Genomic DNA, 458,284 nt, shown 5'->3' on the forward strand with positions numbered 1-458,284 from the left:
GCGAAGCCGGGGTGCGCGCCTACCTGGCATTTCACGAAGAGCTGTTCGCACTGACCGCCAACCCGATTTTCCAGAGTGTGGTGCAGCAGACCAGCAATGCCCTCAAGCAGAGCGCCCAGGTGCTGCACAACTCGCCCGAGCACCTGGCCGCGCGCCTGGAAGAGAACGAGGCGGTGGTGCGCGCCATCCGCAACAAGGACAGCGCCCAGGCCAGTGCGCAGATGCGCCGGCACATTCTGCAGGAAGGCCTGCGCATGGGCATCGAATTGACCATTCCGGATGAACACCCGGGCAACTGACCAGGAGAGCGACCATGAACGCCTGCCCTGCTACCCCGTCCGCGATCGCCCTGCCCGCGCTGCTGGCGGCCGGCGAGCAGCGCCTGAGCGCTGACGAGATCTACCCGCGCCTGTTCGATGCGATCCTCGAACAGCGCCTGGCGCCAGGTACCGCGCTGACCGAGCAGGCGCTGGGCCAGGCCTTCGGCGTGAGCCGCACGGTGATCCGCCGCGTGCTGGGGCGCCTGTCCGACCAGCAGGTGGTGGTGCAACGCCCGGCGCACACCGCCCGGCTGGCCGCACCCGACCCGCAGCAGGCGCGCCAGGTGCTCAGTGCCCGGCGCCTGGCTGAAACCACGCTGATCGGGCTGGCGGCGCGGCGCACCAGTGCCCCACGCATCCGCCAGTTGCGCGAGCTGATTGCCCGCGAGCGCAAGCACCACGAGCAGGGCCATCGGTGCACGGCGATTCGTCTGGGGGGCGAGTTTCACCTGAAGCTGGCGGAGATGGCCGACAATGCCCCGTTGACGCGGTTTCTCAACGGGCTGGTGCCCATGACGTCGCTGATCATTGCCCAGTACGAGACCCAGCCTTGCGAACACTGCGCCTGGCAGGAACATGCAGCCCTGGTGGACGCACTGGAGGACGGCGACAGCGAGGCGGCGCTGCAGTTGATGCACCAGCACCTGGACCGCATCGAGGCCAAGCTGAGCCTGGATTGAGAATGGCGGTGCGCCTTTCGCCGGCAAGGCCGGCTCCTGCAGGAGGTGTTGTGCAGGAGCCGACCTTGCCGGCGAAGGGTCTTGCTGCGCTTGACCTGCCAACGACAAACCGCGCAGCATCGGGCATCCCCACAAGAGCCCGCCCCGTGACCCCAGAACAACGCCACAACGTCCGCGCCCTGCTCTCCGAGTCGTTCGTCGACAGCTGGGTGGACTACGCCTGGATCGCCCGCGAACTCGAACCCTTCGACCTGGCCGAGCTCAAGCGCATCTTCTACGAGGAAGTCGCGCCGGTCTGCTACTACAACATCGTGGCACCGGTACCACCGGTATGGACCGGTTTCGAGCCGGTATCGCTCAACGAAGAAATCGAAGAGCTGCTGGAGGCGCGCCGACGCAACCCGTTGCGCCGGCATTGGGACCGCCTGTGGGCCGCCACCTGGATCCGCCTGTGGAGCCAGGAATGCTGGGACGCGATCCACCAGGCCTGCCTCGCCCAACGGCAGGCCTGACACCTCGGCACGCTGGCTCAGAAGTCCCAGCGAGTGGTCACCATCACGTTGCGCGGGTCGCCATAAGAGGCCGAGTTGTAGAAGCCGATATTGGTGAAGTAGGCCTTGTCGAACACGTTGTTGACGTTCAGCGTGGCCGACAGCTGCTCGCTGATCTGGTAACGCGCCATCAGGTCCACCAGCCAGTAAGGGTCCTGGGCAAACTCTTCGTCGCGCTTCTTGACGTTGTTCGACAACACCTGCCAGCCCTTGCCCTGCCAACGCGCACCACCGCCGATGGTCAAGCGGTCGAGCGCCCCCTTGAGCTTGTAGCTGGTGTAGAAACTGACCTGGTCCTCGGGCTCCCAGGTCGACACCTTCTTGCCCTGGTCATCGCGGATCACCTTGTGGGTGTAACCCCCCTGCAGTTGCCAGCCCTCAGCCAGTTCGCCGGAGATCTCTGCCTCATAACCCTTGGTCTTGGCCTTGATGCCTTCGTAGGCATACTCGACCGCCGGGTTGGTCGGGTTGCCGTTGTAGGCCCGGTCCTCTTCGCCCCGGCTGCTCTGGTGAATCTCGAAATACGCCAGGCTCGCATTCAGGCGCCCGTCCAGGAACTCACCCTTCAGGCCCACCTCGTAGTTCTGCCCTTCATCCGGGTCGAGCAGGCGGTTGTTGCGGTCGCGGTACCAGGCATCCTGCGGCATGAAGATATCGGTGTAGCTGGCGTACAGCGACAGGTAGTCATTGAGGTCGTACACCGCCCCCAGGTAGGGCAGCAGGCGATCGTCCTCGCGGCCGTTGGCGGTCACGCCGTTGATGCGGTAGTTGGCCAGGCGTGCACCGAGCAGCAGCGTCAGGTCGTCGGTGGGGTGCAGACGGGTGGTCACGTAGGTGCCGGTCTGACGCACGCGGTCATCCACGGTCTGGGTCTGCTCCCCCCAGTCCGGTTCGGGGGTGTTGCCGTTCCAGCTGCCGTAGTCGACGGAGTTGCCATTGGGGTACCGGGCGCTCCACCAGCCCTTGCCTTCCCAGTGAGACTGGGCAAACGAGGTACCGATCACCAGTTCGTGCTCACGCCCCAGCAGCTCGAACGGCCCGCTGGCGTAGAGGTCGGCCGAATTGCTCACCGTCTCGCCCGTGTATTTGGCCGAATAGAGGCTGGCGGTGCCGTCGGCGCGCGGGTAGTAACCCTGGATCGAGCCCAGCGGCGCGTCATAGCCGTTGATCTTGTGGTCCAACTGCGCCTTGGCAACCCAGCCGTTGGCCAGGTGATGCTCCAGGCTGGCAAACACGGTGCGGGTGTACTGGTTCCAATGGCTCCACTTGGCGCCGTTGTTGAAGTGGCGTGGCAGGTCGTTGCGGTTGCCCTGGGCATCGAACAGCGGAATGCTGCCCGACCAGCTCGAGCCTTCCGGCTTGTTGTCCTGGTAGTCACCGCCCACGGTGAGCAGGGTGTCCGGGCTCAGGTCGAATTCGAGGATGCCGTAGTAGACGTTGGTCTTGCGCTGGTAGTGGTCCATGAACGAGTGCTTGTCCTGGTAGGCCGCCACCGCACGGCCGCGCACGTTGCCGCTGTCGGTCAGCGGGCCGCCCACGTCGAGTTCGCTGCGGTAGTTGTCCCAGCTGCCGGCGCCCAGGGTGAAATGCCCCTTGAAATCGGCAGTCGGCTTCTTGCGCACCAGGTTGATCGTGGCCCCCAGCGACCCCGCGCCGGTGAGCAGGCCGGTAGCGCCCTTGAGCACTTCCACGCGGTCATAGATGGCCATGTCGCTCAAGGTGTTGCCGGCCGAATAGCCGACGTTGCGCGCCGTCGAGGGGATGCCGTCGTACTGGAAGTTGTTGATCGAGAAGCCGCGGGCATAGTAGCTGGTGCGGTCGCTGTCGAAGGCCGACACGGTGATGCCCGGGGTATGGCGCATCACATCGTCGATGTTGTTGAGCCCGAAATCGTCCATGTGCTGACGGGTGACCACGGTGATGGTCTGGGGCGTTTCGCGCGGTGTCAGCACCAGCCGTGTGGCGGTGGCGATGGTGCCTGGCGTGTAGGAGCCGCTGTCTTCGGTGATGGTACCCAACTGGTTGCTGGTGACTTCGGTCACGCCCAGGTTCAGCGCCCCGGCAGTTTGCGGCAGCGGGGCCAGGCTGTAGCGCCCGTCGTCTTCACGCACGGCCATCAGGCCATTGCCCTCGAGCAACGCCTGCAGGCCCTGATCGACACTGTAACGCCCGTGCAGGCCGGCGCTGGTCTTGCCCGCGGTCAGGCTCGGTGCGAACGAGAGCACCACGCCGGCCTGGGCGGCGAAGCGGTTCAGAACCTGACCCAGGTCGCCATGGTCGAGGTTGTATTCGGTCGGTGTGGTGCTGTCGGCGTGCGCAATGCCCGGCATCGCCAGCGGCCACAGCAGGGTGGAGCACAACAGCGTGGTACGCAGCCTTGCCGCGACCGGTGATCGGGTATTCATCGGTTCTTTTCTCTTCTGGTTGGCAGTCAGGCCATCACGCCTGCATGCCTAGAAGTCGAACGAAGGAGCGAATACCTATCATTTACGAAAAATATTTTTCAGGTCGTGAGGGGTTCGATGCTTACCCAGTATTTTGTGCGCCGCTCGACCCGCACCGGCAGGGTCTTGCCGATGGCGCGCAGAATCTGCTCGGTGTCGTCGAGCTTGAAGGTACCGCTGATACGCAGGCTGGAAACCTCGTTGGCACATTTGAGCCAACCGGCGCGATAACGCCGCAGCTCGGCGATGAATACCCCCAGCATCTGGTCGTTGGCAATCAGCAGCCCCCTGCGCCAGGCATCGCGGTCGGGCTCCAGTGGCGAGCCAAGCACGAACTTGGGGTGTGAAAACCGCACCTGATCCCCGGCATCGACCACCGCCCCCCCCATGCCATCGCGCGGCATCACGCCCACCTGGCCCTGGTACACCGCCAGTTGCGTGCTGCTGGCGTCGCTGTCGCGGCGCACCAGAAAGCGCGTGCCCAGCGCCTCGACGGTGCCGTTGACGGTCTGCACCCGCAACGGGCGCCCGGCCTTGTCGGCGGCGCTGGTGATCATCACCTCGCCCTGGCGCAGTACCAGCAGGCGCTGCTGGTTGTCGTAGCGCACATCCAGGGCAGTGTCGGTGTTGAGTTCAAGCCGGGTGCCATCGGCCAGGGTCAATGCCTGACGCTTGCCGACGCGGGTATGGTAGTCCGCCGTCCACGGCCCGCTGCTCAGCTCTCGGTAGCCGGCCCAGCCCAGGCCGCTGGTGCCGGCCAGCACCAGTATGCCCTTGAGCACGCCGCGCCGCGGGATCGCGGCAGGCTGCCCGGCGATGTCCAGGGTACGCCCGGCCAGCCCGCCAGATAGCTGGCCAAGCCGCTGCTGAACCTGGACGACCTGTTGCCAGGCCCAGCGATGCTGGTCGTGGGCGTCCAGCCAGGTCTGCCACGCTTGCCGGTCGGTATCATCCACGGCATCAGCATTGAGGCGGGCGCGCCAAAGCGCAGCCTGTTCCAGCGCGGCGCGCTGGAGAGGGTCGAGAGTAGCCATGGGGTCACGAGTCGGCTTGCAGGCTGTACAGCGTACAGTGATGAAAGGCCTTGGCGATATAGCGGGTGACCGTCACCTCGGAAACCCCCAGCTCCTCGCCGATCAGCCTGTAGGTCATGCCATCGAGCTGCGACAGCAGAAAGGCCCGGCGTATGCGCGGGCCGAGCCCCGCCAGCATGGCATCCAGCTCGCACAGGGTCTGCAGCAGGATCAGCCGCTCCTGCTCGGATATCTCCACCGCTTCGGGCTGCTCGGCCAGTGCCTGCAACCAGGCCCGCTCGAGGCGGGCACGGCGAAAGTAGTCGATCATCAAACGCCGCGCGATGGTGGCCAGGTAGCCGCGTGGTTCGCGTACCGCGCCTAGCCGGTCGCTGGCGTCCGGGGCGCTGAGCACCCGCACGAACACGTCCTGCATCAGGTCGGCCGCCAAGTGCCGACAGGCCACCCGCGGACGCAGCCAGCCCTGCAACCAGCGGTGGTGGTCCTGATAGATACGGCTGACCTGTTCGCGCAACGCGGGATCGGGAGTGGACATGGGCGACCGGGGGTACGAATGAGAATTCCTATCATTCTATGCCTAGCCGACGCTCAGAAGCAAAGCATCGCGGGCCTGCACGACCTACACGGCGGGCGATACCTGTGCCGATGCCGAACTCGGCAGCCCGAACACCCGATCGAACAGCCAGTTGTAGAGGAACGTGTAGCACGGGATCAGGATGATGAACGCCAGGTCCACCAAGAAGGCCTCCCACAGCGAAATCCCCAGCCACCAGGCAATCAGCGGGATCAGGTACACCACCAGGGTCAGCTGGAACCCGATCGCGTGCGCCACGCGCCGGGCCACGCTGCGCCCCCGTGTGGCCTGGCGGCTCTCCCAGTACTCGAACAGGGTGTTGTAGATGAAATTCCACACCATCGCGATGGTGGTGATCATCACGGCCAGCGGCCCGGTGTTGCTGGGCGCGGTGCCGGACAGCAGCGCCAGCCCGAGTGTCGACAGGCACAGCCCGATACCTTCATAGGCCGTTACATACACCAGCTTGCGTTTCAGACCTTGCACCTTTTCACCCCTCGGCAAATCAAATTCGGCCGGCAGGATGCGTCAATCTTCTTGACAGAAAAAGTCAGCAGCTATCAGATCTACTGAAAGGAGAGGCTGATGAATTTTTCCAGCGACACTATCGAACTGTTTCTTGCGGTGCTCGACCGCGGCTCGTTCTCGGCTGCCGCCCGGGCATTGGGGCGGGTACCCTCGGCAGTCAGCATGGCCATCGCCAACCTGGAGGCGGAGCTAGGCTTTGCCCTGTTCGAGCGTACCCACCGTGAAACCCGCCCCACCCCGCTGGCCCTGGCGCTGGAGCCCCATGCCCGGCTGATCGCCGACCAGCTGACGCAGCTTCAGGTGCACGCCATCGAGCTTTCCCAGGGCCTGGAAAGCACCCTGGCCATCGGCGTGGTGCCCGACATCGATCACCAGCCGCTGCTCCAGGCCATCGGCCAGATCAGCCAGCGCCACCCGCTGCTGCAGGTGGAGGTGCTCAGCGCCCCGCAGGAAGATGCGCTGCACCTGCTGCACGAAGGTCGCGTGCAGCTGTGCCTGGCGTTTGCCGGGCTGACGGTCGACCCGCGCCAGCGCTTCGAACAGGTCGGCATGGAGTCGCTGACCGCCACCCTCTCGCCCCATCACCCCGCGCTGGGCGAGCAGGTGCGCTACCTCGAAGACCTGGTCAACGTGCGCCAGATCGTGGTGGCCAGCCGCGATTTGCCGATGCTCGACCCCCGCGTGCTGATCGGTGCCTCGCACTGGCGCACCGACAGCCTGAGCATGGCCATCGAGATGGTCGAGGCCGGGCTTGGCTGGGGCGACTTCCCGCTGTCGCGCATTGCCCCGCTGCTCAAGGCCGGGCGACTGGTGCAACTGGATTTTCGCAACACCCGCAATGAACTGCGCCTGCCGGTGCATGCCTTCTGGCTCAAGCAACAGCCGCTGCAACGCGCTGCCCAGGAGCTGGTGAGGTTGCTGAGACAGACCGCAGCCCTGGCCGACTGACCCCGCGTCAAAATGGTACGTAAATATTTCGTGGTTTCAGCCGATACCTGAAAGGTCAGTCGCGTGCAATTCACGATGGCGGTGCTCACAAGGCTCCGACCCGTGACGCCGTCACTTCCCCTATCTGGCTAAAGGTCTCGAAACATGAACCTGAAATTTCGCCACAAGATCCTGCTCAGCGCCGGCGCAGTCGTCGTGCTGGCCTTTGCACTGTTCACCCTCTACAACGATTACCTGCAACGCAACACCATCCGCCAGAACATCGAATCGTCGGTCAACCAGGCCGGCGCGCTGACAGCCAGCAGTGTGCAGAACTGGATGAGCGGGCGCATCCTGGTGCTGGAAAACCTGGCCCAGAACATCGCCCACCAGGGCGCCAATGCCGACTTCCCCGGGCTGGTCGACCAGCCCGCCTTCACATCGAACTTCCAGTTCACCTATGTGGGCCAGACCAACGGCGTGTTCACCCAGCGCCCGGACGCGAAAATGCCCGACGGCTACGACCCGCGCCAGCGTCCCTGGTACACAGCTGCTGTCGCCGCCGGCAAACCCATGCTCACCCCACCCTACCTGGCGGCTGTCGGCGGGCTGGTGGTGACCATTGCGATGCCGGTCAAGAGCAACGGCGAACTGGTCGGCGTGGTGGGCGGCGACCTGAGCCTGGCCACCCTGGTGGACATCATCAATGCCGTGGACTTCGGCGGTATCGGCCACGCCTTCCTGGTCGACCGCGACGGGCAGATGATCGTCAGCCCGGACAGCGACCAGGCCATGAAGAACCTCAAGGACATCTACCCCGGCAGCAACCTGCAGGTCGCCGCCGGCCTGCACGACGTGACCCTCAACGGCGAACAGCGGATCATCTCGTTCGCCCCGGTCAGCGGCCTGCCGTCGGCCGACTGGTACATCGGCCTGTCCATCGACAAGGCAAAGGCCTATGCCCCGCTGAGCCAGTTCCGCACCTCGGCCATCATCGCCATGCTGATCGCCGTGGCCGCCATCGCCGGCCTGCTGAGCCTGCTGATTCCAGTGCTGATGCGCCCCCTCACCACCATGGGCCGCGCCATGCAGGACATCGCCCAGGGCGAAGGCGACCTGACCCGGCGCCTGACCGTGGAAAACAAGGATGAATTCGGCGAACTGGCCGGTGCCTTCAACCAGTTCGTGGAGCGCATCCATGCATCGATTTCCGAAGTGGCCTCGGCCACCCGCCAGGTGCACGACCTGTCGGAACGCGTGATGAGCGCCTCCAACGCCTCGATCATCGGCTCCGAGGAACAGAGCCTGCGCACCAACAGCGTGGCCGCTGCAATCAACGAACTGGGCGCCGCCACCCAGGAGATCGCGCGCAACGCCGCCGATGCCTCGCAACATGCCAGCGGTGCCAGCGACCAGGCCAACGATGGTCGCCAGGTGATGCAGGAGACCATCAGCGCGATGACGGCGCTGTCGCAGAAGATCAGCGAGTCGTGCGAGCAGATCGAAACCCTCAACGCCAGCACCGATGACATCGGCCAGATCCTCGACGTGATCAAGGGCATCTCGCAGCAGACCAACCTGCTGGCACTCAACGCCGCCATCGAGGCAGCACGGGCCGGTGAAGCCGGTCGCGGCTTTGCCGTGGTGGCCGACGAAGTGCGCAACCTGGCGCACCGTACCCAGGAATCGGCCGAAGAGATCCACAAGATGATCACCACCCTGCAGGTGGGGTCGCGCGAGGCAGTGCACAACATGAACGCCAGCCAGGTGTCCAGCGAGCAGAGCGTGCAGGTCGCCAACCAGGCCGGCGAACGCCTGACCAGCGTGACCCTGCGCATTGGCGAGATCGACGGCATGAACCAGTCGGTAGCAGCCGCCACCGAGGAACAGACCGCCGTGGTCGAGAGCCTGAACCTGGACATCACCCAGATCAACGTGCTCAACCAGCAGGGTGTGGCCAACCTCAACGACACCCTCAAGCACTGCGATGACCTGGCGCGTCAGGCCGGGCGCCTCAAGCAACTGGTAGACAGCTTCAAGATCTGACCCCCGCCCTCGCCCATCGGCCGCCCAGGCGGTCGATGGCACCCTCGCCTGCTGCGTTACGGTTATAAACTAATAACGAACAAGTCTATTTGGCTATAAAAAAACCTTTATGCTGGCGCCATCCGATCACGGGCTCGCTGGGTGTTTAGGTATTTATGGATGTAGGTTCTTTTGGTTTCACCATCGCAGGCCTGGTTGTTGGGTTCATTGTCGGCATGACCGGCGTTGGCGGTGGTTCGTTGATGACCCCGATCCTGCTCTGGTTCGGCATCAACCCGGCCACTGCAGTGGGCACCGACCTGTTGTATGCGGCCATCACCAAGGCCAGTGGCGTCTGGGTGCACAGCAAGCAAAAGAACATCGACTGGAAGATCACCGGGCTGCTGGCCATGGGCAGCGTGCCAGCGGCGGCCTTGACCCTGTGGTTTCTGAGCACCCTGCATACCGACACCCAGACGCTCAACGGCGTGATCAAGCAGGGCCTGGCGGTGGTGCTGATCCTCACGGCGCTGGCCATCCTGTTCAAGTCGCGGTTGCAGGCGTTTGCCAGCAAGCACGCCGGTGACCGCTACCACCTCAGCGAACGCAGCCTCAACGCCCTTACCGTGGTCACTGGCGTGGTGCTGGGCGTGATGGTGTCACTGACCTCGATTGGCGCGGGCGCCCTGGGCACTGTCGCGCTGTTTCTGCTGTACCCGTACCTGGTCACCCGGCGCCTGGTGGGCACCGAGATCGCCCACGCCGTACCTCTGACCCTGGTCGCCGGCCTGGGCCATGCCAGCATGGGCAACATGGACTGGTCGTTGCTGGGCTACCTGCTGTTGGGCTCGTTGCCGGGGATCTACCTGGGCAGCCACCTGACCGGGCGCATTTCCGACAACGTACTGCGCCCTTGCCTGGCGGGGATGCTGTTGCTGATCGGGTACAAGCTCGCGTTCTGAGCGCATCTTTCCGACAGCGCGTCGACGCCATTCGCCGGCAAGGCCGGCTCCTACCGTGATCATGTAGGAGCCGGCCTTGCCGGCGAAGCTTTTTGCGGAACCACATATAGTATTTATACCATACATCACAGGTAGTACTTCCATAACAACCCGACATTGTTATATAAGATGCCCGGAGCCATCTGCGCTGCCGCCACCGACAAGGGGGCAGCTGACATCAAGAGCTAACAATCAGCCAACGGGTGCCACACATGTCGAATTCTCACCAGGGCCTCGCCCCTGCCTGTACGAGCCTGCTCAACCTCGGCTCACCCCCGCGCACGTTACCTCGCCCCGCGACCTGATCGCGGCGCGCCGGCGCCTGCCCCACAGCATTTACCGTCTGGCTGCGAGCCCTGCCCGCCGCCCTGACGCCCCACACCCGCAACAAAGTCGATGGCCCGCCCCAGGCAATAAAAACAACAAAGGAGCCCCACCCATGACGCACGCCCGAACCGATCACGCGCAGAGTTGCGACCGCATCCGCGCCAACCCCAAATTCCAGCAACTGGTGCGCACCCGATCGCGCCTGGCCTGGTCGCTCAGCGCCGCAGTGCTGGGTGCCTACTACCTGTTCATGCTGGTGGTGGCGTTCTACCCGCAGGTGCTGCACACACCGCTGGGGGACGGTCGCCAACTGACCCTCGGCATTCCCGTGGCCTCGGCACTGATCGTGCTGTCGTGGCTGCTGACCGGCTGGTACGTGCGCAGCGCCAATACCCGCTTCGACAGCCTCAGCGCACAGGTACTGGAGGAGTCGAAATGAACCGCACCGCACTGCTAGTGCTGAGCAGCCTGCTGCTGACCCCGGCGGCTTTCGCGGCGCCGCTGGTGGCCGACAAACAACCGGTCAACCTGCACGCCATCGCGATGTTCTTCGTGTTCGTGCTGGGCACCCTGGCGATCACCTGGTGGGCCGCGCGCCAGACCCGCTCCACCTCCGACTTCTACACCGCCGGCGGCGGCATCAGCGGTTTTCAGAACGGCCTGGCGATTGCCGGCGACTACATGTCGGCGGCCACCCTGCTGGGCCTGTCGAGCCTGGTGTTCGCCAAGGGCTACGACGGCTTCATCTACACCGTGGCGTTCTTCGTCGGCTGGCCGATCATCACCTTCCTGATGGCCGAGCGCCTGCGCAACCTGGGGCGCTACACCTTTGCCGACATCGTGTCGTACCGCCTGGACCAGACCCGCATCCGCACCTTCGCCGCCTTCGGCTCGCTGACCGTGGTGTGCTGCTACCTGGTGGTGCAGATGGTGGGTGCCGGGCAACTGATCAAGCTGCTGTTCGGCCTGGACTACAGCACCGCAGTGATGGTGGTGGGCGCCCTGATGCTGGTGTACGTGATCTTCGGCGGCATGATCGCCACCACCTGGGTGCAGATCATCAAGGCCGTGCTGTTGCTGGCCGGTGGCACCACCCTGGCGCTGCTGGCCATGGCCGAGTTCGGCTTCAGCCTGGAAACCCTGGCCAGCCGCGCAGTGAACGTGCACAGCACAGGCTGGAGCATCATGGGCCCCGGCTCGATGCTGGCCGACCCGATCAACGCCGCGTCGCTGTCGCTGGGGCTGGTGTTCGGCATCGCCGGGCTGCCGCATATCCTGATGCGCTTTTTCACCGTGCCCAACGCCAAGGAAGCGCGCAAGTCGGTGTTCTACGCCACCGGCTTCATCGGTTTCTTCTTTCTGGTGGTGATGGTGCTGGGCTACGCGGCCATCGTCATCGTCGGCACCGACCCGCAGTTCTACGTGGACGGCGACCTCAAGGGCGCGCTGATCGGTGGCGGCAACATGGTCGCCATGCACCTTGCAAAGGCAGTGGGCGGCAACCTGTTCCTGGGCTTCCTGTCGGCGGTGGCCTTCGCCACCATTCTCGCGGTGGTGTCGGGCCTGGCACTGGCCGGTGCGTCGGCCATCTCCCATGACCTCTACGCCACCGTGTGGAAAAAGGGCACCGCCAGCGAAAAGGACGAGATGCGCGTGACCCGTATCGCCACCGTCGGCCTGGGCATCATCGCGATCCTGCTGGGCATCCTGTTCGAGAAGCAGAACGTGGCCTTCCTGGTGGGCCTGACCTTCGGTATCGCCGCCTCCACCAACTTCCCGGTGCTGATCATGGCCATGTACTGGAAAGGCCTGACCACCCGCGGCGCGCTGGCCGGCGGCTTTGCCGGGCTGATCACCGCGCTGGGGCTGGTGATCCTGTCGCCGGCGGTGTGGGTGTCGGTGCTGGGCAACGCCCAGGCGATCTACCCCTATGACCATCCGGCACTGTTTTCCATGCCGCTGGCGTTCCTGGTCACGGTGATTGTGTCCAGGCTCGACCGCAGCGCCCGCGCAGCCCGCGAACGTGCGGCCTTCGACGACCAGTTCGTGCGCGCACAGACTGGCCTGGGCGCCGCCACCGCCGTCAGCCACTGAACCACTGCAACCCCTGTCACGGGCCGCTACGGCGGCCCGTGCGGGCATCGCTGCACCTCATAAAAACAAAAAAGAGGATTTACCATGCACCGCACTTTCCCACCGTTCAGCCTTGGCCTGCTGGCCACGGCAACACTCGCCGGCGTTTGCAGCACGGCCAACGCGGCCTTTGTCGATGACAGCAAGGCCAGCGTGGAACTGCGCAACTTCTACTTCAACCGCGACTTTCGCCAGCACGAGGCCCCGCAGTCCAAGGCCGAGGAATGGGCCCAGGGCTTTGTGCTGCGCTACGAGTCCGGCTTTACCGAGGGCACCCTGGGCGTTGGGGTGGACGCCATCGGCCTGCTCGGGCTCAAGCTCGATTCCAGCCCCGAACGCAGTGGTAGCGGCCTGCTGCAGCGTGACCGCGAGGCACCGCGCCGTGCCCAGGGCGAGTACAGCGAGCTGGGCCTGACCGCCAAGGTGCGCGCCAGTCACAGCGTGTTGAAGGTCGGCACCCTGATACCCAGGCTGCCGGTGCTGATGCCCAACGACTCGCGCCTGTTGCCGCAGACCTTTTCCGGCGGGCAGTTGAACGTGCAGGAGCTGGAGAACCTGAACCTCGACATCGGCCGGCTGCGCCAGGTCAACCAGCGCGACTCCACCGACTACGAGGACATGGGCGTGACCACGGGCGCGGCAAAAAACATCGTGGCCCGGCGCAGCGACAGCGATCGCTTCGACTTCGCCAGCCTTAGCTACAAGTGGACCGACAGCCTGACTACCAGCTACAGCTACGGTGCGCTCGACAACCTCTACCGCCAGCACTTCGTGGGCCTGAACCACACCTGGGCGCTGGGCGAGGGGCAGTCGCTCAAAAGCGATATCCGGTTCGCCCGCTCCAGCGACGACGGCGCCAGCAACGTCGACAACAAGGCGCTGGGGGCGATGTTCACCTATGGCATACAGGGCCACGCCTTCGGTGTGGGCTACCAGCGCATGCGCGGCGACACCGGCTTTGCCTACCTCAACGGCGCCGATGCCTACCTGGTGAACTTCGTGCAGATCGGCGACTTCGCCAACAAGGACGAAACCTCGTGGCAGGCCCGCTACGACTTCAACTTCGCCAGCGTGGGCCTGCCGGGGTTGACCTTCATGACCCGCTACCTGCGCGGCGATGGCATCGACCTGGGTGCGGGGCGGCCCGATGGCAAAGAGTGGGAGCGCGACACCGATATCGGCTACGTGGTGCAAAGCGGCCCGCTGAAAAACGTCGGCGTGAAGTGGCGCAACGCCACGGTACGCTCCACGCATTTCGGCAACGACCTGGACGAGAACCGGCTGATCCTGTCGTACACCGTTGCACTCTGGTAATTGAACATTGGCCATTCGCCGATAACACTCAGGCGTTGCTCGTGGTCCAGAGGGCAACGTCTGACGTCATCAAGCGACGAACAACTGGAAGTCGCGCTTGAAAAAGTCCCACACTGGGACCAGAATGGGGCCTTATGAGAATCATTGCCATCAGTCACCTGAAAGCATTTTCCGAGAAGCATCCTGCATCCAAGCAACCCTTGCTCTCATGGATTGACGAAGCCAGGCAGGCAAGATGGTCCACGCCTGCGGATATCAAGGCGCAGTTCGGCAATGCCAGCATCCTCAAAAGTCGCAGAGTGGTGTTCAATATCAAAGGCAATGACTATCGGATCGTGGCTGCCGTGGCCTATCGCTTCGAAGCCATCTACATCAAGTTTGTCGGTACTCACGAACAATACGATGGCATTGACGCCGACACCGTTGAGATGGAGTGATCCTGTGAACATTCACCCAATTCATACCGAGCAGGACTACAAGGCCGCGTTGAACGCAGTGTCCGAGCTGTTCGACAACGAGCCGGAACCCGGCACGCCCGAAGGTGATTACTTCGATGTCATGGTCACGCTGATAGAGGCGTATGAGACCAAGCAGTTTCCGCTCGACCTGCCCGACCCCATCGAGGCTATTCGCTTCAGAATGGAGCAGTCCGGCCTGAGCGCCGCCGACCTGGTACCGGCAATCGGCCGGAAGAACCGGGTCTACGAAGTACTCAATGGAACGAGAGCGCTGACGCTGCCGATGATATGGCGGTTGCACGAAATGTTCGGAATTCCGGCGCAAAGCCTGATAAAACCTCGACAAGTACAGGGCGTCGACACTACACGTTGACTGCTTGCGCAGCGCTATCGAGCCAGGGAGGCCCGGCATGTTGCACGTTCTGTTCCACCGCTTTTCTCTTGCCCTGGCCCTGAGCGCCCTGCTCGTCGCCTGCGTGCCCTACCCGCGAGAGCGCCCGGCCTATGCCGACCTGTGCGAGTCGCGCCAGGTGTTCGAGGTGCCGACCGCGCACGGGGTCAAGACCTTCTACCTGTACACCTACCTCTACGACCATGCGCTGATGTGGAGAGATCGACCCTACACGCAGGGTTACTTCAGCGTGCCCCATGGCTCGCCACAGCGCGAGTTCTACGTGCAGGTGATCGGCTTCAACAAGAATCGCCAGCAGCCTCTCAAGCCAGGGTCGGGCGAAGCGCCCATCCCCATGCTGTACGACAGCCACAAGGCCTACCTGACCTTCGAGAATGGCCAGCGCCTGGCGGCCCGCCCGGACCTTTACCTGGGCGCGCTGAACAACGACTTCCCGCTTTCGGGCAAGGACTACGTGCGCCCCTCGCCGTTCGACATCAACAGTGACGAGGTGCACCGGCGCATTCCCAAGCTCACCAACAACAGCCGCTATGGCTCGGTCTACGTCGCGTTCAACACCCCGGACTTCAACGCCGACGCCAAGTGGACGATCAACCTGGGCACGTTGGAAATCGACGGGCAGTCGGTTACTGTGGCGCCACTGCAACTGTGCCACCACCCGAAAAAATCCTGGATCGGCGTCGAGCCGTTGATGCGGCCCTGAGCCCCGGTCCACTTCACGCCCACATTCAGCGAGGTTGCATGCAGATCGAGCTTCTGGAGGTTCGCGATCACCTCCACCGTTTCGCCCCTTTCGACGCCCTGCCCGAAGAAACCCTCAATGGCATTGCGCCACGAATCCAGGTGAGCTATTTCAAGGCCGGTAGCACCATCCTGGAAGCAGGCGCCAGCATCCAGGACCTGCACTACGTGCGCAGCGGTGCGGTGGAGATCTACCGGCGCAACGGCGAGCTCTACAACCGCCTGGGCGAAGGCGACATCTTCGGCCAGGCCGGGTTGCTGCGCAGCAACAAGGTGCGCTTTCCGGCCAAGGCGCTGGAAGACAGCCTGATCTACTTCATTCCAGCAGACCTGTTTGCCGAACTGTGCGAGCAGCACGACAGCTTTGCCGAGTTCGTGGAGGCCGAAGGACATTCGCGTCTCAAGTCCGCTGTCGAAGGCCAGGGCCGCGCCAGCGAGCTGATCCAGCTCAAGGCACGCACCCTGCTCTCGCGCAGCCTGGTGTGGGTGAGCCAGGACACTTCGATTCTGGACGCGGCGCGCCTGATGGCCGCCGAAAGCGTGTCGTGCGTGGCAGTGGTCGAACCGGTACCGGATGCCCCCGACAAACTGCTGGGGCTGGTCACCGACCGGGATCTGCGCACCCGCGTGCTGGCCGCCGACCTCAGCAGCAGCCTGCCCATCAGCACGGTGATGTCGAGCGATCCGGTGGTGATCCAGGCCAACGACTCGGTGTTCGAAGCCATGCTGTGCATGCTGCGGCGCAACATCCACCACCTGCCGGTGGTGCACAAGGGCCGCACGCTGGGGCTGATCAACCTGTCGGACATCATCCGCCACGAGTCCCAGAGCAGCCTGCACCTGGTCAACAGCATCTCCAACCAGAACAGCGTGGCCGGCCTGCGCTCGCTGCTGCGCGACCTGCGCGGCACCTATGTGCGCATGGTGCGCGATGGCGCCACCGCGCACATGATCGGCAGCGCGATTTCCGGCATCGGGCGCGCCTTCACCCAGCGCCTGCTGGAACTGGCCGAACGCGACCTGGGCCCGCCGCCCGTGCCGTACTGCTTCATGGCGCTGGGCTCGATGGCGCGGGACGAACAGTTGCTGGTCACCGACCAGGACAACGCCCTGGTGCTGGACGACAGCTTCGACCCGGTGCAGCACGACGCCTACTTCCTCAAACTCGCCACCTTCGTCAGCGACGGCCTGGCCGCGTGCGGCTACAGCTACTGCAAGGGCGGGATCATGGCCACCAACGACCAGTGGCGCCAGCCGCTGCGGGTATGGAAGGGCTACTTCACCCAGTGGATCGACAAACCCAACGCGGCCACCCTGCTCAACAGCAGCATCTTCTTCGACCTCGACGGGGTGTATGGCCAGCTGGAACTGGTGGAAACCCTCAAGATCCTGTGCGCGCAGAAGTCCAGCGCCAGCCCCGCCTTTCTTACCGCCATGGCGCGCAATGCACTGAACCGTACGCCGCCGCTGGGGTTCTTCCGCACCTTCGTGATGGAAACCGACGGCCGCCAGAAACAGATCATCAACCTCAAGGGCCGCGGCACCGCACCGCTCACCGACCTGATTCGCGTACATGCCCTGGCCTGCGCCAGTACCGCGCAGAACTCGGTCGAGCGCCTGGAAGCCATCAGCGCCACCAAGCTGATGCAGCCGGCGGCCATCGAGCACCTGCGCTATGCGCTGGAGTTCCTGTCGATGGTGCGCATTCGGCACCAGGTGGACGCCCTCGAAAACGGCCAGCAGCCGGACAACTACATCGAGCCCGAGCGCTTCTCCAGCAGCGAGCGACACAACCTCAAGGAAGCGTTCCAGGTGCTGAGCCATGCGCAGAAGTTCCTGCGCTTTCGCTACCCTGGCATCGTGCGGCACTCGCGATGAAGCCGCGTGGTATCGACCGTATCGACTGGGCAACGCGCTTTCAGGCATTGGCAGCCCAGGCGCGCAACCCGCTGCTGAAGAACTTCTATGCCGCCGGCGTGGTGCCGGCTGGCACTCCCCTGGAGCAGGTGCCGTTGCTGGCGCTGGATGTGGAAACCACCGGGCTGGATGCGCAGAAGGATGCCATTGTCAGCATTGGCCTGATGCCCTTCACCCTGCAGCGCATCCGCTGCGCCGAGGCGCGCTACTGGGTGGTGAAACCGCGCACCGAACTGAGCGACGAGTCGGTGACCTTCCACCACATCACCCACAGCGACATCCGCCATGCGCCCACCCTGCCCCATGTGCTCAACGCGTTGCTGGGAGCCATGGCCGGGCATGTGATGGTGGTGCATTACCGCAACCTGGAACGCGGGTTTCTCGACAATGCGGTGCGACGGCACCTGGGTGAGGGGTTGGAGTTTCCGGTGATCGACACCATGCAGCTGGAAGCACTGCTGCACCGTGGCAAACGCAGTTGGCGGGACCGCCTGCTGCGCCGGCCGCCAGCCTCGATACGCCTGGCCGACAGCCGCGCGCGCTATCACCTGCCGCCGTATCACGCGCACCATGCCCTGACCGATGCGTTGGCCACGGCCGAGCTGTTGCAGGCCCAGGTGGCACATCGGTTCGAAGCGGGAATGGAAATCGGGCGGCTGTGGGATTGAACGCCAGCAAACTGGCTTTGTGCAGAAGCCAGCCTTGCTGGCGATGCCCGGCTACGCCGGGCCAGGGGCGCCATGCACGCCATCGCCGGCAAGGCCGGCTGCTACGCCCCCACAATAAAGTTGCTGCGCCGGGCGGGCTTTAACCGCGCGGCTCCGACATCAGTCCCTTGACCAGCGACACACAGCCGAGCAGCAACACGATGGCGAACGGCAGGCCGGTCGACACCGCCATCGCCTGCAGCGCAATCAAGCCGCCACCGAGCAAAAGCGCAATCGCGATCACGCCCTGCATCACCGCCCAGAACACCCGCTGCGGCACCGGTGCATCCACCTTGCCACCGGCGGTGATGGTATCGATCACCAGCGAGCCGGAGTCGGACGAGGTGATGAAGAACACCGCCACCAGCACGATGCCGATGAACGAGGTGATCTCCTTGAGCGGCAGGCCGCTGAGCATCGCGAACAGCTTGAGCTCCAGCACCGCATCGGTCACGCCGGCAAAGTGCTGGTTCACGGTCTGATCGATGGCGGTGCCGCCGAAAGTGGTCATCCACAGTACCGACACCAGCGAGGGCACCAGCAACACGGCGATGAGAAACTCGCGCACCGTGCGGCCACGGCTGACACGGGCGATGAACATGCCCACGAACGGCGACCAGCTGATCCACCAGGCCCAGTAGAAGGCAGTCCAGCCCTGGGTGAACTCGGCATCCTCGCGCCCCACCGGGTTGGACAACGCCGGCAGGTACTCGATGTAGGCCGTGAGGTTTCTGAAGAAGCCGGTGAAGATCGCCAGGGTCGGCCCGACCACGATGATGAACACCAGCAGCAGCAACGCCAGGCCCATGTTCACCTGGGACAGCATCTTCACGCCCTTGTCCATGCCGGCCAGCACCGAGCCCAGTGCGATGATGCTGATGCCGATGATCAGCAGCACCTTGCTGACATTGGTCGAGGGGATCGCGAACAGGTATTCGAGCCCGGCTGCCGCCTGCTCGGCACCGATCCCGAGGGAAGTGGCCAGGCCGAACAGCGTGGCGAACACCGCCAGGATATCGATCACATGCCCCGGCCAGCCCCACACGCGCTCACCCAGCAACGGGTAGAACACCGAGCGGATCGACAGCGGCAAGCCCTTGTTGTAGGTGAACAGCGCCAGCGACAACGCAACGATCGCGTAGATCGCCCACGGGTGCAGGCCCCAGTGGTAGATGGTGGCCGCCATCGCCATGTCGGCCGCCACCTTGGCATCACCGCCTGCACCGCCCAGCGGCGCCCAGTCGGTACGCACGCCGTTGGCGTCGAGGGTGACCCCGCCCATGGCGGCCGAGAAGTGCGACATCGGTTCGGCCACGCCATAGAACATCAGGCCGATACCCATGCCGGCGGCGAACAGCATCGAGAACCAGCCCACATAGGAATGGTCCGGCACCGCTTCGCGCCCGCCCAGGCGCACCTTGCCCAACGGCGAGACGATCAGGCCCAGGCACAGCAGTACGAAGATGTTCGCGGTGCTCATGAAGAACCACGCCAGGTTGGCGGTCAACCAGCTGCGCATGGCGCTGAACACCGGCTCGACTTCGTTCTGCAAGGCCAGGGTGAGGATGACGAACAGGAAGATGGTGGCGGCAGAGATGAGGAACACCTTGCCGTGGATGTCCAGCGAGAAGGAAAACTCGCCCTTGAAATTGTCCTGGCCGACGACGTAGTCGGTATCGATCAGGTTTACTTCACCGCTGGGAGCTGGAATGCCGTCGACGGTCGGCGGCTGAGAATGCCCGGGTGTGTCGTTGGAGGGGGTTCTTCCCACGAAATAGCTCCTTGAATTGCTGGCACGCTTCGACGTGCAGTGATCTGATAGCCCCGCTGTTCCTATGGCAAAACGAGAAATGTGAAGGCCACAGGGTAGCAGGCCTGAGGTCGGACCGCCGCACCCGTCATCGGTTCAAGGCTTTTTGCCATTATTTGCATTCACCTTGCCGGCCCTTTATTGCACGACTCAAGCGAGCCCCCATGTCCCGATACGCCATCGCCGTCACCGCCGCCGACCACAAGCCAGGGATCGTCAAGCTGCTGCGCCAGTGGTCTGCCGACAGCATCGGCGAGCTGATGCGCAAGGTGGGCACGCAAACGCCGGTCGTGCTGTTCGATACCACGGACTTCGCCCTGGAGGTGCCCAGCGAGCAAGGCACGGTGACGCAGCAGCAAACGCTGCTGGCAATCATCGATGCGCTGGAGCAGGCCGGCGCCAGCCTGCGCATCACCCACCATGCAGGCACGCTGGTGGAGCCGCTGACGCGTGAGATGCTGGAGAACCTGTTCGAAAGCGAGCTGCTCTATCTGGGCCAGGAGCACGACTGAGCGTTGCTACGCCCCGCCGTGCCCGTAACGCTTGCGGTACTCGGCAGGTGTCACCCCCACGTGCTTGAAGAACGCGCGGCGCAGGGTGTCGGCGTTGGCGAAGCCGCATTTGGCGGCGACCTGCTTGGGCGCATCACCACCGGCCTCCAGCAGGGCGCGTGCAGCGGCCACCCGCGCCGACTCCACCCAGGCTGCGGGCGTGACGCCCACCTCGGCATGAAACAGCCGGGCAAAATGCCGGGGGCTGAGGCCGGCATGTTCGGCCAGTGCCTCGACTGTCAGCGCCAGCTGCGGGTTGGCGGCCACCCAGCGCTGCACTTGCTGCAACACCGAACGCCCGGCTGGCTGCGCCTCGCCCTTGCGGCTGAACTGCAACTGCCCGCCCGGGCGCTTGAAGAACATCACCAGTTGCGCCGCTACCCGCAGCGCGATTTCACGGCCCAGGTCTTCCTCCACCAGCATCAGCGCCAGGTCCAGCCCGGCAGTGACCCCGGCGGCTGTGCGCAGCTTGCCGTCGCGCACATACAGCGCATCCTCTTCCACGCTCAGGCTCGGGTAACGCTGTGCCAGGGCCTGTGCCGCGGCCCAGTGCGTGGTCACCCGCCGCCCATCCAGCAACCCGCTGGCCGCCAGCGCGAAGGCGCCGGTGCACACCGAGCCGAAGCGGCGCGACTGGCCCGCGCAATCGCGGATCCAGGCCAGCAGCGCGTTGTTCAGTTGCATCCGCGCCGCATCCGGCGCCCCGGCCACCAGCAAGGTGTCGAAGCGCTGCCCGGGCTCACCTGCCACCAGGTCGGGCAACAGCCGCGCACCGGACGAGCTGTGAATGGGCCCTGGCTCGCACGCCACCACCTGCAACGTGTAGACCTGCCGACCCGCCTCGACATTGGCCTGGGCGAACACATCCAGCGGGCCCGACACATCGAGCAGTTGAACACCGGGCAGCGCGAGTACGGCAATGGTTCTGGTCATGGCGAAGGGGCGAACCTGAAGGCGTCGTGATTTCACGTGAAATGGCAGTATATGGCGTATCACGCCATTTGAGGACAGAAGTGTCGAGGCTGACAATGGAGGCGAACCGCAACCCGGAGCCTGCCCCATGACACTCGACATCCACGGCATCAAGATCCCCGACAGCCAGCTCGCCCGCGAAATCACCGAGGTGGTACGCGATACGGCCTCGCCCCTGCTGTTCCACCATTCCAGCCGCGTGTTCTACTTCGCGGCCCTGGCGGGCCAGAAGCGCGGCCTGAAGTTCGACGCCGAGCTGCTGTACTGCGGCTGCATGTTCCACGACATGGGCCTGACCCATCAGCACAGCAGCGCCTGCGAGCGTTTCGAAGTGGATGGCGCCAATGCCGCACGCGACTTCCTGTGCGGCCACGGCATCGCCCAGCAGGACATCGATACGGTATGGACCGCCATCGCTCTGCACACCACCCCAGGCATACCCGAGCACATGCACCCGGTGGTGGCGCTGGTGACGGCAGGGGTCGAGATGGACGTGCTGGGGCTGACCCACGGCCAGTACGGCGCTGCCGAGCGCGAAGCCATCGTCAGCGCCCACCCGCGGGGCGAGCATTTCAAGGAAGACATCATCCAGGCCTTCTACGACGGCATCCGCCACAAGCCGCAGACCACCTTCGGCAACGTCAAGGCGGATGTGCTGGCCGACAAGGACCCCGCCTTCAAGCCCGGGAATTTCTGTGCGGTGATTCGCGGCTCGAAGTGGGCGAGCTAGGCACCTGCTGGCCCGTGGTGCTTGATATTGGCGGCCAGGCCGCGACGGGTGATGTAGCCGATGCGTGCACTCACCAGTTGAATCGCGATCATCAGGGGCAGGGTCAGCACCACGGTCCACAGCATGGAGAAGCCAAACTGTGCGCCGGCTTGCGAATAGGTGGCGATACCGCTCGGATCGTCGTCGGCAGCGCCGGTGATCAACCCGGGCCCAAGCCGTCGCAGGCTGCGGCGCAATCCGATTTTCCTGGCAGGCTTCATGACCGCGCCTCGATTCACCTGCGGGGGTGGGCCGAACATTGCGCAGGGGACAGCAACAGACTAGCCCGCCCACGGCCATTTGGGCGCCGGCATGACGGGCTTGCAGGCGAAGGTTGCAGACTCTTGGTAAACTGGCGCACTTGTGTTTTTGGGGCTGGCCGGTGTGACGCGGTGTCAGCGCAGAACGCCCATCGCCCGAAACACCCCGAATTGGCTGCACCACACGTAGACGAACATGCTCTCAGAACCTGTTACAACTCCTGTAGATACGCGGCCCGAGCCGTCCCGCCGGTTCAGCGTTGCACCCATGATAGATCGGGTCGATTAAGTGGGGCGGCCCAGTATTTACGGGACCTGTAGACATGCCGTGTTTTTGCTGTAGCAAAAATTAAGCAAGGGAGAAGGGATAGCCACGCCACATTAGTGGCTATTTTTTGGGCAGGAAAAAGGTGGCACTCCAGAATGGCACTGCCGGTTTCTCACTGGTCGGCGCCGAGCTCGGCCAATCTCGCCAGCGCCATGTTCTCGATCATCACGTACAGCCGCTCGACGGCCAGGCGATCGAAAGCCTTGAGAATCTCCAGACCCTAGACCAGACTTTCGGCGCGCGCCTGCGAAACCAGGCACTCAAGCTTGGTATCGCTCATCTCGATCTCCGTCACCCGCTTGCGCAGCGGGCCATGGATCTCTGGCGGCATGATGATCCCTGGCAAGAACTCTCCAGGCTGCGCCCTACCGTAACGATCACTCACTGCTGTCTATCCGTTTTCAAGAGGTGCTACCGCACATCAAGAAGCGCCCAAGGCCTAAGGCCTTGCTTTTTGGCCTCCTGTTCGGCCTCGAGGATCGCCTCTGTACGATGGAACGTACGAGCTCGATGAATGAACCGGAAAGGTTGCCCCAGATCCCGTCGAACGCTAAGAACCACAACTGCGCCTGGCTCCAGCTTTGAAGGCATCTCCACCGTCGCTGCGCCATTAGAGCTCCCGAACAGGGCGTCTCTTAGCCTTGATTCAAGGTCATCGCTCGGACTCACCGCATCACCTGCTCTAATTTCAAAAAAAAGACCAATACGCTATCATCGCGGATTTTCCGACCCAGTCCAGACAACGGAAATGCCATGAAGTTTTTTAAGTATGCCAGCATAGGCGTATTGAACACAGGGATCCACTGGGGAGTTTTCGGCGCCATGACTGCTTTAGGCGTGGGCCAGGGCACATCAAACGCCATCGCATTCTTATGCGCAGTCACGTTTAGCTTCTTCGCGAATGCGAAAATCACATTCAAAGCCAGGGCTTCTGCCGCAGCGTATGCCCTGTACGTATCTTTCATGGGGCTGATGGCGTTTGCCTTCGGGTCTGCAGCAGACCACATGAGCCTGCCCGCTCTAGTAACACTAGCTGCCTTCTCTGGATTTAGCTTAGTGGCCGGATATCTATATTCAAATCTTATTTTTTCAAGGAACGAATAATGAAAATATCTCTTGTCGTCCCGGTGTTTAATGAGCAGGAAGCAGTGCCGATATTTTACAAGGCAGTTAGAGGGAGCGAGGAGCTAAAGAACTTATCAGTTGAAATACTATTTGTGGATGACGGGAGTTCAGACAAGACATTATCCGAAGTAAAGGCGCTAGCCGCATCCGACGAGCAAGTGAGCTATATAAGTTTCACAAGAAACTTTGGAAAGGAACCAGCGCTGTTCGCAGGAATTCACAAGGCGGCGGGCGATGCCGTGATCCCAATCGACGTAGACCTACAAGACCCTATCGAAGTTATCCCGCAGCTTATCGCGAAGTGGCAAGAAGGCTATGACGTCGTCTTGGCTAAGCGAGCTGATCGTTCTTCGGATGGTGTCCTGAAAAGATTTTCTGCCGGAATGTTCTATAAACTACACAACAAGATTAGCCACCCGATAATAGAGGACAATGTCGGTGATTTTCGGCTTATTTCAAGGCAGACTGTCGACCGAATCAAAAAGCTGAAAGAGCGCAACTTGTTCATGAAGGGCGTACTTAGCTGGCCAGGCGGGAAGACTGCTGTTGTGGAGTACGTCAGATCCGAACGCTCTGCAGGTCACACGAAGTTCAACGGATGGAAGCTGTGGAACCTTGCAATTGAGGGCATCACCAGCTTTTCCACCGTCCCTCTTCGCGTCTGGTCTTACATAGGTTTCAGCGTTGCTAGCTTGGCTTTTGCGTATGGGGCTTGGATGATCGCGGATAAGCTGATCTGGGGCAATCAAGTCCAGGGCTACCCATCGCTAATGGTTTCAATACTTTTCCTAGGCGGAATTCAGCTAATCGGCATTGGCGTGCTCGGCGAGTATATCGGGCGCATCTACACAGAAACAAAGGCTCGGCCTACCTATCTGATTGAGGAAGAAAGCGCTTCATGAGCACATCACAAGGAAGGATGGCGTGGCTATCCATAATCATCGCATTGTTCACACTGCCGATAATCCTAGCTAACACTTTTTATGTGGATGATTGGCATCGATCAGTGCACGCCTATTCTGCATGGACAATGAATGGCAGGCCTATCGCTGAAGCTATAATGAGGCTCTTGACGTTTACGGTGCTTTCTCCTTCTGGCGCGCCACAAGTAATAGATATCGCCCCTCTCCCGCTGATAATTTCTATACCAATCCTCGCTGCAACCTGCTTTATTGTGCACAAAGCCTCTGGAGAATCATCGGCGCTCAGCGTTGCTGCCTCATCCCTGATAGTTTGTCACCCATTCTTCATTCAGAATCTTAGTTACAACTTTGACGTACTGACTATGTCGGTAGCAATGCTGCTTAGCGCCTATGCAGCAACTTTTAAATCAAACTCAACTTACCTAACGCTAGCCGTAAAGGTCGCTCTGCTAGCAGCATCTTACAACACCTATCAATCAACAATAAGCTTGTTCATTGTCTTATCTGTTTATTTGCCATGGCGTCAAGAATTAAGCCTCAAGGGAACTGCCTTAAAGATACTTGTTGACATTTTAGGATTGGCAATTGCCACGGTAATTTATAAATTTACCGGCAATGCAATGGTGTCTGACAACTGGACTAAGGCACACATCGATACGGTTCCATTGGCATTCGAATCAATTAAGGTGGTAGCCGAAAATTATTCCAATGTGTTTGCGATGTACAAAAAAGCCAGCTCGCCATTGCTTAATGGTTTCTATATTGCCATATTCATCTTCGCCATGATTGGGGGGGTTATCTCATCAATCGAACCTTGGAGAAAGTTTTTCGCCCTGTCTATTCCTGTGTTAATTTTAGTTGCATCAGCTATTCCGCTCGTACTCCTGAATGATCCGGTAATAGCCGCACGCTCATTCCCTGCCTTTGGCGCAATAATATTCATCCTATTCGCAATGGCGTCAAAGGTAAGATACCTAGGACTTTCAGCAATCCCCGTCGGCGTTTTTTTCTTTGTTGTATCTTACGCAAATGGCTCGGCTCTAGCTGATCAATCAAGATTCGACCGAATAATCGCGGAAGATATGGTCAGGGATGTGAATTCAACTGGACGATACCCAGAAATCCAGTACGGCTTCTATGGGAAAATCCCATGGAGCCCGGTATCAAATCCCATTGTGCGGAGTATTCCGGTAGTCCGTGAGCTGACCGTACGAAACGTTGGAGGCCTCAAATGGATGTCGTTTGGGGTTCTCTCCCACTACTCCATGTACAAGGGGCTGCTCAGCGAAAGCGAAATCAAGTCTCGGAAAGATGAGATCTGCGGGAATCGCGTAAATGGGATCACCTACAACAAGCACGCTTCACAAAACCTTATCGTGTACGACTTCACAAAATCATTGTGCAATTGATATGCAGGCGTAGTGTAAAGCCCTCTGCCATCTCTGCGGGCAGAGGGCTGCGATTACATCGTCGTCGGCTGATACAGGGGCATATAGTAGGTGTTTGCTCCTCGGCGGTATGGCATCCAAGCCTTGATCGCCCCTGGAACAGGCGAGGCTCCGGCAGTGACAAAGTCAAGCCAGCCTGGGTTGTTGTAGGCAATGGTGGCGGCGCCGAGCACGATCGATCCAGAGAAGTTCCGGAACAGGTTGTCTCTGACAAGCCCATCGTTGATGCCAACTGCCATATCGACGTTCCCGTTCAGGTAGTTACTCTGCATCGTGAAGATAGTCAGCGCCACGCCGACCTGGCGAACGACCTTAGAGCCAGGGGCGGTGCCAACAAGGCGGCACCCAGTCATCTGACCGGCAGCTGAAGCCCTCGTCTGTGTCAGTCGAATGCCTTCGGAGTTTGTCGGCAGCGATTCTCCGTGGGCTCCACGAGCCGCCAAAGACGCCCAGTCAGCGTAGGACTCATAGTGTAGTGGCCTAATGAAACCGGACACCCATTTAGGCGAGAATGCTCGCCATAGGGAGGTGTCTGATGACCAAGCAACGTCGTACCTTTACCCCTGAGTTCAAGCGCGAGGCTGCGTGCCTGGTGCTCGACCAAGGCTACAGCCATATCGAAGCCGCCCGTTCGCTCGGATTGGTCGAGTCGGCGCTTCGTCGATGGGTGAGCCAGCTTCAGCAAGAACTTAGCGGTGTTACTCCGTAAGCGCTCCATGAACCCCACATTTTAAAGGTGGGGTTCTACGGCTATCTTGGAATTTGCGGCGTGCAGTTCCACGGTAGCAAGGCCTCGAAGTCTTCTACGCTCGAGGCTTGTGGCAGGCGCTCAAGTGCGTGGCGCAGCCACGCATAGGGCTCTTGGCCGTTGGCTTTAGCCGTCTCGACCAAACTGTAAAGTTGAGCGCTGGCCGTCGCGCCTTTGGGCGTGTCGCTGAACAGCCAGTTCTTACGCCCGATCACGAAGGGCCGGATCGCACGCTCGGCGGTGTTGTTGTCGAGTGGCAAGTAACCGGCTTCGGTGTAGCGCACCAACTTGATCCAGTTGCTGGCCAGGTAGCTGATGGCTTTGCCCAGGGCATTTTGCGCCGTCACTTGTGGCTGAGTTTTCTCCAGCCAGGCGTGCAACTGGGCCAACACCGGCAGGCTGTCTTGCTGTCGGCTTTCATAGCGATGTTCATCGCCGACTTCTTTTAAATCTCGTTCGATACCGTACAGCTTGTTGATCAGATTCAGGGCGATATCCGCACGCCCGGTTTTGCCCTTAGGCTGCACCTTTTGCGCCTCGACAAACTTGCGTCGCGCATGTGCCCAGCAGCCTAAACGCTCGACACCGGATTGCGCACCCAAGGCATTATAACCGGCGTAATCGTCGGTCATCAGGTAGCCGCGATAACCTTCGAGCAGGCGCGACGGAACCTCCTGCGCCCGACTGGTCGAGTAGTCAAAAAGGATCACCGGCTGATTCGGTGGCCCGCCGGTTTGCACCCACATCCAGGATTGGCTGGTGGGTTCCCGACCGGGCTCTTTCATCACCTGGGCCCGCGTTTCGTCACAGTGGATGACGCGACTTTCCAGCAGTCGATCCCGCATCAAGTTGAGCAAGGGTTGCAGATGTTCGCCGCACTGGATCACCCAGCGCGCCAAGGTTTGGCGTGGAATATCGATACCGTGGCGGCCCAGCACTTTTTCGAAGCGGTGAAGTGGCAGGCCGTCGACGTATTTGGTCGTCAACAACATCGCCAACACACTGGGGCTGGCCATACTCTTTTCGATCAGTTGCGCCGGCTTGTCAGCGGTAACCGGCGCGGTTTCACAGCCACGGCAGGCGTAGACCTTGCGCACATGTTTGATCACGCGAATTTGCATCGGCACGATCTCGAGCTGCTCGCTGATTTCCTCGCCAATGGCGTGCTTGCGGCAACCGAAGGCACAGGTCAGCTCGTGCTCGGGCAGTTCGTGAATGACCTCGATACGCGGAAGATCGGCGGGCAGAGGCCTGCGTTTGCCCCGTCGCTTGGTCGGCGCTACGAACGCTTCTTCAACCGCTTCGTCGACCAACTCGTCGACGCTTTCAGCTTCGTTGAACAAGCCCATTTGCGGGGTCGCAGGATCGGCAGTCTGCTCTGACTTGCGCCCGAAAAGACGCTGACGCAACAGCGCGTTTTCTTCTTCGAGATGAACGATCTTGCCCTTATCCGACTCGCGCTCACTCAGTATTTGCTCAAGCAGTCTCTTGAGCAAAACAGGGTCGTCAGGAAGGTCTTTGGGCATGGAAATCATGCCCTGGACTATACCGAATCAGGCGACGAATCGAGGCGTCAAAAATTGATGCGGACGGTTGCGCCACAAATCAAAACCATCCAATAACCAGTTGAGTTCTTGAACCGTCAGCACGATGGCTTCATCCGAACAATCCGGCGATGTTTTGAAGCGCTCGGATTCCAGGCGCTTTAGCCAAAGGCAAAAGCCGTTGCGCTCCCAATACAAAATCTTCACTCGATTGCGAGGCTTGTTGAGGAAGACGAAAAGCACCGGGTCAAACACCGCGACCTTGATGTCCAGTTCGACCAGAGCGGCGAGGCCGTCGATGGATTTTCGGAAGTCGACAGGCTTGGGATAGAGATAGACTTTTTCGACTTTTGCGTCGGGACGCATCATGAGGTGCTGGCTCCGGAAAGGAATCGGGAGCACAGCATCGGGGATCAGGTGGTGACTTTGAATGTGGGGTTTATGGAGCGCTTACGTAACAATCACGCGAGGTTCGACGATCTTGACGTTACCTATAGGGTATGTCTTGGCGCTTCCTGCTGGGCGATTTGTGGCGAATACAGCGAACACGGTTTGAGAAGTTCCTGCGTTCCGGTTCGGGTTTCGTGCCATTGGCCTGAGCACCGAAATGCCCGCAGAGGTATGTCCGTGGTTAACCGACGCGAATGCGCTGTTTTTGCTGTTGTTCCACGTTGAATCGTGGAACACAATGTTACCTTTTATTGATCCTAGGCCTGGATTCCCACCATCCGCATAAGCTCCAGAGGCGCTGCCGCTATCAACATGGCCGTAGATATTGATATCAACGACTTTATTAGCAGCACCACTAAGAGCCCCCAGCAATACCACAATCCCAGCACCTACACAGTTTATAGTTATTGGGTTGTAGATTTTGATGCCGGAGAGAATGTCCTCGTTTGAGTTTGGCTCGATATCGATGCCCGCCTGCGGCGACGTCCCGGCTATGTTTATCATGTATGGTGAGAACACATCGAGGCCATTGGCTGAAACAATGAACATCCCTTGGCGTCGGCAATTATCAGCTTTTGGCGATTGGAAAACCGTGTTCCGAGAAGTACCTGTAGTGTTGGAATGCCCAACGTAGTAACCTTCGCCCCACATGTTGTTGGCGATCGCGCCTGACTCAAATCGGTTGTTACGACCGCCTCGGATTTCGATTCCCATACCGAATTCTCCAGTAGTCGCACCGTTCAGATCGCGTCGACCGTCAAGGTTCGCAGCAATAACCCGTCAATTGTTTCTATCCCAGAACCTAAGCATTGATAGATGGTTGCATTGTGCGCTAACGCGGATATTTTACCGTTGTTGGAAAATTCAAGCATGGTGCTGTCATTGTTGAAGATCAGGCCGCCGCCAAGGTTTGCAATGTCGAACGTGACCCCGAAGTGGCCGTCGACGAGTACGTGCGGCCTGGCGTTCAATGCTTCGTTCATCGCAAGACGGTTTCCAGTGCCCGTGCTGCCAGAGTAGTCGGGGATCGCACCGGCCTGGGTCATGCGGAGCGGCCCTTCGAGCTGTATCAACCAGCGGCCCATAGCAACTCCGACTACCTGGATGATGATGGAGTTGTTCGCAGTGGCAATAGATGATGCAGACCACTGGTAGCGCGCACCGCCGACGCCCGGCCGGGCAGTGCTGTACTGCATGGTTTCCGCAAAATCACCGTCGTATCGGCCGCGAAGTTCCCGCAGCTGGTCCAAACTATCAAGGTGCGTAGTTGCTCGAGCGATGTAGTACGCACCCTTTTCCGGGTGGACGACATCGACCATGTCTTGAACGGAGCCAAGCTTCCCGGTTGGAGTGATGTAACCTACACCCGAGGCAAGATTTGGATTTCCGACCAGCCCTCCGACCAGTCCGCCAAGGTAGTCCTCAGACCAATTCTTTGTCGCTGCGTCTTGCAGGAGAACAGGATCTGCCACGCTTGCAATACGTCGCCCCTCGGCGTCGAAGTAGCTCTTTCCGATGGGTCGTTTGAGAGCCCTGTTCAGGCCAGCAAGCCCTTGCTGGATCAGCATGGTCAGCCGGTCAAAAACTTTCTCATGCGTCTCAGCCAAAAACCTGCCCTGGTTGCGCAGATCTGTCGGCTGAACCGCAATCATCACCCGGGAAACGGTCAGCGTGGCGCCGGGCGTTGAAAGCACACCAGCAGCAGATGCCGAGGTGAGCGTCCCGTCGGACTGTGAGCCTGCGCCCGTCAGTGTGTACTGAGCCCCCGTCAGCGTTTCGGCTGGCCTTCTCGATCGCGCCTGTCTTATACAGCTCCGCTTCGCGCCTCCTGATCCAGGCCTGGGTCGACGCCTTCCGGTCGAACGCTTGGCTTTCCTGATAGACTGTCTCACCCTTTTTTACGTTCCGGATCTGCACAATATTCGCTGTCCATCCGTCCTTGCGCTTGCTCTGCGTGATGGTTCCCATGGGGCTTTGCTATATGACTGTTTGAGGTTGCTCACCTTGTAGCGACAAGCAAAGCAAAACCAGCAAGAACCGGAACAATCCGGAATCAATCAGAGACACACAAATGCAACAGATTCAGGCACAAACCCCAGCAACCCCAACCAATACGGTAGTCAGGAGGTTTTCTGTTGCGCCTATGATGGACTGGACCGACCGCCACTGCCGCTTCTTCCTGCGCCTGCTGTCGCGCAATGCCTTGCTCTACACCGAAATGGTCACCATCGGCGCCCTGCTGCATGGCGACGCCGAGCGTTTTCTGCGCCATGACGAAGCCGAGTACCCGCTGGCCCTGCAACTGGGTGGCAGCGTGCCGGCGGACTTGGCCGCCTGCGCCGTACTCGCGCAAAACGCCGGCTACAACGAAGTGAACCTCAACGTCGGCTGCCCCAGCGACCGCGTGCAGAACAACATGATCGGCGCCTGCCTGATGGGCCATCCGGGGTTGGTGGGCGATTGTGTCAAGGCCATGCTCGACGCAGTGCAGATCCCGGTCACGGTCAAACACCGCATCGGCATCAACGGCCGCGACAGTTACGCCGAGCTCTGCGACTTCGTCGGCCAGGTACGCGACGCAGGCTGCCGCAGCTTCACCGTACACGCGCGCATCGCCATCCTCGAGGGCCTCTCGCCCAAGGAGAACCGCGAGATCCCGCCACTGCGCTATGACGTCGCCGCGCAGCTCAAGGCCGACTTCCCGGACCTGGAGTTCATTCTCAATGGCGGCATCAAGACCCTCGCCGAATGCCAGCAGCACCTGCAGACCTTCGACGGCGTGATGCTCGGCCGCGAGGCGTACCACAACCCTTATGTACTGGCCGAAGTCGACCAGCAGCTGTTCGGCAGCGACGCCCCGGTGATCAGCCGTAGCGAAGCGCTGGCCAGGCTGCGCCCGTACATCGCCCAGCACCTGCAGAACGGCGGCGCCATGCACCATGTCACCCGGCATATCCTCGGCCTGGGCCAGGGCTTCCCTGGCGCTCGCAAGTTCCGCCAGCTGCTGTCGGTGGACATCCACAAGAGCACCGACCCCCTGGGCCTGCTCGACCAGGCGGGGCTGCTGCTGGAAGGACGCTAGGAACCTGCGCGCGGCTGGACACTCCAATCGTTACCCTCCCCCGATAGCCTGCCGCACAGCCCTTGAGCGGCCGGCAGCGCTCGGGTAATGTCGTCCAACCGCACAGGACAGAGCACGCTCATGACTTCCAAGCTGGAACAACTCAAGCAGTTCACCACGGTCGTCGCCGACACCGGCGATATCGATGCGATCAGCCGGCTCAAGCCGGTCGACGCCACCACCAACCCGTCCCTGTTGCTCAAGGCCGCCGCCATGCCCGGCTATGCCGAGCTGCTCGATGATGCGCTCAAGCACAGCAAGGGCGACCTGGGCCTTGCCTGCGATGCATTCGCGGTATCGGTGGGCAGCGGAATTCTCAAGGTGATCCCGGGCCGTATTTCCACGGAAGTGGACGCCCGACTGTCCTTCGACCAACCTGCCCTGCTGACCAAGGCGCGCCAATTGATCGAGTTGTACGACAAGGCCGGCATCGGCCGCGACCGCGTGCTGATCAAGCTGGCCTCCACCTGGGAGGGCATCCGCGCCGCCGAGGTGCTGGAAAAGGAAGGCATCCAGACCAACCTGACCCTGCTGTTTTCCTTCGCCCAGGCGGCTGCCTGTGCCGATGCCGGGGTGTTCCTGATTTCGCCGTTCGTGGGCCGTATCTACGACTGGTACAAGAAATCGACCGGCAAGGAGTATGTCGGGGCCGAAGACCCGGGCGTGAAGTCGGTCACGCGTATTTACGATTACTACAAGGCCAACGGCTACGACACCGTGGTCATGGGCGCCAGCTTCCGCAACATCGGCCAGATCGAGCAGTTGGCCGGCTGCGACCGCCTGACCATCAGCCCTGAGTTGCTGCAGCAGCTCAACGATGACCAGGGCACCCTGGCGCGCAAGCTCACCCCGGGCAAGGCTGGCGAGCCACGCCTGACACTCGACGAAAGCCAGTTCCGCTGGCTCTCCAACGAAGATGCCATGGCCACCGAGAAGCTCGCCGAAGGCATCCGCCAGTTTGCGCGGGATCAGGAGAAACTCGAGGCGTTGTTGGCTGCAAAGGCCTGATACAAATACGGTTTGCCAGGCAAGGTGTGAAGGCGGAGCATTAGTGGTTTTGCACGCTGGATCTTGCAGACCTCTTCGCCGGCAACGCCGACTCCTACAGGGCTGCACGATACTGTAGGAGCCGGCATTGCCGGCGAAGCGCCGAAGGCGCACCCATCCATCTTCGAGTAATCAATGCCCGAAAACACCCCGCTGCCCCTGGTACTGGCCGGCCCGTTGCTGCGCCGCCTGGAGCCTGCGCGCATGGTCCTGTGGCTGGTCGGCTCACAGCCGTTGCAGCCCGAACTGCACCTGCAACACTCCACCGAATACACCCTGAGCTGTCAGGTCATCCCCATCGGCCAGCACGCCTTCGTGCACCTGCTCGATATCCAGCTGCACACCCCACTGCCCACCGACGTGCAGATCGACTACGACGTGCTGATCGGCGGCCAGGGCATCGCCACCTGGGCCCCACACCTGCTGTATGAAGGCGCCCGCCTGCCCAACTTCGTGATACGCGAGCGCCTCGACCAGTTGTTGCATGGCTCGTGCCGCAAGCCGCACCACCCCGCCGCCGATGGCCTGTTGTGCGCCGACCGCCTGCTGGCCGCGCCCCACGCACCCGCCGAGCGCCCGGCGCTGCTGATGATGAGCGGCGACCAGGTGTACGCCGACGATGTCGCCGGCCCCATGCTGCGGGCCATCCACGGGCTGATCGAACGGCTGGGCCTGTACCACGAGCACCTGGAAGGCGCCGTGGTGCAGAACAGCGCCGAGCTGTACCGCCACCCGGCCAGCTACTATCACCGTGCCGACCTGCTGCCAGCCCTGGAGAGCAACGAAACCCTGCGCGAGCGCTTTTTCGGCGGCACGCGCAAACCCATCTTCACCAGCAGCAACGCTGACAACCACCTGGTAACCCTGGCCGAGATCATGGCCATGTACCTGCTGGTCTGGTCGCCTGTGCCCTGGACCTTGGTCGACACCCCCATGCCATCAGGCCTGACCACCCAGCGCCAGGCCCGCTACCAGCGCGAACAGCACTGCCTGAAGGGCTTCGTCGAAGGGCTGGATGGCGTGGCGCGGGTACTGGCGCACCTGCCCAGCCTGATGATCTTCGATGACCACGACATCACCGACGACTGGAACCTCTCGGCCCAATGGGAAGAAACCGCCTACGGGCACGCCTTCTCGCGGCGCATCATCGGCAACGCGCTGATCGGCTACATGCTCTGCCAGGGCTGGGGCAACAACCCGGACGTGTTTGGCGAGCTGCTGCAAAGCTGCCAGGCCCTGAGCCACAGCGCCGATGACGACGGCTATTTCGACCGCGCTGCGCAAGATGGCCTGATCAAACAGCTGCTGCGCTTTCAGGAATGGCACTTCGTGCTGCCCACCCAGCCTGCGCTGCTGGTACTCGATACCCGCACACGTCGCTGGCGCAGCGAGAGCAAGCTGCAAAAGCCCTCCGGGCTGCTGGACTGGGAAGCGCTGTGCGAACTGCAGCAGGCCTTGCTGGACCACCCCTCGGCCATCATCGTCTCCCCCGCCCCGCTGTTTGGAGTGAAGCTGATCGAAACCATCCAGCGCGTGTTCAGTTGGTGCGGCTATCCGCTGCTGGTGGACGCCGAGAACTGGATGGCGCACCGGGGGGCCGCGCAGGTGATCCTGAATATCTTCCGTCACTCGCGCACGCCAGGGCATTACGTGATCCTCTCGGGCGACGTGCACTATTCCTTCGTGTACGAGGTAATGATTCGTCACAAACGCGGCGCCCCGCACCTGTGGCAGATCACCAGCAGCGGCATCAAGAACGAATTCCCGCGCCGACTGCTCGATGTGTTCGACCGACTCAATCGCTGGCTCTATGCCCCACGATCACCGTTGAACTGGTTCACCAAGCGCCGCCTGATGCAGGTGGTGCCGCGTACACCCGCGCACAGCAAGGCCGGCGAGCGCCTGTGGAACAGCGCCGGGCTGGGCCAGGTGTTCTTCAACGCGCAGGGGCAGCCCGAGCGCATCTTCCAGCTCAACGCCAACGGCGCGCCGCCCACGGAGTTTCCCCGCGAGGCTGAATGAAAAGGTGAGTTCGGCGCCCGCTACAGGGCGCCAGGATCGATCAGGTCCGCTCCAGGGCATTGACCAGGTCGTGGAAGGCTTCGCGGTTGGAGTCGTTCAGGCCCATGAGGATCTTGTGCGCTTCCAGCACCTTGGCGCGCACCACCTCTTCGTTCTGGTCCTGGGACGGCAGATCGGTCAGGCACTCGGGGCACGGGATTGGACGATCGACGATGTTGAACACCTGATCGAACCCCATCGACTGCAGAAGCCGGGTGATATCGGCATGGGTAGTCACCACCGTGGGCAGCAGGCCGACCTTCTGCCGCGACAGGATCGACAACTTGGCCAGCAGGCCCAGAGTGGTGCTGTCAATACTGTTGGTTTCGGTAAGATCGATGACGATCGCCGAGAAATTCAGCGCCGTGAAGATCTTTTCAATCGTTGCATCCAGCGCCGAACACAGGGTCAGACGCACTTCACCGACGAACTTCAGAACAAAGGTGCCATTCTGCTCGGCAAACTGGATTCTTCCAGTACTCATTGAAGGTTCCTGCTCAACACCATTAGGGCGATATCATCCGGCATCTCCCCAAGCGTAGCCAATTCGAATCGTTGGCGCAGCCCATCCAGGCTGCCACCTGCTGCCTTGATGATTTCAGGCAAGGCAGCCTCCTTATCTTTGAGTGTGTCGCCAGGCAAAAGGTCCAGAATGCCATCAGACAGCAATGTGAGGCTGAACTGCGGCGGCAACTCCAGAACGTGATCCTGGTAGGTGGCCTCGTCGAACAGCCCCACCGGCAGGCCGCGCCCTTCGAGGTAGCGGGTGTCGTCCGGGGTGTACAGCACCGGCAACGGCAGATGGCCGCCGATGCTGTAGGTCATCAGGCCGGTGTGCTCGTCGATCACGCCGCCCACCATGGTCACGTGCTTGCCCAACCTGCAATTGATCAGGCCGCGGTTGATATGCCCGAGCACCTCGGACGGCTTGAACTCGGGCAAGGTGCCGGCGCGCTTGAATTCGAACAGCAGGCGCGTGGTCATGAACTTGAGCAGCACAGTCACGAACGCCGAGGAGGCACCATGGCCGGACACGTCGGCCAGGTAGAACGCCACGCGTCGCTCGTCGACACGAAAGTAATCGGTGAAATCGCCAGACAGGTACAGAGACGGAATGATCTGGTGTTCGAAACGCAGGTCTCCGGCCTTCCACGGGTTCTCCGGCAGCATGTTCATCTGCACCTGGCGCCCGGCAGTCTGGTCTTCCTGCAGCAGGTGCAGGCTGGCCTCCAGCTCACGGTTGGCGGTTTCGAGCTTGTCGCGGTAACGCTGGTTTTCCAGTACCAGATGCGCCCGATCCAACGCCCGGCGAACCGAGTGCTCCAGCACTGCCAGGTCTTCCAGGGGCTTGATCAGGTAGTCGGCAGCACCCAGGCGCAACGCTTCGACGGCATCGTTCATCACGCCCGCGCCCGATACCACGATCACCGGCAGGTCGGGGGCACGCTCGGTAACCTGGCGAATCAGCTCCAGGCCGCCCATTTGCGGCATGCGCAGATCGCAGATCACCAGATCAGGCTGTTCCTGCTCGAAGACCTGGAGACCCTGCTGGCCGTTGCTTGCCTGCAGGACGCTGAAGCCGCTGTCTTCCAGGTAGGCGGCGAGGCTCGCACGCACTACATCGTCATCATCGATTATCAGCAGCGTTGCACTGTTTTTCTGCATGTGGGCAAACGGCGCCAGAAATAGGTTGGGGTAGGCGGCCAGGCAAAACGAGGCCCGCTTACTGGATTCACTTCTAGCCACTCTTGCATTTCAGGTGTAGGACAAAAGGCCTGCCCGGCAAATGTCAGAGGTGCCCTGTAAGGCGCAGACGGTACTCCCATCCGCCGGGGGTTTCAAGCATGCACCGATGGTCGCCTGTGCTCTTTACAGCACAAATCACCGGGAGTTATAAAAACCCCTTCTATCGCAACCCAATGGAAGGATGCAGGCATGAGCCAGAACCACGCCGACTATAGCGAGAAGCGTGATTTCATCAGGATGCGGGTAGATACCGACGTTACCCTGATACATGCCGAACAAGTGATTGCGGCGGTGTGCCTGGACCTCTCGAGCAGCGGCATGCAGGTACAGGCAGCGAAAACCTTTCAGGTTGGAGACAACCTCAGCGTCAGCATCGATTCGGACCACCCTTCACTCAAGGGCCTGCACGCCACAACGCAAGTGGTGTGGATTGCCGATCAGCCCCAGGGCCAGCAGAAACTGGGCCTCAAGATCCTTGCGATGAGCTGAGCAGCAGGCATGAAAAAGGCGGCCATGGCCGCCTTTTTCATGCATCACGATCAGAAATCGTCTTTTACATCCCCGTCCTTGACCTTGAACTCGCGGTTCTGCAGGTAGGCGTTGCGGATGAAGCTGTACTTGTCGCCACGGATCATCTTCTCGGCCGACAGCAGGCTGGCACGGGTGTCCACCACGTCCACCGCGATTGCGGTATTGCGGGTGGGCACATGGTCCATGTAGCGGTAGGGTTCGGTGTAGGTGTCCGGGTACTTGGCGATCGCATCGCGCACGGTGCTCGGCCCAAGCAGCGGCAGCATCACGTACGGGCCACTGCCTACACCCCAGTAGCCGAGGGTCTGGCCGAAGTCCTCGTCGCTGCGCTGCAGGCCCATCTTGGTACCCACATCGAAGAAGCCAGCCAGGCCGAAGGTGGTGTTGACGATCAACCGCGCGGTATCGACGCCGGCTGCGTGGGGCTTGAGCTGCAACACGTTGTTGGCAAGGTTGGTCACGTCACCAAGGTTGCGGAACATGTTGTGGATGCCGTCCTCGAGAAACTGCGGCGTCACCCACTGGTAGCCCTGGGCCAGCGGCTTGAGCGCGTAGGTATCGATCGTGTCGTTGAACCGGAAGATCGGCCGGTTGATGCTCTCCCACGGGTCTTCCTCGGTCGCCGCCTGGGCCAGTACCGGCGCCAGCAGCAGGCTCGCGCAGACACAGGCACGGGTCATACGATCGATCACGCCAGCACCGATCCCACGCATAAAATTTCTCCTAGGCAAACATTGCACTGCGCCGGCATCAGGCCGTCGACAGCCAAAAGGAAACAAGTATAAAGCCTCTCTGGCAGATTAGGCAGCTTCCTCCAACCTGCGTCGATATTTTGTGAAAGCCGCCTGAAGGTCATCAAAGCGTCACGCCACGGTCACACCCCGACGTTAGGCTTGCTGGTTATTTCAGGGACGTTGCCATGCCCCATTCCCCCGCCTTCACCGCCGTGCTGTTCGGCCTGCGCGGCTGCCTGGTCGACTTCGGCGCACGATGCCAGGCGCCCGGCAACGCACCGGCCAGGCCTACACCAGGCGCCCTGCCCGCCCTGCACTGGCTGCGGGAACACGGCGTGCCCTGTGCCTGGCTCGACGAACTGCCGGCTGCCCTGGGCCAGCACCTGAGCCAGGCACTGCCCGCCTGGGTGCGCCGACCGGATACCACCGGCCACGCGCCCTGGCCCGCGCCGGATGCCTGCTGGCACGCCCTGATGCAGCTCAAGGCCGACCGGCTCGATGGCTGCGTGCTGGTCAGCGGCGAGCCGCGCCTGCTGCAGGCCGGGCTCAACGCCGGGCTGTGGACCGTGGGCCTGGCCTCGTGCGGCTCGCTGTGCGGGCTGGACGAGGCTACCTGGCAGGCACTGGAGGAACGCGAGCGCGAACTCAAGCGAGGCAAGGCTACCGTTCACCTGTTCGGGCTGGGGGTGCATTCGGTGATCGACCAACTGGAACTACTGGCCGATTGCCTGGCCGATATCGGCCTGCGCCGCCTCAAGGGCGAAAAACCCTGATACAGGCACATTGATCAGGGTCATGCAAAGCGGCGCCGGGTGGATTAACCTGAACAGCGAGGCACGGACCTTTCGCCCGCGCGCGGGGTCCATGTCTGAGCCTATTCATAGAGGGAGAACACCCATGCCTGCCCGCGAACTTCAAGCGCAACTCGACGCCCTGCGCGAGCAACTGGAGCAAAACCCACCGCTCTCGGAACAGGAGCGTGTCGAGCTGCACGAACTGATGGCGCAGATCCAAGCGAAAATCGAACTGGAGGCCGTAACCCCGGACAACAACCTGGTCGACGGCGTCAACCTCGCCGTCGAACGTTTCGAAGTCGAGCACCCGGGCCTGACCGCCACCCTGCGCAACATCGTTCAGAGCCTGCAAAGCATGGGCATCTGAACCCTGCGGCAAAAACGAAAGCCCCGTCACACTGGACGGGGCTTTTTCGTTACTGGCGAACCAGGCGCAGGTTCTTCAGGGTGACCGGCCCGGTGCTGCGGTACGGGTTGATGTCCAGCCCGCCCCGGCGCACGTAGCGCGCATACACCGTGAGGGTTTCGGGGTTGAGCAGGCGCTTGAGGTCCAGGTAGATACGTTCCACGCATTGCTCGTGGAAGTCGGCATGCTGACGGAAGCTGATCAGGTAGGTCAGCAGGCTGGCATGGTCCAGCGCCGCGCCACGGTAATGGACAGTCACGCTGCCCCAGTCCGGCTGCCCGGTCACCGGGCAGTTGGATTTGAGCAGATGGCTGTGCAGGGTTTCTTCCACCACACGCTCGGCATCGCAGCGCAGCAGCTCCGGTTGTGGCTGCTCGTAGTTGCTGATGCTGACCTCCAGGTCATCGATGCAGGTGCCCGGCAGCGCCATCACACCCTCGCGCTGAACCTCGGCCAGGCTGCGGATACGCACCCCTACCGGCTTGCCGGCTGCCGCAGACAGGTCCTTGACCAGACAGGCCTGCACCGCCTGCGCCGAGGCGAACTCGGTCTGGTTCAGCGAGTTCAGGTACAGCTTGAACGACTTGGACTCGATGATGGCCGGCGAATCGGCCGGGATGGCGAACTCGCCGATGGCCACCACCGGCTTGCCCGAAGGCAGCAGCCAGGACAGCTCGAAGCAGTTCCAGTAATCCACACCCGACCACGGCAACGTTTGCGCGGTGACCCCAAGCTCGGCCCATTTGGCTGCACGCGGGATAGGGAACAGCAGCGACGGCGTGTAGGTGCTGATGTATTCACTGGACTTGCCCAGTGGCGAATGTTCGGCGGCGGGATGCATGGCTCAAACCTGAAGGACGAAATTGGTCTAGTTTATCGGGTTTGCGCGCTGCATTGGTCATTTGGCGATAGTCAGCTTGCCCACCATGCCGGCCTGGTAATGCCCCGGCACGTTGCAGGCGAACTCGATCGGCGTGCTCTGGCTGAAGGTCCAGGTCAGTTCGGCGCGCTTGCCCGGCGCCACCATCACCATGTTCGGGTCGTCATGCTGCATGCCGCCGCTACCCATCGCACCATGATCATCACCGCCATGATTCATGCCGCCATGTCCCATTGCCGAATGATCCATCTGCCCCTGCATGGCGAGCATCTCCTGCTGGTGCCGGGCGTGCATGGCCGCATCCCCCAGGTTGAACTCGTGGGGCACCTGGCCGTTGTTCACCAGCACGAAACGCACCGTTTCGCCGGCCTTGACCTGCAGCGCGCGCGGCTCGAAGTACATGTCGCCCATCACGACCTCCACCGTGCGCGTGGCCTGCGCCGCCGCAGCCGGCTTGCCGAAGGCGTACTCGTGCCCGGGTGCCGCCAGCAGCGGCAGGCTCCACAGCGCCAGGGCGCTCGCGATCATCAAGCGTTTCATCGTGCATCCTCTATCATGTGCAAGCTCATGCCCCGCACTGTAGAAAACTGCCGCTGGCAACCACCTGACGAAAACATTACAACTTTGTCAGCTTTGCCCCGCGCACCCTGCCACAGGGTATAAACCCAGCCCCCAACGCTGCCGAGAAGCCCATGAAACTGTTGATCGTCGAAGACCAGCCCAAGACCGGCCTCTACCTGCGCCAGGGCCTCAACGAAGCCGGCTTCAGCACCGAACTGGCCACCGACGGCGATACCGGTCAGCACCTGGCCCTGAGCGGCGACTACGACCTGCTGATTCTCGACGTGATGCTCCCCGGGCGTGACGGCTGGCAGATTCTGCAGGCCGTGCGCGAGGCCGGCTTCGACACCCCGGTGCTGTTCCTCACGGCCCGCGATGCGGTAGAGGACCGCGTGCATGGCCTGGAACTGGGCGCCGACGACTACCTGATCAAACCCTTTGCGTTCTCCGAACTGCTGGCGCGGGTCCGCACCCTGCTGCGCCGCGGCGCCAGCCCGCCCCAGGAAACCACCCTGAACCTGGCCGACCTGCGCCTGGACCTGATTCGCCGCCGGGTGGAACGTGCCGGGGCACGCATCGACCTCACCGCCAAGGAGTTCGCCCTGCTCGAACTGCTGCTGCGCCGCCAGGGCGAGGTGCTGCCCAAATCGCTTATCGCTTCGCAGGTGTGGGACATGAACTTCGACAGCGACACCAACGTGATCGAAGTGGCGATCCGGCGCCTGCGCCTGAAGGTCGACGATGGCCACGACAACAAGCTGATCCACACCGTGCGCGGCATGGGCTACGTGCTCGAGGAGCGCCCGGCGTGATGCGCAGATTGTCCCTGGGCGCACGCCTGGCGCTGTTGTTCGCCGCCTGCACGGCGGCGGTGTCACTGGCGGCGGGGCTCCTGTTCAGCCGGGCCAGCGAGGCGCACTTCATCGAGCTCGATCAGCAGTTGCTCGACAGTCGTCTGTCGGTACTGCGCCAGGCGCTCGTTGGCGTGCACGACCGCCCGAGCCTGGCAGCGCGGCTACCGCTGCTGCGCGGCGAACTGAGCCACCAGGCCGACCTTGCACTGCGCATTCGTGGCAGCGACGGGGCGCAGTGGTTTGCCAGCCGCCCCGGCCTGCCTGACGCACCCGACACACCGGGCCTGAGCACCCTGCGCAGCGAGGACATGGATTTTCGCAGCCTGTGCGTGGTGCTTGAAGGCGGCAGCCGGCTCACCCTGTTTCTGGATATCACCCACCACCAGCACTTTCTGCAACGCATGCAGCGCCTGATCTGGCTGACGATGGGCCTTTCGGCGCTGGCCACCGCGCTGCTCGGTGCCTGGGCCGTGCGCCGCGGCTTGCGTCCGCTGCGCCGGATGGGCGAGGTGGCAGCCGGCGTTTCGGCACGCTCGCTGACCACACGCCTGCCCCAGGCCCAGATGCCGCCAGAGCTGGCGCAACTGGCCGGCACCATGAATGCCATGCTCGAACGTCTGGACGATGCCTTCCAGCGCCTGTCGGCCTTCTCGGCCGACATTGCCCACGAGCTGCGCACGCCGCTGTCCAATCTGCTGACCCACACCCAGGTCACCCTCACCCGCCCGCGCAGCCTGGAGGAGTATCGCGAGGCATTGCACGGCAACCTCGAGGAACTGCAATGGATGGCGCAACTGGTCAACGACATGCTGTACCTGGCCAAGGCCGACCACGGCCTGCTGATGCCCAATCGCGAGCCCCTGGCGCTGGACCAGGAGGCCGATGCCTTGATCGAGTACTACGCGCCATTGGCCGAGGATGCACAGATCAGCCTGAGTCGCGAAGGGCTGGCCGAGCTGACGGGAGACCGCAACATGCTGCGACGGGCCCTGTCCAACCTGCTGGACAACGCGCTGCGCTTTACCCCGGCACAGGGCGAGATACGGGTCGAGATTGCGCAGGGTGATGGCAGGGTTCGCCTGGTGGTGGCCAATCGCGGGGCGCCGATCGATGCAGCGCTATTGCCGCGGCTGTTCGACCGGTTCTACCGGGCCGACCCGGCACGCCGGGAAGGCAGCAGCGAACACGCCGGGCTGGGGCTGGCGATCACCCGTTCGATCGTGCAGGCGCATGGTGGGGTGATCAGTGCCGAATCGGCGCAGGGGTGGACGCGGTTCCTGATCGACTTGCCGGAACACAACGCAGCCCTGTAGGAGCCGGCGTTGCCGGCTCCTACAAGAGCGGTGGCATCACTCGTACCGCAAGGCGTACGCCGGCTCGACCTGCGAAGCACGCCACGCCGGATACAGGGTGGCCAGAAAGCTCATCACCAACCCCGCCGTGCAGATCAGCGCCACATCGCCCCATTGCAGTTCCGATGGCAGCGTACTGATGAAGTACACGTCCGAGGTAAAGATATGCTGCCCGCTGACCCGCTCCAGCCAGCCGACGATCTGGCTCACATTGAGCGCCGCGATCACACCGAGCACACCACCGATCAAGGTACCCACCACACCGATCAGGCTGCCCTGCACCATGAACGTGCCCATGATCTGCGCCGGCGTCGCGCCGATGGTACGCAGGATGGCAATGTCCGCGCCCTTGTCGTTCACCACCATGATCAGGGTGGCGATGATGTTGAACGCCGCCACCGCAATGATCATCATCAGCAGCAGGCCGATCATGGTTTTTTCCATCTTCATGGCACTGAACAGGCTGCCCTGGGTGTGGGTCCAGTCATCGGCGCGGTACTGCTCGCCCAGTTCGCCCACTATCGCCCTGGACACCTGCGGCGCGGCATACAGGTCCTTGACCTTGAGCCGCACGCCCTGCACCTGGTTCGGCGCCCAGCGCTGCATGCTCGCCGCATCGGCCATGTGGATCAGGCCCATGGAGCCATCCAGCTCGGCGCCCACCTTGAACACGCCGACCACGTTGAGGCGCTGCATGCGCGGGGTGATGCCGCCGGGCGCGGTGCTCACCTCGGGCACGATCAGGGTCAGCTTGTCACCGACCCTGAGGCCAAACCGACGCGCCGTCATCTCGCCTACCACCACGCCGAACTCGCCCGGCTTGAGGTCGTCGAGCCGGCCCTGAACGATGTGGTCGGCCACGATCGAGACCTTGCCTTCCTGCGCAGGGTCGATGCCGCTGATCTGGATCGGCTGCATCGCGCCTTTGTAGGAGAGCATGCCTTCCATCTCGGTCAGCGGCGCAGCGGCCAGCACTTCGGGGTTCTTCAACGCGGCATCGGCCACCGCCTGCCAGTTGTCCAGCGGCTGGGCGCCCAGCACGGCGGCATGCGGCACCATGCCCAGGATCCGCGCACTCATTTCACGCTGGAAGCCGTTCATCACCGACAGCACCACGATCATCGCCAGCACGCCCAGGGACAGGCCGATCATCGAGGTCATCGAGATGAACGAGATGAAGTGGTTGCGGCGCTTGGCACGGGTGTAACGCGCACCGATGAAAATTGACAAGGGTCTGAACATGAACTGAAGCACCCAGGTAAAGAAAAGAAACACGGGGCCCGCCATGCACGGCGGGCCACCTGTACTGCCAGGTCAGATCGAAACCAGACGCCCGTCTTCCAGGCGCAGCACACGGTCCATCTGTCGCGCCAGGTTGAGGTCGTGGGTCACCACCAGGAACGCGGTCTGCGAGGAGCTGCTCAGCTCCTGCATCAGGTCCTGGATGCCCTGTGCGGTGTGGTGGTCGAGGTTGCCGGTAGGCTCGTCGAGCATCACCAGCCCGGGCCGGTTGACCAGCGCCCGGGCAATCGCCACGCGCTGGCGCTCGCCGCCGGACAGCTCGGATGGCTTGTGCGTCAGGCGATGGCCCAGGCCGACACGCGTGAGCAGCGCCTCGGCACGTTCGCGCGCCTCGGGGATCGGCGTGCGGCCGATCAGCAGCGGCATGCACACGTTCTCCAGCGCGGTGAACTCCGGCAGCAGGTGGTGGAACTGGTAGACGAAGCCCAGTGCGCGGTTGCGCAGCAGGCCACGTGCACGCTCGCCCAGCGCCGACAGCTCTTCACCGGCCAGCCATACACTGCCCTGGGTCGGGGTATCGAGGCCACCCAGCAGGTTGAGCAAGGTACTCTTGCCCGACCCCGAACTGCCGACGATCGCCACGCGCTCACCCGGGTGCAGCTCCAGCTGCAGGCCCGACAACACTTGCACCGACTCCGGGCCTTCCTCGTAGGACTTGCCCAGGTTGCGGCAACTCAGCACTGCTTTATCACTCATGCCCAACTCACTCATAACGTAGCGCCTCCGCAGGCTGGGTGCGCGCCGCACGCCAGGCCGGATACAGGGTGGCGAGGAAACTCAGGACCAGCGCCGCACCGCAGACCATCCACACGTCTTCGGCCATGACCTGGGACGGCAGGTAGTCGATGAAGTACACGTCGGCGTTGAGGAACTTGTGCCCCATCAACCGCTCGAGGCCGGCAATCGCTGCACTCACGTTGAGCGCGGCGGCAATGCCGACCACGGCGCCGATCAGGGTGCCGACCACGCCGATCACGGTGCCCTGCACCATGAAGATGGCCATGATCTGACCCGGCGTGGAGCCCAGCGTGCGCAAGATGGCGATGTCGCCCTTCTTGTCGTTGACCACCATCACCAGGGTGGAAATGATGTTGAACGCCGCCACCGCGACAATCAGCAGCAACAGCAGGCCGATCATGGCTTTTTCCATGCGGATGGCCTGGTACAGGTTGCCGTGGCTGCGGGTCCAGTCACGGGCGTAGAACTCGTGCTCGCCCAGCTTCTGGGCGATGTTCCAGGCTTCGCGGGGTGCCTGGAACAGGTCGTCGAACTTCAGGCGCAGGCCCTGCACCTGGTCGGCCTTCCAGCGGTGCAGGCGCGACAGGTCCGACAGGTTGGTCAGGCCCAGGTAGCCGTCGATCTCGCCGGCGCCCACGTGGAAGATGCCGACCACGGTGAAGCGCTTCATGCGCGGGAACATGCCGGCCGGGGTCACGGTGACCTCGGGGGCGACGAAGGTCAGCTTGTCGCCGATGCCCACGCCCAGCTTGGCTGCGGCCTTGTCGCCGATCATGATGCCGAAGCTGCCCGGCGCCAGTGCGTCGAGCTTACCCTCGCGCACGAAGTCGTCGATGATCGACACCTTGCGCTCTTGCGCCGGGTCAATACCGTTGAGCAGCACCTTCTGTACCTTGCCGTCATGGGTCAGCAGGCCCTGCATCTGGGTGAACGGCGCCACCGCCAGCACAGCCGGGTTCTGCTTTACTGTATCGGCAAGTGCTGGCCAGTCGCTGATCGGCTGTCCGGTCTCGAGGGTGGCATGGGGCACCATGCCCAATACGCGGGTACGCATTTCATGATCGAAGCCATTCATCACCGACAGCACCACGATCATCACCACCACGCCCAGGGCGAGGCCGATCATCGAGGTCAGCGAAATGAACGAGACGAAGTGATTGCGACGTTTGGCACGGGTGTAACGCGTACCGATAAATACGAAAAGAGGTCTGAACATGTCGGGGCTTGTTCGGAGGAAAGAGGAACGTCCTTGTGGCGGGGCTTGAATAGCAGCTTTACACTCAGACCACCGCCGCTACCATGGGTTCGCCATGTCGACATTAGATGAAGAAGATCGCCGCGAATACTACCGTATCGAGGACAGGATCGCACTGGAAATTACCCCTCTGAGCGCCGCCGAGGCCTTGGGCGGCGAGTTGTTGCAAGATGCTTCACCACTCTTCAACCTGCTCAGCGAACTGCACCTGAGCGAGTTCGAGTCCCAGCACCTGCTGCGCCAGCTCAGTGACAAGGACCGCACCCTGGCAGCCTTTCTCAAGGCCCAGAACAAACGCATCGACCTGCTCAGCGCCGTGGTTGCGCAAACCCTGCTGGGGCAGATCGGCGAGGCGCGCCCGGTGACTCTCTCCGAAGGTGGCGTCGAGGTGCACCAGGCCCAGGCCATCACCGCCGGCAGCCGCGTCTCGGTGAAGATGGTGCTGATGCCCCAGGCCCTGGGCCTGCTGCTGCGGGCCAAGGTGACCCACTGCGACAAGGCCGCTGACGGCCTGTTCGACATCGGCGCCGAATTCGTCGAGATGACCGACGCCCAGCGCCAGTTGCTGGCGCGCTATATCCTGCAGAAACAGGCACTGCAACGCCGCCAGGCACTGGAACAGAACACCCCGCCTGCCTCCTGATTTTCCGTCTTGCTTGAAGGAACGAACGTGACCCTGATTTACGGCCACCGCGGCGCCAAGGGCGAAGCCCCCGAGAATACCCTGACCAGTTTCCAGCAATGCCTGAGCCACGGCGTTCGCCGTTGCGAGCTGGACCTGCACCTGTCCTCCGACAACGAGCTGATGGTCATTCATGACCCCAGCCTCAAGCGCACCACCGGCCGTGGCGGCAAGGTGGTGGAGCACAGCGCCGCCGACCTGGTGACCTACGATGCGCGCAAGGGCGGCCCGGGCTGGGTCAACCCCTGCCCGATTCCACGCCTGGAAGAGCTGTTCGAGAAATGTGATTTCGACCACTGGCAGCTGGAGGTCAAGAGTGCCTCGCGCACCCGCGCTGCCACCACGGTGCTGGCGATTCGCGAAATGGCCCAGCGCTTCGGCCTGCTGGACAAGGTCACCATCACCTCAAGCTCGCGGGAGGTGCTGGGCGCCGCCCTGGAGCTGACCCCGGACGTGTCCCGCGGGCTGGTCGCGGAATACACCTGGCTCGACCCGTTGAAGGTCGCGCAGAACTACGGTTGCGAATTGCTGGCGCTGAACTGGACGCACTGCACCCCCGAGCGCCTGGCCAAGGCCCAGCGTCAGGGGTTGCATGTGTCGGTGTGGACAGTCAACGAGCCGGCGCTGATGCTCCGACTCGCCGACTTCGGCGTAGACAGCCTGATTACAGACTTTCCCGGTTTGGCCAGCGCCACCCTCGAGAATCGCTGAAATCGGTCTCCCCGGCCGGCTCAGGCCACCGGCCGGAGCCGCTCAAAAAAGCCGGTTGAGACCGTCGTAGGCGGCAACCCGATAGGCTTCGGCCATGGTCGGGTAGTTGAAGGTGGTGTTGACGAAGTACTTCAACGTGTTCTGCTCGCCCGGCTGGCCCATGATCGCCTGACCGATGTGCACGATCTCCGAGGCCTGGTAGCCGAAGCAGTGCACGCCGAGGATCTGCAGCGTCTCGCGGTGGAACAGGATCTTGAGCATGCCTTGCGGCTCGCCGGCGATCTGCGCCCGGGCCATGCCCTTGAAGAACGCCTTGCCCACTTCGTACGGCACCTTGGCCTGGGTCAGCTCCTGCTCGTTCTTGCCGATCGAGCTGATCTCCGGAATGGTGTAGATGCCGGTCGGCACGTCGTTGACGAAGCGCCAGCTGCCATTGTCGACGATGCTGCCGGCGGCCGAGCGGCCCTGGTCGTGGGCGGCACTGGCCAGGCTTGGCCAGCCGATCACGTCACCGGCACCATAGATGTTCGGCACGCAGGTGCGGTAGGCCTCGTCCACTTCGATCTGGCCACGGCTGTTGACCTTCACGCCGATGTTTTCCAGGCCCAGGCGGTCGGTGTTGCCGGTACGCCCGTTGCACCACAGCAAGGCGTCGGCCTTGATCTTCTTGCCCGACTTCAAGTGCAGGATCACACCGTTGTCCAGGCCTTCGACGCGCTCGTACTCTTCGTTGTGGCGCACGGTGATGTTGTTGTTGCTGAAGTGATAGCTCAGGGCCTGGGAGATTTCCGAGTCCAGGAAGCTCAGCAGCTGGCCGCGGTTGTCCACCAGTTCCACCAGCACGCCCAGGCCGCTGAAGATCGAGGCGTACTCGCAGCCGATGACGCCGGCGCCGTACACGATCAGTTTGCGCGGGGTGTGGCCCAGGCTCAGGATGGTGTCGCTATCGTAGATGCGCGGGTGATGGAAATCGATATCGGCCGGGCGATACGGGCGCGAGCCGGTGGCGATGATGATGTGCTTGGCTACCAGCTTCTCGACCACACCGTTGGCGCAGACCACTTCGATGGTCTGCTCGTCGGCGAAGCTGCCGGTGCCGAAGAACACGTCAACGCGGTTGCGGGCGTAGTAGCCAGTGCGCGAGGCGACCTGCTTGGAGATGACCTTCTCGGCGCTTTTGAGCACGTCGGGGAAGGAGAACCAGCGCGGCTCACCGATGGCCCGGAACATCGGGTTGGTGTTGAACTGCATGATCTGGCGCACCGAGTGACGCAGGGCCTTGGACGGGATGGTGCCCAGATGGGTGCAGTTACCGCCGACCTGGCGACGGCTATCGACCATCGCTACCTTGCGTCCTGCTTTGGCGGCGTTCATTGCCGCCCCTTCTCCTGCCGGGCCGGAACCCAGCACCACTACGTCGTAGTTGTAGACAGCCATGCGTACTCCTTCAGAACAGGCCCGGACGCCAGATTGACCTCCGGGGCTACATCATGCCGCCATCGGCGCCATGCAAAAATTCGGGTGCAGTCTAATCAAGCTTGAACGCCGCGCACATTAACCCTTGGTCGCGTCGTAGGCTATTTTTCTCTGCACTACATGTAGGCCGCCTTGCTGGCGAAGCCTTTCATTTCCCCGCAATGCTGTTGAATGCTGGCGTGGCCCGGGAAACGAACCCACCCTCGACCCGATTCACGAACACTGCCGCAATCCGATGCTCGACCGCGAAGCGCCAACCCTGCTCCGGGCCCAGGATCAGCAACAGGGTCGAGTACCCGTCAGCCATCAGCGCAGTGGGCGCCAGCACCGTCACCGCCGCCAACGCATGGGCAACCGGGGTGCCCAGGCGCGCATCGAAGGTATGCGAATAACGCTGGCCATTCTCCTCGAAATAATTGCGGTAGTCACCCGACGTGGACACCCCGTACCCCTCCAGCGGCAACACCTGTTGGGCTATCTGCAGATCGTCGCGCGGCAGTTCGAGTGCAATGCGCCAGGCACTGCCATCGGGTTTGCGCCCCATTGCCTTGAGCTCACCGGTAGCTTCCACCAGAAAGCTTTCGACCCCCAGAGCTTGCATCCGTGCCACGATCAGGTCGACCGCATGCCCGGCGGCGATGCTGTTGAAGTCGACCTCGACGCCAGCGTCCTTGCACAGTTGCTGGCCTTCGATACGCAAGTGGGTATACCCCACCCGCTCGCGCACCTGCGCCAGCCGCCGGGCATCGGGCACCTTCTCTTCACGCGCCTGGGGCCCGAAGCCCCACAGGTCGAGCAGCGGCTCCACCGTGAGATCGAAGGCCCCGTCACTCTGGCGCGAGAGCTGCTCACCTACCCGCACAAGCTGCAGCACGTCGGCCGGCATCGCCTGGCAGCGGTGGGCGGGCAGTTGGTTGAACTGCCCCACCAGTGAATCGCTGCGGTAGGTGGAGAAGCGCTGGTCGATGCCCTGCAGGATCGCCTCGACCTCCTGCTGCACCTGCCCAGGCGTCGGGCCGCCGGCCTTGCGCACGTACTGCACGGTGTAGCTGCTGCCCATGGTCGGGCCACTGATGCGCTCGATCGAATCCCTGTGCTCGCAACCGGCCAGCAATGCCACCAGGGCAGGCAGCGCAGCCCATCCCTTTTTCACACGACGCCTCCTTTTCTGAAGCCAAAAAAAACGGGAACCCGCAGGCTCCCGTTCTTTCAACGCAACGTAATGCTTAGCGTGGGAACGCTGGCGGGTTGACCCCGGCCATGTCTTCCATCACGCGCACTACCTGACAGCTGTAACCGAACTCGTTGTCGTACCAAACGTACAGTACAACGCGGTTGTCGTTGCAGATGGTGGCCTCGGCATCGACCACACCGGCGTGACGCGAGCCGACGAAGTCGCTGGAAACCACTTCCTGCGAGCTGACGAAGTCGATCTGCTTGTGCAGGTCCGAGTGCATGGCCATCTGGCGCAGGTACTCGTTGATCTCGTCGCGGCTGGTGGCCTTTTCCAGGTTCAGGTTCAGGATCGCCATCGAGACGTTCGGCGTCGGAACGCGGATCGCGTTACCGGTCAGCTTGCCCTTGAGCACTGGCAGCGCCTTGGCGGCGGCAGTGGCGGCGCCGGTCTCGGTGATGACCATGTTCAGCGCAGCGGAACGACCACGGCGGCTGCCCTTGTGGAAGTTGTCGATCAGGTTCTGGTCGTTGGTGTACGAGTGAACGGTTTCGACGTGACCGTTGACGATGCCGAACTTGTCGTTGACTGCCTTGAGCACCGGCACGATGGCGTTGGTGGTGCAGGAAGCCGCCGAGATGATCTTGTCGTCAGGGCTGATGTCGGCGTGGTTGATACCGTGCACGATGTTCTTCAGCGCGCCCTTGCCCGGTGCGGTGAGGATAACGCGTGCGGCACCCGGGCAGGCCAGGTGCTGGCCCAGGCCGTCGGCATCGCGCCAGACGCCGGTGTTGTCGACCACCAGGGCGTTCTCGATACCGTACTGGGTATAGTCGACTTCGCTCGGGTTCTTCGCGTAGATAACCTGGATCAGGTTGCCGTTGGCGGTGATGGTGTTGTTTTCTTCGTCGATGGTGATGGTGCCATCGAACGGACCGTGCACCGAGTCACGACGCAGCAGGCTGGCACGCTTGATCAGGTCGTTCTCGGCGCCCTTGCGTACCACGATGGCACGCAGGCGCAGGCCGTCGCCACCACCGGTCTTCTCGATCAGGATACGCGCCAGCAGACGGCCGATACGACCGAAGCCGTACAGGACCACGTCGGTGCCCTTGCGTGCGGAGGCGTTCTGCTGGCCAACCACGTCGGCCATTTCTTCACGCACGAACTGCTCGGCGCTGCGGCCGTTGCCTTCTTGCTTGAACTTGTTGGCCAGCTTGCCCAGGTCGACCGAAGCGGCGCCCAGCTTGAGCTCGCTCATGGCCTTGAGCAGCGGGAATGTCTCGTGGACAGACAGTTCGGTTTCGTCGGTCTGGCGATGACGGGCAAAGCGGTGGGCTTTGAGGATCGCGATCACCGAACGGTTGATCAGGCTACGGCCATAGATCGAGCTCACCACATTGTTATTGCGGTAGAGCTGACCGATAAGCGGGATCATCGCTTCTGCAAGCGCTTCACGATCGATCCACTCACCAAGACACTGGTCGGGCTTCTGAGTCACGGGAACCTTCCACATGTAGGGACAGAAAAAAGGGGCTACATTATGACGCCCCGCGTCGCTTCGAGCAATGAGCGCCTGTCGCCGGCGCCGCACGGCATGATCCGGGCCCCACATTCAGGCGGCTGAAACCTGACAGCAATGCCCCGCGCCCGGTACAATCGGCGTTTTGTCGCAACGCTTGGAGCTCGACCTCCCGTGCCTGTTCTGCGTCTACCTCACCTGCCGGCCAGTGCCGGCAAACACACCTGGGGCAACCTGCCCGGTGCCGCCCTGAGCCTGGCCATCGCCGAGGCCGCCAGCGCCGCGAAGCGCTTCACCCTGCTGCTGACCGCCGACAGCCAGAGCGCCGACCGGCTGGAGCAGGAGCTGCGTTTCTTCGCCCCGGAACTGGCCGTGCTGCCGTTCCCCGACTGGGAAACCCTGCCCTACGACCTGTTCTCGCCGCACCAGGACATCATTTCGCAGCGGATCGCCAGCCTGTACCGGTTGCCGGAGCTGGACCACGGCATCCTCGTGGTGCCGATCACCACCGCACTGCACCGCCTGGCGCCCACGCGCTTTCTGCTGGGCAGCAGCCTGGTGCTGGACATCGGCCAGAAGCTGGATGTGGAACAGATGCGCACGCGCCTGGAGGCCAGCGGCTACCGCTGCGTCGACACCGTGTACGAGCATGGCGAGTTCGCCGTGCGCGGTGCCCTGATCGACCTGTTCCCGATGGGCAGCAAGCTGCCGTACCGCATCGACCTGTTCGATGACGAGATCGAGACCCTGCGCACCTTCGACCCGGAGAGCCAGCGCTCGATCGACAAGGTCGACTCGGTACGCCTGCTGCCGGCCCGCGAGTTCCCGCTGCAAAAAGACGAAGTCACCCGCTTCAAAGCGCGCTTTCGCGAACGCTTCGACGTGGATTTTCGCCGCAGCCCGATCTTCCAGGACCTGAGCAGCGGTATCGTGCCGGCCGGCATCGAGTACTACCTGCCGCTGTTTTTCGAAGAAACCTCGACCCTGTTCGACTACTTGCCGGAAAACACCCAGGTGTTCTCCCTGCCCGGTGTGGAACAGGCCGCCGAGCACTTCTGGAGCGATGTACGCAACCGCTATGAAGAGCGGCGCATCGACCCTAACCGCCCTCTGCTGCCGCCTGCCGAGCTGTTCATGCCGGTGGAAGACTGCTTCGCCCGGCTCAAGGGCTGGCCACGGGTGGTGGTCAGCCAGGACGACATCGACGCCGGCCCCGGCCGCGAGCGCTTTGCCGCGCAGACGCTGCCCAACCTCGCCATCGAAGCCAAGGCCAACCAGCCCCTGGCGGCGCTGTCGGGGTTTCTCGAGCAATTCCCCGGCCGCGTGCTGTTCACCGCCGAATCGGCCGGGCGCCGCGAAGTGCTGCTGGAACTGCTCGAACGCCTGAAACTGCGCCCGCAAACCGTCGATGGCTGGCACGAGTTCGTCGCCAGCAAGCAGCGCCTGGCAATCACCATCGCACCACTGGACGACGGCCTGCTGCTGGACGATCCGGCCCTGGCTCTGGTTGCCGAGAGCCCGCTGTTCGGCCAGCGCGTGATGCAGCGTCGGCGCCGCGAAAAGCGCAGCGACGTCAACAACGACGCGGTGATCAAGAACCTTACCGAGCTGCGCGAAGGCGCCCCGGTGGTGCATATCGACCATGGCGTGGGCCGCTACCTGGGCCTGGCGACACTGGAGATCGACGGCCAGGCCGCCGAGTTTCTCACCCTTGAATACGCCGAAGGCGCCAAGCTGTACGTGCCGGTGGCCAACCTGCACCTGATCGCGCGCTACACCGGCAGCGACGATGCGCTGGCACCGCTGCACCGTCTGGGCTCCGAGACCTGGCAGAAGGCCAAGCGCAAGGCAGCCGAACAAGTGCGCGACGTGGCTGCCGAGCTGCTCGACATCTATGCCCGGCGCGCCGCGCGCAAGGGCTATGCGTTTGCCGACCCGTCGGTGGACTACGCCACCTTCAGTGCCGGCTTCCCGTTCGAGGAAACCCCGGACCAGCAGTCGGCCATCGAAGCGGTACGCGAGGACATGCTCGCCGCCAAGCCGATGGACCGCCTGGTGTGCGGCGATGTCGGCTTCGGCAAGACCGAAGTGGCCATGCGTGCCGCCTTCATCGCCGTGCACGGCGGGCGCCAGGTAGCGATCCTGGTGCCCACCACCCTGCTCGCCCAGCAGCACTACAACAGTTTCCGCGACCGCTTTGCCGACTGGCCGGTAACCGTCGAAGTGATGAGCCGCTTCAAGTCGGCCAAGGAAGTCGGTGCCGCCGTGGCGGACCTCGCCGAAGGCAAGATCGACATCGTCATCGGCACCCACAAGCTGCTGCAGGACGACGTCAAGTTCAAGGACCTGGGCCTGGTCATCATCGACGAGGAACACCGGTTCGGCGTGCGCCAGAAAGAGCAGCTCAAGGCGCTGCGCAGCGAAGTCGACATCCTGACCCTGACCGCCACGCCGATCCCGCGCACGCTGAACATGGCGGTGGCGGGCATGCGCGACCTGTCGATCATCGCCACCCCGCCGGCACGCCGGCTGTCGGTGCGCACCTTCGTGATGGAGCAGAACAAGAGCACCATCAAGGAGGCGCTGCTGCGCGAACTGCTGCGTGGCGGCCAGGTGTACTACCTGCACAACGACGTGAAGAGCATCGAGAAGTGCGCCGCCGACCTCGCCGAACTGGTACCCGAGGCGCGCATCGGTATCGGCCACGGGCAGATGCGCGAACGCGAACTCGAACAGGTGATGAGCGACTTCTACCACAAGCGCTTCAACGTGCTGATCGCCTCGACCATCATCGAGACCGGCATCGACGTGCCCAGCGCCAACACCATCATCATCGAGCGTGCCGACAAGTTCGGCCTGGCCCAGTTGCACCAGTTGCGCGGCCGTGTGGGGCGCAGCCACCACCAGGCCTATGCCTACCTGCTGACGCCCCCACGCCAGCAGATCACCCCCGACGCCGAAAAGCGCCTGGAGGCCATCGCCAATACCCAGGACCTGGGCGCAGGCTTCGTGCTGGCCACCAACGACCTGGAGATCCGCGGCGCCGGCGAACTGCTGGGCGAAGGCCAGAGCGGGCAGATCCAGGCGGTGGGCTTCACCCTCTACATGGAAATGCTCGAACGCGCCGTCAAGGCGATTCGCAAGGGCACCCAGCCCAACCTCGACCAGCCCCTGGGCGGCGGCCCGGAGATCAACCTGCGCGTACCGGCACTGATCCCCGAGGACTACCTGCCCGACGTGCATGCGCGCCTGATCCTGTACAAGCGCATCGCCTCGGCGGTGGACGAAGATGGCCTGAAGGATCTGCAGGTGGAGATGATCGACCGTTTCGGGCTGCTGCCCGAGCCGACCAAGAACCTGGTGCGCCTGACCCTGCTCAAGCTGCAGGCCGAGAAGCTGGGCATCAAGAAGGTCGACGCCGGCCCGCAAGGCGGACGGGTGGAATTCGAGGCCGAGACCCCGGTCGACCCGCTGGTGCTGATCAAGCTGATCCAGGGCCAGCCCAAGCGCTACAAGTTCGAAGGCGCGACGATGTTCAAGTTCATGGTGCCCATGGAACGCGCCGATGAACGCTTTACTACAGTGGAGGCGCTGTTCGAACGACTCGCCCCGAAACCCGCTTGAAGGATGATCCATGCGTGCAATTCGTAGCTTGACCCTGCTGCTGGCGCTGATTGCGCCGGCCGCCTTTGCCGACAGCCAGTACCAGGTCGAGATGTTCCTGCTGCGCCAGAATGCGGTGCCCGCGATCACCAGCCAGTTCGCCCCGGAAGACTGGCGCCAGGGCGCCAAGGCCCCCAGCGACTACGACGTGCGCAAGCCGGTGCTGACCGCACAGGCCGAAAAGCTGGCCGCCGACAGCAACTACACCGTGCTGCTGCACAAGGCCTGGCAGCAGCAGGTAGGCAGCGAACCGTCGCGGGTTGCCATCAGCGAGGGCCAGGAGCAGTTCGGCCACTTCCCGGTCGAAGGCAATGTCAGCCTCAGGCAGGGCCGTTTCATCGAAGTGCAGGCCAACTTCTGGGTCAACCAGCTCGATGGCAATGGCAGCGTGATCCAGAGCGAACAGCTCAGGCAGGTCAACAGCACGGTGAAGAACAACGAACTGACCTTCCTCGATGGCGGGCACCTGGCGGTCCTGTTCAAAGTGATCGCCGCCGGCACACGCACCACCTCTCCTGCTGAAGCGGAGATGATGGAACAGTAGAGCCATGTCGACCACACTGCAGCGCGCGCTCAAGAGCAAGCTCTGGCGCGAACAATTCGGCCCCAAGACCCTCACCCGAGGGCTTGACTATGCAGACAACAAGCGCGTCAGGCTCGTTTCGGTTGACGACAAGGGCGCGACCACCCTGTGCCACGGGTCCGGCGGCAACCTCTACCGGCAGACCCTGCTGATCGAAGGCGACGTTCACCCCCTCCTGATCGCCACCTGCAGCTGCCCTGTCCGCCAGAACTGCAAGCATTGCGCAGCGGCGCTGTACACCCTGACGGAGCGGCTGACGGCCAACGACTTTCCGCCGCCTCCAGCCACTGCGACCTACCAGAACCAGGTCATCGAAAATGTACCGGCTGTTGCGCACCTCACCCTGGGCAGCTACGAATTCACCGCCTACATGCCCAAGACCGGCAAGATGCAGCGCCAGTTGCAACACCGTGCGGCACTGGCGTTCACCTATGACGGGCAGCGCACCAGCGACAAGAGCAGCAGCGAAGTCATCCGTATCGACGGCAACGTCCGCCAGCGTATCCAGCGTCAGCCAGACGCCGAAAAGGCGCTGCGCCAGACCTTGAAGAAAATGGGCTTCAGCGTTGCCACGCGCCAGAGCAAGGCATTGCCCGACAGCGCCGGCGAAATGCTGCAGATGGCCGACGACCAGGCCTGGCTGCAGTTCGCCCGCACCGGCATCGATACCCTGCGTGCAGCCGGCTGGGAGGTGGAAGTGAGGCCCGACTTCGCCTTCAACCTGCATGACATCGACGACTGGTACGCCGATGTCGAGGAAGCGCCGGGGCGCGAATGGTTCGACCTGGAGCTGGGCATCGTGGTCAACGGCCAGCGCCACAGCCTGCTGCCGATCGTGCTGCACCTGCTGCGCAGCAACCCCGAACTGCTGCGCCCCAGCGAACTGGCCCGGCGCAGCGACGACGAGCACCTGCTGATCGACCTGAACCGCGCCCGCCATGACAGCCCGGCGCTGCGCGTGGCCTTGCCCTACGCACGCATCAAGCCGCTGATGGCCACCCTGGGCGAGCTGTACCTGGGCAATGACAGCGGGCCTTCGCTGCGCCTGGCAGCGCCGGATGCCGCGCGCCTGAGCAGCATCGACGACATGGCGCTGACCTGGCGCGGCGGCGACCGGGTACGCGACTTTGCCCGCCGCCTGCGCGAGTCCAGGCGTACCGACATCGCCGCCCCCGAGGGCCTGAACGCCACGCTGCGACCCTACCAGCTCGAAGGCCTGAACTGGTTGCAGACCCTGCGCGAACTGGAGGTCGGCGGGATCCTGGGCGACGACATGGGCCTGGGCAAGACCCTGCAGACCCTGGCGCACCTGCTCACCGAAAAGAACGCGGGGCGCCTGCAGCGCCCTGCCCTGGCCGTGATGCCGACCAGCCTGATCCCCAACTGGCTCGACGAAGCGCAGCACTTCACCCCGCAGCTGCGCGTGCTGGCCCTGCATGGCCCCGGCCGCACCCGACACTTCGCCGACCTTGACCAGTACGACCTGGTACTGACCACCTACGCCCTGCTGCCCCGCGACCTGGCTCACTTCACCGCGCAGCCCTGGCACCTGCTGATTCTGGATGAAGCGCAGAACATCAAGAACGCCAACAGCAAGGCCGCCGAAGCGGCGCGCGAGATCCAGGCCAACCAGCGCCTGTGCCTGACCGGCACACCGATGGAAAACAACCTGGGCGAACTGTGGTCGATCTTCCACTTCCTGCTACCCGGCTGGCTGGGCGACAGCAAGGCCTTCAGCCGCGATTACCGCTCCCCTGTCGAACGCCATGGCGACGTCGAGCGCATGGCGCATCTTGCCGCGCGCATCAAGCCATTCCTGCTGCGCCGCACCAAGGAACAGGTGGCCCGCGAACTGCCGGCCAAGACCGAGATCGTGCATTGGGTGGAGCTGAGCGACGCGCAGCGCGACACCTACGAAACGGTGCGGGTGGCGATGGACAGGAAGGTCCGCGAGGAAATCACCCGCAACGGCGCGGCGCGCAGTCAGATCGTGATTCTGGATGCGTTGCTCAAGCTGCGTCAGGTGTGCTGCGATCTGCGCCTGGTCAAAAGCATTGCGCCAAGAACCACCCATTCGGACAAGGGCAAGCTGGGCAGCCTGATGCAGATGCTCGACGAACTGCTCAGCGAAGGGCGACGCATCCTGCTGTTCTCGCAGTTCACCTCGATGCTCGAACTGATCGAGCAGGAGCTGCACAAGCGTGGCGTCCGCTACAGCCTGCTGACCGGTGAAACCCGCGACCGGCGCACCCCGGTGCAGCAGTTCCAGAGCCTGCAGACGCCACTGTTTCTGATCAGCCTCAAAGCGGGCGGCACCGGCCTCAACCTCACCGCGGCCGACACGGTGATCCACTATGACCCGTGGTGGAACCCGGCCACCGAAAACCAGGCCACCGACCGCGCCTACCGCATCGGCCAGGACAAGCCGGTGTTCGTCTACAAGCTGATTACACGGGGCACGGTGGAAGAGAAGATCCAGAAGTTGCAACAGGAGAAGGCAGCGCTGGCTGCAGGCTTGCTGGAGGGGCGTCAGGCGGGGGACTGGAAGCTGGCGGATGAAGACATTGATGCGCTGTTTGCGCCGTTGCCCGGGAAGCGGCAGGCCGCAAAATCCAGTTGAGCCTTTCGCCGGCAAGGCCGGCTCCTACAGGTATCGCAGCACCTGCAGGAGCCGGCCTTGCCGGCGCAGGACCTCAGTCGATCAGTTGCGCATCCTTCAGCGCGCCAAGCGCCTCCAGCCAGCGGGGCTGCTGGCGGTAGTCGGTACGCGCAAAACCCTGCCCGCGCATCTGCGCGATCCGCGGCGACGGCCTCACCCTCAACCGCTGCGCCGCCGACAACGCAAGCTCGGCAGCCGCCCGATCATTGCACACCAGGCCCATGTCGCAACCGGCACTCAGCGCCGCCTCGATACGGCTGGCGGCGTCCCCCACCACATGCGCACCGGCCATCGACAGGTCATCGCTGAAGATCACCCCGTCAAAGCCCAGCTCGCCACGCAGAATCTCCTGCAGCCAGCGCCGCGAGAAGCCGGCCGGCTGGTTGTCGACCTGTGGATAGATCACATGCGCCGGCATCACCGCCGCCAACTGCCCGCTCAGGCGTGTGAACGGCACCAGGTCGGCTGCGCGGATCTGCTCCAGGCTGCGCTCGTCGGTGGGTATCGCCACATGCGAATCCGCCTCGGCCCAGCCATGCCCCGGGAAGTGCTTGCCGCAGGCCGCCATGCCCGCCGCGTTCATGCCGCGAATGAAGGCACCGGCAAGCAAGGTGGCGCGCTGCGGGTCACCCTCGAAGGCGCGACTGCCAACCACCGCGCTGCGCTGGTGGTCAAGGTCCAGCACCGGGGCAAAGCTCAAGTCGAGCCCTACCGCCAGCACTTCGGTTGCCATCAGCCAGCCGCAGTGTTCGGCCAGGCGCTCGGCATTGGGGTTGTCGGCAATCGCACGCATCGCGGGCAAGCGCACGAAGCCCTGGCGCAGGCGCTGTACGCGACCACCCTCCTGGTCCACGGCCAGGATCAGGTCCGGGCGCACGGCACGAATCGACGCACTCAGTTCGCGCACCTGGCGCGGGCATTCGATGTTGCGGGCAAAGATGATCAGGCCGGCCACTTCGGGCTGACGCAGCAGGTGGCGGTCTTCGGCAGTCAGCCAGGTGCCGGCCACGTCGACCATCAGGGAGCCTTGCAGGCGGGTACTCATAAATGATCCTTCAGTTGAGGGGCGCGCTCGCCCACTGGGGGCAGGCGGCTTCTTCGATCTGTACCGGGCAATGCACAGGCACCCGGTCGAACAGCGCTACCAGGTCGGCGTTGCGCAGGCGTATGCAGCCGTGGGACAACGGCACACCCATGGGTTCGCTGTCGGGCGTGCCGTGCAGGTAGATATAGCGGCGGAACGTATCCACGGGCCCGAGGCGGTTGCGCCCCGGCTCGCGGCCGCTGAGCCAGAGAATGCGCGAGAGGATCCAGTCTCGCCCAGGGAACTGCGCGTGCAGGTCGGGCGTCCAGAGCTCGCCGGTCCAGCGACGCCCGCGCAGCACCGCGCCCTGGGGCAAGCCCGCGCCGATCTTCGCACGCACCTGATGCAGCCCGCGCGGTGTACAACCGGAGCCGTTGTGCTCGCCCGGGCCATTGAGTGCGGTGGACACCGCAAGACGCACCGCCAGTCGCCCCTGGGCGAACCCATAAAGGCACTGGTCGGCGATGGAAATGTGCAGCAAATCGAGAATAGGCATGGGCGCTAGCTTAGCCGAAGCCGGCTGTGCCGCCCAGCCGGGGAATCAGGCCTTTGCCGGTACCGGGGCGTGGCTGGTCTTGCTGCGCGGACGCAACTGCGCCGCCGCCATCGCCTCGTCCGTGACCCCGCTGTCGGCACGCATGCCGGCGGCCAGGAACGGCACCATCAGGCGCATGACCTGCTCGATCGAGGTATTGACCCCGAAATCGGTCTCGGCAATCGCGCGCAGGGCCTTGATGCCCGACATGCTGAACGCTGCAGCGCCGAGCATGAAATGCACGCGCCAGAACAGTTCGAGGGGAGGAATCTGCGGCGCGGCCTCGTTGACCAGCAGCATGTAGCGGCGGAACACCTTGCCGTACATGTCTTCGAGGTAACGACGCAGGTGGCCCTGGCTCTGGCTGAAGGCCAGGCCCAGCAGGCGCATGAAGATCGACAGGTCATTGCCGCTGCGCGGCTGCACCACCAGCGCCTGCTCGACCAGCATCTCCAGCAGTTCTTCAAGGCTGGGCTTGTGCTCGGGGCGCGCCTGGCGCCGATCGAGCTCACGCTCCAGGCTCTGGCAGAACGGCCCTAGAAAACGCGAGAAGACCGCCTGGATCAGCGCCTTCTTCGAACCGAAATGGTAGTTCACCGCCGCCAGGTTGACGCCGGCCTTGCTGGTGATCAGCCGCAATGAGGTTTCGGCAAAACCTTTTTCCGCGAACAACTGCTCGGCAGCATCGAGAATGCGTTCAACGGTTTCCGACTGGGCCATGACTACTCCGCGAGACAAACACTTGTTTGAAACATACGTTTCAAGGCAGGGTTCTGTCAAGTACGCACGGGCGTTTTGTGCCCGGCCGGTCATGGTATTGAAGGCAGCGACAAGCCACAAGCCGGAAGCGGCAGGCAGCTGCGGGCACGCCTGGAGCTTGCCGCTTGTAGCTTGCCGCTATCACTGTATATAATCCCAGTCACTGTATAAAAAGACAGAGCGATCGACATGCTAAAACTGACGCCACGCCAAGCTGAGATTCTGGCTTTCATCAAGCGCTGCCTCGAAGACAACGGCTTCCCGCCCACCCGCGCGGAAATCGCCCAGGAACTGGGATTCAAATCCCCCAACGCCGCCGAAGAGCATCTGAAGGCACTGGCCCGCAAGGGTGCAATCGAGATGACCCCTGGTGCCTCGCGCGGCATCCGCATTCCGGGGCTCGAGAGCAAGCCCGATGAAAACGCCCTGCCCATCATTGGCCGCGTGGCCGCGGGTGCCCCTATCCTCGCCCAGCAGCACATCGAGGAATCCTGCGCCATCAACCCGGCCTTCTTCCATCCCCGCGCCGACTACCTGCTGCGTGTGCACGGCATGAGCATGAAGGACGTCGGCATCGTCGACGGCGACCTGCTGGCCGTACACACCTGCCGCGAAGCGCGCAATGGTCAGATCGTCGTAGCCCGCCTGGGTGACGAAGTCACGGTCAAGCGCTTCAAACGGGAAGGCAACAAGGTCTGGCTGATCGCCGAGAACCCCGAATTCGCCCCTATCGAAGTCAACCTGAAAGAGCAGGACCTGGTCATCGAGGGCTTGAGCGTCGGCGTTATACGCCGCTAATAAGGAGGCGTCATGCAGTTCCCCCACGTACCACAGCAAGCACAGTTGCCCTTGTTCGAAGCATTCCTGGCCCAGCCGGTACTGCCGCGGGTCAAAACCAGGCAGCCCGCCCGGCAAAGCAACAAGCCGCAGGCATTCAGCGAGCTGTCCTTGCGTGGCGCGCTGGAGCACTGCCAAAGCCTGCTGGCACCGGTGCTACGCGACCTGAGCGAACTGAGTGAAGAGCATGACGCCCGCTGGCTTACCCTGATCGCCCCGCCCGGCAGCCTTACCCAGGCCTGGCTGAGGGACGCAGGGCTCAACCGCGAACGCATACTGCTGCTGCAGCCTCGCGGCAACCAGAGTGCGCTGCAACTGGCCTGTGATGCCCTGCGTCTGGGGCGCAGCCATACGGTGGTCACCTGGTTCAATCCGGTCAGCAACGGCGCCCGCCTGCAACTGACCAATGCTGCCCGTGCGGGTGACGCACAAAGCCTGAATATCCGCCTGGGCTGATACTCGCTGAACGCTCGAAGGGTATGCAGCAGGCTTCCTCAGGACGAGGAAGCCGGATACTGACGGTCAGTGCAGAACCCGTGGGCCTGCATGTTCCTGTTCGATCTCGCCTTCAACCAACTTGCCGGCCATCTGCACACCAACGCTGAGCATGGCCTTGGCTACCTCGACGTGTTGGCCCTGCAGGAACGCCTTGGCATCTTCCGAAAAATCCAGGGTTACCAACGACCCCTCGTCCTCGGCGCGGCGCAACTCGATGCGACCGTCAGGCAACTCTACAATTTCTAGAAAGGACGTGGGCATAAAAGACTGTTCTCCAGGAAAGGCCGGCATTGTACCAGCCACTGGCAGGATCAGCACTCACTCAGACCTTCGCGAAAACGCACCACGAGGCGTTTGAGATTCTGCCGCCAGCTCTCCAGTTCTTCGCGCGACAGCGCTGGCGCCTCGGGTTCATCCAGGCTCACGGCCTGAATCAACGGTTGGGTCACATCACCTTTGGGCGCCTTGCTCGCGACAGGTGGTCGGAACAAATCGGCATAAGCCCTGAGCAGTTGCGCCAGCCAGGTTTCAGGCTGCTCGGCGAGTTCGACCAGTTCAGCCAGCTCGGGAATGGCAATGGTCGCCAGTACTTCACGGCTCAGCAGTTGCTCGGCACGCAGCGCGGTTGCCTGGGGCAAGCGATAATAGCCACCGATCTCATGACACAGCCCCAACAGCGCACCATACAGGTGAAACAGCGCAGACTCCCGCTCGGCCTGGGTCTGCGCCTGGGCGTTCATGGCGCGACTGTCCTGCGCCTTGCCCAGTGCCTCAAGGGCCAGACCGGCGAAATAGATCTTCTGGTTGGTACGGGTATAGAGTTCCTGGGCCATCGAGGCGCGCTCCGAGGGAGTGTGAGGCGGGGGCTCAGTTTCTGTGATGGATCGCAGGCACGCAAGCTGAATCACCGCAGGCGTGAGGCTCAACCGCCCTTGCGGTCATCGTTGCGCGGCAAACCGCCAACCGTGGTTGCAGCCGAGTCTTTCGGCGTGGCCGGGGTGACCGGGCCGTAGATCTTTTCGATGCGCAGGCGGCCACGCTGCCACGCGGGATGAAAGTGCCGCCAGTGTGCGTCCTGAGCCGCGGCCAGCAGCTCATGGTCGCCCCGCGTGTCGCCCCAGGCGCGCATGCGGTACTGCGTCAGCACCCCGTAAACCGCCTCCAGGCGCAGAACCTTGGCTTCGCAGCGGCAATTGTCGCCACTGATCCTGCCGGTCAGCACGCCATCGATCACCTCCAGCTCGGTGCCGATCAGCTTGATGCCCAACTGTTCGGCAAAGGGCTTGAGCACTAGCGCCGGCGATGCCGAACAGATCGTCACCTCGGCACCAGAGGCCAGTTCCTGTTTCACCGAAATCACGCCCTGCGGGCGCATCAGCCGGGCCCACGCCTGCGACTTGAACGCCACCGCCCTCTGCGCGACCCATTGCTCTTTCACACCCGCAAGAAACGTCTGGATCAACTGGGCCTTGAGTTCATCGCGGCTGATCCGCCGCCCCATATAGCGCAGGCTTGGCCAGATCATCCGCAGCATGCGGCGAGCAAAAAAGCCGTTGCCGAAAGCGAACCTCAAAAAAGGTACAAAGCTGTCACGGCGGGTCAGCGTGCCATCGAAATCGAACACCGACAGGATTCTGGCCGACTGCGGCCCTGCTTCCAACATTTCCTGACTCATCTGCTTGCCTCTGCTCGATGGTGTACAGCCCTGGCGGAGAAACGTCCCGATCAAACCTCACAACCGTTCGCTGACCTGACTAAAAAAAAGGCTGCGTCCAGGATCACCAGATGCAGCCTCTTGTAGCCGATTCTATCGCTTAGCGCTTGTCTTCCACCTTCCACGCCTTGCCGTCATAGAACGCTCGCCAGCCGGTCGGCTTGCCGTCGACCTCGGTCTGCACATACTGCTCCTTGGTCTTGCGGCTGTAGCGGATCACCGTAGGGCGACCGTCCGGGTCCTTCTTCGGCGCTTCACAGAGGAAGTGATACTTCGGATCGATCTCGTCCTTGTGCGGCACGATCTCCATCACCAGGGGTGCGCGGGTCTCGCGGTTCTTCGGGAACTGGCTGGCGGCCAGGAACAGGCCCGAAGCCCCGTCACGCAACACATAGGTGTCGTTGACCTTCTCGCACTTGAGCTCCGGCATCTTCACCGCGTCCATCTTCGGCGGCGCCGCCTCGCCGCTCTTGAGCAGCTTGCGGGTGTTCTTGCACTCCGGGTTGGTACAGCCGAAGAACTTGCCGAAACGACCGGTCTTGAGCTGCATCTCGCTGCCGCACTTGTCACACTCAAGGCTCGGACCCTCGTAGCCCTTGATGCGGTAGCTGCCTTCCTCGATCTCGTAACCCGTGCAATCGGGGTTGTTGCCGCAGATGTGCAGCTTGTGTTTTTCGTCGAGCAGATAGGCGTCCATCGCCGTGGCGCAGATCGGGCAGCGGTGCTTGCCCAACAGCACGCGCGACTCGGACTCGCCCTCGTCGTCGGCGGCAATCTCGTCACCTGGCACCAGGTTCACGGTGGCCTTGCAACGCTCTTTGGGCGGCAGGCTGTAGCCCGAGCAACCGAGGAACACACCCGTGGAGGCTGTGCGGATCATCATGTGCCTGCCGCATTCCTTGCAGGCAATGTTGGTCGGGGTCGGCTGGTTGGCACGCATGCCCTTTTCGGCATCTTCAGCCAGTTGCAGCTTCTTGCTGAAGTCGCCATAGAACTCGTCCAGCACGTTTTTCCAGTCGCGCTCGCCCTGGGCCACATCGTCGAGGTTCTCTTCCATGCCGGCGGTGAAGCCGTAGTCCATCAGGTTGGAAAAGCTCTCGGACAGACGCTCGGTCACGATGTCGCCCATCTTCTCGGAGTAGAAGCGGCGGTTGTGCAGGGTCACATAGCCACGGTCCTGGATGGTGGAGATGATCGCCGCGTAGGTGGATGGACGACCGATACCGCGTTTTTCCATTTCCTTGACCAGGCTCGCTTCCGAGAAACGTGCCGGCGGCTTGGTGAAGTGCTGGCTCGGGTCGAGCTTGATGAGCTTGAGCACTTCGCCCTGGTTCATTTCCGGCAGTACATCGTCATCGCCCGGCTTGCTCTGCTGCGGCAACACACGGGTGTAACCGTCGAACTTGAGGATACGGCCCTTGGCACGCAACTCGAACTCGCCCGCCGTGACGCTGACGGTGGTCGACAGGTACTGCGCCGGCGGCATCTGGCAGGCCAGGAACTGGCGCCAGATCAGCTCGTACAGGCGCTCGGCATCACGCTCCATGCCGCTGAGCTTGGTCGGGTGCGTGGCCACGTCCGAAGGTCGGATCGCTTCGTGCGCTTCCTGTGCGCCTTCCTTGCTGCCGTAGACGATCGGCGCTTCTGGCAGGTACTTCTTGCCGAACTCGCTTTCGATGTAGCTGCGCGCCATTTCCACCGCATCGACCGACAGGTTGGTCGAGTCGGTACGCATGTAGGTGATGTAGCCGGCTTCGTACAGACGCTGGGCCATCATCATGGTCTTCTTCACGCCGAAGCCGAGGCGATTGCTCGCCGCCTGCTGCAGGGTCGAGGTGATGAACGGCGCCGAGGGCTTGCTGCTGGTCGGGCGGTCTTCACGCTTGGCAATGGTGTAGCTGGAAGCCTTGAGCTTCTCCAGCGCGGCCATGGCCTGGGCTTCGTTGAGCGGCTTGAAGGCCTCGCCGTTCTGGCGAGCCACCTCGAAGCGCACCTTGGCGTCCTTGGCAGTACCCAGGTCGGCGTGCACTTCCCAGTACTCTTCGGGGATGAATGCGCGAATCTCGCGCTCGCGCTCCACCACCAGCTTCACGGCCACCGACTGCACCCGGCCGGCCGACAGGCCACGGGCGATCTTCTGCCACAGCAGTGGCGAGACCATGTAGCCCACCACGCGGTCGAGGAAGCGACGCGCCTGCTGTGCATTGACACGGTCGATGTCCAGCTCGCCCGGCTGGGAGAAGGCCTCCTGGATGGCCTTCTTGGTGATTTCGTTGAACACCACGCGCTTGTAGCGGCTGTCATCCCCACCGATGGCTTCGCGCAGGTGCCAGGCAATGGCTTCCCCCTCGCGATCCAAGTCGGTTGCGAGATAGATGGTGTCGGCATCCTTGGCCAGGCGGCGCAACTCCTCGATGACCTTTTCCTTGCCCGGAAGGATCTCGTACTTGGCCTTCCAGCCGTGGTCCGGGTCGACGCCCATGCGCGCCACCAGTTGCTTGCGCGCCTTTTCTTTCGGCGACAGCGCGGGTGCCTCGCCGGCAGCAGCCTTGCCGCGCTTGGCAGCAGGCTCCTTGCTGGCGGAACCGCTGGTGGGCAGGTCTCGGATATGGCCGATACTCGACTTCACCACGTACTGGTTGCCCAGGTACTTGTTGATGGTCTTGGCCTTAGCCGGGGATTCCACAATGACCAGCGATTTGCCCATGGATCGGAAAATTCCTGAATAACGAAAATAAAAACACGGCAGGTACCTGACGTGGCACCGCTATATATAGTGGCAACAGAGTGAGGTCAAGCGCCGAAGGTTAGCCCGCTTGCGCATCGGCACGCGAAAACCGCTCGGGTTCGGCCTCGACCAAAGCAAAGCGCGGCACGTGCTCGCCGTCAACCTCGACCGACTCGGTGAACATCGAAAGCGGGCGTACCCACAGGCCGAAATCGCCGTACAGGGCCTGGTAGAACACCACCCACTCCTCGGTCTCGGAATGGCGCGCGGCACCGAATACACGATACTCAGGCCCTTTGTAATGCCGGTATACGCCTGGTTGTATCTGCATGCTGCCAACCCTCTTGAAAAAAAATCTGCAAAAAGCAAAAAACCGGGGCACCAGGCCCCGGCTTCCGACAACGAAACGCTTAGATGCGTTCGAAGACGGTGGTGATCCCCTGACCAAGGCCGACGCACATTGTCGAAACACCCAGGGTACCGCCATTCTGCTTCATGACATTGAGCAGAGTGCCGGAAATCCGCGCACCGGAGCAACCGAAAGGGTGACCCAGGGCGATTGCGCCGCCGTGCAGGTTAACCTTCTCATCCATCTTGTCGAGCACTTTCAGATCCTTGAGCACTGGCAGGGCCTGTGCAGCGAAGGCTTCGTTGAGCTCGAAGAAGTCGATATCGGCAATGCTCAGGCCCGCACGCTTGAGGGCTTTCTGGGTTGCCGGCACCGGGCCGTAGCCCATGATCGCAGGGTCCACGCCGGCCACCGCCATCGAGCGGATCACCGCCAGCGGCTGGATGCCCAGGTCCTGGGCACGCTGGGCCGACATCACGATCATGCACGAGGCGCCGTCGGTGATCTGCGAGGAGGTACCCGCTGTCACGGTGCCGCCCTTGGGGTTGAACGCCGGCTTCAACGCCGCCAGGCTTTCCAGGGTGGTGTCCGGGCGAATGGTTTCGTCGTAGTCGAAGACCTTGAGGAAGCCATTCTCGTCATAGCCCTGCATCGGGATGATTTCGTCCTTGAACTTGCCTTCGACCGTCGCCTTGTGGGCGAGCTGGTGCGAACGCAGACCGAAGGCGTCCTGCTGCTCACGGCTGATGCCATGCATCTTGCCCAGCATCTCGGCGGTCAGGCCCATCATGCCCGAAGCCTTGGCCGCATATAGCGACATGTGCGGGTTGGGGTCCACGCCGTGCATCATGCTCACGTGGCCCATGTGCTCGACACCGCCGACCACGAACACATCGCCGTTGCCGGTCATGATCGCCTGGGCAGCCGTATGCAGCGCGCTCATCGACGAACCGCACAGGCGGCTGACAGTCTGGCCGGCCGCAGTGTGCGGGATCTGGGTCATCAGCGAAGCCATGCGCGCGATGTTCCAGCCCTGCTCCAGGGTCTGGTTCACGCAGCCCCAGATCACGTCCTCGACTTCACTCGGGTCGACCTTGACGTTGCGCTCCAGCAGCTTGCTGATCAGGTGCGCCGACATGTCTTCGGCGCGGGTGTTGCGGTGCATGCCGCCCTTGGAGCGGCCCATCGGCGTACGACCGAAGTCGACGATCACGACGTCTCTTGGATTCAAGCTCATACAATATTCTCGCTCTAGTCGTTGGGCGCTTAACCGAAGAAGCTCTGGCCGTTCTTGGCCATCTCGCGCAGCTTCTCGGTGGGGTGGTACAGCGCGCCCAGGTCGGCGTACTGGTCAGCCAGGGCAACGAACGCGGCCACACCGATCGAATCGATGTAGCGCAGTGCACCGCCACGGAACGGAGGGAAACCGATGCCGTAGACCAGGCCCATGTCGGCCTCGGCCGCCGTCTCGACGATGCCGTCTTCCAGGCAGCGCACGGTCTCCAGGCACAGCGGGATCATCATCCAGTTGATGATGTCCTCGTCGCTGACTTCACGCTGCTCGTAGACGATCGGCTTGAGCACTTCGAGCACCGACGGGTCGGCAACCTTCTTCTGCTTGCCGCGCTTGTCGGCCTCGTAGGCATAGAAACCCTTGCCGTTCTTCTGGCCCAGGCGCTTGGCTTCGTAGAGCACGTCGATGGCCGAACGACGGTCATCCTTCATGCGGTCCGGGAAGCCCTCGGCCATCACGTCGCGGCCGTGGTGGCCGGTGTCGATGCCGACCACGTCCATCAGGTACGCCGGGCCCATCGGCCAGCCGAATTTTTCCATGATCTTGTCGATGCGCACGAAGTCCACACCGGCGCTCACCAGCTTGGCGAAACCGCCGAAGTACGGGAACAGCACGCGGTTGACCAGAAAGCCCGGGCAGTCGTTGACCACGATCGGGTTCTTGCCCATCTTCTTGGCGTAGGCAACGGTAGTGGCCACCGCCAGTTCGCTGGACTTCTCGCCACGGATCACTTCCACCAGCGGCATCATGTGCACCGGGTTGAAGAAGTGCATGCCGACGAAGTTTTCCGGACGCTTGAGGGCCTTGGCCAGCAGGCTGATGGAAATGGTCGAGGTGTTGGAAGCCAGGATGGTGTCCGCCTTGACCTGGTCTTCGACCTCGGCCAGCACGGCCTGCTTGACCTTGGGGTTTTCGACCACGGCTTCCACCACCAGGTCCACGTGACCGAAGTCGCCGTAGGACAGGGTCGGACGGATGCCGTTGAGCACTTCAGCCATTTTCGCGGCGGTCATGCGGCCCTTGTCGACGCGGCTGACCAGCAGCTTGGCGGCTTCGGCCAGGCCCTGCTCGATACCGTGCTCGTTGATGTCCTTCATCAGGATCGGCGTGCCTTTGGAGGCCGACTGATAGGCGATGCCGCCACCCATGATGCCGGCACCGAGTACGGCGGCCTGCTTCACGTCCTGGGCGATCTCGTCGTAGGCCTTGGCCTTTTTCTTCAGTTCCTGATCGTTCAGGAACAGGCCGATCAGGCTCTGGGCTGCCGAGGTCTTGGCCAGTTTGACGAAGCCGGCGGCTTCGACTTCCAGCGCTTTGTCACGCCCGAAGTTGGCGGCTTTCTGAATGGTCTTGATGGCTTCGACCGGCGCCGGATAGTTCGGGCCTGCCTGACCTGCCACGAAACCCTTGGCGGTCTCGAAGGCCATCATCTGCTCGATGGCGTTGAGCTTGAGCTTTTCCAGCTTCGGCTGGCGCTTGGCCTTGTGGTCGAGCTCGCCGCTGATGGCGCGCTTGATCAGTTCCAGGGCAGCTTCCTGAAGTTTCTCCGGGACCACCACTGCATCGACGGCACCGACTTTCAGTGCGTCTTCAGGGCGGTTCTCCTTGCCGGCGGCAATCCATTCGATGGCATTGTCGGCGCCGATCAGGCGCGGCAGGCGTACGGTACCGCCGAAGCCCGGGTAGATGCCCAGCTTGACTTCAGGCAGGCCGATCTTGGCCTTGGTCGACATGACGCGGAAGTCGGCCGCCAGGCACATTTCCAGGCCGCCGCCCAGCGCGATGCCGTTAATGGCGGCAACGGTCGGTACATCGAGATCTTCGAAATCGCTGAAGATTCTGTTGGCTTCGAGGTTGCCTGCAACCAGCTCCGCATCCGGCAGCTTGAAGTTGTCGACGAATTCGGTGATGTCGGCGCCGACAATGAACACGTCCTTGCCGCTGCTGACGATCACACCTTTGATCGACGCATCTGCCTTGATGGTGTCTACGGCCTGACGCAACTCATTCAGGGTAAGACGGTTGAACTTGTTGACGGACTCACCCTTGAGGTCGAACTTCAGTTCGACGATGCCGCTTTCAAGAGCCTTAACCGTGATGGCTTTACCTTCGTAAATCATCAACTGATCTCCACGATATGGAAGCTGAACTGTACACGCCGAACGCTGGCACGAAATTCGGCACCAGGCACACCCGTCAGCGCGATAGTCGGGATTCTGCGAGCGTCATGTGACATACAAACGCTCAATTCATACGCCCGTTTGATTTGGGTACGGACACATTCACCGAAAAGCCTGCCGTTGTCAAATACCCAAAAGCACGAGCAAAACGCGACTTTACGGTCATTTTGAGCGAAGGGGTGCGGGTTCAGCCTGTAGGTGATTGGCCATCATTCATGCAGGTGATCGGCCATGGATACGCATGAGAGAAGCAGCGAAGGGATAAAGCGCAGCTACACTGAGGGCATCGAAGAAGTTTCCGGCCTGCCTGGCCTTTTTTATTCAGTTGCCGGCCCCGCCATGGGGCTGGCGCTGGCGTTCAATCACACGACTCACGGGTCACGCCAGCGCCTTGAGCAACCGGGAAATGTCCTGCAACGCTGCGGCATCCCCCTTCTCTCCCCAGCACAACGCGATCATCTGCGGGTTGGCCTCGACCTTGTAGACACTCGCCGGCAGGCGCGACAGGTGCTCGAGCACGCGCGCATCCTCGCAGGGCTCGCGCCACTGGTTGAGCCACACCCCTGGTGTCACCTGCCAGTAGCTCCAGCTGTCGGCGTGCCCGCGACGGCGCGCACAATGATACTGCGCGCAGGTGTGCGGCGGCTCTTCGGGCAGCCAGTGCGGCCAGGTCTGCGGGGTGAGCTGCATGGCCAGCCCCATGCGCCGCGCCTCCAGGCGCAGGGCCATGCGCCCGCTGGTGCGACGCGAGGGCAACAGCCAGACCATGGGGCTGAGCATCAGCGCAAGGATTGACACTACTACCCAGAACGTCATATCTGTTATTCCTATAAAGACTTTGCAAATGAGCTGGTTAGCCGACATCGATGCGATCAGCCTGAAACCGACCATACTTTAACTATCGCGATTGTCAGGAGAGCCCTCATGCCCTACGAACACATTCTGGTCGCCGTCGACCTGACCGAAGAATGCGACCCGGTGATCAAGCGCGCTCGCGAGCTGGCCACGCCCAACGGCACCAAGGTTTCCCTGGTACATATCGTCGAGCCCATGGCCATGGCCTTCGGCGGCGACGTGCCGATGGACCTGTCGCAACTGCAGCAGCAACAGTTCGACCAGGCCAAGGAGCGCATGGACCGCCTGTTCAACAAGTATCCGGAGATCAACCGCGGCGATTCCCACCTGACCTACGGCCAGCCTCGCCAGGAGATTCACCAGTTGGCCAAGGACCAGAAGTGCGACCTGATCGTGGTCGGCAGCCATGGCCGCCACGGCCTGGCGCTGCTGCTGGGCTCCACCGCCAATGACGTGCTGCACGGCGCACCGTGCGATGTGCTGGCGGTACGCCTGCAGAAGAAGGCCGACTGATACCAGAAGGCCCGCTGTTGGACACAGCGGGCCTTCTTCATATCAGCTGTCGAGCTCGGCCCAACGCTCCACCAGTGTGTCCAGCTCGCCCTGCAGCTTCTCGAGGCTGGCCAGCACGGCGGTGGTCTGGTCGATTGGCCGCTGATAGAAGCCTGCATCGGAAATCTCCGCCTGCACCGCAGCCATCTTCTGCTCCAGGGCATCGATCTGCCCCGGCAGCGCCTCCAGCTCGCGCTGCAGCTTGTAGCTGAGCTTCTTCTTGCCTTCATTGACCACCGGTGCTGCCGCAGGCTCGGGTGCAACGGCCTCGACCACCGCACTGTTGAGCTCGGACTTGCCCGACTTGCTTTCGGTCACGCCGAGCAGCTTGGGCGAACCGCCCTGTCGAATCCAGTCCTGATAGCCGCCCACGTACTCACGCACCTTGCCCTCGCCTTCGAACACCAGGGTGCTGGTGACCACGTTGTCGAGGAACGCCCGGTCGTGACTGACCATCAGCACGGTGCCCTTGAAACCCGCCAGCACCTCTTCGAGCAGCTCCAGGGTTTCCACGTCCAGGTCGTTGGTCGGCTCGTCGAGCACCAGCAGGTTGGCCGGCTTGCTGAACAGCTTGGCCAGCAGCAGGCGCGCACGCTCGCCACCGGACAACGCCTTGACCGGCGTGCGTGCACGCTGGGGGCTGAACAGGAAGTCGCCCAGGTAGCTCAGTACGTGACGGTTCTGCCCATCGATCTCGATGAAGTCACGGCCTTCGGCCATGTTCTCGATCACGGTCTTTTCCAGGTCAAGCTGATGGCGCAACTGGTCGAAGTAGGCCACTTCGAGACGCGTGCCCGACTCCACCTTGCCCGAGCTTGGCTCCAGGTCGCCCAGCATCAGCTTGAGCAGCGTGGTCTTGCCGGTACCGTTGGCACCCAGCAGGCCGATACGGTCCTCGCGCTGCAGGACCATCGAGAAATCCTTGACCAGGTAAGGGCCATCGGGGTGGGCGAAGCTGACGTTTTCCAGCACCATCACCTGCTTGCCGGACTTTTCCGCCACGTCGAGCAGGATGTTGGCCTTGCCCTGGCGCTCGCGACGCTCGCTGCGTTCCACACGCAGTGCCTTGAGGGCGCGCACGCGGCCTTCGTTGCGGGTACGCCGGGCCTTGATGCCCTGGCGGATCCACACCTCTTCCTGGGCCAGTTTCTTGTCGAACAGCGCGTTGGCAGTCTCTTCGGCAGCCAGCGCAGCTTCCTTGTGCACCAGGAAGCTGGCGTAGTCGCCGTTCCAGTCGATCAACCCGCCACGGTCCAGTTCGAGGATGCGCGTGGCCAGGTTCTGCAGGAAGGAACGGTCGTGGGTAATGAACAGCACGGCACCGCCAAAGCCGCTCAGGGCATCTTCAAGCCAGGCGATGGCGCCGATGTCCAAGTGGTTGGTCGGTTCGTCGAGCAGCAGCAGGTCGGGCTCGGACACCAGCGCCTGGGCCAGCAGCACACGCCGACGCCATCCACCGGACAGCTCGGCCAGGGTCTTGTCGGCCGGCAGTTGCAGGCGGCTCAGGGTGCTGTCGACCAGTTGCTGCAAGCGCCAGCCATCGCGCGCCTCCAGGTCGCTCTGCACGTGCATGAGCTTTTCCAGGTCGGCGTCGGTGTGAATGTTCTGGCTCAGGTGGTGATACTCGGCGAGCAATGCACCGACACCGTCCAGGCCTTCGGCAACCACATCGAACACGGTGCGCCCGTCGGCCACCGGCAGTTCCTGCGGCAGCTCGCCGATCTTCAGGCCCGGGGCACGCCACACATCGCCTTCGTCGGGCTTCTGGTCGCCCTTGACCAGGCGCAGCATGCTCGACTTGCCCGTGCCGTTGCGGCCGATGATGCAGACCCGCTCACCACGGGCGATCTGCCAGGACACCTTGTCCAGCAACGGCATGGCGCCGAACGCAAGGGACACATCGCTTAATTTGAGCAGGGTCATGATCTTCTCCAAAAACCGGGGGCGCATTCTACCTGAGTTGCGCCTGCTTCACATTAAGCGCGACCGGCGTGCCGACCGCAGTCCTGCATTACATGCCGATACAAGCACAATGCTTTCTTCCGCCCCCGGCAAACGGCTAAGCTTAAGCACGTAATCCCACCAGTGCTGGCGCCGCCGACACTCGTTTTGGTCAAACTGTCCGGAAGTATCATGCGCCGCAGCCTGCTCAGCCTCGTATCCTGTCTGCTTTTTTCCGCCACCGCGGCCAGCACCGTCCAGGCCGCCGATCTCACCCAGCAACGCCAGTACTACGATGAAGCCAAGCGTGCCCTGGCCAAGGGCGACAGCGGCCCTTACCGCCGTTACGAACAGGCCCTGCGTGATTATCCGCTGGAGCCCTACCTGGCCTACGACGAACTGACGGCGCGCCTCAAGAGCGCCAGCAACGCCGAGATCGAGAAGTTTCTTGCCGAGCATGGCGACCTGCCCCAGGCCAACTGGATGAAACTGCGCTGGTTGCGCTGGCTGGCAGAGCGCGGCGACTGGCAACCCTTCGTCAAGTACTACGACCCCAAGCTGAACTTCACCGAGCTCGACTGCCTCAACGGCCAGTATCAGCTCAGCCACAACCTGCGCGCCGAGGGCTACGCCACCGCCGACAAGCTGTGGCTGGTGGGCAAGTCGCAGCCGGCGGCCTGTGACGTGCTGTTCGACCGCTGGGCCGCCGAGGGCCAGCTGACCGAACAGAAGCGCTGGGAGCGCATCAAACTCGCGGCCCAGGCGCGCAACTACGCCCTGGCCAACACCCTGATCAAAGGCCTGAACACCCTGGGCCCGCAAGGCCGTCTGCTGGTGGATGTGGCGCAGAAGCCCGAACTGCTCAACAACCCCGGGCGCTTCACCCCGGTCAACGAAGCGATGTCCGACGTGGTCAGCCTGGGCCTGCGCCGCCTGGCGCGCCAGGACCCGGAGCGGGCCATGGCGCTGCTCGACGACTACGCCAATCGCATGCATTTCTCCCGCGACGAGAAGGTGGCGATCGCCCGCGAAATCGGCCTTACCCTGGCACGGCGCTACGACCCCCGCGCCCTGGGCCTGATGACCCAGTACGACCCCGAGCTGCGCGACAACACCGTGACCGAATGGCGCCTGCGCCTGCTGCTGCGCCTGGGCCGCTGGGAAGATGCCTACGAGCTGACCAAACGCCTGCCCCAGGACCTGGCCACCACCAACCGCTGGCGCTACTGGCAGGCGCGCAGCCTGGAGCTGGCGCAGCCAAAGAACCCGCAGATTCCACTGCTGTACAAGACGGTAGCGCGAGAACGCGACTTCTACGGGTTCCTGGCCGCCGATCGTGCACAGACCCCCTACCAGCTCAACAACAAGCCGCTGGTACTCAGCCAGCAACTGATCAACAAGGTACGCAACACGCCCGGCGTGCGGCGCGCGCTGGAATTCCATGCCCGCGGCCAGATCGTTGACGGGCGCCGCGAGTGGTACCACGTCAGCCGTCATTTCAGCCGCGACGAGATGGTCGCCCAGGCGCGCCTGGCCTATGAAATGCGCTGGTACTTCCCGGCCATCCGCACCATCAGCCAGGCCCAGTACTGGGACGACCTGGATATCCGCTTCCCGATGGCCCACCGCGACACCCTGGTACGCGAAGCCAAGGTACGCGGCCTGCACTCGAGCTGGGTATTCGCGATCACCCGCCAGGAAAGCGCCTTCATGGACGATGCCCGTTCCCACGTGGGTGCCAGCGGCCTGATGCAGCTGATGCCGGCCACCGCCAAGGAGACGGCGCGCAAGTTCAACATCCCGCTGGCTTCGCCGGCGCAGGTACTGAACCCGGACAAGAACATCCAGCTGGGCGCCGCCTACCTGAGCCAGGTGCACGGCCAGTTCAACGGCAACCGGGTGCTGGCCTCGGCCGCCTACAACGCCGGCCCCGGACGCGTGCGCCAGTGGCTGCGCGGCGCCGATCACCTGAGCTTCGACGTATGGGTGGAGTCGATTCCGTTCGACGAGACCCGCCAGTACGTGCAGAACGTGCTGTCGTATTCGGTGATCTACGGGCAGAAACTCAATTCACCGCAGCCACTGGTGGATTGGCACGAGCGGTTTTTCGACGATCAGTAAGCGGTGATCAGCGCTTCGCCGGCAACGTCGAAGCGCAACCTTGTGGAGGCGACGGTGCGTGTGCAGGGGCCAGCCTTGCTGGCGAAGCGGCCCGTCGCTATTCCAGCACCTCGACCGCCATGCCCACCTCCAGCATGCCCTCGCCGTCGGCCACCAGGTTCTGGCCGAACAGCACATCCCCCTCCTTCTGCCGATAGGTCTTGAGCGTGGTCAAGGGTTCGCGATCGGGGCTGCGCTCGCCGGTCTGCGGGTCGAGGGTGGTGAGGATGCAGCGCGTGCACGGGGAAAGCACCCGAAAGGTCTGCTGGCCAATGCGAATGCGCTTCCAGCCATCCTCGGCATATGCCGCACTGCCCTCGACCACCAGATTGGGCCGAAAGCGCAGCATCTCCAAGGGGCGCCCAACCCGCTGTACCAGGTCGTCGAGCGACGCCTGGCCGATCAGCAGCAAGGGGAAACCATCGGCGAAGGCCACACGGTCGCTGTTCTCACCGTAGCCGGCCGGCAGATAGCGGGTACGCGGCTCGGGCACATGCACCAGGCGCACCGGCTTGCCGATGAAGCGACTCAACCAGTCGGCCGCCGCATCGCCTGCATCCGGTACGCGCAGGGTGTCGCGCCAGATGGTCGCCCCACGCAGATTGGCGTCCGCTTGCGGCACCGCCACCTGCAAGCGGTCAAAACCCGGGGCACTGAGCACCAGACCGCCATCGGCGTCGTACAGCGCCGATAACTGGCTCATCTGCGGGTAGGCGCGCTGGGTCAGGAAACGTCCGTTGTCCTGCTCCACCAGCATCCAGCGCCGGTCACCCAGCAAGCCCAGCAGGCCGCACGGCGACTGGCCCAGGGCTTGCGCCTGGGCCGACTTGAGTGGGTAACGATACAACGCGCTCAGACGCATGGGCCGGCTCCGGATGATAAAGGCGCAAGCTTACACCGAAGGCCGGGCAACCGCTGCCCGGCCCTTGGTGCCGGCTCAGACGGTCGCTTCGTCCAGCATCAGGCGCTGGCGCACCACATCCACCAGCTTGTCGGGCTGGAACTTGGACAAAAAGTTGTCACAACCGACCTTCTTCACCATCGACTCGTTGAAGCTGCCCGACAAGGACGTGTGCAGTACCACGTACAGGCTGCGCAGGCGCGGGTCGTTGCGGATCTCGGTGGTCAGGCGGTAGCCGTCCATTTCCGGCATTTCGGCATCGGTGAAGACCATCAGCAACTTCGAGCACACGTCCTCACCGGCATCCGCCCAGCCTTTGAGCAGGTTGAGTGCCTTGAGGCCATCGCTGGCCACATGCATCTTCACCCCCAGCTGGCTCAGGGTTTCACGCAACTGCGCCAGGGCCACGGTGGAGTCGTCCACCAGCAGCACCTCCCGCCCTCGCGCCTGCGCCAGTACCGGGTCTTCCAGCTTGTCGCGGGACACCTTGGCGTTGTACGGCACGATTTCGGCCAGTACTTTCTCCACGTCGATGATTTCTACCAGTTGCTCGTCGACCTTGCTGATGGCCGTCAGGTAATGCTGACGCCCGGCACTGGTGGGCGGCGGCATGATCGCCTCCCAGTTCATGTTGACGATACGGTCCACGCCTCCCACCAGGAACGCCTGCACCGAACGGTTGTACTCGGTGACGATGATGGTGCTGTTGGGCCCCGGCTCCAGTGGGCGCATGCCGATGGCCTGGGACAGGTCGATCACCGGCAGGGTCTGCCCACGCAGGTTGACCACGCCGCACACATACGCATGGCGTTGCGGCATCAGGGTCAACTTGGGCATCTGCAGCACTTCCTGCACCTTGAACACGTTGATCGCGAACAGTTGGCGCCCGGCCAGGCGAAACATGAGGATTTCCAGACGGTTCTCGCCTACCAGCTGCGTCCTTTGGTCTACCGTGTCGAGAATGCCAGCCATTAAACAACCCCCAGGCGTGTCGCAAAAATTGAATTATCAACCGTGTATCGGCCGCGTTCGTCTTGGCTTGACCCCCCAAAATAAAATGCTGCGGGGGGCATTGATGTCACTTTAGCATCATGGTTTACTGCGCTGACAGTTTTGCAGTCGCGGCAGGTCATCAGCGATCACACCAAGCCAATGCCATCAGGGAAACCCCTAGCCACAATCGGGCGAGACCTGATGTTCGCAATATCCTTTAGCCATTAATGTGACGCCATTCTCATTGCATGAATGGAGTCAGGCTTTTGCTCGCTACTGCCTTGTTGTCCACAACCAATGCTAGCGTCTTGCCAAAACACCGGCTCCAGGGCGTTTCAGCCCCCATCCGCAGTCTGCGCCTGGCAGGAAACGACTGATGTCCGACACCACTGCGGACATCAGCGCCCTACACGACTTTCAGGTCGATGCCCACGTACTGCTGACCCGCGCTCAGGAGTGCCTGTCGCACCTTGACCTGATCGGCCACGATACCGACGCGTGCGACTGCCTGCTGAACACCCTCGGCACACTGGCCGAGCGTGCCCACCTGCAGGCCCAGACGCAGATCGCCGACTTCTGTCGCCAACTCTGTCATGTGCTCGAACCGCAGCAATGCCGCGCGCGCCTTCACGCTGCACTGCCCAAGCTGAAAGCCTGCCTGAGCCTGCTGGCCTGGCAGCTTGAACTGATCGACCCGCACACCGGCCAATTGAACCTCGACCCCCAGGAGCAACTGGCCTTGCTGGAGGAACTGGAACAGACCTTCCGGCAGTTGCACGCAGAACCGGCCAAGGCGACCGCCACACCCGCCGCCCCTGCACCCGCCCTGGGCGCATGAAGTTGCACAACTAACCGGCGTGGGAAATTTCCCCGCCGCACATCATTTCAAAGCACTTTCCCACAACACTAAGCATTAACTTACGCGTGGGCGGCGAGTTTCTGTCAGCTGTATACAAAAACAATATCAGCGCATATAGGACAAGTTGTGTATCGCCACCAGTGATAGCAAAGTGCTAGACTTTGCGCCATCCGGAACGACCGTACCAGCCCGTAAAACTGACAGTTCGGACATCTTTCACGCCCCGCGACCATTTCCAAGCGAAGTGATACTATGCCCGACGCAAATTGCACACCGACAATGCACGGTGCTGAAGTTTGGCGTTTTCAGCACACTTGAAATCGTCTGATTCCAGTGTTGGCAAAACTGCACAAAGTTAAATCCAGGCGTTGCCCCAAACGCCTGTTGGGCGATATTCGACCGGCTTTCAACAGCGATACTTCAGTGGCTTCATTCCCTATGCTCTCAAGCCTCAAGACACTCAAGCGCGGCCCTCCGGGCGCTTCTCTGCTGCATTGGCTGAGCGCCCTGCTGTGCCTGGTGTCGGCGGCGGCCAACCTGTACCTGTACCTGCGTGCGGCACCGATGCCCGGCAGCCTGCTGGCACTGCAGCTGGCCGCCCTGCTCGGAATTGGCTGGCAATTGCGCCAGGCCGCGCGCTCGATCGCCATGCGCCCCCAGGAGCTGGCCCACCGCCTGCTCGAGGTGCAGGAGAGCGAACGCCAGCGTCTGAGCCGCGAACTGCATGACGATATCGGCCAACTGCTGACAGCCGCCAAGCTGCAGGCAGACTGGCTGCAACGGCGCATGCCGGCCGACCTGCAGGAACACTGCGCCACATTGCGCAGCACCCTGGACGACACCCTGGCCAATGTGCGTGATGTGTCGGCGATCCTCAACCCACGCCAACTGGCCAGCCTGGGGCTTGAAGCGAGCCTGCGCGCGCACCTGCTGCGCACCCTGGAAAACACCGACGTGCACTGGAGCCTGGAGTGCAGGCAGCGCCTGGGTGGCATTCCGGAAGACATGGCCATCGCTGCCTTTCGCATTACCCAGGAAGCCGTCACCAACATTCTGCGACACGCCCGGGCACGCAACCTGAGCGTGCGCATCGAGCGCACCCCCGAAGGCCTGGCACTATCGATCAGCGACGACGGCCAGGGCTTCACGCCTGCTGCCACCCCCGGCGAGGAGGGCCAGCGCGGCATGGCCGGCATGAGTGAACGGGTCAACCTGCTCAATGGCCGGCTGAGCGTGAACAGCCAACCCGGCCAGGGCACCCACATCGACGTACTGTTCCCCTGGCCACCGCGTGCCCGTGAACGCGCCAATACAAGTAAACCCCATGATCTGTAATCTGTTGCTGGTGGATGACCACTCCCTGATTCGCGCCGGCGTACGCGCCCTGGTCGCCGACATACCCGGCTACGCTGTGGTAGGCGAGGCCAACGACGGTAGCCAGTTGCTCGAACTGGTGCAGCGCCTGGACCCGGATATCGTGCTGCTGGACATCTCGATGCGCTCGACCGGGGGCCTGGAGGCCCTGGGCCGCCTGAAGGCTGCTGGCTGTCGCAGCAAGGTGCTGATCCTGTCGATGCACACCGACCCCGAGCTGATCATGCGCGCACTGGAAATCGGCGCCCATGGCTACCTGCTCAAGGACACCACCGCCACCGAACTGGAGCAGGCACTGGCCGCGCTGCGCAGCGACGAGCGCTACCTGAGCCCGGCCATCGCGCATACCGTGATCAACCAGGCGTTACTCCGCGCCCAGAGCAGCAAGCCCGAGGCCGTCGAGAACCACAACCTCACGGCGCGCCAGCTGGAAATCCTGCGCCTGATCGTGCGCGGCAAATCCACCCGTGAAATCGCCAACGGCCTGGGCCTGAGCATCAAGACCGTCGAGACCCACCGCTCGCAGATCATGAAACGCCTGCAGATCTACGACGTGGCGGGCCTGGTGCTGTTCGCCGTGCGCGAACAGATCATCAGCCTGGACGACTGAGCAGCGGCGACTCGGCGGGCAGGTGCACGCGCAGCGCCCCCGGCAGCGCACTGAAGCGCCAGCTGTCGCCTTGCAGCGGCTCGCCATCGAGGTTGATGTCCAGGCCTTCGGCGCTCTTGATCTCGACCCACGGCAGGCGCGCGCGAACAAACAGATTGTCCAGCCCCAGGCCCTCGCTCAGCAGGTCACGCAAAGTGCCGACCACCTCCTGCGGCGCCGGCAGGATGCTGATATCGAGCAGCCCGTCGTCCACCTGCGCCTGCGGGCACAGCACATGCCCGCCGCCGGCCTGGCGGCCGTTGCCGATTCCCAGGGCCAGCAACTGACCTTGCCAGTGAAAATCCGGACCTTGCAGCTCCACCGAGGCCGCACGCAGCTCGCTGAAACGCGACAGCCCGGTGAACAGATAGGCCGCGGCACCGATCACCTTCTTCAGGTCCTCGGAAGTGCTGGCCGTGACCTGGCTGCCGAAACCGCCGGTGGCCATGTTGAGGAACACCTGCCCGCCCACCTCGCCCAGGTCGATCGCCCGCGCCGGCAACTCCAGCAGGTTCAGAGCCTGGTCCGGCTCCAGCGGCACACCGGCAGCCCGTGCGAAATCGTTGGCGGTACCCAGCGGCAATAGCGCCAGGCTGGCATCACCCCGGGCCTGGGCCAGCGCCTCTGCCACATCGCGCAGGGTACCGTCGCCACCACCGGCCACCAGATGCGGGTACCCCGCCGCCAGCGCCTCGTGCACCAGGCGCTGGGCATCGCCCCCCTCCCAGGTGAGTCGAACATCGAGCTGCCAGCCGCGCTCGCGCAAGCCCATTACCGCCGCGCGCACCTCGTCGTTCATGGCCTGCTTGCCATGCAGAATCAACAATGCCCTGCGCTCACCCATAACTGCTCCCCCGCATTGATCACCGCCGACGGCGGTGCCGCGTCAGATGACGCCCGTGTATATCGACCGATTACAACACGGTTCCGTTGCATGCGGACCACGTCAAAAACAGCGCTTTCACACAATTGCCATTGAAAGATTCTCAATCGATGTGCATCATTCGACAAATATTTGGCCTTCACGGACGATGCCAGTGATAAAAGTCACTTTTTTGACTCATTGAGCAAAGCGCCTGCCAGGTTCACCTTTTCCCTGTTATCACACCGCCTAGCGGTGCCCAGAACACGAGGCTGAGTGAAATGAGCACACTGATCCCTTGCATCATTGCCGGTGGAGCCGGCACCCGATTGTGGCCGGTTTCACGCGAGGCCATGCCCAAGCCCTTCATGCGCATGCCCGATGGCCAGAGCCTGCTGCAGAAAACCTTCCTGCGTGCCTGCGCACTCAAGGATGTGGCCCGCGTACTCACCGTCACCAATCGCGAAGTGTTCTTCCGCACCCAGGATGAATACCGCCAGCTCAAACAGCCCGGCATCGCGCTGGACTTCATTCTCGAGCCCTGCGGGCGCAACACGGCCCCGGCGATTGCCGCCGCCGCCCTGCACTGTGCCCGTGAATACGGCGAAGACGCCCACCTGCTGGTGCTGCCCGCCGACCACCTGATCACCGACCAGGCAGCCTTCGAAGAGGCCGTGGAACGCGCCCGCGCCCTGGCCGAGCAAGGCTGGCTGACCACCTTCGGCCTTGTGCCCACCCAACCGGAAACCGGCTTCGGCTACATCGAGAAGGGCCAGGCCCTGGATGCCCATGGCTATCGCGTGGAGCGCTTCGTCGAAAAGCCGAACGCAGAGATCGCCCAGCGCTATGTCGAGGGCGGCCAGCACCTGTGGAACGCCGGCATGTTCTGCATGCGTGCAGATGCCATCCTGCGCGAGCTGCAGCAGCACGCACCGCAGGTTCTGGATGCGGTCGGCGAATGCCTGGGGCTGAGCCAGAGCAAACAGGGCAACAACAGCCTGCAACTGGAACTGGATGCCACCAGCTTCGCGCAGGTTGCCGACATCTCCATCGACTACGCCGTGATGGAGCGTTCCACCCAGGTGGCAGTGCTGCCCAGCCAGTTGGGCTGGAGTGACATCGGCTGCTGGCGGGCGGTGCGCAGCCTGGCCCAGGGCGATGCCCAGGGCAACCAGTGCAACGGCGAGACCGTGCTGCACGACGTGAGCAACTGCTACATCGATTCGCCTCGCCGCCTGGTGGGCGCCATCGGCCTGGACAACCTGATCATCATCGACACCCCCGACGCCCTGCTGATCGCCGACGCGAGCCGCAGCCAGGAGGTCAAGCTGATTGCCCAGCAGCTCAAGCGCCAGGACCACGACGCCTATCGCCTGCACCGCACCGTGACGCGCCCCTGGGGCACCTACACCGTGCTCGAGGAAGGCCCGCGCTTCAAGATCAAGCGCATCATGGTACGCCCGCAGGCCTGCCTGTCCCTGCAGATGCACCATCACCGCAGCGAACACTGGATCGTGGTCAGCGGCATGGCCTGCGTGACCAACGGCGAAGAGGAATTTCTGCTCGACACCAACGAGTCGACCTTCATCAAGCCGGGGCGCGAGCATCGCCTGAGCAACCCCGGGGTGATCGATCTGGTAATGATCGAAGTGCAAAGCGGCGAATACCTGGGCGAGGACGACATCGTGCGCTTTACTGATATCTATGGACGCGCCCCGGCAGCAGCGATCGGCTGAGGCCCGCCAGGCGCGTTTTCGCATTCAGCCTGTCGACGCCCCTGCGGCAAGAGAGGAAGTGGGTCATGCGCGTACTCTGGACACTGCCTTACCTGCCCTGGCCCACCACCAGCGGCAGCAAGGCCCGGCAATACCACCTGTTGCGTGGCCTGGCTGAACGCGGGCACAGGATCACGCTGCTGGTGCACTCGAAAGTTCCGCTTGGCGAGGCAGCCCGACAGGCACTGGAGCCACTGCTCGAGCGCCTGATCGTGTTGCCGCGAAGGCCTTTGCGCAGCCCGCTCAACCTGCTGGCGGCGCTGTACGTCGGCTACCCGATGCGGGCCAGCACCAACGGTCTGGCGCCCCACCTGCGCCACTGCTTCGAAACGTTGCTGCGCGAGCAGTGGGATGTGATCCAGATCGAGCACAGCTACAGTTTCCAACCCTTCGAAAAGGCCCTGCAAGCCAGCGGCCTGCCTTTCATGGTCAGCGAGCATCATGTGGAGTCGGACACCGGCGCGGTGTGCCAGGACCGCCTGCCCCTGTGGCTGCGCCCGTTCAACAGCTTCGACCGCTGGCGCTACCGGCGCTGGGAGTCGCGGGTGCTGCGCCAGGCAAGCGAAGTGGTGGCCGTCAACCCGCGCGATGCCGAACAGATCCGCCAGTTCACCGGCCGCCCTGCCGAGGTGGTGATCAACGGTGTGGACTACGAGTACTACCAGCACATCAGCGCTTGCCCGCACAGCCAGCGCCTGCTGCTGGTGGGCAACTTCGAATACGGCGCCAACCTGGAGGCGCTGGAGTGGGCGCTGGAGGAGATCCTGCCGCAGGTATGGCTGAGCAACCCGGCCGTGCGCCTGGCGGTGGTCGGACATGCCCTGCCCACCCAGTGGAAGCTGCGCTGGAACGACCCGCGCATCGAATGGATCGGCTACCTGCCCGACCTGCGTGAGCTGCAACGCCACTCGGCGCTGTTCTTTGCCCCGCTGCGCCATGCCGGCGGGTGCAAGATCAAGTTGCTCGAGGCCATGGCCGCAGGCCTGCCGGTGGTCACCACCACCCAGGGCGCAGCGGGGTTGGCAGTGCGCAACGGCGAGCATTACCTGGGTGGGGACGACACCGACACGCTGGCACTGATCATCACCCGCCTGCTGAGCCACCCGACGCGCATGCAGCAGTTGTCCGATGCCGCGCGCCAGTTCGTGCGCGAGCAGCATGACTGGAGCAGGGCCGCCGCGCAGCTGGAGAGCGTGTATGCGCGCCTCGCCGCGCAGGCCCCACTGGGCAACGACCGGGTTGCCCGGGGCCTGCTGCCGTCAGCCGAGTAGCTCGCTGAGGGGGATGAACTGCACGCTGTCGCCCTTGCCGGGCGCAGTGCCCTCGCGCACCTCCACCAGGCCCTCGGCCCACGCGGCGCTGCGCAGCACACCCGAGCTCTGGTTCTTGTAGATCAGCGCCTGGCCCTGCTCCATGCGCGCGCGCAGGTATTCGCGGCGATTGCCTGGCTTGGGCCAGTCGAAACCGGCAGGCACGCTGAACTGCAGCGGCGTCACGTCCTGCACACCCTGGCGGCGCAACAGGTACGGCCGGGTGAGCAGGCCGAAGGTGACCAGGGTCGACGCCGGGTTGCCTGGCAGGCCGATCACCGGCACCCCGCGAAAATGCCCGAAGGTCAGCGGCTTGCCGGGCTTGATCGCAAGCTTCCACAGCGACAGCTCACCTTCTTCGCGCAGGGCGATACCCAGGTAATCGGCCTCGCCCACCGATACACCACCGGTGGACAGAATCAGGTCGACGTCCTTGAGCTGGCCCAGGCGCTCACGGGTCAACGCCAGATCATCGGGCAGGATGCCGGCGTCCTTCACCTCGCAGCCCAGGCGCTGCAGCCAGCTGACCAGCAGGCGCCGGTTGCTGTTGTAGATCTGCCCGGGGCCCAGGGGCAGCCCCGGCTCGACCAGTTCGTCGCCGGTGGAAAGCACCGCCACCCGCACCTTGCGCACTACCGACAGCACCGCGCAGCCGAGCGAGGCAGCCAGGCCCAGCTCGACCGGCCCGAGGCGGGTCCCGGCGTCCAGCACGGTTTCACCTGCCCGGGTTTCCTGGCCCTGCGGGCGCACGTTGAGCCCGGCACTGAGCGGCTCGGTGAAACACACGCGTTGATCGGGCTGAACATCGACGTTTTCCTGCATCTCGACGCAGTCGGCCCCTGCCGGCAGCGGCGCACCGGTAAAGATGCGCGCACAGGTACCCGGCTCCAGAGGCGCAGGCGCCTGCCCGGCCTGAATGCGCTGGCTCACCACCAGCGGCGTGCCCTGCCAGTCGGCGTGGTGCAGTGCGTAGCCGTCCATGGCGCTGTTGGGCCAGGGCGGCAGATCAAGGCCGGCGACCAGCGCCGTGGCCAGCACACGGCCCTCGGCAGCAGCCAGTGGCACCTCTTTGCAGTCTTCGATGCGCGCCGCTTCGGCCAGCGCCAGCAAGCGCTCCAGTGCCTGCTCCACGGGCAGCAGCGGCTTTGCCGCAACAGGCTCAGCCACGGCTTTCACACGGCGCCGCCTGCTTGAGGTGCGCGACGAAATTGCACGGGCGATGGCGTACATCCAGTTGCTCGGCAAGAATCCCGTCCCAGCCGGTGCGTACCGCGTTGGTCGAGCCGGGCAGGCAGCACACCAGCGTACCGTTGGCCAGCCCGGCCAGGGCGCGGGACTGCACGGTGGAGGTGCCGATATCGGCCAGGGAGATATGCCGGAACAGTTCACCGAAGCCGTCGACCTGCTTGTCGAGCAGGCAACCGACCGCCTCGGGGGTGCTGTCGCGGCCGGTGAAGCCGGTGCCGCCCGTGATCAGTACCACCTGCACCTGCTCGTCGGCGATCCAGGTGGCGACCTGCGCGCGAATCTTGTAGAGGTCGTCCTTGAGCAGTACACGGGCGGCCAGCGCGTGGCCGGCAGCAGTCAGGCGGTCGACGAACACCTGGCCGGAGGTATCGGTTTCCAGGGTGCGGGTATCGCTGACGGTCAGCACGGCAATGTTCAGCGGCACGAACGGTACATCAGCCTTGGCTTTCATGAGGAAGGTGAATCCATGACAGGGAAAGAATGCCGCCAGTTATATCACAGCCCTCCCCGCGCCCGCCCGCCAGCGGCCGATTGCATTGTTCCCGATCAATGACGCGGTTCAGCCGCTATGCTCAAGTTGCGAGGAACTTGCTGGGACGCGATGCGTCTCAATGACATGACCCGCAACTTCCCCCTCAATGGAGAAAGAATATGATTCAACGGACCCTCCCCGCTTTCCTGCTCGCCCTGGGCCTGGGCACCCTCGCCGGGTGTGCTTCGCCTACCGTGATCACGCTGAATGACGGACGTGAGATCCAGGCGGTCGACACCCCCAAGTACGATGAAGATTCGGGCTTCTATGAAATCGAACAGCTCGACGGCAAGAGCACCCGGATCAACAAGGACCAGGTCCGCACCGTGAAAGAGCTGTAAAAGGCAGTACAGACGGCAAGCTTCAGGCCCCTCGCCGGGGCTTGCCGGTCGCGTTTTTTTTTGAGTAGAATTTTGTCATCGGAGTGTAGCGCAGCCAGGTAGCGCGTCTCGTTCGGGACGAGAAGGCCGCAGGTTCGAATCCTGTCTCTCCGACCAGATCGGCAAAAACCACAAAGCCCGCTTTTGCGGGCTTTGTGGTTTCTGGCTGTACTGCATCCGCTGTGGCTCAAATCCGCCCCCACAAGGATGTCAATCATCCGGTGGGGGCGGGCTCGATCCGCGAAGCGTCAACCCGACGTTACTGCGCGGCCACCGCCGTCTCGTCCGGCAGCACCGGCACGAACAGCAGGTTCAGGCGCGAGCTGCTCCACTCACGGGTCTTGTTGGTCAGCTCGAGGTTGTTGTTGAGCTTCTGACCATAGGTCGGCACGATCTGCTTCAGCTTGGCCTGCCATTCAGGGGTCTTGATACGGTCCTTGAAGGTCTTTTCCAGCACGGTCAGCATGATCGGTGCGGCGGTGGAGGCACCTGGCGAGGCGCCCAGCAGCGCAGCGATGGTACCGTCCTGCGAAGCCACCACCTCGGTACCGAACTGCAGGATGCCACCGTGCTCGGGATCCTTCTTGATCACCTGGACGCGCTGGCCGGCCTGCAGCAGTTTCCAGTCTTCGTTCCTGGCGTTGGGGAAGTACTCGCGCAGGGCATGCATGCGGTCTTCGAAGCTCAGCATCAACTGGCCCATCAGGTAGGTGCTCAGGTCGATGTTGTCGATACCGGCATGGGTCATCGGCATGATGTTGTGGGTGGTCAGTGCCGAGAACATGTCCAGCAGCGAACCGTTTTTCAGGAACTTGGTGGAGAAGGTCGCGAACGGGCCGAACAGCAGCACTTCCTTACCGTCAATGACACGGGTGTCCAGGTGCGGTACAGACATCGGCGGCGCACCGACCGAGGCCTTGCCGTACAGCTTGGCCTTGTGGCGTTTGACGATGTCCTGGTTGTCGGTCATCAGGAACTGGCCGCCCACCGGGAAGCCGGCATAGCCGTCAGCTTCCGGGATGCCGGACTTCTGCAACAGCTTGAGCGCGCCACCACCGGCACCGATGAACACGAACTTGGCCTTGACGCTGGTTTCGACGCCCTTGTTGGCGAGGTCGGCAACCACCACGGTCCAGGTGTTGTCGGCGTTGCGCACGATGTCGCGCACTTCGTGCGAGGTGTGCAGCTTGACGTTGTCATGCTGGGTCAGCGAAGCGAACAGCTGGCGGGTGATCTCGCCGAAGTTCACGTCGGTACCGATCGGCATGCGCGTTGCGGCAATCTTCTGGTCGGCGGCACGGCCTTCCATCACGATCGGCACCCACTTCTGGATCTGCGCGTGGTCTTCGGAGTACTCCATGCCACGGAACAGCGAACTGTGCTGCAGGGCCGCATGACGCTTCTTGAGGAACTCGACGTTCTTGTCGCCCCACACAAAGCTCATGTGCGGCACGTTGTTGATGAACGAGGTCGGGTTGTTCAGCACCTTCTGCTCGACCTGGTAGGCCCAGAACTGCTTGGAGATCTCGAACTGCTCGTTGACGCCCACCGCCTTGCTGATGTCCATCGAACCGTCAGCCGCTTCGCTGGTGTAGTTCAGCTCGCAGAACGCAGAGTGGCCGGTACCGGCGTTGTTCCAGGCGTTGGAGCTTTCCTCGGCCACCTTGTCCATGCGCTCGTACACGTCGATGGACCAATCCGGCTCCAACTCGTTGAGGTAGGTCCCCAGGCTTGCACTCATGATGCCGCCGCCGATCAGCAGCACGTCGACGGTCTTTTCCGGTTCACTGGGCTTGGAGCAACCCATGACGCTCAGGCACAGGAGCGTCAGCAGGATTTTTTTCATAGTTCAATCCAATTGAAGTGAAGTGATTGGCAATGACCATCACGCCCGCAGTGCACGCCCGTCTCTTGTGGTTCTGCGCGCGCAGGCCATGGCTCAAGGCATGGCGTCCAGGCCTTCGAGGCTGGCTGGCGGCTGGGGTATCGAGGGTGCGGGGAACGGTCTGACGCCATGGCTGCCGTAGCAGCCCTGAATGTTTCGCAAGGCTTAAGCCTGGGTCGCCTTAAGCAGAAAGCGGGCCAACTTGCACAAGACCAACGGCTAATAGCTAGGACCTGTGGTCGCACCCCATCGTTGATGGTTTTGCTGGCGACAATCCGCCACATTGCCCGACATAAAGGCCGGCAGGTGGCGGATTTCCCCCGGTCAGGCCCGCAGGCGCGCCGTCACCTCGCCCAACCGACCCGACAGGTCGTGCAAGTGCTGCCCGGCCTGCTCGGTCCGCTGCACGGCGCCCTGATTGGCGGTGGCGATGCGGGTGATCTCCACCAGGTTGCAGGACATGTCTTCGGCCACGCTGGTCTGTTCCTCGGCGGCGGTGGCGATCTGGCGGTTCATGTCGCGGATGGCCTCCACCGCCTGGGTGATGCGCTGCAACATGGCACCGGCACGCTGTACCTGTTCGGCCCCCTCCTCGCTGCGGGCCTGGCCGTTCTCGATGGCCTTGACCGCCTCCAGCGCGCCCGACTGCACGGCGCTGATGATCTGGTTGATCTCAGCGGTGGACGCCGCCGTGCGCTGGGCCAGGTTGCGCACCTCGTCGGCCACCACCGCGAACCCGCGCCCGGCCTGGCCGGCACGGGCCGCCTCGATGGCAGCATTGAGCGCCAGCAGGTTGGTCTGCTCGGCGATAGCGCGGATCACCTCCAGCACCTTGCCGATACGGGCGCTGTCCTGTTCCAGATGGCGAATCACCGCCGCCGTGCCGGCGATGTCCCGGTTGACCGCGTCGATGGTGGCAATGGTCGACTGCATCACCTGCTCGCCGGCCTGGGCACTGTGGTCGGCATCATCCGCGGCGCGCGCCGCGTCCGCTGCATGGCGGGCCACCTCCTGGGCAGTGGCGGACATTTCCTGCATGGCCGTGGCCACCTGGTCGGTCCGCTGGAACTGGTCTTCGGTGCCCCGCGCCATGCCGCCGGCCAGGCTGCGCAGCTCGCCGCTGGCGGACTCCAGCTCCCGGGCGTTATCCTGCAGGCGCCCTACCGTGTCGGCCAGAAAATCGCGCAGGGTATTGGCAGCCACCGCCAGGCGCCCCAGCTCGTCATGGCGCCCGCAGGCCACGCGGGCATCGAAGCGGCCCTGGCTCAGGTGTGCCACGTATTCGATCAGGCGTCGAATCGGCTCGATCAGGCTGCGATCAACCAGCCACAGGCTCAGCAGCGCAATCAGCAGCGCCGAGCCGAGCATCACCAGCAGCCCCAGCCACACCGTAAGCTGCGCGCGGGCATCGATGGCCGCCGCCTGCACCTGGGCATCGGCACGCAACTGGCTTACCAGTTCGCTCATCTGTTCGCTGGCCGCGCGGTCCACGCCCTTCACTGCCTGGTCCCCGACAGCGGGGTCGGCCCCTGCCGCGATGAACGCATCGCGACCGCGGGCATAGGCAGCACCCAGTTGCGCGTGGCTGTCCTTGAGCGCCTGCAGGCGCGTTCTGAGCCCCGCATCGTCGGCGTTGGCCCGCACCAGCTGGGCCAGCAGCGCCTGCACCTGCTGTTCACGCGCCGAAAACTGCTGCCAGTACTTGTCCCGCTCGACCGGCTGCTTGCCGCGCAGCATTACGTTCTTCCATTCCTGCACCTGCACCTTGAACTGCAGGTTGGCTTCGTCGATCAGTTGCGAAGCCAGTATCGGCCCCTCCACCAGCTGGCCGTAGCCACGCACGCTGGCCGACAGGAACTGAAAGCACACCAGGGCGATCAGCAACATCGCCAGCAGGCTGCCAGCCAGCAGGGCGAGAATTTGCAGCCGCAGGGATTTACGCACGAACATCGCAAGGGTCTCGGAACAAGAGGATAGGAAAGCTGGCGCGCCACCTGCCGCACCAGTCAAAGACGTCCTTGTCCTCGTTCACCGGGCAAAAAAAAGCTGCCATCGAGCGATGGCAGCAAACTGCATTGAGCATTACGCAACAGCTGATCCGATACTCTCAGGGGATTGCTACAGAAATGTTACAGACGTACAAAATCTGTAACATTTCCTTCATGCGCTGTTGAACTGCAAGGCGGCAAGCCGCGCATACAGCGAGTTCTCGGCAATCAGCTGGCGATGGGTGCCCACCGCGACCAGCCGGCCCTGGTCGATCACGGCGATACGGTCGGCGTGCTGCACCGTGGCCAGGCGATGGGCGATGACCAGCGTGGTGCGCCCGGCCATGAGGGCTGGCAAGGCCTGCTGGATCAGGTGCTCGCTTTGTGCGTCGAGGGCACTGGTGGCCTCGTCCAGCAGCAGGATCGGCGCGTCCACCAGCAGCGCCCGGGCAATGGCCAGGCGCTGGCGCTGACCACCGGAAAGCCCAAGCCCGGCATCGCCCAGGTGCGTCTGGTAGCCCTGCGGCAACTGCAGGATGAATTCATGGGCATGCGCGCTGCGCGCCGCTGCCTCGACCTCGGCACTGGTAGCCTCGGCACGCCCGTAGCGGATGTTGTCTTCGACCGTGCCGAAGAACAGCGCCGGGTTCTGCGCAACCAGTGCGAAATGCCGACGCAGGTCCTGCGGGTCGAGCCGGGTCAGTGGCTGGCCGTCGAGCAGTATCTGCCCCTGCTGCGGGTCGTAGAAGCGCAGCAGCAGGTCGAACAGCGTCGACTTGCCCGCCCCCGAGGGCCCGACCAGGGCCAGGGTCTCGCCAGGCACCACCGTCAGGCTCAGGCCGTCGATAGCCGCTGGGGTGGGCCGCGAGGGGTAGGCAAAATGCACCTCCTGCAGTTCGAGGCGGCCACTGACCCTGGGAGGCAGGCGCTCCAGCCCTTCGTCGGGGGCGTGGATCTCGCTGCGTGCCGCCAGCAGCTCGGCGATCCGCTCGGCTGCGCCCGCGGCCCGTTGCAGCTCGCCGATCACTTCGCTGAGGGTGCCGAAGGCGCTGCCGACGATCAGGCTGTAGAACACGAACGCCGCCAGCTCGCCGCCGGAAATACGCCCGGCGATCACGTCCATGCCACCGACCCACAGCATCACACCGACCGCCCCGAGCACCAGCACGATCACCAGGGTGATCAGCCAGGCGCGCTGCACGATTCGCTGGCGAGCGGTGGTAAAGGCAGCCTCCACGGTCAGGCCGAAACGCTGCTGGTCACGGGCCTGGTGGTTGTAGGCCTGCACGGTCTTGATCTGGCCGAGGGTTTCGGCCACGTAGCTGCCCACGTCGGCGATGCGATCCTGACTCTGGCGCGACAGGCCGCGCACCCGCCGGCCGAAGATCAGGATCGGCGCCAGCACCAGCGGCAAGGCCAGCACCACGATGCTGGTGAGCTTGGGGTTGGTGACAAACAGCAGCACGATGCCGCCCAGCACCATAAGGGCATTGCGCAGGAACAGCGAGAGCGACGAGCCGATCACCGATTGCAGCAGCGTGGTGTCGGTGGTCAGGCGCGACTGGATCTCCGAACTGCGGTTGCTTTCGAAAAAGCCCGGGTGCAGGTAAACCAGGTGGTCGAACACCTGCTGGCGTATATCCGCCACGCACCGCTCGCCGATCCACGACACCAGGTAGAAACGACTGAAGGTACCCACCGCCAGTGCCAGCACCAGCAACATGAACAGGCCGATGGACTGGTTGAGCAGGTGTGGCGACTGGGTCATGAAACCCTGGTCCACCAGCAGGCGAATGCCCTGGCCCATGGACAGCGTGATGCCTGCAGTGACCACCAGCGCCAGCAGTGCGGCCATGGCCTGTTTGCGGTAAGGGCGAATGAAACGCCAGGCCAGGCGCAGGGCCTGGCGCTGGCGAGCAGAAAGAAGGCTGGGCATGAAGGTCTTCGTTTATCCGGACTATGCAGGTCAGCCTACACCCGACCACCGGTCAGGCGCCAAGGAACTCTGCAGCGCGTGGGGCATCACTGACAAGACCAGGCAACAAGTTCACTAGAGCGTTTCGTTCTAAAGTGCCGCTGGAGATTTGTCTGACTTTCTGTTGGACTGGAGGTGTGACAGGGCTGTCATGGTGCGGTCATGTCGCGGATCTAGTCTGAGCTTGCAACCTGATGAGGAGACAGGAAATGAGCTTGCAAAACAGCAATACCCAAGCGCAACGCCCAAGCCATCCGAACCCGGCGTGCGGGTCGATCATCGATGCCCAGGGTCGGGAAATCGAGATCACCGAAGACATGATCAGAAAAGCCTGCGAGGACCTGGAGAAAAGCCGGGTAGAGCTCGCCAAGAAAGCCTAACCCCTATTCAAATCAACCCGGCCCTGGTGCCGGGTTTTTTATGCCTGGTGTAAAGCCCGCTTCGCCGGCAAGGCCGGCGCCTGCAGGGAGACCCGTTGCCGGCCGGCGAAAGCAGTACCTCACACCAACAGGCCACCCAACGCCTTGACCATCTGCTGCAACTGCGGCGCATCACCCTCGATGCGCACCATCAGCCCCTCGATCTCGCGCCGCGGCGGGTACTGTTTGCGCAACACATCGAAGGCCGCGCGCTGGGCCTGCGGGTCACGGTCAAGGCTGCGACGAAAATCCGCATCGTCGCGGCGCGGGTCGTACACCGCACGGCACAGTGTGGCCAGAGCCCAGGCCGGATCGGTTTCGGCCTGCAGGCTGAGCTGCGCCAGCCATGGGCGCGGCAGCAGGTCGGCCAGGCGCACCGTTTCGGCCTCGCCCCGCCAGGCGCAGAACGCCTGGTAGATCTGCGCCGTGCCGCGCTGCTTGCCATCCAGGCTGTAGCCGGCGATATGCGGGGTGGCAATCACGCACAGGTCGGCCAGCGCCTGATCGACCTGCGGCTCGCCCTCCCACACATCCAGCACCGCCTGCACATCGTCACGCGCCTGCAGCAGGCTGCGCAATGCCGCATTGTCGACCACCGGGCCGCGGCTGGCGTTGATCAGCCAGGCGCCGGGGCGCAGTTGCGCCAAGCGCTCGGCGTCCAGCAGGTGCCAGGTCGAATGCTCGCCGCCCTTGGTCAAGGGCGTGTGCAGGCTGATCACATCGCACTCGGCCAGCACCTGCTCCAGGCTCACGTAGCCCCCCCCCTCCTGCGCCTGGCGCAACGGATCGCATACCCGCACCGCCCAGCCCAGCCCGCGTAGCACCTCCACCAGACGCCCGCCGACTTCACCGGCGCCAACCACCCCGTAGGTGCGCCGCGCCAGGTCTGCGCCATCCAGCTCGGCCAGGGTCAGCAGGCTGCCCAGCACATAATCCACCACGCCCCGCGCATTGCAGCCCGGCGCGCTGGACCACTGGATACCGGCCTGGGCAAAGTAGTCCAGGGCTAGGTGATCGGTGCCGATGGTGCAGGTGCCGACGAAGCGCACCTTGCTGCCTTCGAGCAGGGCCTGGTCGACGTTTGTCACCGAGCGCACCAGCAATACATCGGCGTCCTGCACGCAGGCGCGGTCGATGCTGCGGCCCGGGTAACGGCGGATCTCGCCGAAGCCTGCGAAGAAGGCATCGAGCAGCGGTATATTCTCGTCGGCAACAATCAGCATGGCGCTCTCCTGTAAGGGAGCGCAGTGTAGGCCCATACGCCCGGCTCGATCCAGCCGAGATAAAGCCCGCCGGTGTATTTCCTGACCCATGCGTCAAGGCGTAGACTAGGCGGTTTTCCGCGCCTTTATTGTGGACATCCGCCCCGTGACACAGTCGAACACCGCTACCACCCGCCTCTCCCGCCCAGCCAGGGTCGGCACTGAAGTACGCAGACTGCTGCAGTTGGCCACGCCGATCATCATCGCCCAGCTGGCCACCACCGCCATGGGCTTCGTGGATGCCGTGATGGCTGGCCGGGTCGGCCCGCGCGACCTGGCAGCGGTTGCCCTGGGCAACTCGATCTGGGTACCGGTGTTTTTGCTGATGACCGGCATCCTGCTGGCCACCACGCCCAAGGTGGCGCAGCGCTTCGGTGCCGGTCAGCATGCCGAGATCGGCCCGCTGGTGCGCCAGGCCCTGTGGCTGGCCGGCGTGGTCGGCCTGGGCGGTTGCGGCCTGCTGCTCAGCGCCGTGCCGGTACTGCACCTGATGAAGGTCGACCCGGAACTGATCGCACCGTGCATGGGCTACCTGCAAGGCATCGCCTTCGGCCTGCCGGCGGTGGCGCTGTACTACGTGCTGCGCTGCAGCAGCGACGGCCTGGGCCGCACCCGGCCGAGCATGGTGATCGGGCTGAGCGGGCTGATGCTAAACATCCCGCTGAACTACGTGTTCATCTACGGCCACCTGGGCGTGCCAGCCATGGGCGGCGTGGGCTGCGGCTGGGCCAGCGGCATCGTGATGTGGTTCATGGCCCTGGCCATGGCGCTGTGGGTCGGCCGTGCAGCGGCCTATCGCCAGGCCCAGGTGTTCGCCCGTTTCGACTGGCCGCAATGGTCGGTGATCAAGCGCCTGCTCACGGTCGGCCTGCCGATCGGCATCGCGGTGTTCGCCGAATCGAGCATCTTCGGCGTGATCGCCCTGTTGATCGGCAGCCTGGGCTCCACCGTGGTGGCCGGGCACCAGATCGCCCTGAACGTGAGTTCGCTGGTGTTCATGATCCCGTACTCGCTGGGCATGGCGGTAACCGTGCGGGTCGGCCAGGCCATCGGTGCCGGCGACCCGCGCCAGGCGCGCTTTGCCGCCGGGGTGGGCATGGGTACGGCGCTGGCCTACGCCTGCTTTTCGGCCAGCCTGATGCTGTTGCTGCGCGAGCCTATCGCCAGCATCTACACCACGGACCTGGCGGTGATCCAGATCGCCTCGATGCTGATCGTGTATTCGGCGCTGTTCCAGTTCTCGGACGCGATCCAGGTGACTGCGGCCGGCGCCTTGCGCGGCTATCAGGACACCCGCGTGACCATGATCCTGACCCTGTTCGCCTATTGGGGCATCGGCCTGCCGGTGGGCTACCTGCTGGGGCTTACCGACCACTTCGGGCCGGCCAGCGGCCCCAGCGGGCTATGGGAAGGCCTTATCGTGGGGCTGACCTGTGCGGCGCTGATGCTGTCGGTGCGCCTGGCGCGCAGCGCACGCAAGCGCATCCGCCAGCAGCGCCGGGGTTAGGCGAGCTTCTTGCGGATCCAGTACAGGTAGGTGCCGGCATCTTCCTGCTGCTGCACCAGTTCATGGTCCAGAAACACACAGAACTTGGGGATGTCGCGGCGGGTCGAGGGGTCGGTGGCAATCACCTTGAGCAGGCCGCCGGGCGCCAGGTCGCGGATGTGCTGGTGCAGCATCATGACCGGCTCGGGGCAGTTGAGGCCGGTGGCATCCAGGGTGGCGTCGGGGGTGAGGTCGGTCATCAGGTACTCCGGGGTCAGCGGTTGTTCGATGTTGATTGAAGGCCTTGCCGGCGAAGGCCTCAACGCGGTTTCAGATCCAGACGACGCAGGTGACACGTCACCTCTTCACGGTCGTGATACAGCTGCTTGCAGCCGATCGACACCTTGACCTTGCGCGCCTTGAATCCGTCCTCGATACGCTCGAGCAGCCGCCGCACCTCGGCATAGCGCTGCTTCATCGGCAGCTTGAGGTTGACCACTGCCTCGCGGCACAGCCCTTCCCCCAGCCAGGTTTCCAGCAGCGCTGCGCTGCGCGCCGGCTTCTCGACAATGTCGCACACCATCCAGTCCACGGTCTGCCTGGGCTTGTAGGTAAACCCGTCGGCCATCAGGTGCTGCACCAGCCCGGTATCCATCAGGCTCTCGGCCATCGGCCCGTTGTCGATCGCGGTCACCAGCATGCCGCGCTTGACCAGCTGGTAGGTCCAGCCACCCGGCGCGGCGCCCAGGTCGACCCCGGTCATGTCGCCCGACAGGCGCTGCTCCCACTGCTCACGCGGGATGAAATGGTGCCAGGCCTCCTCGAGCTTGAGGGTCGAACGGCTCGGCGCCTCGCGCGGAAACTTCAGGCGCGGGATGCCCATCGGCCACATCGCCGAGTTGTCCGCTGCGGCCAGGCCCACGAACACGCGCCGGCCACTGACGAAGGTCAGCAGCAGACGCGGCCTGGCCGGGTCGTCAACCAGCCGGCCAGCCTTGTTCAAGGCCTTGCACAACGGCGCCTCGAACTTGCGGCAGAAGGTAGACAGCTCTTTGCCGTCATTGGTGTCCATCACCTCCAGCCACACGCTGCCACACACCGGGTAGGCGGCCAGGTGCTCGAGCAGCACGCTGATACGGTCGGTTTCGGGCAACTCGACGAAGCTGCCGCGGGCCCACTGGCGCGGGAATATCAGCTGCTTGAAACGCAGCTCGCGCATCAGGCGCTCGGCGCCCTCGGCGTCGTTGCACACGAACTCGGCACAGGCGCTCTGCGGCTTGCCCTTGGCATAACCAGCAACCCCCAGGCGTGCGGCATGCTCGGCGATCTCGGCGCACACTTCACCCTCGAAACCGGGCCGGCAATGCATAAACAGGGTATTCATCAACTACTCCAGAACGGCTGGCCTGCACGCCAACCCTGACCGGGCGCAACACCTGCACACGGCAAATCGGCGAATGATAAAGCAGTTTAGGAACTGGCGACACGCCCCGCCGGTCCAGTACATGGTCAGGTCCGCCAAACAGGGCTAACCTGACCGCTTAGCCAGGTCCGTGCCGTGCGGACCGTCACAGAGGCGGTGAACTGGCGACTGCAAGGATGATTGCCAGGCACCGACGCAGAAGGAGTTGGCAGATGCCCTCGCTCGACAGCCTGAAAACCCTCAAGACCCTGACGGTGGAGAACCGTGAATACCATTACTACAGCCTGACCGAGGCCGCCCGCAGCCTCGGCGACCTGCAGCGCCTGCCGATGTCGCTCAAGGTGCTGCTGGAAAACCTGCTGCGCTGGGAAGACGGCAAGACCGTCACCGGCCAGGACCTGCACGCCCTGGCCGAATGGCTGCAGCAGCGCCGCTCGGACCGCGAGATCCAGTACCGCCCGGCACGGGTGCTGATGCAAGACTTCACCGGCGTGCCCGCCGTGGTCGACCTGGCCGCCATGCGCGCCGCCATGGCCAAGGCCGGCGGCGATCCGCAGCGCATCAACCCGCTTTCCCCGGTCGACCTGGTGATCGACCACTCGGTGATGGTCGATCGCTACGCCACCGCACAGGCCTTCGGCGAGAACGTCGACATCGAGATGCAGCGCAACGGCGAACGCTATGCGTTCCTGCGCTGGGGCCAGAACGCCTTCGACAACTTCAGCGTAGTGCCGCCGGGCACTGGCATCTGTCACCAGGTCAACCTGGAGTACCTGGGCCGCACCGTGTGGACCCGCGAGGAAGACGGACGCACCTATGCCTTCCCCGACACCCTGGTCGGCACCGACTCGCACACCACCATGATCAACGGCCTGGGCGTGCTGGGCTGGGGCGTGGGCGGTATCGAGGCAGAGGCGGCCATGCTCGGCCAGCCGGTGTCGATGCTGATCCCCGAGGTGATCGGGTTCAAGCTGACCGGCAAGCTGCGCGAAGGCATCACCGCCACCGACCTGGTGCTGACCGTGACGCAGATGCTGCGCAAGAAGGGCGTGGTGGGCAAATTCGTCGAGTTCTACGGCGACGGCCTGGCCCAGTTGCCCCTGGCCGACCGCGCGACCATTGCCAACATGGCGCCGGAGTACGGCGCCACGTGCGGTTTCTTCCCGGTGGACGACGTGACCCTGGACTACCTGCGCCTGTCCGGTCGCCCCGCCGCCACCGTGCAACTGGTGGAGGCCTACTGCAAGGCCCAGGGTCTGTGGCGCGAGGCGGGCCAGGAGCCGGTGTTCACCGACACCCTGGCACTGGACATGGACGAAGTCGAAGCCAGCCTGGCCGGGCCCAAGCGCCCGCAGGACCGTGTGGCGCTGTCCCAGGTGGCCCAGGCATTCAACAACTTCATCGGCTTGCAACTGAAGGTGTCGACCAAGGAGGTCGGGCGCCTGGAAAGTGAAGGGGGCGGCGGCGTCGCGGTGGGCAATGCCGACCAGGCCGGCGAAATCGAATACGAGCACGAGGGCGCCAATCACCTGCTCAAGGACGGTGCCGTGGTGATCGCCGCGATCACCTCCTGCACCAACACCTCCAACCCCAGCGTGATGATGGCTGCCGGGCTGGTGGCCAAGAAGGCCGTGGAAAAGGGCCTGCAGCGCAAGCCCTGGGTCAAGACCTCACTGGCCCCCGGCTCCAAGGTGGTGACCGACTACTACAAGGCGGCCGGGCTGACCCCTTATCTGGATGCCCTGGGCTTCGACCTGGTCGGCTACGGCTGCACCACCTGCATCGGCAACTCCGGCCCGCTGGCCGAGCCGATCGAAAAGGCCATCACCCAGGCCGACCTTACCGTCGCCTCGGTACTGTCGGGCAACCGCAACTTCGAAGGCCGGGTACACCCGCTGGTCAAGACCAACTGGCTGGCGTCGCCGCCGCTGGTGGTGGCCTACGCCCTGGCCGGCAGCGTGCGCGTCGACCTGTCCAGCGAGGCTCTGGGCCTGGGCAAGGACGGCAAGCCGGTGTACCTGCGCGACATCTGGCCCAGCCAGCAGGAAATCGCCGAAGCCGTGGCCAAGGTCGATACCGCGATGTTCCACAAGGAGTATGCCGAGGTATTTGCCGGCGACGCACAGTGGCAGGCCATCGAGGTGCCGCAGGCAGCGACCTATGTGTGGCAGGAGGACTCCACCTACATCCAGCATCCGCCATTCTTCGACGACATCACCGGCCCGCTGCCGGTCATCGAAGACATCCACGGCGCCCGGATACTCGCGCTGCTGGGCGATTCGGTGACCACCGACCACATCTCGCCCGCCGGCAACATCAAGGCCGACAGCCCGGCCGGACGCTACCTGCGCGACAAGGGCGTGGAGCCGCGGGACTTCAACTCCTACGGCTCGCGTCGCGGCAACCATGAGGTCATGATGCGCGGCACCTTCGCCAACATCCGCATCCGCAACGAGATGCTCGGTGGCGAGGAAGGCGGCAACACGGTGCATGTGCCCAGCGCCGAGAAGCTGGCGATCTATGACGCGGCCATGCGCTACAAGGACGAAGGTACACCACTGGTGGTGATCGCCGGGCAGGAATACGGCACCGGTTCCAGCCGCGACTGGGCCGCCAAGGGCACCAACCTGCTGGGGGTCAAGGCGGTACTGGCCGAAAGCTTCGAGCGTATCCACCGCTCCAACCTGGTGGGCATGGGCGTGCTGCCCCTGCAGTTCGCCGAGGGCCAGACGCGCAAGACCCTGGGGCTGACCGGCCATGAGCGCATCGACATTCTCGGCCTCAGCCAGACCCAGGTGCAGCCACGCATGACGCTGACCCTGCGCATCACCCGCGAAGACGCATCGACGCAGCAGATCCAGGTACTGTGCCGCATCGATACGCTCAACGAAGTGGAGTACTTCAAGGCTGGCGGCATTCTGCACTACGTGCTGCGCCAGTTGATCGCGAGCTAGCCTGAAGCAGGCCCGGCGCCGTTGCGCCGGGCCTGCATTGGCCCGCCGTGTGGCCACTGAGTTCGACCTGAACCAGAGGCACTGTGCGGCGTTGCCCGCCCGCTACCTGCCCCCGCGTGAACACCAGGTCACTAGCTGACTAACATGACAAATATATGAAAGAATGCAAACAAGTTGCTTGACTTTGCAGCCTTTCAACTACAACACGAACAGCTAAGGCACCTTGAGCCGGATCAATATTCTTTAAATATCCATTCAATAAAAACGCCTGTCTGCCGATACACCACGAAAGCCTTCCGGATAGAACAGCTTATGCGTAACAATCAGCCGATTACCCAGCGCGAACGGACTTTCCCTGCCCAACAACGTCTGATATCGACCACCGATGCCAAGGGTGTGATCACCTACTGCAACGATGCCTTCGTCGAGATCAGCGGCTTTTCGCGGGAGGAGCTCATTCGTGCGCCACACAACCTGGTCCGGCACCCGGATGTGCCGCCGGCTGTGTTTGCGCATATGTGGAGTACGCTCAAGCAGGGCCTGCCGTGGATGGGCATCGTCAAGAACCGCTGCAAGTCGGGTGATCATTACTGGGTCAACGCCTACGTCACCCCCATCTTCGAGAACAACCAGGTAGTCGGCTACGAGTCGGTGCGGGTCAAGCCCAGCGCCGAACAGATCCGTCGCGCCGAGGCGCTGTATCACCGCATCAATCAGGGCAAGCCACCCATTCCGCGCCGCGACCGCTGGCTGCCGGTACTGCAGGACTGGCTGCCGTTCATCCTGGTCAGCCAGGTCGGCTTCCTGATCGGCAGCTGGCTGGGCCACTCCTGGGGCTTCGCCGTGGCGGCCGCCCTGTCGGTACCGCTGGGGCTGCTGGGCCTGAGCTGGCAGCAGCGTGGCCTCAAGCGCCTGCTGCGCCTGGCCGAACAGACCACCTCCGACCCGCTGATCGCGCAGATGTACACCGACAGCCGCGGCGTGCAGGCTCGCCTGGAAATGGCCATGCTCAGCCAGGACGCGCGCCTCAAGACCTGCCTGACCCGCCTGCAGGACACCGCCGAGCACCTCAACGAGCAGGCGCGCCAGTCCGACACCCTGGCCCACAACAGCTCCTCGGGCCTGGAGCGCCAGCGCGTGGAGACCGAGCAGGTGGCCGCTGCCGTCAACCAGATGGCCGCCACCACCCAGGAAGTGGCCAACCACGTGCAGCGCACCGCCGATGCCACCCAGGAAGCCAACCGCCTGACCGGGCGCGGCCGCGATATCGCCGGCGAAACCCGCGATGCGATCCAGCGTCTGTCGGCTGCCGTGGGCGAAACCGGCCTGACCGTGACCCAGCTGGCCCGCGACAGCGACGAGATTGGTGGCGTGGTCGATGTGATCAAGGGCATTGCCGACCAGACCAACCTGCTGGCGCTCAACGCCGCCATCGAAGCGGCACGCGCCGGTGAAATGGGCCGCGGCTTCGCCGTAGTGGCCGACGAAGTGCGTCAGCTGGCGCAGCGCACCAGTGAATCGACCGGGCAGATCCACGGCCTGATCGCCAAGCTCCAGCAAACCGCCAGCAATGCCGTACAGACCATGGAAACCGGCCATCGCCAGGCCGAGGAAGGTGTGGCACGGGTGATGGAAGCCGACCAGGCGCTGGTGGGCATCAGCGAGGCGGTGGCCAACATCACCGACATGACCACGCAGATTGCCGCCGCTACCGAAGAGCAGACCGCAGTGGCCGATGAAATCAGCCGCAACATCAGCACCATCGCCCAGCTTGCCGACCAGACCTCCGAGCAGGCCCAGCATTCGGCGCTGCTCAGCGAGGAACTGACCCTCACCGCCACCACCCAGTATTCCCTGGTGGAGCGCTTCAACCGTTGACCCGGTGGCGCACAACCTCTGGTTGTGCGCCCACAGCGGTCTACCAGTCCAGTGTCAGCCGGCTTTCGAAGTAGCGCTCCTGCCCATCGAGCGGGTCGTTGAAGCGCAGGTTGTGGGCCAGCAGCTTGAGTGGCCTTGCGTAGTCATCGGGGCCCTGCACGATCTGCGGGTAGAACGGATCATTGCAGATACTCGCCCCCAGCGCCGTCATGTGCACCCGCAACTGGTGGGTCTTGCCGGTGACCGGTGACAGGCCGTAGCGCCACCACTCGCCGTTTTTTTCCAGAACCCGGGCAATGGTTTCGCTGTTGCTGACGCCGGGCACCTCCTGCATGCGAAAGAACGGCTCGCCATTGACCAGTCGGCTCTTGTGCACCCGCGGGAACTCCAGCTGCGGCAAGGCGCGGGCAATGGCCTGGTAGTGCTTGTCGATCTGTAGGGTGGGAAACAGCTGCTGATAGGCCGAACGGCTTTGCGGGTTGGCCGAGAACAGCACCAGGCCCGCCGTGTGCCGGTCGATGCGGTGCAATGGCACCAGGTGCGGGTTGTCGAGCCGGCGAATCAAACGGCGCAGCAACGTGTGTTCGACATATTCGCCAGTGGGCGTCACCGGCAGAAAGTGCGGTTTGTCGGCCACCACCAGGTGCTCGTCGACGTGCAGGATATGCTCCTGCACCGGGATCGGCTTTTCGTTGGGTACTTCGCGAAAATAGTGGATACGCAGGCCTGGCTTGTAGGCAAGGCCCACGTCAATCGGCGCGCCCTGGGCATCCAGCACCCGCCCACGGGCGATGCGATCGAGCCATTGTTCACGGCTGATCGCCTTGAAGTGGTCGCACAGGCAGTCGAGCACGGTGGCCCAACTGCCCGGTGGCAGGCAGACAGTGCTGGCCTGGTGCTGGGCCGGATCGAAAGGGACACTCATGGACATGCTCGCCAGTTGGGGGCCGTCCATTATCCGGCATGCCTGCCGGCTCAGCCAGCCCGGGTTGCCGCAGCCTCGGTAAACTCCTTGAGCCAGCGCAGCACATCCACCGCCTCCCAGCGGCCCGGATCGTACAACGCATACATCAGGCCCTGATAACCGACCACATCCAGCGCCCGGTGGTAACCGGCGCGCTGGAACAATGCCTCTATCTCGGCAAAGCAGGTGTTGAAGTGGATCTTGCTGAAAGGGGTCTTGCCCTCGGTGACCAGGCCATCGAGGCGCAATTCGAGCACGGCCTCGCGCACCTGTTCGACAGCCATGCGGTTGACGCTGTATTTCAATTGTTCGACGTTGACCATCGTCCGGCCCCTCTGGCGCAAGCGCTCACCCGATTACTGTATTTGCATACAGTGTATGAATGAACAGTACTCACTGCAACCCCGGCAGGTAGCCGGTACCCTCGCGCACCGTCAGCACCTGCTTGCGCCCTGCCCCTTCGGCGATGGCCAGGTGAACCCAGCGGTCGAACTCCAGAATGAGCTGGTCGAACGCCAGACCGCTGTCCAGGATACGTTGCGCCACCACCAGGGGTGAAAGCGCCGCCACGCTGATATCGGCTGCCAGCCCGAGGGTATGCGCACTGCCGCTCACCCCGCCGACACGACGGTTGAGCTCGTTGCTGCGGTAGGCACTGTTGACGCGGATGGGATGCCCGAGCAGGCTGCGTACCTGCTCCAGGGTCTGGCTCAGACGGCGCAGGTTGGCCAGGGCATCGGGGCCGGGCTGGTTGGTCAGGCCTTCACGCCGGGCAGTTTCGGAAGCGGTCAGTTCTTCCAGTGTGAAATGCGGACTCAGGTGCATGGTTCGCCACTCCTTGGCGGATGAGACTTCGTCACGGGTGTATGCTGCGCTGGCGATTCTCCAACAGCACCTGCGCCGTTGCATCACAGATTGTGCATCGGCATGTGAACACCCCGCTGGCGAAGCTCAGCTCAGAAACGCGACCACCTGCTCGGTATCGAACGGCCAGAGCAGCTCGGCACCGGAGTCACAGCGACGCAGCACCGGAATCAGCAGGCCGTAGCGCTCGACATCGGCCGGATCATCGGCAATATCGACCAGCTCGACCAGCAGCCCGTGCTCGACAAGCGGCATCAGAATGGCCTCGGCCACCTCGCACAGGTGACAGCCCAGGGTGCCGAGCAGTTGAGTTTCAGGAAGCATGGGAAGTACCGTGAAACGTGAAAAGCGGACCCGTATTCTAGGCCCGTACACCTGGCGGGTCGAGACACCAACGACTGACCTGGGTCAGCCTGCGTGGCCTCGAGCGCTGTAGACTGACAAATTTTTTCGCGCCCGTCGGCATTGCAATGGAGTGTATTGAGTGTTTGCCAACCTGCTGATCATCCTGGCCTCGTCACTGGTGGTCATCGCCATTTTCCGGCGCCTGCAACTGCCCCCCGTGCTGGGCTACCTGTGCGTCGGCCTGTTCGTCGGCCCCACCGCCCTGGACTGGGTCAATGAAAGCGAAGAACTGCCCGACCTCGCCGAAATGGGCGTGGTGTTCCTGCTGTTTTCCCTGGGCCTTGAATTCTCCCTGAGCAAGATGCTCGCCCTGCGCCGCGTGGTCTTCGGCCTGGGCAGCCTGCAGGTGATCTGCTCGGCGCTGCTGCTGGCCGGCCTGCTGGGGCTGCTTGGCATGCCGGCCGGGGCTGCCCTGCTGCTGGGCGGCGGCCTGGCGCTGTCGTCCACCGCCATCGTCAGCAAGGAGCTCACCAGCCTCGGCGAAATCTTCAGCAGCCACGGCCAGAACGCCATTGGCGTGCTGCTGTTCCAGGACGTGATTGCGGTACTGCTGCTGACCCTGGTGCCGGTGTTCGCCGGCCAGGGCGGCCAGGCCTGGTACTGGGCGCTGCCGCTGACCCTGGGCAAGACCGTGATCCTGTTCATCGGCCTGCTGCTGGCCAACCGCTGGCTGCTGCCGCGCCTGTTCCACGAGGTGGCCCGCTCGCACTCGGCCGAGCTGTTCGTGCTGCTGGCGCTGGTGATCGTGCTGCTGACCGCCTGGCTTACCCACCTGCTGGGGCTGTCTCCGGCACTGGGGGCGTTCCTCGCCGGGATGCTGCTGGGCGAAAGCAACTATCGCCACCAGATCGAAGCCGATATCCGCCCCTTCCGCGACATCCTGCTGGGGCTGTTCTTTGTCAGTATCGGCATGCTCATCGACCTGCAACTGTTTGCCAGCCACGGCCTGGAAATCCTCGGCCTGACCCTGGCCCTGCTGGCCATCAAGGGCGTGGTGGTGGCGGTGCTGGTCAAGCTGCGCGGCAGCGACAGCGAAACCGCCTGGCGCAGTGGCGTGGCCCTGGCCCAGGGCGGCGAGTTCTGCTTCGCACTGATGGCGCAGATGCAACAGACCCGCCTGCTGCCCGAAGACCTCGGGCACCTGCTGCTGGCCGCCACCTTCTGTTCGATGCTGGTCACCCCGCTGATGCTGCGCGGCGCTCCGGCGCTGGCCGCCCGCCTGCATCGCAAACCCAACCAGGAGGTGCAACTCGAAGAGATCCAGGCACAAAGCGCCTCGCTCAGCGGGCACGTGCTGATCTGTGGTTATGGCCGGGTAGGCCAGTCCATCGGGCGCTTCCTGCGGCGCGAACAGCTGGCCTTCATTGCCCTGGACGACGACCCGGTCAGGGTGCAGGAGGCCGCCGCCGGCGAGCAGCGCGTGCACTACGGCGACTCGCGGCGCGGCGAACTGCTGGCGGCCATCGGCCTGGAGCGTGCCCGGCTGCTGGTGATCGCGGTGGACAAGACCGATGTCGCCATGAGCGTGCTCAAGGCCGCCCGTCACTTCAACACCCAGGTGCCGATCCTGGTGCGCACCCGCGACGACAGCCTGCGCGACGAACTGCGCGCCGCAGGTGCCACGGCGGTGGTGCCGGAATTGCTGGAGTCCAGCCTGATGCTCGCCTCCCATGCCCTGGTGATGCTCGGCGTACCCCAGGAGCGTGTACAGCAGCGTATCGACGAGGTGCGCCAGAGCCGCTATCGCCTGCTGCACGGGTTCTACCAGGGGGCGCAGACCAGCCCGGTCGACAGCGAAGGCCTGCCCAAGGTCATGCTGCATGCGGTCAACCTGGGCGCTGATGCCTATGCCTGCGGTCGCCCGCTGACCGAGCTGGGCCTGGACCTGCTCGGGGTGGAAGTACAGGCCGTGCAGCGCGATGGCGAGGAAGTGGCCCTGGCCACCGATACCTGCCTGCATGCCGGTGACGCGGTGCTGCTGAGCGGCCCCTCCAACGCCATCGATGCCTGCCAGGCCCGACTGCTGACCGGGCGCTAGCGGCTGCCGTGCGCACTACCCTGGCCCGCCATGTGGGGGCCGGGGGCGCGAATGCAGCGCTGACGTGGAGTTTTTTCCGGGGTTTGTCGTGGATTGGGTTATGGTTTATCGACCGGCCGTCGTTTCGCGCCCTGATCTGGCGCGGCCGCCCGGCCTGCTGCACCAAGGCAAGGCAAATGCTGTACCACTGCCGATTGCACTGAACCTTACGCAGCGCTCGGCACTCGAAATGCCAGACGCCCACTTGACACGGAGAGACCCATGGCCCGCAAAACTGCAAAAGATATCCTTCAGGCAGACTTCGAAATCCTGGTACAGGATGCCGAAAAACTGCTGGAGCACTCCGCGACCCTGGCCGGCGATCAGGCCGACGAGTTGCGCAGGCAGATCGAGGAAAGCGTGTCGCGTGCCCGCGAGACCCTCAAGCAGACCCAGGACTCGGTACGTGAACGCAGCCAGGCTGCACTCAGCGCCACCGAGGACTACGTGCAGTCCAACCCCTGGCAATCCGTCGGCATCGCCGCTGGCGTGGGCTTTCTGATCGGCCTGCTGGCCAGTCGTCGCTGAGGTACGGGGTATGGAAACCGAAACCACCAGCTCGTCTTCACGGCGCCTTGGCGCCGCCATCCTTGGGCTGCTGCACGGCCACGTCGAACTGTTCGGCATCGAACTGCAGGAACAGAAGGCGCGCACCCTGAGCCTGCTGCTGTTCGCCGGGCTGGCCCTGGTGTTCGCCCTGCTGTTGCTGACGGCCTTGTCGGCGCTGCTGCTGATTCTGCTTTGGGACAGTTATCGCCTGGCCGGCATCATCGGCCTGTGCGTGTTCTACAGCCTGGCGGCGGTATTCTGCGGGCTGCGCCTCAAGGCAGCGGTGTTCGACGAGTCCTCGCCGTTCCATGCCACCCTCGAAGAACTTGCCAAGGACCGGGAGCGCCTGTTGCCATGAGCCTGCCTGAATTGCCGCAAACCACCGACCGCCGCGAACTGCGCAAGGCCCTGGTACGCCTTCGCCTGGAAATGCGTCGCCAGGAAATCCGCCACGAATCCGGGCAACTGCTCAAGCCGCTGACACGCCTGCGCGGGGTGGGCGACTCCCTGCAAGGCGGGCTGCAGGGCGGCCTGGGCATCAAGCACGCACCCCTCTGGGGTATCGGCGCCGTGGTGCTGCTGGGCTTTCTGACCGGCAAGGGCGCACGCAACGGCAGCCTGACACGGCTGGCCGGCGTGGGCAGCAGCCTGACGCCGCTGATACGCCTGTTCATGCAGTCAAGGCGCTGAACGCAAACTGGCTGCATTCTTGCAATACGAGGTGGCGGGCCGCAGGCTTGCCGTGCTGAGCATCCGGCCAGCCGTCTCGTAAAAACAAGGAGCCGCCGTGTACGACGGGCACCCGCTCGCCTGCTATCAACCCTTCATCGATACGGCCACTGGCCGCATCGCCGGTATCGAAGCCCTTGGCCGACTGGTTCAGGCCGACGGCCAGCTGCGCTCGGTCGGCCCGCTGTTCATTGACCCGCAAATGCCCACCGCAGCCCTGCGCACCCTCGATCGCACGCTGCGTGGCCAGGCCCTGGCAACCTTCAGCCAGGCACCGGGCGACTGGTTTCTGAGCCTGAACATCTCGCCCCGCTGGATCAGCGAGCTGACTGCCGACGAACCCTTGCCCAGCCTGATGCAGGTACGACAGCACGGCATCGATCCACGCCGGGTGGTCTTCGAGATCACCGAACAGGGCGGCGACCTGCAGCGCCTGGCCGATGTGGTCACGCGCTATCGCCAGGCCGGCGCGCGCATCGCCATCGATGATTTCGGCGCCGGCTACTCGCAGCTGGACCGGGTGCTGGCGCTGCAGCCAGACATTCTCAAGCTCGACATGCGCCTGTTCCAGGCCGCCGCCCGCGGCGGGCCCAGCAGCGAAGTGGTCAAGGCCCTGGCCCAGATGGCCGAGAAGACCGGGTGCTGGATCATTGCCGAAGGCGTCGAGAACGAGGCCGAGCTTGACTTCGCCCTGGAATGTGGCGCGCGTTACCTGCAGGGCCACCTGTTCGCCCAGGCCCAGGCCGGTTTTTTCGCCAGCGATGCATTCGTCACCCGCTTCGGCCACCTGCGCGAGCGCTACGTGCAGGCCAAGCTGGACGAGCGCGCACGGCTGATGCAGCGCCGCCAGCAACTGGCCGAACTGATGCCACGGCTGCAGGCCTGGGCGCAGGCCAAGGCCTCGGTCGAACAGTTGCCGAACCTGCACGCCTACCCTTGGGTGCTGCGGTTTTTTCTGTGTGACCTGCACGGCACCCAGCTCACCCCCAATCTGGAATGGCACGGCCAGCACTGGCACGTGAACAACGGCTACCAGGGCCACAACTGGTCATGGCGGCCCTACTTTTATCACCTGCTGGCCGAGGGCTGGGATGAGCGCCGGTTGATTCTGTCCAGCACCTACCGCGACGCCACCACCAACCAGTACTGCATGACCGCCGGCCAGTTCTTCGACGACGGGCGCCGCCTGCTGCTGATCGACCTGGATGCCGATGGCCTCTGAGGGTTGCGGCCACGTCCGGGACACGGGAAGCTAGGGGCCTGCCCCGCACTGGAGAACCGGCCTTGGACTGGCACACACTGCTTACCCGCGAACGCCTCGGCAAAACCCTGCACAGCCCCGAAGAACTCGGGCGCAGCCCCTTCCACAAGGACCACGACCGGATCATCTTCTCGGGTGCCTTTCGCCGCCTGGGGCGCAAGACCCAGGTACACCCGGTCACCAGCAACGATCACATCCACACGCGCCTGACCCACTCGCTGGAGGTCAGTTGCGTGGGCCGCTCGCTGGGCATGCGGGTGGGCGAGACACTGCGCGACAGCCTGCCGGACTGGTGCGCGCCCAGCGACCTGGGCATGGTGGTGCAGTCTGCCTGCCTGGCCCACGATATCGGCAACCCGCCGTTCGGCCACTCCGGCGAGGACGCAATCCGGCACTGGTTCCAGCAGGCCGCCGGACGCGGCTGGCTGGATGCGATGAGCGATGCCGAACGGGGCGACTTCCTCAATTTCGAAGGCAATGCCCAGGGCTTTCGCGTGTTGACCCAACTGGAGTATCACCAGTTCGATGGCGGCACGCGCCTCACCTACGCCACCCTGGGCACCTACCTCAAGTACCCCTGGAGCGCCCGCCACGCCGATGCCCTGGGCTACAAGAAGCACAAGTTCGGCTGCTACCAGAGCGAGCTGCCGCTGCTGGAGCAGATCGCACGCAAGCTGGGCATGCCGCAACTCGAGCCGCAACGCTGGGCCCGGCACCCGCTGGTGTACCTGATGGAGGCCGCCGACGATATCTGCTATGCGCTGATCGACCTGGAAGACGGCCTGGAAATGGAGCTGCTCGACTACGCCGAGGTAGAAGCGCTGCTGCTGGGGCTGGTGGGTGACGACCTGCCGCAAACCTACCGCCAGCTGGGCCCCGGGGATTCGCGCCGGCGCAAGCTGGCGATCCTGCGCGGCAAGGCGATCGAGCACCTGACCAACGCCGCCGCACGGGCATTCGTCGAGCAGCAGCAAGCCTTGCTGGCCGGCACCCTGCACGGCGACCTGGTCGAGCACATGCACGGCCCGGCCAAGCGCTGTGTGCTGCAGGCCAAGGACATGGCGCGCAAGAAGATCTTCCAGGACAAGCGCAAGACACTGCATGAAATCGGTGCCTACACCACACTGGAGATTCTGCTCAATGCATTTTGCGGCGCAGCGCTGGAACAGCACGGCGGACGCACGCCATCGTTCAAGCACCGGCGCATCCTTGACCTGCTGGGCAACAATGCGCCCGACCCCAACAGCACATTGCACAGCGCCTTCCTGCGCATGATCGACTTCATCGCCGGCATGACCGACAGCTATGCCAGCGAAATGGCCCGCGAAATGACCGGGCGTTCAAGCCCGATCTGATGCAGTTGACCCGATCAATACGCTGCAACTTCCACGTATGTAACGTAGGCGATTGCAGCCGTATTGATTAGTGCGCAAAACGTTATAGCGCGCTTGAAAATCAACTATTTGTAGCCTTGCGCCCAACTTATTGTAGGAATTTTCCCATATTAAGTTTGAGCGCAACTCTATTTACGTGCACGCCTTCCAACTGGGCTATGGTGCGGCTTCTTTATGGCCCCTACCTGGAAGGTGATTATGCACTCCGTATTTATTGTCGACGATCATCCCGTCATTCGCCTGGCTGTACGCATGTTGCTGGAGAACGAGGGTTATCGGGTCACCGGCGAATCCGACAATGGCGTGGACGCCATGCAGATGACCCGCGAAACCGTGCCCGACCTGATCATCCTCGACATCGGCATCCCCAAGCTGGATGGCCTGGAAGTGCTGTCGCGCTTCAACAGCATGGCCGTGCCGATGAAGGTTCTGGTGCTGACTGCGCAATCACCCGTACTGTTTGCAACACGCTGCATGTTGTCGGGCGCCTGCGGTTATGTATGCAAGCAGGAGGACCTCAGCGAGTTGCTCAGTGCCATCAAGGCGGTACTTTCCGGTTACAACTATTTCCCCAGCCAGGCAATAAACCCACTTCGCCATCAGGACAGCGGCGACAGCGAGATGGAACTGTTCAAGACCGTCAATGATCGGGAGCTGATGGTTCTGCAACTGTTTGCCCAGGGCAAGAGCAACAAGGAAATTGCGTCCGGCATGTTTCTCAGCAATAAAACCGTGAGCACCTATAAAAAACGCCTGATGCAGAAACTCAAGGCCAACTCGCTGGTGGAACTGATCGAGATGGCCAAACGCAACGCGCTGGTATGAGTGCGAGCATGGCCAAACGTCTTCTGTTGTTCTGCCTGCTGTTCGCCGGGGCCTGTCTCGCCCCTTCGCTCTGCGCCAACGGACCCGGCGAGCGCAGCTACGAGCTGCTCAGCCGCAGCGGCCTGGCGGCCATGGCTTTAACCCCCACACCGGCCCAGGCCGACTGGCTCGACAAGCATGAGGTGCTGGTACTGGGCACTTCGGCACCGGACTACGCGCCGTTCGACATCACCGCCAGTGGCCGCGATTACGAGGGCCTGACCGCCGACTACGCCGGCCTGATCGGCAATACCTTGAACCGGCCCATTCGGGTCAAGCGCTTCGCCAACCGCGACAAGGCCCTGCAAGCCCTGATAGACGGGCACATCGACCTGCTGGGAAGTGCCAATGGCTACGATGCCGCCCTCCCCGAGGTGGCCCTGTCGCGCCCCTATGCCGAAGACCTGCCGGTGCTGGTCACCCGCGAAAATGAAACCCGGGCACTGGACAACGGCCTCAAGGGGCTGCGCCTGAGCGTGGTTGCCCATTACCTGCCATTGAGCGAGGTTCGCGCCACCTACCCCAACGCAACGGTGCAGACCTACAGCTCCTACCACAATGCCCTCAACGCGGTGGCCTTCGAACAGGCCGACGTGTTCCTGGGGGACGCCTTGTCGACCTATTACCAGATCAACCAGGGCTACCTGAAAAACCTCAAGATGGTGAACTTCGGCAAACACGAGCCTGTGGGCTTCAGCTTCGCCCTGCGCGCCGACAACCCGCTGCTGCTCGAGCTGGTCAATACCACCCTGGACGCGGTCACCAGCGCCATGCGCACCAGTATCTTCCAGCGCTGGAGCATCGGCGACGGCATGCTGCTGACTGATCGCAAGCTGCAACTTTCCCCACGCGAACAACGCTGGCTGGCGGCACACCCGGTGGTGCGCGTGGTGGTGGACGAAAACGCCGCGCCGCTGTCGTTCTACGACAGTGCCAACAACCTGCGAGGTATCGTTGCCGACCTGCTCGAGCTGATCCGTCTGCGCACCGGCCTGCGTTTCGAGATCCATCGCAGCGCCGGCATCAGCGACATGATCGACCAGTTGCACCAGGGTCGCGCCGACGTCATTGCCACCATCACGCCCAGCACACAGCGCGAAGCCACCCTGAACATCAGCCGGCCCTACCTGGAGAACGCCTACGTGCTGGTCACGCGCAAGGGCGAGGACGAACCTGCCTCGCTGCGCCAGCTGTATGGCAAGCGCCTGGCCGTGACCCGCGGCAGTACGCTCAACGACGGGCTGCGCATTCGCCATGGCGGCATCGAGCTGGTTGAAACGGAAAGCCCCGCAGCCTCCGCCGAACTGCTGTCGCGTCACCAGGTCGACGGCATGGTCACCGCGCTGATCAATGCCAATTTCAGGCTCACCACCCAAAAGCAGCTGATCATCCGCGCCAACATCGGCGACGAGCCGGCGACCTACTCCATGGCCACCGCCCAGGGCGCCGACGAACTGACCTCTATCCTCGACAAGGCCCTGCTTAGCATCCCGCCCCAGGAGCTGGGCGCAATCAATGGCCGCTGGCGCGATTTCAGCGGCGAACCCAGCTCCTACTGGCAAAGCCACCAGCGCTTCATCATTCAACTGGTGCTGGGCACTGGCCTGCTGCTGATCCTGTCGCTGGCCTGGAACGGCTGGATGCGTCGCCAGATCAAGAAGCGCGAGCAGATCGAGCGCGCCCTGGGCGACCAGCTCGAGTTCATGCGGGCGCTGGTCAACGGCACGCCGCACCCGATCTATGTGCGTGACCGCCAAGGCCTGCTCAAGAGCTGCAACGACAGCTACCTGCAGGCCGTTGAGGCGCGCGCCGAAGAGGTACTGGGCAAGTCCATCCACGATGCGCCGCTCACCGATGTCGACAATGCCAGTCAGTTTCAGGCGGACTACCAGCAGGTGATGAACGAAGGCCTGCCATTGATCGTCGACCGCCCCATGATGCTGAAGAACCGCGAGCTGACCATCTACCACTGGGTACTGCCGTACCGCGACTCGCTGGGCGAGGTACAGGGCATCATCGGCGGCTGGCTGGACATCAGCGACCGCCGCCAGCTGATCCAGGAACTGCGCCAGGCCAAGGAGCAGGCCGATAACGCCAACCGCGCAAAAAGCAAGTTCCTGGCCACCATGAGCCACGAGATCCGTACCCCCATGAACGCGGTGATCGGCATGCTCGAGCTGGCACTCAAGCGCGCCGATGCCGGGCACCTCGACCGTCCCGCCATCGAGGTGGCCTACAGCTCGGCCAGGGACCTGCTGTCGCTGATCGGCGATATCCTCGACATCGCGCGTATCGAGTCCGGCCACATGAGCCTGAGCCCCCAGCGCGTCAACCTGGGTGAGCTGGTGGAGTCGGTGGGTCGGGTGTTCGAGGCCCTGGCCCGGCAGAAGGACCTCAGCCTGAGCCTGGTCATCGACGAGAGCGCCTGCCGCGACGTGCTGCTCGACCCGCTGCGCTTCAAGCAGATCCTCTCGAACCTGGTCAGCAACGCGATCAAGTTCACCGACCAGGGCCAGGTACGCGTGGACCTGGCCCTGCAACCGGGGGCCGGGCCCGATACCCTGCAACTGCTGCTCTCGGTCAGCGACAGCGGTATCGGCATCAGCGCGACCGACCAGCAGTACCTGTTCCAGCCCTTCGCCCAGGTCGCCCCCGACAGCCCGCTGGCACGCAGCGGCACCGGCCTGGGCCTGGTCATCAGCCGCAGCCTGTGCGCCATGATGGGCGGCCAGCTGACGCTGCACAGCGAACCGGGCACCGGGACCGAGGTGAAGATCAGCATGCCGCTGACGGGGCTGGCAGCCTGCGAGAAGCTCGCCGACCCCGTGCCCCAGCCGACCTTGCCGGCGCCGGCGGTGAAGGTGCTGGTGGTCGACGACCACCCGGCCAACCTGCTGCTGATGGGCCAGCAGCTGGACTTTCTCGGCGTGCAGCACACCAATGCCGACAGCGGCCTGAGTGCGCTGCAGGCATGGCGCCTGGAGCCTTTCGACGTGTTGATCGTGGACTGCAACATGCCGCAGATGGACGGCTACCAGTTGGCCCAGGCCGTACGCGAGGAAGAGCGCATACTCGGGCGCGCGCCATGCACCATCCTGGCCTACACCGCCAATACCCAACCTGAAGTGCGTGATCGCTGCCACGCCGCGGGCATGAACGACTGCCTGCTCAAACCCATCACCCTGCATGAACTCAGCCAGCGCCTGAACGACGCTCCCCTGTCGGCAGGCCGCGCCCGTGGTGACATGCCCCTGATCGACCTGATGGGGCTGGGGCCGATCATCGGCAACGACCCAGGCGAACTGCGCCGCCTGCTCGAACAGTTGCTCAGTTGCGCCCCGATCGACCGTCAGCAACTGCTCGACGCCGATACTCGCGGCTCGCCGGCAATACTCAGGGACGCTGCACACAAGGTGCTGGGGGTGGCGCGCATGGTGCAGTCCGAAGCGCTGATGCTGGCCTGCGAACGGCTGGAAGCGGCGTGCGAGGACGCTGCGCCAGAACCTGTGCTCAGGCGACGCAAACGGCAGGTGCTAAGGGCGATGAACGAGGTGGATCAGGCGTTGCGCGATACGCTGGAGGCGCTGTCGCAGCCCACGGGAACGGGGCCGATGCAGGGGTAGAACGCAAGCGGCAGCCACCAGGGCTGCCGCTTTGACGAGGTATCAGCTAGCCGGGTTGACCGGCTTTTCCGGATACCAGGCATCCAGCAACGGGCTGACTTCGATCTTGGTCAGCTCGCTGCGGCCTTTGAGCCATGCCTGCACTGCAGTACGCTGCTCTTCGGTGACAGAGCCACGATCTGCCTTGCAGACCAGACCGAAGTCGTCGCCGCCGACGTAGTCCAGGCCGTTGGCATCCATGGCTTCATCCAGGAAGGCGTCGAGGAAAGCGTCAATGGCTTCGTCGGACAGGTCTTCCTTGAACTCCAGGTTCAGTTCGAAACCCAGCTCCTGGAACTCGTCTACACACAGTTTTTTACGCAGACGGCGGGAACGGTTGGTCGCCATGAAACAATCCTCTTAAGTAATAACGCGCGGCACTTTACCAGTTCCACCGCGAAACTGCCTGAATAAAACCCGAAAAATCGCCGCACTGACAGGCATTGTTAGGCACATGGGCAGCATGCGTGGTGCATAATGCGCGCTATATTTTTCCATACCGGGGCCGTCACCCTATTGCGCTCTGGTTTTTTTCACCCCTCGCCTGCAGGGTTTCAGTGCAAATGACCACATCTCTACGTTCACTGCTGTTCGCCGGCCTGCTGCTGCCACTGGCCATGCCGGCCCACGCCGCCCCCGTCAACACCACCCTTTCGCCCAAGGTGCAACAGGCCCTCAAGACCAACAAGCTCGACGGCTCCGCGCTGTCGCTGGTGATGCTGCCGCTCAATGGCCCGGGCACACCCACGGTGTTCAACGCCGATGTGTCGGTCAACCCGGCCTCGACCATGAAACTGGTCACCACTTATGCCGCGCTGGAAATGCTCGGCCCGACCCACCAGTGGAAAACCGAGTTCTACACCGACGGCACCCTGAGCAACGGCACCCTCAACGGCAACCTGTACCTCAAGGGCGGCGGCGACCCCAAGCTGAACATGGAAAAACTCTGGCTGCTGATGCGCGACCTGCGCGCCAACGGCGTACAGACCATCAATGGCGACCTGGTGCTGGACCGTAGCCACTTCGTGCAGCCCCAGCTTCCCCAGTTCAACGACGACGGCGGCGATGAAAACAAGCCGTTCCTGGTCAAGCCCGACTCCCTGCTGGTCAACCTCAAGGCCTTGCGCTTCGTGGCACGCAACGATGGCGGCAAGGTCCTGGTATCGGTAGAGCCGCCCATCGCCAGCATCCGCATCGACAACCAGGTCAAGGCGGTACCGGGCAACCAGTGCAAGGGCGAAGTGCGCTACAACCCGGTGACCCAGGCCGACGGCGTCAGCGTGGTGGTCAGCGGCCAGTTGGCTGACGGCTGCAACTCCCAGACCTACCTGGCACTGCTCGACCACCAGACCTACGCCGCCGGCGCGGTACGTGCCATCTGGAACGAACTGGGCGGGCGCATCATGGGGGCTGACCGGGTTGCCGAAGTTCCCAAGAGTGCACGCCTGCTGGCCCGCGCGTTCTCCCCGGACCTAGTGGAGGTGATCCGCGACATCAACAAGTACAGCAACAACACCATGGCCCAGCAACTGTTCCTGAGCCTGGGCGCGCAGTACCGCACCGATGCCGACGGCGACGATGCCCGTGCCGCACAGCGCGTGGTGCGCCAGTGGCTGGCGAAGAAAGGCATCACCGCGCCGCATCTGGTCATGGAGAACGGTTCAGGGCTGTCGCGTGCCGAGCGTGTCAGCGCCAGGGAAATGGCCACCCTGCTGCAGGCAGCCTGGAAGAGCCCCTACGCTGCCGAATTCATCAGCTCGATGCCGCTGACCGGCATGGACGGCACCATGCGCAAGCGCCTCAAGCGCACCGCCATGACCGGTGAAGCACACATCAAGACCGGCACCCTGAATACGGTGCGTGCCATCGCCGGCTTCAGCCGCGACAGCAACGGCAACACCTGGGCGGTGGTGGCAATTCTCAACGACCCCAAACCCTGGGGCGCCTCGGCAGTGCTCGACCAGGTGCTGCTGGACCTGTACCGCCAGCCAAAGCTCAACAGCAGTACCGCAGCGCTGCAACCCTGAGCCGGGCTCAGGGCTCCACCCGGGCATGTAGGCGGTGGCTGCAAGGTAGCCACCCCCCACACGCCTGATCACATCCTGCGCGCCATCAGCGCGCCTGGATGCGCCATGCGCGGTGGATCTTGCTGTTGCGCGCGAAGTCCGGGTCCAGGGTCTGGGCGGTGATCTCCTCGACCGCGTAACGCTCCTGCAGGTGTTCGTCGAGCTGGAACTTGCGGAAGTTGTTGGAGAAATACAGCACGCCACCCGGTGCCAGGCGCGCAACGGCCAGGTCAAGTAGCTCCACATGGTCACGCTGCACGTCGAACACCCCTTCCATGCGCTTGGAGTTGGAGAAGGTCGGCGGGTCGATGAAGATCAGCTCGTACTCCTCGCGGCAGGCCTGCAGCCACGCCATCACGTCGCCCTGCTCCAGGCGGTTCTTGTCCGAGAAGCCGTTGAGCGAGAAGTTGCGCCGCGCCCAATCCAGGTAGGTTTTCGACAGGTCGACACTGGTGGTGCTGCGTGCGCCACCCTTGGCCGCATGCACGCTGGCCGTGGCGGTATAGCAGAACAGGTTGAGGAAGCGTTTGCCGGCCGCCTCGCGCTGGATGCGCATGCGCATCGGGCGATGGTCGAGGAACAGCCCGGTATCGAGGTAGTCGGTCAGGTTGACCAGCAGCTTGACGCCGCCTTCGCTCACCTCGGTGAACTGACCCTGGCTGCTCTGGCGCTCGTACTGCTTGGTGCCGGATTGCCGCTCGCGCCGCTTGATCACCACGCGGCTCTGGTCGATGTTCAGCGCCTGGGGGATCGCCGCCAGGGCATCGAACAGGCGCGCCTGGGCTTTTTCCGGGTCGATCGAGCGCGGCGCGGCGTACTCCTGAACATGCACCCAGTCATGGTAGAGGTCGATGGCCAGCGCGTATTCCGGCATGTCGGCATCGTAGACGCGATAGCAGGTGATGCTCTCGCGCTTGGCCCACTTGCCCAGCTGCTTGAGGTTCTTCTGCAGGCGGTTGGCGAACATCTGCCCGCCTTCGCTCAGACGCGCCGGCTCGCTGGCGACTGAAACCACGGGCTCGCTCGGCTCGCTGCCCCGCTCGCGCTCTGGCTGACGACGCTCGCCGGTGACGAACTGATCGGGCTGCACCCTGATCAACAGCAGCTTGCACGGCAGCGCGCCGTTCCAGAAGGCGTACTGCTTGTGGCTGCGAATACCCATGCGCTTGCCCAGATCGGGCGCGCCGGTGAATACCGCCGCCTCCCAGTTCAGGCAGGCCTGGCGCAGGCGTTCACCCAGGTTCTGGTAGAGATACAGCAGGCTGGCTTCATCACCCAGACGCTCACCGTAGGGCGGGTTGCAGATTACCAGGCCCTTCTGGTTCTGGTCGGGACGCGGCTCGAAGCTGCCCACTTCGCCCTGGTAGATCTTGATCCAGTCGCTCAGGCCCGCACGCTCGACGTTGTTGCGCCCTGGCTGGATCAGCCGCGGATCGGCCTCGTAGCCGCGGATCCACAGCGGCGGACGTGCCAGCCCGGCTTCGGCGCGCGCCTTGGCCTCGTCGTGCAGCTTGCGCCACAGCGCCGGCACGTGACCCAGCCAGGCGCTGAAGCCCCAGCGCTCGCGGCGCAGGTTCGGCGCGATATCGGCGGCAATCATCGCCGCCTCCACCAGGAAGGTACCCACACCGCACATCGGGTCGGCCAGCGCGCCGCCCTGGGCAGCAATACGCGGCCAGCCGGCACGGATCAGCACGGCAGCGGCAAGGTTTTCCTTCAGTGGCGCAGCCCCCTGCTGCAGACGGTAGCCTCGCTGGTGCAGGCTGTGGCCGGACAGGTCCAGGGACAGAATCGCCTCGCCGCGTTCCAGGCGCAGGTGCACACGCAGATCGGGGTTGAGCTTGTCTACCGAAGGCCGCTCGCCCGCCGCGTTGCGCAGCTTGTCGACGATGGCATCCTTGACCTTGAGCGCGCCGAAGTGGGTGTTGTCGATGCCCGAGCCGTGCCCGCTGAACTCCACGGCCAGGCTGCCGGTGGCTTCCAGGTGATCCTGCCAGTCGACGGCGTTGACCCCGTCATACAGGTCATCGGCGTTCTTCATGTTGAAGCGCTTGAGCACCAGCAGTACGCGGTTGCCCAGACGCGACCAGAGGCACAGGCGATAGGCGGTTTCCATGTCGGCTTCGCCGCGAATGGCCGAGGTGTGCTCTCGCACATCCTCCAGGCCCAGCCCACGGGCTTCTTCGGCAAGCAGGCCTTCCAGGCCCTTGGGGCAGGTGAGATAGAGTTCGAAACGGTCCGACATGAGTAATCCAAGCCTTGAGCAATAGGTGAAAAGGCAAGCGCATCGCCCCTTCGCTGTTTGATCGAACGCCTTCCAGCAGGCGTTCGAATGGCGCTGACATGGCGCCGGGCCGCCGGACAACGGCCATTTACCCCAGGGTAAAAAGGCTTTGATCGTCCGGCAGAATGAAAAATTCTAGTAAAACTGCGACTTTTTATGACCCTTCGTCGTTTTGAGCCCCTGCGTTGGAAGTGATTCTCAACGATGGCGTTCTGACCTGAGCCATGAGCAAAGCCTGATCATAGCTGGCTTTGCCTTCATTTCGCCGCTGAAGCAATTTTTTACTTATCCCCTGACCCTTGGAAAGGTTACGTCCTTATGACAAAACGATCATTCACACTGTGACCTGCATTGGTTAGAACTCGTATCAGGTTGTCCTGCAACGGGGCAACACTTCCAGCTCGCCACGCCGGCAGCGAGCGCATAACCGGCAGAACGACTCTGCCCGGCCTCAGCCGAGGCCGACGGGACATTACAGTCAACAAGTGAGGGCAACACCCTATGAGAAGACTTAAGCGTGATCCGTTGGAAAGAGCATTTTTACGTGGCTACCAATATGGGGTCACCGGCAAATCCCGCGAGCTTTGCCCTTTTACTCTACCGTCAGTACGCCAAGCCTGGGTCAACGGCTGGCGCGAGGGACGTGGCGACAACTGGGACGGTATGACCGGCACTGCGGGTATCCATAGACTCAACGAACTTCACGCCGTTGGCTGAACGAGGATCTGAATTCTAGTCACCATGCACGCTCTATCCGAGCGGCGGGCTGCGGCCCAGGGGCCCCTTTTGAGGGGCCCTTTTTTATGCCCGCTCAGCGTGGCCCCATGGCGGCGATGGCGTCCACCGACTCGCGAATCAGCGCAGGCCCCTTGTAGATGAACCCGGAGTAGATCTGCACTAGGCTTGCGCCGGCCGCGATCTTCTCGGCGGCGTGCTTGCCTTCGGTGATACCGCCTGCTGCGATGATCGGCAGCTTGCCACCCAGTTCGGCGGCCAGCATGCGCACCGTGTGGGTACTCTTGTCGCGTACCGGGGCGCCCGACAGCCCACCGGCCTCGTCAGCATGTGCCAGGCCTTCCACGCCTTCGCGGCTGAGGGTGGTGTTGGTCGCGATCACTGCGTCCATGCCAGTGGCCAGCAAAGCCGACGCCACCTGTGCGGTTTCCTCATCGCTCATGTCCGGGGCAATCTTGATGGCCAGTGGTACGCGCTTGGCATGGGTCAGGGCCAACGCCTCACGGCGCTCGGCCAGGGCCTGGAGCAGTTGCTTGAGCGAATCGCCAAACTGCAGGCTGCGCAGGCCCGGGGTGTTGGGCGAACTGACGTTGACGGTGACGTAGCTGGCGTGACCGTAGACCTTCTCCAGGCAGATCAGGTAATCGTCCACTGCCCGCTCCACCGGGGTATCGAAGTTCTTGCCGATATTGATGCCCAGCACGCCATGGTAATTGGCCGCACGCACACGCTCGAGCAGATGATCGACGCCCAGGTTGTTGAAGCCCATGCGGTTGATGATCGCCTCGGCTTCAGGCAAGCGGAACAGCCGTGGCTTGGGATTGCCTGGCTGCGGGCGCGGGGTGACGGTGCCGATCTCGACGAAACCGAAGCCCAGTTGAGCGAAGCCGTCGATGGCGGCACCGTTCTTGTCCAGCCCCGCTGCCAGCCCGACCGGGTTGGCGAACTGCAAGCCCATGACGGTTACCGGCAACTGCGCCGGCGCCTTGGTCAACAGCCCGTTGAGGCCCAGGCGCCCACCTGCACCGATCAGGTCCAGCGACAGGTCGTGGGAGGTTTCCGGGGACAGTTTGAACAGCAGCTGGCGGGCCAGGGTATACATGGGCAGGCTTAGCTCGAGGTGTGGGAAGGCAGCGATTATAGCGGTGCAGCCGCGACGAAGACAGGCCCGCGTACGCCTTGCACCCACCGCCCGATCAAATCGCAGGCAAAGAAAAGCCCGGCCGGAGCCGGGCTTTTCTCAAGCGTCAGACCAATTACTTGGCTTGGGCTTCTACTTGAGCTTCAACGCGACGGTTGACAGCGCGACCAGCTTCGGTGGCGTTGTCAGCTACCGGACGGGTCTCACCGTAGCCAACCGATTCAACGCGGTTCGACTCAACACCGTACTGGTTGGTCAGAACCTGCTTCACGGCGTTTGCACGACGCTCGGACAGCTTCTGGTTGTAAGCGTCAGGACCGACGGAGTCAGTGTGACCTTCAACAGTGGTGGTGGTGGATGGGTACTGCTTCATGAAGTCAGCCAGGTTCTTGATGTCGCCGTAGCTGTTTGGCTTGACGACCGACTTGTCGAAGTCGAACTTGACGTCCAGCTCTACACGAACGACTTCAGCAACAGCCGGGCAGCCATCAGCGTCAACGGTGACGTTGGCTGGGGTGTCAGGGCACTTGTCGACGTTGTCGCACACGCCATCGTTGTCGCTGTCGGAGCAGACTTCAGCTACTGGAGCTGGCGCAGGAGTCGGTGCAACCTTGCCACCGCTACCACCGAAGTTCAGACCCAGACCCAGGGATGGGCCCCACTCGGTGTTGCCGTTGTCGATGTTGTACATCGCTTCAACGCCAGCACGGGCGAACAGGTTGTCGGTGATGTACCACTTGGCGCCAGCGCCCAGGTTGGCGAAGGTGGAGTGATCGCGACCGTTACGGGTAGCTTGGCCCAGGCTCTCGTGAGCGAAACCAGCCGATACGTAAGGACGGATTGCGTCACCAACGGTACCCAGGTGGTAGGTGGCGTCCAGCTTGGCCTTGGAACCTTTGATGTCCTTGTTGAACACGTCGCCACGAGCGTTGTGAGTCTCGTTGTAGCCCAGGTCCAAGGACACGTCGTCGGTCAGGAAGTAACCGAGGCGAACACCAGGATTGGTGCCGTCGTTCTTGAAGTTACGCTCGCTGTCGTAGTACTGCTTGGTGACGTTGCCTTCAATTTCGACTGCGCCTTGGCCTTGTGCCAGAGCGCCGAAGGAAGTTGCGGCAACAAAAGAACCAATGGCCAAGCCCAAGGTGTTTTTCAATTTCATCCGTTAAATCCCCATCTGGTGATTGTTAAGTAGTCCCACCAAACCCGGGGGACAACTCGTCGACAAGTTTAGCAGACCTTGTCGATACGTTAGAGATATTTGCGACTCACTAAGTTTCGGTGAGGCCCGCAAATTTCTCGCGTAGCTTGTCGAGCGCACGCTTGTAGCGCATTTTCGTGGCGCTCAGGCCCATGTGCATGATGTCGGCGATCTCCTGGAACTCCAGCTCTGCGACAAATCGTAGCACCAGGATTTCGCGGTCGATCGGGTTCACATGAACCAGCCATTTATCCAGCCCGCCTTTCTCTTCCGGTTTGGGGGCCTTCTCTTCAGAGGCCTCCTCGAGCGGATCGAGACTTAGCGCATCCATCAAACGACGTTTGCGCCGCTCCTTGCGGTACTGGGTGATGCATTCGTTGTAGGTGATGCTGTAGAGCCAGGTCTTGAATTTCGACTTGCCTTCGAAATTCTTCAGGCCGTACAGCACCTTCAACATCACCTCCTGACAGACATCGTCAGCATCCCGATCGTTCCCCAGATAACGTGCACACACGTTAAAAAGGGTCCGCTGGTAGCGCCGCATGAGCTCTTCATAGGCGCGAGTAACATGAAAAAGCTCCTCATGCGAACGCGCCACCAACTCCTCATCAGTGAGCTCGCGGGGGTCGTAACGCATGGGCAGCGAGTGAACTTTATTCAAAACAAATCTGGCCGACAGTCAGGTCATTGTCGCCGCTCGCCCTGCCTGGGCGATTTTGCGGCGGCATACATTAGCAGGATTTGCCCGGTTAGCGGCTACTGACCCGCTGCTCCAGGAGGATCCGGTTCGACAGCGATACCAGTTCACCCTCGTCGGTGAGCACGGTCGTCTTGACCGTGCCGATCTCTTCGATCTGCCCCTCGACCTCGCCAATCTGGACCTGCTGGCCGACCTGATAGAGCTCACGTACGTAAATTCCAGCCAGGATCTGCCCGGCGATTTCACGGCTGCCCAGGCCCATGGCCAGCGCAACTGCCAGACCAACGGTAATCAACCCGATGACAATCACGTGGTTGAGCAGGTCGGTCTTGACCTCCAACTGGCTGATGGCCACCGAAATGCTGATGATGATGACCAGGCCCTGGGCGATACGCCCGACCCCTGCGGCGTATTCCAGGCCGATGCCCTCGGCGGCACCGCGCACCAGGCCGTTGACGATCTGGGCCAGCAGCACACCGGCCAGCAGCACCAGCGCACCGCCAAACACCTTGGGCAGGTACAGCGCCAGCATGTCCAGGGTCGCCGAAACACGTTCAAGCCCCAGGGATTCGGCGGCCGAAACCAGGAAGATCAGCAGCACGAACCAGTAGACGATCTTGCCGATCAGCGTCGAGATCGGCACCTGGATGCCCACCCGGCTGAGCATCTTGGTCAGGCCGGTGCCGCCCATCAGGCGATCCAGGCCAAGCTTGGCCAGCAGCTTGGACAACAGGGTATCGAGCAGCTTGGCAACCACAAAGCCCAGCAGCACCACCACCAGCGCCCCAAACAGGTTGGGGATGAAGTTGGCGACTTTGGTCCACAAGGCGGTCATCGCCGCCACCAGGCTCTGGGTCCAGAGATCAAGTTCCATAATCAATCAGCCTTATCAGCTTTACGGGCAGAAGCGTTACGACGCACCGGCGCGACATGCGCCGAGCCATTGTTCACGGCGATCATCAGCGCCTGGCTCCAACGGCCGAGCAGGCTGAACAGATCGCCCGCGCCTACCTGACGGTTGGCGGTCTTGAGGACCCGGCCCAGGCAGGCGTCGTCGTCGCGGTCTTTGCCGGACGGCGAAGCCTTGAGCAGGTCCCGCAGGGATTCTTCAAACGGATCGTGCATGGGCACCTCGCGCAATGTCTGTCAAAGACGAGACGCTCATAGGGCGGGTCACATGAACAATCTGCGCAAATGTTGTAGGAAATTTCAAGAAAGTGCCCCTATACCCAGCGAAGACGGCGAAACAGCCACCATTGGCCCAGGGCCAGCACGAGCACCAGCAAGCTGGCATAAAGGAAGCCATAGGGGTTTTCCGAACCCGGAATGCCCCCCACGTTGATGCCCAGCAAGCCGGTCAGAAAGCTCATGGGCAGGAAGATACAGGTGATGATTCCGAAGCGGTACATGGTCTTGTTCATGCGTTCGCTCAGGCGCCGGTCCTCGCTTTCAAGCACCAGCGCCACGCGCTCGCGGGTCAGTTCCAGCTCTTCGAGGTAGCGGATCAGGCTGTTGTTGAGCTCGTTCCAGTAGTCGGCATCGTCCGGCGCGAACCATGGCCATTTGTTGCGCGCCAGCTGCGCATAGATTTCCCGCTGCGGCGCCAGGAACCGACGCAGGCCGGCGGCGCGCCGCCGCATCTGCTGCAGGCTGCCGTGCTCAGGCGTATACCGTTCGTCGGATTCGAGTTTTTCTTCCTCTTCATCCACCACTTCGGACAGGTCCGACACCAGCGCCTGGACCTTTTCGGTCAGCAACTGGGCCAGGCTCAGCAACAGCTCGGAGGCCGTGGTCGGGCCACGCCCCTCGTCCAGTTGCTGAAGCAGCTCGTCGGTAGCGCGCAGCGGCCGCAGGCGCAGCGAAATCACCCGCTGCGCCTGGGCGAAGATGCGCACCGACACCATGTCTTCGGGTTCGGCGCCCGGGTTGAGGTTGACCCCGCGCAGAAACAGCAACATCTGCGCATCCGGTAAAGGCACCAGGCGCGGCCGGGTGTTTTCCTCCAGCAGCAGGTCACAGGCGAAGGGGCTCAGGCCGCTGTCATGGCGCAGCCAGGTCTGGGTTTGCGGGTGGCTGCGATCCCAGTGCAGCCACAGGCTCTGCTCCGGCTGCAACTGCAGATCGTCCAGTTCGGTTCGAGCGATCGAACGCGCACCGCCCTTGCCATCGAGTACCAGGGCATGCACCAGCCCCCACTGCGCGTTTTCTTCCTCGAACATCCCTACCCCACGCACCGTCAGCGAAAATTACTCGGGCATCTTCAACGGGCTGGGCGACACGATGACACCGTTGTTGTCAGCGTACACGTACTCCCCCGGCCGGAAGGTCACACCAGCGAACGTGACCACCACATTCAGGTCACCAATGCCGCGCTTGTCGGTCTTCATCGGGTGGCTGGCCAGCGCCTGCACACCCAGATTGGTTTGCGCCAGCGCATCCACGTCACGCACGCAACCGTAGATCACCAGCCCTTCCCAGCCATTCTTGGAGGCCTTCTCGGCAATCATGTCACCCAGCAGCGCCCGGCGCAGCGAACCGCCGCCGTCGACCACCAGCACCTTGCCCTTGCCATCCAGGTCGGCTTGCGCCTTTACCAGCGAGTTGTCCTCGAAGCACTTGACGGTGACGATCTGACCGCCGAACGAATCGCGGCCGCCGAAGTTGCTGAACATCGGCTCCAGCACCTGCACCAGGTCCGGGTAGGCGTCACACAAGTCGGGGGTAAGGTAATGCATGGGAAACTCCTGTCGATGGCCAATTGAATGGAAAGCGGATTTCACACGTTCACTGAAAAGACGAAGCCGGCGCACCGGCGTTTAACCAAGGCTACACGCCGACGGGCTGCGGGTCACCTGTCTCGGCCGGGGCCAGCATGGCCTGCGGGTCGCTCAGCCAGCGCTCCACCAGCGGCCACACCTGGGCCTGGGCCGGTTTGCTGACCAGCATATCGACATGACCGAAATTGTCGAAGCCTTCCTCGCGCCCCAGCCGCACGAAACGCTTGTGCTCGCTGCCTATTTGCTCGAACAACTTGCGACAGGCCCACACCGGGTCCTGGTGATCTCCGGCCCCAGCCACCGCCAGCACCGGCACGCGCACCTCGGCAAGCCCGGCCCACCAGTCACTCTGCTTGTCGCCAAAGCGTCCGAACAGGCCGAACCAGCGCATGCTTTCCAGCGCCAGGCCGATGGGCTCATCTTCGGGCCCGCGCTTGAGCCGCGAACCTGACAGGTGTGCAAAGCGCTTGAGCAGCAGGCGCCCGCCCCACTCCACCGGTGGAATTTTCAATGGCCAGTAGGTTCGGCTGACCTGGGTGCCGAAAAAGGCCGCACTGGCGACCTGCTCCTGGGCCAGATAAGCCCCGCCCAGTGCTGCCGCCAGCGTGGTACCGCCCAGCGAGTGGCCAAGCCAGTGCGGGGTGCGCCCGCTCACCTCGCACACGAACGCGGCAATTGCCGGCAGATCGTAACGGGCATAGTCCGCCACACGGTTGTGGCGGTAGTCGCGGTTGCGGGGTGACAGCCCATGGCCGCGCATTTCCGGTATCCACACGTCGAAACCGGCGCGTGCCAGGGTCGCGCCCAGGCCGATACCGCGCGGCGAGAACCAGAAGCGCCGGTTGGAAAAGCTGCCATGCAACAGGATGACCGGGGCACCGCGCACCTCGCTCTGGTCGGCCATGCCAAGGCGTGTCAGCGCCAGCTCGACCGTACGGTCGGGGCTGTTGCCGGCCTTGAGCCGATACACATCTTCGCTGAGGTCGCCGCGCCGCTCGGCACTGAGCAGGGCAACGGGAAAAAGAGTACTGCTGCTTTGCATAGGTTACTTGCACAAAAAAGGGCGAGCCCATCACTGGATCACGCCCTGAAAATCCGTTGAAGCGGCCGCCCGACGCCTCCTGGCTGGCGGCCGCTCCTCTTCAGCGCATCAGGCCTGGGCCTGGCCCTCGGCCAGGAAGAACCAGGTTTCGAGCACCGAGTCAGGGTTCAGCGAGACGCTTTCGATGCCCTGCTCCATCAGCCACTTGGCCAGGTCAGGGTGATCGGACGGGCCCTGGCCGCAGATACCGATGTACTTGCCGGCCTTGTTGCAGGCCTGGATGGCGTTGGCCAGCAGCTTCTTGACCGCAGGGTTACGCTCGTCGAACAGGTGCGCAATGATGCCGGAGTCGCGGTCCAGGCCCAGGGTCAGCTGGGTCAGGTCGTTGGACCCGATGGAGAACCCGTCGAAGTACTCGAGGAACTCATCGGCCAGGATCGCGTTGGAGGGCAGCTCGCACATCATGATCACACGCAGGCCGTTGACGCCACGGCCCAGGCCGTTCTCGGCCAGCAGGTCGACCACCTGGCTGGCTTCGCCCAGGGTCCGTACGAACGGCACCATGATCTCGACGTTGGTCAGGCCCATTTCGTCGCGCACGCGCTTGAGTGCACGGCACTCGAGCTCGAAGCAGTCACGGAACGATTCGCTGATGTAGCGCGAGGCGCCACGGAAGCCCAGCATCGGGTTTTCTTCTTCCGGCTCGTACAGCTTGCCGCCGATCAGGTTGGCGTACTCGTTGGACTTGAAGTCCGACAGGCGCACGATGACCTTCTTCGGCCAGAACGCTGCGGCCAGGGTGCTGATGCCCTCGACCAGCTTCTCGACGTAGAAACCGACCGGATCGCCGTAGCCGGCAATGCGCTTGTCGACGCTTTCCTTGAGCTCGGCCGGCAGGCCGGCATAGTTGAGCAGTGCCTTGGGGTGCACGCCGATCATGCGGTTGATGATGAATTCCAGGCGTGCCAGGCCGACACCGGCGTTGGGCAGCTGGGCAAAATCGAATGCGCGATCCGGGTTGCCGACGTTCATCATGATCTTGAACGGCAGGTCGGGCATGGCATCCACCGAGTTCTGGCGAATGTCGAAGCCCAGCTCGCCTTCGAAGATGAAGCCGGTATCGCCTTCGGCGCACGACACGGTCACGCCCTGGCCATCCTTGAGCAGCTGGGTGGCGTTGCCGCACCCGACCACCGCCGGAATGCCCAGTTCACGGGCAATGATCGCGGCGTGGCAGGTACGCCCGCCACGGTTGGTGACGATGGCGCTGGCGCGCTTCATCACCGGTTCCCAGTCCGGGTCGGTCATGTCGGACACCAGCACGTCGCCTGGCTGGACCTTGTCCATCTCCGACACGTCCTTGATGATCCGCACCTTGCCGGCACCGATGCGCTGGCCGATGGCACGGCCTTCCACCAGCACGGTGCCGGTTTCCTTGAGCAGGTAGCGCTCCATGACGTTGGCCTGGGCGCGGCTCTTCACGGTTTCAGGGCGCGCCTGCACGATGTACAGCTTGCCGTCGTCACCGTCCTTGGCCCACTCGATGTCCATCGGGCACTTGTAGTGCTGCTCGATGATCATGGCCTGCTTGGCCAGCTCGCTGACCTCTTCGTCGCTCAGGCAGAAACGGGTGCGGTCGGCCTTGTCGACATCGACGGTCTTGACCGAACGACCGGCCTTGGCCTCGTCGCCGTAGATCATCTTGATGGCCTTGCTGCCCAGGTTGCGGCGCAGGATGGCCGGGCGCCCGGCTTGCAGGGTGCCCTTGTGCACGTAGAATTCGTCGGGGTTGACTGCGCCCTGCACGACGGTTTCGCCCAGGCCGTAGGCGCCGGTGATGAACACCACGTCACGGAAACCCGACTCGGTGTCCAGGGTGAACATCACGCCGGCGGTGCCGGTTTCGGAACGCACCATGCGCTGCACGCCGGCCGACAGGGCCACCAGCTTGTGGTCGAAGCCCTGGTGCACGCGGTAGGAAATGGCGCGGTCGTTGAACAGCGAGGCGAACACTTCCTTGGCCGCGCGGATCACGTTGTCCACGCCGCGGATGTTCAGGAAGGTTTCCTGCTGCCCGGCAAACGAGGCATCCGGCAGGTCTTCGGCAGTGGCCGAGGAACGCACGGCGACAGCCATGTTCGGGTTGCCCTGGGACATTTCGGCGAAGGCGGTACGGATTTCGATGTTCAACCGCTCGGGGAATTCGGCTTCCATGATCCACTGGCGGATCTGTGCGCCGGTGCGGGCCAGGGCATTGACGTCATCCACATCCAGCGCGTCGAGGGCGGCATGGATCTGGGCGTTCAGGCCGCTCTGCTCGAGAAAGTCACGGTACGCCTGAGCCGTAGTGGCAAAGCCGCCGGGGACCGATACACCGGCGCCCGCGAGATTACTGATCATCTCTCCGAGGGATGCGTTCTTGCCCCCCACATGCTCTACATCATGGACGCCGAGCTTATCGAGGGAAACTACGTACTCTACCAAGGTGATCTCTCCACTAACTGTGTTGGAAAAGCTCATGACGCCGGTCAGTTCGCTGTGACCGTACCGGGCGTTTGTGGCCTGGACCTGGAAAATAAGTGAGAATGCCGACGAGGGATGTTCGGCAAACCGAACGTATCATATCCAAGAATCGTCACCAGCTTAAGGCCCAAGGCGCAAATGAAACGATCTGCTTTCTTTATTTCCGACGGCACCGGCATCACTGCCGAAACGCTGGGACAAAGCTTGTTGGCACAATTCGAGAGCATCGGGTTCAACAAGTTCACGCGACCGTACATCGACACCGTGGACAAAGCGCGCACCATGGTACAGCAAATCAATACCGCCGCAGAACGCGACGGCGTGCGCCCGATCATCTTCGACACCATCGTCAACCAGGATATCCGCGAGATCCTGGCCACCTCCAACGGCTTCATGATCGACATCTTCTCGACCTTCCTGGCGCCGCTGGAACAGGAGCTGACCGCCCATTCGTCGTATTCGGTGGGCAAATCGCACTCGATCGGCGGCAACTCCAACTACATGGAGCGCATCGAGGCGGTGAACTTCGCCCTGGACAACGACGACGGTGCGCGCACCCACTACTACGACAAGGCCGACCTGATCCTGGTGGGCGTATCGCGCTGCGGCAAGACCCCCACCTGCCTGTACATGGCCATGCAGTTCGGCATTCGCGCAGCCAACTACCCGCTGACCGAAGACGACATGGAGCGCCTGCAGCTGCCACCGGCCTTGAAGAACCACCAGCACAAGCTGTTCGGCCTGACCATCGACCCCGACCGCCTCACTGCCATTCGCCACGAGCGCAAGCCCAACAGCCGCTACGCCAGCTTTGCCCAGTGCGAGTTCGAGGTGCGCGAGGTGGAGAACCTGTTCCGGCGCGAGAACATTCCCAACATCAACTCCACGCATTTTTCGGTGGAAGAGATATCCGCCAAGATCCTGGTGGAGAAAGGCGTGGAGCGGCGCTTCAAGTAAGCCGCCCGACCGGCCTTGCCGGCGCAACGGCCCACCCCGCCAAAAGAAAGCCCCGGCACAGGCCGGGGCTTCTTTTTACCTGCTACACACTCACGACGGCACCGCCGCCGACTGCCCGCTCAGCGCCAGGTCAACCAGCTCGCGGTTGGCCACCGCGTACATGGCGTAATCGGTGCCGGTGGCCGCACGCAGCTCATCGAGCATCGCGCGCCAGCGCTCCACCATCACCGCATGCTGCGCCAGCCACAAGGCTACCCGCGCATCCATGTCGGCAGGCGCATCGACCATCTGCAACACGGAGATGGTGATGGCGCGCTGCTGCAGGTCGATGTCATCGCGAAACGCTTCACGTGCCAGTGCCTGCCAGTTGTTCTCCACCGGCAGATTGCTGATTTCCTGCAGGTACCAGGTCAGGTCCAGCGCACTGCCCACGGCGAAGAACGCCTTGGCCACCTCGGCCGGGTCCTGGCCGGTCACATCGGAAGCCTCGATGATCGGCAACAGGGTGTACAGGTGCGTGGTTCCGGCCACCATGCGCGCCAGCAGCTCCGGCACGCCGGCTTCGACGAAGCCCTGGTAGCGGGTCATCCAGCGCTCGCGGGTCGGCCCCTCCAGCAGTTCGTCCAGCTTGAGCCCCAACGCCGCGATCTTGGGCCCGAAGTGGGCCACGTCACGCCCGGCATCCTGCTCGTTGCGACGGCTGCGCAGGAACCAGCGCGTGGCCCGGCGGCCCAGGCGCATCAGCTCGTCCATCAGCGTCAGCTGCACTTCGGCAGGCACCAGGTAGTCCAGTGCCTCGATCTGGCGGAACCAGTGCGGCAGGTGGAAGATGTCGCGCACGATCACGTAGGCACCGGCCACGTTCGCCGGGCTCATGCCCGTGGACTCCTTGAGCCGCTGCACGAAGGTGATGCCCATGTTGTTGACCAGGTCGTTGGCGATCTGGGTGCTGACGATCTCGCGCTTGAGGCGATGGCGACGCATGGCCTCGGCGAACTTGTTCACCAGCGACGGCGGGAAGGCCGTCTCCATGTCGCGGGTCAGGTAGTCGTCATCCGGCACCAGCGACTGCAGCAGGGCTTCCTTGAGGTCGATCTTGCTGTACGAGATCAGCACCGACAGCTCGGCCCGGGTCAGGCCCTGGTTGGCCGCAATGCGCTCGGCCAGTTGCTCTTCGGTAGGCAGGAACTCGATGGCCCGGTCCAGCTTGCCGCGACTTTCCAGGTCGGCCATCAGGCGCTTGTACTCGGAAATCCGCTCACGCGCCCGGCGCGCCGCCAGCGACAGTGCCTGGGTCTGCTTGTAGTTGTTGCCCAGCACCAGCGCAGACACTTCGTCGGTCATGCTGCCCAGCAACTGGTTGCGCTGCTTCTCGGTCATGTCACCGGCCTGCACCACCTCGTTGAGCAGGATCTTGATGTTGACCTCGTGGTCGGAGCAGTCCACGCCACCGGCGTTGTCGATGAAGTCGGTGTTGGTCGCGCCGCCGTTGAGGCCGAACTCGACCCGACCCAGCTGGGTCATGCCCAGGTTGCCGCCCTCGCCCACCACCTTGCAGCGCAGCTCGTTGCCGTCCACGCGCAACGCGTCGTTGGCCTTGTCGCCCACATCGGCGTGGCTCTCTTCGCTGGACTTGACGTAGGTGCCGATGCCGCCGTTCCACAGCAGGTCGACCGGCGCCTTGAGCAGCGCATTGAGCAGCTCGGTCGGGGTCAGCTTGTCGGCCTCGATGGCAAAGCGTTCCTTCATCTGCGGGCTGATGGCGATGCTCTTGGCACTGCGCGAGAAGATCCCGCCACCTTCGGACATGATGCTGGTGTCGTAGTCGCTCCAGGCCGACCGCGGCAGGTCGAACAGGCGCTTGCGCTCGGCAAAGCTGCTGGCAGGCTCCGGGTTCGGGTCGATGAAGATATGCAGGTGGTTGAAGGCGGCCACCAGTTGCAGCTTGTCTGACATCAGCAGGCCGTTGCCGAACACGTCGCCGGCCATGTCGCCCACACCGACCACGGTGATCGGGTCCTGCTGCACGTTGATGCCACGCTCGCGGAAATGGCGCTGCACGCCAACCCACGCACCACGGGCGGTAATCCCCATCTTCTTGTGGTCGTAGCCGGCCGAACCGCCCGAGGCAAAGGCGTCGCCCAGCCAGAAGCCGTAGTCGATGGCGATGCCGTTGGCGATGTCCGAGAAGGTCGCGGTGCCCTTGTCGGCCGCCACCACCAGGTACGGGTCGTCATCGTCGTGACGCACCACGTTGACCGGCGGCACCAGCACGCCGTCCTTGAGGTTGTCGGTAATGTCCAGCAGGCCGGAAATGAAGATGCGGTAGCAGGCGATGCCTTCGGCCTGGACATCGTCGCGGCTGCCGCCCAGCGGCAGGCGGCGCGGCAGGAAGCCACCCTTGGCACCCACCGGCACGATCACCGAGTTCTTCACCTGCTGCGCCTTCACCAGGCCCAGCACTTCGGTACGGAAGTCCTCTTCGCGGTCCGACCAGCGCAGCCCGCCGCGTGCCACGTTGCCAAAGCGCAGGTGCACGCCCTCGACCCGCGGCGAATACACGAAGATCTCGAACTTGGGCACCGGCTTGGGCAGCTCGGGAATCAGCCTTGGGTTGAACTTGAAGCTGAAGTACGACTTGGCCTGGCCATTCGCGTCGGTCTGGTAGAAGTTGGTGCGCAGGGTGGCCTTGATCAGGTCCAGGTAGCGACGCAGGATGCGGTCTTCGTTGAGCACCTGCACGTCGTCCAGCGCGCTCAGGATCGCCTGTTCCAGGCGTTGCTGCTTGTCGTCCAGGTCATCCCCGGCCAGCTTGCGCGCCAGGTAGAAGCGGGTCTTGAACAGCCGGGTCAGCTCGCGGGCGATGTCGGTATGGTTGTTCAGGGTGCTGGCGATGTAGCCCAGGTCGAAGCCCAGGCGAATCTGCTTGAGGTAGCGGGCATAGGCGCGCAGCAGCGCCACGTCGCGCCACGGAAGGCCGGCGGTCAGCACCAGACGGTTGAACGCATCGTTTTCGGCGTCGCCGTTGACGATGTGCACGAAGGCGTCCTGAAGGGTGTCGTTGAGCTGCTGGATATCCAGGTTCAGGCCTTCGCTGTAGGTGAAGGCAAAGTCATGAATCCAGAATTCGCGGCCATTGCTGTGGCGAAGGCGGTACGGGAACTCGCCCAGTACGCGCAGGCCCAGGTTTTCCAGGATCGGCAGCACGTCCGACAGCGCCAGCGGGGTGTCGGCGTGGTACAGCTTGCAGTGCAGCTGCTGTTTGCCGGCCTGGGTGAGCGGCTGGTAGAAGCTCATCACCAGCGGCTTGCTGTCGGACAGGGTCAGCAGGTGCTGCATGTCCACCACCGCCGAATGCGCGGCAAAGCGCTCGCGGTAGCCAGCCGGGAAGCCTTTGGGGAAGTCGGCCAGCACATTGGTGCCCTGGGCCTCGCCGAAGCTCTCGACGGTCAGGCTGGCATAGTCGTCCTGCCACGAACGGCAGGCCTGCACCACTTCGTTTTCCAGCTGCTGGGGGTCGATGTCGATGCGGTTTTTCGGGTCGACTCGCAGAATCAGTTGCACGCGGGCCAGCACCGACTCGGAGAAGAAGGTCCAGAACTCGCAGTCGCTGGCCTTCAGGCGCTCCATCAGCACCTGCTGGATCTTCTGGCGCACCTCGGTGGAATAGATGTCGCGCGGCACGTAGGCCAGGCAGTAGCAGAAGCGCCCGTAGGGGTCCTTGCGCAGGAACACGCGAATCTTGTTGCGCTCCTGGATCTGCACGATCGACATCACGGTGCTGAACAGCTCATCCACCGGGGTCTGGAACAGGTCGTCGCGGGGCAGCACCTCGAGTACCTGGGCCAGCTCCTTGCCCAGGTGGGCCTTGGCGTCGAAGCCCGAACGGCGCTCCACTTCGGCGACCTTGCCGCGAATGTACGGGATCACCCGCACACTTTCGCCATACACCGACGAGGTGTACAGGCCCATGAAGCGGCATTCCTTGATCACCTTGCCGTCGGCGTCCAGCTGGCGGATCGACACGTAGTCCGGGTAGGCCGGGCGGTGCACGCGGCTGGGGTGCGCGGCCTTGGCGAACGACAGCAGCAGCGGCTCGTTGAGGTAATTGACGGCGTAGTCTTCGATGCGCAGGTCGTCGGCGCTTAGGCCGCTGCGCAGGCGGCGGGTCAGGCCGAGGAAGGACTGCTCGTCATACTCCAGCTGGCCGCCCTGGGCGTCGGCCTTGACCACGAACTCTTCGTAGCCCAGGAAGGTGAAATGGTTGCTCACCAGCCATTGCAGGAAGCTCTTGACCTCGTCCTTCTCGGCAGCGGCCGGGGCGTAGGCCGTGTGGTCGATCAGCTCGAGCAGCTCGCGCACCTTGGCCTTCATCGGCTCGAAATCGGCCACCACCACGCGCACTTCGGCCAGCACCTGCTCCAACTCGCGGGCCAGCAGGTTGAGCTCGGCGGCATTGGCGCAGCGGTCGATCTCCAGGTACATCAGCGATTCCTGCAGGATGCCCTCACCCTGGGTGCCCTTGGGCAGAATCTCCAGCAGCTCGCCCTTGGCCCCGCGACGCACGCTGAGCACGGTGGTCTGCAGGGTATGGATGCTGTAGCCGCGGCGGTTGAGCTCGGTACGCACCGAGTCGACCAGAAACGGCAGGTCATGGTGCAGCACTTCCACGGCCGTGTGGGTGGACTGCCAGCCGTGGCGTTCGTAATCGGGGTTGTAGACCCGAACCTGGGGTTCGGTGTGGTCGAAGCGTTCGATGATGCGCCAGGCCGAGAGGGTGCAGCCGGCCAGGTCGGAGAGGCGACGCTGGGTCAATTCGTCAAGAGAGATGATGCCAAAGAACTGCTCGGCAAACAGCGCCACTTGTGGCAGTGCCTGTTCCCCGATGTGCTGCGCCAGGGCCGCCTGCAGTTGATGCTGGAAGTCGGCTTTGCTGGCTGCGGTGAAAAACGCCATCTGTGGTACTCCGCTTGGGCTTGTTATTGAGTGAAGCGTCGCGCACATGCCGTCATGCTCGGATCAACCATAGCCAACCACACGCTGGGTGTCGTCGGGTTGTCCATCGACAGGGCAGCTTAACGACTGGCCGGTCACCCCTGCTTGCGATGCTGCGACATATTCGGTCAATCAGCGGCAGGCGGCGATTTATCCATTGACCGAAGACTGGCACACTCGCGTTTCACTTCTTGACCACCGAGCCGTCCATGCAACTGACCACCCCCCTGCTCTTCGCCACCCCCTGCGATGATGAAGAAGACAACATGGCCACCCTGTGCTGCCACAGCGACAAGGGCCAGATGTTCCTCATGACCCGCTACCCGGACGAAGACACGGTGGACATCACCCTGGATGACGAACCGAGCACACTGGACGGCATCAAGGTCACCCTCAGCGCCAGGCGCCTGCTGATCGAAGTGGCGCCGGGAGACGCCGACGTGTTCAACGGCGCCGATCATCTGGAAATCACCCTCAGCAGCGACGGCACCGACCTCGCCGAAGTCGAGCAGACCCTGCAGAACATCCTCAAGGGCACCGGCACCTACGTCAGCGAGCTGTAACCCCGTCAAGGAGCCCCCATGCCCCAGCCGATCTTCGACGCCCACTGCCACATCATCGACCCGCGCTTCGCGCTGGTGCCCAACAACGGCTACCTGCCCGAGGCCTTCACCACCGAAGACTACCTGGCGGCCGTCACGCCGCTGGGCATCTGCGGCGGCGCGGTGGTGTCGGGCTCGTTCCAGGCCTTCGACCAGGGCTACCTGCTGGCCGCCTTGAAACAGCTGGGCCCAGGCTACGTGGGGGTGACCCAGGTGCCGGCCGGCATCAGCGATGCCGAGCTGCTCGCGCTGGATGCCGCCGGCGTGCGTGCGCTGCGCTTCAACCTCAAGCGCGGCGGCTCGGCGCAGGCCGATCAGCTCGAAGCCATGGCCCTGCGCGTGTTCGAGCTGGCCGGCTGGCACGTCGAGCTGTACGTCGATTCGCGCGAGCTGGGCGAGCTGACCCCGCTGCTGCGCCGCTTGCCGGCGGTAAGCATCGATCACCTGGGCCTGCGCCGCGAAGGCCTGCCGGCGCTGCTGCAACTGGCCGAGGCAGGTGTGCGCATCAAGGCCTGCGGCTTTGGCCGGGTCGATTTCGACGTGGCCAAAGCCCTGCGCGACATCGATGCCGCCAACCCCCACGCCCTGATGTTCGGCAGCGACCTGCCCTCCACCCGCGCACCGCGCCCGTTCGACCCGGCCGATATCCAGCTGATCCGCCACACGCTGGGCAGCGCCAGTGTCGAGCGCGTGCTGTGGGGTAACGCACGGGCGTTCTATCGCCTGCAACCCCAGGCACAATCTTGACAACATGCGGCTGCACGGGCATTGTCTGACAACCTGACCTACTGGCTTTATCCTTCATGCTCGAGCTTCAACGCCCCGACACCCTGGTGGAACGCGTCGTCAGCGCCATCCGCACCGAGATCGATTCGGGGCGCCTGGCTGCCGAAGCACGCCTGCCCACCGAGCAGCAACTGGCCGAACAGCTGAATGTCAGCCGCTCGGTGGTGCGCGAGGCGATCTCCCAGCTCAAGGCCGATGGCGTACTGATCGCCCGGCGCGGGCTGGGCTCGTACATTTCGCAGAATCCGACCGGCACGGTGTTCCGCTTCCCCAGCAACAACGGGCGCAGTGCCGACCTGGTGCAGATGTTCGAAGTGCGCCTGTGGATCGAAACCCAGGCCGCTTCGATTGCCGCCCAGCGCCGCGACCAGGCAGACCTGGCGCGCATGGCCAAGGCCCTGCAGGAGATGATCGACAAGCGCAGCCAGTTCGACGTGGCCGCGGCTGCCGACGTGGAGTTTCACCGCGCAATTGCCGAAGCCAGCAAGAACGACTACTTCGTCGCCTTCCATGACTTTCTGCGCGGCCAGCTGGCTGCCGCGCGCAAGACCGCGTGGGAGAACTCGGCGGCGCATTCGGTAGGCGGCTCGGCCGACGCCAATCGCGAACACCAGGCGCTGTACCAGGCGATTGCCGACGGTGACCGCCAGCGCGCCGCGGCCTGCGCCGAAGCGCACCTGCGGGCCTCGGCCAAACGCCTGAAGCTGGACCTGCCAGCCATGGAATGAACATCACGTGACGGGCGCTGCGGGTCAGCGCCCTTTTCTTCGCACTACTTAGTCTGACAACCTGATAACCAGATAAGAATACCAAGGTGACCCCTGCATGATTTACGACTACTGCATCATCGGCGGCGGCATCGTCGGCCTCGCCACCGCCATGGCGCTGCTCAAGCGCCAGCCTGGCGCCTCGCTGGTCATCCTGGAGAAGGAAACCACACTGGCCCGGCACCAGACCGGCCACAACAGCGGGGTCATCCACGCCGGCATCTACTACGCACCCGGCAGCCTCAAGGCCGACCTGTGCAAGCGCGGCGCCCAGGCCACCAAGGACTTCTGCGACACCCACGCCATCAAGTACGAGGTGTGCGGCAAGCTGCTGGTGGCGTCCAACCCGCTCGAGGTGCAACGCATGCAGGCGCTGTACGAGCGCTCGCAACAGAACGGGCTGAAGGTCGAGCGCCTGGATGCCGCCGAACTGCGCCGTCGTGAGCCGAACATCGTCGGTCTGGGCGGGCTGTTCCTCGATGCCACCGGCATCGTCGACTACAAGCAGGTGTGCCAGGCCATGGCCAAGGTCATCCAGGCCGCCGGCGGCGAGATCTGCCTGGACACCCGCGTGGCGGCGATCGCCGAAAGCGGCGACAGCGTCACCATCAGCAGCGAAGACCGCGTATGGCGCGCCAGGCAGCTGGTCGCCTGCGCCGGCCTGCAGTCGGACCGCCTGGCGGCGCTGGCCGGGGTCAGGATCGACCACCAGATCATCCCGTTTCGCGGCGAATACTTCCGCCTGCCAGCCACCAAGAACCAGATCGTCAATCACCTGATCTACCCGATCCCCGACCCGGAGCTGCCGTTTCTGGGCGTGCACCTCACCCGCATGATCGACGGCAGCGTCACTGTCGGGCCGAATGCGGTGCTGGGCCTGGGCCGCGAGAACTACGGCAAGTTCTCGATCAACTGGCGCGACGTGGCGCAGTACGCCAGCTTCCCCGGCTTCTGGAAAACCCTGTGGAACAACCTCGGTTCGGGCACCACCGAGATGAAGAACTCGCTGTTCAAGCGCGGCTACCTGGAACAGTGCCGCAAATACTGCCCTTCGCTCGAGGTCGACGACCTGCTGCCCTACGAGGCGGGCATCCGCGCCCAGGCAGTGATGCGTGACGGCACCCTGGTGCACGACTTCCTGTTCGCCGAGACCCCGCGCATGGTCCACGTGTGCAACGCACCGTCGCCGGCAGCCACCTCGGCCATCCCGATCGGCGAAATGATCGCCGACCGCCTGCTCACACCACGCTGATCCGCATTGCTGCACGGGCGCCCGCCGCCCGCTTGAAAATAACTACAAAGACCAACAAGGAATCTCTCGATGTCGGTACATGAAGCGGTCACCACCGCAACCGAAACCCCGGAACAGAACAGGAAGCGCCTGCGCAAGGTCGCGGCGGCCACCATCTTCGGCTCGATGCTGGAGTGGTACGACTTCTACCTGTACGCCACCATGGCGGCCATCGTGTTCTCGAAGATCTTCTTCGACGCCAGCAACCCTCAGGTTGCCTCGCTGCTGGCCTTCTCCACCTTTGCCATCGGCTTTATCGCCCGCCCGTTCGGCGGCGTGCTGTTCGGCTACCTGGGCGACCGTTTCGGGCGCAAGCAGGTACTGGTGGTGACCTTCTGCATGATGGGCCTGTGCACCACGCTGATCGGCCTGATCCCCAGCTACGCCAGCATTGGCATCTGGGCGCCGATCATCCTGGTGCTGGTGCGCATCATCCAGGGCCTGGGCGCGGGCGCCGAGCTGTCCGCCGCGGCCGTGACCAGCTACGAACATGCCAGCGAAGGCAAGCGCGGCAGTCAGGGTGCCTGGCCTGCGCTGGGGCTCAACCTGGGCCTGCTGCTGTCGTCGCTGACCGTGTACCTGCTGACCATGAACGGCAACGACTTCCTGCTCTCGGGCGGCTGGCGCATCCCGTTCATCTGCAGCATCGTGCTGGTGGGCGTGGGCTTCTGGGTACGCCGCAGCATTCCGGAAACCCCGCAGTTCGCCGAACTCGAGCAAGCGCCGAAAAAAGCCAAGGTGTCGCCGCTCAAGGCGCTGTTCAAGAACGACCTCAAGGGCCTGGCCGTGGTGTTCTTCGTGGCCATCGGCTACAACGCCCTGAGCTATATCTTCAAGACCTTCTCGCTGGCCTACCTGACCCAGTTCAAGGGTGTGGAGGCCCACGTGACCTCGCTGTCGGTGACCATTGCCAGCCTGGTGGCGATCGTGGCGGTGCCATGCTTCGGCTGGTTGTGCGACAAATGGAGCAGCAAGGCCGTGCTGATCATGGGCGGTCTGTTCTCGGTACTGTTCGCGTACCCGTTCATGGCCCTGCTCAACACCGCCGAGCCGCTGATGATCTACATCGCCATCGCCATTGGTACCGGCCTGCTGGCGCCGATGATGTTCGCCCCGCAGGGTTCGTTCCTCAGCCGCCAGTTCCCCACGGCCACGCGCTCATCGGGCTTTGGCACCGGGCGCGAGATCGGCACCGCGGTGGCCGGTGGCCTGGCGCCACTGGGCGGCCTGGCACTGGTGGCCAGCTCGCCGACCCATTCGACCGACGGCGTGGTGGCGATCCTGGCGATTGCCGCAGTGTTCGTGGTGGTGTTCGCCCTGTGTGACCAGGGGCGCAAGCACTCCAGCTTCAAGAACTGACTCGCCTGGCTAATCATCGCGGGTCAAGCCCGCTCCCACAAGAACAGCGCCGACCTTGTGGGAGCGGGCTTGACCCGCGATGGCGGCACCGATGATTTGTGATCTGCGCTCAAATTTACCCACCCACCATTAGTCGCCGCACCCCCGGATGGATTAAAGTATCAGCCCCTGCCCGGGCGTTGTTGCCCTCCCCCCGGGCGCACGCCCAGGAACCGTCCCGATGGAACATCGTGAAGCGCTCATCGCGCTGCGCACCTTTCTCTCCACCCAGATTCTTGGCCAGGAAAAACTGGTCGAGCGCCTGCTCATCGTGCTGCTCGCCGATGGTCATATGCTGGTGGAGGGTGCGCCGGGCCTGGCCAAGACCAAGGCCATCAAGGAACTCGCCGAAGGCGTCGAGGCGCAGTTCCACCGCATCCAGTTCACCCCCGACCTGCTGCCCGCCGACATCACCGGCACCGAAATCTATCGCCCTGAAACCGGCAGCTTCGTGTTCCAGCAGGGTCCGATCTTCCACAACCTGGTGCTGGCCGACGAAATCAACCGCGCCCCGGCCAAGGTCCAGTCGGCCCTGCTCGAGGCCATGGCCGAGCGCCAGGTCAGCGTGGGTCGCAGCACCTACGAGCTGTCGCCCCTGTTCCTGGTGATGGCCACGCAGAACCCCATCGAGCAGGAAGGCACCTACCCGCTGCCCGAAGCCCAGCTCGACCGTTTCCTGATGCACGTGAAAATCGGCTTTCCCGATGCCGCCGTGGAGCGGCGCATTCTGCAGCAGGCGCGCGGCGAGGCGCTCAACGGCGAAACCAAGCCCGAACGCCGGGTCAGCCAGCAGGCGATCTTCGCCGCACGCAAGGAGATCCTCGGCCTGTACATGGCCGACGCAGTGGAGGAGTACCTGGTGCAACTGGTGATGGCCACCCGCACCGGTGCCAAGTACGACGCCGAACTCGGCGACTGGATCGCCTACGGCGCCAGCCCGCGGGGCTCCATTGCCCTGGACCGCTGCGCACGCGCCCACGCCTGGCTGGCCGGACGCGACTTCGTCAGCCCCGAAGACATCCAGGCGGTGCTGTTCGACGTGCTGCGCCACCGCATCATTCTTTCGTTCGAGGCCGAAGCGGCCGGTATCGACCAGGACCGGGTGATCCAGCGCATCCTCGACGTCGTCGCCGTGGCCTGAAGCCATGCCTCTTTCAGCGCAGGCCGAGCCCGGCATCCGCATCGGCCTTTCCGAGCTGATCGAGATGCGTCATCGCGTGCGCGAGGTGCAGCTGTTCTCCGCCCCCGGGCAACGCAGCCCGCTGGTGGGCCTGCATCACTCGCGCCTGCGCGGGCGCGGCGTGGACTTCGACCAGGTGCGCGTTTACCAGGCCGGCGACGATGTGCGCAACATCGACTGGCGAGTCACCGCCCGCACCCAGGAACCCCACACCAAGCTGTTCCACGAAGAGCGCGAGCGGCCCATCTTCATTTTGGTCGAACAGAGCCGACGCCTGTTCTTCGGCTCCGGACTGATGTTCAAGTCGGTACTTGCCGCCCAGGCCGCCGCCCTGATCGGCTGGGCCGCGCTGGGCCACAACGACCGCATCGGCGGCCTGGTGTTCGGCGATAACGAGCACTATGAAATCAAGCCACGGCGCAGCAAGCAGAGCCTGCTGCAACTGCTCAACCGCCTGGCGCGGGTCAACCAGTCGCTGCACACCGAGGCCCTGCCCCAGGGCGACAACCTCAACATCGCCCTGCGCCGCGCCCGCGAAGTGCTGCGCCCGGGCAGCCTGGCCATCGTGATCTGCGACGAACGCGCGCTCACCCCCGGGGTGGAGCAACAGATGAGCCTGCTGGCGCGCCACTGCGACCTGCTGCTACTGCCGGTGTCCGACCCACTCGACCACGCCCTGCCCGCCGCCGGCTTGTTGCGCTTTGCCCAGCGCGGCGCACAGCTGGAGCTCGATACCCTGGATGCCAACCTGCGCAAGAGCTATCGCCAGCAGAGCGAGGCACGCATCGAACGCTGGGAACTGCTGGCCCAGAAACTGCGCGTGGTGCTGATGCCCTTGAGCACCCAGAGCGAAATGATCGAGCAACTGCGCGAATACCTCGACCCGCAACGCTCGGGTAAAAGCCGATGAACCCACTGGACGCACTGCAACCGCTGATCGCCCCCGCCCCCATCGGCGCGTGGCCGCCCGCGCCGGGCTGGTGGGTGCTGCTGGCATTGCTGCCCGTGCTCGCCTGGGGCCTGTGGCGGCTGCGTCACTGGCGCCCGCGCAAGGCTCCGCTGCCACGCGCCGAACAACCGCTGGAACCGATCCGCATCGCCGCCCTGGCAGAGCTGGCGGCGCTGCCCAAGCCCTACGACGGCGCACCGGCCGGTGCCTGGCTGCAGCAGATCAACGCCCTGCTCAAACGCCTGTGCCGCAACCACTACCCCGACAGCCACAGTCACACCCTCAACGGGCGCAAGTGGTTGGCGTTTCTCGACAACCGCTGCCCGGCCGCCGGCCTGACCCGCTGGATGGTACTGGTGGAAGGCGCCTACAAGCCCGAGTGCCGGCTTGACGACAAGGCCATCGCCGGGCTCAACCAGGCGGTCGACACCTGGATTCGCAAACATGTTTGAACTGGCCTGGCCGTGGGTCTTCGCGCTGTTGCCGCTGCCGTGGCTGGCCCGTCTGCTGCTGCCGGCCGCCGACAGCGGCGAACCGGTGCTCAAGGTGAGCTTTCTGGACGAACTCGAAGGCCTGGCCGGGCGTCGCGCGCGGCTCAACCTGCCGACCTGGCGCCAGCAGGCGCCGTTCGTGCTGGTGTGGCTGCTGTTGCTGTGCGCCGCCGCGCGCCCGCAATGGCTGGGCGAGCCGCTGCCGGTGGCCGCCAGTGGGCGCGACCTGCTGGTGGCGGTGGACGTGTCCGGCTCGATGGACTTCCCCGACATGCGCTGGGACGACGAGGACGTCAGCCGCCTGACCCTGGTCAAGCAACTGATGGGCGACTTTCTGCAAGCGCGTGAAGGCGACCGCGTGGGGCTCATCCTGTTCGGCAGCCAGGCCTACCTGCAGGCCCCGCTGACGTTCGACCGACGCACCGTGCGCAGCTTTCTCGACGAGGCGCAGATCGGTATCGCCGGCAAGAACACCGCCATTGGCGATGCCATCGGCCTGGCGGTCAAGCGCCTGCGCATGCGCCCTGCGCAAAGCCGCGTGCTGATTCTGCTGACCGATGGCGCCAACAACGGCGGGCAGATCCATCCGCTGACCGCCGCGCGCCTGGCCGCCCAGGAAAGCATCAGGATCTACACCATCGGCATCGGCGCCGACCCGGACGAAACCGGCACCGCCGGCATGCTCGGGCTCAACCCGAGCCTGGACCTGGACGAAGCCTCGCTCAGGGAGATCGCCGAGGTCACCCACGGCGCCTACTTCCGCGCCCGCGACGGCAACGAACTCAACGCCATCGGCCAGACCCTCGACCGCCTCGAGCCGGTAGCCCAGCAACCGACCCAGGCGCGTACCGCGCATGCCCTGTACAGCTGGCCGCTGGCCCTGGCGCTGGGCCTGAGCGTACTGCTGGTGGTGCGCGATCGCTGGCCCGACAACCTGCTGCAACGCCTGCTGCGCCGGCCGCACTTTCTGCAGCCGCACCCCGAATGGCGCGAGCGCCTCAAGCGCCTGCGCCTGCGGAGGCGTCGATGATCGAGCTCTGGCCCCAATGGTTGCGCCCGGCCTGGCTGTTGCTGCTGCCGCTGCTCGGCTGGCTGCTGTGGAAGCTGTGGCACCGACAAAAGCGCGCCGGACGCTGGCAGATGATCCTGCCCGCGGCGTTCCATGCCGTGCTGCTGGGCGGCGGCAATGGCCGCGACAGCAAGCTGCCGTGGATCGCCCTGGGCCTGGCCTGGCTGCTGGCCGTGCTGGCCCTGGTCGGCCCCAGCTGGGAGCGCCTGGAAGAGACCCGCCAGCGCGCCGCCGACCCGCTGGTGGTCATGCTCGAACTGACCCCGCAGATGCTCGCCGACGACACCCCGCCCAACCGCCTGCAGCAGGCCAGACGCAAGCTGCTCGACCTGCTCGAACACCGCCGCGATAGCCAGACCGCGATCATCGTGTATGCCGGCAGCGCACACACCCTGGTGCCGCTGTCCGACGACCTGGCCACCAGCCGCAACCTGCTCGACGCCCTGGACCCCGCCATCATGCCGCAACCTGGTCAGCGCGCCGACCTGGCGGTACGCAAGGCGCTGGCACTGCTGGCCCAGGGCGCGCTGGGCCAGGGGCGCCTGCTGCTGATCGGCTCCTCGCTCAGCCCGCAGGAACGTCAGGGCATCACCCAGGCACTGGGGCGTCATGGTCCCAAGCTGCTGATGCTGGGCGTGGGCACCCCCGAAGGCGCGCCGGTCAGGCAGACCAACGGCGAATACCTCAAGGACGCGGACGGGGCAATCCTGGTTCCGCGCCTGGACAGCGCCGAGCTCAAGGCCTTCATCAACAGTACCGGCGGGCGTTACCGCAAGGCGCGCATCGACGACCTCGACCTGCGCGGCCTGGGCCTGTTCGACAATCCCCAGGCGCTGCGCGCCGACGGCCAGACCCTGCAACTGGACAGCTGGGCCGACCAGGGCTACTGGCTGCTGATCCCGCTACTGCTGCTGGCCGCGTGCGCTGGCCGGCGTGGCTGGCTGTTCTGCCTGCCGCTGCTGCTCGGCCTGCTGCCGCAACCGAGCCATGCCTTCACCTTCAACGACCTGTGGCTGCGTCCCGACCAGCAGGGCCAGCGCCTGCTCGAACAGCAGCGTCCGGCCGAGGCCGCCCGCCACTTCGAAGACCCGCAATGGAAAGGCATGGCGCTGTACCAGGCTGGCGACTATGCTGGCGCCGCCCGTGAATTCGCACGGGCCAGCAACGCCAGCGCCCATTACAATCGCGGCAATGCCCTGGCCCGCAGCGGCGAACTGGAGGCGGCCGTGGATGCCTGGGAGCAGGCCCTGGAGCTGGAACCCGAGCTGGAAGCGGCCCAGGCCAACAAGGATCTGGTCGAGCAGCTGCTGCGCCGCCAGCCCGAACAGCCCCAGCAACCGCCGGCCACCGAAGACCCGCCTCAGGGCCGGCCCGACCTGCCGACCGATTCGGCCAGCAACGGCCAGCAATCGAACAGCAGCGACAGCAGCCAGGGCGATGCCAAGGCCGGCGCCGGCGAAGACACCGCCACCGCGCCAGAGCACGCGCACAACGCCAGCGAGCCGCCGGACGAAGACACCACCCGGCCACCGCAGCGCCCCGTCGACAGCAGCCTGGATGCCGAGCAGCGCCAGGCCCTGGAACAATGGCTGCGCCAGATCCCGGACAACCCGTCCGAGCTGTTGCGTCGCAAGTTCTGGTACGAACAGCAACTGCATCAGGAAAGCCCCAAATGATCCGCGTCTGCGCCCTGGTTTTCAGCTTCTTGTTCGCCCTGCAGGTGCAGGCGGCGACGCTGCTCGCCAGCGTCGACCGCAGCCGCCTGATCGCGGGCGAAACCCTGGAGCTGACCCTGGAAATCGAAGACGTGACCCAGTTCGGCAAGCCCGACCTGACCCCGCTGCAGGCCGACTTCGAAGTGCGCGACACGCGCCAGGTCAACAGCCTCAAGAGCCTCGACGGCCAGACCCAGGCCAATACCCGCTGGATCATCACCCTGCGCCCGCGCCAGAGCGGCACGGTCCAGGTGCCGGTGCTGCACCTGGGCGAGGCGCAGAGCCAGCCGGTGACGTTGCAGGTACTGCCGGCCGAGGCGGCCAGCGACATCAGCCAGGCGCCGGTGAGCATCGATGCCAGCCTGGACGCAGACAGCGTGTACGTGCAGGCCCAGGCCGTACTGACACTGCGCATCTACCACTCGGTGTCGCTTTACGATGACAGCAGCCTCAGCCCGCTAGTAATTGCCAATGCCCGGGTCGAACCGCTGGGCGAGTCGCGCACCTATGAAAAACTGATCAACGGCGTGCGCTTTGGCGTGATCGAGATGCGCTACGCGATCTTCCCCCAGCAAAGCGGCGCACTGAGCATACCCGCCCTGACCTTCAGCGCCACCAGCGCCGACGAGCCGGCCCAGGGCGACAGCGGCGCGGCACGTGGCAAGCAGGTACGGGTCAGTTCCACGCCGCTGCCCTTGCAGGTGCTGCCGATACCGGCCGAGTACCCCGCCGACCAGCCGTGGCTGCCGGCACGCAGCCTGAGCCTTGAGGAACGCTGGAGCCCGGACCCTGCGCAGACCCCGACCCAGATCGGCGACTCGCTGACGCGCAGCGTGATCCTCAGCGCCGACGGGCTGTCCAGTGCGCAACTGCCACCGCTGCCCGCCACCGAAGTCAACGGCCTGCGCCGTTACCCGGATCAGCCGCAACTGCGCGAAGAGGTCAGCGAACGCGGGCTGTTAGGCCTGCGCGAGGAACGCGAGGCGCTAGTGCCGACCCACAGTGGCGCACTGGAACTGCCGAGCCTCGAGGTGGTGTGGTGGAACACCCGCGAACAGCACGTGGAGCGCACCAGCCTGCCGGCGCGCGGGTTGAAGATCGAAGACAACCCTGCCCTCACGGCAGACACCCCGGCCAGCGTCGTCAACCTCGAGAACCGGCCGCTATGGCCGTGGCAACTGAGCACGCTGCTGCTGGCCCTGACCACCCTGCTCGGCTTCGCCCTGTGGTGGCGCGCACGCTCGCAGCCGGCGGTAATGCGTGCGGCGCAGAGCGGGCCGAGCCCGCGCACCCTGCTCGACGACCTCAAGCGTGCCTGCCAGGCCAACGACCCGCAGGCCACCCGCCAGGCGCTGGATGCCTGGGCCCGCCAGCAGCCCGAGACCCTGGCCGAGATGGCGGCGCGCTTCGTGCCGCTGTCGGATGCGCTGGACGGGCTCAACGGCGCGCTGTACAGCGAGAGCGGGCAATACTGGCAGGGCGATGAACTGTGGCGGGCGATCGGCACCATTCCCGCAGCCGAACAGGCGCAGCCGAGCGCCGCCGAGAACGGCAGCCTGCCGCCGCTCTATCCCAAATAACGCGGCGCCTGCGCAGGGGTCATCGCAGCCCCCAAAACCTGCCACCCGCGTTACCATAGCCGGCTACCGGCTCGACCTTCACGGGACTTCCAATGCGTCTGTTTCACACCTCCGACTGGCACCTGGGGCAAACCCTGCATGGCCAGGAGCGCGACTTCGAACATGCCTGCTTTCTCGACTGGCTGCTCGGCCAGCTCAAGCTGCGCCAGCCTGACGCGCTGCTGATCGCCGGCGACATCTTCGACACCGTCAACCCGCCGGTCAAAGCCCAGGAGCGCCTCTACGACTTCATCGTGCAGGCCCACGAACAGCAGCCCAGGCTGAACATCGTGATGATCGCCGGCAACCACGACTCCGGCTCGCGCATCGAATTGCCCGCACCGCTGATGCGCCGTCTCAGGACCTACGCCCTGGGTCGCGTGCACTGGCTCGACGACGGCCAGCTCGACAGCGAGCGCCTGCTGGTGCCGCTGACCAACGCCAAGGGCAAGGTGACCGCCTGGTGCCTGGCCCTGCCCTTCCTGCGCCCGGCCGAAGTCACCGGTGCGCACCTGGGTGACGACTACCTGCGCGGCATCGGCCAGGTGCACGAATGGCTGATCGAGGCCGCCCTCAAGCAACGCAAGCCTGGCCAGGCGCTGATCGCCGTGAGCCACGCACACATGGCCGGCGGCTCGGTATCGGAAGACTCCGAGCGCAGCCTGATCATCGGCAATGCCGAGGCCCTGCCCGCCAGCCTGTTCGGCAGCCAGATCAGCTACGTCGCCCTGGGCCACCTGCACAAGCCGCAGAAGGTCAACCGCGAAGACCGCATCCGCTACAGCGGCTCGCCGATTCCGCTGTCGTTCTCCGAAATCGGCTATCAGCACCAGATCCTCGAAGTCGAACTCGACGGCGCCACCCTGACCAGTGTCGAACCGCGCCTGATACCGCGTGCCGTGCCCCTGCAACGCCTGGGCCCGGCGCCGCTGGTGGAGATTCTCGAACAACTCGGGCAACTGCCCCAGGTCGACCTGCTCGACGACCCGCAGCGCCAGCCCTGGCTGGAGGTGCGGGTGCGCCTGGACGAACCGCAGCCCGACCTGCGCCAGCAGCTCGAAGCCTGCCTGCAAGGCAAGGCCGTGCGCCTGGTACGCATCGCCGCCGAATACGCCGGCACCGGCGCCAGCGACGGCGAGGACGACACCCGCCTGATCGAGCTGGGCCAGCTCAGCCCCCACGACCTGTTCAGCCGTGCCTGGGAACAGGCCTACGGCACCAGCGTCGACGAACAGACCCTGGCCGACTTCGCCCTGCTGTTGCAGGACGTGCAGCAGGAGGAGGAACAGCCATGAAGATTCTTGCCATTCGCCTGAAGAACCTCGCCTCCCTGGCCGGCCCGTTCGAGATCGACTTCACCTGCGAGCCGCTGGCCAGCGCCGGCCTGTTCGCCATCACCGGGCCGACCGGGGCCGGCAAGAGCACCCTGCTCGACGCCTTGTGCCTGGCGCTGTTCGGCGCGGTGCCGCGGCTGAACAACATCGGCCGCGAGACCAAGCTGCCCGAGGTCGACAGCGAAATACTCACCAGCGACCCGCGCACCCTGCTGCGCCGCGGCACCGGCAGCGGCTTTGCCGAAGTCGACTTCGTCGGCATCGACGGGCGCCATTACCGCGCCCGCTGGGAAGCCAACCGCGCCCGTGACAAACCCACCGGCAAGTTGCAGGGCAGCCGCCAGAGCCTGCACGACCTGGACAGCAACCAGTTGCTGAGCAACCAGAGCAAGCGCGAATACGAGCAGATGATCGAGGCCCGCCTGGGCCTGAACTTCGAACAGTTCACCCGCGCCGTGATGCTGGCGCAGAGCGAATTCAGCGCGTTCCTCAAGGCCGACGACAAGGAACGCAGCGAACTGCTCGAAAAGCTCACCAACACCGCCATCTACAGCCAGCTGGGCCGGCGCGCCTACAGCAAGAGCAAGGAGGCCGAAGAGGCGCACAAGGCGCTCACCGACCAGGCCCAGGGCGTGATGCCGATGGCCGACGAGGCACGCGCCGAGCTCGACCAGCGCCTCGCCGAGGCGCAGCGCCAGCTCAAGGCCGAACAGGCCCGCCTGCGCCTGCTCGAACAGCAGCGCAGCTGGTTCGCCGAACTCAAGCAGCTGCAGGACCAGCAGGCCGCCGCCAGCGAGCAGTTGCACAGCGCCCAGCAACAGTGGGCGCAGTTGCAGGGCGAACGCCTGAACCTGAGCCGCCTCGAACAGCTCGCCCCGCAGCGCCATCAGTTCGCCCGCCAGCGGGAGCTGGCCAGCCAGCTCAGCCCACTGGCAGCGAGCATCCAGCAACAACGCCAGCAGCAGGCCGCGTTGCAGCAACGCCTGCAGCAGCTTGAACAGGCGCAGCAAGCCGCCGGTGAGCACCTGGCCACGGCCCTGGCCCGGCAGACCGAGTGCGCGCCGCTGCTGCGCCAGGCCTTCGCCGAGCAGCAGACGCTGGCGCGCCTGGAGCAGGAGCTTGACCAGCGCAACGTTCAATGTCAGCAGGCCGAGCAAGCCAGTCGCCAAGGCCAGCAGCAGATCCAGGCGCTGATCGAGCGCCAGCAACTCACCCACCAGCGCCTGGCGCAGATCGACGAGCAGTTGAGCCAGAGCGCTCACCTGGCCAGCATCGGTGATGCCTGGAACGCCTACCGCGCCCAGTTGCAGCAACTGATGCTGGTCGGCAACCGCCTCAGCCAGGGCCGCGAGGAACTGCCCGGCCTGCAGCAGCGCGCCGATGAGTGCGCACGCCAGTTGCAGGCACACCGTGAAAGCCTGGCCCTGCTCTACCACGAGGCCGGCGCCGAGCCCGAGGCGCTGGCCGAACAGATCGACCTGCTCGGCACCCTGCTGCAGGACAACCGCAAGCAGCAGCGCGCCGTCGAAGAGCTGTCCCGCCTGTGGGCCAGCCAGCAGGAGCTGACGCAACGCGCCCAGGCCCTGCGCGAGCGCCAGCAGGCGGCCCAGCAACAGCGTGAAGGCCTGATCGCCGAAGGCCTGCAGGGCAAGACCGAGCTGACCGCCGCCGAACAGGCCCTGCAGGTCACCCGCCAGGTGCTCGAACGTCAGCGCCTGGCCCGCAGCGCCAGCGTCGAGGAACTGCGCGCGCAGTTGCAGGACGACCAGCCCTGCCCGGTGTGTGGCAGCCAGGAGCACCCCTATCACCAGCCCGAAGCCCTGCTGCAAAGCCTCGGCCGGCACGACCAGACTGAAGAGGCCGGCGCCCTGCAGGCGGTGGAGGCGCTCAAGCTCAAGCTCGACGAACTGCGCAGCACCCTGGGCGGCGTGAATGGCCAGATCAAGGAGTACCTGCACCAGCACGAACAACTGGCCCTCCAGCAGCAGGCACTGGCTCCTGGCCTGGAGGCGCACGCGCTGTATGCGCAGCTCTCGGCACAGGATGTGGGCGAGCGCTCGGCCTGGCTGGAGCATCAGCTACGCCGCCTGAACGACGACATCGCCCGCGACGAGCAACGCCTCGCTACCCTGCTGACCCTGCAGAAAGACGCCGCCCGTGTGCAGCAGCAGGTGCAGGCGAGCGTCGAGGCGAACCAGCAGGCCGCGCAGCACCTGAGCCAGCAACAGCATGCGCTGCAGGCCGACGACGAACACCTGGAGCAGGCGCTGGCCGGCTTCGCCACGCTGCTGCCAGGCGACATTCTCGACGCCTTGCGCCAGGAGCCCGCCGCGACCTTCCTGCAACTGGACCAGCAACTGGCCCAGCGTCTGGAGCTGCTGGACCGGCAAAAGGACGAGCAGCAGGAGCACGCCGAGCGTCAGCAGCAGCTTGAAAAGACCCAGGTGCAGCAACAGGCGCTCGAACTCAGCCATCAGGCCGTGCAGCAGCAGGTCGATGCACTGCGCACCCAGCAGCAACAGGCCCGCGACGCCCTGACCGCGCTGATTGGCGAGCATGCCGGTGCCGAGCATTGGCAGCAGCACCTGGAACAGCAGGTCGAGGCAGCGCGCAGCGCGCAGGCAACGACCGGCCAGCAGTTGCAGCAGGCCCAGGCCCAGGCCATCGAGCGAGCTGCCGAACTCAAGGCAGACGAACAGCGTCTGGGCGCCCTGGAGCAGGAAAGCCAGCAGCTCGACCACGCCATCGGGCAATGGCGCCAGGGTCACCCGGAACTCGACGATGCCGGGCTGGACCAGCTGCTGGCGGTGGATGACGAGCAGGTCAGTCAACTGCGCCAGCGCCTGCAACAGGCAGAAAAGGCCATCGAGCAGGCCGGCGTGCTCGTCGCAGAGCGCGAACAGCGCCTGCAGCAGCATCAGGCCCAGGCCAGCGGCGAGGTACCCGCCGAGCAGCTGGAGCAGGCGCTGAGCGAGCTGCAGCAACACCTGGTGATCAGCGAACAGCAGTGCGCCGAACTGCGCGCCGAGCAGGCCGACGACCAGCGCCGGCAACTGGCCAACCAGGCCCTGGCCGAGCGCATCGCCCAGGCCTATGCCCAGTGGCAGCGCTGGGCACGCCTGAACGCGCTGATCGGCTCGGCCACCGGCGACGTGTTCCGCAAGATCGCCCAGGGCTACAACCTCGATCTGTTGGTGCACCACGCCAATGCCCAGTTGCGCCAGCTGGCGCGGCGCTACCGGCTCAAGCGTGGCGGCAGCGCGCTGGGGCTGCTGGTACTGGATACCGAGATGGGCGACGAACTGCGTTCGGTGCACTCGCTGTCCGGCGGCGAGACCTTCCTGGTGTCGCTGGCGCTGGCGCTGGGCCTGGCCTCGATGGCCTCGAGCACCTTGCGCATCGAGTCGCTGTTCATCGACGAAGGCTTCGGCAGCCTCGACCCGGAGTCGCTGCAACTGGCCATGGACGCGCTGGACGGCCTGCAGGCCCAGGGCCGCAAGGTGGCGGTGATCTCCCACGTGCAGGAAATGCATGAGCGGATCCCGGTGCAGATCCAGGTGCGGCGCCAGGGCAATGGGTTGAGCACGGTGGAGGTCAGCGGATGATCCTGTATTCGTTCCACCGCTGCCCCTACGCGATGCGTGCGCGCATGGCCTTGCGCTACGCCGGTTGCCCGGTGCAGATCTGCGAAGTGAGCCTGAAGGCCAAGCCGGCCGACATGCTGGCGCTGTCGCCCAAGGGCACGGTGCCGGTGTTGAGCGTGGACGGTGAGGTACTGGAGGAAAGCCTGCAGATCATGCACTGGGCGCTGGCCCGGCATGATCCGCAAAACTGGGCGCTGCGGGACGACCCGAACGCAGCGCAGCAGGCCACGCAACTGATCGAGCGCAATGACACGCTGTTCAAGCAGCAGCTCAATCACTACAAGTATGCCGAGCGTTACCCGGAGCAGTCGCGCGAGACGTATCGTGCGCTGGCCGAGGCGGTACTGCTGGACCTGGAACAGCGCCTCGAGCGGCAGGCCTACCTGGTGGCGGCGCACCCGAGCATTGCGGACGTGGCGCTGATGCCATTCGTTCGCCAGTTTGCCGGGGTCGAGCCTGACTGGTTTGCCACAGCGCCCTACCCGCGCTTGCGCGTGTGGTTGCAGGGGTGGCTGGAGTCGGCGCTGTTCAACGCGATCATGGCACGCTGACCAGCGAAGGGGCCGGTACTGACGCTACAAGGTCAGCACCGGAAACGATCAGTGCTGGACCTTGTGATCCAGCGCCGCATAGAAATTCGCGCTTTGCTGCAGGTACTTCTGGGTGTAGCTCGGGGTGGAGGATTTTTTCTCGCGGATCTCGACCTGGGCGCCGGCAGGCAGCACCACGGAGGCAGAAATGGCCGAAGCCGCGATAACCGAAAAAAGATTGAAGTTCATGGCAATGCCCTCGAAAGCGTCAGGTTGAAGTGGCCGGTTGGGCCGTGGTTCAAACCTACGCCGCTGCCGGCGCACTGAAAAATTCATTGCGCCAGTAGCGAATATCAAGGCGATTGATAGTTCAGTCGACGAACTTGAGGTCCGAAGGCGATTGCAGTGCCAGCGTCTGCACCACCTCGCCCAGCAGGCCGGTCTGCGCATCGCGCCGGATCACCACGATCTGGTTGCTCTGCTGGTTGCCGACCAGCACGTAGCCCCCGGTCGGGTCCAGGGTGAACTCGCGCGGGTGATCACCCTCCACCGAACGGCGCTGCACCTGGCGCAGGCTGCCATCCTGACGGTCGATGGCGAACACGATCAGTTCGTTGCGGGTGCCGCGGTTGCTCACGTACACGAAGCGCCCGTCGGCGGACACATGCACCGCGCTGGCCGCCTTGGCCGCGGCATCGGCCTGTTCGGTCAACGGCAGGATCTGGCGCTGGCTCAGCGTGCCGTCGTGGTAGTCGAACACCACCAGCTGTGCACTCATCTCCAGGGTCAGGTAGGCATGCTTGCCGTTTGGACCGAACGCCAGGTGACGCGGCCCGCTGCCCGGCGGCAGGACGACCGGGGTTGCCGCGCCCAGTGGCCGGGTCGGGGTCTGGGGCTGGTAGCGGTAGCCGATCACCTGGTCGGCGCCAAGGTCGCTGGCAAACAGGTATCGCCCGTCCGGGGACGGCACCACCGAATGCACATGCGGCCCGGCCTGGCGCTCGGGGTTCACCCCGCTGGCCACATGGCGCACCTGCTGCACCGACGCCGACAAACGGCCATCGGCGGCGACCGGCAACACGCTGAGGCTGCCGCCCGGCTCAGGCTTGACGCCGTAGTTGGCCACGAACAGATAACGCCCATCCAGGCTCAGGCTCGAGTGGGTCGGTTCGTCACCGTCGCTGGACACCTGGCTCGACAGGCTCAGTTCACCGCTGTCATGCGCCCGGGCAAAGCTGCTGACCTGGCCCTGGCCGTCACCGTTCTCGTTCACCGCGAACACGTTGCGCCGGTCCGGCGACAGCGTCAGCCAGGACGGGTTGCTGCTTCTGAGCACTTGCAGGGGCGTGGGGTCGAGCTGGCCGCGCTGGCTGTCGAAGCGGTAGCGGTAGATCCCGTCATGGGTGCCCACCAGCAGTTCATGGCCGTGGGCGTTGAGCGTCAGTGCCATGGCACTAGCGGTCAGCAGGGACATCAGCTGGCGTTTCATCGTCGTCCTCTTCAGAAGCGCGCAAGGCACTCATGCAGACTAGTTGATGCTCGCCCGTGTCGTCGCTGAGCTGCCAGTGCTCGCCGGCAAGCGTCGCGTTGCCGATCTGCTCGGGGCTGAACTGCCATTTCTTCAACGCACGGCCGTCCATCAATTCGATGCGCAGGCCCGTATCGTCGAAGGTGAAGTCGAATGCGTGCAGGCCATCGATCAACAGCATGTCGCAGGATTCAAGGGCTTGGGCAAGGGTGGTCATGGGGGGTATCCCTGATTAAACACGCATGATACCCCAACCTTAAAAGCATCGCGGGTCAAGCCCGCTCCCACAAGGACCGCGGTAGCCATTGTGGGAGCGGGCTTGACCCGCGATGAAAACGACGCAGTGTGTCAGTGCGCGAAAATCGACTTGCTCTGGGTGCCCGCCATCTTCTCCGGCTTGATCAGGAAGCGTGCCAGCGCCGGCAACAGCCACAGCGCGCCGAACATGTTCCACAGCAGCATGAAGGTCAGCATCAGGCCCATGTCGGCCTGGAACTTGATGGCCGAGAAGATCCAGGTGCACACCCCGATCGCCAGGCACAACCCGGTGAACAGCACCGCCTTGCCGGTGGAGCGCAGCGTCTGGTAGTAGGCCTCCTGCAACGGCAGGCCGGCGCGCAGGAAGCTCTCCAGGCGGCTGTAGATGTAGATCCCGTAGTCCACGCCGATGCCCACGCCCAGCGCCACCACCGGCAAGGTCGCGACCTTGACGCCGATGCCCATGAACGCCATCAGCGCGTTGCCCAGCACCGAGGTCAGCACCAGCGGCAGCACGATGCACAGGGTGGCAGCAAACGAGCGGAAGGTGATCATGCACATCACCGCCACGCACAGGTACACCAGGATCAGGATGGTCAGCTCGGCCGACCGGATCACCTCGTTGGTGGCCGCCTCGATCCCTGCGTTGCCCGCCGCCAGCAGGAACTCCAGGCCCTCCTGGTCATGCTCGGCAGCGAATGCCTTGACCGCATCCACCACGCGGTCGAGGGTCTCGGCCTTGTGGTCGTTGAGGAACACCAGCACCGGCGCCAGCGAACAGTCGGCGTTGTACAGGCCCTCGGCACGCGACACCGAGGTGTTGAGGATGTCCGGGTTGCGCGACAGGCTTTCCCATTTCAGGTTGCCCTCGTTCATGCCCTTGATCATCTGCTTGGACACGGTCACCAGCGAGATCGCCGACTGCACCCCGGGGGTGTTCTCCATCTTCCACATCAGCTCGTCGACCGGCGCCATGGTCTTGTACACCGAGCAGCCTTCGGTCGGGGTCTTGACCATCACCACCAGCACGTCGGAGCTGGTGGAGTAGTTGTCGATGATGAAGGCGTTGTCCTTGTTGTAGCGCGAATCCGGACGCAGCTCCGGCGCACCCTGGTCGAGGTCGCCGATCTTCAGGTTCTGGCTGTACCACAGGCCGCCACCGAACATCGCCAGCGCCAGCAGCACCGACACCGGCGCCACCTTGGGGCTGGCGAAGCTGGACAGCAGGCGCCAGAACGGATGCTCGCGGGTTGCATCCTTCTTGCTGCGTTCGATGGCCTTCTTGCTGATGCCCACATAGGAGATCGCCACCGGCAGCAGGATCAGGTTGGTGAACACGATCACCGCCACGCCGATCGAGGCACCGATGGCCAGTTCACGGATGACCCCGATGTCGATGATCAGCAAGGTGATGAAGCCCACCGCATCGGCCAGGATGGCGATCATGCCCGGCAGGAACAGCTGGCGGAAGGTACGCCGCGCCGCAGTCAGCGCGTTCTCGGCCTCGCTGGACTGCAAGGCGATGCCGTTGATCTTCTGCACCCCGTGGGAGATGCCGATGGCGAAGATCAGGAACGGCACCAGCATCGAATACGGGTCGAGCCCGAAGCCCACCGCGTGCATCAGCCCCAGTTGCCACACCACCGCCACCAGGGTGGTGATGAGCACGGCAATGGTGCTGCGGATGCACCAGGTGAACCAGTACAGCAGCACCCAGGTGATCACCAGGGCGATGCCGAAGAACATCACCACCATCATCAGGCCGTCGATCAGGTCGCCGACCTTCTTGGCAAAGCCCACGATGTGGATCTTGACGTTGGGGTTCTGCGCCTCGAACTTGTTGCGGATCAGGTCTTCGAGCTGGTGCGAGAACGCCTGGTAGTCGAGCTTGATCTGGCGCCCCGGGTCGTTGGGGTCGGGGTAGGATTCGAGCAGCGGCACATCGACGATGCTCGACTTGAAGTTGTTGGCCACCAGCCGGCCGACCTGACCGGACTTGAGCACGTTGTTGCGCAGTTGCTCCAGGCTGTCGGGCGAACCGTCGTAGGTCTGCGGGATCACCTCGCCACCGGCGAAGCCCTCCTCGGTCACCTCGGTCCAGCGCACGCTGGGGCTCCACAGCGACTTGAGCGCCGAACGATCGACGCCAGGAATGTAGAACACCTCGTCGTGGATCTGGCGCAGGGTCTCCATGTATGCCTTGCTGAAGATGTCACCGTCCTTGGCCTCCACCGAGATCCGCACGGTGTTGCCCAGGTTGGCCAGGTCGTTGCGGTGCTCGATCATGTTCTGGATGAACGGATGCTCCAGCGGAATCATCTTCTCGAAGCTGGTGGACGGGCGAATCAGCATGGCCTGCCAGAACAGGAACAGGCTCACCAGCACACAGATGCCGATCACCGCCGGGCGGTTGTTGAATATCAGGCGCTCGAGCAGGCTCGCCTTGTCCTGGTTGTGCTGCATGTTGAACGACTCCTGACTGCTCATGGTTGCGCCCTCGCGGCGCCGGTGGCGGTAGCCAGGCGTGCCCCGCCCTGGCCGACCAGGATCAGCTGCCCATCGGCCTGGCCGCTCACGCCCGAAAGGGCGATACGGTCGGGCCGGTTGAACACGCTGAAGCTCTGGCCGTCATCGGTGCTGCGCAACACGCTGCCGCCGTTGCCCACCAGCACCAGGCTGCCGTCTTCGAGTAGCGTAGCGCTTGCCAGGCCGAATTCGAGCGCACCGCGCTCGCCCTGGAGCGCGATGGCCTGCCAGGTGCTGCCGAAATCGCTGGAGCGGTACAGGTTGCCGCGCAGGCCGTAGACCAGCAGGGTATCGGCGCGGGCGGTACCGATCGCTCCGAACAGCGAGCCCTCGTAGGGGCCGTCGAGGTGTTCCCAGGTCTGCCCGGCATCGCGGGAGCGGAACATGCTGCCCTGCTCGCCCACGATGAACAGGCCCGCGTCCTTCACGGCAGCGATGCCATTGAGGTGGTACTGATCGGGGTTGTCGAGGCGCTCTGCGACGTCCTGCCAGTGCGCGCCGCCGTCGGTGGTTTCGAACAGGCTGCCATAGGCCCCCACGGCCAGCCCGTGCCGGGTGTCCTGGAACCAGACATCCAGCAGCGGGGATTCGCGGGACGGGTCTTCGAACTGTTTGCTCCAGGTGGCGCCGCCGTCGCTGCTGGCGAGGATCTGCGCATCATGGCCCACCGCCCAGCCGTGCTTGGCATCGGCGAAGTACACGGCAGTGAGCAGTTGGCGGCTGGGGACGCGGGCCTGGGTCCAGCTCTGGCCCTGGTCGTCGGAGAAGAGGATATGCCCGCGTTCGCCCACCGCCACCAGGCGCGGCCCGGCCTTGGCGATGTCGATCAGCAGGCTGTGGGAGGCCTTGTTCGAGGTCTGTGAATACACCGTCTGCGGTGTCGGGCCGTCATCGGCAGCCCCGGCGGTTGCGGCGAACAGCCCCAGGCCCAGGCTCAGCAAGACGCTGGCCGTGAATACATTCATAGTCCTCTCCCACATTATTGTTATTCGGTGCTACTGGCGGGGCTGGAAGCGGCAATCTAGAGCCCCGCGAATGCTGGCCTCAAGCTAGCAGGCTTTGGAAATGGATGACAACGTACAACGCGTTATGTTTTGTTAAGCGCGGCCTCTGGATCGTGGATGTCGCGTTGTTCGCCCGCACCTTCATCATAAAAAAGGGGGCTGCCCCGAAAAGGCCAGCCCCCTGTTCAACCTGCCCTCAACCTCAGGCCAGGCTCTTGCTCACCACCTCGAACACATCGCTGGACAGCCCGCCCGAGCCGCGGATGCGCTCCAGCTCGGCCTTCATCAGCGCCTGGCGCGCGGCATCGTACTTGCGCCAGCGGGTCAGCGGCGCCAGCTGGCGCGAGGCGATCTGCGGGTTGAAGCCGTTCAGTTCGATCACCAGGTCCGCCAGGAAGCGATAACCCGAGCCATCGGCCGCGTGGAAGTTGACCAGGTTCTGCCCGGCGAACGCACCGATCAAAGCGCGCACCTTGTTCGGGTTCTTCAGGGTGAACGCCGGGTGCTCCATCAACGCCCGCACTCGCGCCAGGCCGCCCGGCAACGGGCTGCCCGCCTGCACGCTGAACCACTGGTCCATCACCAGCGGGTTGTCCTTGAAGTGCTCGGCAAAACTTTGCAGTGCCCTGGCGCGCTCGTCCTGGAACGGCGAATTGACCAGCACGGCCAGTGCGGTCAGGCGTTCGGTCATGTTGTCGCACGCCTCGAACTGCTCGAGCGTCGCCTCCAGCACCTGCGCCCGGCCCGTGAGCATCAGGTACGACAGCGCGATGTTCTGCAGGCTGCGCCGGGCAAAGTGCTCGGCCTCGGCCACATAGGCGGTTTCGCGCGAGACCGCACGGTTGGCCTGGTAGCGCGCCCACAGCCCGTCGAACAGTTGCTCGGCCAGTTGCTGGCGGGCAAAGTCGCGGGCCGCGTGAATCGCGTCCACATCGGCCACTTCGCTGATTTCGGTGAGGTAGGCCTCACTCGGCAGCGAGAGCATTTCGGCGACCATGGCCTGGTCGAGTGCCTCGTTGGCCAGCACGCTGCCCAGGGCAGTGACCAGGCGCTGATCGAGCACCAGGGCTTCACCGCGCTGATGCTGCGCGATCAGTTCCTGCAAGACCTGAACCGACAGTTGCTGGCCGGCTTCCCAGCGATTGAAGCCATCGCTGTCGTGCTGCATCAGGAACATGAGTTGGTCGCGGTCGTACGGGAAGCTCAGCTTGACCGGCGCACTGAAGCCGCGCAGCAGCGACGGCAACGGCCTGGCGGCCACGTCGACGAAGGTGAAGGTCTGCTCGGCCTCGGTCACCGACAGCACCCGCGTGGTCGCGCCCGCCTGCGTTTCGCCTTGCAGGCGCAGGGCAATGTCGTTGCCCTGGGCATCGAGCAGGCCCAGTTCGACCGGGATCACGAACGGCTGCTTCTCGACCTTGTCCGGGGTTGCCGGGCAGCTCTGGCTGAAGGTCAGACTGTAGGTCTGGGCAGCGGCGTCGTACGCCTCGCTGACGTTCAGGCGCGGCGTGCCGGCCTGGCTGTACCAGCGCTTGAACTGGGTCAGGTCGACGCCGTTGGCGTCTTCCATGGCCTTGATGAAGTCGTCGCAGGTCACGGCCTGGCCGTCATGGCGTTCGAAGTACAGGTCGCTGCCCTTGCGAAAGCCCTCGGCACCCAGCAGCGTGTGCACCATGCGCACCACTTCCGAGCCCTTCTCGTACACGGTCAGGGTGTAGAAGTTGGAAATCTCGATGAAGCTGTCCGGGCGCACGGCGTGGGCCATGGGGCCGGCGTCTTCGGCGAACTGGTGGGTACGCAGGTAGGCCACGTCCTCGATGCGCTTGACCGTGCGCGAGTTCATGTCGGCGCTGAACTCGGAATCGCGGAACACCGTGAAGCCTTCCTTGAGCGACAGCTGGAACCAGTCGCGGCAGGTCACGCGGTTGCCCGACCAGTTGTGGAAGTACTCGTGGGCCACCACCGCCTCGACCCGCTGGTGCGCGGCATCGGTGGCGGTCTCGGCACGCGCCAGCACGCAGCTGGAGTTGAAGATGTTGAGGCCCTTGTTCTCCATGGCGCCCATGTTGAAGTCGTTGACCGCCACGATCATGAAGATGTCCAGGTCGTATTCGCGGCCATACACCTCTTCGTCCCAGCGCATGGATTTCTTCAGGCTGACCATGGCGTGCTGGCACTTGTCGATGTTCTCCGGCTCGACATAGATGCGCAGGGTCACGTCGCGCCCCGACTGGCGGGTGAAGGTGTCTTCGACGCACCACAGGTCGCCGGCCACCAGTGCGAACAGGTAGGCCGGTTTCTTGAACGGGTCTTCCCAGGTGGCCCAGTGCCGACCGTCCTGCTGCGGCCCGCTGCCGATGGGGTTGCCGTTGGACAGCAGGACCGGGTAGCGATGCTGCTCGGCGATCACCGTGGTGGTGAAGGTGCTCATCACGTCCGGGCGGTCGAGGTAGTAGGTGATCTTGCGAAAGCCCTCGGCCTCGCACTGGGTGCAGAACATGCCGCCGGACTTGTACAGGCCCTCGAGCGCGGTGTTGGTCTCGGGGTGGATCTTCACGCTGGTGTCCAGGGTGAAGCGCTCGGCAGTGGGCTGCAGGGTCAGGTGGCTGTCGTCGAGCTGGTAGTCGTCAGCGCCCAGCGGCTGGTTGTCCAGCGCCACGCTGAGCAGTTCCAGCTGCTGGCCGTCGAGCACCAGCGCCGGCAGGCCGGCACCGCGCGCCGGGTTGCGGCGCATGACCAGCTGCGCGTGGACCAGGCTGTGGTCCTCGAACAGTTCGAAGGTCAGGTGCGTCTCGTCGATCAGGTACTCGGGTGCCTGATAGTCCTTGAGGTAGATCACTTGCGGCTGTTCGGTACGCATGTGGCGGTCCTTTTACTGATGCACGGCCAGCTGGTAGGCCGTGTACTTGCGAATATTGATCACGCCGGTATCGAAAATCAGGTACTGGCCCTTGATCCCCAGCAGGGTGCCTTCGGCGACAGGGTTCTTGTCCAGGTTGAAGCTCACGATCTTGCTCGGGTACGCCTCTACCGGGTAGCGGATTTCAATCGGCTCGACGTCGGTCAGCGGCTGGATCGCCTGCAGGCCGAAGCGGTCCTGCAGGCCCTTGAAACCTTCACTGCAGCTGTCGAACAACTGCTCGCGCACGGCCACCAGGTCGACCGCCTCGGCGTTGCCCTTGAGCAGTGCGCGCCAGTTGGTGCGGTCGGCCACCTGGCTGCGGAACAGGTCCTCGACCAGCCCGGACTGCTGCCGGGTGGCCACCCGCACGATCGGCAGGGCCTGGCTGGCGCCCTGGTCGAGCCAGCGCGTGGGCAGTTGGGTGGCGCGGGTGATGCCGACCTTGATACCCGACGAGTTGGCCAGGTACACCACGTGGTCGGTCATGCAGAACTGCTCGCCCCAGGCCGGGTCACGGCAGGTGCCGTGCTCGTAGTGGCAGCGCTCGGGGCTCATGATGCAGGTGTCGCATTGCGCCAGCCTGGTCATGCACGGGTAGCAGTAACCCTGGCTGAAGCTGGTCTTGGTCTTGCGCCCGCAGTGGGTACAGTGGATCGCGCCCAGGTATTCGAGACGCACGGTCTTGCCCAGCAGGGGGTTGACCGGCACTTCGACGTCGCCCAGGCGAAACGCGTATTGCACGACCGGCTGCTCGAGGCGCGCCGTCATCTTGCTGATGGAACCACGGCCGAGTTCGATCAATGGATCGCGTCCGACTTGAACAGGATGTTGGGCACCGGCGCGGACTTGGAGGCGCATTCCTGCGGGCCCATGTAGCCGGTACGCTGGTCTTCGGGCAGGTTCTGCATCTCCCAGGCGATCACGGCCTGCAACGACAGCTCCTTCTGCTCGGCGGTGAGCTTGCGCCCATCGGACCATTTGCCGATTTCCACGGCCAGTTTCAGGCTGGCGTAGATCTCCGGGGTGATGTTTTCGATCATTTGCGCAAAAGTGGACATAGCGTCTCCAAAAATCAAGCTGACAGTTTACGCCGAGCCAGTGCCCCGCCCAAGAGCCCGCTGAGGCAGCCGACCAACAGCCCACCCACGTGGGCGGCGTTGGCGATCGCGCCGAAGCCGAGCAGGGTGATCAGCCCGGACAGGCACAGCAGCAGCCATACCAGCATCATCACCAGCACGCCACGCGGCATGCGATACACCGGGTTCGGCGCCAGCCACTGGTACAGCCAGATGTGCCCGAGCAGGCCGTACAGCACCCCGGACAAGCCGCCGAACAGGCTGGGCCCGCCGAACACGAACTGCGCCACGTTCGACACCAGGCTGAACAGCAGGGTCAGCGACAGCAAGGCCAGGGTGCCCTGACGCAGCTCGATGCGCCGCCCCAGCTCCCAGTACCACAGGCCGTTCATGGCCAGGTGCAGGATGCCGAAGTGCACCAGCATCGGGCTGAACAGGCGCCACCACTGGCCTGCATCGAGGCTGGTCAGCAACGGGGTGAAATACAGGTAGTCGCCCTGCACGCGAAAATCCAGGAAGGTCAGCCAGCTCAAGGTGGCGAAGTTGTCGCCCAGGCCGGTCAGTGCCGCCACCACCACGCACAGCAGCAACACCGCTGCAGTGGCCTTGCTGGCCTTCGCCTGCGCGGCCAGGCTCGGGCGCGGTGAGGCCGGGGGCTGCGCCAGGGGCGGCAGTTGCACATCGGCATTGCCCTCCGGAAAGCGCTGGTACAGCTGGCGAACATCTTCCACCAGGTAGTCGGCGGTCCACAGTACCTGCTCCTCGCCCTCCTCCGAGACCCGGTGCGGCACCTGCAGGCGCTTGAGCAGCTCGACAAAGCCGCTGAGGTCGACGCTCAGGGGCAGGCGCATCACCATTGCCGCACTCATTGACTGGCCTCCGGCCGTTCGACATCCACCCATACGAACTTGTGCGGGTCGATGCGGGTTTCATCATCCAGCCGATAGGCCACCAGCTTCCCGTAGAGCACCGCACTGTAGTCCAGGCACGCCAGGTTGGCGCGGATGGGTGCGGGCCGGCCGCTGCGCCAGTAATGGCCGACGAACAGCAGCGGCTCGTCGTCACCGTAGCGCAGCAGCGCGTTCTTCTGGCTGCGACTGAGCGGCGCATTGGCCACTTCGGCCGGCAGCGCATCGGGCTGGAACACGATATCGCCGTAGGTCTGCGGGTCTTCCTCCCAGAACTTGGTGCGAAAGAATGCGCGGGTCAGGCCGTCGCCGCCGGTCAGGGTGAGGCCGTCGGGCAGGCGCATGTCGGTGCCGCGCAGCAGCCGGTTGCACACGGTGTGGGCAAAGCTGCCGGCCACGGCCGAGGCCTGCACGAAATGCTCGTCGATGCGCCCGTCCGGATGCTGCTGGCGCAGCGGCTCGATCAGGCGCGCGTCCCAGCAGGCATGTACCACGCGAAAGCGTCCGGCATCGATGAACAGCGGCAGCTCGTAGAACCAGCCGAGAAAGTCGTGCCAGTCGTGGGGGTGGTCGGCGAACTGGGTCAGTGTCTCTTCGATCAGCCGCGCATGGCGCGGGTTGTGCTCGCGCACGAACTGCTTGCCGCTGCCCGGCAGCGCCGGCGTGGTCCAGCCCAGTGCGCTGAATTCGTGGTTGCCCATGATGCAGTGGGCCTGACCGGCTTCGACCATGTCGTGCACGATGTGCAGGGCCTCGCGAATGCGCGGGCCGCGGTCGATGATGTCGCCAAGGAAGATCGCCTGACGCTGCGCATGCCGCCACACCCCGCCCTGACGCTTGTACCCCATGGCGTCGAGCAGACGCTCCAGGGTGTGGGCACAGCCGTGGACATCGCCGATCAGGTCGTAACTGCGCGCGGGATCGAGCATCAGTCGCCTCCACCACCCAGACGGCTGCCCCAGCCGAGCTTGGTCCGGCAGACCTCGTAGTAGTTGTGGTCCAGCGGGTGGATCAGGCGCAGCTTCTGCGGCTTCTTGTTCACCGTGATGGTGTCGCCGGGGGCACAGGTGAAATGGTTCTGGCCATCGCACGAGACTTGCGGGTACAGCTGCAGGTCACGCGATACCACGATCTTCAGCTCGCTGTTGCCATCGACCACGATCGGGCGTCCCGAAAGCGTGTGCGGGTACATGGGCACGATCACGATGGCGTCGAGCTTGGGGTGCATGATCGGTCCGCCGGCCGACAGCGCGTAGGCGGTCGAGCCGGTCGGTGTGGCGACGATCAGGCCGTCGGCCTTCTGGCTGCACACGAACTGGCCGTCGATGTAGATCTCGAACTCGATCATGCGGTTGGACTTGCCAGGGTGCAGCACCACGTCGTTGAGCGCGTCGCCCTGGCCGATGGCCTCGCCGTGGCGGCGGACTTCGGCCTGCAGCAGGAAGCGGTTCTCCACCAGGTAGTGGCCGTCGAGCACTTCGGCCACCTTGACCTCGAGCTCGTCGGGGCGAATGTCGGTGAGAAACCCCAGGCTGCCGCGGTTGATGCCCAGTACCGGGATGTTGTGGCGCGCCAGTGCGCGGGCGGCGCCCAGCAGGCTGCCGTCGCCGCCGACCACGATGACCATGTCGCACACCTCGCCCAGCAGCTTGCGCGAGGAGGTCTGCAGGCCGTGGCCGGGCAGCACGTCGGCAATTGTGTCCTCGAGGATCACGTGCAGGTGCCGCTCGAGCAGGAATTTTTTCAGTCGGCGAATGGTATCGAGCACCTGCGAACTGCCAAGGCGGCCGATGATACCGATATTGCGAAATTGCTCCATGGGGCTCCTGCGGGGCACTGCGGCGTTGAATGGGCCGGTTGGCCAAAGCGTTGATTATGGGCGAAAGCGCCGGGCAGCGGCAAACGCCGCAGTTTTTTGCACAAGGCGCCGGGGCGGGCGGCTATGCTCGCAGGATGATGCCCTTTACCGACCTTTGCGACCTGCCCAACCGCCTGCGCCAGCCCCCGGTGCGGGACCTGGCGTGGGTAATCCTTGCGCCCCCCATGCTCGCAGTGACGCCCTGGCCGCAACGCCACCCGTTGGCCGGCAGCGACTGGGTGGCCGCACCGGCGTTGCTGCGCGACTGGCTGCTGGCGCTGGACCACGACAGCCGTGACCTGCAGGCCTGGCTGGCACAGGCCGCCAGCCGGCGCCTGGGGTTGTACTACGAGCGGCTGTGGCAGTTCGCGTTGCGCCATGCTCCGGGGGTGGAGCTGCTGGCGGCCAACCTGCCGATCCGCGACGGCGGGCACACCCTGGGCGAGCTGGACATCCTGCTGCGTGACCGCGACGGGGTGCATCACCTGGAGCTGGCCATCAAGCTGTACCTGGGCCCGCAGCACGGTGACGGGCGTAACCCGGCGCAGTGGCTTGGGCCTGGCTGCCATGACCGGCTGGACCGCAAGCTGGCGCACCTGAACGACCATCAACTGCCGATTTCGGCGCGGGCCGAGGGGCGCGAGGCACTGGCGGCGCTGCACATAGACAGCTTCACGGCTCAGCTTTGGCTGGGCGGGTATCTGCTGTATCCATGGCCGGGGCCGGCGCAGCCTCCGGCGGGTGCGCACCCACAACACTTGCGCGGGCGCTGGCTGCATCAGCGCGACTGGGCCCGGTTTGCGGCGCAGGCCGACCCCGGGCGCTGGCAGCCGTTGCCGCGCCAGGCATGGCTGGCGCCGGCGCGGTACACGCAGGAACAGGCCTGGGGCACGGAACAGTTCCAGGCCTGGCTGCAAGCGCTGGACCCGATGGCCCCCGCGCAGTTGCTGGTGCGGCTGGTGCCTGGGGATAGCGGGGATTGGGTAGAGGCTCAACGCTTGTTTCTGGTGGCCGATGCCTGGCCGAACCTGGCGGGTTAGCATGCACTGGCTGTACCGGCCCCCACATGAACGTACGCCCCCGTGGGAGCCGGCCTTGCCGGCGAAGGGGCCAGCGCTGACAACATTCTGCTAACCTCGCCCCCCCCTCACCCAGCACCCGCACAAGGAACCCACCCGTGCCCGGCAATCTTCTCGCCCTGGCGCTCGCCGTCACCCTGGTCTGGCCCGCAAATGCCAGCGCAGCGCCTGCCCCAGGTCTGGACCAGGACAACGACCTCGCCCTGCTGAGCGACAGCTTCTGGCGCCAGGCGACGCCCACCGACCTGGACACGTGGCTGGCCCCGCGCAGCCAACCCGGCGAGTATCCACCCGGTGTGGTCACCCGCAATACCACGGCCTTTCACCTCGCACTCGAAAACAACGCCTCGCTGGCCATGCTGCAACACCTGCGTGCCGCGCTACCGGCCATGGTCGGGCTCGGCGATTACCCCGAATCGCTGCTGTCCACGGCCATCAAGCACAACCACCCCACTGCCACCATCGAATGGCTGCTGGCCCAGGGCGCGCCGGTGGAAGCCGGCGACTACCACAACCCACGCCCGCTGCTGCTGGCCATCGCCCAGGGCGCCGATGCCTCGCTGATCGACGCCCTGGTCAAGGCCGGCGCCGACACCTCCTACTTCACGCGCAGCGACAGCAACATGGACGCCTTCGACGCCGCAGTGCTGACCGAGCACAGCACCACGCGCCGGGCCGTCGCCCGCCATCTGCCACTGCCCGAGGCCGGCAGCGAAACCATGGAAGCGATCCTGGTCGAGCTTTCGCGCCAGGGTCGCGACGGGCCCGACGCCCCGCACGTGAGCTACGACATCCTCAGCGTGCTGCTCGAGCGCGGCATGAGCAGCACCGGCACCTACTGCGACCCGCACAAACCCTACTGCCTGGCCGACGACAGGAGCGACCTGATGGACCTGGCCATCCGTATCGAGGACCCGCAACTGGTCGACTACCTGCTCGGCAAGGGTCTGAAGGCCCGCTAGCACACTTTTTTGCCCCAGCGCAGGTGCAGGGCACGCGCAAGCGATTAGAGTTATCCGCACAGCGCCATCAAGAGCGCGGCCATTGACCTGATTGACCGATATGAGGAACCACCATGACCCTGACCAATACGCAGGCACGCTACGGCAGCCTGTCGATCGCCCTGCACTGGCTGATGCTGATTCTGCTGGCGGTGGTATACGCCTGCATCGAACTGCGCGGCATCTTCCCCAAGGACAGCGCCGAGCGCGACCTGATGAAAAGCCTGCACTTCATGCTCGGCCTGAGCGTGTTCGTGCTGGTATGGCTGCGCCTGATCCTGAAGGTCACCCACCCCACCCCGCGCATCGAACCCAAGCCGCCGGCCTGGCAGACGGGTCTTGCGCACCTGATGCACTGGGCGCTGTACGCCCTGATGATCGGCCTGCCGCTGGCCGGCTGGGTGATCCTCAGCGCGGCTGGCAAGCCGATCCCGTTCTTCGGCCTGGAGTTGCCCGCCCTGGTAGCACCGGACACCGACCTGGCCAAGTTCGTCAAGGGCTGGCACGAGTGGTTCGGCGCACTGGGCTACTGGCTGATCGGCCTGCACGCACTGGCCGGCCTCTACCATCACTACGTGGTCCGCGATAACACCCTGCTGCGCATGCTGCCGCAAAAAGGTAACTGACTAGGCGAACCCGCGGCGGCCCTGCAAGCCGCCGGTGTGAACGAAGATCAGCCGCGTGCCGGCCACGAACGCGCCAGCCAGCACACGCTCCTGCAGGGCCAACAACGCCTTGCCGGTGTACAGCGGTTCCAGTGGCAGGCCCGATTCGGCCTCGCTGGCCTGGATGAATGCCAGCAAGGCCGGGTCGACCTTGGCAAAGCCGCCCCGGCTGGCGTCGTGCAGGCGGTAAGTGCCCGGCGCCAGCACCTCGACCTCACCTTCCACCCCATGCCCCGGCGGCACGGCCAGCGCGCCGTGCACCGGGTGGGCGCCCGCTTCGGCCTGGGCCAGCCCCACCAGCGTGGTACCGCTGCCCACCGCCAGCCACCAGGCGTCGTAATCGGCCCAGCCCACGGCCGCCAGCTGCGCCCGCGCCTGGGTCACGATCTGTGCGCAGCCTTCGGTGCCCAGTGGTCCCGCGCCGCCTTCGGGCACGCAATGCCATGCCGGGTAGAGGGCTTGCCAGGGCTGCCAGAAATCCGCCTGATGCCGCGCCCTGTAACCGGCGTACCCCAGCCAGTGCAGGTGCATGCCCAGTGCTTGCAGGTCGTGCACGGTGGGGTTGCTGTGCGGGTGCCCACGCAACAGCCCGGCCGTGGCAAAGCCGAAGCGCTTGCCGGCCGCCGCCAGGGCATGCAGGTGGTTGGAATAGGCGCCGCCCAGGCTGATCACCCCCGGGGCACCACGGGCATGGGCAAGGCGCAGGTGCCCCTGCAGCTTGAACCATTTGTTGCCGCTGATCAGCGGGTCGATGAGGTCCAGACGCAGCACTGCCACCTCGACCCCGGCGCGCGCCAGCCAGCCTAGGGCCAGCGGTTGCAGGGGTGCCAGTGGCAGGTCATCGAAAGCGGCAGACATCGAACAGGCTCGGCAGGACGGGAGCGCGCAGTCTACCAGCGCACCCCCGCCACCGCTTTACAGCTCGGCCGCCAGGCGTGAACCCTGGTTGATCGCGCGCTTGGCGTCCAGCTCGGCGGCGACGTCCGCGCCGCCGATCAGGTGTACCGACTGCCCGGCGGCCAGCAGGCCATCCTGCAGCTCGCGCAGCGGGTCCTGGCCGGCGCAGATCACCACGTTGTCCACCGCCAGTACCTGCGGCTCGCCTTCGGCGATACGGATATGCAGGCCGGCGTCGTCGATCTTCAGGTAGTCGACGCTGTTGAGCATCTGCACCCGCTTGTTCTTCAGGCCTGTGCGGTGGATCCAGCCGGTGGTCTTGCCCAGCCCGTCGCCAACCTTGGTCTTCTTGCGCTGCAACAGGTACACCTGGCGCGCCGGAGCATGGGGCTCGGCCTGGATGCCCGCCACGCCGCCGCGCGCTTCGAGCCGGGTGTCGATGCCCCACTCCCTCCAGAACGCCTCGCGGTCCTGGCTGGTGGCAACGCCCTGGTGCACCAGGAACTCCGACACATCGAAGCCGATGCCGCCGGCACCGATCACCGCGACCTTCTGCCCCACCGGCTTGCGCGCCAGCAGCACGTCCAGGTAGCTCAGCACCTTGGCGTGATCGATACCGTCGATGGCCGGCAGGCGAGGCGCGATGCCGGTCGCAAGGATGATCTCGTCGTAGCCGCCCTCCACCAGTTGCTCGACATTGACGCGGGTGTTCAGACACAGCTCCACGCCGGTGGTCTGCAGCTTGCGCTTGAAGTAGCGCAGGGTCTCGAAGAACTCCTCCTTGCCCGGCACGCGCTTGGCCACGTTGAACTGCCCGCCGATCTCGCTGGCCGAGTCGAACAGGGTCACCTGGTGGCCACGCTCGGCGGCCACGGTAGCGGCGGCCAGGCCGGCCGGGCCGGCGCCGACCACGGCAATGCGCTTGGGCTGGGCCACCGGCAGGTAGTTGAGTTCGGTTTCATGGCAGGCCCGCGGGTTGACCAGGCAACTGGTCAGCTTGCCGCCGAAGGTGTGGTCCAGGCAGGCCTGGTTGCAGCCGATGCAGGTGTTGATCTCGTCGCCGCGCCCGGCGGCGGCCTTGTTGACGAAGTCCGGGTCGGCCAGGAACGGGCGTGCCATCGACACCATGTCGGCGTCGCCTTCGGCAAGGATCTGCTCGGCGACTTCCGGGGTGTTGATGCGGTTGGTGGTGATCAGCGGGATCTGCACCGCGCCGCGCAACTTGGCGGTGACCTTGCTGAACGCGGCACGCGGCACCTTGGTGGCGATGGTCGGGATCCGCGCCTCGTGCCAACCGATGCCGGTGTTGATCAGCGTGGCGCCGGCCTGCTCGATGGCCTGGGCCAGCTGCACGATCTCCTGCCAGTTGCTGCCGCCTTCCACCAGGTCGAGCATCGACAGGCGGAAGATGATGATGAAGTTCGGGCCGACCGCTTCGCGCACCCGGCGCACGATCTCCACGGCCAGGCGCATGCGGTTCTCGTAGCTGCCCCCCCAGCGGTCGGTGCGATGGTTGGTGTGGGCGGCCAGGAACTGGTTGATGAAGTAGCCTTCGGACCCCATGATCTCGACGCCGTCGTACTCGGCGCTCTGGGCCAGCGTGGCGCAGGTGACGAAGTCCTGGATCTGCTTCTCGATGCCCTCTTCGTCCAGCTCGCGGGGCTTGAACGGGTTGATCGGCGCCTGGATCGCGCTGGGGGCCACCTGCTTGGGGCTGTAGGCGTAGCGCCCGGCGTGGAGGATCTGCATGCAGATCTTGCCGCCAGCCTCGTGCACCGCCTGGGTAACGATACGGTGCTTCTGCGCTTCTTCGGCCGTTGTCAGCTTGGCCGCGCCGGAGTACACCCCGCCCTCTTCGTTGGGCCCGATGCCGCCGGTGACCATCAGGCCGACGCCACCACGGGCGCGCTCGGCAAAGTACGCCGCCATGCGCTCGAAACCGCCGGGTTTCTCTTCCAGGCCGGTGTGCATCGAGCCCATCAGGGTGCGGTTGCGCAGGGTGGTGAAGCCCAGGTCCAGCGGGGCAAGCAGGTGCGGGTATTGAGCGGCGGTCATGGTGAACTCCACAGCGAACTGATCACGGAATGCGGGCGCCTCGCTGCGTGCAGCGGGGCCCGTCGGTTATCTGTGAGGGACAGTAATGCGCCTGGAAGTGAGGCTCAATGACCGAAAGTTACAAGTTAATGACCGTAACTGACAGTGCGTGGGGCGCTGGCCTGTTCACGGATGCAGGCAGCGTTCGGCCAGTTGCCGAGCCTGATCGTGGGTGATGCCGGTGTTTTGCTGCAGGGTGAGCGGGTGATCCCCCGCGTCCACGAACACCAGCGGGCGCTCGCCCAGGGCCTGGGTCTGCAGCGTAGCCTTGAGGTTGAGCGTCGAAACCTCATAGGGGAACTCACTTTGCACACGTGCCGCATAAGGTGGTTCGCGCTCGCGACCTGGGGTTTCCCACAGTTCGCTGGTGCGGTAGAAATCCGCCTCGCTGACCGCCACCCAGGTCAGCCACACGAACGGCTCGGGTGAGCCGATGATCGGGATTTCCAGGCGCCCGAGCACGAAGTGGTGGGTGTCATCGATGATGCACTGATCGCTGGACAGTGGCGCACGCTGCTCGCGCTCTGCCTCCGGCAGGTCATACCAGGCGGCAGGGGCTGGCGCGCCGAAGGTGGTGGGCAGCTCGTCGTGATACTCGCCACAGGTGGCGCAATGGAAGCCTCGCATGGTGGGTGCTCCTTGACACTTAAGGCCGGATCAAGCCGCGCGGCGCGCAAACGGCAGCGTCATGTTACAGGCCCAGCAGTGCCTTGAGCGCAGGCATTACCCACTGGGGGTGATCCTCGTGCGGCGAATGCCCGGTAAACGGGATGTTCAGCAGTTGCGCATTCGCCACCCGATCGGCCAGCTCGCAGGCGTTGGCCCGCGTTACCAGGCGGTCTTCATCGCCATGAATCACCAGCAAATCGGCGGTGATGCCGCACACCGTTTCATTCGGGTAGCCCTGCTCGCCTGAATCCAGCCACAGCTCGCGCAACGCCACGGCCAGGCGGTCGAAATCGGGTTCGGGGTTCAACTGCAGGTAGCGCTCGTAGCTGTGCGGGAACAGCTCACGCCAGCGCGCGCCGGTCACGCGGCTGTACATGCCGCGCACGGGATCATCCGCTTTCAGTTGCCAGTGGGCACCGATCGTCACCAGTTTGTCGATGCCAGCACTCCCGGCAGCCGCGATGCGCAGCGCTGCAATGCCGCCATCGCTGTGGCCGACGAGGCTGAAGCGCTCAAGCCCCAACTGCCGGGCAACCGCCTCCACATCCAGTTGCAAGCGCTGGTAGGTCAGCGGCAGGTGCCCCAGGGTCGATTTGCCCTGGCCGCGGCTGTCGATGCCGATCAGGCGATAACGTTCGGCCAGAGCTGGCGTGATGGCATTGAAGGTTTCGATGTCGCCAAAGCCACCGTGCAGAAAAACCAGTACCGGGCCCTGTGGGTTGCCTTGCTGTTCACAATAGAGGCGTGCCCCGGCAACTTCGACGTACTGGCCGTCCTGGTGAGTGAATGTCGTCATTTTAGGGTCCCTTGATTATGTCGCTGTGGCGGTTGTCGGCGGCAGTTTAATGCGTTGCGCCTTCGACGCGGTACCCCTGATGCCCTCATTGCCATGTATGAAGTCCTTTGCTTAACGCATCGTCCTGTCATTGATCGGAAAGACACATCCCTTACTCTGCCCCCAAAGGGTCAGTACGAAAATAGCGACAATCATGAGTGCCCCGCCATAGGTTGCAGTCAACATGATGAATGACAGCTTTTTATGCTCAAACTTGAAAACCATCGCCCACATTTCAAACATGCCAGAAAAAGTGTTCATATTGACGCCTCTCTTTTTGCAAAATTGATTTGCATAAATCACCGCCGCCGCCATTGAAACACCACAAAAAGCAAACAAGGAAATTCTGAAAAACTGAATCGTGTCGCACATAACTCACCTAGAATAATGGGGCTGGTACATCACGACAGACAAAACATTCTCGTTTTTCGCCTTACACTGCGCCCCCACGACAGTGCGAACTCGCCAAGCTGGGCCCCCAGTATGAAAAGCCATCCTAGTGGGCTGACACTGCAAAAAGCACGAAGTGATACAACGTGATAGTCATCACGAGCGGAAACATTTTCATCACCCTTGACGCTTAGCACAAAAATAACCCGCAACCAAGCACACAGTGGAACCAAGCCCGTCACAAAAATAGCATGCCGAATTACTTCAATAGGTGTGGGTGAATCCAGACCCGCGAGCAGTGCAAGTAAACAGAAAGCAAGATAGGCAATTACTACCATGACAGCGAGAGCGAGCTTCACACCTAACAAAACGCGCGACTGACTCACCGCGACCTCATAATCAACTAAACAAACTGAATCATAAACCACCAGCCTTCACCAATGGCATGCTCAACTATCATAGAAACTTACCCCAAAAAAACTCTAACGCTTCGTAAGCATCCTCATCGTCATAGGCCTGAACCAGAAACTCAAGCACCTGCGCAACCGCCGCCTGCTTCGCGTCATCCATACATTTTATCTTATAAAGATCATCATCTCTGGCATACATCAGCAGCCTTGATGGCAGTTCCTTGGAAATTACATCACCTTCATCATATTGCTCACATGCGATAAAAAGGTAAGCTGGCAAATAATACCTCATCCCGACGGGGGCCATAAATGACAAACATGCAGATGCATCTCCAACATATTCATCTACCAATATATCTAGCGTAACATCCCACCAATTCCGACCCTTGAAAAAATCCCTGATCTGAAGGGGCTCAGGATAAGAAGACGCTACAATCTGAGAGGCCTCCGGCGGCGCTGTACACTTAAAAGCGAGTTTTATTTGTTCTCGAATTCTGCGCCGTTCCATTTTCATGGAATCTTCTTCTCGCATAGCGCTACACTCTCCCACGCTTTGATTGCTTCATCTCGGTGCTGTTTATCCCCAACAGCGAAATATCGATTATTTACAGCATTACGAGCTAACGCACACTCCAGATTCACCTCACGCTGAATTGAAGCTTGCACAGGATCGGTAACTCCCTTGCAAGTACGACGCCCGCTTTACAGGCCCTGTCAATATCTCGCACCCTGCTTACCGTATTTATCTATAATTAATTTTAAAATCACACCCATGGCTCTGCCCCCATATTGTCAACGCAAGAATAACGATACCTATAGCTGCCCCCCCATAGGCCGCAGTCAGCAGGAGGATGGACAGCTTCCTGCTCTCAAACTTAAAAACCTTGCCCCACACCTCTAACATACCTGAGAACGTATTCATGTTGATGCCATTTTTCTTACTGTACGCGCTTGCATACAACACAGCAGAAACCAACAAAACCCAACAAATAACAAACAAAAAAATCCGAACGAACTGTATTACGCCGCACATAACCTACTACCTAAAAAACGTAACACCTGGGCCGGCAGGAGCTTTAACTTCAGGGCCACCCCTATAAACATAAATCTCGGACTGGTTGAGGGTTGCCTAAAACAACCCTGAATCAACGCCATTCCTACTCCCACACCTACGTTGACTCCTTTGCATCAGGATCAGAAAACTCCAAACCACATGATGGCTTCCGGTCCATATGCTTAACGCATTGATCTGTCATTGATTGGAAAAATGCACCCCTGGCTCTGCCCCCACAAAGTTAACACGAGAATAATGACTGCTACGCACAGCCCCCCAAAGGCGGCTGTCAGCATCAATATCGACAGTTTTTTGTTTTCAAACCTAAAGACCATGCCCCACATTTCAAAAAGGCCTGAAAAGGTATTCATATTGATACCTTTTTTCTTGCAACAATGATTGGCATAAATGACGGATGCCGCCACAAACACCCCACCGAGGACAAATAAAAAAATACGGAAGAACTGCAATACATCACACATAAACCACCTAGAACAATGGAATTGAAACAGCGGGGCTGGCAGGCGTCTTGATCTCAGGCCCCACTCCTGCCCCGAAACCTACATACAGTTCTGGCCACGTCGAGGTCTGCGTGACATCAATCTGGATGATACCTAGCGCTACCCCAACTCCCGCCGCCGCCGGCAACGACTTCGAGTCAGGATCAGAGAATTTGAAACCGCAACTAGCAGTCGCACGAGCACCTACACTCATAACGGGTATAGCCACCTGCCCCGCCGCACCGGTTTTTTCGTTTGCACTCATACCGAACGAGACGCCCGTGCCTACCGCAGCAGTAGCAGAAGCCCTACACTCCCCAGTCATAATAGGTTTGGCCCGCGGCGGCGCCATCGCCCGGGAAACCTCATCCGGTGTCGCACCATTCTGCAACATCCAACTTCCCAGTGAAGCGCGCTCCGCGACGCCGGGCATGTTCAGGTCGAACAGCCCCAACGGGTCAGCCCGCATAACAGGCTTGTTGCTCACATAGCTGTACACGTTCAACCCACCCAGCATCCCGATCGGGTCTCTCGACACATAGCGCGCCATGCGGGGTTCGTAGTAACGGAATCGGTTGTAATGCAGCCCCGTTTCAGGGTCGTGGTATTGCCCCTGAAAACGAATCGGATTGCCCACGCCATGCTGCGCGGCCCACGACGAGCGCTCTTCACGAACCTCACCCCACACCTTGTACTGCCCCGTCCAGGCAACATTGCCGTTGTGGTCGGTGATCTCCATTGGCGTGCCCAGGTGGTCGCAGTGGTACCAGGCAATGACGTCGAACGCTGGCGCAGTGGGCAGTGCCTGCCAGAGCGGGTCCTGGTCGATGTCGTATTGACGGCCCTGCCAGTCGGGTTGCCTGAGCAGGCGTATCGAGCGCTTGTGCAACGCTTGAGCCACCGGCACGAAGCGACCCGGTTCGTAGAGGTAGTGAACGGTACGGCCTGTGTCGCCCTCGTCGAGGGGCAATGCGCTTTCCCAGGCCAGGGTTTCGCCGTCCCATCCGTACAGCGTGGAACCGCAGTGCAGCTCGCGCTGACGCTTGCTGCGCTGCATTGCATTCCAGCCGGTGCCGGCCTCGGGCTTGTCCTTGTAATGGGCGACGGCATGCTTGTGTAACCGCCGACCAAGGGCGTCATAGCTGTATTCCACACTGAGCCTGTCGTCGCTGTAGCGCACCAGGCGATTGAACAAGTCCCAGCTGAAGTGGGCAGGCACACCGTTGTGCAAGCGTTGCACAAGGTTACCGCGCTCGTCATACGTGTAGTGGTTGCCCGCGTATTCGCGCAGCACGTTGTCCATCACCTTGTGGGAGCTGGCATCGTTATCCAGCGGGCGATGCAGTTGCCGCGCCTTGTCCGTCAGGTTGCCGGCCGGGTCGAAGGCAAAGGTTTCTTCACCCAGGCGGCTGTTGGCCTGCAGCAGGCGGCCTAGCGGATCGTACTGGTAGGCCAGGTGACCACGACGGGTATCGAGGATGTCTGTCAGTTGACCGGTCGGGTCGTATTGATACTCGCGCTTGCACAGAATGGATTGGCCGTCATGACTGGTGAGCAACTGTTCTTGCGGACGCCCTAGCGCGTCCCATACCTGCGTTTGCGTCAGTTTGTTGCCCTGATGGCGGGCGACTTCGCGATGCAGATCGTCGCGCTCATAAGCCAGTATTTCGTGCTGGTCAAGTCGCATGCCCAAGAGATGGCCGCTGCCGTAAGTCAGCCAGCTGACCTTGTGGCCATCCGGGCGCGTGGTGGCGATTCGCTGGTTGAGTGCGTCGTACTCGTGCAGCCACACCGCTACCATCGGCGTACCCGTTGCCAGGTAATGCTGGTGCTCACGGGTCAGGTTGCCCGCGTCGTCATAGAACCATTGCAGTGTGCTGGAGTCGTTGATCGCCTGCAGCACCTTGCCATTGCCGTCGTAGGCAAAGCGCTCTGTTTGGCGCTGATCGCCAAGGTGCGCTGTGCGCTCGATCAACCGGCCCATGCGGTCGTGGTGCAAATCGATGCGGCGCTGCCCCACCTGGCTGCTCGCCAGGCGCCCAGTGCAGGGGTCGTACCGATAACGGACGGTCACACCATCGAAGCCGGTTTCTGCCACTCGACGTCCCATGGGATCGTACTGGTAAAACGCGCACTGCTCGTTCTGGTTCTCCAGGCTGAGCAACCGCCCCAGCCTGTCCCACTGGTAGCGCAACGTGTGCTCCTTCGCATCCACCCGTTCAGCCAACAGACCGGCAGCCGTATAGGACCAGGTAGTACAGCGATCCAGCGCATCCAGGTGCGCGAGCAAGCGCCCTTCGGCATCACGCTCGAAGCGCTCTTCGGTTTTGTCTGGATGAATCACCTTGGCCAACTGCCCCGCCTTGTATTCGTACTGCGTCTTGTCGCCCGCCGCATTCGCGGTTTCCACCAGTTGCCCGAATTCGTTGTAGTGCCACTGGCTGGTCTTGCCCGAACAGTCGGTGTATTCGAGCATCTGCCCAGCCTCGTTGTACCCGAGTTTCTTCTCGTTGCCGTGAGCATCCTTGATTGCCTTGACCTGGCCTGTGGCGGTGTAGGCAAACTCGGTCTTGTTGCCCAGCGGGTCGACCGTCTCTACCAGGTTGCCGCGCTCGTCGTAGTCCCGTCGCCACAGCCCACCTTCAGCATCCCGAACCTTGATCAGCTGATCATCGTCGCTGTACGCGTAATGCACCACGCTATGGTCGGCACGAATGTGTTGCAGCCGGTTGCTTCGCTCGTCGTAGGCAAAACGATCCTGGCTGCCGTCGGCATGAAGGTGGCGAATCAGGTTCTTGCGCTGGTCGCGAAACAGCCACTCCGAGCGCCCATCCGGGTACTCGATACGATAGGTGTAGCCCTGCGCATCGTAATAGTGACGGGTCTGCTGGCCATACGCGTCAGTCACCGTTGTCAGGCGAATGTGTTCATCCCAAGTGAGACGAGTCTCGAAGCTGCCGTCGTCTGCCCATTCGTGCACGGCCCTGGCGCGAGGGCCGCTGCCGTCCCAGCGCAAGTTGAGACCACGACCGGTACGGTCGGTATAGCGCGTGATCAGGTGGTGCTGGTACGCGTACTGCCAGGCAGCGCCATGCTCGTCCTGGGCGCTTACCAGGTCGCCAAGCCGATCGTGGTGATAAGCGCAGAGCTGGCGCAGCGGCTTGCCATCGACCACCTGCCAGAGCCCCTGGATACGGCCATGCCCGTCAAGCATGGTGCCGAGTTGCAGGTGTACCTTGGCAGGGTCATTCTCCTGGTAGGTGTTGATGTCCGAGAGTACCGGGCGCCCCTGATGACGGTGCTCGTAATGCAGCGTGGCTCCTGCGCCACTGCGCAGCACGATATGCGTGAGGAGGAAGCGCTCCCCTGCCCGCTCATAGGTTTCCTTGCGCCCCAGCCCGCGCATGAGAATCAGCTGACTGTCGGTGGTGCGTACCAGGGCGTTGTACTCCACCGGGTCATAGTGCGACATACCGATCTTGGGCAGCGGGTAGGCATGGCTGCGGCCATCCACGTCGTGGAACAGCACGCCGTCATCCAGCACATCGATGCACGTGGTGAACTCGGTGATCCAGCGTGCGCCCAGGCTGGCGCTGTCGAGGGCATCGAGGCGCGAATGATAGGTACGCGTCCACACGATCGGAAACGGCCCCGGCAGGCTGAAGTCGGTGTGCTGAAGCGTCTCGCTACCCGAGGCGAAGTTGATGCGGTTGCACGTGCTGGTGGGCGCGCCATTCTTGCACTGGTTGGCCTCCAGGCTCGCCGGGCTCTGCATCTTCTGCGTTTCGACCTTACCGTCGGCAGCCTGGTGCTGGGCCGTGCTGATGGCTGCGGTCTTGACGTTGGCCACCACAACCTGGGGGTTGCGCGTGCGCCATTGCTCTACGCTGCTGGCCAGCTTCATGCGCAGGCCTTCAATGGAGCAAGGGCGGCCGGGATCGGAAAGTTCAAGGATTTCAGCACGCACCTGTGGCGCCAGTTCCCGCAGGCGCGCAATCTGCGCCAGTAGGCCAGCTTTGCCCTCGTCCCCCAGTGCAACGCTGACAGCAGCACTGGTCATGCCTTTGCCGGCCGCCTTGTAGGCATCAAAGGCTGCCCGGAGATAGTTGTCGATGCTCGCCGTCGGGTCGTGGACAAGCCGGCTTCCAGCTGGCGCCGAGACCGGGCTGGCCACACCCACAGCAGTGCCGGCAACCAAAGCACCGAGGCCTGAGGCGATGTCGAGAATGATCTGTTCGCCCAGGATTGCTGCCTGGGCCAACGCCTCCTTGAGATTGCCCTGGGACTGCTCGACGAAGTCATCCAGGCTACCGACGATGTCAGCATTCAAGTGGCCCGCCATCAGCTCCATCAGCGCATCACCCAGCGCCCGCTTGCCCTCCTGGCGCACGATGAACAGCATCGGGCGCAAGGCCATGCGTGCTGCGGTCATGCTCGCAGGGGAAGCCACCAGACCGATCAGGTTGAGCCCGAAGCTCGCGCAATCAAAGGGCTCAGGTACGTTGCTGCGCGCCAGCGCGACAACATCCCCCAGCGCGTCGACCAAGGCAATGATATTGCCTGCCATGGGCACACTGCCGGCGACACCGCTGATGCGCTCAAGGGTGGCAAAACTGGCACTGACCTCACGTAGCCAGGCATCGAAGACCACGGCGCCACGACCAACGTCCTCTATCTGGATTTCGCGAAGCGGGGTGATGGCTACCTGCGAGGCGCGGGAGTGGTCGTCGCAAGCGTAGGTATGTTCAGTCATGAGATCAGTTCACCTGGCAGCAAATCGGTAACAGTGTTCAGGCTGTGAGCCTTGAGTTCAGCCAGCTTGGGTACTGGCAACCTTGGCAGGCCGGCCAGGCCCGCCGCACTCAGCGCCGCCGAGGCGGCAGGCAGCGTAGAACCGACTGCACTGGAAGCGCTGACCCGCTGTGCCAGCCCACCCATGCCGCCCTGCATTGCGCCCCGCATCTGCTGCATGCCTTGGAGCGCGCTTTGGCCGGTGTTGAGCAAGTCACTGCCGGCCTTTGCTGCATGCATGCCCTTGCCGGCGAGTTGCTTGGCCTCTTCGATCAGGCTGCCGCCAGGATCAGGCTTGAGCTTGTCGAGCATCGCACCGAGCATCGACGGCGTGCCCTCTTCGAAGGCCGACAGGCTCGGCCAGGGCAGGCCCTTGGTAAAACTGCCAAGGCTCCAGGTGTTGACCGTATCGAGACCAAACCTGACCCACGCCGGCCCCGGCGCAACCCCCGACACGGCATTGAACCCCTGGCCATCGAGGCTGCCCTCGAGCACCGTGCCCAGCGCATCGGTCACTTCGTAATCGCCGGCCTGGATGCCCTTGGCATTGGCGTACAGGTTGAACAGCTCCAGGCTGCCCTTGCCCGGCTTGGGCGGCTCGGGGAAGGTCCCGGCCAGGCTCTTGGGCCCCACATGGGCGAAGTTCGCCGCGTGCGCGGTGTACGGCCCGGTGGTCACGTGGGTGATGCCACTGGCGTTGTAGGTGGTGGCACTGCCGCCACCCTGCACCACCAGTTCGGTCTTGGCGGTGAGGGTGATGCGGTCGGCATTGGCAGTGATGTCGAGCTTGGCCAGCAGGTTGATGCTGTTCTTCAGGGCACGGAAGTCGATATCTCCTGATACGGCGATCAGCCGCCAGCCCATGTTCTGCACGAACAACCGCATGCCCTGGCTGGCACTGGCCAGCAGCCGCTTGCCGATCGACAGGCTCGTATGCCCGGTGCTGCTCAACGCCAGGTGTTCACCGGTCGCGACATGCGTCGAGCGCGGCGTGGTCAGGGCGATGCCCGCCGGGCTGGCCAGCACCAGGTGCGGTTCGCTGAACTCGGGAAACTCGTTGGCGCTCTGGTTGGTCGGGCCGCTGCCGATCATCCGCCACGTGCACCCCGACGGTAGCCAGGACCGCTACAGCTTTGATGAGCGCAGCAACCTGCTGCAGCACATCCGTCCCGACCACAGCACGCTGCACTACGCCTACGACGACCATGACCAGCTGATTAAGATCCGCGATGCCGAGGGTGGCCTTTGGCTGCGCGACTACGACGAGCGCGGCAACCTGGTAGAGACGGTCGACCCGCTGGGCAACAAGACCGAATTTGCCTACACCCCAAGCGGCCTGGTAAGTGCGATCAAGGACGCCAACGGCAACCAGAAGGCGCTGGCCTACAACGACGCCGGGCAACTACTCGAGTACGTCGACTGCTCCGGCAAGACCAGCCAGTGGGCCTACAACGACTTCGGCCAGCTGGTGCAGTTCGCCGACGCAGCGGGCAACAAGACCGCCTATGAGTACAAGGCCGGGCAACTGTCCAGGGTCACCCACCCCGACAACACCGAAGAGCGCTTCGAACGTGATGCCGAGGGCCGTCTGCTGGCGTACCTCGACGCGCTCGACCGCTGCACCACCTGGACCTATTCCGGCGCCGGGCTTCTGGCCGAGCGCGTCGACGCCAACGAGCACACCCTGCGCTACCGCTGGGACAAACTGGGCCGGCTGATTGGCCTGGAAAACGAAAACACCAGCCAGGCGAGCTTCGTGTACGACCCGGTCGGTCGCCTGTTGCAGGAGACCGGCTTCGATGGCCTGACCACCCGCTATCAATACGACCCGTACAGCGGTCGCCTGGCCTCGACCCAGGTCGGCCAGCGCCGCATCGACCTGCGTTTCGACCCCATGGGTCGGCTGGCCGAGCGTACCGCCAGGCTGGGTGATCAGTCCCAGACCGAGCGCTTTGCCTATGACGGCAACGGCAGGCTGATCCAGGCGATCAACGCGGCAAGCCAGCTGCAGTGGTTCCATGACGAGGCGGGCAATCTGACCCGCGAGCATCAGCATTACCTGGGGTTGCAGCAGCCGATGGTGGCGGTGTGGACGCACAAGTACGACGTGCTCAACCAGCGCATCGCGACCGTGCGCCCCGATGGCCATACGGTCAGCTGGCTGACCTACGGCAGCGGCCACCTGCTGGGCATGAAGCTCGACCAGCACGACATGCTCAGCTACGAGCGCGATGACCTGCACCGTGAAGTGGCGCGCCGTCAGGGCAACAAGCTGATGCAGACCCAGGCCTGGGACCCGGCCGGACGGCTGCAGGAGCAACTGCTAGGCAGCCACGACGGCAAGTCCACGTTGCTCAAGCGTCAGTACCAGTACGATGGCGCCGGGCAACTCACCGACATTCACGACAGCCGACGTGGTCAGTTGGCCTACCAGTACGACCCTGTCGGTCGCCTGTTGCAGGCCACCAGTCGCCTGGGGGTGGAGACATTCGCGTTTGACCCGGCCGGTAACCTGCTGGACGAGAAGACGCAGCAGCTCAACCGCCCTCTGGACCAGGCCCCCAAACGCAACAGGTTGATGGACAACCTGCTGCGCGAATACGCCGGCACCCATTACACCTACGACGTGCGCGGCAACCTCGCCGAACGGCTGCACAACGGCGTGCGTGCGCAGTTCACCTGGGACCTGTTCGACCGGCTGCAGAGCTACAGCGACGACAAACTCAAGGTCGAGTACAGCTATGACGCCCTCGGCCGGCGATTGCACAAACACTCGGTTGCGCATTACTCGAACAAGCCGCAGGCCGGCACGGGCTGGAATCAACTTGAACGGGCCAAGCGCCAGCGTGAGCTGGACTGTGGCTTCACGCTGTTTGGCTGGGACGGCGACACGCTGGCGTGGGAAAGCTCCCCGCCGCGTGATGAAGGCGATACGGGCCGTACGGTGCATTACCTGTATGAGCCGGGCAGCTTTGTGCCGGTGGCCCAGGCCCTGCGCAGGGGGCCGGTGCGGCTGCACAAGCAGCCGGACTGGAGCCAGCGCAGTTACGACTTCGACCAGGACCCGCTGTGGCAAACGCACATGCCGCCGCAGGCGTTTGATGCGCTTGCGTGGTACCAGTGCGATCACCTGGGCACGCCAATGGAACTGACTGACCACCATGGGGCGGTGGCGTGGGCGGGGCAGTACAAGGCGTGGGGGGAGGTGCGTGAGGAGCGGTCGGTTTGGGCAAGGCAGGTAGGGCTGAGTAACCCGCTACGGTTTCAGGGGCAGTATCACGACCGGGAGACTGGGCTGCATTACAACCGGTATCGGTACTATGATCCGGGGGTTGGGCGGTTCGTTAGCAAGGACCCGATTAGTTATGCGGGTGGGTTGAATCTCCACTTATACGCACCAAATCCTATCGAATGGGTTGATCCACTCGGGCTGGAGAAAGTCGTTGCAGCTAAGAGTCGTGTGCAAGCCTTGAGGCTAGCACAACAGCATGCTCAAGTTCCGAGAGTAGGTCGAGGAGGCGAAGACATTACTACTCAGCAACTTAGAGTTGAGAGCAGAGGTAAGAATTATGCATGCCTGTGCGCTAGAGACAGTACGCTAGGGCGGGAGGAAATAGGCGGTCAGGCGCAAGTTTTTGATCATCCAGACGGACATCCTCATTTGGTAGGTGAAGGATTCCCTGCTCACCATGACGGGCCGCATGTGCACGCGAAAAACAAGAAGGGTGAAGGCATAATATTTACTTATCCGGGGTTGCTGAAATGATTGAAGTATTGATTCATAGGTCGAAATTTGAATATTTCAAAAAAGGAGCTGATGGGTTTATCTCGTCTTTGCCAGCAAGTGATGACGATGATTTTTCTGCTGTGATGGTTCGCGATCTAAATGGTACGCTAGGGTTCAATGCAAACCCGATTTCACAAAATATTTTGGATGATCTGCTAGGAGAATGCTACTGCTTGCGCGGCTCTGGCAGTATTAATCATCCAAGAGCATTCCCCAAGGGGCGCATGCCGAATTTTTTCTTTAAAGATAAAGGCGGTGCATTTGCTAGGATGGTTGCTATGCATGAGCGTTATGTTCTAGATATGAAAAAGTATAGTATTATTTCCCGGCATAGATGCATTAAAAAACCTGAACCTTCTGAGCTATCTCACTTCTTGCAAAATGAAAGCAGGATTGAAAGCCCGTTGTATGAAAGTCTGTTGTCTTCTTGCGAGTATTTTGGGATTTCTCAACGTGCTCAAGAACACGGTTGGGGAGCATTTGATTTGATTTCCAGGGACATGGATGGTTTCTTGACTAAGTTAGAAAGCTTAGTAGGCGATGAAGGACGCCTAGTGTTCATCGAAAAGATGCGAGAGATGCCCTGTTGGTAGGGTGGCCAGCGTTGTGATGACCTGCGTTTTGACCCCATGGGGCGGCTGGCGAGCGTACCGCCAGCCAGGGTAACCAGTCGCAGACCGAGCGCTTTGTCTATGCCGGCAATGGCAATCTGATCCAGACGCTCAATGCGGCGAGCAAGCTTTAGTGGTTCCATGACGAGGTGGGCAATCCACCGCGCATTACTGGATTTCAGGGGCAGTATCACGACCGGGAGACCGGGCTGCATTACAACCGGTATCGGTACTATGATCCTGGGGTGAGGCGGTTCGTTAGCAACGACCCCATTAGTTATGCGGGTGGGCTGAATCTGCACCAGTACGCGCCAAAACCTGTGGGTTGGGTAGACCCATTGGGGTTGGAAGGTTGTGAAAAGGCATGTAAGTCTCGAAACAAACCGCCGCCGCCAATGGAAGCAGCAGAAGGAAGGCCGCACTCAATTATTGAGCGTCCGGGTGTTGATGGTCAGTACACGACACACTATGGGGATGGTACGTGGAAGGAGCACCGTGGGTCGGGCAAAGATCACGGAAATATTGCTAGGCCGAACATAAAAGAAGCGACGAAAAATACTAGGCCAGACGGTCGTGTATTCATAGACAAAGGGCGCGTGCGCCATCCAGTACCAGACGAATATCCCAAAGGTGAATAACGTGGATAGTATTAAATCATTTGATTACTCTTCTTTTGTGGATGCCAATAAGGATCACGCTGTAACCGGTATTGATTATGTAAGGGCAATTTATGTGAACCACGAGTTGGCGTCGGACTTCATTGTTTGGTTTGCAAGATTTTTATGGCCAAGTTTCAATATTTTGAATGATAAGGTTTTTGTTACTGAGCTGTTCGATCCTGAGATGTTTGAGCGTCACTTGAGTTTGAGCAAAAATCTTGAGGAGGCTCAGTTCTGGATGAACCTGCTAGAGATAACGGGAGTTTTTGATGAGCTTCCTACGAAGCAAGCCATGGAAGTTGCCCTAATAATTTCTGAAAGCTGGAACTCTAAAATATTTAAAGAATTTGGTGCGGAGTATGCAGTAGCGCGACGTATATATGATGAAGAGGCTGGAGAGGTCTTCGTTACTATCGGCTCTCGATTCTGATTGTTAGGTAGATATTGACTGTCTTTGTGTGACTTTACTCGCAGTATATGAGTGGAGGGAGGATAGCGTATCCTCTAAATGCTCATGTTCAAACGTTAAGTAGCATGTGGGTTGTTGTTTTTATTGAGCTATCATGGCGGAGGCAGTATGAAAAACATAAGGCAATCAATATGTGAGGCTGTGGGCAAAGGATCTCGAAAAACGCTTTTAAATCTTGCTGCTGAATTTGAAATGGCAGAGTTAATGTCGAGTGATATTTCAGATGAAGCTTTTGAGTTTATCCTAGACTTGTTGTCCAACGAAGAGCTATTCAATCGGCCTGGAATGAGTGCGTTCCTAGTGAACATATCATTCGATATGAATAAGTTTTCATTGACTCAAAAGGCGCAAATGCTTAGTGCTGTGCAATTGAACTACTCACGATACTCTGATTTGGAGTTTTGCTGGGTGCTGTGTGACATCGTAGCTCGGAATTATGAACGCTCTGTTGCACTAAAAGCATTTGGAGATTTGGTTAATGATGTAACTTCTGAAGGCAGAAAAGGTATCGCGTTGGGTCTTGATGCGATAGCAAAACAATCCAAGCGAGACTCTAATACAATGAATGAAATTGAAAAAATATCAAAAAATCTAAGTCAAAGGTAGGTTTAGAGCTGACTCTATTGAGTGGTTATGTGGCGGTAAACCTCTTTAGGCGCCACGCTATAGGTGCAGTGCCGCAGCAGTTCAGCAAACTATGGTTGTTATAGCTACTTGCAGGCAACGATCGAACTGGGCGAAATATATTTATCTGATTAATCCGATACGGATTCAGAGGCAGCATCACGATCGTGAGGCGAAGCGGCACCAAAACCGGTACGGGTACTATGATCCGGGGGCGGTTTATTGGGCAGCATCCGATCGGGTTTTCAGGTGGATTGAACGTGTTCGAATACGCATCCAGACCAAGAAATTGGCTCGCCGGTAACCCTTGACGAACTGCCTCCACGCAGGTCCCTAGCTCCGCATCGACTCTGCGTTCGACAGCATGGGTCATTTGGCCGAGCTTACGGCCAACCTGAGTGGCCAGTCGCAAACCTATCGCTCTGCCTACGACCGCAACGGTATCGGCAAGCTAACCCAAGCGATCACCGCAGCGAACAAGCCGCATAGCTTCACCCTACAACATCCTCTCCAACCCCACCGCCTTGCTCACCCACGCATTGAACCGTCGCCACAGTCCACCTGGCTCTGTCGTCAACGTGTGCAACTGCCCATTGTCCTCGGTCACCCACACCAGCTTGCCGTCGACCAGCCGCGGCTCGTAGCTCAGCGCCGGCGCCATGCCCTGCAGTGCCAGGTCGCGCGTGTACTCGGCCAGTTGCGGGCTGTCCACCAGCACGCCGACCTCGGTGTTCCACAGCACCGAGCGGGGGTCGAAGTTGAACGAGCCGATGAAGGTCTTCTGCCGATCGAACACGATCGCCTTGCTGTGCAGGCTCGAGTCCGATGCACTGCCGAAGTGATGGATACGCCCGCTGCTGGGGTCGCCGGGCTGGCGGCGCAGTTCGTACAGTTTTACCCCGTGTTCCAGCAGCGCCTTGCGGTACGGCGCATAGCCGCCGTGTACCGCCGGCACGTCGGTGGCCTCCAGCGAGTTGGTCAGCAGGCTTACCGACACCCCGGCGTCGGCATGGCTGGTCAGGTACAGCAGGCCGGTCTCGCCAGGTACGAAGTAGGCCGATACCAGGATCAGCTCATGGTGCACGTCGTTCAGGTCGGGCGCCAACTGCTGGGTCAGCAGCAACCGCGGGTCTGGCTCGGCCTGGGCCAGCACCTTGCTTGGCGCATCCCACAGCGCCTGGTTGTGTGCCCAGATCAACTCGTTGCGCCAGGAATCCAGGCGCGGGTGGGTCTTGTAGGCCATCAGGCGGTCGTACAGTGCCTTGCGCTTTACCCTGGCCTCGCTGAGCGAAGCCTCCAGGCGCTCGCGGCTCACACGCAGGTCGTCGGCGTTCGGGGTGCTGAACATGAAGTCTCCAATGGGTCGGCTCAGGGCACTGTTCCAGTACTGGTCGAAGCTGTGCCCCAGCTGTTCGGCCACCGGCCCCACGCCCAGCATGTCGATGTCGGTGAAGTTCAGGTTGGGCTCGGCGTCGAAGTACTCGTCACCCAGGTTGCGCCCGCCGACGATGGCCATGCTGTTGTCCACCAGCCACAGCTTGTTGTGCATGCGCCGGTGCTGCAGCGACAGGTTGAACAGCCTGCCCAGGGCACGGGTCACGCCGGTGCTGCGCCCCAGGTGCAGCGGGTTGAACACGCGAATCTGCACCTTCGGGTGCGCCGCCAGGGTGGCGATGACCTCGTCCAGGCCGTCGCTGGTGGTGTCGTCGAGCAGGATGCGCACGCGCACGCCACGGTCGGCAGCCTGCAGCAGTTCGTGCAGCAGCGCGCGCGTGCTGAGCCCGTCATGCACGATGTAGTACTGCAGGTCGATGCTGCTCTGGGCGTTACGGATCAGCTCGGCGCGGGCGTGGAACGCCTCGGTGCTGTTGGGCAGCAGGCGAAAGCCGGACCGCCCCTCATGAGCGCTGGCCTGGCGCTGCACCGAACGGCCAAAGGCCGAGTCGCTGGCGGGCAGGGCCTGGGTCACGGTACGGGGCGTGCTGGAGGTGGCGCACCCGGCAAGGGTGAGCGCCAGCATCAGTAACAGCGCGAAGGCCCTGGGTTTGGTCAAAGGGGCATGTCCTTGAGCAGGAAGGCAGTTGGGGGTTGGACCACGCGGGGCGGCGCAACGTTACCCGCCGCGCTCATCCTCGGCCAGTAGACGAATGGCGGTTTCGCCGACCTTGCGCACGGCCGCTTCGATTTCGGCAGTGGCGCGGGCGGCAAAGTTCATGCGCAGGCAGTTGCGGAACTTGCCCGACGCCGAAAAGATGCTGCCCACCGCAATCTGCACACCTTGCTCTAGTAAAGCCCGGTTCAGGCGCAAGGTGTCGAAACTTTCCGGCAGTTCCACCCACAGCACGAAGCCGCCCTGGGGCCGGCTGGCGCGGGTGCCGGCGGGGAAGTAGCGGCTCACCCAGTCGATCATCTGATCGCGGGCGCGCTGGTACTGGCCGCGCACACGGCGCAGGTGCGGCTGGTAGTGGCCGCCCTCGATGAAGTCGGCAATCGCCAGCTGCGGCTGGGTAGCGGTGTAGCCGGTGCTGATGTACTTCATGTGAATCACCCGCTCCAGGTAGCGCCCCGGCGCCACCCAGCCCACCCGCAGGCCGGGTGCAAGGGTCTTGGAGAACGAGCTGCACAGCAGCACGCGGCCGTCGTCGTCGAACGACTTGATGGTGCGTGGGCGCGGGTAGGTGTAGGCCAGGTCGCCATACACGTCGTCCTCCAGGATCGCCACGTCGAAGCGCTGGGCCAGGGTCAGCAGGGCGCGTTTGCGCGCCTCGGGCATGATGTAGCCCAATGGATTGTTGCAGCTGGGAGTCAGCTGGATCAGCTTGATCGGCCACTGTTCCAGGGCCAGCTCCAGGGCTTCGAGGCTGATGCCGGTGAGCGGGTCGGTGGGGATCTCCAACGCTTTCATGCCCAGGCCCTTGAGGGTCTGCATGGCGCCGTGAAAGCTCGGTGATTCGACCGCGACGATGTCGCCCGGCTGGCACACCGCGCGCACGCTGATCGACAGGGCTTCCTGGCAGCCGGTGGTGATCACCAGGTCTGCCGTGCTCAGGCTGCAGCCCGAATCGAGCATCAGCCGCGCCACCTGCTCGCGCAGGGCTTCGGTGCCGGCGACGGTGTCGTAGTACAGGCCGGGCATGTCCTGGCGCCGGCTCAGCTGCGCCAGGCTGCGCAGCAACGGCTTGAGGGTGGGGGTGCCGACATCGGGCATGCCGCGGCCCAGTTGCACCACGTCCTTGCGCGGCACGCTGCGCACCAGCTCGAACACCTGGTCCCATTGCGAGATATCCACAGGGCGCTGGGCCGGGCGGCTGACGTCGGGCAGGGCGGGTAGTGGGCGATGGTCGGGCACGAAATAGCCGGACTTGGGCCGGGGCGCCGCCAGCCCGTGATCTTCCAGCACCCGATACGCCTGCTGCACGGTACTCAGGCTCACGCCATGCTCGACGCTCAGGGCCCGCACCGACGGCAGGCGGTCGCCGGGGCGGTAGAGGCCCTGCTCGATGCGTGCGCCAATCAGCTCGGCGAGGTTGACGTAGAGGGTCATGGCGTACTCCTGGGCGGGCAAGCGGCTGGCAACCGGTACAGATTGGGCAAAAATACAGCATTCAGCGCCGTTATCGACAGATCTGTATGGAAATAAAACCTGGCGGTTGAATCTGTAATGCCTTGCAGCACCCGCGCATCATGGCTGCACGGTTACCCACCCTGGAGGAATGAAGCGATGAACGGCGCGAGCGATGCAGGCCTGCCACTGTGCACCAAAGGCGAGGTGGCGCGACATGAGGCGCCAGCCAGCCCGAGTCGCTGGGCTGTGATGATGCGGCGGTGGCGTTCACGCCATGCACTGCTGCAGCTCGATGCCGAGCAGCTGCGCGATATCGGCCTGACCCGAGACCAGGCCGTGAAGGAAGGTCTCAGGCCGTTCTGGAGACCCTAGGCCAGTGCCTTGAGGCGGTGCCACAGCATGCCCAGCGCCAACAGCGGCGAGCGCAGGTGCTTGCCGCCAGGGAAGGTGATGTGCGGCACCTGGGCGAACAGGTCGAAGCGCCCGCTCTGCTGGCCGCTGATCGCCTCGCCCAGCAGCCGCCCGGCCAGGTGCGTGGCGTTGAGCCCGTGGCCGGCATAGGCCTGGGCGTAGTAAACGTTGGGCCGGTCGCGCAGGCGGCCGATCTGCGGCAGGCGGTTGGCGCCGATGCCGATCATGCCGCCCCACTGGTATTCGATGCGGGTGTCGGCCAGTTGCGGGAACACCTTGAGCATCTTGGGCCGCATGTAGGCGCCGATGTCCTGCGGATCGCGCCCCGAATAGTGGCAGGCGCCACCGAACAGCAGGCGCCGGTCGGCCGAGAGCCGATAGTAGTCCACGGTCACCTGCTGGTCGCACACCGCCATGTTCTGCGGCAGCAACTCGTTGGCCAGGGCTTCGCTCAGCGGTTCGGTGGCGATGATGTAGCTGCCGGCCGGCAGCACCTTGCCACTGAGCTCGCGGTCCAGGTCGTTGATATAGGCATTGCAGCACAGCACCAGCGTGTTCGCCCGCACCGAGCCCTTGGCGGTATGCACATGCACCTGCGGGCCGTGCTCGATGCGGGTGACACGGGAATGCTCGAACACCTGCACGCCCAGCTGGCGCGCGGCCTCGGCCTCGCCCAGCGCCAGGTTCAGCGGGTGCAGGTGCCCCGAGCCCATGTCCACCAGGCCGCCGGCGTAGCGACGCGAGCCGACCACCGTGTGCATCTGATCGGGCTGCACCAGGCGCAGCTCATGGGTGTAGCCCAGCCCGCGCAGTTCGTCGATCTCTTCGCTGAAGCCCTCGAATTCCCGTGGCTTGTTGGCCAGGTCGCAGTAGCCCCAGGTCAGGTCGCAGTCGATGGCATGGCGTTCGATACGCTGGCGCACGATGTCCACTGCTTCCAGGCCCATCAGTTTGAGGCTGCGCACTCCCTCGCTGCCGATCACCGGGGTGAATTGGTCCAGGCCGTGTCCGACCCCGCGAATCAGCTGCCCGCCATTGCGTCCACTGGCGCCCCAACCGATCTTGTGCGCTTCGAGCAGCACCACGCTCAGGCCGCGTTCGGCCAGTTCGATGGCGGTATTGAGGCCCGAAAAGCCGCCGCCCACCACGCACACATCACAGTTCAGCTCGCCTTGCAGGGGCGGGTACGCCGGTTGCCCGGCGCTGTGGGCAGCGTAGTAGGAAGTGGTATGCACGTTTGAAGGATCCTGGTAGGGGCTGTGTGGAAAATTTGACACAGCATAGGCGGTGCTTTGATCGGCAGGCAACCGTGGGGCAAAATGGCGCTTCAGCCTTTCCCGCCACGAGTCTGCCATGAGTTGCAACAGTCACAAGATCCGCTTCCTGCGTGAGCAGATCCCGTCGTTCGCCTGCGTGCCGGGCTGCCACGATTGCTGCGGCCCGGTGACCACCTCCAGCGAGGAAATGGCGCGCCTGCCACGCAAGAGCGCGGCCGAGCAACAGGCCGCGCTGGATGAGCTCAACTGTGTGCACCTGGGCCCCGAGGGCTGCACGGTGTACGAGGAGCGGCCGCTGATCTGCCGCCTGTTCGGCACTACCCCGCGGCTGCCGTGCCCCAATGGTCGCGGCCCTGCCGAGATGATCGACCCGCAGGCCGAGCGCCTGGTGCACCAGTACATCGCCAGCACCCGCCAGGTGCTGGTGTAAGGCTCAGTCCGGGATCGGCAGGTTGAGGCTTTCCTTCACCTCTTCCATCACGATGTAGCTCTTGGATTCGCGCACGTGCGGCAGCTTGAGCAGGATGTCGCCCAGCAGCTTGCGGTACGAGGCCATCTCCGAGATGCGCGCCTTCACCAGGTAGTCGAAATCTCCCGATACCAGGTGGCATTCCAATACGTGGGGCAGCTTGAGCACCGCGCGGCGAAACTCTTCGAAAGTGTCCCCCGACTTGTAGTCCAGGCTGATCTCGACGAACACCAGCAGGCTGCCCTTGAGGTGCTGCGGGTTGAGCCGGGCGTTGTAGCCCATGATGATGCCTTCGCGCTCCAGACGCCGGACCCGCTCGGTGCACGGGGTGGTCGACAGGCCGACCTTCTCGCCCAGTTCGGTGAACGAGATGCGCCCGTCGGTCTGCAGGATGCGCAGGATGTTGCGGTCGATCTTGTCCAGTTCACGTTTGCTTTGATGCTGGGTTCTCATAGTGGATGCCCCTCCGTAAAAGCCGACCCTGCCGAGAATTCTCGCCAAATATAGGCTTTTATATAGTGAAAAGCACTGCCTCTACCTTCCTATACTGCGCCCATCCATGCCTTAAACAACAAATGTGTGCGGTACGCCGCCTCGAGGGATAACAACATGCGCGTTCTGGTACTTGGTAGCGGCGTCATCGGGACCGCCAGTGCCTACTATCTGGCTCGTCAGGGGTTTGAAGTGGTGGTGGTCGATCGCCAGCCGGCGGTGGCCATGGAAACCAGCTTCGCCAACGCTGGCCAGGTATCGCCGGGTTATGCCTCGCCCTGGGCTGCACCCGGTGTGCCGCTCAAGGCCATCAAGTGGCTGCTCGAGCGCCACGCCCCGCTGGCCATCAAGGCCACCGCCGACATCGACCAGTACCTGTGGATGGCGCAGATGCTGCGCAACTGCACGGCCAACCGCTATGCGGTGAACAAGGAGCGCATGGTGCGCCTGTCCGAGTACAGCCGCGACTGCCTCGACGAGCTGCGTGCCGAAACCGGCATTGCCTACGAAGGCCGCACCCTGGGCACTACCCAGCTGTTCCGCACCCAGGCGCAACTGGACAACGCGGCCAAGGATATCGCCGTGCTGGAACAGTCCGGTGTGCCCTACGAGCTGCTCGACCGCGACGGCATTGCCCGCGTGGAGCCTGCCCTGGCCAATGTCACCGACATCCTCGCCGGTGCCCTGCGCCTGCCCAACGACCAGACCGGCGACTGCCAGCTGTTCACCACGCGCCTGGCCGAAATGGCGCGCGACCTGGGCGTGGAATTCCGCTTCGGGCAGAACATCGAGCGCCTCGATCACGCGGGCGACCGGGTCAACGGCGTATGGATCGACGGCAAGCTGGAAACCGCCGATCGCTACGTGCTGGCCCTGGGCAGCTACTCGCCGCAACTGCTCAAGCCGCTGGGCATCAAGGCCCCGGTGTACCCGCTCAAGGGCTACTCGCTGACCGTGCCGATCACCGACCCGGCCATGGCCCCGACCTCGACGATTCTCGACGAGACCTACAAGGTCGCGATCACCCGCTTCGACAACCGCATCCGCGTCGGCGGCATGGCCGAGATCGCCGGTTTCGACCTGTCGCTCAACCCGCGTCGGCGCGAAACGCTGGAGATGATTGTCAACGACCTTTATCCTCGCGGCGGCGACCTGAGCCAGGCCAGCTTCTGGACCGGCCTGCGCCCGACCACCCCCGACGGCACGCCGATCGTGGGCGCCACGGCGTTTCGCAACCTGTTCCTGAACACCGGCCACGGCACCCTCGGCTGGACCATGGCGTGCGGTTCGGGTCGCCTGCTGGCCGACCTGATGGCGCGCAAGAAGCCGCAGATCAGCGCCGAAGGCCTCGACATTTCCCGCTACAGCAACAGTCAGGAGACTGCAAAGCATGTCAATCCAGCGCCAGCTCACCAATGAGCGCATGAGCCAGATCGTTACCCACAACGGCACCGTCTACCTGTCGGGCCAGGTGGGTAATGACCTGAACGGCGACGTCGGCCAGCAGACCCGCGAGGTGCTGGCCAACATCGAGCGGCTGCTGGACCTGGCCGGTACCGACAAGAGCCGCGTGCTGTCGGCGACCATCTACCTCAGCGACATCGACACCCAGTTCCAGGCCATGAACACGGTGTGGGACCAGTGGCTGGCCAAAGGCAATGCCCCGGCCCGCGCCACCGTTCAGGCCCGGCTGTGCAATCCGCAGATGCTGGTCGAGATCTCGATCGTCGCCGCCCTGCCGTAATCCGTTTCCCAACTCACCCGACTGCCAGAAGGCTGCCGTCATGCGTCCCGCCCGTGCCCTGATCGATCTTCAAGCGCTGCGCCACAACTATCAACTCGCCCGCGAACTGACCGGCGCCAAGGCGCTGGCCGTGATCAAGGCCGACGCCTACGGGCACGGCGCGGTGCGCTGCGCCCAGGCGCTGGAGGGCGAGGCCGACGGGTTCGCCGTGGCCTGCATCGAAGAGGCGCTGGAGCTGCGTGCTGCCGGCATCAAGGCCCCGGTGCTGCTGCTCGAGGGCATTTTCGAAGCCAGCGAGCTGCCCCTGATTGCCGAGCAGGACCTGTGGTGCGTGGTGCATTCGCTGTGGCAGCTCGAAGCCATCGAACAGGCCGGCCTGACCCGCCCGATCACCGTGTGGCTCAAGCTCGACACCGGCATGCACCGCGTCGGCCTGCACCCCAAGGACTACCACGGCGCCTACCAGCGTCTGCTGGCCAGCGGCAAGGTGGCGCGCATCGTGCTGATGAGCCACTTCGCCCGTGCCGACGAACTCGACAGCACGGCCAGCAGCGAGCAGGTGGCGGTGTTCGAAGCCGCGCGCCAGGGCCTGAGTGCCGAGGTCAGCCTGCGCAACTCGCCGGCGGTGCTGGGTTGGCCGCAGGTGCCCAGCGACTGGGTGCGTCCGGGCATCATGCTGTATGGCGCCACGCCCTTCGAGGTGCCGCAGGCCCAGGCTCAGCGCCTGCAGCCGGTGATGACCCTGGAATCCAAAGTGATCTGCGTGCGCGAACTGCCGGCCGGAGAACCGGTGGGCTACGGCGCGAAATTCATCAGCCCGCGCCCCACCCGCGTGGGCGTGGTCGCCATGGGCTACGCCGACGGCTACCCGCGCCTGGCACCCACCGGTACCCCGGTGCTGGTGGCCGGCAAGCGCAGCCAGCTGATTGGCCGCGTGTCGATGGACATGCTGTGCATCGACCTCACCGATGTGCCCGAGGCCGGGCTGGGCAGCCCGGTGGAGTTGTGGGGCAAGCATGTGCTGGCCAGCGACGTGGCGATCCAGGCGGGCACCATCCCGTATCAGATCTTCTGCAACCTGCGTCGGGTGCCGATGGTGTACAGCGGCAATTGAGGCGCCAAAGCGGACGGGCTGCGGGTCGAAGTGTTGTAAATACTGAACGCTGTTGCGATGATACCGTTCAATTTCGACCCCACGTGTTCGTTTAGGAGGGCCCAGGCCTTGGACGTCGGTGAACGACTGCAAGCCATTCGCAAGCTCAAAGGCCTGTCTCAACGCGAGCTGGCCAAGCGGGCGGGCGTGACCAACAGCACCATCTCGATGATCGAGAAGAACAGCGTGAGCCCTTCGATCAGCTCGCTGCGCAAGGTGCTGGGCGGTATTCCGATGTCGATGGTGGAGTTCTTTTCCGAAGAGCTGCAGCCCGAGAACCCGACCCAGATCGTGTACAAGGCCAACGAACTGATCGATATATCCGACGGCGCAGTCACCATGAAGCTGGTCGGCAAGGCCCACGCCAGCCGCGCCATTGCCTTTCTAAACGAGATCTACCCGCCCGGTGCCGACACCGGCGAAGAGATGCTCACCCACGACGGCGAAGAGACCGGCATCCTGCTCGAAGGGCGTCTGGAGCTGGTGGTGGGGCTTGAAACCTTCATCCTCGAGGCGGGCGACAGCTACTATTTCGAGAGCACCAAGCCGCATCGATTCCGCAATCCCTACGATGAGCCGGCCCGGCTGATCAGTGCCGCCACCCCGGCCAACTTCTGAGCCCACGCGCGTCGCCAATGCGCGGCGGATTGTCGCGGCTAAACCCCTTTGGTCTTTAGGGTTGTTTCGGTGAGGCGGGGTTCCCGCTATACTTGCGCGGCCTGCGAAACCGTGGCCGCGGGCGTGACTAGCCACCATGAGGGTGTACGCGTGAATCTAATCAAGACAATGCTGGCCGTACCAGCAGCCGTAGTAGCCCTATGGGCCGTCAACGCCCAGGCTGTGACCAATGACGACATCGCCAAGCGGCTGGAGCCGGTCGGTCAGGTGTGTGTACAAGGGCAGGAATGCAAGGGCATGGAAGTGGCCGCCACTGCCGGCGGTGGCGGTGCCAAGACCCCGGATGAAGTCATCGCCAAGCACTGCAACGCGTGCCATGGCAGCGGTCTGCTGGGCGCACCGAAGATCGGCGATACCGCCGCCTGGAAAGAGCGCGCCGACCACCAGGGCGGCCTGGACGGCATCCTGGCCAAGGCCATCACCGGCATCAACGCCATGCCGCCAAAAGGCACCTGTGCCGACTGCTCGGATGACGACCTCAAGGCCGCCATCGAGAAGATGTCCGGCCTCAAGTAAGCCCGACGCTGCAGCTACAAGGCCCGCCACGTGCGGGCTTTGTCGTTTCTGACGCTGGCCATTGCAGCAAACGCGGGGCATGCTCGGTCCAACCCTGGAATCACGGATGCCTAGGAGGCCGAGATGGCGCACCGCTGTTCGATCGAGATCGCCGTGGACGAAGTGCTGGCGCGTTTGCCGGCGCACATCCACATGGGCCTGCCACTGGGCCTGGGCAAGCCCAACCGCTTCGTCAATGCGCTGTATGCACGGGTGCGTGAGCTGCCCGAGCGGCAACTGACCATCTACACCGCACTGAGCCTGGGCCGCCCGGACCTGGGTGACGGCCTGCAGCGGCGCTTTCTCGAACCCTTCGTGGAGCGCGTGTTCGCCGACTACCCCGAACTGGAATACCTGCAGGACCTGCGCCGCGACCGGTTGCCGGCCAACATCCGCGTCGAGCAGTTCTTCATGCAGCCGGGCAGCATGCTGCACAGCCACATGGCCCAGCAGGACTACGTCAGCAGCAACTACAGTCATGCGGCCCGCGACATCAATGCCAAGGGCCTGAACCTGGTGGCGCAGATCGTTGCCGCCCACCCCGAGCGCCCCGGGCACCTGAGCCTGAGCTGCAACCCCGACATCACCCTCGACCTGCTGCCGATGATCGCGCGCCGGCGTGCAGCCGGCGAAACCATCCTGATGCTGGGGCACGTGCACGACGAGCTGCCCTACATGCCGGGCGACAGCGAACTGGCGCAGGACGATTTCGACCTGTTGATCGACGCCCCGGAAACCACTCGGCTGTTCTCCACGCCGAACATGCCCGTCACCACCCAGGACCACTTCATCGGCGTGCACGCCAGCACCCTGGTGCGCGACGGCGGCACCCTGCAGATCGGCATCGGCGCCATGGGCGATGCGCTGGCCGCCGCGTTGCTGGCGCGCCAGGGGGACGCGCCGGAGTACCAGGCGCTGCTCGCCGACCTCGACCTGGCGCCCTGGCAGGTGCTGATCGAGCGTGAAGGCGGCACTGCGCCGTTTGCCCAGGGCCTGTATGGCTGCAGCGAGATGTTCGTGAACGGATTGCTCGCGCTGGCGGAGGCGGGCGTGGTGCGCCGGCCGGTGGCCGACGGGGTGCTGGTGCATGGCGGTTTCTTCCTCGGGCCGCAGGCGTTCTACCAGCGCCTGCGCGAGATGCCGCTGGCGCAGCGCAAATCCTTTGCCATGCACGCGATCAGCTTCATCAACGAGCTGTACGGTGACGAGGCCCTCAAGCGCGAACAGCGCCGCGATGCACGCTTCATCAACACGGTATTCACCATGACCCTGATGGGGGCGGGGGTGGCCGACCAGCTCGAGGACGGTCGCGTACTGAGCGGGGTGGGCGGGCAGTACAACTTCGTCGCCCAGGCCCATGCGCTGGAAGGCGGGCGTTCCATCCTGCTGCTGCGCAGCTGGCGCGAAGCCGGCGGGGAGGTCAGTTCCAACCTGCTGTGGACCTACGGGCACTGCACCATCCCGCGGCATCTGCGCGATATCGTGGTGACCGAGTACGGCATTGCCGACCTGCGCGGGCAGACCGACGCCGAGGTGATTGCGCGGTTGCTGGCGATCAGCGATTCGCGGTTCCAGCCCGGGCTGATGGAGCAGGCGAAAAAGGCCGGCAAGCTGGCGCAGGATTTCGAGCTGGATGCGCGCTTCACGCAGAACACGCCGCAGCGGCTGGAGGCATTGCGTGGGCGGCATGCACGGTTGTTTGCCGAGTATCCGCTGGGCAGCGATTTCACCGCTGAAGAGAAGGACCTGCTGCGCGCGCTGAACTGGCTCAAGAGCAAGTTCAAGTTGAGCGAGGCGCTGGAGCTGGGCAAGGCGGCACTGGATGCGCCGGGGCCGGAGCGGTATCCCGGGCATCTGCGGCGCATGGGCCTGAGCGAGCCGGACGGGCTGAAGGAGGACCTGTACCAGCGGTTGCTGCTGGCGGCTTTGCAAACTACCGCGTAGAACGCTTTCGCCGGCAAGGCCGGCTCCTGCAGGCGGTGGAGCACCTGTAGGAGCCAGCCTTGCTGGCGAAGCGGTCGGTAAGCCTTACTCGATAAAGCTGACCACACCACCGTCCAGCGACTTCACCCGGGCCAGCGACTCGACGCGATAGCCCTGGCTGTCCAGCTCGGCACGTCCGCCCTGGAACGACTTCTCGATCACGATGCCCAGCCCGGCCACGGTTGCGCCGGCCTGCTTGATGATCGAGATCAGCGCCTGCGACGCCTTGCCGTTGGCCAGGAAGTCGTCGATCACCAGCACGCGGTCGCTGCTGTTGAGGTGACGCGGCGAAATCGCCACGGTGTTCTCGGTCTGCTTGGTGAACGAGTACACCGAAGCCACCAGCAGGTTCTCGGTCAGGGTCAGCGACTGGTGCTTGCGGGCGAAGATCACCGGCACGCCCAGCTTCAAACCGGTCATCACCGCCGGGGCAATCCCCGAGGCCTCGATGGTGACGATCTTGGTCACGCCCGCATCGGCGAACAGACGGGCGAACTCGTCGCCAATCAGTTGCATCAGCGCAGGGTCGATCTGATGGTTGAGAAACGCATCGACTTTGAGAACCTGATCGGAAAGCACGATGCCTTCTTCGCGAATCTTCTGGTGCAGTGCTTCCACTGGTGTAATTCCTCGATGTAGCCAAAAGGCCCCGGCAACAAGCCAGGGCAAAGGTGGATTATCTATCGTTTGAGCATGGCGCGGATATCGGCCAGGGCCGTATTGCCACGCACGGCTTTGACTTCCGTGGGTGTATCGTCCAGGCCTTCCCAGGCCAGGTCGTCATCGGGCAATTCATCGAGGAAGCGGCTTGGCGCGCAATCGATGATCTCGCCGTACTGCTTGCGCTTGGCGGCAAAGGTGAAGGCCAGGGTCTGGCGTGCGCGGGTGATGCCCACGTAGGCCAGGCGCCGCTCCTCCTCGATGGTGTCGGCCTCGATGCTGGAGCGGTGCGGGAGGATTTCCTCTTCCATGCCCATGATAAACACGTAGGGAAACTCCAGGCCCTTGGAGGCATGCAGCGTCATCATCTGCACGCCCTCGGCGCCTTCTTCCTCTTCCTGCTGGCGTTCGAGCATGTCGCGCAACACCAGCTTGCCGATGGCTTCCTCGATGGTCATGCCGCCTTCCTCGTCCTTCTCGAGGGTGTTTTTCAACGCCTCGATCAGGAACCAGACGTTGCCCATGCGAAAGTCCGCGGCCTTGTCACTGGAACTGTTGGTACGGATCCAGTTCTCGTAGTCGATGTCGGTCACCATGCTGCGCAGCGCGGCGATCGGGTCTTCCAGCGCGACCTGCTCGCGTACCTTGTCCATCCAGCGCTTGAAGCGCTGCAGGCGATCGGTGAAGCGGCTGTCCAGGTGCTCGCCCAGGCCCAGCTCCTCGCTGGCGGCATACATCGACACCTTGCGCTCGGTGGCGTAGTTGCCGAGTTTTTCCAGGGTGGTGGAGCCGATTTCGCGGCGCGGCACGTTGATCACGCGCAGGTAGGCGTTGTCGTCGTCCGGGTTCACCAGCAGGCGGAAGTAGGCCATCAGGTCTTTTACTTCCTGGCGGCCGAAGAAACTGTTACCGCCCGACAGGCGGTAGGGGATCTGGTGGTGCTGCAGCTTCAGCTCGATCAGCTTGGCCTGGTAGTTGCCGCGGTAGAGGATGGCGAAGTCGCTGTACGGGCGGTCGGTACGCAGGTGCAGGCTGAGGATCTCCATGGCCACGCGCTCGGCCTCGGCTTCCTCGTTCTTGCAGCGGATCACGCGGATCTCGTCGCCGTGGCCCATCTCGCTCCACAGCTGCTTCTCGAAGGCGTGGGGGTTGTTGGAGATCAGCACGTTGGCGCAGCGCAGGATGCGGCTGGTGGAGCGGTAGTTCTGCTCCAGCATCACCACCTTCAGGGACGGGTAGTCGTCCTTGAGCAGCATCAGGTTTTCAGGGCGCGCGCCGCGCCAGGCATAGATCGACTGGTCGTCGTCACCCACCACGGTGAACTGGTTGCGCGTACCGATCAGCATCTTCACCAGCAGGTACTGGCTGGCGTTGGTGTCCTGGTATTCGTCCACCAACAGGTAGCGCACCTTGTTCTGCCACTTCTGCAGAATGTCGGGGTGGTCCTGGAACAGCTTGACCGGCAGCAGGATCAAGTCGTCGAAGTCCACCGCGTTGAACGCCTTGAGCGTGCGCTGATAGTGCGCATACACGATGGCGGCGGTCTGCTCCTTGGGGTTGCGCGCGTTCTCCAGGGCCTCGGGCGGCAGGATCAGGTCGTTCTTCCAGGCGCCGATCATGTTCTTGATCTCGTCGACGCCATCGTCCCCGGAGTATTCCTTCTGCATGATGTCGGTCATCAGGGCCTTGACGTCGGTTTCGTCGAAAATCGAGAAACCCGGCTTGAAGCCCAGCCGTTCATGCTCCTTGCGAATGATGTTCAGGCCAAGGTTGTGGAAGGTCGATACCGTCAGGCCGCGCCCCTCGCCGCCGCGCAGCAGGGTGCCCACGCGCTCCTTCATCTCGCGCGCCGCCTTGTTGGTGAAGGTCATGGCCACGATGTACTGGGCACGGATGCCGCAGTTCTGGATCAGGTGGGCGATCTTGCGCGTGATCACGCTGGTCTTGCCGGAGCCAGCACCGGCGAGCACCAAAAGAGGGCCGCCGACGTAGCTCACGGCTTCCTGTTGCCGGGGGTTGAGTCGGGACATGACGTTAACCGGGGGTCGCTGAAAAATAGCCGGGCATTTTAGCAGGCGCAGAGCAATTGTGCCGCGACCGTCTGACAGTGTGACGTACCACGCGATCTTAATTTGCCGCTTTTGATACTTTCCCGCAGGATGCGTGGCGAAATACCGCGGGATCAGGACGAAGGAATGTCGTGAGTTAAAGTGAAAACCATTTACATTTGATGGTTCAGGATCGAGCATCCCGCCCACATCGTCATTGACCGCGTTCTCGTGCTAAGGAGCCAGCTTGTCTACGCTTGTCCAACCGTTGCGTCTGCTTCTGCTGGCGGACGGGCCGCACTGGGCCGTTGCCCTTGGTGAATGCCTGCTGCCGCTGGGCGGTGGCGCGGTGCTGGTGACCGCACCCGGCTGGGACGCGGTCGACAGCCTGTTCGCCCGCGACCGCAACGCGCTGGTGCTGGCCACCCCGGGCTTGCAGCCGGCGCCCGGGCGTTGCGACCTGCCCATGGTGCTGCTGCTGGAGCAGGAGCCGAGCGAGGCGCCGCCGGGTGTGAGCGACTGGCTGGTGTTCGAGCAGCTGAGCGGCGACATGCTGCGCCGCTGCCTGCGCCATGTGCGCGAGCGAGGTGTGCTCGAAGCCACCCTGCAGCGCCTGGCCGAGCAGGACCCGCTGACCGGCATTGCCAACCGCCAGGGCTTCCAGACCCTGCTGGCCGCGCGTCTGGCCGAAAACGACGGGCGCGGTGTGGCCCTCGGGCACCTGGACCTGGACAACTTCCGCCACGCCAACGATGCCCTCGGCCACCAGGCCGGTGACCGCCTGATCCTGCAGGTGGTCAGCCGGCTCAAGCGCCAGCTCGAGGCAGGCGATCAGGTGGCGCGCCTGGGCAGCGACGAATTCGCCCTGCTGATCGACACCCGGCGCGAGCCGCAGCGTGCCGAGTGGATGGCCGAGCGCATCACCGAGGCCCTGGCCGAACCCTACTGGATCGACGGCGAAAGCCTGCTGCTGGGGTGCAGCCTGGGCGTGGCGCATGCCCGTGCGCAGGCTGGTGCCGACCCGCTGATGTGGCACGCGCACATCGCCATGCAGCAGGCCAAGAGCACCCAGGGCTGCACCTTTCACATCTTCAACGAGCGCATCAACCGCAACGCACGCAGCCTGGCCGACCTGGAAAGCGAGCTGCGCCGAGGCCTGCGCCGCGACGAACTGGAACTGCACTACCAGCCACGCCTGGACCTGAGCGACGGGCGCATCGTCGGCCTGGAGGCACTGGTGCGCTGGCGCCACAGCGAGCGTGGCCTGCTGCCACCGAGCGAGTTCGTGCCGCTGGCCGAGCAGAGCGGGCTGATCGTGCCGCTGGGCTACTGGGTGATCTCGCGTGCCCTGCGCGACATGCAGGCACTGCGCGAGCAGGGGCTGGCGCCATTGCACATGGCGGTCAACCTGTCATTTCGCCAGTTTCAGGACAGCCAGCTGCTGGCCACGCTGGGGCGGCTGATCGTCGAGCACGGGGTGGATGCGGGCTGGCTGGAGTTCGAGCTGACCGAGACCGCAGTGATGCGGCGCAACGACCTGGTCAAGCAGACGATGGACGCGCTGGGACGCTTGGGGGTGCGGTTTTCGCTGGATGACTTCGGCACCGGCTTTTCGTCGTTCGTGCACCTGAACAGCCTGCCGATCGCCCTGCTCAAGGTCGACCGCAGCTTTGTCGGTGGCATGGAGCAGCGCGAAGAGAACCGCAAGCTGGTGCACGCCATGATCAACCTGGCGCACAACCTGAACCTGGAGGTGGTGGCCGAGGGCGTGGAGACCGAGGAACAGCTGGCGTTGCTGCGCAGCTTTGGCTGCGACCAGGTGCAGGGCTTTCTGATCAGCCGGCCGTTGCCGATCGAGCAACTGGTCGAGTATCTGGTGCAGGGGGCGGGGCAGGGCGCAGTGGCGCTGTAGGCCCCGTCGCCGGCATGCGCGAAACAGGGTAGGAGCCGGCCTTGCCGGCGAACAGGCCCTCAAGGTTGTACAGAAACCTGTGCCATCTGCGAACTGCCCAGCAACCGCCGCATCCGCCACTCGAACGCCACCGTCAACCCGATTGCCGCACACGCCAACCCCAGCGCCAGCCCCCACCACACGCCTACCGCGCCGCCGCCCATGGGAAACGCGAACACCCACGCCGCCGGTGCGCCGATCAGCCAGTACCCGGCCAACCCCACCAGGAACGTGGTCTTGGCGTCCTTGAGCCCGCGAATCGAGCCCATCGCGATGGTCTGAATACCGTCGAACAGCTCGAACCACGCCGCCACCATCAACAGGCTCACCGCCACCCGGATCACATCGGCGAAGGCCGGGTCCTGGCGGTCCAGAAACAGCCCCACCAGCGCCTCGGGCATCAGCCAGAACAGCAGCGAGAAACCGAGCATCATCGCCGCGCCAAAACCGATGCCCACGCGCCCGGCCTGACGCGCCGCCAGCAGGCGGTCGGCGCCGTAATGCAGGCCCACACGCATGGTCACCGCGTATGACAGGCCCGCCGGGATCATGAACGCGGTCGAGACGATCTGCAGGGCGATCTGGTGCGCGCCCAGGTCGGTGGTGCCCATGGTGCCGATGCACAGCGCTGCGAAGGCAAACAGCCCGACCTCCACGGTGTAGGTGCCGCCAATCGGCAGGCCCAGGCGCCATAGCTCGCGCAACGCCGGCAGGTGCGGGCGGCTCAGGCCCTGGCGTATCGGGAAGTCCGCGTAGGCCGGGTGGCGGCGGATGTACAGCGCCAGTGCGATGGCCATGGCATTGGCCACCAGCGCGGTCACCAGGCCGATGCCCATCAGGCCCAGCTTCGGCAGGCCGAACATGCCTTCGATCAAGGCGTAGTTGAGCAGGAAATTGACCACGGTGCCGACCAGGCTGATCACCATCACCGGCGTCGAACGCCCCAGTGCACTGGTGAACCCGCGCAACGCCATGAAGCTCAGGTAGCCGGGCAGGGCCAGCGGCAGCACCAGCAGGAACTGGCTGGCAAAAGCCACGTTGCCAGGTGTCTGGCCCAGCATCAGCAGCACCGGCGACAGGTTCCAAAGCACCAGCGCGGCGACGATGGCCATGCCCCAGGCCAGCCACAGCCCGGCCTGGGTCAGGCGCGTGGCACCGGGGTTGTCGCCCGCACCCTGGCGAATCGCGACCAGGGTACCGACGGCGGCAATCACTCCCAGGCAGAAGATCGACACGAAGGAATAGCTGGCCGCGCCCAGCCCGCCACCAGCCAGGGCCTCGGGGCTGATTTTGGCCATCATCAAGGTGTCGGTGAGCAGCATCAGCATGTGCGCCAACTGCGAGGCGATCAGCGGCCCGGCCAGCCGTAGCAATGCCTTGAGTTCGGTAACGGGCGCAGCCTGCATGATGCAGCTCCTGAAAAGGGAAGGGTGAGCCGTGGATTCTCGGCCTTTGCGGGCCATTGCACAAAAGGATAAAAACGATCATTGGCATGATTAAAACTCATGTGAGTATGATCCGTGCCAACCCGTATTTCATTGCTGGAGCACGCCCGCATGTCACGCCGTTTACCGCCTCTCTACGCCTTGCGGGCGTTCGAGGCCGCTGCCAGGCACAGTTCGTTCACCCGTGCCGCCGATGAGTTATCGATAACCCAGAGCGCGGTCAGCCGGCACATCCGCACGCTGGAGGAGCACTTCGCCTGCCGGCTGTTTCTGCGCAATGGCCGCACCCTGCAGTTGAGCGAGGCGGCGCGCCTGCTGTTGCCCGGTGTGCGCGAGGGTTTCGCCGCACTTGAGCGTGCCTGCAACACCCTGCACAGCGAAGATGGGGTGATCCGCATGAAGGCCCCTTCGACCCTGACCATGCGCTGGCTGCTGGCGCGCCTGAGCCGTTTTCGCCACTTGCAGCCGGGCAACGAGGTGCAGCTCACCAGTGCCTGGATGGACGTCGACCATGTGGATTTCAACCATGAACCCTTCGATTGCGCAGTGCTGTTGGGCGACGGGCATTTTCCGCCGGACTGGGAAGTCAGCCCGCTGTTCCCTGAACTGCTGATACCGGTGGGTGCGCCCGCGCTGCTTGATCAGACGCCCTGGGACGTGGAGCAACTGAAGGCCTGCGAACTGCTGCATCCCACGCCCGACAAGCGCGACTGGCGCAGCTGGCTGGCGCAGATGGGGCTGACCGAACAGGTCTCGCTCAAGGGCGGCCAGGTGTTCGATACCCTCGAGCTGGGCATGATCGCTGCCGCGCGAGGGTATGGTGTGTCGATGGGGGACTTGCTGATGGTGGCCGAGGATGTCGCCCAGCGGCGCCTGAGCCTGCCCTGGCCGACGGCGGTGGCCAGCGGCCTGAATTACTACCTGGTGTGGCCACGCACGCGTCCCGGTGGCGAGCGTCTGCGCCGGCTCAGCGACTTCCTGCAGGGCGAGGCCCGTGCGATGGACCTGCCCAAGGTGCAGATACTGGGGACAAATGAGCCCAACATCGGCGATTGAACGTTTGCGCAGAATATCCCTGTGATGCACTCAAGTAATCGATGACGCCGCCGAATCAGTGGGGTCGAGAGCCGCAACCAGAATGGCTCCACTTCCCCATGCCGACGGTGCAGCGTGATCAGGATGATCCGGCCCCCATTGCCAGGAGCTTCCATGTCCCAACCCCGTGCCCGAATTGCCTCGCAACTCGGTATTGCCCTGGCCGCCGTGCTGGCGGTCGTCATTACCGGCAGTACGCTGTTTGCCCTGCGCTCGCTCGACAGCGCCAACCTGATCACCCGCCAGGAACACCTGGCCAGCGAGGCGCGGCTGCTCGCCGACCAGCTCGACACGTTCCACAGCACCTTGCGCGAGAGTACCCAGCGCCTCAGTGGCCTGTTCGAAAAACGCTTTGCCGGCGGGCTGCGGCTTGCCTCCGACCAGTCACTCAGCGTGGCTGGAGCGGCCACGCCGGCGCTGTACCTGGCGGACCATGCGCTGAACAACGATTTTCGCGAGGTTGACGACTTTCGCCAGATGACGGCGGGTGTTGCCACCGTGTTCGTGCGCAGCGGTGAGGACTTCATTCGTATCAGCACATCGCTGACCAAGCAGGACGGCAGCCGCGCCATCGGCACTCAGCTCGATCACCAGCACCCGGCCTACGCGCGGCTGATGGCCGGGCAGCCCTACGTGGGGCGTGCCGTGCTGTTCGAGCGCTCGTACATGACCCAGTACACACCGGTGCGTGACGTGTCGGGTCGGGTCATCGCGGTCCTGTTCGTCGGCTTCGACTATACCGACGCGCAGAACGCCCAGTTCGACAACCTCCGGCGCTTCCGTATCGGCCAGACGGGGTCGCTGGCGCTGCTGGACGAACAGCAACACTGGTTGGTAGCGCCGGCAGGTGTCAGCGACACGGCACTGGCTGCCCACCAACTGGGCGGGTTTGCCGCGCATGCAGGGGAAGGGCGCTTCTGGAACGATGGGGTCGAAACCCTCTATAGCGTGGCCATGCCCTTTGCCGACGGCCCGTGGACAGTACTGGCAAGCATGCCCAAGGCCGAGATTCGTGCCGTGACCTGGAGCGTGGGCGCAAGGTTGGCCATTGGCAGCTTGCTGGCCATGATGCTGGCGGTGGGCGCCACCCTGTGGCTGCTGCGCCGAAAGCTGCGGCCGCTGGCCGACCTGGTGCGTCAGGCCCAGGCCCTGGGCGCGGGCGACCTGAGTGCCCGCCTGGCGGTGGCCAGCCACGACGAAATCGGCCAACTGGCGCGCAGTTTCAATCAGATGAGCGAAGCGCTGGCGAGCACTGTGCTGCACATTCGTGATGCCTCGCAGCAGGTCAGCCAGCGTGCTCAGGCGCTGGCGGGGCTGTCGTCGGGTGCTTGCGAGGGCATGGAGCAGCAGTCGGGCGAAATCACCAGCATGGCCGGTGCAGTCGAGGAGTTCAGCGCCACCTCCCTGAACATCGCTGACAACATGGGCAGCACCGAACGCATGGCCCAGGACAACGCGCAGCAGACGCGCATTGGCCGTGCATCGATGAACGAAGCGTCCACCTCGTTGCAGCAGATCGCGCAGGCGCTGGGCAGCACCGCGACAGTGATCGATACCCTTGGGGTGCGCTCGAAGGAGATTGGCGGCATTGTCGGCACCATCACCTCGATTGCCGAGCGGACCAACCTGCTGGCGCTGAACGCGGCCATCGAGGCGGCACGGGCGGGCGAGCAGGGGCGCGGGTTCGCCGTGGTGGCGGACGAGGTGCGCAACCTGGCGGCGCGCACCCGCGAAGCCACCGACGAGATCTCCGGCATGATCGCCAGCATTCAGCAGGAGACCGGCAACGCCATCAGCACCATGGAACAGGGCAACCGCTTGATGGAGGACGGCTTGCAACGCAATGCCAAGGTCGCCGAGGCCTTGGCGCGCATCGACGAGCAGAGCCGGGCGGCGGGACAGCAGTTTGCCGCGATCACCACCGCGACTCAGGAGCAGAGCAGCACGGCGACGTTGCTGAGCAGCAACTTGCAGAGTATTGCGCTGGCCAACAGCGAGCAGCGCGAGGTGGCAGCCAACCTGGCGGCTACGGCGCGGGAGCTGGAGGGCTTGGCGGGGCAGCTGCGGGCAGAAGTGGGGCGGTTTGAGGTGGGGCATTGAGGGCCCCTTCGCCGGCAAGGCCGGCTCCTGCAGTGTAGGAGCCGACCTTGCCGGCGAAGCTGTTAAATCAGCCCAGGCAGGTTCAACGCCTGCGCACACGCTGCCAGCGAGCGCCGCTCGCTCTCGGCATACAGCGCCAGCTCATCCTGCACCGACTTGCCCAGAGCCTGCTCGAACGCGTCGCGGTTGGCATTGCTGCCGTACTCGCTCTGCGCGCCTTCGCCCAGGTTGGACTGGAAGATCCCCGCCGCACTCACCGGCAGGAAGTCCTCGTAGACCAGGGCTTCGAAGTGCACATGCCCGGCTTCGATCAACGCGTTCAGCGAGGTCGGCCGCTGCGCCTGGTCGCGGGCACTCAGGCCGGCTTCGGTCGGGAAGTAGCGGAAGTACGCCAGCCCCTGCTCGCGCATCTGCGCCAGGTCGTCCGGGAAGGCTTCGAAACGCTTGCCCAGCAGGCTCATGTAGCGCTCGGCATTGGCCTCGGCCGGCACGCCGCCCAGGTCGGCCCGCGCTGCGTCCAGCAACTGGTCGTACAGCACGCGACCCTTGGGGGTCAGCGCCGCGCCGCGTTGCTCGATCTCGCCGAAGCGTGCGGTATGGCTGCCCCCTTCGCTGCCCTGCTGGTCGGTGAATGCCACGCGCTCCTGCAAGGCCTTGAAGCTGGTCTGACGCAACAGGATCGGGCAACGACGCGGTGGCGGGCCCTCGATCACGGCCTTGGGCGGAATGCCCTTGGCCGGCATGCCGACCTGGATCGCATCGATGTCCAGGGTGCGCGGCGTCAGGTGGTTGATGTGCGGGCCCTTGAAGGCCACCACATCGGCGATCAGGCGGTGCTGGTCGTGCAGTTGCTGGTACTGCTCGGCCGTGACCGTCGCGTCGTGGTGCCAGCGGAAGGTGTGCAGTGCTTCATTGACGAACGCCTCGGCGTCGGCGGCATTCAGGCCTGCGTCGGCTTCGAACTGGGCAATCAGCTGCAAGGCACGCGGGGTGAAGATCTGCCGCTTGGCCAGGATCGATGCGGCCAGCTCGCGCAGGGCCGGGTTGTCGATCAGCTCCAGGCGCAGCAGCGAAGTGAACACGCGGAACGGGCTGATGTGCAGCGACTGCTCGTGTACCGCGCGAAACGCGGTGGAGTGCACCGGTACGCCGGCCGAGCTGAGGTCGTAGTAGCCCACCGGGTACATGCCCATCACCGCGAACAGGCGGCCGATGGTCGCCAGTTCCTGGGCGGTGCCGACGCGGATGGCGCCGTGGCGTTCCTGGTCCAGGCGTTCGATCTCGCCGGTCCAGCGTAGCGCCTCGGCCACCTTGGGCTGCTGGGTCATCACCTGTTGGTTGATCTCGCTCACCAGTTCCAGCAGGGTGCCGTAGAGCGGCACCTCCTGCTTGTACATGAGCGACATGGCCGCGGAAAACTGCGCGCGAATGCTGTCCGGGCTGACGAAATCTTGAGCGGGCATCGAAAGCTTCCTGGTGGTAAAAGTCACCCTTACATGAAAGCGAGGAATGCAGGCCGGGCACAAGCGAAAAAAATTCGAGGGATCATTCCTGTAATTCAGGACCTCGGCGCGGTCGCCTGTTCACGGATCCATTCCACCAGGCTGCGCACCTTGGGTACCTCGGCGGCATGTTCGGCGAACGCCACAAAGTACGCGCCGCTGCTGCGCATCGCGTAGGGCCACGGTATCACCAGCTTGCCCTCGGCCAGTTCCTGCTCCACCAGATAGCGCGGCACCAGCGCTACGCCGCAGCCCGACAACGCGGCGCCCACGCACATATAGAAGGTATCGAAGCGCGGGCCGTGGTAGCTGTTGGCCGAGTGCAGGCCCTGTTCCAGAAACCACTCGTGCCAGGCCTCCGGGCGCGAGGTGCTTTGCAGCAACACGCGCTCGGCCAGCTCGCCGGCCTCGGTCAGGGTATGCCCCTGCAGCAGTTCCGGGGCGCACACCGGCACCACCTCGTCGCCGAACAGCTCGATGCACGTGGCCCCCGGCCAGGTGCCCTGGCCATAGAAGAACACCACGTCGGCGGTGTTCTGCAGCAGTGCGAAAGGCTCCATCTCGTTGCAGATATCCAGGTGTATATTCGGGTAGCGCTTGCCGAAGCCCTTCAGGTGCGGGATCAGCCAGCGCACGCCGAAGCTCGGCTGGGTGGCCACCTTGAGCACTTCGGTCTGCTGACCGTAGGACAGGATGTAGCGGCTGGACATGTCGACCTGGGTGAGGATCTTGTTCACTTCGGCCAGGTACAGCGCGCCCGCCGGGGTCAGCTGCAGGCGTCGGCGGATCCGCAGGAACAGATGATGGCGCAGCATGTCTTCGAGCTGCGCCACCTGCTTGCTCACCGCGCTCTGGGTCAGGTGCAGCTCTTGCGCAGCGCGGGTGAAGCTCAGGTGTCGGGCGGCCGCCTCGAAGCATTGAAGGGCGGCCATCGACGGCACCAGACGTTTGGACATAGCGGTATCACTCACCCGTCGAATCATTACCTGGCGGAATGATGTGCAGAATAAAGGTCGTTTGTAGCGCCAGAGTGATCGGATTAATACTGATCCCATCACCAATTACAACCACTCACCGCCTTGCAGGAGAAGAATAATGGTTGATGGATTGCTCGACCGCCTGGGTGTACCGGCCTCTGCCTACACCCATGGCAACCATCCCGTTCACACCCCGATCGACGGCAGCGCGATTGCCTCGGTGCACCTGGAGTCCAAGGCTCAGGTACTGGGCAAGATCGAACAGGCCGAACAGGCCTTCCTGGCCTGGCGCAACGTGCCGGCGCCGCGTCGCGGTGAGCTGATCCGCCTGTTTGGTGAAGTGCTGCGTGAGCACAAGGCGCAGCTGGGCGAACTGGTATCCATCGAAGCCGGCAAGATCACCCAGGAAGGCCTGGGCGAAGTGCAGGAAATGATCGACATCTGCGACTTCGCCGTCGGCCTGTCGCGCCAGCTGTACGGGCTGACCATCGCCTCCGAGCGCCCGGGCCACCACATGCGTGAAACCTGGCACCCGCTGGGCGTGGTTGGCGTGATCAGCGCCTTCAACTTCCCGGTGGCCGTGTGGGCGTGGAACACCACTCTGGCGCTGGTATGCGGCAACGCCGTGATCTGGAAGCCATCGGAAAAGACCCCGCTGACCGCACTGGCCTGCCAGGCGCTGTTCGAAAAAGCCCTGAAAGCCTTTGGCGAAGCGCCGCAAGGCCTGACGCAGCTGATCATCGGCGACCGCGACGCCGGCCAGGCACTGGTCGACGACCCGCGCGTACCGCTGGTAAGCGCCACCGGCAGCACCCGCATGGGGCGCGAAGTCGGCCCACGCGTGGCGGCACGCTTCGGTCGCAGCATCCTCGAGCTGGGTGGCAACAACGCAATGATCCTGGCCCCGAGCGCCGACCTGGACCTGGCCGTGCGCGGCATTCTGTTCAGCGCCGTGGGTACCGCCGGGCAGCGCTGCACCACCCTGCGTCGCCTGATCGTGCACCGCTCCATCAAGGACGAAGTGGTGGCCCGCGTCAAAGCCGCCTACGCCAAGGTACGTATCGGCGACCCGCGCCAGGACAACCTGGTCGGCCCGCTGATCGACAAGGGTTCGTTCACCGCCATGCAGGACTCCCTGGCCCGTGCCCGTGATGAAGGCGGCAGCGTGTTCGGTGGCGAGCGCCAGTTGCAGCAGCAGTACCCGGATGCCTACTACGTGAGCCCGGCGATCGTCGAGATGCCTGGTCAGAGCGAGGTGGTGCGCCATGAAACCTTCGCGCCGATTCTCTACGTGCTGGCCTATGACGAGTTCGACGAAGCGCTGCGCCTGAACAACGAAGTGCCACAGGGCCTGAGCTCGTGCATCTTCACCACCGACCTGCGTGAGGCCGAGCGCTTCCAGAGCGCGGCGGGCAGCGACTGCGGCATCGCCAACGTCAACATCGGCACCAGCGGTGCCGAGATCGGTGGCGCGTTCGGTGGCGAGAAAGAGACCGGCGGTGGCCGTGAGTCGGGTTCCGATTCGTGGAAGGCCTACATGCGTCGTCAGACCAACACCGTGAACTACTCGCGCGAGCTGCCGCTGGCGCAGGGCATCGTGTTCGACTGATAACCGCGTCGGCCCCTTCGCCGGCAAGGCCGGCTCCTACCGCAACCATGTAGGGGCCGGCCTTGCCGGTGAAGGGTGCTTCCCGTTCCAAGGCCAACCAACGGAGGCGGCCATGACCGACCTGCGTCAAGAATGTCTGTGGGAGTTCGTCACTCCGCCTGCGGCGCCTGCCGCCGCACTGACGGCACAGATCAAGGCCGATGTGTGCGTGATCGGCGGGGGTATCACCGGTCTGTGCACGGCCATCAACCTGCTCGAGCAGGGCAAGTCCGTCGCGCTGCTCGAAGCCCGTGTCATCGGCCATGGTGGCTCGGGGCGCAACGTCGGGCTGGTCAACGCCGGCACCTGGATCCGCCCCGACGATGTCGAGGCCACCCTGGGCCAGCAACAGGGCAGCCGCCTGAACAAGGTACTGGGTGAAGCCCCGGCCGAGGTGTTCGCCATGATCGAACGCCTGGGCATCGACTGCCAGGCACGCAACGAAGGCACCCTGCACATGGCGCACAACGCCAACGGCGTAGCCGACCTGCAATCGCGTCACCAGCAATGGAGCCGACGCGGTGCCGACGTCGAGCTGCTGACCGGTGCGCAGTGCCAGGAATACTGCGGTACCGACAAGATCTCCGCCGCGTTGCTCGACCGCCGCGCCGGCACCATCAACCCCATGGGCTACACCCGTGGCCTGGCCACCGCGGTACGCCGTCTGGGTGGGCAGGTGTTCGAACAGTCCGCTGTCACCGGGCTCACCCGCGAAGGCAGCGCCTGGCTGGTGAAGACTGCCCATGGCGCGGTCAGCGCCGACAAGGTGGTGATCTCCACCGGTGCCTACACCGAGGGCGACTGGACCGCGTTGCAGAAGCAGTACTTTCGCGGCTACTACTACCAGGTGGCTTCCAAGCCCCTGCAGGGCGCTGCGGCCGACAACGTGCTCAAGCACGGCCAGGGCTCGTGGGACACGCGCACGGTGCTCAGCAGCATCCGTCGCGACGACCAGGGCCGCCTGCTGCTGGGCAGCATGGGCCGGGTCGACAACAAGCCGGCGTGGTTCGTGCGCAGCTGGGCCGACCGCATCCAGGGGCACTACTTCCCGCAACTGGGCAAGGTCGACTGGGAAATGCACTGGACCGGCTGTATCGACTTCACCCCGGACCACCTGATGCGCCTGTTCGAACCGGCCCCGGGCATCGTTGCGGTCACCGGTTACAACGGCCGTGGCAACACCACCGGTACTGTGATCGGCAAGGCCTTCGCACAGTACCTGCTGCAGGACGATCCGGATGCACTGCCGATCCCGTTCGCCCCTATGAAACCGGTATCGGCCCCGTTGCTGCGCACCGGCTTCTACGAAACCGGCTTTTCGCTGTACCACGCCGGGCAGTGCCTGCGCGTGCTGCTGTAACCCCCGCTCCAGTGCGCGGCCATCGACAGGGATGCCCTGGTCGATGGCCTTCGGCATTGCCCGCATGCCGTCCACCTGCCCGCATTTTCAACGCCCCGTACCGCTCGCGCCCGGTCGAGAATCATTAACACCCGCGATTTTTTCAATTGGGCTGGATCCAATCGGTAGTGTCGTTTAGCCTTCGCCGCCATCATGAGCGCCTTTGCGCTGAACGCGCTCGCTAAAACGGACTTGAAGGGTGCCACTTGCACAACATTCCCCATATTCGCCTCCACCTGCGTGACCTGGTTCGTACCGAGTCCTTCGCCGAGCTGAACAGCTACTTCGATGCCCTGCAGGCCGAGTGGAGCAGCGCCGAGCCTGGCACCCACCATTATCTGGACACCGCCCGCACCGGCACGCTGTTCGACTTCAGTGTGACCCCGGCGCCGGAGATCGCACGCTTTCTGCAGGCCTGGGTCGCCGCCTGCCCGGATGCCTTCCATCCGCGCCTGTTCCTGGGCAACTACTGCTATGGCCGCGCCGGCAATATTCGCGGCAACGGCTGGGCCAACAGCGTGACCGACGACTGCTGGCTGGGCGCGGCGCTGGCTTGTGAACTGTCGGCGGTGCACCTGCTGGCGGCGCTCGAACGTTCGCCGCAGCCGGTGGCTGCAGGCGTCACCCTGATGGAGCTGTGCGCGCACTTCCACGAGCCGGCGTGGCTGAACGCGCTGTTCGGTGGCGAGCCTGCCAAGGGCATGGCCAGCGACAACCAGGACCCCGAACTGCTGGAGATGGCGGTCGAACACCTGGCCCACTACGGCCTGACGCCCTTGCAACAGGCCCCCACGGCGCTGCCGGCCGGCCTGCCGCAACGCCAGGCGCACGAGATGGACCAGGGTCAGGATTACTGGCTGCACCGCGTGATGGAGTGGCGCCCGGACTGCCTGGAAGCGCTGCTCAACTATGCCAACTACCTGTTGCCACGCTGGGGCGGCAGCTACGAAGACATCGAAGGCTTTGCCAGCGGGCCGCTGTGCGCCGCGCTGAGCGAGGCGCAGCGCAATGCGATCCGCTGGCTGGCGTTCTACGACATCCACGAGGATTACCCCGCCAAGGAGGAATTCAACGCTGCACGCGAGTACCTCGAGCACTTCGAGGCCTGGCTGCAGCGCGACCTGCTGCCAGCCTACCGCGGTTATGCGCTGGGTTACTTCGGCCAGTTCTGCAGCTATTCGCTGGACAACCAGCCACGTGCGATGGCGATGCAGGTCGCGAGCGTGCAGGCCTTCCCCGAAGGCGAATACTTCCGCCATGTCGAGGGGCCGTTCCACAGCTTCGTCTACCTCACCATGGTGGCCAACATGGCCGACGAAACCGGTGCCTTCAAGGTGGCGGTCGAGCGCATGTGCGCGATGAACGAGTTGGGCGTGCCGGTGGCGATCAAGGCTGTCGGTCACCAGTTCGGCCTGTGGGGTTTCGACAAGGACCCGCAGTGTGTGCCGGCCTTGCTGGACCGCGCGCGGGTGCTGGGCGAACACGACCTGGGGGACTCGGGCCTGGACATCGTCAGCCTGCCGTCATTCCTGTGGGACGGTGGGCGCCACGACGAGGGTTACTTCCTGGCGGTGCAATGGGGCGAGCGTGGCCTGCCGGGCGCGGCCTATTTCCTGCACGAGGTACACACCGGTGCCCGTGAAGAGGCCCCGCAACGCTATGTGGACGAGGGCGAAAGCCTGCGCTGGCTGGAGCGCGGTGCCCAGGACGGCTGCCCGCAGAGCATGTTCAACCTGGCCTGGAAAAAGCTTTTCGACGATGAGCTGGACATGCGTGTGCGTGCCAACCTCGACGAGGTGCTGCGCCTGTTCGAAGGCGCCCGCCAATCGTCGCGGGCAGAACAGCGCGCGCGCATCCGCATCGGCATCCTGCTGCGCGACTTCGGCACTGCCGAAGAGCAGGAAACCGGCGTGAAGTACCTGCGTTCGCTGGTCGACTGTGACGATGACTGGGTCTCGGCGCGTACCAGTGCCGAGATCGCACTGGCCTACCTGCGCGGGCAGGGCGTTCAGCAAAGCCGCTTCGCTGCCATCGAGTGGGCGCAGCATGCCGTGACCCAGTTGCCCGACAACGAAGGCATCCAAGAAGTCCAGTACGAGGTGCTCAACTCCCACAGCCTGCTCAAGAGTGTCACCAGCGTGTTCGGTGCGTTCCTGGGGCGTGGCAAGGTCGGCGCCGACGACCTGCCGCCCAAGCCGGCGCAGTAACGCCCATGGCCGCACTGCAACGGTTGCGACTTCGTGCCTGGCTGCTGCTGGGCAACGGCTTTCTGGTGGTGGGCGGGCTGGCCCTGTGCGCGCTGCCGCTGGCGATGTGCATGTGGCTGCCCGGTGCTGCGGGGCTGCTGGCCGGGTTCGTGACCCTGCCAGCGGGCATGTTCGGCTACAGCATGCTCAAGCTGCCCTTTGCGACGCGTGCCGATTCCAGCGAGGACGGCATCGCCCTGCAGGCAGTGGACGCGCCGCAGCTGTTCGAGGAAATCGAGCGGTTGCGCCTGGCACTCGGCGCGCCTGCGCTGGATGCGGTGTACCTGAACGACGACTTCAACGCCAGTATCCGCCAGCACCACGTACTGTTTCGCAGGACGCGCAACGTGATGTGGCTGGGCCTGCCCTTGCTCGACACACTGTCGCCACGGGCCTGCGCGGCGATCCTGGCGCATGAGTGCGCGCACATCGCCCAGCGTCATGGCCGCTATGCCAGCCGCGTGTATTTCGCACGGCTGCAATGGCAGGCGGCGAGCGAGCGGCTGGAGCGCCATCGCTCGTTGTCGAGCGCGCCGCTGCGTCTGTTCGTGGGCTGGTACGTGCCGCGTTTTCTGGCCGTGAGCATGGATTTTGCGCGGCGCTGCGAGTACCAGGCCGACGCCGAGGCGGCGCGGGTAGGCGGGGTCGAGGCGATGCGCGAGGCGCTGGTCGGCCTGGCCTTGCAGGGGCGGGCACTGGAGCAGGCGTTCTGGCCCAAGGTGTTTCTTGCCGGCAGCGCCACGCCATTGACCGACCTGGCCCGCAGCGGTGCGCCGAGCCTGCCGCAGGACATTGCCGAGGCCCGCAGCTGGCTGCATGGCGCACTGTGCAACGAGACCGACGACAGCGATACCCACCCGGCGCTGGCCGACCGCCTGGCGGCGCTGGGAGGGGCACCCGATCAGCCCGACGCGGCACTGGTGTGGCAGCGCAGCCAGCCCAGCGCGGCGCAGGCCTGGCTGGGTGAGCAGCACCTGCCATTGGCGCAGCGCCTGGACGAACAACAGGCCGATGACAATGCCCGGCATTGCCAGCGCGCCCGTGACGAGCGCGAGGCATTGGTGGCCGAGCAGCACGACCTGCAGCGTAAACGGCGTATCCGTGCGCTGTCGGGCCACGAGATTGCCCGGCTGGCCTGGCTGTACCGCACCCTTGGCGAGGCGGGCGATGAGGCGCTGCGTTTGCTGGAGGACGCACTGCAGCAGGCGCCGGACGCGGCGGTGCGCTATCAGCTGGCCGAGTGTCATGCCCAGGCCGGGCGCCCGGACGCCGCAGCAGCACTGTGGCGGCAGGTGGCCGAGCAGCGCGGGCCGTTGCAGCTGTACAGCCTGCGCAAGCTCAGCGTGCTGGCCCTGCGCAGCGATGACCGCGGCGCGGCCGAGCACTATCGGCGCGAGGCCGATGCCCTGCAGCGTGCCGATAGCGACGATGACGGTGAAGACGGCGAGTGGGTGCCCCACGACCTGGTGCCCGTGGAGTGCAACAAGCTGATCGAGACGCTCACGCCGCTGCTGAAACTGGCGACCGGCGTGTGGCTGCTGCGCGAGACCGGCACACGGCGCTACATTTTGCTGGTACTGGCGCGGGACTCGCTGACTTTCCGCCTGGTCAGTCGCCTGACCGGCGAAGACAGCTACCTGCGCCGGGATTGCCAGCAGATGCTCAACCGCCTGCTGCCGCGCATTCGCCTGGACCTGGTGCCCGTGGTGATGTCGGTCGGGGATGCGCGGCTGGTGTTCTGCTCGCAGGCGTCGCAGCTGCGCTTGAGCGCGTTGCTGTAGTGCTTAGATTCGATTGGTAAATGCCTTATTGCCTGCTCTTCAACACTTGCCTGTTTTTGCGTCAGGGGCTTGGGGAGCCGGCGGTTTACCGTCCGTTACGGCTTGCTCAAGTTGAGCAGGCCTACGCCAAACATGAACCAGGCAAACCCAATGATGATCAGCCATGAGGTAATAGTCAGGCGCCTTTTGAGCGCAAGAGGGAATTCATGAAAGTCCTTCGGATCCAGCTGCCCTCGGTTGATGGAGCGTCTTGCATACAACATGATCCCGCTGAGTGCTGATACGATCATGCATCGAGAAATGAAGCCGTGTGTTCCCCATATCTGCAAGAATCTGGGCAGACAGTCACTGCGCCGAAAGGCGTGAAGCAAACTTGAAAAATGTCGAGAATGGGCAAGTTGTACCTCTGACAAGAGGCCCCCGATCCCCAAGAAGCAGGGGGTTAACATAAACGCCAGCGCCCAGTGGGACTCCCAGAAGGCCATCATGGCTGGGCGTGCTCATAGATAACTTCCCCTAACCATTCACCACCTGACATACCACCCAGACTCCCTGCTAAAGCCCCTGCACCGACGATGGCGACACTACAAACGGTCGCACTCACCGGTCCTAAACTCAAGCAACCTACCGCGAAAACCCTGTTTGCAGCGGCGCCCCCCAGTGAACCAAAACCAAGCCCTCCCAAGAAACTGCCAGCCTCGGTGAAGCGTATCTTTTTACACGCCTTGGTTTCTCCAGCCATGCACGCCTCTCGAATCTTGAAGTACGAAGAAGCAGCACCTATCACTATGCCGATGTGCCCGCCGGTCTTCAGGTACGTTGACATCCTTGCCACCTTCTCCAGGTGCGTTGCATATCCCGGAATTTGTCCTGGGACGCCCGCTTTGCTCCAATGATGCACCAGACTCCTGCTCGATATTCCAAGGCCTCTGCGCAAGGTGTCATGGCTGCCCAGGTTCATCGGTTTGTTGAGGAAGGCTATCCGCAACTGCGCTTCCATACGCTTGAAAAGTTCTTTACGGGAAGCGAAGAACTGTGGGCTTTTCAAATGGCCATGCTTGGAGAATTGCTGCTGATGCAAGAGCTCGACCTGATGCAGTGTATTCTTCAGGTCTTCGAATGACCTCGCCATCATGGCCTGGGCCACCCCTATCGACAGACTCACGTCACTTAGTAATCCTGCGATTTCGGCCTGGTGCCTCATCATGAAATCGGCCTCATCGGGGCTCAGACCGGCAAGACTATCTCGCGCCAGTTCTGCCGCTTCCATCAGATGCAGTTCCTCACGCGTACACATCTGTGCACTTCCTGGAACACCGATGACAAAGATTTCCCCTGCCTTGAAGCCGTTCTCAAAGGTTGGGTTGAGACGCTGCAGACGAATGGCCAGGTGCCTCTGCGGGTCAGCCAGCCCATGCAGCACCTGATTGAATGACTGGCTGTGCTGGACAATATGAAAGCCCGGCTCCAGTCTGGGCTGCGCGAATGTTGTCATTGTGCTGACTGCTTGTCGTGGTGAGGGAGTCGACTCAAATCCGAGCGTCGATGCGCTAGGCTGGAGTGGAATGCTGCTCCTGATGGCAGGCCCTTGATGTAGCGGTGCAATGACATAGTTGCTGCCCAGCGGACATTTGCACTGAACCAGTGAGCCATCCACGGCTGTGCTGAGGCCGTCCTGTCGCCAGCGCGATTCACCCTCGATGATCGTGCCTTCTGCACCGCAGTGAGGGCAGGGTGTGGTCCTGTCGCCTTCAAGTAGCCAAGGGATGTCGTGCACCTGGCCGCGCGCATGACTGGCTATGCAGATTGCACCTGTACTGGTGAGATCTCCGTCCAGACCTTGGCCCTTGCCGAAGATATTCATGCGCTGGCTCATGATTCACCCGCGCAATGGAAGCAATGGGAAAGGAGAACGTTTTTCTTGGTCATGAGTGGGTGTCGCAAGCTGGGAAGAGCGCAACTTAGCAGTTGCTTATCCCGGATTTTCCCGGCTTGGAACGGTAAGGAAAGGTCCTGCGTGATTTTAGGATTTGGACGTAATCAGGTGTGCCAGGCTGTCGCCGTGGCTGGTATCCGGGGCGATCACGGCTGTTTGCAAAAGGCTGCCTTCGTGTGGCATCGCTCGGCTCCAGGGGGCTGCTACGGCGGCAGCGTTGAACAGTGAGGGCGCATGATGAGGCTGCGCCCGGCATTGCACAAACCGATGGGCGTCAAGGCACCTAAGGCCCGGGGCGGTACTGCAGGGCCTCGGCCAGGTGCACGCGCGCAATGTGTGCGGCCTGTTCCAGATCGGCCAGCGTACGCGCCACCTTGAGCAGGCGGTGCGCGGCCCGTAGCGACAAGGTTAGTCGTTCGCACGCGGTTTCCAGCCATTGCTGATCGTCAGTGGACAGCGCGCAGTGCTGGCGCAGGCCGGGCAGCTCGAGAAAGGCGTTGGCACAGCCCTGGCGCTGTTGTTGTCGTTCGCGTGCGGCAGCCACCTGCCCTGCGATGTGGGCACTGGCGGGGCCGTTGTCGGTGCAGTGCGAGAGCGCCGTGGCTTCACGGGCGACGGTCAGGTGCAGGTCGATGCGATCAAGCAACGGGCCGGAGAGCTTGTTGCGGTAGCGCTGGATCTGGTCACTGCTGCATCGGCAGCGACCGGTGGGGTCGCCATGGTAGCCGCAGGGGCAGGGGTTCATCGCTGCCACCAGTTGGAAGCGGGCCGGGAAGCGGATCTTGTCCTTGGCCCGGGCGATCACGATTTCGCCCGATTCCAGGGGCTCGCGGAGCACTTCCAGCACGCGCCGCTCGAACTCCGGCAACTCATCCAGAAACAGCACGCCATGGTGGGCCAGGGTGATCTCGCCGGGTTGCGGGCGGCTGCCACCGCCGACCAGTGCGGCCCCCGACGCCGAGTGATGCGGGTGGCGAAACGGACGCTGCGGCCAGCTGTTGAGCGGCAGCGGGCTGGCGACCGACTGGATGGCCGCCACCTCCAGCGCTTCGCGCTCGTTCAGCGGTGGCAGCAGGCCGGGCAGGCGGCTGGCGAGCAGGGTCTTGCCGGTGCCGGGTGGCCCGCTGAACAGCAGGTTGTGGGCCCCGGCCGCGGCGACCAGCAGGGCACGCTTGGCGGCAAGCTGGCCCTGCACCTCGTTGAGGTCGGGGTAGGGCTGGCTGTGCAGGACCAGGCCGTTGGCCTTGTAGGGTTCGAGGGGCTGCTGGCCGTTGAGGTGCGCGACCAGTTCCAGCAGGTGGTCTACGGCGTACACCACCAGGCCCGAAGCCAGGCAGGCCTCCTCGGCATTCTCCCGTGGCACCACCAGCGCGCGCCCGGCTTCGCGGGCGGCAAGGGCGGCAGGCAGCACGCCCTGCACGCAGCGCACCGCCCCCGACAGCGCCAGCTCGCCGAGGCATTCCACTGCGTGCAGCGAGGCGATCGGCATCTGCCCGTTGGCGGCCAGGATGCCCAGGGCTATGGCCAGGTCGAAGCGTCCGCCATCCTTGGGCAGGTCGGCGGGGGCGAGGTTGAGGGTGATGCGCCGCGCGGGGAACTCCAGGCCGGAGTTGAGGATGGCGCTGCGCACACGGTCCTTGCTTTCCTTCACCGTGGCTTCGGGCAGGCCGACCAGGGTCAGGTTGGGCAGGCCGTTGGCCAGGTGCGCTTCGATGGTGACCGCAGGGGCCAGCACGCCCACCTGGGCGCGGCTGTGGACAAGGGCGAGGGACATGCACACTCCATGATCGGGACAATGCCGCGTCCTGCGGCTGGGGCAAGGATAGTGGTGCGCGCGCAGGGTGCGCGGGGGAGAGTGAGTCGAGGTTTTGCAGCGGTTGACGGGGCTAGGAGCGCTGGTCAAGATCACGGCGCCCCGGTGCAGCCTTCGGGCCGCGACGGCGTGCGTGCCAATGGCTTCTATCGCCGCTTGGGGGTGGGAGGTGGTGGCGCAGTTGGAGGAGGGGGATGTGCGGTATGAGAAGGTGAGGCAGGCCCCTGCATGACCCTGCAGGCGCCGGCCCCGCCGACGAAGGCTGCGCTGCGCTCTACTCGGCAGCCGCCGGGTTCAGCCGCGCTTCCATCTCTTCGACCTTGGCCTCCAGCGCCTCCAGGCGTGCGCGGGTGCGGGCCAGCACTACCATCTGGCTGTCGAACTCCTCACGGCTGACCAGTTCCAGCTTGCTGAAACCACTTTGCAGCAGCGCCTTGAACTGGCTTTCCAGTTCGCTGCGCGGCTGCGCGGTGTCACCGCTGAACAGGCGCGAGGCCTGGTCGCTCAGGGCATCGAGAAAGGCTTTGGGCGCGAGCATGTTGGTCCGTCCGGTAAATGCAAAGAGGCGGCCAGTGTAACACGCACCCCACGCCCGCTCGCCCCGCACGCTTTTCGCGCATTCCCCCGATCGGTAGCGCACCGTTTTTGTGCGTGTTTGCCCTGCTGGCGACTGGCCAATTCCAAGCAAGGCACGCAAGCCCTTGTAATTGGTGGCTTTGGCAGACATGGCAAGGTTTCTGCTTAGAGCCAAGTGACTCATGCACTGGTGTCGGGCCTTGGGATTGAGGCCGACGAAGCGTTACAAAGCCAGGCACTGCGCTTAGACTTGAGACGGGTTTGTTTTCCTGGGGCAAGTCCACCAATTCGGGAGAGAGTTTCATGAAGCTAGTCACTGCCATCATCAAGCCATTCAAGTTGGACGACGTGCGCGAGTCGCTGTCCGAAATCGGCGTGCAGGGCATTACCGTCACGGAAGTCAAAGGCTTCGGACGGCAGAAAGGCCACACCGAGCTGTATCGCGGTGCTGAATACGTAGTCGATTTCCTGCCCAAGGTGAAGATCGATGTCGCCATCGACGACAAGGACCTGGACCGGGTCATCGAGGCGATCACCAAGGCGGCCAACACCGGCAAGATCGGTGACGGCAAGATTTTCGTGGTCAATCTGGAACAGGCCATCCGCATCCGTACCGGTGAAACCGATACCGACGCGATCTAAGTAACGCCGCCCCAAACCCCAACGCCCCAGGAGATAACAATATGACTCTGCGTCAGTTCGCAGGGCTAGGAGCCCTTTTGTCCCTCGTAATGCCTGGCATGGCCATGGCAGAGGAGGCAGCCGCCCCCGTGCTCAACTCCGGCGACACCGCCTGGATGTTGACCGCCACCGCGCTGGTGCTGTTCATGACCATCCCGGGCCTGGCGTTGTTCTACGGCGGCATGGTGCGTTCCAAGAACGTGCTTTCGGTGATGATGCAGTGTTTCGCCATCACCGGCCTGATCAGCATTCTGTGGATGGTCTACGGCTACAGCCTGGCGTTCGATACCACGGGTATGGAAGAGGGCGTGGTCAACTTCAATTCCTTCGTCGGCGGGTTCTCCAAGGCCTTCCTGGCCGGCGTCACCCCCGCAAGCCTGACCTCGTTGTTCCCCGAGGCGGTGTTCATCACCTTCCAGATGACCTTCGCCATCATCACTCCTGCCCTGATCGTCGGTGCCTTTGCCGAGCGCATGAAGTTCTCGGCCATGCTGATCTTCATGGCCGTGTGGTTCACCCTGGTCTACGCACCGATCGCGCACATGGTCTGGTCCGGTGCCGGCGGCCTGATGTGGGACTGGGGCGTACTGGACTTTGCCGGTGGCACCGTGGTGCATATCAATGCGGGTATCGCGGGCCTGGTGGCGTGCCTGGTGCTGGGCAAGCGCAAGGGTTTCCCGACCACCCCGATGGCCCCGCACAACCTGGGCTACACCCTGATGGGCGCGGCCATGCTGTGGATCGGCTGGTTCGGCTTCAACGCCGGCTCCGCAGCCGCTGCCAACGGCACCGCCGGCATGGCCATGCTGGTGACCCAGATCGCCACGGCCGCCGCTGCGCTGGGCTGGATGTTCGCCGAGTGGATCACCCACGGCAAACCCAGCGCCCTGGGCATCGCCTCCGGTGTGGTGGCAGGCCTGGTGGCGATCACCCCGGCTGCGGGCACCGTAGGCCCGATGGGCGCATTGGTGATCGGCCTGGTATCGGGTGTGGTGTGCTTCTTCTGCGCCACCAGCCTCAAGCGCAAGATGGGCTATGACGACTCCCTGGACGCCTTCGGCGTGCATGGCATCGGCGGCATCGTCGGCGCGATTCTCACCGGCGTGTTCGCGGCCCCTGCACTGGGCGGCTTCGGTACCGTCGAAGATATCGGCGCACAGGTCTGGGTGCAGGCCAAGGGCGTGGGCTTCACGGTGATCTACACCGCCATCGTCACCTACGTGATTCTGAAGGTGCTGGACCTGGTGATGGGCCTGCGGGTCAACGAAGAGGAAGAAGCGGTCGGCCTCGACCTCGCGCAGCACAACGAGCGTGGCTACAACCTGTAACATGCTCGAAAAAACATGCCCGGCTTGCCGGGCATTTTTTTGCCTGGGTTTTGTCCATCCAAGGGCACGCAAACGGTTTCCACGGGGGCATTTGCAGGCGCTTGACGCTGTAATGGCCATCAAGCATAAAACTTACAGCGAACAAGGATATTTAGGCACTTTGCTTTTTCACACATCACGCTAGAATGCGCGCCGTAGGGTGCGGATGACCTGTCCGCGCACTTCGATACCCTTTGCTAGGCTTGGCATTGAACAGGCCGCTCACGGCGGGGTCAGCTGGTGAAGCAATGCCGGCAGCTCTTTCTTTTTGTCGGGCCCTGCACGGGCCCGCACGGTGCTCGCCACGTGGTAGGGCGGGCGCCGCTGGCCGCGGGCTACCCGTGGCCCTGGATTTTTCCGGCAGTGGCCGCACCTGGCGCTGTTGGTCTATAACTTATCTGCTTTTCGCAAGTCATGAGGTAGAACATGAGCGACGATGATCTGGAAAACGACGACCTCGAAGTGGGCGACGAAGACGATACCGATGAAGGCCTGGAAGCGGCTGCCGACGACGTTGCCGATGACAGCGGTGACGACAGCCCCGCACCGGTAGCCAAGGGCAAGTCCAAGGCTGCGGTCTCGGTCGACGAAATGCCCAGCATGGAAGCCAAGCAGAAGGAGCGCGACGCGCTCGCCAAGGCGATGGAAGAGTTCCTGTCGCGTGGCGGCAAGGTGCAGGAAGTGGAGGCCAACGTGGTCGCCGATCCGCCCAAGAAGCCAGACAACAAGTACGGTAGCCGTCCTATCTGAGGGTGCCGTCGAACAGAAGAGCCCGCCGTCGCTGCGGGCTTTTTTGTGGGTGGCGTTACGGGTTGCCGCTGCTGACGCTATGGCGGGGCAGGCCCGCTCCTACAACGATCACCGCAACCCTTGTGGGAGCGGGCTTGACCCGCGATGGGGCCAGCGGGGCTAACGCCAACTGAGCAACAGCTCAGGCAACTGCGACAGGCGCTGGATCTCGGCATCCGGCTGCCCCTCGGCTGTCCACGCCTTGCCCTGCGGGTTGAACCATATCGCGCGCAGGCCGGCCTGCTGGGCCCCGGCGATGTCGTCGCCCGGGTGGTCGCCGATATGCACGGCATTGCCGGCCTCGGCCTGGCCCTGGCGCAATGCTTCGAGAAACGGCTGCGGGTCTGGCTTGCCGATGCCCAGGTCCTCGGCGCACAGGGCGAACCTGAAATAGTCGGCCAGCCCCAGGCGCCTCACGTCGGCATTGCCATTGGTGACCACGCCCAGGGTGTAGCGATGGCGCAGCACCTCCAGCACTGGCTGCACCTCGGGGAAGATATCCACCTGGTGGCGCGCATGCAGGAACACTTCAAAGCCCTCGTTGGCCAGGGCGTGGGCCCTGGCTTCGCTGTAGCCGACGTCGCTCATGGCATGGAACAGCACCTTGCGCCGCAAGGCGCTGATGCGATGCCGCAGGCCCGGCTCGGCCTGCACCAGGCGCTCGCGAATGGCATACAGGTGCTCCACCGGCACCGCGCCCAGGTCGGGTGCATTCGCCGCCAGCCAGTCGCGCAGCACGGCCTCGGCACTGACAATGACCGGGGCGGTGTCCCACAGGGTGTCGTCCAGGTCGAAGGTGATCAGCTGAATGCTCATGAGTCACTGTCCTTGCTGCGTTTGGCCCTTGGGTGGGCGCTGTCATAGACGCTCGCCAGGTGCTGGAAGTCCAGGTGAGTGTAGATCTGCGTGGTGGCGATGTCGGCATGCCCGAGCATTTCTTGCACCGCACGCAGGTCCTGGGACGATTCGAGCAGGTGGCTGGCGAAGGAGTGGCGCAGCATGTGCGGGTGCAGGTTCTGCCCCAGCTCGCGGCTGCCCGCCGCCTGGACCCGCAGCTGGATCGCCCGCGGGCCCAGGCGCCGGCCTTGCTGGCTGACGAACACCGCGTTGTCCTGCGGGGCGCTGATGCCGCGCAGCGCCAGCCACTTTTCCAGTGCCTCTCGGGCTTTGCGGCCTACCGGCAGCACGCGGGTCTTGCTGCCCTTGCCATGCACCTGCACCAGGCCGGCTGGCAGGTCGAGCTGATCGAGATCGAGGCTGGTCAGCTCCGACAGGCGCAGGCCCGAGGAATAGAACAGCTCGAGCATGGCCTGGTCGCGGCGGGCGAGAAAGTCGTCGTCCACAGCGCCTTCGAGCAATTGCAGCGCGCGGTCGGTATCGAGGGTCTTGGGCAGCCGGCGCTCGCCCTTGGGCGCGGCCAGGCCGTTGGCCGGGTCGTGGTCGCACAGGCCTTCGCGGTTTAGGTAGCGGTACAGGCCGCGCACCGCCGAAAGCATGCGCGCCAGGCTGCGCGACGACTGCCCGGCATGGTGCTGGCGCGCCACGAACTGGCGCAGGTGCTGGATCTCCAGGGCGCTCCAGCTGGCGATGCCGGTTTTCTCGCAGTAGGCCAGCACGTTGGCCAGGTCACGCCGGTAGGCCAGCTGGGTATGCTCCGACACCTGGCGCTCGTTGCGCAGGTGCGCGATGAACGCGTCCAGCTGGCGCTCCATCAGCGTACCGGGCGCAGGGTCTGGGTAAAGCGCGGTAGCACGCGGCCGAGCACTTCGGCGATGTAGCTCAGGAACAGGGTGCCGACGCTGCTCTTGTAGTGCTGCGGGTCGTGGCTGGCGATGGCGAGCACGCCATGCAGGCCCTGATAGTCGAGCGCGGCGACGGCACTGGAGCCGACTTCGGGGCGCTGGGCCTCGCCGAACAGGAAGTCCAGCTCGTGGTCGCGCAGGGTGCCGCTGACCGTCTTGCCCGCGCACAGCAGGCCGCCGATGGCCTGTTGCGCTTCGGTCGGGTTGACCCAGCGGCCCACGGGGGCCACGGTATCGCCGAACAGGATCAGGCTCACGAACGGCACCTTGAACTCCTGGCGCAGGCTGTCCTCGACGGCCATCACCACGGCCTCGAGGCTGTCGGCGTCGAGCAGGTCGAGGATCAGCCGGCGGGTCTTCTCGAACAGCCGGTCGTTGTCGCGGGCCACGTCCATCAGGTGCGAGAGGCGGTGGCGCATCTCGATGTTGCGGTCGCGCAGCAGCTTGAGCTGGCGCTCCACCAGCGACACGCTGTCGCCGCGCTGGTGAGGGACCTGCAACTCCAGCAGCAGGTCGTCATGCTCGGCGAAGAACGCCGGGTTGGCACGCAGGTAAGCCACCACGTCCTGGGCCCCGACGCTGGGCGTCGAGCCCTGGGCGTCGGAGGCGTCGGGCTCTGCGGTGGGCGTGTGGGGCTGGTCGGTCATGGCTGGTACTCACTCATAGGCGAACCTGTCCTTCATACACGCGTACGGCAGGGCCTGTCATCACTACAGGCCGGCCCGGGCCGCCCCATTCGATGGACAGGCGCCCTCCGGGCAGGTCGATCAGCAGCGGCGAATCCATCCAGCCCTGGCTGATGGCAGCCACCGCCGCGGCGCAGGCACCGGTGCCGCAGGCCTGGGTTTCCCCGGCGCCGCGCTCCCACACGCGCAACTGGGCGCGGTGGCGGTCGATGACCTGGAGGAAGCCGACGTTGACCCGCTGCGGGAAGCGCGGGTGGTTCTCGATCTGCGGGCCGAGGTCGTGCACCGGGGCGCTGTTGATGTCGTCGACGCGCAGCACCGCATGGGGGTTGCCCATCGACACGGCAGCCAGGTTGACCGTGCGACCGGCCACTTCCAGCGGGTAGCTCAGGGCCTGGGCAGGGGCGTCGAAGGGGATCTCGGACGGCACCAGGCGCGGTGGGCCCATGTCGACGCTGATCTGCCCGTCGCCGCGCACATCGAGTTCGATGATGCCGCTCTTGGTCTCGACGCGGATACGCTTTTTCGCCGTCAGGCGCTTGTCCAGCACGAAGCGCGCGAAGCAGCGCGCACCGTTGCCGCACTGCTCGACCTCGGACCCGTCGGCGTTGAAGATCCGGTAGCGAAAGTCCACGTCCGGATTGCTCGGCGCCTCGACGATCAGCAGTTGGTCGAAACCGATGCCGGTGTGCCGGTCACCCCATTGCTTGGCGTGCTTGGGCAGGATGTGCGCGTGCTGGCTGACCAGGTCGAGGACCATGAAGTCGTTGCCCAGGCCGTGCATCTTGGTAAAACGCAGCAGCATGGGGTCACTCCGGCAGTAGGCTTTCGCCGGCAAACAGCTCGGCCACGGTTTCGCGACGGCGCACTTCGAAGGCCTGATCGGCATCCACCAGTACTTCGGCGCAGCGACCACGGGTGTTGTAGTTCGAACTCATGACGAAACCGTAGGCACCGGCCGAATGCACGGCCAGCAGGTCACCTTCGGCCAGGTTCAGCGCACGGTCCTTGGCCAGGAAGTCGCCGGTCTCGCAGATCGGGCCGACCACGTCATAGCTGCGCGGCTCGCCATCACGTGGCTGCACGGCGGTCACGTCCATCCAGGCCTGGTACAGCGCCGGGCGGATCAGGTCGTTCATCGCCGCGTCGACGATGGCGAAGTCCTTGTGCTCGGTGTGCTTGAGGTACTCGACGCGGGTCAGCAGCACGCCGGCATTGGCCACGATGTAGCGGCCCGGTTCGAATACCAGCGCCAGGTCGCGGTCGCCCACGCGCTCGCGGATGGCCTTGATGTAGTCGCCGGCCAGTGGCGGCTCTTCGTCGCGATAGCGCACGCCCACGCCGCCGCCCAGGTCCAGGTGGCGCAGGTAGATGCCGCACTCGCCGAGGCGGTCGATCAGCGCCAGCAGGCGGTCGAGGGCATCGAGGAAGGGCTCCAGCGTCGTCAGCTGCGAACCGATGTGGCAGTCGACGCCGACGATTTCCAGGTTCGGCAGCTGCGCGGCGCGCACGTAGACTTCTTCGGCATCGGCAATGGCGATACCGAACTTGTTCTCTTTGAGGCCGGTGGAAATGTACGGGTGGGTGCCGGCATCGACATCCGGGTTGACCCGCAGCGAGATCGGCGCGCGTACGCCCATTTCGGCGGCAACCACCTGCAGGCGCTCCAGCTCGTCGGTGGACTCGACGTTGAAGCAGTGCACGCCCACTTCGAGGGCGCGGCGCATGTCGTCGCGGGTCTTGCCCACGCCGGAGAACACCACACGGTCGGCGCGCCCGCCGGCGGCCAGCACACGCTCCAGTTCACCGCCCGAGACGATGTCGAAGCCTGCGCCCAGGCGTGCCAGCACGTTCAGCACGCCGAGGTTGGAGTTGGCTTTTACGGCGAAGCACACCAGGTGCGAAACACCCTGCAATGCATCGGCGTAGCTACGGTACTGGGCTTCGATATGCGCCCGCGAGTACACGTAGGTAGGCGTGCCGAAGCGTTCGGCAATCGCCGACAGCGCCACGCCTTCCGCGAACAGCTCGCCGTCGCGGTAGTTGAAAGCGTCCATGGGGGTCCCTTAATCAGTGCTGGTGCGATTGCGACTTTTTGCCGTCTTTGCCGTCTTCAGGCAGGTACAGTGGGCCTTTCTGACCGCAAGCGGAGACGAGGCAGGCAATCGCGACTAGCGCCGCGAGGGAGGAAATCAGGCGCTTCATGGCGAAATCCTTTGAATTTAAGCAGTATTGCGCCCGAGTATACCGAGCGCCCGGCGCCTTGCCTATGTAGCCGCTGCGCCGTCGGACAGGCGCCCGTGCAGGGTGTCGGCTGCGGGCGTTAACCTTTGCATTCGTGGCGCGGCGCTCGTATCTTGCCCGGCTTGCGTGTGTGCAGACATTTTCGAGGTTCTTGCAATGAGTTTGAGCGAAGCGCGTTTTCACGACCTGGTCGACGCGACCCAACAGGCCCTGGAAGACCTGTTCGATGAAACCGACCTGGACCTGGACATGGAGAACTCGGCGGGCGTTCTTACCATCAAGTTCGACAACGGCAGCCAGTTGATCTTCAGCCGCCAGGAGCCGCTGCGCCAGCTGTGGCTGGCCGACAAGTCGGGTGGTTTCCATTTCGACTATGACGAAGCCAGCGGCAAATGGACCTGTGAGAAGACCGAGGAACTGCTCGGCGAGATGCTCGAGCGCATCGTCTGGGAGCGGGTCGGCGAAAAGCTCGACTTCGACGAGATCTGAGATGAGCACTGCTGCCAAACCGGCAAAGCCGCTGTACAGCAATGTCAGCCCGGCGGTGCCGTCGCCCTGCATCAGCCTCTGCCGGCTGGACGAGGCCAAGGTGTGCCTGGGCTGCTTTCGCCATGTCGAGGACATTCGCCAGTGGCGCAGCGCCGACGACCAGCGCCGCCGCGAGATCTGCGCCCAGGCACAGGCACGACGCCAGGCGGCCGGCTAGGCTGCGACGGCGAGCCTCTTGTGTATTTATTGTGCTGTGGTAGTGTCGAGGTTGATCGGCCTGGCCGAAAAACATGCAAACCCCGCCCTTGGGCGGGGTTTTGCTTTATAACGCCCAGCACTTTTACCCATGAACAAGGAGTCTGACTGGATCATGAGCACCAAGCCTTCCCTTATCCTCACCCGATTGGACGTACAGCGTCTCGAGCGTCTGATCGATGGCCTCGATGAAAAGACGCAGGACTCGCCGGGTGTGCTCGCCCTGCAGGACGAGCTGGACCGCGCCGAGCAGGTAGTGAGCCACGAGGAGGTTCCGGCCGGTGTCGTGACCATGAACTCGCGCGTGCATTGCCGCGATGAAGTCAGCGGCAAGGACTACCACCTGACCCTGGTGTACCCGAAGGACGCCGGCGCCGAAGGCACGGTCTCGATCCTGGCGCCGATGGGCAGCGCATTGCTCGGCCTGTCGGTGGGCGAGCAGATCGACTGGCCAGTGCCCGGCGGCAAGACCCTCAAGCTCAAGCTGCTCGAAGTCGAGTACCAGCCCGAAGCCGCAGGCGACTTCGACCTCTGATCAGGCTGCTTCCAGCGCCTGGTTCAGCACCCGCTCCAGTTCCTGCTTGTAGCGCAGGTACAGGATGCTCGAGCCCTGGCCTTCGGCAAGCAGGTCGGACAGGTCCAGGTCGGTGATGTAGCAGCGGTAGCGCTGGGCGTCACGGCGCTGGCCGACGATCTCGCGGGCGACCACCGCATACAGCTGGTCGCCATACTCGAGCTCCGAAAACTCCTTCTGGTTGCAGTACAACGTCACCTGCAGGGCGTCTTCGACGCCTGCCTGGATGATCGCCTGCACTTCGTAGGCGGTGCTGCCCAGCGTGGTGGGCGGTGCCTGGCGCGGCTCCAGCTGGCGTGCCCGGCCGATACCGGGGGGCGACAGCTGATAGTAGAGGATGTCCAGCGCGCCCTGTGCCGGCAGCTCTTCCAGCGGCAGCCGTGCGTTGTGCCGGAACACCACCGATTGCAGAAAGCGCTGCAGCGGCAGCAACAGGCTGCTGTCGTCGTGGTAGGGCAGGCGTTGCTGCCACAGCGCATTGAATTCATCCAGCACGTAGACGTCGGCCCAGTTCTCCTGCACCCGGTAGAACACCTGCAGGCACTGCGGCTGGCCCTGGGGCAGCACCAGCGCAAGGTCGTGGTCTTCCAGCACGTTGGCGTCCAGGTGCAGCGGGGTGTACTCGGCACGTTCCTCGCCCAGGTACGCCAACAGTGCATCCTGACTGTCCAGGCTGACCAGGTTGACCGCCCCGTGGTGCAATTCCAGTACATGGGTGTGATGCTGCACCTGTATCAGGTAGCGATGCCCCAGGCCTTCGGCAAGCAGCGCCTGAGCGGTGGCGAACACCTCTTCGACCCGCTGGGCGATGGCCTGGGCGCGGTTGTGGCAGAAGCAGCGCACGTTCAGCGTCGGCAGGTGGCCCTTGCTGCCCAGGCTGTTGAGGTAGTCGCGCAGGTTGCGCATCAGGGCGTGCTCGCCGTCATACCGCTGCACCAGCACTTCGTTCCAGCTGTTGAGGGTCACCTGGTCCAGGGTCAGCACCAGGTTCTCGCGCACCCCGGCGTAGCTCAGCGAGTCGGTGCGCTCGGTGGTCATCAGGATGTTGAGGTCGCGGTGATGCTGCAGCGGGTCGATGCCGACGTTGACCAGCAGCAGGATCTCGTCCGCCACGCTCGGTTGCAGCAGGCGCGCCTCGCTGACTTCCTTGAACGGCAGGGCCACGCTCTGCTGCAGGCTGCCCAGCAGGTTGAACAGCTCGTACTCGCTCAGGTCGCTGCTGCCGGGGTTGAGCGCCAGGCGCGTGGTGCTGTCGATCACCCCGTTGCGGTGCGCCCAGGCCAGCAGTTCGAGCAGTTCGCGGCAGCGCTTGAACGGCACGAACTGCTCCCACTCATGGGCGTTCAGGTTGCCGCTGTACAGGCTCCAATGGGTTTGCCCAGGCTCCTGGCGATTGGGTGCCTGGACCAGGGTCAGGGTGTCTTCGGCCAGGTCCGGGGCGATGCCCGGGTTGATGAACTCGACCTTGCCGGCGCGCCGCTCGAAGGCGGCGTAGAGGCGTCGGCCCAGCACGTTGAGGTCGCGCTGGTCGAGGCGCGTGGCAGCTTGCGGGTTACGTGCGAACTGGCCGAGAAAACGGTAGCTGTGGTTGAGTTCGGCCACCAGGATGCGCCGTTCGGCTTCCACCTGGCGCACCTTCCACTGGCTGCGGCTGTCCAGCAGCATCAGCTGGCGCTCGTCCCAGCCCCACTCGCGGGTCAGGCGCTTGAGCAGGTCGCGCTGCCAGCCGCCGCTGCGCTGGCGCGCCAGCAGGCTGATCTTCTTGTTCACCTTCAGGTACAGGCTGCGTCGCACCAGTTCCAGGCGCTGGGCCTCGCCGCGGTGCTGCAGGTACTGCTCGATACGCCGGTACACCATCATGTACGGGTCCAGCTCGTCGAGGTCGAGGCGGTTGGCGAACACCGCCTGCTTGAACTGCAGGCTCAGGCACTGCACGTGCGGATGTTCGCTGGCATACACCTCGGTCAGCAGCAGCTTGAGCAGCGACTTGTAGGGTGACTCGATGCCCTTGAACAGCTGCCACAACCCGGCGCCCACGAACTCGCCGGGCGGGATGTGGGCCAGGTGGCCGAGGTCCAGGTTCTCGTCGGCGCGGATGAAGCGCTTGGACAGCAGGGTCTGGGTGTAATGCGCGTAGCTGCCTTCCTCGTAGACCGGCACCAGCCACCACAGCGGCGTGCGCCCGGCCAGCCACAGTGCGGTGCGGTAGAACTCGTCCAGCAGCAGGTAGTGCTGGGTGGTGCCGCAGTCGTCGGAACTCAGTGCGGTATTGCGCTCGCCGGTGACGAAGCGCTCCGGCTCGATCAGGAACAGGTGCAGTTCGGCGCCCTGGGATGCGGCCCAGACCTCCAGCAACACGCACTTTCTGCGCAGCTCGCTCAGCTCGGCCTCGCTGAGCCCGGGGGCGTGGCACAGCCACACGTCCATGTCGCTTTCATCGGCCTGGGCCAGGGTGCCCAGGCTGCCCATCAGGTACAGCCCCAGCAGCGGGCGCGGTGGCTGGCCGTGACGCTTGCGGTAGGTGAACGAGCGGGTCAGGCGCTGGGCCTCGGCCAGCGCCTCGTCGTCGGGCTCGTAGCACGAGATGCCCGCCGGAGTGGTGCCCGATACGTAGCCGGGCAGCAGCGGGTGATTGACGTGGAAGAACAGCGCCAGCAGGTTGAGCACCTGCTGCTGGCGGCTCGACAACCCTTCCATGGCGCGTGCCAGTCGACCCTGGTTGATGGCCAGGAAGCGCTTGCGCAACTGGCTGAGCACCTTGCGATCGATGCCTTCGTCGAGGTCGGGTCGAATTTCGTGGGGGTGGTTCATTGCAGGGCTCTAACTGGCCATCACGGGAGCAATGGCGAGTTTAGCCGCTACGGGGCGAGGGGCTGAAATCTATTTGATTTCTGGCGCCATTTTGTCAGCGCCTGACGTATTGACCGGTTGTGGCCTTCGCCGGCAAGGCCGGCTCCTGTACCGATCTGCAGGAGCCGGCCTTGCCGGCGAAGGCTTCAGCGAAGCTCTCAAGCCGGCTCGGCGACCGTGTTCAGGATGATCAGCAACTGCTGTACGTTCTGCGCCGCATCGCGGCCCAGCGGGGTCAGGTAGCCGCCGTCTTCCTGGGTGATCAGTTCCTTGGAGAACAGGCGCTTGGCGGCGGCAATCGCCTGGGGTGCTGCGGTGGCATGGACTTTCAGTCCTTCCTGCGTGCTGTCCAGGTTGAACAGCGCGAGTATTTCCAGTTCGGCAATCAGCTCGGGGGTAAACGACATAGATACTCCGGACTTTCCTGAAGTGGAGGGCAGCACCCTTGCAGGGGTACATGAAGTTGCAGTGTAGCCACGCCAGCCGGTAATTGCTTCAGTCCTTTTCGGGTGGCAACTCAGGCAGCGCACGCAGGGCGGTTTCGTACCACTGCGTATCGAACGCTCGGTCGTCCTCGAGCATGGCGTCGATCTCGCAGGCCAGCACGTGGGCCATCAGGTTGAGGATGTCCTCACGCTCATAGCCCACCAGCGTCAGCTTGTTGAACGTGGCCTTGGCCGCTGGCGGGTTGTCGTTCTCGATCTGGTTCTCGATGGCCTGGATCAGGGTCGATTCGGCGAACGCTTCTTCGTCATTGTCGATATCGGTGGGCTCGCTCATGGGCGCTCTCCTCGGAATGGGCATCCAGTTTGCCATGCAGTGCACGCCAATGCCTGGCTATCGAGCAACTGCATGATGCTGGTCAGTGCCTGCGGTAGCGTCTATAAAGGCCAGGCCAACCCCTTTCGGCCTGGAGGCATGTTTCATGCTCAAGCTTCACGGTTTTGCAGTCAGCAACTACTACAACATGGTCAAACTGGCGCTGCTGGAAAAGGGCGTGCCCTTCGAAGAGGTGCTGTTTTTCGGCGGCCCCGGCCCCGCATCACTGAAGATCAGCCCCTGCGGCAAGGTGCCGGTGCTGGAGACCGAGCACGGCTTTCTCAGTGAGACCAACCTGATCCTTGACTATATCGAGCAGACCCAGCCCGGCAAGGCGCTGCTACCCGAGGGCGTGTTCGCCCAGGCCAAGGTGCGCGAACTGGCCAAGGAGATCGAGCTGTACATCGAGCTGCCGGCCCGAGCCTGTTACCCCGAGGCGTTCTTCGGTGCCCAGGTGGACCCGGCCATCAAGCAAAAGGCCAAGGCCGAGCTGCTGGCGGGTCTTGCCGCCCTCAAGCGCAACGGTGCCTTCGCTCCCTATGTGGCGGGCGAGCAGATGACCCTGGCGGACATCCTGTTCTGCTACAGCGTCGACCTGGCGTATGCGGTGGGCAAGAAGGTGTTCGATATGGATGTGCTGGCGGACTTCCCGCAGGCCAAGGCCCTGCTCGAACACTTCAAGCAGAACCCCAACGTGCAGAGAAACGCCGCAGACAAGGAAGCCCAGATGCCGGCCTTCCTCGAGATGGTGCGTACCGGCAAGCGCTGACTTCAGCGCAGCCAGGCCCGCCAGACGGGCCTGGCGAATGCCTCAGCGGCTGGCCAGCAGCGCCTGGCCGCGGGCCACGGCTGCACGTACCTGGGCCGGTGCGGTGCCGCCGATGTGGTTGCGCGCGTTCACCGAGCCTTCCAGGGTCAGCACGGCAAACACGTCCTGCTCGATCTGGTCGCTGAACTGGCGCAGTTCGTCCAGGCTCATCTCGGCCAGGTCCTTGCCGGTGTCCACGCCGTACTTCACCGCGTGGCCGACGATCTCGTGGCAATCACGGAACGGCAGGCCGCGGCGTACCAGGTAATCAGCCAGGTCGGTGGCGGTGGAGAACCCGCGCAGCGCGGCTTCGCGCATGATCGCGTGCTTTGGCTTGATCGCCGGGATCATGTCGGCAAATGCCCGCAGCGAATCGCGCAGGGTATCGGCGGCATCGAACAGCGGTTCCTTGTCTTCCTGGTTGTCCTTGTTGTAGGCCAGCGGCTGGCCCTTCATCAGGGTCAGCAGGCCGGTCAGGGCGCCGAACACGCGGCCGGTCTTGCCGCGTACCAGCTCGGGGACGTCGGGGTTCTTTTTCTGCGGCATGATCGAGCTGCCGGTGCAGAAGCGGTCCGGCAGGTCGATGAACTGGAACTGCGCGCTGGTCCACAGCACCAGCTCTTCGGAAAAGCGCGACAGGTGCATCATCGCGATGCTGGCCGCCGCGCAGAATTCGATGGCGAAGTCACGGTCGGACACGCCGTCCAGCGAGTTGCCGCCCACCGCTTCGAAGCCCAGCAGCGAGCAGGTCAGTTCACGGTCGATCGGGTAGGTGGTACCGGCCAGTGCGGCGCTGCCCAACGGCATGCGGTTGGTGCGCTTGCGGCAGTCCACCAGGCGCTCGTAGTCGCGGCTGAGCATTTCGAACCAGGCCAGCAGATGATGCCCGAAGGTCACCGGCTGGGCGGTCTGCAGGTGGGTGAAGCCCGGCATGATGGTGTCGGCTTCGCGCTCGGCCTGCTCCAGCAGGCCTTTTTGCAGGCGGGTGATCTCGGCCAGGATCAGGTCGATCTCGTCGCGCAGCCACAGGCGGATGTCGGTGGCCACCTGGTCGTTGCGGCTGCGCCCGGTGTGCAGCTTCTTGCCGGTGATGCCGATGCGGTCGGTCAGGCGTGCCTCGATGTTCATGTGCACGTCTTCGAGGTCGATGCGCCAGTCGAAGTTGCCGGCCTCGATTTCGCCCTGGATGGTGGTCAGGCCGTCGATGATGCTGTCGCGCTCGGCATCGGTGAGCACGCCGACCTTGGCCAGCATGGTGGCGTGGGCGATCGAACCCATGATGTCGTGGCGGTACAGGCGCTGGTCGAAGGTGACGGAGGCGGTGAAGCGGGCGACGAAGGCGTCGACCGGCTCGCTGAAACGGCCGCCCCAGGACTGGTTGGTCTTGTCGGTGCTCATGGATTCACTCGTGTAAGGCGTGAACGGAAAAAGTGGCGCAGATGATAGCAGGGTTGCCGGGGCTCACGGGGCTCGGCGGTCGGCGCAACTGCGGGTTTGTGTCGCAGCCGGGGGCCACGACAGGGGCGATGCAAAAGGATATTTATCGATTGAACGGCAGCGTGCCTGCAACCGTCTACAGTTGGACAGAGGATTGGCAGGTTTCGCCCTCCCAGTGAATCTTTAGCCCTCGTGCGAGTCTGAGCGTGGATCGCCGTGACGGTCGTCACTTCACCTGTCTACGCTATCCTTGTGCGAGACTCACGCAGGAATCCAGCGCTATATGAATGTCCTGATCGTTGATGACGAACCCCAAGCCCGGGAACGCCTGAGCCGAATGCTCGGCGAGCTGGAGGGCTATACCGTGCTGGAGCCCAGCGCCACCAATGGCGAAGAGGCCCTGGCATTGATCGACAGCCTCAAGCCCGAGGTGGTCCTGCTCGACATCCGCATGCCCGGCATGGACGGGCTGCAGGTGGCGGCCCGGTTGTGCGAGCGCGAAGCGCCACCGGCCGTGGTGTTCTGTACGGGGGATGACGAATTCACCGTGCAGGCGTTCAAGGACAGCACCCTGGGCCATCTGCTCAAGCCGGTTCAGGCCGATGCCCTGCGCGACGCGCTGCGCAAGGCCGAGCGCCCGAACCGCGTGCAGCTGGCGGCGCTGACCCGCCCCGGCGCCGAAAGCGGCAACGGGCCGCGCAGCCACATCAGCGCCAGGACCCGCAAGGGCATCGAGCTGATTCCCATCGACCAGGTGATCTACTTCATCGCCGATCACAAGTACGTGACCTTGCGTCATGAGGGCGGCGAGGTGCTGCTGGACGAACCGCTCAAGGCTCTGGAAGACGAGTTCGGCGAGCGCTTCGTGCGTATCCACCGTAACGCGCTGGTGGCCCGCGACCGTATCGAACGCCTGCAGCGCACGCCGCTGGGGCATTTCCAGCTTTTTCTCAAGGGCCTCAATGGCGATGCCCTGATTGTCAGCCGCCGCCATGTGGCCGGCGTACGCAAGATGATGCAGCAGCTTTAGGGCGGGGCGGGAGCACTGCTTGACCAGGGACGGTCGACCCCTCCACTGACATAGATCTGCTAGCAGCCCGGATTGAGCTGTTATCATCCCGCGCATCTATCTCGTACGGATCGATCCATGTCCACTCGTGAAATCCGCATTGCCACGCGCAAAAGTGCCCTTGCCCTGTGGCAGGCCGACTATGTAAAAGCCCGCCTCGAACAGGCACACCCCGGCCTGGTGGTGACCCTGGTGCCGATGGTCAGCCGCGGCGACAAGCTGCTCGACTCGCCGCTGTCGAAGATCGGCGGCAAGGGCTTGTTCGTCAAGGAGCTGGAAACCGCGCTGCTGGAGCAGGAAGCCGACATCGCCGTGCACTCGATGAAAGACGTGCCGATGGACTTCCCCGAAGGCCTGGGCCTGTTCTGCATCTGCGAGCGCGAAGACCCGCGCGATGCCTTTGTCTCCAACACCTATGCCAGCCTCGATGCACTGCCGGCAGGCGCCATTGTCGGCACCTCCAGCCTGCGTCGCCAGGCGCAGTTGCTGACCCGCCGCCCCGACCTCGAGATCCGCTTCCTGCGCGGCAACGTCAACACCCGCCTGGCCAAGCTCGATGCCGGCGAGTACGACGCGATCATCCTGGCGGCTGCCGGTTTGATCCGCCTCGGTTTCGAAGACCGCATCACCGCCAGCATCAGCGTCGACGACAGCCTGCCAGCCGGTGGCCAGGGCGCGGTAGGCATCGAGTGCCGCACCACCGACGCCGAAATCCATGCCTTGCTCGCGCCGCTGCACCACGCCGATACGGCTGACCGCGTGGTGGCCGAACGGGCCATGAACAAGCACCTCAACGGCGGCTGCCAGGTACCGATCGCCTGTTACGCCGTGCTCGAGGGCGAGCAGCTGTGGTTGCGCGGCCTGGTGGGCGAGCCGGCCGGTGGCCTGTTGCTCAGCGCCGAGGCACGTGCACCGCGCGCAGACGCGGATGCACTGGGTGTACGCGTCGCCGAAGACCTGCTGAACCAGGGCGCCGAAGACATTCTCAAGGCGGTGTATGGCGAGGCCGGCCACCCGTGAACGGCTGGCGCCTGCTGCTGACCCGGCCGGCCGACGACTGCGCGGCACTGGCTGCGACCCTGGCCCAGGCCGGGGTGTTCGGCAGCAGCCTGCCGCTGCTCGAGATCGAAGCGTTGCCGGTGACCGATGCGCAGCGCAGCACCGTGCTCGGCCTGGCCGACTATGCTGCGGTCATCGTGGTCAGCAAGCCGGCAGCCCGGCTCGGCCTGGCCCTGCTCGACCAGTACTGGCCCCGCACGCCGGCCCTGCCGTGGTTCACGGTGGGGGCGGCTACCGCCGCGATCCTGCAGGCCCATGGCTGCGAAGTGCACTTCCCGCCACTGGGGGATGACAGCGAAGCCCTGCTGCAACTGACCCGGCTGCAGGAAGTTTTCGCACAGCCCCAGCCGCGCTTTCTGATCATGCGCGGCGAAGACGGTCGCGAGCTGTTGGCCGAGCGATTGACCGCGCAGGGTGCTAGTGTCGATTATCTGCCCCTGTACCGCCGCTGCCTGCCCGAGTACCCGGTCGGCACGCTGATGCGACGCATCGATGCGGAACGCCTGAACGGCGTGGTGGTCAGCAGTGGGCAGGGTCTTGAACACCTGCGCCAGCTGGCTGGCAGCGACTGGTCGCGACTGGCCGCGTGGCCGCTGTTCGTGCCGAGCCCGCGTGTTGCGGAGCAGGCCCGCGCCGCTGGCGCACAGAATGTAGTGGATTGCCGTGGTGCCAGTGCCACGGCTTTGCTGGCGGCGTTGCAGGAAACCCCTGCGCCCGCCTCCTAAGGCGCTAAGCTGTCTGGCGAGGTGCCCCAATGCAAAGGATGGATACGTGAGCGAAACTGCCTTGCCCAACGATGATCTGCAGCCGGCGCCAGAAGCGCCCGCGCAAACGCCCGCCGCCCCTGCCAAGCGGGCCGGCACCGGTCTGGCACTGTTCGCCCTGCTGCTGGGTGCGGCAGGTGTCGCAATCGGTGGCTGGGGTGTCTGGCAGGTGCGCCACCTGCAGGGCGCCAACCAGCTCCAGAGCGAACAATTGCAGGCCTTGAATGCCCAGGCCCAGGCCTTGCAGCAGGGCGAGCAGCGACTGTCGTCACGCCTGGCCGACCTGCCACCGGCCGCCGAGCTCGAAGAGCGCCGGCGCCTGGTGGCGCAATTGCAGGGCGACCAGCAACGTCTGAGCCAGCGCCTGGAGACCGTGCTCGGTGCCAGCCGCAAGGACTGGCGCCTGGCCGAGGCCGAGCACCTGCTGCGCCTGGCCAGCCTGCGCCTGTCGGCATTGCAGGACATCACCAGCGCTCGAGCGCTGGTCGAAGGCGCCGACCAGATCCTGCGCGAGCAGAGCGACCCGGCCTCGTTCGCTGCCCGCGAACAGCTGGCACGCAGCCTGGCCACCCTGAACAGCGTAAAGCAACCGGACCGCACCGGGCTGTTCCTCAAGCTGGCCGCGCTGCGCGAGCAGGTAGTGCAGCTCACCGCCATGGCCCCCGAATTCGAAGAAGGCGGCGAACCGCTGTTCGGCCTGGCTGCCGACGGCGACGGTGCCAGCCGCTGGTCACAGTGGTGGGCGCAGCTGTCGCGCTACTTCCGTATCGATTTCAATGCCGACAAGAACGTCAAGCCGTTGCTGGCCGGCCAGGCCCTGAACCAGGTGCGCCTGGCCCTGAGCCTGACCCTGGAGCAGGCGCAGTGGGCCGCGCTCAACGGCGAGCCGAAGGTCTATGCACAGGCGCTGGATGAAGCGCGCAGCGTGCTGCTGGCCAACTTCAACCACGACAACGAGCAGAGCCAGTCGATGCTCGAACAGCTCAACGCGGTGGCGAACGAGCCGGTGTCGGTAGTGACGCCGGACCTGGCCGACAGCCTCGGTGCGGTCCAGGCCTACCTCGAGCGTCGCCACCTGCCCGCCGAAGAATCGATCACGCGCCAGCCGGCGGCACAAGGTCATGAGGAGGGCACCCCATGAAACGTGCCTACCTGTGGGTGGTGGTGGCGATCGTCGCCGCGACCCTGCTGGGTATCGCCGTGGCCCGGCATAGCGGATACGTGCTGATCGCCTACGACAGCTTCCGCTACGAGTCGAGCCTGTGGGCGACCCTGGCCCTGCTGCTGGCCGTGGTGCTCGTGGTGCTGATGGTGCGCTTCGTGCTGGGCCTGGTGTTCACCTCGGGCGGGGTGGTCAACCCATGGTCGCGGCGCAACCGCAGCCGGCGTACACGCCTGGCCATCGAGCAGGGGCAACTGGACCTGGCCGAGGGCCGCTGGGCCAGTGCCCAGCGCCATCTGCATCGCGCTGCCGAGGCCGAGCGCCAGCCGCTGCTCTATTACCTCGGGGCGGCCCGCGCTGCCAACGAACTGGGGCGCACCGAGGACAGCGACAACCTGCTGGAACGTGCCCTGGAACGCCAGCCGCAAGCCGAGCTGGCCATCGCCCTGACCCACGCGCAGTTGCAGGTCGACCGCGGTGACACCGAGGCGGCATTGGTGACCCTGCAGGCGATGCACGAGCGCCACCCGCACAACGTGCAGGTGCTGCGCCAGTTGCAGCGTCTGTACCAGCAGCGTGGCGACTGGAGCGCGGTGATCCGCCTGCTGCCGGAGCTGCGCAAGGACAAGGTGTTGTCTGCCGCGGAACTGGCCGAGCTGGAGCGGCGGGCCTGGGGCGAAAACCTGAGCCTGGCCGCACGCCGCGAGCAGGACGACCAGACCGCACAGCAGTCCCTTGAGCGTGCCTGGCAGCAACTGACCTCGGCACAACGCCAGGAGCCGCAACTGGTGCTGGCGTATGCCGAGCAACTGCGCCAGCTGGGCGCCGAAAGCGACGCCGAGAAGGTCCTGCGTACGGCCCTGCAGCGCGAATACGAAAGCCACCTGGCCCGGCTGTACGGGCTGGTGCGAGGCGGCGATCCGGCGCGTCAGTTGCAGACGGCCGAGGGCTGGCTCAAGCAGCACCCGGACGATCCCAGCCTGTTGCTGACCCTGGGTCGTCTGAGCCTGCAGAATCGTCTGTGGGGCAAGGCGCGCGACTACTTCGAAGACAGCCTGCGCCGGCAGCGCAACCCTGAGGCCTGCGCCGAGCTGGCCCGTCTGCTGGCTGGCCTGGGCGACACCGAGCGCAGCAACCAGCTGTTTCAGGAGGGCCTGGGCCTGTTGGATGAGCGCCTGCTGGCCTTGCCCCTGCCTGAAGCCGTCCGGGCCTGACGTCGTACGGGTTTAGCCCCAGGTTAAACCCGTACTGTTTGGCTGGTTGCGGGGGTGGGTAACTTTTCGCTGAGTTACAGAGGAAATATCCACCTCAACTCTTCGACACTTCCCTTATGTTTCAGCGATTTATCGCGCCTGTCGTGCCTTGAAACAAGGCTCGATTTTCCTCTACCGTTGTTACATGTCTTTCCCGCACCTGGACTTGCCATGCCATTGGCCTGTTTGCGCTCATTGTTCTCCCTGGCTTTCGTCGCGTCGTTACTGATTCTCGCCGGTGCGTTTTACCTCGAATTCACCAAAGGGCTGGTGCCTTGCCCGCTGTGCCAGAGCCAGCGTGTATTGCTGGTTGTGTTTGCCGGTGTCTGCCTGGCCGCGCGCCTGCATGCACCGGGTCAGCCGGGTGCGCGTCGCTATGCGGCTGCGGCGTTGGGCCTGGCGCTGGGGGGCGGCTTGCTGGCGGTGCGCCAGATCTGGTTGCAGGGCAGCGGGGTGGCGGCGGGTGAGGCCTGCTCGATGCCCCTCGGTGCGCTCATCGAGCAAGGCAGCCTTGCCGACGTGCTGCACGCCATGCTGCTCGGTTCGGCCGATTGCGCTTCGATCACCTGGAGCTTTCTGGACCTGAGCCTGCCGGAGTGGAGCCTCCTGGCCTTCCTGCTGCTGGCGGCGCTGGCGTTGGCGCGGCTGCTGTACGTGCAGCCAGCGGCCACGGGCAAGTCATTGAAACCCTGACGCTTGCCGGCGGGGGCCAGGCAATCGACCGATGGCCGCGGGTGCGGCGATTAAACACTTGTATGAAACTTGTCGCCTGCGTACCTTGAAGGCAAGGGCGCGCGGGAATAATCTCCCTTGCACGCATACCCAAAACACTGCTGCTCGATGCCGTTCTGCTGCTTTCTCCCTTTGTTGTGCATACCTCGCACGACGGGGCGCAGCGGCATGACCCAGAAGGGAAGACACCGCCATGTTAGATAGTTGTCAGAATGCTCAGGAACGCTGGGGTGGGGTTCACAAGCTGATTGACCGCTGGCTGGACGAGCGGGCCGAACTGGTCACGGCCTTTCGCGCATTGCGCGATGCCAAACCGGCTTTTGCGGACAAGGACAAGAACCTCGGCTTCTGCGCGATACTGGTCGATTACGTCTCCGCCTGGCACTTCGAGGTCAGTGAGCAGTTGGTGGCTGAAGCCAAGGCGTTCGGAGATGACAAGGGCCTGGAACTGGCGAAGCAGATCAGCCCTCGTATCAGTGCCATTACCGATATCGCGTCGGCTTTCAACGATCACTGCGACAAGGGCAACTGTACCGACCAGGAGCGCTTCGCCAAGAAGCTCAGCGAGCTGGGCAGCCTGCTCCACGAGCGCTTCGAGCTTGAGGATTGCCTGATCGAAGTGCTGCACAACGCGCACAAGGAAGAAGAGGCCGTCCAGGCCTGATCCCTGTCTCCTCCGTTGCCGACATTCAGTCGGCAACCCCCAGTAGTTCGATCTCGAAGATCAGTGGCGTGAACGGCGGAATCAGATCGCCTGCGCCATCGGCTCCGTAGGACTTGGCCGACGGAATCACCACACGCCATTTCGCCCCGACAGCCATCTGTGGCAACGCCACCTGCCAGCCCTCGATCACACTCTTGAGGCTGAACCACTGCGGTTGTTCGCTCTGGTCGAACACGCTGCCATCGGGGAGCTTGCCGACGTAGCGTACCTGCACCCGGCCATCGGCCCTGGGTGAGGCACCATTGCCCTTGACCAGTTCGGTCACCAGTACGCCTTCGGGTAGTTCTCGTACTCCGGCACGGGCGCGTTCGGTGGCCATGTAACGGGTTTCCACCGCCATCAGCATTTCCACCTGCGACTGCTCGGCGGCCTCGCTGGCCTGGGCCTCGTGCTGGCTGAGAATCGCTTCGCGCCGTGCCTGGCTGATTGCCAGGGGCTTGTTCGCGTAGGCCTGTTGCAACCCCTGGATCAAGGCATCGAGCTCCAGCTCGGGCATCTCGTTGCGCAACCGTTCACCCAGGCTGGCGCCGACGCTATAGGACAGGTCGTGAGCACTTGCCGGTGGCTCGGTGGTGTCTGCGAATACGCAGGGCAGGGCGAGCAGCAAGGGCAGTAACAGGTAGCGTGGCACAGGCTCACTCCAGGTGGTTTGAGTGCATGGTGAGGGCCGGATGAATCTTTGCATAGAGCAAATTCCGACAGCCTTTTTAACAGCATCTACACTTGTGCGCAGCTGCAGCCATAACAACTTTGCCCAGGCATGCAACGCGGCGTCCTACTTACTGTCAACATGCCCTAGCGGCGGTAGCAGCAGAAGGTCTAGTATGAGCCGCATTCTCGTCAGCCAGGAGGTAAGCCATGTCGGCCAGTAAGAAGCCAGTCAGTACGCCATTACACCTGCTACATCAACTCTCGGGCAGTTTGCTCGAGCATCTGGAAAGTGCCTGCTCGCAAGCACTGGCTGATGCTGAAAAACTGTTGGCCAAGTTGGAAAAACAACGGGGCAAGGCGCAGGAAAAACTTCACAAGTCGCGTCTCAAACTTCAGGACGCTGCGGTCGCCGGCAAGAACAAGGCGCAGAACAAGGCCAAGGGCGCCGTAGGCGAACTGGAAACCCTGCTCGATTCGCTCAAGGATCGCCAGTCGCAAACCCGCCTGTACATCGTGCAGCTCAAGCGTGATGCGCAGGAAAGCCTGAAGCTCGCCCAAGGCGTCGGCAAGGTGCAGGAAGCAGCGTCCAAGGCCCTGACCTCGCGTTCGGCCAAGGCTGCTCCGGTAGCGGCCAAGTCGGCCGCCAAGGCCCCGGCCCGCAAGGCTGCAGCCAAGCCAGCCGCTACCAAAGCCGCCGCCAAGCCAGCGGCCAAAACTGCCGCGGCCAAGCCAGCCGCTGCCAAGGCTCCGGCCAAGCCAGCTGCCAAACCTGCAGCCGCCAAGGCTCCGGCAAGGTCTGCTGCCAAACCCGCAGCCGCCAAGGCCCCCGCCAAGCCAGCTGCCAAACCTGCCGCTGCCAAGGCGCCCGCCAAGCCAGCTGCCAAACCTGCTGCGGCCAAGGCGCCTGCCAAACCTGCAGCCGCCAAGCCAGCTGCCAAACCCGCCGCTGCCAAGGCTCCGGCCAAGCCAGCTGCCAAGCCTGCTGCTGCCAAGGCCCCCGCCAAGCCCGCCGCCACCCGCGCACCCGCCAAGCCGGCCGCCAAACCCGCTGCTGCCAAACCGGCGACTTCGGCACCTGCTGCGGCCACCACAGCCGCACCGGCTGCTTCGCCTGCCGCTGCACCCGTGACGACCCCAGTGACTCAGTCGCCCTCGACTGCTTCCTGATCCGCCACCGCCACGACGCGCAGCACCTGCAGCGCGTCGTGGTGCCGGGTGCCCTGGGGGGCCAGCACGGCCAGCCAGTCACCTGCCACACCCTGATTCATCCAGCCTTCGCTAGCCTGTTGCAGGCGCGCCAGCAATGTTCGCTCCGCCTCCAGTTCCAGTGCCTTGACCTGCTCGCGCAAGTGCGTCAGCTGCGGGTCGTGCTGCGCGTCTGCACGCCATTGCCGGCGCAGTTGACGCAGCGGTGTCACCACATGCTGCTGCCAGGCAGCGGCCAGCTGTTGCAGGTGTTGTACGCGCTCGGGGGTCACCCCGGCCCTGCCGGCTTCAAGCCACGCCCCGCACAGCAGAAGGCACACATCGGCCCCTTCGTCCTGCAAGGCCAGGCAGGCAGCCTCCACGCCCGGCCGGGCGTAGAGGTGCAGAGCGAAATTCCACAGGTCGGTGTGCATGGTCCTACTCGCGCCAGTTGCCATCGAAGCTGGTAGACTCCGCGGCCATTATGATCAGACTTTCGAACCTCACTTTACAGCGTGGTCCCCAGCGCCTGCTAGAAGGCGCCGAGTTGACCCTGCACGCCGGCCAGAAAGCCGGCCTGATCGGTGCCAACGGCGCCGGCAAATCCAGCCTGTTCGCCTTGCTGCGCGGTGAGCTCACGCCCGATTCGGGCGAATGCCAGCTGCCGGGCGACTGGCGCATCGCGCACATGCGCCAGGAGGTCGATACCCTTGATCGCCTGGCGGTGGACTACGTGCTCGATGGCGACGTGCGCCTGCGCGAGGTGCAGGCTGCGCTCGCAGCCGCCGAGGCCGCGCACGACAACAATGCCCTGGCCCGCCTGCATGTGGAACTCGACAGCGCCGACGGTTATACCGCCGATGCCCGCGCCCGCAAGCTGCTGGCCGGCCTGGGCTTCAGCAACGAACAGATGGACCGGCGCGTCGGCGACTTCTCCGGCGGCTGGCGCATGCGTCTGAACCTGGCCCAGGCACTGATGTGCCCCAGCGACCTGCTGCTGCTCGACGAGCCCACCAACCACCTGGACCTGGATGCGATCCTGTGGCTTGAAGACTGGCTCAAGAGCTACCCCGGCACGCTGCTGCTGATTTCCCACGACCGCGATTTCCTGGATGCCGTGGTCGACCACGTGGCACACGTGGAACAGTGCAAGCTGACCCTCTACCGCGGCGGCTACAGCGCCTTCGAGCGCGCCCGTGCCGAACGCCTGGCGCAACAGCAGCAGGCGTACGAGAAGCAGCAGGCGCAACGCGCCCATATGGAAAAGTACATCGCCCGGTTCAAGGCCCAGGCCACCAAGGCGCGCCAGGCACAAAGCCGCATCAAGGCACTGGAGCGCATGGAGGAGCTTTCGGCGGCGCATGTCGACTCGCCGTTCGACTTCACCTTCCGCGAGTCCGAGAAAATCTCCAGCCCGCTGCTCGACCTTGCCGAAGCCCGCCTGGGCTATGGCGACAAGACCGTGCTGGAGAAGGTCAAGCTGCAGCTCACCCCGGGTGCGCGCATCGGCCTGCTGGGCCCCAACGGCGCCGGCAAGTCGACCCTGATCAAGAACCTGGCCGGCGAGCTGGAGCCGCTGGCCGGACGCCTGGTGCGCGGCGAGAACCTGGTGGTGGGCTACTTTGCCCAGCACCAGCTCGATTCGCTGGACAGCAAGGCCAGCCCCCTGCTGCACCTGCAGCGCCTGGCCCCCACCGAGCGCGAGCAGACCCTGCGCGACTTCCTCGGCGGTTTCGATTTTCGCGGTGCGCGCATCGACGAGCCGGTGCTGAACTTCTCCGGCGGCGAAAAGGCCCGCCTGGCCCTGGCGCTGATTGCCTGGGAGCGGCCCAACCTGCTGCTGCTCGACGAACCGACCAACCACCTGGACCTGGAGATGCGCCTGGCACTGACCATGGCCCTGCAGGAGTTCAGTGGCGCGGTACTGGTGGTGTCCCACGACCGTCACCTGCTCAAGAGCACCACCGACGACTTCCTGCTGGTGGCAGACGGCAAGGTCGAGACCTTCGATGGCGACCTCGACGACTACACCCGCTGGCTGGTCGAGTATCGTCAGCGCAATGCCCCGGTCAGCACCACACCGGTCAACCCCGACAAGACCGACAAGAAGGCCCAGCGCCAGGCTGCGGCGGCGTTGCGCCAGCAACTGGCCCCGCACAAGCGCCAGGCCGACAAGCTCGAAGCCGAGCTGGCCAAGTTGCATGAAGAGCTGGCCGGGGTCGATGCCAGCCTGAGCGACAGCGCGCTGTATGAAGCGGCGCGCAAGGACGAGCTGCGCGAGCTGCTGGCCCGCCAGGCCAAGCTGAAGGTGCGCGAAGGCGAGCTGGAAGAAGCCTGGATGCAAGCGCTCGAAGTGCTTGAAAGCATGCAGGCCGAGCTGGAGGCGTTGTCCTGATGGAGTCGATGCAGGGATTGCTGCCGGTTGAGTGGATCGGCCCCTTCTGGATGGGCCTGCAGATACTGCTGATCCTGGTCGCGGCGTACCTGCTGCAACGCCTGGTGGCGCGCTGCCTGACTCGCCTGAGCGAGCGTTACCCGTTGCCGCCGGAGCTGATGGTGCCGCTGCGCGGCGGCTTGCGCTGGCTGATCATGGGCAGCGCGCTGATCTTCGTGCTGGAGCGCCTGGGTGTTTCGGCCACGGTGCTGTGGACGGCCCTGTCGGGCTTTGTCGCGGTGGCGGCGGTGGCCTTCTTCGCGATGTGGAGCGTACTGTCCAACCTGCTCTGCGCGGTGCTGATCTTCACCGTGGGGCCGTTTCGCATCGGCGACGTGGTCGAGTTGGTCGAGACCCTCGACAAGCCGGGGGTCAAGGGCCGCGTGACCGCGATCAACCTGCTGTTCACCACCCTGGTCGAACTGCCCGAGGCGGGCGGCGCACTGGTGCAGGTGCCCAACAGCCAGTTCTTCCAGAAGAGCGTGCGCCGCTGGCGCGGTTCGGACGGCCTGGCCGTGGTAAGCGAAAGCCCGAAACCCGGGGCCTGAACACCGGCTGCAAAAAAATGTGGTGATTTTTTCAGCGGCGCATTAGCGTGGAACCCTTGAACAAGGGTCCGGGCCGAGGTGTGTGATGTCGCTGGAAACGTGGTTGGCTTTTTTTGCTGCCTGTTGGGTAATCAGTCTTTCGCCGGGGGCGGGGGCCATTGCGTCCATGTCCTGCGGTCTGCAGTACGGCTTCTGGCGCGGCTACTGGAACGCGCTGGGCCTGCAGTTGGGGCTGGTGATGCAGATCGCGATCATTGCCGCCGGCGTGGGCGCGGTACTCGCTGCCTCGGCTACCGCGTTCCAGGTCATCAAATGGTTTGGCGTTGCCTACCTGATCTACCTGGCCGTGAAACAGTGGCGAGCGCTGCCGGCAGACCTGGCCGACGACTCGACGGTACGCCCCATCGGCAAGCCGCTGAGCCTGGTGTTCCGTGGTTTTCTGGTCAACGTCAGCAACCCCAAGGCGCTGATCTTCATGCTTGCGGTGCTGCCGCAGTTCATCAATCCGCATGCCGAGCTGCTGCCGCAGTACCTGACGATCGCCGGCACCATGGTGGCGGTGGACCTGCTGGTGATGGCGGGTTATACCGGGTTGGCGGCGCGGGTGCTGCGCCTGTTGCGCACACCCCGGCAGCAGCGGCGCATGAACCGCACGTTTGCCGGGTTGTTCCTGGGTGCGGCGACATTGCTGGCGACCATTCGCCGGGCGCCGGTCTAAGACCGGAAGGCTGCGCCTTCCATCGCGGGTCACCACTGTTCTTGTGGGAGCCGGCGTTGCCGGCGAAGAGGCCAGCACAGACACCCAATAAAAAAGGCGACCCGAAGGTCGCCTTTTGCATGCTCAGCGCAAGATCTGCGCCGGCTCATCCGGCGGCAGGTTGTTGCGCATCGGCGCACGTTCCTGATCCGGCATTACACCCACCAGCTGCTCCTTGAGCTGCCTGGCCACATCCATGCCCAGTTCCTTGGACACTTCACGCACCACCCGCGGACGGTTCAGGCTGACCCGCACGTCCTGGCTGTTCACCAGCTTGGTGTCCTGGCCTTCACCCATGGCGGTGAACGCAGAGGTGATCTCGTAGGTACGGGTGTTGATCAGGCTGAAATCGGCCACCAGGGTCAGGCCCAGGATCGCCGAGTAGCTGTTGGTGTTGTCGATCGAGGTGATATCGCGCTGGAAGTCGATATCCGACAGGGTGCCGAACAGTACGTAGTCGGCGCCCTTGTAGTTGCCCGCCTTGATCCGCGCGATCACGTCATACACGTCCTGCTTGGCCTTGGCTGTGTATGGCGTGCCCTGCACCAGCTGGAACATGCCGGACTTGAGGATCTCGCCCTTGATGTCACCGCTGAACTTGCGCAGCTCGGTCTGCTCGATGTAGCTCTGGCTGCTTTCGAACTCGCTGTAGCTGGACGACGCGTTGGCGTGGTACATGCTCGCATTCGAGTTGCTGCTCGCCGAGACCATGTGGATGTACTGCTCCACGCGCTCCTGATAAGCCAGGTCGGTGACCGCTACCTTGGGGGCCGCTTGCACGCCGAACGCGCAAGCCAGGCCGATGATGCCCATCCATGCACGCATTGCTTAGCGCTCCGTGGTCTTGCGGATTTCTTTTTCGTCCATCCACTCGGCCAGGCCGCTTTCCACGTCGATCAGCTGCAGGCTGAACTTGTAGAACACGTCCTTGTAGTCGCTGCTGCGCTTGACGATCGAGCTGATCGACCCTTCCAGGCGGTATTTGGCAGCGATCATGTTGCCGGTCTTGGCAACGGTGTTCTTCTTGTACAGGCCGCTCTGGTTCTGCAGCTTGAGCTGGTCGACCTGGCTCTGCATCTGGTTGTTGTCGCTGGCGAAGCGGGCGGTGCCGGTCTTCATCAGCTGGGTCTTGATCGAGGTGGTGATCTCGCGGGTATCGATGTACTCGCTGGTCTTGTTCTTCACGTCGTAGACCTGAACCACCGGACGGCCCTGCAGGATGCCGGACTGGGCCAGCGAGCGGGTCATGCTTTCGGCGATCATCTGCAGGTCGGTGGAACCGAACTCGTTGGTGACCAGTTCAACGGCCTTGCTGTCGCCGTAGCCAATGTTCTTGCCGCCCAGTACAGGGGAGTTGTTGGCGCAGCCGCTGGCCAGCGCGACCACTACGGCCAGCAGGGAAAAACGAGCGAACATCATGTTGAGCATCTCCTGAAAATTGAAAATTACTGGGCCTGGACTTCAATGCGGAAGTCAGTGGCCTGGGGGACCGGGGCAATCGCTGGCAGTACGGTGGACTGCGAGCCGTACAGGCTCAGGGTCTTCCAGCTTTCTTCGCTGGCGACCGGGAAGCCGTCGTTGCCCAGCCAGGCAAAGCGATAGAACATCGTCTTGTTGCTGCGGCTGGTGTTGGTCAGCGAGACCTTGACGGTCATGAAGCCGTTTTCGCGGGCAACCCGCATCGGGCCGATATCGATGTTGCTCAGTTTGCCCATCACGACCACCTTGCTGGCGGCGCTGCCCGGTGCGGGCGGTGGTGGGGTGGCGCAGCCGGCCAGCAGGGTGGCGGTGGCGAGCGCGGCGAGAAGCTTGAGGCGCATGGCGATTCCTTGGCTTACTTGAGGCTGGCGACGGCGGCGGCCGGCGCAGGCTGGGTGACTTGCAGGGCCGGGCCACCGGCGTAGACGCGGTTGCCCACGACGCGCAGGGCCACGACCTGATAGGGGCGATCGATCTTCACGGCGATCTTGCTGCCGCCCAGGTTCGACGGCAGGCTCAGCTGGTGCTCGCCTTGGGCCAGGCGCACGCGGGCAACCAGGGTGTCGTCCGGCAGGGTGCGCCAGGTACGGGTGTCGGCGCCTTCGGTGACGGCCGAGGCGATGCCCACGGCCAGACCAGCCAGCGGGTTGACGTCGTTGAGCTGCTTTTGCGCCACGCCACGGGTGATGGCGCGCACGCTGGTGCGCAGGATGATACCTGGCATGTCGTCACGCAGCGCGCGGCGCGACATGGCGGTGGTGCTGTTGAGCGCGGTCAGCGAGAGCGTCTTGTCGTTCAGGTAGATCTCGCTGAAGTGCGCGGTGGAGGTGTCTTCCTTGATGATCGGGAACGACAGCGGGGTGATCACCAGATTGCCGCTGATTGGCAGTGGCAGGGGGATGCGCACCGAGTCGCGGGCCGGCGCCAGGCCGCTCTGCACCACGATCAGCACGTCGCTGTCGGCGCCCTTGGCGGCAGGCTTGTCGAGGTCGAGCAGCGCACGCTCGAGCAGCGCGGTGTTCGGGCGCAGTTCGGCCGCCTTGCGGTAGCCCGGTGCAGCCAGGCCTTTTTCGCCCAGTGCTTCGTATACGTAGCCGGACAGGTAGTGGCTGAACGCACTCTGGTAGCTGTTCTTCAGACCGACCACTTCAGGCGCGTCCAGGGCGGCCACCGGGTAGCCCTGCAGGTCCTTGTACTCGGTCTTGACGCCTTCCTTCTCGGCCTCTTCTTCGCGCTTGAGGTATTCCTTGTCACGCAGCTCGGCGATCACGGCCTCACGTTCGTGGGTTTTCTTGATTTCGGTGCGGGCACCGTCGAAATCATTCTGCGCCAGCAGGTTCAGGGCCATCTGGGTGGTCAGCATGACTTTTTCGTAGTCGTAGCCTTCGTAGCGGCGCACCTTGTCGTTGACCAGGTAGCTGCCGAACTGGCTCAGGTACTTGGCGGTGTCCAGCTTCACCGACTCTTCCCACTTGAACACCACGCTATCGGCTTCGCGCCAGGCATCCTGGCTACCGCTCAGATCGCCCTTGGAGCGCAGCAGTTCGCCTTTCTCGAAGTAGTAGAGAAGGTCCTTGTCCTCACCCTTGTTGTTCTTTTCCAGCAGGGCCAGGGCCGCGTCGACGTTGCCGCTGGCCAGCTGCTGGTTGGTTTCCTGGAGTTCGCTGTCGTAGCTGCGAAACGCTGCGCAGCCCGTCAGTTGGACGATCGCGCACAGCGTGGCGACGGTGAGGACACGGGAGGCCATCTTGAATCTCTTCCCTGAAAAAGTGACGTTAGGCGCCGGCGAGTGGCGGTGATCCCTTTGGACGCTAGTTCCAAATCCTCTTAGCAGAGGAGCCTGTATTTCCATTCGCTATAACGAAAGGCGCGGCATTATAGACGCAATGACTGGCTAATTAATGGCCTTGTGCTTCATTTTTTCTTGGATGTGCCAGTAGTCACATTTCCCGTGTGGTGTAGGAATAAGTCGATTCCCGGGGTAGGAGATAAACTTGTTTCAAAATTTTTCATGAAACTTCCGGGTGGTGCTTGAGCCGGCGCAAGTGGAAGTGAACAATGCAATCCTCCTCATTCCTGTTCGAGATTGGCTCCCATGATGCCCCGCCCCCGTGTGTTCGCCTGGCTGCTAGGGCCGCTGCTGGCCCTGGGCAGTGCCTTGAGCAGTGCCGCGCCGCTAGCGCCGCTGATTACCCCGGACCCGGCCCGCGGTGCGCCGCTGTACGCCCAGCACTGTTCGGTGTGCCACGGTGACGGCGGCGCCGGCGATGGGCCGGCGGGGTTGGGGCTGGAACCACCGCCGGGCGATCTGCGCCAGGCGGCGCGGCTCGACACCCTGAGCCTGGCCGAGCTGTACCGGGTGATGGAGCAGGGCATCGAGGGCAGCGACATGCCGGCGTTCGCCGACCAGCTCGACGAGCGCCAGCGCTGGGATGTGGCCAGCTACATTGCCGGCTTCAGCGCCGAGCCTGGTGCTGTGCAGGCCGACCGGCGCTTCAGCCTGGCCGAGCTGGCGCAGCTCACCCCGGCGCAGGTGCGTGACTCCCAGGGTGGCGAGGCGGCGGCCGCCTTTCGTGCCCAGCGCGCCAAGCCGCCAGCGGCGCAACGCGGCCCTGGCCAACTGATCGACTACACCGCCACCACCCTCGAACAGAGCCTGGCCGCCTATCGTGCCGGCGACCACGAGCAGGCCTACGACCTGTCGGTGGCGGCGTACCTGGAGGGCTTCGAGCTGGTGGAAAGCGCCCTGGACAACGTCGATGCCAACCTGCGCAAGAACACCGAAAAGGCCCTGATGGCCTACCGCCAGGGGTTGCAGGACGGCTTGCCGGTGGAGCAGGTGACGCAACGCCTGGCGGCGGCCAAGGCCGAGCTCGAAGCATCGGCCAAGCTGCTGGGTGGCGATGGCCTGAGCTGGTCGCTGAGCTTCATCTCCGGCCTGCTGATTCTGCTGCGCGAGGGGCTGGAGGCAATCCTGGTGCTGGCGGCGATTCTGGCCTTCCTGCGCAATACCGGGCAGCAGTCGGCAGTGCGCAGCGTCAACGTGGGGTGGGCGCTGGCGTTGGTGGCGGGCTTTGCCACCTGGGCACTGGCTGCCTACGTGATCGACGTGGGGGGCGCACAGCGTGAACTGCTGGAGGGCTGCACCGCCCTGTTCGCCTGCGTGATGGTGCTGTGGCTGGGGGTATGGATGCACGACCGGCGCCATGCGGCGGCCTGGCAGGACTACATCAAAAGCAGCCTGGTGGGGGGCGGCGGCCGCTTCGGCTTTGCCGTGCTGGCGTTCTTTTCGGTTTACCGCGAACTGTTCGAGGTGATCCTGTTCTACGAAACCCTGTGGCTGCAGGCCGGGCCTGCGGCGCACGATGCGGTGCTGGCCGGCGGGGCGACGGCGCTGGTGCTGCTGGTGGGGCTGGCGTGGGTGATTCTGCGCGGGTCGGCGAAATTGCCGCTGTCGTTGTTCTTCAGCATCAACGCGGCGCTGCTGTGCGCGTTGTCGGTGGTGTTCGCCGGGCATGGGGTGAAGGCGTTGCAGGAGGCGGGGGTGTTCGGTACGCGGCCGGTGGCGTTCTTCGACTTCGACTGGCTGGGGATTCATGCCGATGCGTATTCGCTGGCCGCGCAGGCGTTGGCGCTGGTGGCCATTGCAGTGTTGTACGGGCGCAGCTGGCTGGCAGGGCGGCGGGTTTCGGTGCACTGATCGAGGGCCCCTGCGCTGGCTTGTCGGCGAATGCTGCAACGCCGCGCCAATGCAGGGATACTGTGCGCCTTGTTCTCTTTGCGGTGGATAACCCAACCATGCGTGTCTGGATCGACGCCGATGCCTGCCCCAAGGCGGCCAAGGACCAACTGGTCAAATTTGCCCTCAAGCGCCAGTTCGAGGTGGTGCTGGTCGCCGGTCAGGGCCAGATCAAGCCGGCCTTTGCCTGCGTCAGGCTCATCGTGGTGCCCAGTGGGCCGGATGCTGCCGACGACTACCTGGTGGAACACGCCGTGCCCGGCGAGTTGGTGATCTGCAGCGATGTGCCGCTGGCCGATCGGCTGGTCAAGAAGGGGGTGGCCGCGCTCGATCCGCGTGGCCGCGAATTCGACGAGCGCAACATGGGCGAGCGGCTGGCGGTGCGCAACCTGTTCACCGACCTGCGCGAGCAGGGCCAGGTCGGTGGTGGGCAGGCGCCCTACGGCGAGCGTGAGAAACAGGCCTTCGCCAATGCGCTGGACCGCATTCTCACGCGGTTGGCACGCGCCTACCCGCAGTGATGCCTCAGTCGGCCTCGTGGGTCAGTTCCAGCACCCGGTCGACCAGCTTGTAGATCCCGCCCGCCGCCTCGCCAATGCTCTGCGCCAGCATGTAGGCGGGGGTGCTGACCAGCTTGCGCTGAGTGTCTTCGACGATGTCGTGCACATCGCATTCTTCATGGGTGCCGCCCATCTTGACCACGGCCGCGCTGGTGTCGGCATCGTTGCCGATGGTGCAGACCACGCCTGGCCCGTAGATCTTGGCCGCCAGGGCCGGCGAAATGCAGATCAGGCCCACCGGCTTGCCCGCTTCGGCGAAGGCTTCGGCCAGTGCGAGCACATCGGGGTTGACCGAGCATTTGTCGCCTTCCACGGCGAAGTTGGAGAGGTTTTTCGCAGCGCCGAAGCCACCGGGCACGATCAGTGCGTCGAAGTCGTCCGCATTCGCTTCACGCAGGTCCTTGACCTCGCCGCGCGCAATGCGCGCCGACTCCACCAGCACGTTGCGCGTTTCGGGCATCTCTTCGCCGGTAAGGTGGTTGATCACATGCATCTGCGCGATGTTCGGTGCAAAGCACTGCACCTGGGCGCCACGCTGGTCAAGGCGCAGCAGGGTGATGACGCTCTCGTGAATTTCGGCACCGTCGTACACACCGCAACCGGAAAGGATCACCGCAACTTTTTTCTTGGTCATGCTCACTACTCCCGTTCAAGGCGCTAAATGTCCCCTGATTTGGCCATTCTCGCCAGGCTCTCTACATAGATCGCAATGCAGGGGGAGTGTTCAGTCGTGAGAGCGAGCAGCCAGGCCTATGGCCGGTCGCCACCTTCGCCAGGGTGCTGCTCCCGGGCCTGGGCCCGCGCCTGTTCGGCCTGGGCCTCGGCGGCTTCCTGGCGGGCAATGCGGGCGGCCTTGAAGCGCCGGCGCAGCCACAGCAGGGCGCCCAGTACCACCAGGGCACCGAGTACCCACAGCTCGTACTTCTTCACGTTGCCCAGCAGCCCTTCGAGGATGGCGCCGAAGTGGTAGGCGGCCGCGCCCAGGGCCAGTGCCCATACTGCGGCACCGATGCCGTTGAGCAGCAGGTAGCGGCGCGGCGGGTAGCCGGACAGGCCGATGGCAACGGGCATCACCGTGCGCAGGCCGTAGACGAAACGGAAACTCAGCACCCAGATGTCGGGGTGGCGGCGGATGTGCTCCAGCGCACGGTCCCCCATCATCTGCCAGCGCGGCTTGCGCGCCAGCAGCTTGCGCCCGTGACGACGCCCCATGAAGTACCACAGCTGGTCGCCGGCATAGCTGCCGAAGAAGGCAACCAGCACCACCATGTTGATATCCATGTAGCCACGGAACGCAAGAAATCCGGCGAGAACCAGTATGGTCTCACCTTCAAAAAAGGTGCCTAGAAAAAGGGCAAAATAGCCGAAATCCTGCAGGAATTGTTCAAGCATTTTCTGGGTGCTGGCGAAATGAACGCGCAGCCTACCCCCTGGGAGGCTTTAGGGAAAGTGTCCAAATGTGTCTCGACGTGAACATTTCCTACAAGGAGAATGAATGCGTCCATAAGTCGCAGGGTTGCCTCAGGTCGTCATACGGGCGTCATAATGGCTGCTTATAACTGTCGCGCTCGCCCGCCTGCGCGGGCTCAGGAGTCTGCCGTGAGCTTTACCCCCGCTAACCGTTTGTTTCCTGCCACTCGCCTGCGTCGCAACCGCCGTGACGACTTTTCCCGTCGCCTGGTGCGCGAAACCACACTGACTGTTGACGACCTGATCCTGCCGGTGTTCGTGCTGGACGGCGAAAACCGTCGCGAGGAAGTCGCCTCGATGCCGGGCGTGGAGCGCCTGAGCATCGACCTGCTGCTGCAGGCCGCCGAGGAGTGGGTGAAGCTGGGTATTCCGGCGCTGGCCCTGTTCCCGGTGACCCCGCTGGACAGGAAGTCGCTGGATGGCGCCGAAGCCTACAACCCGGACGGTATTGCCCAGCGCGCCACCCGCGCCCTGCGCGACCGCTTCCCGGAGCTGGGGGTGATCACCGACGTGGCACTGGACCCGTTCACCACCCACGGCCAGGACGGTATCCTCGACGAGGAAGGCTACGTCCAGAACGACATCACCGTCGACGCCCTGGTGCGCCAGGCGCTGTCGCATGCCGAGGCCGGCGCCCAGGTGGTGGCCCCGTCGGACATGATGGACGGGCGGATCCAGGCGATCCGTGAAGCCCTGGAGCTGGCCGGTCATGTCAACGTGCGCATCATGGCCTACTCGGCCAAGTATGCCAGCGCCTACTACGGCCCGTTCCGCGACGCGGTCGGCTCGGCGCTGAACCTGGGCAAGGCCAACAAGGCCTCGTACCAGATGGACCCGGCCAACACCAACGAGGCCCTGCATGAAGTGGCCGCCGACCTGTCCGAAGGCGCCGACATGGTAATGGTCAAGCCAGGCATGCCGTATCTGGATATCCTTGCGCGGGTCAAGGACGAGTTCAAGGTGCCGACCTTCGTCTACCAGGTCAGTGGCGAGTACGCGATGCACATGGCCGCGATCCAGAACGGCTGGCTCTCGGAAGGGGTTATCCTCGAATCCCTCACCGCTTTCAAACGAGCGGGCGCCGACGGCATCCTGACCTATTTCGCTGTTCGCGCCGCACAATTGATGAGAGGGCAGTAACGCCCTTCAGGAACGCTAGATGAATAACGAAGCACTTACCGAAGTCGAAGTGAAGGATGCCCAGCCGGTGCCCGAGCAACTGGTCGAAACCCCGCCGGACCTCGAGCCCGCGCCGGTGGTCGAAGCCGAGGCGCCCGTGGTGGCTCCGGCCCCGGCGGTGCCGGCGATTGCCGTGCCGGGCCTGGACGACAGCAGCCTGTACATCCATCGCGAATTGTCCCAGCTGCAGTTCAACATCCGCGTGCTGGAGCAGGCGCTGGACGAGTCCTACCCGCTGCTGGAGCGACTGAAGTTCCTGCTGATCTTTTCCAGCAACCTGGATGAGTTCTTCGAAATTCGTGTGGCGGGCCTGAAGAAGCAGATCACCTTCGCTCGCGAGCAGGCCGGCGCCGACGGCCTGCAGCCGCACCAGGCGCTGGCGCGCATCAGCGAGCTGGTGCACAGCGAAGTGGACCGCCAGTACGCGATCCTCAACGACGTGCTGCTGCCGGAGCTGGAAAAGCACCAGATCCGCTTCATCCGCCGGCGTCACTGGACCACCAAGCTCAAGACCTGGGTGCGCCGCTACTTCCGCGATGAGATCGCGCCGATCATTACCCCGATCGGCCTGGACCCGACCCACCCGTTCCCGCTGCTAGTGAACAAGAGCCTGAACTTCATCGTCGAGCTCGAAGGCATCGATGCGTTCGGCCGTGATTCGGGCCTGGCGATCATTCCGGCGCCGCGTCTGCTACCGCGGGTGATCAAGGTGCCGGAAGACGTCGGTGGCCCCGGCGACAACTACGTGTTCCTGTCGTCGATGATCCATGCGCACGCCGACGACCTGTTCCAGGGCATGAAGGTCAAGGGCTGCTACCAGTTCCGTCTGACCCGCAACGCCGACCTGGCGCTGGACTCCGAGGACGTCGAAGACCTGGCCCGCGCCCTGCGTGGCGAGCTGTTCTCGCGTCGCTATGGCGATGCGGTGCGCCTGGAAGTGGCCGATACCTGTCCCAAGCACCTGTCCGACTACCTGCTCAAGCAGTTCAGCCTGAGCGAGCACGAGGTGTACCAGGTCAATGGCCCGGTCAACCTCACGCGCCTGTTCAGCATCACCAGCCTGGACAGCCACCCGGAGCTGCAGTACACGCCGTTCACCCCGGCAATTCCCAAGCTGTTGCAGAACAGCGAGAACATTTTCAGTGTCATCAGCAAGCAGGACATCCTGCTGATGCACCCCTTCGAGTCGTTCACCCCGGTGGTCGACCTGCTGCGTCAGGCGGCGAAAGACCCGCACGTGCTGGCCGTGCGCCAGACCCTGTACCGCAGCGGCGCCAACTCCGAGATCGTCGACGCGCTGGTGGATGCGGCGCGTAACGGCAAGGAGGTCACCGCAGTGATCGAACTGCGCGCGCGTTTCGACGAAGAGTCCAACCTGCAGATGGCCAGCCGCCTGCAAGCGGCGGGTGCGGTGGTGATCTATGGCGTGGTCGGGTTCAAGACCCACGCCAAGATGATGCTGATTCTGCGGCGCGAGGCCGGCGAGATCGTGCGTTATGCGCACCTGGGTACCGGCAACTACCACGCCGGCAACGCCCGCCTGTACACCGACTACAGCCTGCTGACCTCCGACGACGCCTTGTGCGAGGACGTCGGCAAGCTGTTCAGCCAGCTGATCGGCATGGGCAAGACCCTGCGCATGAAGAAGCTGCTGCACGCGCCGTTCACCCTCAAGAAGGGCATGCTCGACATGATCGCGCGCGAGACCCAGTTCGCCCTGGAAGGCAAGCCGGCGCACATCATCGCCAAGTTCAACTCGCTGACCGACCCCAAGATCATCAAGGCGTTGTACAAGGCCAGCCAGTCGGGCGTGCGCATCGACCTGGTGGTGCGTGGCATGTGCTGCCTGCGTCCGGGCATTCCGGGCGTTTCGCACAACATCCACGTGCGCTCGATCATCGGGCGTTTCCTGGAACACACCCGGGCGTTCTACTTCCTCAATGGCGGGGAAGAGCAGATGTTCCTTTCCAGTGCCGACTGGATGGAGCGCAACCTCGACAAGCGTGTCGAGACCTGCTTCCCGGTGGAGGGCAAGAAGCTGATCCTGCGGGTGAAGAAGGAGCTGGAGGGGTACCTGACCGACAACACCCACGCGTGGCTGCTGCAGTCGGACGGCCGCTATGTGCGCAGCACGCCGACCGGCAACCAGAACCCGCGCAGTGCCCAGGCCACTCTGCTCGAGCGCCTGAGCAACCCGGTGCTTATCGTACGCTGAGGGTAAAGCCGACCCGGGCCAGCCATTCGGCTTCCAGGCCGAAATCGGCCTGGGTCAGCTGGTTCTGTTCCAGCCAGCCGGCCGGGAACTCCACATCCAGGCTCTGGCCGGCGGCATGCAGCTTGACCGTCGGCATCTGCTGGGTACCGCGGATGTGGTGGAACAGGATCGCGAAGCGCAGCAGCACGCACAGACGAATCAGCTTCACGCCGTCGTCGCCGAATTCGGCGAACTTGTCCTTGGGGATGTTGCGCCGGTGCCCGCGCACCAGCAGTGCCAGCATCTGCTGGTCTTCACGGGAGAAGCCGGCCAGGTCGGAGTGCTCGATCAGGTAGGCGCCGTGCTTGTGGTAATGATAGTGGGCGATGTCCAGGCCCACTTCGTGCACCTTGGCCGCCCAGCCCAGCAGTTCGCGCCAGATCCCGTCTTCAAGATCCCACGCCTTGGCCACCTGGTCGAAGGCATGCAGCGCCTTGCGCTCGACCCGTGCCGCCTGCCCCTGGTCGACGTGGTAGCGCTCCATCAGCGAGGTCAGGGTGCGTTCGCGCACGTCTTCGTGGTGGTGGCGGCCCAGCAGGTCGTACAGCACGCCTTCGCGCAGGGCACCTTCGCAGTGGTCCATGCGTTGCAGTTCCAGCGCGTCGAAGATCGCCTCCAGGATCGCCAGGCCCGCCGGGAAGATGGTGCGCCGGTCGGGCTTGACCCCTTCGAAATCGACCTTGTCGGTATCGCCCAGCTTGAACAGTTTGCGCTTGAGCCAGGCCAGACCTTCGGCGTTGACCTCGCCGTTGCCCATGCCGCCGGCCTTCAGGGCCAGGCCGATGGCGCGGATGGTGCCCGAGGAGCCGATGGCTTCATCCCAGGTCAGGCGGTGCAGGGCATTCTCGATGCTCATCAGCTCCAGGCGCGCGGCGGTGTAGGCCTGGGCATAGCGCGCCGGGGTGATCTTGCCGTCGCGAAAGTAACGCTGGGTGAAGCTCACGCAGCCCATCTGCAGGCTTTCGCGCAGCAGGGGCTCGAAGCGCTGGCCGATGATGAATTCGGTACTGCCGCCGCCGATGTCGGCCACCAGGCGCTTGCCGGGGGTGTCGGCCAGGGTATGGGAGACGCCCAGGTAGATCAGGCGTGCTTCTTCACGGCCGGAAATCACCTCCACCGGGTGTCCGAGAATGGCTTCGGCGCGGCGGATGAATTCGCCGCGGTTGCGCGCTTCGCGCAAGGCGTTGGTGCCGACGATGCGCACCGCGCCGTCAGGCATGCCGTTGATCAGCTGGGCGAAGCGCTTGAGGCAGTCGAGCCCGCGTTGCATGGACTCTTCGCTGAGCTGGCGCTCTTCGTCGATGCCGGCGGCCAGCTGAACCTTTTCCCCCAACCGCTCCAGGATGCGAATGTCGTTGTGGTGGGCCTTGGCCACGACCATGTGAAAACTGTTGGAGCCCAGGTCGATGGCGGCTATCAGGGACAGATTCTTGGCTGGGTTTTGCGGCATGGTGATGGGTTCTCGGTCGATAACCCGGCAATCGTGCCACGATCCGCCGCCGACGCCAACGCGCAGTGTGGCAAGGCTTGACCTGACGCAGTTGCGAGTCTTTTTTATGACTTTTGTGTGACAGTCGATATGCAACGTCTCGCACAACTATAGTTACAGTCAATCGCGCGTGGCTTCCTGTCTACGGCGATGGCGGCTATGATGGGCCACGTTTTTTTGCTTACGACCTTGGAGACTTCCATGAGCAGCGATCTTATCAAACACGTCACCGACGCCACCTTCGAAGCCGACGTGCTCAAGGCTGAAGGTCCGGTGCTGGTCGACTACTGGGCTGAATGGTGCGGCCCATGCAAAATGATCGCTCCGGTTCTGGACGACATCGCCGCTACCTACGAGGGCAAACTGACCGTCGCCAAGCTGAACATCGACGAAAACCAGGAAACCCCAGCCAAGCACGGCGTGCGTGGCATCCCGACGCTGATGCTGTTCAAGAACGGCAATGTCGAGGCGACCAAGGTCGGCGCATTGTCCAAGTCTCAGCTGCAGGCGTTCCTCGACGCCAATATCTGAGTCGAAAAAAGCCCCGCATTCGTCGGGGCTTTTCTCTGTCTGGTGACTAGACGCCAGAAAATGCAAGTGATACATTCGGCCTCGCACTGTTTCTTTCAGTGCCCCCTGCACGCCGTCGCCGACGCACCTCAATTCGAATTAGTACGCGATCCTGTCGCCTTCTCTGCGGCGCGGCTTCATTAAGCCAGAAGCTTAATTCCCCCTTCTTACATGATTACGTCATTCCCCTTATGAATCTGACTGAACTCAAGCAAAAGCCGATTACCGATCTGCTCGAATTGGCCGAACAGATGGGCATAGAAAATATGGCCCGTTCGCGCAAGCAGGACGTGATTTTCTCCCTGTTGAAAAAGCACGCGAAAAGCGGCGAGGAAATCTCCGGTGACGGCGTGCTGGAGATTCTCCAGGACGGTTTCGGCTTCCTGCGTTCGGCTGACGCTTCGTACCTGGCCGGCCCGGACGACATCTATGTCTCGCCCAGCCAGATTCGTCGCTTCAACCTGCGTACCGGTGACACCATCGTCGGCAAGATCCGCCCGCCCAAAGAAGGCGAGCGCTACTTCGCGCTGCTCAAGGTCGACACCATCAACTACGACCGTCCGGAAAACGCGAAGAACAAGATCCTCTTCGAAAACCTGACGCCGTTGTTCCCGAACAAGCGCCTGAAGATGGAAGCCGGCAACGGTTCCACCGAAGACCTCACCGGTCGCGTCATCGACCTGTGCGCGCCGATCGGCAAGGGCCAGCGCGGCCTGATCGTCGCCCCGCCGAAAGCGGGCAAGACCATCATGCTGCAGAACATCGCGGCCAACATCACCCGCAACAACCCCGAGTGCCACCTGATCGTGCTGTTGATCGACGAGCGCCCGGAAGAAGTGACCGAGATGCAGCGCACCGTGCGCGGCGAAGTGGTCGCCTCCACCTTCGACGAGCCGCCAACCCGTCACGTGCAAGTGGCCGAGATGGTCATCGAGAAGGCCAAGCGACTGGTCGAGCACAAGAAGGACGTGGTCATCCTGCTCGACTCGATCACCCGTCTGGCCCGTGCCTACAACACCGTGATCCCGAGCTCCGGCAAGGTGCTGACCGGTGGTGTCGACGCCCACGCCCTGGAGAAGCCGAAGCGTTTCTTCGGTGCTGCACGTAACATCGAGGAAGGCGGTTCGCTGACCATCATCGCCACCGCGCTGGTCGAGACCGGCTCGAAGATGGACGAAGTGATCTACGAAGAGTTCAAGGGTACCGGCAACATGGAACTGCCCCTGGACCGTCGCATTGCCGAGAAGCGCGTGTTCCCGGCCATCAACATCAACCGTTCGGGTACCCGTCGCGAAGAGCTGCTGACCGCCGACGACGAGCTGCAGCGCATGTGGATCCTGCGCAAGCTGCTGCACCCGATGGACGAGATCGCTGCCATCGAGTTCCTGGTCGACAAGCTCAAGCAGACCAAGACCAACGACGAGTTCTTCCTGTCGATGAAGCGCAAGTAACACGGGCGGTACGCAAGAGCCGGGGAAACCCGGCTTTTTGCTATCTGTACATTGTCTATTCTGGCGGGCGGGGTTCGGCGCTACACTTTGCACCCCGACCGCTACGGCGAACACGAGGCTCCCGCATGCAGTATCGCGATTTGCGCGACTTTATCCGCGGCCTGGAACAGCGCGGCGAACTCAAGCGCATTCAGGTCCCCATCTCCCCGATCCTGGAAATGACCGAGGTCTGCGACCGCACCCTGCGTGCCAAGGGCCCGGCGTTGCTGTTCGAGAACCCTACCGGTTACGACATCCCGGTGCTGGGAAACCTGTTCGGAACCCCGGAGCGCGTGGCCATGGGCATGGGCGCCGAGTCGGTCAGCGAACTGCGCGAGATCGGCAAGCTGCTGGCCTTCCTCAAGGAGCCCGAGCCGCCCAAGGGGCTGAAGGACGCCTGGTCGAAGCTGCCGATCTTCAAGAAGGTCATCTCGATGGCGCCCAAGGTGGTCAAGGATGCGCCCTGCCACGACGTGGTGATCGAGGGGGACGACGTCGATCTTGGCGCGCTGCCGATCCAGCACTGCTGGCCGGGCGACGTGGCGCCGCTGATCACCTGGGGCCTGACCGTGACCCGAGGTCCGAACAAGGACCGCCAGAACCTGGGCATCTATCGCCAGCAGGTCATCGCCCGCAACAAGGTCATCATGCGCTGGCTGAGCCACCGTGGCGGCGCGCTGGACTACCGCGAGTGGTGCGAGAAGCACCCTGGCCAGCCGTTCCCGGTGGCCGTGGCACTGGGCGCCGACCCGGCGACCATCCTCGGCGCGGTGACCCCGGTGCCCGACAGCCTGTCCGAGTACGCCTTCGCCGGCCTGCTGCGCGGCAACCGTACCGAGCTGGTCAAGTGCCGCGGCAATGACCTGCAGGTGCCCGCCACCGCCGAGATCATCCTCGAAGGCGTGATCCACCCCGGCGAGATGGCGCCCGAGGGCCCGTATGGCGATCACACCGGCTACTACAACGAGGTCGACAGCTTCCCGGTGTTCACCGTGGAGCGCATCACCCACCGCACCAAGCCGATCTATCACAGCACCTACACCGGGCGTCCGCCTGACGAGCCGGCGATTCTGGGCGTGGCGTTGAATGAAGTGTTCGTGCCGATCCTGCAGAAGCAGTTCCCCGAGATCACCGACTTCTACCTGCCGCCTGAAGGCTGCTCGTACCGCATGGCGGTGGTCACCATGAAAAAACAGTACCCAGGGCACGCCAAGCGCGTGATGCTGGGGGTGTGGTCGTTCCTGCGCCAGTTCATGTACACCAAGTTCGTGATCGTCACCGACGACGACATCAACGCGCGGGACTGGAACGACGTGATCTGGGCCATCACCACGCGCATGGACCCCAAGCGCGATACCGTGATGATCGACAACACGCCGATCGACTACCTGGACTTCGCCTCGCCGGTTTCCGGCCTGGGCTCGAAGATGGGCCTGGATGCCACCCACAAGTGGCCGGGCGAAACCACCCGCGAGTGGGGGCGTGTCATCGTCAAGGACGAGGCCGTCACCCGACGCATCGATGAGCTGTGGACACAGTTGGGAATAGACTGATGCAGGTTACCTTGCAGCCCTCCGGGGCGGTGCTGGCACTGAACCCTGGTGAGCGCATACTGGATGGGGCCCGTCGTCTGGGCTATGACTGCCCGCAGAGCTGCCGCAATGGCAATTGCCATGTGTGCGCGGCACTGCTGGTGGAAGGCCGTGTGCGCCAGGATGGCGAGGTGAAGGACCATGGCGAGCTGTACACCTGCATCGCCGAGCCGCTGGAGGATTGCGTGTTGCTGTGGGATGGCGTGTTGGCCCTGGGCGAGCTGCCGGTGCGCAAGCTGGCCTGCCAGTTGAGCGAATGTGTCGAGGTGGGCGGCGACGTGTGGCGCGTGCGTCTGCGCGCGCCGGCCGGCAAGCCGCCGCGCTACCACGCCGGGCAGTACCTGATGATCGAGCGCGAAGCTGGCGACAAGGCCGCGTTCTCGCTGGCCTCGGCGCCACACAGCGGGCGTGACCTGGAGCTGCACGTGCTGGCCCGCGAGAGCAGTGCACTGGAACTGATCGCACAGTTGCAGCGCAACCGCATGGCGCGGGTGGAGCTGCCGTTTGGCGACACGCACCTGGCCGAACTGCCGGACGGGCCGCTGGTACTGATTGCTGCCGGTACCGGCATGGCGCAGATGCACAGCCTGATCGAACATTGCCGGGCCAGCGGCTTCAAGCACCCGGTGCACCTGTACTGGGGAGTGCGCCGCCCGGAAGACTTCTATCAGATCGAGCACTGGGACGAGTGGGCAACGCTGCCCAACCTGTTCCTGCACAAGGTAGTGAGCGACCTGTGCGGCTGGGAGGGGCGCTGCGGACTGCTGCACGAGGCCGTGTGCGAAGACATTGCCGACCTTGCGGGCGTGCACGTGTATGCCAGTGGCTCGCCCACCATGATCTACGCCACCCTCGATGCCCTGGTGGACGCTGGCATGGACGCACACCAGATGCGCGCCGATGTATTCGCTTATGCCCCGCGCGGCTAACTTAGGTAATAACGGCGCGTTGCAATAACGCGCCGATTCAAATAACCCGATTGTGCCTCGTTGGTTATAAGTGCTGGCCGCGTTAATTATTGCAAGCACCGCCAAAAACTATTACTACACTTGAAACAGCAGGCCTGAAAGCCCCGGTGCTGGGGGCTTTGTTTGCAACGGGGGCTTGTATTCGAGCGGCCATCTGCCGTACGGTCGATGTATTGTTATTGCAATGACTTTACAGTGGGCCACTTCAGTAGTTCACGAGGAATTCTGGCGGCGATCATGTCGGCAATTGAAACTGCACCCTCGAGTTTGGCGTACCCTCCGGTGCTCGACTTCGGTCAGCAACTGACCCACGAGCAACTTCGACAATCGGTTGATCACACCATGTCCCGCCATCAGGGCGGCCCGGTCTGGCTGTTTGCCTATGGCTCGCTGATCTGGCGACCGGAATGCAGCGCGGCCGAGCGCCGGCGGGCACGCGTGCATGGCTATCATCGCGGCCTGTACCTGTGGTCCCACGAGCACCGCGGCACTCCGGAGTGCCCGGGGCTGGTGTTCGGTCTGGACCGTGGTGGCTCGTGCAGCGGCTTTGCCTATCGGCTGCCCGAAGAGCGCCTGGAGGATTCATTGCTGGCGCTGTGGCAGCGCGAGATGCCGTACCCGGCGTACCGTCCGCACTGGCTCAACTGCCGCCTCGAGGACGGCAGCAAGGTGCAGGCACTGGGCTTCGTGCTGGAGCGGCACCTGCCGTGCTATGCCGGCAACCTGCCCGACACCTTGCTCAGCCATATCCTGGCCAGCGCCAAGGGCCGCTACGGCACCACCCGCGACTATGTCGAGCAGACCCTTTCGGCGCTGCGCACCCATGCCATGCCCGACCGCAACCTGGAGGCACGCTTCAAGCGTTGTCATTCGGCGGACAAGGCGTGAAGCCTGCGGTACCATCGCGCCCCTTATCAATGGACGTGTTGGGAATCAGGGATGAAACGCTGGCTTGGAATACTGTTGTGCTGGTGCTGCGCCGTGCAGGCCGAGCATGTGCCCACGTTCGCGCTGCCCCCGGCCCCGGTATACCCGAGGGCCATGAGGCTGGTGAGCCTGGAGGGCGCTGTGCGCATCGGCTACCAGGTCGATTCGCGCGATGGCTCGGTCAGCCATGTAACCGTCAAGCACAGTGATCATGCGTTGTTCAGTGCGTCTGCAGAAGCGGCCATCGCAAAGGTGCGGTTCGAACCCTGGACGGTGGCCGCGGGCGAGCCGGTGAAAACCGATGTGGTGCAGAGCCTGCTCTTTCGCATGGATGAGCAGTCCATGGCGATGACCCTGGATGCCCAGGCCGCGTTGCCGCAGCTGCAGTGCAAGCTGTTCAACTATTACCTGACCACCTACCGTCAGATCCGCTCGCATCAGCCGCTGTGGCAGATGGACAGCGTGGCCACGTCCATCGGCTTGCTGGCCAGGACGTCACCCGCATCGCCCACCCTGCTGCAGTTCAAGCAGGCGCAGCAGGCGTTCGAGGCAGCGCTGCCGTCTATCGAGCGGCGCTGCGCCGGGCAGCCCGACCTGATGTTCATCGACGCCTGGCCGCAGCAACTGCGTGACCTTGCGCTCAAGCAGCTGTGAGAAGGAATGCCATGACAACACCACTTCCGGTCTTTACCTATTACCCCGGCAAGGTTCATTACATCGTGGCCAGCAGCGAGGCTTGCGTGTGCTGCGGGCAGGCGCGTGGTTACCTGTATGACGGCACGCTGTACACCGCGCAGACACTCGAGGGCGATATCTGCCCGTGGTGCATCGCCGATGGTTCGGCGGCCAGGCGCTACGACGGCAGTTTCCATGATGTGTATGCGATGGGGGAGGCGGGCATAAAGCCTGAGGTGCTCGACGAGATCGCCTACCGCACGCCGGGCTATCCCACATGGCAGGACAGCCAGTGGATGCACCATTGCGGTGACGCCTGCGAGTTCCACGGGGACGCCAGCGCCGAGGACATCAGTGAGGCCACGCCGGCGACCCGGGAGCACTGGGCCGAGTACAACGGCATGACCGTGGAGGACTGGTCGTGGGCCGCGGTGGGGTATGCGCCGGGCGGGGATACCGGGTTCTACAAGTTCGTGTGCCGTGGGTGCAAGCAGGTGCTGCTGGCCTGGGACATGAGCTGACGTTCACGCCTCTATCGCGGGTCAAGTCCGCTCCCACAGGGCAGTGCGGGAGCGGGCTTGGCTATCGCACAGACACCACCAGCTTGCCCACCGCCTTGCGCCCCGCCAACTGCTCGATTGCAGCCCCGGCATCGGCCAGTGGGTAGGTCTGCGACACCAGTGGTTTCAGCTTGCCCTCGGCATGCCACGCAAACAGCTGCTTGAAGTTCGCGGCGTTATCCGCCGGCTGGCGCTGCGCGAACGCACCCCAGAACACCCCCAGCACCGCCGCGCCCTTGAGCAGCGTCAGGTTCACCGCCAACTGCGGGATCTGCCCGCTGGCGAACCCCACCACCAGCATCCGTCCGTTCCACGCCAGCCCGCGCACCGCCTGCTCGAACAGCTCGCCGCCCACCGGGTCGAAAACCACGTCCACGCCCTGGCCACCGGTCAGGCGCTTGATCTCGTCCTTGAGGCCGCTTTCGCTGTAGTTGATCAGCTCGTCGGCACCGGCAGCCTTGGCCACGGCCAGCTTGTCGGCGCTGCTGGCCGCTGCGATCACCCGCGCGCCCAGGGCCTTGCCGATCTCCACCGCCGCCAGCCCGACACCGCCCGACGCGCCCAGCACCAGCAGGGTTTCCCCGGCTTGCAGATGCCCGCGCTGGGTGAGCGCGTACATCGAGGTGCCGTAGGTCATGCCGAATGCGGCAGCCGTGGCGAAGTCCATGTGCGCCGGGATCGGCATCACGTTGTAGCCCGGCACCGCGATCTGCTCGGCAAAGCTGCCCCAGCCGGTCAGCGCCATCACCCGGTCGCCCACCTGCAACGGCTCGGCCTTTTCGCCCACCTCCAGCACTACCCCTGCTGCTTCGCCACCCGGCGAGAACGGCAGTGGCGGCTGGAACTGGTACTTGCCCTGGATGATCAGGGTGTCGGGGAAGTTGACCCCCGCCGCATGCACCTGCACCAGCACTTCATTGCGTTTGGGCACTGGGCTGGCGACCTCTTCGAGGACCAGGTCGCTGGCCGGACCATGGGCTTTGCACAACACGGCTTTCATCAGGGCTATTCCTTTGCGGGTGGTGGCCGATAAGTGTAGGTGGGCAGGGTGTCGGGTCAACGAGCATGCCCCGGCCTGATAAGCCGGCATAAGCCCGGGCTTGGGTTTGGCGAAGGCGCTGGGTATGCTGGCGCCAACTGTTTGAGGAGCGAATTGGTGAAAGCGTGGATCTTGATGGTACTGGCCCTGATGCTGCCAGCGGCGGCCATGGCCGAAGAAGCCAAGGACGGAGAGGGCGCGCCGAAGGTGTCGTACATCTCCCTGACCCCGCCACTGGTGGGCAACTATGCCCTTGATGGCGGCCCCAAGCTGCGCGTGTACAAGGCCGATGTGGCGTTGCGCGTGGACAACGATGTGGATGCGGCCGCGGTCAAGCACCACGAACCGCTGATCCGCAACCAGCTGGTGGCCCTGTTCACCCAGCAGAGCCTGGACGGCATGAGCAACGTCGAGGCCAAGGAACACCTTCGCCAGGAAGCCCTCAAGCAGGTGCAGCAGGTGCTCAACGGCGAAGAAGGCCGGCCGGTGGTGGCCGACCTGCTGTTCAACAACCTGATCGTGCAGTAGTCACGAGGCCAGGCTGCGGCGAAAGCGTGCCAGGGCGATCGCAAAGAACGCCAGGCCGATCGCCGCCAGCGCCAGCAGGTCCGGCCACACCACCGATGCGTCGGCGTCGCGGAACAGGATCGCGGCACCCAGGCTGACGAAGTGGGTGGAGGGTGACAGTTGCATCACCCACTGCAGCCATTGCGGCATGCTGTCCAGCGGCGTGCTGCCGCCCGACAGCAACAGCATCGGTATGATCACCGGGATCGCCAGCAAGCCGAACTGCGGGGTCGAGCGCGCCAGTGTGGCGAGGAAGATCCCCAGCGCGGTGCTGGCGAACAGGTACAGCGCGGTCACGCCCAGGAACAACCCCATGGAGCCGGCCAGCGGCACTCCCAATGCCCCCTTGACCACCACCTCCAGCGACACCCAGGTGCACAGCACCACCACCAGCGCGTTGCTGCCGATCTTGGCCAGCATGATTTCCAGTGCCGTCAGTGGCAGTACCAGCAGGTGGTCGAGGGTGCCATGCTCGCGTTCGCGCAGCAGCGCAGTGCCGGTCAGCACGATGGCCAGGATGGTGATGTTGTTGACGATCTGGATCACCGCCAGAAACCAGCCGCCCTCCAGGTTGGGGTTGAACAGCGCCCGTGGGCTCAGCAGCGCCGGGCTCTGCACGGCCTGCTTGGCGTAGTCGAGCAGCTCGCGTTCGAAGATCCGCCCGATGTAGCCGGCGCCCATGAACGCCTGGCTCATGGCGGTGGCGTCGACGTTCACCTGCAGTTCCGGGGTGCGCCCGGCCAGCAGGTCGCTCTGGAAGTTCACCGGGATATTGATCACGAAGGTGTACTGGCCGCTGTCCATGGCCTGGTCGAGCTGGTCGTAGGGCAGCGTCACCGCCGGCTGGAACTCCGGCGGTTGCAGCGCCTCGCCCAGCTTGCGCGAGACCAGGCTGTGGTCTTCGTCGACGATGGCCACGCTGGCGTTGTGCACGCCGATCACCGAGCCGGCGGCGGGCATGTAGATGGCCACGCTGAAGGCATACAGCAGAAACAGCAGCAGCACGCTGTCGTGGCGCAGGCTGGTCAGCTCCTTGAGACCGAGGCGGTAGATATGGGCCAGGCGCTGCATCAGACCTCCTGCTTTTTCAGCATGATCAGGCTCAGCCCGGTGAAGCCGGCGAAGAACCCGAACAGGGCCAGGCACTGCGGCCAGAGTTCGCGCAGGTCCAGGGCCTTGGTGAAGGTGCCGACGGCAATGTCGAGGAAGTAGCCGGCCGGGAACAGCTGACCCATCAGTGCTGCCGCGCCATCGAGAGAAGAGCGTGGCACGATCAGCCCGGAGAACTGGATGGTCGGCAGGCTGGTGATGATCATGGTGCCCAGGATCGCCGCGATCTGGGTGCGGGTGAATGCCGAGATCAGCAGCCCCAGGCTGGTGGTGGCCAGCAGGTACAGCACCCCGCCGCAGGCCAGGGCCAGTGCGCTGCCCTTGAAGGGCACGCCGAACAGCCAGCGGTTCATCGCCACCAGCAACGCCAGGTTGACCAGGCTCACCAGCAGGTACGGGGCCTGCTTGCCGAGCAGGAACTCCAGGCGCGTGAGCGGCGTGGCGTAGAAGTTGGTGATCGAGCCCAGCTCTTTTTCACGCACGATGCCCAGTGCCGTGAGCATCGCGGGAATGAATGCCAGGATCAGCGCCATCACCCCGGGGCCGATGGCGTTCACGCTGATCACGTCCTGGTTGTAGCGAAAGCGGGTTTCAAGCTTTACCGCTGCCAGGCCTGGCTGTGCGCGGCTGCTCAGCGCGGCGAGCTGTTCGAGGTTGGCCTGGTGCACGGCCTCCACATAGTTGCGGCTGGTTTCGGCGCGAAACGGCATGCCGCCATCGAGCCAGGCCGCCACCACCGGCTGGCGCCCGGCATTCAGGTCGCGGCCAAAGCCGGGGGGGATCTCCAGCGCCAGCTTGATTTCCGAGCGTTGCAGGCGCTTGTGCAGTTGCGCGGCGTCGCGGATCGGCGCCTGCTCGGCGAAGTAGCGCGAGCCGCGAAACGCTTCCAGGTACAGACGGCTTTGCGGGCTCTGGTCCTGGTCGTAGACCGCGAATGCCAGGTTCTCCACGTCCAGCGAAATGCCATAGCCGAAGATCACCATCATGAACAGCGCACCGAGCAGGGCGAAGGCCAGGCGCACCTTGTCGCGCAGCAGCTCCTTGCCTTCGCGGGTGGCTACCGCGAACAGCCGCACGAAGCTGAAGCCGCTGCGGGGCGGCGGGCTGGCGGTCTCGGCGGTGGTGCTCACCGGTTGGGCCTCGGTCGGCGCCGGGCTGCTGTTCTGCGCCTGTTCCAGGCAGGTGACGAAGGCGTCTTCCAGGGTCTGGCCGCCGAACTGCTGTTGCAGCGCGGCCGGGGTATCGCAGGCCAGCACACGGCCGGCATGCATCAGCGAGATGCGATCGCAGCGCAGCGCCTCGTTCATGAAGTGGGTGGACAGGAAAATGGTCACGCCCTGCTCGCGGGACAGCTCGATCAGCAGGCGCCAGAAGTCGTCGCGTGCGGCCGGGTCGACGCCGGAGGTGGGTTCGTCGAGGATCAGCACTTCAGGCCGGTGCAGCACCGCCACGGCCAGCGACAGGCGCTGGCGCAGGCCCAGCGGCAGGGCGCCGGACTGCTGGTCGGCAATGTCGCCCAGGTCGAAACGATCGATCAGTTCGGCGATGCGCGGGGTGCTGTCGGCCTTGTTCAGGTCGAACAGGCGCGCGTGCAGCTCGAGGTTCTGACGCACGCTCAGTTCGCCATACAGCGAAAAGCTCTGCGACATGAAGCCGACGCGCTTGCGCGTGGCCAGGTCCTTGGCGTCGACCGGGCGGCCGAGCAGGGTGGCGCTGCCTTCGCTGGCCGGCATCAGGCCGGTGAGCACCTTCATGGTGGTGGTCTTGCCACAGCCGTTGGAGCCCAGGAAACCGAAGATCTCGCCACGGCCGATGGCGAAGCTGACCTTGTTCACTGCGGTGAAGTCGCCGAAGCGCAGGGTCAGTTCATGGGCCTCGATGGCGATGTCGCCGTCGTCGGCCGGGCGTGGCGGGATCACCAGCGGCGCCTGGGTGCGGCTGCGGTCATCCTGCTGCTGGCTCTGGTAGCAGGTGAAGGCGTCGTCCAGCTTGCCGCTGGCGGTGGCGCCGGCCAGCTCGCGGCTCAGCCCCTGGGCGATCAGGCGACCACGGTCGAGCATCAGGCAGTGCTCGAACTGTTCGGCCTCTTCCATGTAGGCGGTGGCCACCAGCAGGGTCAGTTGCGGACGCTCGCCGCGCACCTGCTCCACCAGCTCCCAGAAGCGCCGGCGCGACAGCGGGTCGACGCCGGTGGTGGGCTCGTCGAGAATCAGCAGGTCGGGCTCGTGTATCAGTGCGCAGCACAGCCCGAGTTTCTGCTTCATGCCCCCGGAGAGCTTGCCTGCCGGGCGCTCGGCAAAGCGTTCCAGGTCGGTGGCCAGCAGCAGCGCGTGCATGCGCGTGTCGCACTCGGTGCGGCTCAGGCCGAACAGCGTGGCGAAGAAGCGGATGTTCTCGCTGATCGACAGCTCGGGGTACAGGTTGCCGCCCAGGCCCTGGGGCATGAAGGCGATGCGCGGGTACAGGCTGTTGCGGTGGCGGCGCTGGCGGATCGAGCCGTCCAGCACCTGCAACTCGCCCTGTTGCAGCTTCTTTACCCCGGCAATCAGCCCCAGCAGGCTCGACTTGCCCGCACCGTCCGGGCCGATCAGGCCGCAGCGGGTGCCTGCCGGAAGTTCAAAGCAGATGTTTTGCAGGGCCTCGAGGGAGCCGTAGCGGTGGCTGATGCCACGCGCCTGCAGCGCCAGGGCCGTCATTGCAGGTTGGCCGGCCAGTCCACGGGGGCGCTACGCACATAGCCGGCGCCGGGCATGCCCGGCTTGGCCTGGGGCACCGCGCTGGGCTCGGTCAGGCGCAGCTTGACGCGAAACACCAGCTTCTGGCGCTCGTCACGGGTTTCCACCTGCTTGGGGGTGAACTGCGCCTTGGCTGCCACGAAGCTGATCTTGGCCGGCAGCGCGCGGTCGGGCAGGGCATCGAGCACGATGCGCGCCTGGTCGCCCACGGTCAGTTTGCCGGTGGTGGAGGCGGGCAGATAGAGGTTCATGTACTGGTCGCTGGGATCGATCAGCAGCAGTACGCGCCCGCCGGCCCCGAGCACTTCGCCCGGTTCGGCCAGGCGCAGCTGGATCACGCCATCGATGGGCGCGCGCAGGCTGCTGTCGTCGATTTCGCTGGTGAGCTGGGCCACCTGGGCCTCGGCGGCACCGATGGCGGCCTTGATTGCCGCGAGTTGCGCTCGCGCTGCCACCACGGCTGAATTGCTGGTGTCGTAGCGGGCCTGCTGCTGGTCGAGCAATTGCTGGCTGGAGTACTTGCGCTGGAACAGTTCGCGCACGCGCTTGAGTTCCTGGCTGGCCAGCAGCTGTTCGCTCTGGCGCAGCTGCACGGTGGCCTGGGCGGCCGCGTAGTTCTCGCGGGCACGCAGCACTTCGGCTTCGGCCTGGTTGCGCTGGGCCTCCATGGTGCGGGTGTCGATGCGCGCCAGCAGTTGGCCCTTGTGCACCACGTCGCCCTCGTCGGCCAGCACTTCGGCCAGGCGCCCCGGCACTTTGGTGGCGATCTGCACCTCGGTGGCCTCAAGGCGACCGTTGCCCATGCTCAGGCCTTCGGGCAGACGGTCGTGCATGGACTTCCAGTAGCCCAGGCCGCCGGCTGCCACCAGCAGCGCAATCAGCGCGCCGGCAAAGAGTTTGGGGGTGTGTTGGCTCATCGACATGCACCTGCATCCTGCTGCGTTTGACGTCAGAGTCTGACGTTTTGCCTACCGTGGCGGGTTGATACGTATCAAACGAGTGGGCATCTTACGCGAAATTAACGTAGTGCGAGCACCGCGGCCCATTGTTTGTCCGTCACCGGCATCACCGACAGGCGGCTGCCCTTCTGTACCAGTGGCAGTTCGGCCAGTGCCGCCTGTTGCTTGAGGTAGCCAAGGCCCAGCACCTTGCGCAAGGTTTCCACATGCTCCACGTCCACTGCGCTCCACGGGTTCTTCTCGGCGCTGGCCTTGGCGTCGAAGTAGTGGCTCTCGGGGTCCAGTGCGGTGGGGTCGGGGTAGGCGGCGGTGGTGATGCGGGCAATACCGGCGATGCCGGGCTCGGGGCAGCTGGAGTGGTAGAAGAAGAACAGATCGCCCACCGCCATGGCGCGCATGAAGTTGCGCGCCTGGTAGTTGCGCACCCCGTCCCAGCGCGCCTGGCCGAGGCGGGCGAGGTCTTCGATCGAGAGCTCGTCGGGCTCGGATTTCATCAGCCAGTAGGCCATCGTTGACGCTCCAGACAAAGTTTGAAATAACCTGTTGCATGAAACCGACAGCCGGTTGGCGTCAACGTTTGCGTGTGGCACCAGGTTGTCGGAGAATGCGCGCATTTTAAGCTTGACGCTGCTGCACGGCATAATAAAAACCGTTGCTGTCATCGTGATGAGTTTGCCTGAGGGGGGCAATCGATGAATCGCAAACCGGATTTGCTCTGGGTGCTCGTTTTTCTGTTTGGCCTGGGTGTGGTCACCACCGGCTATGCACAAAGCCTGTGGGAACAGAAACTCGAAACAGCCGCCTACGAGATGCCGGCCGCCCCGACCCCCGTCAAGCGTTGAGCCTTGCGGCGCCCGTTCAGGGTGCCAGGTACCACCCCCTGTCCGATACCGTGCCCTGCAGCGGCACGTCCCAACTGGCCTGGGCCAGTCGTTGCACTTTCTGGCATTCGTGCGCCAGCCCCAGCAGCAGGGGTTTCTTCCAGGCCTTGCGCCGCCCCTGATACGCCAGGCTGCGGTCATAGAACCCGCCGCCCATGCCCAGTCGCCCACCCGTCTCGTCGAAACCCACCAGCGGCAGCAGGATCAGGTCCAGTGCCCAGGTGGGTCGCTGGCGTGTGAGATTGATGCGTGGTTCGGGGATGCGGAAGCGGTTGGGGCGCAGTTTTTCACCGTGCTCGAAGCGCTGGAAGGCCATGCGGGTTCTGGGCCAGGCGTACAGCACCGGCAGGTAGGTATGCTTGCCTCGACGTTGAGCTTCGCGCAGCAGCAGGCGCGGGTCGATCTCGCTGTCGTTGGGCAGGTACAGGGCAATGTGCCGGGCACGACGAAACAGCGGGTGCTGCGCCAGTTGCCGGTACAGGCCGCGCGCGGCACGGCGCTGTTCGGCCGGGCTGAGGGCACGGCGGGCATCACGGAGCAGACGACGAAGCTGGGGGCGGGTAAGCGGCGCGGTGTCGGTCATGGCACGGGCGGTCCCTGGGGCGACTGCCACGCAGGGGTGGCAGTGCATGTGCGTGCGCCGCTGGGCGGGCGCAGGCTGGAGAATTCAGGCTCCCCGACGAACCGCTGTCGGTGTAGCCCTTGAACCCGAAAGTTCAAGGTGGAGATTACAGGAGGCGTTAAGGCTTTCCGTCAAGCGGACATGCACACCGGCCCCACGTGCAACCCCCGTGGTTGTGCGTATCGGCTCAGGGACATGACCGACTGGCAAGCACTCCAGGGAGTGGTCGGAGTATACCCGAAACTCAGGCCGGTTTTGAACCCGCGTCGTCGGCCAATGCCTGATCGACACGTTCGAGCAGGTCGCGCACCTGTTCACGGGTGGCACCGCCGGTGGGCGCCTGCGGGCGCTCCTGATTGTGCAGCAGGTCGTGGGTGATGTTCAGCGCCGCCATCACCGCGATACGGTCGGCGCCGATCACCTTGCCGCTGCTGCGGATCTCGCGCATCTTGCTGTCCAGGTAGCGCGCTGCGCTGACCAGGTTGCTGCGCTCTTCCGGCGGGCAGATGATCGAATACTCCTTGTCGAGGATCTGAACGGTGACGCTATTGCTTGAACTCATGAGTCTTGCTCCAGGGCCTTGAGCCGCGAAATCATCGATTCGACCTTACGCCGGGCGATCTCGTTTTTTTCGATGAGGTGGGCGCGCTCCTCGCGCCAGGATTTTTCCTGAGCTAATAGGAGTGCATTTTGCCGCTTTAGTTGCTCGACACGTTCGATCAACAGCTCGAATCGGCCCATCAGCGCTTGCAGGTCGTTCTCTGGCATGACGTGCCACTCGCTTTTGTCAGACGGGTCTTACCCGCTCATTAAGTTCCGGCATGCCCCGAATTGGCGGCGTCGATGGTCTTGGCGCGCCTGCCGGTGCTAGGATACAAGGCCTTCATTCTAGTCATTGCGCCGTCTGGCGCCTAGCTGCCCATGCCCATTACGAATTCGCCATACACCGCTTTTGCCACCTTGCTCACCAGCAACGGTCACCCTGTTTCGCCTGCCGAGCTTCACGGCTTGTTGCTCGGGCGCAGCTGCGCCGGCGCCGGCTTCGATGCCGACGGCTGGTTGGCCGATGCGGCCCACCTGCTGGAAGTCGATCCTGTAGACAATGTTCGTAACGCTTTGATCGGCCTGCAGGAGATGGTCAAGGGCGAACTCACCGGCGAAGAAGTCACCGTCGTGCTGTTGCTGCCCACCGACGATGCCCCGCTGACCGAGCGTGCCATCGCCCTGGGCGAGTGGTGCAAAGGCTTCCTGTACGGCTTCGGCCTCAACTCGGCAGGCCTGAGCCTGAGTGCCGAAGCCAAGGAAGTGCTGGGTGACCTGGATGCCATTTCCCAGGTCCAGGATGCACTGGAAGAATCCGAAGACGGCGAAAGCGACTATATGGAAGTGATGGAGTACCTGCGCGTCGCACCGATGCTGCTGTTCTCCGAGCTGGCCAAGCCACAGGCGCCTGCGCCCAAGCCTTCCTTGCACTAAATGCCGAACAGGGGTTCCTCGTGCCAATAGCCCATATCCCCAAAGCGGAGTATGCCCGTCGTCGCAAGGCGCTGATGGCGCAGATGGAACCCAACAGCATCGCCATCCTGCCCGCGGCCGCGGTGGCCATTCGCAACCGCGACGTGGAGCATGTGTACCGCCAGGACAGCGACTTCCAGTACCTCAGCGGCTTCCCGGAGCCCGAGGCGGTGATTGCGCTGATCCCCGGCCGCGAGCACGGTGAGTACGTGCTGTTCTGCCGCGAGCGCAACCCCGAGCGCGAGCTGTGGGACGGCCTGCGCGCCGGCCAGGAAGGCGCGATACGCGAATACGGCGCGGACGATGCGTTCCCCATCACCGACATCGACGACATCCTGCCGGGCCTGATCGAAGGCCGCGACCGGGTGTACTCGGCCATGGGCAGCCACCCCGAATTCGACCGCCACCTGATGGAGTGGATCAACGTGATCCGCTCCAAGGCCAACCTCGGCGCCCAGCCACCGAACGAGTTCGTTGCGCTGGATCATCTGCTGCACGACATGCGCCTGTATAAATCGGCCACGGAAGTGAAGGTGATGCGCGAGGCCGCGGCGATTTCGGCACGCGCCCATGTGCGGGCCATGCAGGCCTGCCGCGCCGGGTTGCACGAATACAGCCTGGAGGCCGAGCTGGACTACGAGTTCCGCAAGGGCGGGGCGAAGATGCCGGCCTACGGCTCGATCGTGGCATCGGGTCGCAACGCCTGCATCCTGCATTACCAGCAGAACGATGCCCTGCTCAAGGACGGCGACCTGGTCCTGATCGACGCCGGGTGCGAGATCGACTGCTACGCCAGCGACATCACCCGCACCTTTCCGGTCAGCGGGCGCTTCTCGCCGGAGCAGAAAGCGATCTACGAGCTGGTGCTCAAGGCCCAGGCTGCAGCCTTTGCCGCGATTGCACCGGGCAAGCACTGGAACCATGCCCACGAGGCCACCGTGCAGGTGATCACCGAAGGGCTGGTGGAGCTGGGGCTGCTCAAGGGCGACGTGCCGGCGCTGATCGAGGCCGAGGCCCATCGCGCCTTCTACATGCACCGCGCCGGTCACTGGTTGGGGCTGGATGTGCACGACGTCGGCGAGTACAAGGTCGCCGACCAGTGGCGCGTGCTGGAGCCGGGCATGGCCCTGACGGTGGAGCCGGGCATCTACATTGCTGCCGACAACCAGAGTGTCGCGAAGAAGTGGCGCGGTATCGGCGTACGAATCGAGGACGACGTAGTGGTGACCAAGCAGGGCTGTGAAATCCTGACCTCCGGCGTACCGCGCACGGTGGCCGAAATCGAAGCATTGATGGCGGCTGCACGCAGCCACGCCGCATGAGCCGGGTCAACCTTGCCATCATCGGTGGCGGCCTGGTCGGTGCCAGCCTGGCGCTGGCCCTGCAGGCCGGGGCCAGGGCGCGTGGCTGGAAGATCCTGCTGATCGAGCCGTTCGCCCCCGGCGACAGCTTCCAGCCCAGTTACGACGCACGTTCCTCGGCGCTTTCCTACGGCACCCGGCAGATCTACGAGCGTCTGGGCCTGTGGCAGCCGATCAGCCGCCGCGCCGAACCGATCCGCCAGATCCAGGTGTCCGACCGTGGCCGCTTTGGCGCCACCCGCCTGGACGCCCTGGAAGAAGGCGTGCCGGCACTCGGCTACGTGGTCGAGAACGCCTGGCTCGGCCAGTGCCTGTGGCAGGGGCTGGATGCCGAGGTGGTGACTTGGCGCTGCCCGGCGCAGGTCAGCGCGATGCAGCCGCTGGCCGACGGCTACCGCCTGACACTGGATGACGACACCACGGTGGACTGCGACCTGGCGGTACTGGCCGACGGCGGGCGTTCCGGGCTGCGCGAGCAGTTGGGCATCCACGTCAGCCAGCGCCCGTACAACCAGAGTGCGCTGATCGCCAACATCACCCCGAGCGAGGCCCATTGCGGGCAGGCGTTCGAACGCTTCACCGATGACGGCCCGATGGCCTTGCTGCCGCTGCCGGAAAACCGCTGCGCGCTGGTCTGGACCCGTGCCGGAATGGATGCCAAACGGCTGGCCGAGATCGACGAACGAGCCTTCCTGGCCGAGCTGCAAGGCGTGTTCGGCTACCGTCTGGGCACCTTGCGCCAGGTGGGCGCGCGTCATCTCTACCCGCTGTCGCTGGTCGAGGCCCAGGAGCAGGTGCGCTCGCACCTGGTGGTGCTGGGCAACGCCGCGCACAGCCTGCACCCGATTGCCGGGCAGGGTTTCAACCTGTCGCTGCGTGACGTGCAGTCGCTGGCCGACGGTCTGCTGGCCGGGCCCGAAGTACCAGGCGACCTGGCGACCCTGCAGGCCTACCGCGAGCGCCAGCGCCTGGACCAGGACCTGACCGTGGGCTTCTCCGACAAGGTCACGCGGCTGTTCGGCAGCGGCCAGCCGTTGCTCGCCACCGGGCGCAACCTGGGCCTGCTGGGCCTGGACCTGCTGCCCCCGGCCAAGCGCTGGTTCGCCCGCCAGGCCATGGGCCTGGGTACACGCCCGGACCAGCCTGGCCAATGACCCCTTCTTCTCTTTATCGGGCTTGAAAGCATGGAAATGCGCGCAGATCTGTTGATTGTCGGTGCCGGAATGGTCGGTAGCGCCCTGGCCCTGGCCTTGCAGCACAGTGGCCTGGACATCCTGCTGCTCGACGGCAGCCCCCTGACGGTCAAGCCGTTCGATGCACAGGCGCCCTTCGAGCCGCGAGTCAGCGCGCTGTCGATGGCCAGCCAGCGCATCCTCGAGCGCGTGGGCGCCTGGCAGCACATCCGCGAGCGGCGCCTGAGCCCGTATTCGGACATGCACGTGTGGGACGGCAGCGGCACCGGGCAGATCCACTTTTCGGCCGCCAGCGTGCACGCCGAGGTGCTCGGCCACATCGTCGAGAACCGCGTGGTGCAGGACGGTCTGCTGCAGCGCCTGCACGACAGCGAGATCGGCCTGCTGGCCAACGCCCGCCTGGAGCAGATGCGCCGCAGTGGCGACGACTGGCTGCTGACCCTGGCCGATGGCCGCACCCTGCGCGCGCCGCTGGTGATTGCGGCTGACGGCGCCAACTCGGCGGTGCGCCGCCTGACCGGCTGCCAAACCCGTGAGTGGGACTACCTGCACCACGCCATCGTGACCAGCGTACGCTGTGCCGAGCCGCACCAGGCCACGGCCTGGCAGCGCTTCACCGATGACGGCCCGCTGGCGTTTCTGCCACTGCTGCGCGACGGCCAGCAGCACTGGTGCTCCATCGTGTGGTCGACCACGCCTGCGCAGGCCGAGCGCCTCATGGCCCTGCCGGACGAAGCCTTCTGCGCCGAGCTGGAGCGGGCCTTCGAGGGCCGCCTGGGCACGGTGCTGGCGGTTGACCCACGGCTGTGCGTACCGCTGCGCCAGCGCCATGCCAAGCGCTACGTGGCCGAGGGCCTGGCGTTGATCGGCGATGCGGCCCACACCATTCACCCGCTGGCCGGGCAGGGCGTGAACCTTGGCTTTCTGGATGCGGCGGTGCTGGCCGAAGTGCTGCAGCATGCCCATGAGCGCGGCGAGCGCCTGGCCGACGTGCGCGTGCTGAGCCGCTACGAACGACGGCGCATGCCGCACAACCTGGCCTTGATGGCCGCAATGGAGGGCTTCGAGCGCCTGTTCCAGGCCGACCCGCTGCCGCTGCGCTGGCTGCGCAACAGTGGCCTGAAGTGGGTGGAGCAACTGCCGGAGGCCAAGGCGCTGTTCGTGCGCCAGGCGCTGGGGCTGAGCGGCGACCTGCCGGAGCTGGCACGGGCCTGAGGCGGCACCGCAACATCTGGTAACTCCTCCCTTGGCAGTTCGGTTGAGAAGGCAAATGGCATTCACTACCATTTGCGCCTCTCCCGCATTCCGAGGACCGCCTTCATGTTGCCACGCAAGCATCTACTCGCCGCCCTGGCGCTCACCCTGCTGGGCGGTACCGCACAGGCGGCGGACGAGGTGGTGGTGTATTCCTCGCGCATCGACGAGCTGATCAAGCCGGTATTCGATGCCTACACCAAGGAAACCGGGGTCAAGGTCAAGTTCATCACCGACAAGGAAGCGCCGTTGATGCAGCGCATCAAGGCCGAGGGCAGCAACGCCACGGCCGACCTGCTGCTGACCGTGGATGCCGGCAACCTCTGGCAGGCCGAGCAGATGGGTATCCTGCAGCCGATCAAGTCGGCCGTGATCGACGCCAACATTCCCCCGCAGTATCGCGCTTCGTCCCATGACTGGACCGGCCTGAGCCTGCGCGCACGGACCATTGCCTACGCCACCGACCGGGTCAAGCCCGAGGAGCTGAGCACCTACGAGGCGCTGGCCGGCAAGGAATGGGAAGGGCGCTTGTGCCTGCGTACCGCCAAGAAGGTCTACAACCAGTCGCTGACCGCGACCCTGATCGAAACCCACGGCGCCGAGAAGACCGAAGAGATCCTCAAGGGCTGGGTGAACAACCTGTCCACCGACGTGTTCTCGGATGACGTGGCAGTGCTCAAGGCCATCGAGGCCGGGCAGTGCGACGTGGGCATCGTCAATACCTACTACTATGGCCGCCTGCACAAGGAGCAGCCGCAACTGCCGATCAAGCTGTTCTGGCCCAACCAGGCCGACCGTGGCGTGCACGTCAACCTGTCGGGCATCGGCTTGACCCGGCACGCGCCGCACAAGGAGGCCGCGATCAAGCTGGTGGAGTGGATGACCGGACCGCAGGCGCAGAAGATCTTCGCCGATGTGAACCAGGAGTTCCCGGCCAACCCCAAGGTGGAACCTTCGGCAGAAGTGGCGGCGTGGGGCAAGTTCAAGGCCGACAGCCTGCCGGTGGAAGTGGCGGGCAAGCGTCAGGCTGAAGCGATTCGCCTGATGGATCGGGCTGGCTGGAACTGAGCGCAAGGCTTTATTCTTGCGGGGCCCCTGTCGGGGCCCATCGCGGGTCAAGCCCGCTCCTACAGGGATCACCGTGGCCCTTGTGGGAGCGGGCTTGACCCGCGATAGACCGCAACGCGGTCGCTCTCACCTTCGCCAGAGATCTCCCCCCGTGTCACACCCCGCCCAACGCCGCTGGTACCCCCTGGTCTTCACCGTCTGCGCGCTGGTGCTGCTGCCGCTGAGCGTGCTGGTGCTGTCGTGGCAGAGCATCGACCTGCAGATCTGGTCGCACCTGCTCGACACCCAGATGAGCCGCCTGTTGGGCAACACCCTGACCTTGATCCTCGGCGTGGGCGTCGGCGTCACCGTGCTGGGCGTGAGCCTGGCCTGGCTCACCAGCCTGTGCGAATTCCCCGGCCGACGCTGGCTCGACTGGGCATTGATGCTGCCCTTCGCCATCCCCGCCTATGTGCTGGCGTTCGTCTTCGTCGGTTTGCTGGACTTCTCCGGCCCGGTGCAAACCCTGCTGCGCGAATGGTTCGGCCCCATGCGCCTGCCGCGCGTGCGCTCCACCGGCGGGGTGATCATCGTGCTGGTGCTGGTGTTCTACCCCTATGTCTACCTGCTGGCACGTACCGCCTTCCTGGCCCAGGGCAAGGGCCTGATGGAAGCGGCGCGGGTGCTCGGGCAATCGCCGCTGCAAGCCTTCTGGCGCGTGGCCCTGCCCATGGCGCGGCCGGCGATCGGCGCGGGCGTGGCGCTGGCGCTGATGGAAACCCTGGCCGACTTCGGCGCGGTGGCCGTGTTCAACTTCGACACCTTCACCACCGCCATCTACAAGACCTGGTACGGCTTCTTCAGCCTCTCCAGCGCCGCCCAGCTCGCCAGCCTGCTGCTGCTGGCCGTCATGCTGGTGCTGTACGGCGAGCGCCGGGCCCGCGGTGCGGTACGCAGCAGCAACGAGCGGCCCCGGGTGGCGGCGCTGTACCACCTGCGCGGGGTCAAGGCGCTGGCTGCCAGCAGCTGGTGCCTGCTGGTGTTTGCCTGCGCGTTCGTTATCCCGGTGCTGCAGTTGCTGGTGTGGTTCTGGCAGCGCGGGCGTTTCGACCTCGACGAGCGCTATGGCGCGCTCATCCTGCATACCCTGTACCTGGGCGCCATGGCTGCGCTGATCACCGTGGCGGTGGCACTGCTGCTGGCGTTTGCCCGACGCCAGGCCCCCACCCGCGTGGTGCGCGCCGGGGTCAGCCTGGCCAACCTGGGCTACGCCTTGCCCGGCTCGGTATTGGCGGTGTCGATCATGCTGGCCTTCAGTTACCTCGACAACCAGCTGGTGGTGCCGCTTTCGAGCTGGCTTGGCGGTGCCGGCCGCCCGCTGCTGATGGGCAGCCTGGCGGCACTGCTGTTGGCCTATCTGGTGCGCTTCATCGCCGTGGCCTACGGCCCCTTGGAAAACAGCCTGGGGCGCATTCGGCCCTCGCTGCCGGAGGCCTCGCGCAGCCTCGGGGTCAGCGGCCCGCGATTGTTTTTCAAGGTGTATCTCCCGCTGCTGGTGCCGGGTGCGCTGAGCGCAGCGCTGCTGGTGTTCGTCGATGTGCTCAAGGAGATGCCCGCCACCCTGCTGATGCGCCCGTTCGGTTGGGACACCCTGGCGGTGCGGGTATTCGAGATGACCAGCGAGGGCGAGTGGTCGCGTGCCTCGCTGCCGGCGTTGACGCTGGTGCTGGTGGGGCTGCTGCCGGTCATCGGTTTGATAAGGCGTTCGGCGCGTCACCCGGGTCAGAGTCACTGAGGGTGTAAGGCTGCGCCCTTGCGGCTACAATGCGCGGCATTCGCTGCGGCCGATCAGCACCGGGTAGCTGAAACGCTGCCCTCAGCCGCAGCCTCGCCACGCCCGGAAGGAGAAACCCATGGGACAGCGTACGCCTCTTTATGACCTGCACCTGGCGCTTGGCGCCAAGATGGTCGATTTTGGCGGTTGGGACATGCCCCTGCATTACGGCTCGCAAGTCGAGGAGCACCACCAGGTGCGCCGCGACTGCGGGGTCTTCGATGTCTCGCACCTCACCGTGATCGATGTGCACGGCGCCCAGGCCACGCCCTGGCTGCGCTGGTTGCTGGCCAACGATGTAGCCAGCCCGAATGCCCACGGCAAGGCCCTGTACAGCACCCTGCTCAACGAACAGGGCGGTGTGATCGACGACCTGCTGGTCTACCGCACCGACGACGGCTACCGCCTGGTGGCCAACGCCGCCACCCGCGACAAGGACCTGGCCTGGCTGCAGGCCCATATCGGCGACTACGACGTGCAGGTGCGCGAGCGTCCCGAACTGTCGATCTTCGCTGTGCAGGGCCCGCATGCGCGGGACAAGCTGGCCGAACTGGTGAGCAGCGACCGTGCGGCGCTGATTCGTGAACTGGCCCCCTTCGAAGGCCGCAGCAGTGGCGACTGGTTCATCTCGCGTACCGGCTACACCGGCGAAGACGGCCTGGAGATCACCCTGCCGGCAGAGCAGGCCCCGGCGTTCTTCAACGACCTGGTCGGCGCCGGTATTGCCCCCAGCGGGCTGGGCGCGCGCGATACCTTGCGCCTGGAAGCGGGCATGACGCTGTACGGACAGGACATCGACGAGGCACACTCGCCACTGACCTCCAACCTGGCCCACAACATCGCCCTGGAACCGGCCGACCGCGACTTCATCGGACGCCGTGCGCTGGAGGCCGAGCAGGCCGCAGGCGTGCAGCTGAAACTGGTCGGCCTGGTGCTCGAGGAACGCGGTGTGCTGCGTGCGCATCAGGTGGTGCGAATCGCACAGATTGGCGAAGGGGAGATCACCAGTGGTAGTTTCTCTCCTACGCTGAGCAAGGCGATTGCCCTGGCCCGCGTGCCGGTGGCTACCGCCGACCGCGCCGAGGTGGAAATTCGCGGCAAGTGGTACCCGGTACGGGTGGTCAAGCCGACCTTCGTGCGCCAGGGCAAGATCCTGATCTGAATTCATTCCGGCGGGCCGACCGCTGACCTGTTGAGGAAAGACACTATGAGCAATATCCCCGCCGACCTGCGTTTTGCCGAGAGCCACGAGTGGGCCAGGCTGGAAGCCGACGGTACCGTCACCGTGGGCATCAGCGACCACGCCCAGGAAGCCCTGGGCGACGTGGTATTTGTCGAACTGGCCGAGGTCGGCAAGGTGTTCGCGGCCAAGGACGCCGCCGGGGTGGTGGAGTCGGTGAAAGCCGCTTCGGATATCTACGCGCCGGTCAGCGGCGAAGTGATCGCGGTCAACGAAGACCTCAGCGACAGCCCTGAGAACCTGAACAACGATCCTTACGCCAGCTGGATCTTCAAGCTCAAGCCGTCCAACCCGGCAGAGCTGGAGCAGTTGCTGGACGCTGCCGGCTACAAGGCCGCCATCGGCGAGTAGTTTTTCCCGCACGAACGGCAATCCCTTCCTAGACTCAATAAGCCTCGACCCCTCGAGGCTTGGTCTTGGAAGAGAGAGCCGCTATGTCCCAGTCGCCGTCCCTGAGCCAACTGCACGATCCCAACCCGTTCCTGCGTCGTCATCTTGGCCCGGATGCGGCCGAGCAGCAGGCGATGTTGCAGGCCCTGGGCCTGAGCAGTCGCAGTGAACTGATCGAGCAGACCGTCCCGCCGGGCATTCGCCTGAACCGCCCGCTGGAACTGCCCCCGGCGCTTGATGAACAGGCCGCCCTGGCAAAACTGCGCGGTTACGCCGAGCAGAACCAGGTGTGGACCAGCCTGATCGGCATGGGGTACCACGCTACCCTGACGCCCACGGTGATCCTGCGCAACGTGCTGGAGAACCCCGGCTGGTACACCGCCTATACGCCGTATCAGCCGGAGATCGCCCAGGGTCGCCTGGAGGCGCTGCTCAATTACCAGCAGATGGTCATCGACCTGACCGGGCTGGACCTGGCCAATGCCTCGCTGCTCGACGAAGCGACGGCCGCTGCCGAAGCCATGGCTCTGGCACGGCGCATGGCCAAGTCGCGCAGCAATGCGTTCTTCGTCGATGAACATTGCCACCCGCAGACCCTGTCCGTATTGCAGACCCGCGCCGAGGGCTTCGGCTTCGAGCTGATCGTCGATGGGCTGGACAACCTGGACAAGCACCGGGTGTTCGGCGCGCTGCTGCAATACCCCAACACCCACGGCGGGGTGCACGACCTGCGCCCGGCCATCGAGCAGCTGCATGCCCAGCAGGCGCTGGCCTGCGTCGCCGCCGACCTGCTGAGCCTGGTGCTGTTGACCCCGCCGGGCGAGCAGGGCGCCGACGTGGTGCTCGGCTCGACCCAGCGCTTTGGCGTGCCCATGGGCTACGGCGGCCCGCACGCGGCCTACTTTGCCTGCCGCGACGACTTCAAGCGCGCCATGCCAGGGCGCATCATCGGCGTTTCCAAGGACGCGCGCGGCAACCTGGCGCTGCGCATGGCCCTGCAGACCCGCGAACAGCACATCCGCCGCGAGAAGGCCAACTCCAACATCTGCACCGCGCAGGTGCTGCTGGCCAACATCGCCGGGTTCTATGCCGTGTACCACGGGCCCGAAGGGCTCAGGCGCATCGCCCAGCGGGTGCACCGGCTCACGGTGATCCTGGCTGCCGGCCTGCAAGCCAAGGGGCTCAAGCGCTTGAACGAGCACTTCTTCGACACCCTGACCCTGGACGTCGGCGGCAGCCAGACCGCGATCATCCAGAGCGCCGAGGCCGCGCAGATCAACCTGCGCATCCTGGGCCGCGGGCACCTGGGCGTAAGCCTGGATGAAACCTGTGACGAGGCCACGGTGCTGCGCCTGTTCGGCATCTTTCTGGGCGCCGACCATGGGCTGAGCGTGGCCGAGCTGGATGCCCAGGCGCAGCACAGCGGCATCCCCGACGCCTTGCAGCGCCAGTCGGCGTTTCTGACGCACCCGGTGTTCAACCTGCACCACAGCGAAACCGAGATGCTGCGTTACCTCAAGCAGCTGGAGAACAAGGATCTGGCCCTCAACCAGTCGATGATCCCGCTGGGCTCGTGCACCATGAAGCTCAACGCCAGCAGCGAGATGATCCCCATCACCTGGCCGGCCTTCGCCAACCTGCACCCGTTCGCGCCGCTCACCCAGGCCCAGGGCTATACCGCGATGATCGACGAGCTGGAGCGCTGGCTGTGCGCGATCACCGGTTTCGATGCCATCTGCATGCAACCCAACTCCGGTGCCCAGGGTGAATACGCGGGGCTGCTGGCGATCAGCAAGTACCACCGCAGCCGCCAGCAGGGTCAGCGCGATATCTGCCTGATCCCGGCCTCGGCGCACGGCACCAACCCGGCGTCTGCGCAGATGGCCGGCATGCAGGTGGTGATCGTGGAATGCGATGTGGCGGGCAACGTCGACCTGGTCGACCTCAAGGCCAAGGCCCTGGCGGCGGGTGAGCGCCTGGCCTGCCTGATGGCCACCTACCCGTCGACCCACGGCGTGTACGAGGAAGGCATCAGTGAGATCTGCGAAGTTATCCACAGCCACGGTGGCCAGGTGTACATGGATGGCGCCAACCTCAATGCCCAGGTCGGGTTGGCGCGGCCGGCGGACATCGGTGCCGATGTATCGCACATGAACCTGCACAAGACCTTCTGCATTCCCCATGGCGGTGGCGGGCCGGGCATGGGCCCGATCGGCGTGCGTGCACACCTGGCACCGTTCGTGGCCAGCCATCCGGTGGTGCCGGTGCCCGGGCCCGACCCGCAGAACACCGCGGTCAGTGCGGCGCCCTGGGGCAGTGCGAGCATCCTGCCGATCAGCTGGATGTACATCGCCATGATGGGGCCGCAACTGGCCGATGCCAGCGAGGTGGCGATCCTGTCGGCCAACTATCTGGCCCAGCAGTTGGGCGGCGCGTTCCCGGTGCTGTACCGCGGGCGCAATGGGCGGGTGGCGCATGAGTGCATCCTCGACCTGCGGCCCTTGAAGACGCTGACCGCCATCACCGAAGAGGATGTGGCCAAGCGCCTGATGGACTACGGGTTCCATGCGCCGACCATGTCGTTCCCGGTGCCGGGCACCTTGATGGTGGAGCCGACCGAGAGCGAGTCCAAGGCCGAGCTGGACCGCTTCGTGGAGGCGATGCTGAAGATTCGGGCAGAGATTGCAGAGGTGCAGAACGGCAACTGGCCAGCCGAGGACAACCCGCTCAAGCGGGCGCCGCATACCTTGGCGGATGTGCTGGGGGTGTGGGAACGACCTTACTCGATCGAGCAGGGTGTTGCGCCGAGCCACCATGCGCGGCTGCACAAGTACTGGCCGGCGGTGAACCGGGTGGACAACGTGTACGGGGACCGCAACCTGTTCTGTGCGTGTGTGCCGGTGGAGGATTATCGCTGAGGCCAGGGCCTCGTGGCCGACAAGGCTGGCTCCTGTAGGAGCCGGCATTGCCGGCGAGGTGATTACTCGGTCACGGCATTCTGCGCCAGGATCGCATTGGCCAGCTCCATGTCGCTGACCTGCAGCCCTGGCTGCTCGGCACGCACACGCTGCATGGCAGCCTCAAGATACGGCCCGCTGATCTGGCCGTTGCTGGCCACATAGCTGCTGGCATCTTCCTGCGCCGCCACCACCAGCTTGTGGTCCTTGAAGGTCAGGTAGGTGGAGCCGGTGGTGGCACCGGACGAAATCACATCACGCCAGAAGCCATCAGCCATCGCCGAGCCAACCGGCAGCGACAACAAGGCAAGGGTGGCAACCGCAAGTTTGACGCGCATGGGGCTTACTCCAGTGTGGGGGCTATTATGGTGCGTTGGATCGTGATTTCCCCAGGCAAGTTCCCCAGGGCCTACGGTGCGGGGCCAACCTGCAGTATCGCGCCGTCCTGCGACAGCACTTGCACCGGGGTGCCCACCGGCAGGTCCGGCCCGCGGACCATCCACACCCCGTCGCCGACCTTGATCTTGCCGCGACCGCCCACGATGGCCTCCTGCACCACGAAGGTCCGGCCGATCAGTTCCTGGCCGCGCATGTTCAGCCCCGGCGCATCGCTGGGGCTGGCATTGCTGCGCTGACGGTGCCACCAGAACACTGCGGTGAATACCGACAGCAGGCCGAACAGCAGGAACTGCAAGGTCCACGGCAGCTGCGGGACGACGAAGGTGATCACGCCCACGCCCGCCGCCGCCACCCCGATCCACAGCAGGTAGCCGCCGGCGCCGAACACCTCCAGGATCAGCAGCAGCGTACCGAGCGCCAGCCAGTCCCAGAACGACAGGTGTTGCAGGTAGTCCCACATGCTCAGCCCTTCTTGCCGTCGAAGGTGGCCCGCACGATTTCGCCGATGCCGCCGACGGCGCCGATCACCTGGCTGGCCTCCAGCGGCATCAGCACCACCTTGCTGTTGTTGGCCGAGGCCAGCTTGCCCAGCGCGTCGACGTATTTCTGCGCCACGAAGTAGTTGATGGCCTGCACGTTGCCGTTGGCGATGGCCTCGGACACCACCTGGGTGGCGCGGGCTTCGGCTTCGGCCTGGCGCTCGCGGGCCTCCGATTCCAGGAAGGCCGCCTGACGCTCACCCTCGGCCTCGAGGATCTGCGCCTGTTTCTTGCCTTCGGCGGTGAGGATGGCAGCCGCCCGCAGGCCCTCGGCTTCGAGGATCTGCGCACGCTTGACCCGCTCGGCTTTCATCTGCCCGGACATGGCGGCCATCAGGTCGGCCGGCGGGCTGATGTCCTTGATCTCGATACGGGTGATCTTGATGCCCCACGGTGCGGTGGCTTCATCCACGGTGCGCAGCAGGCGCTCGTTGATGGCGTCGCGCTGGCTGAGCATGGCGTCCAGTTCCATGGAGCCGAGCACGGTACGGATGTTGGTCTGCAGCAGGTTGCGGGTGGCGTGCTCGAGGTTGTTGACCTCGTAGGCGGCCTGCGCCGTGTTGACCACCTGGAAGAAGCACACCGCATCGATCTGCACGGTGGCGTTGTCGGCGGTGATGACTTCCTGCGGCGGGATGTCCAGCACGCTTTCCATCATGTTGATCTTGCGCCCGATGCGGTCCATCACCGGCACGATGATGTTGAGGCCCGGCTTGAGGGTGGTGGTGTAGCGGCCAAAGCGTTCCACGGTCCACTGGAAACCCTGCGGCACCACCTTGAACCCCATGAACACCAGCGCCAGGGCCAGGCCCACGAATAACAGCATTACCATTCCGATTTGCATGACGTTTCCTTGGTCAGCAGGACTGAAAGTGCGCAAGCTTGGCATGTGGTCAGCTGTGCAGGCCAGCGCCGGATCATTTCATTTCATGCAGTAACGCGAATCACTTCTGTCAGTGTAGTCAGCCCTGCGGCGACTTTTTGCGCGCCGCTGGTGCGCAGGCTGCCCAGCCCCTCGCCCCGGGCCTGGCGGCGCAGGTTTGCCAGGTCGACGTCGCCCGACAGCTGCTCGCGCAGGCGTGGGCTCACAGGCAGCAGCTCGAACAGGCCGGTGCGGCCCCGGTAGCCGGTGTACCGGCAATCGCGGCAGCCTTCAGCCTGGCAGGTAGCGGTGGGCAGCGGCGCCTGCGGGTCGAGTTCGCGCCAGTGCGCCATGTCGAGCGGCTGCGCCACCTTGCACGCCGGGCACAGCGTGCGCACCAGGCGCTGGGCCAGCACGCCGACCAGCGTGGCACGGATCAGGTACGGCGCGATGCCCAGTTCCAGCAGGCGCCCGACGGCGCCGCAGGCATCGTTGGTGTGCAGGGTCGAGAGCACCAGGTGGCCGGTGAGCGCGGCCTGGATCGCCACCTGCGCGGTGTCGGCATCGCGGATCTCGCCGATCATGATGATGTCCGGGTCCTGGCGCAGCAGCGCACGCACACCGTTGGCAAAGCCCAGGTCGATGCCGGGCTGCACCTGCATCTGGTTGAAGGCCGGCTCGAGCTGTTCGATCGGGTCTTCGAGGGTGCACAGGTTGACCTGTGGCGTGGCCAGTTGCTTGAGGGTGGCGTACAGGGTGCTGGTCTTGCCCGAGCCGGTCGGCCCGGTCACCAGGATGATGCCGTGGGGCTGGCGCAGCATCGCCTGCCAGTGCTGCAGCGCCTCGCCGTCCAGGCCCAGCTGGGTGAAGTCCTGGTGCAGCAGGTGCGGGTCGAAGATACGCAGTACCAGTTTCTCGCCGAACGCGGTGGGCAGGGTGGCCAGGCGCAGCTCGACCTCGGCGCCGGCGGCCGAGCGGGCCTTGATGCGGCCATCCTGCGGGCGGCGCTTTTCCGCGACGTTCATGCGCCCCAGGCTCTTGAGCCGGCTGACCACCGCCAGGGTCACTGCCGGCGGGAACTGGTAGGCCGGGTGCAGCAGGCCGTCGATGCGCAGGCGCAGGTGGCCGTGGTCGCGGCGCGGCTCGATGTGGATATCGCTGGCGCGCTGCTCGAAGGCGTACTGCAACAGCCAGTCGACGATGCCGACGATGTGCGTCTCGTTGGCATCGACGTCGCCTGCGCTGTTGCCCAGGTCAAGCAGTGCCTCGAGGCTGGCGCCTTCGGGCCCGGGCACGGCCTGCTGGCTGGCACCACTGACCGAGTGGGCCAGGCGAAACACCGCCTGGCTCAGCTCACGGATCTGCACCGGGCTGGCCAGCACCCGCTGCACCCTGCGTTGCAGCACCTGCCCAAGGTCGCGCTCCCAGCTGCGTACGTAGGGCTGGGCGCTGGCGACGGTCACCGTGTGGGCATCCACCGCGATGGCCAGAATCTGGTGACGCCGCGCGAATGCGGCCGACATCAGCCCGCCGAGGCTGGCTGCCTGCAGTGCCAGGGGGTCGATGCGCACATGGCGCTGGCCGGCCTGGCGGCCCAGCCATTCGCCCAGGGCATCGAGGTCCAGGGTATGGCCGGGGCGTTGCAGGTCGTTCAGGCCGCGTCGGGCGATGCGCTCCAGCGGATGTGTGGGTTCATTGGCAGCCTGCGGCCAGGGGCGGGCACAAGCGGGGCTGATGCGTTGCTGGGCGAGCAGTTCGGCGAGCAGGGTGTCGAGGTCGAGCCAGCGATCGGGCGGCGTGGCAGGCATGGGGCTTCCTTGCGAAGGTCGGGCGGCCAGCCAAGGCTAGCTGCCAGCGGCCCACAGGGCCTGTCGCAAGGGTTGCCGGATTTTTCTGTTCAGCGTACGTGCTGCAACGGCATGCGCGAGGCCGCCAGGGGTTCGACGCTGACCTGGGCGACACAGATCAGGTTGCGCATTTTCTGTGCAATCAGTTCGGCGCGGTGCCAGCTCAGGCCGGCTACGCCGATCTCCAGGTTCAACAGGTCGTTCTGCTGCTGCATCTGTACCTGGTGCGGGGTGAGGAACTGCAGGGCGAACAGGTTGAGCACGCGGCACAGGCTGTCCGGCTCGGCTTCCACCTGCAGGCTGTAGCGCACGCTGCTGTGCGCAGCATTGGCGGCCCAGACATCGCTGCGCAGCGGGGTGACGGGGCTGTCCAGCCGTTCGTGGGCGCTCATGGGAAATCTCCGGTTTCGATGGAGGAATTTTTACATCTTCAACCGGGTATTTTTTCTCTATGATCGAGCTATCTGCGCAAACTGCGCATTGTTCAATTCATTAATGGCGCCTTGAGGGGATAAAACATGCAAAGCCAACTGGACGCCTACGATCGACGTATCCTGGCTCTGCTGCAGGAGGATGCGTCGCTGTCCAGCGCACAGATTGCCGAACGGGTCGGCCTGTCGCAGTCGCCGTGCTGGCGGCGGATCCAGCGGCTCAAGGAAGAAGGGGTGATTCGCGGGCAGGTGACCCTGCTCGATCGCAAGAAGATCGGCCTGAACACGCAGATTTTCGCCGAGGTCAAACTCAACGCCCACGGGCGGACCAACTTCGCCGAATTCACCGAGGCGATCCGCGAGTTTCCCGAGGTGCTGGAATGCTATGTGCTGATGGGCGCAGTGGACTTCCTGCTGCGCATCGTCACCCCGGACATCGAAGCCTACGAACGGTTCTTCTTCGAAAAGCTGTCGATGGTGCCGGGGATCCAGGAGGTCAACTCGATCGTGGCCTTGTCCGAAATCAAGTCCACGACCAGCTTGCCGGTGTAGCCGTCACTTGCGCAGCAGGTGCTTCCAGCCGCGGCTCTGGAACACCGCCATGGCCTGATGCACACGGGCTTCGAGCACGTCGTCGCTGATTGGCAGGCTGGCCAGTTCGTGCAGCTTGTTCAGCTCGCCGAACAGGCGGTCCAGGTCGGGGCTTTCCAGCACCTGGCGGGCATGGTGCAGCCAGGCCAGCAGGCGCTCGATGCGCGGCAGCTGTTCGGCCAGGTCTTCAGGCTGGCGGTGGTACAGCGGCAGTTGCAGCGCGTTGGCTTCGTCCGACAGCAGCACCTTGAGCCAGTTGCCCAGTTGCGCAGCGCCCTGGCGGTCGCCACGTTTGTTGCGCTCGACGGTCCAGCCACGGGCCAGCAGCCAGCGCGAGGTGTCCAGCGAGAACTGGCCCCAGCGGGTGTCGAGCAGTTCTTCGGCGAACTGCTCGGGCGCCGCGCGGCGCACGTCTTCGTCGTCGTTGCCGGCCAGCACCAGCGGGCGCCAGTCCTCGAGCAGGGCGTCGAGGCTGGCACGCAGGGCGCTGGTGGTCGGGCGTGGCGCGGCCTGGCCCAGGCTGCCGAGCAGGGCGCGCAGTTCGGCCAGGCTCTGGACCCAGTCCTGCAGCAGGCGCCAGTGTCCGTTGAACAGGTACTGCTCGGCCAGGCGCTGGCTGCTGCCCAGCAGGTGCCAGGCCAGTGCCGCGAAGGCATCGTCCAGCGGCATCTCGGCGTTCAGTTCAGCAGGCGGCAGGCTCACGGCGAAGCTCGAGGGGTCGAGCAGGCGGTAGCCGCGTTCGGCCTTGCTGATGTCGCACGGCATCAGCGGCAGGCTGGCGGCCAGCTCGGCGGCCAGTTCCAGCAGTGCGGCCGGGTCGCCTTCACGCAGTTCCAGCTCCAGCTCGCAGATGGCTTCCTTCTGCTTGCCGGCCACTACATGGCCCAGGTCCAGCGCAGCCTCGATGACCACCTTGGCCTTGCCACGGCCCCAGGCGATTTCGGCGTATTCGCGGGTGAAGTCGGTGCTGAACAGCGGCTTGATGGTTTTCTTGTCCAGGTCGGCCAGCTCGGCCGGCCATACCTGCTCGTCGAGCTTCTTGAGGTCGAGCTTGGCCTTGGGCAGCTGCCATTCGTGCTCGTTGCGTACCGACAGCCCGGCGGTGCTGTGGCCACGGGCCTTGAGGGTCTGGATCACCACGTCGCCGTCACGGCGCAGGCGCAGGGCCACCTTGGCTGCGGCCAGGTCGCGTTCTGGGGTATCGAAATATTGATTGAGCAGCTCGCGCTGCTGCCAGCCGGACTTGTTGCGCTTCTTCAGCAACGGGTGTTCGCGCAGGGCAGCGAGGGTCTCGCGGCTGACCCGCAGTTTGAGTTCGGTTTCTTTGTTCATTGCTGGCAGGCTCGATGACTGGGTGCGTCTTGGCCGTGCAGTGTACAGGAGTCGGCCGCTGACGGTTTATTCCAGGTGCCCGATAGCCCTATGATGGGCCTCGTACCGAGGAGAATGCGCATGCCTTTGCCGCCGCTCAAAGACCAGTTCGCCGCCCTGATCGCCACGCCGTCGGTCAGTTGCACCCAGCCGAGCCTGGACCAGTCCAACCGCGCGGTGATCGACCTGCTGGCCACCTGGCTGGGTGACCTGGGTTTTGCCTGCGAGCTGCAGGAGGTGACGCCGGGCAAGTTCAACCTGCTGGCCAGCTACGGCAGCGGCCCCGGCGGCCTGGTGCTGGCCGGGCACAGCGACACGGTGCCCTATGACCCGCAGCTGTGGCAGACCGATCCGCTCAAGCTGACCGAGGTTGACGGGCGCTGGGTGGGCCTTGGCAGTTGCGACATGAAGGGCTTCTTCGCCCTGGTGATCGAGGCGGTACGCCCGCTGCTCGAGCAGCCGTTCAGGCAGCCGCTGCTGATCCTGGCTACCTGCGACGAGGAAAGTTCGATGTCCGGCGCCCGCGCCCTGGCCGACGCCGGCCGCCCGCTGGGCCGTGCAGCGGTGATCGGCGAGCCGACCGGGCTGCGCCCGATCCGCCTGCACAAGGGGGTGATGATGGAGCGCATCGATATCCTCGGGCGCAGCGGTCATTCGTCCGACCCGAGCCTGGGCCACAGCGCCTCGGAGGCGATGCATGCGGTGATGGGCGAGCTGATGGGCCTGCGCCGGCAATGGCAGCAGCAGTACAGCAACGCCCAGTTCAGCGTGCCGCAGCCGACCATGAACTTCGGCTGCATCCACGGTGGCGACAACCCCAACCGTATCTGCGGGCAGTGCGCCCTGGAATTCGACCTGCGTCCGCTGCCGGGCATGGACCCGGAAGTGCTGCGTGCGGCGATCCGCAGCAAGCTGGCGCCGCTGGCCGAACAGCACCAGGTGAAGATCGACTACGCGCCGCTGTTTCCCGAGGTGCCGCCGTTCGAGCAGGCCGCCGACGCCGAACTGGTGCGCGTGGCCGAGCGTCTTACCGGGCATACGGCCGAGGCGGTGGCCTTTGGTACCGAGGCGCCTTATCTTCAACGTCTGGGCTGCGAAACCCTGGTGCTGGGCCCCGGCGACATCAGCTGTGCCCACCAGCCGGGCGAGTACCTCGAAATGTCACGCCTGGAGCCTACCGTGCGTCTATTGCGTGAGTTGATCGGGCATTATTGCCTCAACCCGGTAATTGCCCGCTGATTTCAACCGTTTTTACCCAAGGAGAACGCGCGTGACGCCAGACCTGTTGCGACGATAACCCTTCGAGCGCTGTGTGCTTTTCCGTTCTTGTCCTTTTTCCACAGGTTTCTACAGGCTCTGGTTATGCCCGAATACGTCAATTGGCTGCGTCATGCTTCGCCTTACATCAATGCCCACCGCGACTGCACCTTCGTGGTCATGCTGCCCGGTGACGGGGTCGAGCACCCCAACTTCGGCAATATCGTCCACGACCTGGTGCTGCTGCACAGCCTGGGCGTGCGCCTGGTGCTGGTGCACGGTTCGCGCCCGCAGATCGAAAGCCGCCTGGCCGCCCGCGGCCTGAGCGCGCACTACCATCACGGCCTGCGCATCACCGATGCGGCCACCCTGGAATGCGTGATCGACGCGGTCGGCCACCTGCGCATCGCCATCGAGGCGCGCCTGTCGATGGACATGGCCGCGTCGCCGATGCAGGGTTCGCGCCTGCGCGTGGCCGCCGGCAACCTGGTCACGGCGCGCCCCATCGGCGTGCTCGAAGGCGTCGATTATCACCACACCGGCGAAGTGCGCCGGGTCGATCGCAAGGGCATCAATCGCCTGCTCGACGAGCGCTCCATCGTGCTGCTGTCGCCGCTGGGCTATTCGCCCACCGGCGAGATCTTCAACCTGGCCTGCGAAGACGTCGCCACCCGTGCGGCCATCGAGCTGGGGGCCGACAAGCTGCTGCTGTTCGGCGCCGAGCGCGGGCTGATGGATGAGAGCGGCAGGCTGGTGCGTGAGCTGCGCCCGCAGCAGGTGCCGGCGCATCTGCAGCGCCTGGGCTCGGACTATCAGGGCGAGTTGCTGGACGCGGCCGCCGAAGCCTGCCGTGGCGGCGTGGCGCGCAGCCACATCGTCAGCTATGCCGAGGACGGTGCGCTGCTCACCGAGCTGTTCACCCGTGACGGTGGCGGCACGCTGGTGGCTCAGGAACAGTTCGAGAAGGTGCGCGAGGCGGCCATCGAGGATGTCGGCGGCCTGCTGGACCTGATCAGCCCGCTGGAAGAGCAGGGCATCCTGGTGCGGCGTTCGCGCGAGGTGCTGGAGCGCGAGATCGAGCAGTTCAGTGTGGTGGAGCGCGAGGGGATGATCATTGCCTGCGCGGCGCTGTACCCGATCGCCGATTCGGAGGCGGGCGAGTTGGCGTGCCTGGCGGTGAACCCGGAATACCGGCATGGCGGGCGTGGCGACGAGTTGCTGGAGCGCATCGAGACACGGGCGCGGGAGATGGGCTTGAAGACCTTGTTCGTGCTGACGACGCGCACGGCGCACTGGTTCCGCGAACGCGGCTTCGTGCCCAGCGAGGTGGAGCGGCTGCCTGCGGCGAGGGCTTCGCTGTACAACTACCAGCGCAATTCGAAGATCTTCGAGAAGGCGCTTTAAGGGCTTCGCCGGCAAGGTCGGCTCCTACACGGTCACATCGACCCTGTAGGAGCCGGCCTTGCCGGCGAATTGACCTTACACGGTGTGCAGGTACCAGTTGTACTCAAGGTCGGAGATGGAGTGTTCGAACTCCTCCAGCTCGCTTTCCTTGCAGGCCACGAAGATATCGATGTACTTCGGATCGATGTACTTGGCCATGATCTCGCTGTCGTCCAGCTCGCGCAGTGCATCACGCAGGTTGTTCGGCAGGCTCTGCTCGTTCTGCTCGTAGGAGTTGCCCACCATCGCCGGGCCCGGTTCGACCTTGTTGGTCAGACCGTGGTGCACGCCCGCCAGTACGGCTGCCATCAGCAGGTACGGGTTGGCGTCGGCACCGGCCACACGGTGCTCCAGGCGCACGGCGTCCGGCGTGCCGGTCGGTACGCGCAAGGCCACGGTACGGTTGTCCAGGCCCCAGGTCGGGGAGTTGGGCACGTAGAACTGGGCACCAAAACGGCGGTACGAGTTGACGTTCGGGCACAGGAACGCCATCGACGCCGGCAGGGTCTCGAGCACACCGCCGATCGCGTGACGCAATGCGGCGTTCTGCTCGGGATCCTCGCTGGTAAAGATGTTCTTGCCATCCTTGTCCAGCACCGAGATATGCACGTGCAGACCATTGCCCGCCTGGCCAGGGTACGGCTTGGCCATGAAGGTGGTGTCCATCTCATGGTCGTAGGCGATGTTCTTGATCAGACGCTTGAGCAGTACCGCGTAGTCGCAGGCCTTGATCGGGTCGGCCACGTGGTGCAGGTTCACTTCGAACTGCGCCGGGGCACTTTCCTTGACGATGGCGTCAGCCGGGATGCCTTGTTCCTTGGCACCTTCCAGAATGTCCTGCAGGCAGTCGACGTACTCGTCGAGGTCGTCGATCAGGTACACCTGGGTGGAGATCGGACGCTTGCCCGAGATCGGCGAGCGCGGCGGCTGTGGACGGCCGTTCACGTTCTCCTGGTCGATCAGGTAGAACTCCAGCTCGAACGCGGCGCAGATGGTCAGGCCCAGGTCGTCGAACTTGCTCACCACCTGGCGCAGCACTTCACGCGGGTCGGCGAAGAACGGCTCGCCCTCGAGCTCGTGCATGGTCATCAGCAGCTGCGCGGTAGGGCGCTTCTGCCAGGGCTCGTTGGAGAGGGTGCCGGGGATGGGATAGCAGATACGGTCGGCATCGCCGATGTCCAGGCCCAGGCCGGTGCTTTCGACGGTGGAACCGTTGATGTCCAGGGCGAAGAGGGAGGCCGGCAGGTTGATGCCTTTCTCGTAAACCTTGTGCAGGCTCGTGCGTTCGATGCGCTTGCCACGCACCACACCATTCATATCTGCAATCAGAAGGTCAACGTAGAGAACCTCAGGATGTTCCTTAAGGAACGCGTTCGCTTCGTTAAGCTGAACGGCACGCGGGGGTACCGACATGATGCAACACCTTTGTTGTTAAAAATATCAATCAATGGGGGCTTGCAGGTTCAGTCAACGCGAAAGCCCTGCTGAAGTCAAGCCAGCCCCATCATGCCCTAAAACGGCGCTGAAGCGGCATTTTTGCTGCAAATGAGGGCGTCGACAAGGCCTGCTTTGGTAGCGAGACAGCGACTTTGAGCGGGCCGTATTCTATTTTTTACAGGGGTGTTGTGTAAAAAAATGAACAAGGCTAAGCTCGGTTGCAACCCATAACAGCAATAATACCGGGGGTTACATGTCTCGCCAGCCGACAATCGGCGTCACCGGCCGCACCGCGCGGATCGGTCTGCACGCCCGCCGCACCCACGGCAGATACCGCGTGGCCGTGCGCCGCCACCTGGCCGCAATAATTGACGGCCTGGGCTGCATGCCCGGTATCGCACCCTCTTCTGTAATCGACTGCCACCACTATAGCCGGCCAGGCGGCCCAGCGGGTATTGCCCTGCGCGTTCGCCCCGTGGCAGGTGCTTTGCTTTAGCGTCGTGCGGCATCCAGAATGAGCAGGACGGCCCAGCCTGGGCGTCCTGACGTCAGTCCAGACATTTACCTCCTGAGGTATTTATGAGTAACAACCTCGACCAGCTCACCGATTGGTTGAAAGAGCACAAGATCACCGAAGTCGAGTGTCTGATCAGCGACCTCACCGGTATCACGCGCGGCAAGATCTCCCCCACCAACAAGTTCATTGCCGAAAAGGGCATGCGCCTGCCCGAAAGTGTGCTGTTGCAGACGGTGACCGGCGACTACGTCGACGATGACATCTATTACGAGCTGCTCGATCCGGCCGACATCGACATGATCTGCCGCCCCGACGAGAACGCGGTATTCCTGGTGCCATGGGCCATCGAGCCCACCGCGCAGGTGATCCACGACACCTATGACAAGCAGGGCAACCCGGTCGAGCTGTCGCCGCGCAACGTGCTCAAGAAGGTATTGAAGCTCTACGCCGACAAAGGCTGGCAGCCGATCGTGGCGCCGGAGATGGAGTTCTACCTGACCAAGCGCTGCGAGGACCCGGACTTCCCGCTGCAGCCGCCCATCGGCCGCTCGGGTCGCCCCGAGACCGGTCGCCAGTCGTTCTCCATCGAGGCCGCCAACGAATTCGACCCGCTGTTCGAGGACGTCTACGACTGGTGCGAACTGCAGCACCTGGACCTGGACACGCTGATCCACGAGGACGGCACCGCGCAGATGGAAATCAACTTCCGTCACGGCAACGCGCTGTCGCTGGCCGACCAGATCCTGGTGTTCAAGCGCACCATGCGCGAGGCCGCGCTCAAGCACAACGTCGCCGCCACCTTCATGGCCAAGCCCATGACCGGCGAGCCGGGCAGTGCGATGCACCTGCACCAGAGCATCATCGACGTGAACACCGGCAAGAACATCTTCTCCAACGAAGACGGCAGCATGAGCCAGCTGTTCCTGCACCACGTCGGTGGCCTGCAGAAGTTCATCCCGTCGGTGCTGCCGCTGTTTGCCCCCAACGTCAACTCGTTCCGCCGCTTCCTGCCCGACACCTCGGCGCCGGTGAACGTGGAGTGGGGCGAGGAGAACCGCACCGTGGGCCTGCGCGTGCCGGATGCCGGCCCGCAGAACCGGCGTGTGGAAAACCGCCTGCCCGGCGCCGACGCCAACCCTTACCTGGCGATTGCCGCCAGCCTGTTGTGCGGCTACATCGGCATGGTCGAAGGCATCAACCCCAGCGCGCCGGTCAAGGGCCGCGGTTACGAGCGGCGCAACCTGCGCCTGCCGCTGACCATCGAGGACGCCCTTGAACGCATGGAGAACTGCAGCGCGCTGGAGCCGTACCTGGGCAAGAAATTCATCGCAGGCTACGTCGCCACCAAACGCGCCGAGCATGAAAATTTCAAACGCGTGATCAGCTCCTGGGAACGCGAGTTCCTGCTGTTCGCGGTCTGATAAACCCCGGGGCCGCAGGAGCGCGGCCGTCAGTCATCGGAGAAGCACATGAGCGTCAAGAACCCGCAAACCCGCGAGTGGCAAGACCTGAGTCGTGATCATCACCTGGCGCCGTTCAGCGACTACAAGCAGCTGAAGGAAAAAGGCCCGCGGATCATCACCAAGGCCAAGGGCGTGCACCTGTGGGACAGCGAGGGCAACAAGATCCTCGACGGCATGGCCGGGCTGTGGTGCGTGGCCGTCGGCTACGGCCGTGAAGAACTGGCCGAGGCGGCAGCCAGCCAGATGCGCGAGCTGCCGTACTACAACCTGTTCTTCCAGACCGCCCACCCGCCGGCGCTGGAGCTGGCCCGGGCGATCACCGAGGTGGCCCCTGCGGGCATGAGCCATGTGTTCTTCACCGGCTCCGGCTCCGAAGGCAATGACACCAACCTGCGCATGGTCCGCCATTACTGGGCGCTCAAGGGCAAGCCGCAGAAGCAGGTGATCATCGGTCGGGTCAACGGCTATCACGGCTCCACCGTGGCCGGCGCTGCCCTGGGCGGCATGAGCGGCATGCACGAGCAGGGCGGTACGCTGCCGGGCATCGTGCATATTGCGCAGCCGTACTGGTTCGGCGAAGGCGGTGACATGACCCCGGACGCGTTCGGCGTATGGGCCGCCGAGCAACTGGAGAAGAAGATCCTCGAAGTCGGCGAAGACAACGTGGCCGCCTTTATCGCCGAGCCGATCCAGGGTGCTGGCGGGGTGATCATCCCACCAGAAACCTACTGGCCGAAGATCAAGGAAATCCTCGCCAAGTACGAAATCCTGTTCATTGCCGATGAGGTGATCTGCGGTTTCGGTCGTACCGGCCAGTGGTTCGGTACCGACTACTACGGCCTCAAGCCCGACCTGATGACCATCGCCAAGGGCCTGACTTCGGGCTACATCCCCATGGGCGGCGTGATCGTGCGGGACGAAGTGGCGGCCGTGCTCAGTGAAGGCGGCGACTTCAACCACGGCTTCACCTACAGCGGCCACCCGGTGGCAGCAGCAGTGGCCCTGGAAAACCTGCGGATCCTGCGCGACGAGAAAATCATCGAGCGCGTTCAGGCAGAAACGGCACCGTATTTGCAGAAACGTCTGCGTGAGCTGAACGATCATCCGCTGGTGGGCGAGGTCCGTGGCCTGGGCATGCTCGGCGCGATCGAGCTGGTCAAGGACAAGGCGACCCGCACCCGTTACGAGGGCAAGGGCGTGGGCATGATCTGCCGCCAGTTCTGCTTCGACAACGGGCTGATCATGCGCGCCGTGGGCGACACCATGATCATCGCGCCGCCGCTGGTCATCACCTGCGAGGAGATCGACGAGCTGGTGGAAAAGGCACGCAAATGCCTGGACCTGACGCTCGAAGCGTTGAAGTGAGCAGGTGCTAGGCTCAGCCTTGGGTTGAATGGCGATCTGCGGCGCACTCTGGTTGAAACCGCGCCGTGGATCTTGCCAGACTAGCGACTGTTTCAGTCGCCCAGCGCTTGCGCCGAACGAGTCGGTCGCTGAACAGATGGTTTCTATAAAAAATTCTGGAGCATTACGCATGAAGAAAATGGGCAAGACGCTGTTGGCCGCTACCCTCGCGGGGTTGATGGCCGGTGCTGTTCAGGCGGACGACAAGGTGCTGCACGTCTACAACTGGTCCGACTACATTGCGCCGGACACCATCGCCAAGTTCGAGAAGCAGTCGGGCATCAAGGTGGTCTACGACGTGTTCGACAGCAACGAAACCCTGGAAGCCAAGCTGCTGGCCGGCAAGTCGGGCTACGACGTGGTGGTACCGTCCAACAACTTCCTGGCCAAGCAGATCAAGGCCGGTGTGTACCAGGAGCTGGACAAGTCCAAGCTGCCGAACTGGAAGAACCTCGACGAAGACCTGCTCAAGGCCGTGGGCGATGCCAGTGACCAGGGCAACAAGCATGCCTTCCCGTACATGTGGGGCAGCATCGGCATCGGCTACAACCCCGAGAAGGTCAAGGCCGCGCTGGGCGTCGACAAGATCGACTCGTGGGACGTGGTGTTCAAGCCGGAAAACATCGCCAAGCTCAAGAGCTGCGGCGTGAGTTTCCTCGACGCACCGACCGAAATGATCCCGGCGGCCCTGCATTACCTGGGCAAGCCGACCAACAGCAAGGACAAGGCAGACCTGAAGGCCGCCGAAGACCTGTTCCTGAGCATTCGCCCATCGGTGGCGTACTTCCATTCCTCCAAGTACATCTCGGACCTGGCCAACGGCAACATCTGCGTGGCCGTGGGTTACTCGGGTGACCTGGAGCAGTCCAAGGCCCGTGCCCACGAAGCGGGCGACAAGGTCAAGCTGGCCTACAGCATTCCGAAAGAAGGCGCCGGCACCTTCTATGACATGGTCGCGATTCCCAAGGACGCCACCAATGTCGAAGCAGCCTACAAGTTCATGGACTTCCTGATGCAGCCGGAAGTCATGGCCGAGATCACCAACGCCGTGCGCTTCCCGAACGGCAACAAGGCAGCCACCGCTCTGGTGGACAAGGACATCTCCGGCGACCCGAGCATCTACCCGTCGGATGAAGTGAAGAAGCACCTGTACGCGATCAGCGACCTGGATGCAGGCACCCTGCGCCTGATCACCCGCAGCTGGACCAAGATCAAATCGGGCAAATAAATCCGGTTTTTCCCGTCAGGCACTGAAAAACAGTGCCTGAACGGGGCTCGAGGGCAAATTCTTTTTGCTCGATGGGTGTATCGAAGGTAAGTTGCGCGCCGGTTTGTCGGTACCGCAGGCGTATCTGCCAAACGACTCGGGCACTTTTGTAGAGGACCTCCCACTTGTCTACTTCACATTTTCGCAAGGCCGTCCTGGCCACAGCGAGCCTGACGCTGGCGATCAGTGTCCAGGCGGCGCCCACGGTGCATATCTACAACTGGTCGGACTACATCGGCCAGACCACCCTTGCGGACTTCGAAAAGGAGACCGGCATCAAGCCGGTGCAGGACGTCTTCGATTCCAACGAAACCCTGGAAGGCAAGCTGCTGGCCGGTCGCACCGGCTATGACGTGGTGGTGCCGTCCAACCATTTCCTCGGCAAGCAGATCAAGGCGGGCGCGTTCCAGAAGCTCGACAAGACGCTGCTGCCCAACTATTCCAATCTCGACCCGGCCCTGATGAAGCGCCTGGAGAAGAACGACCCGGGCAACCAGTACGCGGTCCCCTACCTGTGGGGCACCAATGGCATCGGCTACAACGTCGAGAAGGTCAAGGCCGCGCTGGGCACCGACACCATCGATTCATGGGCCGTGCTGTTCGAGCCGGAAAACATCAAGAAACTCTCCAAGTGCGGCGTGGCGTTCCTCGACTCGGCCGACGAGATGCTGCCGGCGGTGCTCAACTACATGGGCCGCGACCCCAACAGCACCAACCCCAAGGACTACGCCGACGCCGAGAAGAAGCTGCTGGCCATACGGCCCTACGTGACCTACTTCCACTCGTCCAAGTACATCTCGGACCTGGCCAACGGCGACATCTGCGTGGCCGCCGGCTTCTCCGGCGACGTGTTCCAGGCCAAGTCCCGCGCCGAAGAGGCGGGCAAGGGCGTGGAAATCGCCTACGCGATCCCCAAGGAAGGCGGCAACCTCTGGTTCGACATGCTGGCGATTCCCAAGGACGCCAAGAACGTCAAAGAGGCCCACGCCTTCATCAACTATCTGCTCAAGCCTGAGGTCATCGCCCAGGTCAGCGATTACGTCGGTTACGCCAACCCGAACCCCAAGGCTGGCGAACTCATGGACCAGAGCGTGCGAACCGACGCAGCGGTTTACCCACCGCAAGAGGTGCTGGACAAGCTGTACGTCAACTCAGAGTTACCCCCCAAAGTGCAACGTTTGATGACCCGAAGCTGGACCAAGATCAAGTCGGGCAAGTAACTATCCAGGGCCCGTCACGGCAGGGGCGGGCACCAAAATCTTGTTGGGAGTTTCACACATGGCAGTTGCCTCCGGTGCCTATAAGAAAGCCCTAGAAGGCGATCAGCAACCTAAACAGGTGCTGGTCAAGATCGACCGGGTTACAAAGAAGTTCGACGAAACCGTAGCGGTGGACGATGTGTCCCTGGAGATCAAGAAGGGCGAGATCTTCGCGCTGCTCGGTGGCTCCGGCTCGGGCAAGTCCACCTTGCTGCGCATGCTGGCAGGGTTCGAGCGTCCGACCGAAGGGCGGATCTTCCTCGATGGCGTGGACATCACCGATATGCCGCCCTACGAGCGGCCGATCAACATGATGTTCCAGTCCTACGCGCTGTTCCCGCACATGAGCGTGGCCGACAACATCGCCTTCGGCCTCAAGCAGGACCGCATGAGCAAGGACGAGATCGAGGCGCGGGTGGCCGAGATGCTCAAGCTGGTGCACATGACCCAGTACGCCAAGCGCAAGCCGCACCAGCTCTCCGGTGGCCAGCGTCAGCGTGTGGCCCTGGCCCGTTCGCTGGCCAAGCGGCCCAAGCTGCTGCTGCTCGATGAGCCGATGGGCGCGCTGGACAAGAAACTGCGTTCGCAGATGCAGCTGGAACTGGTGGAGATCATCGAGCGCGTGGGCGTGACCTGCGTGATGGTGACCCACGACCAGGAAGAGGCCATGACCATGGCCCAGCGCATCGCGATCATGCACCTGGGCTGGATTGCCCAGATCGGCAGCCCCATCGATATCTACGAAACCCCCACCAGCCGCCTGGTGTGCGAGTTCATCGGCAACGTCAACCTGTTCGAAGGCGAAGTGGTCGAGGACGCCGAGGGCCACGCGCTGATCGCCAGCCCCGAGCTCGAGCGCAAGATCTACGTGGGCCACGGTGTGACCACCTCGGTCGAAGACAAGCGCATCACCTATGCGCTGCGGCCGGAAAAACTGCTGGTGACCACCGAGCAGCCGAGCTTCGAGTTCAACTGGTCCCACGGCAAGGTGCACGACATCGCCTACCTGGGTGGCCATTCGGTGTTCTACGTGGAGCTGCCAGGCGGCAAGATCGTGCAGTCGTTCGTCGCCAACGCCGAGCGCCAGGGCACCCGGCCGACCTGGGATGACCAGGTCTACGTGTGGTGGGAAGACGACAGCGGCGTGGTCCTGCGGTCATGACAGCGCGCAAGCTCAAGCGAGCGTTTCAGCGATTGATACCCGAAGGGCGTCACTTGGTGATCGGGGTGCCGTTCCTGTGGCTGTTCCTGTTCTTCATGCTGCCGTTCTTCATCGTGCTGAAGATCAGCTTTGCCGAAGCCGACGTGGCGATCCCGCCGTACACCGAGATCTTCACCTACCTCGAAGACAAGGTGCAGCTGGTACTCAACCTGGCCAACTATGGCCTGTTGACCGAGGACGAGCTGTACATCGCGGCCTACCTGGGCTCGTTGAAGATGGCCCTGATCAGCACGATCCTGTGCCTGGCGATCGGCTACCCGATGGCCTACGCCATCGCCAACGCGCGCAAGGAAATGCAGACCGTGTTGCTGCTGCTGATCATGATGCCGACCTGGACGGCGATCCTGATCCGCGTGTATGCGTGGATGGGCATCCTCAGCAACAACGGGCTGCTCAATGCCTTCCTGATGTGGCTGGGGCTGATCGATCAGCCGCTGCAGATCCTCAACACCAACCTGGCGGTGTATATCGGCGTGGTCTATTCGTACCTGCCGTTCATGATCCTGCCGCTCTACGCCAACCTGGTCAAACACGACCAGAGCCTGCTGGAAGCGGCGTCCGACCTGGGTTCGAGCACCTTCAACAGCTTCTGGAAAATCACCGTGCCGCTGTCCAAGAACGGCATCGTGGCCGGCTGCATGCTGGTGTTCATCCCGGTGGTGGGCGAGTTCGTGATCCCCGAGCTGCTGGGCGGCCCGGAAACCCTGATGATCGGCAAGGTGCTGTGGCAGGAATTCTTCAACAACCGTGACTGGCCGGTGGCATCCGCCCTGGCGGTGGTGATGCTGGCAATCCTGATCGTGCCCATCCTGCTGTTCAACCGCAGCCAGGCCAAAGAGATGGAGGGCAGGGCATGAAGCGTTTCAGTTTCTCCAAACTGATGTTGGTGGTAGGCCTGCTGTTCATCTACCTGCCCATGCTGATCCTGGTGATCTACTCGTTCAACGCCTCCAAGCTGGTGACGGTGTGGGGGGGCTGGTCGGTGAAGTGGTACGTGGGCCTGCTCGACAACACCCAGCTGATGGGCTCGGTGATGCGCTCGCTGGAGATCGCCTGCTACACCGCGGTGGCCGCGGTGGCGCTGGGTACCCTGGCGGCGTTCGTACTGACCCGTGTGACCCGCTTCAAGGGGCGCACGCTGTTCGGTGGCCTGGTCACCGCACCGCTGGTAATGCCTGAGGTGATCACCGGTCTGTCGCTGTTGCTGCTGTTCGTGGCCATGGCGCAGATGATCGGCTGGCCGCAGGAGCGCGGCATCGTCACCATCTGGATCGCTCACACCACGTTCTGCGCCGCCTATGTGGCGGTGGTGGTGTCGGCCCGCCTGCGCGAGCTGGACCTGTCCATCGAAGAGGCGGCCATGGACCTGGGCGCGCGGCCGTGGAAGGTGTTCTTCCTGATCACCATCCCGATGATCGCGCCGTCGCTGGCGGCGGGCGGCATGATGTCGTTCGCACTGTCGCTGGACGACCTGGTGCTGGCCAGCTTCGTGTCCGGGCCGGGTTCGACCACCTTGCCGATGGAAGTGTTCTCGGCGGTGCGCCTTGGCGTGAAGCCTGAGATCAACGCGGTGGCCAGCCTGATCCTGCTCAGCGTGTCGCTGGTGACCTTCATGGTCTGGTACTTCAGCCGCCGTGCCGAAGAGCGCCGCAAGCGCGCGATCCAGCAAGCCATCGAAGAAAGCGCCGCGGACTCGTGGAAGCAGCCGGACGTGCGCCGCGCCACTGCGGCGCAGGTCTCGGCCTGATCTGAAAAAGCCATCACGGGTCACGCCCGCCCCCACAGGTTTTGCGAACACCGCAGACCCCTGTGGGAGCGGGCGTGACCCGCGATGGGCTGCACAGCAGCCCTAGGGCACCAGCCGCAACGTCCCCTCGGTCTCCCCCGCCAACCCCATCAGCGCCCGCTGATACCTGCCGTCGATATAGTCCTGCGCCTGATCGGCATAGTGCCTGTCGAACACCACGCCGCTCTGCCCGAGCGGGTTGATGCTCAGCGCCGTCCCTGCATCGGCGAAATCGATCACGCGCCGCGTCGATGGCCCGTAGGTCACCGGCCACGGTGCCGGGCCGATTCTGGATGACAGGTTGTTCGGTACCTCATGCGCGCCCGGCGCCGCGAATGGCCCCACGTTGAACAGCAGGTTCAGCGGCTTCTGCGCACCCAGCGGGTGCCCGTGGGTCAACGTGTGCGCCTTGCCCCACTGCCAGTTCGCCGGGTCCTTGCCCAGGGTGGTGCGCAGGTGCGCCAGGGTGTTGTCCCAGGCCAGCTTGACCACCGTTTCGCGGTCACTGTGCGCGTTGCTGCCCTTGCGCGCCCACCACTGCGAATCCACGTCTGCGGCCAGGCGCGGCAGCAAGGTATCCACCATGCGCGTCGACAGCAGCGTCTCGAACCATTCGTCACCGAGCTCGTCATGGGTGGCGGCGCGGGCGAATTCGTACAGCAGCTGGTTGAACAGCGTGGCGCTGGTCGATTCCACCGGGTAGTCGCCGCGCCACGCGGCCAGTTGCTCGACCAGCTCGCGCTCGTGTACGTCGGTGACCACCTGGCGCAGCACCGACAGCAGCGGTGTGAGCAGGTGCGGGCCATAGGCGGTGGCCGTGTCCAGCTGCAACGCCTGGCTGTTGTGCAGGTCCCACTTCACGCCGGGCGAGGCCAGGTTGTTGTTGAGCTGGCGGCCGCGGTCCGGCGGGTTGTAGTAGCCGGGGATGACCATGCCGGTGGGCGACACCGGCTGGAAGTTGGCCGAGACGATGTAGCCCGCGGCGGGGTTCTCCTGCTGCGGGTTGGCGCTGAACGGGTAGAAGCCGAGCTTGTCGGCCTGGGCCGTGCTGCCGTCGAGAATGAACGCCGGGTTCACCCCGTCCGGACGGATCGGCAACTGCGCTGCCGCCCACCAGCCGATGTCGCCCTGTGCGTTGGCCCATACCAGGTTGAGGCCGGGGGCGTGGATCTTGGCGGCGGCCGCACGCATCCTGTCCAGGGTGTTGGCGCGGTTGATGTCGTAGAAGGCTTCCAGGATCGGGTTCTCGGTTTCCAGGAATGCCCACCACATCGCGATCGGCGTGCCGTTTTCATGCCCACTGACGGCGGGGTTGATGATCGGCCCGTGCGGCGAGCGGCGCAGGGTGAGGGTGAGCGGGTCTTCCCCCTTGATCCGGACCTGCTGCTGGGTGGAGGTGAGGTCGTGCCACTGGCCGTGGATCTTCACCTGTTCGGGATTGTCCGGGTTGACCTGCTCGGCGATCAGGTCGAGGTCGTCGTTCTGGAACATGGTCAGGCTCCAGCCGAACTCGCGGTTGTGTCCCAGCGAGGCGAACGGGTTCAGCGCCTGGTGGTAGCCGTACAGGTGAAAGCCCGGCGCCGACAGTTCGGCCTCGTACCACACCGACGGCACCGAGAAGCGAATATGCGGGTCGCCCGCCAGCAGCGGCTTGCCACTGGCGGTGAGCCTGCCGCTGACGGCCCATGCGTTGCTGCCCTCGAATTGCGGCAGGCCCGCATCGCCCAGCGCCTGGTGGCTGACCTGGGCGATGCGGCCCAGCCTGCGCCAGTCGGCGGCGGCCAGGTGTGGCGGGGTCTGCACCGCGCCTTCGGGGTCCCAACCCAGTTCGAAGTCGCTGAGGTAGTATTTGCCCAGGTGATCGCGCACGTAGGTCAGCAGCGGCTCGGTACGAAACGCGGCGGCGAAGCTGTAGGCCATGAACCCTGCGATGCTCAGGGTGTCCTCGGCGGTGAACGGGCGCGGTGTGATGCCCAGCACATCGAACTCCACGGGCCTGGGGTGCGAGTCCTGCCAGGCGTTCACGCCCTCCAGGTAGGCTTGCAGGGCCAGCCAGGCCGGGGATTGCCTGTCCTGGCGGGCGACCATGCTGCGCGCCTGCTCGGCAATGCGCAGGCTGCGGAACAGGGTGTCGGTCTCCACCAGCCTGGGGCCCAGTACCTCGGCCAGTTCGCCATTGGCCAGGCGCCGAGTGATTTCCATCTGGAACAGGCGGTCCTGGGCGTGCACGTAGCCCAGTGCGCGGTACAGGTCGGTTTCGTTCTGCGCCTGGATGTGCGGTACGCCGCGCTGGTCGTAGCGCACGCTTACCGGCGCCTGCAGGCCGGCCACGGTGACTTCGCCGGTGCGTTGCGGCAACTTGCTGTGGGCATACCAGTAGCCGCCGCCGGCGACGGCGGCGATGAGCACCGCAAGAAGGGTAAGGCTGCGTTTCATCGGGGCTCCTTGTGCGAGGATCGTTCCTTGCCCTGGCCGGTCAGATGTTCGGCACAGGATAGACCCTGCAACTTAACCCATCCCAGGAAGCCACGGTCCGATGAACCTCAGTGAAAAGCAGAAAATGCTCGCCGGCCAGCTCTATCATGCCGGCTGTCCCGAGCTGCAGGCCGAGCAGATCGCCAACAAGCACTGGATGTACCGCTACAACCATTCCCCCGAACTGCTCAACGAGCAGCGTCATGCCCTGCTGGTCGAGCACTTCGCCAAGGTGGGGGCAGGCGCGGTGATCCGGCCGCCGTTTCATTGCGACTACGGCTACAACATCACGCTGGGCGCCAACGTGTTCGTCAACTTCAACTGCGTGATCCTCGACGTGGTGCAGGTGCACATCGGCGATGACTGCCAGATCGGCCCCGGTGTGCAGATCCTCACCGCCGACCATCCGCGCGATCCGGCCATCCGCCGTTCGGGGCTGGAGAGCGGGCGCCCGGTGAACATCGGCAGCAACGTGTGGATCGGTGCCGGTGCGCTGATTCTGCCAGGGGTGAGCATTGGTGATGATGCGATCATCGGCGCGGGCGCAGTGGTGACCCGCGATGTGCCGGCGGGGGCGACAGCGATGGGCAACCCGGCACGGGTACGCTAGCCGGCCCAGGGGCAATAGCAGCCCACCGCCAGGGTGTGGGTGGCGTTCACGCTGCGGCCCTGGGTGAGGGCCAGCAGAATGGGCTCGATGAAGCTGTTGCTCGAATTGCACGTGGCACCCTCGCTGTAGGGGCCGAAGTAGGCGAGCTGGCCGTTGCGGTCCCAGATCGCTACCGCAGGGCTTGCCGGCAGGTGCTCGGCGCCGGGCAGATCGGCCAGTGGCTTGAGCGCGCCGAGGGTGGCGGGCAGTTGGCCGTGGGTACCGGGCTTTTGCACCACGTAGAACTCCACACCCTGGGCGGCGAAGTGCTCGGTCAGCTCGGCCAGGTGCTGCTGGTTGCCGACGTTGCAGGGGCAGGCCGGGTCCCAGAAGTGCACCAGGCGGACGGGGCCGGGGCCGGCGATGTCTTCCGGCAGGCGCAGAGTGTCGCCGGCGAACAGTGCGGTGTGGTTGTCGAAGGGGCGCAGGTAGCGGCCCTGGAAGCTGTCGTAGGCCCACCACAGGCCGGCGGCGCAGAGGAGCAGGGTGAGGCCGGTGAGCAGGTGGCGGGGCATCGGGGGTACCAATTCTGGAAAGGGGTGTATCTTTTCGCCGGCAAGGCCGGCGCCTACGGGCGAGGGGGCGGCACAGGCAACAAAAAAGTCCCCCAGCTTGCCACGCCGTTCGCAACAGATGAATATCACAGGTCAATCCTTTGCCCCGTTGTTGGTAACTTCCATGCCCGCGTCATTCCAGCCCGACTCCCTGCGTGCCAGCCTGCAACCGCTGGCCGCGCGTCAGCCGTTGTCGACCCAGGCGCAGGCGTACCGGCATTTCTACAGCCTGGACATCCCCGGCGTCGACAGCTGGCTGGGGCGTTTCGACACCGCAGGCTTCGAGCTGGTCGCCCAGGTCTGGCTGCCCGCCGCGCCTGTGGCGACGCTGGTACTGCTGCACGGTTTCTACGACCACATGGGCCTCTACCGCCACGCCATCGAATGGGCCCTGGCCCGGCAGTTCGCGGTCATCGCCTGCGACCTGCCGGGTCATGGGCTGTCCAGCGGCGAGCGCGCCAGCATCGATGACTTTGCGGTGTATCAGGACGTGCTGCAGGCGCTGTTCGAGCAGGGCCAGGCGCTGAACCTGCCGCAACCCTGGCACCTGTGCGGGCAGAGCACCGGCGGCGCCATCCTGGTCGACCACCTGCTGCACCACGGCGCGCACAGCCCGGCCCAGGGCCAGGTGATCCTGCTGGCGCCGCTGGTACGCCCGCGTGCGTGGCGCTGGTCGAAATTCAGCTATCAGGTGCTGCGCCACTTCGTCACCGGCATCGAGCGGCGCTTCAGCGAGAACAGCAACGACCCGACCTTTTTGCCGTTCCTGCAGGCCGACCCGCTGCAGCCGCGGCGCCTGCCCACCGCCTGGGTCGGGGCGCTGATGGCGTGGGTCAAACGTATCGAGGTGGCGCCATGCAGCCCGCGCCAGCCGCTGATCGTGCAGGGGCAGGCCGACATGACTGTGGACTGGCCGTACAACCTTGAGGTGCTCAAGGCCAAGTTCGCCGAACCGCAGATTCTGCTGATGCCCGAAGCCCGCCACCACCTGGTCAACGAGCTGCCGGCAATACGCCGAGACTACTTTGCCTTCATCGGCCAGCGCCTGGGCTGATCACTGCAGGTCGGAGGTGCTCTGACCGACCGCCAGGCCAGCCCGGATTGCGGCCAGGGCGGCGGCATAGTACGCCTTGCCTTCGGGCGATTCGGCAAAGCTTGCAAAGGCATCGAGTTCGGCATCCGACAGCCCGCGATACACATACAGCAGGGTGTTGTTCAGGTCGGCCTCGATCTGCTGCATCAGGCGCTGGCGCTGCCCGTCGAGCAGGCCCTGGGCCTGGCTGCCACCGAGCAGGCCGGGGATCATCTGGCTCAGGCTGTCGGCCGCCACCCCGGCAATCGCCAGGCTGACCTCGGCACCGGCCTCGCGGGCCGGCAGGGCCTGGGCCAGGTGGCCGATGATCAGCAGGCGGCTGTCGCTGGCCTCGATCTTGGGCAGGCCCTTGGCATTCTTGGCCAACTGGTCACGGCGGGTGGCCAGCAGCTCGGCCGCCACGATCTTGCGCCCCAGGGGGGATTGAAAAAACGCCAGCGCAGGCTTGGGGTCGCTGAGGTTGGCGCGCAACTGGGCTTCGGCGCGGCGGTCGACGGCGGTGGGTTCGAAACGCTGGTTGCTGTTGTTCACCAGGGCCTGGAAGACTGCAGGCGGCAGGCTGCTGCGATAGCGCTGCTGGGCGGCATCGAGGGCATCGGTGAAGTGGGCGCGCTGCTCCGGCCACCCGGCAACCTTGTACAGTTGGTCGTGGGTATCTGCCAGGACAGGCGTGGTGCAGATCATCAACAGCAGAAAAAACAAACGGCGCATTCAGGACTCCTGTCGGCAGGCCGCTATTGTCCGTGGCCCGGCGGGGCTTTGTCGAGACGCCAATGCACACTCTCGGCCAAGTGGCGCTGTCGGTTTTGCTGGCGGCTCGATACTATGCGCGGCATGCAGATATCCCTTGATCACCCCTTGCTGTCGCGCATCGTCGACGACCTGGCCACTCGTGGCTGGTCGCAGCACGACCTGTTCCTGCCGGCCCCGCTGACGCGGGCACTGGCGGCCGAGTGCCGCCGCCGCGCCGCCGAGGGCGAACTGGCCCCTGCGGGGGTCGGGCGAGGGCCCGCGCAGGAAGTACGCGAAGGTATTCGCAACGACCATATCCAGTGGCTCGAACCCGGTGACTCGGACGCCTGCGACCAGTATCTGGGGTTGATGGACGGCCTGCGCGAAGCGATGAACCGCGGCCTGTTCCTGGGCCTGGAAGACTTCGAGTGCCACTTCGCCCTGTACCCGCCCGGCGGCTTCTACCGCAAGCACCTGGACCGCTTTCGCGACGACGACCGGCGCATGGTCTCGGCGGTGATCTACCTCAACGAAGACTGGCTGCCCGAACATGGCGGGCAGTTGCGCATGACCCTCAAGGACAATGTGGAACACGATGTGCAGCCGACCGGCGGTTGCCTGGTGGTGTTCCTCTCCGGCGAGATCCCCCACGAAGTGCTGCCGGCCAACCGCGAGCGGTTGTCGCTCACCGGCTGGTTCCGTCGGCGCGGCAACGAGCCCTTCTAGCATGCACAAGGTTCTGGTCAGCGCCTGCCTGCTGGGGCAGCCGGTGCGCTATGACGGTCGCGCCAGCGGGCATCCGGATGTGCTCCAGGGCTGGCAGCGGGAGGGTCGCGTGGTGCCGTTGTGCCCCGAGGTCGCCGGCGGCCTGCCGACCCCGCGGCCACCTGCGGAAATTCCCGGTGGGCAGGGCAGTGCGGTGCTGGAAGGCCAGGCCCGGGTGGTGACGGTAGCCGGCGAGGACGTGACCGCGCCGTTCGTGCAGGGCGCGCACCTGGCGCTGGCACTGGTGCAGCGCCACGCCATAAGGGTGGCCGTGCTCAAGTCGGGCAGCCCGTCCTGTGGCAACCGGCTGACCTATGACGGTACGTTCAGCGGCACCAGGGTGGAAGGTGAGGGCGTGACCACGGCGCTGTTGCGCCGGGCCGGGGTGCAGGTGTTCAGCGAACTGGAGCTGGACGCGGCCGTGCAGGCCCTGGGGGCCCTCGACGCTTAAGGTGCGTCGGTGTCCACGGCAGCATCCGCCGCTTCGGTGTGGGTCTGGGCCTGGGGCTCGACAGCGGGCCGCGCCGCCTGCTGCGCCAGCTCGGTCATGCGCCCGTTGTCCTTGATGCGCTGCAGGGCGGCGTTCAAGGCTTTCTCGAAGGCCGGGTTGTCCTTCTGGAAGGGCATCACATAGCGTTTGTCGTCGTCACCGTCGGTATAGGGTTCGCTGACACCCAGGCGCTGCTTGAGCTCGGGGCTGGCGGTGATCTGGTCCAGGGCGATGTCGTAACGGCCGCTTTCCACACCGTCCAGCAACTCGTCATGGTCGACGGGCACGAACTCCACCCCTACATCCAACTCCTTGGCCAACGCCTGGCCCAACCCGATCTCGAAGCCGGTCCACTGGCCTTGCTTGCGGATATTGGTCGAGGAATCGACGCTGATCGCGATACGCAGTTCATTTCGATCGTTGACCTCGTCGATCAGCTCGGCATGGGCCAACGGGGTCAGCAGGGCCGTGAGCAGTACCCCAATAGTCAAACGCATCTAAGCCCCTTTCCTGGTCTTTGGCAGTGAGTCCGGTCGCCGCGACTTTTTGTGTGTGTCGCGGTCGAACAGTGTCTAGGACCGCACTTGGCCGAGGATGTTAGATGCCAGGGAAGATTTTTCCGTGGCGTTTTTTAAAGCTTGCCTTGGCGCAATTGATCTATCGTAATGAACCGTTGCCCTGGTATTCAGGGGTAAGGGTTACCGAAGTAAATCACAGGAGAAGTGAATGAAGAGCCTATTTTCGCGTGCTGCCGTCGCTGGTTTGTTGATGGGCGTGTCCGCGCTGGCCGCCGCCGAAGGCCTGGTGAGCCAGGCACCACCCAAGTATGCCAAGGTATTCATCGTTTCCCCGGCCGATGGCGCCACCGTCGACAAGACCTTCACCGTCAAGTTTGGCATCGAAGGCATGGAACTCAAGCCGGCCGGCGACGCCACCCCGCATAGCGGCCATCATCACCTGCTGGTGGACGTCGACAAGGCGCCGGCTGCCGACCAGGTGCTGCCCACCAGCCTGATGCCGGAAAACGGCCAGCCGCTGCCCGCCGGCCCGCAGGTACTGCACTTTGGCAAGGCGCAGACCGAAACCCAGCTGACCCTGACCCCTGGCAAGCACACCCTGCAACTGGTGCTGGGCGACAAGTTCCACGTGCCGTTCAAGCCAAGCGTGGAATCGAAGAAGATCACCGTGACCGTGAAGTAAATCGCGGGCATGAAAAAAGGCGACCCGAGGGTCGCCTTTTTCATTTGGATCGGCGTTGCCGGCGAAGCGTTTAGAACAGCACGCGCGAACGGATGGTGCCGTTGATGTGCTGCAGCTTCTCTTGCGCCAGGTCCGAGTACTCGGCATCGACGTCGATCACCACGTAGCCGACCTTCTCGTTGGTCTGCAGGAACTGACCGGAGATGTTGATCGAGTTTTCCGCGAACACCTTGTTGATCTCGCTGAGCACGCCCGGAATGTTCTGGTGGATGTGCAGCAGGCGGTGCTTGCCCGGGTGCGCCGGCAGGGCCACTTCAGGGAAGTTGACCGACGACACGGAGGTACCGTTGTCGCTGTACTTGACCAGCTTCTCGGCCACTTCCAGGCCGATGTTGGCCTGGGCCTCGGCGGTGGAGCCACCGATGTGCGGGGTCAGGATCACGTTGTCCAGGCCACGCAGCGGGCTTTCGAACTGCTCGTCATTGGAGCGCGGCTCTACCGGGAACACGTCGATGGCGGCGCCGATCAGGTGCTTGTCCTTGATCGCGGCGGCCAGGTGGTCCAGTTCGACCACGGTGCCACGGGCGGCGTTGATCAGGATCGCGCCCTTTTTCATCGCGCGGATTTCCTTCTCGCCGATCATCCACTGGGTGGATGGCAGCTCAGGAACGTGCAGCGAGACGATGTCGGCCAGGCCCAGCAGCTCGTGCAGGCTGGCGACCTGGGTCGCGTTGCCCAGCGGCAGCTTGGTCAGCGGGTCGAAGAAGAACACCTGCATGCCCAGGCTTTCGGCCAGTACCGACAGTTGGGTGCCGATCGAGCCGTAGCCGACGATGCCCAGCTTCTTGCCACGGATCTCGAAGGAGTTGGCCGCGCTCTTGATCCAGCCGCCACGGTGGCAGGAAGCGTTCTTCTCGGGGATGCCGCGCAGCAGCAGGATCGCTTCGGCCAGTACCAGCTCGGCAACCGAACGGGTGTTGGAGTAAGGCGCGTTGAACACGGCGATGCCGCGCTCGCGAGCGGCGTCCAGGTCGACCTGGTTGGTGCCGATGCAGAAACAGCCGACAGCGACCAGTTTCTTGGCGCAGTCGAAGACCTCTTCGGTCAGCTGGGTGCGAGAGCGAATGCCGATGAAGTGGGCATCGGCGATCTTTTCCTTCAGTTGCGCATCCGGCAGGGAGCCGGTGAGGTATTCGATGTTGCTGTACCCGGCGGCCTTGAGGACGTCCACGGCGGATTGGTGGACGCCTTCGAGGAGAAGGAACTTGATCTTGCTCTTATCGAGAGAAGTCTTGCTCATCTGCGTAAACCTGTGTCCCGGAGAAAAATGGCAGGGAAAGAAGCGCTCGCAGCATCGGCTTTCGGCACGATCTGCGGGGGTGCGTATGCTAGCATAGGCACCCCTGTTTACGCCCATCCCTGGCACGTGAAACGTGCTCAGGGTGACCATGAATTGTTCGAGAGTTCTGTAGATGACCGATCGTGCGCTGTTGGATGAGCTGATGACCCTGGTTGAGCCTGGAAAGGTCCTGACCGACGCTGCTTCACTTGATGCGTACGGCAAGGACTGGACCAAGCATTTTGCTCCAGCCCCCCTGGCCATCGTGTTCCCCAAGAGCACCGAACAGGTTCAGGCCATCGTGCGCTGGGCCAACCAGCGCCAGGTCGCCCTGGTGCCGTCGGGCGGGCGCACCGGCCTGTCGGCTGCCGCAGTAGCCGCCAATGGCGAAGTGGTGGTGGCGTTCGACTACATGAACCAGATTCTCGACTTCAACGAATTCGACCGCAGCGTGGTGTGCCAGCCTGGCGTGATCACCGAGCAGCTGCAGAATTTTGCCGAGGACAAGGGCCTGTACTACCCGGTCGACTTCGCGTCGGCAGGTTCCAGCCAGATTGGCGGCAATATCGGCACCAATGCCGGCGGTATCAAGGTGATTCGCTACGGCATGACCCGCAACTGGGTAGCTGGCCTCAAGGTCGTGACCGGCAAGGGCGACCTGCTCGAGCTGAACAAGGACCTGATCAAGAACGCCACCGGCTACGACCTGCGCCAGCTGTTCATCGGCGCCGAAGGTACCCTGGGCTTCGTGGTCGAGGCCACCATGCGCCTGGACCGGGCACCCAACAACCTCACCGCGATGGTGCTGGGCACGCCTGATTTCGACTCCATCATGCCGGTGCTGCACGCCTTCCGTGGCAAGCTCGACCTGACCGCCTTCGAATTTCTTTCCGACAAGGCCCTTGCCAAGGTGCTGGGCCGCGGTGACGTGCCTGCGCCGTTCGAGACCGATTGCCCGTTCTACGCGCTGCTGGAATTCGAAGCCAGCACCGAGGAAGTGGCCAACGAAGCCCTGGCCACCTTCGAGCACTGCGTCGAGCAGGGCTGGGTACTGGACGGCGTGATGAGCCAGAGCCAGCAGCAACTGCAGAACCTGTGGAAGCTGCGCGAGTACATCTCCGAGACCATCTCGCACTGGACCCCGTACAAGAACGACATTTCGGTAACCGTGTCCAAGGTGCCGGCGTTCCTCAAGGATATCGACGCGATCGTCGCCGAACGCTACCCCGACTTCGAGGTGGTGTGGTACGGCCACATCGGCGACGGCAACCTGCACCTGAACATCCTCAAGCCCGACGACATGAGCAAGGACGAGTTCTTCTCCCGTTGCGCGGTGGTCAACAAGCAGGTGTTCGAGACGGTAGAGAAGTACAACGGCTCGATTTCGGCCGAACACGGCGTGGGCATGACCAAGCGTGACTACCTGACCTATAGCCGTTCGCCGGTCGAGATCGAGTACATGAAGGCAGTGAAGGCGGTGTTCGACCCCAACGGGATCATGAACCCGGGCAAGATCTTCGCCGTCGAGTGAACCCCGCAGCGCCAATAACATCGTTCCAGGAGTCGGCAATGAACTATCAGCACCAGTATGTAGACGGCACGCGTACTCATCTGCCGGTGGGCAAGGTGGTGTGCATCGGTCGCAACTACGCCGAGCACGCCAAAGAGCTGGACAACCCGATTCCGACCGAGCCGCTGCTGTTCATCAAGCCGGGCAGTTGCGTGGTATCGCTGGAAGGCGGGTTCAAGATCCCGGCCGAGCGTGGCTCGGTGCACTACGAGGCGGAAATCGCGGTGCTGCTGGGCAAGTCGCTGTCGCCGGCGCCTACCGAAGAAGAAGTGCTCGACGCCATCTCCGGCTTCGCCCCGGCACTGGACCTGACCCTGCGTGACCTGCAGGCGCAGCTCAAGGAAAAGGGCCTGCCCTGGGAGCGCGCCAAGTGCTTCGACGGCGCCTGCGTGCTGACGCCCTTCGTGGTTGGCAGCACATTCGAGGACCTGGCCGATATCGGCATTCGCCTGAGCATCAACGGCGAGGTGCGCCAGGACGGCAACAGCGCGCTGATGCTCAACCCGATCGTGCCGATGATCCAGCACATGGCCTCGCAGTTCGCGCTGCAGGCGGGTGACGTGATTCTTACCGGTACGCCGGCCGGCGTCGGGCCGCTGAGCGCTGGCGATGAGCTGGTGCTGGAACTGCCCGGTGTGAGCCGTTTCGAGGGCAGCGTTCGCTGACCTGTCCTGGGTGGCAGTCGATAGCCGACTGCCACCTTTTCCCCGGCCTTTGATCGGGCGTTGCCGTTTTTTTCACAAATGATCCGGATAATCCCCGCGAATCAACCTTGTGAACGTGCCTGCGTGTTGCGTGCCAGGCTAAAAAAACAACGGGAATACCTGATGGCCACACCTTATCCTTCCAGCGGTTCGCTCCCTCCTGTGCGCAAGCGTCGTCTCCTGTTGCGCTGGTCTACCTGGCTGGTGACGGCTGCGGTGATCGGCTATGGCGTGGCCATCGCCATGCACTGGGACGACCGTGGCCTGCTGTGGCTGCAGGAGCGTTTCGAGTCGGTGAGCGAACAGCAGGCCAGTATCTGGCTGCCGGGCTATACGGTCGATATCGACGCCAAGGTGCTGCCGGGCATGGAGGACGACGAGGCCTCCGACCTGGCCTACGACCCCCAGCGCAAGACCCTGTTCGCCGTCATGGGCAAGAACCCGTTCCTGGTCGAGCTGACCCTGGACGGCGATGTGTTGCGCAAGCTGCCACTTCACGGCTGGAGCAACCCCGAGGGGGTTGCGGTGCTGGCGGACGGGCGGTTGGCCATTGTCGACGAGCGTGATCACACCATGACCATCGTCAGCCTGGACGACAGCACCCAGGCACTGAACATCAAGGATTTCACGCAATACGACCTGGGCCCTTCGGCCAATCAGAACAAGGCCTTCGAGGCGATTGCCTGGGACCCGCGCAACCAGCGCCTCGTGCTGGGCGAGGAGCGTCCGCCGCGGCTGTTCACCTGGCGCACCGACGGCCGTTCGCCGCTGACCGGCGACAAGCAGCCGCTGCCCAGTGACGAGCTGGACCTGCGCAACCTCTCGGCGCTGGGGGTCGACCCGCGTACCGGGCACATGCTGGTGCTGTCGGCCGACTCGAACATGCTGCTGGAGCTGGACGAGCGGGGCGAGCAGGTCAGCTTCATGACCCTGCTCGGCGGTTTCAACGGCCTGAAAAAGCGCATCCCTCGCGCCGAGGGCGTGGCCATGGACGACCAGGGCACCCTGTACATCGTCAGTGAGCCGAACCTGTTCTACCGCTTTCGCAAGCAGTGACTCCCGCATAGTGGCATTAAGCTTCGATTCAGTTGGCTATGGTTAGATGACGCCCGAACCCTGCCGAGTCTTCCCGAATGCGTCGTTACCTGCCCCTGGTCTTTCTTGTTTTCAGTCTGCTGGCCCTTGCCGCCCTGGGCGTGGCGGGGCAGCAGCACCGCGTGTTCGAGCGTGCCTGGTTCGACCTCAAGGCCTGGTGGCAGCCGGCCGAGCAGGGCATGGGGCTGAGCCGCTACCAGGTGGTGGTCGAGGCACGCCCGGTCGAGGGGCTGCAGGCGGATATTTCGGCGCTGACCTTCGACCCGGACCGCAACAGCCTGTACACGGTCACCAACAAGAACCCCGAACTGATCGAGCTGTCGCTGGAGGGGCGCATCGTGCGGCGCATCCCCCTGACCGGTTTCGGCGACCCCGAGGCGGTGGAGTATGTGGGGCCGGGCAGTTTCGTGATCACCGACGAGCGCGAGCAGCGCCTGATCCGGGTGCATGTGGCGCCCGATACCGCGTTCCTGGATGCCAAGGATGCCGAGCAGCTTACCCTGGGCATCGGCCTGAACGGCAACAAGGGTTTCGAGGGGCTGGCCTACGACTCGGGCGGCAAGCGCCTGTTCGTGGCCAAGGAGCGCGACCCGATGCTGATCTACGAGGTGCACGGGTTTCCCCATGACAATCCGGAGCAGCCCTATGTGGTGCACGTGGTGCAGGACCGCAAGCGTGATTCGCGGTTGTTCGTGAGAGACCTGTCGAGCTTGCAGTTCGACGAGCGCAGCGGGCATCTGCTGGCCCTGTCGGACGAATCGCAACTGGTGCTGGAGCTGGACGTGAAGGGAAAGCCGATCAGCAGCCTGTCGCTGCGCAAGGGGTCTGCCGGGTTGAAGGCGAGCGTGCCGCAGGCCGAGGGGATTGCGCTGGACGATGCCGGGACGCTGTATGTGGTGAGCGAGCCGAACCTGTTCTACGTGTTCAAGAAGACCGAGTAGGCTGTATCGCGGGTCAAGCCCGCTCCCACAAGATCACACCGAACCTGTGGGAGCGGGCTTGGCCCGCGATGAGGCCGCCCCGCAAGCTTACCTGGTCAGGGTCTTCACGCCGTCCGCGGTCCCCAGCAGCAGCAGGTCCGCCGGGCGCGCCGCGAACAGGCCGTTGGTCACCACGCCCACGATCGCGTTGATCTGGGTTTCCAGCTCCACCGGGTTGGTGATCTGCAGGTTGAACACGTCCAGGATGATGTTGCCGTTGTCGGTCACCACGCCTTCGCGGTACACCGGGTCGCCGCCCAGTTTCACCAGCTGACGTGCCACATGGCTGCGCGCCATCGGGATCACCTCGACCGGCAGCGGGAAGGCGCCCAGTACCGGCACCAGCTTGCTCGCGTCGGCAATGCAGATGAAGGTCTTGGCCACGGCCGCGACGATCTTCTCGCGGGTCAGGGCTGCGCCACCGCCCTTGATCAGGTTCAGGCGCTCGTCGCTCTCGTCGGCACCGTCCACATAGAACTCCAGGTCGCTGACCGTGTTCAGCTCGTACACCGGAATGCCGTGGCCCTTCAGGCGTGCAGCCGTGGCCTCGGAGCTGGCGACCGCACCATCGAACGCACCCTTGTGCAGCGCCAGGGCGTCGATGAAGCAGTTGGCGGTCGAACCGGTGCCGACGCCGACGATGCTCTTGTCATCGAGCTTGGGCAGAATGAAATCGACAGCGGCCTGGGCGACAGCCTGTTTGAGTTGGTCCTGGGTCATGCGGGCTCCGGAGCGGGCAGGGGTATCGTGAGGGCGCGTAGTATAGCGGCTAAAACCACAGACTGGCTGTGGTCGCCCGACCGGGCGCTGCGGTAGACTCCGAGGCCCCGCCCAGCTGCCCAGTGATGCGTTCCCGATGCTCGAACAGTACGTCAAGAAGATCCTCACCTCGCGCGTCTATGACGTCGCCGTCGAAACCCCGCTGCAACCGGCCGGCCAGCTCAGCAAGCGCCTGGGCAACCACGTGCTGCTCAAGCGCGAAGACCTGCAGCCGGTGTTCTCGTTCAAGATCCGCGGCGCCTACAACAAGCTGGCGCAGTTGAGCGCCGAGGAACTGGCGCGGGGCGTGGTCACCGCCTCGGCCGGCAACCATGCCCAGGGCCTGGCGCTGGCCGCCCGTGAACTGGGGATCAAGGCCACCATCGTGATGCCCAAGACCACCCCCGAGATCAAGGTCGAAGGCGTGCGCTCGCGGGGCGCCAAGGTGGTGCTGCATGGCGATTCGTTCCCCGAGGCGCTGGCCTACTCGCTCAAGCTGGTGGACGAAAAGGGCTTCGTCTATATCCACCCCTATGACGACCCGCACACCATTGCCGGGCAGGGCACCGTGGCCATGGAGATCCTGCGCCAGCACCCCGGGCCGCTGGACGCGATCTTCGTGCCGGTGGGCGGCGGCGGCCTGATCGCCGGCATTGCCGCCTACGTCAAATACCTGCGCCCCGAGATCAAGGTGATCGGTGTCGAGCCGGACGACTCCAACTGCCTGCAGGCCGCCATGGCCGCCGGCGAGCGCGTGGTGCTGCCGCAGGTGGGCCTGTTCGCCGATGGCGTGGCGGTGGCGCAGATCGGCCAGCACACCTTCGACATCTGCAAGGATCATGTGGACGAGGTGATCACCGTCAGCACCGACGAGATCTGCGCGGCCATCAAGGACATCTACGACGATACCCGCTCGATCACCGAACCTGCCGGCGCGCTGGGCGTTGCCGGCATCAAGAAATACGTTGAGCTGCGAGGTGTGACCGGGCAGACCCTGGTGGCCATCGATTCCGGTGCCAACGTGAACTTCGACCGCCTGCGCCATGTGGCCGAGCGCGCCGAACTGGGCGAGGGCCGCGAGGCGATCATCGCAGTGACCATCCCCGAACAGCCGGGCAGCTTCAAGGCGTTCTGCGAGGCCATCGGCAAGCGCCAGATCACCGAATTCAACTACCGCTACCACGCCGACGGCGAGGCGCACATCTTTGTCGGGGTGCAGACCCACCCCGACACCGACCCGCGCAGTGCCCTGCTGCACAGCCTGACCGCGCAGGGTTTCCCGGTACTGGACCTGACCGACAACGAGCTGGCCAAGCTGCACATCCGCCACATGGTGGGCGGGCACGCGGCGCGCGTCAGCGACGAGCTGGTGCTGCGCTTCGAGTTCCCGGAGCGGCCGGGGGCGCTGTTCAACTTCCTCAACAAGCTGGGTGGGCGCTGGAACATCTCGATGTTCCACTACCGCAACCATGGCGCGGCCGATGGTCGCGTGGTGGCCGGGCTGCAGGTGCCGGATGATGAGCGCCACCTGGTGCCGGCGGCACTGGCCAAGATCGGCTACCCGTACTGGGATGAAACCGACAACCCGGCGTACCGGCTGTTTCTGGGCTGAACGGCTACGCTGTTGGGCAACGCCTGAGGAATAAGAAGACATGGAATTGCTGACAAGCCTGAAAATCGCCCACGTACTGGCCACGGTCGTGCTGCTGGGCAGTGCCCTGGGCCTGGCGCTGTGGGTCTGGCTGGCACGACGCAAGGGTGACGTGACTGCGCACACGCGCCTGTTGCAGCGGCCTTTGCTGTTCGTATGGTTGCTGATGGGCGTATGCCTGGTGAGCATGCCGTTCAGTGGCTGGTGGCTGGTGCACCTGATCGGCTGGCCATTGGGGCAGACCTGGGTGCTGGGCTCCAGCCTGATCTATACGGTGGGGGCGTTCTGCTGGTTCTGGCTGAGTGTGCGCCTTAACCGGCTGCGCACGGCGCCGGGCGCAGGCAACCCGAAGGTGACGCTGGGCCTGGCGGTGTTCTGCGCCGTGTGCTTCATCGCGATTGCCGGGCTGATGGGTGCAAAACCCGTCTGATGCCTTCGCCGGCAAGGCCGGCTCCTACACCCGTTGCGCTGTAGGAGCCGGCCTTGCCGGCGAATGGTCACACCTCAATCGCGCAGGCTGATCACCGGCCAGCCGCGTTTCTCGGCTTCGGCACGCAGGGTCGGGTCCGGGTTCACCGCCACCGGGTTGGCCACCTGCTCCAGCAGCGGCAGGTCGTTGATCGAGTCGCTATAGAAGTAGCTGTCGTCCAGGTTCAAGCCATTCTCTTCGAGCCAGCGGTTCAGGCGCGTCACCTTGCCTTCACGGAAGCACGGCACGTCGATGCTGCGCCCGCTGTAGCGACCGTCGACCATCTCGCACTCGGTGGCCAGCAGGGTCTCCACGCCCAGGCGCTGGGCAATCGGGCCGGTGATGAAGCGGTTGGTGGCGGTGATGATCACCAGCTTGTCGCCTGCGTCACGGTGCTTTTGCAGCAGCGCCAGGGCCTGGGGCAGGATGATCGGCTCGACGCAGTCGCGCATGAAGTCGCGGTGCCATTCGTCGAGTTGCGCCATTTCGGTCCTGGCCAGGATCTCCAGGGTGAATTCAAGGTACGCGCCCTGGTCCAGCTTGCCGGCCAGGTAGTCCTGGTAGAACGCATCGTTGCGGTTCTTGTAGGCGATGGGGTCGAGAATCCCGCGTTCGCACAGGTAATCGCCCCAAGCGTGGTCGCTGTCGCCACCCAGAAGCGTGTTGTCCAGATCGAATAAAGCCAGGCGCATCGAAGTCACTCGCATAACATCTGAAAAGGCCCACAGAATACGTACTTTTATCTGCTATGCACATAAGGTGGAGCGGCGCGTTGCTGGCGTTGCAAGCTTTGTGGAACAATGCGGCGACATGCGTTTGCGAGGTTGCTGCCGTGATCGACCCCGATGGTTTTCGCCCCAATGTCGGGATCATTCTGACCAATGATCTCGGGCAGGTGCTATGGGCTCGACGGATCAACCAGGATGCCTGGCAGTTTCCACAAGGCGGGATCAACCCCGAGGAAACGCCGGAAGACGCCCTGTACCGCGAGCTGAATGAAGAAGTGGGCCTGGAGCGGCAGGATGTTGAAATTCTTGCCTGCACCCGTGGCTGGTTGCGTTATCGTTTACCCCAACGCCTGGTGCGTACCCACAGCCAACCGCTGTGCATCGGCCAGAAACAGAAATGGTTCCTCCTGCGCCTGGTGTCCAACGAGCAGCGGGTGCGGATGGATTTGACCGGTAAACCGGAATTCGATGGGTGGCGCTGGGTCAGCTATTGGTATCCGTTGGGCCAGGTGGTGACATTCAAGCGCGAGGTTTACCGCCGCGCTCTCAAAGAGCTTGCCCCGCGCCTGCTGGCGCGCGACTGACGACGGAGTTCGACCCCGAGCCATGCTCAATACGCTGCGCAAGATCGTCCAGGAAGTTAACTCCGCCAAGGATCTCAAGACGGCGTTGGGGATCATTGTGTTACGTGTCAAAGAAGCCATGGGCAGCCAGGTGTGTTCCGTCTACCTGCTCGACCCGGAGAGCAACCGCTTCGTGCTGATGGCCACCGAGGGCCTGAACAAGCGCTCCATCGGCAAGGTCAGCATGGCCCCCAACGAAGGCCTGGTGGGCCTGGTGGGTACCCGCGAAGAACCGCTGAACCTGGAAAACGCCGCCGATCACCCGCGTTATCGCTACTTTGCCGAAACCGGCGAAGAGCGCTTTGCCTCCTTCCTCGGTGCACCCATCATCCACCACCGCCGCGTGGTGGGCGTGCTGGTCATCCAGCAGAAGGAACGTCGCCAGTTCGACGAGGGCGAAGAAGCCTTCCTGGTCACCATGAGTGCGCAGCTGGCCGGGGTTATCGCCCATGCCGAGGCCACCGGCTCGATTCGCGGCCTGGGGCGCCAGGGCAAGGGTATCCAGGAAGCCAAGTTCGTCGGTGTGCCGGGCTCGCCGGGGGCGGCGGTGGGCACGGCGGTGGTGATGCTGCCGCCGGCCGACCTGGACGTGGTGCCGGACAAGACCGTCACCGACATCGACGCCGAACTCAAACTGTTCAACAACGCCCTCGAAGGCGTGCGCAGCGACATGCGCAACCTCTCGGCCAAGCTCGCCACCCAGCTGCGCCCCGAAGAGCGTGCGCTGTTCGACGTGTACCTGATGATGCTCGAAGACGTCGCCCTGGGCGGCGAGGTGGTGGAGGTCATCAAGACCGGCCAGTGGGCCCAGGGCGCCTTGCGCCAGGTGGTGGGCGAGCACGTCAACCGCTTCGAGCTGATGGACGACGCCTACCTGCGCGAGCGCGCCTCCGATGTCAAAGACCTCGGCCGGCGCCTGCTGGCCTACCTGCAGGAAGCCCGCCAGCTGACCCTGGTGTACCCCGACAACACCATCCTGATCAGCGAAGAGCTGACCCCGGCCATGCTCGGTGAAGTACCCGAAGGCAAGCTGGTGGGGCTGGTGTCGGTTCTCGGCTCGGGCAACTCCCACGTCGCGATCCTGGCGCGTGCCATGGGCATCCCCACGGTGATGGGCCTGGTCGACCTGCCGTATTCGAAGGTCGACGGCATCCAGATGATCGTCGACGGCTACAAGGGCGACGTCTACACCAACCCCAGCGAAGTGCTGCGCAAGCACTACACCGAAGTGGTCGAGGAGGAGCGCCAGCTGGCCCAGGGCCTGGACGCCCTGCGCGAACTGCCGTGCGAGACGCTCGATGGCTACCGCATGCCGCTGTGGGTCAACACCGGGCTGCTGGCCGACGTGGCGCGGGCGCAGCAGCGCGGCGCCGAAGGGGTGGGGCTGTACCGTACCGAAGTGCCGTTCATGATCAACCAGCGCTTCCCCAGCGAAAAGGAGCAGCTGGCGATCTATCGCGAGCAACTGGCGGCCTTCCACCCGTTGCCGGTGACCATGCGCAGCCTGGACATCGGGGGTGACAAGGCGCTGTCGTACTTCCCGATCAAGGAGGACAACCCATTCCTGGGTTGGCGCGGTATCCGCGTGACGCTGGACCACCCGGAGATCTTCCTGGTGCAGACCCGCGCCATGCTCAAGGCCAGCGAAGGCCTGAACAACCTGCGCATCCTGCTGCCGATGATCTCCGGGATACACGAACTGGAAGAGGCATTGCACCTGATCCACCGCGCCTGGGGCGAGGTGCGCGACGAAGGCACCGACGTGCCGATGCCGCCTGTGGGGGTCATGATCGAGATTCCGGCGGCGGTCTACCAGACCCGCGAGCTGGCGCGCATGGTCGACTTCCTGTCGGTGGGGTCCAACGACCTGACCCAGTACCTGCTGGCGGTCGACCGCAACAACCCGCGGGTGGCCGACCTCTATGACTACCTGCACCCTGCGGTGCTGCAGGCCTTGCAGCACGTGGTGACCGCGGCGCATGCCGAGGGCAAGCCGGTGAGCATCTGTGGCGAGATGGCTGGCGACCCGGCAGCGGCGGTGCTGCTGATGGCCATGGGCTTCGACAGCCTGTCGATGAACGCCACCAACCTGCCGAAAGTGAAATGGATGCTGCGTCAGATCAGCATGAGCAAATCCAGGGAATTGCTGGAGCAGGCGATGGGTATCGATAACCCGCAGGTTATCCACAGCTCGCTGCAACTGGCGCTGAAGAACCTGGGGCTGTCGCGGATGATCAATCCTGGGGCTTCCAAGACCCTGTGAAGCCGGGACCGCTTCGCGGCCCTTCGCCGGCAAGGCCGGCTCCTACAGGAGGTCGATGTAGGAGCCGGCCTTGCCGGCGAAAGCGTCAAACCTGCAGGGTGACCTCTCCCAGCTGCCCTCCAAACGGCCCAAAGCTGCGCTCCACCATCAACCTGCTGCCATCCGCCTCGACAATCAACACCGTACTCGCCCGCGTCCCGTAGTTCTGGCTGGCAATGAACACGCTCGACAGCAACCGCTCGGTCGCCAGCCCCACACCGGTCTGCGGCAGCTCGGCCTCTTCGGCCTGCTGCTCATCCCCCAGCAACGCCAGCAGCCGCTGTGGTCGCGGGTCCTGCAGCTGGTCTTCGAGCGCAGCCCGCATCTTCAGCAGTTTCGGCCACGGCGTATCCAGCCCGGCATTCGACAAGCCGTACACCCCCTCGCCCAGCAGCACCGGCGCCGCCTCCTGCGCATTCAGGTACCCCAGCTGCCCGGCGTCCCCTACCAGCAGGTTGAATCCCGAATACTGGCTGCTGCGGCTGGCCACATGGTCCAGGTAAGCCTCCACCCCCAGCTCGCCGCGCAGAAACCCCGCCACCAGCTCGCCGCGCGAGCGCGCACCCTGCGCCTGCTGCGGGTCCCGAATATTGGTCAGCGCCGCAAAGCGCCCGCCCGGTCCGACCCCCAGCCAGCTGCCGCCAGCCTCGAGGTCACGTCCGGCATACACCCCCGGCGCATCCTCCCACGCCCCCAGCGCCTGGCTGGGGCGGGCATAGAACTCGTCACGGTTGGCCGCGACGATCAGCGGCCGGGCATGCCCCGGGCGCCATGCAAAAGCAATCAGACACATAGGTTCGCTCCCAGTGTTTTCAGCCACTCTACCCACACTGGCGTTCGCTATCCATCGACTAAACGTGTCTTCACTAGAGCCACAGGCCCACCTTCCGTTACCATGCCGAACTGATTTTGGGGGTCGACAATGGAATTTGTGATCTATCTGGTGCTGGGCGCCTGTGCAGGTGTACTGGCCGGGCTGTTCGGCGTGGGCGGCGGCATCATCATCGTGCCGGTGCTGGTGCTGAGCTTCACCCTGCAGGGCTTCGACGCCTCGGTGCTGACCCACCTGGCAGTCGGCACGTCGCTGGCGACCATTGTCTTCACCTCGGTCAACGCCATCCTCGAGCACCACCGCCGTGGTGCGGTGCAGTGGCCGATCTTCGTGTGGATGACCGTGGGCATCCTGCTCGGCGCCGGTGTCGGGGCCAAGACCGCCTCGCTGATCCAGGGCCCGCACCTGCAGAAGATCATCGGCGTGTTCGCCCTGCTGGTGGCCGTGCAGATGGCCCTGGACCTCAAGCCCAAGGCCAGCCGCGGCGTACCCGGCAAGCTTGGCCTGACCGCCGCCGGCGGCGTGGTGGGCTGGGCCTCGGCGATCTTCGGCATCGGCGGCGGCTCGCTCACCGTGCCCTTCCTGACCTGGCGCAGCCTGCCCATGCAGCAGGCGGTGGCCACGTCCTCGGCCTGTGGTTTTCCGATTGCGGTGGCCAGTGCCCTGAGTTTCATCGTGCTGGGCTGGGACGAGGCGCACCTGCCGCCCAACAGCCTGGGCTTCGTGTATTTGCCGGCGCTGCTCGGGATTGCCCTGACCAGCATGTTCTTTGCCCGTTTCGGTGCGCGCCTGGCGCATAAACTGTCGCCACGCCTGCTCAAGCGGCTGTTCGCCGCACTGCTGTTCTGTGTAGGCCTGAGCTTTTTGCTTTAACGAGAGGAGTCACCATGCTGCCTTACCCGCAGATCGATCCCGTGGCACTGGCCATCGGGCCGCTGAAAATCCACTGGTACGGCCTGATGTACCTGATCGGCATCGGCGGCGCGTGGCTGCTGGCGTCGCGCCGGCTGCACCGCTTCGACCCCACCTGGAGCCGCGAGAAACTCTCCGACCTGGTGTTCTGGCTGTCCATGGGCGTGATTGTCGGCGGGCGCCTGGGCTACGTGCTGTTCTATGACCTGAGCGCGTACCTGGCCAACCCGACGCTGATCTTCGAGGTGTGGAAGGGCGGCATGTCGTTCCATGGCGGCTTCATCGGCGTGATGCTGGCGGCGCTGTGGTTCGGCAAGCGCAACAACAAGTCGTTCTTCGAGCTGATGGACTTCGTTGCGCCGCTGGTGCCGATCGGCCTGGGTGCCGGGCGCATCGGCAACTTCATCAACGCCGAGCTGTGGGGCAAGGCCACCGACGTGCCGTGGGCCATGGTGTTCCCGCCGTTCAGCGACCCGGCACAATTGCCGCGTCACCCGTCGCAGCTGTACCAGTTCGCCCTGGAAGGTGTGGCACTATTCCTGATTCTGTGGCTGTACTCGCGCAAACCGCGCCCGACCATGGCGGTTTCCGGGATGTTCGCGCTGTTCTACGGCATCTTCCGCTTCATCGTCGAGTTCGTGCGCGTGCCGGATGCGCAGCTGGGTTACCTGGCCTTCGGCTGGCTGACCATGGGTCAGGTGCTGTGCGTGCCGATGATCGTCGCCGGTATCGCGCTGATCTGGCTGGCCTACCGCCGCGCGCCGAGTGCCAAGGGCGCCGCGCTTTAATTTTCCCGGCAGGGGCCTGGCCCCTTCCGGTATCGAGACAGGTAAGACATGAAGCAATATCTAGAGCTGGTGCGTGATGTGATCGAGAACGGCACCCTGCAGGGCAACCGTACCGGCGTGCGCACCATCAGCCTGCCGGGCGCCATGCTGCGTTTCGACCTGCAGAAGGGTTTCCCGGCCATCACCACCCGCCGTCTGGCGTTCAAGTCGGCGATCGGCGAAATGGTGGGCTTTCTGCGTGGCGTGAAGAACGCCGGCGAATTCCGTGAACTGGGCTGCAAGGTCTGGGACCAGAACGCCAACGAGAACGCCCAGTGGCTGGCCAACCCGTTCCGCCAGGGGCATGACGACCTGGGCGAGATCTACGGCGTGCAATGGCGCCAGTGGCCGGCCTACAAGCGCATCCCGCTGAGCAACCCGGCGGCCATCGAGCTGGCGCAGAGCAATGGCTTCGTGAAGATTGCCGAGGCAGAAGAAGAGGGCGAGGCGTTCGTGGTGCTGTACAAGGCCATCGACCAGATTCGCCAGTGCATCGACACCATCCACAACGACCCGGGCAGCCGCCGCATCCTGTTCCATGGCTGGAACTGTGCGCAGTTGGACGAGATGGCGTTGCCGCCGTGCCATCTGCTGTATCAGTTTCACCCGAACGTGGAGACCAAGGAGATTTCCCTGACCCTCTACATCCGCTCCAACGACCTGGGCCTGGGCACACCGTTCAACCTCACCGAAGGCGCCGCGCTGCTGTCGCTGGTGGGCCGCCTGACCGGCTACACGCCGCGCTGGTTCACCTACTTCATCGGTGATGCGCACGTGTATGAGAACCACCTGGACATGCTCACCGAACAGCTCAAGCGCGAGCCGCTGGCGGCGCCCAGGCTGGTGATCTCCGACCGCGTGCCGGAGTATGCCAAGACGGGTGTGTACGAGCCGGAGTGGCTGGAGAAGATCGAGCCGAGCGACTTCAGCCTGGAAGGCTACGAGCACCATGCGCCGATGACGGCGCCGATGGCGGTCTAAGCGCGTCATACCGCTTCGCCAGCAAGGCTGGCTCCTACAAGGATCACCGCAATCCCCTGTAGGAGCCAGCCTTGCTGGCGAAAGGGCTGTCAATTAACGTCCAGTTTGTAGCCTTGGCGCACAATGCGCCGTTACGCCTGCTTCATCCCCAACTCCGCATCATCGATCAGCGCCTTGGCGAACCCGCTGAGGTAATAAGCTGCCCACACCGCTGCGCCATCGTCATCCATCACACCGTTCAGAATGAGCTTGTGCACGCAGCCGAGCATGATCGAAGCCTGCTCCAGTGCGTAATCGCAGGGGATGCCGGGGACGATTCGGAACAGCTCTGTAGGTGGGTTTTGGCTTCGAATGAACGTCGCGGCACCTATCGTCTCGCCTGTGCCAGCTTGCGGGCCGTTACTCATGCAGAAATCCTTGTTCCAGAGTTAGCAGGTTGGCTAGTGCATGCTCTACCAACGCTTTAGCCATCTCGGCCGAATGCAGCACACTCAGCAGCATACTGTGGCTTGGATCATTGGCGTGGGTTCTACAGAATTCATTGGTGGTTTCATGGATGCCGCGCATCAATTCGCTAGCGAAGGCAAGGGAGTCAGCGGTAACGAGGTCGCTGTGGATGGAGAAGTAGGGGCTGGTGAATGGGTGTAGAACAGGCGGATCGGGGACGATCTTTTTCATGGCGTAACTCCTAGGTTCACTCAGGAGCTACCGCCCAATCCCTCTCACAGGATGTAGGGTGGCAGCCGTACGCGGGGTGAGAGACCGGAGACCTAGGAACCCGGCCAGACCAAAGTCTGCCCGCGCACAGCTGCCATGACAAAGCTGCCATCAGGTCAAGGACGGGCTCTCACACCCGGTCGCCAAATCGACGACTAGGGAAAACTAGCCTTGATGTGCCTTCTCAGCAACGGAGAAAGGGTGGCAGCTTGCGTAGGATAGTTCTGAAAGCATTTAGACTGGAAATTTTTTGACCCATGTGATCGCAGACGAAGGATGGCCGTATAAGCGCGCCATACCGCTTCGCCAGCAAGGCTGGCTCCTACAAGGATCACCGCGATCCCCTGTAGGAGCCAGCCTTGCCGGCGAAAGGGCCCTCAGTCAGTGCCCATGACTGCGCCCCACATGCGAATGCTCCGCCTCCGGGGCTGTCACCGCACCGTTCACCTCCAGATGCTGCAGGATCGAGCACTGCGTTTCCTGCGCCCGGCAATGCTGGCGCAACTCCAGCAACTGCCCCTGCAACGCCACCAACCCGTCGATGCGCGCCTTCACGTGCTGGATATGCTCGTCGATCAGCGCATTCACGCTTTCGCACTGGTCCTCCGGGCTGTCGCGCAGGCGCAGCAGGCTGCGGATCTCTTCCAGGGTCATGTCCAACGTGCGGCAGTTGCGGATGAAGGTCAGCCGCTCCACGTGCGCCTGGGTATACAGCCTGTAGTTGCCCTCGCTGCGCGCAGGCTCTGGCAAGAGGCTTTCACGCTCGTAGTAGCGAATGGTTTCCACCGGGCAGTCGGTGGCCCTGGCCAGCTCTCCGATCTTCATCTGCAAAATACCTCGGTTGGTTGCTTGACCCTATAGTGGCTACAGGGTGTTCACTTGGCAACAGGACCTTTAGGGATGAACCACATGAACCAGCCTGTCAGCCCCGACCACGTCGGCCACGCGCACGATCACAAGCATGAACATAGCCACGATCATGCCCACGACCACGCGGACCACGACCACGCCAGCCCCGCGCCTGCCGCGCCTGCCCACGGCAGCTGCTGCTCCGGCGCCGCCACACCGGCCCTGGTGCAGCTGCGTGAAACCACCAGCAGCGATGCGCGGCTGAGCCGCTTCCGGATCGAGGCCATGGACTGCCCGACCGAGCAGACCCTGATCCAGAACAAGCTGGGCAAGCTCGACGGCGTCGAGCAGCTGGAATTCAACCTGATCAACCGTATCCTCGGCGTCACGCATACCCACCCCGACACCCTCGGCATCGAGCAGGCGATCACCTCGCTGGGCATGCACGCCGAACCGCTCGACGATGCGGGCGAGGCCGGCAGCGACGCAGGGGCTGCGCCGAAGAAACCCTGGTGGCCGCTGGCGCTGTCCGGTGTCGCCGCACTCGCCGCCGAGATCGTCCACTTCACCAATGCCGCCCCGGAATGGGCCGTGGCCCTGCTGGCGCTGGCGGCCATCCTCGGCTGCGGCCTGGGCACCTACAAGAAGGGCTGGATTGCCCTGAAGAACCGCAACCTGAACATCAACGCACTGATGAGCATCGCCGTGACCGGCGCCGTGCTGATCGGCCAGTGGCCGGAAGCGGCCATGGTGATGGTGCTGTTCACCCTGGCCGAACTGATCGAGGCGCGCTCGCTGGACCGTGCACGCAACGCCATCGGCGGCCTGATGCAACTGGCCCCGGACCTGGCCACCGTGCGCCAGGCCGACGGCCAATGGCAGGAGGTCGACGTGCGCCAGGTGGCCCTTGGCGCCACCGTGCGCGTGCGCCCAGGCGAACGTATCGGCCTGGACGGCGAAGTGCTGCAAGGCCAGTCCAGCATCGACCAGGCGCCGATCACCGGCGAAAGCCTGCCGGTGGAGAAGGGCCCCGGCGACAAGGTGTTCGCCGGCACCATCAACCAGTCTGGTGCGCTGGAGTACCGAGTGACCGCCGCCGCCGGCCAGTCGACCCTGGCCCGCATCATCAAGGCCGTGGAGCAAGCCCAGGGCGCCCGTGCCCCGACCCAGCGCTTCGTCGACCAGTTCTCGCGCATCTACACCCCGGTGGTGTTCGTGCTGGCACTGGCGGTGGCCGTGGTGGCACCGCTGTTCTTCGGCGGCCTGTGGTTCGACTGGATCTACCGTGCGCTGGTGCTGCTGGTGGTGGCGTGCCCGTGCGCGCTGGTGATCTCGACCCCGGTGACCATCGTCAGCGGCCTGGCCGCCGCAGCGCGCAAGGGCATCCTGATCAAGGGCGGCGTGTACCTGGAGGGCGGGCGCAAGCTCAGCTTCCTGGCGCTGGACAAGACCGGCACCATCACCCACGGCAAACCGGTGCAAACCGACTACCGCGTGCTCGATGCGCGCTTCGAAGGCCGCGCCCAGCACATCGCCGCGAGCCTGGGCGCTCGTTCCGATCACCCGGTGTCGATGGCCATCGCACAGCAGTACGGCGATCAGCCGCTGGCCGAGGTCAGCGAGTTCCAGGCCCTGATGGGCCGTGGCGTGGGCGGCAAGATCGACGGCGTGCTGTACCACCTGGGCAACCATCGCCTGGTCGAGGAACTGGGCCTGTGCTCGCCCGAACTGGAAGCCCAGCTCGATGAGCTGGAGCGCCAGGGCAAGACCGTGGTGCTGCTGCTCGACGCCTCCGGCCCGCTGGCGCTGTTCGCCGTGGCCGATACGGTCAAGGAAAGCAGCCGCGAGGCGATTGCGCAGTTGCATGCACTGGGTATCAAGACCGTCATGCTCACCGGCGACAATCCGCACACCGCCGAGGCCATCGCCGCGCAGGTGGGCATCGATGAGGCTCGCGGCAACCTGCTGCCGGCCGACAAGCTCAAGGCCATCGAAGACCTGTACGCCCAGGGCCATCGGGTCGGCATGGTCGGCGACGGCATCAACGATGCCCCGGCGCTGGCGCGCGCCGAGATCGGGTTTGCCATGGCGGCGGCCGGTACCGACACCGCCATCGAAACCGCAGACGTGGCACTGATGGATGACGACTTGCGCAAAATCCCGGCGTTCGTCAGGCTCTCGCGGCAAAGCGCGGCGATCCTGGTGCAGAACATCGTTCTGGCCCTGGGCATCAAGGCGATCTTCCTGGCGATCACCTTCACCGGCATGGCGACCTTGTGGATGGCGGTGTTCGCCGACATGGGCGTGAGCTTGCTGGTGGTATTCAACGGCTTGCGCCTGCTCAGAAAGTAAGAGGCGGTATGTTGAGTTCCGAGTTGAAGGCGTTCTACATGGTGGCCCGCCTGGGCAGCATTACCCTGGCGGCGAAGAAACTCGGGCTCAGCCAGCCAACGGTGACCACGCAGATCCGCAACCTGGAGGCCCAGTACGGGGTCGAGCTGTTCTTTCGTGGCGGTCGCCGCCTGACCCTGAGCGACGACGGCACGCGGCTGATGCCGATGGTCAAGGCGCTGATGCAGCAGGAGTCGGATATCGAGTTCTTCCTGCGCAACAGCGGCCAGGGGCAGGGCGGCCTGCGCATTGCGGCCACGGCGCCGTACTACATTCTCGACCTGGTGAAGATCTTCCGCGAGCGCCTGCCGCAGGTGGAGCTGTCGGTGGAGATCGGCAACTCGCAGCAGGTGCTGGAGTGGCTGGAGGATTACCGCGTGGACATGGCCGCCTCGTCACAGCTGGTGGAGGATGCGCGGCTGGTGCGGCGGGTACTGGGCGTCGACCCGCTGGTGGTGGCAGTGCACCGCAACCACCCCCTGGCCTCGCGTGAGGCGGTGCCGCTGAGTGCGCTGGGCGGGCATTGCCTGCTGATGCGCGAACAGGGCTCGACCACGCGCCGGCTCACCGAGCAGATGCTCGACGAGGCGGGGGTGAAGGTGGGCTCGCTGCTGGAGATCGGTAGCCGCGAATCGATCCGCGAGGCGGTGCTGCGCAACATCGGCATCAGCATCATCGCCCGCCACGAGGTGCCGCATAACCCGGAACTGAAGGTGCTGGCGCTGGAGGGTGCGCCGGTGATGCATGAGTACCTGTACTGCCTCAAGGAACGGCGCCAGGCGCGGTTGCCTGCTGCCTTTCTCGGCTTGGCCCAGGAAGTATCGGCGTCTGGTCCATAGCCATCGCGGGTCAAGCCCGCTCCCACAAGATCGTTGTGGGAGCGGGCTTGACCCGCGATGGGCTGCGCAGCAGCCCTACAAAATCTGCCTATACCACTATCATCCGCTTTTGCCCCACCGCCACAGAACCTTCGCATTGCCCGCCTAGCATGGCCCTCACTCGTTCAGTGAGGTCCCGGCATGAACAACGCACTCGCAACCCCCGGCGCACAGATGAAAGTGCGCGGCATCCACAAACGCTTCGGCGCCTTCACCGCGCTGCACGACGTGTCCCTGGACATCGCCGCCGGCGAACTGGTGTGCCTGCTCGGCCCTTCCGGCTGCGGCAAGACCACCCTGCTGCGCTGCATCGCCGGGCTCGAACGCCAGGACCGTGGCACCCTCTACATCGGTGACCGCGACATTTCCGAGCTGCCGCCCCAGGCCCGCGACTACGGCATTCTGTTCCAGTCCTACGCGCTGTTCCCCAACCTCACCGTCGAAGCCAACATCGCCTACGGCCTGACCGCCAGCAGCCGCGACGAATCCCGTCAGCGCGTGGCCGACATGCTCGACCTGGTCGGCCTGCGCGGCAGCGAGAAGAAGTACCCCGGCCAGCTCTCCGGCGGCCAGCAACAACGTGTGGCCCTGGCCCGCGCACTCGCCCCGGCACCCTCCTTGCTGCTGCTCGACGAACCCATGTCGGCCCTCGATGCCCGCGTGCGCGACCACCTGTGCAGCGAACTGCGTCAGTTGCAACGCCAACTTGGCATCACCACCCTGATGGTCACCCACAACCAGGACGAGGCCATGCTCATGGCCGACCGCATCGCGGTGATGAACAACGGCCAGGTCGAGCAGTACGACACCCCGCAGGCCATCTACGACAAGCCGGCCACGCCGTTCGTGGCCGAGTTCGTCGGCCAGGGCAACTGGCTGCCATTCCAGCAGCGTAGCGACAGCCATGCCCAGGTAGGTGACATGAACCTGCGCCTGGCCCCCGGTGCGGGCGCGGCCAACAGTGGCCGGTTGTTCTGCCGCCCCGAGGCGATCAGCGTCAACCCGCCGGTGCATGAAGAAAACCTGTTCCCGGCCCGCGTGCGGGAAATCACCTTCCTTGGCAATCGCTGCCGCATGAGTTTCGAGTTCAATCAACTGCCCGGCCACGCACTCACCGCCGAGGTGGCGCCCGAATCGATGCCGCGCCTGGGCTCGCAGGATATCTGGGTGGCCTTGCCGCCGCGCAGCCTGCAGGTGTTTGCCTGACATGGGCGCGCCGATGAGCCTGCCGATCGCACCTGCGAAGGCCAAGACCACCGGCGGCGTCGCGCTGGGTGATCGCCTGTTCGTGACCGGCGGCAAATGGCTGTTGCTGGTGCTGCTGACCGTCGCGGTGCTGCTGCCGTTGCTGGCGATCTTCTGGCGCGGCTTCAGCAGCGATGCCGGGCAGGGCGGCGGGCTGGTCGCGGCCCGCGAACTGTTCGCCAGCGCCAACTTCCACTGGCTGCTGGGCAACAGCCTCACCGTCGCGCTGAGCGTGGCGGCCATCGTGGTGCCCACCGCCTACCTGTTCGCCTATGCGCTGCAACGCACGCTGATTCCGGGCAAGCGCATATGGCGCGGGATCTCGCTGCTGCCGCTGCTGGCGCCTTCGATGCTGCCGGCCATCGCGCTGGTGTACCTGTTCGGTAACCAGGGCCTGCTGCGCGGGCTGCTCAGCGACAATATCTATGGCTTCTGGGGCATCGTGCTGGGCGAGGCCATCTACACCTTCCCGCATGCGCTGATGATCCTGCTCTCGGCACTGTCGCTGGCCGATGCACGGTTGTTCGATGCGGCCTCCAGCATGGGCGCCGGGCCACGCCGCGCGTTCACCAGCATCACCTGGCCGGCCACGCGCCAGGCCGTGTTCGCCGCGTTCTGCCTGGTGTTCACCCTCACCATCACCGACTTCGGCGTGCCGGTGGTGGTGGGTGGCGACTACCAGGTGCTGGCGCTGGAAGCCTACAAGGCGGTGGTGGGCCAGCAGCAGTTCGGCCGTGGTGCACTGATCGGCATGGTGCTGCTGGTGCCGGCGCTGCTCAGCTTTGCGGTGGATGCCTGGCTGCGCCGGCGCCAGGGCGATGCCATGAGCGGTCGCGCCCAGGTGTTCGAGCCGGCCCCCAGCCGCCGGCGTGATGCGTGCTTCCTGGCCATCGTGCTGCTGGTGTGCGCCATTCTGCTGCTGGTGGTGGGCATGGCGGTGTACTCCTCGCTGGTCAAGTTCTGGCCCTACAACCTGTCGCTGTCGCTCAAGCACTACCAGTTCGACGACACCGCCGGCGGCGGCTGGCTGGCCTACCGCAACAGCATCACCATGGCGCTGGGCACCGCCCTGATCGGCAGCGCGGTGATCTTCAGCGGCGCCTACCTGATGGAGAAGACCAGAGGCCGTCTCAACCTGCTGCTGCGCCTGCTCAGCTTCGTGCCGATGGCTGTGCCCGGGTTGGTGCTGGGGCTGGGCTACGTGTTCTTCTTCAACCTGCCGGGCAACCCGCTGCATGTGTTCTACGGCAGCATGACGCTGCTGGTGGTGTGCACCATCGCGCACTACCTGACCACCGCGCAGATGACCGCCACCACTGCACTGCGCCAGCTCGACAGCGAGTTCGAGGCCGCCGCGCTGTCGCTCAAGGCCCCGCTGTACCGCCACTTTGCGCGGGTCACCGTGCCGATCTGCCTGCCAGCACTGCTGGACATCATCCGCTACCTGTTCGTCTCGGCGATGACCACCGTGTCGGCGGCCATCTTCCTCTACAGCCCCGACACCATCCTGGCCGCGGTGGCGGTACTGAACATGGACGATGCCGGCAACGTCGGCGGTGCCGCCGCCATGTCCACCCTGATCCTGCTGACCAGCGCCGGCGTGTCACTGCTGCTGGCGTGGGCCTCGCGTGGCCTGCTCAAACGCTCCCAGGCCTGGCGCCAGCGCGCGCCGGGCCACTGATTGCTCTTCCAACCCTGTACTGCTCAAAGGAACCGCACCATGTTCAAGCCACTTGCTCTTGCCGCTGCCGTGCTCGCTGCCGTGACCGTGCAGGCCCAGGCCGCCGACACCCAGCTCACCGTGTACACCGCGCTGGAGGCCGAACAGCTCAAGACCTACAAGCAGGCCTTCGAAAAGGCCAACCCGGATATCGAGATCAAGTGGGTGCGTGACTCCACCGGCATCATCACCGCCAAGCTGCTGGCCGAGAAGGATCGCCCGCAGGCCGACGCGGTGTGGGGCCTGGCGGCGTCGAGCCTGGCGATCCTCGACCAGCAGGGCATGCTGCAGACCTATGCCCCCAAGGACCTGGACAAGATCGGCGCCAACTACCGCGATGCGGCCAACCCGCCGGCGTGGGTGGGCATGGACGTGTGGGCGGCGACCATCTGCTTCAACACCATCGAGGCCGAGAAGCAGGGGCTGAGCAAGCCGGTGAGCTGGCAGGACCTGACCAAGCCCGAGTACAAGGGCAAGATCGTGATGCCCAACCCGGCCTCGTCCGGCACCGGTTTTCTGGATGTGAGCGCATGGCTGCAGACCTTCGGCGAGAAGCAGGGCTGGCAGTACATGGACGAGCTGCACCAGAACATCGGCCAGTACGTTCACTCCGGTTCCAAGCCGTGCAAGCTGGCGGCGGCGGGAGAGTTCCCGATCGGCATCTCGTTCGAGTACCCGGCGGTGCAGCTCAAGCGCCAGGGCGCGCCGCTGGATATCGTGCTGCCCAAGGAAGGCCTGGGCTGGGAGATCGAGGCCACTGCGCTGATCAAGGGCAGTCAGCATGAAGCCGCGGCCAAGCGCCTGGCCGACTTCTCGGCGAGCCCGGCGGCGATGGAGCTGTACAAGGAGAACTTCGCGGTGCTGGCGCAGCCAGGCATTGCCAAGCCGCAGACCGAGTTGCCGGCCGATTACGAGCAGCGTCTGATCAAGAACGACTTCGGCTGGGCATCGAAGAACCGCGACAGCATTCTGGCCGAGTGGCGCAAGCGCTATGACGGCAAGTCGGAGAAGGTGGCGCAGCAGTAAATCCGCTTCGCTCCCTTCGCCGGCAAGGCCGGCTCCTACAGGTCTGCGCCGTCTGTAGGAGCCGGCCTTGCCGGCGAAAGTCGCACCACCATCTCAAGGGAACCCCCATGTCAGATTTTCTCATCGTCGGCGCCGGCATCCTCGGTCTGTCCCACGCCTACGCCGCAGCCCGGCGCGGCATGCGGGTCAAGGTGTTCGAACGCAGCGCCACCCCGCTGGGCGCCTCCATTCGCAACTTCGGCCAGGCCCTGGTCAGCGGCCAGCCACCCGGCCAGATGCTCGAACTAGCCAAGGCCAGCCGCGGCATCTGGGCCCACTGGGCCGAGCACGCCGGCTTTGCGCTCAAGCGCAACGGCTCGCTGCTGCTGGCCCGCACCGCGCTGGAGCAAGACCTGCTCGAAGCCTTCTGCAACGGGCGTGCACTCGAGCACGGCTACCCGGTCGAACTGCTGCAGGGCGCCGCGCTCGATGCGCTGTATGACGGCCAGTTCCGCCATCATCGCGCCGCCCTGCGTGGGCTGGACGATCAGCAGGTGTACTCGCGCGAGGCCATACCTGCGCTGGTCAACTACCTGCGCGAGCAACTGGGCGTCGAGTTCCACTTTTCCACGCTGGTGCGCGAGGTGGAGCCGGGGTTTCTGACCACCACCGCCGGTCGCTTCAGCGGCGAGCACATCGTGGTGTGCAGCGGGCACGACTACCAGACGCTGCTCGCCGAGCCGATGGCGCAGTTGCAGCCGCAGGTATGTCGCCTGCAGATGCTGCGCGCCCGGCCATGCTTCGGCCTGGACCTGCAGCATTCGCTGCTGACCGGGTTGAGCTGCCTGCATTACGGGGCGTATGCCGACCTGCCGCAGGCGCAGGCCCTGCGCGCCGAGGTACAGGCCGGCAGCCCGCACCTGCTGGAAAACGGCATTCACCTGTTGATCAGCCCGACGCCCCATGGCGAGCTGATCATCGGCGATTCGCATGCCTATGGCAGCGATGCATCGCCGTTCAATGCCGAGCAGGTGGACAACTGGATGATCGAGCTGGCCGAGCAGACGCTGGGTGGGCGCATCGAGGTGCTGGAGCGCTGGCAGGGGGTGTACGGCTCGGGTGGGCCGGGGCCGTTTTCGCTGCTGGCGGTAGCGCCGGGGGTGAGTGCGGCGCTGATGCACAGCGGGGTGGGGATGAGCGTGGGGCCGGCGTTGGCGGAGGGGCATATTGCACGTCTGATCTAAGACCGCCATCGCGGGTCAAGCCCGCTCCCACAGGGATCGCACACTCTCTGTGGGAGCGGGCTTGACCCGCGATTGGCCTTAAAGCTCCTGCACAAGACTGTCGATCTGCTCCTGCCGCTCCGCCTGCCCGAGTTTGGCCCCTGGGTTCATCGACGACCACTGCGGGTGCGCCCGCGCCTTGCTCAGCGCCTCCGGCAACTTGCCCTCGCGCCAGCCCTTGTCGCTGGGCAACGTCAGCTTGATGCGAGCTGTCGCCGCATGCCCGCGCCCCTCCAGCGCTGCCAGCAACTGACGCTGACGCAACGCCAGCAAGCGCAGCACCCCGTCGTCCACCGTCAGTTCATGCTGGCCCTTCAGCTTGCCCATCAGCCGCGAACCGTAACTGCGTGCCGTCTGCAGCGCACCCCCGGCAATCGCCCCGGCCAGTGCGGCCGCCCCCAGGGTAATGCCGCCGACCAGCAGGTCGACCCCGGCACCGGCCGCCGCGCCCGCGGCAACCCCGCTGCCCAGGCGCACGCCCAGCAATTTCAGGGTCTCGGGGTTGAACAGGTCATCGCCCCAGCGCCCGTCCAGCAGCGGTAGCTCGCCGGTGTGGGCGTCGTCCTTGCGAAACGCATACAGCTTGAGCAGCGCCTCGACGCAGCGTTGTTCACGCTGGCGAATCACCTGATGCAGCTCGCTGATCGCCGCTGCCTCGGCCTCCGGCCTGGCGATCACGCTACGCCGGCACGCCGCGCAATCGAGCAGCAGTTCGGCAATCAGGCGCTTGGCGCTGTGCTGGCGTGCCACACGCTGGGCCTGCTGGTCATCGATAAGGCGCTGCAAGGCCGGGCGCGCATTCTCCAGCAGCAAGGCCAGGCTTTCGTACAGGCGCTGCTCGCCATCCTGCGGCGGGGCCACGCTGTCGAAGCGCACCAGTGCGTGCAGCCCCAGGCGTGCCAGGGCCTCGCGCCAGTCCGGCTCGCGATGCTCGTTGCTGGCCACGAAGTTGAGCACCGGCAGCAGCGGTTTGCCGCAACCGGCCAGCACTTCCAGTTCATCGCGGTACTTGGCCAGCACCGGCTCGCGGGCGTCGATCACGTACAGCCCGGCATCACTGGCCAGCAACTGGCGCAGCACCTTGGCCTCCTGCTCGAAGCGCTGGCGCGCCTCGTTGCCTTGCAGAAAACGCTCGACCCGCGCCGGTCCGTCCAGCCGCTCACCGGGCCGATCGAGACGCTCCAGGTAATCGAGCAGCGCGATGGCATCCTCCAGGCCCGGGGTGTCGTACAGCTCCAGCAGCGGCTCGCCCTCCACCGACAGCCGTGCGCCTTCCACATGCCGGGTGGTGCTGGGGCGGTGCGAGACTTCGCCGAAACCCACGTCGCGGGTGAGCGTGCGCAGCAGCGAGGTCTTGCCGACGTTGGTGTGGCCGACCACGGCCAGTTTCAACGGCTTAGTCATGGCCATGCTCCAGCCAGTTGAGGGGGGCACTGTCGGCGTAGGCCAGGCCCAGTTGCTCCAGCGCCTGGTGCCAGTCGCCCAGGCGGTCGGCGTCCAGTGCCTGGCCGGGTGGTGCCTGCAACAGCCAGATGCGCGTGGCCCCGGCGCTGCGCGCAAGCTCGGCCAGCAGCGCCAGGCTGCCCCGGTCGGGCGAGCGGCGCGGGTCGCAGGCGATGGCCAGGCGCGCGGGCGGGAAGCGGCTCAGCTGTTCGAGCAGCCTGTTGCGTGATTCGCGGCTGTCGAGGATACCGGCGTTGGTCACCGAGGCTGGCAGAGCGGGCGGCCAGGGGCGCTGGTCGTCGAGCTCCAGGCCCACCAGCAAGGCGCCCTCGGCCGGTGCGTCGCCTTCGCTGCGGGTGATTTCGGGCAAGGCCTGCGGGGCAGGGTCGTTGACCCCCAGGCGTTCGCTGCTGGGCATCAGCACGTCGCGCAGGGCGCTGTAGCCGGGCAGGTTGAGGTCCAGGCCCAGGCGCCGGCGCCCGCTGTGCCAGCGCCACAGGCACAGGGCCGCGAGCACCAGCCGCGGCAGCAGGCCGTACACCACCAGCACGCCGAGCATCCAGCCGGCCCACGACTGGCGTGCCAGCTCCAGCGCCGGTTGGCTGGCGCCGCTGGCGCGGATCATGGCCGCGTCCGGCACGCTGAAACCCAGCAGCGCGGGCAGGGTGCCGAGGGCCTGGGTCAGGCCGACGAAGGTGTCGGGGTCGAGGATGGTGGTTTCCCACACAAAGCCATAACGCCGGGTGGCCAGCAGCATCAACATCACCACCAGGGCGCTGGCCAGCGCCAGCAGCCACAGGCCGTGCACCAGCAGGCCGAGCAGCCAGCGGTTGAGGCGCTGGCGTTGCAGCAGCACCAGCAGGGCAGGGGCCAGGTGCGCGGCCTTGGCATCGCGGGCGAACTTTTCGCTCAGCCATAGCCACAGCCGCCCCAGGCTGGCGCCATGGTCGCCGGCCAGGGCAAAGCCCAGAGCCCAGCTCAGCAGCATCAGCAGGTTAAGCCCCAGCAGGCTGCCCAGCGCCCAGAACACGTTGACCGGGCGCTGACCGTCGCCCAGCCCGGCGAAGGCCAGGCCGGCGCCGCTGAGCACGGCGAGCAGCAGCAGGGCCAGCAGCGCCAGGCGCGCCCCGGCTTTCCAGCGCCCCAGCGCGGCGCGCAGGCCGTCGCGTTCGGCCAGCCACAGGGCGCGGTGTTCGATGCGTGCAGCCAGGTCGCCGCCTTGCTGGCGCGCGCGGCGGTTGGCTTCCTGGTCTTCCAGCGCGCCGGCATGTTCTTCACGCAGGCGCACGGCTTCAGTGAGCCAGCGTTTGTCTAGGTCAGTCAGTCCAGTCACACCCAGCTTCCATTGATCAAAACTGCCCAAAGCATAACCCACGCATCGGCCAGCGGGCTTTGCTATCCTCGCGGGCATGAAAACATCACTGCCTCTCAGCCTGATCGCGGCCCTCGCCGAGAACCGCGTCATCGGCATCGACAACAGCATGCCCTGGCATTTGCCGGGGGATTTCAAGTATTTCAAGGCCACCACGTTGGGCAAGCCGATCATCATGGGTCGCAAGACCTGGGATTCGCTGGGGCGCCCCTTGCCGGGGCGTCTGAACCTGGTGGTCAGCCGTCAGCCGGGCCTGGTGCTGGAGGGCGCCGAGGTGTTCGGTTCGCTGGATGAGGCCATCGTGCGGGCCGAGCAGTGGGCGCTGGAGCACGGTGTGAAGGAGCTGATGCTGATCGGCGGTGCGCAGCTGTACGGGCAGGCGCTGGAACGCGGGCTGGCGGATCGGCTGTACCTGACGCGGGTCGAGCTCAGCCCGGTGGGGGATGCGTGGTTCCCCGAGGTGGATGCGCAGCAGTGGGCGATGAAATCGACCCAGGCCAATGCGGCTGAAGGGGACAAGCCGGCTTATCACTTCGAGGTGTGGGAGCGGCGTTGATGCATTCGCCGGCAAGGCCGGCTCCTACACGATTGCTGTAGGAGCCGGCCTTGCCGGCGAAGGGGCCTTCAGCTATGCGTCAACTGCGCATGCTCATCGGCCTCCAGCAGCACCTTGTCGGTCTGCCCCATGGCCTGGCTGGTCAGGGTACCGGCCACCATCGCACCACTCACGTTCAGTGCCGTGCGGCCCATGTCGATCAGCGGCTCGACCGAGATCAGCAGCGCCACCAGCTCCACCGGCAGGCCCATCGCCGGCAGCACGATCAGCGCGGCGAAGGTCGCACCGCCACCCACCCCGGCCACCCCGGCCGAACTCAGGGTCACGATGGCCACCAGCGTGGCGATCCACAGCGGGTCGAGCGGGTCGATGCCCACCGCCGGGGCCACCATCACCGCCAGCATCGCCGGGTACAGGCCTGCGCAACCGTTCTGGCCGATGGTCGCGCCGAACGAGGCGGCAAAGCTGGCAATCGCCTGAGGGATGCCCAGGCGACGGGTCTGCGCCTCGATGCTCAGCGGAATGCTCGCCGCACTGGAGCGGCTGGTGAAGGCAAAGGTCAGCACCGGCCATACCTTGCGGAAAAACCGCAGCGGGTTGACCCCGCCCAGGCCCAGCAGCACACCGTGCACCACGAACATCAGGCCCAGGCCGATGTACGACACCACCACGAAACTGCCCAGCTTGAGAATGTCGTCCAGGTTCGAGCTGGCCACCACCTTGGTCATCAGCGCCAGCACGCCATATGGGGTGAGCTTCATCACCAGGCGTACCAGGCGCATCACCCAGGCCTGCAGGGTGTCGATGGCCACCAGCGCACGGTTGCCCTTGTCGGCGTCGTCCTTGAGCAGTTGCAAGGCGGCCACACCGAGGAACGCGGCGAAGATCACCACGCTGATGATCGAGGTCGGCTTGGCCCGGGCCAGGTCGCCCACCGGGTTGGTGGGGATGAACGACAGCAGCAGTTGCGGGATGTTGAGGTCGGCGACCTTGCCCGCGTAGTCACTCTGGATGGTCTGCATGCGCGCGGTTTCCTGCACGCCGGCCACCAGGCCTTCGGCGCTGAGGCCGAACAGGTTGGTCAGGCCGATGCCGATCAACGCGGCGATGGCCGTGGTGAACAGCAGGGTGCCGATGGTCAGGAAACTGATCTTGCCCAGCGACGAGGCGTTGTGCAGGCGTGCCACGGCGCTGAGGATCGAGACGAAGATCAGCGGCATGACGATCATCTGCAGCAGGCCCACATAGCCGTTGCCGACCAGGTCGAGCCAACTGATGGTGCTTTTCAGGACCGGGCTGCCGGCACCGTAGATGGCATGCAGGGCACTGCCGAACAGCACGCCGACGATCAGGCCGACCAGCACTTTCTTGGCCAGGCTCCAGGAGGTCTTGCTGGTTTGCGCCAGGCCCAGCAGCAAGGCTGCGAACACCAGCAGGTTGAGAAACAGCGGCAGGTTCATTGAAGCTCCAGACAAAGGGCGGGGCGTCGCGTCTGTGCGCGATTGCGAACAGAAATGCTAACAGCCTGAAAAACAACGAAATTAGATCTAAATGGAATTTAGATAGATGGTTTTGGAATAACCATATTCCTCGGCAAGCAAAGACGGACGAAAACAGATGCGGGGCTGGGGTGTAAGGGGCAGATGTTGCCGCCCTCTGTACCGGCCTCTGCGCCGGCAACGCCGGCTCCTACGGGGGCCACGGCGTCTGTAGGAGCCGGCGTTGCCGGCGAACACCGCACCGCAGGCAAAAAAAACCGGCGCCTGGGCGCCGGTTCTTTATTTTGCCAGACCTTACAGACCGTCCAGCATCGCCTTGTTGCGCACAGCGCCTTTGTCGGCGCTGGTGGCGAGCAGGGCGTAGGCCTTGAGTGCGGTGGTCACCTTGCGCGGACGCTGCTCGACCGGCTTCCAGCCCTTCTTGTCCTGCTCGACACGCCGCGCCGCCAGCTCTTCATCGCTGACCAGCAGGTTGATCGAACGGTTGGGAATGTCGATCAGCACCTTGTCGCCGTCGCGCACCAGGCCAATCGCGCCCCCTGCTGCCGCTTCCGGCGAAGCATGGCCGATGGACAGGCCCGAGGTGCCGCCCGAGAAGCGCCCGTCGGTCAGCAGCGCACAGGCTTTGCCCAGGCCCTTGGACTTCAGGTAAGAGGTCGGGTACAGCATCTCCTGCATGCCCGGGCCGCCTTTCGGCCCCTCGTAGCGGATGATCACGATGTCGCCGGCCTGCACTTCGTCGGCCAGAATGCCGCGTACCGCGCTGTCCTGGCTTTCGAAGATCTTGGCGTTGCCTTCGAACACATGGATCGACTCGTCGACGCCTGCGGTCTTCACCACGCAGCCATCCAGCGCGATGTTGCCGTACAGCACGGCCAGGCCGCCTTCCTTGGAGTAGGCGTGCTCGAAGCTGCGGATGCAGCCGTTCTCGCGGTCGTCATCCAGGGTTTCCCAACGGGTCGACTGGCTGAACGCGGTCTGGGTCGGGATGCCGGCCGGGCCGGCCTTGAAGAAGTGGTGCACCGCTTCGTCGTCGGTCTGGGTGATGTCCCACTTGGCGATGGCTTCTTCCATGCTGCGGCTGTGCACGGTCGGCAGGTCGGTGTGCAGCAGGCCGCCACGGGCCAGCGAACCGAGGATGCTGAAGATGCCGCCGGCGCGGTGCACGTCTTCCATGTGGTACTTCTGGATGTTCGGCGCCACCTTGCACAGCTGCGGCACGCTGCGCGACAACCGGTCGATGTCGCGCAGGTCGAAGTCGATCTCGGCTTCCTGGGCGGCGGCCAGCAGGTGCAGGATGGTATTGGTCGAGCCGCCCATGGCGATGTCGAGCATCATGGCGTTCTCGAACGCCTTGAAGTTGGCGATGTTGCGCGGCAGTACCGACTCGTCGTTCTCGCCGTAGTAGCGCTGGCACAGTTCGACGATGGTGCGGCCGGCCTTGAGGAACAGCTCTTCGCGGTCGCTGTGGGTGGCCAGGGTCGAACCGTTGCCCGGCAGGGCCAGGCCCAGGGCTTCGGTCAGGCAGTTCATGGAGTTGGCGGTGAACATGCCGGAGCACGAACCGCAGGTAGGGCAGGCGCTGCGCTCGTATTCGGCGACCTTTTCGTCACTGGCCGAGCTGTCGGCGGCGATCACCATGGCGTCGACCAGGTCCAGGCCGTGGCTGGCCAGCTTGGTCTTGCCGGCTTCCATCGGGCCGCCGGACACGAAGATCACCGGGATGTTCAGGCGCAGGGCGGCCATCAGCATGCCGGGGGTGATCTTGTCGCAGTTGGAGATGCACACGATGGCGTCGGCGCAGTGGGCGTTGACCATGTACTCGACCGAGTCGGCGATGATCTCGCGACTGGGCAGCGAGTACAGCATGCCGTCGTGGCCCATGGCGATGCCGTCATCCACGGCGATGGTGTTGAATTCCTTGGCCACGCCACCGGCGCGCTCGATCTCGCGGGCCACCAGCTGGCCCAGGTCCTTCAGGTGCACGTGGCCCGGCACGAACTGGGTGAAGGAGTTGGCGATGGCGATGATCGGCTTCTTGAAGTCGGCATCTTTCATGCCGGTGGCGCGCCACAGGGCGCGTGCGCCGGCCATGTTGCGACCGTGGGTGGACGTTTTCGAGCGGTAATCAGGCATGAAGCACTCCTGGCGGCTAATCAGGTAACAAAAAGGGGAGTGAGCTTCTCTTGTCCTTTGCACCGAAGGCAGGTGGCCGCTGGTACGGATGAGGCCGAAAACACCACGGGATCGCCGAGGGCTCGACCAGAGCTCATAAACCCGCCGGGGATGACTGGCGATGAATAGGCCGATTCTACACCGCTGGCGGCGGGAAGGAATGGCGCATTGGGCGGTTGGGCGTTTTCGCTGCGCGCGGGCCGCCCAACCGCCATGGCGTTCAGCCGGCCTCGGAGAAGTGCACCAGCTTCACGCGCTTGCGAAAGCCGCCGGTCAGCACGCCCAGGTACACCAGGCCGAGGGTGAACCAGGTCATGCCGATGGTCAGGGTCAGTGCCGACAGGCTGGTCCACAGCCACAGTGTGAGGCTCATGCCCACCAGCGGCACCACTCCGTAACGCAGCAGCCCCGAGAGGTTGCGGTGGCAGGCTTGATCGACCAGGTGCGTGCGCACCACCGCCAGGTTCACCGCCGAGAACGCCACCAGCGCGCCAAAGCTGATCAGCGAGGCCAGGGTGGTCAGGTCGATCACCAGTGCCAGCAGGGAGAACACCGATACCACCAGCGTGGCGAACACCGGGGTGCCGAAGCGTGGCGAAAGGCGCCCGAACCAGCGCCGTGGCAGCACCTGGTCGCGGCCCATGGTGTACAGGATGCGCGACACCGCAGCCTGCGAGGCCAGTGCCGAACCCAGGCTGCCGGCCACGAAGGCCGCGGTGAAGAAGTTGGCGAGGAACTGCCCGCCGGCCTTGAACATCACTTCATTGGCTGCCGCATCGACGTTGGCGAAGTGGCTGCCCGGCAGTACCAGCTGGCTGATGTAGGCCAGCACGGTGAACAGCAGCCCGGCGCCCAGGGTGGTGAGCAGGATGGCGCGCGGCACATCGCGTTGCGGGTCGCGGGTTTCCTCGGCAAGGGTCGATACCGCGTCGAAGCCCAGGAAGGACAGGCACAGTACCGCTGCCCCGGTCATCAGGTGGCTGAACCCGGGCCGGGTGCCGTCACCGAGCAGGGGCGACAGCAGGTCGATGGGCGCGCCGTGCAGGCTCTTGATCGACAGCGCGGCGAACACGCCGATGAAGATGATCTGCGCGCCCACGATCAGGTTGCTGGCCTTGGCCACCGAATGGATGCCGATCACGTTGAGCACGGTCACCAGGGCGATGGCGGCGACGATGATGCCCCACACCGGCAGTGCCGGGAAGGCGATATTGAGGAACAGCCCGATCAGCAGGTAGTTGATCATCGGGATGAACAGGTAGTCGAGCAGCAGCGACCAACCGGCCAGAAAGCCGATGTTGGGGCCGAACGCCAGGTGGGTATAGGAGTAGGCCGAGCCCGCCACCGGGAAGCGTTTGACCATGAAGCTGTAGGACGTCGCGGTGAACAGCATGGCCAGCAGGGTCACCAGGTAGGCGCCTGCGGTGCGGCCACCGGTGAGCTCGGTGACGATGCCGTAGGTGGTGAAGATGGTCAGCGGCACCATGTACACCAGGCCGAAGAACACCAGGGCGGGCAGCCCCAGCACGCGGCGCAGTCGAGCGGTATCTGAAGTGCCAGGATGAGAGCGGTCGATAGAGGACATGGGTCGAACCTGCATTGTTTTTATTTTGATTGAGTCGATTTTTATCTGCTTATGTCGCCTGGATCAATGAAAAATTTGCCCTTATGGATTATTGGCCTGGATTTTTATCGATATATGTGCATGGCTGCATGAGGTCTGTGCGGCGCTGCAATGATGTCGACGTGCTCTAGCCGTGCGGGGTCGCCTGGCCCTAGACTGCGCGCCTTGTGCATCACCCCTCGCAAAAGGACTTGGAATGCCCGTGCTCAACCGCTCCGTGCTGTATTACCTCGCCATCGCCCTGGTACAGGGGGCGCTGCTGCTCACCTTCATCCATTACCGCAACCCTTTGCTCGCGGTGTTCTGCGCCACGCTGGCCCTGGTGGGCGGCATCAATCTGCAACTGCTGGGCGGCGCGGTGCGCCAGCGCGGCACCTGGCTGCTGGTGGCCGGCCTGGCGTTGCTGATGGCCAGCGTGTCCGCCTGGCTGTATGCGCAATCGGCCGACGGCTGGCTATGGATGCGCTGGATACCGGCCTCGCTGGTGCTGGCCTATATCGGCGCGGCGTTCATCCTCAGTTGGCCGACCCGCGACGGCAATCGCCTGCGCTATCAGGACCTGTACCAGCACGCCTGGAACAATGCCTTCATCGTGCTGCTGGCGCTGCTGGTGACCCTGGCGTTCTGGTTGCTGCTGTGGCTGTGCGGGCGGCTGTTCACGATTCTGGGCGCGCCGGTGCTCAGCGATATCTTCGCCTCGCTCGAATTCATCTGCGTGTGCCTGCCGATCTTCTTCTCGCTGGGCATCCGCATGGGGCGCCAGAACGACAAGGCCATCGGCCTGCTGCGCAATGTGCTGCTCACCGTGTGTCGCTACCTGCTGCCGCTGTGTTCGCTGATTGCGGTGGTGTTCACCCTGGCGCTGGCGGTGACCGGGGTCGCGCCGATCTTCAACACCGGTTACTCCACCAGCATCCTGCTGTGCCTGGTGGGCAGTACGCTGTTTCTGCTCAACGGCGTGTTCCAGGACGGCGAGCACGATGCCGGTTATGCCAGGCCCCTGAAGCTGCTGGTGAACGCCAGCCTTGTGTGCCTGCCGCTGCTGATGGCGCTGGCGTGCTATTCGAGCTGGCTGCGCATCGACCAGTACGGCCTGACCCCGCAGCGCTTTCTGGCGATGCTGCTGATCGGCATCGCGCTGGTGCACAGCCTGGCCGCGCTGTGGGCCATTCGCCCGCGCCAGGCGGTGTGGCTGGGCAGCTTGCGGCGCAGCAACCCGTTGATCGCGCTGCTGAGTTTCGTGGTGCTGATGCTGGTGTTCACGCCGGTGCTCAACCCGTTAACCTACAGTGCCGCCAACCAGATGGAGCGGCTGTTGAGCGGGCGCACCTCGGCGGATGCGTTCGATGCGCGCGCATTGCGCTACCGGCTCGGCAAGCCGGGGATCGAGCAGTTCGAGCGGTTGTCGCGCCTGGTCAAGGAGGGGCAGATCCTGGATGCGCCAAGCCGCGAGCTGCTGGCCGATCGACTGCTGGAGGCCGAACCGGTGAGCATGTCGCCGCGTGAGTACGGACCCAAGCTGGAATGGATCGGGCCTGCGCCGGAGGACAGTGCGCAGATGCTCAACCTGACCCTGATCGAGAGCCAATGCGGCAGTTCGGGGTGTGCTGCCTGGCAGGTGGACCTGGATGACGATGGGGTCAACGAAGTGCTGGTGGTGCCCAAGCACGAGTATTCGACGTCGGCGTTCGTATATGCGCGTCACGAGGGCTTCTGGCGTGACTATGCGCGGGTGGATGGGATCGGCACGGGGCGCGCACTGATCGAGCAGATTCGGGCGGGCACGCTCAAACTGGCGAAACCGCGCTACAAGACCCTGGTGATCGACGGGCGAGAACTGGGAATGATGCCTTACCCGCAGCGCGATTGAGTGCACCTGCCTGCAGGAGCCGGCCTTGCCGGCGAAAGGCCGTTACAGGCAAAAAAAATCCCGGCACCTGGCCGGGATTTTCATTCAGCGCGATCAGCTGTTGGGCAGCAGCCGGCAGGTGATGCTCTTGATGTAGCGCGTTTCCGGGATCGCCGGGTGCACCGGGTGGTCCGGGCCCTGGCCGCCGCGTTCGAGCAGCTGCATGTTGCGATCCAGGTGGCGGGCGCTGGTCAGCAGGATGTTCTGCAGGTCGTCTTCGGGCAGGTGCATCGAGCACGAGGCGCTGACCAGAATGCCGTCCTTGCTCAGCAGGCGCATGGCCTGCTCGTTCAGGCGGCGGTAGGCGCCTTCGCCGTTCTTCAGGTCCTTCTTGCGCTTGATGAACGCGGGCGGGTCGGCCACGATCACGTCGAAACGCTCTTCAGCGGCCTTGAGCTCGCGCAGCGCCTCGAACACATCGCCTTCCACGCAGGTGACCTTCTCGGCAATGCCGTTGAGCGCCGCATTGCGCTCCACGCCATCCAGGGCAAAGCCCGAGGCATCCACACAGAACACTTCGCTGGCGCCGAACGCACCGGCCTGCACGCCCCAGCCACCGATGTAGCTGAACAGGTCGAGCACGCGCTTGCCTTTGACGTAGGGTGCCAGGCGTGCGCGGTTCATGCGGTGGTCGTAGAACCAGCCGGTCTTCTGGCCTTCCATCACCGGCGCTTCGAATTTCACGCCGTTCTCTTCCAGCGCCACCCACTCCGGCACCAGGCCGAACACGGTTTCGACGTAGCGGTTCAGGCCTTCGGCATCACGCGCCGCCGAGTCGTTCTTGAACAGGATGCCGGTGGGTTTGAGCACCTGCACCAGGGCGGCGATCACGTCGTCCTTGTGCTGTTCCATGGTGGCCGAGGCCAGCTGTACCACCAGGATGTCGCCGAAACGGTCGACCACAAGGCCCGGCAGCAGGTCCGAGTCGCCGTACACCAGGCGGTAGAACGGCTTGTCGAACAGGCGCTCGCGCAGCGACAGGGCCACGTTGATGCGGTGCACCAGCAGCGACTTGTCCAGGGCCAGCTTGGCGTCGCGCGACAGCAGGCGCGCGCAGATCAGGTTGTTGGGGCTCATGGCGACGATGCCCAGCGGCTTGCCGCCGGCACCTTCGAGCACCGCCTGGTCGCCGGCCTTGAAGCCATGCAGCGGGGTCGCGGCGACGTCGATTTCGTTGCTGTACACCCACAGATGGCCGGCGCGCAGGCGGCGGTCGGCGTTGGCTTTGAGGCGAAGGCTGGGCAGGGACATGACGTCGCTCCGGAAAAAAGAGCGGGAGTATAGCGCGTCGGCCGGGCACGCGGCTCGGCCGGCGACAAATAGCCGATCAGGCGCCCAAAGCGCGCAGCAGCTGGGTGTTGAAGGCGGGAATATCGTCGGGCTGGCGGCTGCTGATCAGGTTGCGGTCGATGACCACGGCCTGATCCTGCCACTGCCCGCCGGCATTGGTGATGTCGTCGCGCACGGTCTTGTAGCTGGTCATCTTGCGGCCCTTGACCAACTGGCTCGACACCAGCAGCCAGGCGCCATGGCAGATCACCGCCAGGGGCTTGCCGCTGGCGTCGTGGGCCTTGACCAGCTTCTGGGCACCGGGGTCGATGCGTATGGTGTCGGAGTTCTGCACGCCGCCGGGCAGCACGATGGCGTCGTAGACCGCGACGTCGGCCTTGTCGAAGGTGTTGTCCACAGTGAAGTCGTCGGCGGGCTTGTCATGGTTCCAGCCCTTGACCGTGCCCGGTTTGGCCGAGAGGATGTCGACGCGCACGCCGCTTTGCTCGAGGGCCTGCTTGGGCCCGGTGAGTTCTACCTGCTCGAAGCCGTCGGTGACCAGCATGGCCACGCGCTTGCCGTTCAGTTGGGTCGTCATCTGCGTGCTCCTGTTGAGTTGAACCTGTAGTAAGCAGGCAGCCCTGGGGCAGGCAAAGTTCCTTCTGAATCCATCAACGGGTGTTTCCCGGCCCGCCTGCAGGGTTAGAATCGCCCTTCAGCCCCGAGTATGTATCTATGTCCCAGGAACTTACCGCCGAACAGATCCAGCAAGCCCTGCAGGGCATCAGCGTACCGCCCCAGCCGCAGATCATGGTCGACCTGCAGTTCGAGCAGTACATGCCCGACCCGGACCTGGAGACCATCGCCAAGCTGATCTCCCAGGACCCGGGCCTTTCCGGCGCACTGCTCAAGCTGGTCAATTCGCCGTACTACGGGCTGACCAACAAGATCGCCTCGATCCAGCGCGCGGTGAACCTGCTGGGCAGCCGCTCGATCATCAACCTGATCAACGCGCAGTCGATCAAGGGCGAGATGAGCGACGACACCATCGTCACGCTCAACCGCTTCTGGGATACCGCCCAGGACGTGGCCATGACCTGCCTGACCCTGGCCAAGCGCATCGGCTCGCAGGCGGTGGACGAAGCCTATGCCCTGGGGCTGTTCCACGATTGCGGCGTGCCGCTGATGCACAAGCGCTTCCCCGACTACATGCATACCCTGGAGCAGGCCTACGCCGAGGCCGGCCCCGACAAGCGCGTGGTCGACACCGAGAACCGCACGTTCAACACCAACCACGCCGTGGTCGGCTACTACACGGCCAAGTCGTGGCGCCTGCCCGAGCACGTGAGTGCCGCCATCGCCAACCACCACAATGCCCTGGCGGTGTTCAGCGACGACTCGGCGCGCAACACCCAGCTCAAGAACCTGCTGGCCATTCTGAAGATGGCCGAGCACATCTGCAGCTCGTACCGGGTGCTGGGCAACCAGAGCGTGGACCACGAATGGAACACCGTCGGGCACCTGGTGCTCGACTACGTGGGCCTGTCGGAGTACGACTTCGAGAACCTCAAGCAGACCATCCGCGAAATGGGTGCGCACTGACCCATGCCCGAGCTACCTGAAGTCGAGACCACCCGCCGCGGCATTGCGCCGTACCTTGAAGGGCAGCGTGTCAGCCGTGTGGTGGTGCGTGAACGGCGCCTGCGCTGGCCGATACCCGAAGACCTCGACGTACGCCTGTCGGGGCAGCGCTTCGTGTCGGTGGAACGGCGTGCCAAGTACCTGCTGCTCAACGCCGAGGTGGGCACGCTGATCAGCCACCTGGGCATGTCGGGCAACCTGCGGCTGGTGGAGATCGGCCTGCCGGCGGCCAAGCACGAGCATGTGGACATCGAGCTGGAGTCGGGGCTGGCGCTGCGCTACACCGACCCGCGCCGGTTTGGCGCGATGCTCTGGGCCCCCGACCCGTTGCAGCACGAGCTGCTGCTGCGTCTGGGCCCGGAGCCGCTGACCGACCTGTTCGATGGCGAGCGGCTGTTCCAGCTGTCGCGCGGGCGCTCGATGGCGGTCAAGCCGTTCATCATGGACAACGCGGTGGTGGTGGGGGTGGGCAACATCTATGCGACCGAGGCGCTGTTCGCGGCGGGCATCGACCCGCGGCGCCCGGCCGGGGGCATTTCGCGGGCGCGCTACCTGCGCCTGGCCATCGAGATCAAGCGCATCCTGGCCGCCGCCATCGAGCGTGGCGGCACCACCCTGCGCGACTTCATCGGCGGCGACGGCCAGCCGGGCTACTTCCAGCAGGAACTGTTCGTGTACGGGCGCGGGGAAGAACCGTGCAAGGTGTGCGGCACGGTGCTGCGCAACGTGACCCTGGGCCAGCGCGCCAGCGTGTTCTGCCCGCGCTGCCAGACCTAGCGGCCTGTATCAGGCCTTGCCGGTGATCCTGCGGTACTTGGCCATCAGCTCGTCTTCGGTTTCCGGGTGCGCTTCATCCAGCGGGATGCAGTCGACCGGACAGACCTGCTGGCACTGCGGTTCGTCGTAATGGCCAACGCACTGGGTGCACAGGTTGGGGTCGATCACGTAGATCTCTTCGCCCTGGGAGATGGCGGCGTTCGGGCACTCGGGTTCGCAGACGTCGCAATTGATGCAATCGTCGGTGATGATCAGGGACATGGGGACTCCGGCCGGGGCGTCAGGCCCGGGCATATGAAAACCAATGGGCACAATTGTGCCGCATTAACGCCCGCAGTGCACGCGGGCGCGGTTTTCGATGCGGGCGCGGTTACTTCTTGAAGCGCTCGGTGAGTGCGTCAGCCACTACCGGGTGCACGAACTTGGTGATATCGCCGCCCAGCGCCGCGATTTCGCGCACCAGGGTCGAGGATATGAACGAATAGCGCTCGGACGGCGTCAGGAACAGGCTTTCGACGTCGGGCGCCAGTTGCCGGTTCATGTTCGCCAGCTGGAACTCGTACTCGAAGTCCGAAACCGCGCGCAGGCCGCGCAGGAATACATTGGCCTGCTGCTCCTTGGCGAAATGCGCCAGCAGCGTGGAGAAGCCGATGACCTGCACGTTGGGCAGGTGCTTGGTGACCTCACGCGCCAGCTCTACCCGTTGTTCCAGGGGGAACAGCGGGTTCTTCTTGGGGCTGGCGGCGACCGCGATGATCACCTCGTCGAACAGCCGGGAGGCCCGCTCGACCAGATCGCCATGGCCTTTGGTAATAGGGTCGAATGTACCTGGGTACAACACTCGGTTCATCGCGTCGTCCTGGCAGGAGTGCGTTTGGGAGTCGGATGGTATCGCAGCAGCTGCGGTCGGCCAAGTCGCCATCGCCGGCTCAAGGCACTATAGACAGGCGTGATAATGCTTGTCACCCGCTGCAGGCCGAGTGTCTGGTGCCTTGAAAGTATCGACCCCATCGCGGGTCAGGCCCGCTGCCACAGGCTATGCATCTCTTTGTGGGAGCGGGCCTGACCCGCGATGGGGTCGCTGCAACGTCAGCGAATGAACAGACGATAGACCCACCGCTGCAGCGCCTTCCCATACGGCGGATAGATCAGCCGCGCCGCATTCACCCGCGACTTGGCGAACACCGCCCGGGCATGACTGAAGGTCTTGAAGCCCTCGTGCCCGTGGTAGTTGCCCATCCCCGACGGCCCGACCCCGCCAAACGGCAGGTCGTCCTGGGCCACGTGCAGCAGGGTGTCGTTCAGGCACACGCCGCCGGAATGGGTCTGCTCCAGCACCCGCCGCTGCTCGGCACGGTCGTGGCCGAAGTAGTACAGCGCCAGCGGGCGCGGGCGCTGGTTCACATAGGCCAGCGCCTCGGCCAGGCTGTCATAGGGCACCACCGGCAGCAGCGGGCCGAAGATCTCGTCCTGCATCACCTGCATGCTGTCATCGACCTGCAGCAGCACCTGCGGCGGCAGGCGCCGACCTTCGCGGGCTTCGCCGGGGTACAGGTCGAGCACGCTGGCGCCCTTGTCGCGGGCATCGCGCAAATAGCCTTCCAGGCGCGCCAGGTGACGCACATTGATGATCGCGCTGTAGTCCGGGTTGTTTCGCACCTGTGGATAAAACCGCAGCACCGCCTCGCGATAGGCCTGCACGAAGCCCTCCAGGCGCTCGCGCGGGACCAGCGCGTAGTCCGGGGCAACGCAGGTCTGCCCGGCGTTGAGGGTCTTGCCGAAGGCGATGCGCTCGGCCGCCTGGGCCAGCGGTACACTGGCCGACACGATGGCCGGCGACTTGCCGCCCAGCTCCAGGGTCACCGGGGTCAGGTTGGTGGCTGCCGCCGCCATCACCTGGCGGCCGATGCTGGTGGCGCCGGTGAACAGCAGGTGATCGAACGGCAGGCGCGAGAAGGCCTCGCCCACGCCAGCATCGCCCAGCACCACGCTGACCAGGTCGTCGGGAAACACTTCGCCCAGCAGGCGCTGAAGCAGCGCCGCGGTGGCCGGGGTGGCTTCGCTGAGCTTGAGCATCACCCGGTTGCCCGCTGCCAGCGCCGCGGTGAGCGGGCCGATGGCCAGAAACAGCGGGTAGTTCCACGGCACGATGATGCCCACCACGCCCAGCGGCTGGTACAGCACCCGCGCGCTGGCCGGCTGGAACGCCAGGCCCACCGTGCGTCGCACCGGCTTCATCCAGCCCTTGAGGTGGCGCTCGGCGTGGCGAATGCCCTGCACGCTGGGCATCAGTTCGGCCAGCAGGGTCTCGTCGGCACTGCGCCCGGCAAAGTCGCGGTCGATCGCCGCGACCAGGGCCGACTGGTTCGCCAGCAGCAGCCGGCGCAGGCTGGCAAGCCACTGCAGGCGCTGCGCCGCCGGCGCCATGGGCAGCCCGGCAAAGGCCCGGCGCTGCTGTTCGAACAGGGTCTGGAGGGGCATGCGGGCTCCATGGCAGGGCAAGTGTGCCTGGAGCATATACGCCGGTTGTGCAGGTGGTACATCCCGTGGCGGATACGCCGTAAGATAAGCCTATTCCTTCAAGCTCATGCCTTTGGAGCTGACCATGGCACCGCGCATCAAGACCCGCGAGCTCATCGTGCAGAACAGCCTCGAGCTGTTCAACCAGCAGGGTGAACGCAGTGTCAGCACCAACCACATTGCTGCGCACATGGAAATCTCGCCGGGCAACCTCTATTACCACTTCGCCAACAAGCAGGCGATCATCGCCGTGCTGTTCACCCAGTACGAGGCGCTGGTGGAAGGCTTTCTGCGCCCGCCCCAGGGGCGCGCCGCCACCGTCGAGGACAAGCGCTTCTACCTCGAGGCGCTGCTGTCGGCGATGTGGAACTACCGCTTCCTGCACCGCGACCTCGAACACCTGCTCGGCCACGACCCGACCCTGGCTGCGCGCTACCGACGTTTTTCGCAGCGCTGCCTGCTGCAGGGCCAGGCCATCTACCGAGGTTTCGTCGAGGCCGACATCGTGGCCATGGACACCGTGCAGATCGAATCGCTGACCCTCAATGCCTGGATCGTGCTGACCTCCTGGGTGCGCTTTCTGTGCACCACCCGCGAGCACTCCGCGCACCTGAGCGAAGAGGCGATCAAGCGCGGCGTGTACCAGGTGCTGGTGCTGGAGCTCGGTTTCGTCACCGCCAGCGCGCGCCCTGCAGTGGATGCGCTGTGCAAGGAATTCTACGTGCCGCTGGACCAGGCACTGGAACAGTAGGCCGCCCACCCCCTTTGAATCGATATGGAGACCGACATGCCACTCGCGCAACTGATCGCACCCCAGCAACTGGCAGAGCGCCTGGGCGCTCCGAAGCTGGTGATTCTCGATTGTCGCTTTGCCCTGGAAGACGTCGACTATGGCCAGCGCAGCTATGCCGAAGGGCATATCGCCGGCGCGCACTTTGCCGACCTGGAGCGTGACCTGAGCGGGCCGGTGGTCAAGGGCGTGACCGGTCGCCACCCCTTGCCCGACCCGCAGCAACTGATCCAACGGCTGCGCAGCTGGGGCATCGACAACGACAGCGACGTGGTGCTCTACGACGATGGCCCCGGAGCCTTTGCCGCGCGGGCCTGGTGGTTGCTGGCATGGCTGGGCAAGCGCGACGGGGTGGCGATCCTCGATGGCGGGCTCAAGGCCTGGCACGCGGCCGGGTTGCCGCTGAGCCTGGATGCCTGTGACAAGCGTGAAGGCAGCTTCAGCGGGCAGCCCGATGCGAGCCTGGTGCTGGACGCCGCCGAGTTGGCCAATGGCCTGGGCACGCCCGACCTGACCCTGCTCGACGCCCGTGCGCTGCCGCGTTTTCGCGGCGAGGTGGAGCCCATCGACCCGGTGGCCGGGCATATCCCCGGTGCGCATTGCGCGGCCTTCACCGACAACCTGGGGCCCGATGGTCGTTTTCTGTCGCCCCAGCAGCTCAAGCAGCGCTTTGCCGCCTTGCTCGGTACGCGCCAGCCGCAGGCGCTGGTGGCCTATTGCGGCTCGGGGGTGACGGCCTGCCATAACCTGTTCGCCCTGGCTTTGGCCGGTTATCCGCTGGCGCGGCTGTACGCCGGTTCGTGGAGCGAGTGGATCACCAACCCGCAGCGTCCGGTGGCCAAGGGCGACTGATCAGGCCCCGCTGGCCAGCCACTGTGGAATGCGCCGCTCCAGGTAGTAGCCGGGTTGGCGCAGGCTGCCGTCGACAAAGCCCACGTGACCGCCATGACGGTGCAGCTCCAGGGTGGTCTGGCTGGCCAGTTCGGCGGCCCCTGGCAGGCTGTGGCTGAACACGAACGGATCGTCCTGGGCATGGATGATCAGCGTGGGCGTACGGTTTTCACCCAGGTAGTAGCGGCTCGACGAGCGCTGGTAGTAGTCGTGGGCGTCGCTGAAGCCGTTCAGCGGCGCGGTCACGCGGCCGTCGAAATCCCAGAAGGTGCGCAGGTTTTCCAGCGGGCCGAGGCGGTCCAGGGTTGCCAGGCCCTCATGGTGACCGTGGTGCTGGAAGTGGCGCTGCTTGTCCTTCACGTAGCCCAGCATGGCGCGCATGAAGTGCGCCTGGTACACCCGTGAAAACCCCAGGCCGATGCGGTCGGCGCACTGGTCCAGGCGAAACGGCACCGACACCGCCACGGCCGCCTGCAACTGGCTGGCCGTACCCGCTTCCCCCAGGTGCTTGAGCAGCACGTTGCCACCCAGCGAATAACCCACCGCGTACAGCGGTGCCTGCGGGCGCTGGGTGCGCAGGTGGGCGATGACTTCGGCCAGGTCTTCGCTGGCGCCGGAGTGGTAGCTGCGCGGCAACAGGTTCGGCTCGCCCGAGCATCCGCGCCAGTTGACCGCCACGCTGGCCCAGCCCTGCGCCGCCAGGGCGCGCTGCAGGCCGATGACGTAATGGGAGGTCGACGAGCCGGTCAGGCCGTGCAGTACCACCACCAGTGGCGTGGTGGTGGCAAGCGGGCCGTGCCAGTCCAGGTCGAGGAAATCGCCGTCGGCCAGCCACAGGCGCTCGCGCCGATGTGCAAGCGGTGGCGACTTGCGCCAGAGCGGGCCCCAGAGCGTTTGCACATGGGGGTTGCGCAGGCCGGTGGCTGGCTTGAACGGGGGTGGGGTGGCGCTGGACATCGTCGAGGTCTCTTGAGCGGGCGGCAGACCCTGTGATCAGTGTATGTGCGCAAGCGCAGGTCTGCTGCCGCCAAAGCATATTCAGCAGTTGTCACTTCGGGCAAGGGCTGTCGGTTGGCGAGGCTGAGGTCGTGGAAGGGTGTGCTGGGCGAGTGCCGGGCCGCTGAGGGTCAGCAGCCCGGCGGTGGTGCAGGCGGCACGCACAAGCCGGTTGGTGATCGGTGCCGTACCTGGGGGGCGCCGGAGCACGATCAGGCAAAGCACCTCAGGCGGCGGCTGCAGTTTGCTGGAGGCGGGGCGACGTTCAGCCGCGCTCCCACAAGGCATAGTGCACCTGACCGGCCTTCTTTTCCCGGTGCAGGCGCCAGTTGCCCGGCAGTTGCAGGGTCGACGGCGCGGTTTCGCTTTCGGTGTAGATCCACGCGTGCTCGGCCAGCCAGTGGCGCTCTTCGAGCAGCGCACAGGTGGCCGGCAGCAGGTCCTGGTGGAAGGGCGGGTCGAGGAACACCACGTCGAACGGGGCCTTGGGCTCGCCTTGCAGGTAGCGCACCACGTCGGTCTGGATCACCTGCCCGGTGGGGCAGCGCAGCAGCTCCAGATTGTCCTTGAGGTTCTCGATGGCGGCGCGGTTGCTGTCCAGCGCCACGGCCGAGGCCGCGCCGCGCGACAGCGCTTCGAGAAACAGCGCGCCGCTGCCGGCAAAGGCATCCAGCACGCGGGCGCCCTCGATGTGCGCGGTCAGCCAGTTGAACAGGGTTTCGCGCACCCGGTCGGGGGTAGGGCGCAGGCCCGGTGCGTCAGGAAAGCTCAGGCGGCGGCTGCGCCACTCGCCGGCGATGATGCGCAACTGGCCCTGGCCGCCGTGGGCGGCGGCCTTGGATTTGGCGGATGGACTGGCCATTAATGCTCCGGTACGCCAAGCGGCTGCTCGGCGGGTTTGTCAGTGGGCGGTGGCAGCGGCTGTTGCGCCACCTTCGGCCCGGCGGTCACGATGACCATCTTGTCGGCGGCCAGGTGCTTGTTGAGGGCAGCACGCACCTGCTCGACGGTGAGGCTCTGGGACTTCTGCATGAAGTCCTCGAGGAAATTCAGCGGCAGGTCATAGAAGCCGATGGCCCCCAGTTGGCCGACGATGCTCGCATTGCTGGCGGTGGACAGCGGGAAGCTGCCGGCCAGTTCGCGCTTGGCATCGTCCAGCTCCTGCTGGGTGGGGCCGGTCTTGAGGTAGTCGCGCAGGATGTCCTGTACCAGCTTGAGCGTGCCTTCGCTGAGTTCGGCACGGGTCTGCAGGTTGATCATGAACGGGCCACGCACCTGCATCGGGCTGAATACCGAGTACACGCCGTAGGTCAGGCCGCGCTTTTCGCGCACTTCGCTCATCAGGCGGGTGCCGAAGGCGCCGCCGCCGAGGATCGAGTTGCCCAACGACAGGGCCGCGTAGTCCGGGTCGGCGCGGTCGATGCCCAACTGGGCCAGCATCAGGTGGGTCTGCTTGGACGGGAAGTCGATGTGGTTGACGCCCGGCTTGGGTTCGCTCGGTTGTGCCAGCTTGGGCAGCGCCGGGCCCTTGGGCAGCGCGGCGGAGACCTGCGCGGCAATCGCCTCGGCTTCAGTGCGGCTGAGGTCGCCGACCAGTGCGATCACCACGTTGCCGGCGGCATAGGCCTTGGCATGGAAAGCGCGCAGCTGGTCCAGGGTGATCGGCGGGATGCTCTTGGCGTCGCCATCACTGGGGTGCCCGTAGGGATGCTTGCCGTAGAGCTTCTCGAACAGCTCGATGCTGGCCAGCTTGCCGGGGTTCTGCTTCTGGTACTCGAAGCCGGCGAGCATCTGGTTCTTGATGCGCTTGAGCGCGTCTTCAGGGAAGGTCGGCTTGCCCACCACTTCGGCGAACAGCTTCAGGGCCGGCTCGCGCTTGTCCTTGGCGCTCAGGCTGCGCAGCGAGGCCACCGCCATGTCGCGGTAGGCACCGTTGCCGAAATCCGCGCCCAGGCCTTCGAAGCCGGCGGCGATGGCGCCGACGTCCTTGCCCGCCACGCCTTCGTTGAGCATGGCGTTGGTCAGGGTGGCCAGGCCCGGCAGGTTACCGTCCTGGCTGCTGCCGGCGGCGAAGGTCAGGCGCAGGTCGAACATCGGCAGTTCGTGGGCTTCGACGAACAGCACCTTGGCGCCTTCGGCGGTGTTCCAGGTCTTGATGTCGAGGTTGCGTCGGCTCGGTGCCTTGCCGTCCAGCTCGGCCAGCGATTGCAGGTTGGCGCCGGGCTTGGCGGCCGCGGTGTCGGCATGGGCGGGGCTGGCCAGGCACACGGCGCTCAGCAGCAACGCGCCGAATACGCCGCGGCCCTTCGGGGTGTGGCGTGGGGTGGTGTGCTCAGTCATGCGCCTGCTCCTCGGGCAATACATGCGCAACGCTCAGGCGTTCGCGGGTGAAATAGGTGCGGGCGGCACTCTGGATGTCGGCCGGGGTCACGCTCTTGAGCTCGTCGAGCTCCTTGTCGATGAGCTTCCACGACAGCCCGACGGTCTCCAGTTGGCCGATGGTGGTGGCCTGGCTGCTGATCGAGTCGCGGTCGTAGACCAGCCCGGCGATCACCTGGGCGCGCACGCGCTCCAGCTCTTCAGCGGTTGGCGGGGTGGTTTTCAGCTCGTCGAGCAGCTTCCAGACGCCGCTTTCGACCTCGGCCAGGGTCTTTTTCTTCTGCGTGTTGGGCACCGCGGAGAGCACGAACAGGCTGTCGCCACGGGTGAACGGGTTGTAGCTGGCCGACGCGCCGGCCACCAGCTCCTGACCGCGTTCCAGGCGGGTGGCCATGCGCGCGCTGTAGCCGCCGTCGAGCAGGGCCGCGATCAGGCGCAGGGCGTGCACGCTGCGCGGGTCCTTGGCGGTGGCCAGGCCCGGCACGTTGAAGCCGTAGATCAGGCTCGGCAGTTGGGTGCGCACATGCACGGTGAGCTGGCGCAGGCCCGGCTCGGCCAGTTCCAGCGGCAGTTTGGCAGGGGGTGTGGCGCGCTTGGGGATGGCACCGAAGTAACGCTGGGCCAGGCCCTTGACCTCGTCGGCGGTGACGTCGCCGACCACCACCAGGGTGGCGTTGTTGGGCACGTACCAGGCTTCGTACCAATGGCGCAGCTCTTCGACCTTCATGCGTTCGAGGTCGGCCATCCAGCCGATGGTAGGGGTGTGGTAGCCGCTGGCCGGGTGGGCCATGGCGCTGAACAGCTCCATGGCCTTGGAGTTGGGCTGATCGTCGACGCGCAGGCGGCGCTCTTCCTTGATGACCTCGATTTCGCGGCTGAACTCTTCGGGCGGCAGGCGCAGGCTGCCCATGCGATCGGCTTCCAGTTCCAGGGCCACGCCCAGGCGGTCGCGGGCCAGCACCTGGTAGTAGGCGGTGTAGTCGTCGCTGGTGAAGGCGTTCTCTTCGGCGCCCAGGTCACGCAGGATGCGTGAGGCTTCGCCAGGCCCCAGCTTGTTGCTGCCCTTGAACATCATGTGTTCCAGGGCATGGGACAAGCCGGTCTGACCCGGGGTCTCGTAGCTGGAGCCGACCTTGTACCAGACCTGCGATACCACCACCGGGGCGCGATGGTCTTCACGCACGATGACCTTGAGGCCGTTGTCGAGGGTGAATTCATGGGTGGGCTGGACGTCGGCGGCAACCGCCACCAGGGGCATGACAATTGTGCTGAGCAGCAGGCCGGCGGCGCGGCGGGCTAGAGCATTCATTGATGATTCAACCTGTAGGGCTGCCCGCATGGCCTTAGCGTCGGCGGGCTAGGAGGTGCTAGGATACTGATCCGGTTGCCTGACGACCATGCCTGTCGAGATCAAGCGTTGCAGGCGTCCCGACAAAATGTTGCGCATGAACCAGTCGGCTTGACCATAGTCTGTTCTGCGTTAGAAGAATTTTGAGGCGCCACACTGGCGCATCGCTACCCTGAGATAGCCGTCTTCCATGTTTGGTTCCAACGACGACAAAAAGACCCCGGCCGCGGCCGGTGAAAAGAAAGGCCTGTTCGGCTGGCTGCGCAAAAAGCCCCAGCAACCTGTTGTCGAACAGCCCGAAACCCCAGTGCCAGAGGCGCTGGAGCCTATCGCCCCGACTTTGCCTGAGCCGGTAGCCGTCGAGCCCGCCCCGGTCGCGAGCGCGCCCGTCGCCGTCGAGGATCACCCCAGCAACCTGGTGCTGCCGGTGCCCGAAGAGCCGGTGGCGCTGGTGGCCGACCTCGAGCCCCACGCCCCCCCGCCGATTCCCGAGCGCCCAGCCCCCGAGCCTGCCCCGCAGTACGCTGCGCCCGAGCCTATGGAAGTGCCTGCGCCGCAGTACGCCGCGCCCGAGCCGGTGGTCGAGCCTGTACCGCAGTACAACGCACCCGAGCCGGTGGTCGAGCCGCCTGCAGTGGTGCCGCCCGCACCTGTTGCGGCCACCGAGGTCGCCCTGCCTGTTCCCGAGGCCGCCCCGTCGGCGCCTGAAACCACCACCAAGGCCGGCTTCTTCGCCCGCCTCAAGCAGGGCCTGTCCAAGACCAGCGCCAGCATTGGCGAGGGCATGGCCAGCCTGTTCCTGGGCAAGAAGGTCATCGACGACGACCTGCTCGAAGAGATCGAGACCCGCCTGCTGACCGCCGACGTCGGCGTCGAGGCCACCTCGGTGATCGTGCAGAGCCTGACCCAGAAGGTCGCACGCAAGCAGTTGGCCGATGCCGATGCCCTGTACAAGTCGCTGCAGGGCGAGCTGACCGACCTGCTCAAGCCGGTCGAACAGCCGCTGAAGGTGCATGCCGCGAACAAGCCGTTCGTGATCCTGGTGGTCGGCGTCAACGGCGCCGGCAAGACCACCACCATCGGCAAGCTGGCGAAAAAGCTCCAGCTCGAAGGCAAGAAGGTCATGCTGGCCGCCGGCGACACCTTCCGTGCTGCCGCGGTGGAGCAGCTGCAGGTATGGGGCGAGCGCAACCAAATCCCGGTGATCGCCCAGCACACCGGCGCCGACTCCGCTTCGGTGATCTTCGACGCGGTGCAGGCGGCCAAGGCGCGCAACATCGACGTGCTGATCGCCGACACCGCCGGTCGCCTGCACACCAAAGACAACCTGATGGAAGAGCTGAAGAAGGTTCGCCGCGTGATCGGCAAGCTGGACGCCGACGCGCCGCACGAGGTGCTGCTGGTGCTGGACGCCGGCACCGGGCAGAACGCCATCAACCAGGCCAAGCACTTCAACCAAAGCGTGGAGCTCACCGGCCTGGCGCTGACCAAGCTCGACGGCACCGCCAAGGGCGGGGTGATCTTCGCCCTGGCCAAGCAGTTCGGCCTGCCGATCCGCTACATTGGTGTGGGCGAAGGCATCGATGACCTGCGCACCTTCGAAGCCGAGCCCTTCGTACAAGCCTTGTTTGCCGAGCGGGAGCCTTCATGATCCGATTCGAACAGGTCGCCAAGCGTTACCCTAACGGTCACGTTGGCCTGCATGAATTGAGTTTTCGGGTGCGTCGGGGCGAGTTCCTGTTCGTCACCGGCCATTCCGGCGCGGGCAAGAGCACCTTGCTGCGCCTGCTGCTGGCCATGGAGCGCCCGACCAGCGGCAAGTTGCTGCTGGCCGGCCAGGACCTTGGTCAGATCAGCAACGCGCAGATCCCGTTCCTGCGTCGCCAGATCGGCGTGGTGTTCCAGAACCACCAGCTGCTGTTCGACCGTACCGTGTTCAACAACGTCGCCCTGCCGCTGCAGATCCTGGGCCTGTCCAAGGTCGAGGTGGCCAAGCGTGTGGACGCGGCGCTGGAGCGTGTGGCCCTGTCGGACAAGGCCCAGCTGTTCCCCGGCGACCTGTCCACCGGCCAGCAGCAACGGGTGGGCATTGCGCGTGCCATCGTGCACCGTCCGGCCCTGTTGCTGGCGGATGAACCCACCGGCAACCTCGACCCGCGCCTGGCGGCCGAGATCATGGGTGTTTTCGAAGATATCAACCGCCTGGGCACCAGCGTGCTGATCGCCAGCCACGACCTGGCGCTGATCGCGCGCATGCGCCATCGCATGCTGACCCTGCAGCGCGGCCGCTTGATCGGCGATGGGGAGGCCGGGCAATGAGTGCAACACGTAGTCCCAAGGTGTCCGAGCGGGTGGCCCCTGCGGCAGCCGAGCCAAGCCCTCAGAAACAGAAAAAGCGCCGTGATGATGACGATGACGGCCCGGATTTCAGCACGCTGCTGCACGCCTGGCTGGAAAGCCATCGCTCCAGCCTGCTCGACAGCCTGCGTCGCCTGGGCAAGCAGCCGATCGGCAGTTTCTTCACCTGCCTGGTGATGGCCGTGGCCCTGAGCCTGCCGATGGGGTTGTCGCTGCTGCTGAGCAATGTCGAGCGCCTGGGCGGCTCGTGGCAGCGTGCAGCGCAGATTTCGCTGTACCTCAAACTTGACGCCAGCGTGAGCGAAGGCGAAGCCCTGCGTACCCAGATCAAGGGCATGCCGGGGGTGGCCGATGCCGAGTATGTCAGCCGTGAACAGGCCCTCGACGAGTTCCAGCAGCAGTCCGGGCTGGGCGAGGCCTTGCGCGAGCTGCCGGAGAACCCCTTGCCTGGCGTGGTCGTGGTGACCCCGGCCGAAGTCGACAAGCCAGCGCTGGAGGCCCTGCGCCAACGCCTGGCCGAACTGCCCAAGGTGGAGCTGGCCCAGCTCGACCTGGTGTGGGTGGAGCGGCTGGCGGCGATCCTCAAGCTGGGTGATCGCTTTGTCTTCGGCCTGACCGTGCTGCTGGTGTCGGCGCTGCTGCTGGTCATCGGCAACACCATTCGCCTGCATATCGAGAACCGCCGTACCGAAATCGAGGTCATCAAGCTGGTGGGCGGTACCGATGCCTACGTGCGCCGGCCGTTCCTGTACATGGGCGCGCTGTATGGCCTGGGGGCAGGCGTACTGTCCTGGGGGGTACTGGCGTTCGGCCTCAACTGGCTGGATGACGCGGTCGTCGGCCTGTCGGGTCTTTACGGCAGCGATTTCTCGCTGGCCGGGGTGCCGCCTGCCGATGGTCTGTCGCTCTTGCTTGGGGCGGTGCTGTTAGGGTATATCGGTGCTTGGATTGCGGTCGCTCGGCATCTGCGTGAGCTTGCACCGCGATAGTGTCTTCCAGCCGTCATTGACTATCGTGTATTTCGGGAACTTGTTTCGCGGTTCCCGGTCAATGGTGGCAGTGCCTGATGGCACAATTCAGTGAGTCGGAGGTTTTTTCGTATGACCACTTCGTTGCAACCTGCCTATGCCTTGGTCCCGGGTGCGAACCTGGAGGCCTATGTGCACACGGTCAACAGCATTCCATTGCTGACGCCCGAGCAGGAGCGTGAACTGGCCGAGAGTCTCTACTATGAGCAGGATCTGGGGGCGGCTCGGCAGATGGTGCTCGCCCACCTGCGTTTTGTCGTACATATCGCGCGTAGCTATTCGGGCTACGGGCTGGCCCAGGCCGACCTGATTCAGGAAGGCAACGTTGGCCTGATGAAAGCGGTCAAGCGTTTCAACCCCGAGATGGGTGTGCGCCTGGTGTCCTTTGCCGTGCACTGGATCAAGGCCGAAATTCACGAATTCATCCTGCGCAACTGGCGCATCGTCAAGGTCGCGACCACCAAGGCGCAGCGCAAGCTGTTCTTCAACCTGCGCAGCCAGAAGAAGCGCCTGGCCTGGCTGAACAACGATGAAGTGCATCGTGTGGCCGAAAGCCTGGGTGTGGAGCCGCGTGAAGTGCGCGAGATGGAAAGCCGCCTGACCGGTCAGGACATGGCCTTCGACCCGGCCAGCGAGGCGGACGACGACAGCGCGTTCCAGTCGCCGGCCAACTACCTCGAAGACCACCGTTACGACCCGGCGCGTCAGCTGGAGGATGCGGACTGGAGCGACAGCTCCTCGAACAACCTGCACGAGGCGCTGCAAGGCCTGGACGACCGTAGCCGCGACATCCTGTACCAGCGCTGGCTGGCCGAAGAGAAGGCCACGCTGCATGACCTGGCGGCCAAGTACAGCGTGTCGGCCGAGCGTATCCGGCAGTTGGAGAAGAATGCGATGAACAAGGTGAAAGCCCTGATCGCTGCCTGATCTGCGGGACCCTGAGGGCCCCTTCACCGGCAAGGCCGGCTCCTACAACAATCCCTGTAGGAGCCGGCCTTGCCGGCGAAGGGGCCCTCTTTGTTTCAGTTGGCCCAGGGCGCCTTGCGCGGCTCATCCAGTTGCACCAGGTAGCCGCTGCCGCCCAGCTGGCTCATCTGCTGACGAATCCACGCCGCCCGTCGCGCCACATAGCTGCTGGGCCGGCTTGCGCTCCAGTTGCGCGGGCTGGGCAGCACCGCCGCCAGCAGGCTGGCCTGCTGGCGCGTCAGCTTGCTCGCATCGGTACCGAAGTGATGGCGGGCCGCTGCCTGGGCGCCGAATACGCCGTCATCCCACTCGGCGCTGTTGAGGTACACCTCCAGGATGCGCTCCTTGGACCACAGCAGCTCGATCAGTGCGGTAAACCATGCCTCCAGCCCTTTGCGCAGCCAACTGCGGCCTGCCCACAGGAACTGGTTCTTGGCCACCTGCTGACTCAGCGTGCTGGCGCCGCGAAGCGTGCCACCACGCTCGTTGTGTGCCAGTGCGGCCTGGATGGCATTGAAGTCGAAACCCCAGTGCCCGGCGAACTTCTGGTCCTCGCCGGCAATCACCGCCACCTTCAGTTCATCGGAGATCTCGCCCCATGGGCGCCAGTCGCGTTGCAGGTCGATGGGCTGGCCGTCGACCCACGATTCCACCTTGCGCTCGACCATCAGCATGGTGCCCGGCGGCGGTACCCAGCGAAACAGCAGCACCAGCAACACGCTGGCAACGGCGAACCAGAGCAGGGCGCGGGTGAGGCGGCGGATCAGGGATGAAAGCATAGAGATGGCTTGGCCGAACCGAATGAGCGGGCCATTATACAGACCCTGTGCCCCCAAGGAGTCTTGCGCATGCTTCGCAGCTTTCTGTTGCTCGCCGCCTTTTTCGGCTTTACCGGCGTGGCCCTCGGTGCCTTCGCCGCCCATGGCCTCAAGGGCCGCCTGAGCCAGGAGTACCTGGCGATCTTCCATACCGGCGTCACCTACCAGCTGGTGCACGCCCTGGCCCTGCTGGGCGTGGCAGTGCTCTGGGCGCACCTGCCCGGGCGACTCACGGCCTGGGCCGGTGGTCTGTTCTGCCTGGGCATCGTGCTGTTTTCCGGTAGCCTGTACCTGTTGACCCTGAGTGGCATCGGCAAGCTCGGCATCATCACCCCTTTTGGCGGCCTGGCCTTCCTCGGCGGCTGGCTGTGCCTGGGCCTGGCGGCCTGGCGCCTGGGTTGACCCGCGGGTCCGGATCGAGACGAATGGCGCCGCTTGGCCTTGGGTTCAGCCCCGGATAGGGGCTAGAATGCGGGCCCCTAAAAACAATGGCGGCCGTGCGCATGCGCATTCAACTGAACGGTGAACCTTTCGAATTGCCCGACGGCGAAAGCGTCGCGGCCCTGCTGACCCGGCTCGACCTCGCAGGTCGCCGGGTGGCGGTGGAGCTGAACCTGGACATCGTGCCGCGCAGCCAGCACGACGCCACCGCCCTGCGCGAAGGCGACCAGGTCGAGGTGGTTCACGCCATCGGCGGCGGCTAGGCCCACGCGCTTCACCTGCAAGTCCCTCAACCTTCAAGAGGATTACCGATGAGCAATGTTCGTAGCGACAAGCCCTTCACGCTGGCCGGTCGTACCTTCCAGTCGCGCCTGCTGGTCGGTACCGGCAAGTACCGCGACATGGAAGAAACCCGCCTGGCCATCGAGGCCTCGGGTGCCGAGATCGTCACCGTCGCCGTGCGCCGTACCAACCTGGGCCAGAACCCGGGCGAGCCGAACCTGCTCGACGTGCTGCCACCGGACCGCTACACCATCCTGCCGAACACCGCCGGCTGCTACGACGCGGTCGAGGCCGTGCGCACCTGCCGCCTGGCCCGCGAACTGCTCGACGGGCACAACCTGGTCAAGCTCGAAGTGCTGGCCGACCAGAAGACGCTGTTCCCCAACGTGATCGAAACCATCAAGGCCGCCGAAGTGCTGGTCAAGGACGGTTTCGACGTGATGGTCTACACCAGCGACGACCCGATCATCGCGCGTCAGCTGGCCGAAATCGGCTGCATCGCGGTCATGCCGCTGGCAGGCCTGATCGGTACGGGCCTGGGCATCTGCAACCCGTACAACCTGCGCATCATTCTCGAGGAATCGAAAGTGCCGGTGCTGGTCGATGCCGGTGTGGGTACCGCGTCGGACGCCACCATTGCCATGGAAATGGGCTGCGAGGCAGTGCTGATGAACTCCGCCATCGCCCATGCCGAACAACCGGTGATGATGGCCGAAGCCATGAAGCACGCCATCGTGGCGGGCCGCCTGGCCTACCTGGCCGGCCGCATGCCGAAAAAACTCTATGCCAGCGCCTCGTCGCCGCTGGATGGTCTGATCAAGTAAGAGCCCCTGATGACTGAATCGCAAGAATCGCCGATCACCGCCGAAGGCGAAGAACGCCAACACCGCCGCATCAAGAGTTTCGTGATGCGTGCCGGGCGCATGACCGAAGGCCAGCAGCGCGGCCTGGACCAGGGCGCGCCGCTGTTCGTGCTGCCACTGGCCGACAGCCCGGTGGATTACGACCAGGTGTTCGGCCGTTCGGCGCCGCGCACCCTGGAGATCGGCTTCGGCATGGGCCATTCCCTGCTGGAGATGGCCGCCGCCGCGCCCGAGCAGGACTTCATCGGTGTCGAAGTGCACCGCCCGGGCGTGGGCGCGCTGCTCAATGGCGTGCTGACCCAGGGCCTGCAGAACCTGCGGGTGTATGACTGCGATGCCATCGAAGTGCTGAACAAGTGCGTGGCCGACAACAGCCTGGACCGCCTGATGCTGTTCTTCCCGGACCCGTGGCACAAGAGCCGTCACCACAAGCGTCGCATCGTGCAGCCGGAATTTGCCGAGCTGGTGCGCAGCAAGCTGAAAGTGGGCGGCGTGTTCCACATGGCGACCGACTGGGAACCGTACGCCGAGTACATGCTGGAAGTGATGAATGTCGCGCCGGGGTACAGGAACCTGGCCGAAGACGGCAAGTGCGTACCTCGCCCTGCCGAGCGTCCGATCACCAAGTTCGAACGCCGTGGCGAGCGCCTGGGGCATGGGGTGTGGGATCTGAAGTTCGAGAAGCTGGCTTAAGACCGCATCACGGCCATTCGCCGGCAAGGCCGGCTCCTACAGATTCAGCGAGATCCTGTAGGAGCCAGCCTTGCTGGCGAAGCTTCTAGCGGCGGTCTGCGACCACGCCAAGCAACACCAGCACCACCAGCAGCACCGGCGCCAGTGCATAGTTGTTGAACTGGCTCAGCCCGCGTACCACCCACGGCGTGGCATAGATCAACGCCGCACCACTGCCGATCAGCACCAGCAGGGCCATGAACGGCACGCGCAACGCACCTGCCAGCCCGCCCAGGCGCTGTTCGACCCAGCCCTTGATGTCGGTGCCGAACAACACCAGCAAACAGCCTACAAGCGCCAGAGAGATCTCCGACAGGTTACTGCGGCTCCAGCGGGAGACGGTCGAGAGCAGGTCGAGTACCAGGTCCATTCGCTATCCTTAGGTCAAGAAATACTGCAGCAGGTCGTTGAGAAACAGCTGGCCCCGCGGTGTCGCCACCAGCCGCGTCGGTTCGACCTGCAAAAGGCCCTTTTGTTCGGCTTCACGGCGCGCCGCCGCCAGTTGTTCCAGCGGCAGGCCGGTACGCTGCGCGAACAGCGCAGCCTCCACGCCCTCGGTCAGGCGCAGGGCGTTCATCAGGAACTCGAACGGCAGTTCGTCCACCGCCAGCAGCTTGTCGCCCGCCTTGAACGCCTTGGCCGGGTTCAGGTAGTCCTTGGGCAGCCGGGTCTTCCAGGTGCGCACGATGCGCCCGTCCGGGTGGCTGAGCTTGCCGTGGGCACCGGCGCCGATGCCGATGAAGTCGCCAAAGCTCCAGTAGTTGAGGTTGTGCCGCGCCGGGCGCCCTGGCTGGGCGTAGGCCGACACTTCGTACTGGCGGTAGCCGTGCTCGGCCATCAGCGCCTGCCCGGCCTCCTGGATATCCCACAGGATGTCGTCCTCGGGCAGCAGCGGCGGCTGGTTCCAGAACACCGTGTTCGGCTCCAGGGTCAACTGGTACCACGACAGGTGGGTAGGGTTGAGCGCGATGGCCTGGCGCAGGTCGCCCAGCGCATCGTCCAGCGACTGGTCGGGCAGGCCGTGCATCAGGTCCAGGTTGAAGTTGTCGAACCCCGCCGCACGCGCCATGCCGGCCGCACGAACCGCCTCGTCACCGTTGTGGATGCGCCCCAGCGCCTGGAGCTTGGCTTGCTGGAAGCTCTGCACGCCGATCGACAGGCGATTGATGCCCAGTTGCCGGTAGGCCTTGAACTTCTCCTGCTCGAAGGTCCCGGGGTTGGCCTCCAGGGTGATCTCGATGTCGGCGGCGAACGGGATGCGTTGCTCCACGCCCGCCAGCAGGCGGCCCAGCGCACGGGCACTGAACAGGCTCGGGGTACCGCCGCCAAAGAAGATCGAGCTGATCGGTCGCCCGTACACCGCGCCCAGCTCCTGGTCGAGGTCGGCGAGCAGGGCGTCGACGTAGGCCTCTTCCGGCAGCTGCGGGGTGGCGGCATGGGAGTTGAAGTCGCAGTACGGGCATTTGCGCACGCACCACGGGATATGGATGTACAGCGACAGCGGCGGCAGCTGCGCGAGTGCCGCCCGTGGTGCGTTGGAGCTGAAGCCAGCCTCGCCCAGATGCAGTGGCTGTGCCGGCGTGCGGTCGGTCATTGCAGGCCCAGGCGCTGACGCAGCAGGCTCATGGCGCGGGCGCGGTGGCTGATCTGGTTCTTGTCGGCGGGGCTCAGCTCGGCGCTGGAGCAGTCGCGCTCCGGTACCCAGAACAGCGGGTCGTAACCAAAGCCGTGGGCACCGCTGGCCTGGTGCAGGATGCGTCCATGCCACAGGCCCTCGCACAGGATCGGCAGCGGGTCGTCGGCATGGCGTACCAGCGCCAGCACGCACACGAACTGCGCGCCGCGCTCGGCGTCCGGCACGTCCTTGAGTACCTCGAGCAACTTGGCGTTGTTCGCCGCGTCGCCCTGGCCATCGGCGTAGCGCGCCGAGTAGATGCCCGGCGCACCACCGAGAAAGTCCACCGCCAGGCCCGAGTCGTCGGCCAGGGCCGGCAGCCCGGAGATACGTGCGGCATTGCGCGCCTTGAGGATGGCGTTCTCGACGAACGACAGGCCGGTTTCCTCCGGCTCGACGCTGCTGAATTCGCCAATCGAACGCAGTTGCACGGTGTCACCGAGCATGGCCTGCAGTTCCTTGAGTTTGCCGGCGTTGTGGCTGGCCAATACGAGTTGCTGGATGTTCATCATTCGCCTGGGAAGAGCTCTTGGTTGAAACTGATGGTCTCGGTCTTGCCACCAATTGCAACATTGATCGTGAAGGTGCGGGTTTCCTGCTGCTCCACCGGGAACTGGGCGATGTAGTAGATCGCGCCCTGTTCGGTGATCTGCTTGAAGCTGAGCGGCACCGTGCGGCTGCTCAGGTCCTTGACGCTGCCGCTGACCTGGGTCACCTGCGGCTTGCCGGCCTTGATCACCGACACGTTGATCACGCCCTGGTTCTTGCTGCGCACCAGTTGCGCCGCCTTGGCGATGTCCGGCTGCAGGAAGGTGGAGATGAAGGTGCTGTAGTGCACCGTGGTGTCACCGAAGACTTCCTTGCGCTCGCCCTTGATCGCATCGGCAGCAAGCGCCGTCGTGCTCAGGCAGGCAACCAGTAAAAAGCTCAACAAGCGACCCATGATCTGTCTCCTCCAGTGTGGGTTGTTCAAACCGCGACCTTGTGTTCCTGCAGGCCCGGGCTGCTGACACGGTAAATGCCGATCTCCCCTAGAAGATTAGGCCATAGCTTGCTCGCCCACCCATGCCGGTGCATATGGTCGACCGCCAGGCGGTCGAGCACCTGGGCGCGACGTTCGCTGCACAGCGCCTCGAAATCCTCGAAGGTGCAGAAGTGGATGTTCGGCGTGTTGTACCAGGTATACGGCATGAAGTCCGACACTGGCATGCGACCCTTGGTCGCCAGGTACCAGCGGCAGCGCCAGTGGCCGAAGTTGGGGAAGGTGATGATGCACTGGCGGCCCACGCGCAGCATTTCGTCGAGGATCCGGTCGGGGTACTCCACGGCCTGCAGGGCCTGGGTCATGACCACCACGTCGAAGCTGTTGCTGGCGAAGTTGCCCAGGCCCTTGTCCAGGTCCTGCTCGATGACGTTGACGCCCTTGGCCACGCACTGGGCGATGTTGTCGGGGTCGATTTCCAGGCCGTAGCCGGCCACCTGCTTGGTGTCACGCAGCGAGGCGAGCAGCTCGCCAGTACCGCAACCGAGGTCGAGTACCCGGCTGCCGGCGGGGATCCAGTCTTGGATGATTTCCAGGTCGGCTCTCATGGGGTCCTCAGCAGACGATGCGGTTCATGTAGTTCGTGAATCCCGTGATGTAGCGCGGGGTCGGGATCAGGAAGGCATCGTGGCCATACGGCGAGTCGATATCCAGGTAGCACACGTTCTTGCGCGCGGCGATCAGCGCATCGACGATCTCCCGCGAGCGCGCCGGCGAGAAACGCCAGTCGGTGGTGAACGACATCACGCAGTAGTCGGCGGTGACGTGGGCCAGGGTCGCGGCCAGGTCGCCGCCGTGGCTGGCGGCGGGGTCGAAGTAGTCCAGCGCCTTGGTCATCAGCAGGTAGGTGTTGGCATCGAAACGCCCGGAGAACTCCTCGCCCTGGTAGCGCAGGTAGCTTTCGACCTGGAACTCGACGCTGTGAAAGTCGTAGTTGAGCTTGTCGCTCTTGAGCTCGCGGCCGAATTTCTCGCCCATCGAGTCATCCGACAGGTAGGTGATGTGCCCGACCATGCGCGCCAGCATCAGCCCGCGCTTGGGGATCACGCCTTCGGCCTGGAACGAGCCGCCGTGGAACTCGGGGTCGGTGAGGATGGCCTGGCGCGCCACTTCGTTGAAGGCGATGTTCTGCGCCGACAGCTTGGGTGCCGAGGCGATGTCCAGGCAGTGGCGCACGCGGTCGGGGTAGGTGATGGTCCATTGCAGCGCCTGCATGCCGCCCAGGCTGCCGCCCACCACGGCGGCCCACTGGCCGATGCCCAGGCGATCGGCCAGGCGCGCCTGGCTGTGCACCCAGTCTTCCACGGTGAGTACCGGGAAGTCGGCGCCGTAGGGCTGGCCGGTGGCCGGGTTGACGCTGCTGGGGCCGGTGCTGCCGTTGCAGCCGCCGAGATTGTTCAGGCTGACCACGAAGAAGCGGTTGGTATCGATCGGCTTGCCCGGCCCGATGCAGCTGTCCCACCAGCCCGGCTTGCGGTCGTCGGGGCTGTGGTAGCCGGCGGCATGGTGATGCCCGGACAGGGCATGGCAGATCAGCACGGCATTGCTGGCCGCGCTGTTGAGGGTACCGTAGGTTTCAAAGACCAGCTCGTAGCTGGCCAGCGAGCGACCGCAGGCCAGGGCCAGGGGCTCATCGAATCGCGCCAGTTGCGGTACTACCAGACCGACCGAATCTTCGGGAAAGACAGTGGACATCGACCCTGCTCACGCTTGAATGAGGCGTAAGTCTAAAGACCGCCACCCCCAGCGGCAAGCAACATGGCGCGGCTTGCGGCCGGGGGCGGTGCGGGTCAGATCATGCGGAACAGTTCCTGCGGCATTCCGGCGTAGGCGGCCAGCGGCGGCATCACGAACGACTGGATCACCTGGATCGCCAGGAAGGCGAAGATCGGCGAAATATCCAGGCCTCCGAGGTTGGGCACCAGCTTGCGAAACGGTGCCAGCACCGGCTCGCTGATCTGGTAGGCCAGCTCGGCGGCGGGGTTGTGGCTGCCGGGGGCGATCCACGACACGATCACCATCACGATCATCGCGACCCAGAAGATCTTCAGGAACAGCGAGGTGACGCCGATGACGGCCCACATCAGCAGGTGCGGGATGTCGCCGAAGGTGCCGTAGGTGACCATCAGCACGAACGCCATCAGCAGCGCCTGGATCACGATCGACAGGATCAGCGATGAGGTGTCCAGCCCGAACACGCTGGGGATGACGCGCCGGATCGGCTTGAGCAGCGGCTGGGTGGCGCGCACCGCGAACTGGCTGAGCGGGTTGTAGAAGTTGGCCTTTACCAGCTGCAGCACGAAGCGCAGCAGCACGATGACCAGGTACAGGCTGACCAGTGTTTGCACCACGAAGATCGCGGCGCCCGAAAGTGCATTCATGCAGAGCTCCTTAGTTGCCCAGTTGTTCGGCCATTTCGGCCGAGCGGTGCGCCGCGGCGCCCAGTGCTTTTTCTACCAGCGCCTCGAACCCGTTGGCCTGGAACGACTTGATCGCCGCCTCGGTGGTGCCATTGGGGGAGGTGACGCGCCGGCGCAGTTCGCTGGCCTCGACATCGCTGGCCACGGCCATGTGCGCCGCGCCCAGGGCGGTTTGCAGGGTCAGCCGAGAGGCGACGTCGCGGGGCAGGCCGAGTTTTTCGCCGGCTGCGGTCATCGCCTCGATCAGCAGGAAGAAATACGCCGGGCCGCTACCGGAGACCGCGGTCACTGCATCCAGTTGCTGTTCGCTGTCGACCCACAGGGCCACGCCCACTGCCGAGAGCAGTTGCTCGGCTTCGGCGCGTTGTTCGGCCGATACCTGCTCGGTGGCGTACAGACCGCTGACGCCCTGGCGCAGCAGCGCCGGGGTGTTGGGCATGCAGCGTACCAGCGGTTGCTCGCCCAGCCAGTTGCGCAGGCTGGCGCAGGTGATGCCGGCAGCAATCGACACCACCAGCTGGTTGGGCTTGAGGCTTGGCTTGAGCGCCTGGCACACCGCCTTCATGGCTTGCGGCTTGACCGCGATCAGCACCACGTCGGCGCCATCGACGGCCTGGGCGTTGTCTTCGAACAGCTGGATGCCGTGTTCGGCGTGCACCCTGGCGCGCGTCTCGGCACCCGGGTCGCTGGCGCGGATCTGCGCGGCGTCCACACCCTGGGCGCGCAAGCCGCCGATCAGGCTGGCGGCCATGTTGCCGGCGCCGATGAAGGCAATTCGAGTCTTGCTCATGTCAGGTCCTTGGTTGAAGAAGGTGAACGATGCATGGGTCAGGCCTGGCCGTAGTCGCGGGCACCGAACAGGGCGGTGCCGATGCGCACCCAGGTCGCGCCCTGGGCAATCGCTGCTTCCAGGTCGTGGCTCATGCCCATCGACAGGGTGTCCAGGCCCAGGTTCAGGCTGTCCTGCAATTGGCGTACACGGGCGAATGCCGCCGCCTGGGCGGCCGGGTCGTCGGTGGGTTCGGGAATCGCCATCAGGCCGCGCAGCTTCAGGTGCGGCAGCGCCGCGATGGCCTGGGCCAGCGCCGGCAGCTCGTCGGGGTTGCAGCCCGATTTGCTGGCCTCGCCGCTGACGTTGACCTGCACGCACACATTCAGTGCGGGCAGCCCGGCAGGGCGTTGTTCGCTGAGGCGTTGTGCGATTTTCAGTCGGTCCACCGAATGTACCCAGTCGAAGTGCTCGGCGATTGCTCGCGTCTTGTTCGATTGAATGGGGCCGATGAAGTGCCAGGTCAAGGGCAGGTCGGTCAATTCGAGCTGCTTGGCCAGGGCTTCCTGCAAGTAGTTTTCGCCCACGTCGCGCACGCCGGCCGCATACACTTCACGTATCGCGGCAGCCGGCTTGGTCTTGCTCACGGCCAGCAGGCGGACCTGCCCGGGGTCACGCCCGGCGGCCTGTGCAGCGCTGCGGATGCGGTCGGCAAGCGTGGAAAGGTTGTCTGCTATGGTGGACATGGATCAACGCCAGCGGCTGTTCGGGTCTGCGGCATTCTACCTGCTTGGCGATGTTTGGGGAGTGTTATGGACATGACCGGGCTGATGGCCCTGGCGCTCAGGGAAGGCGCCTCCGATCTGCACCTGGCGGCCGGCAGTGCGCCGATGATCCGGCGTGACGGGCAGATGCAGCCGCTGGGGCCGGCGGCGTTGAGCAGCGACAACCTGCATGCCCTGCTGGCGCAGCTCATGAGCCCACAGCAGCAGGAGGACTTCGCCAGGCTGCAGGACCTGGACTTTGCCGTGGCCGTGCCCGGGCTGGGGCGCTTTCGGGTCAACGCCTTCGTGCAGGTGCGCGGGCCGGCGGCGGTACTGCGCCTGATACCCGACCAGGTGCCGACGCTGGCGAGCCTGCAGCTGCCGGAGGTGTTTCGTCGCATTGCCGAGTCGCCGGCCGGGCTGGTGCTGGTGACCGGCCCCACCGGCTCAGGCAAGTCGTCCACCCTGGCGGCGCTGGTCGATCACCTCAACCGCGAGCGCGCCGTGCATATCCTGACCCTGGAAGACCCGCTCGAATTTATCCACAGCCCGCTGCGCAGCCAGCTCAGCCAGCGTGAGATGGGGCGTCACAGCCAGGGGTTCGCCCAGGCGCTGCGGGCTGCGCTGCGCCAGGACCCGGACGTGATCATGCTTGGCGAGCTGCGCGACCTGGAGACGATCCGCCTGGCCCTGACCGCCGCCGAAACCGGCCACCTGGTGCTGGCGACCCTGCACACCGCCTCGGCGGCCAAGGCCATCGACCGGCTGGTGGACGTGTTTGCCGCGCAGGAGAAGGCCCTGGTGCGCACGATGCTCGCCGACGCCTTGCAGGCGGTGGTGGCCCAGGTGCTGGTGCCCAGGGTGCAAGGCGGGCGAGTGGCCGCGCACGAGGTCCTGCTGGCCACGCCGGCGGTGCGCAACCTGATTCGCGAGGGGAAGGTGGCGCAGCTGTATTCGGCCATGCAGGCCGGCGCGGCGTTAGGCATGCAGACCCTGGACAGCAGCCTGCAGGGCCTGGTGAGGCGGGGAGTCGTCAGCCTGGAAACGGCCAGGGCGAACGCGCGTTCGCCCGATCAGGTCTAGCGTTTGGCCAGGCGCAGTTGGGTTTGCGGCTGCTCCTTGGGCAGTACGCGCTTGGCGACCACGTAGTGGCTCTGCCAGTAAGGCTTGTTCAGGGTATCGATGCTGACCCGCTTGCCGCGCCGTGGCGCGTGGATGAAGCGGTCGTTGCCCAGGTAGATGGCCACGTGGTTGACGCGGCGACTCTTGATGTTGAAGAACAGCAGGTCGCCGGGCTTGAGATCCTTGCGGTCGACTTTCACGCCGTGGCCGCTGGCCATGGCGTTGGAGGTACGCGGCAGGTCGACCTCGTCGATGTCGTTGAAGGCGTACTTGACCAGCCCGCTGCAGTCGAAGCCCTTGCTCGGGCTGCTGCCGCCCCAGCGGTACGGAGTGCCCAGCACGTTCACCGCGCGGCTGAGCACATCGCTGCTCTGCTTGGCCGGCATCGAGGCGACCTGGCGGGTGGTCTTGGCGACCTTGGAAGAGGCGGCGGACGAGGTGACCTTGGCGTGGGCGCCCTTGGTCGAGCGTACGGCTGCAGTGCTGGTGGTGTGCACGTTGAAGCCGTTGGGAAGACGTTGCTCACGGTTGGTGGCGTGGGCGGCCAGTGGCAATAAAAGGCAAACAGTCAGCCATGTCTTGAAAAAAGGTCGCATGGGCAGGGCTCTTGTTGGTTAAGCGCGCAACTTTATAACAGCTTTTTGATCGAATTCTGGTCCGTTGGTCGATTGCAGAGGCGCCATACGTCGGCTGAGCACGTAAAAGTCACATTTTTTCTTAGAAAATTTCTCTCTAAACCGTGGAGGCTATGAATGAACAGTTATCAGCAACAGGCGCAGCCCCAGGACACCCACAGCAAGGTCCTCGGCTACTTGCTGTGGATCTTCGGTTTTACCGGGTCGCACCGTTTCTACTACGGCAGGCCGGTGACCGGCACCATCTGGTTCTGCACCCTGGGCCTGCTCGGTATCGGCTGGCTGATCGACCTGTTCCTGATCCCGAAGATGGACAGCGAGGCCGACCTGCGCTTTCACGCCGGCCCGCTGGACTACAGCCTGGCCTGGATCCTGCTGACCTTCCTGGGGATATTCGGCGTGCACCGCATGTACCAGGGCAAGTGGATCAGCGGCGTGATCTATGCCTTTACCGGCGGGCTGTTTCTGCTGGGGGTGCTGTACGACTTCTGGACGCTGAACACCCAGGTATCGCTCAAGAACGTGCAGGCGCGGGCCTGAAAGCAGGCGGCCCGCTGCTGCGGGCCGCCGAACATCGGGGTTACTGGCGTATCTGGCGCTGTTGCAGCAGCAGGTTGTTGAAGCCGCTGCCGGCCAGTTGCTTCTGCGCCACGGTCAGCTGTTCGCGATTGCTGAACGGGCCGACCAGCACGCGGTACCAGGTCTCTTCCTTCACCGTACCGGACTCCACCTTCACCGCCTGGCCGAGCAGGATGATCTGCGCACGCACCTTGTCGGCATCGGCCTCTTTGCGGAACGAGCCCGCCTGCAGGTAGAACTGCGTGGTAGCGGCCGGCTTGATCACCGGCGGTGCCGGTGGCGGGGTCTGCCCCAGCAGCGCGGCCTGGGCGCGGGCGGTGTCGATCTTGGCCGCCTCGGCCGGGGTCACCGGTGGCTGCGCCGGTACCGGCGGGGTTTTCTCCGGCACGGCTTCGGGCGGCACGATCACTTCCGACTCGGGCAGCAGTGTGTAGAAGTCGTACTTGGGCTTGACCGGCTGCTGCGGGCTCGGCGCGGTCTTGTTCGCCTCGGCGATCTTCTCGGCCTTCTGCTGGGCTTCAGGCTTGGTGCGCTTGACCTCGTCGCGGCTGGGCTCGAGTTTCATCAGGAACACGATGAACGCACCGACCGTGAGGCCGATGGCCAGCCACATCCAGCCCGGTATCGGTTGCTTGGCCGGGGCCTGATAGCGGCTGGCGCCGCGCTTGGGAGCAGGTTTTTTCTTGGCAGCCAACTTACATGCGCTCCAGGGTTTCCAGGCCAAGCAGTTCCAGGCCCTGCTTGAGGGTGCGACCGGTCAGGGCGGCCAGGCGCAGGCGGCTCTGCTGCTGTTCGGGTGTTTCTGCGGCGAGGATCGGGCAGTTCTCGTAGAAGCTGGAGAACAGGCCGGCCACGTCGTAGAGGTAGCTGCACAGTACGTGCGGGGTACCTTTTTCGGCGACGTTGTTCAGGATTTCGCCGAACTGCGCCAGGCGCGCGGCCAGGTCCTGTTCCTGCGGTGCCTGCAAGCGGATCTCGCCTTCGACCTGGTCGAAGCCCTTGCCCAGCTTGCGGAACACGCCAGCCACGCGGGTGTAGGCGTACAGCAGGTACGGCGCGGTGTTGCCTTCGAAGTTGAGCATCAGCTCGAAGTTGAAGCTGTAGTCGCTGGTACGGTGCTTGGACAGGTCGGCGTACTTGACCGCGCCGATGCCCACCACCTTGGCGATGGCGCGCAGTTCTTCTTCAGGCAGCTGCGGGTTTTTCTCCTTGACCAGGGCGTAGGCACGCTCCTTGGCTTCGTTGAGCAGGTCGATCAGCTTCACGGTGCCGCCGTCGCGGGTCTTGAACGGGCGGCCGTCGGCGCCGTTCATGGTGCCGAAGCCCATGTGCTCCATGTCCATCGGGTGGGTCACGAAGCCGGCCTTGCGGGCCACCGCGAACACCTGCTGGAAGTGCAGGGCCTGGCGCTGGTCGACGAAGTACAGGGCGCGGTCGGCCTTGAGCACGCCGCTGCGGTAGCGCACGGCGGCCAGGTCGGTGGTGGCGTACAGGTAGCCGCCGTCGGCCTTGACGATGATCACCGGCAGCGGCTCGCCCTCGGCGTTCTTGAACTCGTCGAGGAACACGCACTGGGCGCCGTTGCTTTCCACCAGCATGCCCTTGGCCTTGAGGTCCTCGACCACATTGGCCAGGTCGTCGTTGTAGGCGCTCTCGCCCATCACGTCGGCCATGGTCAGCTTGACGTTGAGCAGCTCGTAGGTCTTCTGGCAGTGCGACAGCGAGATGTCCTTGAAGCGAGTCCACAGCTTCAGGCACTCGGGGTCGCCGGCCTGCAGCTTGACCACCAGGCCACGGGCGCGGTCGGCGAACTCGCTGGACTCGTCGAACCGCTTCTTGGCGGCGCGGTAGAAGTTCTCCAGGTCCGACAGCTCTTCGCTGGTGATCGGGTTCTCTTCCAGGTACGCCATCAGCATGCCGAACTGGGTGCCCCAGTCGCCCACGTGGTTCTGGCGTACCACATCGTCACCGAGAAACTCCAGCACACGGGCCACGGCGTCGCCGATGATGGTCGAGCGCAGGTGGCCGACGTGCATTTCCTTGGCCAGGTTGGGCGCCGACATGTCGATCACGACCTTCTGCGTGGCGCCGGCCTTGTGCACGCCGAGCCTGGCGTCGGCCAGTGCGGAATCCAGGCGCGAGGCCAGGGCCTGGGTGTTCTGGAAGAAGTTGAGGAAGCCCGGGCCTGCGATCTCCACCTTGCTGACCTGCGGGTCGGCGGGCAGGGCGGCGATGAGTTTCTCGGCCAGGTCGCGCGGCTTGAGGCCGGCGGGCTTGGCCAGCATCATCGCGATGTTGCTGGCGAAATCGCCGTGGGTCTTGTCCCGGGCGTTTTCCACCTGGATCGCCGGCGTCAGCCCGTCAGGCAGCACACCGTCGTTGACGAGTTGGGTGAGGGCTTGCTGGATCAGCTGGCGAATGGTGTCTTTCATGGGCTTCTCTTTCGACCGCAAGCGCGGCGGCGCCTGGATGCGCAGGTGGAAAAACTGGGTATTATCCGTTGCCGGGGCGAGGTTGCCAACCTTTAGGGCCCTTTGGCCGACAATGCAGGCTCTGCAGAGGGCCAGGGCTCATCAAACCTGTAGGAGCCGGCGTTGCCGGCGAAGCGGTCAGTACAGGTCGACCGGGTCCACATCCAGCGACCAGCGCACCTGTCGCCCGCTCGGCATCTGCTCCAACACTAACAGCCAGGCGCTCATCAGACGATGCAAGGATGCCCTTGCATTGGCCTGCAACAACAATTGCGCACGAAAACGTCCCGCCCGTCGCTCCATCGGCGCCGGCACCGGGCCCAGCAGCTCGATGCCGTGCAGGTCGTGCTCTGCCAGCAACTGCTCGGCGGCGCTGCAGGCCTCGTCGAGAAAGCTCTCGGCCTGCCCCGGCTTGTGCGCCTCGGCGCGCAGCAGCGCCAGGTGCGCGAAGGGCGGCAGGCCGGCGGCGCGGCGCTCGCTCAGGGCCTGTTCGGCAAACGCGAAATAGCCCTGCTCGGTAAGCTGTACCAATAGAGGATGGTCGGCCAGGTGCGTCTGGATGATCACCTTGCCTGGCTCCTCTGCACGCCCGGCACGCCCTGCCACCTGCACGATCAGTTGGGCCATGCGCTCGCTGGCGCGAAAATCCCCGGAGAACAGCCCGCCATCGGCATCCAGGATCGCCACCAGGGTGACCCGCGGAAAGTGGTGCCCCTTGGCCAGCATCTGGGTGCCGACCAGGATGCACGGCTCGCCGCGCTGCACTGTGGCGAACAGCTGGTTCATCGCGTCCTTGCGCGAGGTGCTGTCGCGGTCCACGCGTAGCACCGGTACATCCGGAAACAGAATGCTCAGGCGCTCCTCGGCGCGCTCGGTGCCTGCACCTACCGGGCGCAGGTCCACATGGTTGCACTGCGGGCACTGGCGCGGTACGCGTTCGTCATAGCCGCAGTGGTGGCAGCGCAGTTCGCCGGAGCGCTGATGCACGGTCATGCGCGCATCGCAGCGCGGGCATTCCGACAGCCAGCCGCAGTCGTGGCACAGCAGCGTGGGGGCAAAGCCGCGACGGTTGAGGAACACCAGCACCTGCTGGCCTGCGGCCAGGGTCTGGCCGATGGCCTGTTGCATCGGCCCGCTGATGCCGCTGTCCAGGGGCCGGCTCTTGACGTCCAGGCGCAGGAAGCGCGGCGCCTTGGCGCCGCCGGCGCGGTGGTTCATGCGCAGCAGGCCGTAACGGCCGGAGTAGGCGTTGTGCAGGCTTTCCAGCGATGGCGTGGCCGAGCCCAGCAGGATCGGGATGTGCTCCTGGTGCGCGCGCACCAGGGCCAGGTCGCGGGCGTGATAGCGCAGGCCTTCCTGCTGCTTGTAGGAGCCGTCGTGCTCCTCGTCGATGATGATCAGGCCCGGGTTCTTCATGGGCGTGAACAGCGCCGAGCGGGTACCGATGATGATGTCGGCCTCGCCATCACGGGCTGCCAGCCAGGCTTTGAGGCGTTCGCGGTCGTTGACTGCCGAATGCAGCAGGGCAATGCGCGCATTGAAGCGCTGCTCGAAGCGCGCCAGGGTCTGCGGCCCGAGGTTGATCTCCGGAATCAGGATCAGCGCCTGCTTGCCGGCCTCCAGGGTCTCGCGGATCAGTTGCAGGTAGACCTCGGTCTTGCCGCTGCCGGTGACCCCGGCCAACAGAAAGGCATGGAAGCTGCCGAACCCTGCCTGCACCGCATGAAACGCCGCCTTCTGTTCATCGTTGAGCGGCAGTTCGGGCTGTGCCAGCCAGTGTTCGTGGCGCGCCGGCGGGGCATGCCGGCGTACCTCCACCTGCACCAGCTCCTTGGCCAGCAGCAGGTCGAGGCTGTCCTTGCTCAATTTGAGCTTGCTCAGCAGGCCGTGGGCCACGCCGTGCGGATGCTGCGCGAGGGTGGCCAGGGCATCGCGCTGGCGCGGTGCGCGGGCGATGCGCGGGTCGTCGTGGCGCGCCCCCGGGGCCACCTGCCAGAAGCGTTCCTGGTGCGCTTCGGCCGGCTCGCCCTGGCGCAGCAGCACCGGCAGCGCCCAGCTCAGGGTGTCACCCAGGCTGTGCTGATAGTACTGCGCGGTCCACACGCACAGCTTGAACAGGGCTGGCGGTATCGGCGATACCGGGTCAAGCAGGGCGATGGCGGGCTTGAGTTTGTCGGCGGGCACCTCGCTGTGCTCGCACACCTCCACCAGGATGCCGATCATCTCGCGGCGCCCGAACGGCACGCGCAGGCGCATGCCGGGGGTGAATGCGGTGTGCGCCATGCTTGCCGGGGCCCTGTAGTCGAACAACCGCCGCAGGGGCGAGGGCAAGGCAAGGCGAAGGATGACGTCGGACACGCGCAGGGTCTCTGAAGGGCAATTCGGTAGCCGCCGAGCCTAGCAGACGACAGTCGGTACAAGCGACAACTTGCGCTGATGGCATGCTCTGGTATTATTCGCCGCCTAATTACGTGCGGTATTCAACAATGGTGTTGGGTGGCGGCACGCAGTCGAGGAAGTGACCATGAAACCAGAAATTCATCCGAATTATGAAGCAGTCGCAGTCACCTGCAGCTGCGGCAATGTGTTCCAGACCCGTTCGACCCTGTGCGCCCCACTGGCCACCGACGTCTGCAACGAGTGCCACCCGTTCTACACCGGTAAGCAGAAAGTGCTGGACACCGGCGGCCGCGTACAGAAGTTCGCCGACCGTTTCGGCATGTTCGGTGCCAAGAAGTAAGACGGCGCGAAGCTGGCCCCATGGGCTTGGCAATGCTGTTGAAGAAGGCGTCCCTGGTGGGCGCCTTTTTTGTGGCCGCGATCTGGCAGTTGCCGGCGCAGGCGCTGTGTACGCTGCCGGCCGACCTCCAGGGCGGGGTGCAGAGCGTTGCGGTACGCCAGGTGATCGACGGCGATACCTTGCGTCTGAAGGATGGGCGCAATGTGCGCCTGATCGGCATCAATGCTCCCGAGATCGGGCGCAAGGGGCGGCCCAGCGAGCCCTATGCGGTGGCCGCGCGCCAGCGTTTGCAGGCCCTGGTCAAGGCCAGTGGCGGGCGGGTCGAGCTGCTGCCGGGTACAGAGCCGCGCGACAAATACAAGCGCACCCTGGCCCATGTGTTCGACCGCTCTGGTCACAATCTGGAAGAACAACTGCTGGGCGAGGGTCTGGGTTATCGCATCGCGGTAGCGCCCAACATCGCCCTGCGCGACTGCCATCAACAGGCTGAACAGGCCGCCCGCAGCGCCCGCGCGGGGCTGTGGGGCCAGCCGCCGGTGATTGCGCCGGGGCACCTGCGCCAGGCCGGTTTTGCGCTGGTCGCTGGCCAGGTTCAGTCGGTCGAGCACAGCGGTGGCGCCATCTGGATCGAGTTGGGCCATTCGCTGGTGCTTCAGGTGCCGGCCAGGTTGTCGCGCAACTTTGCGCCTGATTTCACCGACGGCCTCGAAGGCCGACGCGTCGAAGCCCGCGGTTGGGTGCTGGATCGTTCCCGCAAGGGCGGGCTCAGGCCGGGTCAGGCGCGCTGGATGCTGCCACTCACCGACCCGACGATGCTGGAAAGACAATAAAGATAATAAATTGTGAACATTTTAAAAATGGATTGTACACACTGAAAGCCTTGCGGGCTGCGGCTCTTGGCTTAAAGTCGTAGGCTAAAGGCCTTGACACAAGTGACCGGGCAGTCTTGTCGGCCCATTGCTCTTTGCGTATCCTCGGCGGTCCGTCAGAACAGTAAAAGCGGAATGCCCATCATGTCAGATTTGAAAACTGCCGCTCTCGAATACCATGCTCAGCCTCGTCCGGGGAAACTGAGCGTAGAGCTCACCAAACCGACCGCGACTGCTCGCGACCTGGCGCTGGCCTACAGCCCGGGTGTTGCCGAGCCAGTACGTGAAATCGCCCGTGACCCGGAGCTGGCCTACCAGTACACCGGCAAGGGCAACCTGGTAGCAGTCATTTCCGACGGCACCGCCATCCTCGGCCTGGGCAACCTGGGCCCACTGGCGTCCAAGCCGGTGATGGAAGGCAAGGGTGTTCTGTTCAAGCGTTTCGCCGGTATCGACGTGTTCGACATCGAAGTCGATGCCGAAAGCCCGCAGGCCTTCATCGACACCGTCAAGCGCATCTCGATCACCTTCGGCGGCATCAACCTGGAAGACATCAAGGCACCCGAGTGCTTCGAGATCGAGCGCGCGCTGATCGAGCAGTGCGACATCCCGGTGTTCCACGATGACCAGCACGGCACCGCGATCGTGACCGCGGCCGGCATGATCAACGCCCTGGAAATCGCGGGCAAGACCCTCGCCGATGCCAAGATCGTCTGCCTGGGCGCCGGTGCTGCGGCCATCTCCTGCATGAAGCTGCTGGTGAGCATGGGCGCGAAGATCGAAAACATCTTCATGGTCGACCGTACCGGCGTGATCCACGCTGGCCGTGACGACCTGAACCAGTACAAGGCGGTGTTCGCCCACGCTACCGACAAGCGCAGCCTGGCCGATGCCCTGGAAGGCGCTGACGTGTTCGTCGGCCTGTCCGGTCCGAACCTGCTGAGCCCTGAAGGCCTCAAGTCGATGGCACCGAACCCGATCGTGTTCGCCTGCTCGAACCCGGACCCGGAAATCTCGCCGGAGCTGGCCCACGCCACCCGCAGCGACGTGATCATGGCCACCGGTCGTTCCGACTACCCGAACCAGGTCAACAACGTGCTGGGCTTCCCGTTCATCTTCCGTGGTGCCCTGGACGTTCGCGCCAAGCGCATCAACGAAGAGATGAAGATCGCTGCCGCCAACGCCCTGAAGGACCTGGCCAAGCTGCCGGTGCCCAAGGAAGTCTGCGCTGCCTACGGCGTCGACGCGCTGGAATTCGGTCGTGAGTACATCATTCCGAAGCCGATGGACGCACGCCTGATCACCGTGGTTTCCGATGCCGTGGCCAAGGCTGCGATCGAAAGCGGTGTGGCGACCCTGCCGTATCCGAAGAACTACCCGCTCAAGAGCGTGGATGACGTGTTCAACGGCTGAGCCGTTGTAGCGTTGCAGCAAAAAGCCCCGGCTCGCGAGAGTCGGGGCTTTTTGTTTGGGGCTGGTAATTGTGCTGGCGAATGGGCTGCAGGGCAGCCCCCGGGTTACCCCATCAGAACAGATCGATCGGCGCCGACTCGTCCGCCGGCAGCGGGCTGCCTGGCGCACTGCCACCCAGCTCGTTGACCGACGGCGGGGTGTCTTCGGCCTTGAACAGCTCGAAGTACGCATCAGGCGTGCTCGGCGTGGCCGCACGGCCGCTCACCGGGTCCACCCGCAGGCTGAGGATGCCTTCAGGCTGCGGCAGCGTGTGCATCGGCTTGTCCTTGAGCGCGGCGCCCATGAAGCTCATCCAGATCGGCAGCGCCACGGTACCGCCATACTCGCGACGGCCCAGGGTCTCGGGCTGGTCGAAGCCGCTCCATACGGTGGTCACGTAGTCGGCGTTGTAGCCGGAGAACCACGCATCCTTGGACTCGTTGGTGGTACCGGTCTTGCCCGCCAGGTCGGTGCGCCCCAGCGCCAGGGCACGTCGTCCGGTGCCACGCTTGATCACGTCCTGCAGCATGCTGGTGAGGATGTAGCTGGTACGCCCGTCGATGATCTGCTCGGCCACCGCCGGCACCTGCGGCGCCACCGCACTCACGTCGGCGCCCAGTGCCGCATCGGTGACGATCGGCGTTTCGGCGGCGCCAATCCCGGCCTCGTCCTGATGCCCCCGAGGCACGCTGGGCGGGTTGGCGGTGAACAGCGTCTCGCCATTGCGGCTTTCGATGCGGTCGATCAGGTACGGGGTGATCTTGTAGCCGCCGTTGGCAAACGCGCTCCAGCCGGTGGCGATCTCCATCGGCGTGAGGGTCGCGGTGCCCAGCGCCAGCGACAGGTTGCGCGGCAGGTCCTGCTTGTTGAAGCCGAAACGGGCGATGTAGTCGATGGTCTTGTCCACGCCCATGGCCTGCAGCAGGCGGATCGATACCAGGTTGCGCGACTTGTACAGCGCCTCGCGCATGCGGATCGGGCCAAGGAAGGTGTTGGTGTCGTTCTTGGGTCGCCACACCTTGTCCAGGTACTCGTCGACGAACACGATAGGGGCGTCGTTGACCAGGCTGGCGGCGGTGTAGCCGTTGTCCAGCGCCGCGCTGTAGACGAACGGCTTGAAGCTCGAGCCCGGCTGGCGCTTGGCCTGCATGGCGCGGTTGTAGTTGCTCTGCTCGAACGAGAAGCCGCCCACCAGAGCACGGATGGCGCCGTTGTTCGGGTCCAGGGTCACCAGTGCGCTCTGGGCGCCCGGCACCTGGCTGAACTTCAGTTCGCCCTCGCCGGTGCGTTGCACGCGGATCACGTCGCCGACCTGGGCCACATCGCCAGGCTGCTGCGGGGCGCGGCCCTGGCTGTTGGTGTTGAGGAATGGGCGGGCCCATTTCATGGTGTCCCAGGCCACGGTCTCGGTCTGGCCCGACTTGGTCAGCACCTGCAGGCCGGTCTTGTCGACCTGGGTGACGATGGCCGGTTCCAGCCCGCCCAGTGGGCGCAGCTTGGTCAGCTCCTGCAGCCAGGCGGCCTGGGTCTTGCCCGGCAGGCGCGACTCGGGGCCGCGGTAGCCGTGGCGGTGGTCGTAGGCGCTGAGGCCATCGAGCACGGCGCTGTTGGCCATTTCTTGCAGGTCGCTCGGCACCGTGGTGGTCACGCGGAAACCTTCGGTGTAGGCGTCGCTGCCGTAGCGGCCGACCATCTCGGCGCGGGCCATCTCGGCGATGTACGGGGCATTCACCTCGGGCGTCGGCACGTGGTAGCTGGCGTTGATCGGTTCGGCCAGGGCGGCCTGGTAGCTGGCTTCGTCGATCTTGCCCAGCTTGTACATGCGCCCCAGGATCCAGTCGCGGCGTTCCTTGGCGCGCGTCGGGTTGGCCAGCGGGTTGAAGCGCGATGGTGCCTTGGGCAGGCCGGCGATCATCGCCATCTGCGCCAGGCTCACGTCACGGATCGACTTGCCGTAGTACACCTGCGCTGCGGCTTCGATGCCGTAGGCACGGTTGCCCAGGTAGATCTTGTTCACGTACAGCTCGAGGATCTCGTCCTTGGTCAGCTCGCGCTCGATCTGCAGGGCCAGCAGGATCTCGTTGGTCTTGCGCGAGAAGCTGCGTTCGCTGCTGAGGAAGAAGTTCTTCGCCACCTGCATGGTGATGGTGCTGCCGCCGGTCTGGATGTGCCCGGACTTGAGCAATTGTGTTGCAGCGCGCATCAGGCTGCTGGGGTCGACCCCATAGTGATTGGCGAAGTTGTCGTCTTCGGCGGACAGCAAAGCCTGGATGAAATGCGGGGGAATGTCGGCGAAACGGATGGGAGAACGCCGCATCTCGCCGAACTCGGCAATCAGCTTTCCATCGCTGCTGTATACCCGCAAAGGGATCTGCAACTGGATGCTTCTCAGGGCCTCTACCGAGGGCAGGCTGGGGCTAAGATACAGAAACGCGCCGCTCAGACCGAGCACGACGGCACAGATGACTGCGACGAAAGACCACCAGAAGAACTTCAGCAGGCGTATCAAGGCTTTGGGGTGTCCAGTTTGAAATATGGATTGAGCGCAGGGCTGATCGACGAGAAAAAACGCTGGGCATTATAAGCAATTTTCACTGTGCCGCGTGGGTTGCGCGGTGCACGGGCTGACCGGTGCCCTGTCTGGGGGCCGGTCGAAGCAGGCGGATGCCAGGGAAAGCCAATGTTTGGACGTTTCGGCAAGGATGCCGGTTCACTGCTGGGTATCGATATTTCATGTTGCGCGGTGCGATTGCTGCAGCTGCGGCGGGTGGCAGGGGCCTTCGAGGTGCGTGCGCAGGCCGTGCAGACGCTGGCGGCGGGCGTGCTGCAGGACGGCCGGGTGGCCGACCCGGCACAGTTGGCGCAGGTGCTGGGCGATGCCCTGGCCCGCAGCGGTGCCACCTTGCGCGAGGCGGCGCTGGCGATTCCGGCCACGGCCGTGCTGAGCAAGACCGTGCAGGTGCCGGCGGGGCTGGCAGAGGATGCCCTGATTGCCCGCCTGTGCCATGAGGCCGAACCTTTCATACCCTTTGCCCTGGACGAGGCGGCCTTTGATTTCGAGTGCCGCGGCTCGGTCGCGCACGACCCGTGCTACGAGGCGGTGGGGGTGTATGCCTGTCATCAGGGCTGGCTCGACGGGCTGGAGGCGGCACTGGAGCTGGCAGGCCTGCGTGCGCGGGTGGTCGAGACCGACAGCCTGGCGTTGTTGCGCGCGGTCGGGGCGGACGATCACGCGGTCGCCGTGGTGCGGGTCGAGCCAGGGCACTGGGCGCTGCATGCACAGCACCAGGCATGGCGTGCCGACGCGGGTGCAGCGGCCGATGTGCCGCAGGCGTTGGCTGCCTGCATCGAACGCTGGTTGCAGGCCCTGGAGGGCCCGGCACCGGCGCGGCTGGTACTGACCGGGGCGGCTGCCGATTCGGCCCAGGCGCTGGAAGTGCAGCGTCGGCTGGGTATCGAAACCACGGTGTTCGATGCCGCCGAACCCGCGCTGGCGCTGGCCTATGGGCTGGCGATGAGGCGTGCACCGTGAGGCGCGATATCAACCTGCTGCCGTGGCGGGCCTGGCAACGCCAACGCAGTGTGCGGCAGTTGCAGGGGTTGATGCTGGTGGCTCTGCTGCTGGGGGTCGCCATCGTGGTGCTGCTGGACCGGCATGGCGCCTATCGCCTGGCGCAGCAGGGGCAGGCCAATGCGGCCCTGCGCGATGCCATCGCACGGCTTGAGGGCCCGCTGGCAGAACTGGCCGACCTGACCGCCCGGGGCGATGCGCTGCAGGAACGCATCCAGGGGCTGGATGCCGTGCTGCGCGCCGCATCCCCAGGTGGGCAGGTGCTTGCACCGCTGGCCACGCGGGTGCCACAAGGGCTGCAACTGACTGCACTGGCGCTCGAGGGCAGCGCGCTGCGCCTGGAGGGGGTGGCACAGGGGCGGGCGTCGGTCACTCAACTGCTGCGCAATCTGGATCAGGCCCCTGGCCTGGGCGAGGTGCAGTTGCAGGAGATCAAGGCCACCGCCGCCGGCGAGGTGTTCCACCTCCGTGCGCAGGTGCAGCCATGAGCCCGGCTCTCGACTGGTACCTGATGGCAGCGTGGCCTCGGCGGTACAAGGCGCTGTTGCTGTCGGCTTGCCTGCTGCTGGCGCTCGGTAGCGGTTATGGGCTGCACCTGCGCGGGGCGAACGCTTCGCTTGAGCGGGCGCTGGCGCGTGGAGCCGAGTTGCAGCTGGCCTGGCAGGCGCAGGCAGACCAGGTCGCCCGGCTGGACGAGCAGCAGGCCCGCTTGCTCGGCCTGGAGCAACGCCTGCGGGAGGCCCAGGCCCGGCTGCTGCCAGCGGGCGGCATGCCCGGCCTGCTGCAGGCTGTCGCCCGGGCCGGGCGGGGCCTGGTGTTCGAGCAGGTGAAAGTGTTGCCGGCGCAGCCGCAGGCCCTGCATGCCGAAATGCCGGTGCACCTGCAGGTGGTGGGCGACTTCGCCGCGCTGGCCGGTTTTGTCGACGCCCTGGCCACACTGCCTGAGCGCGTGACCCTGCATGACCTTCATCTGGCGCCGCTGGCGGGGCGTGGGCAACTGCGTCTGCAGATGCACCTCAAGGCCTATGCGTCCGGCCTGCCGGTCGACCCCGTGGCGCAGCCGGCGCCGGTGCTGGCGGAGGCGCGCGATCCCTTTGCCGCGCCGGCGCGCGCAGCGCTCGAATTTGCGCTGGAACACGTGCCGCTGGAACAGATGGAACTGGTTGGGCACCTGGCCGACCGTCGAGGCGGGGTGGCGTTGATCCGTGTTGCGGGGGCGCTGTACCCGTTGCGCGAAGGTGACCGGCTGGGGCCGGACAAGGGGCGGGTGGTGCGCATCGATGCGCAGCAGGTCGAGCTCGAGGAGCAGGTATGGGTCGAGGGCGCCGGCTGGGTGGAGCGCTCGCAGGTGATCGAAGCCAATGGGGTGGCTCGACACGTCGTCAACTGACCAGGGAGGTCGTGGATGAACAGGATGTTCAGCCTGTGTGCGGTACTGATGGTGGCGCTGCCGGTAGCAGGTGCAGGCCTTGGGGCCGAGGGGGCAGGGTATGGCGGCGAGTCGCTGTCGTTGAGTTTCCAGGATGCCGAGGTGCGTTCGGTGCTCAAGGTGCTGGCCGACTTCACCGGGGTCAACCTGGTGGCCAGTGATGCAGTACAGGGCAAGGTGACCCTGCGCCTGCACGAGGTGCCCTGGGAACAGGCACTGGACCTGGTGCTGCGCAGCAAGGGCCTGGGTCGGCGTCAGGAGGGCAACGTGCTGCTGGTGGCGCCTTTGGCCGAACTGGCCGGGCACGATACCCAGGCCCGTGCGGCGCAGGCCCCGCCCACGCTGGTGCGCGAACTGCTCACGGTCAGCCATGCGCGGGCCGGGGACATCGTGCAGCTGTTCCAGGCCATGGTCGAGGACGACGACCCCGGCGCGATCACGGTCGACGAGCGCACCAACACCATCATTGCCAGCCAGCCGTCGGCACGCCTGGCCGACCTGCGGCGGCTGCTCGCGCAGCTCGATGTACCGGTTCGCCAGGTGATGATCGAGGCGCGCATCGTCGAGGCCAATGTCGATTACGAAAAAAGCCTGGGGGTGCGCTGGGGCGGGGCGGTGCAACTGGGCGGCGGCCTGCGCGCAGGCGGGTTGGCCGCCGACGGGCTGCCGTTCGTCGACCTGGGGGTGGAGCGGGCCACCTCGGGTATCGGCCTGGGGTTGGTGCGCGACAGTGTGCTGCTCGACCTGGAGCTCAGCGCGATGGAAAAGACCGGCAATGGCGAAATCATCTCCCAGCCCAAGGTGGTCACCGCCGACAAGGAAACCGCGCGCATTCTCAAGGGTACCGAGGTGCCGTATCAGGAGTCGGGCGCCAACGGCACTACGTCCACCACCTTTCGCGAGGCCTCGCTGTCGCTGGAGGTGACCCCGCAGATCACGGCCGACAACCGGGTGATCATGACGGTCAAGGTCACCAAGGACGAGCCGGACTACCTCAATGCCCTCAACAGCGTGCCGCCGATCCGCAAGAACGAGGTGAATGCCAAGGTTCAGGTGGGGGATGGCGAGACCATCGTGATCGGCGGGGTGTATGCCACCGTGCAAAGTAATGTTGTCGACAAGGTGCCATTTTTCGGCGATGTGCCGTATGTTGGGCGGCTGTTTCGTCGCGCTGTCATCCAAGAGAAAAAATCCGAGCTGCTGGTCTTCCTGACTCCGCGTATCATGAGTGACCGGGCGATTGCTGTGAGTCGTTGATTCTGTGCGAAATTTGATACTTGTAGGGCCGATGGGTGCCGGTAAGAGCACCATCGGTCGCTTGCTGGCCAAAGAGCTGCGCCTGCCGTTCAAGGATTCCGACAAGGAAATTGAGCTGCGCACGGGCGCCAACATCCCGTGGATCTTCGACAAGGAAGGCGAGCCCGGCTTTCGTGATCGCGAGCAGGCGATGATCGCCGAGCTGTGCGAGGCCGACGGTGTGGTGCTGGCCACCGGCGGCGGCGCGGTGATGCGCGATGCCAACCGTGCGGCGCTGCATGCCGGGGGGCGCGTGATCTACCTGCACGCCTCGGTGGAGCAGCAGGTGGGGCGTACGGCCCGTGACCGCAACCGGCCGCTGCTGCGCACGGCCAACCCGGAGGCCACGCTGCGTGCCTTGCTCGAGTTGCGCGACCCGCTTTATAGGGAAATCGCCGACCTGGTGGTGGAAACCGACGAGCGGCCGCCGCGCATGGTGGTTCTGGATATTCTGGAGCGCTTGCAGAAGTTGCCGCCCCGTTAAGGCTTGACTATCCTCGGCGGCCAGTCATGCCCTGGCAGGGCACTTCGTTATTGCGCGGGTCGGGTCTTCGATGCCGCGCCTTTGTTCTTTGTGGGGACACATGCAGACACTTAAGGTCGAACTGGGCGAACGCAGCTACCCGATCTACATCGGCGAAGGCCTGCTGGATCAGCCTGAACTGCTGGCGCCGCACATTGCCGGCAAGCAGGTCGCCATCGTATCCAACGAGACTGTCGCGCCCCTTTACCTGCAACGCCTCACCCACAGCCTGGGGGCCTATTCGGTACTGCCGGTGGTGCTGCCCGACGGCGAGGCCTTCAAGAACTGGGAAACCCTGCAACTGATCTTCGACGCCCTGCTGACGGCACGTCACGACCGTCGCACCACCGTGATCGCCCTGGGCGGCGGGGTGATCGGCGACATGGCCGGCTTTGCCGCCGCCTGCTACCAGCGCGGCGTGGACTTCATCCAGGTGCCCACCACGCTGCTGTCCCAGGTGGACTCGTCGGTGGGCGGCAAGACCGGCATCAACCACCCGCTGGGCAAGAACATGGTCGGTGCCTTCTATCAGCCCAACGCAGTGCTGATCGATACCGCCAGCCTCAAGAGCCTGCCGCCGCGCGAGCTGTCGGCGGGCCTGGCCGAGGTGATCAAGTACGGCCTGATCTGCGACGAGCCGTTTCTGGGCTGGCTCGAAGACAATGTCGATGCGCTGCGTGCGCTCGACCAGGCTGCACTGACCCGCGCCATCCAGCGCTCCTGCGAGGCCAAGGCGGCCGTGGTGGGGGCTGACGAGCGCGAGTCGGGCGTGCGTGCCACGCTGAATCTCGGTCACACCTTTGGCCACGCCATCGAAACCCACATGGGCTATGGTGTGTGGCTGCACGGTGAAGCCGTGGCGGCTGGCACGGTAATGGCCCTGGAAATGTCCATGCGCCTGGGCTGGATCAGCCAGGCGCAGCGCGACCGCGGCATTCGCCTGTTCCAGCGCGCCGGCCTGCCGGTGGTGCCTCCGGCCGAAATGACCCCGGCCCACTTCATGGAACACATGGCGGTCGATAAAAAGGTGCTCGACGGTCGTCTGCGCCTGGTCCTGCTGCGCCATATGGGCGAAGCCGTGGTGACCGACGACTATCCGCAAGAGATTCTTCAGGCCACGCTGGCGGCGGATTACCGCGCAATCGTGGCCCAGCTTTGAGGTTGACGAGAGTTCGATGACTAGTTTGCATGCCGACGAGGCCTTTCTCGGCCATTACCAGTTGAACCATGACCCCTTCGCTGCGCGGGTGCCTGGCTTCAAGTTCTTCCCTGCCCAGCGCAAGCCGGTGCTGGGCCAGTTGCATCACCTGGCCCGCTACAGCCAGCTGCTGCTGGTGGTCACAGGCCCTCTGGGCAGCGGCAAGACCCTGCTGCGCCAGGCCCTTGTGGCCAGCACCAACAAGCAGTCGGTGCTCAGCGTGGTGGTTTCGGCGCGTGGCGCCGGCGATGCAGCCGGCCTGCTGGCCCAGGTAGCGCAGTCGCTGAATGTGGCCAAGGCGCAAGTCACCGAGATCCTCGCCCAGATCGTGCAGCTGGCGCTGACCGGTCAGGAAGTCTACTTGCTGGTGGACGATGCGGAACAACTTGGCGAGTCGGCACTCCAAGCCTTGCTGGAACTGGCGGCGGGCACACCGGAAGGTCGCCCGCACGTGTTCCTGTTCGGCGAGCCGTCACTGATCGCAGCCCTGGATGAACTCAATGCCGAGCAGGAGCGTTTCCACGTCATCGAGTTGCAGCCCTACACCGAGGACGAAACCCGGGAATACCTGGAGCAGCGTCTGGAAGGTGCCGGGCGCGGTATCGAGGTGTTCACCAGCGAGCAGATCGCCGAGATTCACGAAAACTCGGACGGCTGGCCTGGAGCAATCAACCAGGTGGCCCGCGATACCATGATCGAAGCCATGCTCGCCACCCGCTCGCCGGTGAAGCGACCATCAATGGGGTTCAATATGCCGAAGAAACACGTGCTGGCGTTGTCTGCCGTGGTAGTGGTTGCCGTGGCGGCAGCCGTGCTGATGCCCAAGAAGGGCGACCAGGCGCCGGCCACTGCGCCTGCCGAGCAGGCGCAACTGCCCCTGGGCCAGGGCAAGCCGGGCAATGCCCAGTCGAACAACGGTGGCCCGGCCATCGAGTTCGCCGGTTCTTCGCAGCCGATGCCGCTGCCACTGGTGGGCCAGTCCCAGCCGGTGATGCGCGGCCCGCTGGCCGAGGCGGCCGGCATGGGTGATGGCGAGGAATCCGGCCCGGTTGGCGACACTGCACTGCAGCCGCCTACTGTTACCACCACTGCACCGCCCGCCGGTGTCACTGCAGGCCCGGCGCCTACGATGGCCCAGCCGGTTGTACCGGCGCAGCAGCCTGCCGCGCCAGTGGCCAGCAAGCCGGTTGCACCTGCCGCCAAGCCCGCCCCTGCGCCCGTGCAGGTGGCCACGGCCAAGCCGGCACCCAAGCCTGCGGAAAAACCCGCTGCCAAGCCCGCTGCGGGCGGTAGCTGGTACAGCGGCCAGGCGCCAGGCAACTACGTTGTGCAGATCCTGGGCACCAGTTCCGAGGCATCGGCCCAGGCGTTCGTCAAGGCCGAGGGTGGCGACTATCGCTACTTCAAGAAAACCCTGCAGGGCAAACCCCTGTACGTGATCACCTACGGCAACTTCTCCAGCCGCGATGCAGCCGTCGCTGCAATCAAAACCTTGCCAGCCAAGGTCCAGGCTGGTAAACCTTGGCCTCGTACCGTTGCCAGCGTCCAACAAGAACTGGCTGCGACCCGCTGATACATGGTCGGGTGGCACTACCCCCGCCACCTGCTGAGCGACTCCTGAACCCCGGTCTAGCCTGCTGCGTAACACGCGGCAGGCTTTTCTGTCCCAGACTGCCGGCCACAAGCCCGTGTTGCAGTCCAGGCTGAAACGCTTCAGACTCAAGCAATTCCGTTACCACGGATTCTTGTATAAAAACATTCAAAAATGCGACATGGATTTTCACTGATGCGTCAGTAAATTTGTGGGCTTCACTGTCGCTGTGCAACAATGGCATCCGTATTGCCCCCGCAAAGCTGACGTTCGTTCGGCGTGGATGGTAAGTGGTTGTATTAAAAAGAGATTTGCCTTGGTGAGAGGCGAACCTGGTGAGAAAGTGTCTATGAAAACAGGTCTGTACCATCCCGAAGAATTCAAGGATAACTGTGGTTTCGGCCTGATCGCCCATATGACGGGCGAACCCAGCCACCACCTTTTGCAAACGGCTATCCAGGCCCTGACCTGCATGACCCACCGTGGTGGGATCAACGCCGACGGCAAGACCGGCGACGGCTGCGGGCTGCTGATGCAGAAGCCCGATCGGTTCCTGCGGGCCGTGGCCCTGGAGCAGTTCGGCAGCGAGCTGCCCCGCCAGTACGCGGTCGGCATGGTGTTCTTCAACCAGGACACCGCCAAGGCCGAAGCCGCGCGCGACAACATGAACCGCGAGATCCTCGCTGCCGGCCTGAGCCTGGTGGGCTGGCGCAAGGTGCCGATCGACACCAGCGTGCTCGGTCGCCTGGCGCTGGAGCGCCTGCCGCAGATCGAGCAGGTGTTCGTCGGTGGCGAAGGCCTAAGCGATCAGGAATTCGCGATCAAGCTGTTCAGTGCCCGGCGTCGCTCGTCGGTGGCCAACGCCGCCGATGCCGAACACTACATCTGCAGCTTTTCGCACAAGACCATCATCTACAAAGGCCTGATGATGCCGGCGGACCTCACCGCCTTCTATCCGGACCTGAGCGACGAGCGCCTGCAGACCGCGATCTGCGTGTTCCACCAGCGCTTCTCCACCAATACCCTGCCCAAATGGCCGCTGGCCCAGCCATTCCGCTTCCTCGCCCACAACGGCGAGATCAACACCATCACCGGCAACCGCAACTGGGCCCAGGCGCGGCGTACCAAGTTCGCCAACGACCTGATCCCGGATCTGGAAGAGCTCGGCCCGCTGGTCAACCGCGTGGGCTCCGACTCCTCGTCGATGGACAACATGCTCGAGCTGATGGTCACCGGTGGCATCGACCTGTTCCGTGGCGTGCGCATGCTGGTACCGCCGGCCTGGCAGAACGTCGAGACCATGGACCCCGACCTGCGCGCGTTCTATGAATACAACTCCATGCACATGGAAGCCTGGGACGGCCCGGCGGGCATCGTGCTCACCGAAGGCCGCCATGCCGTGTGCCTGCTCGACCGCAACGGCCTGCGCCCGGCGCGCTGGGTCACCACCAAGAACGGCTATATCACCCTGGCGTCGGAAATCGGCGTGTGGGACTACAAGCCCGAAGACGTCATCGCCAAGGGCCGCGTGGGCCCGGGGCAGATCTTCGCGGTCGACACCGAGACCGGCCAGATCCTCGACACCGATGCGATCGACAACCGCCTCAAGTCGCGCCACCCGTACAAGCGCTGGTTGCGCCAGAATGCCCTGCGCATCCAGGCCGACCTGAGCGACGACCAGGGCGTGGCCAGCTACGACGGCGACCAGCTCAAGCAGTACATGAAGATGTTCCAGGTCACCTTCGAGGAGCGTGACCAGGTGCTGCGCCCCTTGGGTGAGCAGGGCCAGGAAGCCGTGGGCTCGATGGGCGACGACACGCCGATGGCGATCCTGTCGCAACGCGTGCGTTCCACCTACGACTACTTCCGCCAGCAGTTCGCGCAGGTCACCAACCCGCCGATCGACCCGCTGCGCGAAGCCATCGTGATGTCGCTGGAGATCTGCCTGGGTGCCGAGCGCAACATCTTCCAGGAGTCCCCCGAGCACGCCTCGCGGGTGATTCTCAGCTCGCCGGTGATTTCGCCGGCCAAGTGGCGCTCGCTGATGAACCTCGACCGCCCGGGCTTCGAACGCCAGGTGATCGACCTCAACTACGAGGAAAGCATCGGCCTGGAAGCGGCCGTGCGCAACATCACCGAACAGGCCGAAGAAGCCGTGCGCAGCGGCAAGACCCAGCTGGTGCTGAGCGACCGTCATATCGCACCCGGCAAGCTGCCGGTGCATGCGTCGCTGGCCGTGGGCGCCGTGCACCATCGCCTGACCGAACTGGGCCTGCGCTGCGACAGCAACATCCTGGTCGAGACCGCCACCGCCCGCGATCCACACCACTACGCGGTGCTGATCGGGTTCGGCGCCTCGGCGGTGTACCCGTATCTTGCCTACGAAGTGCTGGCCGACCTGATCCGCACCGGCGAAGTGCTCGGTGACCTGGACGAAGTGTTCAAGTACTACCGCAAGGGCATCTCCAAGGGGCTGCTCAAGATCCTCTCCAAGATGGGCATCTCGACCATCGGTTCCTACCGGGGGGCGCAGCTGTTCGAAGCCGTGGGCCTGTCCGAGGAAGTGGTCAACCTCAGCTTCCGTGGCGTGGCCAGCCGCCTCAAGGGCGCGCGCTTCGTCGACATCGAGAACGAGCAGAAGCTGCTGGCCGCCGAAGCCTGGAGCCCGCGCAAGCCGATCCAGCAGGGCGGCCTGCTCAAGTTCGTGCACGGTGGTGAATACCACGCCTACAACCCGGACGTGGTCAATACCCTGCAAGCCGCCGTGCAGCAGGGCGACTACGCCAAGTTCAAGGAATACACCGCACTGGTCGACAAGCGTCCGGTGTCGATGATCCGCGACCTGCTCAAGGTGAAAACCCTGGAGCAGCCGCTGGACCTGAGCGAAGTCGAGCCGCTGGAGGCCATCCTCAAGCGCTTCGATTCGGCGGGTATTTCCCTGGGCGCGCTGTCGCCTGAGGCCCACGAAGCCCTGGCCGAGGCGATGAACCGCCTGGGCGCGCGCTCCAACTCCGGCGAGGGCGGCGAAGACCCGGCCCGCTACGGCACCATCCGCAGTTCCAAGATCAAGCAGGTGGCCACCGGCCGCTTCGGCGTCACTCCCGAATACCTGGTCAACGCCGAAGTGCTGCAGATCAAGGTGGCCCAGGGCGCCAAGCCGGGCGAGGGCGGCCAGCTGCCGGGCGGCAAGGTCAATGGCCTGATCGCCAGGCTGCGCTATGCGGTGCCGGGCGTGACCCTGATCTCGCCACCGCCGCACCATGACATCTACTCGATCGAAGACCTCTCGCAGCTGATCTTCGACCTGAAGCAGGTCAACCCGCAGGCGCTGGTCTCGGTCAAGCTGGTGGCCGAAGCCGGGGTAGGCACCATCGCCGCCGGCGTGGCCAAAGCCTATGCCGACCTGATCACCATCTCCGGCTACGACGGTGGTACCGGCGCCTCGCCGCTGACCTCCATCAAGTATGCCGGTGCACCGTGGGAACTGGGCCTGGCCGAAACCCACCAGACCCTGCGCGGCAACGACCTGCGCGGCAAGGTGCGGGTACAGACCGATGGCGGCCTGAAAACCGGCCTGGACGTGGTCAAGGCCGCGATCCTCGGCGCCGAGAGCTTCGGCTTCGGCACCGCACCGATGATCGCCCTGGGCTGCAAGTACCTGCGCATCTGCCACCTGAACAACTGCGCTACCGGCGTGGCCACGCAGAACGAAAAACTGCGCAAGGACCACTACATCGGCACCGTCGACATGGTGGTCAACTTCTTCACCTACGTGGCCGAGGAAACCCGTGAATGGCTGGCCAGGCTGGGCGTGCGCAGCCTGGGCGAGCTGATCGGGCGTACCGACCTGCTGGAAATGCTCCCCGGTGAAACCGAGAAGCAGAAGCACCTGGACCTCAGCCCGTTGCTGGGCAGCCCGCACGTTCCGGCCGACAAGCCGCAGTTCTGCGAAGTGGACCGCAACCCGCCGTTCGACAAGGGTGTGCTGGCCGAGAAGATGGTGCAGATGGCCCTGCCGGCGATCCGTGACCTGGCCGGCGGCGAATTCGAGCTCGATATCTGCAACTGCGACCGCTCCATCGGCGCCCGGATCTCCGGTGAGATTGCCCGCTTGCACGGCAACCAGGGCATGGCCAAGGCGCCGCTGACCTTCCGCTTCAAGGGCACTGCCGGGCAGAGCTTCGGGGTGTGGAACGCCGGTGGCCTGAACATGTACCTCGAAGGTGATGCCAACGACTATGTCGGCAAGGGCATGACCGGCGGCAAACTGGTGATCGTGCCGCCAGCGGGCAGCCCGTTCGAAACCCAGCACAGCGCCATCGTCGGCAACACCTGTCTGTACGGCGCCACGGGCGGCAAGCTGTTCGCCGCCGGCACCGCGGGTGAGCGCTTCGCGGTGCGCAACTCCGGTGCCCACGCCATCGTCGAGGGCACGGGCGATCACTGCTGTGAATACATGACCGGGGGCTTTGTCTGCGTATTGGGCAAGACCGGTTACAACTTCGGTTCCGGGATGACCGGTGGTTTTGCCTACGTGCTCGACCAGGACAACAGCTTCGTCGACAAGGTCAACCACGAACTGGTGGAGATCCAGCGTATCAGCGGCGAGGCGATGGAGGCTTATCGCAGCCACCTGCAGCGCGTGCTGGGTGAATACGTCGAAGAAACCAACAGCGAATGGGGTCGTGAGCTCTGGGAAAACCTGGATGACTACGTGCGTCGCTTCTGGCTGGTCAAGCCGAAGGCGGCCAACCTGAAGAACCTGCTGTCCAGCACCCGTGCCAACCCGCAGTGATATGCGCCTGAAGAGTTTGATGAGGTTTTGAACATGGCTGAACGTCTGAGTAATGACTTCCAGTTCATCGAGGTCGGGCGCAAGGATCCGAAGAAGAAACTGTTGCGTCAACGCAAGAAAGAGTTCGTGGAAATCTACGAGCCCTTCAAACCCCAGCAGTCGGCCGAACAGGCCCACCGCTGCCTGGGCTGTGGCAACCCATACTGCGAATGGAAGTGCCCGGTGCACAACTTCATTCCCAACTGGCTCAAGCTGGTGTCGGAGGGCAACATCCTCGCCGCCGCGGAACTGTCGCACCAGACCAACACCCTGCCTGAAGTGTGCGGCCGGGTGTGCCCGCAGGACCGCCTGTGCGAGGGTGCCTGTACCCTCAACGACGGCTTCGGCGCGGTGACCATCGGCTCGGTGGAGAAGTACATCACCGACACCGCCTTCGCCATGGGCTGGCGCCCGGACATGTCCAAGGTGGTGCCCACCGGCAAGCGCGTCGCGGTGATCGGTGCCGGCCCTGCGGGCCTGGGTTGTGCCGACGTGCTGGTGCGCGGCGGGGTAACCCCGGTGGTGTTCGACAAGAACCCCGAGATCGGCGGCCTGCTGACCTTCGGCATCCCCGAGTTCAAGCTGGAAAAGACCGTGCTCAGCAACCGCCGCGAAGTCTTCACCGGCATGGGCATCGAGTTCCGCCTGAACACCGAGGTGGGCAAGGACGTCACCATGGACCAGTTGCTCGAGGAATTCGATGCGGTGTTCATGGGCATGGGCACCTACACCTACATGAAGGGTGGCTTCCCTGGCGAAGACCTGCCGGGTGTGCACGACGCGCTGGATTTTCTGATCGCCAACGTCAACCGCAACCTGGGCTTTGAAAAGTCCCCGCAAGACTTCGTCGACATGAAGGACAAGAAGGTCGTGGTGCTGGGCGGCGGCGACACCGCGATGGACTGCAACCGTACCTCCATCCGCCAGGGCGCCAAGGCCGTGACCTGTGCCTACCGGCGTGACGAGGCGAACATGCCCGGCTCGCGCAAGGAGGTGAAGAACGCCAAGGAGGAGGGCGTGAAGTTCCTCTACAACCGCCAGCCGATCGCGATCGTGGGTGAAGACAAGGTCGAGGGCGTGAAGGTGGTCGAGACCCGTCTCGGCGAGCCGGATGCCCGTGGCCGTCGCAGCCCGGAGCCGATTCCGGGTTCCGAAGAGATCATCCCGGCGGACGCTGTGGTCATCGCCTTCGGTTTCCGCCCCAGCCCTGCGCCGTGGTTCGAGCAGTTCAGCATCCAGACCGACAGCCAGGGCCGTGTGGTGGCGCCGGAGCAGAACCGCTTCAAGCACCAGACCAGCAACCCCAAGGTGTTTGCCGGTGGCGACATGGTGCGCGGTTCGGACCTGGTGGTGACGGCTATCTTCGAGGGGCGCAATGCCGCCGAGGGGATTCTGGACTACCTGGAGGTCTGATCGGGCCTCTTCGCCGGCAAGGCTGGCTCCTGCCAAACCTGTAGGAGCCGGCCTTGCCGGCGAAGCTTTTAACTAAATCTATTGACCTACCACAGGTCGATAGACAAAAGGCACGGTTCATACCGTGCCTTTTACGTTGGTGTCTGAGAAAATGCCCCCACTTTTTTTCCGGATGCCGACATGACTGCCTTGAAGAACGATCGTTTTCTGCGCGCCCTGCTCAAGCAACCCGTAGACGTCACCCCGGTGTGGATGATGCGCCAGGCCGGCCGCTACCTGCCGGAGTACCGCGCCAGCCGCGCCAAGGCCGGTGACTTCATGAGCCTGTGCATGAACCCGCAGTTCGCCTGCGAGGTCACGATGCAGCCGCTGGACCGCTACCCGCTGGACGCCGCGATCCTGTTCTCGGACATCCTGACCATCCCTGATGCCATGGGCCAGGGCCTGTATTTCGAAACCGGCGAAGGCCCGCGCTTCAAGAAAGTCATCAGCACCCTGGCCGACATCGAGGCGCTGCCGATCCCCGACCCGCAAAAGGACCTGGGCTACGTGATGGATGCGGTCAGCACCATCCGCCGCGAGCTCAACGGCCGTGTGCCGCTGATCGGCTTCTCCGGCAGCCCGTGGACCCTGGCCACCTACATGGTCGAAGGCGGCTCGTCCAAGGACTTTCGCAAGACCAAGGCCATGCTCTACGACAACCCGCAGGCCATGCACCTGCTGCTCGACAAGCTCGCCCAGTCGGTGGTCAGCTACCTCAACGGGCAGATCCTGGCCGGCGCACAGGCCGTGCAGATCTTCGACACCTGGGGTGGCAACCTGTCGGCGGCGGCGTACCAGGAGTTCTCCCTGGCCTACATGCGCAAGATCGTCAGCGGCCTGATCCGCGAGCACGAAGGGCGCAAGGTGCCGGTGATCCTGTTCACCAAGAACGGCGGCCTGTGGCTGGAAAGCATTGCTGATGCCGGCGCCGACGCGCTGGGCCTGGACTGGACCTGCGACATCGGTGAGGCGCGCCAGCGCGTGGGCAGCAAGGTGGCCCTGCAGGGCAACATGGACCCGACCGTGCTCTACGCCAAGCCCGAGGCCATCCGCGCCGAAGTCGGGCGTATCCTGGCCAGCTATGGCCACGGTACCGGCCACGTGTTCAACCTGGGCCATGGCATCACCCCGGAAGTCGATCCGGAACATGCCGGTGCCTTCATCCACGCCGTGCACGAACTGTCGGCGCAGTACCACCAGTAACGGGCAACTGCCTGGCGGGTGCCGCGTATCGCGGCCCCGCCACTGACTTTTCACGCTCCCCCGCCGATCCGTCCTACTGCCCGTCCAAGCCCCCTCCCTTACCATTCCGACCTCGATGCACAGCCGTGCCATTCAAGGAAGGAACCCGTGCCCAAGGATACCCGCGCAGTACAGCATCCCCTGCTGGCGGCAACCTGCCAACGGCTTGCCGAGCACGGTGACAACCAGCAACTGACGCGTCAGGGCATCCGCCTGGCGTTGCTGTGTCCGGCGATTCTGATGTGCGCCGTGCTGGCCATCTTCGCGTTCCTGCTGGGTGTCGTGATCCCTGATGTCGTGCAGATATTCGCCCATCACCAGCAGGCGTTGCCGGCCACGATCCGCGTTTCGATGGCGCTGAACGAGAGCGGGCAGCGCTTCGCGCTGCCGTTTGCCGGTGTGCTGGTCGCCGCCGGCGTGTTCGCACGGCTCGCGTTGCATGCACTGCGGCGTCGCCTGAGGTGGCACGGTTTGCTGTCGGGCGTAAGGGTTGAACGAGCCCTGGGCCTGTTTGAGCCATTGATGCTGGCGATGACGGGCGGTGTGATGCTGTTCATCGGGCTGGCCATCCTTATGCCGATTCTGAGCCTCACCGCGTTGCTGGCCTGATCGGGTTTCCCACCATCGCGCATTAAGCTTCAGTTCAGGCGTGGGGATTAACCTGAGCGCATCCCCACTTGAAACGGAATGCCCACCATGAAAACTCGTTACCTGGCTCTGCTGCTTGCCCCGCTGTTCACCACTGGCGCGATGGCCGCCGGCTACACCGGCCCTGGCGCCCAGCCGGTCACCACGGTCGCGGCAGCCAACGACGCCGCCGACGACACTCCGGTGGTACTGCAGGGCTTTGTGGTCAAGAAGCTCAACAACGACGACAAGTAGGAATTCAAGGATGCCAGCGGCACCATCACCGTCGAGATCGACAACGAAGACTTGCCGGCGGTGGCCTTCAACGACAAGACCAAGGTCAAGCTGACCGGTGAGGTCGAGAAGAACCTGATGTCCCGCGAGATCGATGTCGACCTGGTCGAAATCATCAACTGAACAGCTTCGCCGGCAAGGCCGGCTCCTGGTAGGAGCCGGCCTTGCCGGCGAGGGGTATCAGCCCTTCACATTCCCCGGCAGCGCCGGCAGCTTGCTCAGGTGCAACGCCACCAGCAGTGCGATCACCAGCAGGCTGCCGATGAACAGCCCGATGCCGTTCCACCCACCGTAATGCCAGAACACCCCGCCTGCCGTGCCCGCCACGCTCGACCCCGCGTAATAGCTGAACAGATACAGCGAAGAGGCCTGCCCTTTGGCCGTGAGCGCACGCCGGCCGATCCAGCTGCTGGCCACCGAATGCGCGCCAAAGAAGCCGAAGGTGAACACCAGCATGCCGACGATCACCAGCACCAGGGGCGAGAACAGCGTCAGCAGCAACCCACCGAACATCAGCAGGATGCTCATCCAGAACACCTTGCGCCGCCCCAGCTTGTCCGACAGTGCGCCGATCTGCGCCGAGCTGTAGATGCCGGCCAGGTACACCACCGACAGCAGCCCCACCAGCGCCTGGCTCATGTGGTACGGCTCGGCGAGCAGCCGGTAGCCGATGTAGTTGAACAGCGTGACGAAGGCGCCCATCAGCAGAAACGCTTCCAGAAACAGCCACGGCAGCCCGGCGTCGCGAAAGTGCTGGGTGAAGCCGTTCAGCAGGCTGCGCGGGTTCATCGAGCGTGCACTGAAGTTGCGCGACTCGGGCAGGATCCTCCAGAACACTGCCGCCGCTACCAGTGCCAGGCCGCCGATCACCAGCATCGCGGTGTGCCAGCTGACGAAGTCGATCAGTACCCCGGTGATCAGGCGCCCGCTCATGCCGCCGATGGCGTTGCCGCCGATGTACAGCCCCATGGCCAGGCCGATGTGCTGCGGATGAATCTCTTCGCTCAGGTAGGTCATGGCCACCGCCGCCAGCCCGCTCAGCGACAGGCCCACCAGGGCACGCATGGCCAGCACGCCGTGCCAGCTGGGCATCAATGCGCTGGCGATGGTGCACAGCGCGGCGCAGAACAGGGCGAACACCATCACCGGCTTGCGCCCGACGCGGTCGGAAATCGGCCCGGTCACCAGCAGCCCGAACGCCAGCAGGCCGGTCGACACCGACAGCACCAGGCTGCTCTGGGCGGCATTGATGGAGAACTCGTGGGACAGCAGCGGCATCATCGGCTGCACGCAGTACAGCAGGGCGAAGGTGGCAAAGCCGCCACAGAACAATGCCAGCACCGTGCGCATGAACGCAGGGGTGCCTTTCTCGATCCAGCTTTCGTTCAGGGAGGCGGCGGTGCTCGCCGGGGCAGGGGGCAGCTCATGGGCAACAGCAGTTTTCACGGGGACCTCGAAAGGGGCACGGCCTCGCAGGCAGTGAAAAAAGCATATAGCTGGCTATTGATCTTTTCCAATATATTGTTCGACCTGTTTAAGAGGTTTTACGACCTATTGGAGTTGCCATGGAACTGCGCCACCTTCGCTACTTCATCGCCGTGGCCGAAGAGCTGCATTTTGGCCGTGCCGCACAGCAACTGGGCATCTCTCAACCGCCGCTGAGCCAGCAGATCCAGGCCCTGGAGCATGAGCTGGGTGCACGCCTGTTCGAGCGTACCAACCGACGGGTGGCGCTCAGCGAAGCCGGCCGGCTGTTTCTCGACGAGGCGCGCCAGGTGCTGGCGCAGGTCGACAAGGCCGCCGACGTGGCGCGGCGTGCCCAGCTCGGCGAGCTGGGCGAGATGAAGATCGGCTTCACCTCCTCGGCGCCGTTCAACTCCAGCATCCCCAAGGCCATCAATGCGTTTCGCCAGCGCTTCCCGGCGGTGCACCTGAACCTCAAGGAAATGAGCAGCCGCGATGTGGTGGATGCCTTGCTCGACGAGTCCATCGAGGTCGGCCTGATGCGCCCGATGAGCGTGCCCGATGGCGTGGTGATCACCGAACTGTTCCGCGAGCCGCTGGTGGCGGTGCTCAATGCCGCGCACCCGCTGGCCCAGGGCAACGAGCAGGGCCTGCCGCTGGCGGCCCTGGCCCAGGAGCCGTTCGTGTTCTTCCCGCGCAGCTACGGCAGCGGCCTGCACGCGCAGTTGCTCAGCCTGGCGCGCTCGGCCGGCTTCAGCCCGCACTTTGCCCAGGAGGCAGGCGAGGCCATGACCATCATCGGCCTGGTATCGGCGGGGCTTGGGGTGTCGGTGCTGCCGGCGTCGTTCAAGCGCATGCGCATCGACGGGGTGGTGTACCGCACCTTGCTCGACGCCGACGCGGTGACAGCGGTATGGCTGGCGCAGCGGCGCGAGGACGTGTCGGCGATGGCCCGGGCGTTCACCGAACTGTTGATCCGCCAGGCCCAGACGCAGGGCTGAAAGGCACTGGCTAAACCGGCGCAACCCTCACATACTCGGTAGTTCCTTTCACATGGAGGTCTGTTCATGCGGCGCGTGGTGTTCAATCAGAAAGGTGGCGTGGGCAAGTCGAGCATTGCCTGCAACCTGGCGGCCGTCAGTGCCAACGAAGGCTATCGAACCCTGTTGATCGACCTGGACGCCCAGGCCAACTCGACCCAGTACCTCACCGGCCTGACCGGCGAGGACATTCCCATGGGCATTGCCGACTTCTTCAAGCAGACCCTGTCCTCGGGGCCGTTCGCCAAGAAGAACAAGGTCGACATCTATGAAACCCCGTTCGACAACCTGCATGTGGTGACCGCCACGGCAGAGCTGGCCGACCTGCAGCCCAAGCTCGAGGCCAAGCACAAGATCAACAAACTGCGAAAGCTGCTGGACGAGCTCTCCGACGATTACGACCGCATCTACCTGGACACCCCGCCTGCGCTGAACTTCTATGCGGTTTCAGCGTTGATCGCCGCTGATCGCGTATTGATCCCCTTCGACTGCGACAGCTTCTCGCGTCAGGCGCTGTACGGCCTGCTGGCCGAGATCGAAGAGCTCAAGGAAGACCACAACGAGGGCCTGGAAGTCGAGGGCATCGTGGTCAACCAGTTCCAGGCGCGCGCCAGCCTGCCGCAGCAGATGCTCGACGAACTGATTGCCGAAGGCTTGCCGGTGCTGCCGGTGTACCTCAACAGCTCGGTGAAGATGCGTGAGTCCCACCAGGCCAGCCTGCCGCTGATTCACCTGGAACCGCGGCACAAGCTGACCCAGCAGTTCGTCGAACTGCATACGCTGCTGGAAAACGCCTAGACCCCCTGGCTGCGCAGCCATTCCAGCAGTTGCTGGAGTGGGAAGGCGCCGCTCTGGCGCGCCACTTCGCGGCCGTTCTTGAACAGGATCAGGCTGGGAATGGAGCGTATGCCCAGTTGCCCGGCCAGTTGCTGATTGGCTTCGCTGTCGAGCTTGGCCAGACGGCAGCGTCCGGCCAGTTGGCCGGCGGCCTGTTCGAAGACCGGGCCGAACGCCTTGCAGGGCCCGCACCAGTCGGCCCACACATCGATCAGCAATGGCAGGTCGCCCTTGATCTGGCTGGCGTAGTCGCCCTGTTTCAATTCGAATGGCTTGTGCAACAGGACCTCACCCTTGCAGCGCCCGCACTTGGGTGCGTCCCTCAGGCGTGCGGCGGGGATGCGGTTGAGGCCGTTGCAGTGGGGGCAGGGGATGTGGAGGGGGTCGGTCATGGTGGGAGTCCGGATGCGTCAGGTGATGTTGGGTATCTGGAGGTGATGAGGGTGGATTGCAAGATGCCATAGCCTGCCAGATAAGCCAGCGATGCTGGCGAAGAGGCTGTAATGGTTTAGCATGCGGCCTTTCTGAACAGGCCAGGGACAGACCGATGGATTGCCAGCATTCACCGCACATTCGCGTATTCGTCGACAGAAAGAAGAACGGCGAGCCGGTGTTCGAAAGCGTGCCGGTGCGCGAAGTGGGCGAACATACCTATGAACTGCTGTCGTCGCCGGGGCTGGCGCTGAACATGGCGCGCGGCGACATCATCTGCACGGCCATCCCCGATCAGCATGTCGAGGTAGTGCGCAGGGGTGGCAATTTTTGCATTCATATCTACGCCAACGAGCTGCCCCAGGATGCCGTCGACACGCTGGAAAGCGAGGTGCAGACGCTGCTGGGCGGCACGCTGGACGGTCGCTACAAAGGCAACCTGACGCTGGCAGTGCCGGCGAGCAATGGGTTCGAGGCGATTCGCCCGGTGTTCGACCGGTTTCGGGAGGCGACGGGGGTGCAGTGGTATTACGCCAACATCTACCAGAACCTCGATGACGACGAGGATGAGACGTTGCTGAACTGGTGGGTCGACAACTGAAGCTGCGAGCGCTGCGCGCTCTATCGCGGGTCAAGCCCGCTCCCACAAGAACACCGCAGTACCTGTGGGAGCGGGCTTGACCCGCGAAGCAGGCGCTGCGATCTCAGGATGAACAACTGATCTCCAGATGCTTGCCCCACTCGGGTGGGCGTTCGGCATAGGCCTGCATCCCCGGCTGTTCCTCGAACGGCCGTGTCAGCACCTGGTGCAGGCGTCGCACTTCCTCGTAATCCCCGCCTTCAGCCGCCTCGATGGCACGCTGCGCCAGGTAGTTGCGCAGAATGTACAGCGGGTTCACCGCGTGCATCCGCGCGCGCCGGCCTTCGGCATTGCCCGGCTCCTGGTCCAGGCGCGCCAGGTACTCCACCGCCCAGGCATCGAACCCGGCCAGGTCGACGAAATCGTCGCGCACCACCCGCACGGCTTGCGCCGCCGGCTGATCACCCAGCTTGCGGAAGAACAGCGTGTAGTCCACAGCGCCCTTGTTCATCAGCCCCAGCAAGCGCTCGACCAGCGCCGAATCGTCATCGCGCGCCTCGGTCAGCCCCAGGCGTCGACGCATCAGGTCCAGGTAATGGGCCTGGTACAACGGCAGGAACAGCCCCAGCGTTTCCTTCAGCGCCTCGACGCTGATGAACGGGGTCAGCGCCTGGGCCAGCGCGCTCAGGTTCCAGTGTGCGATCGGCACCTGGTTGCTGAAGCTGTAGCGCCCCTGGTCGTCGGAATGGTTGCAGATGAAGCCGGCATCGAAGTCGTCGAGGAAGGCAAACGGCCCGAAGTCGAAGGTGATGCCCAGAATCGACATGTTGTCGGTGTTCATCACCCCGTGGCAGAAACCATAGGCCTGCCAGCGCGCAATCAGCTCGGCATTGCGTTCGACGATGGTACGGAACATCGCCAGGTACGGCTCGAGTTGCTCGCGGCACTCGGCAAAGTGCAGGTTGAGCACGTGCTCGGCCAGCTCGCGCTGCTGCTCGGGTTGGCGGGTGTAGTAGAAGTATTCGAAGTGGCCAAAGCGCACATGGCTGGGCGCCAGACGCAGCACCATCGCCGCGCGCTCCTGGGTTTCGCGCCACACCGGCGTGCTCGAGCCGATCACGCACAGCGCGCGACTGCTGGGGATGCCCAGCGCGTGCAGGGCCTCGGAGGCGAGGAACTCGCGGATCGACGAGCGCAGCACCGCACGGCCATCGCCCATGCGTGAATACGGCGTCTGCCCGGCACCCTTGAGGTGCAGGTCCCAGTGCTCGCCGGCATCGTTGTACACCTCGCCCAGCAACAGCCCGCGACCGTCACCCAGGCGCGGGTTGTACGAACCGAACTGATGCCCCGAATACACCATCGCCCGCGGCTCGGCCTCGGCCCACAGCTTGTGTCCGCTGAACAGCTCGGCGAACACCGGGGAATGCGCCTCGGTAGGGTCCAGGTCGAGCAGTGCCATGGCCGCGTCGCTGGCCACGACCAGGCGCGGCTCGGCAATCGGCTCGGGCAGCACGTGGGTGGAGAACGCATCGCCCAGGCGGGCGAAGCGGTTGTCGAAGGTCAGTTCGTCGAGGGATTTCAACGGCCATCTCCTGGCGCATCGGTGGGGGGCTCGGGCAGCACGGTCTTGTTCGGCGCTTCGACCGGTACCATCTTGTACTCCTGGCCCTGCATGTTCTTCAGGTACACCTCCATCTGGCGGAACGAGATGTTGATGTGCTGGCGCTTGAATTCCTTGTTGATGTAGCGGTTGATCTCGTCCAGTACCGGGTTGCGGTCGCCCAGGTCACGCACGTGCATGCGCAGTTCGTGGTCCAGGGTACTCTCGCCGAAGTTCAGGAAGTACACGATCGGTGCCGGCTCCTTGAGCACCCGCGGGTTCTCGTTGGCTGCCTGCAGCAGCAGGGTGCGTACCAGGTCCAGGTCCGAGCCGTAGTCCACGCCCAGCTTGAGGGTGACGCGGGTGATGGTGTCGGTCAGCGACCAGTTGATCAACTGGCCGGTGATGAAGGTCTTGTTGGGGACGATGATGTCCTTGCGGTCGAAGTCGGTGATGGTGGTGGCGCGGATGCGGATCTTGCTCACCGTGCCCGACAGGTTGCCGATGGTGATGGTGTCGCCGATGCGCACCGGGCGCTCGAACAGGATCATGATGCCGGAGATGAAGTTGGCGAAGATCTCCTGCATGCCGAAGCCCAGGCCCACCGACAGCGCCGCCACCAGCCATTGCAGCTTGTCCCAGCTGACGCCGAGGGTCGACAGCGTGGTGACGAAGCCCACCCCGGCAATCACGTACGACAGCAACGTGGTGGTCGCATACGCGCTGCCCTGGGCCAGGTTCAGGCGTGACAGCACCAGCACCTCGAGCAGCCCCGGCAGGTTGCCGGCCAGGGCGAAGGTGATGCCGATGATCACCAGTGCCCCGAGCAGGTCGCCCAGGCTGATCGGCACCATGCTCATGGCCGCGCCGGTGCCGCTGGTGTACTCGTACAGGGTTATGTTGTCGAGGTAGGCGAACACGCTGATCAGGTCGGCCCACACCCAGTACAGCGCGGCGATGAAGCCGCCCAGCAGGGCCAGGCGGATCAGGCGCAGCGACTGCTGGTTGACCTGCTCGATGTCCAGGGTCGGCTCCTCGACGATCACCTCGCCATCGAGCCCTTCCTTGGTGGCCTGGCGCTTGCTCAGTGCGCGCTGGTAGGCCAGGCGCCGGGCGGCCACGGCCAGGCCGCGCACGAAGGCTGCCTCGATCACCAGCCAGAACATCAGCAGGTACAGGGTGTCGATCAGGCGGTCGGTGAGCTTGAGTGCGGTGTAGTAGTAGCCAAAGCACACGGCAATGAACAGCGCCACCGGAAGCGCCGTGAACGCCACGCCCACGGCCTTGCGAAACAGCGAGGTATTGCGGTGCGCGGGGCTGCTCAGCAGCAGGCGGCTGAGCAGCCAGGCCATCAGTGCGTAACAGGTCAGTACCACACCGATGCCGAGCACGTCGTCGGCCAGCGCCGAGGGCTGGTGCTCGGCCACCGCCACCACGCCGACCAGCGCCAGTACCACGCTGCCCAGGCGGCGGATCCAGCCGCGCAGGAACTCGACCTGGGCCTTCTCCCAGCGAAAGTGCAGCTCGGCCACGCCGCCGGGCGCCAGAATCCGGTAGGCGGTGTAGAACACCAGCCAGGCCTGGGCGATCTGCCACAGCGCGGCGCCCAGGTTGGCGTTCTGGCCGCGGGCGTCGATCTGCAGCGCATAGCCGCACAGCGCCAGGCCCAGGCTCAGCGGCATCGCCAGCAGGATATTGATCAGAATGGCCTGGGGCGTGTGCCACTGGCTGTCACGCTTGAAGTGGCCCACATCCTGGTGAACCTTGTTCAGCCGCGCATACAGGTACTTGCGCCGCCACAGCAGGGCGCCGATCAGCAACAGCAGCGGCAGGAACAGCAGCGGGCGCTGCGTCAGGCCGTCGGCCAGTTCGTTGATGCCCGACCCCCACGGCAGGCTCACCACCTGCTTTTGCAGGCGTTCGGGCACGCTGCGCAGCCACTCGAAGTCCAGCGGCTTGTTGCTGGGGATCCAGAACATCTGTTCGTCGAGGGTGCCGCGCAGGTTCTGTGCGGTGCTCAGCAGCTGCTTCTGGTTCAGTTGCAGGGTGATGGATTCGTTGAGCAGGGCGCTCAGCTCGCGGTTGAGCCGCTCCAGCAAATCGCTGCGGGTGATTGCCACCTCCAGCAGGGCCTTGCGCAACTGTGGGGTGACGCTGTCGGGCGGCTGGGTGGCCAGCAGCTTGTCGACGTAGCTGCTGGGGCTGCTGATCTGCTCGCGCTGCTGGTTGACCTCGAACTGGTACAGGCGAATGTCGGCAATCTGGTCGGCCAGGTCGCGATCGACCTTCAGGTGCGGCAGGGCCTGCTTCTGCTTGTAGAGGATCTTGGACAGCAACAGGCTGCCCTTGAGCACGCTGATCTGTTCGTCCAGTGCCTGGTCGGCCTGGGTCAGGCTGTCGAGCTGCTGCTTGGTCTGCAGGTTCTGCTGGGTCAGCTCGTTGAGGCGGTCGGTGCTGCGCAGCAGGTAGTCGGACAGCTTCAGGTTGGTGGCGCTTTCGGTGGCCAGCACGCTGCTGCCGCCGGCCTTCTGTGCCTCGATGGACTGTTCGGTGACGGTCTGCTGCGACTGCGCCAGGCGCTTCTGGTTGATCAGCGTCTGCAGGTCCTGGATCTCCTGCTCAAGGCGTGTGGCGCGCTCGATCAGCAGGTCGTGCTGGCTGTTGCCCAGGTCTTGCAGCAGGCTGTTGCCGGCCAGTTCCTGGCGGCGCAGCAGGGTCAGCGCGTTGAGCGAGGCGAGTTCGGCATTGAGCTGGTTGCGCTGGTCGGCCGAGAGGCTCTTGCCGTTGTCCTTGCCCAGCTTGAGGATGCTGTTGATCTGCTGGGTGCGGGTCTGGTTGCTGCTGATCTCGGCCTGGGCGCGCTCGGGGCGGGTCTGGGAGTTGATGATCAGGCTGTTGGCTTCGGACAGCGCTTTCTGCAGCTCGCCCTGCTGGGTGGTGCGCTCGGACAGCAACTGCTCCAGCTGCGGCACGCCCATGCTGGCGTAGCGCTGCGCCACGGGCAGGGTCTTGGTGTCCTTGAGCCGGGTCAGCTCGCGCTGGTTTTCGCTGGTCTGGCGCGGGGCGTCGGCCAGTTGCTGCTTGAGCGCGGCCAGGCGCTTGTCGTAGTCGTCGCGCGAGGCCAGCAGGCCAAGGGTCTGCTCCAGCACTTGCTGCAGGGCCTTCTGGTCGGCCTCCGGCAGCTTGCGCTCGGCGATCTTGTCCAGGCTGTGCTGGACGCTTGCCGTGGTGGGGGGTTCCGCCGCCTGGGCGAAGGAGAGGGACAGGCACAGCCCGAGCAGGGCTGCGCTAACAACAGTGCGCAGGGACATAGGCAGACGTCGTAGAACCGGGCAGAGAATCGAAGTTTAAAGGAACAACCCGGGGCCGGGTCGAGAACCTTCGGGGAATTTGATACCCACTTTGAGGATCTTGTTCCCTTCCATCAGCGCAACGGTCCACAGGGTGTTGTTCCATTCGATCTGGTCGCCCACCACCGGTGCGCCGCCGACCTTCTGCTCGATGAAGTGCGCCAGCGGCTGGTGCGGGTCCTGGCCGTCGAGCTGCAAACCGTACAACGCCGCTACAGCCCCCAGTTCTGCGTCACCTTCGAGCACGAAGTCGCCGAAGAAACGCAGGTCCAGGCCGCGTTGCGGCGCCTGGCTGAACAGCTTGCCCAGCGCCGGCAGGTTGTGTTCGTGACCGATCACGCACAGCAGGTCGCCGACTTCGAGGGTGGTACTTCCCGACGGATGGAGCAGTTGCTGGCCGCGAAACAGGGCAGCGATACGCGTGCCTTCGGGCATTTTCAGCTCGCGCAGGGCGGCACCGATGCACCACTTCTCCGCACCCAGGCGATACACGAACAGCTCCCACTCGCTGGTGATGTGCACTTCCAGGGCCGAGCGCGAGATCGGCGCCGGGTCGGGCGGCACGGTCACCTTGAGCAGGCGCGCCACCCACGGCAGGCTGGTGCCCTGCACCAGCAGCGACACCAGTACGATGAAGAAGGCCAGGTTGAAGTACAGCTGGGCATGCGGCAGCCCGGCCATCAGCGGGAACACCGCAAGGATGATCGGCACCGCGCCGCGCAGGCCGACCCACGAGATGAACACCTTTTCGCGGCCATGGAAGGCCTTGAATGGCAGCAGGCCGATCATCACCGACAGCGGCCGCGCGAACAGGATCATCCACAGCGCCAGGCCCAGGGCCGGCAGCGCGATGGGTAGCAGGTCGTGGGGCGTGACCAGCAGGCCCAGCACCAGGAACATGCCGATCTGGGCCAGCCAGGCCATGCCGTCGAGCATGTGCAGGATGCCGTGGCGGCTGCGGATCGGCCGGTTGCCCAGTACCAGGCCACACAGGTACACGGCCAGGAAGCCGCTGCCGTGCAGGGCGTTGGTGAGCGCGAACACCACCAGGCCGCCGCTGATCACCAGGATCGGGTACAGGCCGCCGGCCAGGTTCATGCGGTTGACCAGCTGCAGCATCAGCCAGCCGCCGCCCAGGCCCAGCAGGCTGCCGATGCCGAATTCGCGCACCAGGTGGCCGAGCAGGCCCCAGTGCAGGCCGTTCTGGCCGCTGGCGATCATCTCGATCAGGGTCACGGTGAGGAACACCGCCATCGGGTCGTTGCTGCCCGACTCGATTTCCAGGGTGGCCGTCACCCGCTCGTTGAGGCCCTTGCCGCCCAGCAGCGAGAACACCGCGGCGGCGTCGGTGGAGCCGACGATGGCGCCGATCAGCAGGCCCTGCATCAGGCTCAGGTCGAACAGCCAGGCGGCGGCCAGGCCGGTGAGGCCGGTGGTGATCATCACCCCCACCGTGGCCAGCGACAGCGCCGGCCACAGGGCCACGCGGAAACTCGAGACGCGGGTACGCAGGCCGCCGTCGAGCAGGATCACGGCCAGTGCCAGGTTGCCCACCAGGTAGGCGGTCGGGTAGTTGTTGAAGATGATGCCGCCGCCGTCGACGCCGGCAACCATGCCCACTGCCAGGATGATCACCAGGATCGGGATGCCCAGGCGCGAGGAGAGTGAACTGACCAGGATACTTGCACCTACCAGCAATGCGCCGATCAAGAACAGGCTATTGATGGTGGACGCATCCAAAGGCAGTACTCCAGGGGGGATTGCAGAAAGAGGCGCGACTTGCTTTTTGCCTGACTTCAGCTAGCAGGTCGCGTGCCAAGGATTCTAACCTGTGAGGTTGGCGGGCTGTAAAGCGATTATCGCGGGCACAAAAAAAGCACCGCAGGGGTGCTTGATCTGCTGTGAACGTACCGCCCCCATCGCGGGTCAAGCCCGCTCCCACAAGGATCACATTGGTCTCTGTGGGAGCGGGCTTGACCCGCGATGGGGGCAGCAGGGTCTTAAGCCTGCGGCACCTCACGCATCGGCTTGCCCTTCACCGGTGCACCATTGGCCACATAGTACTTGGCCGTGCTGCGCGGCAATGGCTGGCGGCCACGGATCTTGTCGGCGATCTTCTCGGCCATCATGATCGTCGGCGCATTCAGGTTGCCGGTGGTGATGATCGGCATGATCGAGGCATCCACCACGCGCAGGCCCTGCATGCCATGCACGCGGCCCTGGCCGTCGACCACCGCCATCTCGTCGATGCCCATCTTGCACGAGCACGATGGGTGGAACGCGGTCTCGGCGTGCTCGCGGATGAATGTGTCCAGCTGCTCGTCGGTCTGCACGTCGGCACCGGGGCTGATCTCGCGGCCACGGTAGGCGTCCAGCGCCGGCTGCGCCATGATCTCGCGGGTCAGGCGGATACCGTCACGGAACTCCTGCCAGTCCTGCTCGGTGGCCATGTAGTTGAACAGGATGCTCGGGTGCTGGCGCGGGTCCTTGGACTTGAGCTGGATACGCCCGCGGCTAGGCGAACGCATCGAGCCCATGTGCGCCTGGAAGCCGTGTTCCTGCACGCCGTTGCTGCCGTTGTAATTGATCGCCACCGGCAGGAAGTGGTACTGGATGTTCGGCCATTCGAATTCCGGGCGCGAGCGGATGAAGCCGCCGGCCTCGAACTGGTTGCTGGCGCCGATGCCGGTGCCCGCGAACAGCCACTGTGCACCGATGGCCGGCTGGTTGTACCAGAGCAGCGACGGGTACAGCGACACCGGCTGGGTGCAGGCGTACTGCAGGTACAGTTCGAGGTGATCCTGCAGGTTCTCGCCCACGCCCGGCAGGTCGTGCACCACAGGGATGTTCAGGCTTTCGAGCAGGGCCGCCGGGCCCACGCCGGAGCGCTGCAGCAACTGTGGCGAGGCGATGGCGCCGCTGCACACGATGACTTCCTTGCGGGCACGGGCTTCGACGCGCTCTTCGCTGGCGCCCACCAGGTAGGTCACGCCCACGGCGCGCTTGCCTTCGAACAGCACGCGGTCGCTCAGGGCATGGGTGACGATGGTCAGGGTCGAGCGTTTCTTGGCGGTGTCCAGGTAGCCGCGGGCGGTGCTGGCGCGACGGCCCTTGGGCGTCACGGTACGGTCCATCGGGCCGAAGCCTTCCTGCTGGTAGCCGTTCAGGTCTTCGGTGCGCGGGTAACCGGCCTGCACGCCGGCTTCGACCATGGCGTGGAACAGTGGGTTGTTGCCGGCTTTTGGCGTGGTGACGCTCACCGGGCCTTCGCCGCCATGGTAGTCGTTGGGGCCGATGTCACGGGTTTCGGCCTTGCGGAAATACGGCAGGCAGTCCAGGTAAGACCAGTCTTCCAGGCCTGGCAGCTTGGCCCAGCCGTCGTAGTCCATGGCGTTGCCGCGGATGTAGCACATGCCGTTGATCAGCGAGGAGCCGCCCAGGCCCTTGCCGCGGCCACATTCCATGCGGCGGCCGTCCATGTGCGGCTCCGGGTCGGTCTCGTAGGCCCAGTTGTAGCGTCGGCCTTGCAGCGGGAAGGCCAGTGCGGCCGGCATCTGGGTGCGGAAGTCGAAGCGGTAGTCCGGGCCGCCGGCTTCCAGCAGCAATACGGTGACGCCTTCGTCTTCGGTCAGGCGGGTCGCCAGGGTGTTACCGGCCGAGCCGGCCCCGACGATGATGTAGTCAAAAACGTGGGACATGTTGCGTACCCTCATAGGCAGTGAGCAGGGGAGCGGGGGAGGCGCCCGGACCTGGCGGCCCGGGCGCGGCTACACGGGTGCTTAGAACACCGAGGCGTAGTTGCCCAGCTCGACCTGTACCGACTTGATCCGCGTGTACTGGGCCAGCGAGCTGACACCGTTTTCACGGCCGACACCGGATTGCTTGTAGCCACCGACCGGCATCTCGGCCGGCGATTCGCCCCAGGCGTTGATCCAGCAGATGCCCGCTTCCAGCTGATGGATGATGCGGTGCGCGCGGCTGATGTCGTTGGTGCAGACACCGGCGGCCAGGCCGTAGTCGGTGTCGTTGGCGCGACGGATGACTTCTTCTTCGGTCTCGTAGGAGAGGATGCTCATCACCGGGCCGAAGATCTCTTCCTTGACGATGGTCATGTCGTCACGGCAGTCGGTGAAGACGGTCGGGGCCACGAAGGCGCCCTTGGCGAACTCGCCGTCGGTCAGGCGCTCGCCGCCACACAGCACGCGGGCACCTTCTTGCTTGCCCTTGGCGATGTAGCCCAGCACGCTTTCCATGTGGGCGAAGCTGACCAGCGGGCCGAAGTTGGTGTTCTCGTCCTGCGGGTTGCCGATGCGGATGCGCGCCACGCGCTCGGCGATCTTGGCTTCGAAGGCGGCTTTGAGCGAGGCCGGGATGAACACGCGGGTGCCGTTGGTGCACACCTGGCCCGAGCTGTAGAAGTTGGCCATCATCGCGATGTCGGCGGCGCGGTCCAGGTCGGCGTCTTCACAGATGATCAGTGGCGACTTGCCGCCCAGCTCCATGGTGACTTCCTTGAGCGAGGAGCTCGAGGCGCTGGCCATGACCTTCTTGCCGGTGGCGGTGCCGCCGGTGAACGAGACCTTCTCGATGCGCGGGTGTTCGGTGAGGTAGGTGCCGACGTCGCGGCCACTGCCGGTCAGTACGTTGAACACGCCGTCCGGCAGGCCGGCTTCGGTGTAGATCTCGGCCAGTTTCAGGGTGGTCAGCGAGGTGACTTCCGAGGGCTTGAAGATCATCGCGTTGCCGGCGGCCAGGGCCGGGGCGGATTTCCACAGGGCGATCTGGATCGGGTAGTTCCAGGCGCCGATACCCACGGTCACGCCCAGCGGCTCGCGACGGGTGTACACGAACGAGCTGTCGCGCAGCGGGATCTGCTCGCCTTCGATGGCCGGCACCAGGCCTGCGTAGTATTCGAGCACGTCGGCACCGGTGACGATGTCGACGTAGCGGGTTTCGGAGTAGGACTTGCCGGTGTCCAGGGTTTCCAGTGCAGCCAGCTCGTCGTTGCGCTCGCGCAGGATGTCGACGGCGCGGCGCAGGATGCGCGAACGCTGCATGGCGGTCATGGCCGCCCAGACTTTCTGGCCGCGCTCGGCGCTTTCCACTGCGCGCTCCACGTCGGCCTGGTTGGCACGTTGCACCTGGGCGAGGACTTCGCCGTTGGCCGGGTTGATGGCGTCGAAGGTGGCGCCGCTGGAAGCGTCGACATAACCACCGTCAATGTAGAGTTTTTGCGTTTCGAAACGGGCCATAGTGTCCTCGCAAGTGCAGTGTGTGTCGGCTATCCGCGCTGTGCTCCTGCTTGTTTGGCACTCGCGACGCGCAGTGGTTCAGAGGCCGGGTCCTGTAGAGCCGGGCTGCTCTGTTTAGCCAGTTGTGAATCCATGTATTCGTAAGCGATCTGCTGCGCCTGGTCGGTATCGAAGGCATCTCCCGACAGCGCGCCGCGCAGCCACAGCCCGTCGATCAGGGCAGCCAGCCCGCGGGCCGCGCTGCGGGCTTCGGGCAGCGGCAACACACGGCGGAACTGGCAGCACAGGTTGGAATACAAGCGGTGATCGTTGATCCGCTGCAACCGGTGCAAAGACGGCTGGTGCATGCTGGCGGCCCAGAAGGCCAACCAGGTTTTCATTGCCGGGCCGTTGACCTGACTGGCGTCGAAGTTGCCCTCGACGATCACCTTCAGGTGGGCGCGCGGGGTGTCCTCCGTGAGCGCCTGGCGACGTGCCGCGACGTTGTCGATCAGCACGTTCATCAAGTACCGCATGGTCGCTGCGATCAGGCCGTTCTTGTCCTGGAAGTAGTGACTGATGATGCCGTTCGACACACCGGCCAAACGAGCGATCAGCGCAATGCTGGCGTCCCCCATGCCGACCTGGTCTACCGCCATCAACGTGGCTTCGATCAACTGCTGGCGGCGAATGGGTTGCATACCGACCTTGGGCATCTGGCAAATCTCCTCAGGCCTTCGGGCAGACGACAGGCGGCTGACTCGGCGAAGACCAGTCTATTTTGTTTTGATTGAACGTTCAATCAACAAAGAATAAGCTCTGCGACAATTCGCGCCATTGACAGGTTTTTGTGGCCCGTCACTGACGCCGATTGGCACCCTAAAAAGACGTGTAACCCCCGTAATGCAAGGCGTGCACGGGTTTAAACGAAACGTTGATCAGAATTGCCCAGCGGTGTCGCACCGTTCGGCGGGCCCTCGGATCGGGACCCTTTTTCTGTTTTTTTCAACGCAATCGGTTTGGGATCACGGTTTTTCAAGGTGCTTTTATAACACCTGACGCAGTGGGGCTATTGCACCAATTGCGCGGGTGACGGGTCGTTTCGTGTTTTCTCTCGCACTGCCTGGAGCATCTGTGCAATGAGTTCTGCCTCCCTGATAAAGACCCCTGCCGAGAGGGTCCGGGTCAACAGCGTGGTGTTCTACACCACGGCGCTGCTGATCCTGTTGTTGACTGCCTTGCTGATCGCCGCCCCGGACACGGCCGGTCAAATTCTCGGCCAGGCCCAAGCCTGGCTGTCGCGCAGCTTCGGCTGGTACTACATGCTGGTGATCGGCGGCTACCTGCTGTTCGTCATCGGGCTGGCGTTTTCCTCCTACGGCAAGCTCAAGCTTGGCGGCAAGGACGACAAGCCCGACTTCAGCTACGGTGCCTGGGCCGGCATGCTGTTCTCCTCCGGTATCGGTATCTCGCTGCTGTACTTTGGCGCGTCCGAACCGCTGGACCACTACTTCAACCCGCCTGCCGGTGCGCCGGCCAGCCTGGAGGCCGCACGCCAGGGCATGCAGCTGACCTTCCTGCACTGGGGCCTGCACGGCTGGGCGATCTATGCGCTGGTGGGCCTGGCCGTGGCCTACTTCGCCTACCGCCACAACCAGCCACTGGCCTTGCGTTCGGCGCTGTACCCGCTGGTGGGTGAGCGCTGGGTCAAGGGGGCTGCCGGGCACACCGTGGACATCTTCGGCATGTTCGTGACCCTGCTGGGCCTGGTGACCAACCTGGGCATCGGTGCGATGCAGGTGTCCTCGGGGCTGGAGTACCTGTTCGGCATGCAGCACAGCAACACCAACCTGCTGATGGTGATCCTGGTGATGAGCACCGTGGCCACGATCGCGGCGGTGTCGGGCGTGGAGAACGGCATTCGCCGACTGTCCAACCTGAACATCCTGCTGTTCAGCGGCCTGCTGCTGTTCGTGCTGCTGTTCGGTGACACCCTGCACCTGCTCAACGGTTTCGTGCAGAACATCGGCGACTACCTCAACGGCGTGATCCTCAAGACCTTCGACCTCTACGTGTACGAAGGCAACAACGCCAGGTCCGAAGGCTGGCTGGGCCTGTGGACCCTGTTCTACTGGGCCTGGTGGATTTCCTGGGCCCCGTTCGTGGGCATGTTCATCGCGCGTATCTCCCGTGGCCGCACCGTGCGCGAGCTGGTGGCCGGCGTGCTGCTGATTCCGTTGGGCTTTACCCTGGCGTGGCTGTCGATCTTCGGCAACACCGCGCTGGACCTGGTGATCAACCACGGTGCGGTGGAGCTTGGGCGCACGGCGGTGGAACAACCGGCGATGTCGATCTACCAGCTGCTGGAGCACTTCCCGGCGGCCAAGATCGTGGTTGGTGTGGCGGTGTTCGTCGGCTTCGTGCTGTTCCTCACTCCGGCTGACTCGGGCGCGGTGATGATGGCCAACCTGTCGTGCAAGGGCGGCGACGTGGACGAGGATGCGCCGCACTGGCTGCGTATCCTGTGGTCGGCGATCATTACCCTGGTGACCATCGGGCTGTTGCTGGTGGGCAACTTCCAGGCCATGCAGACCATGGTGGTACTGGCCGGGCTGCCGTTCTCGGTGGTGCTGGTGGTGTTCATGTTCGGCCTGTTCAAGGCCATGAAACAGGACACCCAGGTCGAGCAGGAGCAGGCCGAACTGGCGGCGCGTGGCCGTCGCGGCTTCAGCGAGCGCCTCACCCAGCTGGACCTGCAGCCGACCCAGGCGATGGTGCAGCGCTTCATGGACAAGCAGGTGAGCCCGGCGCTGAAAGAGGCGGCGGTGCAGTTGCAGGGCATGGGCCTGCAGGTGCAGAGCCGCGTCGGCCAGTCGCGCGAGGCGATGGGCTTGCGCATCGAGATGGAGGAGGGCAACCCGTTCGTCTACGAAGTGAGCCTGGACGGCTACCTGGCGGCGCCGAGCGAAGCGCCGGCGCAGGGTGAAGGCGACGTGCGCCAGCGTTACTACCGGGCCGAGGTGTACCTGCACAACGGCAGCCAGGAGTACGACTTGATGGGCTTTACCGTCGAGCAGATCACCCGCGACGTGCTGGATCAGTTCGAGAGTCATCGCCAGTTGCTGGGGCGTGTGTACAGCTGATGGCAGATAGCTGAATGAAGAAGGGCCCTGCCGGTAACGGCAGGGCCTTTTTTTTGCTGGCGATGCGTTGGCGTTCTACAGCGCTGACGAACGATAAATAAATTAAAAGGTTTGCTGGCTGGCGACCAAGGAAGCACCAAAAAGTCGATTCTCGACTTTTGGCAACTGCGCAACTTCTTGCGCACCAAAATGTGGATAAACCTGTGCATACATTGCTGCGGGCCATACTCAACGTAGCCTGCAGCTAACTGCGAAACTTCTTGCACAGTACTGCGCAAGAAGTTGCGCACTTTTTCGGGTTTTGCCTTTCCCAATGCCAGCGGGTTAAAACGTGCAGCGGGTACAGTTGCACTGGGAACAGCAGAAAGTATTAGGGTTGCAGGATTCGATGTAATCAGTGATCCGACGAATAAATTTCCCAATCATGCGAGAATTATTCATCCGGATGGAAGGGATGGATTTAGTGACTAAAATTTAGTCGGTCTATCAAATGCGCTGGGGGATGAAACGAGATGTCAATAACTGAAGAACTGTTTTACTTATTTGATAAAGATGATAAGTGCTTGGGGCAGATCATATTGCAGGTTGGTGACAACCCCAAGAAGCAAGGGAGGTTCTCTCCAGTCAAAGAGTTCTCGAGGTGCCGGAATTTGTTCAAAGAGCTTGAAAGTGCGGCAAATGCTATGCTGTTTAGTCATGTAGACGAAATAGAAGAAAAAATCGCCTTGCTAGGTTTCTACGTCAAAGCAGAGGGGTCGGAAATTAAACTAAAAATAAAAGGGCTTCAAATAATGAGGGGGTGGGCAATTTTTGAAGTTGGACAGGCACTTTAAAGTCGATAAGTAAAGTTGCACTTAAATGAAGTGTTTTTTGGCTCTAAAGTAATTGTATGCGTTTAGGCCTCTACAAGAAGGCCCCTTCGGATGCCAGAGACGTGTACTTATGCTCCAAGCTGACAGCCCATGCTGAATGACCGGTATGGCAGTGAATAAAGTACTACCTCTTCGAGCCGGGCCGTGGCATCACTCCGCTGGAACGAACCCTGTTATTAAATTCTTGGTGAAAACAATGTTGAGAGCTACATTTTTCGAAATATTTAATATTTTTTTGGATAAATTAACATTTGAGGATTTAGAGATTCTTGGGCTGCCTGATATGGAGCGCTCCACCCTAGAGGACTACGGGTATGAATTGGTGGGTGATAAGTCAGACTGTCACGCTTACGAAAAAGAAATTATTGTGCCTCATAGAAATACTGGGCTTAGTCTGATGCACAAGTTGTATTTTTTTGCAGATGAATCTGTCGGCACTGGATTGGGTGTTGAGCCGAAGGTTAGATTAACCACGCTGCTGAAAGCGTATTGGGATTATCGAGACTTACGGGGCGGATCGCTCGATAATATAAGTTTTTATTTCTGGGATGGTAATGATGAGGGCGCTGTTGTGTTTGAGGAAAACATAGTGGTCAGATTTGGTTTTCGCCAGAACAGGGGTGCATACTTGATTGATAATGTGGAAAGTGGTCTGGATAGAGTTGGTAGTGTTCCTGGTGTTTCAGTAAGAAGCGTAAAAAAATACATGAATTCGTTTGAGCTGGATGGTGCTTTCAGTAGGCGTGAGGTAAGTAAATATCCTTATGCATTTTCAAGGTTAGTTGGCTTTTTGTGCAAAAATAGCAGGAGGTTTTGATATGCCCCTATAAAAATAGAAGTGTGAGTCTTGTGTATAAGCTCTGTTTTATGGAAGCAGTGTTTTCGGAAGCGGGCTAAGTATTGAATTGTCATTAATTGGGAAATCGCACCCTTTACTACGCCCCCACAGCGTCAATACGAGAATTACGCCCCCCATGACCGCCCCACCATAAGCGGCTGTCAGCATGAGAATAGACAGTTTTTACTTTCAAACTTGAACACCCTGCCCCACAGTTCAAACTTGCCAGAAAAAGAATTCATATCGACGTCTTGCCCTCACGGCCCCCTCGCTGGCAAGTCATGCGCTCACCTTGCCGGCGAAGAAGCCATCCGCTTCATCCCAGATTCTTGCCCAACAACGCGTGATACAGCTCGCTGTCGCCCAATATCCCCACCACCTGATTCCCTTCCTGCAACACCAGCTTGTTCCCCGTCTGATACCGAATCTGCAACGCCTCGCGCATACCGATATTGGCATTCACCAGCGTCGGCTTGCGCTCCAGCCCCTCCACCGCCTCGCCGGGCGCCCAGTTCTGCAAGGCCATGCCGTTGACGCCCTGGCGCGCGCCCCTGATGGTGTTGCCCTCGGCCAGGTCCAGCCAAGAATCACCACCCGGGTCCAGGCATACCGAACCGTTGATGCGCTTGCACTTGTCCAGTGTGCGCATCAGGCTGCGCCCGCACAGCACGTTGAGCGGGTTGGTATGCGCGACAAAGGTACGCACATACTCGTCCGCCGGGTTGAGCACGATCTCCTCGGGCTTGCTGTACTGGATGATGCGCCCGTCCTTCATGATCGCGATGCGGCTGCCGAGCTTTAGGGCCTCGTCCAGGTCATGGCTGACGAACACGATGGTCTTGGCCAGCTTGCGTTGCAGCTCAAGCAGCTCGTCCTGCAGGCCCTGGCGGATCAGCGGGTCGAGCGCCGAGAACGGTTCGTCCATCAGCAGGATGTCGGCGTCCATCGCCAGCGCCCGGGCCAGGCCCACGCGCTGCTGCATGCCGCCCGACAGCTCGTCGGGCTTCTTGTTGCGCCACTGGGTCAGGCCCACCAGCTCGAGCTTCTCGTCCACCAGCTTGCGCCGCTCCTTCTCGGGCCGGCCCTGCATCTCCAGGCCGAAACTGATGTTCTCGCGTACCGTCAGCCAGGGCATCAGGGCGAACTTCTGGAACACCATGGCGATACGCTGGGTGCGCATCATCTTCAGCTCGGCCGGGGTGCAGTGGGCAATGTCGATCTGTGCGCCTTCATGCTCGACGAACAGCTTGCCGCGGCTCACCGTGTTCAGGCCGTTGATGCAGCGCAGCAGGCTCGACTTGCCTGAACCCGACAGGCCCATCAGCACGCAGATCTCGCCCTTGTTGATGTCCAGGCTGGCTTTCTCGACGCCGACCACCAGACCGGTCTTCTTCAGGATCTGTTCACGCGTGAGGCCCTGGTCCAGCAGGCTGAGCGCCTCACGCGGGTGGCGCGAGAAGATCACGTCGACCTCTTCGAAGCGAATGATGCTCATGCTTCACTCCTTGCCGGTGCGTCCGGTTGCTTGCAGATACGGTCGAGCATGATCGCCAGCAGCACGATCGCCAGCCCCGCCTCGAAGCCCAGCGCGATATCGGCGGTGTTGAGTGCGTTGACCACCGGTTTGCCCAGACCATCGGCGCCCACCAGCGCGGCGATCACCACCATCGACAGCGACAGCATGATGCACTGGGTGACCCCCGCCGCGATGCTGGGCATGGCATGCGGCAGTTCGATGCGCGAGAGCAGCTGGCGCCGCGAGCAGCCGAACGCCTTGCCGGCATCCAGCAGTTCCTGCGGCACGTCGCGGATGCCCAGGTAGGTCAGGCGGATGGGCGCGGCAATCGCGAACACCACCGTCGAGATCAGCCCCGGCACCACGCCCAGGCCGAACAGGGTCAGGGTCGGGATCAGGTACACGAACGTGGGCACCGTCTGCATCAGGTCGAGTACCGGGCGCATGGCGGTGTAGAACATCGGCTTGTGTGCCGCCAGGATGCCCAGCGGCACGCCGATGGCCACGCACACGAAGGTGGCGAACAGCACCTGGGCCAGGGTTTCCATGGTTTCCTGCCAGTAGCCGAGGTTGAGAATCAGCAGGAACGACAGCGCGCAGAATACGGTGAGCGCCCATTTGCGCTGGATCAGGTGAGCGATCAGGGCCACCAGGGCAATCAGGACGAATGGGTTGAACCAGGTCAGCGCCCCGGTCACCCCGTGAATCATGAACTCCAGCGCCTCGGCGAAGGCGTCGAAGTAGTTGGCGCCGTGTTGCGTCAACCACTCGACGAAGGCCGCGATGTGCTGGCCCAGGGGTATTTTTTGATCGATCAGCATGATAGCGAGCGTCCACCTGCAAGGGATTGGAAACAACCCGCGCCGGGCAATCGCCCCCCGGCGCGGGGCGTGCTTACTGCGTCAGCTTGGCCTTGGCCGCCTCCAGGCCCGGTTTGCCATCCACGGTGGTCACGCCGGCCAGCCAGGTGTCGAGCACCTGCGGGTTCTGCTTGAGCCAGGCCTTGGCGGCGGCGTCGGGCTTGACCTTGTCGTCGAGCACCTTGCCCATCAGGGTGCTTTCCATGTCCAGGGTGAAGGAGAGGTTCTTGAGCAACTGGCCGACGTTGCTGCACTCCTGGCTGTAGCCCTTGCGCGTGTTGGTGAGCACGGTGGCCTTGCCGTAGTCGGGGCCGAAGAAGTCGTCGCCGCCTTCGAGGTATTTCATCTTGAAGCGCGTGTTCATCGGGTGCGGTTCCCAGCCGAGGAACACCACGTCGGTGCCACGGCGCTGGGCACGGTCGACTTGCGCGAGCATGCCGGCCTCGCTCGACTCCACCACCTTGAAGCCGGCGTCCTTCAAGCCGAAGGCATTCTTGTCGATCATGCTCTGGATGGTGCGGTTGCCGTCGTTGCCCGGCTCGATGCCGTAGATCTTGCCGTCCAGCTCCTTCTTGAATTTCGCGATGTCGGCGAAGTTCTTCAGGCCCTTGTCATACAGCGCCTGTGGCACGGCCAGGGTGTACTTGGCATTCTCCAGGTTGGCACGCACGGTCTCGACGGTGCCGGCATCGCGGTACGGCTTGATGTCGTTTTCCATGGTCGGCATCCAGTTGCCGAGGAACACGTCCATGTTCTTGCCGTCGGCCAGCGACTTGTAGGTCACCGGTACCGAGATCATGGTGGTGCGGGTCTTGTAGCCGAGCGCTTGGAGCACCGCACTGGTGACTGCAGTGGTCACGGTGATGTCGGTCCAGCCGACGTCGGAGAAGTTGACGGTGTGGCACTGCTCGGGCTCCACGGCCTGGGCCAGCGCCGGCAGGCTCAGCAGCGCGGCCAGCAACAGCGGGGGTGAACCTTTCATGGTGGACTCCTGGTTTTTTTCGGATGTCCCACGGGACAGGGGCCGTGCAATCGAGTCGGTACCGATCATCTAACAGCGAAAATCAAACGCCTACCGGGTGCGTCGTATCCAGTACAGGCAGGGTCGCATCCAGTGCCAATGAGGTCGCTTACAGTGTCGTCGGCCTCGAAAAACGCGGTTCTGACGCATGTGCACCGCAAAAAAACGGCGCAGGTCCTGCCCTGGCAACGGGCGGCGCTGCTGGACAAGAGCGCGTCGGTTGCAGACGTCGTGGTCGCTGACAAAAGCCTGATGATGCGCGAAACCGGCGGATTGCCGCCTTTTCAGCGTAGCAGCCAGAGGTACGCGGCATGGCCATCAGTGTGTTCGACCTGTTCAAGATCGGTGTCGGCCCTTCAAGCTCGCACACCGTCGGCCCGATGCGCGCCGCGGCGCTGTTCGTGCAGGGGCTGCGCGAGCGCAACCTGCTGGCTCGGGTGCGGCGTATCGAGGTGCGCCTGTACGGCTCGCTGTCGGCCACCGGCATCGGTCACGGCAGTGACAACGCGGTGATCATGGGCCTGATGGGCGAATGGCCGGACGCCATCGACCCGGCGCAGATCGCCCCGCGCATCGCCACGCTGCGCGAAACCGACAGCCTGCTGCTGGACGGACGCTGGCCGGTCGGCTTCGTCTGGGCCCGCGACATGCGCCTGCTGGACGAGAACCTGCCGTACCACCCCAATGCCCTGACCCTGATCGCCGAGGGCGAGCAGGGCGAGCTGCACCGCGATACCTACTACTCGGTGGGCGGCGGCTTCGTGGTGGACGCGGCGCAGGCGGCCAGCGGTGTGCTGGACGCCGACACCACCGTGCTGCCCTACGACTTCAACAGTGCCGTGGAACTGCTGGATTTGTGCTGGCAGCACGACCTGCGCGTGTCGCAACTGATGCTGGAGAACGAAAAGGTGTGGCGCAGCGAGGCTGAAATCCGTGCCGGGCTCATGACCCTGTGGCGGGCCATGCAGGCCTGTGTCGAAAACGGCCTGCGCCACGAGGGCATCCTGCCGGGCGGGCTCAATGTGCGCCGCCGCGCGGCACGCCTGCACCGCAGCCTGCAGGAACTGGGCAAGCCCAACGTGATCGGCTCCACCCTCAGTGCCATGGAGTGGGTCAACCTGTATGCGCTGGCGGTCAACGAGGAAAACGCCGCAGGCGGGCGCATGGTCACCGCCCCCACCAACGGCGCGGCAGGCATCATCCCGGCGGTGCTGCACTACTACATGCGCTTCAGCGACGAGGTCAGCGAAGCCAGCGTGGTGGACTTCTTTCTGGGCGCGGCGGCGGTGGGCATCCTGTGCAAGAAGAACGCGTCGATCTCCGGCGCCGAAGTCGGCTGCCAGGGCGAGGTCGGCTCGGCCTGCGCAATGGCGGCGGCGGGCCTGGCCGAAGTGCTCGGGGCCACCCCGGCGCAACTTGAGAACGCCGCCGAGATCGGCCTGGAACACAACCTGGGGCTGACCTGCGATCCGGTTGGCGGGCTGGTGCAGGTGCCGTGCATCGAGCGCAACGCGATTGCCGCGGTCAAGGCGATCAACGCCGCGCAAATGGCCTTGCGCGGTGACGGCGAGCACTTCATCTCCCTCGACCGGGTGATCCGCACCATGCGCGACACCGGCGCCGACATGCACGACAAGTACAAGGAAACCTCTCGCGGCGGGCTGGCGGTGAACGCCATCGAATGCTGAGGCGTGGCTGCGCCGTTTTGGCCCATCGCTTTGAGCGTGCGCTGCGTTTTGGCGCGCCCCGGCCGATGGCGATTCACTGGCCACGCCACCCCTTCCAGCACGCGCGGTGACACCGCGCGTTGTCGTTTCTGGGCATCCTTCCCACAAGTGCTACCCAATTTCACAACGGGACTACAGACAGGCTTTGGCCCGGCCTTTTGCGTTTAAAAGCGACCCTGCGGGCGTGGGCGAACTAGACACATCGCGATGTCGTTTTCAGGTGTTGTTGAATGCGTATTCAAGTTTGGGCATGGCATTTGCGTTGGGTTTGGCAAAGCCCCTGCAATCGAACCGGGGCCATGACAAAAAGCCCGAGCCTGAGGCACACCCTGCATTGTGTGAGGAGAGATCGCGATGACGTCGTACAACTCCGCAACCCCAAACCAGAACCGCACCCCCCAATCCATCGGTTTCCTGCTGCTGGACAACTTCACGCTGATCTCCCTGGCCTCCGCGGTCGAGCCGCTGCGCATGGCCAACCAGTTGTCGGGTCGCGAGCTGTATCGCTGGAGCACACTGAGCGTGGATGGCGGTCAGGTGTGGGCCAGCGACGGCCTGCAGATCACTCCTGATTCGGCGATGCATGCGGCGCCGGCGATGGACACCGTGATCGTGTGTGGCGGCATCGGCATCCAGCGCACCGTGACCCGTGAACATGTGACCTGGCTGCAGAGCCAGGCCCGCCAGTCGCGTCGGCTGGGGGCGGTGTGTACCGGCAGCTGGGCGCTGGCCTGTGCGGGGCTGCTCGATGGCTTCGATTGCAGCGTGCACTGGGAGTGCCTGGCCGCGATGCAGGAGGCCTTCCCGCGGGTGAGCATGAGCACGCGCCTGTTTACCCTGGACCGCAACCGCTTCACCAGCTCGGGCGGCACCGCGCCGCTGGACATGATGCTGCACCTGATCAGCCGCGATCATGGCCGCGAGCTGTCGGCGGCGATCTCGGAGATGTTCGTGTACGAGCGTATCCGCAACGAGCAGGACCACCAGCGCGTGCCGCTCAAGCACATGCTCGGTACCAACCAGCCCAAGCTGCAGGAAATCGTGGCGCTGATGGAGGCCAACCTCGAAGAGCCGATCGACCTGGACGAACTGGCGGTGTACGTGGCGGTGTCGCGGCGTCAGCTGGAGCGGTTGTTCCAGAAGTACCTGCATTGTTCGCCGTCGCGCTATTACCTGAAGCTGCGGCTGATTCGTGCGCGGCAGCTGCTCAAGCAGACGCCGATGTCGATCATCGAGGTGGCGTCGGTGTGCGGGTTCGTGTCCACGCCGCACTTTTCCAAGTGCTACCGGGAATACTTCGGGATACCGCCGCGTGATGAGCGGGTAGGCTCGAACACGGCCCAGCAGGTGGCGATGATGCCGCTGCCGCAGGCGCTGGTGCTGTCGCCGCTGGCCGGGCCGATGTCGGCGCTGAGTCAGGCGCGCAATGAGTCGACGTTTGCCAGTGTGAGGCTGTAGACCAGGCCGACAGCATCGCGGGTCAAGCCCGCTCCCACCGGTACATCGCTGCTCTGAAGGGCAGTGAAGCGCCTGTGGGAGCGGGCTTGGCCCGCGATGGGGTCAACCGTGAAGGCTTTTGTGGTTCGCCAGCGCCGGCAGCAACTGCTTGTCGATCGCCTGGCGCACCGCCGGCAGGATCGTCGCGCTGCCGGTGTACAACTGCTCCACCAGGCCGCGCAGGGCCCGGGCGCGTTCCGCGCTCAAGCCGCGTACCGCACATTCGCAGGCCTGCTCGGCGCTGGCGCCGGCAGGCATCTCGAAGCCCAGGGCGCGCAGTTGGCCCAGCAGGTCGTCCTGATCGATCAAATCGGCGTGCATCATGGCGGTTGTCCTTGTTCGAGGCGAAGGGTGCCCCGATTCTGGGAGCGCTGCGCGGTGGCGACAAGGGGCATGGCCGGCATACCTATGAACAGGTCGTTTTTGGCTAGATCAGTGACGTGCGCAGGCGCCCTCAGCCGCGCTTGAGCAGCACCGCACAGGCGCTCTTGTAGGCCTCATGCTGATACTTGTTCAGCGTTCCCGGCAGCTCGAGATTGTGCTTCTTGGCCTGGGCGCTGACGGTCTGCGGCGACACCAGCTCCACCGTGCAGTTGTCCAGCAACTGCAGCACGCCCTCGATCTTGAAGGTGGTCGGGCCGCCGGCAAAGTCGCCCTTCTTGCTGCGCTTCTTGATCGCCAGTTGCCCGATGCCATGCTCGCTGACAAAGGCTCTGACCTGTGCGGCGAATGCCTTTACCTGGGCGGCATCCTCGTCATCCTCCAGGCCGATCTTCTTGGTGGCCACGCCAACGTGCACGGGCTGGCCGGCGTCCAGGCTGGCCACGGCCAGCAGGGCTTCGCTGCCCTTGATTTCGATGCCGCAGATTTTCATGGGGTGCCTCAATCGGAGTTTTGCAGGCCAAGGGACTGCAGGTATTCGGAGCGGTCGTCGCTGCGTTGCGCCAGGCAGGTGTTCAGTGCGGCGTCGTACTCCTTGCCCGGTGTGCTGTCGAAGGTCTCGACCTTGCAGTCGGCGTCGCGTACTTGCTTCCACAGGTTCTGGGCGGCGTTCAGGCGGTTGCTCAGTTCGGTGATCTTCGCACCCTGGCCGGCATACTGTTCCTTGATGCGTTCGAGCAGATCGCCGAAGGCGGCGTTCAGCTCGCGTTCGGCAACCGTACGGCTGTAGGCGGCGCAGGCGTAGTTCTGCTGGGCCGTCTCGACGTTGTCGCACGGGGTGGGAGCGTCACTTTCCTCGGCCTGTGCGCCCAGCGCCACAGCCGCAAGCACAAGCCATACCAGCGATTTCATCTACAGAGTCTCCCACCAGGGTGCGCGTAAAGGATCCGCGATTCTCGCAAAGCACCGTAGCAAAGAACAGCATGGCGAGCGGGCAATGGTCGGCACTGTTCGGCACCTTCCCGGCGGGTGCCGCCCGGGCCCTTTGTCGCACCTTGACGTTTTCGGCAATTCCCCTGTCGTTTTTGCATCCTGGCGACCTGGCGCCTAGGCATATGCTGGCCCCAAAGCGCCGGCAGACGATTCGGCGCCGCAACGTCATACAAGGGGACAGCCTGATGAGCCCGGCCGAATTGCACGCAGACAGCATCGTTATCGACGGGCTGATCATCGCCAAGTGGAACCGCGAGCTGTTCGAGGACATGCGCAAGGGCGGCCTCACCGCCGCCAACTGCACTGTCTCGGTGTGGGAGGGCTTTCAGGCCACCATCAACAGCATCGTCGCCAGCCAGAAGCTGATTCGCGAAAACAGCGACCTGGTACTGCCGGTACGCACCACCGCCGACATCCGCAAGGCCAAGGAGCAGGGCAAGACCGGCATCCTCTTCGGCTTCCAGAACGCCCATGCCTTCGAGGACCAGCTCGGCTACGTGGAGATCTTCAAGCAGCTGGGCGTGGGCATCGTGCAGATGTGCTACAACACCCAGAACCTGGTGGGTACCGGCTGCTATGAGCGCGACGGCGGGTTGTCCGGCTTCGGTCGCGAAATCGTCGCCGAGATGAACCGCGTGGGGGTCATGTGCGACCTGTCCCACGTCGGCTCCCGAACCAGCGAGGAAGTCATCCTCGAATCGAAAAAGCCGGTGTGCTATTCCCACTGCCTGCCCTCCGGGCTCAAGGAGCACCCGCGCAACAAGTCCGATGCCGAGTTGAAGTTCATCGCCGACCATGGCGGCTTTGTCGGCGTGACCATGTTCGCGCCGTTTCTGGCCAAGGGTATCGACGCGACCATCGACGACTACGCCGAGGCCATCGAATACACCATGAACCTGGTGGGTGAAGACGCCATCGGCATCGGCACCGACTTCACCCAGGGCCACGGCCAGGACTTCTTCGAGTACCTGACCCACGACAAGGGCTATGCGCGCCGCCTCACCAGCTTCGGCAAGATCATCAACCCGTTGGGCATCCGCACCGTGGGCGAATTTCCCAACCTCACCGAAACCCTGCTCAAGCGCGGCCACCCCGAGCGGGTGGTGCGCAAGATCATGGGCGAGAACTGGGTCAATGTCCTGAAAGACGTCTGGGGCGAGTAACCCCACGCCTCACCCAGCCGCATCCTTTTTCTTTTATGGAGTTCAGTTTCCATGGCCAAGATCGCCCCGCAATTGCCCATCGAAGTCGACAGCGAAACCGGTGTGTGGACCAGCGACGCGCTGCCGATGCTGTACGTGCCGCGGCATTTCTTCGTCAACAACCACATGGGCATCGAAGAGGTGCTGGGCGCCGACGCCTACGCCGAGATTCTGTACAAGGCCGGCTACAAGTCGGCCTGGCACTGGTGCGAGAAGGAGGCCGAATGCCACGGCCTGCAGGGCGTGGCGGTGTTCGAGCACTACATGAAACGCCTGTCGCAACGCGGCTGGGGGCTGTTCACGATCCAGGACATCGACCTCGACAGAGGTACCGCCAGCGTCAGGCTCGAACACTCGGCCTTCGTCTATGTGTACGGCAAGGTCGGGCGCAAGGTCGACTACATGTTCACCGGCTGGTTCGCCGGCGCCATGGACCAGATCCTGGCGGCCCGCGGCAGCCCCCTTCGCACGGTCGCCGAGCAGGTCTACGGCGGTTCGGAACACGGCCACGACGACGGCCTGTTCATCGTCAAGCCCCTGTAAGTCGAGGAACCCGCCATGGCTTTCGAAGCAATGTTCCAGCCGCTGCAGATCGGCAAGCTGACCATCCGCAACCGGGTACTGAGCACCGCACACGCCGAGGTGTACGCCACCGACGGCGGCATGACCACCGAGCGTTACGTGAAGTACTACGAAGAGAAGGCCAAGGGCGGTATCGGCCTGGCCATCTGCGGTGGTTCGTCGGTAGTGGCCATCGACAGCCCGCAGCAGTGGTGGGCCTCGGTCAACCTGGCCACCGACCGCATCATCCCGCACTTCCAGAACCTGGCCGACGCCATGCACAAGCACGGCGCCAAGATCATGATCCAGATTACCCACATGGGCCGGCGCTCGCGCTGGGACGGCTATCACTGGCCGACCCTGATGTCGCCCTCGGGCATCCGCGAACCGGTGCACCGCGCCACCTGCAAGACCATCGAGCCGGAGGAGATCTGGCGCGTGATCGGCAACTACGCGCAGGCCGCGCGCCGCGCCAAGGAAGGCGGGCTGGACGGGGTGGAACTGTCGGCAGTGCACCAGCACATGATCGACCAGTTCTGGAGCCCGCGGGTCAACAAGCGCACCGATGAATGGGGCGGCAGCTTCGAGAACCGCATGCGCTTCGGCCTGGAAGTGCTCAAGGCGGTGCGCGAGGAAGTCGGCCCCGACTTCTGCGTGGGCATGCGCATCTGCGGCGACGAGTTCCACCCCGATGGCCTCAGCCACGAGGACATGAAGGAAATCGCCAGGTACTACGACGCTACCGGCATGCTGGACTTCTTCGGCGTGATCGGCTCGGGCTGCGACACCCACAACACCCTGGCCAACGTGATCCCCAACATGAGCTTCCCGCCCGAGCCGTTCCTGCACCTGGCGGCGGGCATCAAGGAGGTGGTGAGCGTGCCGGTGATGCACGCGCAGAACATCAAGGACCCCAACCAGGCCACGCGCATTCTGGAGGGCGGCTACGTGGACATGGTCGGCATGACTCGCGCGCACATCGCCGATCCGCACCTGATCGCCAAGATCAAGATGGGCCAGATCGACCAGATCAAGCAGTGCGTGGGCGCCAACTACTGCATCGACCGCCAGTACCAGGGCCTGGACGTGCTGTGCATCCAGAACGCCGCCACTTCGCGGGAATACATGGGCGTGCCGCACATCATCGAGAAATCCACCGGCCCCAGACGCAAGGTGGTGGTGGTCGGTGCCGGCCCGGCCGGCATGGAGGCGGCGCGGGTGGCGGCCGAGCGCGGGCATGACGTGACCCTGTTCGAGAAGAAGGAGGCGATCGGCGGGCAGATCAGCATCGCCGCCAAGGCTCCGCAACGCGACCAGATCGCCGGCATCACGCGCTGGTACCAGCTGGAGCTGGCGCGGCTGAAGGTCGACCTGCGCCTGGGTACGGCGGCGGACGTCGACACCCTCATGGACCTGCGCCCCGACGTGGTGGTGCTGGCGGTGGGCGGGCACCCGTTCATCGAGCAGAACGAGTACTGGGGCGCGGCCGAGGGCCTGGTGGTCAGCAGCTGGGACGTGCTCGACGGCACGGTGGCGCCGGGCAAGACCGCGCTGGTGTACGACACCATCTGCGAATTCACCGGCATGTCGGTGGCGGATTTTCTGGCCGACAAGGGCAGCCAGGTGGAGATCGTCACCGACGACATCAAGCCGGGAGTGGCGATTGGCGGCACCTCGTTCCCCACCTACTACCGCAGCATGTACCCCAAGGAAGTGATCATGACCGGCGACCTGATGCTGGAGAAGGTCTACCGCGAGGGCGACAAGCTGGTGGCAGTGCTGGAGAACGAATACACCGGGGCACGGGAGGAGCGGGTGGTCGACCAGGTGGTGATCGAGAACGGTGTGCGCCCCGACGAGACCCTGTACTACGCACTCAAGGAGGGCTCGCGCAACAAGGGCCAGATCGATGTGGAGGCGCTGTTCGCGATTGAGCCGCAGCCGATATTGAGCCAGCCGGGGGAGGGGTACCTGCTGTACCGGATCGGCGATTGCGTGGCGCAGCGCAACACCCATGCGGCGATCTACGACGCCTTGCGCCTGTGCAAGGATTTCTGATCGTTCACTGCCCTTTCTTTCTGTAGGAGCCAGCCTTGCTGGCGAAGCGGCCACCGCGCAATCGACATGACACTGTGTCGTTGCATTCGCCGGCAACGCCGGCTCCTACAGGCAGATGTGCGATGTGCCCAGTCGGGAGCTTCCCATGTTGAACACCCTGCTACCCCTGCTGCTGTTTGCCGCCCTCGGCCTGGCCGTGCTCGGCGCGCTGCGGCGCGTGCGGATGTGGCGCCAAGGCCGGCCATCGCGGGTCGAGCTGCTCAAGGGCCTGCTGGCCATGCCACGCCGGTACATGGTCGACCTGCACCACGTGGTTGCCCGCGACAGGTACATGGCCAACACCCACGTCGCCACCGCCGGCGGCTTCGTGCTGGCCGCCGTACTGGCGATCCTGGTGCACGGTTTCGGCCTGCACAACCGCCTCCTCGGCTACGCCCTGCTGGTGGCCACCGCCTTGATGTTCGGCGGTGCGCTGTTCGTCTACAGGCGCCGGCTGAACCCGCCCGCGCGCTTGTCCAGAGGCCCCTGGATGCGCCTGCCGAAAAGCCTGCTGGTGTTTTCCGCCAGCTTCTTCATCGCCACCCTGCCGGTAGCCGGCATCCTGCCCGAAGGTACCGGTGGCTGGGTGCTGGTGGCCTTGCTCGGGCTGGGCGTGCTGTGGGGTGTGAGCGAGCTGTTCTTCGGCATGACCTGGGGCGGGCCGATGAAGCACGCCTTCGCCGGTGCCCTGCACCTGGCCTGGCACCGGCGCGCCGAACGCTTCGGCGGCGGGCGCTCCACCGGGCTAAAGCCGCTGGATCTGCAAGACCCGAGCGCACCGCTGGGTGTGGAAAAACCCAGGGACTTCACCTGGAACCAGTTGCTTGGCTTCGACGCCTGCGTGCAATGCGGCAAATGCGAGGCCGCGTGCCCGGCGTTCGCCGCCGGCCAGCCACTGAACCCGAAAAAACTCATCCAGGACATGGTGGTGGGCCTGGCGGGTGGCACCGATGCGAAGTTTGCCGGCAGCCCGTACCCCGGCAAACCGCTCGGCGAGCACGGCGGCAACCCGCACCAGCCGATCGTCGACGGCCTGGTGGATGCCGACACGCTGTGGTCGTGCACCACCTGTCGGGCGTGCGTGGAAGAGTGCCCGATGATGATCGAGCACGTGGATGCGATCGTCGACATGCGTCGCCACCTGACCCTGGAAAAAGGCGCCACGCCGAACAAGGGCGCCGAGGTGCTGGACAACCTGATCGCCACCGACAACCCCGGCGGCTTCGCCCCGGGCGGGCGCATGAACTGGGCCGCCGACCTCGACCTCGAGGTGCTGGGCGAGGTGCACGGCACCGACGTGCTGTTGTGGGTGGGTGACGGCGCCTTCGACATGCGCAACCAGCGCACCCTGCGCGCCTTCGTCAAGGTGCTCAGGGCGGCCAACGTAGGCTTTGCCGTGCTTGGCCTGGAGGAACGCGACAGCGGTGACGTGGCCCGCCGGCTGGGCGACGAGGCCACCTTCCAGCAACTGGCCCGGCGCAACATCCGGACCCTGGCGCAGTACCGCTTCACGCGCATCGTCACCTGCGACCCGCACAGCTTCCATGTACTGAAGAACGAATACGGCGCGCTGGGCGGGCACTACCAGGTGCAGCATCACAGCAGCTTCATCGCCGAGTTGATCGCCGCCGGCCGCCTCGACCTGGCGCCGCACAAGGGCGCCAGCGTGACCTATCACGACCCGTGCTACCTGGGCCGCTACAACGGCGAGTACGAGGCGCCGCGCCAGGTGCTGCGCGCGCTGGGCATCGAGGTGCGCGAGATGGCGCGCTCCGGCTTTCGCTCGCGTTGCTGCGGCGGCGGTGGCGGTGCGCCGATCACCGACATTCCGGGCAAGCAGCGCATTCCCGACATGCGCATGCAGGACATCCGCGAGACCGCCGCCGAGGTGGTGGCTGTGGGCTGCCCGCAGTGCACCGCGATGCTCGAAGGCGTGGTCGAACCACGCCCGCAGATCAAGGACCTGGCCGAGCTGGTGGCCGACGCGCTGCGTGAAGCGACGGTTGCCAGCACGCCGGTAGCAAGCCAACCAGAACCTGCGCAGGTGGACCCATGAGCGACATCATCCGGCGTGACCCGCGTGCCGAGTGGATTGCACGCAACCGTCTGCACCCGCTGCACGCAGCCATGCAGGCCCAACAGACGCAGTGGATGGGGCCCAATGGCGTGCTGCGCAAGAACCCGCATGCGGTGGGCTTCATCGGCCCCAATGGGATCAAGCGCATCGATCGCAGCGGCGCCAGCCAAGGCGCTACGAGCAAGCGCAGCGCCGCCGCCGAGGTGCTGGTGCCGCTGCATCAGGTGCCGTTGCCGGCGTTCTACATCGTGGTGGTGCCGGACATGGTCGGCGGGCGCCTGAGCAGCCACGACCGGGATGTGCTCGGGCTGGCCCACGGCCTGGCCGGCAGCGACGGCGCGGTGCTGGCAGTGGTGTTTGGCGAGCACAAGGAAACCGCCTTCGGCACGTTCGGCGTCGACCGCCTGCTGCAGATCGACGGTGACGCGTTCGCAGGTTATGCACCGGAGCAGCGGGTGCAAGGCCTGCGGGCTGTGGATAACCAGTTCAACCCGCGCCACTGGCTGCTGCCCGACAGCCGCAGCGGTGGCGGCGAGCTGGGCCGGCGCCTTGCCGCGGCGCTGGGCGAGCGCCCGGCCACGCGGGTGTGGCAGGTCAAGGACGGACTGTGCAGCGGGCGCGCCGGGGCTGGCCAGCAGGACCTGGTACGCGGGCTGGCGCGCCTGATCCTGGCGGCGGCCGAATGTGCCGAGCCGGTCAGCGAAACCCGCCATGAAGCCCTGCCGGTGGAGGTGTCCACAGGCGCGGCGCGCAGCCTGGCGCGTATCGAAGACCTCGGACCGGTGCCGGTGGACCCGGCCACCATCGCCATGGCCGAGGCCGAATTCATCCTGTCGGGCGGCAACGGGGTCAAGGACTGGGCACTTTTCCACAGGGCCACCGCCGCGCTGGGGGCCACCGAAGGGGCCTCGCGGGTGGCGGTGGACGATGGCTTCATGCCGCGCAATCGCCAGGTGGGGGCCACCGGTACCTGGGTCACGGCGCGGGTGTATGTGGCTGTGGGTATCTCCGGGGCGATCCAGCATCTGCAGGGCATCGGTGCCTGCGACAAGGTGGTGGCGATCAACCTGGACCCCGGCTGCGACATGATCAAGCGTGCCGACCTGGCGGTCATCGGCGACAGCGCGGCAATTTTGCAGGCGCTGATCGAGGCTGTGGACAACTATCGCAACAGCGCCCGGCGCGATGCGGCCTGAGGGGGCATTCATGAACACCAAGGTCATCAGCCTGGTCTCGATCGGCGCCCACCCCACCTCGGGGCGCATGCGCCGCGCCGAACAGGATGCGCGGGCTGTGGAACTGGGGTTGCAACTGGCTGGGGATAACCTGCAGGTGCTGCATGCCGGCGACCCGCACGAGCCTGCGCTGCGCGCGTACCTGGGCATGGGGCTGGCGCAGCTGGACGTGTTGCAGCAGCCCGCAGGCGCCGATGTGCTGGGCGTGCTCGGTGACTACCTGCGCGAGGCGGGGGCACAGTTGGTGCTGAGCGGCAGCCAGGCCGAAACCGGCGAAGGCTCGGGCATGCTGCCGTTTCTGCTGGCCGAGCGCCTGGGTTGGCCGCTGGTGGTGGGGCTGGCGCAGGTGGAATCCATCCACAATGGCGTGGCCCAGGTGCTGCAGGCCCTGCCACGGGGGCAGCGGCGCCGCCTGAGCGTGCGCCTGCCGATGCTCGCCACTGTGGATAACGCCGCGCCGGTGCCGCGCCAGAGCGCCTATGGGCCGGCGCAACGCGGGCTGTTGGCGGCCCATGAGGTGGCGGTGGTGGAGGACGAGTTATTCACAGATGCTGTATTGCAGCCGGCCAGACCCCGGCCCAAACGCCTCAAGGTAATCAAGGCCAAGAGCGGTGCCGACCGCATGAAAGCCGCCACGGCGAAGGCCAGTGGCGGCGGTGGACAGGTACTCAAGGGCGTGACCCCGAGCGAAGGCGCCGAGGCGATCCTGAAGCTGTTGGTGGAGGAGGGTGTGCTGCGCTGAAGGGTTGTGCACAAAGTCTGTTGGCGGTTCTGTGGATAAAGTGTTTGCCTATGGCTGCAGGCCACGTCAACCGTGGCCTGCAGGCTTTTGTTCAAATAGTGATCAATACACGCCGCGAATTTTTCGCGGTTTTTTCATGCCCGTCGTCCAGCGAGACGGCAGTTTTGCTCACAATCCTTGTTGGCGGCTCTGTGGATAATCTGTTCGGACATGGCTGCAGGCCACGTGGTTAAAGGTGTTCAGCTATTTGATCAAAAAACGCACAAAACCTCGTCAATCCACCGCGAAATACTCACGCGGCAGCGAAAATCGGGGGTTTCGGCGGTTTATCCACATGGGTTTTGCAAAGAGGGCTACTTGCACACAAAGTCTGTTGGCGGCTTTGTGGATAAGGTGTTCGTGCAGTGCTGGGGGGCACGTATTCAAAGGCTTACAGAGGTTTGATCACTTTTTGATCTATTGCACGCTGTGGATTGAAGGGCGCTGGGCGGAAGTTTTCCACAAGGGTTGCCCACAATTGCTGTGGGTGTGGCTGTGGATAAAGTGTTGGTGGAGTAGGTATGGGGCAGTAGGGGCTGGGGTTTGCGGGTGTTGTTCAAAATTTGTACAGCTGGCACCGGCCTCATCGCGGGTCAAGCCCGCTGCCACAAGATCTACGCGGCCCTTGTGGGAGCGGGCTTGACCCGCGATGGGCCGCAAAGCGGCCCCAGTATTACTGCGCCGCCACACCTTTGAGATACGGCGCCGGCGCCGCGCCCAGGTTGCTCAGCATCCGCTCGCTGTACCAGTCCACGAAATTCACCACGCCAAACTCGTAGGTTTTCGAATACGGCCCCGGCTGATACGCCGTCGAGTTGATGCCGCGCTGGTTCTCTTCGGCCAGGCGCCGGTCCTGGTCGTTGGTCGCGTCCCACACCTGGCGCATGCGTGCCGGGTCGTAGTCCACGTCCTCAACCGCATCCTTGTGCACCAGCCACTTGGTGGTGACCATGCTCTCCTGGGCACTGATCGGCCATACCGTGAACACGATGATGTGATCACCCATGCAGTGGTTCCACGAATGCGGCAGGTGCAGGATGCGCATCGAGCCCAGGTCGGGGTTCTGGATGCGCCCCATCAGTTTCTGGCAGCCCAGCTTGCCGTCCAGGGTCATCGACAGCGTGCCCTTGAGCAGGGGCATGCGCACGATACGGTTGCGCAGGCCGAAGCTGGCATGCGCATAGGGGATCTTCTCCGCGTCCCACGCCGCAGCGCTGGCCGCCACGTGATCCTTGAACGCCTGGTCGGCGCGCGGGTCGGTGACGTCGTCCCATTCGAGCAGGGTCTTGAGCAGCTCCGGGTGCGAGGCGTTGCAGTGGTAGCACTCGCGATTGTTCTCCAGCACCAGCTTCCAGTTGGCCTTTTCCATCAGGGTGGTCTGCACCGCCACCTTGGTGTTCTCCATGTCGTAGGGCTCCATGTAATGGGCCAGGGTGGTGAGGAAGTCATCGATGGCCGGCGGGTTGTCGGCCAGGCTGACGAAGATGTAGCCACCGGCGGTCTTCACGTTCACCGGCTTGAGACCGTACTGCTGCATGTCGAAGTCGTCGCCCATCTCGGTGCCGGCGAACAGCAGCCGCCCGTCCAGCTCGTAGGTCCACTGGTGGTAGTGGCACACCAGCTTGGCCACCTTGCCCTTGTCGCTGGTACACAGGCGCGAGCCACGGTGGCGGCACACGTTGTGGAAGGCATGCACCTTGCCCTCGGCACCGCGGATCACGATGATCGGGTTCTTGCCGATCTGCAGGGTCAGGTAGTTGCCCTTGGCCGGGATCTCGCAGGTCATGCCTGCAATCAGCCATTCCTTGTGGAAAATCTCCTGCATGTCGATCTGGAACAGCCGCTCATCGGTGTAGAAGGGTTGCGGCAGCGAGAAGGTGCGCTCGCGGGTCTGCAGCATGTCGGCGGTGGCCTTGCGTGCAGCGTCCAGTGGGTCGCCCAGGCTCAAGGTTGCGGTGACGTCCATCGTTCAGGTCCTCATGGCCCGTGCGGGCCGCGAAAGTGGCTAATCGTTCGTGTGGCGACGCAGGGCTCAGACAGCAGGTTGATGTGCGATGGAGTGTGCGTTCGCCCGCGCCGGCAACCATGCCCATGGGCGACATGGCCAGATCCGTTTCCGACGCGCGAGCCCTTGTGGGCGGGGGCTGGTCGCGATAAGTACGCCGATGTCGCGAACAGGAATGTGCGCCGCCTGCACCTTGCGCATCATCGTCGCCATAACAGGCCCCGATCGGCCGCGGAGACGAGCATGTCGAACAACTTCCTCAACCCGGTGACCACTCAGACCTGGGCCAACGGCCGGCATACCGTGCGCTGCGTCAAGGTCATTCAGGAAACCTGGGATGTGCGCACCTTCTGCTTCATGGCCGACCAGCCGATCCTGTTCTTCTTCAAGCCCGGGCAGTTCGTGACCCTGGAGCTGGAAATCGACGGTCAGCCGATCATGCGCTCGTACACCATCTCCAGCTCGCCCTCGGTGCCCTACAGCTTTTCGGTGACCATCAAGCGCGTACCCGGCGGCAAGGTTTCCAACTGGCTGCACGACACCCTGCATGAAGGCCAGGAGCTGGCCGTGCACGGGCCGGTGGGGTTGTTCAACGCGATGGACTTCCCCAGCCCCAGGGTGCTGTACCTGAGCGGCGGGGTGGGCATCACCCCGGTGATGTCCATGGCGCGCTGGTTCTATGACACCAATGCCAATGTCGACATGGTGTTCGTGCACAGCGCGCGTTCGCCCAAGGACATCATCTACCACCGCGAGCTGGAGCACATGGCCTCGCGGATCGACAACTTCAGCCTGCACATCATCTGCGAGAAGCATGGCCTGGGCGAGGCATGGGCCGGTTATCGCGGCTACCTGAACCAGAAGCTGATGGAGCTGATCGCGCCCGATTACCTGGAACGCGAGATCTTCTGCTGCGGGCCCACGCCCTACATGAACGCGGTCAAGCGCATGCTCGAAGCCAGCGGCTATGACATGCAGCGCTACCATGAGGAGTCGTTCGGCGCCACGCCGCCCGAGGCCAAGGCCGATGCGGTAGAGAACGCCGAGCAGGCCGCCGAGGCCGCCGAAGTGGACGTGGCCGACCAGCACCAGGTGGAGTTCACCGCCAGCGGCAAGAGCATCCGCGTGGCGCCGGGCGAGACGGTGCATGCGGCAGCCGCCAAGCTCGGGCTGATGATCCCCAAGGCCTGCGGCATGGGTATCTGCGGCACCTGCAAGGTGCTCAAGCTGGGTGGCGAGGTGGACATGGAGCACAACGGCGGCATCACCGAGGACGACGAGGCCGAAGGCTATATCCTGTCGTGCTGCAGCGTGCCGCGTGGTGACGTGCGCATCGAGTTCTAGTCGCGCAGCAGCTCGTGGTACAGCGCAGGGCGCCGGTCGGCCAGCACGTGGTTGTGGTCGCTGATCTGCTTGTCCAGTGCCTGGCCCAGCCTGATGTCGGCCAGCAGCAGCTGCTTCTTGCCGACACGCTTGCCGCCCTTGAGCACATAGCCGTCGGCATCGGTGAGGGTCGAACCGCCCACCCAGCCAACCCCGCGCTCCTCGCCACAGCGGTCGCAGGCAATGACGAACAGCCGGTTGACCGAGGCGCTGGCCTGAACCCGGATGACCTCGGCCGGGCGCTGGAAGCCGGGCCGGGAGGTGTCCGGCCAGTTCACCGGTGCGCACAGCAGCTGGGCACCGCGCAGCGCCGCCAGGCGCACCCATTCGGGAAACTCCAGGTCGTAGCAGATCATCATGCCGATGCGCCCCAGGTGGGTGTCCACCACCGGCGGCGGCTCGCTGCCGGGGGTGAAGATCTGCGTTTCGCGGTCCCACAGGTGGGCCTTGCGGTAGAAGGTGCGTCGGCCGTCGGGCTCGATCAGCACCGAGCTGTTGGCCACCTGGCCGTCGGGCAGGCGCTCGCAGAAGCCGCCCACCACGATGATCTGGTACTTGGCGGCCTGCCGGGCCCAGGCCTCGAGGGTCGGCCCGTCACGGGGCTCGGACAGCGCGTGGGCCTCTTCGCGGTCGTAGAACGCATAGCCGCTCTGCGCCAGCTCGGGCAGTACCAGCAGTTGCGCGCCGCGCTCGGCGGCCTCGGCGATGGCCACCCGGGTACGGTCGAGGTTGTAGCTTGGATTGGCAATGGCCGGCGCCAGCTGGTAGCACCCGACACGCACGGTTTGCGGGGATGGGGTCATGGCTGCGGCGCCTTGCGCTCGGCGACCGGGGGCGGCGGGGTGCCGGGCGGGTGGCGCATCAGGAGCCAGTACAGCAGGGCCGAAACGATGAAGCCGGGAACGAAGGCCAGGTCGGCGCCGGACAACGCCACCGCCACCGGCCCTTGCACGCCGGCCAGCGACACGAAGGGCAGCATCGCCAGCAGCCCCCCCAGGTAGGCCAGGATGCCGGCCCAGGCCCACTGGCCGTATTCGCCCGCCGGGTCGAACATGGCCGGGATCACGTAGTTGCCTTTGCGCAACAGGTAGTAGTCGGTGAGGTTGATTGCGCTCCAGGGCACCAGCACATACAGCATCAGTTGCAGGAACAGGTTGAAGCTGTCGAGGTAGCTGTCGGGCAACGCGATGGCGGTGAGGTATACCACCGCGCCGATGCCGCCCAGGCCCAGGGCACGCCCGGCCAGCCCCGGCGCCAGCGGGCGAAACGCGGTGATCGCGCTGATGCCGGTCAGCAGCGCGCCGTAGCAGTTGACGGCCATGATGCCCACCAGCGCCGGCACCGCCATCAGGATCGCGAAGGTGCCGAAGCCGGGCAGGAAGCGGTTGCCCAGGTGTTGCAGGCTGCTGATGGCTTCGGGCGCCACCACTGCCGAGGCTACCAGTGCGCCCAGCGACATCAGCCACACCGCAGAGCCTGCGGCGCCCAGATAGGTCCATAGCACCACCTTGCGCGCCGAGGTGCTGGGCGGCAGGTAGCGCGAGTAGTCCGAGACATACACCGAGTAGCTGATCTGGTAGCCGGCGGCGGCCGAAAGCTGGATGAGAAAGCCCGACCAGGAAAACTGCAGCTGGCGCTGAACGGTGTCGGCCTCCAGCAACAGCAGCGCTGCCAGGGTGAGCAGGCCGAACACGCCGATCAGCAGGTAGGTGAGCCAGCGCTGCACGGTGTGCAGCAGGTCGTGCCCGACCACGGCGATCACCACGGCCACCGCGATCAGCAGTGCGTACCAGAAGGCATCGCTGCCCGGCAGCACAGTGGTCAGCGCATCGGTGGCCAGGATCACGTTGAACACGTTGAAGCCGATGTACACGCACACCACCGCCATGAACGGCAGCACGGCGCCTCGCAGGCCGAACTGGGCACGGGACTGGATCATCTGTGGCAGGCCAAGGCGCGGGCCCTGGTTGGCATGCAGGGCCATGCACAGGGTGCCCAGGGCCACCCCGAGCAGGATCGCCAGCACCGCCTGCCAGGCGGCCAGACCCAGGGCGGGCCCGACGAAGCCGGTGACCATGGTGGTGAGTACGAAGTTGCCGGTGAACCAGAAGGGGCCAAGGTGCCAGGCCTTGCCGTGACGCTCGTCGAGGGGCACCGGGTGGATGGTACGGGTTTCTATCTTCAGGCCTGACGTTTCAGGTGCAGGTGCCGCATTGTTCATGGCGTTCCCAGGCATTCGGGCGAAAGTTTCAATGCTGATGAGGTTAGATGAAGCTGCAACTAACGGAACAACGACACACTTTCAGCGAGCGCGCAGGTACTTGCCTGAAAGTGTCTGTAATGTCCGATGTAGAGCCATTCTGATTTGTAAACTGGTATTTATGCCAGTCTGCAATGCGGGGAGGTTATTGCGAAAAGTTATCGTGCGGCGTGAGGTTTTTGATGCCGAAGTTAAAGTGCAGTGAATATTCCTACTTAATATTAGGAATAGTTTGTGAGCAACTTTAGATAAGTCTGACGAGATAGTGTTTTCGACGGCGAGCGGGGGCCGATCGAAAAAAACCGGGCGCCCGGCGCGCACTGCGCCGGGGCCCGGTGGCGACCTACACGCTGAAGCGTGCGACCAGGCCGTTCAGGCCCACCGCCAGGCGAGACAGTTCGGCACTCGCGGCGCTGGTCTGGTGCGCCCCGGTGGCCGACTGCACCGACAGGTCGTTGATGTTCACCAGGTTGCGGTCCACTTCGCGGGCCACCTGGGCCTGCTCTTCGGCGGCGCTGGCGATCACCAGGTTGCGTTCGTTGATTTCGGCCACCGCGGTGGTGATGGTCTCCAGCGACAGGCCGGCGCCGCGGGCGATGCTCAGGGTCGACTCGGCGCGTTCGGTGCTGTGGCGCATCGAGTTCACCGCCTGTTCGGTACCGCCCTGGATGCTGCCGATCATGCGCTCGATTTCGCTGGTCGACTGCTGGGTCCGGTGGGCCAGAGCGCGCACTTCGTCGGCGACCACGGCGAAGCCGCGCCCGGCTTCACCGGCACGCGCTGCCTCGATGGCGGCGTTGAGGGCCAGCAGGTTGGTCTGGTCGGCCAGGCCGCGGATCACATCGAGCACCTTGCCGATGTCACGCGACTCGCCGGCCAGGTTGCCGATCAGCTCGGCAGTACCCTGCACGTCGGCACTCATGCGCTCGATGGCGCTGACGGTCTCCATGACCAGGTCGCGACCGTCGCCGGCCGAGCGGGTGGCCTGCTTGGACGCCTCGGACGTGCTCACCGCGTTGCGTGCCACTTCTTCCACCGCGCTGGTCATCTCGGTGACGGCAGTGGCGGCCTGCTGGATCTCGTTGTTCTGCTGCTGCAGGCCGCGTGCGCTTTCGTCGGTGACTGCATTCAGCTCTTCGGCAGCCGAGGCCAGCTGGGTGGCGGAGCCGGCAATCTGCTGCAGGGTGTCGCGCAGCTTGTGCTGCATCTTGCCCATGGCGTGCAGCAGGCGCGCCGCTTCGTCGGTACCGGTGGTGTTGATCGGTTTGGTCAGGTTGCCATCGGCGATCAGCTCGGCCGCCTGCAGCGCTTCGTCGATCGGCTTGACGATGCTGCGGGTGAGCAGCAGCGCGCACAGCAGGGTCAGTGCGGTGGCGGCCACCAGCAGCACGATCACCAGGGTGAAGGCCGTGTCGTATTGCGTGGCGGCGGTCTGGTTGGTCACACGGGTCTGATCGGTGTTGATCTTGACCAGGCGATCGGTGACTGCGCTGATCTGCTCGGAGTTGTCGAGCAGGTCGTGGTTGATCAGGCTGCGCAGTGCTTCCACATCACCGGCCTGCGACAGGCTTACCATGCGGTTTTCGAGCTGGCGGTACTGGTTGAGCAGCTGCACGTACTGGTTGTACGCGCCCCGTTCCTCGTCGCCTTCGATCAGTGGCTCGTAGGCCCGGCGCGCTTCGTCGATCTGGGCATTGCGCTTGGCCAGCAGTTGCACGGTGTCCTGCAGGGTGGCGGCTTCGCGGTTGAGCAGCAGGCGGTAGGACAGCGTGCGCAGGCGCAGGGTGAGTTGGGTGAGCTGGTCGAGGTTGGTGATGCTGGGCACGCTGATCTGTTCGATGGCTTCGCCGGCCTTGCGTATCTGCCCCATCTGGTTGAGGGCAAAGATGCCCAATGCAAGCATCAGGGCGCCGATCAGCGAAAACCCCAGAAGTGCGCGCGGGGCGATGTTCATGTTACGTAATGACATGGTTTTATCCGGCAGGGAATAGGAATGCGCGCGGTCCATGCGTCGTGGGGCAACTCTTATTGCCTATCGGTCAAATCAGGGCAGACTTGAGGGGGCATGTAACTAAATGTGAACCACCGGTCATTTTTTTCACCCCGGCATCCGACCAAGCGCTGGAACCGGTTGCCGATCGACGGGTCAATCTGCACCCGGTCGAGGCTCTGGCCCCGATATCCCTGGCGAGTGCGGTGAGATTTCTTTATCGTGTGCGCCCCCTGAAAAACCGTGAGAACGCAATCATGCTGGAAACATCCCTGAGTCAACTGGAGCAACTGGTCAACGACCTGGTGCAGAAGAACCTCGACCTGGCCGAGCGCAACGCGCAGCTGAGCGACGAACTGGCCCAGGCCAAGGACGAGAACGAAAGCCTGCAACTGAGCCTGATGGAGCAGGAAGAGAAGCAAGGTGCAACCGCCGCGCGTATCCAGGCGCTGGTTGAACGTGCCGGTGGCGGCGCCGTTACCGCATGAAGACCACCGCGCAGTCGATCAATGTCGTGTCGATAATGGGCAATGACTATTCGATCAAGGCCCCTGAAGGTCAGGAGCAGACCCTGGCGCAGGCGGTGCAGATGCTCAAGGCCTCCCTGGCCGATACCAAGCGCAAGTACCCGTCGCTGATCGGCGACAAGTTGCTGGTGCTGGCCGCCCTGAACCTGTGCTCGCAGCAGATCGAACTGCAACAGGCACATCAGGAAGCCCTCGACCGTTATCAAGAGCAAGTCAGCGCCACGGTCGACGTCATTGCCCGGACAATCGGCAACAGCTGATTTCCCCCTCGCGTGCATTCCCTCTTTACTGTGCTGGCTCACTGACCCCTGGGGGCAGTGAGCGGCCCGAGTGTGGCTGACTGCTAGCATTGTATTTTCTGTTGTATACAATTGTCCTGGTGTTCGCGGTACACGGCTGGTTTAACTCAGGGGAAATTCATGCAGTTCTGGCGGCGCAGTATCCAGTGGCAATTGATCGCAAGCATGGGCGCGGCCCTGGTGGCGAGCATTCTGATCGTGGTTGGTATCTACACCGTGGCGGTCAATCGACTGACCGAGCGCTACCTGGTGGAGACGGCGCTGCCGGCGAGCATCGAGGCCATGCGCAACGATATCGAGCGCATGTTGGGCCGGCCTCTGACGGCGGCGGCCGACATTGCCAACAACACCCTGTTGCGCGACTGGCTGGCAGCGGGGGAGCCCCCCGAACAGGCCGGTGCGTTCGTCGAGTACCTGGAGTCGGTGCGTGTGCACAACCAGGCGTTCACCGCGCTGTTCGCCGCCACGCGCAGCAATCACTACTACAACCAGGGCGGTCTGGACCGCACCTTGAGCCGCGACAACCCGAAGGACTCGTGGTTCTTCGGGTTCATCGACAGTGGCAAGCCGCGCCTGCTCAATATCGACACGGACATCAGCAGTGGCGACCTGGCGCTGTTCATCGACTTTCGGGTGGAAAAAGCCGGCCAGCTGGTGGGCATTGCCGGGCTGGGCCTGCGCATGACCGAGTTGTCCCAACTGATCCACGACTTCAGTTTCGGTGAGCGCGGCCGGGTGTTCCTGGTGCGCGGCGATGGACTGATCCAGGTGCACCCGCAGTCCGAGTTCAGCGGCAAGCGCCAGTTGGCCGAGCAGATCGGCGAAGGCGCCGCCCAGCGTGCGTTGACCCCGCACGAGGGCCTGCAGCAGAGCCGCTTCGAGCGCGATGGCGAGACCTACCTGGCCCTGAGCCTGCCGCTGCGCGACCTGAACTGGACCCTGGTGGCCGAGGTGCCCGAGGCGCAGATCTACGCCCAGGTGAACCAGGCCGTGTGGCTCACCAGCCTGATCGGCGCGGCGGTGGCGTTGCTGTCGCTGCTGCTGGTGGTATGGCTGGCGCGCGGCATCGTGCGCCCGCTGCGCCGGGTGACCGGTGCGCTGACCGCGATTGCCCAGGGCGGTGGCGACCTGACCCAGCGCCTGGACGAGTCGCGGGCCGATGAACTGGGCGACCTGGCCCGGGGTTTCAACCGTTTTCTGGACAGCCAGCGCGACCTGATCGGCGAGGTGCTGCGCACCACCGAGCACCTGCGCAGCGCCGTGGGGCAGGTGAGCGCGGTGGTGGAGGACACCGCCGCGCGCTCCCATCGCCAGCAGGAGATGACCGAGATGGTGGCCACTGCCGTGCACCAGATGGGCCTCACCGTGCAGGACATCGCGCAGAATGCCGGCCAGGCCGCGCACGCCTCGCAGACCGCGCGCACCGAAGCGTTGCAGGCGCGCGAGGTGGTGCAGCGCTCGATTGCGCACATCGAAGGCATGTCGGGCGAGATCGGCGTGGCGGCCAGTGCGGTTGGCCAACTGGCACAGGAGGTGGCGTCCATCGACGAGGTGCTGGCGGTGATCCGCAGCATTTCCGAGCAGACCAACCTGCTGGCGTTGAACGCGGCGATCGAGGCGGCGCGGGCCGGGGAGATGGGCCGTGGCTTCGCTGTGGTGGCCGACGAGGTACGTACCCTGGCCCAGCGAACCCAGGTGTCCACCGACGAGGTGCAGCAGATGATCCAGCGCCTCAAGCAGGGGGCGGGCAGCGCGGTGGCGTCGATGCAGGCGGGGCAGGCGGCGACCGGCACCGGCGTGGCGTCGAGCCAGCAGACCGGAGCGTCGTTGACCACCATTACCGGGCAGGTGGAACACATCACCGACATGAACCTGCAGGTGGCCACGGCCACCGAGGAGCAGTCGGCGGTGACCGAGGAGATCAACCGCAACGTGCAGGGGATTTCCGACCTGGCGCGCCAGACGGTGGCGCAGGTGGAGGCGTGTCGGGTGGATTGCCAGGCGTTGCGCGGGCTGGCCGATGACCTGGCGCGGCAGATGGGTGGGTTCAGGCTCTAGATCAGGGTGACTGCTTCGCCGGCAAGGCCGGCTCCTACAGGTTGGCGGTGTCTGTAGGAGCCGGCCTTGCCGGCGAAGGGGCCATCAGCGACCCAGCGTTACCGCACGAATATCCGCCGCCAGCTCGCGCACCCGTGCCTCGTCGGTGTCCCACGAGCACATGAACCGTGCGCCGCCGCTGCCGATGAAGGTGTAGAACCGCCAGCCCTTGGCGCGCAGCGCTTCCAGTGCCGGCTCCGGCATCTGCAGAAACACCCCGTTGGCTTCTACCGGGAACATCAACTGCACCGCCGGGATGTCCGCCACCAGCCCGCTGAGCAACTGCGCGCAGTGGTTGGCGTGCTGCGCATGGCGCAGCCACGCACCGTCTTCGAGCAACCCCACCCACGGCGCCGACAGAAAGCGCATCTTCGACGCCAGCTGCCCGGCCTGCTTGCAGCGGTAGTCGAAGTCTTCGGCCAGCTTGCGGTTGAAGAACAGGATCGCCTCGCCCACCGCCATGCCGTTCTTGGTGCCGCCAAAGCACAGCACGTCGATGCCGGCCTTCCAGGTCAGTTCGGCCGGCGAGCAGCCCAGGAACGCGCAGGCATTGCTGAAGCGCGCGCCGTCCATGTGCAGGTTAAGGCCCAGCTCCTTGCAGGTGGCGCTGATCGCCTTGAGCTCTTCAGGCCGATACACGCTGCCCACTTCGGTGGCCTGGGTGATGGTCACCACACGTGGCTTGGGGTAGTGGATGTCCTGGCGCTTGAGCGCCACTTCGCGGATGGACTCGGGCGTGAGCTTGCCGTTTTCGCTGCGGGCGGTGAGCAGCTTGGAGCCGTTGGAGAAGAACTCCGGCGCGCCGCATTCGTCGGTCTCGACGTGGGCGGTCTCGGAGCAGATCACGCTGTGGTAGCTCTGGCACAGGGACGACAGGGCCAGGGAGTTGGCGGCGGTGCCGTTGAAGGCGAAGAACACCTCGCAGTCGGTCTCGAACAGTTTGCGAAAGTGGTCGGAGGCCTTGGCGGTCCACTGGTCGTCGCCGTAGGCGCGTTCGTGGCCCTGGTTGGCCTTGTCCATCGCCGCCCAGGCTTCGGGGCAGATGCCGGAATAGTTGTCGCTGGCAAATTGCTGGCTTTGTTCTGTCATTGCACTGTCCTGTGGTCGACGCAGGCAAGCACTCTAAACCAACTATCAAATCGCCGACTACAAGGGCCATGTCGTAAACGCACCTTTGCGTGGCGTGCGCAGGCATCTGGACGGCCCGCGCCAGCCCTACCATCGCAGCCAAAGGGCGCTGTCCATGCCACTGCCGGGAGAGATGCGATGTTCACCAAGCACGACCAGATCCAGGGTTACGACGATGCACTGCTGGCGGCGATCAACGCCGAGGAACAGCGCCAGGAAGACCACATCGAACTGATCGCCTCGGAAAACTACACCAGCAAGCGCGTGATGCAGGCCCAGGGCAGCGGCCTGACCAACAAGTACGCCGAAGGCTACCCGGGCAAGCGCTACTACGGTGGCTGCGAGCACGTGGACAAGGTCGAGCAACTGGCCATCGATCGTGCCAGGCAGCTGTTCGGCGCCGACTATGCCAACGTCCAGCCGCACTCCGGCAGCCAGGCCAACGCCGCGGTGTACCTGGCCCTGCTGCAGGCCGGCGACACCGTGCTGGGCATGAGCCTGGCCCACGGCGGCCACCTCACCCACGGTGCCAAGGTCAGTTTCAGCGGCAAGCTGTACAACGCCGTGCAATACGGCATCGACACCCGCACCGGCCTGATCGACTACGACGAGGTCGAGCGCCTGGCCGTCGAGCACCAGCCGAAGATGATCATTGCCGGGTTTTCGGCCTACAGCAAAACCCTCGATTTCCCACGCTTTCGCCAGATCGCCGACAAGGTCGGCGCCTACCTGTTCGTCGACATGGCCCACGTCGCCGGGCTGGTCGCGGCGGGCCTGTATCCCAACCCGCTGCCCTATGCCGACGTGGTCACCACCACCACCCACAAGACCCTGCGTGGCCCGCGTGGCGGGCTGATCCTGGCCAGGGCCAACGAAGCGCTGGAAAAGAAACTCAACGCCGCGGTGTTCCCCGGCGGGCAGGGCGGCCCGCTGATGCATGTGATCGCGGCCAAGGCGGTGTGCTTCAAGGAGGCCCTGGAGCCCGGCTTCAAGGCCTACCAGCAACAGGTGATCGACAACGCCCGGGCGATGGCTGCGGTGTTCATCGAGCGTGGTTTCGACGTGGTGTCCGGTGGTACCGACAACCACCTGTTCCTGGTCAGCCTGATCCGCCAGGGCCTGACCGGCAAGGACGCCGATGCCGCCCTGGGGCGCGCCCACATCACCGTCAACAAGAACGCCGTGCCCAACGACCCACAGTCGCCGTTCGTCACCTCGGGCCTGCGCATCGGCACCCCGGCCGTCACCAGCCGTGGCTTCAAGGTGGCCCAGTGCACGGAGCTGGCCGGCTGGATCTGCGACATCCTCGACCACCTGGGTGATGCCGATGTCGAGGCCGACGTGGCCAGGAGCGTGTCGGCACTGTGTGCGGATTTTCCGGTTTACCGCTGAGTGGAGTAACAGACCATGCAACGCTATTCGGGCTTCGGCCTTTTCAAGCACTCGCTCAGCCACCACGAGAACTGGCAGCGCATGTGGCGCACGCCCACCCCGAAGAAGGTCTACGACGTGGTCATCGTCGGCGGCGGCGGGCACGGCCTGGCCACCGCCTACTACCTGGCCAAGGTGCACGGCATCACCAATGTGGCGGTGGTCGAGAAGGGCTGGCTGGGCGGCGGCAACACCGCGCGCAACACCACCATCGTGCGCTCCAACTACCTGTGGGACGAGTCGGCGCACCTTTATGAGCACGCGATGAGGCTCTGGGAGGGGTTGTCCCAGGACATCAACTACAACGTCATGTTCTCCCAGCGCGGGGTCTACAACCTGTGCCACACCCTGCAGGACATGCGCGACTCCGAGCGCCGGGTCAGCGCCAACCGGCTCAACGGCGTGGACGGCGAACTGCTGAACAGCAAGCAGGTGGCCGACGAGATTCCGCACCTGGACTGCTCCAGGAACACCCGTTATCCGGTTCTCGGCGCCACCGTGCAGCGCCGCGGCGGCGTGGCGCGTCACGATGCCGTGGCCTGGGGCTATGCGCGTGCCGCCGATGCCCTGGGCGTGGACCTGATCCAGCAGACCGAGGTGATCGGCTTTCGCAAGGAAAACGGCGCGGTGGTCGGCGTCGAGACCAACAAGGGCTTCATCGGTGCGCGGCGCGTGGGCGTGGTCACCGCCGGCAACTCCGGGCACATGGCCAGGCTGGCCGGGTTTCGCCTGCCCATCGAGTCGCACCCGCTGCAGGCACTGGTGTCCGAGCCGCTCAAGCCGATCATCGACAGCGTGATCATGTCCAACGCGGTGCACGGCTACATCAGCCAGTCGGACAAGGGCGACCTGGTGATCGGCGCCGGCATCGACGGCTGGGTGGGCTACGGCCAGCGCGGTTCGTACCCGGTGATCGAACATACCCTGCAGGCCATCGTCGAGATGTTCCCGATCCTGTCGCGGGTGCGCATGAACCGCCAGTGGGGCGGCATCGTCGACACCACCCCGGACGCCTGCCCGATCATCTCCAAGACCCCGGTGGCGAACATGTTCTTCAACTGCGGCTGGGGCACTGGCGGTTTCAAGGCCACGCCGGGCTCGGGCCACGTGTTCGCCGCGAGCCTGGCCACCGGCGAGATGCATGCACTGGCCAAGCCGTTTTCCATCGACCGTTTCCATAACGGCGCCCTGATCGACGAGCACGGCGCTGCCGCTGTCGCCCACTAACAGGAGACACTCCATGTTGCACATCTTCTGTCCCCACTGCGGCGAGCTGCGCTCCGAGGAAGAATTCCATGCCGCCGGCCAGGCGCACATTCCGCGCCCGCTGGACCCGAATGCCTGCACCGACGAGCAGTGGGGCGACTACCTGTTCTTTCGTGACAACCCGCGCGGCCTGCACCACGAGCTGTGGATCCATGCCGCGGGCTGCCGCCAGTACTTCAACGCCACCCGCGACACCGTGACCTACGAGATTCTCGAAACCTATCCGATTGGTGCCAGGCCCCAGGCGCGCGCCCAGGAAAACGTCCCGCAGCTGGCTGTCACCGGCCAGGGAGAAAAGGTATGAGCCAGCGCTATCGTCTGCCCAACGGCGGTCGTATCGACCGCAGCCAGGTCCTCGACTTCACCTTCAACGGCCAGCGCTACCAGGGCTACCAGGGCGACACCCTGGCCGCCGCGCTGCTGGCCAATGGCGTCGACATCGTGGGGCGCAGCTTCAAGTACTCGCGCCCACGCGGCATCATCGCCGCCGGCAGCGAAGAGCCCAACGCGATCCTGCAGATCGGTGCCAGCGAGGCCACCCAGGTACCCAACGTGCGCGCTACCCAGCAGGCGCTGTACGCCGGCCTGGTGGCCACCAGCACCAACGGCTGGCCCAGCGTGAACACCGACGTGATGGGCATCCTCGGCAAGGTCGGCGGCAAGCTGATGCCGCCGGGGTTCTACTACAAGACGTTCATGTACCCGCAGTCGTTCTGGATGACCTACGAGAAGTACATCCGCAAGGCCGCGGGCCTGGGCCGTTCGCCGCTGGAAAACGACCCGGACAGCTACGACTACATGAACCACCACTGCGATGTGCTGGTGGTGGGCGCAGGCCCCGCCGGGCTGGCTGCGGCACTGGCAGCCGGGCGCAGCGGGGCGCGGGTGATCCTGGCCGACGAGCAGGAGGAGTTCGGCGGCAGCCTGCTCGATACCCGCGAGACCCTCGACGGCCAGCCCGCCGCCGAGTGGGTGGCCAAGGTGATCGACGAGCTGCAGGGCATGCCCGAGGTCACCTTGCTGGCGCGGGCCACGGTCAACGGCTACCACGACCACAACTTCCTCACGATCCACCAGCGCCTCACCGATCATCTGGGCGACCGCGCACCCATCGGCCAGGTGCGCCAGCGCATGCACCGTGTGCGCGCCGGGCGTGTGGTGCTGGCCACCGGCGCCCACGAGCGGCCGCTGGTGTACGGCAACAACGATGTGCCGGGCAACATGCTCGCCGGCGCGGTATCTACCTACGTGCGCCGTTATGGCGTGGCGCCGGGGCGCAAACTGGTGCTGTCGACCAACAACGACCACGCCTATCGCGTGGCGCTGGACTGGCACGACGCCGGGCTCAAGGTGGTCGCGGTCGCCGATGCGCGGCACAACCCGCGTGGCTCGCTGGTGGAGGAGGCACGTGCCAAGGGCATTCGCATCCTCACCTCCAGCGCGGTGATCGAGGCGCGCGGCAGCAAGCATGTGACGGCAGCGCGGGTGGCAGCCATCGACGTGGCCGCACACCAGGTCACCAGCCCCGGCGAATGGCTGGACTGCGACCTGGTGGCGACGTCGGGCGGCTACAGCCCGGTGGTGCACCTGGCTTCGCACCTGGGCGGCAAGCCGCTGTGGCGCGACGACATTCTCGGCTTCGTGCCCGGCGACGCGCCGCAGAAGCGCGTGTGCGTGGGTGGCGTCAATGGCGTGTTCGCCCTGGGCGATGCGCTGGCCGACGGGTTCGAAGGCGGCGTGCGTGCGGCCACCGAGGCCGGTTTCAAGGCAGTGGAGGGCGTTCTGCCCAAGGTGCTGGTGCGTCCGGAGGAGCCTACCGTGGCGCTGTTCCAGGTGCCCCATGACCGCAACACCGCGCGGGCACCCAAGCAGTTCGTCGACCAGCAGAACGATGTGACTGCGGCCGCCATCGAACTGGCCACCCGCGAAGGCTTCGAGTCGGTGGAGCACGTCAAGCGCTACACCGCGCTGGGGTTCGGCACCGACCAGGGCAAGCTGGGCAACATCAACGGGCTGGCGATCGCCGCACGCTCGCTGGGCATCGGCATTGCGCAGATGGGCACCACCATGTTTCGCCCCAACTACACGCCGGTGACCTTCGGCGCGGTGGCCGGGCGCCATTGCGGCCACCTGTTCGAGCCGGTGCGCTTCACCGCGCTGCATGCCTGGCATGTGAAGAACGGCGCCGAGTTCGAGGACGTCGGCCAGTGGAAGCGCCCGTGGTATTTCCCCCGCGGCGGCGAAGACCTGCAGGCGGCGGTGGCCCGCGAATGCAAGGCGGTGCGCGACAGCGTCGGCCTGCTGGATGCCTCGACCCTGGGCAAGATCGACATCCAGGGCCCGGACGCCCGTGAGTTCCTCAACCGCATCTACACCAACGCCTGGACCAAGCTCGACGTGGGCA

Annotated in this window: 403 protein-coding genes, 1 tRNA gene, 1 other RNA gene and 10 pseudogenes (2 of these 415 cut by a window edge); 223 read left to right on the forward strand and 192 right to left on the reverse strand. The window is 64.3% G+C overall.

Annotation, left to right across the window (positions count from 1 at the left end; all coding sequences use genetic code 11):
• The 3 genes from CR917_RS18045 to CR917_RS18055 all read left to right on the forward strand — a co-directional run.
• Window positions 1-299: the end of a FadR/GntR family transcriptional regulator gene (locus tag CR917_RS18045; RefSeq protein WP_054915296.1), read on the forward strand. The gene continues 406 nt to the left of window position 1, outside the view; the window shows 299 of its 705 coding nt (coding positions 407-705); its start codon lies off the left edge, out of view; it ends in the stop codon at window positions 297-299.
• A gap of 14 nt (window positions 300-313) precedes the next feature.
• Entirely contained in the window at window positions 314-1,000 is a 687-nt protein-coding gene (locus tag CR917_RS18050) for a GntR family transcriptional regulator (RefSeq protein ID WP_043864518.1), read from the forward strand.
• Window positions 1,001-1,146: 146 nt separating this feature from the next.
• Window positions 1,147-1,512 (forward strand): hypothetical protein, encoded by a 366-nt coding sequence (locus CR917_RS18055; protein ID WP_063612014.1) that lies wholly within the window; start codon window positions 1,147-1,149, stop codon window positions 1,510-1,512.
• Between the two features lie 17 nt (window positions 1,513-1,529).
• Here the strand turns inward: CR917_RS18055 and CR917_RS18060 are convergent, their stop codons facing one another.
• The 4 genes from CR917_RS18060 to CR917_RS18075 all read right to left on the reverse strand — a co-directional run bounded on the left by CR917_RS18060 (window position 1,530) and on the right by CR917_RS18075 (window position 6,089).
• Window positions 1,530-3,956 carry a TonB-dependent siderophore receptor gene (locus CR917_RS18060; protein ID WP_168186856.1) on the reverse strand — a complete coding sequence of 809 codons (2,427 nt, stop codon included), beginning with the start codon at window positions 3,954-3,956 and terminating at the stop codon, window positions 1,530-1,532.
• A gap of 98 nt (window positions 3,957-4,054) precedes the next feature.
• A complete protein-coding gene (locus tag CR917_RS18065; RefSeq protein WP_088515238.1) occupies window positions 4,055-5,029 on the reverse strand; it encodes a FecR domain-containing protein in 975 nt (324 codons plus the stop codon).
• Window positions 5,030-5,033: 4 nt separating this feature from the next.
• Entirely contained in the window at window positions 5,034-5,564 is a 531-nt protein-coding gene (locus CR917_RS18070; RefSeq protein WP_043864521.1) for a sigma-70 family RNA polymerase sigma factor, read from the reverse strand.
• Between the two features lie 84 nt (window positions 5,565-5,648).
• Window positions 5,649-6,089: a PACE efflux transporter gene (locus CR917_RS18075; protein ID WP_078479716.1), complete on the reverse strand. Its 441-nt coding sequence runs from the start codon at window positions 6,087-6,089 to the stop codon at window positions 5,649-5,651.
• Between the two features lie 99 nt (window positions 6,090-6,188).
• On the opposite strand from CR917_RS18075, the gene CR917_RS18080 reads away from it, so the two are divergent.
• The 11 genes from CR917_RS18080 to CR917_RS18130 all read left to right on the forward strand — a co-directional run bounded on the left by CR917_RS18080 (window position 6,189) and on the right by CR917_RS18130 (window position 18,054).
• Window positions 6,189-7,079 (forward strand): LysR family transcriptional regulator, encoded by an 891-nt coding sequence (locus tag CR917_RS18080; RefSeq protein WP_043864522.1) that lies wholly within the window; start codon window positions 6,189-6,191, stop codon window positions 7,077-7,079.
• 144 nt (window positions 7,080-7,223) lie between these two features.
• Window positions 7,224-9,104: a methyl-accepting chemotaxis protein gene (locus tag CR917_RS18085; RefSeq protein ID WP_058541318.1), complete on the forward strand. Its 1,881-nt coding sequence runs from the start codon at window positions 7,224-7,226 to the stop codon at window positions 9,102-9,104.
• 155 nt (window positions 9,105-9,259) lie between these two features.
• On the forward strand, window positions 9,260-10,045 hold the full coding sequence (locus CR917_RS18090) for a sulfite exporter TauE/SafE family protein (RefSeq protein ID WP_043864524.1): 786 nt from the start codon (window positions 9,260-9,262) through the stop codon (window positions 10,043-10,045).
• Between the two features lie 478 nt (window positions 10,046-10,523).
• Window positions 10,524-10,850, forward strand: a complete 327-nt coding sequence (locus tag CR917_RS18095; protein WP_104572749.1) for a DUF485 domain-containing protein — start codon at window positions 10,524-10,526, stop codon at window positions 10,848-10,850.
• Complete coding sequence (locus tag CR917_RS18100; protein WP_058541320.1) at window positions 10,847-12,505, forward strand: cation acetate symporter; 1,659 nt, start codon at window positions 10,847-10,849, stop codon at window positions 12,503-12,505. Before CR917_RS18095 ends, CR917_RS18100 begins: the two co-directional genes overlap by 4 nt.
• An 84-nt stretch (window positions 12,506-12,589) precedes the next feature.
• Window positions 12,590-13,858, forward strand: coding sequence for an OprD family porin (locus CR917_RS18105; RefSeq protein ID WP_054915302.1), 1,269 nt, complete (start codon window positions 12,590-12,592; stop codon window positions 13,856-13,858).
• 134 nt (window positions 13,859-13,992) lie between these two features.
• Window positions 13,993-14,295, forward strand: a complete 303-nt coding sequence (locus CR917_RS18110) for a type II toxin-antitoxin system HigB family toxin (protein WP_054915303.1) — start codon at window positions 13,993-13,995, stop codon at window positions 14,293-14,295.
• Between the two features lie 4 nt (window positions 14,296-14,299).
• Entirely contained in the window at window positions 14,300-14,689 is a 390-nt protein-coding gene (locus CR917_RS18115) for a type II toxin-antitoxin system HigA family antitoxin (protein WP_043864529.1), read from the forward strand.
• Between the two features lie 37 nt (window positions 14,690-14,726).
• Complete coding sequence (locus CR917_RS18120; protein ID WP_104572750.1) at window positions 14,727-15,431, forward strand: hypothetical protein; 705 nt, start codon at window positions 14,727-14,729, stop codon at window positions 15,429-15,431.
• A gap of 38 nt (window positions 15,432-15,469) precedes the next feature.
• Entirely contained in the window at window positions 15,470-17,347 is a 1,878-nt protein-coding gene (locus CR917_RS18125; RefSeq protein ID WP_104572751.1) for a DUF294 nucleotidyltransferase-like domain-containing protein, read from the forward strand.
• Window positions 17,344-18,054, forward strand: coding sequence for a 3'-5' exonuclease (locus tag CR917_RS18130; protein ID WP_043864532.1), 711 nt, complete (start codon window positions 17,344-17,346; stop codon window positions 18,052-18,054). Before CR917_RS18125 ends, CR917_RS18130 begins: the two co-directional genes overlap by 4 nt.
• A 139-nt stretch (window positions 18,055-18,193) precedes the next feature.
• Here CR917_RS18130 and CR917_RS18135 read toward each other — a convergent pair whose 3' ends face one another.
• Window positions 18,194-19,864 (reverse strand): BCCT family transporter, encoded by a 1,671-nt coding sequence (locus CR917_RS18135; protein ID WP_054915306.1) that lies wholly within the window; start codon window positions 19,862-19,864, stop codon window positions 18,194-18,196.
• A 203-nt stretch (window positions 19,865-20,067) separates the two neighbouring features.
• On the opposite strand from CR917_RS18135, the gene CR917_RS18140 reads away from it, so the two are divergent.
• Window positions 20,068-20,415 (forward strand): hypothetical protein, encoded by a 348-nt coding sequence (locus tag CR917_RS18140; protein ID WP_058541323.1) that lies wholly within the window; start codon window positions 20,068-20,070, stop codon window positions 20,413-20,415.
• Window positions 20,416-20,421: 6 nt separating this feature from the next.
• On the opposite strand, the gene CR917_RS18145 is transcribed toward CR917_RS18140, so the two are convergent.
• Entirely contained in the window at window positions 20,422-21,387 is a 966-nt protein-coding gene (locus CR917_RS18145; protein ID WP_104572752.1) for a GlxA family transcriptional regulator, read from the reverse strand.
• A 127-nt stretch (window positions 21,388-21,514) separates the two neighbouring features.
• On the opposite strand from CR917_RS18145, the gene CR917_RS18150 reads away from it, so the two are divergent.
• Window positions 21,515-22,156, forward strand: coding sequence for an HD domain-containing protein (locus CR917_RS18150; RefSeq protein ID WP_043864536.1), 642 nt, complete (start codon window positions 21,515-21,517; stop codon window positions 22,154-22,156).
• Here CR917_RS18150 and CR917_RS18155 read toward each other — a convergent pair.
• Complete coding sequence (locus CR917_RS18155; RefSeq protein WP_256589716.1) at window positions 22,153-22,392, reverse strand: divalent metal cation transporter; 240 nt, start codon at window positions 22,390-22,392, stop codon at window positions 22,153-22,155. The two genes, CR917_RS18150 and CR917_RS18155, sit on opposite strands and share 4 nt — an antisense overlap.
• Window positions 22,393-23,003: 611 nt before the next feature.
• Window positions 23,004-23,168: a hypothetical protein gene (locus CR917_RS27315; RefSeq protein ID WP_158255597.1), complete on the reverse strand. Its 165-nt coding sequence runs from the start codon at window positions 23,166-23,168 to the stop codon at window positions 23,004-23,006.
• A 437-nt stretch (window positions 23,169-23,605) separates the two neighbouring features.
• Between CR917_RS27315 and CR917_RS28175 the strand changes: the two genes are divergently transcribed.
• From CR917_RS28175 to CR917_RS18170, 3 genes are read left to right on the forward strand one after another with little or no spacing between them, the layout of a single operon-like run.
• Entirely contained in the window at window positions 23,606-23,887 is a 282-nt protein-coding gene (locus CR917_RS28175) for a GtrA family protein (protein ID WP_256589780.1), read from the forward strand.
• Window positions 23,887-24,810 (forward strand): glycosyltransferase family 2 protein, encoded by a 924-nt coding sequence (locus CR917_RS18165; protein ID WP_104572754.1) that lies wholly within the window; start codon window positions 23,887-23,889, stop codon window positions 24,808-24,810. Before CR917_RS28175 ends, CR917_RS18165 begins: the two co-directional genes overlap by 1 nt.
• Window positions 24,807-26,240: a glucosyltransferase domain-containing protein gene (locus CR917_RS18170; RefSeq protein WP_104572755.1), complete on the forward strand. Its 1,434-nt coding sequence runs from the start codon at window positions 24,807-24,809 to the stop codon at window positions 26,238-26,240. The genes CR917_RS18165 and CR917_RS18170 overlap by 4 nt, the downstream gene beginning before the upstream one ends.
• A 53-nt stretch (window positions 26,241-26,293) precedes the next feature.
• Here the strand turns inward: CR917_RS18170 and CR917_RS18175 are convergent, their stop codons facing one another.
• The gene (locus CR917_RS18175) at window positions 26,294-26,572 is read right to left on the reverse strand and encodes a hypothetical protein (RefSeq protein ID WP_146095025.1); all 279 of its coding nucleotides are present in this window, start codon (window positions 26,570-26,572) and stop codon (window positions 26,294-26,296) included.
• Window positions 26,573-26,814: 242 nt separating this feature from the next.
• Between CR917_RS18175 and CR917_RS18180 the strand changes: the two are divergent.
• Window positions 26,815-26,985: pseudogene (locus CR917_RS18180) on the forward strand (transposase); the annotation flags it as partial.
• 44 nt (window positions 26,986-27,029) lie between these two features.
• Here the strand turns inward: CR917_RS18180 and CR917_RS18185 are convergent.
• From CR917_RS18185 to CR917_RS27785, 5 genes and pseudogenes are all read right to left on the reverse strand, one after another.
• Window positions 27,030-28,562, reverse strand: coding sequence for an IS66 family transposase (locus CR917_RS18185; RefSeq protein WP_104572757.1), 1,533 nt, complete (start codon window positions 28,560-28,562; stop codon window positions 27,030-27,032).
• 18 nt (window positions 28,563-28,580) lie between these two features.
• The gene (tnpB, locus tag CR917_RS18190) at window positions 28,581-28,940 is read right to left on the reverse strand and encodes an IS66 family insertion sequence element accessory protein TnpB (RefSeq protein ID WP_256589717.1); all 360 of its coding nucleotides are present in this window, start codon (window positions 28,938-28,940) and stop codon (window positions 28,581-28,583) included.
• Window positions 28,941-29,021: 81 nt separating this feature from the next.
• Complete coding sequence (locus CR917_RS27320; protein WP_158255598.1) at window positions 29,022-29,735, reverse strand: hypothetical protein; 714 nt, start codon at window positions 29,733-29,735, stop codon at window positions 29,022-29,024.
• 26 nt (window positions 29,736-29,761) lie between these two features.
• Window positions 29,762-30,715, reverse strand: coding sequence for a hypothetical protein (locus CR917_RS18200; RefSeq protein ID WP_218278983.1), 954 nt, complete (start codon window positions 30,713-30,715; stop codon window positions 29,762-29,764).
• 82 nt (window positions 30,716-30,797) lie between these two features.
• A pseudogene (locus CR917_RS27785) lies at window positions 30,798-30,989 on the reverse strand (site-specific integrase); the annotation flags it as partial.
• Between the two features lie 103 nt (window positions 30,990-31,092).
• Between CR917_RS27785 and dusA the strand changes: the two are divergent.
• The 3 genes from dusA (at window position 31,093) to CR917_RS18220 (ending at window position 35,211) form a co-directional block, all read left to right on the forward strand.
• Window positions 31,093-32,103 (forward strand): tRNA dihydrouridine(20/20a) synthase DusA, encoded by a 1,011-nt coding sequence (dusA, locus tag CR917_RS18210; RefSeq protein ID WP_104572760.1) that lies wholly within the window; start codon window positions 31,093-31,095, stop codon window positions 32,101-32,103.
• Between the two features lie 120 nt (window positions 32,104-32,223).
• A complete protein-coding gene (gene tal / locus CR917_RS18215; RefSeq protein WP_104572761.1) occupies window positions 32,224-33,150 on the forward strand; it encodes a transaldolase in 927 nt (308 codons plus the stop codon).
• A 174-nt stretch (window positions 33,151-33,324) separates the two neighbouring features.
• Window positions 33,325-35,211: an alkaline phosphatase D family protein gene (locus CR917_RS18220; RefSeq protein WP_078479608.1), complete on the forward strand. Its 1,887-nt coding sequence runs from the start codon at window positions 33,325-33,327 to the stop codon at window positions 35,209-35,211.
• Between the two features lie 40 nt (window positions 35,212-35,251).
• On the opposite strand, the gene rssC is transcribed toward CR917_RS18220, so the two are convergent.
• The gene (rssC, locus tag CR917_RS18225; RefSeq protein WP_043864541.1) at window positions 35,252-35,734 is read right to left on the reverse strand and encodes an anti-sigma factor antagonist RssC; all 483 of its coding nucleotides are present in this window, start codon (window positions 35,732-35,734) and stop codon (window positions 35,252-35,254) included.
• Window positions 35,731-36,915: a two-component system response regulator RssB gene (gene rssB / locus CR917_RS18230; protein WP_043864542.1), complete on the reverse strand. Its 1,185-nt coding sequence runs from the start codon at window positions 36,913-36,915 to the stop codon at window positions 35,731-35,733. The genes rssC and rssB overlap by 4 nt, the downstream gene beginning before the upstream one ends.
• 270 nt (window positions 36,916-37,185) lie before the next feature.
• On the opposite strand from rssB, the gene CR917_RS18235 reads away from it, so the two are divergent.
• Complete coding sequence (locus CR917_RS18235; protein ID WP_043864543.1) at window positions 37,186-37,485, forward strand: PilZ domain-containing protein; 300 nt, start codon at window positions 37,186-37,188, stop codon at window positions 37,483-37,485.
• Between the two features lie 50 nt (window positions 37,486-37,535).
• On the opposite strand, the gene CR917_RS18240 is transcribed toward CR917_RS18235, so the two are convergent.
• Window positions 37,536-38,240 (reverse strand): VacJ family lipoprotein, encoded by a 705-nt coding sequence (locus CR917_RS18240; RefSeq protein ID WP_043864544.1) that lies wholly within the window; start codon window positions 38,238-38,240, stop codon window positions 37,536-37,538.
• A 206-nt stretch (window positions 38,241-38,446) separates the two neighbouring features.
• Here CR917_RS18240 and CR917_RS18245 point away from each other — a divergent pair, with 206 nt between their 5' ends.
• On the forward strand, window positions 38,447-39,034 hold the full coding sequence (locus CR917_RS18245; protein WP_104572762.1) for a phosphonoacetaldehyde phosphonohydrolase-related protein: 588 nt from the start codon (window positions 38,447-38,449) through the stop codon (window positions 39,032-39,034).
• A gap of 124 nt (window positions 39,035-39,158) precedes the next feature.
• On the forward strand, window positions 39,159-39,422 hold the full coding sequence (locus tag CR917_RS18250; RefSeq protein ID WP_043864546.1) for a DUF4404 family protein: 264 nt from the start codon (window positions 39,159-39,161) through the stop codon (window positions 39,420-39,422).
• 49 nt (window positions 39,423-39,471) lie between these two features.
• Here the strand turns inward: CR917_RS18250 and queF are convergent, their stop codons facing one another.
• Both queF and CR917_RS18260 read right to left on the reverse strand, forming a co-directional pair.
• Window positions 39,472-40,302: an NADPH-dependent 7-cyano-7-deazaguanine reductase QueF gene (gene queF / locus CR917_RS18255; protein WP_054916181.1), complete on the reverse strand. Its 831-nt coding sequence runs from the start codon at window positions 40,300-40,302 to the stop codon at window positions 39,472-39,474.
• A 57-nt stretch (window positions 40,303-40,359) separates the two neighbouring features.
• Window positions 40,360-40,881: a plastocyanin/azurin family copper-binding protein gene (locus CR917_RS18260; RefSeq protein WP_043864548.1), complete on the reverse strand. Its 522-nt coding sequence runs from the start codon at window positions 40,879-40,881 to the stop codon at window positions 40,360-40,362.
• Between the two features lie 152 nt (window positions 40,882-41,033).
• Between CR917_RS18260 and CR917_RS18265 the strand changes: the two genes are divergently transcribed.
• On the forward strand, window positions 41,034-41,714 hold the full coding sequence (locus CR917_RS18265; RefSeq protein WP_043864549.1) for a heavy metal response regulator transcription factor: 681 nt from the start codon (window positions 41,034-41,036) through the stop codon (window positions 41,712-41,714).
• A complete protein-coding gene (locus tag CR917_RS18270) occupies window positions 41,711-43,069 on the forward strand; it encodes a heavy metal sensor histidine kinase (protein WP_104572763.1) in 1,359 nt (452 codons plus the stop codon). The genes CR917_RS18265 and CR917_RS18270 overlap by 4 nt, the downstream gene beginning before the upstream one ends.
• A gap of 36 nt (window positions 43,070-43,105) precedes the next feature.
• Here the strand turns inward: CR917_RS18270 and CR917_RS18275 are convergent, their stop codons facing one another.
• The 3 genes from CR917_RS18275 to CR917_RS18285 form a co-directional block, all read right to left on the reverse strand.
• Complete coding sequence (locus CR917_RS18275; protein ID WP_043864660.1) at window positions 43,106-44,350, reverse strand: lipoprotein-releasing ABC transporter permease subunit; 1,245 nt, start codon at window positions 44,348-44,350, stop codon at window positions 43,106-43,108.
• A gap of 72 nt (window positions 44,351-44,422) precedes the next feature.
• Entirely contained in the window at window positions 44,423-45,106 is a 684-nt protein-coding gene (gene lolD / locus CR917_RS18280; protein WP_173925058.1) for a lipoprotein-releasing ABC transporter ATP-binding protein LolD, read from the reverse strand.
• Window positions 45,107-45,113: 7 nt separating this feature from the next.
• Window positions 45,114-46,364: a lipoprotein-releasing ABC transporter permease subunit gene (locus tag CR917_RS18285; protein WP_054916186.1), complete on the reverse strand. Its 1,251-nt coding sequence runs from the start codon at window positions 46,362-46,364 to the stop codon at window positions 45,114-45,116.
• Window positions 46,365-46,458: 94 nt separating this feature from the next.
• Here CR917_RS18285 and CR917_RS18290 point away from each other — a divergent pair, with 94 nt between their 5' ends.
• Both CR917_RS18290 and CR917_RS18295 read left to right on the forward strand, forming a co-directional pair.
• On the forward strand, window positions 46,459-47,046 hold the full coding sequence (locus tag CR917_RS18290; RefSeq protein WP_043864553.1) for a PilZ domain-containing protein: 588 nt from the start codon (window positions 46,459-46,461) through the stop codon (window positions 47,044-47,046).
• A gap of 27 nt (window positions 47,047-47,073) precedes the next feature.
• Window positions 47,074-47,796, forward strand: a complete 723-nt coding sequence (locus tag CR917_RS18295; RefSeq protein ID WP_043864554.1) for a glycerophosphodiester phosphodiesterase — start codon at window positions 47,074-47,076, stop codon at window positions 47,794-47,796.
• 42 nt (window positions 47,797-47,838) lie between these two features.
• Here CR917_RS18295 and sthA read toward each other — a convergent pair whose 3' ends face one another.
• From sthA to CR917_RS18310, 3 genes are all read right to left on the reverse strand, one after another.
• On the reverse strand, window positions 47,839-49,233 hold the full coding sequence (sthA, locus tag CR917_RS18300) for a Si-specific NAD(P)(+) transhydrogenase (RefSeq protein ID WP_043864555.1): 1,395 nt from the start codon (window positions 49,231-49,233) through the stop codon (window positions 47,839-47,841).
• Window positions 49,234-49,420: 187 nt separating this feature from the next.
• The gene (locus tag CR917_RS18305; protein ID WP_080922958.1) at window positions 49,421-50,332 is read right to left on the reverse strand and encodes an FAD:protein FMN transferase; all 912 of its coding nucleotides are present in this window, start codon (window positions 50,330-50,332) and stop codon (window positions 49,421-49,423) included.
• Between the two features lie 166 nt (window positions 50,333-50,498).
• Window positions 50,499-51,962, reverse strand: a complete 1,464-nt coding sequence (locus CR917_RS18310; RefSeq protein WP_043864557.1) for a glyceraldehyde-3-phosphate dehydrogenase — start codon at window positions 51,960-51,962, stop codon at window positions 50,499-50,501.
• A gap of 180 nt (window positions 51,963-52,142) precedes the next feature.
• Between CR917_RS18310 and mfd the strand changes: the two genes are divergently transcribed.
• The 3 genes from mfd to CR917_RS18325 are packed head-to-tail and all read left to right on the forward strand — an operon-like array spanning window position 52,143 to window position 58,834.
• Window positions 52,143-55,592 carry a transcription-repair coupling factor gene (gene mfd / locus CR917_RS18315; protein WP_043864558.1) on the forward strand — a complete coding sequence of 1,150 codons (3,450 nt, stop codon included), beginning with the start codon at window positions 52,143-52,145 and terminating at the stop codon, window positions 55,590-55,592.
• A 10-nt stretch (window positions 55,593-55,602) separates the two neighbouring features.
• On the forward strand, window positions 55,603-56,175 hold the full coding sequence (locus CR917_RS18320; RefSeq protein ID WP_043864559.1) for a CsiV family protein: 573 nt from the start codon (window positions 55,603-55,605) through the stop codon (window positions 56,173-56,175).
• 4 nt (window positions 56,176-56,179) lie between these two features.
• The gene (locus CR917_RS18325; protein WP_173925059.1) at window positions 56,180-58,834 is read left to right on the forward strand and encodes a DEAD/DEAH box helicase; all 2,655 of its coding nucleotides are present in this window, start codon (window positions 56,180-56,182) and stop codon (window positions 58,832-58,834) included.
• Window positions 58,835-58,907: 73 nt separating this feature from the next.
• Here the strand turns inward: CR917_RS18325 and nagZ are convergent, their stop codons facing one another.
• From nagZ to CR917_RS18340, 3 genes are read right to left on the reverse strand one after another with little or no spacing between them, the layout of a single operon-like run.
• Entirely contained in the window at window positions 58,908-59,906 is a 999-nt protein-coding gene (nagZ, locus tag CR917_RS18330; RefSeq protein ID WP_173925092.1) for a beta-N-acetylhexosaminidase, read from the reverse strand.
• 22 nt (window positions 59,907-59,928) lie between these two features.
• Entirely contained in the window at window positions 59,929-60,453 is a 525-nt protein-coding gene (locus CR917_RS18335; protein WP_173925060.1) for a L,D-transpeptidase, read from the reverse strand.
• Window positions 60,454-60,498: 45 nt separating this feature from the next.
• Window positions 60,499-61,212, reverse strand: a complete 714-nt coding sequence (locus tag CR917_RS18340; RefSeq protein ID WP_104572764.1) for a TetR/AcrR family transcriptional regulator — start codon at window positions 61,210-61,212, stop codon at window positions 60,499-60,501.
• A gap of 228 nt (window positions 61,213-61,440) precedes the next feature.
• On the opposite strand from CR917_RS18340, the gene lexA reads away from it, so the two are divergent.
• Both lexA and sulA read left to right on the forward strand, forming a co-directional pair.
• Entirely contained in the window at window positions 61,441-62,049 is a 609-nt protein-coding gene (gene lexA, locus CR917_RS18345) for a transcriptional repressor LexA (protein ID WP_043864563.1), read from the forward strand.
• A 12-nt stretch (window positions 62,050-62,061) separates the two neighbouring features.
• Window positions 62,062-62,544, forward strand: coding sequence for an SOS-induced cell division inhibitor SulA (sulA, locus tag CR917_RS18350; RefSeq protein WP_054916190.1), 483 nt, complete (start codon window positions 62,062-62,064; stop codon window positions 62,542-62,544).
• 66 nt (window positions 62,545-62,610) lie between these two features.
• Here the strand turns inward: sulA and CR917_RS18355 are convergent, their stop codons facing one another.
• From CR917_RS18355 to CR917_RS18390, 8 genes are all read right to left on the reverse strand, one after another.
• A complete protein-coding gene (locus CR917_RS18355; RefSeq protein WP_043864565.1) occupies window positions 62,611-62,847 on the reverse strand; it encodes a hypothetical protein in 237 nt (78 codons plus the stop codon).
• A 50-nt stretch (window positions 62,848-62,897) separates the two neighbouring features.
• Window positions 62,898-63,419: a DUF6586 family protein gene (locus CR917_RS18360; RefSeq protein WP_100633165.1), complete on the reverse strand. Its 522-nt coding sequence runs from the start codon at window positions 63,417-63,419 to the stop codon at window positions 62,898-62,900.
• An 89-nt stretch (window positions 63,420-63,508) separates the two neighbouring features.
• Entirely contained in the window at window positions 63,509-64,261 is a 753-nt protein-coding gene (locus tag CR917_RS18365; RefSeq protein ID WP_100633164.1) for an HAD-IB family hydrolase, read from the reverse strand.
• 139 nt (window positions 64,262-64,400) lie between these two features.
• Window positions 64,401-67,007 carry a type I DNA topoisomerase gene (gene topA, locus CR917_RS18370; RefSeq protein WP_043864567.1) on the reverse strand — a complete coding sequence of 869 codons (2,607 nt, stop codon included), beginning with the start codon at window positions 67,005-67,007 and terminating at the stop codon, window positions 64,401-64,403.
• A 100-nt stretch (window positions 67,008-67,107) separates the two neighbouring features.
• A complete protein-coding gene (locus tag CR917_RS18375; protein WP_104572765.1) occupies window positions 67,108-67,359 on the reverse strand; it encodes a DUF1653 domain-containing protein in 252 nt (83 codons plus the stop codon).
• A gap of 79 nt (window positions 67,360-67,438) precedes the next feature.
• Window positions 67,439-68,614, reverse strand: coding sequence for an acetyl-CoA C-acyltransferase FadA (gene fadA / locus CR917_RS18380; protein WP_043864569.1), 1,176 nt, complete (start codon window positions 68,612-68,614; stop codon window positions 67,439-67,441).
• Between the two features lie 29 nt (window positions 68,615-68,643).
• Window positions 68,644-70,791 carry a fatty acid oxidation complex subunit alpha FadB gene (fadB, locus tag CR917_RS18385; RefSeq protein WP_043864570.1) on the reverse strand — a complete coding sequence of 716 codons (2,148 nt, stop codon included), beginning with the start codon at window positions 70,789-70,791 and terminating at the stop codon, window positions 68,644-68,646.
• A gap of 438 nt (window positions 70,792-71,229) precedes the next feature.
• On the reverse strand, window positions 71,230-71,667 hold the full coding sequence (locus tag CR917_RS18390) for a hypothetical protein (protein WP_104572766.1): 438 nt from the start codon (window positions 71,665-71,667) through the stop codon (window positions 71,230-71,232).
• A gap of 108 nt (window positions 71,668-71,775) precedes the next feature.
• On the opposite strand from CR917_RS18390, the gene CR917_RS18395 reads away from it, so the two are divergent.
• The gene (locus tag CR917_RS18395) at window positions 71,776-72,219 is read left to right on the forward strand and encodes a universal stress protein (RefSeq protein WP_043864572.1); all 444 of its coding nucleotides are present in this window, start codon (window positions 71,776-71,778) and stop codon (window positions 72,217-72,219) included.
• Window positions 72,220-72,261: 42 nt separating this feature from the next.
• Here CR917_RS18395 and CR917_RS18400 read toward each other — a convergent pair whose 3' ends face one another.
• Window positions 72,262-74,181, reverse strand: coding sequence for an ATP-binding cassette domain-containing protein (locus tag CR917_RS18400; RefSeq protein ID WP_043864573.1), 1,920 nt, complete (start codon window positions 74,179-74,181; stop codon window positions 72,262-72,264).
• Between the two features lie 210 nt (window positions 74,182-74,391).
• Here CR917_RS18400 and CR917_RS18405 point away from each other — a divergent pair, with 210 nt between their 5' ends.
• The gene (locus CR917_RS18405) at window positions 74,392-76,320 is read left to right on the forward strand and encodes a transglycosylase SLT domain-containing protein (RefSeq protein ID WP_043864574.1); all 1,929 of its coding nucleotides are present in this window, start codon (window positions 74,392-74,394) and stop codon (window positions 76,318-76,320) included.
• A gap of 97 nt (window positions 76,321-76,417) precedes the next feature.
• On the opposite strand, the gene CR917_RS18410 is transcribed toward CR917_RS18405, so the two are convergent.
• The gene (locus CR917_RS18410; protein WP_104572767.1) at window positions 76,418-77,221 is read right to left on the reverse strand and encodes an MOSC domain-containing protein; all 804 of its coding nucleotides are present in this window, start codon (window positions 77,219-77,221) and stop codon (window positions 76,418-76,420) included.
• Between the two features lie 75 nt (window positions 77,222-77,296).
• Window positions 77,297-78,232: a chemotaxis protein CheV gene (locus tag CR917_RS18415; protein ID WP_043864576.1), complete on the reverse strand. Its 936-nt coding sequence runs from the start codon at window positions 78,230-78,232 to the stop codon at window positions 77,297-77,299.
• Window positions 78,233-78,629: 397 nt separating this feature from the next.
• Here CR917_RS18415 and CR917_RS18420 point away from each other — a divergent pair, with 397 nt between their 5' ends.
• The 3 genes from CR917_RS18420 to CR917_RS18430 all read left to right on the forward strand — a co-directional run bounded on the left by CR917_RS18420 (window position 78,630) and on the right by CR917_RS18430 (window position 81,096).
• A complete protein-coding gene (locus CR917_RS18420; RefSeq protein WP_043864577.1) occupies window positions 78,630-79,091 on the forward strand; it encodes a hypothetical protein in 462 nt (153 codons plus the stop codon).
• A gap of 459 nt (window positions 79,092-79,550) precedes the next feature.
• Window positions 79,551-80,447, forward strand: a complete 897-nt coding sequence (locus CR917_RS18425) for a sensor histidine kinase (protein WP_104572768.1) — start codon at window positions 79,551-79,553, stop codon at window positions 80,445-80,447.
• On the forward strand, window positions 80,437-81,096 hold the full coding sequence (locus CR917_RS18430) for a response regulator transcription factor (protein WP_043864579.1): 660 nt from the start codon (window positions 80,437-80,439) through the stop codon (window positions 81,094-81,096). The genes CR917_RS18425 and CR917_RS18430 overlap by 11 nt, the downstream gene beginning before the upstream one ends.
• Here the strand turns inward: CR917_RS18430 and yegS are convergent.
• Window positions 81,080-81,979 carry a lipid kinase YegS gene (yegS, locus tag CR917_RS18435; protein ID WP_043864580.1) on the reverse strand — a complete coding sequence of 300 codons (900 nt, stop codon included), beginning with the start codon at window positions 81,977-81,979 and terminating at the stop codon, window positions 81,080-81,082. The genes CR917_RS18430 and yegS overlap by 17 nt on opposite strands.
• A gap of 299 nt (window positions 81,980-82,278) precedes the next feature.
• Here yegS and CR917_RS18440 point away from each other — a divergent pair, with 299 nt between their 5' ends.
• Together CR917_RS18440 and CR917_RS18445 are read left to right on the forward strand one after the other, a co-directional pair.
• On the forward strand, window positions 82,279-83,733 hold the full coding sequence (locus tag CR917_RS18440; RefSeq protein ID WP_088514233.1) for a mannose-1-phosphate guanylyltransferase/mannose-6-phosphate isomerase: 1,455 nt from the start codon (window positions 82,279-82,281) through the stop codon (window positions 83,731-83,733).
• A gap of 65 nt (window positions 83,734-83,798) precedes the next feature.
• Window positions 83,799-85,043, forward strand: coding sequence for a glycosyltransferase family 4 protein (locus tag CR917_RS18445; protein WP_043864582.1), 1,245 nt, complete (start codon window positions 83,799-83,801; stop codon window positions 85,041-85,043).
• On the opposite strand, the gene glp is transcribed toward CR917_RS18445, so the two are convergent.
• Window positions 85,032-86,258 (reverse strand): gephyrin-like molybdotransferase Glp, encoded by a 1,227-nt coding sequence (gene glp, locus CR917_RS18450; RefSeq protein ID WP_104572769.1) that lies wholly within the window; start codon window positions 86,256-86,258, stop codon window positions 85,032-85,034. The genes CR917_RS18445 and glp overlap by 12 nt on opposite strands.
• The gene (moaB, locus tag CR917_RS18455) at window positions 86,242-86,781 is read right to left on the reverse strand and encodes a molybdenum cofactor biosynthesis protein B (protein ID WP_043864584.1); all 540 of its coding nucleotides are present in this window, start codon (window positions 86,779-86,781) and stop codon (window positions 86,242-86,244) included. Before moaB ends, glp begins: the two co-directional genes overlap by 17 nt.
• 200 nt (window positions 86,782-86,981) lie before the next feature.
• Between moaB and CR917_RS18460 the strand changes: the two genes are divergently transcribed.
• Entirely contained in the window at window positions 86,982-87,203 is a 222-nt protein-coding gene (locus CR917_RS18460) for a YgdI/YgdR family lipoprotein (RefSeq protein WP_043864585.1), read from the forward strand.
• 79 nt (window positions 87,204-87,282) lie between these two features.
• A tRNA-Pro gene (locus CR917_RS18465) sits at window positions 87,283-87,359 on the forward strand.
• A 142-nt stretch (window positions 87,360-87,501) separates the two neighbouring features.
• Here the strand turns inward: CR917_RS18465 and mqo are convergent.
• The 4 genes and pseudogenes from mqo to CR917_RS18480 all read right to left on the reverse strand — a co-directional run bounded on the left by mqo (window position 87,502) and on the right by CR917_RS18480 (window position 93,051).
• Complete coding sequence (gene mqo / locus CR917_RS18470) at window positions 87,502-89,088, reverse strand: malate dehydrogenase (quinone) (protein ID WP_054916197.1); 1,587 nt, start codon at window positions 89,086-89,088, stop codon at window positions 87,502-87,504.
• Between the two features lie 363 nt (window positions 89,089-89,451).
• Window positions 89,452-90,219, reverse strand: coding sequence for a methyl-accepting chemotaxis protein (locus CR917_RS28180; RefSeq protein ID WP_371920455.1), 768 nt, complete (start codon window positions 90,217-90,219; stop codon window positions 89,452-89,454).
• A gap of 162 nt (window positions 90,220-90,381) precedes the next feature.
• Window positions 90,382-91,077 (reverse strand): annotated as a pseudogene (locus CR917_RS28185) (methyl-accepting chemotaxis protein); the annotation flags it as partial.
• A gap of 210 nt (window positions 91,078-91,287) precedes the next feature.
• Window positions 91,288-93,051 carry an ABC transporter transmembrane domain-containing protein gene (locus CR917_RS18480; protein WP_104572771.1) on the reverse strand — a complete coding sequence of 588 codons (1,764 nt, stop codon included), beginning with the start codon at window positions 93,049-93,051 and terminating at the stop codon, window positions 91,288-91,290.
• A 248-nt stretch (window positions 93,052-93,299) separates the two neighbouring features.
• Here CR917_RS18480 and CR917_RS27460 point away from each other — a divergent pair, with 248 nt between their 5' ends.
• Window positions 93,300-93,470: a PA1571 family protein gene (locus CR917_RS27460; RefSeq protein WP_167400204.1), complete on the forward strand. Its 171-nt coding sequence runs from the start codon at window positions 93,300-93,302 to the stop codon at window positions 93,468-93,470.
• A gap of 119 nt (window positions 93,471-93,589) precedes the next feature.
• On the opposite strand, the gene pdxB is transcribed toward CR917_RS27460, so the two are convergent.
• Window positions 93,590-94,732: a 4-phosphoerythronate dehydrogenase PdxB gene (pdxB, locus tag CR917_RS18485; protein ID WP_104572772.1), complete on the reverse strand. Its 1,143-nt coding sequence runs from the start codon at window positions 94,730-94,732 to the stop codon at window positions 93,590-93,592.
• Between the two features lie 145 nt (window positions 94,733-94,877).
• On the opposite strand from pdxB, the gene CR917_RS18490 reads away from it, so the two are divergent.
• A complete protein-coding gene (locus CR917_RS18490) occupies window positions 94,878-96,278 on the forward strand; it encodes an MATE family efflux transporter (protein WP_256589719.1) in 1,401 nt (466 codons plus the stop codon).
• On the opposite strand, the gene tusA is transcribed toward CR917_RS18490, so the two are convergent.
• Both tusA and rlmM read right to left on the reverse strand, forming a co-directional pair.
• A complete protein-coding gene (tusA, locus tag CR917_RS18495; protein ID WP_043864590.1) occupies window positions 96,275-96,517 on the reverse strand; it encodes a sulfurtransferase TusA in 243 nt (80 codons plus the stop codon). The genes CR917_RS18490 and tusA overlap by 4 nt on opposite strands.
• A 59-nt stretch (window positions 96,518-96,576) precedes the next feature.
• Window positions 96,577-97,641, reverse strand: a complete 1,065-nt coding sequence (rlmM, locus tag CR917_RS18500; protein WP_058541336.1) for a 23S rRNA (cytidine(2498)-2'-O)-methyltransferase RlmM — start codon at window positions 97,639-97,641, stop codon at window positions 96,577-96,579.
• 251 nt (window positions 97,642-97,892) lie between these two features.
• On the opposite strand from rlmM, the gene acnA reads away from it, so the two are divergent.
• Window positions 97,893-100,634 carry an aconitate hydratase AcnA gene (acnA, locus tag CR917_RS18505; RefSeq protein WP_100633159.1) on the forward strand — a complete coding sequence of 914 codons (2,742 nt, stop codon included), beginning with the start codon at window positions 97,893-97,895 and terminating at the stop codon, window positions 100,632-100,634.
• Window positions 100,635-100,946: 312 nt separating this feature from the next.
• Complete coding sequence (locus CR917_RS18510; RefSeq protein WP_043864593.1) at window positions 100,947-102,512, forward strand: PAS domain-containing methyl-accepting chemotaxis protein; 1,566 nt, start codon at window positions 100,947-100,949, stop codon at window positions 102,510-102,512.
• Window positions 102,513-102,552: 40 nt separating this feature from the next.
• Here CR917_RS18510 and CR917_RS18515 read toward each other — a convergent pair whose 3' ends face one another.
• The 4 genes from CR917_RS18515 to CR917_RS18530 all read right to left on the reverse strand — a co-directional run bounded on the left by CR917_RS18515 (window position 102,553) and on the right by CR917_RS18530 (window position 104,664).
• The gene (locus CR917_RS18515) at window positions 102,553-103,437 is read right to left on the reverse strand and encodes a pseudouridine synthase (RefSeq protein ID WP_104573195.1); all 885 of its coding nucleotides are present in this window, start codon (window positions 103,435-103,437) and stop codon (window positions 102,553-102,555) included.
• Window positions 103,438-103,487: 50 nt separating this feature from the next.
• Window positions 103,488-103,799: a hypothetical protein gene (locus CR917_RS18520; protein ID WP_043864594.1), complete on the reverse strand. Its 312-nt coding sequence runs from the start codon at window positions 103,797-103,799 to the stop codon at window positions 103,488-103,490.
• A gap of 70 nt (window positions 103,800-103,869) precedes the next feature.
• Window positions 103,870-104,301: a D-Ala-D-Ala carboxypeptidase family metallohydrolase gene (locus CR917_RS18525; protein ID WP_058541337.1), complete on the reverse strand. Its 432-nt coding sequence runs from the start codon at window positions 104,299-104,301 to the stop codon at window positions 103,870-103,872.
• Window positions 104,302-104,427: 126 nt separating this feature from the next.
• Window positions 104,428-104,664, reverse strand: a complete 237-nt coding sequence (locus CR917_RS18530) for a glutaredoxin family protein (RefSeq protein ID WP_043864595.1) — start codon at window positions 104,662-104,664, stop codon at window positions 104,428-104,430.
• Between the two features lie 160 nt (window positions 104,665-104,824).
• Between CR917_RS18530 and CR917_RS18535 the strand changes: the two genes are divergently transcribed.
• The 8 genes from CR917_RS18535 (at window position 104,825) to CR917_RS18570 (ending at window position 115,242) form a co-directional block, all read left to right on the forward strand.
• Complete coding sequence (locus tag CR917_RS18535) at window positions 104,825-106,783, forward strand: monovalent cation:proton antiporter family protein (RefSeq protein WP_043864596.1); 1,959 nt, start codon at window positions 104,825-104,827, stop codon at window positions 106,781-106,783.
• Window positions 106,784-107,044: 261 nt separating this feature from the next.
• Window positions 107,045-107,350: a YqjD family protein gene (locus tag CR917_RS18540; RefSeq protein ID WP_043864597.1), complete on the forward strand. Its 306-nt coding sequence runs from the start codon at window positions 107,045-107,047 to the stop codon at window positions 107,348-107,350.
• Between the two features lie 10 nt (window positions 107,351-107,360).
• Window positions 107,361-107,729, forward strand: a complete 369-nt coding sequence (locus CR917_RS18545) for a phage holin family protein (protein ID WP_104572773.1) — start codon at window positions 107,361-107,363, stop codon at window positions 107,727-107,729.
• Entirely contained in the window at window positions 107,726-108,061 is a 336-nt protein-coding gene (locus tag CR917_RS18550) for a hypothetical protein (RefSeq protein ID WP_043864599.1), read from the forward strand. Before CR917_RS18545 ends, CR917_RS18550 begins: the two co-directional genes overlap by 4 nt.
• Before the next feature lie 97 nt (window positions 108,062-108,158).
• Window positions 108,159-109,322 carry an EAL domain-containing protein gene (locus tag CR917_RS18555; protein ID WP_104572774.1) on the forward strand — a complete coding sequence of 388 codons (1,164 nt, stop codon included), beginning with the start codon at window positions 108,159-108,161 and terminating at the stop codon, window positions 109,320-109,322.
• 62 nt (window positions 109,323-109,384) lie between these two features.
• Window positions 109,385-110,716, forward strand: a complete 1,332-nt coding sequence (locus CR917_RS18560; RefSeq protein ID WP_054916205.1) for a deoxyguanosinetriphosphate triphosphohydrolase — start codon at window positions 109,385-109,387, stop codon at window positions 110,714-110,716.
• Between the two features lie 237 nt (window positions 110,717-110,953).
• Window positions 110,954-111,580, forward strand: a complete 627-nt coding sequence (locus CR917_RS18565) for a response regulator transcription factor (RefSeq protein WP_043864602.1) — start codon at window positions 110,954-110,956, stop codon at window positions 111,578-111,580.
• Window positions 111,581-111,588: 8 nt separating this feature from the next.
• Complete coding sequence (locus CR917_RS18570; RefSeq protein WP_104572775.1) at window positions 111,589-115,242, forward strand: transporter substrate-binding domain-containing protein; 3,654 nt, start codon at window positions 111,589-111,591, stop codon at window positions 115,240-115,242.
• Between the two features lie 42 nt (window positions 115,243-115,284).
• On the opposite strand, the gene CR917_RS18575 is transcribed toward CR917_RS18570, so the two are convergent.
• Window positions 115,285-115,629, reverse strand: a complete 345-nt coding sequence (locus CR917_RS18575; protein WP_104572776.1) for a YggL family protein — start codon at window positions 115,627-115,629, stop codon at window positions 115,285-115,287.
• A gap of 215 nt (window positions 115,630-115,844) precedes the next feature.
• Between CR917_RS18575 and dacB the strand changes: the two genes are divergently transcribed.
• Complete coding sequence (dacB, locus tag CR917_RS18580; protein ID WP_043864605.1) at window positions 115,845-117,308, forward strand: D-alanyl-D-alanine carboxypeptidase/D-alanyl-D-alanine-endopeptidase; 1,464 nt, start codon at window positions 115,845-115,847, stop codon at window positions 117,306-117,308.
• A gap of 85 nt (window positions 117,309-117,393) precedes the next feature.
• On the opposite strand, the gene rlmKL is transcribed toward dacB, so the two are convergent.
• Complete coding sequence (gene rlmKL / locus CR917_RS18585) at window positions 117,394-119,592, reverse strand: bifunctional 23S rRNA (guanine(2069)-N(7))-methyltransferase RlmK/23S rRNA (guanine(2445)-N(2))-methyltransferase RlmL (protein WP_054916208.1); 2,199 nt, start codon at window positions 119,590-119,592, stop codon at window positions 117,394-117,396.
• Between the two features lie 540 nt (window positions 119,593-120,132).
• Here rlmKL and rmf point away from each other — a divergent pair.
• Complete coding sequence (gene rmf / locus CR917_RS18590; RefSeq protein WP_078479587.1) at window positions 120,133-120,348, forward strand: ribosome modulation factor; 216 nt, start codon at window positions 120,133-120,135, stop codon at window positions 120,346-120,348.
• A 94-nt stretch (window positions 120,349-120,442) separates the two neighbouring features.
• On the opposite strand, the gene CR917_RS18595 is transcribed toward rmf, so the two are convergent.
• The 9 genes from CR917_RS18595 to ppsA all read right to left on the reverse strand — a co-directional run bounded on the left by CR917_RS18595 (window position 120,443) and on the right by ppsA (window position 129,708).
• Window positions 120,443-121,468, reverse strand: coding sequence for a quinone-dependent dihydroorotate dehydrogenase (locus CR917_RS18595; protein WP_043864607.1), 1,026 nt, complete (start codon window positions 121,466-121,468; stop codon window positions 120,443-120,445).
• 154 nt (window positions 121,469-121,622) lie between these two features.
• Window positions 121,623-122,666: an OmpA family protein gene (locus CR917_RS18600; RefSeq protein WP_043864608.1), complete on the reverse strand. Its 1,044-nt coding sequence runs from the start codon at window positions 122,664-122,666 to the stop codon at window positions 121,623-121,625.
• Between the two features lie 109 nt (window positions 122,667-122,775).
• Window positions 122,776-123,342 (reverse strand): RNA polymerase sigma factor SigX, encoded by a 567-nt coding sequence (gene sigX, locus CR917_RS18605; RefSeq protein WP_010223317.1) that lies wholly within the window; start codon window positions 123,340-123,342, stop codon window positions 122,776-122,778.
• 112 nt (window positions 123,343-123,454) lie between these two features.
• Window positions 123,455-124,279 (reverse strand): mechanosensitive ion channel domain-containing protein, encoded by an 825-nt coding sequence (locus CR917_RS18610; RefSeq protein ID WP_043864609.1) that lies wholly within the window; start codon window positions 124,277-124,279, stop codon window positions 123,455-123,457.
• 2 nt (window positions 124,280-124,281) lie between these two features.
• Window positions 124,282-124,530 (reverse strand): hypothetical protein, encoded by a 249-nt coding sequence (locus CR917_RS18615; RefSeq protein ID WP_043864610.1) that lies wholly within the window; start codon window positions 124,528-124,530, stop codon window positions 124,282-124,284.
• A 98-nt stretch (window positions 124,531-124,628) separates the two neighbouring features.
• The gene (locus tag CR917_RS18620) at window positions 124,629-125,624 is read right to left on the reverse strand and encodes a zinc transporter ZntB (RefSeq protein ID WP_043864611.1); all 996 of its coding nucleotides are present in this window, start codon (window positions 125,622-125,624) and stop codon (window positions 124,629-124,631) included.
• Window positions 125,625-125,651: 27 nt separating this feature from the next.
• Entirely contained in the window at window positions 125,652-126,140 is a 489-nt protein-coding gene (gene rraA, locus CR917_RS18625) for a ribonuclease E activity regulator RraA (RefSeq protein ID WP_104572777.1), read from the reverse strand.
• 91 nt (window positions 126,141-126,231) lie between these two features.
• The gene (locus tag CR917_RS18630) at window positions 126,232-127,224 is read right to left on the reverse strand and encodes an alpha/beta fold hydrolase (RefSeq protein ID WP_043864613.1); all 993 of its coding nucleotides are present in this window, start codon (window positions 127,222-127,224) and stop codon (window positions 126,232-126,234) included.
• A 108-nt stretch (window positions 127,225-127,332) separates the two neighbouring features.
• Window positions 127,333-129,708, reverse strand: coding sequence for a phosphoenolpyruvate synthase (ppsA, locus tag CR917_RS18635; protein ID WP_104572778.1), 2,376 nt, complete (start codon window positions 129,706-129,708; stop codon window positions 127,333-127,335).
• Window positions 129,709-129,885: 177 nt separating this feature from the next.
• Between ppsA and CR917_RS18645 the strand changes: the two genes are divergently transcribed.
• The gene (locus CR917_RS18645; RefSeq protein WP_043864615.1) at window positions 129,886-130,704 is read left to right on the forward strand and encodes a pyruvate, water dikinase regulatory protein; all 819 of its coding nucleotides are present in this window, start codon (window positions 129,886-129,888) and stop codon (window positions 130,702-130,704) included.
• A gap of 90 nt (window positions 130,705-130,794) precedes the next feature.
• Here CR917_RS18645 and CR917_RS18650 read toward each other — a convergent pair whose 3' ends face one another.
• Window positions 130,795-135,660, reverse strand: coding sequence for an NAD-glutamate dehydrogenase (locus CR917_RS18650; RefSeq protein ID WP_043864616.1), 4,866 nt, complete (start codon window positions 135,658-135,660; stop codon window positions 130,795-130,797).
• A gap of 248 nt (window positions 135,661-135,908) precedes the next feature.
• On the opposite strand from CR917_RS18650, the gene CR917_RS18655 reads away from it, so the two are divergent.
• From CR917_RS18655 to CR917_RS18720, 14 genes are all read left to right on the forward strand, one after another.
• Window positions 135,909-136,262 (forward strand): hypothetical protein, encoded by a 354-nt coding sequence (locus CR917_RS18655; RefSeq protein ID WP_043864617.1) that lies wholly within the window; start codon window positions 135,909-135,911, stop codon window positions 136,260-136,262.
• An 18-nt stretch (window positions 136,263-136,280) separates the two neighbouring features.
• Window positions 136,281-137,048, forward strand: a complete 768-nt coding sequence (locus CR917_RS18660; RefSeq protein WP_104572779.1) for an amidohydrolase — start codon at window positions 136,281-136,283, stop codon at window positions 137,046-137,048.
• A gap of 56 nt (window positions 137,049-137,104) precedes the next feature.
• Window positions 137,105-137,815: a FadR/GntR family transcriptional regulator gene (locus CR917_RS18665; protein WP_043864619.1), complete on the forward strand. Its 711-nt coding sequence runs from the start codon at window positions 137,105-137,107 to the stop codon at window positions 137,813-137,815.
• Window positions 137,816-137,912: 97 nt separating this feature from the next.
• Window positions 137,913-139,106: an L-2-hydroxyglutarate oxidase gene (lhgO, locus tag CR917_RS18670; RefSeq protein WP_043864620.1), complete on the forward strand. Its 1,194-nt coding sequence runs from the start codon at window positions 137,913-137,915 to the stop codon at window positions 139,104-139,106.
• A 69-nt stretch (window positions 139,107-139,175) separates the two neighbouring features.
• The gene (locus CR917_RS18675) at window positions 139,176-140,504 is read left to right on the forward strand and encodes an MFS transporter (RefSeq protein ID WP_043864621.1); all 1,329 of its coding nucleotides are present in this window, start codon (window positions 139,176-139,178) and stop codon (window positions 140,502-140,504) included.
• Between the two features lie 220 nt (window positions 140,505-140,724).
• Window positions 140,725-141,684, forward strand: coding sequence for a MoxR family ATPase (locus tag CR917_RS18680; RefSeq protein WP_043864622.1), 960 nt, complete (start codon window positions 140,725-140,727; stop codon window positions 141,682-141,684).
• A 4-nt stretch (window positions 141,685-141,688) separates the two neighbouring features.
• The gene (locus CR917_RS18685; protein WP_104572780.1) at window positions 141,689-142,633 is read left to right on the forward strand and encodes a DUF58 domain-containing protein; all 945 of its coding nucleotides are present in this window, start codon (window positions 141,689-141,691) and stop codon (window positions 142,631-142,633) included.
• The gene (locus CR917_RS18690; protein ID WP_043864624.1) at window positions 142,630-143,124 is read left to right on the forward strand and encodes a DUF4381 domain-containing protein; all 495 of its coding nucleotides are present in this window, start codon (window positions 142,630-142,632) and stop codon (window positions 143,122-143,124) included. The genes CR917_RS18685 and CR917_RS18690 overlap by 4 nt, the downstream gene beginning before the upstream one ends.
• On the forward strand, window positions 143,117-144,193 hold the full coding sequence (locus tag CR917_RS18695) for a VWA domain-containing protein (protein ID WP_054916214.1): 1,077 nt from the start codon (window positions 143,117-143,119) through the stop codon (window positions 144,191-144,193). The genes CR917_RS18690 and CR917_RS18695 overlap by 8 nt, the downstream gene beginning before the upstream one ends.
• Window positions 144,190-145,908: a VWA domain-containing protein gene (locus CR917_RS18700; RefSeq protein WP_104572781.1), complete on the forward strand. Its 1,719-nt coding sequence runs from the start codon at window positions 144,190-144,192 to the stop codon at window positions 145,906-145,908. Before CR917_RS18695 ends, CR917_RS18700 begins: the two co-directional genes overlap by 4 nt.
• On the forward strand, window positions 145,905-147,527 hold the full coding sequence (locus CR917_RS18705; protein WP_104572782.1) for a BatD family protein: 1,623 nt from the start codon (window positions 145,905-145,907) through the stop codon (window positions 147,525-147,527). Before CR917_RS18700 ends, CR917_RS18705 begins: the two co-directional genes overlap by 4 nt.
• Before the next feature lie 92 nt (window positions 147,528-147,619).
• Window positions 147,620-148,861: an exonuclease SbcCD subunit D C-terminal domain-containing protein gene (locus tag CR917_RS18710; protein ID WP_078479577.1), complete on the forward strand. Its 1,242-nt coding sequence runs from the start codon at window positions 147,620-147,622 to the stop codon at window positions 148,859-148,861.
• Window positions 148,858-152,505 carry an AAA family ATPase gene (locus CR917_RS18715; RefSeq protein WP_104572783.1) on the forward strand — a complete coding sequence of 1,216 codons (3,648 nt, stop codon included), beginning with the start codon at window positions 148,858-148,860 and terminating at the stop codon, window positions 152,503-152,505. The genes CR917_RS18710 and CR917_RS18715 overlap by 4 nt, the downstream gene beginning before the upstream one ends.
• A complete protein-coding gene (locus CR917_RS18720) occupies window positions 152,502-153,095 on the forward strand; it encodes a glutathione S-transferase (protein WP_104572784.1) in 594 nt (197 codons plus the stop codon). Before CR917_RS18715 ends, CR917_RS18720 begins: the two co-directional genes overlap by 4 nt.
• 48 nt (window positions 153,096-153,143) lie before the next feature.
• Here the strand turns inward: CR917_RS18720 and CR917_RS18725 are convergent, their stop codons facing one another.
• From CR917_RS18725 to CR917_RS18775, 11 genes are all read right to left on the reverse strand, one after another.
• Window positions 153,144-153,323, reverse strand: a complete 180-nt coding sequence (locus tag CR917_RS18725; protein WP_043864631.1) for a hypothetical protein — start codon at window positions 153,321-153,323, stop codon at window positions 153,144-153,146.
• A gap of 121 nt (window positions 153,324-153,444) precedes the next feature.
• A complete protein-coding gene (locus CR917_RS18730) occupies window positions 153,445-154,563 on the reverse strand; it encodes a lactonase family protein (protein WP_100633147.1) in 1,119 nt (372 codons plus the stop codon).
• Window positions 154,529-154,819 carry a DUF5629 family protein gene (locus tag CR917_RS18735; RefSeq protein WP_058541348.1) on the reverse strand — a complete coding sequence of 97 codons (291 nt, stop codon included), beginning with the start codon at window positions 154,817-154,819 and terminating at the stop codon, window positions 154,529-154,531. Before CR917_RS18735 ends, CR917_RS18730 begins: the two co-directional genes overlap by 35 nt.
• 131 nt (window positions 154,820-154,950) lie before the next feature.
• Window positions 154,951-157,347: an RND family transporter gene (locus CR917_RS18740; protein ID WP_043864634.1), complete on the reverse strand. Its 2,397-nt coding sequence runs from the start codon at window positions 157,345-157,347 to the stop codon at window positions 154,951-154,953.
• Window positions 157,344-158,351 (reverse strand): YCF48-related protein, encoded by a 1,008-nt coding sequence (locus CR917_RS18745; protein ID WP_229590342.1) that lies wholly within the window; start codon window positions 158,349-158,351, stop codon window positions 157,344-157,346. Before CR917_RS18745 ends, CR917_RS18740 begins: the two co-directional genes overlap by 4 nt.
• A gap of 241 nt (window positions 158,352-158,592) precedes the next feature.
• Window positions 158,593-161,250: an aminopeptidase N gene (pepN, locus tag CR917_RS18750; RefSeq protein ID WP_104572785.1), complete on the reverse strand. Its 2,658-nt coding sequence runs from the start codon at window positions 161,248-161,250 to the stop codon at window positions 158,593-158,595.
• Window positions 161,251-161,262: 12 nt separating this feature from the next.
• A complete protein-coding gene (locus CR917_RS18755) occupies window positions 161,263-162,093 on the reverse strand; it encodes a DUF2797 domain-containing protein (RefSeq protein WP_058541350.1) in 831 nt (276 codons plus the stop codon).
• On the reverse strand, window positions 162,090-162,350 hold the full coding sequence (locus CR917_RS18760) for a YeaC family protein (protein WP_054916681.1): 261 nt from the start codon (window positions 162,348-162,350) through the stop codon (window positions 162,090-162,092). The genes CR917_RS18755 and CR917_RS18760 overlap by 4 nt, the downstream gene beginning before the upstream one ends.
• Before the next feature lie 14 nt (window positions 162,351-162,364).
• Window positions 162,365-163,237 (reverse strand): rhomboid family intramembrane serine protease, encoded by an 873-nt coding sequence (locus tag CR917_RS18765; protein ID WP_054916682.1) that lies wholly within the window; start codon window positions 163,235-163,237, stop codon window positions 162,365-162,367.
• Window positions 163,234-164,208, reverse strand: coding sequence for a metallophosphoesterase (locus CR917_RS18770; RefSeq protein WP_173925093.1), 975 nt, complete (start codon window positions 164,206-164,208; stop codon window positions 163,234-163,236). Before CR917_RS18770 ends, CR917_RS18765 begins: the two co-directional genes overlap by 4 nt.
• Window positions 164,205-165,095 carry an NAD(+) kinase gene (locus tag CR917_RS18775; RefSeq protein WP_043864641.1) on the reverse strand — a complete coding sequence of 297 codons (891 nt, stop codon included), beginning with the start codon at window positions 165,093-165,095 and terminating at the stop codon, window positions 164,205-164,207. Before CR917_RS18775 ends, CR917_RS18770 begins: the two co-directional genes overlap by 4 nt.
• 134 nt (window positions 165,096-165,229) lie before the next feature.
• Between CR917_RS18775 and CR917_RS18780 the strand changes: the two genes are divergently transcribed.
• The 3 genes from CR917_RS18780 (at window position 165,230) to cybB (ending at window position 167,840) form a co-directional block, all read left to right on the forward strand.
• On the forward strand, window positions 165,230-166,174 hold the full coding sequence (locus CR917_RS18780) for a DUF1853 family protein (RefSeq protein WP_100633405.1): 945 nt from the start codon (window positions 165,230-165,232) through the stop codon (window positions 166,172-166,174).
• 137 nt (window positions 166,175-166,311) lie between these two features.
• Window positions 166,312-167,175, forward strand: coding sequence for a hypothetical protein (locus CR917_RS18785; protein WP_104572786.1), 864 nt, complete (start codon window positions 166,312-166,314; stop codon window positions 167,173-167,175).
• A 113-nt stretch (window positions 167,176-167,288) separates the two neighbouring features.
• A complete protein-coding gene (cybB, locus tag CR917_RS18790; protein WP_104572787.1) occupies window positions 167,289-167,840 on the forward strand; it encodes a cytochrome b561 in 552 nt (183 codons plus the stop codon).
• On the opposite strand, the gene CR917_RS18795 is transcribed toward cybB, so the two are convergent.
• The 10 genes from CR917_RS18795 to CR917_RS18840 form a co-directional block, all read right to left on the reverse strand.
• Window positions 167,841-168,737: a 1-aminocyclopropane-1-carboxylate deaminase/D-cysteine desulfhydrase gene (locus CR917_RS18795; RefSeq protein ID WP_054916685.1), complete on the reverse strand. Its 897-nt coding sequence runs from the start codon at window positions 168,735-168,737 to the stop codon at window positions 167,841-167,843.
• A gap of 57 nt (window positions 168,738-168,794) precedes the next feature.
• Entirely contained in the window at window positions 168,795-170,831 is a 2,037-nt protein-coding gene (locus CR917_RS18800; protein ID WP_054916686.1) for an NADPH-dependent 2,4-dienoyl-CoA reductase, read from the reverse strand.
• 165 nt (window positions 170,832-170,996) lie between these two features.
• Window positions 170,997-171,497, reverse strand: coding sequence for a DUF2199 domain-containing protein (locus CR917_RS18805; RefSeq protein ID WP_104572788.1), 501 nt, complete (start codon window positions 171,495-171,497; stop codon window positions 170,997-170,999).
• Window positions 171,498-171,561: 64 nt separating this feature from the next.
• Entirely contained in the window at window positions 171,562-172,335 is a 774-nt protein-coding gene (locus CR917_RS18810) for an alpha/beta fold hydrolase (protein ID WP_104572789.1), read from the reverse strand.
• A 111-nt stretch (window positions 172,336-172,446) separates the two neighbouring features.
• Window positions 172,447-172,746 (reverse strand): hypothetical protein, encoded by a 300-nt coding sequence (locus CR917_RS27145; RefSeq protein WP_146095027.1) that lies wholly within the window; start codon window positions 172,744-172,746, stop codon window positions 172,447-172,449.
• Window positions 172,747-172,775: 29 nt separating this feature from the next.
• Complete coding sequence (locus CR917_RS27150) at window positions 172,776-173,192, reverse strand: hypothetical protein (protein WP_146095028.1); 417 nt, start codon at window positions 173,190-173,192, stop codon at window positions 172,776-172,778.
• A 28-nt stretch (window positions 173,193-173,220) separates the two neighbouring features.
• Window positions 173,221-173,688 carry a DUF6714 family protein gene (locus CR917_RS27155; RefSeq protein ID WP_146095029.1) on the reverse strand — a complete coding sequence of 156 codons (468 nt, stop codon included), beginning with the start codon at window positions 173,686-173,688 and terminating at the stop codon, window positions 173,221-173,223.
• Window positions 173,689-174,410: 722 nt separating this feature from the next.
• The gene (locus CR917_RS27160) at window positions 174,411-174,710 is read right to left on the reverse strand and encodes a hypothetical protein (protein ID WP_146095030.1); all 300 of its coding nucleotides are present in this window, start codon (window positions 174,708-174,710) and stop codon (window positions 174,411-174,413) included.
• Between the two features lie 7 nt (window positions 174,711-174,717).
• Complete coding sequence (locus CR917_RS18835) at window positions 174,718-179,481, reverse strand: RHS repeat-associated core domain-containing protein (protein WP_104572791.1); 4,764 nt, start codon at window positions 179,479-179,481, stop codon at window positions 174,718-174,720.
• Entirely contained in the window at window positions 179,478-180,611 is a 1,134-nt protein-coding gene (locus tag CR917_RS18840; protein ID WP_104572792.1) for a DUF2345 domain-containing protein, read from the reverse strand. The genes CR917_RS18835 and CR917_RS18840 overlap by 4 nt, the downstream gene beginning before the upstream one ends.
• Between CR917_RS18840 and CR917_RS18845 the strand changes: the two are divergent.
• The 5 genes and pseudogenes from CR917_RS18845 to CR917_RS27170 all read left to right on the forward strand — a co-directional run.
• Window positions 180,607-183,285 (forward strand): annotated as a pseudogene (locus CR917_RS18845) (RHS repeat-associated core domain-containing protein); the annotation flags it as partial. The gene CR917_RS18840 and the pseudogene CR917_RS18845 sit on opposite strands and share 5 nt — an antisense overlap.
• Window positions 183,282-183,899, forward strand: a complete 618-nt coding sequence (locus tag CR917_RS27165; protein WP_146095031.1) for a hypothetical protein — start codon at window positions 183,282-183,284, stop codon at window positions 183,897-183,899. The pseudogene CR917_RS18845 and the gene CR917_RS27165, both read left to right, overlap by 4 nt.
• A 167-nt stretch (window positions 183,900-184,066) precedes the next feature.
• A pseudogene (locus tag CR917_RS28190) lies at window positions 184,067-184,268 on the forward strand (RHS repeat-associated core domain-containing protein); the annotation flags it as partial.
• 288 nt (window positions 184,269-184,556) lie between these two features.
• Window positions 184,557-185,006 (forward strand): hypothetical protein, encoded by a 450-nt coding sequence (locus CR917_RS18855; RefSeq protein WP_104572794.1) that lies wholly within the window; start codon window positions 184,557-184,559, stop codon window positions 185,004-185,006.
• Between the two features lie 147 nt (window positions 185,007-185,153).
• Entirely contained in the window at window positions 185,154-185,651 is a 498-nt protein-coding gene (locus tag CR917_RS27170; protein WP_146095032.1) for a hypothetical protein, read from the forward strand.
• Window positions 185,652-186,165: 514 nt separating this feature from the next.
• On the opposite strand, the gene CR917_RS18860 is transcribed toward CR917_RS27170, so the two are convergent.
• Window positions 186,166-187,689, reverse strand: a complete 1,524-nt coding sequence (locus CR917_RS18860) for a phospholipase D family protein (RefSeq protein ID WP_104573196.1) — start codon at window positions 187,687-187,689, stop codon at window positions 186,166-186,168.
• 93 nt (window positions 187,690-187,782) lie between these two features.
• A complete protein-coding gene (locus tag CR917_RS18865) occupies window positions 187,783-189,213 on the reverse strand; it encodes a PLP-dependent aminotransferase family protein (RefSeq protein ID WP_104572795.1) in 1,431 nt (476 codons plus the stop codon).
• A 177-nt stretch (window positions 189,214-189,390) separates the two neighbouring features.
• Here CR917_RS18865 and CR917_RS18870 point away from each other — a divergent pair, with 177 nt between their 5' ends.
• Window positions 189,391-189,606, forward strand: coding sequence for a DUF1127 domain-containing protein (locus CR917_RS18870; RefSeq protein WP_043863326.1), 216 nt, complete (start codon window positions 189,391-189,393; stop codon window positions 189,604-189,606).
• Here the strand turns inward: CR917_RS18870 and CR917_RS18875 are convergent.
• Window positions 189,603-190,880: an FAD-binding oxidoreductase gene (locus CR917_RS18875; protein ID WP_043863327.1), complete on the reverse strand. Its 1,278-nt coding sequence runs from the start codon at window positions 190,878-190,880 to the stop codon at window positions 189,603-189,605. The genes CR917_RS18870 and CR917_RS18875 overlap by 4 nt on opposite strands.
• 118 nt (window positions 190,881-190,998) lie before the next feature.
• On the opposite strand from CR917_RS18875, the gene CR917_RS18880 reads away from it, so the two are divergent.
• On the forward strand, window positions 190,999-191,352 hold the full coding sequence (locus CR917_RS18880; RefSeq protein WP_043863328.1) for a YkgJ family cysteine cluster protein: 354 nt from the start codon (window positions 190,999-191,001) through the stop codon (window positions 191,350-191,352).
• Between the two features lie 3 nt (window positions 191,353-191,355).
• Here the strand turns inward: CR917_RS18880 and dadR are convergent, their stop codons facing one another.
• Complete coding sequence (gene dadR / locus CR917_RS18885; protein ID WP_042121505.1) at window positions 191,356-191,844, reverse strand: transcriptional regulator DadR; 489 nt, start codon at window positions 191,842-191,844, stop codon at window positions 191,356-191,358.
• 156 nt (window positions 191,845-192,000) lie between these two features.
• Here dadR and dadA point away from each other — a divergent pair, with 156 nt between their 5' ends.
• From dadA to CR917_RS18915, 6 genes are all read left to right on the forward strand, one after another.
• Complete coding sequence (gene dadA / locus CR917_RS18890) at window positions 192,001-193,302, forward strand: D-amino acid dehydrogenase (protein ID WP_043863329.1); 1,302 nt, start codon at window positions 192,001-192,003, stop codon at window positions 193,300-193,302.
• The gene (locus CR917_RS18895) at window positions 193,274-193,627 is read left to right on the forward strand and encodes a RidA family protein (protein WP_043863330.1); all 354 of its coding nucleotides are present in this window, start codon (window positions 193,274-193,276) and stop codon (window positions 193,625-193,627) included. Before dadA ends, CR917_RS18895 begins: the two co-directional genes overlap by 29 nt.
• Before the next feature lie 40 nt (window positions 193,628-193,667).
• The gene (gene alr, locus CR917_RS18900) at window positions 193,668-194,741 is read left to right on the forward strand and encodes an alanine racemase (RefSeq protein WP_088514602.1); all 1,074 of its coding nucleotides are present in this window, start codon (window positions 193,668-193,670) and stop codon (window positions 194,739-194,741) included.
• A gap of 108 nt (window positions 194,742-194,849) precedes the next feature.
• Complete coding sequence (locus tag CR917_RS18905) at window positions 194,850-195,398, forward strand: cupin domain-containing protein (protein WP_043863332.1); 549 nt, start codon at window positions 194,850-194,852, stop codon at window positions 195,396-195,398.
• A gap of 168 nt (window positions 195,399-195,566) precedes the next feature.
• Complete coding sequence (locus CR917_RS18910) at window positions 195,567-195,974, forward strand: cytochrome c5 family protein (protein WP_043863333.1); 408 nt, start codon at window positions 195,567-195,569, stop codon at window positions 195,972-195,974.
• A gap of 123 nt (window positions 195,975-196,097) precedes the next feature.
• Window positions 196,098-197,957 carry an acetyl-CoA hydrolase/transferase C-terminal domain-containing protein gene (locus CR917_RS18915; RefSeq protein WP_100634195.1) on the forward strand — a complete coding sequence of 620 codons (1,860 nt, stop codon included), beginning with the start codon at window positions 196,098-196,100 and terminating at the stop codon, window positions 197,955-197,957.
• Between the two features lie 84 nt (window positions 197,958-198,041).
• Here CR917_RS18915 and CR917_RS18920 read toward each other — a convergent pair whose 3' ends face one another.
• Window positions 198,042-198,614: a xanthine phosphoribosyltransferase gene (locus tag CR917_RS18920; RefSeq protein ID WP_043863335.1), complete on the reverse strand. Its 573-nt coding sequence runs from the start codon at window positions 198,612-198,614 to the stop codon at window positions 198,042-198,044.
• A 62-nt stretch (window positions 198,615-198,676) separates the two neighbouring features.
• Window positions 198,677-200,686, reverse strand: coding sequence for a DNA helicase Rep (gene rep / locus CR917_RS18925; RefSeq protein ID WP_043863336.1), 2,010 nt, complete (start codon window positions 200,684-200,686; stop codon window positions 198,677-198,679).
• A gap of 265 nt (window positions 200,687-200,951) precedes the next feature.
• Between rep and CR917_RS18930 the strand changes: the two genes are divergently transcribed.
• Window positions 200,952-202,616: a bifunctional diguanylate cyclase/phosphodiesterase gene (locus CR917_RS18930; RefSeq protein WP_104572796.1), complete on the forward strand. Its 1,665-nt coding sequence runs from the start codon at window positions 200,952-200,954 to the stop codon at window positions 202,614-202,616.
• A gap of 59 nt (window positions 202,617-202,675) precedes the next feature.
• Here CR917_RS18930 and CR917_RS18935 read toward each other — a convergent pair whose 3' ends face one another.
• Window positions 202,676-204,061, reverse strand: a complete 1,386-nt coding sequence (locus CR917_RS18935; RefSeq protein WP_058541723.1) for a NorM family multidrug efflux MATE transporter — start codon at window positions 204,059-204,061, stop codon at window positions 202,676-202,678.
• A gap of 150 nt (window positions 204,062-204,211) precedes the next feature.
• Between CR917_RS18935 and CR917_RS18940 the strand changes: the two genes are divergently transcribed.
• Window positions 204,212-205,156 carry a LysR substrate-binding domain-containing protein gene (locus tag CR917_RS18940; protein ID WP_104572797.1) on the forward strand — a complete coding sequence of 315 codons (945 nt, stop codon included), beginning with the start codon at window positions 204,212-204,214 and terminating at the stop codon, window positions 205,154-205,156.
• A gap of 153 nt (window positions 205,157-205,309) precedes the next feature.
• Complete coding sequence (locus CR917_RS18945) at window positions 205,310-207,295, forward strand: methyl-accepting chemotaxis protein (protein ID WP_104572798.1); 1,986 nt, start codon at window positions 205,310-205,312, stop codon at window positions 207,293-207,295.
• Between the two features lie 62 nt (window positions 207,296-207,357).
• Here the strand turns inward: CR917_RS18945 and CR917_RS18950 are convergent, their stop codons facing one another.
• Window positions 207,358-208,758, reverse strand: coding sequence for a VOC family protein (locus CR917_RS18950; protein ID WP_104572799.1), 1,401 nt, complete (start codon window positions 208,756-208,758; stop codon window positions 207,358-207,360).
• 95 nt (window positions 208,759-208,853) lie between these two features.
• A complete protein-coding gene (locus CR917_RS18955; protein ID WP_043863342.1) occupies window positions 208,854-209,753 on the reverse strand; it encodes a LysR family transcriptional regulator in 900 nt (299 codons plus the stop codon).
• Between the two features lie 139 nt (window positions 209,754-209,892).
• On the opposite strand from CR917_RS18955, the gene CR917_RS18960 reads away from it, so the two are divergent.
• The 4 genes from CR917_RS18960 (at window position 209,893) to CR917_RS18975 (ending at window position 216,848) form a co-directional block, all read left to right on the forward strand.
• Window positions 209,893-211,383, forward strand: a complete 1,491-nt coding sequence (locus CR917_RS18960) for an aldehyde dehydrogenase family protein (RefSeq protein WP_104572800.1) — start codon at window positions 209,893-209,895, stop codon at window positions 211,381-211,383.
• A gap of 112 nt (window positions 211,384-211,495) precedes the next feature.
• Window positions 211,496-212,782, forward strand: a complete 1,287-nt coding sequence (locus CR917_RS18965) for an FAD-binding oxidoreductase (RefSeq protein WP_104572801.1) — start codon at window positions 211,496-211,498, stop codon at window positions 212,780-212,782.
• Between the two features lie 245 nt (window positions 212,783-213,027).
• The gene (locus CR917_RS18970) at window positions 213,028-215,028 is read left to right on the forward strand and encodes a DUF4034 domain-containing protein (RefSeq protein ID WP_043863345.1); all 2,001 of its coding nucleotides are present in this window, start codon (window positions 213,028-213,030) and stop codon (window positions 215,026-215,028) included.
• Between the two features lie 5 nt (window positions 215,029-215,033).
• The gene (locus CR917_RS18975; protein WP_104572802.1) at window positions 215,034-216,848 is read left to right on the forward strand and encodes a M48 family metalloprotease; all 1,815 of its coding nucleotides are present in this window, start codon (window positions 215,034-215,036) and stop codon (window positions 216,846-216,848) included.
• A gap of 484 nt (window positions 216,849-217,332) precedes the next feature.
• On the opposite strand, the gene CR917_RS18985 is transcribed toward CR917_RS18975, so the two are convergent.
• The 3 genes from CR917_RS18985 to CR917_RS18995 all read right to left on the reverse strand — a co-directional run bounded on the left by CR917_RS18985 (window position 217,333) and on the right by CR917_RS18995 (window position 221,135).
• Window positions 217,333-218,724: a PAAR domain-containing protein gene (locus tag CR917_RS18985; RefSeq protein WP_104572804.1), complete on the reverse strand. Its 1,392-nt coding sequence runs from the start codon at window positions 218,722-218,724 to the stop codon at window positions 217,333-217,335.
• A 343-nt stretch (window positions 218,725-219,067) separates the two neighbouring features.
• A complete protein-coding gene (locus tag CR917_RS18990; RefSeq protein WP_104572805.1) occupies window positions 219,068-220,558 on the reverse strand; it encodes a YifB family Mg chelatase-like AAA ATPase in 1,491 nt (496 codons plus the stop codon).
• Between the two features lie 313 nt (window positions 220,559-220,871).
• The gene (locus CR917_RS18995; protein ID WP_043863349.1) at window positions 220,872-221,135 is read right to left on the reverse strand and encodes an accessory factor UbiK family protein; all 264 of its coding nucleotides are present in this window, start codon (window positions 221,133-221,135) and stop codon (window positions 220,872-220,874) included.
• Window positions 221,136-221,476: 341 nt separating this feature from the next.
• Between CR917_RS18995 and glnK the strand changes: the two genes are divergently transcribed.
• The 3 genes from glnK to sutA all read left to right on the forward strand — a co-directional run bounded on the left by glnK (window position 221,477) and on the right by sutA (window position 223,971).
• The gene (glnK, locus tag CR917_RS19000; protein WP_002555808.1) at window positions 221,477-221,815 is read left to right on the forward strand and encodes a P-II family nitrogen regulator; all 339 of its coding nucleotides are present in this window, start codon (window positions 221,477-221,479) and stop codon (window positions 221,813-221,815) included.
• Window positions 221,816-221,856: 41 nt separating this feature from the next.
• Complete coding sequence (locus tag CR917_RS19005) at window positions 221,857-223,182, forward strand: ammonium transporter (RefSeq protein ID WP_043863350.1); 1,326 nt, start codon at window positions 221,857-221,859, stop codon at window positions 223,180-223,182.
• A gap of 465 nt (window positions 223,183-223,647) precedes the next feature.
• Window positions 223,648-223,971, forward strand: a complete 324-nt coding sequence (gene sutA / locus CR917_RS19010) for a transcriptional regulator SutA (RefSeq protein ID WP_043863351.1) — start codon at window positions 223,648-223,650, stop codon at window positions 223,969-223,971.
• 159 nt (window positions 223,972-224,130) lie between these two features.
• Here sutA and CR917_RS19015 read toward each other — a convergent pair whose 3' ends face one another.
• The 6 genes from CR917_RS19015 to CR917_RS19040 are packed head-to-tail and all read right to left on the reverse strand — an operon-like array spanning window position 224,131 to window position 228,703.
• A complete protein-coding gene (locus CR917_RS19015) occupies window positions 224,131-224,826 on the reverse strand; it encodes an HAD family hydrolase (protein ID WP_043863355.1) in 696 nt (231 codons plus the stop codon).
• The gene (gene xerC, locus CR917_RS19020) at window positions 224,823-225,722 is read right to left on the reverse strand and encodes a tyrosine recombinase XerC (protein WP_104572806.1); all 900 of its coding nucleotides are present in this window, start codon (window positions 225,720-225,722) and stop codon (window positions 224,823-224,825) included. The genes CR917_RS19015 and xerC overlap by 4 nt, the downstream gene beginning before the upstream one ends.
• Complete coding sequence (locus tag CR917_RS19025; protein WP_043863357.1) at window positions 225,722-226,459, reverse strand: DUF484 family protein; 738 nt, start codon at window positions 226,457-226,459, stop codon at window positions 225,722-225,724. The genes xerC and CR917_RS19025 overlap by 1 nt, the downstream gene beginning before the upstream one ends.
• A 13-nt stretch (window positions 226,460-226,472) precedes the next feature.
• On the reverse strand, window positions 226,473-227,303 hold the full coding sequence (gene dapF / locus CR917_RS19030; RefSeq protein WP_058541735.1) for a diaminopimelate epimerase: 831 nt from the start codon (window positions 227,301-227,303) through the stop codon (window positions 226,473-226,475).
• Window positions 227,304-227,307: 4 nt separating this feature from the next.
• On the reverse strand, window positions 227,308-228,555 hold the full coding sequence (gene lysA, locus CR917_RS19035; RefSeq protein WP_043863359.1) for a diaminopimelate decarboxylase: 1,248 nt from the start codon (window positions 228,553-228,555) through the stop codon (window positions 227,308-227,310).
• Window positions 228,556-228,568: 13 nt separating this feature from the next.
• Window positions 228,569-228,703: a lipoprotein gene (locus CR917_RS19040; protein WP_043863360.1), complete on the reverse strand. Its 135-nt coding sequence runs from the start codon at window positions 228,701-228,703 to the stop codon at window positions 228,569-228,571.
• 195 nt (window positions 228,704-228,898) lie between these two features.
• Between CR917_RS19040 and cyaY the strand changes: the two genes are divergently transcribed.
• The 3 genes from cyaY to rnk all read left to right on the forward strand — a co-directional run bounded on the left by cyaY (window position 228,899) and on the right by rnk (window position 230,021).
• Complete coding sequence (cyaY, locus tag CR917_RS19045; protein WP_043863361.1) at window positions 228,899-229,231, forward strand: iron donor protein CyaY; 333 nt, start codon at window positions 228,899-228,901, stop codon at window positions 229,229-229,231.
• A 1-nt stretch (window position 229,232) separates the two neighbouring features.
• Window positions 229,233-229,448, forward strand: a complete 216-nt coding sequence (locus tag CR917_RS19050) for a DUF1289 domain-containing protein (RefSeq protein WP_054915485.1) — start codon at window positions 229,233-229,235, stop codon at window positions 229,446-229,448.
• Between the two features lie 153 nt (window positions 229,449-229,601).
• Window positions 229,602-230,021: a nucleoside diphosphate kinase regulator gene (gene rnk / locus CR917_RS19055; RefSeq protein WP_043863363.1), complete on the forward strand. Its 420-nt coding sequence runs from the start codon at window positions 229,602-229,604 to the stop codon at window positions 230,019-230,021.
• Here rnk and CR917_RS19060 read toward each other — a convergent pair whose 3' ends face one another.
• The 3 genes from CR917_RS19060 to CR917_RS19070 all read right to left on the reverse strand — a co-directional run bounded on the left by CR917_RS19060 (window position 230,022) and on the right by CR917_RS19070 (window position 233,690).
• Window positions 230,022-232,871, reverse strand: a complete 2,850-nt coding sequence (locus tag CR917_RS19060) for a class I adenylate cyclase (protein WP_104572807.1) — start codon at window positions 232,869-232,871, stop codon at window positions 230,022-230,024. It lies immediately after the preceding gene.
• Window positions 232,872-233,068: 197 nt separating this feature from the next.
• Complete coding sequence (locus tag CR917_RS19065; RefSeq protein WP_043863365.1) at window positions 233,069-233,317, reverse strand: TIGR02647 family protein; 249 nt, start codon at window positions 233,315-233,317, stop codon at window positions 233,069-233,071.
• A gap of 88 nt (window positions 233,318-233,405) precedes the next feature.
• Window positions 233,406-233,690, reverse strand: a complete 285-nt coding sequence (locus CR917_RS19070; protein WP_043863366.1) for a hypothetical protein — start codon at window positions 233,688-233,690, stop codon at window positions 233,406-233,408.
• A 145-nt stretch (window positions 233,691-233,835) separates the two neighbouring features.
• On the opposite strand from CR917_RS19070, the gene CR917_RS19075 reads away from it, so the two are divergent.
• Complete coding sequence (locus CR917_RS19075; protein WP_043863367.1) at window positions 233,836-234,498, forward strand: glutathione S-transferase; 663 nt, start codon at window positions 233,836-233,838, stop codon at window positions 234,496-234,498.
• 42 nt (window positions 234,499-234,540) lie between these two features.
• Here CR917_RS19075 and argH read toward each other — a convergent pair whose 3' ends face one another.
• Window positions 234,541-235,935 (reverse strand): argininosuccinate lyase, encoded by a 1,395-nt coding sequence (gene argH, locus CR917_RS19080; RefSeq protein WP_043863368.1) that lies wholly within the window; start codon window positions 235,933-235,935, stop codon window positions 234,541-234,543.
• Window positions 235,936-236,153: 218 nt separating this feature from the next.
• Between argH and CR917_RS19085 the strand changes: the two are divergent.
• The 8 genes and pseudogenes from CR917_RS19085 to CR917_RS19120 form a co-directional block, all read left to right on the forward strand.
• A pseudogene (locus tag CR917_RS19085) lies at window positions 236,154-236,261 on the forward strand (sensor histidine kinase); the annotation flags it as partial.
• Window positions 236,258-237,004: a LytTR family DNA-binding domain-containing protein gene (locus CR917_RS19090; RefSeq protein WP_043863369.1), complete on the forward strand. Its 747-nt coding sequence runs from the start codon at window positions 236,258-236,260 to the stop codon at window positions 237,002-237,004. The pseudogene CR917_RS19085 and the gene CR917_RS19090, both read left to right, overlap by 4 nt.
• Before the next feature lie 117 nt (window positions 237,005-237,121).
• A complete protein-coding gene (gene hemC, locus CR917_RS19095) occupies window positions 237,122-238,063 on the forward strand; it encodes a hydroxymethylbilane synthase (protein ID WP_043863370.1) in 942 nt (313 codons plus the stop codon).
• Window positions 238,060-238,827: a uroporphyrinogen-III synthase gene (locus CR917_RS19100; protein WP_058541739.1), complete on the forward strand. Its 768-nt coding sequence runs from the start codon at window positions 238,060-238,062 to the stop codon at window positions 238,825-238,827. The genes hemC and CR917_RS19100 overlap by 4 nt, the downstream gene beginning before the upstream one ends.
• A gap of 46 nt (window positions 238,828-238,873) precedes the next feature.
• Window positions 238,874-240,007 carry a uroporphyrinogen-III C-methyltransferase gene (locus CR917_RS19105; RefSeq protein WP_043863372.1) on the forward strand — a complete coding sequence of 378 codons (1,134 nt, stop codon included), beginning with the start codon at window positions 238,874-238,876 and terminating at the stop codon, window positions 240,005-240,007.
• Window positions 240,004-241,242, forward strand: a complete 1,239-nt coding sequence (locus CR917_RS19110; protein WP_058541740.1) for a heme biosynthesis HemY N-terminal domain-containing protein — start codon at window positions 240,004-240,006, stop codon at window positions 241,240-241,242. The genes CR917_RS19105 and CR917_RS19110 overlap by 4 nt, the downstream gene beginning before the upstream one ends.
• A 210-nt stretch (window positions 241,243-241,452) precedes the next feature.
• Window positions 241,453-241,974: a disulfide bond formation protein B gene (locus CR917_RS19115; protein ID WP_043863374.1), complete on the forward strand. Its 522-nt coding sequence runs from the start codon at window positions 241,453-241,455 to the stop codon at window positions 241,972-241,974.
• A gap of 232 nt (window positions 241,975-242,206) precedes the next feature.
• Window positions 242,207-242,677, forward strand: coding sequence for an Rsd/AlgQ family anti-sigma factor (locus CR917_RS19120; RefSeq protein WP_043863375.1), 471 nt, complete (start codon window positions 242,207-242,209; stop codon window positions 242,675-242,677).
• A 25-nt stretch (window positions 242,678-242,702) separates the two neighbouring features.
• Here CR917_RS19120 and CR917_RS19125 read toward each other — a convergent pair whose 3' ends face one another.
• Complete coding sequence (locus CR917_RS19125; protein ID WP_256589721.1) at window positions 242,703-243,368, reverse strand: FKBP-type peptidyl-prolyl cis-trans isomerase; 666 nt, start codon at window positions 243,366-243,368, stop codon at window positions 242,703-242,705.
• Window positions 243,369-243,595: 227 nt separating this feature from the next.
• On the opposite strand from CR917_RS19125, the gene CR917_RS19130 reads away from it, so the two are divergent.
• Window positions 243,596-244,555 carry an AlgP family protein gene (locus CR917_RS19130; RefSeq protein ID WP_054915491.1) on the forward strand — a complete coding sequence of 320 codons (960 nt, stop codon included), beginning with the start codon at window positions 243,596-243,598 and terminating at the stop codon, window positions 244,553-244,555.
• Here CR917_RS19130 and CR917_RS19135 read toward each other — a convergent pair.
• Window positions 244,531-245,007, reverse strand: a complete 477-nt coding sequence (locus CR917_RS19135) for a TIGR02444 family protein (RefSeq protein WP_058541743.1) — start codon at window positions 245,005-245,007, stop codon at window positions 244,531-244,533. The two genes, CR917_RS19130 and CR917_RS19135, sit on opposite strands and share 25 nt — an antisense overlap.
• 50 nt (window positions 245,008-245,057) lie before the next feature.
• Here CR917_RS19135 and CR917_RS19140 point away from each other — a divergent pair, with 50 nt between their 5' ends.
• The 3 genes from CR917_RS19140 to CR917_RS19150 all read left to right on the forward strand — a co-directional run bounded on the left by CR917_RS19140 (window position 245,058) and on the right by CR917_RS19150 (window position 248,273).
• Complete coding sequence (locus CR917_RS19140) at window positions 245,058-246,968, forward strand: ATP-binding cassette domain-containing protein (RefSeq protein WP_058541744.1); 1,911 nt, start codon at window positions 245,058-245,060, stop codon at window positions 246,966-246,968.
• Complete coding sequence (locus CR917_RS19145) at window positions 246,968-247,555, forward strand: mechanosensitive ion channel family protein (protein WP_043863379.1); 588 nt, start codon at window positions 246,968-246,970, stop codon at window positions 247,553-247,555. The genes CR917_RS19140 and CR917_RS19145 overlap by 1 nt, the downstream gene beginning before the upstream one ends.
• Window positions 247,556-247,640: 85 nt before the next feature.
• Window positions 247,641-248,273 carry a LysE family transporter gene (locus CR917_RS19150; RefSeq protein WP_043863380.1) on the forward strand — a complete coding sequence of 211 codons (633 nt, stop codon included), beginning with the start codon at window positions 247,641-247,643 and terminating at the stop codon, window positions 248,271-248,273.
• A gap of 123 nt (window positions 248,274-248,396) precedes the next feature.
• Here CR917_RS19150 and CR917_RS19155 read toward each other — a convergent pair whose 3' ends face one another.
• From CR917_RS19155 to CR917_RS19170, 4 genes are read right to left on the reverse strand one after another with little or no spacing between them, the layout of a single operon-like run.
• The gene (locus CR917_RS19155) at window positions 248,397-249,137 is read right to left on the reverse strand and encodes a hypothetical protein (protein ID WP_043863381.1); all 741 of its coding nucleotides are present in this window, start codon (window positions 249,135-249,137) and stop codon (window positions 248,397-248,399) included.
• A 3-nt stretch (window positions 249,138-249,140) separates the two neighbouring features.
• Window positions 249,141-249,728, reverse strand: a complete 588-nt coding sequence (lpoB, locus tag CR917_RS19160) for a penicillin-binding protein activator LpoB (protein ID WP_043863467.1) — start codon at window positions 249,726-249,728, stop codon at window positions 249,141-249,143.
• Between the two features lie 29 nt (window positions 249,729-249,757).
• On the reverse strand, window positions 249,758-250,132 hold the full coding sequence (locus tag CR917_RS19165) for a YcfL family protein (protein WP_043863382.1): 375 nt from the start codon (window positions 250,130-250,132) through the stop codon (window positions 249,758-249,760).
• A gap of 14 nt (window positions 250,133-250,146) precedes the next feature.
• The gene (locus tag CR917_RS19170) at window positions 250,147-251,538 is read right to left on the reverse strand and encodes a COG3014 family protein (protein WP_054915494.1); all 1,392 of its coding nucleotides are present in this window, start codon (window positions 251,536-251,538) and stop codon (window positions 250,147-250,149) included.
• 435 nt (window positions 251,539-251,973) lie between these two features.
• On the opposite strand from CR917_RS19170, the pseudogene CR917_RS19175 reads away from it, so the two are divergent.
• Together CR917_RS19175 and CR917_RS19180 are read left to right on the forward strand one after the other, a co-directional pair.
• Window positions 251,974-253,491: pseudogene (locus CR917_RS19175) on the forward strand (FTR1 family protein); the annotation flags it as partial.
• Between the two features lie 98 nt (window positions 253,492-253,589).
• The gene (locus tag CR917_RS19180; RefSeq protein ID WP_043863384.1) at window positions 253,590-254,051 is read left to right on the forward strand and encodes a YaiI/YqxD family protein; all 462 of its coding nucleotides are present in this window, start codon (window positions 253,590-253,592) and stop codon (window positions 254,049-254,051) included.
• Window positions 254,052-254,055: 4 nt separating this feature from the next.
• Here the strand turns inward: CR917_RS19180 and elbB are convergent, their stop codons facing one another.
• Together elbB and CR917_RS19190 are read right to left on the reverse strand one after the other, a co-directional pair.
• On the reverse strand, window positions 254,056-254,724 hold the full coding sequence (gene elbB, locus CR917_RS19185) for an isoprenoid biosynthesis glyoxalase ElbB (protein ID WP_043863385.1): 669 nt from the start codon (window positions 254,722-254,724) through the stop codon (window positions 254,056-254,058).
• Window positions 254,725-254,840: 116 nt separating this feature from the next.
• Window positions 254,841-255,482 carry a DedA family protein gene (locus CR917_RS19190; protein ID WP_088514618.1) on the reverse strand — a complete coding sequence of 214 codons (642 nt, stop codon included), beginning with the start codon at window positions 255,480-255,482 and terminating at the stop codon, window positions 254,841-254,843.
• A gap of 207 nt (window positions 255,483-255,689) precedes the next feature.
• Between CR917_RS19190 and hemB the strand changes: the two genes are divergently transcribed.
• Both hemB and ppk1 read left to right on the forward strand, forming a co-directional pair.
• Window positions 255,690-256,700 (forward strand): porphobilinogen synthase, encoded by a 1,011-nt coding sequence (hemB, locus tag CR917_RS19195; RefSeq protein WP_043863387.1) that lies wholly within the window; start codon window positions 255,690-255,692, stop codon window positions 256,698-256,700.
• A gap of 19 nt (window positions 256,701-256,719) precedes the next feature.
• Window positions 256,720-258,954 (forward strand): polyphosphate kinase 1, encoded by a 2,235-nt coding sequence (gene ppk1 / locus CR917_RS19200; RefSeq protein WP_043863388.1) that lies wholly within the window; start codon window positions 256,720-256,722, stop codon window positions 258,952-258,954.
• Here the strand turns inward: ppk1 and ppx are convergent.
• The gene (gene ppx / locus CR917_RS19205) at window positions 258,941-260,443 is read right to left on the reverse strand and encodes an exopolyphosphatase (RefSeq protein WP_104572809.1); all 1,503 of its coding nucleotides are present in this window, start codon (window positions 260,441-260,443) and stop codon (window positions 258,941-258,943) included. The genes ppk1 and ppx overlap by 14 nt on opposite strands.
• A 240-nt stretch (window positions 260,444-260,683) precedes the next feature.
• Here ppx and trxA point away from each other — a divergent pair, with 240 nt between their 5' ends.
• The 7 genes from trxA to CR917_RS19240 all read left to right on the forward strand — a co-directional run bounded on the left by trxA (window position 260,684) and on the right by CR917_RS19240 (window position 267,225).
• On the forward strand, window positions 260,684-261,013 hold the full coding sequence (gene trxA, locus CR917_RS19210) for a thioredoxin TrxA (protein WP_043863390.1): 330 nt from the start codon (window positions 260,684-260,686) through the stop codon (window positions 261,011-261,013).
• 230 nt (window positions 261,014-261,243) lie between these two features.
• Window positions 261,244-262,503: a transcription termination factor Rho gene (rho, locus tag CR917_RS19215; protein ID WP_043863391.1), complete on the forward strand. Its 1,260-nt coding sequence runs from the start codon at window positions 261,244-261,246 to the stop codon at window positions 262,501-262,503.
• Window positions 262,504-262,628: 125 nt separating this feature from the next.
• Window positions 262,629-264,095 carry a 4-hydroxy-3-polyprenylbenzoate decarboxylase gene (gene ubiD, locus CR917_RS19220; RefSeq protein WP_054915496.1) on the forward strand — a complete coding sequence of 489 codons (1,467 nt, stop codon included), beginning with the start codon at window positions 262,629-262,631 and terminating at the stop codon, window positions 264,093-264,095.
• Window positions 264,095-265,063, forward strand: a complete 969-nt coding sequence (locus CR917_RS19225) for a CDP-6-deoxy-delta-3,4-glucoseen reductase (RefSeq protein WP_043863393.1) — start codon at window positions 264,095-264,097, stop codon at window positions 265,061-265,063. The genes ubiD and CR917_RS19225 overlap by 1 nt, the downstream gene beginning before the upstream one ends.
• Before the next feature lie 276 nt (window positions 265,064-265,339).
• Window positions 265,340-265,990 carry a gamma-glutamylcyclotransferase gene (locus CR917_RS19230; RefSeq protein WP_043863394.1) on the forward strand — a complete coding sequence of 217 codons (651 nt, stop codon included), beginning with the start codon at window positions 265,340-265,342 and terminating at the stop codon, window positions 265,988-265,990.
• Between the two features lie 51 nt (window positions 265,991-266,041).
• Window positions 266,042-266,683 (forward strand): energy transducer TonB, encoded by a 642-nt coding sequence (locus CR917_RS19235; protein WP_104572810.1) that lies wholly within the window; start codon window positions 266,042-266,044, stop codon window positions 266,681-266,683.
• An 11-nt stretch (window positions 266,684-266,694) separates the two neighbouring features.
• The gene (locus CR917_RS19240) at window positions 266,695-267,225 is read left to right on the forward strand and encodes a CbrC family protein (protein WP_054915498.1); all 531 of its coding nucleotides are present in this window, start codon (window positions 266,695-266,697) and stop codon (window positions 267,223-267,225) included.
• 61 nt (window positions 267,226-267,286) lie between these two features.
• On the opposite strand, the gene CR917_RS19245 is transcribed toward CR917_RS19240, so the two are convergent.
• Complete coding sequence (locus CR917_RS19245; RefSeq protein ID WP_104572811.1) at window positions 267,287-268,264, reverse strand: NADPH:quinone oxidoreductase family protein; 978 nt, start codon at window positions 268,262-268,264, stop codon at window positions 267,287-267,289.
• Between the two features lie 156 nt (window positions 268,265-268,420).
• On the opposite strand from CR917_RS19245, the gene CR917_RS19250 reads away from it, so the two are divergent.
• On the forward strand, window positions 268,421-268,831 hold the full coding sequence (locus tag CR917_RS19250; RefSeq protein ID WP_054915500.1) for a flagellar basal body-associated protein FliL: 411 nt from the start codon (window positions 268,421-268,423) through the stop codon (window positions 268,829-268,831).
• On the opposite strand, the gene CR917_RS19255 is transcribed toward CR917_RS19250, so the two are convergent.
• The 4 genes from CR917_RS19255 to CR917_RS19270 form a co-directional block, all read right to left on the reverse strand.
• Window positions 268,832-269,941, reverse strand: coding sequence for an ABC transporter permease (locus CR917_RS19255; protein WP_043863399.1), 1,110 nt, complete (start codon window positions 269,939-269,941; stop codon window positions 268,832-268,834).
• The gene (gene rbbA / locus CR917_RS19260) at window positions 269,941-272,676 is read right to left on the reverse strand and encodes a ribosome-associated ATPase/putative transporter RbbA (RefSeq protein WP_104572812.1); all 2,736 of its coding nucleotides are present in this window, start codon (window positions 272,674-272,676) and stop codon (window positions 269,941-269,943) included. The genes CR917_RS19255 and rbbA overlap by 1 nt, the downstream gene beginning before the upstream one ends.
• Window positions 272,673-273,638, reverse strand: coding sequence for an HlyD family secretion protein (locus tag CR917_RS19265; RefSeq protein ID WP_043863401.1), 966 nt, complete (start codon window positions 273,636-273,638; stop codon window positions 272,673-272,675). The genes rbbA and CR917_RS19265 overlap by 4 nt, the downstream gene beginning before the upstream one ends.
• A 95-nt stretch (window positions 273,639-273,733) precedes the next feature.
• Window positions 273,734-274,183, reverse strand: a complete 450-nt coding sequence (locus tag CR917_RS19270; RefSeq protein ID WP_104572813.1) for an EVE domain-containing protein — start codon at window positions 274,181-274,183, stop codon at window positions 273,734-273,736.
• 210 nt (window positions 274,184-274,393) lie between these two features.
• Here CR917_RS19270 and CR917_RS27790 point away from each other — a divergent pair, with 210 nt between their 5' ends.
• Window positions 274,394-274,516 (forward strand): hypothetical protein, encoded by a 123-nt coding sequence (locus CR917_RS27790; RefSeq protein WP_255001640.1) that lies wholly within the window; start codon window positions 274,394-274,396, stop codon window positions 274,514-274,516.
• A gap of 16 nt (window positions 274,517-274,532) precedes the next feature.
• Here the strand turns inward: CR917_RS27790 and CR917_RS19275 are convergent, their stop codons facing one another.
• The 4 genes from CR917_RS19275 to CR917_RS19290 form a co-directional block, all read right to left on the reverse strand.
• Window positions 274,533-275,138 carry a 5-formyltetrahydrofolate cyclo-ligase gene (locus tag CR917_RS19275; protein WP_104572814.1) on the reverse strand — a complete coding sequence of 202 codons (606 nt, stop codon included), beginning with the start codon at window positions 275,136-275,138 and terminating at the stop codon, window positions 274,533-274,535.
• A gap of 86 nt (window positions 275,139-275,224) precedes the next feature.
• A non-coding RNA gene (gene ssrS, locus CR917_RS19280) (6S RNA) lies at window positions 275,225-275,402 on the reverse strand.
• 19 nt (window positions 275,403-275,421) lie between these two features.
• On the reverse strand, window positions 275,422-275,739 hold the full coding sequence (locus tag CR917_RS19285; RefSeq protein ID WP_043863404.1) for a cell division protein ZapA: 318 nt from the start codon (window positions 275,737-275,739) through the stop codon (window positions 275,422-275,424).
• Window positions 275,736-275,945 carry a TIGR02449 family protein gene (locus tag CR917_RS19290; protein ID WP_043863405.1) on the reverse strand — a complete coding sequence of 70 codons (210 nt, stop codon included), beginning with the start codon at window positions 275,943-275,945 and terminating at the stop codon, window positions 275,736-275,738. Before CR917_RS19290 ends, CR917_RS19285 begins: the two co-directional genes overlap by 4 nt.
• 153 nt (window positions 275,946-276,098) lie before the next feature.
• Between CR917_RS19290 and CR917_RS19295 the strand changes: the two genes are divergently transcribed.
• The 9 genes from CR917_RS19295 to gcvP all read left to right on the forward strand — a co-directional run bounded on the left by CR917_RS19295 (window position 276,099) and on the right by gcvP (window position 287,929).
• On the forward strand, window positions 276,099-276,653 hold the full coding sequence (locus tag CR917_RS19295) for a YecA family protein (RefSeq protein WP_043863406.1): 555 nt from the start codon (window positions 276,099-276,101) through the stop codon (window positions 276,651-276,653).
• Between the two features lie 26 nt (window positions 276,654-276,679).
• Window positions 276,680-278,014: a Xaa-Pro aminopeptidase gene (gene pepP / locus CR917_RS19300; RefSeq protein ID WP_043863469.1), complete on the forward strand. Its 1,335-nt coding sequence runs from the start codon at window positions 276,680-276,682 to the stop codon at window positions 278,012-278,014.
• Window positions 278,011-279,207, forward strand: a complete 1,197-nt coding sequence (gene ubiH / locus CR917_RS19305; protein WP_104572815.1) for a 2-octaprenyl-6-methoxyphenyl hydroxylase — start codon at window positions 278,011-278,013, stop codon at window positions 279,205-279,207. The genes pepP and ubiH overlap by 4 nt, the downstream gene beginning before the upstream one ends.
• Window positions 279,208-279,243: 36 nt before the next feature.
• The gene (locus tag CR917_RS19310; RefSeq protein WP_173925094.1) at window positions 279,244-280,461 is read left to right on the forward strand and encodes a 2-octaprenyl-3-methyl-6-methoxy-1,4-benzoquinol hydroxylase; all 1,218 of its coding nucleotides are present in this window, start codon (window positions 279,244-279,246) and stop codon (window positions 280,459-280,461) included.
• Between the two features lie 105 nt (window positions 280,462-280,566).
• Complete coding sequence (locus CR917_RS19315; protein WP_043863409.1) at window positions 280,567-281,568, forward strand: extracellular solute-binding protein; 1,002 nt, start codon at window positions 280,567-280,569, stop codon at window positions 281,566-281,568.
• A gap of 151 nt (window positions 281,569-281,719) precedes the next feature.
• Entirely contained in the window at window positions 281,720-283,342 is a 1,623-nt protein-coding gene (locus tag CR917_RS19320) for an iron ABC transporter permease (protein ID WP_043863410.1), read from the forward strand.
• A 118-nt stretch (window positions 283,343-283,460) separates the two neighbouring features.
• Window positions 283,461-284,543, forward strand: a complete 1,083-nt coding sequence (gene gcvT, locus CR917_RS19325; RefSeq protein ID WP_043863411.1) for a glycine cleavage system aminomethyltransferase GcvT — start codon at window positions 283,461-283,463, stop codon at window positions 284,541-284,543.
• Window positions 284,544-284,588: 45 nt separating this feature from the next.
• Window positions 284,589-284,972, forward strand: a complete 384-nt coding sequence (gene gcvH, locus CR917_RS19330; protein WP_043863412.1) for a glycine cleavage system protein GcvH — start codon at window positions 284,589-284,591, stop codon at window positions 284,970-284,972.
• An 83-nt stretch (window positions 284,973-285,055) separates the two neighbouring features.
• On the forward strand, window positions 285,056-287,929 hold the full coding sequence (gene gcvP / locus CR917_RS19335) for an aminomethyl-transferring glycine dehydrogenase (protein ID WP_104572817.1): 2,874 nt from the start codon (window positions 285,056-285,058) through the stop codon (window positions 287,927-287,929).
• Window positions 287,930-287,991: 62 nt separating this feature from the next.
• On the opposite strand, the gene CR917_RS19340 is transcribed toward gcvP, so the two are convergent.
• The 5 genes from CR917_RS19340 to CR917_RS19360 form a co-directional block, all read right to left on the reverse strand.
• The gene (locus CR917_RS19340) at window positions 287,992-288,306 is read right to left on the reverse strand and encodes a DUF2388 domain-containing protein (protein WP_043863414.1); all 315 of its coding nucleotides are present in this window, start codon (window positions 288,304-288,306) and stop codon (window positions 287,992-287,994) included.
• Between the two features lie 71 nt (window positions 288,307-288,377).
• Window positions 288,378-288,827: an NfeD family protein gene (locus CR917_RS19345; RefSeq protein ID WP_054915507.1), complete on the reverse strand. Its 450-nt coding sequence runs from the start codon at window positions 288,825-288,827 to the stop codon at window positions 288,378-288,380.
• Between the two features lie 2 nt (window positions 288,828-288,829).
• On the reverse strand, window positions 288,830-289,750 hold the full coding sequence (locus CR917_RS19350; protein WP_043863416.1) for an SPFH domain-containing protein: 921 nt from the start codon (window positions 289,748-289,750) through the stop codon (window positions 288,830-288,832).
• 83 nt (window positions 289,751-289,833) lie between these two features.
• Window positions 289,834-291,576 carry a GspE/PulE family protein gene (locus CR917_RS19355; RefSeq protein ID WP_104572818.1) on the reverse strand — a complete coding sequence of 581 codons (1,743 nt, stop codon included), beginning with the start codon at window positions 291,574-291,576 and terminating at the stop codon, window positions 289,834-289,836.
• 89 nt (window positions 291,577-291,665) lie between these two features.
• The gene (locus CR917_RS19360; RefSeq protein ID WP_104572819.1) at window positions 291,666-292,007 is read right to left on the reverse strand and encodes a hypothetical protein; all 342 of its coding nucleotides are present in this window, start codon (window positions 292,005-292,007) and stop codon (window positions 291,666-291,668) included.
• 126 nt (window positions 292,008-292,133) lie between these two features.
• Here CR917_RS19360 and CR917_RS19365 point away from each other — a divergent pair, with 126 nt between their 5' ends.
• The gene (locus tag CR917_RS19365; protein ID WP_043863419.1) at window positions 292,134-292,598 is read left to right on the forward strand and encodes an Lrp/AsnC family transcriptional regulator; all 465 of its coding nucleotides are present in this window, start codon (window positions 292,134-292,136) and stop codon (window positions 292,596-292,598) included.
• A gap of 3 nt (window positions 292,599-292,601) precedes the next feature.
• Here the strand turns inward: CR917_RS19365 and CR917_RS19370 are convergent, their stop codons facing one another.
• Complete coding sequence (locus CR917_RS19370) at window positions 292,602-293,969, reverse strand: inorganic triphosphatase (protein WP_054915510.1); 1,368 nt, start codon at window positions 293,967-293,969, stop codon at window positions 292,602-292,604.
• A 120-nt stretch (window positions 293,970-294,089) separates the two neighbouring features.
• Here CR917_RS19370 and argE point away from each other — a divergent pair, with 120 nt between their 5' ends.
• Window positions 294,090-295,247 (forward strand): acetylornithine deacetylase, encoded by a 1,158-nt coding sequence (gene argE / locus CR917_RS19375; RefSeq protein WP_043863421.1) that lies wholly within the window; start codon window positions 294,090-294,092, stop codon window positions 295,245-295,247.
• A 123-nt stretch (window positions 295,248-295,370) separates the two neighbouring features.
• Window positions 295,371-296,669 (forward strand): amino-acid N-acetyltransferase, encoded by a 1,299-nt coding sequence (argA, locus tag CR917_RS19380; RefSeq protein ID WP_043863422.1) that lies wholly within the window; start codon window positions 295,371-295,373, stop codon window positions 296,667-296,669.
• 75 nt (window positions 296,670-296,744) lie between these two features.
• Here argA and CR917_RS19385 read toward each other — a convergent pair whose 3' ends face one another.
• The gene (locus tag CR917_RS19385) at window positions 296,745-298,121 is read right to left on the reverse strand and encodes a glutamine synthetase family protein (RefSeq protein ID WP_043863423.1); all 1,377 of its coding nucleotides are present in this window, start codon (window positions 298,119-298,121) and stop codon (window positions 296,745-296,747) included.
• A 603-nt stretch (window positions 298,122-298,724) separates the two neighbouring features.
• Here CR917_RS19385 and CR917_RS19390 point away from each other — a divergent pair.
• The 7 genes from CR917_RS19390 to CR917_RS19420 all read left to right on the forward strand — a co-directional run bounded on the left by CR917_RS19390 (window position 298,725) and on the right by CR917_RS19420 (window position 307,024).
• Window positions 298,725-300,083, forward strand: coding sequence for a glutamine synthetase family protein (locus CR917_RS19390; RefSeq protein WP_043863424.1), 1,359 nt, complete (start codon window positions 298,725-298,727; stop codon window positions 300,081-300,083).
• A gap of 48 nt (window positions 300,084-300,131) precedes the next feature.
• Window positions 300,132-301,490 carry an aspartate aminotransferase family protein gene (locus tag CR917_RS19395; RefSeq protein WP_043863425.1) on the forward strand — a complete coding sequence of 453 codons (1,359 nt, stop codon included), beginning with the start codon at window positions 300,132-300,134 and terminating at the stop codon, window positions 301,488-301,490.
• 169 nt (window positions 301,491-301,659) lie between these two features.
• The gene (locus tag CR917_RS19400; RefSeq protein WP_043863426.1) at window positions 301,660-302,757 is read left to right on the forward strand and encodes a polyamine ABC transporter substrate-binding protein; all 1,098 of its coding nucleotides are present in this window, start codon (window positions 301,660-301,662) and stop codon (window positions 302,755-302,757) included.
• 164 nt (window positions 302,758-302,921) lie between these two features.
• Window positions 302,922-304,016 carry a polyamine ABC transporter substrate-binding protein gene (locus CR917_RS19405; protein ID WP_043863427.1) on the forward strand — a complete coding sequence of 365 codons (1,095 nt, stop codon included), beginning with the start codon at window positions 302,922-302,924 and terminating at the stop codon, window positions 304,014-304,016.
• A gap of 58 nt (window positions 304,017-304,074) precedes the next feature.
• A complete protein-coding gene (locus CR917_RS19410; protein WP_043863428.1) occupies window positions 304,075-305,217 on the forward strand; it encodes an ABC transporter ATP-binding protein in 1,143 nt (380 codons plus the stop codon).
• 35 nt (window positions 305,218-305,252) lie between these two features.
• Window positions 305,253-306,134 carry an ABC transporter permease subunit gene (locus CR917_RS19415; RefSeq protein ID WP_173925095.1) on the forward strand — a complete coding sequence of 294 codons (882 nt, stop codon included), beginning with the start codon at window positions 305,253-305,255 and terminating at the stop codon, window positions 306,132-306,134.
• Window positions 306,131-307,024: an ABC transporter permease subunit gene (locus CR917_RS19420; RefSeq protein WP_043863430.1), complete on the forward strand. Its 894-nt coding sequence runs from the start codon at window positions 306,131-306,133 to the stop codon at window positions 307,022-307,024. The genes CR917_RS19415 and CR917_RS19420 overlap by 4 nt, the downstream gene beginning before the upstream one ends.
• Before the next feature lie 102 nt (window positions 307,025-307,126).
• Here CR917_RS19420 and CR917_RS19425 read toward each other — a convergent pair whose 3' ends face one another.
• Window positions 307,127-309,499, reverse strand: a complete 2,373-nt coding sequence (locus tag CR917_RS19425) for a penicillin acylase family protein (protein WP_104572820.1) — start codon at window positions 309,497-309,499, stop codon at window positions 307,127-307,129.
• 100 nt (window positions 309,500-309,599) lie between these two features.
• On the opposite strand from CR917_RS19425, the gene CR917_RS19430 reads away from it, so the two are divergent.
• The gene (locus CR917_RS19430; RefSeq protein WP_043863432.1) at window positions 309,600-310,148 is read left to right on the forward strand and encodes a sugar O-acetyltransferase; all 549 of its coding nucleotides are present in this window, start codon (window positions 309,600-309,602) and stop codon (window positions 310,146-310,148) included.
• Here the strand turns inward: CR917_RS19430 and CR917_RS19435 are convergent.
• On the reverse strand, window positions 310,145-310,702 hold the full coding sequence (locus CR917_RS19435; protein ID WP_043863433.1) for a DUF6436 domain-containing protein: 558 nt from the start codon (window positions 310,700-310,702) through the stop codon (window positions 310,145-310,147). The genes CR917_RS19430 and CR917_RS19435 overlap by 4 nt on opposite strands.
• Before the next feature lie 163 nt (window positions 310,703-310,865).
• On the opposite strand from CR917_RS19435, the gene CR917_RS19440 reads away from it, so the two are divergent.
• Window positions 310,866-311,795, forward strand: coding sequence for an alpha/beta hydrolase (locus CR917_RS19440; protein ID WP_058541761.1), 930 nt, complete (start codon window positions 310,866-310,868; stop codon window positions 311,793-311,795).
• Here CR917_RS19440 and CR917_RS19445 read toward each other — a convergent pair whose 3' ends face one another.
• Window positions 311,796-312,545, reverse strand: a complete 750-nt coding sequence (locus CR917_RS19445) for a DUF2059 domain-containing protein (protein WP_043863435.1) — start codon at window positions 312,543-312,545, stop codon at window positions 311,796-311,798.
• A 114-nt stretch (window positions 312,546-312,659) separates the two neighbouring features.
• On the opposite strand from CR917_RS19445, the gene CR917_RS19450 reads away from it, so the two are divergent.
• Both CR917_RS19450 and CR917_RS19455 read left to right on the forward strand, forming a co-directional pair.
• Entirely contained in the window at window positions 312,660-313,292 is a 633-nt protein-coding gene (locus tag CR917_RS19450; RefSeq protein ID WP_043863436.1) for a 2OG-Fe(II) oxygenase, read from the forward strand.
• Between the two features lies 1 nt (window position 313,293).
• Window positions 313,294-313,782 (forward strand): DUF523 domain-containing protein, encoded by a 489-nt coding sequence (locus CR917_RS19455; protein ID WP_100634264.1) that lies wholly within the window; start codon window positions 313,294-313,296, stop codon window positions 313,780-313,782.
• Here the strand turns inward: CR917_RS19455 and CR917_RS19460 are convergent.
• A complete protein-coding gene (locus CR917_RS19460) occupies window positions 313,779-314,318 on the reverse strand; it encodes a transporter substrate-binding domain-containing protein (protein ID WP_104572821.1) in 540 nt (179 codons plus the stop codon). The genes CR917_RS19455 and CR917_RS19460 overlap by 4 nt on opposite strands.
• Before the next feature lie 229 nt (window positions 314,319-314,547).
• On the opposite strand from CR917_RS19460, the gene CR917_RS19465 reads away from it, so the two are divergent.
• Entirely contained in the window at window positions 314,548-315,021 is a 474-nt protein-coding gene (locus CR917_RS19465) for a DUF4399 domain-containing protein (RefSeq protein WP_104572822.1), read from the forward strand.
• 70 nt (window positions 315,022-315,091) lie between these two features.
• Here CR917_RS19465 and serA read toward each other — a convergent pair whose 3' ends face one another.
• Complete coding sequence (gene serA, locus CR917_RS19470) at window positions 315,092-316,321, reverse strand: phosphoglycerate dehydrogenase (RefSeq protein WP_043863440.1); 1,230 nt, start codon at window positions 316,319-316,321, stop codon at window positions 315,092-315,094.
• A 172-nt stretch (window positions 316,322-316,493) separates the two neighbouring features.
• Here serA and CR917_RS19475 point away from each other — a divergent pair, with 172 nt between their 5' ends.
• From CR917_RS19475 to CR917_RS19490, 4 genes are all read left to right on the forward strand, one after another.
• Window positions 316,494-317,891, forward strand: coding sequence for an FAD-binding oxidoreductase (locus CR917_RS19475; RefSeq protein WP_043863441.1), 1,398 nt, complete (start codon window positions 316,494-316,496; stop codon window positions 317,889-317,891).
• A gap of 38 nt (window positions 317,892-317,929) precedes the next feature.
• Window positions 317,930-318,595 (forward strand): fumarylacetoacetate hydrolase family protein, encoded by a 666-nt coding sequence (locus tag CR917_RS19480; RefSeq protein ID WP_043863442.1) that lies wholly within the window; start codon window positions 317,930-317,932, stop codon window positions 318,593-318,595.
• A gap of 162 nt (window positions 318,596-318,757) precedes the next feature.
• Entirely contained in the window at window positions 318,758-319,690 is a 933-nt protein-coding gene (locus CR917_RS19485) for an SdiA-regulated domain-containing protein (RefSeq protein ID WP_043863443.1), read from the forward strand.
• 77 nt (window positions 319,691-319,767) lie between these two features.
• Window positions 319,768-320,670, forward strand: a complete 903-nt coding sequence (locus CR917_RS19490) for an SdiA-regulated domain-containing protein (protein WP_104572823.1) — start codon at window positions 319,768-319,770, stop codon at window positions 320,668-320,670.
• An 87-nt stretch (window positions 320,671-320,757) separates the two neighbouring features.
• Here CR917_RS19490 and rpiA read toward each other — a convergent pair whose 3' ends face one another.
• A complete protein-coding gene (rpiA, locus tag CR917_RS19495) occupies window positions 320,758-321,429 on the reverse strand; it encodes a ribose-5-phosphate isomerase RpiA (RefSeq protein ID WP_043863445.1) in 672 nt (223 codons plus the stop codon).
• A 136-nt stretch (window positions 321,430-321,565) separates the two neighbouring features.
• On the opposite strand from rpiA, the gene ilvA reads away from it, so the two are divergent.
• Together ilvA and CR917_RS19505 are read left to right on the forward strand one after the other, a co-directional pair.
• Window positions 321,566-323,080, forward strand: a complete 1,515-nt coding sequence (gene ilvA / locus CR917_RS19500) for a threonine ammonia-lyase, biosynthetic (RefSeq protein ID WP_054915520.1) — start codon at window positions 321,566-321,568, stop codon at window positions 323,078-323,080.
• Window positions 323,081-323,120: 40 nt separating this feature from the next.
• Complete coding sequence (locus CR917_RS19505) at window positions 323,121-323,549, forward strand: DUF2269 family protein (RefSeq protein ID WP_043863447.1); 429 nt, start codon at window positions 323,121-323,123, stop codon at window positions 323,547-323,549.
• Between the two features lie 74 nt (window positions 323,550-323,623).
• Here the strand turns inward: CR917_RS19505 and CR917_RS19510 are convergent, their stop codons facing one another.
• The gene (locus CR917_RS19510) at window positions 323,624-324,280 is read right to left on the reverse strand and encodes an HAD family phosphatase (protein ID WP_043863448.1); all 657 of its coding nucleotides are present in this window, start codon (window positions 324,278-324,280) and stop codon (window positions 323,624-323,626) included.
• A 140-nt stretch (window positions 324,281-324,420) separates the two neighbouring features.
• Between CR917_RS19510 and CR917_RS19515 the strand changes: the two genes are divergently transcribed.
• Both CR917_RS19515 and ptsP read left to right on the forward strand, forming a co-directional pair.
• Window positions 324,421-324,900: an RNA pyrophosphohydrolase gene (locus CR917_RS19515; RefSeq protein ID WP_043863449.1), complete on the forward strand. Its 480-nt coding sequence runs from the start codon at window positions 324,421-324,423 to the stop codon at window positions 324,898-324,900.
• A 22-nt stretch (window positions 324,901-324,922) separates the two neighbouring features.
• A complete protein-coding gene (gene ptsP / locus CR917_RS19520) occupies window positions 324,923-327,202 on the forward strand; it encodes a phosphoenolpyruvate--protein phosphotransferase (RefSeq protein WP_043863450.1) in 2,280 nt (759 codons plus the stop codon).
• 85 nt (window positions 327,203-327,287) lie between these two features.
• Here ptsP and CR917_RS19525 read toward each other — a convergent pair whose 3' ends face one another.
• On the reverse strand, window positions 327,288-328,034 hold the full coding sequence (locus CR917_RS19525) for an NRDE family protein (RefSeq protein ID WP_054915521.1): 747 nt from the start codon (window positions 328,032-328,034) through the stop codon (window positions 327,288-327,290).
• A 129-nt stretch (window positions 328,035-328,163) separates the two neighbouring features.
• On the opposite strand from CR917_RS19525, the gene CR917_RS19530 reads away from it, so the two are divergent.
• From CR917_RS19530 to CR917_RS19540, 3 genes are read left to right on the forward strand one after another with little or no spacing between them, the layout of a single operon-like run.
• Entirely contained in the window at window positions 328,164-328,946 is a 783-nt protein-coding gene (locus tag CR917_RS19530; protein WP_043863452.1) for a sulfite exporter TauE/SafE family protein, read from the forward strand.
• A 14-nt stretch (window positions 328,947-328,960) separates the two neighbouring features.
• Window positions 328,961-329,773, forward strand: a complete 813-nt coding sequence (gene lgt, locus CR917_RS19535) for a prolipoprotein diacylglyceryl transferase (protein WP_088514634.1) — start codon at window positions 328,961-328,963, stop codon at window positions 329,771-329,773.
• A 48-nt stretch (window positions 329,774-329,821) separates the two neighbouring features.
• Window positions 329,822-330,793 carry a thymidylate synthase gene (locus CR917_RS19540; RefSeq protein WP_088514635.1) on the forward strand — a complete coding sequence of 324 codons (972 nt, stop codon included), beginning with the start codon at window positions 329,822-329,824 and terminating at the stop codon, window positions 330,791-330,793.
• Between the two features lie 131 nt (window positions 330,794-330,924).
• Here the strand turns inward: CR917_RS19540 and CR917_RS19545 are convergent, their stop codons facing one another.
• The 3 genes from CR917_RS19545 to cadR form a co-directional block, all read right to left on the reverse strand.
• Complete coding sequence (locus tag CR917_RS19545) at window positions 330,925-331,200, reverse strand: DUF3077 domain-containing protein (RefSeq protein ID WP_058541767.1); 276 nt, start codon at window positions 331,198-331,200, stop codon at window positions 330,925-330,927.
• Complete coding sequence (locus tag CR917_RS19550) at window positions 331,193-331,471, reverse strand: hypothetical protein (RefSeq protein ID WP_058541768.1); 279 nt, start codon at window positions 331,469-331,471, stop codon at window positions 331,193-331,195. The genes CR917_RS19545 and CR917_RS19550 overlap by 8 nt, the downstream gene beginning before the upstream one ends.
• Before the next feature lie 420 nt (window positions 331,472-331,891).
• Window positions 331,892-332,335, reverse strand: coding sequence for a Cd(II)/Pb(II)-responsive transcriptional regulator (gene cadR, locus CR917_RS19555; RefSeq protein ID WP_043863455.1), 444 nt, complete (start codon window positions 332,333-332,335; stop codon window positions 331,892-331,894).
• Between the two features lie 84 nt (window positions 332,336-332,419).
• Between cadR and CR917_RS19560 the strand changes: the two genes are divergently transcribed.
• The 6 genes from CR917_RS19560 (at window position 332,420) to CR917_RS19585 (ending at window position 340,842) form a co-directional block, all read left to right on the forward strand.
• Window positions 332,420-334,711, forward strand: coding sequence for a heavy metal translocating P-type ATPase (locus CR917_RS19560; protein WP_104573197.1), 2,292 nt, complete (start codon window positions 332,420-332,422; stop codon window positions 334,709-334,711).
• Window positions 334,712-334,719: 8 nt separating this feature from the next.
• Window positions 334,720-335,589 carry a LysR family transcriptional regulator gene (locus tag CR917_RS19565; RefSeq protein WP_043863456.1) on the forward strand — a complete coding sequence of 290 codons (870 nt, stop codon included), beginning with the start codon at window positions 334,720-334,722 and terminating at the stop codon, window positions 335,587-335,589.
• A 180-nt stretch (window positions 335,590-335,769) separates the two neighbouring features.
• On the forward strand, window positions 335,770-336,834 hold the full coding sequence (locus CR917_RS19570) for a putative 2-aminoethylphosphonate ABC transporter ATP-binding protein (protein WP_058541770.1): 1,065 nt from the start codon (window positions 335,770-335,772) through the stop codon (window positions 336,832-336,834).
• 1 nt (window position 336,835) lies between these two features.
• Complete coding sequence (locus tag CR917_RS19575; RefSeq protein ID WP_043863458.1) at window positions 336,836-338,554, forward strand: putative 2-aminoethylphosphonate ABC transporter permease subunit; 1,719 nt, start codon at window positions 336,836-336,838, stop codon at window positions 338,552-338,554.
• Between the two features lie 39 nt (window positions 338,555-338,593).
• On the forward strand, window positions 338,594-339,619 hold the full coding sequence (locus CR917_RS19580) for a putative 2-aminoethylphosphonate ABC transporter substrate-binding protein (protein ID WP_054915526.1): 1,026 nt from the start codon (window positions 338,594-338,596) through the stop codon (window positions 339,617-339,619).
• A gap of 107 nt (window positions 339,620-339,726) precedes the next feature.
• Window positions 339,727-340,842 (forward strand): TIGR03364 family FAD-dependent oxidoreductase, encoded by a 1,116-nt coding sequence (locus CR917_RS19585; protein ID WP_104572824.1) that lies wholly within the window; start codon window positions 339,727-339,729, stop codon window positions 340,840-340,842.
• A 78-nt stretch (window positions 340,843-340,920) separates the two neighbouring features.
• Here the strand turns inward: CR917_RS19585 and CR917_RS19590 are convergent, their stop codons facing one another.
• The gene (locus CR917_RS19590) at window positions 340,921-342,285 is read right to left on the reverse strand and encodes a DUF3482 domain-containing protein (RefSeq protein ID WP_078480707.1); all 1,365 of its coding nucleotides are present in this window, start codon (window positions 342,283-342,285) and stop codon (window positions 340,921-340,923) included.
• On the reverse strand, window positions 342,278-343,657 hold the full coding sequence (locus CR917_RS19595; protein WP_088514640.1) for a DUF2868 domain-containing protein: 1,380 nt from the start codon (window positions 343,655-343,657) through the stop codon (window positions 342,278-342,280). Before CR917_RS19595 ends, CR917_RS19590 begins: the two co-directional genes overlap by 8 nt.
• 76 nt (window positions 343,658-343,733) lie before the next feature.
• Here CR917_RS19595 and CR917_RS19600 point away from each other — a divergent pair, with 76 nt between their 5' ends.
• Window positions 343,734-344,252: a dihydrofolate reductase gene (locus CR917_RS19600; RefSeq protein ID WP_104572825.1), complete on the forward strand. Its 519-nt coding sequence runs from the start codon at window positions 343,734-343,736 to the stop codon at window positions 344,250-344,252.
• A gap of 68 nt (window positions 344,253-344,320) precedes the next feature.
• Here CR917_RS19600 and CR917_RS19605 read toward each other — a convergent pair whose 3' ends face one another.
• The 3 genes from CR917_RS19605 to CR917_RS19615 form a co-directional block, all read right to left on the reverse strand.
• A complete protein-coding gene (locus CR917_RS19605; RefSeq protein WP_058541775.1) occupies window positions 344,321-345,712 on the reverse strand; it encodes an L-cystine transporter in 1,392 nt (463 codons plus the stop codon).
• Window positions 345,713-346,045: 333 nt separating this feature from the next.
• A complete protein-coding gene (gene ilvD / locus CR917_RS19610; RefSeq protein WP_043860003.1) occupies window positions 346,046-347,887 on the reverse strand; it encodes a dihydroxy-acid dehydratase in 1,842 nt (613 codons plus the stop codon).
• Between the two features lie 259 nt (window positions 347,888-348,146).
• Window positions 348,147-349,511, reverse strand: a complete 1,365-nt coding sequence (locus tag CR917_RS19615; protein ID WP_043860002.1) for an APC family permease — start codon at window positions 349,509-349,511, stop codon at window positions 348,147-348,149.
• Between the two features lie 235 nt (window positions 349,512-349,746).
• Between CR917_RS19615 and CR917_RS19620 the strand changes: the two genes are divergently transcribed.
• Window positions 349,747-351,420, forward strand: a complete 1,674-nt coding sequence (locus tag CR917_RS19620) for a DUF4153 domain-containing protein (RefSeq protein WP_104572826.1) — start codon at window positions 349,747-349,749, stop codon at window positions 351,418-351,420.
• Window positions 351,421-351,513: 93 nt separating this feature from the next.
• Here the strand turns inward: CR917_RS19620 and CR917_RS19625 are convergent, their stop codons facing one another.
• Together CR917_RS19625 and CR917_RS19630 are read right to left on the reverse strand one after the other, a co-directional pair.
• Window positions 351,514-352,710, reverse strand: a complete 1,197-nt coding sequence (locus CR917_RS19625; protein WP_043860000.1) for a class I SAM-dependent rRNA methyltransferase — start codon at window positions 352,708-352,710, stop codon at window positions 351,514-351,516.
• 76 nt (window positions 352,711-352,786) lie between these two features.
• Entirely contained in the window at window positions 352,787-353,326 is a 540-nt protein-coding gene (locus CR917_RS19630; protein WP_043859999.1) for a type 1 glutamine amidotransferase domain-containing protein, read from the reverse strand.
• 137 nt (window positions 353,327-353,463) lie between these two features.
• Between CR917_RS19630 and CR917_RS19635 the strand changes: the two genes are divergently transcribed.
• Together CR917_RS19635 and mutM are read left to right on the forward strand one after the other, a co-directional pair.
• Entirely contained in the window at window positions 353,464-354,330 is an 867-nt protein-coding gene (locus CR917_RS19635; RefSeq protein WP_043859998.1) for an HDOD domain-containing protein, read from the forward strand.
• A 3-nt stretch (window positions 354,331-354,333) separates the two neighbouring features.
• Window positions 354,334-355,146 (forward strand): bifunctional DNA-formamidopyrimidine glycosylase/DNA-(apurinic or apyrimidinic site) lyase, encoded by an 813-nt coding sequence (mutM, locus tag CR917_RS19640; RefSeq protein ID WP_058541780.1) that lies wholly within the window; start codon window positions 354,334-354,336, stop codon window positions 355,144-355,146.
• Window positions 355,147-355,155: 9 nt separating this feature from the next.
• On the opposite strand, the gene CR917_RS19645 is transcribed toward mutM, so the two are convergent.
• The 3 genes from CR917_RS19645 to CR917_RS19655 form a co-directional block, all read right to left on the reverse strand.
• On the reverse strand, window positions 355,156-355,407 hold the full coding sequence (locus CR917_RS19645) for a YfhL family 4Fe-4S dicluster ferredoxin (RefSeq protein ID WP_011531711.1): 252 nt from the start codon (window positions 355,405-355,407) through the stop codon (window positions 355,156-355,158).
• A gap of 109 nt (window positions 355,408-355,516) precedes the next feature.
• Complete coding sequence (gene coaD / locus CR917_RS19650; protein WP_043859996.1) at window positions 355,517-355,996, reverse strand: pantetheine-phosphate adenylyltransferase; 480 nt, start codon at window positions 355,994-355,996, stop codon at window positions 355,517-355,519.
• 239 nt (window positions 355,997-356,235) lie between these two features.
• A complete protein-coding gene (locus tag CR917_RS19655) occupies window positions 356,236-357,663 on the reverse strand; it encodes a coniferyl aldehyde dehydrogenase (RefSeq protein ID WP_104572827.1) in 1,428 nt (475 codons plus the stop codon).
• Between the two features lie 88 nt (window positions 357,664-357,751).
• On the opposite strand from CR917_RS19655, the gene CR917_RS19660 reads away from it, so the two are divergent.
• The gene (locus CR917_RS19660; protein ID WP_043859994.1) at window positions 357,752-358,417 is read left to right on the forward strand and encodes a TetR/AcrR family transcriptional regulator; all 666 of its coding nucleotides are present in this window, start codon (window positions 357,752-357,754) and stop codon (window positions 358,415-358,417) included.
• 36 nt (window positions 358,418-358,453) lie between these two features.
• On the forward strand, window positions 358,454-359,308 hold the full coding sequence (locus CR917_RS19665) for a sulfurtransferase (RefSeq protein WP_104573198.1): 855 nt from the start codon (window positions 358,454-358,456) through the stop codon (window positions 359,306-359,308).
• Here the strand turns inward: CR917_RS19665 and CR917_RS19670 are convergent, their stop codons facing one another.
• From CR917_RS19670 to CR917_RS19685, 4 genes are all read right to left on the reverse strand, one after another.
• Window positions 359,309-360,304, reverse strand: a complete 996-nt coding sequence (locus CR917_RS19670; RefSeq protein WP_043859993.1) for a hydrolase — start codon at window positions 360,302-360,304, stop codon at window positions 359,309-359,311.
• Between the two features lie 304 nt (window positions 360,305-360,608).
• A complete protein-coding gene (gene rsmD, locus CR917_RS19675) occupies window positions 360,609-361,205 on the reverse strand; it encodes a 16S rRNA (guanine(966)-N(2))-methyltransferase RsmD (protein WP_043859992.1) in 597 nt (198 codons plus the stop codon).
• Window positions 361,205-362,623 (reverse strand): M16 family metallopeptidase, encoded by a 1,419-nt coding sequence (locus CR917_RS19680; protein ID WP_371920456.1) that lies wholly within the window; start codon window positions 362,621-362,623, stop codon window positions 361,205-361,207. Before CR917_RS19680 ends, rsmD begins: the two co-directional genes overlap by 1 nt.
• Before the next feature lie 52 nt (window positions 362,624-362,675).
• Entirely contained in the window at window positions 362,676-364,031 is a 1,356-nt protein-coding gene (locus CR917_RS19685) for a pitrilysin family protein (protein ID WP_043859990.1), read from the reverse strand.
• 229 nt (window positions 364,032-364,260) lie between these two features.
• On the opposite strand from CR917_RS19685, the gene ftsY reads away from it, so the two are divergent.
• The 4 genes from ftsY to rpoH all read left to right on the forward strand — a co-directional run bounded on the left by ftsY (window position 364,261) and on the right by rpoH (window position 368,383).
• A complete protein-coding gene (gene ftsY / locus CR917_RS19695; protein WP_104572829.1) occupies window positions 364,261-365,721 on the forward strand; it encodes a signal recognition particle-docking protein FtsY in 1,461 nt (486 codons plus the stop codon).
• A complete protein-coding gene (gene ftsE, locus CR917_RS19700; protein ID WP_043860122.1) occupies window positions 365,718-366,389 on the forward strand; it encodes a cell division ATP-binding protein FtsE in 672 nt (223 codons plus the stop codon). The genes ftsY and ftsE overlap by 4 nt, the downstream gene beginning before the upstream one ends.
• Window positions 366,386-367,417, forward strand: a complete 1,032-nt coding sequence (gene ftsX / locus CR917_RS19705; RefSeq protein ID WP_043860123.1) for a permease-like cell division protein FtsX — start codon at window positions 366,386-366,388, stop codon at window positions 367,415-367,417. Before ftsE ends, ftsX begins: the two co-directional genes overlap by 4 nt.
• 111 nt (window positions 367,418-367,528) lie before the next feature.
• Window positions 367,529-368,383: an RNA polymerase sigma factor RpoH gene (gene rpoH, locus CR917_RS19710; RefSeq protein ID WP_043860124.1), complete on the forward strand. Its 855-nt coding sequence runs from the start codon at window positions 367,529-367,531 to the stop codon at window positions 368,381-368,383.
• Window positions 368,384-368,478: 95 nt separating this feature from the next.
• Here rpoH and mtgA read toward each other — a convergent pair.
• Window positions 368,479-369,236, reverse strand: a pseudogene (mtgA, locus tag CR917_RS19715) (monofunctional biosynthetic peptidoglycan transglycosylase).
• Between the two features lie 34 nt (window positions 369,237-369,270).
• On the opposite strand from mtgA, the gene CR917_RS19720 reads away from it, so the two are divergent.
• The 4 genes from CR917_RS19720 to trmB all read left to right on the forward strand — a co-directional run bounded on the left by CR917_RS19720 (window position 369,271) and on the right by trmB (window position 371,519).
• Window positions 369,271-369,642 (forward strand): DUF423 domain-containing protein, encoded by a 372-nt coding sequence (locus tag CR917_RS19720; RefSeq protein ID WP_043860126.1) that lies wholly within the window; start codon window positions 369,271-369,273, stop codon window positions 369,640-369,642.
• A 101-nt stretch (window positions 369,643-369,743) separates the two neighbouring features.
• Entirely contained in the window at window positions 369,744-369,944 is a 201-nt protein-coding gene (gene thiS, locus CR917_RS19725) for a sulfur carrier protein ThiS (RefSeq protein ID WP_043860147.1), read from the forward strand.
• 48 nt (window positions 369,945-369,992) lie between these two features.
• Window positions 369,993-370,787 (forward strand): thiazole synthase, encoded by a 795-nt coding sequence (locus CR917_RS19730; RefSeq protein ID WP_043860127.1) that lies wholly within the window; start codon window positions 369,993-369,995, stop codon window positions 370,785-370,787.
• A 9-nt stretch (window positions 370,788-370,796) separates the two neighbouring features.
• A complete protein-coding gene (trmB, locus tag CR917_RS19735) occupies window positions 370,797-371,519 on the forward strand; it encodes a tRNA (guanosine(46)-N7)-methyltransferase TrmB (RefSeq protein WP_043860128.1) in 723 nt (240 codons plus the stop codon).
• Window positions 371,520-371,604: 85 nt separating this feature from the next.
• Here trmB and CR917_RS19740 read toward each other — a convergent pair whose 3' ends face one another.
• The 9 genes from CR917_RS19740 to CR917_RS19780 form a co-directional block, all read right to left on the reverse strand.
• Window positions 371,605-371,928, reverse strand: coding sequence for a DUF3392 family protein (locus CR917_RS19740; protein WP_043860129.1), 324 nt, complete (start codon window positions 371,926-371,928; stop codon window positions 371,605-371,607).
• Between the two features lie 9 nt (window positions 371,929-371,937).
• Window positions 371,938-373,152: a radical SAM family heme chaperone HemW gene (hemW, locus tag CR917_RS19745; protein ID WP_043860130.1), complete on the reverse strand. Its 1,215-nt coding sequence runs from the start codon at window positions 373,150-373,152 to the stop codon at window positions 371,938-371,940.
• Window positions 373,149-373,745: an RdgB/HAM1 family non-canonical purine NTP pyrophosphatase gene (gene rdgB / locus CR917_RS19750; protein ID WP_043860131.1), complete on the reverse strand. Its 597-nt coding sequence runs from the start codon at window positions 373,743-373,745 to the stop codon at window positions 373,149-373,151. The genes hemW and rdgB overlap by 4 nt, the downstream gene beginning before the upstream one ends.
• Entirely contained in the window at window positions 373,742-374,176 is a 435-nt protein-coding gene (locus CR917_RS19755) for a DUF4426 domain-containing protein (RefSeq protein WP_043860132.1), read from the reverse strand. The genes rdgB and CR917_RS19755 overlap by 4 nt, the downstream gene beginning before the upstream one ends.
• Window positions 374,177-374,202: 26 nt before the next feature.
• Window positions 374,203-374,823, reverse strand: coding sequence for a methionine biosynthesis protein MetW (metW, locus tag CR917_RS19760; RefSeq protein WP_043860133.1), 621 nt, complete (start codon window positions 374,821-374,823; stop codon window positions 374,203-374,205).
• A gap of 7 nt (window positions 374,824-374,830) precedes the next feature.
• A complete protein-coding gene (locus CR917_RS19765; RefSeq protein ID WP_043860134.1) occupies window positions 374,831-375,970 on the reverse strand; it encodes a homoserine O-acetyltransferase in 1,140 nt (379 codons plus the stop codon).
• Between the two features lie 95 nt (window positions 375,971-376,065).
• Complete coding sequence (locus CR917_RS19770) at window positions 376,066-376,656, reverse strand: YggT family protein (protein ID WP_054915542.1); 591 nt, start codon at window positions 376,654-376,656, stop codon at window positions 376,066-376,068.
• Between the two features lie 10 nt (window positions 376,657-376,666).
• Window positions 376,667-377,485 (reverse strand): pyrroline-5-carboxylate reductase, encoded by an 819-nt coding sequence (gene proC, locus CR917_RS19775; protein WP_043860136.1) that lies wholly within the window; start codon window positions 377,483-377,485, stop codon window positions 376,667-376,669.
• 38 nt (window positions 377,486-377,523) lie between these two features.
• A complete protein-coding gene (locus tag CR917_RS19780; protein ID WP_054915543.1) occupies window positions 377,524-378,210 on the reverse strand; it encodes a YggS family pyridoxal phosphate-dependent enzyme in 687 nt (228 codons plus the stop codon).
• A gap of 66 nt (window positions 378,211-378,276) precedes the next feature.
• On the opposite strand from CR917_RS19780, the gene CR917_RS19785 reads away from it, so the two are divergent.
• Window positions 378,277-379,311 (forward strand): type IV pilus twitching motility protein PilT, encoded by a 1,035-nt coding sequence (locus CR917_RS19785; RefSeq protein ID WP_104572830.1) that lies wholly within the window; start codon window positions 378,277-378,279, stop codon window positions 379,309-379,311.
• Here CR917_RS19785 and CR917_RS19790 read toward each other — a convergent pair.
• Window positions 379,308-379,946 (reverse strand): C40 family peptidase, encoded by a 639-nt coding sequence (locus CR917_RS19790; protein WP_043860139.1) that lies wholly within the window; start codon window positions 379,944-379,946, stop codon window positions 379,308-379,310. The two genes, CR917_RS19785 and CR917_RS19790, sit on opposite strands and share 4 nt — an antisense overlap.
• 156 nt (window positions 379,947-380,102) lie before the next feature.
• Here CR917_RS19790 and CR917_RS19795 point away from each other — a divergent pair, with 156 nt between their 5' ends.
• Complete coding sequence (locus tag CR917_RS19795; protein WP_043860140.1) at window positions 380,103-380,525, forward strand: TM2 domain-containing protein; 423 nt, start codon at window positions 380,103-380,105, stop codon at window positions 380,523-380,525.
• Between the two features lie 40 nt (window positions 380,526-380,565).
• Here CR917_RS19795 and CR917_RS19800 read toward each other — a convergent pair whose 3' ends face one another.
• From CR917_RS19800 to CR917_RS19810, 3 genes are all read right to left on the reverse strand, one after another.
• Window positions 380,566-381,258, reverse strand: coding sequence for an SPOR domain-containing protein (locus tag CR917_RS19800; protein ID WP_043860141.1), 693 nt, complete (start codon window positions 381,256-381,258; stop codon window positions 380,566-380,568).
• Between the two features lies 1 nt (window position 381,259).
• Window positions 381,260-382,996, reverse strand: a complete 1,737-nt coding sequence (gene argS / locus CR917_RS19805) for an arginine--tRNA ligase (protein ID WP_104572831.1) — start codon at window positions 382,994-382,996, stop codon at window positions 381,260-381,262.
• Window positions 382,997-383,173: 177 nt separating this feature from the next.
• Window positions 383,174-385,393, reverse strand: coding sequence for a primosomal protein N' (locus tag CR917_RS19810; RefSeq protein ID WP_078481693.1), 2,220 nt, complete (start codon window positions 385,391-385,393; stop codon window positions 383,174-383,176).
• A gap of 166 nt (window positions 385,394-385,559) precedes the next feature.
• Here CR917_RS19810 and rpmE point away from each other — a divergent pair, with 166 nt between their 5' ends.
• From rpmE to CR917_RS19825, 3 genes are all read left to right on the forward strand, one after another.
• The gene (gene rpmE / locus CR917_RS19815; protein WP_043860144.1) at window positions 385,560-385,775 is read left to right on the forward strand and encodes a 50S ribosomal protein L31; all 216 of its coding nucleotides are present in this window, start codon (window positions 385,560-385,562) and stop codon (window positions 385,773-385,775) included.
• Between the two features lie 32 nt (window positions 385,776-385,807).
• Window positions 385,808-386,605 (forward strand): thermonuclease family protein, encoded by a 798-nt coding sequence (locus CR917_RS19820; RefSeq protein WP_256589725.1) that lies wholly within the window; start codon window positions 385,808-385,810, stop codon window positions 386,603-386,605.
• Window positions 386,606-386,788: 183 nt separating this feature from the next.
• On the forward strand, window positions 386,789-388,057 hold the full coding sequence (locus CR917_RS19825) for a malic enzyme-like NAD(P)-binding protein (RefSeq protein WP_043860148.1): 1,269 nt from the start codon (window positions 386,789-386,791) through the stop codon (window positions 388,055-388,057).
• 112 nt (window positions 388,058-388,169) lie between these two features.
• Here the strand turns inward: CR917_RS19825 and CR917_RS19830 are convergent, their stop codons facing one another.
• Window positions 388,170-390,602, reverse strand: coding sequence for a penicillin-binding protein 1A (locus tag CR917_RS19830; protein WP_173925097.1), 2,433 nt, complete (start codon window positions 390,600-390,602; stop codon window positions 388,170-388,172).
• Window positions 390,603-390,776: 174 nt separating this feature from the next.
• Here CR917_RS19830 and pilM point away from each other — a divergent pair, with 174 nt between their 5' ends.
• The 12 genes and pseudogenes from pilM (at window position 390,777) to CR917_RS19890 (ending at window position 406,279) form a co-directional block, all read left to right on the forward strand.
• On the forward strand, window positions 390,777-391,628 hold the full coding sequence (pilM, locus tag CR917_RS19835; protein WP_104572833.1) for a type IV pilus biogenesis protein PilM: 852 nt from the start codon (window positions 390,777-390,779) through the stop codon (window positions 391,626-391,628).
• On the forward strand, window positions 391,625-392,155 hold the full coding sequence (locus CR917_RS19840) for a PilN domain-containing protein (RefSeq protein ID WP_158255600.1): 531 nt from the start codon (window positions 391,625-391,627) through the stop codon (window positions 392,153-392,155). Before pilM ends, CR917_RS19840 begins: the two co-directional genes overlap by 4 nt.
• The gene (locus CR917_RS27950) at window positions 392,152-393,057 is read left to right on the forward strand and encodes a pilus assembly protein PilP (RefSeq protein ID WP_104572834.1); all 906 of its coding nucleotides are present in this window, start codon (window positions 392,152-392,154) and stop codon (window positions 393,055-393,057) included. The genes CR917_RS19840 and CR917_RS27950 overlap by 4 nt, the downstream gene beginning before the upstream one ends.
• 24 nt (window positions 393,058-393,081) lie before the next feature.
• Window positions 393,082-394,353, forward strand: a complete 1,272-nt coding sequence (locus CR917_RS19850; protein ID WP_104573200.1) for a type IV pilus secretin PilQ — start codon at window positions 393,082-393,084, stop codon at window positions 394,351-394,353.
• 4 nt (window positions 394,354-394,357) lie between these two features.
• The gene (aroK, locus tag CR917_RS19855; protein ID WP_043859939.1) at window positions 394,358-394,876 is read left to right on the forward strand and encodes a shikimate kinase AroK; all 519 of its coding nucleotides are present in this window, start codon (window positions 394,358-394,360) and stop codon (window positions 394,874-394,876) included.
• A 100-nt stretch (window positions 394,877-394,976) separates the two neighbouring features.
• The gene (gene aroB, locus CR917_RS19860; RefSeq protein WP_043859938.1) at window positions 394,977-396,074 is read left to right on the forward strand and encodes a 3-dehydroquinate synthase; all 1,098 of its coding nucleotides are present in this window, start codon (window positions 394,977-394,979) and stop codon (window positions 396,072-396,074) included.
• Window positions 396,075-396,090: 16 nt separating this feature from the next.
• Complete coding sequence (locus CR917_RS19865) at window positions 396,091-397,686, forward strand: SPOR domain-containing protein (RefSeq protein ID WP_104572835.1); 1,596 nt, start codon at window positions 396,091-396,093, stop codon at window positions 397,684-397,686.
• Between the two features lie 367 nt (window positions 397,687-398,053).
• Window positions 398,054-402,499, forward strand: coding sequence for a glutamate synthase large subunit (gene gltB / locus CR917_RS19870; protein ID WP_078481687.1), 4,446 nt, complete (start codon window positions 398,054-398,056; stop codon window positions 402,497-402,499).
• A gap of 33 nt (window positions 402,500-402,532) precedes the next feature.
• Entirely contained in the window at window positions 402,533-403,951 is a 1,419-nt protein-coding gene (locus CR917_RS19875) for an FAD-dependent oxidoreductase (RefSeq protein WP_043859935.1), read from the forward strand.
• Between the two features lie 180 nt (window positions 403,952-404,131).
• The gene (gene hemE, locus CR917_RS19880; protein ID WP_043859934.1) at window positions 404,132-405,196 is read left to right on the forward strand and encodes a uroporphyrinogen decarboxylase; all 1,065 of its coding nucleotides are present in this window, start codon (window positions 404,132-404,134) and stop codon (window positions 405,194-405,196) included.
• 147 nt (window positions 405,197-405,343) lie between these two features.
• On the forward strand, window positions 405,344-405,844 hold the full coding sequence (locus tag CR917_RS19885) for a hypothetical protein (protein WP_104572836.1): 501 nt from the start codon (window positions 405,344-405,346) through the stop codon (window positions 405,842-405,844).
• Window positions 405,845-405,931: 87 nt separating this feature from the next.
• A pseudogene (locus CR917_RS19890) lies at window positions 405,932-406,279 on the forward strand (YgiW/YdeI family stress tolerance OB fold protein).
• 57 nt (window positions 406,280-406,336) lie between these two features.
• Here CR917_RS19890 and CR917_RS19895 read toward each other — a convergent pair.
• Entirely contained in the window at window positions 406,337-407,506 is a 1,170-nt protein-coding gene (locus CR917_RS19895) for an MFS transporter (protein ID WP_168186837.1), read from the reverse strand.
• A gap of 215 nt (window positions 407,507-407,721) precedes the next feature.
• Between CR917_RS19895 and CR917_RS19900 the strand changes: the two genes are divergently transcribed.
• Entirely contained in the window at window positions 407,722-408,621 is a 900-nt protein-coding gene (locus CR917_RS19900) for a LysR family transcriptional regulator (RefSeq protein WP_104572838.1), read from the forward strand.
• 66 nt (window positions 408,622-408,687) lie between these two features.
• Window positions 408,688-409,458, forward strand: a complete 771-nt coding sequence (locus CR917_RS19905; RefSeq protein WP_043859929.1) for a ParA family protein — start codon at window positions 408,688-408,690, stop codon at window positions 409,456-409,458.
• On the opposite strand, the gene trxC is transcribed toward CR917_RS19905, so the two are convergent.
• Window positions 409,455-409,889, reverse strand: a complete 435-nt coding sequence (gene trxC, locus CR917_RS19910) for a thioredoxin TrxC (RefSeq protein WP_054915555.1) — start codon at window positions 409,887-409,889, stop codon at window positions 409,455-409,457. The two genes, CR917_RS19905 and trxC, sit on opposite strands and share 4 nt — an antisense overlap.
• A gap of 155 nt (window positions 409,890-410,044) precedes the next feature.
• Between trxC and CR917_RS19915 the strand changes: the two genes are divergently transcribed.
• A complete protein-coding gene (locus tag CR917_RS19915) occupies window positions 410,045-410,530 on the forward strand; it encodes a DUF4265 domain-containing protein (protein WP_043860375.1) in 486 nt (161 codons plus the stop codon).
• Between the two features lie 103 nt (window positions 410,531-410,633).
• On the opposite strand, the gene selO is transcribed toward CR917_RS19915, so the two are convergent.
• The 6 genes from selO to betI form a co-directional block, all read right to left on the reverse strand.
• Window positions 410,634-412,094: a protein adenylyltransferase SelO gene (gene selO / locus CR917_RS19920; protein ID WP_104572839.1), complete on the reverse strand. Its 1,461-nt coding sequence runs from the start codon at window positions 412,092-412,094 to the stop codon at window positions 410,634-410,636.
• Window positions 412,091-415,423 carry a mechanosensitive channel MscK gene (mscK, locus tag CR917_RS19925; RefSeq protein WP_043860373.1) on the reverse strand — a complete coding sequence of 1,111 codons (3,333 nt, stop codon included), beginning with the start codon at window positions 415,421-415,423 and terminating at the stop codon, window positions 412,091-412,093. The genes selO and mscK overlap by 4 nt, the downstream gene beginning before the upstream one ends.
• A gap of 36 nt (window positions 415,424-415,459) precedes the next feature.
• Entirely contained in the window at window positions 415,460-417,202 is a 1,743-nt protein-coding gene (locus CR917_RS19930) for a potassium/proton antiporter (RefSeq protein ID WP_043860372.1), read from the reverse strand.
• A gap of 260 nt (window positions 417,203-417,462) precedes the next feature.
• Entirely contained in the window at window positions 417,463-419,160 is a 1,698-nt protein-coding gene (gene betA / locus CR917_RS19935) for a choline dehydrogenase (protein ID WP_043860371.1), read from the reverse strand.
• An 81-nt stretch (window positions 419,161-419,241) separates the two neighbouring features.
• Entirely contained in the window at window positions 419,242-420,714 is a 1,473-nt protein-coding gene (gene betB / locus CR917_RS19940; RefSeq protein ID WP_043860370.1) for a betaine-aldehyde dehydrogenase, read from the reverse strand.
• Window positions 420,715-420,743: 29 nt separating this feature from the next.
• Entirely contained in the window at window positions 420,744-421,409 is a 666-nt protein-coding gene (gene betI, locus CR917_RS19945; RefSeq protein WP_043860369.1) for a transcriptional regulator BetI, read from the reverse strand.
• A 423-nt stretch (window positions 421,410-421,832) separates the two neighbouring features.
• Between betI and betT the strand changes: the two genes are divergently transcribed.
• The 3 genes from betT to CR917_RS27175 all read left to right on the forward strand — a co-directional run bounded on the left by betT (window position 421,833) and on the right by CR917_RS27175 (window position 425,525).
• A complete protein-coding gene (betT, locus tag CR917_RS19950; protein WP_054915558.1) occupies window positions 421,833-423,836 on the forward strand; it encodes a choline BCCT transporter BetT in 2,004 nt (667 codons plus the stop codon).
• Between the two features lie 512 nt (window positions 423,837-424,348).
• Window positions 424,349-424,669, forward strand: a complete 321-nt coding sequence (locus CR917_RS19955) for a hypothetical protein (protein ID WP_104572840.1) — start codon at window positions 424,349-424,351, stop codon at window positions 424,667-424,669.
• Window positions 424,670-424,820: 151 nt separating this feature from the next.
• The gene (locus tag CR917_RS27175) at window positions 424,821-425,525 is read left to right on the forward strand and encodes a hypothetical protein (protein WP_146095033.1); all 705 of its coding nucleotides are present in this window, start codon (window positions 424,821-424,823) and stop codon (window positions 425,523-425,525) included.
• Window positions 425,526-425,862: 337 nt separating this feature from the next.
• Here the strand turns inward: CR917_RS27175 and choV are convergent, their stop codons facing one another.
• The 3 genes from choV to CR917_RS19970 form a co-directional block, all read right to left on the reverse strand.
• Complete coding sequence (gene choV / locus CR917_RS19960) at window positions 425,863-427,041, reverse strand: choline ABC transporter ATP-binding protein (protein ID WP_043860366.1); 1,179 nt, start codon at window positions 427,039-427,041, stop codon at window positions 425,863-425,865.
• Window positions 427,038-427,886 (reverse strand): choline ABC transporter permease subunit, encoded by an 849-nt coding sequence (gene choW, locus CR917_RS19965; protein ID WP_173925098.1) that lies wholly within the window; start codon window positions 427,884-427,886, stop codon window positions 427,038-427,040. Before choW ends, choV begins: the two co-directional genes overlap by 4 nt.
• Before the next feature lie 70 nt (window positions 427,887-427,956).
• Complete coding sequence (locus tag CR917_RS19970) at window positions 427,957-428,904, reverse strand: choline ABC transporter substrate-binding protein (RefSeq protein ID WP_043860364.1); 948 nt, start codon at window positions 428,902-428,904, stop codon at window positions 427,957-427,959.
• Window positions 428,905-429,254: 350 nt separating this feature from the next.
• Here CR917_RS19970 and CR917_RS19975 point away from each other — a divergent pair, with 350 nt between their 5' ends.
• A complete protein-coding gene (locus CR917_RS19975) occupies window positions 429,255-430,631 on the forward strand; it encodes an L-serine ammonia-lyase (protein ID WP_104572841.1) in 1,377 nt (458 codons plus the stop codon).
• Window positions 430,632-431,024: 393 nt separating this feature from the next.
• Complete coding sequence (locus tag CR917_RS19980) at window positions 431,025-432,128, forward strand: GlxA family transcriptional regulator (protein ID WP_043860362.1); 1,104 nt, start codon at window positions 431,025-431,027, stop codon at window positions 432,126-432,128.
• A gap of 102 nt (window positions 432,129-432,230) precedes the next feature.
• Here CR917_RS19980 and CR917_RS19985 read toward each other — a convergent pair whose 3' ends face one another.
• From CR917_RS19985 to CR917_RS19995, 3 genes are all read right to left on the reverse strand, one after another.
• On the reverse strand, window positions 432,231-432,491 hold the full coding sequence (locus CR917_RS19985; RefSeq protein ID WP_043860361.1) for a hypothetical protein: 261 nt from the start codon (window positions 432,489-432,491) through the stop codon (window positions 432,231-432,233).
• Between the two features lie 130 nt (window positions 432,492-432,621).
• The gene (locus CR917_RS19990; protein WP_104572842.1) at window positions 432,622-433,041 is read right to left on the reverse strand and encodes a DUF3010 family protein; all 420 of its coding nucleotides are present in this window, start codon (window positions 433,039-433,041) and stop codon (window positions 432,622-432,624) included.
• Window positions 433,042-433,049: 8 nt separating this feature from the next.
• Window positions 433,050-433,460 carry a lysozyme inhibitor LprI family protein gene (locus CR917_RS19995; protein ID WP_088514261.1) on the reverse strand — a complete coding sequence of 137 codons (411 nt, stop codon included), beginning with the start codon at window positions 433,458-433,460 and terminating at the stop codon, window positions 433,050-433,052.
• A 266-nt stretch (window positions 433,461-433,726) separates the two neighbouring features.
• On the opposite strand from CR917_RS19995, the gene CR917_RS20005 reads away from it, so the two are divergent.
• From CR917_RS20005 to CR917_RS20030, 6 genes are all read left to right on the forward strand, one after another.
• Window positions 433,727-434,704 (forward strand): dipeptidase, encoded by a 978-nt coding sequence (locus CR917_RS20005; RefSeq protein ID WP_043860376.1) that lies wholly within the window; start codon window positions 433,727-433,729, stop codon window positions 434,702-434,704.
• A 51-nt stretch (window positions 434,705-434,755) separates the two neighbouring features.
• Window positions 434,756-435,286, forward strand: a complete 531-nt coding sequence (locus CR917_RS20010; RefSeq protein WP_054916693.1) for a 4-vinyl reductase — start codon at window positions 434,756-434,758, stop codon at window positions 435,284-435,286.
• A gap of 15 nt (window positions 435,287-435,301) precedes the next feature.
• The gene (gene dgcA, locus CR917_RS20015) at window positions 435,302-437,362 is read left to right on the forward strand and encodes a dimethylglycine demethylation protein DgcA (protein WP_104572844.1); all 2,061 of its coding nucleotides are present in this window, start codon (window positions 435,302-435,304) and stop codon (window positions 437,360-437,362) included.
• Between the two features lie 145 nt (window positions 437,363-437,507).
• Window positions 437,508-439,457 (forward strand): dimethylglycine demethylation protein DgcB, encoded by a 1,950-nt coding sequence (gene dgcB / locus CR917_RS20020; protein WP_043860356.1) that lies wholly within the window; start codon window positions 437,508-437,510, stop codon window positions 439,455-439,457.
• Window positions 439,454-440,674 (forward strand): electron transfer flavoprotein subunit alpha/FixB family protein, encoded by a 1,221-nt coding sequence (locus tag CR917_RS20025; protein ID WP_104572845.1) that lies wholly within the window; start codon window positions 439,454-439,456, stop codon window positions 440,672-440,674. Before dgcB ends, CR917_RS20025 begins: the two co-directional genes overlap by 4 nt.
• Before the next feature lie 10 nt (window positions 440,675-440,684).
• A complete protein-coding gene (locus CR917_RS20030; protein ID WP_043860354.1) occupies window positions 440,685-441,455 on the forward strand; it encodes an electron transfer flavoprotein subunit beta in 771 nt (256 codons plus the stop codon).
• Between the two features lie 712 nt (window positions 441,456-442,167).
• Here the strand turns inward: CR917_RS20030 and gbcA are convergent.
• Window positions 442,168-443,460: a glycine-betaine demethylase subunit GbcA gene (gbcA, locus tag CR917_RS20035; protein WP_104572846.1), complete on the reverse strand. Its 1,293-nt coding sequence runs from the start codon at window positions 443,458-443,460 to the stop codon at window positions 442,168-442,170.
• 282 nt (window positions 443,461-443,742) lie between these two features.
• On the opposite strand from gbcA, the gene gbcB reads away from it, so the two are divergent.
• The gene (gene gbcB, locus CR917_RS20045) at window positions 443,743-444,843 is read left to right on the forward strand and encodes a glycine-betaine demethylase subunit GbcB (RefSeq protein WP_043863626.1); all 1,101 of its coding nucleotides are present in this window, start codon (window positions 443,743-443,745) and stop codon (window positions 444,841-444,843) included.
• Here gbcB and CR917_RS20050 read toward each other — a convergent pair.
• From CR917_RS20050 to CR917_RS20060, 3 genes are all read right to left on the reverse strand, one after another.
• Window positions 444,840-445,685, reverse strand: coding sequence for a nitrilase-related carbon-nitrogen hydrolase (locus CR917_RS20050; RefSeq protein ID WP_058541803.1), 846 nt, complete (start codon window positions 445,683-445,685; stop codon window positions 444,840-444,842). The genes gbcB and CR917_RS20050 overlap by 4 nt on opposite strands.
• On the reverse strand, window positions 445,682-447,103 hold the full coding sequence (locus tag CR917_RS20055; protein ID WP_256589727.1) for a cytosine permease: 1,422 nt from the start codon (window positions 447,101-447,103) through the stop codon (window positions 445,682-445,684). The genes CR917_RS20050 and CR917_RS20055 overlap by 4 nt, the downstream gene beginning before the upstream one ends.
• 382 nt (window positions 447,104-447,485) lie before the next feature.
• On the reverse strand, window positions 447,486-449,111 hold the full coding sequence (locus tag CR917_RS20060; RefSeq protein ID WP_043863629.1) for a methyl-accepting chemotaxis protein: 1,626 nt from the start codon (window positions 449,109-449,111) through the stop codon (window positions 447,486-447,488).
• 278 nt (window positions 449,112-449,389) lie between these two features.
• On the opposite strand from CR917_RS20060, the gene CR917_RS20065 reads away from it, so the two are divergent.
• From CR917_RS20065 to CR917_RS28200, 4 genes and pseudogenes are all read left to right on the forward strand, one after another.
• The gene (locus CR917_RS20065) at window positions 449,390-449,620 is read left to right on the forward strand and encodes a hypothetical protein (protein WP_043863630.1); all 231 of its coding nucleotides are present in this window, start codon (window positions 449,390-449,392) and stop codon (window positions 449,618-449,620) included.
• Window positions 449,617-449,919 carry a cell division protein ZapA gene (locus tag CR917_RS20070; RefSeq protein ID WP_043863631.1) on the forward strand — a complete coding sequence of 101 codons (303 nt, stop codon included), beginning with the start codon at window positions 449,617-449,619 and terminating at the stop codon, window positions 449,917-449,919. Before CR917_RS20065 ends, CR917_RS20070 begins: the two co-directional genes overlap by 4 nt.
• Window positions 449,920-450,123: 204 nt before the next feature.
• Window positions 450,124-451,155, forward strand: a pseudogene (locus CR917_RS28195) (cache domain-containing protein); the annotation flags it as partial.
• 132 nt (window positions 451,156-451,287) lie between these two features.
• On the forward strand, window positions 451,288-452,016 hold the full coding sequence (locus tag CR917_RS28200; protein ID WP_371917280.1) for a methyl-accepting chemotaxis protein: 729 nt from the start codon (window positions 451,288-451,290) through the stop codon (window positions 452,014-452,016).
• 84 nt (window positions 452,017-452,100) lie between these two features.
• On the opposite strand, the gene CR917_RS20080 is transcribed toward CR917_RS28200, so the two are convergent.
• Entirely contained in the window at window positions 452,101-453,144 is a 1,044-nt protein-coding gene (locus CR917_RS20080; protein WP_043863633.1) for a low specificity L-threonine aldolase, read from the reverse strand.
• Between the two features lie 177 nt (window positions 453,145-453,321).
• On the opposite strand from CR917_RS20080, the gene glyA reads away from it, so the two are divergent.
• The 4 genes in view from glyA to CR917_RS20100 are tightly spaced (at most 15 nt apart) and all read left to right on the forward strand, a layout consistent with a single transcriptional unit that may run on beyond the window.
• A complete protein-coding gene (gene glyA, locus CR917_RS20085) occupies window positions 453,322-454,575 on the forward strand; it encodes a serine hydroxymethyltransferase (RefSeq protein WP_054916001.1) in 1,254 nt (417 codons plus the stop codon).
• A gap of 15 nt (window positions 454,576-454,590) precedes the next feature.
• Window positions 454,591-455,841, forward strand: a complete 1,251-nt coding sequence (locus CR917_RS20090; RefSeq protein WP_104572849.1) for a sarcosine oxidase subunit beta family protein — start codon at window positions 454,591-454,593, stop codon at window positions 455,839-455,841.
• Between the two features lie 13 nt (window positions 455,842-455,854).
• Window positions 455,855-456,184 (forward strand): sarcosine oxidase subunit delta, encoded by a 330-nt coding sequence (locus CR917_RS20095; RefSeq protein ID WP_043863636.1) that lies wholly within the window; start codon window positions 455,855-455,857, stop codon window positions 456,182-456,184.
• Window positions 456,181-458,284, forward strand: the 5' portion of a protein-coding gene (locus CR917_RS20100) for a sarcosine oxidase subunit alpha (protein WP_104572850.1). 914 nt of this gene lie beyond the right edge of the window; only the first 2,104 of its 3,018 coding nucleotides appear in the window; the start codon lies at window positions 456,181-456,183; its stop codon lies off the right edge, out of view. The genes CR917_RS20095 and CR917_RS20100 overlap by 4 nt, the downstream gene beginning before the upstream one ends.

Source organism: Pseudomonas sp. BRM28 (assembly GCF_002939405.1).
GTDB lineage: Bacteria > Pseudomonadota > Gammaproteobacteria > Pseudomonadales > Pseudomonadaceae > Aquipseudomonas > Aquipseudomonas palmensis.

Bases quoted from the DNA above. Each gene is read 5' to 3' on its own strand.
- CR917_RS18050 (WP_043864518.1), top strand. From the start codon at position 314: ATGAACGCCTGCCCTGCTACCCCGTCCGCGATCGCCCTGCCCGCGCTG.
- CR917_RS18060 (WP_168186856.1), bottom strand. From the start codon at position 3,956: ATGAATACCCGATCACCGGTCGCGGCAAGGCTGCGTACCACGCTGTTG.
- CR917_RS18065 (WP_088515238.1), bottom strand. From the start codon at position 5,029: ATGGCTACTCTCGACCCTCTCCAGCGCGCCGCGCTGGAACAGGCTGCG.
- CR917_RS18070 (WP_043864521.1), bottom strand. From the start codon at position 5,564: ATGTCCACTCCCGATCCCGCGTTGCGCGAACAGGTCAGCCGTATCTAT.
- CR917_RS18080 (WP_043864522.1), top strand. From the start codon at position 6,189: ATGAATTTTTCCAGCGACACTATCGAACTGTTTCTTGCGGTGCTCGAC.
- CR917_RS18085 (WP_058541318.1), top strand. From the start codon at position 7,224: ATGAACCTGAAATTTCGCCACAAGATCCTGCTCAGCGCCGGCGCAGTC.
- CR917_RS18090 (WP_043864524.1), top strand. From the start codon at position 9,260: ATGGATGTAGGTTCTTTTGGTTTCACCATCGCAGGCCTGGTTGTTGGG.
- CR917_RS18095 (WP_104572749.1), top strand. From the start codon at position 10,524: ATGACGCACGCCCGAACCGATCACGCGCAGAGTTGCGACCGCATCCGC.
- CR917_RS18100 (WP_058541320.1), top strand. From the start codon at position 10,847: ATGAACCGCACCGCACTGCTAGTGCTGAGCAGCCTGCTGCTGACCCCG.
- CR917_RS18105 (WP_054915302.1), top strand. From the start codon at position 12,590: ATGCACCGCACTTTCCCACCGTTCAGCCTTGGCCTGCTGGCCACGGCA.
- CR917_RS18110 (WP_054915303.1), top strand. From the start codon at position 13,993: ATGAGAATCATTGCCATCAGTCACCTGAAAGCATTTTCCGAGAAGCAT.
- CR917_RS18120 (WP_104572750.1), top strand. From the start codon at position 14,727: ATGTTGCACGTTCTGTTCCACCGCTTTTCTCTTGCCCTGGCCCTGAGC.
- CR917_RS18125 (WP_104572751.1), top strand. From the start codon at position 15,470: ATGCAGATCGAGCTTCTGGAGGTTCGCGATCACCTCCACCGTTTCGCC.
- CR917_RS18130 (WP_043864532.1), top strand. From the start codon at position 17,344: ATGAAGCCGCGTGGTATCGACCGTATCGACTGGGCAACGCGCTTTCAG.
- CR917_RS18140 (WP_058541323.1), top strand. From the start codon at position 20,068: ATGTCCCGATACGCCATCGCCGTCACCGCCGCCGACCACAAGCCAGGG.
- CR917_RS18145 (WP_104572752.1), bottom strand. From the start codon at position 21,387: ATGACCAGAACCATTGCCGTACTCGCGCTGCCCGGTGTTCAACTGCTC.
- CR917_RS18150 (WP_043864536.1), top strand. From the start codon at position 21,515: ATGACACTCGACATCCACGGCATCAAGATCCCCGACAGCCAGCTCGCC.
- CR917_RS28175 (WP_256589780.1), top strand. From the start codon at position 23,606: ATGACTGCTTTAGGCGTGGGCCAGGGCACATCAAACGCCATCGCATTC.
- CR917_RS18165 (WP_104572754.1), top strand. From the start codon at position 23,887: ATGAAAATATCTCTTGTCGTCCCGGTGTTTAATGAGCAGGAAGCAGTG.
- CR917_RS18170 (WP_104572755.1), top strand. From the start codon at position 24,807: ATGAGCACATCACAAGGAAGGATGGCGTGGCTATCCATAATCATCGCA.
- CR917_RS18185 (WP_104572757.1), bottom strand. From the start codon at position 28,562: ATGATTTCCATGCCCAAAGACCTTCCTGACGACCCTGTTTTGCTCAAG.
- tnpB (WP_256589717.1), bottom strand. From the start codon at position 28,940: ATGATGCGTCCCGACGCAAAAGTCGAAAAAGTCTATCTCTATCCCAAG.
- CR917_RS27320 (WP_158255598.1), bottom strand. From the start codon at position 29,735: ATGGGAATCGAAATCCGAGGCGGTCGTAACAACCGATTTGAGTCAGGC.
- dusA (WP_104572760.1), top strand. From the start codon at position 31,093: ATGCAACAGATTCAGGCACAAACCCCAGCAACCCCAACCAATACGGTA.
- tal (WP_104572761.1), top strand. From the start codon at position 32,224: ATGACTTCCAAGCTGGAACAACTCAAGCAGTTCACCACGGTCGTCGCC.
- CR917_RS18220 (WP_078479608.1), top strand. From the start codon at position 33,325: ATGCCCGAAAACACCCCGCTGCCCCTGGTACTGGCCGGCCCGTTGCTG.
- rssC (WP_043864541.1), bottom strand. From the start codon at position 35,734: ATGAGTACTGGAAGAATCCAGTTTGCCGAGCAGAATGGCACCTTTGTT.
- rssB (WP_043864542.1), bottom strand. From the start codon at position 36,915: ATGCAGAAAAACAGTGCAACGCTGCTGATAATCGATGATGACGATGTA.
- CR917_RS18235 (WP_043864543.1), top strand. From the start codon at position 37,186: ATGAGCCAGAACCACGCCGACTATAGCGAGAAGCGTGATTTCATCAGG.
- CR917_RS18240 (WP_043864544.1), bottom strand. From the start codon at position 38,240: ATGCGTGGGATCGGTGCTGGCGTGATCGATCGTATGACCCGTGCCTGT.
- CR917_RS18245 (WP_104572762.1), top strand. From the start codon at position 38,447: ATGCCCCATTCCCCCGCCTTCACCGCCGTGCTGTTCGGCCTGCGCGGC.
- CR917_RS18250 (WP_043864546.1), top strand. From the start codon at position 39,159: ATGCCTGCCCGCGAACTTCAAGCGCAACTCGACGCCCTGCGCGAGCAA.
- queF (WP_054916181.1), bottom strand. From the start codon at position 40,302: ATGCATCCCGCCGCCGAACATTCGCCACTGGGCAAGTCCAGTGAATAC.
- CR917_RS18260 (WP_043864548.1), bottom strand. From the start codon at position 40,881: ATGAAACGCTTGATGATCGCGAGCGCCCTGGCGCTGTGGAGCCTGCCG.
- CR917_RS18265 (WP_043864549.1), top strand. From the start codon at position 41,034: ATGAAACTGTTGATCGTCGAAGACCAGCCCAAGACCGGCCTCTACCTG.
- CR917_RS18275 (WP_043864660.1), bottom strand. From the start codon at position 44,350: ATGTTCAGACCCTTGTCAATTTTCATCGGTGCGCGTTACACCCGTGCC.
- lolD (WP_173925058.1), bottom strand. From the start codon at position 45,106: ATGAGTGATAAAGCAGTGCTGAGTTGCCGCAACCTGGGCAAGTCCTAC.
- CR917_RS18285 (WP_054916186.1), bottom strand. From the start codon at position 46,364: ATGTTCAGACCTCTTTTCGTATTTATCGGTACGCGTTACACCCGTGCC.
- CR917_RS18290 (WP_043864553.1), top strand. From the start codon at position 46,459: ATGTCGACATTAGATGAAGAAGATCGCCGCGAATACTACCGTATCGAG.
- sthA (WP_043864555.1), bottom strand. From the start codon at position 49,233: ATGGCTGTCTACAACTACGACGTAGTGGTGCTGGGTTCCGGCCCGGCA.
- CR917_RS18305 (WP_080922958.1), bottom strand. From the start codon at position 50,332: ATGGGCAGCAGCTACACCGTGCAGTACGTGCGCAAGGCCGGCGGCCCG.
- CR917_RS18310 (WP_043864557.1), bottom strand. From the start codon at position 51,962: ATGTGGAAGGTTCCCGTGACTCAGAAGCCCGACCAGTGTCTTGGTGAG.
- CR917_RS18320 (WP_043864559.1), top strand. From the start codon at position 55,603: ATGCGTGCAATTCGTAGCTTGACCCTGCTGCTGGCGCTGATTGCGCCG.
- CR917_RS18325 (WP_173925059.1), top strand. From the start codon at position 56,180: ATGTCGACCACACTGCAGCGCGCGCTCAAGAGCAAGCTCTGGCGCGAA.
- CR917_RS18335 (WP_173925060.1), bottom strand. From the start codon at position 60,453: ATGCCTATTCTCGATTTGCTGCACATTTCCATCGCCGACCAGTGCCTT.
- CR917_RS18340 (WP_104572764.1), bottom strand. From the start codon at position 61,212: ATGGCCCAGTCGGAAACCGTTGAACGCATTCTCGATGCTGCCGAGCAG.
- lexA (WP_043864563.1), top strand. From the start codon at position 61,441: ATGCTAAAACTGACGCCACGCCAAGCTGAGATTCTGGCTTTCATCAAG.
- sulA (WP_054916190.1), top strand. From the start codon at position 62,062: ATGCAGTTCCCCCACGTACCACAGCAAGCACAGTTGCCCTTGTTCGAA.
- CR917_RS18355 (WP_043864565.1), bottom strand. From the start codon at position 62,847: ATGCCCACGTCCTTTCTAGAAATTGTAGAGTTGCCTGACGGTCGCATC.
- CR917_RS18360 (WP_100633165.1), bottom strand. From the start codon at position 63,419: ATGGCCCAGGAACTCTATACCCGTACCAACCAGAAGATCTATTTCGCC.
- CR917_RS18365 (WP_100633164.1), bottom strand. From the start codon at position 64,261: ATGAGTCAGGAAATGTTGGAAGCAGGGCCGCAGTCGGCCAGAATCCTG.
- topA (WP_043864567.1), bottom strand. From the start codon at position 67,007: ATGGGCAAATCGCTGGTCATTGTGGAATCCCCGGCTAAGGCCAAGACC.
- CR917_RS18375 (WP_104572765.1), bottom strand. From the start codon at position 67,359: ATGCAGATACAACCAGGCGTATACCGGCATTACAAAGGGCCTGAGTAT.
- fadA (WP_043864569.1), bottom strand. From the start codon at position 68,614: ATGAGCTTGAATCCAAGAGACGTCGTGATCGTCGACTTCGGTCGTACG.
- fadB (WP_043864570.1), bottom strand. From the start codon at position 70,791: ATGATTTACGAAGGTAAAGCCATCACGGTTAAGGCTCTTGAAAGCGGC.
- CR917_RS18390 (WP_104572766.1), bottom strand. From the start codon at position 71,667: ATGACGTTCTGGGTAGTAGTGTCAATCCTTGCGCTGATGCTCAGCCCC.
- CR917_RS18395 (WP_043864572.1), top strand. From the start codon at position 71,776: ATGCCCTACGAACACATTCTGGTCGCCGTCGACCTGACCGAAGAATGC.
- CR917_RS18400 (WP_043864573.1), bottom strand. From the start codon at position 74,181: ATGACCCTGCTCAAATTAAGCGATGTGTCCCTTGCGTTCGGCGCCATG.
- CR917_RS18405 (WP_043864574.1), top strand. From the start codon at position 74,392: ATGCGCCGCAGCCTGCTCAGCCTCGTATCCTGTCTGCTTTTTTCCGCC.
- CR917_RS18410 (WP_104572767.1), bottom strand. From the start codon at position 77,221: ATGCGTCTGAGCGCGTTGTATCGTTACCCACTCAAGTCGGCCCAGGCG.
- CR917_RS18415 (WP_043864576.1), bottom strand. From the start codon at position 78,232: ATGGCTGGCATTCTCGACACGGTAGACCAAAGGACGCAGCTGGTAGGC.
- CR917_RS18420 (WP_043864577.1), top strand. From the start codon at position 78,630: ATGTCCGACACCACTGCGGACATCAGCGCCCTACACGACTTTCAGGTC.
- CR917_RS18425 (WP_104572768.1), top strand. From the start codon at position 79,551: ATGCTCTCAAGCCTCAAGACACTCAAGCGCGGCCCTCCGGGCGCTTCT.
- CR917_RS18430 (WP_043864579.1), top strand. From the start codon at position 80,437: ATGATCTGTAATCTGTTGCTGGTGGATGACCACTCCCTGATTCGCGCC.
- yegS (WP_043864580.1), bottom strand. From the start codon at position 81,979: ATGGGTGAGCGCAGGGCATTGTTGATTCTGCATGGCAAGCAGGCCATG.
- CR917_RS18440 (WP_088514233.1), top strand. From the start codon at position 82,279: ATGAGCACACTGATCCCTTGCATCATTGCCGGTGGAGCCGGCACCCGA.
- CR917_RS18445 (WP_043864582.1), top strand. From the start codon at position 83,799: ATGCGCGTACTCTGGACACTGCCTTACCTGCCCTGGCCCACCACCAGC.
- moaB (WP_043864584.1), bottom strand. From the start codon at position 86,781: ATGAAAGCCAAGGCTGATGTACCGTTCGTGCCGCTGAACATTGCCGTG.
- CR917_RS18460 (WP_043864585.1), top strand. From the start codon at position 86,982: ATGATTCAACGGACCCTCCCCGCTTTCCTGCTCGCCCTGGGCCTGGGC.
- mqo (WP_054916197.1), bottom strand. From the start codon at position 89,088: ATGAAAAAAATCCTGCTGACGCTCCTGTGCCTGAGCGTCATGGGTTGC.
- CR917_RS28180 (WP_371920455.1), bottom strand. From the start codon at position 90,219: ATGGCGCGGGGCACCGAAGACCAGTTCCAGCGGACCGACCAGGTGGCC.
- CR917_RS18480 (WP_104572771.1), bottom strand. From the start codon at position 93,051: ATGCCCAGCCTTCTTTCTGCTCGCCAGCGCCAGGCCCTGCGCCTGGCC.
- CR917_RS27460 (WP_167400204.1), top strand. From the start codon at position 93,300: ATGAGCTTGCAAAACAGCAATACCCAAGCGCAACGCCCAAGCCATCCG.
- pdxB (WP_104572772.1), bottom strand. From the start codon at position 94,732: ATGCTGATTGTTGCCGACGAGAATATACCGCTGCTCGATGCCTTCTTC.
- tusA (WP_043864590.1), bottom strand. From the start codon at position 96,517: ATGACCGACCTCACCCCCGACGCCACCCTGGATGCCACCGGCCTCAAC.
- rlmM (WP_058541336.1), bottom strand. From the start codon at position 97,641: ATGAATACCCTGTTTATGCATTGCCGGCCCGGTTTCGAGGGTGAAGTG.
- acnA (WP_100633159.1), top strand. From the start codon at position 97,893: ATGCCCTCGCTCGACAGCCTGAAAACCCTCAAGACCCTGACGGTGGAG.
- CR917_RS18510 (WP_043864593.1), top strand. From the start codon at position 100,947: ATGCGTAACAATCAGCCGATTACCCAGCGCGAACGGACTTTCCCTGCC.
- CR917_RS18515 (WP_104573195.1), bottom strand. From the start codon at position 103,437: ATGAGTGTCCCTTTCGATCCGGCCCAGCACCAGGCCAGCACTGTCTGC.
- CR917_RS18520 (WP_043864594.1), bottom strand. From the start codon at position 103,799: ATGGTCAACGTCGAACAATTGAAATACAGCGTCAACCGCATGGCTGTC.
- CR917_RS18525 (WP_058541337.1), bottom strand. From the start codon at position 104,301: ATGCACCTGAGTCCGCATTTCACACTGGAAGAACTGACCGCTTCCGAA.
- CR917_RS18530 (WP_043864595.1), bottom strand. From the start codon at position 104,664: ATGCTTCCTGAAACTCAACTGCTCGGCACCCTGGGCTGTCACCTGTGC.
- CR917_RS18540 (WP_043864597.1), top strand. From the start codon at position 107,045: ATGGCCCGCAAAACTGCAAAAGATATCCTTCAGGCAGACTTCGAAATC.
- CR917_RS18545 (WP_104572773.1), top strand. From the start codon at position 107,361: ATGGAAACCGAAACCACCAGCTCGTCTTCACGGCGCCTTGGCGCCGCC.
- CR917_RS18550 (WP_043864599.1), top strand. From the start codon at position 107,726: ATGAGCCTGCCTGAATTGCCGCAAACCACCGACCGCCGCGAACTGCGC.
- CR917_RS18565 (WP_043864602.1), top strand. From the start codon at position 110,954: ATGCACTCCGTATTTATTGTCGACGATCATCCCGTCATTCGCCTGGCT.
- CR917_RS18570 (WP_104572775.1), top strand. From the start codon at position 111,589: ATGGCCAAACGTCTTCTGTTGTTCTGCCTGCTGTTCGCCGGGGCCTGT.
- CR917_RS18575 (WP_104572776.1), bottom strand. From the start codon at position 115,629: ATGGCGACCAACCGTTCCCGCCGTCTGCGTAAAAAACTGTGTGTAGAC.
- dacB (WP_043864605.1), top strand. From the start codon at position 115,845: ATGACCACATCTCTACGTTCACTGCTGTTCGCCGGCCTGCTGCTGCCA.
- rlmKL (WP_054916208.1), bottom strand. From the start codon at position 119,592: ATGTCGGACCGTTTCGAACTCTATCTCACCTGCCCCAAGGGCCTGGAA.
- rmf (WP_078479587.1), top strand. From the start codon at position 120,133: ATGAGAAGACTTAAGCGTGATCCGTTGGAAAGAGCATTTTTACGTGGC.
- CR917_RS18595 (WP_043864607.1), bottom strand. From the start codon at position 121,468: ATGTATACCCTGGCCCGCCAGCTGCTGTTCAAACTGTCCCCGGAAACC.
- CR917_RS18600 (WP_043864608.1), bottom strand. From the start codon at position 122,666: ATGAAATTGAAAAACACCTTGGGCTTGGCCATTGGTTCTTTTGTTGCC.
- sigX (WP_010223317.1), bottom strand. From the start codon at position 123,342: ATGCGTTACGACCCCCGCGAGCTCACTGATGAGGAGTTGGTGGCGCGT.
- CR917_RS18610 (WP_043864609.1), bottom strand. From the start codon at position 124,279: ATGGAACTTGATCTCTGGACCCAGAGCCTGGTGGCGGCGATGACCGCC.
- CR917_RS18615 (WP_043864610.1), bottom strand. From the start codon at position 124,530: ATGCACGATCCGTTTGAAGAATCCCTGCGGGACCTGCTCAAGGCTTCG.
- CR917_RS18620 (WP_043864611.1), bottom strand. From the start codon at position 125,624: ATGTTCGAGGAAGAAAACGCGCAGTGGGGGCTGGTGCATGCCCTGGTA.
- rraA (WP_104572777.1), bottom strand. From the start codon at position 126,140: ATGCATTACCTTACCCCCGACTTGTGTGACGCCTACCCGGACCTGGTG.
- CR917_RS18630 (WP_043864613.1), bottom strand. From the start codon at position 127,224: ATGCAAAGCAGCAGTACTCTTTTTCCCGTTGCCCTGCTCAGTGCCGAG.
- CR917_RS18645 (WP_043864615.1), top strand. From the start codon at position 129,886: ATGAAACGATCTGCTTTCTTTATTTCCGACGGCACCGGCATCACTGCC.
- CR917_RS18650 (WP_043864616.1), bottom strand. From the start codon at position 135,660: ATGGCGTTTTTCACCGCAGCCAGCAAAGCCGACTTCCAGCATCAACTG.
- CR917_RS18655 (WP_043864617.1), top strand. From the start codon at position 135,909: ATGCAACTGACCACCCCCCTGCTCTTCGCCACCCCCTGCGATGATGAA.
- CR917_RS18660 (WP_104572779.1), top strand. From the start codon at position 136,281: ATGCCCCAGCCGATCTTCGACGCCCACTGCCACATCATCGACCCGCGC.
- CR917_RS18665 (WP_043864619.1), top strand. From the start codon at position 137,105: ATGCTCGAGCTTCAACGCCCCGACACCCTGGTGGAACGCGTCGTCAGC.
- lhgO (WP_043864620.1), top strand. From the start codon at position 137,913: ATGATTTACGACTACTGCATCATCGGCGGCGGCATCGTCGGCCTCGCC.
- CR917_RS18675 (WP_043864621.1), top strand. From the start codon at position 139,176: ATGTCGGTACATGAAGCGGTCACCACCGCAACCGAAACCCCGGAACAG.
- CR917_RS18680 (WP_043864622.1), top strand. From the start codon at position 140,725: ATGGAACATCGTGAAGCGCTCATCGCGCTGCGCACCTTTCTCTCCACC.
- CR917_RS18685 (WP_104572780.1), top strand. From the start codon at position 141,689: ATGCCTCTTTCAGCGCAGGCCGAGCCCGGCATCCGCATCGGCCTTTCC.
- CR917_RS18690 (WP_043864624.1), top strand. From the start codon at position 142,630: ATGAACCCACTGGACGCACTGCAACCGCTGATCGCCCCCGCCCCCATC.
- CR917_RS18695 (WP_054916214.1), top strand. From the start codon at position 143,117: ATGTTTGAACTGGCCTGGCCGTGGGTCTTCGCGCTGTTGCCGCTGCCG.
- CR917_RS18700 (WP_104572781.1), top strand. From the start codon at position 144,190: ATGATCGAGCTCTGGCCCCAATGGTTGCGCCCGGCCTGGCTGTTGCTG.
- CR917_RS18705 (WP_104572782.1), top strand. From the start codon at position 145,905: ATGATCCGCGTCTGCGCCCTGGTTTTCAGCTTCTTGTTCGCCCTGCAG.
- CR917_RS18710 (WP_078479577.1), top strand. From the start codon at position 147,620: ATGCGTCTGTTTCACACCTCCGACTGGCACCTGGGGCAAACCCTGCAT.
- CR917_RS18715 (WP_104572783.1), top strand. From the start codon at position 148,858: ATGAAGATTCTTGCCATTCGCCTGAAGAACCTCGCCTCCCTGGCCGGC.
- CR917_RS18720 (WP_104572784.1), top strand. From the start codon at position 152,502: ATGATCCTGTATTCGTTCCACCGCTGCCCCTACGCGATGCGTGCGCGC.
- CR917_RS18725 (WP_043864631.1), bottom strand. From the start codon at position 153,323: ATGAACTTCAATCTTTTTTCGGTTATCGCGGCTTCGGCCATTTCTGCC.
- CR917_RS18730 (WP_100633147.1), bottom strand. From the start codon at position 154,563: ATGAAACGCCAGCTGATGTCCCTGCTGACCGCTAGTGCCATGGCACTG.
- CR917_RS18735 (WP_058541348.1), bottom strand. From the start codon at position 154,819: ATGACCACCCTTGCCCAAGCCCTTGAATCCTGCGACATGCTGTTGATC.
- CR917_RS18740 (WP_043864634.1), bottom strand. From the start codon at position 157,347: ATGAGCAGTCAGGAGTCGTTCAACATGCAGCACAACCAGGACAAGGCG.
- CR917_RS18745 (WP_229590342.1), bottom strand. From the start codon at position 158,351: ATGAATGTATTCACGGCCAGCGTCTTGCTGAGCCTGGGCCTGGGGCTG.
- pepN (WP_104572785.1), bottom strand. From the start codon at position 161,250: ATGCGTACCGAACAGCCGCAAGTGATCTACCTCAAGGACTATCAGGCA.
- CR917_RS18760 (WP_054916681.1), bottom strand. From the start codon at position 162,350: ATGTCCACTTTTGCGCAAATGATCGAAAACATCACCCCGGAGATCTAC.
- CR917_RS18765 (WP_054916682.1), bottom strand. From the start codon at position 163,237: ATGAGTGCGGCAATGGTGATGCGCCTGCCCCTGAGCGTCGACCTCAGC.
- CR917_RS18775 (WP_043864641.1), bottom strand. From the start codon at position 165,095: ATGGAGCAATTTCGCAATATCGGTATCATCGGCCGCCTTGGCAGTTCG.
- CR917_RS18780 (WP_100633405.1), top strand. From the start codon at position 165,230: ATGATGCCCTTTACCGACCTTTGCGACCTGCCCAACCGCCTGCGCCAG.
- cybB (WP_104572787.1), top strand. From the start codon at position 167,289: ATGACCCTGACCAATACGCAGGCACGCTACGGCAGCCTGTCGATCGCC.
- CR917_RS18795 (WP_054916685.1), bottom strand. From the start codon at position 168,737: ATGTCTGCCGCTTTCGATGACCTGCCACTGGCACCCCTGCAACCGCTG.
- CR917_RS18800 (WP_054916686.1), bottom strand. From the start codon at position 170,831: ATGACCGCCGCTCAATACCCGCACCTGCTTGCCCCGCTGGACCTGGGC.
- CR917_RS18805 (WP_104572788.1), bottom strand. From the start codon at position 171,497: ATGCGAGGCTTCCATTGCGCCACCTGTGGCGAGTATCACGACGAGCTG.
- CR917_RS18810 (WP_104572789.1), bottom strand. From the start codon at position 172,335: ATGACGACATTCACTCACCAGGACGGCCAGTACGTCGAAGTTGCCGGG.
- CR917_RS27145 (WP_146095027.1), bottom strand. From the start codon at position 172,746: ATGTGCGACACGATTCAGTTTTTCAGAATTTCCTTGTTTGCTTTTTGT.
- CR917_RS27155 (WP_146095029.1), bottom strand. From the start codon at position 173,688: ATGAAAATGGAACGGCGCAGAATTCGAGAACAAATAAAACTCGCTTTT.
- CR917_RS27160 (WP_146095030.1), bottom strand. From the start codon at position 174,710: ATGTGTGATGTATTGCAGTTCTTCCGTATTTTTTTATTTGTCCTCGGT.
- CR917_RS18835 (WP_104572791.1), bottom strand. From the start codon at position 179,481: ATGACTGAACATACCTACGCTTGCGACGACCACTCCCGCGCCTCGCAG.
- CR917_RS18840 (WP_104572792.1), bottom strand. From the start codon at position 180,611: ATGATCGGCAGCGGCCCGACCAACCAGAGCGCCAACGAGTTTCCCGAG.
- CR917_RS27165 (WP_146095031.1), top strand. From the start codon at position 183,282: ATGATTGAAGTATTGATTCATAGGTCGAAATTTGAATATTTCAAAAAA.
- CR917_RS27170 (WP_146095032.1), top strand. From the start codon at position 185,154: ATGAAAAACATAAGGCAATCAATATGTGAGGCTGTGGGCAAAGGATCT.
- CR917_RS18860 (WP_104573196.1), bottom strand. From the start codon at position 187,689: ATGCTGGCGCTCACCCTTGCCGGGTGCGCCACCTCCAGCACGCCCCGT.
- CR917_RS18865 (WP_104572795.1), bottom strand. From the start codon at position 189,213: ATGACCCTCTACGTCAACCTCGCCGAGCTGATTGGCGCACGCATCGAG.
- CR917_RS18870 (WP_043863326.1), top strand. From the start codon at position 189,391: ATGAACGGCGCGAGCGATGCAGGCCTGCCACTGTGCACCAAAGGCGAG.
- CR917_RS18880 (WP_043863328.1), top strand. From the start codon at position 190,999: ATGAGTTGCAACAGTCACAAGATCCGCTTCCTGCGTGAGCAGATCCCG.
- dadR (WP_042121505.1), bottom strand. From the start codon at position 191,844: ATGAGAACCCAGCATCAAAGCAAACGTGAACTGGACAAGATCGACCGC.
- dadA (WP_043863329.1), top strand. From the start codon at position 192,001: ATGCGCGTTCTGGTACTTGGTAGCGGCGTCATCGGGACCGCCAGTGCC.
- CR917_RS18895 (WP_043863330.1), top strand. From the start codon at position 193,274: ATGTCAATCCAGCGCCAGCTCACCAATGAGCGCATGAGCCAGATCGTT.
- alr (WP_088514602.1), top strand. From the start codon at position 193,668: ATGCGTCCCGCCCGTGCCCTGATCGATCTTCAAGCGCTGCGCCACAAC.
- CR917_RS18910 (WP_043863333.1), top strand. From the start codon at position 195,567: ATGCTGGCCGTACCAGCAGCCGTAGTAGCCCTATGGGCCGTCAACGCC.
- CR917_RS18915 (WP_100634195.1), top strand. From the start codon at position 196,098: ATGGCGCACCGCTGTTCGATCGAGATCGCCGTGGACGAAGTGCTGGCG.
- rep (WP_043863336.1), bottom strand. From the start codon at position 200,686: ATGTCCCGACTCAACCCCCGGCAACAGGAAGCCGTGAGCTACGTCGGC.
- CR917_RS18935 (WP_058541723.1), bottom strand. From the start codon at position 204,061: ATGCAGGCTGCGCCCGTTACCGAACTCAAGGCATTGCTACGGCTGGCC.
- CR917_RS18940 (WP_104572797.1), top strand. From the start codon at position 204,212: ATGTCACGCCGTTTACCGCCTCTCTACGCCTTGCGGGCGTTCGAGGCC.
- CR917_RS18945 (WP_104572798.1), top strand. From the start codon at position 205,310: ATGTCCCAACCCCGTGCCCGAATTGCCTCGCAACTCGGTATTGCCCTG.
- CR917_RS18950 (WP_104572799.1), bottom strand. From the start codon at position 208,758: ATGCCCGCTCAAGATTTCGTCAGCCCGGACAGCATTCGCGCGCAGTTT.
- CR917_RS18955 (WP_043863342.1), bottom strand. From the start codon at position 209,753: ATGTCCAAACGTCTGGTGCCGTCGATGGCCGCCCTTCAATGCTTCGAG.
- CR917_RS18960 (WP_104572800.1), top strand. From the start codon at position 209,893: ATGGTTGATGGATTGCTCGACCGCCTGGGTGTACCGGCCTCTGCCTAC.
- CR917_RS18965 (WP_104572801.1), top strand. From the start codon at position 211,496: ATGACCGACCTGCGTCAAGAATGTCTGTGGGAGTTCGTCACTCCGCCT.
- CR917_RS18975 (WP_104572802.1), top strand. From the start codon at position 215,034: ATGGCCGCACTGCAACGGTTGCGACTTCGTGCCTGGCTGCTGCTGGGC.
- CR917_RS18985 (WP_104572804.1), bottom strand. From the start codon at position 218,724: ATGAGCCAGCGCATGAATATCTTCGGCAAGGGCCAAGGTCTGGACGGA.
- CR917_RS18990 (WP_104572805.1), bottom strand. From the start codon at position 220,558: ATGTCCCTCGCCCTTGTCCACAGCCGCGCCCAGGTGGGCGTGCTGGCC.
- CR917_RS18995 (WP_043863349.1), bottom strand. From the start codon at position 221,135: ATGCTCGCGCCCAAAGCCTTTCTCGATGCCCTGAGCGACCAGGCCTCG.
- glnK (WP_002555808.1), top strand. From the start codon at position 221,477: ATGAAGCTAGTCACTGCCATCATCAAGCCATTCAAGTTGGACGACGTG.
- CR917_RS19005 (WP_043863350.1), top strand. From the start codon at position 221,857: ATGACTCTGCGTCAGTTCGCAGGGCTAGGAGCCCTTTTGTCCCTCGTA.
- sutA (WP_043863351.1), top strand. From the start codon at position 223,648: ATGAGCGACGATGATCTGGAAAACGACGACCTCGAAGTGGGCGACGAA.
- CR917_RS19015 (WP_043863355.1), bottom strand. From the start codon at position 224,826: ATGAGCATTCAGCTGATCACCTTCGACCTGGACGACACCCTGTGGGAC.
- xerC (WP_104572806.1), bottom strand. From the start codon at position 225,722: ATGGAGCGCCAGCTGGACGCGTTCATCGCGCACCTGCGCAACGAGCGC.
- CR917_RS19025 (WP_043863357.1), bottom strand. From the start codon at position 226,459: ATGACCGACCAGCCCCACACGCCCACCGCAGAGCCCGACGCCTCCGAC.
- dapF (WP_058541735.1), bottom strand. From the start codon at position 227,303: ATGCTGCTGCGTTTTACCAAGATGCACGGCCTGGGCAACGACTTCATG.
- lysA (WP_043863359.1), bottom strand. From the start codon at position 228,555: ATGGACGCTTTCAACTACCGCGACGGCGAGCTGTTCGCGGAAGGCGTG.
- CR917_RS19040 (WP_043863360.1), bottom strand. From the start codon at position 228,703: ATGAAGCGCCTGATTTCCTCCCTCGCGGCGCTAGTCGCGATTGCCTGC.
- cyaY (WP_043863361.1), top strand. From the start codon at position 228,899: ATGAGTTTGAGCGAAGCGCGTTTTCACGACCTGGTCGACGCGACCCAA.
- CR917_RS19050 (WP_054915485.1), top strand. From the start codon at position 229,233: ATGAGCACTGCTGCCAAACCGGCAAAGCCGCTGTACAGCAATGTCAGC.
- rnk (WP_043863363.1), top strand. From the start codon at position 229,602: ATGAGCACCAAGCCTTCCCTTATCCTCACCCGATTGGACGTACAGCGT.
- CR917_RS19060 (WP_104572807.1), bottom strand. From the start codon at position 232,871: ATGAACCACCCCCACGAAATTCGACCCGACCTCGACGAAGGCATCGAT.
- CR917_RS19065 (WP_043863365.1), bottom strand. From the start codon at position 233,317: ATGTCGTTTACCCCCGAGCTGATTGCCGAACTGGAAATACTCGCGCTG.
- CR917_RS19070 (WP_043863366.1), bottom strand. From the start codon at position 233,690: ATGAGCGAGCCCACCGATATCGACAATGACGAAGAAGCGTTCGCCGAA.
- CR917_RS19075 (WP_043863367.1), top strand. From the start codon at position 233,836: ATGCTCAAGCTTCACGGTTTTGCAGTCAGCAACTACTACAACATGGTC.
- argH (WP_043863368.1), bottom strand. From the start codon at position 235,935: ATGAGCACCGACAAGACCAACCAGTCCTGGGGCGGCCGTTTCAGCGAG.
- CR917_RS19090 (WP_043863369.1), top strand. From the start codon at position 236,258: ATGAATGTCCTGATCGTTGATGACGAACCCCAAGCCCGGGAACGCCTG.
- hemC (WP_043863370.1), top strand. From the start codon at position 237,122: ATGTCCACTCGTGAAATCCGCATTGCCACGCGCAAAAGTGCCCTTGCC.
- CR917_RS19110 (WP_058541740.1), top strand. From the start codon at position 240,004: ATGAAACGTGCCTACCTGTGGGTGGTGGTGGCGATCGTCGCCGCGACC.
- CR917_RS19115 (WP_043863374.1), top strand. From the start codon at position 241,453: ATGCCATTGGCCTGTTTGCGCTCATTGTTCTCCCTGGCTTTCGTCGCG.
- CR917_RS19120 (WP_043863375.1), top strand. From the start codon at position 242,207: ATGTTAGATAGTTGTCAGAATGCTCAGGAACGCTGGGGTGGGGTTCAC.
- CR917_RS19130 (WP_054915491.1), top strand. From the start codon at position 243,596: ATGTCGGCCAGTAAGAAGCCAGTCAGTACGCCATTACACCTGCTACAT.
- CR917_RS19135 (WP_058541743.1), bottom strand. From the start codon at position 245,007: ATGCACACCGACCTGTGGAATTTCGCTCTGCACCTCTACGCCCGGCCG.
- CR917_RS19140 (WP_058541744.1), top strand. From the start codon at position 245,058: ATGATCAGACTTTCGAACCTCACTTTACAGCGTGGTCCCCAGCGCCTG.
- CR917_RS19145 (WP_043863379.1), top strand. From the start codon at position 246,968: ATGGAGTCGATGCAGGGATTGCTGCCGGTTGAGTGGATCGGCCCCTTC.
- CR917_RS19150 (WP_043863380.1), top strand. From the start codon at position 247,641: ATGTCGCTGGAAACGTGGTTGGCTTTTTTTGCTGCCTGTTGGGTAATC.
- CR917_RS19155 (WP_043863381.1), bottom strand. From the start codon at position 249,137: ATGCGTGCATGGATGGGCATCATCGGCCTGGCTTGCGCGTTCGGCGTG.
- lpoB (WP_043863467.1), bottom strand. From the start codon at position 249,728: ATGTTCGCTCGTTTTTCCCTGCTGGCCGTAGTGGTCGCGCTGGCCAGC.
- CR917_RS19165 (WP_043863382.1), bottom strand. From the start codon at position 250,132: ATGCGCCTCAAGCTTCTCGCCGCGCTCGCCACCGCCACCCTGCTGGCC.
- CR917_RS19170 (WP_054915494.1), bottom strand. From the start codon at position 251,538: ATGGCCTCCCGTGTCCTCACCGTCGCCACGCTGTGCGCGATCGTCCAA.
- CR917_RS19180 (WP_043863384.1), top strand. From the start codon at position 253,590: ATGCGTGTCTGGATCGACGCCGATGCCTGCCCCAAGGCGGCCAAGGAC.
- elbB (WP_043863385.1), bottom strand. From the start codon at position 254,724: ATGACCAAGAAAAAAGTTGCGGTGATCCTTTCCGGTTGCGGTGTGTAC.
- CR917_RS19190 (WP_088514618.1), bottom strand. From the start codon at position 255,482: ATGCTTGAACAATTCCTGCAGGATTTCGGCTATTTTGCCCTTTTTCTA.
- ppk1 (WP_043863388.1), top strand. From the start codon at position 256,720: ATGAATAACGAAGCACTTACCGAAGTCGAAGTGAAGGATGCCCAGCCG.
- ppx (WP_104572809.1), bottom strand. From the start codon at position 260,443: ATGCCGCAAAACCCAGCCAAGAATCTGTCCCTGATAGCCGCCATCGAC.
- trxA (WP_043863390.1), top strand. From the start codon at position 260,684: ATGAGCAGCGATCTTATCAAACACGTCACCGACGCCACCTTCGAAGCC.
- rho (WP_043863391.1), top strand. From the start codon at position 261,244: ATGAATCTGACTGAACTCAAGCAAAAGCCGATTACCGATCTGCTCGAA.
- ubiD (WP_054915496.1), top strand. From the start codon at position 262,629: ATGCAGTATCGCGATTTGCGCGACTTTATCCGCGGCCTGGAACAGCGC.
- CR917_RS19225 (WP_043863393.1), top strand. From the start codon at position 264,095: ATGCAGGTTACCTTGCAGCCCTCCGGGGCGGTGCTGGCACTGAACCCT.
- CR917_RS19230 (WP_043863394.1), top strand. From the start codon at position 265,340: ATGTCGGCAATTGAAACTGCACCCTCGAGTTTGGCGTACCCTCCGGTG.
- CR917_RS19235 (WP_104572810.1), top strand. From the start codon at position 266,042: ATGAAACGCTGGCTTGGAATACTGTTGTGCTGGTGCTGCGCCGTGCAG.
- CR917_RS19240 (WP_054915498.1), top strand. From the start codon at position 266,695: ATGACAACACCACTTCCGGTCTTTACCTATTACCCCGGCAAGGTTCAT.
- CR917_RS19245 (WP_104572811.1), bottom strand. From the start codon at position 268,264: ATGAAAGCCGTGTTGTGCAAAGCCCATGGTCCGGCCAGCGACCTGGTC.
- CR917_RS19255 (WP_043863399.1), bottom strand. From the start codon at position 269,941: ATGCAGCGCCTGGCCCATATCTACCGCCTCGGTCTCAAGGAGCTGACC.
- rbbA (WP_104572812.1), bottom strand. From the start codon at position 272,676: ATGACGGCCCTGGCGCTGCAGGCGCGTGGCATCAGCCACCGCTACGGC.
- CR917_RS19265 (WP_043863401.1), bottom strand. From the start codon at position 273,638: ATGTCGATGAGCCAACACACCCCCAAACTCTTTGCCGGCGCGCTGATT.
- CR917_RS19270 (WP_104572813.1), bottom strand. From the start codon at position 274,183: ATGGCCTACTGGCTGATGAAATCCGAGCCCGACGAGCTCTCGATCGAA.
- CR917_RS19275 (WP_104572814.1), bottom strand. From the start codon at position 275,138: ATGACCGACACCGCGCCGCTTACCCGCCCCCAGCTTCGTCGTCTGCTC.
- CR917_RS19285 (WP_043863404.1), bottom strand. From the start codon at position 275,739: ATGAGTTCAAGCAATAGCGTCACCGTTCAGATCCTCGACAAGGAGTAT.
- CR917_RS19290 (WP_043863405.1), bottom strand. From the start codon at position 275,945: ATGCCAGAGAACGACCTGCAAGCGCTGATGGGCCGATTCGAGCTGTTG.
- CR917_RS19295 (WP_043863406.1), top strand. From the start codon at position 276,099: ATGCCCATTACGAATTCGCCATACACCGCTTTTGCCACCTTGCTCACC.
- ubiH (WP_104572815.1), top strand. From the start codon at position 278,011: ATGAGCCGGGTCAACCTTGCCATCATCGGTGGCGGCCTGGTCGGTGCC.
- CR917_RS19310 (WP_173925094.1), top strand. From the start codon at position 279,244: ATGCGCGCAGATCTGTTGATTGTCGGTGCCGGAATGGTCGGTAGCGCC.
- CR917_RS19315 (WP_043863409.1), top strand. From the start codon at position 280,567: ATGTTGCCACGCAAGCATCTACTCGCCGCCCTGGCGCTCACCCTGCTG.
- gcvT (WP_043863411.1), top strand. From the start codon at position 283,461: ATGGGACAGCGTACGCCTCTTTATGACCTGCACCTGGCGCTTGGCGCC.
- gcvH (WP_043863412.1), top strand. From the start codon at position 284,589: ATGAGCAATATCCCCGCCGACCTGCGTTTTGCCGAGAGCCACGAGTGG.
- gcvP (WP_104572817.1), top strand. From the start codon at position 285,056: ATGTCCCAGTCGCCGTCCCTGAGCCAACTGCACGATCCCAACCCGTTC.
- CR917_RS19340 (WP_043863414.1), bottom strand. From the start codon at position 288,306: ATGCGCGTCAAACTTGCGGTTGCCACCCTTGCCTTGTTGTCGCTGCCG.
- CR917_RS19345 (WP_054915507.1), bottom strand. From the start codon at position 288,827: ATGTGGGACTACCTGCAACACCTGTCGTTCTGGGACTGGCTGGCGCTC.
- CR917_RS19350 (WP_043863416.1), bottom strand. From the start codon at position 289,750: ATGCAAATCGGAATGGTAATGCTGTTATTCGTGGGCCTGGCCCTGGCG.
- CR917_RS19355 (WP_104572818.1), bottom strand. From the start codon at position 291,576: ATGCCTGCCACGCCGCCCGATCGCTGGCTCGACCTCGACACCCTGCTC.
- CR917_RS19360 (WP_104572819.1), bottom strand. From the start codon at position 292,007: ATGAGCGCCCACGAACGGCTGGACAGCCCCGTCACCCCGCTGCGCAGC.
- CR917_RS19365 (WP_043863419.1), top strand. From the start codon at position 292,134: ATGCAAAGCCAACTGGACGCCTACGATCGACGTATCCTGGCTCTGCTG.
- CR917_RS19370 (WP_054915510.1), bottom strand. From the start codon at position 293,969: ATGAACAAAGAAACCGAACTCAAACTGCGGGTCAGCCGCGAGACCCTC.
- argE (WP_043863421.1), top strand. From the start codon at position 294,090: ATGCCTTTGCCGCCGCTCAAAGACCAGTTCGCCGCCCTGATCGCCACG.
- argA (WP_043863422.1), top strand. From the start codon at position 295,371: ATGCCCGAATACGTCAATTGGCTGCGTCATGCTTCGCCTTACATCAAT.
- CR917_RS19385 (WP_043863423.1), bottom strand. From the start codon at position 298,121: ATGTCGGTACCCCCGCGTGCCGTTCAGCTTAACGAAGCGAACGCGTTC.
- CR917_RS19390 (WP_043863424.1), top strand. From the start codon at position 298,725: ATGAGTAACAACCTCGACCAGCTCACCGATTGGTTGAAAGAGCACAAG.
- CR917_RS19395 (WP_043863425.1), top strand. From the start codon at position 300,132: ATGAGCGTCAAGAACCCGCAAACCCGCGAGTGGCAAGACCTGAGTCGT.
- CR917_RS19400 (WP_043863426.1), top strand. From the start codon at position 301,660: ATGAAGAAAATGGGCAAGACGCTGTTGGCCGCTACCCTCGCGGGGTTG.
- CR917_RS19410 (WP_043863428.1), top strand. From the start codon at position 304,075: ATGGCAGTTGCCTCCGGTGCCTATAAGAAAGCCCTAGAAGGCGATCAG.
- CR917_RS19420 (WP_043863430.1), top strand. From the start codon at position 306,131: ATGAAGCGTTTCAGTTTCTCCAAACTGATGTTGGTGGTAGGCCTGCTG.
- CR917_RS19425 (WP_104572820.1), bottom strand. From the start codon at position 309,499: ATGAAACGCAGCCTTACCCTTCTTGCGGTGCTCATCGCCGCCGTCGCC.
- CR917_RS19430 (WP_043863432.1), top strand. From the start codon at position 309,600: ATGAACCTCAGTGAAAAGCAGAAAATGCTCGCCGGCCAGCTCTATCAT.
- CR917_RS19435 (WP_043863433.1), bottom strand. From the start codon at position 310,702: ATGCCCCGCCACCTGCTCACCGGCCTCACCCTGCTCCTCTGCGCCGCC.
- CR917_RS19440 (WP_058541761.1), top strand. From the start codon at position 310,866: ATGCCCGCGTCATTCCAGCCCGACTCCCTGCGTGCCAGCCTGCAACCG.
- CR917_RS19445 (WP_043863435.1), bottom strand. From the start codon at position 312,545: ATGCGCCGTTTGTTTTTTCTGCTGTTGATGATCTGCACCACGCCTGTC.
- CR917_RS19450 (WP_043863436.1), top strand. From the start codon at position 312,660: ATGCGCGGCATGCAGATATCCCTTGATCACCCCTTGCTGTCGCGCATC.
- CR917_RS19455 (WP_100634264.1), top strand. From the start codon at position 313,294: ATGCACAAGGTTCTGGTCAGCGCCTGCCTGCTGGGGCAGCCGGTGCGC.
- CR917_RS19460 (WP_104572821.1), bottom strand. From the start codon at position 314,318: ATGCGTTTGACTATTGGGGTACTGCTCACGGCCCTGCTGACCCCGTTG.
- CR917_RS19465 (WP_104572822.1), top strand. From the start codon at position 314,548: ATGAAGAGCCTATTTTCGCGTGCTGCCGTCGCTGGTTTGTTGATGGGC.
- serA (WP_043863440.1), bottom strand. From the start codon at position 316,321: ATGAGCAAGACTTCTCTCGATAAGAGCAAGATCAAGTTCCTTCTCCTC.
- CR917_RS19475 (WP_043863441.1), top strand. From the start codon at position 316,494: ATGACCGATCGTGCGCTGTTGGATGAGCTGATGACCCTGGTTGAGCCT.
- CR917_RS19480 (WP_043863442.1), top strand. From the start codon at position 317,930: ATGAACTATCAGCACCAGTATGTAGACGGCACGCGTACTCATCTGCCG.
- CR917_RS19485 (WP_043863443.1), top strand. From the start codon at position 318,758: ATGGCCACACCTTATCCTTCCAGCGGTTCGCTCCCTCCTGTGCGCAAG.
- CR917_RS19490 (WP_104572823.1), top strand. From the start codon at position 319,768: ATGCGTCGTTACCTGCCCCTGGTCTTTCTTGTTTTCAGTCTGCTGGCC.
- rpiA (WP_043863445.1), bottom strand. From the start codon at position 321,429: ATGACCCAGGACCAACTCAAACAGGCTGTCGCCCAGGCCGCTGTCGAT.
- ilvA (WP_054915520.1), top strand. From the start codon at position 321,566: ATGCTCGAACAGTACGTCAAGAAGATCCTCACCTCGCGCGTCTATGAC.
- CR917_RS19505 (WP_043863447.1), top strand. From the start codon at position 323,121: ATGGAATTGCTGACAAGCCTGAAAATCGCCCACGTACTGGCCACGGTC.
- CR917_RS19510 (WP_043863448.1), bottom strand. From the start codon at position 324,280: ATGCGCCTGGCTTTATTCGATCTGGACAACACGCTTCTGGGTGGCGAC.
- ptsP (WP_043863450.1), top strand. From the start codon at position 324,923: ATGCTCAATACGCTGCGCAAGATCGTCCAGGAAGTTAACTCCGCCAAG.
- CR917_RS19525 (WP_054915521.1), bottom strand. From the start codon at position 328,034: ATGTGTCTGATTGCTTTTGCATGGCGCCCGGGGCATGCCCGGCCGCTG.
- CR917_RS19530 (WP_043863452.1), top strand. From the start codon at position 328,164: ATGGAATTTGTGATCTATCTGGTGCTGGGCGCCTGTGCAGGTGTACTG.
- lgt (WP_088514634.1), top strand. From the start codon at position 328,961: ATGCTGCCTTACCCGCAGATCGATCCCGTGGCACTGGCCATCGGGCCG.
- CR917_RS19540 (WP_088514635.1), top strand. From the start codon at position 329,822: ATGAAGCAATATCTAGAGCTGGTGCGTGATGTGATCGAGAACGGCACC.
- CR917_RS19545 (WP_058541767.1), bottom strand. From the start codon at position 331,200: ATGAGTAACGGCCCGCAAGCTGGCACAGGCGAGACGATAGGTGCCGCG.
- CR917_RS19550 (WP_058541768.1), bottom strand. From the start codon at position 331,471: ATGAAAAAGATCGTCCCCGATCCGCCTGTTCTACACCCATTCACCAGC.
- cadR (WP_043863455.1), bottom strand. From the start codon at position 332,335: ATGAAGATCGGAGAGCTGGCCAGGGCCACCGACTGCCCGGTGGAAACC.
- CR917_RS19560 (WP_104573197.1), top strand. From the start codon at position 332,420: ATGAACCAGCCTGTCAGCCCCGACCACGTCGGCCACGCGCACGATCAC.
- CR917_RS19565 (WP_043863456.1), top strand. From the start codon at position 334,720: ATGTTGAGTTCCGAGTTGAAGGCGTTCTACATGGTGGCCCGCCTGGGC.
- CR917_RS19570 (WP_058541770.1), top strand. From the start codon at position 335,770: ATGAACAACGCACTCGCAACCCCCGGCGCACAGATGAAAGTGCGCGGC.
- CR917_RS19575 (WP_043863458.1), top strand. From the start codon at position 336,836: ATGGGCGCGCCGATGAGCCTGCCGATCGCACCTGCGAAGGCCAAGACC.
- CR917_RS19580 (WP_054915526.1), top strand. From the start codon at position 338,594: ATGTTCAAGCCACTTGCTCTTGCCGCTGCCGTGCTCGCTGCCGTGACC.
- CR917_RS19585 (WP_104572824.1), top strand. From the start codon at position 339,727: ATGTCAGATTTTCTCATCGTCGGCGCCGGCATCCTCGGTCTGTCCCAC.
- CR917_RS19590 (WP_078480707.1), bottom strand. From the start codon at position 342,285: ATGACTAAGCCGTTGAAACTGGCCGTGGTCGGCCACACCAACGTCGGC.
- CR917_RS19600 (WP_104572825.1), top strand. From the start codon at position 343,734: ATGAAAACATCACTGCCTCTCAGCCTGATCGCGGCCCTCGCCGAGAAC.
- CR917_RS19605 (WP_058541775.1), bottom strand. From the start codon at position 345,712: ATGAACCTGCCGCTGTTTCTCAACCTGCTGGTGTTCGCAGCCTTGCTG.
- ilvD (WP_043860003.1), bottom strand. From the start codon at position 347,887: ATGCCTGATTACCGCTCGAAAACGTCCACCCACGGTCGCAACATGGCC.
- CR917_RS19615 (WP_043860002.1), bottom strand. From the start codon at position 349,511: ATGTCCTCTATCGACCGCTCTCATCCTGGCACTTCAGATACCGCTCGA.
- CR917_RS19620 (WP_104572826.1), top strand. From the start codon at position 349,747: ATGCCCGTGCTCAACCGCTCCGTGCTGTATTACCTCGCCATCGCCCTG.
- CR917_RS19625 (WP_043860000.1), bottom strand. From the start codon at position 352,710: ATGTCCCTGCCCAGCCTTCGCCTCAAAGCCAACGCCGACCGCCGCCTG.
- CR917_RS19630 (WP_043859999.1), bottom strand. From the start codon at position 353,326: ATGACGACCCAACTGAACGGCAAGCGCGTGGCCATGCTGGTCACCGAC.
- CR917_RS19635 (WP_043859998.1), top strand. From the start codon at position 353,464: ATGTCCCAGGAACTTACCGCCGAACAGATCCAGCAAGCCCTGCAGGGC.
- mutM (WP_058541780.1), top strand. From the start codon at position 354,334: ATGCCCGAGCTACCTGAAGTCGAGACCACCCGCCGCGGCATTGCGCCG.
- CR917_RS19645 (WP_011531711.1), bottom strand. From the start codon at position 355,407: ATGTCCCTGATCATCACCGACGATTGCATCAATTGCGACGTCTGCGAA.
- coaD (WP_043859996.1), bottom strand. From the start codon at position 355,996: ATGAACCGAGTGTTGTACCCAGGTACATTCGACCCTATTACCAAAGGC.
- CR917_RS19655 (WP_104572827.1), bottom strand. From the start codon at position 357,663: ATGCTCCAGGCACACTTGCCCTGCCATGGAGCCCGCATGCCCCTCCAG.
- CR917_RS19660 (WP_043859994.1), top strand. From the start codon at position 357,752: ATGGCACCGCGCATCAAGACCCGCGAGCTCATCGTGCAGAACAGCCTC.
- CR917_RS19665 (WP_104573198.1), top strand. From the start codon at position 358,454: ATGCCACTCGCGCAACTGATCGCACCCCAGCAACTGGCAGAGCGCCTG.
- CR917_RS19670 (WP_043859993.1), bottom strand. From the start codon at position 360,304: ATGTCCAGCGCCACCCCACCCCCGTTCAAGCCAGCCACCGGCCTGCGC.
- rsmD (WP_043859992.1), bottom strand. From the start codon at position 361,205: ATGGCCAGTCCATCCGCCAAATCCAAGGCCGCCGCCCACGGCGGCCAG.
- CR917_RS19685 (WP_043859990.1), bottom strand. From the start codon at position 364,031: ATGAATGCTCTAGCCCGCCGCGCCGCCGGCCTGCTGCTCAGCACAATT.
- ftsY (WP_104572829.1), top strand. From the start codon at position 364,261: ATGTTTGGTTCCAACGACGACAAAAAGACCCCGGCCGCGGCCGGTGAA.
- ftsE (WP_043860122.1), top strand. From the start codon at position 365,718: ATGATCCGATTCGAACAGGTCGCCAAGCGTTACCCTAACGGTCACGTT.
- ftsX (WP_043860123.1), top strand. From the start codon at position 366,386: ATGAGTGCAACACGTAGTCCCAAGGTGTCCGAGCGGGTGGCCCCTGCG.
- rpoH (WP_043860124.1), top strand. From the start codon at position 367,529: ATGACCACTTCGTTGCAACCTGCCTATGCCTTGGTCCCGGGTGCGAAC.
- CR917_RS19720 (WP_043860126.1), top strand. From the start codon at position 369,271: ATGCTTCGCAGCTTTCTGTTGCTCGCCGCCTTTTTCGGCTTTACCGGC.
- thiS (WP_043860147.1), top strand. From the start codon at position 369,744: ATGCGCATTCAACTGAACGGTGAACCTTTCGAATTGCCCGACGGCGAA.
- CR917_RS19730 (WP_043860127.1), top strand. From the start codon at position 369,993: ATGAGCAATGTTCGTAGCGACAAGCCCTTCACGCTGGCCGGTCGTACC.
- trmB (WP_043860128.1), top strand. From the start codon at position 370,797: ATGACTGAATCGCAAGAATCGCCGATCACCGCCGAAGGCGAAGAACGC.
- CR917_RS19740 (WP_043860129.1), bottom strand. From the start codon at position 371,928: ATGGACCTGGTACTCGACCTGCTCTCGACCGTCTCCCGCTGGAGCCGC.
- hemW (WP_043860130.1), bottom strand. From the start codon at position 373,152: ATGACCGACCGCACGCCGGCACAGCCACTGCATCTGGGCGAGGCTGGC.
- rdgB (WP_043860131.1), bottom strand. From the start codon at position 373,745: ATGATGAACATCCAGCAACTCGTATTGGCCAGCCACAACGCCGGCAAA.
- CR917_RS19755 (WP_043860132.1), bottom strand. From the start codon at position 374,176: ATGGGTCGCTTGTTGAGCTTTTTACTGGTTGCCTGCCTGAGCACGACG.
- metW (WP_043860133.1), bottom strand. From the start codon at position 374,823: ATGAGAGCCGACCTGGAAATCATCCAAGACTGGATCCCCGCCGGCAGC.
- CR917_RS19765 (WP_043860134.1), bottom strand. From the start codon at position 375,970: ATGTCCACTGTCTTTCCCGAAGATTCGGTCGGTCTGGTAGTACCGCAA.
- CR917_RS19770 (WP_054915542.1), bottom strand. From the start codon at position 376,656: ATGAATGCACTTTCGGGCGCCGCGATCTTCGTGGTGCAAACACTGGTC.
- proC (WP_043860136.1), bottom strand. From the start codon at position 377,485: ATGAGCAAGACTCGAATTGCCTTCATCGGCGCCGGCAACATGGCCGCC.
- CR917_RS19780 (WP_054915543.1), bottom strand. From the start codon at position 378,210: ATGTCCACCATAGCAGACAACCTTTCCACGCTTGCCGACCGCATCCGC.
- CR917_RS19785 (WP_104572830.1), top strand. From the start codon at position 378,277: ATGGACATGACCGGGCTGATGGCCCTGGCGCTCAGGGAAGGCGCCTCC.
- CR917_RS19790 (WP_043860139.1), bottom strand. From the start codon at position 379,946: ATGCGACCTTTTTTCAAGACATGGCTGACTGTTTGCCTTTTATTGCCA.
- CR917_RS19795 (WP_043860140.1), top strand. From the start codon at position 380,103: ATGAACAGTTATCAGCAACAGGCGCAGCCCCAGGACACCCACAGCAAG.
- argS (WP_104572831.1), bottom strand. From the start codon at position 382,996: ATGAAAGACACCATTCGCCAGCTGATCCAGCAAGCCCTCACCCAACTC.
- rpmE (WP_043860144.1), top strand. From the start codon at position 385,560: ATGAAACCAGAAATTCATCCGAATTATGAAGCAGTCGCAGTCACCTGC.
- CR917_RS19820 (WP_256589725.1), top strand. From the start codon at position 385,808: ATGCTGTTGAAGAAGGCGTCCCTGGTGGGCGCCTTTTTTGTGGCCGCG.
- CR917_RS19825 (WP_043860148.1), top strand. From the start codon at position 386,789: ATGTCAGATTTGAAAACTGCCGCTCTCGAATACCATGCTCAGCCTCGT.
- pilM (WP_104572833.1), top strand. From the start codon at position 390,777: ATGTTTGGACGTTTCGGCAAGGATGCCGGTTCACTGCTGGGTATCGAT.
- CR917_RS27950 (WP_104572834.1), top strand. From the start codon at position 392,152: ATGAGCCCGGCTCTCGACTGGTACCTGATGGCAGCGTGGCCTCGGCGG.
- CR917_RS19850 (WP_104573200.1), top strand. From the start codon at position 393,082: ATGTTCAGCCTGTGTGCGGTACTGATGGTGGCGCTGCCGGTAGCAGGT.
- aroB (WP_043859938.1), top strand. From the start codon at position 394,977: ATGCAGACACTTAAGGTCGAACTGGGCGAACGCAGCTACCCGATCTAC.
- CR917_RS19865 (WP_104572835.1), top strand. From the start codon at position 396,091: ATGACTAGTTTGCATGCCGACGAGGCCTTTCTCGGCCATTACCAGTTG.
- gltB (WP_078481687.1), top strand. From the start codon at position 398,054: ATGAAAACAGGTCTGTACCATCCCGAAGAATTCAAGGATAACTGTGGT.
- CR917_RS19875 (WP_043859935.1), top strand. From the start codon at position 402,533: ATGGCTGAACGTCTGAGTAATGACTTCCAGTTCATCGAGGTCGGGCGC.
- hemE (WP_043859934.1), top strand. From the start codon at position 404,132: ATGACTGCCTTGAAGAACGATCGTTTTCTGCGCGCCCTGCTCAAGCAA.
- CR917_RS19895 (WP_168186837.1), bottom strand. From the start codon at position 407,506: ATGCGCACGGTGCTGGCATTGTTCTGTGGCGGCTTTGCCACCTTCGCC.
- CR917_RS19900 (WP_104572838.1), top strand. From the start codon at position 407,722: ATGGAACTGCGCCACCTTCGCTACTTCATCGCCGTGGCCGAAGAGCTG.
- CR917_RS19905 (WP_043859929.1), top strand. From the start codon at position 408,688: ATGCGGCGCGTGGTGTTCAATCAGAAAGGTGGCGTGGGCAAGTCGAGC.
- trxC (WP_054915555.1), bottom strand. From the start codon at position 409,889: ATGACCGACCCCCTCCACATCCCCTGCCCCCACTGCAACGGCCTCAAC.
- CR917_RS19915 (WP_043860375.1), top strand. From the start codon at position 410,045: ATGGATTGCCAGCATTCACCGCACATTCGCGTATTCGTCGACAGAAAG.
- mscK (WP_043860373.1), bottom strand. From the start codon at position 415,423: ATGTCCCTGCGCACTGTTGTTAGCGCAGCCCTGCTCGGGCTGTGCCTG.
- betA (WP_043860371.1), bottom strand. From the start codon at position 419,160: ATGTCCCACGTTTTTGACTACATCATCGTCGGGGCCGGCTCGGCCGGT.
- betB (WP_043860370.1), bottom strand. From the start codon at position 420,714: ATGGCCCGTTTCGAAACGCAAAAACTCTACATTGACGGTGGTTATGTC.
- betI (WP_043860369.1), bottom strand. From the start codon at position 421,409: ATGCCCAAGGTCGGTATGCAACCCATTCGCCGCCAGCAGTTGATCGAA.
- betT (WP_054915558.1), top strand. From the start codon at position 421,833: ATGAGTTCTGCCTCCCTGATAAAGACCCCTGCCGAGAGGGTCCGGGTC.
- CR917_RS19955 (WP_104572840.1), top strand. From the start codon at position 424,349: ATGTCAATAACTGAAGAACTGTTTTACTTATTTGATAAAGATGATAAG.
- choV (WP_043860366.1), bottom strand. From the start codon at position 427,041: ATGAGCATCATTCGCTTCGAAGAGGTCGACGTGATCTTCTCGCGCCAC.
- CR917_RS19970 (WP_043860364.1), bottom strand. From the start codon at position 428,904: ATGAAAGGTTCACCCCCGCTGTTGCTGGCCGCGCTGCTGAGCCTGCCG.
- CR917_RS19975 (WP_104572841.1), top strand. From the start codon at position 429,255: ATGGCCATCAGTGTGTTCGACCTGTTCAAGATCGGTGTCGGCCCTTCA.
- CR917_RS19980 (WP_043860362.1), top strand. From the start codon at position 431,025: ATGACGTCGTACAACTCCGCAACCCCAAACCAGAACCGCACCCCCCAA.
- CR917_RS19985 (WP_043860361.1), bottom strand. From the start codon at position 432,491: ATGATGCACGCCGATTTGATCGATCAGGACGACCTGCTGGGCCAACTG.
- CR917_RS19990 (WP_104572842.1), bottom strand. From the start codon at position 433,041: ATGAAAATCTGCGGCATCGAAATCAAGGGCAGCGAAGCCCTGCTGGCC.
- CR917_RS19995 (WP_088514261.1), bottom strand. From the start codon at position 433,460: ATGAAATCGCTGGTATGGCTTGTGCTTGCGGCTGTGGCGCTGGGCGCA.
- CR917_RS20005 (WP_043860376.1), top strand. From the start codon at position 433,727: ATGAGCCCGGCCGAATTGCACGCAGACAGCATCGTTATCGACGGGCTG.
- CR917_RS20010 (WP_054916693.1), top strand. From the start codon at position 434,756: ATGGCCAAGATCGCCCCGCAATTGCCCATCGAAGTCGACAGCGAAACC.
- dgcA (WP_104572844.1), top strand. From the start codon at position 435,302: ATGGCTTTCGAAGCAATGTTCCAGCCGCTGCAGATCGGCAAGCTGACC.
- dgcB (WP_043860356.1), top strand. From the start codon at position 437,508: ATGTTGAACACCCTGCTACCCCTGCTGCTGTTTGCCGCCCTCGGCCTG.
- CR917_RS20025 (WP_104572845.1), top strand. From the start codon at position 439,454: ATGAGCGACATCATCCGGCGTGACCCGCGTGCCGAGTGGATTGCACGC.
- CR917_RS20030 (WP_043860354.1), top strand. From the start codon at position 440,685: ATGAACACCAAGGTCATCAGCCTGGTCTCGATCGGCGCCCACCCCACC.
- gbcA (WP_104572846.1), bottom strand. From the start codon at position 443,460: ATGGACGTCACCGCAACCTTGAGCCTGGGCGACCCACTGGACGCTGCA.
- gbcB (WP_043863626.1), top strand. From the start codon at position 443,743: ATGTCGAACAACTTCCTCAACCCGGTGACCACTCAGACCTGGGCCAAC.
- CR917_RS20050 (WP_058541803.1), bottom strand. From the start codon at position 445,685: ATGACCCCATCCCCGCAAACCGTGCGTGTCGGGTGCTACCAGCTGGCG.
- CR917_RS20055 (WP_256589727.1), bottom strand. From the start codon at position 447,103: ATGAACAATGCGGCACCTGCACCTGAAACGTCAGGCCTGAAGATAGAA.
- CR917_RS20060 (WP_043863629.1), bottom strand. From the start codon at position 449,111: ATGTCATTACGTAACATGAACATCGCCCCGCGCGCACTTCTGGGGTTT.
- CR917_RS20065 (WP_043863630.1), top strand. From the start codon at position 449,390: ATGCTGGAAACATCCCTGAGTCAACTGGAGCAACTGGTCAACGACCTG.
- CR917_RS20070 (WP_043863631.1), top strand. From the start codon at position 449,617: ATGAAGACCACCGCGCAGTCGATCAATGTCGTGTCGATAATGGGCAAT.
- CR917_RS28200 (WP_371917280.1), top strand. From the start codon at position 451,288: ATGGTGGCCACTGCCGTGCACCAGATGGGCCTCACCGTGCAGGACATC.
- CR917_RS20080 (WP_043863633.1), bottom strand. From the start codon at position 453,144: ATGACAGAACAAAGCCAGCAATTTGCCAGCGACAACTATTCCGGCATC.
- glyA (WP_054916001.1), top strand. From the start codon at position 453,322: ATGTTCACCAAGCACGACCAGATCCAGGGTTACGACGATGCACTGCTG.
- CR917_RS20090 (WP_104572849.1), top strand. From the start codon at position 454,591: ATGCAACGCTATTCGGGCTTCGGCCTTTTCAAGCACTCGCTCAGCCAC.
- CR917_RS20095 (WP_043863636.1), top strand. From the start codon at position 455,855: ATGTTGCACATCTTCTGTCCCCACTGCGGCGAGCTGCGCTCCGAGGAA.